Here is a 461,373-nt window from a genome sequence, read left to right as displayed (position 1 = left end):
TCTTCGCGGAGGAGTCGGGCGAAGTACTCGCCTTCGTTCCGGTCGCGCCTGGTGCCCGGTTCGCCACACCGGTAGGCGTCGCGCTGGTGGAAATGCCCGCGCGCCGATTCGCGATCACCGCGCACCGCGGATCGTTCGAGAATTTCGACCGCACCTACGGCGCGCTGGGCAGTCACGTCGCCGAACACGACACCGTGTCGACCGAGCCGGTGCGCGAGATCTATCTGATCTCGCCCGACGAGACCGACGACCCGGCCGAATACCTCACCGAACTGTGCTGGCCCATCGACCACCCCTGAACGACCCGAACAACCCCGATAAGGAGAGGTATGTCCCTGACCCTCGAGAACATCACCTTCGACTGTGCCGACGCCGCGGCGCTGGCGGACTTCTGGGCGCAACTGCTCGAGCGTCCCGTCGACCCGGAGGCGAGTACCGGTTTCGCCACGGTCGGACGCGCGGTGGGCACGTCCCCGATACTCATGTTCATCCAGGTGCCCGACAGGAATCCCGGCAAGAACGTGGTGCATCTCGACCTGCACGCCACCGCGTGGCGCGAGCAGATCGAGCGCGCGGTCACGCTCGGCGCGAAACATGTCGCCGACTTCGAGGAATACGGCGGCCGATGGGCGACCCTGGCCGACCCCGAGGGAAATCTGTTCGATATCGCCGAGGGCTGAGTACACGCGCGGCGGCCCGGCACGATGAGGTGCCGGGCCGCCGCCGTACGTGCGCTCGCTAGCCGAGTTCGTTCTTCAGATTCCCCAGCACCTCGGCCTGGATCTTCTTCAGCCCGAGCGGCGCGAAGATGCCCTCGAAGATGCCGGACACACCGCCCGCGCCCTGCCACGAAGTGCGCAGGGTCACCTGCGAACCCGCACCGTCCGGCGTCACGGTCCAGGTGTTGACCATGGTGGAGTTCGAATCCCGCTCGGTCACCATGGAATCGGACACCGAGACGACCGCGCGCACATTGCGCGAGCGCTTCTCGGTGGCCTGCAACGTCCACTCGGCGACGGTGCCCGCGCCGGTGCCGCCTTCGACGACCTTGTAGTCCCGGTAGTGCGGCGAGAGGATGCGCGGACGCACCGACTGGTAATCCGCGATGGCCTCGAGTGCGCGCTGCGGATCCGCCGCCACGGCGATCGAACTGCTGGCGCTGACCTGTCCCACGATGAACTCCTTGTCCGGGTACGTTGCTCGGCCTTCGGGATTCACCATAGGCGCTGCGCGCCCGGCGAGTGTCGGCGCGCCCCGGTAGGCTCGGACCGCGATACGGCGCTATTCCGATCGAACAAATCCAGTTGCGCTACCGTCATCAGCGATCAATATTCCCGTTGCAACATATGCGTGACATTTCTCCTCCGGTGGTCACCTCGCGGTGGCTGTCGGCCATGGTGCGTACTAGCGTCGAGGGGTGGCAGTGAGTCTGTTGGGTAAAGCCGGTTTCGCGTCGGCCGAACGTGAATCCGGGTTCGCCGCGCACCGGGCGGGCGTGGATCGCCTGTTGGCGAGTTACCGCGCCATTCCCGCCGGTGCGAGCGTGCGGTTGGCGAAGAAGACTTCCAACCTGTTCCGGGCCAGGGCGAAGAACACCGGTCCCGGACTCGATGTGTCCGGATTGACCCGGGTGATATCCGTCGACCCGGTGGCCAAGACCGCCGATGTCGCCGGAATGACGACCTACGAGGACCTGGTCGCCGCGACGCTGCCCTACGGGCTCGCGCCGACGGTGGTCCCGCAGCTCAAGACCATCACCCTGGGTGGCGCGGTCACCGGCCTCGGCATCGAGTCCACCTCGTTCCGTACCGGGCTACCGCACGAGGCGGTACTGGAGATGGACGTGCTGACCGGGGCGGGCGAGATCATCACCGCGACCCCCGACGGCGAATACTCCGACCTGTTCCGCGGCTTCCCGAACTCCTACGGCACGCTCGGCTACACCGTCCGGTTGAAGATCGAGCTCGAGACGGTCCAGCCCTATGTCGCGCTGCGGCACGTGCGCTTCCACGACCTGCGCGAACTCGAGGCGACGCTGGCGAAGATCGTGGACGAGAAGTCCTACGACGGCGAGCAGGTCGACTATCTCGACGGGGTGGTGTTCACCGCCGACGAGAGCTACCTGACCCTCGGCAGGCAGACCGACGAACCGGGCCCGGTCAGCGATTACACCGGGATGGACATCTTCTACCGTTCGATCCAGCACGACAGCCGCATGCCCAAGCGTGACCGGCTGACCATCCACGACTACCTGTGGCGCTGGGACACCGACTGGTTCTGGTGCTCGCGTGCCTTCGGCGCCCAGAACCCCACGGTCCGGCGGTTCTGGCCGAAGCGCTACCGGCGCAGCAGTTTCTACTGGAAGCTGATCGCCCTCGATCACAAGTACCACGTCGGCGACAGGCTGGAGGCCCGCAAGGGCAATCCGCCCAGGGAACGGGTGGTGCAGGACATCGAGGTCCCGGTGGAGCGCACCGCCGACTTCGTGGAATGGTTCCTGCGCGAGATCCCGATCGAGCCGATCTGGTTGTGCCCGTTGCGGTTACGGTACGACGCCGCGACCGCGGGCTCCACCGAGCGCGCCTGGCCGCTCTACCCCCTCGAACCCGATCGAACCTACGTGAACGTGGGTTTCTGGTCGGCGGTGCCGACCACCCCCGGCGCGCAGGAGGGCGCGGCCAATCGAGCGATCGAGAAGACCGTGACCGACTTCGACGGCCATAAGTCCCTGTACTCCGACGCGTATTACGACAAAGATGAATTCGCGGCGCTGTACGGCGGCAGTATCTACACAGAATTGAAGAAACGCTACGACCCGGACCAGCGCTTGCTGGATTTGTATTCGAAGGCGGTGCAACGCAAATGACGACATTCAAGGACCGGTCCGATGTCTTCGCGGATCTCGGAACCAAGCTCAGCATTGCCGAAATCTTCGAGACGCTGTTGGACGGCGACATGCCGATCCGGTTGACCGCCTACGACGGTAGCGCCACCGGTCCCGAGGATTCGGAATTCGTGCTGGATGTGAAGACTCCGCGCGGTATCAACTATCTGGCGACCGCACCCGGCGATCTCGGGATGGCGCGCGCCTACATCGCCGGCGACATGTCGGCCGATGGCGTCCACCCGGGCGATCCGTACGACATCCTGAAAGCGATGGACAGCCTGAAGTTCCGGCGTCCTTCCGCGCTGGCGCTGGTCGCCATCGCCCGCTCGCTGGGCTGGGAACGGCTGCGCCCGATCGCGCCGCCGCCGCAGGAGACCTTGCCGCGCTGGCGGCGCATCGCCTTCGAGGGCCTACGCCACTCCAAGACCCGCGACGCCGAGGCCATCCACCACCACTACGACGTCTCGAACACCTTCTACGAGTACGTCCTCGGGCCGTCGATGACCTACACCTGCGCGGTCTACGAGGACGAGAGCTGGACGCTGGAACAGGCCCAGGAGAACAAGTACCGCCTGGTCTTCGAGAAGCTCCGGTTGAAGAAAGGCGATCGCCTGCTCGATATCGGCTGCGGCTGGGGCGGGATGATCTGCTACGCGGCCAAGCGCGGCGTCAAGGTCATCGGCGCGACGCTGTCGGCCGAACAGGCCGAGTGGGCGCAGCAGCGCATCGCCGAGGAAGGTCTGTCGGATCTGGCCGAGGTCAGACATTCCGATTACCGCGATATCGCCGAGAGCGGTTTCGACGCCGTCTCCTCGATCGGGCTCACCGAACACATCGGCGTGCACAACTACCCGTTCTACTTCGAGTTCATCAAGAGCAAGTTGCGCGACGGTGGCGTGTTCCTGAACCACTGCATCACCCGCCCGGACAACCTACGCACCACCAGGGCCGGTGATTTCATCGATCGGTACGTGTTCCCCGACGGCGAGCTGATCGGGTCGGGTCGCATCATCAGCGAGATCCAGAACATCGGTCTCGAGGTGGTGCACGAGGAGAATCTGCGCGAGCACTACGCGCTCACGCTGCACGAGTGGTGCAAGAACCTGGTCGCCAACTGGGATGCCTGTGTCGCCGACGTCGGCGAGGGCACTGCCAAGGTGTGGGGGCTCTACATGGCGGGCTGTCGGCTCGGATTCCAGCGCAATGTGGTTCAGCTGCACCAGGTGCTCGGCGTCAAACTCGGGCCGGACGGCGCGTCGGGTCTGCCGCTTCGCCCCTGGTGGCAGGCGTAATCGCTATCCCGTGACCCCGTCCGCCCTTCCGGCGGGCGGGGTTTTCTCAATCCAGCAGTTCCGCGAGGAACAGGGCGGGCAGCGTCACTTCCTCGGCTCCCTCGGGCGCGGTGTGCATATCGCTGCGCAGTACCCGCAGGATGGCGAGCACCCCCGGACCCGCGTCCAGTAGCGGCCTGGTCCAGCCGAGTTCGGCACAGGTCGCGGCGGCGGGCAACAGCAGGCCGGTGGCCTCGCCCACCCAGCCCGACGCGGCGAGACATTCCGCCAGGAGTAACGCGGTGTCCAGTTCGGCACGGGGACGGCCCTGCTCGCGGGTCCTGACGTACAGGGCACGGGCGCGGCGGACCGCGCGATCGTCGGAGCCGAGGCGCGCTTCGGCGAGCAGTGCCCTGATATCGGCGATCTCCTGCGCTTCCGAGGCCAGCGCCGCCGCACCGGTCAGCCGGTGGGAGCGATGGACGCCGTCGCTGTCCGTCGCCTGTTCGGCGTCGGCGGCGCTTTCCTGGAGTCCGAGCCGCAGCCGTTCGGCGCGGACGTGGGCGGCCAGGCGCGGCAATTCGTTATCCGCCGCGATCCGCGCGCCTTCATCGAGGCGGGCCGACGCGGTGTACAGATCGCCGAGCACCGCCTTGACCCGCGCGCCGATCACGAAGGTGGCGATCAGGAAATCGACCGGGCCGATCCTGGTCACCAACTGGTGGCTCTCGTCGAACCGTCGATCGGCGGCGTCGAGGTCGCCGCGGCGGTAACTCAATTCGCCCAGCAGCGCCGAGGCCACCCGGACCGCGTGCGAGCGCGGGCCCGATCGGGTGTGCGCGGTGTCCCAGGCCAGGTGGAAACAGCTGTCCGCGGTCTCGATATCGAGTTGTTCGTAGGCCGCGGCGCCCTGCCCGCACAGACCGAAGACCGCGCCGAGTGGATTCTTGGCTCGCGCGTGGTATTCGGCGGCCCAGTCCTGGATCTCGCGGGCGCCGTCGAAATCGAAGGTGCACAGCCGCACGAACGAGATCAGGTTCGCCGCGGTCGAGACCGTCCAGGCGGGTAGTTCGTCGGGCCGTTCCAGACAGTCGGCGACCCGTTCCAGCACACCCTCGGTGTGGTCGCGGGAGATGTCGTCGGAGGCGGCCAGTACCGCCGCCTCGCACCGCTGCTTGATGACATCGGCGTCGGTCGAGGAACTCCGCGCGAGAATATTCGACAGCCGCCCCAGCGCGTTGCGCGCCGCACCGGACTGCTGCAAATTGACATTGGCTCGCGCCACCGCCATCAGTAGTTTGGAGCGCGAGGCCACCTGCTGCATCGGCAGTTTCGACACCGTGCCGAGCAATGTCGCCAGGCGGGAACCGTCGATGAGGTCCATACCGCCGTTCTCGATCAGATCCATCGCGAATTTCAGATCTGTCGCGGCCAGCGCGTGATCGACCGATTTGCGCAGCAGCTGGTGTTCGGCATACCAGCGGGAAGCCTTACGGTGCAAGGATTTCAGCTCGCCCGGCGTGGTGCGCTCCAGCCGGGCCCGCAGATGTTCGGCGAACAGCGGCTGCATCCGGAACCACTCCGGATCGTGTTCGATGCGCTGGAGGAACAGTTCGCGCTGCTCGGCTTGGACGAGGAGCATCTCGGCCTCACTGTCACCCGACAGCGCCGAAGCCAGCGACGCGTTGACCCGCTCGGTCACCGAGATCGCGGTCAGGAAGTCGAGCATGCGGGGTTCGAGGGTGTCGAGCACATTCTCGGCGAGGTATTCGCGAATGCCGTGGCTGCCCTCGGAGAGATTCTCGATCAGCGGGGCCGGATCCGGATTACCGCGCAGCGACAGGCTGACCAGCTGAATCGCGGCGGGCCAGCCGTCGGTGACCTCGTAGATCTGCTGGACCTGCGCGTCGGTGAGATCGAAACCGTTGCGCTCGACGAGGATCCGGGCCGTCTCCTCGACGGTCAGACGCAGGTCCGACGATCCGATCTCCACCAGTTCGTCGTGAACTCGCATCCGGCTGGTCGGCAAACCGGCCTGGTCCCGGCTCGTCACCACGAAACGCAGGTGGTGGCATCCGTTGTCGAGCAGCGCCGCCATCGCCCGGTGCGCACCCCGATCGGCCACCCGATGCCAGTCGTCGACCACGACGACCACGGTTTTCCCGCTGGCGTGGATCTCGTCGATGAGCGTCGAGATGACGTAGGCGGCCGCGTCGGCGGGTCGTTCCTCCAGCACCTGATCCAGACCGGTCCCCAGCTCGGGCCGGACCCTCAAGATCGCCTCGATGAGGTGGGCGAGGAACCAGATCTCGTTGTCGTCGCCGTTGTCGACCCCGATCCAGGCGACCGCGACCCCGCGCTCGGCCAGTTCCGCGCGCCACTGCGCGGCCACCGTGCTCTTGCCGAATCCCGCGGGCGCGTGCACGGCGGCCAGTTTGCGGCGTCCGCCCGCGCGCAGGATCTCGAGCAACCGTGGGCGCGCGACAGGTTCCCTGGCGGGCGTCGGCGGCCGGAATTTCGTCGCCGCGGTGGGCGGCATGGTGGTCGCGTATCCGGAGCCGGTGGGGTGTCGCGATACCGCGGGACGCATCGTCAGCGGCCAGCTGCGGCGGGCGGTCAAGGCGGGCCGCGACGCGGTGGACTCGCCCGCACCGAGCGCGCCGTCCACCTGCCCGGTGAGCGCCGGATCGGGTAGTGCCATCTCGTCGGGCACCTGACCGTGCGCGATCTGGACCGCGCGCAGCAGCTCACCGAATTCGAAGGCCGACCGGGGCCGATCACCCTGCTCGGGTGACATCGCCTTCTCGATCGCGGCGGCGACATCGGGCGGTATGTCCTGATCGCGCAGATTCGGCACGGGTTGGGTGGTGATCCGCAGGAACTGCGCGACCACCTTCTCCCCCGCCTGCCTCTCGAAGGCCGCGTGCCCGGTGAGCAGGGCGAACAGCGTTGCGCCGAGTCCGTAGACATCGGAGCGCACCGTCGGCTCGTCGCCGCGCAGCACCTCGGGCGCGGTGAAGGCGGGCGAACCGGTGATGAGACTGCTCGACGTGCGGAACCCACCGGGAATCCGGGCGATGCCGAAATCGGTGAGTTGCGGTTCGCCGTAGCTGTTGAGCAGGACGTTGGCCGGTTTCACATCCCGATGCAGGATCCCGGCGCGGTGGGCGCTCTCGATCGCACCCGACAGTTTCACCCCGGCGCGCAGGGCATCCTGCCAGGTCAGCGGCCCGTGATCGCGGATCAGCTGTTCCAGCGACCCGCGCGTGCAGTAGGGCATCACGATGAAGGGCAGCCCGGTGGCCGTGACGTCGACCTGGAGGATGTCGACGATATTCGGATGGCCGGAGAGCCTGCCCATGGCCTGTTCCTCGCGCAGGAAGCGCTCACGGCTCTCCCTGTCGATCTCCGAGGACAGCACCTTGACGGCGACCACGCGTTCCAGGGCCGATTGCAGACAGCGGTAGACCACGCCGAAGCCGCCGCGACCGATCTCGACGGCGCCGGACAGACCCATCGCCTCCAGCTCGTCGGCGATCCCTATCGGCTCGTCACGCTCGGTATTCTCCCCCTGCTGCCGAACTTCCCCCCGCGATGACGACGAATCGGCCGACGTTTCCTCGCGACTCCCCCGGCCCGAGCGAATCTGTGGATTCATGTGACCACCTCGAACTCACATCGAATCGACGTCACCGGCGATCCTGCGTGCGCCGACAACAGACAACGCGGAGCGAACCAACGCTGTCCGTTATGCCTACGCATACTCCAACGTAGCGCGCTCCCGGGCCGGGCGGGTGGAGATTCGATTCAGTGGTGTCGCACCGGGGACGGGCGGGTGGTCGACGCCCGCGCTCACCGGATCGCGGCGACGGTCTCACACCTCGGCGGGCACCGGTTCACGGGCGGGTTCGGGGGTCGCCTCGTGGGCGTCTTCCTGGACGTCCTTGTCCTTGAGCACCTCGATGCCGAGTTCGGCGCGGGTCGCGTAGATGACCGAGGTCTCCTGCTCCACGGTCTTGGCCATCGCCTTGTGCCACAGCGTCAGGACGTCGAGCACTTCCTTGCTGCTCGGATCGTCGTCGAGTTCGGTCTTGAGCCGTTGCAGGGTGATGGCCTGCGCCGCGGTCAGCGTGCGCAGCAGATCCTCGCAGCGATTGGGGATCTTGCGATTCGACAGCACACGCAACCGGCTCACGGTCCCGTGGCAGCCCTCGATGATCCGGGCGACCTCGTCACCGACGACGTCGATCTCGTCGGCGTCCTGGGCATTCCAGTGGGCGCAACCCTCGAGCTGATCGCGCACCTCCTCCGACACGGCGAGCACGGTGGAGACCGCGGCCAGAATCGAATCGCGACGCCACTTGTCGCGTTCGCGACGCTCGGCCGCGGAATTGGTGAGTTCGGTACTGCGCTGGGCGGTTTCGATGGTGACTCTGTTGCGTTCGTCGGCCGCCGTTATCGCGTCGCGGTTGGTGCGATTGTTGACGAGGACGCCCACGAGCGCCACGCCGGCAATGATGAGCGAGCTGAGAAGCGGAAACCACTGGGTCACCACGGAATCATCGCATCGTGGCCGGGCCCCGCGCCCCGCAACCGTCGCCGGACCGGGGGAAATCCGGCGACGAAGGCGTTCGTCGCTGGTCAGCGAACCGCGAGTGCGCCGGACGACGAAAGCCCGCCACCGCGAAAGGCGGTGGCGGGCTTCGGCGTAACTACCGGATTACTTGCGCAGCGAGGCCGGAACCTCGAAACGCTCGCCGTAGTTCTTGGCGAGTTCGTCCGCGCGGGTCACGAAGGCTTCCTGTCCACCCGGGTAACCGACGATGAACTGGTGCACGCCACCGGTCCAGGCCGGGTAGCCGATGCCGAGGATCGAGCCGATGTTGGCGTCGGCCGCCGTCTCGAGCACGCCCTCGTCGAAGCACTTCTGGGTCTCGATCGCCTCGATGAAGAGCATGCGGTCGATCAGATCCTGCAACGGCACGGTGAAATCGGCCGTGGTCTTGAAGTGATCGCGCAGGCCCTGCCACAGGCCCAGACGCTTGCCGTTCTCGTCGTACTCGTAGAAACCGGCCTTGCCCAGGCGACCCGGACGACCCTCGGAGACCAGGTAGTCGATGACGTCCTGGGCCGGGTGCCGCTTGTTGCCCATGGTGGTGTCGCCCTGCTTGAAGGCCTCTTCGGTCTCCTTGGCGATCTTCTGCATGAGCGTCAGGTTCAGCTCGTCCGACAACTGCAACGGCGCGGCCGGGTAGCCCGCCTGCATACCGGCCTGCTCGATGGTGGCGGGCTCGATGCCCTCACCCAGCATGGCGATCGCCTCGTTGACGAAGGTGCCGATGACCCGCGAGGTGAAGAAGCCGCGGCTGTCGTTGACGACGATCGGGGTCTTCTTGATCGCGAGGGTGTAGTCGAACACCCGAGCCAGCGCCTCGGGAGAGGTCTTCTCGCCCTTGATGATCTCGACCAGCGGCATCTTGTCGACCGGGGAGAAGAAGTGGATGCCGATGAAATCGCTCTCGCGCTTCACGCCGGTCGCCAGACCGGTGATCGGCAGGGTCGAGGTGTTCGAGCCCAGCAGCGCGTCGGGATCGACGATGTCCTCGATCTCCTGGAACACCTTGTGCTTGAGCTCGGTGTTCTCGAAGACGGCCTCGATGACGAAGTCGACGCCCGCGAAATCGGCGGGGTCGGCGGACGGGGTGATCCGGTCCAGCAGCGCCTTGGACTTCTCCTCGGTGGTCTTGCCACGCGAGAGGGCCTTGGCCTCGATCTTCTCGGAGTAGTTCTTGCCGCGCTCGGCCGCCTCGATGGTGACGTCCTTGAGCACGACCTCGAAGCCCGCCCTGGCGGAGACGTAGGCGATACCGGCGCCCATCATGCCCGCGCCGAGCACGCCGACCTTCTTGATCTCACGCTTGGGCACGTCCTTGGGACGCGAACCACCGTTGTTGATCGACTGCAGGTCGAAGAAGAACGCCTGGATCATGTTCTTCGCGACCGAGCCGGTCAGCAGGTGCACGAAGTAGCGCGACTCGATCAGCGACGCGTTGTCGATATCGACCTGCGAGCCCTCGACCGCGGCCGAGAGGATCGCGCGCGGCGCGGGCATGTTGGCGCCCTTGAGCTGCTTGCGCAGGTTGGCCGGGAACGCGGGCAGGTTCGCCGCGAGACCGGGGGAAGCGGGGGTGCCGCCCGGGATCTTGTAGCCCTTCTTGTCCCAGGGCTGCACGAAGGCTTCGGGATTGGCCTTGATCCACGCCTTGGCGGCGGGCACCAGTTCCTCGATCGAACCGACGACCTCGTTGATCAGGCCGATCTCCTTGGCCTGAGCCGGACGGAACTTGTTGCCCTGCAACAGCACCGACAGCAGTGCGGTTTGCAGACCCAGCATGCGCACGGTGCGGATGATGCCGCCGCCAGCGGGCAGCAGGCCCAGGCTCACCTCGGGCAGGCCCAGCTGCACACCCGGCACGTCGGCCGCGATGCGGTAGTGGGTGGCCAGGGTGATCTCCAGGCCGCCGCCGAGCGCGGCGCCGTTGATCGCGGAGACGACCGGCTTGCCGAGGGTCTCGAGACGACGCAGCGCACCCTTGATGGTGGCCAGCTCGTCCATGAGGGCCTGGCCGTCGCCGGGGCCGACGTTCATCATGTTCTTCAGGTCGCCGCCCGCGAAGAAGGTCTTCTTCGACGAGGTCAGCACCACACCGGTGATGCTGTCCTTCTCGGCCTCGAGCCGGTCGACGGTCGCCGTCATCGACGCCTTGTACAGCTCGTTCATCGTGTTGGCGCCCTGGTTCGGGTCGTTCATCGTCAATACGACGATGCCGTCCGAATCCTGTTCCCAACCGATCATGTTGGATTCGCTCACAGCTCTGTGTCTCCTTGTGAAGAAAAGTCGGTGGGATCAGACGCGTTCGATGATGGTCGCGACGCCCATGCCGCCGCCGATGCACAGCGTGATGAGCGCGTAGCGGCCGTTGCGGCGCTCGAGCTCGTCGATCATGGTGCCGGTGATCATCGCGCCGGTGGCGCCCAGCGGGTGGCCCATCGCGATGGCGCCGCCGTTGACGTTCAGCTTCTCGTCCGGGATGTTCAGATCCTTCTGGAACTTCAGCACCACGGAGGCGAACGCCTCGTTGATCTCGACCAGGTCGATGTCGTCGAGGGTCAGACCCGCCTTGGCCAGTGCCTTCTTGGCGGCCGGGGTGGGGCCGGTCAGCATGATGGTGGAGTCGGCGCCACTGGTGGCGGTCGCGACGACGCGGGCGCGCGCGGTCAGGCCCGAGGCTTTGCCCGCCTCTTCGGTGCCGACGAGCACCAGCGCGGCGCCGTCGACGATGCCCGAGCTGTTGCCGCCGTGGTGGACGTGGTCGATCTTCTCCACGAAATGGAACTTCTGCAACGCGACGGCGTCGAAACCGCCGACTTCACCGACACCGGCGAAGGACGGGGTCAGCTTGCCCAGATCCGCGGCGGTGGTGCCGGGACGCATGTGCTCGTCGTTGTCGAGAACGATCAGACCGTTCTGGTCCTTGACCGGAACGATCGACTTGGCGAAGTAGCCGCCGGTGGTGGCCGCGGCCGCCAGTTCCTGCGAGCGCACCGCGTAGGCGTCGACGTCATCGCGGGTGAAACCCTCGATGGTGGCGATCAGGTCGGCGGAAACACCCTGCGGCACGAAGTAGGTGTCGTAGTTGGTGGCCGGGTCGAGCAGCCACGCGCCGCCGTCGGAGCCCATCGGCACGCGCGACATGGATTCGACCCCACCGGCAAGCACCAGGTCGTCGAAGCCCGAGCGCACCTTCTGGGCGGCCAGGTTGACGGCCTCCAGGCCGGAAGCACAGAAGCGGTTCAGCTGGAAGCCGCCGACGGTGTCGGGCAGGCCGGCCGCGGTCACCGCGGTACGGGCGATATCGGCGCCCTGGTCACCCACCGGCATCACGACGCCGAGGATGAGATCGGAGATCCGGTCCTCGTCGAGGTTCGGGAAACGACCGCGCAGCTCCTGGATCAGACCAACGGTCAGGTCGATCGGCTTGACCGAGTGCAGCGAACCGTTCTTCTTGCCGCGTCCGCGCGGGGTGCGGATGGCCTCGTAAATGTAGGCCTCTGTGGTCATGTGGAGTGTTTCCTTCCTTAGGGTGCGGCGGCCGGGCTCTCGCCCGCCCGAGCGCTCTTTGCACCGCGCGCCGCGCATGGCACGCGGACACGGCTGACCTCGCCGACCGGCCCCGGGACCGACCGTTCTAACGCTGTACAAAACACGGCACGCAACGACCGGCGCACGTTCCAGGTGCCCGCGCACACGGGCATCACATCGAACCTCGCCGGACCGGAGCTCGCGCCCACACGCCCCATACTACCGTGGTGTGCGAACTCCGGTTAACTTAACGTCCTCGAGGCGGTGGTTGTCAACCATCCAGGCGTGTGGCACCGAGTTCACTGCGGAGCAACTCCAGAGCGACCTCGTCCGGGTCACGCCGGTCTTCCGGCGCGACGGGTACCGCGGCGGCGTCGAGCATCTCCTGCTCCTCCTCCGGCGTCGGCGGACGCGACACGGCCGAGCCCGCTCCACCGGAGGTTTCGTAGGCCGCCCCCGGATCCGGGGGCGGGTAATCACCCGGTCCGGGATCGTCGGGCAGATCGGGGAAGTCCGGCGGCGGGATATCGTCCTCGCCCACGAACGAGCGCGACTCCGACCCGGTCCGGGGCCCACCACCGGACGGATCGGGCGCCTTGTTGGCCTGACTCGGCCGCGAGAAGCGCGGCGCGGCGGGCGCGGCGGCCTTCCTGCCGTTCGGGTCCGCACCGCCTCCGTTCGGCGGGTCGACACCGCGACCGTTCGGTTGCGCTTGGCCCCGGCTCGCCGGAACCCGCTGCTGCTGCGCCGCGGCGCCGCGCCCCCTGCCACCGGCCTGCCCCGCCGCCGGACGCGCCGACGCACTCCCCACTTCCCATCGCACCGCGTGATCGCGACCGAGCACCGCGCGCACCGCGGACTGCACCGCCGCTAGATTCTGCGGGCCGGAAAGCCGCTCGGCCAGCGGCGCGTGCTGATGCGCGAAGACGATGACATCGCCCTCGATCCGCGACACCGACGCACCCGACAGCAGCGCGTGCACCGCCGCCCCGAACTCGCGCACCTTCGCGCGGATATCGCCCCACGCCTCCTCGACCGCCCGCAGCAGCTCCGCTTCGGACCCGGCCCCCGCCGCCGGCGACGGAGCGGCAACCGATGCCGCGTCCGGCGCGGAGGCCACGCCGGTGGCTACCTCGCGCCGCTCGGGCTCCCCCGGCTGCCCGCTCACTTGCGGCCGCGTCTGCCGCGCCTCGGAAACAGCTGCCGCCCCGTGGACTCCGGACGAGTCGGCGGTAGCGCCTTCCTGCCCGCTGAGATCGGAACCATCCTGACCACCACGTCGATCGACAGCCGGTTCGTTCGCACCGCGTCGCTCGTCGCCCTCGCCGTCCGCCGCTCCTGCGACCCGCTCGTCGGCCGGGCGGGAATTCGGCGCGCCGCCGCTCACACCTTCGCCCGCTCGGGCCGAACGCTCCTCGGCGGCACTATCGGGACCACCCCGCGCGTCCCCCACCACGCGACCATCGGTCCCAGCGTCCACAAGATCGGGGTCCGCCCCGTCGTCGGATCGCCGCCCCCGCGAATCCTCCGCACCCGGCGACATTTCCACCCCGGCACGCCCGGGAGAATCGTCGACGGTCCGCCGCGCCACCCCTACCGACCCCCGACCCGCTACCTCGTCGCCCTCGACGGCGACGGGAACATCGGAACCACTCCCGCTCGGCGACCCGCTCGGCGACCCGCTCGGCGCGATCACGCCGTCGCTCGGCTCGCGACTCGAAGTATCGGCGGTTGCAGTACCCGCGTCCCGCGACGGCACCTCGTCGCGATTCCGGCCCTCTTCCCCGGCGGCCGTGGTGCTCGCCCCACCCCGGGTCTTGCCTTCCCGCACAGCCGCAAGGACTTCCGCCCCACGGCGACGGCCAGGCTCGGCGGGTGCCGGGCGCGCGGCGGGCGCGGCCGGCGCGGCCGGGGAATCCGCGGCGGGGGCAGAGGCGGCGGCGGGGGCGATCGCACTTGTCGCGACACCACGCTCGAGGCGCTCCAGGCGTTGGAGGGTGGCGGATTCGGTGTCGGCGACCGAGGGCAGCAGCATGCGTGCGCACACGATCTCGAGGAGCAGGCGCGGGGCGGTGGCGCCGCGCATCTCGCCGAGACCCTCGTGCAGCAGTTCGGCGTAGCGGGTCAGGGTGGCGGGGCCGATGCGTTCGGCCTGTTCGTTCATCCGCGCGAGTACGTCGCCGGGGCCGGAGACCAGACCGCGGTCGGTGGCGTCGGGGACCGCGCGCATCAGGATCAGATCCCGGAAGCGTTCCAGCAGATCGACCGCGAATCGACGCGGATCGTGCCCGGCCTCCATCACCCGGTCCACGGTGCCGAACAGGGCGGCGCCGTCCTCCGAGGCCAGCGCGCGCACCGCGTCGTCGATCAGCGCGACATCGGTGACGCCGAGCAGCGATACCGCGCGCGTATAGGTGACGCCCTCCGGACCCGCGCCCGCCAACAGTTGGTCGAGCACGCTGAGACTGTCACGCGGCGATCCGCCGCCCGCGCGAATCACCAACGGGTACACCGCGTCTTCGACCGGTACGTTCTCCTGTTCGCAGATGCGCGCGAGCAGTCCGTGCATCGTCGTCGGCGGCAGCAGCCGGAACGGATAGTGGTGGGTGCGCGAACGAATCGTCGGCAGCACCTTGTCCGGTTCGGTGGTGGCGAAGATGAAGATCAGATGCGCGGGCGGCTCCTCGACGATCTTGAGCAGCGCGTTGAACCCCGCGGTGCTGACCATGTGCGCCTCGTCGACGATGAATACCCGGTACCGGGATTCCGCCGGCGCGTAGAACGCGCGATCACGCAGTTCGCGGGTGTCGTCGACACCGCCGTGGCTGGCGGCGTCGAGTTCGATCACATCGAGATTGCCCGGACCGCCGGGACCAAGCGCGACGCAGGACGAGCAGAAGCCGCACGGTGTCGACGTCGGGCCCTCCACGCAGTTGAGGGAACGCGCGAGGATGCGCGCGGAGGAGGTCTTACCGCAGCCGCGCGGTCCGGAGAAGAGGTAGGCATGACTGATCCGCCCGGTGTCGAGCGCGGTACTCAAAGGGTCGGTGACGTGCTCCTGACCCACTACCTCAGCGAACGTTGCCGGTCGGTACTTCCGGTACAGAGCCACGGCCAGAGGTTACCGGCGTGGGCCGACAAAGAACATTCCGCCGACGGCCACGGTGCGACACGGCCGAAACAGGACTGTTGAGTGATATAGATCACACAATTCACGCCACCTTCTTCGCCCCACTCGAACCGCATTCGCGATGGCTACCCGAGGGCAATCCCAAAATGAGAGGCGACCAGATTCCCGCACAAGCACTCTCATCGGCGGATAAACAGAGCTAGACATACTTATGCCCTGTTTTCGAGCGTCGAAATGGATGTAACGAATCCATCACCATCAGTGACATCCATGCAAGCTGCTGGCTACCGTGGTTATCGGCAACTTCGGTAGCCAAACCTTCATCAGGTTGGTGGCCCCGGTCGGTCCCTCATCCCGACCGGGGCACAACCTGGAATCCCATGATCCTCGGGCGTCATCGCCGAACTCCCACCGACTTCCCCGGAGGAATGTTCCACGTGCCGTCTTGTGACGACATCGCCACCGCACTGCTCTCCAGCACCGACTTCGCGGGCGACCCGATCGCGGTCGACCTGCTGAGCCGGGCCATCAGTCCGCGGGATTTCGCGCTGAAACGCGATTCACTGCCGGTGGCCGCGACCGCAGACCCGGCCACCGCCTCGGCGATTCTGGAACTACTCGAACGCGGCCAGGTACCGACGATGGCCGCCATCCGCACCCTGACCGCGCAGAACGAGATGCGCCACGAGGCCGAGCGGATCGAACGCCTCGGCCGCCGCGCCCAGCGCAGCATCGACGAATTCGGTCGCACCCTCGCCCGCCTGGCGCACGAGCACTGGACCGAACACGGCACCGGCCCGATCCGGCGCGACATCCTCAATTCCGAACCGGTCATGGCACTGATCCAGGAGCGCATCGGCGAAGTTCCGCCGAGCGCGGTCAAACACCTGTGGTTGATCGAACGCGCCCAGCGCGCGGGATGGATCGCCTCCAACGCCAATCCGCAGTCGCTGTGCGCGGGGCGGCGATTCCATGCCGCGAAGTACGGCAATCGGGTCTCACTGCGACCGGTGAACTCCATCGGCACGCTGGTCGCGGGTTTCCTCGCCGAATACCGCGAGGGCCACGGACGTTCGCCGCGCTGGTCGGCGGTCGCCCACGAACTGCGCGACGACCGGGCCCGCCGCGTGTTCTTCGATACCGCCGACGCGACGACCCAGCAGTTGTGGCTCTGTACAGCCGAATGGGTCGACATCGTCGACGGAATGCCCGTTCCGGGCCGACGCGGTCAGCGCGCACTGGCCAAACAGGCGCGCCGCTGACCCGATCGAGCTCTCGACTTTCGTAGGTTAACAGCGTTACTCTAACGTCGTTAACCTACGGAGGGGATCTCGGATGCTGACCAGAATCGCCCATCTCGCCACCGGAAGACCGCGCACCGTGCTCGCCGCGGCCTTGGCCTTCGCGCTGTTCTGCGGCATCTTCGGCGCCACCGCGGCCGGTCATCTCAAATCCGGAGGATTCACCTCCGACGACGCCGAATCCTCCCGGGTCACCCGGTTGCTCGCCGACGATTTCGACGGCGCCGCCCCCAATTTCGTCCTGCTGGTCGAATCCGACGCGGGCGCCGACGACCCCGTCACCCGCGCGGCGGGGCTGTCCCTGGTCGACACCTTGCAGTCGCGATCGGACGTGCGTGGCACCCGGTCCTACTGGACCGCACCGCCGACGCTGGCCTCGGCGCTGCGCGGCACCGACGGCAAGAGCGCGCTGATCGTGGCCTATCTGGTCGGCGACGAAACCGAAATCCAGCGGGTCGCGGGTGATCTCGCCGACGAGCTCACCGGAACCACCGACGGCGTCACGGTCAGGCAGGGCGGAATCGCCGCGATCTACCACGACGTCAACACCCAGACCACGCGCGATCTCGCGGTGGCCGAATCCGTGGCGATACCGCTGTCGATGATCGTGCTCGTCCTGGTCTTCGGCAGTCTCGTCGCGGCCTCCCTGCCGCTGATCATCGGCCTGTTCGCCATCGCGGTCACGCTGGCGATCCTGCGCCTGTTCACCGTCTTCACCGACGTCTCGATCTACGCGCTGAACCTGACTACCGCGATGGGCCTGGCATTGGCCATCGACTACGCCCTGTTCATCGTCAGCAGATATCGCGAGGAACTCGGCAACGGCCTCGAACCCGTCGCCGCCACCATCCGGGCCGTGCAGACCGCCGGACGCACGGTGCTGTTCTCAGCGCTGACCGTCGCGCTGTCGATGGCGGTGCTGAGCGTGTTCAACCTCTACTTCCTCAAATCCTTCGCCTATACCGGCGTCGCGGTCGTCGCCGCTGCCGCCGCCGCGTCGATCCTGGTGCTGCCCGCCGCGCTCGTGCTGCTCGGACACCGGGTCAACGCCGTCGATCTGCGCGTTCCGCTGCGGCGCTTGTTCGGCCGCGATCCGCACCCCGGCCCGATCACCCCCGAGCAGAGCGGCTGGTACCGCCTGGTCCATTGGGTCATGCGCCACGCGGTGCCGGTGTCGGTCGTCATCATCGCGATCCTGCTCGCCCTCGGATCACCGTTCCTCTCGGTGAAATTCGGCTACCCCGACGACCGGGTGCTGCCGACCAGCGCGCCCGCCCACCAGGTCGGTGACACCCTGCGCGAGGAATTCCCGCAGGCCGATCCGGGAGCCGTCACCACCGTCGTACTCGACGACTACCGGGGTGACACCGCCGCGATCGGCGCCTACGCCGCCCGGCTGTCCGCCATCGATGACGTGCCCGCGGTGCTCTCCGCGGCCGGTGTGTACGTCAACGGTCAGCGCGTCGCCCCGGCCCCGCCGGGCATGTCCAACGACACCGGCACCTACCTCAGCGTCTCCACCCGCCTCGATCCCTACTCCCCAGGCGGACAGGACCAACTGAACGAGATCCGCGCCGTCGACGCGCCCGCGCCCGCGCTCTACGGCGGCGCGGCCGCGGTCAACGCCGACTCGCTCGCCGCGCTCGGCGCGCGAATGCCGTTGGCGCTGGCGCTGATCGCGTTGACGACATTCGTGGTGCTGTTCCTGTTCACCGGCAGCGTGGTGCTGCCGATCAAGGCGCTGCTGCTCAACACCCTGTCGCTGGCCGCGGCCTTCGGCGCGATGGTGTGGATCTTCCAGGACGGGCATCTGTCGGGTCTGCTCGGCTTCACACCGGTCGGGCACATGGTGCCGACCATGCCGATCCTGATGTTCTGTCTCGCGTTCGGCCTGTCGATGGACTACGAGGTCTTCCTGTTGTCGCGCATCCGCGAGGAATGGCTGCTCACCCGCGACAACACCCGCGCGGTCGCCATCGGCGTCGCCAGGACCGGACGCATTTTCACCGCCGCCGCCGTGCTGATGGCTATCGTCATGGGCGCGATGATTACTTCCAAAGTGGCGTTCATGCAGCTGATGGGGCTGGGTCTGACCCTGACCATCCTGGCCGACGCGACCATCATCCGAGGCCTGCTCGCCCCCGCCCTGATGCGACTGCTCGGCCCGCTCAACTGGTGGGCCCCGAAACCGCTGGTGCGTCTGCACACTCGCATCGGCCTGTCGGAGGAGGTAGAGCCCGACCGTGAACCGGTCGCCGCCGCACGCCTATGACAGCATCACCTCGTCCACGTTCACCGCGCGGTTCCGGAGCTCGACTCCGTGCCGAAATCCTCGACGCCACCGCCGAATTGCTCGCCAACGCCGGGCATTCCGAGGCGGTGTCGATCCGGGATGTCAGCAGGATGGTCGGCATCAGCGCGCCGTCGATCTACCGGCATTTCGCCGACAAGGACGAATTGATCGAGGCGGTGGTCGCCCGCGCCTTCGAAGATCTGTCCGGCGCGATGCACGCGGCGAGCGATCCCTCGCTGTCCGCGATGAGCAGGTTACGAGCCCAGGGCATGGCCTATGTCCGCTACGCGCTGGAACATCCGGCGCAGTACCGGGTCGCCACCGCGCCCACGGCCGAGAGCGGCGCGGTGGACCGGGTACTGAGCAGCGGCGCGTTCCGGCTGTTCGCGACGACGGTGCGCGAATGCATGGACGAAGGCGTCATGACCCCGGGCGACCCGACCCCCATCGTCCTCGAACTCTGGGCCGCCGCGCACGGTATCGCCTCCCTGTTGATCGCCAAACCGTTCCTGCCGTGGGGCGAGGCGGAGGCGAGCGCGGACCGCGTGCTGTCGGCGGCCTGTGTCGGACACGCGGTACTCGACATGATCGGCGACGCACCGGGCCCGGACGAGATCACCGACTGGCTGGACCGGCTCAGGCGCGATCCGCCCTGAGTTCCGTCCGCGACGGACCTGTCCGGCTCGGCGGCCGTGCGGATTCGGTAACTTCCTTGCAACGCCCCGAGGTGTCAGAAGGAGTCTCCATGCCACCGACCATCGATCCCGCGGCCACCGCCTGGTTGCTCGTAAGCACGGCGCTGGTGCTGCTGATGACTCCCGCGCTGGCCATCTTCTACGGCGGCATGGTGCGCTCCACCGGTGTGCTGAACATGCTGATGATGAGTTTCATCTCGATACCGCTGGTCACCGTGGTCTGGCTGCTGCTCGGTTACAGCCTCGCCTTCGGCGACGACGCGGGCGGCGGCCTGATCGGCGATCTCTCGCACGCGGGCATGACGGGCATCGACCCGAACACCGTGCACGAGACCGCGCACGGCGGGGTGCCTGAACTGCTGTTCGCGACCTTCCAGCTGACCTTCGCCGTGCTGACGGTCGCGCTGGTCAGCGGCGCCATCGCGGACCGGGCGAAATTCGCCGGGTGGATGGTGTTCGTCCCGCTCTGGACGCTGGTGGTCTACGTGCCGATCGCGCACTGGGTGTGGGGTCCCGACGGCTGGCTGATGTCGTTCGGCGCACTCGATTACGCGGGCGGTCTGGTCGTCGAGGTCGCCTCGGGCTCCTCCGCGCTCGCGCTGGCCCTGGTGCTCGGCCCGCGCGTCGGCTTCAAGATCGACGCGATGCGTCCGCACAATCTGCCCTTCGTCCTGCTCGGCGCGGGCCTGCTGTGGTTCGGCTGGTTCGGATTCAACGCCGGATCGGCACTGGCCGCCGACGGCATCGCCGCGGCCGTCTTCCTGAACACCCTGGTCGCGGGCTGTCTCGGCATGCTCGGCTGGCTCGCGGTGGAACAGGTCCGCGACGGACGTCCGACCACCTTCGGCGCGGCCTCGGGCGTGGTGGCGGGTCTGGTCGCGATCACGCCGTCCTGCGGTTCGGTCAACACCCTCGGCGCGGTCGTCGTCGGCACCGCGGCGGGTGTGGTGTGCTCGTTCGCGGTCGGCTGGAAACACAAGGCGGGCTACGACGATTCGCTCGACGTGGTCGGCGTGCACTTCATGGGCGGCGTGGTCGGCACCGTGCTGATCGGATTGTTGGCCGCCGAGGTGATGACCGGCGGCATCGAAGGACTCTTCTTCGGCGGCGGCCCCGCTCAGCTGGGCAAACAGGTTGTCGCCGTACTCGCGGTCGCGGCCTACGCCTTCGGGGTCACCTACGCGCTCGGCTCCGGCGTCGCCAAGGTCGTCGGCTTCCGCGTCAGCAGGGAGGACGAGACCTCCGGCATCGATTTCGCGCTGCACGCCGAAACCGCGTACGCCGAAGGCGTGCACGGACACTCGCCCCGGCGCTTGGACGAGAGCTAGCCCGTCGCCCGCGCCTCGACGCAGGCGACGGCGGAGTCGAGCGCCGCTTCCAGGGGCTCGGGTGCGCGCTGCGCCCTGGAGACGAGCATGCCGCCCTCGTACCCGGTGACCACGACCAGGGCCAAGCGGTACTCGCCTGGATGACGGCCGCCAGCAGATCCCGTTTGTTGTCGAAGTAGTGGTAGAGCTGCGAGGCACCGACTTCGGACTCGTGCTGGATCGCCTCCATCGTCGTGCCGTGCGCACCGTTCGCGAGGATCAGGCGGGTGGCGGTATCGGATTCTCGGTCGCCCATTCCCTGGCGGGCCTCGGCTGAACCGTCCTGGTGCACGGGCGCAGCGCGGAGCGTGCGCGGGAGGCCACCACGCGGATGGGCGACGTGCCGGGTCGTCTCGTTCCGGTCGACGCCGACCTCGAAACACGGGCGGGGGTCGCTCGCCTGGTCGAACAGGTGCGCGGTGCCGCCCCGGACGGTCTCGACGTCCTGGTGAACAACGCCGGCGCCGCCTTCGACCGGCACCGGCTCACCCCGGACGGTGTCGAACGGACGGTAGCGGTCAACCATCTGGCGGTCGCCGAACTCACCCGGGATCTCGGTTGGCCCGCGCGATCGTAGAGGGTCGCGGTGTCGATCGAGATCCCGTCGGCGGCACTGGTGTTGTCGGCGCGCAGCCCGAGTTCGAAGCCGGTGGGCAGCCGCGAGAGGGTCGGGGTCATATCACAGATCTTGCGGTCGGCGTTCTGGTTCACGGTGAAATCGCCGCTCCTGTCCCGATCGCCGCTCTTGAACAGCGGCGGCGCCCCGTTCGGGGATGCACATCCGGGCGGTGGCATGGGCAGATCCGGCGCCGGACTCCACACCCGGCCCGGCGGCTCGGTCCCGGTGGCGAGGAATACCGCCGTCGCGCGGACCCACGTCGTGCCGTCCTGGGCGATGGACGCGTCCGCGACGGCGATCCTGGTGCCCCTGCGCACGATGCCGCTGCCGACCTCGAGCGGCACATTGCTCACCGGACTGAACAGGTCGACGGTCAACCGGGCCGGAACGAATCCGGCCGGACAGTGCGTCTCCAGTCGCCGTGCCAGCACACCGCACACGCCGGGACCGCTCAGCTGATCGACGGACCAATGGCTGATCGCGAACTCCCGCGCGAAGAAACAGACCATCGCCAACGCCTCACACTCGAATCGACCGAAGTGCAACACGTTGCAGGTCAGTGGCGGGCCGGGCTCATTCGACCGAATCCGCAGACGCGGTGAACGTATTGCACCGCGAGGTCAGATTCTGTTCCAATCCGAGTTCGAACCAGTCGCCGCTGTTCTCGGGGGTGCCGTGATCGCGGGAGTCGGAGGGCGCGTCACCACGGCCGTTGGCATCGCGTTTGGCGATGGTGATCTGCGAGTTGGTCAGCGAGCCCGCATCGGCCGATGAGCCGACGTACATGCCGTTGAAGCACTGGGCCTGCAATTCGACGCGGCGCGAGAGTTCGAGACCACGGTCGCTGCGGGTACCGGCGTCGACCCGTTCGGCATTGGCCTTGCGCAGGATTCCCGACATGGCCTGCACGTGATGTCCGTACTCGTGCGCGAACACCGACAGATAGACGACCCAGTTGTCCTTGAACAGATCCGTCTGCAACTGACTGATCGGCATGTAGATGGTCTTGTTCGCCGGGCAGTAGAACGCGGCGAAATTCGTGGTGGAACCGGTGCAGGGGGTGGTGATGCCGGTGGTGTTCGCGCTGACGTTCACCGTCGGCGGCTCGAACGGCAGATCCGCCTCGGCGAGCACCGGTTTCCACGCGGACTCCAGGCAGTCGGCGGCGCTGTCGAAGAATTTGCGTGCCGTCTCGACCTGGGTGCCCCACGGCGAATAGCTGCAACGGGCCGGAACCAGGGTCGCGTCGGTATCGGTGAGCAGCGGATTGTTCGCGGTCTCCGCCGATGCCGAGGTGTCGTCGGACGGGAAGGTCAGACTCGGGTCGGGACCGGCGGACGGATCGTCGACGACGCTGCGCGCGGCGTTGAGCACCAAACCGCCTGCCACCAGCACGATCACCACGACCAGCAGTGCCAACAGGCCGCCGCCACCACGTTTACGCGGACGCTGCGGTGCACGGCCCGGCGGTCCGTAGGGCATGGGCGCAGGCATTCCCTGGCGATATCCGGACGGCGGATACCCCTGCGGCGAACCGTAACCCGGCTGCGGACCGTATCCGGGCCGGTTGGCGGGCTGCCCGTATCCGGGCTGCTGGCCGTATCCCGGCTGCGGTCGGTACCCGGGCTGCTGACCGTATCCGGGCGGTGTGCCGTATCCCGGTGGCGGCCCCGGCCGCCCGCCGGGTGGAACCGGTCCGGATCCGTACGGTGGTTGCGTCACTCCCCCGTACCCCCTCGTCTCGATTGGTCACCGACAGTGTTGGTATCAGCAGCGCGCGTCAGGCCCCCGTGTGGTGACGCTGCGCTGCTGCCGCCGGGCCCGTCGCTCGCGCCGTGCCGCTGACGAAGGATAGCAACTTGTCTAGAGTAGGCAGCCATGCTGACATTTCGGGGGGCCGCCGCGAGCGCGCTTGTTCTCGCAGGCCTTGGAATGGCGGCGGCCGTGCCCGCATACGCCCAGCCCGCCGCTTCGGGCGTCACGATCACCGCGGATCTGACCCTGAACCGCGAGGGTGTCCTCGATGTGGTGGAGACCGTGAATGTGCCCGAGGGCGGCCACTTCACGATGGCGCTGCCGTTGCGCCTCCAGGTGAGCGACGATGTCGAGCGGGTCTTCCAGGTCACCGATGTCGATACCACCGGCGCGGGCACCGCGACCGTCGCAGGCGACCGGTTCACCATCGACGCCGACCCCGGCGAATCGACCTTCACCTACTCCCTGCACAACACTGTCAGGGACGCGCCCGGCACCCAGGTCTTCCACTGGATCGGGGTGATGAGCACCGATATCGCCTCGATCAGCGCCTCGGTGATCGCCCCGAGTTTCGAGATGGGCATCGTCGACTGCAAACTCGGCCCGCCTGGCAATATCCGGCCGTGCGCCGACGTCCGCGTCGAGGCGACCGGCGCGCTGTATCTCGAACAGACGGACCTGCGCAAGGGCGACACCATCGACCTCACGCTGCAACTGCCGCCGGGGACCGTGCCTGCCAACGCCGATATCCGCGTGGACGAACCGGGGCCCTTCACCCTGACCGGTCCGGTGTGGCTCGCGTTCGGCGTCCTGCTTGCCGTCCTCGCCGGACTGGCCGCGGTGGTGCTGCGCGCCCGGCGCGAGAACGCCTCGGCCGGAGCCGGATCCGATGTCGCCGACCCGCTGGAACGCGACAGCGACCAGGTGCGATTCATCTCGCCCGACGCCATCCTGCCCGGCGAGGCCGGTCTACTGCTCGACGAGCACGCCGATCCGATCGATATCGCCGCCACCGTGGTGGATCTCGCGGTACGCCGCTATATCTGGGTCACCCCGATCAGCGCGGCCACCGGCACCCCGGGTGGTAACGACTGGCGGATCACCAGGGTCAACGCCGCCGACGACCAACTGCGCGACTACGAGAAGGCCGTCTACGGCGCGCTGCTGCCCGACGGCGTCGACGCGGTCACCGTCAGTGAACTGCGTGCGCCGGACCGGGTTTCGGTGGACGCCATCCGCGCGGCGATGATCGCCGACGCCGTCGAGCGCGGGGCCTTCGCCGATCGCTCCGGCCCCGGCCTGGCGCGCCTGATCGGCGGCGGGCTGATCGTGGCCGGTATCGCCGCGACGCTCGGCCTCGCCTTCTCCGCCGGGCACGCCCTGGTCGGCGTCGCCATCGCCATCGGCGGTGTCGCGGTCCTCCTGCTGCCCGCCTATCTGCCCGTGCGCACCGGCTACGGTCGCGAACTCACCGGCCGGGTGCGGGCCTTGCAGCGCGGACTCGAGGCGACTCGGCGCGAACAGATTCCGGACAGCGATCAGGAGACCGTGTTCTCCCGCGCGCTGCCGTTCACGGTCGTCAACGGGCGTGCCGACAATTGGATCCGCGTCTTCCGCGACCTCAATCCGGCGGCCGACTCCCAACCCGGCCTGTACTGGTTCGGCGGTTTCGAGCGCGACGCGAATCTGCAACGCTTCGCCGGACATTTCCCGTACTTCATCACCGCGATGGAAGGTCTCTTCGGCCGCGGCTGACACGAAACGACAACGGGCCGGGTCCGATCGGACCCGGCCCGTTGTCGTAGGCGGTGTCAGTCGTTGAGCGACAGTCGGCGCATCGCGGCCAGCGGATCGGCGTAGATGGCGCTCACCGAGGTGACGACCGCGGCGAATTCCTGCACCTTGCCGCCGAATCCGCTGATCCGGATATCGGTCGGCGGCAGGGTCGAACCCTGCCGGAACGCACTCGCGACGTGGGCGACCGCGGGCCGGTAGCCGGTGAACGCCTGCCCACCCAGGATGACCCGATCCGGATTGAGCATGTCCCTGACCATCGCGACCGTGTGCCCGAGCATCGTCGCCCGCTCGGCGAGCAACTCACGCGCGGATTCCGAACCGGCCTCGGCCGCCCGGTACAGATCGGAGATGGTCGATCCGGCGGTTCCGTTGTACGCGGGGATGATTCCGCGGCCGACGGCCCGTGCGTGCAGCGCCCGGTCACCGACGGTGACCTCCAAGCAGCCGCGACGGCCGCAGGTGCAATCGACATTCGAGCCGGTCGGCAGGTGCGCGATGGAACCGGGGCCGTTACTCGGCGTATGCACCCGGCCGTCCAGAGTCACCGCGATTCCGGCGGTTTCACGCACGTAGAAATACAGGCTGCTACCGCGTTCCTGACCTTCGCGCGGTTCCGGCGTCGGCAGCAGCAGTTCGGACGCGGCCATCGCCTCGACGTGCGGGGCCACCGAAACCGGCAGTTCCAGCACCTCGCCGAGGACGGCGCCGACGGGCGCGCCGTGCCATTCCAGTTTGGGGTGATCGACCACACCGGTCAGCGGATCGACCCGGCCGCCGATGGCGACACCGGCCCACAGTGGTTTACGCCGGTGCCAGCGTTGCAGGAAGGCCTTGGCGCTGCGGGCGACGGTGGTGGTCGCGAACTCTTGGCCGGTCTGCGGGGTGGCGATGGCGAGGCCGCCGAGGATCCGGCCGCGCAGATCGGCCGCGACGATCTTGGTGACGGCGGCGCCGATGTGGATTCCGAGGGTCAGGTACGCCTCGTGATCGATCTCGAAGGGCACCCGGGGACGCCCCACCGCTCCGGAAGCGGTCAGGTCAGGTCGCTCGCGCAGCAGTCCGGCGGCCAGCAGCGCGGAAACTTGACGATTGACGGTGGCGATACTCAGACCCGTTGTGCGCGCGGCATTGTCGCGGGAGACTGGGCCACCGGTCGCGGCCCGCAGCACGGCGGCGGCGGGGTTGTCGGCGATACGGAGTTCGGGGGCGATGACTGGACGCTGGACACGGACACGACCGGTGGCGGCCCGCGAGGCGGGACGCTCCAGGATGGGGAGGGCCATATGAAGATTCCTTGCTGAAGTCCCGAAATCGAAACGGGACGTGCCTACACCTACGGCGACGAGGCAGCCGGGAGCTGAAAGAGGGTGCTCAGCTCAGCTGCAGCGGAAGGAACAACACAGTTCGCGAGTCAACGGCAACCGCAGGCCCAGCGCGGCGGTCACGTAGGTGACCCGCGAGGCGGTAGGGCGGTTGCTGGACATAAAAAAACGGTAACACCCGGTTGGTCGGTATACCAACACAATGGCAGATTTCGGTGTGGAAGCCCACATGATCTCCGCAGGTCACGGCGATATCCCACGGCGTGTCACGGAAGCGACACGGCGGGCGTCCACCGGTTAGCGACCGGGTAGGCCGGTACGGAGCACAAACGAAACGGACGTCACCCGCCGCCTTTCGACAGCGGGTGACGTCCGCGTGTTCCGAACCGGGAAGAGTCTCCCCGGTCAGATCACTTCGCCGGCGCCGGAGCCGGAGCGTTGATCGTGGTGAAGTACTGGACCGCCGCGGCGATCGCGACCGGCGCGGTGATGAAGATCTGGCCGATCAGGGTGCCGAGGAAGCCGACCGTGCTGGCGCCGACGAGGCAGCCGACGGCGGCGGCCGGGATGAACGGACCGAACAGCCCGACGATGGTGGCCGCGGCGAAGGTCCCCGCCGTGAGTGCGCCGACCACGCAGCCGATGCCGCCGCCCGCGATGCCGCCGACAAGGGTGCCGATGGTCGCGCCCGCCGCGATGCTGCTGGTCAGACGGGTCCAGGCCGCGACCTCACGGTCGTACTCGTTCTTCCAGGGCGCCTTGTCCTCGTAGGGCAGCGCGACCGGCTTGTACACGGCCTGGGCCGCGTCGAGCTGTGGGGTGAGAGTCGCGGTATTTCCCGCGATCTGGGCGGCGATCGGGAATTCGAACTCGTCGACCCGGAACTTCAGTTCGGTGCCCGCGACGACGGTGCCGTCGGCGGCCTTGATCTTCAGGGTGTCGTTTTCCACGACGATGGAGCCCGCGTCGGTGGTGACGATCGACTGGGTGTCGGTGGCTCGCGCCGTGAAATTGATGGAGGCGGGTTCGGCCGCCTCGGGTGCCGCGCCCGCGGTCCCCGCGGCGACACCGGTCGCCACCGTAAGCAATGCGGCCACAACGGCCAGTTTCCTCATCCGCATGATCGTGCAATCCCTCATCTCGGTCCAGCTTTCGAGGGAAAGCATCACCGAGAATTCCCGAGCAGACGAGGAAAAAACGCAGCGCGATTCGAACCCGCAAACGTGCGGGAAACCCTATTTTCCTGCCGTTTCCTTCGCGGCCGCCTTCATCTGCTTTTTGAAAGCGCGAACCTGGAGCAACGACTCACCGTCGACGATGTCGGCCGCCGAACGACGTGATCCCTTCTCCGAATACGCGCCCGCGGCCTTCTCCCACCCGGCGGGCCACACCCCGAGCTGTTTACCCAACAGGGCCAAGAAGATTCGTGCCTTCTGATCGCCGTAGCCCGGCAGCGCCTTGAGTCTGCGCAGCACCTCTTTGCCGTCCGGATCGCCCTCGGTCCAGATCGCCTCGGTCCTGCCGCCGTAATTCTCGACTACATACCGGGCAAGTTCCTGAGTCCGGCGCGCCATGGAACGACCGTAACGATGGATGGCAGGCGGTGTCGCACACAACTCTTCGAAAACCTCGGGGTCGGCCTCGGCGATCTTATCGATCGCGAAACCGTCCATCCGGTCGGCGATTTTCTTGGGGCCGCGGAATGCGTGTTCGAGCGGGAATTGCTGATCCAGCAGCATTCCGGTCAGCAGCGCGAAAGGATCCGTGGAGAGCAGTTCGTCCGCTTCCGGTTCCTGCGCGAGACACAGTTCGACGGTCACCGTGGATCCTTTCGCCGTTTGCCACTCGGACTACATCCGATCATCGCACCGCGGCCGCGCGAGCGGATCACCCACCTCGCTCCGCCCACTTCCGGAACGTGACACAGCTCACACCCCTGCCGTGCGGGGCGATGTTCCCCCCGGTAGGCTACCGGCCATGCCCCAGACGACGGCGATAACCAGGGACGGACGCGGGCCCATGGATACTTACTCCCCCCGACCGGATCGCTTCGACAGCGCGGGCCAGGACCAATTGGTCGACGTCCGCGACCTACAGGCCGCCCTGCCCGCCATCCGGCGCTTGCGCACCTGGGCCCACGAGTCGCTCGCCCTGCGACTCGGTGAATCCGCCGTCGACATCGGCTCCGGCACCGGCTCCGAAGTTCTCGCATTCGCCGAAGCCGTCGGACCGAGCGGCACCGCCATCGGCGTCGAACCCGATCCCAATCTGCTCGCCTCCGCCGAGCGGCGGGCCGAACAGGCGGGCTCGTCGGCGAAATTCCATTCCGGCGACGCCTACGGCATACCGTTCGGCGCCGAGACATTCGACGCCGCGCTCTGCGAGCGGGTGTTCCAGCATCTGACCGCGCCGGGGCGCGCGGCGAACGAGATCGCCCGCGTGCTGCGGCCGGGCGGCCGTACCGTCGTGGTCGATGTCGACTGGGGCACCGCGATCGTGCACCCGGGTGAACTGTCCGTAGTACGCCAGGTCGTCGATACCCTGGCCGCCGCGACCACCAATCCGCGCTCGGGCCGCAGGCTGCCGGGACTGCTCACCAGGGCTGGCCTTGTCATCGACGACATCGGCTCACACGCACTGGTCCAGGAGCGCACCGTCGGCGCGGGCTCGCTGGTCACCAGGATTTCCGCCATGGCGGTGGCGCGCGGTGCGCTCACCGAGGCCCAGCGCGATCAATTGCTCGCCGACCTGCGCCGCGGCGCCGAGAACGGCGATATCCACCTCTCGGTCACCATGTTCGCGGTACTGGCCCACAAACCGCGCTGATCCCGTTCGAAAACGGCGGGCCCCACCGAATTCCGGTGGAGCCCGCCGTTTCTTCCGTTATTCCGCCAGCGCTTTCTCGGTCGCGGCGAGCAGCACGCAGGTCGCGAGGCCGTCCATGGCCTTCTCCAGTTCGGGCAGCTTCGGGAAGCTCGGCGCGATCCGGATATTCTTGTCTTCGGTGTCGTTCCGATACGGGAAGGCCGAACCGGCTGCGGTGAGCGCGATTCCGGCGTCCTTGGCCAGCGCGATCACGCGGGCGGCGGTGCCCTCCAGCACGTCGAGGCTGATGAAATAGCCGCCCTTCGGCTCGGTCCAGGACGCCACCTTCGACGCGCCGAGCCGGTCCTCCAGGATCTTGCGCACCAGCGCGAATTTGGGTTCGAGGATCTCGCGATGCTTCTGCATATGCGCCCGCACCCCCTCGGCGTCGCCGAAGAAGCGCAGGTGCCGCAGCTGATTGATCTTGTCGGGACCGATACTGCTCTTGGCCGCGTGCCCCAGGTACCAGTCCAGATTCGCGGTCGACGCACCGAGGAAGCTGACGCCCGATCCGGCGAAGGTGATCTTCGAGGTGGAGGCGAAGACGATGGGGCGGTTCGGGTTTCCGGCCGCCGCCGCGAGTCCGAGAACGTCGATGACGGGCTCGGCGGTATCGGTCAGCGGGTGCACCGCGTAGGCGTTGTCCCAGAACAACCGGAAGTCCGGCGCCGCGGCGCGCATCGAAACCAGTTCACGGACAACGGCTTCGGAGTAGACCGTGCCGGTCGGATTGGCGTAGTTCGGCACCGCCCACAGGCCTTTGATCTGCGGGTCGGCGGCGACCAGCTCGGCGATGGCGTGGGTGTCGGGCCCGTCGTTGCGCATCGGGATCGGGATCATCTCGAAACCGAGCGCCTCGGTGATGGCGAAATGCCGGTCGTATCCGGGGCTCGGGCACAACCATTTGATCGTCGATTCCTCGACCCAGCGCCGCTCGGAATCATTGGTGCCGTACAGCATCGCGTAGGTGATGACGTCGTGCATCAGTTGCAGGCTCGCGTTGTTGCCCGCGATCAGGTTCTCCACCGGAATGTTCAGCAGTTCGCCGAAGATCGCGCGCAACTCCGGGAGACCGTGTTGCCCACCGTAATTACGGCAGTCGACCCCGCTGCCGTCGCGGTAGTCGCCAGGACCCGGTAGCGATAACAGCCCCGCCGAAAGATCCAGTTGTTCGGGCGAGGGTTTACCCCTCGTCAGGTCCAGCGTGAGCTTTTCGGCCTGGAGCGTCACGTAATTCGCGGTCTGGGTCTCGTGTTCGGACACGAGCTCCTCGTGGCTCATCACACCGATTTGCGTTTGCCGGGGCATCCTGAAAGGCCTTTCGAAGCAGCGTAAGGGGGTGTTTCGACGTCCTGGCCGAAGCCTGTGGCGACCGTCGGCGGACCGCTGTTCACGTTACCCGGCCGTCGCTCCGAAGTGGGGGGCATATACGGGCCGAATCCGATCCACCCCGGCCCGAACTTCACGGGAGGGAATCGGCCGAGTGGCCGGAAATTAAGGGGACCCCGCGCACCCGGCAGAGCCCGTTGACCCTTGCTGCCTTCCGGCCCTGGGGGAGTTCACAGGATGCGCGCCGCGCGGGATCCGTCGGCAAGTGTAGCCGGTTGTCGATCGCCCGTACGAATCCGGGGCACACCGAATGTGTCCGCACTGGTCAGAGCGACGCGGTTCCGAAACCTCGGCGAACCGACAGGCTCCGAACCGTCGGTTCCCGGACGAACCGACGACGGCGGGCCCACCGATCCCACCACCGACGATCATGCGCCCGACCCCCGGTTTGGCATGTCGAGGGGTGGAGCCGCTATGCTGCTCCACGGAGGATTCGCCTAGTGGCCTATGGCGCTCGCCTGGAACGCGGGTTGGGTTAACGCCCTCAGGGGTTCAAATCCCCTATCCTCCGCCACGAGAACGGCCGGGGTGGATACGTACACACGTATCCACCCCGGCCGTTCCGCTTCGATAGAGCCGCTCACCGGAGGGAAACTCGGTCGCCCTCGACTCCCGCGCCGAACGTCAGGCCGAGACCACCGCCGGTTCCGGGAGCAATGCCATGAGCTGTTTCGTATGACCGGGTAGTTCCACTTCCGTCAGACCGGTGATGATGTCGCGCAGCGGAACGGGACGGTCGAGCAGCAGCGTGGTGCCCGACAGCAGTCGGGTCGATACGGGGATATCGAGTTCGGTCTCGCTCAGCGACGAGCCGACCAGTGCGCACATGGCGTCCGCTTGGCCGCTGATCCGGGCGCGGAGCCCGGCGGAGCCACCGGCGAGGGTGATGGCGCGGTCGATGGTCCAGGGGTCGAGCGTGAGGCGGGTGTCGTAGACGGTGTGGGATCCGGCGGTGACCGCGGCGACCACGCCGATGGTCGTGGCGTCCACGAGGGTGACGTGGGCCAGGATCTGGTCGGCGTTCCATTCGCCGGGCGGCGAGGTGGCGGTGTCCGCGACGGTGACGGCGGCGTCGAGCAGCGCGTCGTAGGCCGCGCGCAGTGCGGTGGTGTCGAACATGTCGGCCTTCTTCCGTGATCGTCAGGCGTGCGAGTCGGTCATCTCCCACGGCGCCTGCGGGAGGACGTGCCCGGTCTCCAGCAGCGATTTGAGGTTGGCGAGCACGGCGGGCCAGCCCTGCGAGATACCGTCGCGCATATCGGCGTTCGGGAACTTCTCGTGGGTCACGGTGAGCCGGACGATGTCGCGGTGCGGTTCGACCAGGAAGGTGACCACCGACGGTTCCCTCGCCTTCTCCGCGTCCGGGACATCGTCGAAGGTGACGACGAGATGGGTGGGCGGTTCGGCTTCGAGCACCGTGCCGAAGACGTCGACCTTGTCCGATCCGTCGACGCGGCGGTGCTCCCACTCCGAGCCCGGCTGCCAGTCCGACACGTTCGCGTGCCCCCAGTACCGCGCCGTCAGATCAGCATCGGTCAGGGCCTTCCACACCTGTTCCGCACTGGCCTTTATATATGTGACGTAGACATAGCTCGGTATGGATGTACTGGTCATGGCGTACTCCTCTGCCTGATTCTTGATGGCGTTGATCATCTGTAAGCGGGGACGGTCGAATATCGCGATCCAGCGCTGTTCGATGTCGTGGATCGGCACCGGATTGAGGTAGTGCAGCCGTTCGCGCCCACGCCGCACGACAGTGACGAGACCGGCTCGCACGAGGATGTCGAGATGCTGCGTCACCGACTGCCGCGCCATATCCACGCTCTCGCACAATTCGCGCAGGGTCTGCCCGTTGTGTTCGCGCAGCCGATCGAGCAGTCGCCGCCGTGTCGAATCGGCCAGCGCCTTGAAAACCGAGTCCATCTCTGTCGCCTCGCCACTCACCTCACAATTATGCAGTTATTTACCTGCCTATTGCAACAGCGGCGTTCCACCGGATCGGACGGTTCGAGGAACCGGGCACGAAAAAGGGCTCCGATCGGATGTACCGATCGGAGCCCTCTGTCAGGCGAAATCAGGCCGGGTCAGAGGCACTCACCGTTGGCGACGCTGCCGCGGACCCACACGCCGAAGCCCGCGTCCCTGGTGCACTCGGTGCCGTCGGGGAGGTTGACCTGGACGTAGCGGCCGTCGGGCATCAGGCACCCCGCCTTACCCGCGAACTGGCCGGGAACATTGAAGTAGTTCTGCGGGTAAGTACCGCCGATGGCCGCGCAGGCTGCTTCCACCTGTGCGCGCAACTGCGCCTCGTTCTGCTCGGCCGCGGCTACACCTCCCGCGAAGACCGTCATCGCAGTAGCCGCCAACGCCGCGAAACCAGCGGCCAGAACTCGAACACCCATACCGGAAACTCCTTGTTGTCCAACGCCGTTGTGATCGAAATTCACAGTAGATGGCTCGGTTGTGATTAGCCAAGTACGCGATCTTGTCGTTGATCGGACAAAGGCGGGACACAATGTCCTCTCGCAGGTCACGGCGGAGAAAACGGTACGCGATATCAATTCGCGAAGCGCCCCGAAGAAATCCCTTCGCGCGAATGGTCGCGCGATGGCATGCTGACAGGGTTCGGGGTGGTGAGGTGCGATGAGGTGGGGGAAACATGCTGGTCGAGTTGGCCGTCGGTGACGCGTACGGTGCCGGTTTCGAGTACGCGGAACCCGCTTTCGTCGCCGAGCACAACACCCTCTCCGGATATGTACAGCATCCGACCCACCTCGGCATCCGACCCGGCGCCTACACCGACGACACCCAGATGACGTTGGCCGTCGCGGAGTTGCTCGTGTCGGGGAAGCCCTGGGACCGTGCGCATCTGGCCGAATATTTCGTGCGCGCCTACCGCAGGGACCCGCGCGACGGCTACCCCGGACGGTTCCAGCAATTCCTCGACACCGTCGGCACCGGGGCCGATTTCCTCGCCCGCATCGAACCGGCCAGCGACAAGAGCGGCGCGGCGATGCGCGCGGGCCCGATCGGTCTGCTGCCGACCGTCGAGGACGTCCTGCACTACGCACGGGAACAGGCGCGCGTCACCCACGACACCCCGGACGGGATCGCCGCCGCCCAGGCCGCGGCCCTCGCGGTGCACTACTGCCACCACGGGATCGGCCCGGTCTCGGAATTGCCCGGCTGGATCGGGTCGCGACTCGGCGCTTCGTGGGCGCGACCGTGGCGGGGGAAGGTCGGCTCGAAAGGCTGGATGAGCGTGCGCGCGGCGCTCACCACACTCTCGACCAGCACGAGTCTGCGTGAGGCGTTACGCGGCGCGGTGGCCTGGACCGGCGACGTCGACACGGTCGCGACGATCGCGCTGGCCGCCGGATCTCGCACTCCCGAAATCACCAACGACCTGCCTGAGATCCTCACCGACGACCTGGAGAACGGCGCGTTCGGACGAGACTATCTGCGCGACTTGGACTCTCTCCTGCTCGTGGCGTACTCCTGAGGGCAGGGACGCATCCGAGCGGGTTGTGCGGGCGCGCGGGAAGCCGGCGCCGTCGGAGACCGCGCCGCGCACGAGCGTGATCCCCGGGGTGCTCGTCAACGCGGTTCGATGGCCGAAACCCGGTTCAGCGCGACGCGCAGGAGTTCGGTGTAGACGTCGATATCGGGGAGTACCGCCGGGTCGGCGTGCACCGAGATCGTCACCGTATCGCCGAGGCCGTGAATCCCGTGGGTCAGGTGCATCACCGAACCGATCGCGGGAAATCCGCCGGTGAACCGCACGGGACCGCCGAAGTGGAGATCGGCGGCGCCCCGGTGCACGCTGGAGACGACGGTATGGCCCGCGATGGAGTCGGGAGTGTCGAGCGGATAACTCTCGGTGTCGCGCCGCAGAACCCGCGCCGGCGTCACCGCCGTCACTCGCTCCTGCGCTCCCAACAGCGGATGACCCGCGCGGATCCGGCGTTCGGCCAACTCGTCGGCGATACGGTCGGCACGGCGGGACAGATCCGGTTCGTCCACGTGGAGATCGACGCCGAGGCCGCGATAGTTGTTGCGCACGTCTGCGCCCGCGGGCACCGCCATGGGCACCTGTGCGCCGAGCCGATCCACCGATTCGCCTCGGAGGGCGAGGTATTCGGCGAGTGCGACCGATACCGCGGTCAAGGCCAGTACCGTCACGGTACGTCCCGCGCGCCGCATGTCCGCACCGTCGGACACGATCACGCGCACCGCGTGCCGCGAAATACCCTCGGCGGCGGATCGGTTCAGCGGGGTGGGCGTGAACCCCGACGGGGGCGCGGGTACCGCACCGGCGGCGGTCAATCGTGCCAGTTCCCGCTGGGCCCGGTAGGCGCGCACGCCGCGCGTCACGGTTTGCGCCACCTGTACGGGCGTAGCCATCAATCCGACCACGGCGTCGACGGGTTCGCTGCTCCCGACTCCGCGGAGAAAGCCCACCGCACGGTTGCCGAGGGCGCGAGCCTGCCCGAATACCGAATCCCGGGATGAATCGGCATCCGAGTCCGATTCCGCCATGACCGCTTCCGCGCCGACCCCGGGCAACGCGAACAGCGCACGCGCCACCGCGGAGGCACGGCGTCCGTCCACCAGCGCGTGCGACATCTGCAACAGCACGACCGTCGCCGGTTCGGATTCGACTCCCGGCGCGGGTGCGCCTTCCACCGCGCGAAATACGTGAACGCGCCACGGCCGGACCTCGGCATCCACCGAGGTGTCGAGTAGTTCCCCGACCGCGTCCAGCAGATGCGGCCAGTCCGGGCGGGGCAGATGGTGTTCGACGAATTGGTCGTCGCGGAAATCGCACGGCGCCCAGGCCGGGTAGTCGAGATCGCCGCGAACCGCGCGCAGCCGCACGCGCAGGTCGGCGATCTCGGCGCTGCGTGTTTCGATGAGAGCGCGCAGCACCGCGGTCGGTACGCCCTCGTCGGCGAAACTGTAGAGCAGGAACAGATCGTTGCGGGTACGCGCGGACAGCCAGAACATCGTCGCGTCCTGCGCGGCGACCCTATTCACCCGCATATCGCGCCGCCCGCGGCCGACGGGGTGCCGCGCTCCGCGAATCCGAAGCCCCCGGCGCGTTTTCTCACCGCTCCGATACCACCGCTGTCCGACCGCTCACTCACGGATCCGACCATATCGACCGAATGCCGCCACGGTGCGTAGGTGATGGCCTTCGAGGCCGAGACCCGGGGGGGGGACGGGGTCCCGAGAAGAGGGAAAGTCCGCGCGTCGATGCGCGGACGTCACGAGCGAGGGCGGCAGGTGCCACGCGATTTCGCCGCAGTCGATGAAAAGTGTTGCGGAACAGTAGGTTTCGCAGACGCGACGACCCCGAGTTTGTGCCTACCCGGGGCCATGCTTACCGTTCCGGCGCCCGAGGACTCAGGAACGCCCGAACGCCCCGACCGAAACCTCTGTTAGGAATGCGTCCCATTCACCCGGAGCGAATGCCAGCACCGGGCCGTTGCCATTATCTTTGGTGTCACGAACTGCTACTTTGCCGTTGCCGAGAACCGCGACTTCCACGCAGTTCCCATCGGGGCCGCTGTATGTGCTCTTGTGCCACACAGCACCCGTCAAATCAACCTCCACGGCACTAGCTCCTTTGCTGCGTCGAGAACGAGAACTCATTGGACATCGTTCTAACTAGCACCGGAATCCAGCGAGGAAGCGCCGAATCCCCGTGGTGCGCCTAGCGTTAGCGCGCTACTTTCACGGTGCGTCGTATCGCACTGTCGTTCGAGGTGGAATACACCCCCGGGGTCGTCCCCGCGCGGTAAACACTAGCAGCTCCGCTCATAGTTTGCCGACCTCCGGATTATTCGATCACCATTTTTGCCAATCTTGCGAAGATATGATGTTGCGGGAACATTGCCAGCACCGAACCGGGTAACAAGTGGACCTCGGATGACCAACTTCCGAACGGGCGTGATTGGTCCGTGATGCGCCAATTGGTCCACCGCCGATCCACATCCGCGACACGGCCGACACGAAGCGTGGATCATGGAGACATGCTGGAACGCCCCCGCGACGAGGCAGGTCGCGCCCGTAACCCCCGTCCTCGTGATCGATTCGGACGTCCACTACCGCACGGTAGTGTCGGAATTCCCCGAATTCCGGACGACCTGAATCTGCCACCCCAGCAAACTCTTACCTTCGCCCAGCAACTGCTGGACGACGGTTTGGCATTCAACGCACACGAGGTATTAGAGGCCGCATGGAAGCACCAACCGTTCGCCGAAAGGATGCTGTGGCAAGGGTTGGCCCAATACGCGGTCGCTCTGACACACATCCAACGGGGCAATCCGAAGGGTGCGCGTACCCTGCTCGGCCGTGCGGTGACCCGTCTGGAGAGCTACGAGCCAGGTGATAGCCCGGAACCCACCGACGCCGCGGGCTCCTACGGGGTGGATCGGCGAGGGCTGATAGCGCACGCGAACGCACTGTTGCGAGCACTCGAGGCGGGAACCCCGATCACGCCGGACGAGTTGAAGCCTCGACTGTGCGGCCGATGACCCGCACTACCATGGCGATCGTGTCCGCCCGCTCCGAAACAGATCCGACCCGTGGCTGAGCGGGCCGCGGGTAGATACGCCCCGAGCCCCTCCGGTGACCTACACCTGGGCAATCTCCGCACCGCCCTGCTGGCCTGGCTGTTCGCGCGATCGACCGGAAGACGTTTCCTGATGCGGGTCGAGGATCTCGATCGCGTGCGCCCCGGCGCCGAACAGCGCCAGCTCGCCGATCTCGCCGCGCTCGGCGTGGACTGGGACGGACCGGTGGTGCGACAGAGCGAACGTCTCGACCTGTACGACCACGCCATCGACCGACTCCGCGCCCAGGGCCGCACCTACGAATGTTTCTGTACCCGCAAGGAAATACAGCAGGCCGCGACCGCCCCGCACGGGCCGATGGGCTCCTACCCCGGCACCTGCCGCACCCTGACGACCACCGACCGCGCCCGGCTGCGCGCCGAAGGCAGGCCCGCCGCGCTCCGATTGCGCGCCGATATCACCGAATACGAGATCGTCGACGAATTACACGGCGTCTATCGCGGCCCGGTCGACGATGTGGTGCTCCGTCGCGGTGACGGCCTGCCCGCCTACAACCTGGCGGTCGTCGTCGACGACGCCGACCAGCACATCGACCAGGTGGTGCGCGGTGACGACCTGCTGCCGTCGACCCCGCGGCAGGCGTATCTGGCCGCGCTGCTCGGCCTGCCCGTACCGCGCTACGCGCACGTCCCGCTCGTACTCAACACGGCCGGGCAGAGATTGGCCAAAAGGGACGGTTCGGTCACGCTCGCGGACCGAACGGCCCTCGGCGACACCGTCGAAGACGTGGTCAGCGCGTTATCATGCTCGCTGGGCTATAGCGCTCGTACACCGGCGCACCTGCTCCGACAATTCGATCCCGCCGTGCTGCCACGTCGGCCGTCGACCTTCGATGAGAATGGGTTGTTGCAACCCGACGGATGTCCGTAACGTACCCAGTCGACCGATCTATTGATCTACTGATCACAACGAGGACTAAACACTATGACAAGCGGTGGCTACGACCCCAACCAGAATCCGCAGGGCGGCCAGCCGTACGGCGAACCGTATCCGCAAGGTGGACAGCAGTACCCGCAACAGGGCTACGGCCAGCAGCCCCCGCAGTACGGGCAACAGCCGCCGCAGTACGGGCAACAGCCGCCGCAGTACGGGCAACAGCCGCCGCAGTACGGGCAGCAGCCTTACGGTCAGCAGCAGCCGCAGTACGGGCAGGACCCGTACGGTCAGCCGCAGCAGCAGTACGGGCAGGACCCCTACCAGCAGCAGGGCTACGGCCCGCAGGGCGGAGGATCCGGTGTCGGGGCCGATATCGGCGTCCGCATCGGCGCGCGCGTCATCGATCATCTGATCGTGGCCATCCCCGTCGTGATCATCGTCTCCGTCCTCTTCGGTCTCGACACCGGAGGACAGATCATCAACGGCGTGCTGTCGACCGTCGCGCTGCTCGGCTACTTCGTCGGCATGGAGACCAGCCAGGGCACCACCCTCGGCAAGAAGCTGCTCGGCCTGAAGGTCGTCGCCCCCGGCGGCGCGCCCAAGCTCACCCCCGAGGTCTCGCTCAAGCGCAACCTCTACGTCGCCGCGCAGATCATTCCGTGCGTCGGCAGCTTGATCTCGCTCGGCCTGGCGATCTACATCATCATCACCACCTCGCAGGATCCGAACAAGCAGGGCTGGCACGACAAGTTCGCCGGCGGCACCCAGGTCGTCAAGGCCTGATATCGCGCACCGAACCGAACAGGGGCGCCCCACGACGGGAGCGCCCCTGTTTCATGTCCGGCGACCGGCTAGGTCGAATTGTTGGCCAGCAGAATGACGAAGTAGATCGCCACCGAGACGATGCCGCCGACACCGACCCAGATACCGGCCAGCGCCATACCGCGCCCTTCCTGCGGACGCTCCTTCAGCTGATTCAGCGCGAGCACGCCGAGAATGATGCCGACTATCGACCCGACGGCGCAGGTGCAGAACCCGAGCAGCGACGCGACGAGCGCACCGATCGCCAAACCGTTGGTGCCCTGCGCGACCGGCCCGCCATAGGGCTGATACCCGGACGGATAGCCGTAATTCGGCTGCTGCGGATACGGTTGCGCGGGCGACTGCTGATAGGGCTGCTGCTGGTACTGCGGCTGCGACGGCTGCTGATACGGCGGCGGTTGCTGCTGTGGTTGCTGCGGGTATTGCGGAGCCGAGGGATACCCGGACGGTTCGGAGGTCGGGTACTGCGGGACCGAACTCTGCGCGCCGGACTCCGGCGACACACCTTCGCCGCCGTACTGTTTCCACCACTCGTCGGAATCGCCGGGATTCGTCATGGCTACAGACTAATGGGCGAGGACAACCCGTAGCACAGCCGAAGCCGACGTTCGACCTGACACGGCGGGCCGAGAACCTGGTTTGATGAGACCCGTGAGTGACTCGATCAAGACCGAAGAACACGAGGGGTCTGGACACCCCGCCGACCATGCGGCATTCGCCCAGGTCGCGCGGGGGTACTACACACCCATCGTCGTACTGTTCACCGCTACCCTCATCATCTCCAATATCTGCGCCACCAAAGGCGTGGAGTTCCTGGGCGACAAATCGGTGTCGCTCGGTCCGCTCCAGATCCTGCCGATCGCGACCGACGGCGCGTTCTTCCTCTTCCCCCTCGCCTACATCCTCGGCGACGTCCTCAGCGAGGTCTACGGCTTCCGCGCCACCCGCCGCGCCGTCTACTACGGCTTCGCCGCCCTGCTGCTGACCGTCGCCTGTTTCGCCATCGCCATCCGCCTGCCCGCCGCCGGTTTCTACGAGAACCAGGAAGCGTTCCGCACCGTCATCGGCACCACGCCGCGACTCGTCGTCGCTGGCCTCGCCGGATATTTCGTCGGCCAACTCCTGAATTCCGCCACCCTGGTACTGATCAAGGAACGGACGAAGGAAAAATACCTGTGGGCCAGGCTGATCGGCTCCACCGTCATCGGCGAATTCGCCGACACCCTCATCTTCTGCTCCATCGCCGCCGCCGCCATCGGCATCGACACCTGGGAACAGTTCGTCAACTACGTGATCATCGGGTTCCTGTGGAAGACGCTCTGCGAGATCGTCGTCATGCCGATCACGTACCGGGTCATCGCCTTCTTGAAGAAGCACGAACCCAGCTACAGCTGAAATTTTGGCGGCCCGGGGGCCGCGGGTTCGCGGCCCTTCTTGTCTCGCGTCCGAGCGGTCGAGACTCGCGACTGCGTCGCATTGTCTCGACCGCTCGGACGCGAGACGGCCGCGAACGGGCGCTCGTAAGGCTCGCGCCGTGGGGGTGGGGTGGGTGTGAGTGGTTGCTTATGGGCTCGCCCGGGGCTGAGTCAGGACGGCTCGAGGTCGGCGGGCACCAGTACTGACGACGTCCATCGAAATCCTGCGAGGACTCCGGCACCGTGCGGGTTCAACATGCATGGGTCGCTACTTCTTGGCGCTGTTCCAGAGGCCGAGGGTCTCCGTCTTGAAAGCGTCGAAGTAACCGCCGTCGATGCTGGCGCGGATCTGGTCGACCATGCGAATCGTGAAGCGCTCGTTGTGGATCGTGCACAGGGTCGCGGCCAGGATCTCCTTGGCTTTGAACAGGTGGTGCAGGTAGGCGCGGGTGTAGTTGGCGCAGGTGTAGCAGTCGCAGGTGTCATCGATGGGGGTGAAATCGCGGCGGAAGCGGGCGGTGTTGATGTTGAACCGGCCGCGTGCCACGTAGATGGCGGCGTTGCGCGCGACGCGGGACGGGTTGACGCAGTCGAAGGTGTCGGCGCCGTTCTCCACGGCGACGAAGATGTCCTCGGGCTCGCTGATGCCGAGCATATGCCTCGGCTTCTCCTCGGGCAGTTCGTCGCAGCACCAGCCGACGATGGTGCCGAGGTTGTGTTTCTCGAGTGCGCCGCCGATGCCGAAACCGTCGAAGGATGTGCCCGCTTCGCCGCGGATCGCGTCCAACTCCCGGCAGGCCTTGCGGCGCAGATCCTCGTACTGCGCGCCCTGGATCACGGCGAACAGCGCCTGGTACGGATGCTGGGCGCGCGCGGTGGTCAGCCGTTCGTGCTCATCGATGCACCGCTGCGCCCACTCGTGCGTGCGTTGCAGTGATTTCTCCTGGTAGCCACGGGTATTGAGCAGCGTGGTCAGTTCGTCGAAGGCGAACATGATGTCGGCGCCGAGCTGATGCTGGATCCCCATCGAGACCTCGGGGGTGAAGCGGTGTTTCGACCCGTCCAGATGGGAGCGGAAGGTGACGCCGTCGTCGTCGACGGTCGCGAGCCGTTCCTTGCCCTTGGCGATCACGTCATCACTGCGGACGTCGACGGCCTCCATGGCGAGCACCTTCTTGAATCCGACCCCGAGCGACATCACCTGGAATCCGCCGCTGTCGGTGAAGGTCGGCCCCGGCCAGTTCATGAATTTCCCGAGCCCGCCCGCGTCGTCCACGATGTCGGAACCCGGTTGCAGGTAGAGGTGGTAGGCGTTCGCGAGCAGGGCCTGCGCGCCGATTTCCTTCATGGTCTCCGGCAGCACCGACTTGACCGTCGCCTTGGTGCCGACGGGGATGAACGCGGGCGTCGCGATGGCGCCGTGCGGCGTTTCGATCACGCCGGTTCGCCCGTGCCGCCCGTCGAGCCGGGTACCGACGGTGAAGGAGAACGATTCGGGTGCAGACACGACGACCATCCTCCCAGCGCACTCCCGCACACCGCGCCGCAGGGCCGGTGGCACCTGCGGCGATCGGTGTGTTCGGCGGATCGGGCGGCTCTAGGCCTCCGAGGCCGCGGCCGCGAACTGGGAGTTGTACAGGCGGTAGTACGCGCCGCGTTCGGCGAGCAGACGCTCGTGGTTGCCGTGTTCGACGATGCGCCCGGATTCCATGACGACGATCAGATCGGCGTCGCGGATGGTCGAGAGCCGGTGCGCGATGACGAAACTGGTGCGGTCGCGGCGCAGCGCCGCGGTCGCGTGCTGTACCAGCAGTTCGGTGCGGGTGTCGACCGAACTCGTCGCCTCGTCCAGGATCAGGATGGACGGTTTGGCGAGGAACGCGCGGGCGATCGTGATCAGCTGCTTCTCACCGGCGCTGACCCCGGAACCCTCCTCATCGATGACGGTGTCGTAACCGTCGGGCAGCGCGTGCACGAACCGGTCGACGTAGGCGGCGCGGGCGGCGGCGAGGATGTCCTCGTCGCTCGCGTCCGGATCGCCGTAGGCGATGTTCTCCCGGATGGTGCCCTTGAACAGCCAGGTGTCCTGCAACACCATGCCGATCCTGGAACGCAGGTGGTCGCGGGTCATCTCGGTGATATCGACATCGTCGATGGTGATAGTGCCCGCGTCGAGTTCGTAGAACCGCATCAGCAGGTTGACCAGCGTGGTCTTACCCGCGCCGGTCGGTCCGACGATGGCGACGACGTGACCGGGTTCGGCCACCAGCGACAGCCGCTCGATCACCGGCTTCTCCGGTTCGTAGCGGAACGACACCGCCTCGAATTCGACCCGGCCCCGATCGACCGGGCGCGCGTTCTCCACCGCCGGATCGGGTGACTGCTCTTCCGCGTCGAGGATTTCGAAGATCCGCTCGGCCGAGGCGACGCCGGATTGCAGCAGGTTGGCCATCGCGCCGATCTGGGTCAACGGCTGACTGAACTGCCTGGAGTACTGGATGAAGGCCTGCACCTCGCCGAGCGAGATATGCCCCGTCGCCACCCGCAGTCCGCCGACCAGCGCGACCAGCACGAAATTGATATTCCCCAGGAACATGATCGCGGGCATGATCAGGCCGGAGATGAACTGCGCCTTGAAACTCGCGTCGTAGAGCTCCCGGTTCCGCTTGTCGAATTCCTCGCCGACCTCGCGGTTGCGGCCGAACGCGGTGACCACCTCGTGCCCGGTGTAGGCCTCCTCGACCTGGGCGTTCACCATGCCGGTGTATTTCCACTGGTTCACGAAATGCGGTTTGGAGCGTTTGGCGATCTGCGCGGTGACCACCACCGCCGCGGGCACCGTAAGCAGGGCGATCACGGCGAGCAGCGGCGAGATCCAGAACATCATGATCAGGATGCCGATCACCGAGAACAGCGACGTCAGCAACTGACTCATGGTCTGCTGCAAGGTCTGCGAGACATTGTCGACGTCGTTGGTGACCCGGCTCAGCACGTCACCGCGCGGCGAGGAATCGAAGTAGCGCAACGGAAGCCGGTGGATCTTGTCCTCGACCTCGCCGCGCAGCCGCTTGACGGTGGTGTTGATGACGATATTGAGCAGATATCCCTGCAACCAGCTGAAGACGGCCGCGCCGATGTAGAGCGCGAGCACCAGCATCAGCACCCGTCCGACGGCGGAGAAGTCCACTCCGACACCGGGAACGACATCCATGGCGCCGAGCATGTCGGCCAGGGTGCCCTCGCCGCGCGCACGCAGCGTTTCGACCACCTCATCCTTGCTCATCCCGGTATACGGGGTGAGTTGTTTGCCGACCAGGCCGTCGAAGACGATATTGGTCGCCTTGCCGAGGATGTAGGGGCCGAGGGTATTGAGCACCACCGAGGCGATCACCAGCGTGACGATCAGTCCGACGTAGAGCTTCTCGGGCGCGAGTCTGCGCAGTAGTCGTTTCAGCGAGGGGCCGAAGGATTTCGGCTTGGCCTCGGGCGCACCGGGCCCGGCACCGGGCCTCATCGAACCTCCTCCGCGCTCAGCTGGGATTCGACGATCTCCCGGTATTCGGGACAGTCACGGAGCAATTGATCGTGCGTGCCGATGCCCGCCATCTCACCGTCCTCGAGAACCACGATCCGGTCGGCATCGCGGATGGTCGAAATTCGTTGCGCCACGATGATCACCGAGGCGTCTTCGGTTTCCGGCCGCAACGCCTCGCGCAGCCTGGCATCGGTCGCCACGTCGAGCGCGGAGAACGAGTCGTCGAACAGGTAGATCCGCGGCCTGCGCACCAGCGCCCGCGCGATGGCCAGACGCTGACGCTGTCCACCCGAGACGGTGGTGCCGCCCTGGGCGACCGGGGTGTCGAGGCCCTGCGGCATCTCGCGGACGAAATCGGCGGCCTGCGCGATCTCGAGCGCGCGCCACAGTTCGTCGTCGGTGGCATCGGGTTTGCCGTAACGCAGATTGGTCGCCACCGTGCCGGAGAACAGGTAGGCCTTCTGCGGAACGAGGCCGATCTGGTTGCGCAGCAGTTCGAGATCCGCCTGCCGCACGTCGGTGCCGCCGATGATCACCGAGCCGTCGGTGACGTCGACGAGTCGCGGAATCAGATTGAGCAGCGTGGTCTTGCCCGCACCCGTCGATCCGACGATCGCGGTGGTCCTACCCGGCTCCACCCGGAACGAGATGCCCGTCAGCACCGGTTTCTCCGCGCCGGGGAAACTGAATTCGGCGGCGGCGAATTCGATCGAGCCGGGATCGGCCGCGAACGGTTGCGGCTTCGACGGCGGCACCACCGAGGTCTCCGTCTCCAGCACCTCGCCGAGCCGGTCGGCCGAAACCGCCGCGCGCGGGGCCATCATGGCCAGGAACGAGGCCATCATGACGGCCATCAGGATCTGCATGATGTAGGACAGCATCGCGGTGAGCGAACCGATCTGCATGGTGCCGTCATCGATCAGGTGACCGCCGAACCAGATCACCCCGACCGCCGTCACATTGCTGATCAGCATGACCGTGGGGAACATCAGCGCCATCAACCGGCCCACCCGCAGCGATGTCTCGGTGAGATCGCTGTTGGCCACCCCGAAGCGCCAGGTCTCCTGCCGTTCCCTGACGAAGGCGCGAACCACCCTGATACCGGTGATCTGCTCGCGCAGCACCCGGTTCACCTCGTCGATGCGGAACTGCATCTCGCGGAAGCCCGGCACCATCCTGGCGACGATGAAACCCATCGAGAGTCCGAGCGCGGGAACGGCTATCAGCAGCAGCCACGACAGATCGAAATCCTCGCGAAGCGCCATGAAGATACCGCCGACGCACATGATCGGCGCCATCACCAGAATCGTGGCCGACATGACGATCAGCAGCTGAACCTGCTGAATATCGTTGGTATTGCGGGTGATCAGCGACGGTGCGCCGAACATTCCGACCTCGCGGGCGGAGAAGGTGCCGACTCGGTGCAGCAGGGCGCCGCGCAGGTCGCGGCCCGCGCCCATCGCGGCCTGCGCACCCAGGTACACCGAGAACGCCGACGCCACGATCTGCACCGCGCTGACCGCGAGCATCCAGAGGCCGGTCGTCCAGATGTAGCCGATATCACCTTTGGTGACGCCGCCGTCGATGAGATCGGCGTTGAGGCTCGGCAGGAAAAGCATCGCGATCACCGAGACCAGTTGCAGGACCACGACCCCGGCCAGCTGAGCGCGATAGGGATTCAGATATGTACGAAGCACGCTGATCAACATGATGAAGGCAGGCTACCGGGTGTGGGTGAAATACGTCTCGAACTTTCCTGACCAGCGTCGATGTCCGATTTCGGAGGATTCACCACCGCTCACCGTCGCGCCCAGGCACCCGAGTCCTCGGTGAGCGCGTCGACGAACGCGGGCAGTTCGTCGAGGGCGATCTCCGCGATCGAGACGTTCTCAAGCACCGAGCGGATATTGACGCGCAGCGCGATCCACACCCGCTGCAACGGCCGCGCCGCTCCCCCGTATTCGACATCCTCGGGCCGCTGTCCGCGCACCGAGGCCAGCGGACCTTCGATCGCCCGGATGACATCGGCGATCGAGATCTGCGCGGCGGGCCTGGCCAGCCAGTAGCCGCCGTCCGGACCGCGCCTGCTGATCACCAGTTCGGCCCTGCGCAGTTCACCGAGAATCGTTTCGAGCACCTTGGGCGGGATCCGCTGCGCGGACGCGATGGCGTCGGCCTTGAGCGCCACATTGCCGCTGCGCTGTGCCGCACGGGCGATTTCGAGCAGGGTTCGCACCGCGTAGTCGATCTTCGCGGTGATGTGCACGGGATTACTCCTGGACGCTGAGCGGTCGTCGAAAACGGTCCGGCCGGACGATCCGCTCGAATCTACGCCGAACCGTCCCAGCTGCGGGCATGCGGACGCTACCCAGATCCGACGCCGGTCAACACCGAGGTCGCCGCGTCGAGCAGGGTGGCGCCGACGGTGGCGTCGTCCGCGGCGGGTACGAATTCCTTCGACGTCAGCGCCACCCCGAGTACCTCGAGCGCGGCACAGGCCCGCAATTGCATCTCGGGAGTCGCGGCCGGTCCGGCCAGCCAGGTGCGCAGTATCCGGTTGGCGTTCATCAGATCCGGATACCGGTCGGCCATCGCGTTGAAGATCGCCACGGTGTCGCGAATACACAGCGCCCCGGCGTCGCGATTGCGGATCATCCCGCGCAGGTAGGTGCGAAGGACCGCGCGAATCCCCTCGGCATCGTGCGGTACCGCGTCTATGTCCTCCACCACATCCCGCATGTGGTCGATGATCGGATCGATGATCGAGAGGAGTAGGTCAAGTTTCGACGGGTAGTGGTAATAGAGCGAAGCCTTTGTGATTCCTACCGCATCTGCGACCTCGCGAAGGCTGGTCTGCTCGAAACCTTTACTGCCGAAAAGCTTCACCGCGGCATCGCGAATCGCCACTTTGGTACTTCTACCAGCGACGATGCTTTCCGATACTGCACGGACGACCATCCGATGATCCTCTCACCACTACTGCGGGCAGCCAACGGCCCCACTGAAATCGAGGTTGTATCTCCGCTTAGCCGATGGGTAGTCTACCTACCGCACGGTAGGCAGGAAGCGTCACATTGGAAGCGGGGACGACCAAGGCCCCGCGAGTGCTGTCTACGCGCCACGATCCAGCACGTCCCAGTCACCGCTAGGAGTTCACTCGTGTCCGTATACCTCTATAGATGGGGAAAGCTCGCTTTCCGCCGGAAATGGATAGTGCTACCGGTCTGGCTTGTGCTGTTCGTTCTGATCGGTGGCCTGGGCTCGCAGCTCAGCAAGCCGATGACGAACGACTTCAGTATGCCCGCCCTTCCGTCGGAGCGCGCCAACGAGATTCTCGACAAACACTTCCCCGGCGCCTCGGAAGCGTTCAAGTTCGATGCCGTCACCGGCACGTATGTGATCGCCGCGCCCGAGGGCCAGAAACTGACCGACCCGGCGAACCGTGCGGCGCTCGATGCGTTCATCGCCAAACTCGGTCAGCTCGATATCGTGGATCACGCGAAACCGCTGACCAACCCGGTCGAGACCGCCGACAAGATGGGCTGTCTGACCAATCCGGATCCGTCGCAGTGCAGTGGCGCACCGCTCAACGTGCTCAACAAGACCGAACCGGCGTCCGTGGCCTTCATGAGCGTGCCGTTCACCATCCCCACCTTCACCGATATCACCGACGAGCAGCGTGAGGCCGCCTACGACGTCGCCGCCGACGCGCGCAACGCCGGACTCACCGTCGAGATGAGCGGCTCGATCGCCCAGACCAACGAGGGTCCGACCGGCAAGGCCGAGATGATCGGCATGGGCGTCGCGCTGATCGTCATGATCATCGCCTTCGGCGCGATCGTGGCCGCGTTCATCCCGATCGTCACCGCGATCGTCGGTCTCGGCGCCGCCATGTCGCTGATCATGCTCGGTACCTCGATCACCGATGTGCCCAGTTTCACGACGTTCCTGGCCTCGATGATCGGTATCGCGCTCTCGATCGACTACGCGCTGTTCATCGTCTCGCGCTACAAACACGAACTCGCCGTGCAGGATTCACCGGAGGAAGCGGCGGGTATCGCGCTCGGCACCGCCGGTTCCGCGGTGGTGTTCGCCGGTCTGACCGTCATCATCGCGCTCGCCGGACTCGGCATCATCGGCGTGCGGTTCATGACGTTCATGGGGCTCGGTGGCGCCCTCGCCGCCGCGCTCGCGGTGCTCGCGGCCATCACCCTGATGCCCGCGCTGCTCGGCGCGTTCGGCCGGTTCCTGTTCACGCCGAAGTTGCCGCTGGTCGCCCAGCACGATCCCGAGGACGACACGCAGGTCACCAACGGCATGCGCCTGGGTCGCCTGATCGGCAAGGCCCCGTGGGCCGCGCTGATCCTGAGCGTCGCGGTACTCGGCGCGCTCGCCGCGCCCGCCGCGGGTCTGAACCTGGGTCTGCCCGGTGAGGACAGCCAGCCGAAGACGACCACCATCCGCAAGGCCTACGAACTTCGCACCGAGGGGTTCGGCGAAGGCAGCAACGGTGTGCTCAATATCGCCGCCGACCTCAGCGGTGTCCCCGCGGACAAGCGCGAAGAGGCAGTCGAGGCGCTGCGGAGCAAACTGGCCTCGTATCCGAATATGGATTACGTGACCGCGCCGCAGTGGAGCGAGGACAAGCAGGGCGCACTGCTCGACGGCGTGCCCAAATTCGGTCCGAACAACCAGGACACCAAGGATCTGGTGTCCGACGCCAGGGACGCGGAGGCCGAATTCGAGGCCACCTACGGCATGGCGTACGGCGTCACCGGCAGCACCGCCATCGCGGCAGATATCGACCACGTGCTGCTCAGCAAGATAGCGCCCTACCTCGCGATCGTCGCGGGCGCGGCGTTCGTCCTGCTGATCCTGGTGTTCCGCTCGATTCTGGTACCGCTGACCGCGGCGCTGGGCTTCCTGCTGTCCATGGCCGCCACCTTCGGAGCGACCGTGCTCATCTTCCAGGAGGGCGCGCTCGGACTCATCGATGATCCACGTCCGCTGATCAGCTTCCTCCCGATCATGTTGATCGGTCTGGTCTTCGGCCTCGCGATGGACTACCAGGTCTTCCTGGTCACCCGCATGCGCGAGGAATACGTGCACGGCAAGTCCGCGAAGGACGCGATGGTCTCCGGCTACCACCACGGCGCCAGGGTCGTCACGTCGGCCGCGATCATCATGATCTCCGTCTTCGCGTCCTTCCTGCTGGAATCGGACGCGATCGCCAAGCAGATGGGTTTCGCGCTCGCTGTCGGCGTGCTGCTCGACGCCTTCCTCGTCCGCATGGTGCTGATCCCCGCGCTCTTGACCATCATGGGCAAGTGGTCGTGGTGGATGCCGAAGTGGCTGGATCGGATCGTGCCCGAGATCGACGTCGAGGGCTCGAAACTGATCGAACTCCAGAAGAAGACGGTGGACATCACCAAGGAACCCGTCCGTGTGAGCTGATCACGCGCTCGGTCGACGACCCTTCGGCCCCGTACCCCTTCCCGGGGTACGGGGCCGAAGTCGTATCGGCATGTGATCTTGAACTCGAGCCCGGCGCGCAGCAGACTCGGGAGTAGTTCGACTCTTCAGCTCGGTGCTTCGCCGATGCACGGCGGTCGGCGGAGAAATTCGTGATCCGGATCGACCCCCGACCATCGCGAGGAGAACGCTGTGTCCGTCTATCTGTATTGGTGGGGAAGGTTCGCCTTCCGGCACAAGTGGATCGTGCTGCCGATCTGGGCGGTGCTCTTCGTCGTCCTCGGCGTGCTCGGCACCCAGCTGAAACAACCGATGACCGATGACTTCAGCCTGCCGAACCTGCCCTCCGAACGGGCGACCGAAATCCTCGACGAACATTTCCCCGGCATGTCCGAGGCATTCGAATTCGACGCGGTCACCGGCACTTACGTCGTCGGCGCACCCGAGGGCGAGCAACTCACCGACCCGGCCAACCGGGCCGCGGTGGCCGCGCTGATCGGGCAGATCGATCAACTCGGCATCGTCGATCACAGCACGCCGATCATCGACCCGATCACCGCGACCGAGGAGATGGGCTGCCTGGTCCCGAATCCCGATCCGAGCACGTGCGGCGGCGCACCGCTGAACGTGCTCAACAAGACCGAACCGCAGACCGTCGCCTATTTCAGCGTGCCGTTCACCATCGCGAACTTCAGCGATATCACCGCCGAGGATCGTCACGCCGCCTACGACGTCGCCACGCCCACCCGCGACGCCGGGCTCACCGTGGAGATGAGCGGCACCATCGCGATGGCTCAGGAGGGGCCGAGCGGACAGTCGGAGATGATCGGCATGGCGGTCGCGCTGGTCGTGATGATCGTGGCGTTCGGCGCGATCGTCGCCGCGTTCGTCCCGATCGTCACCGCGCTCGTCGGCCTCAGCGCGGCGACCTCGCTGATCTTCCTCGGCACCTCGTTCCTCTCGATCCCGAGTTTCACCACCTTCCTCGCCACCATGATCGGCATCGCGCTCTCGATCGACTACGCGCTGTTCATCGTCTCGCGCTACAAACACGAACTCGCGGTGCGGGAACTACCGGAAGAGGCGGCGGGCACCGCGCTCGGCACCGCCGGTTCCGCGGTGGTGTTCGCCGGTCTGACCGTCATCATCGCGCTGGTCGGTCTGGCCGTGGTCGGCGTGCGGTTCCTGACGTTCATGGGTTTGGGCGGCGCGGTCGCCGCCGCGTTCGCCGTCCTCACCGCGATCACCCTGATGCCCGCGCTGCTCGGCGCGTTCGGCCGGTTCCTGTTCACACCGAAACTGCCGATCGTCGCCAAGCACGATCCCGAGGACGACGACCAGGTCACCAACGGTATGCGGGTCGCGCGGTTCATCGGCCGGTTCCCGGTGCTGACGCTGGTGCTGAGCATCGTGGTACTCGGCCTGCTCGCCGCGCCCGCGGTGAATCTCAACCTCGGTCTGCCGGGCGAGGACAGCATGCCCAAGACCTCCACGGTGCGTAAGGCCTACGAATTACGCACCGAGGGTTTCGGCGAGGGCAGCAACGGCGTCCTCCAGATCGCGGTGGATCTGAGCGATGTCGCGCCGGAAGCCAGACCGGAAGCGCTTGCGGCACTGCGCGATACCCTCGCGTCCTATTCGGGCATGGAATACGTGACGCAACCGACGACGAGTCAGAACGGGCAGGGCGCGCTACTCGACGGAGTGCCGATGGCCGGGCCCAACAACCAGGAGACCAAGGATCTGGTGCGCGACGCCCGCGACGCCGAGAATCGACTGCGTGACCGGTACGGCATGACCTACGGCATCACCGGCACCACCGCCATCTACGCCGACATCGACCACGTGCTGCTCAGCAAGATCGTCCCCTACCTGGCGATCGTCGCGGGCGCGGCGTTCGTCCTGCTGATCCTCGTATTCCGGTCCATCCTGGTGCCACTGACGGCGGCGCTGGGCTTCCTGCTGTCCATGGCGGCCACCTTCGGCGCGACCGTGCTCATCTTCCAGGACGGCGCGCTCGGGCTGATCGAGGACGAACACGCGATCGTCAGCTTCCTGCCGATCATGTTGATCGGCTTGGTGTTCGGACTCGCCATGGACTACCAGGTATTCCTGGTGACCCGCATGCGCGAGGAATACGTGCACGGCAAACCGCCGAGGCAGGCCATGATCTCCGGCTACCACCACGGGGCGAGGGTCGTCACCTCGGCCGCGATCATCATGATCTCGGTCTTCGGTTCCTTCATCCTCGAAACCGACGCCACCGCCAAGCAGATGGGTTTCGCCCTGGCGGCCGGCGTGCTGCTGGACGCCTTCCTCGTCCGGATGGTGCTGATCCCCTCGCTGCTCGCGCTGATGGGCACGTGGTCGTGGTGGATGCCGCGATGGCTGGACCGGATCGTTCCCGACATCGACGTGGAGGGCGCGAAACTGCACGCCCTGCGGACCGATTCGACGGTCACCGAATCCACGTCGGCCTGATCGCGGCCGGACGACGGACGCAAAGTTCTAGTCGCTGGGTTGCGGCAGATCGCCGCATTCGGAGAGTTTCGGATTCAGGCCCACGTAGTTGAGTGGACCCGCGGCGGCCGTGAGCGCGATGGTGCCGAAACCCGCGCAGTTGATCGGGCCGATGACGAAGTAGTTCCGCTGGCCGGCGGCGATCATGCCGATGGCCAACCAGATCAGGACCAGGAGGCTCCCGACTCGCATGCCGAACTCGTGGGACGGTCGGCCGTAGGTCGCACGCTCGCGCATAGTCATCGCATCCTTCCGCACTCGCGTAAGGGCCGGAAACTCGTACAACCCTCCGCTATCTGCTTTCATGCCCCACGAAGCACCCCTTCACCGCTACAGCAATATTTTCGGTGGGTTCTGGTAATTTCGTGGCATCTTTTTCATGCTCGGGGGCATATGCAATGTTTCTTGTGAAACATCGCTCTACGCTGCGCGGTAACTCAAATTGTCCGGCCCGAATCGGCTCCCGGCACTTTTCGGAGCGCGATCGGTATATAAGATCATCCGGTTCGCAAACACATCGCGATCTCACCGCAACCTATCGACCGACGGAATGTGCATCCGTCCAGCAAATCCAGTTCGCTTCCGCGGCAACGACACCCGCGCCGTCCCAGCCTGCACGTTTCCCCGGACACGAGAACGGGCCGGATGCTCGCGCACCCGGCCCGTTCTCCGATCCACTACGGACTCGGCTGCGGCACGTTACAGTCATCGACCTTCGGATTCACCCCCATGTAGTTCAGGGGCCCGGCGATGGTGGTCACCACGATGGTGCCGAAACCTGCGCAGTTCACCGGCCCACTGTCGAAGTAATCGCGCTGCGCCGCGGCGATGACGCCGATGAGCAACCAGACAAGGACAATCAGTCCACCGATTCTCGAATAACTGTCACGCATTGTTCCAACGCGGCTCCGTCGGTGACGCCTCGAACGTCACACCTGTCCGCGCTCCTTACTCCCGCGCATACCCCGTTCCGGACAAAACATCCGCGGGAACATCGCATTCGTTTCGTTCGTTCAGCGGGGGTGACAGGACTGCTGGCGTGGATGATCCCCGGCTGGGTGCTGCTGCTGGTAGCGGTGGCCGTCTTCGAGACCCTCACGCGCAAGCGACGCCGACGCCACACCCCCATCGCCGCCACCTTCACCGACGAATTCACCGCGCTGTTCTACCCGACCAAACGCATGGAACTCGACCACCGCGAATCCATTTCGATGCTCCGCGACGATCACACCCGGGCGGCCCCACCTCCGGTCACGGTGGATCTCACCCGCAGCATCGTCACCCTGGAGCCGACCTCTGCCGACGCCTCGCACATGATGCGGCAGAGCCGAGTCGATCCGGCCGCACCACCCATGTAGCCCGAGCGAGCAGCGGGTTACGCGGCACCTGCGGTGTCGTCCGGAACGGCAGCATCGGTGACGCCGGGCGGCAACCACGGCCGTCGCGGGATAGCCACGGGCCGCCGCCAGCCGATACGACAGCTGCACGTACTGCTTCAAGGCATTCGCGAACTCGCTGTAGGCGGCCAGCCGTCTGTCGTCCCACCGCGTGCCTTGACTACGTCGCCACTTCGCCCGTTCGGTGAACGTCGTCGCGGCGAAGGTCGAACCCGCGCCGAGGACCACCGCTGCGAGCGTAAGCAACTGCTGTACAACCGGATTCACCATTCGATTCCGCGGCAACGAGAGCCTGCCCACCGCATGATCGCAATAAATAAAAAAGCCCCCCACCTGCCGAAACAGGTGTGGGGCTCTGGCGGTGGCGGAGGGATTTGAACCCTCGGAGGGGGGTTACCCCTCACACGCTTTCGAGGCGTGCTCCTTAGGCCGCTCGGACACGCCACCGCCGAGAACAATACCGGAAGGGGGCTGGATCGCTAAATCGCCTGGAACGGGGTGGTCAGCGGCGCTGCTGGAAGAAGGTGTCGAGGAGGGCGGCGCATTCGGGTTCGAGGATTCCGCCCCTGACGTCGGGGCGGTGATTGAGGCGACGGTCACGCACGACGTCCCACAGCGAGCCGACCGCGCCGGTCTTGGGCTCCCAGGCGCCGAAGACGACCCGGCCGACGCGGGCGAGGACCAGGGCGCCCGCGCACATCGTGCATGGTTCGAGGGTGACGGCCAGGGTCGCGCCCTCCAGCCGCCAACTGTCGCCGAAGACGGCGGCCGCGCGGCGCAGCGCCAGTACCTCGGCGTGGGCGGTGGGGTCGCCGAGCGCTTCGCGCGCGTTCGCGGCGCGCGCGAGTTCGCGGCCTTCCGCGTCGAAGACGACCGCGCCCACCGGGACATCGCGAGGGTCGGCCGCCGCCGCGGCCGCGATGGCGGCACGGACCATCGCGGTATCCGAAATGATCGGGTTCTGCGGCAGATTCACGTCACCGAGGCAGTTTGTCCAGCACCGCGGATAGTTCGTTGGCGAAACCGAGTCGCTGGGCGATCATGCCGAGCTGTTCGTCCGGGTACAGGTCGGTCTCGGCGAGGATGACGCTCAGCACCGGCTCGGGCAGGCCGAGATCGGCGAGCACACCGAGGTCGCCTTCTTCCCAGGGTTCGATATCGTCGAGTTCATCCGGTTCGATATCGGGAATCTCGACATTGAGCGCTTCGAGGATGTCGGCGGCGATGTCGTATTCGATCGCCGCGGTGGCATCCGATACCAGCAGCCTGGTTCCGCTCGGCGCCGGACGCAGGACGACGAAGAATTCGTCGTCGATGTCCAGCAAGCCGAACACCGCGCCCGAGCTGCGCAATGCTTTGAGTTCGTCCTCCGCCACGGACAAATTGGTGAGCGCTTCCGAGCTCAGCGGACTACACCGCCATTTGCCGTCTTCGCGGACCACCGCCACTGCGAACCCTTCCACGTCGTCGTAATCTTCCGACGTCGCCCTGTTAGTGCCCGAGCGCTGTGCTGCCATGGCCGCAACGGTAGTCTGCCTGACCCGAAATGTTGAAGTCGTATGCCAATCTGTTCCGGTGACTTCCGACCAGAAAGCGCCGGTTTGCGTCCTCGGAGCAGGTTTGATCGGCGGTTCGCTGTTGCGGGCCGCCGCCGACGCCGGATATCGAGCCTGGGGATACAACCGATCCGAGGCCGGAGTCACGGCCGCGGTCGCCGACGGTTTCGACGTCTCCGGTGATCTGCCCGCCACCTTGACCCGTGCCGCCGAGGCGGACGCGCTGATCGTCATCGCGGTCCCGATGCCCGCGGTGGACCACCTGCTCGGGGCGATCACCACTTTCGCGCCGGACTGCGCGCTCACCGATGTCGTCAGCGTGAAGGGGCCGGTGGCCGACGCGGTGCGCGCGCACGGTCTCTCCCGCCGCTACGTCGGCGGGCACCCCATGGCAGGCACTTCCGAATCCGGCTGGGCCGCGACGGATTCCGACCTGTTCGAGGCCGCCGTGTGGGCGGTCGGGGTCGATCCGGGCACGCACGCGCTGACGTGGACGCGGGTGACCCGACTGGCGCTGGACTGCGGCGCGGTGGTGGTGCCGGTGACATCCGAGGACCACGACCGCGCGGTCGCCAGGATCTCGCACCTGCCGCACGTCCTGGCCGAGGCGCTCGCGGTCGCGGGCGCGAGCGGCGGATCGCTCGCGCTCGGCTTGGCCGCCGGATCCTTCCGCGACGGCACGCGGGTCGCGGCCACCGCGCCCGACCTGGTCCGGGCGATCTGCGAGCCGAATCGCGACGCCCTGTTGAGCGTGCTCGACGACACGCTCACGGTGCTCGGCGCGGCCCGCGACAGTCTGCGCGCCGACGGCTCGCTGGCCGATCTGATCGCGGCCGGACACGACGGCCGCACGGCCTACGAGGACAACCAACGCTGGGAGATCACCGATATCCGCCCCGGCGACCACGACTGGCTGGAACGGATGCGCGAGGCGGGCAGGCGCGGCGGGGTGTACACCGCGCGGGCGTGAACCCGGCTCAGATGCGTTCGGCGAGGCCGGGATAGTCGAGCAGGAACCCTTCCGCGTCCACGGTGACGGTCGCGCTCGATACCGGCGACAGCACGCTGATGCCGTCGACTCCACTGCTGTAGGTGAGACTCGCCTCCTGCACGAGCAGGTCGGGCAGCCGCACATAGACGACGGGAACCTGCACGTCGTCGGCCCGGTGTTGCAGGCCGAACCGACGAATCGGGAGGGTGTTGAAGAACGGGCTGAGCACGACGTCGACGTCGAGCGCACCGGCGAAGGTCGAGCGCACATGGCTGCCGCCCGCGTCGACGAGCCAGTAGCTCTCCTCGTCCCGGGCGATCGACGCGTGCCGTTCCCCGGCCGCGGTGGTGGTGCGGAGGGATAGTCGCTTGGTGGCGCCGTTCTCGTCGGTGACCAGGTCGTAGGACGCACTGAACGCGGGATGATCCGCGCAATCGCCGCCTATCATTCGGCCGGCGGCGCGGATGCGATTGCCGTTCATGGTCACGCGCACCGACTCCATCCGCGTGGCATTGTGGGACCGCCACGTGAGAATCGCCGGCCACCGGGATGCGCTCTCGGAGCCAGGGGCTGGATTGGTCACCTATCTACCGTAAGCGACAAACCCCCGGCAACCGCATCACACCGGCGTCTGCCCTCGTCACACCGCGAATCTCGGCCGCCTTTCTGCCGCGTGGATCACAGCTCGACACGTCACACCAGCGACTCCCGCCACGCCGCGTGCAGCCCGGCGAACCGGCCGTCGCCCGCGATGAGCTGCGCCGGTGCGCCGTCCTCGACGATCCTGCCCTGTTCGAGAACGAGCACCCGGTCGGCGATGGCGACGGTCGAGAGCCGGTGGGCGATGATGACGGCGGTGCGTTCGCGCAGCACCGTCTCCAACGCCTGCTGCACCTGACGCTCACCCGGGATATCCAGGCTGGAGGTGGCCTCGTCGAGCACGATCACGGCGGGGTCGGCCAGGAAGACCCTGGCGAAGGCGACGAGCTGGCGCTGCCCCGCGGAGAGCCTGCCGCCGCGTTTGCGCACATCGGTGTCGAAACCGTCGGGCAGGGCCGCGACGAAATCGTGCAGCCCGACCGCGCGGGCCGCCGCGTACACCTGCTCGTCGGTGGCGTCCGGCCTGCCGAGCCGAATGTTGTCGGCCACCGATCCGGAGAACAGATAGGCCTCCTGCGTCACCATGACCACGTGCCGTCGCAGATCCGCGTCGGAGAGCGCGCGCAGGTCGACACCGTCGAGGGTGACCGTGCCGCCGGACGGATCGTAGAACCGCGTCAGCAGTTTCGCGAGCGTCGATTTCCCCGCGCCGGTCGCGCCGACCAGGGCGATCACCTGGCCCGCCGGAATATCGAGTGAGAATTCCGGGAGCACCGCGCGCACCCGCCCGCCGCGGTCGCGGTCCGGTTCCGCGCCGGGCAGCGTCCCGTAGCCGAACCAGACGTGATCCATCCGCACCGCGCCCGCCGCCTGCGCCAGCGGTGTCGGATCGGCGGGTTCTGGCACCGAAGGACGTTCCTCCAGCACCCCGGAGATCTTCTCCAGCGCGGCGGCGGCGGACTGGTAGGAGTTGAAGACCTGCGCGAGTTCGTCCAGCGGACCGTAGAACTCGTTGAGGTAGAGCAGGTAGGCCGCGAGCACACCGACCGCGAGATTGCCCTCGATCACCTGCCAGGCGCCGACCACGATGACGATCACCGTCGTCAGATTGCCGAGCAGCCTGGTGAGTCCGGCGTAATCGCCCATGCCGCGCATGGCGACGATGGTCGACGACGCGAATTCCCCGTCCTCGACGGCGAGAACCGATTCGTTGCGCTGTTCGCGCCGGAACGTCTGCACCGCGCGCATACCGCCCATCGATTCGACGAACTGCACGACGACCCTGGCGATGGCGACACGCGTGCGCCGGTATCCGGCCCGCTGCCTGCGCTGCGCCCAGCGGGTGACCAGCGCGAGCGGTACGAAGCCGACGAGCACGATCGCGGCGAGCAACTGGTCCAGGTAGATCAGGATGGCGGCGATCGTGATCACCGAGAGGATCGCGCTCAACGCCTGGTCGAGCGCGCCTTTCAACAATTCCTGGAGGGTTTCGATATCGCCGGTCAGGCGGGTGACCACCTTGCCCGAGGTGTACTTCTCGTGGAAGGACACGCTCAACCGCTGGGTGTGCGCGAACAGCCGCACCCGCAGATCGAAAAGCACGCTCTGGCTCAGCCGCCCCGAGACGCGGAGGAAGAAATACGTGGTGAGCACGCCGACGCCGACCGTGGACAGATAGCCGGTCACCGTCCACGCCAGCGGCGCCCAGTCACCTTCGGCTCCCCGGGCGATTCCGGTGTCCAGACCGTGCGCGATGAACAGCGGCGCCGAGACCATGGCCGCGTTGTCGACGACGATGAGCGCCAGGGCAAGCACCGCGAGGGAACGGTAGGGGCGCGCCAGACTCATCAGCAGTCGCCGGGATCGTCCGGCCAGCACCAGGTTTCCGGCCTCGGTCATCTCGCGGTCCTCGCCCGCGATCCCCCGCCAGTCGGCGGCGTCGTCCTCGGCCGGATCGCGAGGGGCTTTCCCGTCCTGTCGCGCGGTCTCGCTCGTGCTCACGCGTCCGCCTCCGATCGAGTACTCGACTGCGCGCGGACCGCCGCGTCCACGGGATCGGATGTGCCGCCCATCAATTCCCGGTAGTGGGCGCTGGTGCGCAACAACTGTTCGTGGGTGCCCTCGGCGGTGATGCGACCGGCGGCCAGCACCGCCACCCGATCGGCGAGCGACGCGGTCGACGGACGGTGCGCGACCAGCAGGGTCGTCGCCCCGGCGAGCACGGTGCGCAGCCGTTCCTGCACCCGCTCCTCGGTTTCCACGTCCAATGCCGACAGCGGGTCGTCGAGCACCATGATTCTCGTTCGCTGACTCGCGCTCTCGCTGGTCAGGACCGCGCGGGCCAGGGCGAGGCGCTGACGTTGTCCGCCGGAAAGGCTCAGGCCCTGCTCGCCGATCCTGGTGTCGAGCCCCCACGGCAGGTCGTTCACGAAGTCGGTGGCCTGCGCGACGTCGAGCGCGCGAAGCACATCGGCGTCGGTGGCCTCGGGATCGCCGAGCGCGATATTCTCGCGCACGCTCGCCGAGAACAGCACCGGATCCTCGAACGCGACCGTCACCAGCGAACGCAGATCCGCCAACCGCATCGACGCGACATCGATACCGTCGATGGTGACGGCACCGCTCGACACGTCGTATAAACGCGGAATCAGGTTGAGCAGCGCCGTCTTCCCGCTGCCCGTCGCCCCGACCAGCGCTACCGTCTCACCGGGGCGCACCCGGAGCGTGACATCGCGCAGCACCCGGTCCTCCGGCTCGCGAGCGCCGTCACCGCTGCGCGGAAAGGCGAAACCCACCTTGTCCAGCCGCAATTCACCGGCGACCCGTTCGGGCAGCCGGACCGGATCGACCGGATCGGCGATATCCACCGGCGTATCGATGATCTCCCAGTAGCGATCGGCCGCGGTGCGCGCGTCGTTCAGTTCGGCGAGCAGGAACCCCGTCCAGACGAAGGGCCACTGGAGGAAGGTCGCGAGGGTGATGCCCGCGACCAGGGTGCCCAGAGTCATGGTGCCGTGCGCCACCGCGTACCCGCCGTATCCGAGCGCGAACGCGATGGCCAGCTGCGGCAGGCCGCGCATCGCCGACCACAGCACCGAGTCGAGCCGGACCTTGAGCAGTTCGGTCTGTCGCAGCTTCCGCGACTGAGCGGTGAACCGGGTGCCGAAGTACGCGCCGCGCCCGAACGCCTTGAGCACCCGCACGCCCTGCGCGGATTCCTGCGCCGTCGTCGCCAGGTCACCCGATTGGTCCTGCGAGCGACGCGAAGCCACCTCGTAGCGACGGACGAACCGAAAACAGATGGCGGACACCGGGATCGAGATCAGGGTGAAAATCAGGCCGACCTGCCAGCTCAGCGCGATCAGCGTCAGCAGACCCACCGGGATGACGACGATGTGGATACACATGAACGGCCCGGCGAACGCGACGAAGCGGCGCATCGTGGCCAGATCGTCCACGGCGCGCGAGAGCAATTGCCCGGATTCCCAGGCGTCGTGCCTGCCGATCGCCAAGGACTGCAACTTGCGATAGATCTTGGCGCGCATGGTGATCTCGAATTCGGTGGCGGGCACGGCGATCAGCCATCGCCTGCCCCAGATCCCCACGGCTTCCAGCACACCGAGCACGCCGACCAGCGCGACCGGACCCGCGATGGCGGGGAAATCTCGATGCGCGATCGGCCCGTCGATGATCCGGGCGATCATCAGGGGTATCACGATGGCCGTCAGCGTCGACAGCACCGCGAGCACGGTCGCCCACACCAGAACCGTGCGATGCGGACGCAGATACGGCCAGAAACGCCGCAGTGAGTGCAGGCGGCCCGACGCTGGGACGGCGGGCCGCTCGGGTAAATCGGTGTCCGGTTCAGTGGACTGCAACCGCGTTGCGACAGACAATGGTCCCCCTGCTGATTCCTGGTTCGTCACATGGAAGAACGAGGCGCCCGGCGAAACTCGCACAGGAGCCCGACTTTCCAGGATGGCATCAGCGGCCACACCGACCAAGCGGTTTTGGGTGCATCGGTAACCCGGCGAACAGGCAATACACTGCGAAGGTGCTCATCGTCGCCGGACATCTGAAGGTCATCGACCGTGATCGATATCTCGAGCAATGCCGCGAGGTGGTCGAGCTGGCCCGCACGGCGCCCGGCTGTCTCGACTTCGGCATCGGCCCCGATCTGGTCGACCCGGACCGCGTGAACGTCTTCGAACGTTGGGTCGGCCGGGCCGAGGTCGACGCGTTTCGTGGTGCGGGCACGTCGGGTGATCTGGACGGGCAGATCATCGGCGCGGATGTCAGGGAGTTCACTGCCGACGGAGAGACCCGGCTGTAGATGGCGGTTGCGGAATGGTTGGCACCGGCCGCAGCGGACAGAGTCGACGCGCACCGACAGGATTGCGCATTCTGGCTGAGCGATTGTCCGCCGAGGCCGGTATCGGCGTGACACGAACTCTCGGAGACACAACAGCCCGGTGGGCGGAAGACCCGCTCACCGGGCCGCATGCGAACCCGCTCCCGTGAAATCCCGCGTCGCACAACCGATGCGACGCCGGGAACTACCGCACCCCGGCGCGCTCCACCTCCACCGTGTCGGGAAACGCCTGCTGCTGGTACCCGCCGCGCAGGGTGCCTTCGAGATAGGCGGCCCGGCAGGCGCGTCGCGCTATCTTTCCGCTCGATGTCCGCGGAATCGACCCGGCGGGGACGAGAAGCAGATCGCGCACCGTGACACCGTGACGCTGGGCGATGGCGGCGCGCACGATATCGGCGACCGGCTCGGGATCGATCTTGCCCGCGCCGGTGCCACGTTCGGCGACCACCACCAGTTGTTCGGAGGTGTCCTCGGCGTCGAAGCGCAGGCCCGAATGCGAGCCCTGGGCGAAGACTTCGGCGGGCAGCTGGTTGGCGGGCACCGAGAAGGCGGCGACGAACCCCGGCCGCAGTGCCGAATTCGCCTCCTGCGCCGAGAATTCCAGATCCTGCGGGTAGTGGTTGCGCCCGTCGACGATCACCAGATCCTTCACCCGGCCGGTGATGTAGAGCTCGCCGTCGAGGTAGGCGCCGTAATCGCCGGTGCGCATCCATTTGGCGCCGGGGTCGGTGCCCTCGGCGTGACTGTTCTCGGGCAGCCGGCAGATCAGCGTGTTGTGGAAGGTTTCCGCGCTCTCCTCGGCGCGCCCCCAGTACCCGATGCCCATATTGTCGCCGTGCAGCCAGATCTCCCCGACCGCGCCGTCGGGTTGTTCGGCGCCGTGCTCGGTATCGACGATGACCGCCCACTGCGAGTGCGCCACATATCCGCAGGACACCTGGGCGATGGCGTTCTCGACGCCCTGGTCGACCTCGACCATGCGGCCCGCGTTCAATTCCGCGCGGTCCACGTGGACGACTCGCGCCTCGTCGGAACTCTTCGTGGCGGAGACGAACAGCGTCGCCTCGGCCATGCCGTAGCAGGGTTTGATCGCGCTCCTCGGCAGCCCGTAGGGGGCGAAGGCGTCGTTGAATTTGTTGATCGACGACATCGACACCGGCTCGCTGCCGTTGATCAACCCGATCACATTCGACAGATCGAGTTCGTCGCCGTTCTTCGGGAGCCCACGCGCCGCGGCGTGTTCGAACGCGAAATTGGGTGCGGCGGCGAATGTTCCGGCTCCGTCGGATACCGCGGCCAGTTCCTTGATCCACCGGTAAGGACGCCGGACGAAGGCGCTCGGCGACATGATGGTGATGTAGCCGCCGCCGATGGTCGGCAGGATCACGCACAGCAGTCCCATGTCGTGGAACAGCGGCAACCAGGTGACCCCGCGCGAATTCTCGGTGACACCGATGGCATCGATCATCTGGAGCAGATTGGTGCCGACCGCGCGGTGGGTGATCTCGACACCGGCCGGTGACCGGGTCGATCCCGACGTGTATTGCAGGTAGGCCACGTCATCGATCTTGATATCCGGACGGAACCACTGCGCGCCGACGCTGTCGGGAATCGCGTCGACGGCGATGATGCGCGGACGCTGCGACGCGGGCAGATGCCGGAAGAACTCGCGAACTCCCGCCGCCGCCGTGGAAACGGTCAGGATCGCCGCCGGGGAGCAATCGTCGAGAACGGTGCGCAGCCGATCGGTATGTCCCTGCTCGTCCGGGTCGAACAGCGGGACCGCGATATTGCCCGCGTAGACCGCTGCGAAGATCGAGATGACGTAATCCAGGCCCTGCGGGGCCAGGATCGCCACCCGGTCCCCCGGACTCGTCACCTGTTGCAGCCGAGCCGCCACCGCGCGCAGCCGGATTCCGAACTCTCGCCAGGTCAGATCCTGGTATTCACCGTCGACTTCCCGGGAGTAGTCGATGTAGCGGTACGCGAGACCCTCCCCGTTCTGCGTACTGTGCTTGTCCACGAAATCGATGAGGGTCTGGTCACCCGGAATCTTGATCTTGCCCTTTTGGTCCACGTAATCGTCAAAGGTCTCGCCGATCATTCGCCATATCCTTTATCCAACGCACGCGCGAGGCGTGCAGTGACACCGAACACAGAACGACACTGGAGCGCCGGGAAGATTAGCAGGTCCGAGACCGGCCTTCATACCCTCCCGGCATCACTCAGTACCTGCCGAAGGCCAACGCGACGTTGTGACCGCCGAAGCCGAAGGAGTTGTTCACCGCGTAATCGATCTGCCCCGGCCGCGCCTGACCTCGCACGATATCGAGATCGATCTCGGGATCCTGGTTGTCGAGATTCAAGGTGGGCGGGACCACGCCGTCGCGGATGCTCAGCACGGTGAGCACCGATTCCAGCGCGCCGACCGCGCCGATCGAATGGCCGAGCGCCGACTTGGGCGCGTAGACCGACGCGTGATTGCCGATGGCCTTGGCGATCGCCCTGGCCTCGGCGGTGTCGCCGATCGGGGTGGCGGTCGCGTGTGCGTTGATATGACCGATATCGTGCCTGGTCAGCCCGGCGGTCTCGATGGCCCTCGTCATGGCGCGCGCGGCCCCCGTCCCTTCCGGATCGGGGGCGACCAGGTGGAAGCCGTCCGAGGTGACGCCCGCGCCCATCAGCCTGGCGTGGATGGTCGCGCCGCGCGCCTTGGCGTGTTCCTCGGTCTCGATCACCATCATCGCGCCCGCCTCGCCGAAGACGAAGCCGTCGCGATCGACGTCGAACGGGCGTGACGCGGATTTCGGGTCGTCGTTGCGCATGCTCATCGCGCGCATCATGGTGAACGCCGCGATGGCGATCGCCTGGATCGACCCCTCGACGCCGCCGGTGACGACCATGTCGGCATCACCCATCACGATCATCTTCCACGCGTTGGCGATTGCCTCAGAACCCGACGAACAGGCCGAAACCGGTGTCGCCACGCCACCTTTCGCGCCGAGGTCGACCGAAACGCACGCGGCGGCGCCATTGGGCATGATCGCCTGCACGGTCAGCGGCGACACCTTGCGGTATCCGCCGTTGGCCAGTTTGTCCCGCGCGTCGATGATGGCCTCGGCGCCGCCGAGTCCGGTGCCGATCGAGACGCCGAGCCGTTCGGTGTCCACATCGGGACTGCCCGCGTTGCGCCACACCTCACGGCCGAGCACCGTCGCCATCTGCTCCACGTAGGCCAGCCTGCGGGTCTCCGCTGGAGTCAGGCTCGCGCCGGGCGGCACCTTCAGATGTCCGCCGATGCGCACCGGCAGCTCGAACTGGTCGATGAAGGAGTCCTCCAGGATGTCGATGCCGCTTTCGCCGTTGAGCAGTCCCTTCCAGGTCGAGTCGACATCGCCCGCGATGGACGTCGTCGCCGCAAGGCTCGTGACGACCACGCTGGGGAAATCCCCGCGGGTGGTGGACGGAATCTGCATTCGATGGCTCGCTTTCCTGGCTTCGCTTGGATGGATCCGGGAACTGCGCGTCGACGCGAGGAGCGCGTCGGGAGTCAAACCGTCGGGAGACAAACCGTCGGAGGCAACCACAGAGCAAGGCGAGAGAAACCGCCCCTACCGTCGAGAAGCCGCATTCGAAATACGGCCGATTGGCATTATCGGGGAGGCAGAGCTGATCCGCAGCATGACACGCGAACTCGGTTCGCGCCACCCCAGGGCGGTATTCACGACCGCCGTGACTCGAGTAGTCTCGGCTCCCATCGTGGGTTCGCGAGACGCAGAAGGGGTTGACGGTGACGGGGCGGATGGTCGGGTTGTTCGCCGGGATCGGCGGACTCGAACTCGGCCTGGCACATCACGGCTGGCACACCGAACTGCTCTGCGAGATCGATCCGGGCGCCCGCGCGGTGCTCACCCACCACTTTTCCGACGTCGAACTGCATACCGATGTCACCAGGCTGCGCGCGATCCCGGCCCGCACCGAGCTGGTCGCGGCCGGTTTCCCGTGCCAGGACCTGTCGCAGGCCGGACGCACCGCCGGCATCACCGGGCCGCGGTCCGGACTGGTCGACGAGGTGTTCCGCCTGGTGCGCCGCAAACGCGGACCACGCTGGCTGCTGATCGAGAACGTCCCCTTCATGCTGCAACTGGGCCGGGGCGCGGCGATGCGGCACATCACGATCGCGCTGGAGGAGCTCGGCTACACCTGGGCCTACCGGGTGGTCGACGCGAGGGCGTTCGGGCTGCCACAGCGCAGGCAGCGGGTCCTGATGCTGGCCTCACGCACCGAGGACCCACGGCCGGTGCTGTTCGGCGCGGACGCCGGGGCGCTGGAAATCGGTGACCAGGAACAGGATCCGTGCGGCTTCTACTGGACCGAGGGTGTCCGCGGGCTCGGCTGGGCGGTCAACGCGGTGCCGACGCTCAAAGGCGGTTCCGCGCTCGGCATCGCGAGCCCGCCCGCGGTGCGGCTGCCGTCGGGCGAACTGGTCACCCCCGGCATCGCCGACGCCGAACGACTCCAGGGTTTCGCCCCCGGCTGGACCGCGCCCGCGGTCACCGCGCCCGGTGTGCGCCAGGGCCACCGCTGGAAGCTGGTCGGTAACGCGGTGAGTGTCAGGATGGCCGACTGGGTCGGCTCACGCCTGGCCGCGCCGGACGGACCGACGCCGGAATATCTGCCGCTCGCCCCGGGAGCGCCGTGGCCGGTGGCGGCATGGGGGCACAACGGGGTCACCCAGCGGGCCGTGGTCTCGACCTGGCCGGTGCACGAACCGTACGAGGACCTGAAGAATTTCCTGACCGATTCCCGGCTGCTCTCGGCACGGGCGACGGCGGGATTCCTGCGTCGCACCGGAATGGGGAGGCTGCGGTTCCCGCCGGGATTCCTCGACGACGTGGAAAGCCATCTCGACCGGATGGGCGGCTGGGCGGCATGACCGAACGTCCGCCCACCGATGCCGCCACCAGCGCGCGGATGTCGCGGCAACGACGGACCGGAACCAAGCCCGAACTGGCATTACGTCGCGAACTGCACCGGCGCGGCCTGCGCTATTTCGTGGACCGCGCGCCGCTGACCGGTCAACGCCGCCGGGCCGATGTGGTCTTCCCGAGGCTGCGGGTCGCGGTCTACGTCGACGGTTGTTTCTGGCACCGCTGCCCCGAGCACGCCACCGATCCGAAGAACAACGCGCAGTGGTGGGCGGCGAAATTGGCCGGAAACGTCACCCGAGATCGAGCGACCGACGCGGAATTGACGGCGGCGGGCTGGCATGTCGTGCGTATCTGGGAACACGAGGACGCCGCGGCGGCCGCGGACCGGGTACAGTCCGCGCTGGAGAATTGAACGTCACCGGTGGCGTACTCGAACAAGATGACGTGGCGCGTGTGCCGCCAGATAGCCGGACGCCGCTATCGCCGCCATCATGGCGAAGCCGGTGACGGCTGTCGCGAATCCGATCATGAGACCTCCTCGGTTGCGTACTCTCCACCCTCGGTGGCCAACCTGATAGGACGCTGTGTTTCCGATGGTAATGCCGTACGAACCGATAACTCGGCAAGGAATCGCGGTCGGGTGGTCGGCCGTCGCGAACGTGCCGCGGCGGACAATGTACGAGTGACCGACAACCCGGGGATCGCGGAACGACGAGCACGTGCGGGCTCGTGGTTCATCGCGGCGGCGATCGCTGTCGCCGGACTTTGTTATTCCTCGTGGGTGCTCGAATTCGCGTTACCCATCGATGTGGATTCGGTGAATACCTTCCTCAGTGAACTCGACGCCGAAGGCAAGCCGTATCGAGAAATATTCTCGACCGCCGATAAAATAGTCGGAGCGCTGCTCGTTCCCGCCGCGATCGGCGGACTGCTGCTCTTTCCCCGGCGCGCGCTGACCACCGTCGGCTGGATCGCGCTGCTGTGCTTCGGCGCGTCGACCATCGCCGACGTGCTGATGCCGCTGCACGACTGCGCCCCGGGCGAGGACTGCGGCGGCGGCCTGTTCCCCCAACTGCATCAGCCCCACGCGCTGACGAGCACGCTCGCCGTCACCTCGATCGCGGTCGCGGTCTTCGCGTTCACCCTGGCCGCCTACCGCTACCACCGCTGGCGGATCCTGAGGGAGGCGGGCGTGGCGATCCTGGTGGTCGGTGCGTCGGCGACCGTGTGGATGCTGGTCGCCGACAACCTGACCGGCGATTACGCCCTCGGTATCGCCCAGCGCATCCAGGTCGGATGCATGTCGCTGTGGCTGATCACGCTGGCGGCAGCGGTCGTACTGGAGGCGCGGGAGTGGACCGAACCGATCAGCCGACGCTGATCCGGACCGTGTGCCCGCCGACCGCCGCGGGCAGTTTCGTGGTGTCGACGACGAGGATCTCCCCGGTGTCCTGCCTGCCGTTCGGCAGCGTCTTGGGCTTCAGCCCGAACGGCGGCTGCGCTCCCGAACTACCGGCGAGCCCGAAATCGCTGTCGTTGGCGATGTAGAGGGTCTTATTAATACCACCGTCCAGCGTCGCGACGCCCTCGATCTTGTCGTGACCGAAGAACCTGCCTTGCGCGTCCAACGCGGAGACCAGAGCACTCAGATCGAGTGCGGCGGATTTCGCGACGGGCGTGATACCCGCGCCGCGCAGCGCGGCCACCCCGTCGCTCGTCGACTGTCCACTGCTCGTCGACACTCCACCGACCAGCGTCTCCAACGGTTTGTCCGCCACGAGCAGGCCGCCGCGGGCCGAATCGTATCGAGCGCCGGGCACCGAGGAGCGCGGGCCGATATCGGTGGCGCCGGAGATATCCACGGTCCAGATCTTCTTGTTCGAATTCGGGGCGATATTGCCGTCGCGTTCGTCGACCAGGAATGTGGTCGCGTTCAGCGCGGTGATCTCCGATACCGCGACCTTGGTCTGGGCAGGATTCTCCAGGGGGTAGACGAATTCGGAGAGCGCCTTGGTTTTCAGGTCGACGGTGACGATGCGCGTCATCGGGACGTCCTTCGCCGAGCCCGCAAGCCCCGGGGTATTCAGACCGCTCTGCACGATACCGACCAACGTGCCGCCGTCAGGGGTGACCGTCAGTCCTTCCATTCCCTGATTCGGGGTGCGCAGCGCGATCTCGGCGGGTAACCCTTTCCCCGGAGACAGCCGCTCGATCTCGGTGCCCTTCGCGTCGAAATGCACCAGAAAAGGCCCGTATTCGTCAGACACCCAGAAAGTGCCGTCGGCAAGGGCGACCAACCCTTCGGGATCGATACCGTGATCGGTGGCGGGAAGAATTCGCCCGTCGAGATCACGAATGGTTTCCCCGGTACTCGCGGAGGTATCGACCTGTCCGTTGAACGGAATACCGCTCGGCGTGCGTAGGTCGATGGTCGACACCAGCACCGCACGGGTGCCCTCCAGCCGGAACCGGCCGATCTTGGGCACGAAATCCGCCACCGGCGCGAGCTTTTCGTTCTTGCCGGGACCGTCGACGTTCGGGCCGCGATCGGTGAGGCCGTAGAACTCGTTCGCGCTGCCGGGCACCGGCGTCCACGCCGAACCGAAACCGCTGCCCTGCACCTGGGTGCCGCCGTATTCGCCGAGCACCGGAATATCGGTGGTGTACAGGCGGACAGCGTCGGACGTCGTCACCCGGAATTGATCGGTGCCCTCGAAACCCTCGACGGGCGTATACCGGAAATCGCCATCGGGCTGTCGGGTCAGGCTGCCGTGCTCGGGTTCGAGTTCGACACCGAGAACCGCGCCCGCGCCGGTCGCCGTCGTCAGCTCGTCCAGCGTGAACACCAGCGCTGATCCCGTGCCGTCCGGAAATCGGGGTCCGCGCCGCCGCCGCAGCCGGTGGCGAGCAGACCCGCGCACAGCAGCGCGGCGGTGAGGACGGTGCGGGGACCGGAGAGAGCTATCACCAGCAATGCCTACCGCGCACATTCGACGCCGAGTCGAAAAACAGTTGAACGATCGGCAACCGGTCGTGCCATGCTCGGATCATGGTTGAACGCCTGAGGATCTCGTCCGAATCCGAGTTCGAGGACGTCGTCGGCTATTCGCGAGCAGTACGCGTCGGCGGTTTCGTCGCGGTCAGCGGAACCACCGCCGCCGCGCCCGGCGGCACCGCCGTCGGCGGGGACGATATCGCCGAACAGACCCGTGAAGCGCTGCGCCGCATCGCCGGTGCGCTCGCCGAAGCCGGGGCGAATCTCGACGACGTGGTCCGTACCCGCATCTTCGTCACCGATATCGCCCGCTGGCCGGAGGTCGCGCGAGCGCATCGCGAGATCTTCGGCACGATCCGGCCCGCGGCGTCGATGTATCAGGTCAGCGCGTTCATCACACCGGCCCTGCTGGTCGAGATCGAAGCGGACGCGATCGTCGGCGAATAGTCGCCGAACGGTTCGCGCACGCCGACTAAGGTCGCAGGGGTGACCACGCCCGAACCCGCCGCTCCACTCGCGCTGATCGATCAGGTCGCCGCGGCCACCGCTCGTCTGGTCGACAGCGTGAAGGCCATGGGCGGCGACGCGGTCGGCGAACCGTCGCTGCTGCCCGGATGGACCAGGGGCCACGTGCTGGCCCATTTCGCCCGTAATGCCGACAGCCTCGTCAACCTGCTGCTGTGGGCGCAGACCGGCGTCGAGATTCCCCAGTACGCCAGCCAGTTCATCCGCGATTTCGATATCGAGGCCGGTGCGCCACGCCCGCTCACCGAACAGCTCATCGATATCGAAGCCTCCGCGACCCGCTTGGCGGCGCTGGCGCGAACCCTGCCCGACACCGCGTGGGCCGCCACCGTGCGTATTCGCGGCGGCCGCGAGATCCGTGCCACCGACATCCCGTGGATGCGGCTCCAGGAGGTGGAGATCCACCACGTCGACCTCGGCGTCGCCTACCGCCCCGCCGATTGGCCCGAGGAATTCCTCACCCGCCTGCTGCCCTCGATCACCGCCGACCTGTCCGCCGCCGCCGGCAGCGCTGCCTTCGCGGTCGAGGCCACCGACATCGCTTTCGAAGCAACCATCGGCGCGGACGTCCCTGCCCACACCGTCATCGGTCCGGCCCACGCCTTGGCCACCTGGATCATCGGCCGCTACCCCGGCGATTCCCTACGCGGCCCCCTCCCTGAACTCCCCGCCTGGCGCTGATCCCCGGCTCACTTCCGGGATCAGCGCGGACAGTTCACCGAGTAGTCCCAGTCGGTGTTGTTCGGCCCGGTCACCCGAACCACCACCGACGTCGCCGACCCCGGCGGGACGTTGACCAGCGCCGACCCGGTTCCCTGGTTCAGGTTGTCGCCGACGTACCCCGTGTTGTGGATGAGCGCGCCCTGGTAGAACACCTCGATCTTGTCCGGGATCGCGTAGGTCTCATAGCTCAGCACGAACGACGTGGGCCCGGTCCGACCGATCTGGTGATTGGTGGACGTGACCCCCGCACCGCCGGATTTCGTCGATTGATTGCACTGCTGCGTCTGCGGCGCCGACGACCCCGTTCCGTCACCGAAGCTGCCACCGCCACTACTGCCGGTGCCGCTCCCACCATCACTACCTCCCGCACTCCCCGTCCCCGGAGCCGCCGCCGCACCGGCGCACGCCGCGAGCGTCACCGCCGCCGCCATCGCCGCGACAGCTGCCGTATCGCGAATACCGGGAACCCGAATCCTTGACTTACCCAACGCATTTCCTCACGGCTAGTGGGTGGAACATCCGTCGACACGATGGTTCCAGCGCAAGCCGCCGCCGAATATCCTGTGATCGGACGACAGTCGCGACCACCCCACCGCACCACGCTTGCATGACACATCATCAACACTCATAATCGAATACATGTTCGATAACCGACACCGGGACGTCTGGCGGCCCTACTCCCCGCTCATACCGATCTACGTCGACATCGACATCGTCCTGCCCACCGACTCACCCCGCCGCGATGTCTCGCCACGTATCGCGAAATACGGCCTCGACCTGTCCGGCCGAATGCCCGCCCGACAACGCGCCTGGCACCGACTGGCCGACGGACGCTGGATCGCCAGCATCGAAGTCCCCGTCGAAACCGGCGGGCAGTGGATCTTCCTGGACTTCATCGCGTCATCCGAAGCCGTCGCACCCCGCGAAGACGGCGAAGCCTTGCCGGACCGGCCGAGTAATCGCTGGGGGCAACCGAAGCGCTTCTGAAGCCCCGCCCGACTCCTGCGACGCGTGATCATCGGTCGAGCCCGCGACGAACTCTCGCGCTACGACCCACCGTGGAAAAGTAGGGCCATGAGAGCAGATGTCGACGGCGCGGCCCGAATCGCCCGCATCGCAGCAGAATTCACGTGGACCTGGACCAAGGCCGATGTACCGCGCTTCGCCATGCTCGCCGACATGGGATTCATCCACGACGACGCGATCGGCGGTGTCCTGCTGCGCCCCGACCTCGCCTTCGACTCCCTGTGTTTCGTCTCCGACGATGCGCGACTTCTCGACCGATGTGGCGGCGCTGGTGAGTCGATCGTCGATTTCGAAGTCGTGGTCGCCTCTTCCGCAAGTGGCGAGGACAATTCCCCTCCACTCCCGGCCACCCTGCACCGCGAATTCTCCACCCGATTGACCACCGAACTCGGAGCGAGGTCCACACCCGTACCCGGTGAGCGCGCCGAGGCCGACTACTGGCGGCGGGAAAAGGTCGTCATCTCGCTGCTGTATCGCGAAACCGCCGTCTACCTGGAGATCACCAATCCCCGGTACCAGCGGTTCAACGAGGAGACCGCCAGGGCAGGAGGCGGCGCTCCGATTCCTCCCACCTGAGTGGACGGCGTAACGACTGTCGTCAGAAGTGTCGTCGAACCGGCACCGCGGAGAGGCCATGGAGGCCGGAATCGAACCGGCGACCTCCGACTTGCAGGGGCGGCGCTCTACCAACTGAGCTACACCATGGCCACGTCGGACCGTATCAACCGAACCGGACTCCAGGACAATCATTTTCGAGCGTGACGGCCAACTCCCCGAGACCTTGTGGCTGGCGTTCACCCTCGATCAGCAGCGTTCTCGGCAATCTCGTGAGCCTTCGAGTCGGACCACCACCGCGCGTAGCGCGGCGTGCGCGAGGGGAAAGTACCGACTCGGCCCCAGTGGTCGCGAACGTGAATCCGCCCTCGACCAGTTCGCACTGTTCGAGGGCGGATCGTTGTGCGCCCGAAGGGATTCGAACCCCTAACCTCTTGATCCGTAGTCAAGTGCTCTATCCGTTGAGCTACGGGCGCATGTGTTATTCAGTTATTACCCGGCGAACCGGGGTGTGGCGGAGGCGAGAGGATTTGAACCTCCGGTCCCCGTGAAGGGACAACTCATTAGCAGTGAGTCCCATTCGGCCGCTCTGGCACGCCTCCTGGAGCCTTCTCTTCGAGGGCACCGGTCCTTTCGAACCGCCGAGCATGAAGATTACAGGAGCTGGACTGGAAGTAACAAAACGCCTGGTCAATCAGCGTAAATTGCTGTCGAACCAGTCGAAGATCCTGGTTTGTGAATCGAGGGTGACGTGGTCGTCGGGGTCGCGGCCGGGGGTGTCGGCGCGGTGGCGCAGACCCGGGTAACCGATGACGAGACTGGCGACCGAGGCGCGCGCTGTGGCGTCGCGGAGTTGGTCGATGTGCGCGGGCGGGGTGGCGGGGTCGTCGGTGCCGTAGAGACCGAGCCAGGGCGCTTTCAGTTCGGGTGCGACGCGGATGAGGGCGTCGGCTTCGGAGGTCAGTGGTTCGACGATGCCGGGGGCGGCGACGCTGACCGCGGCGCCGACGGGGCGGTTGGTGGCGACCAGGAAGGCGGCGGTGCCCGCGTGGTCGAATCCGAGGACGCCGATGCAGTCGGGGAAAACCCCGTGCTGGGTCAGCCAGTCGAAGCAGGCGTCGAAATCGGCGAACAGTTCGTCGCCGAACACCTCGTGGGCGGGGTCGCCGTTGCCCCGATGGAAAAGGTCGGGCGCGAGGACGGTCCAACCCTCGCCCGCCAATGCCTTCATGAGTTCGAGCAGTGATCCCGTGAACTCCCGGGATTCGTGGAGTACCACGATCCCGCCGCGCGCGTTTCCCTCCGGTTCGACCACGGTGATGGGCACCTTGGCGTCGGCGGCAGAGCGCTCTGTCATGTCGTCGCCACCACGAAGCGCGGCGGTATCGTCATAAATGCCCGACATGAAACCAGAGTAGGGCGCTGGCCCGATCTTCGCGAGAAATTGCACATCGACGGTCGTTATTCAGGGGTTTTTCCGGCCGGAACCCGCTTACATCCCCAATCCGCCGGTCCACGGGTAGGCAGCCGACGGGTGCGCGGCCGGGCGACGGGAGGCGGAGAAGGGTCGCCTACTGTGGAGGGGTGACACCGCATATCCGGCCGGATCTCGCCTCCATTCCGGCGTACACACCGGGCCGCAGCAACCCCGGCGCGGTCAAGCTCGCCAGCAACGAGACGACGCTGCCACCATTGCCCGCCGCCGCGAAGGCGATCGGTGAGGCTGCCGAACTCGCGCACCGGTACCCGGACAACCAGTCCGGCGAGCTGCGGGCCGCACTGGCCGAATTTCTCGGCGTCACGACGGCCAATGTGGCGGTCGGTTGCGGCAGCGTGGCGATTTTGCAGGAACTGGTGCAGATCACCTGCGACTCCCCCACCGACGAGGTGGTGTTCGCCTGGCGCTCGTTCGAGGCGTATCCGATCGTCACCCGGGTCGGCAATGCGAAGGCCGTGCAGATTCCGCTCGACGGCGACGCGGTTCACGATCTGGACGCCCTCGCCGCGGCGGTCACCGACGACACCAGGATGATCTTCGTCTGCAATCCGAACAACCCGACGGGCACGGCGGTCGGCAAGGCGGCGCTGGAGCGTTTCCTGGGCGCGGTGCCGTCGCGTGTGCTGATCGTGCTGGATGAGGCCTACCACGAATATCTGCGGTTGACCCCGCAGGATCGGCCCGACGGCGTCGAGCTGGGCCGAGACAGGCCGAATGTCGTTGTGCTGCGCACCTTCTCGAAGGCGTATGGGCTCGCGGGGTTGCGTGTGGGTTACGCGGTGGGTGACCCGGAGGTGATCACCGCGCTGCTGAAGGTGCATATCCCGTTCAGCGTCAACCGGGTCGCGCAGGCCGCGGCCATCGCGTCGCTGGAAGCGCGGCACGAATTGCTCGACCGCACCCACGCCCTGGTCCTCGAGCGCGAGCGGGTGCGGTCGGCACTGCTGGCCGCCGGGTATCGCATCCCGCCCAGCGAGACGAATTTCTTCTGGTTGCCGCTCGGTGAACGCAGCGTCGAATTCGGTGAGGCGAGCGCGGCGGCCGGTGTGCTCGTGCGTCCGTACGGCGTCGACGGCGTCCGGGTGACGATCGGCGATCCGCACGAGAACGACCTGTTCATCGCGTTCGCGACCGAGGCGCAGGTCGCGGCCCGGTTCGCCTAGGAGGCGCCGATCGCGTCGGCGATCGTCGGCCAGGACAGGGCGAGTTCATCGGTCCAGTAGGGCCACGAATGCGTGCCGGTGGCGCGGAAATTCACGGTGGCGGGTATGCCGAGTTCGGTGAGTCGGTCGGCGAGTCGGTGCGTGCAGATATTGGCGCCCGCCTCCAGCGGAGCGCCGAAGGTGAGGGCGCCGACGATATCCGGATTGCCCGGTACGTCGTACGCGCCGGGCACGCCGTTGCCGACCGATACGTAGATGGCCTTGCCGCGCAGTGCCTCCGCGTGTGCGGTGACGTCGTGGGCGAGCCAGTCCGGATCGTCGTACCGGCCGAACAAATTGTCGGGCTGGCCGAGGTAGGTGGCGACGATCGCCCTCGCCTGCGCCTGTCCCAATTCCGAACCGATCGAGTAGCAGCCGCTGTGCGCCGCGACCGCCGAATAGAGCCCGGGCAGCCGCACCATCAGCATCAACGCGGCCTCGGCGCCCATCGAAACACCCATCACGGCGTTGCGGCCGTTGCCGAGGAATTCGGCGTCGATCAGCGGTGGGAGTTCCGCCCCGAGGAAGGTTTCCCATCGGTTGGTGCCGAGTACCGGATCCGGGCGCTGCCAGTCGGTGTAATAGCTGGCCGGTCCACCGATCGTCAGCACGACGTTGACGTCCTTGTCCGCGTAGAAGCGGTCGACGTGGGCCTCTTCGAGCCAGTTGTTGCTGTTCGAACTCGCGCTGCGCCCGTCGAGCATGTACACGGTGGGTCGAGGGCGGGACCGGTCCTCGGGAAGGAGGACCTGCACTTGGACGGTGCGGCCCATGGCGGGCGACTGCACGAACACGCGCAGCCTGCGGTCGTTGATCGGCTCGATCCGCTCGATCGCGGGCCGGGTCGGCGGTACGGCGATCGGATCGGCGCCCTGCGATCCGGTGCCGGGCCGGTCCGGCTCGGCGACGACGTGCGGAGCGCTGACGCCCGCCGCACCGGCGAGCAGTGCGGCGGTCAGGATGACGCTGGATATCCAATGCCGTGCTTCTCGCCGAGACAGCATCTTCGCGATCCTGCCAGAGCACGCACGGCATTCAGGTCCGCCATACCGAGGTGACAAACTTGTGACTTGCACCACTTTTCTCGCATTCGATACGCGGGCCCGCGACCCGCATCGCGGGTGCGCGACACGCCACGCCACACCGTGTCGATAGCCGAGCGAACTGGGATTACCTCGAAACCGGGCACACGACCAGCACGCCCCGCCTAATCTCCGTTTCGGACCTCTCGGGGGTCGATAGGGAAAACGCATACCGCACGCAGCGCCGCCACGCATCGAGGTCACGGTGTCGCGCGATGCCGTTCGCGTGTGCCGTGATCCCGTCGTTCGTCCAGGGGGTTGCTGTGACCGTCGCGCGCGGGCTATTCGACCGCATCGCGCGCGACATCGTGCTCGTGGATGTCCCGGCATGACAGGGGGTGCACCACGCGCGAGTTCTCTGCTCGAAAGATGTTCTGTCTGTTAGGCCCGATGCCCGACCGGAGAAAATCGTGAACAATGTGTCGCCAGTTCGATCAGTCGAGACCACCGCCACCCCGATACCCGACCGCACGGATCTACACCGCCGTCTGCGCGAATGCGACGAATTCTTCCGCCGACCCGAACTAGCGCATCTGTCCTCCCACCGCCGCCGCACCGCCTCGGAACAACTCGAGCAGAACGGGTGCTATGTCCAGACGGCCGAGGAGATCCTGATCGGCGCCAAACTCGCATGGCGCAATCACTCGCGATGCGTCGGCCGAAAGCATTGGCGCTCTTTGAAATTGCTCGACGCGAGGCAGGTGCGGACGGCTCGCGAACTGGCCGAGGTCTGCTGGCAGCACCTGCACATGGCGACCAACGGCGGCGCGGTCCAGTCGATGATCACGGTCGGACCGCCGCGCCAGGCCGACGGACGCGAATTCCGAATCGTCAGCCCACAACTGATCCGCTATGCCGGGTATCGCAATGGCGACGGCACCGTCACCGGCGACGCCGCCCACGTCGGAATCACCGAATTCGCAAGGAAATTGGGCTGGCGCGGCGCGGGCACGCCCTTCGACGTCCTGCCGCTGCTGATCAGCACGCCGGACGAGCCGATCCGCTGGTTCGATGTGCCGCCGGAGCTGGTCCGCGAGGTCGAACTCGAACACCCCGATTTCGACTGGTTCGCCGGACTCGGGCTGAAATGGCATGCGGTACCGGCGGTTTCCAATATGAATCTGGAAATCGGCGGCGTCACCTATCCGTTCGCGCCGTTCAACGGCTGGTACGTGGGCACCGAGATCGGGGCGCGCAATCTCAGCGACACCAACCGCTACAACATGCTGCCATTGATCGCGGACATGATGGAACTCGACACCTCACACGCGCGCACCCTCTGGCGCGATCAGGCGCTGATCGAGGTGAATCGCGCGGTGCTGCACAGTTATCGCAAGGCGGGTGTCCATATCGTCGACCATCACACCGTGGCCAAACAGTTCTGCGACCACGTCGACAAGGAGGCGTCGGCGGGCCGCACCTGCCCCACCGATTGGTCCTGGATCAACCCGCCGATCTCCTCCGGCCTGACACCGACCTTCCACCGCTACTTCGACGCCGCCGACGACGACATACGCCCCAATTTCGTACATCGCACACAGGACAACTGACCGACCGCTACACCGATGCCGCCCCGACACCGACCTCGAGGACCCGCTCGAGGTCGAGTTCGCCGTCGCGCGTCTGAGCGCCCGCGGCGAGGGCCGCCGCGGTGCGTTCGATCGCGGTGGCACCGGTGAAGACGGGCCACAACAGCTCGGCCTCCACCTTCAGCCCCTCCTCGATCGGCAGGTTCGCGGCGTCGACCGCCCGGCGCGCCGCAGCCACGGCCTCCGGTGGGTAGGAGGCGATGCGGGTGGCCAGCCGATCGACGTAGTTGTCGAGTTCGGCGGCGGGCAGCGCGCGGTTGATCCAGCCGTAGCGCTCGGCGGTGTCGGCGTCGAAGAGGTCCGCGCCGAGAACGGCCTCCAGCGCACGGGCGCGACCGCCCAGCCGGGGCAGGTACTGGGTGCCGCCGCCACCGGGAAAGATGCCGAGACTCACCTCGGGATATCCGAACCAGGCGGCGCCGCGCGCGGCGAAACGCATATCCAGGGCGAACAGGAATTCGTTCCCGCCGCCGCGCACCCGGCCGGTGATCTTGGCGACGGTCACCTGCGGAAGGGCGCGGAAGCGGCCGTGCAGACCGGCGCCCGGCCCCTCGACGAATCGCGCGAGGGCATCCGGATCGATGATCAGGCGCATATCGCCGTGGGCGATGAAGAATTCCGAATCCGCGCTGTCGAGCACGATCACCCGGATCGCGTCGTCGTCGGCGACCGCGGTGGCGAATCGATCGAGATCGGCGACCAACGCGGTGTCCAAGAGGTTGATCGGCGGGTTGTCGATGGATACGGAGGCGACACCGTGCGCTACCCGAACGCGCAGTGTGTCGTAGGTGTGGTCCACAATCTCTCCTAACTACTGAATTAGAAGTCAGACTAGCTGAATACTATTTCAGAATCCACACTCGGTATCCTGGACACGTGGAGTGGACATCGGTCGATCTGGACAACTGCCCGATCGTGCGGGCACTCGACGTCCTCGGCAATCGATGGACCCTGATCGTGCTGCGCGAATCGCTCAACGGCGTGCATCGCTTCGAGGATTTCCTGCACCACCTCGGCGTCTCCCCCTCGGTGCTCAGCAAGCGCCTCAGGGAAATGGTCGATCAGGGACTGCTCGTCCGCGAGCCCTACCGCGAGCCGGGCGGGCGCGAACGGCACGAGTACCACCCGACACAGAAGGCGTGGGAGCTGTACCCGGTGCTGGTCGGACTCATGCAATGGGGCGATCGATACCTGGGCGACCCCACCGGACCGCCGGTGCGGCTCATCGACAGCGTCAGCGGGCAGCCGGTGATGGCGGCCGTCGTCCCGAGCGATGCCGCCGTATGTTCACCCGCCGACATTCGCGTCGAGCCGGGGGAATCCCTCAAGCTCCGCGAGGCGGATCGACCCGACTGAGAGGCCATCACGTCGGTGACGCCGGTGCGTTCGCACGGGTCACGATGTGCGTTCTACCGCACCGTCGTTCGTGTGCTCGGCTACCGCGTCATGCGTGGGCCGTCCGGCGCGGGAGGGGTTCGCGAGGATAGCGCTGCCGAGGCCGATTACGCAGAGAACCGTGGCGATGGCGAAGGGGGCGGCTACCCACCCGCCGCTGGAATGCCCGGTGAGCGTGGCGCTTGCGACCGCTGCCGCGATAGTGGCGCCGACCTGACGGGTGGTGTTGAGGATGCCCCCGACGGCACCTGTCGCGTCTTGCGGTGCGTGGTCGACGGCGAAACCGACCAGCGCGGGCAAGGTCCAGGAGATCCCGAGGCCACAGAGTAGGAGGCCGATAGCGAGCACGATCGGCTGTTGGTCATCCGCGACCGCGAAGGCCGTGACGGCCAGGCCGACCGGGAAGGCCGTGAAGCCCATCCGGATCGGACGCGATGGGCCGTGCTCGGCTACGAGGCGGCCGGTGAGCAATGGGTTGAGCGCGACGAGAAGGGTCATCGGCAGCAGTGTCACTCCCGCTTCTATCGCGGTCACGTGGAGCAGGAGCGGGATGGCGAAGATGACGGTGGTGAGTGCGTAGTTGATGGCCGCACCCCATCCGAAGGCGGTCCAGACAGACGCGTTATGGCGTAGCGCGGGTGGGACCAACGGCGCGGCGGACCGCCGGTCGATCGCCGCTGTGCCGACGCCCAGGATCAGCGTGATGAGGCCGAAGGCGCACACGAGTGCCCAGTTTCGTTGCCCGGCTTCGGTGATGGTGAGAGTCAGCGTCGCCAGCCCGGTCGCCAGGCCGAGGTGCGGGAGCCAGGAGATCGCGCGAGCGCGCCGCGTGTCCGGGATCCGGGTTCCGCACAGCAGGACAACGACCGCTGTCACCGGTGCGTTGATCACGAATACCACTCGCCAACCGTCCAACCCGATGAGCCACCCGCCCAGGACCGGTCCGGCCGCCATGGCGGCTCCGCTGATGGCTGCCCACGCGCTGATCGCGCGTCCGCGGGAACCGGGCTCGGGGTACAGGCCCGCGATCAGTCCCAGCGAGGCGGGGATGATCGCGGCGGCGAACAGACCGAGCAATCCCCGGCACGCCAGCAGAACGCCGAGGTCGGGTGAGAGGGCGCAGGCCAGGGAGGTGGCGCCGAATCCGACCACCCCGACCATGAAGACCCGGTACGCCCCGAGGCGATCGGCGAGGTTGCCGCCGAGGACGAGCGCCGCGGCGAGGGTCATCGTGTAGATGGTTGTCGCCCATCCCACACCGATGACATCGGTGTGCAGCGAGGCGATGAGGTCGGGTTCGGCCACCGCCAGCACGGTGGTGTCGAGAAGCACCATGAAGTAGGCCAGCGCGATGCCGACGAGTCGGGTCGTGGTGCGGCGTCGAGCAGACACAGACGAGTTCGCGGACACGGTTCTCCTTGATCCGTTGACGGGACGACCCACCACGATCGGCCGTCGTGCCCTTCGGCTCGACCGTCACAGCCGAAGCCCTGTTCGGCATCTCCGAATGCCGCCCTATCGTGGGTAGGTGGATCTCGATCAACTCCGCACCGCACTCGCGCTGCTGCGCCACGGGACCGTCAACCGGACCGCGGCCGCCGTCGGTCTGGCCCCCTCCTCGGTGTCCGATCGGGTACGGCGACTCGAAGGCGAACTGGGTGCACCCCTGTTCGTTCGCGACCGCGCTGGAATGCACCCGACCGTCGCCGGTCTGGCCTACCTCACCGCCGCGGCCTCGGCCCTGGACGCACTCGAGGAAGCCGCCGAGCGATTGCACGACTCGTCCGTTCTCATCGTCGGAGCGCAAGCCGCTATCGCGGATGAACTGCTTCCCGCGGTCCTCGACGATCTGCACGCCCGACATTCGAATATCGATGTCCGATTGCGCCCTGAGCCCGACCGCACCCGACTCCTCGCGGCGCTCGACCGCACCGAACTCGACGCGGTCGTGCTCCTCGATACCGGCGACCACGTGGGAGACCTCGGTTTCGCCGGACCCACGTCCGCGATGAGCCACCTCGATATCCGCGAGGTGGCCATGACAACCGTGGCCGCACCCGGCAGTCCGCTCCTCGGGCACCCAGTGACCATCGACGAGATCCGGCGAACCGGCGGCCTGATCGGGCGAGAATCGCGTTGCGCCTTCTGGATGGCCACCCAGCGCTGGCTCGGACCCGACAGCGATCTGAGGGCCGTCGGCGGACTCGCACAGGTACGTGAATGGGTCGCGATCGGTCGAGGCATCGCCGTCCTGCCCGAATTCGCGGTCCGGACCGACCTCGAAACGGGCCGCCTGGTGGCGATCGACGTGCAGACGCCGCCCCTGCACCTCCGCCTCATCTGGCTCCGGAACCGTGAAGCGACAGACTCGCTTCAGCAGCTGCTCTACGCGCTGTCGCAAGCCTGACGGCTCGAAGCCCACCGCGACCCTTGACAGTTAGCGACCAAACGGTTTCTATGTATGAGTGAGCTACGACACAATCATCAAGAACGGGCGGTGGTTCGACGGGACCGGCGGGGCGTCGGCGATTCGGAACCTCGGGGTTCGGGGTGGGCGGGTCGTGGCGGTCACGTCGGAGGCGTTGGACGAGGACGGGTGCGGGGAGGTGGTCGACGCGAGCGGTAAGTGGGTGCTGCCGGGGATGGTCGATATCCATACGCATTACGACATCGAGGTGCTGCGGGGCCCCGCGCTGGCGGAATCGGTGCGCCACGGGGTGACCACGGTGCTGCTCGGGTCGTGTTCGCTGTCGACCGTGCACGTCGACGCGACGACGGCGGGCGATATCTTCGGACGGGTCGAGGCGATTCCGCGTCGGCACGTGATCGAGGCGATCAGCGAGAAGAAGACGTGGAATTCGGCGCGCGAGTATGTCGCGGCGCTGGAGGCGCTTCCGCTTGGGCCCAATGTCGCGGCGTTCATCGGCCACTCCGATATCCGGGGCGCGGAAATGGGACTCGACCGGGCCACCCGAGGCGATATTCGCCCGACCGCCGCCGAAATGGCTTCGATGGAGGCCGCGCTCACCGAGGCGCTCGACGCGGGATTCGTCGGAATGTCGGCTCAACAATTGCGATTCGACAAACTCGACGGTGATCTCTGCCGGTCGCGCACCCTGCCGTCCACCTATGCCAAGGCGCGGGAACGGCGGCGACTCAACGCGATTCTGCGGCGGCGGCGGCGTGTGTTGCAGGCCGGTCCGGATATCACCTCGCCGCGCAGCATCATCGCGATGACCTCGAGCACGCTCGGGATCGGACGGCGGCGACTCAAGACGAGCCTGCTCTCGGCCGCCGACCTCAAGGCCAATCCGTTCCTGGTCTATCTCATGGGTGCGATATCGCGGGTCCTCAACGGGCTCGGCGGAGATTTTCGCTGGCAGCATCTGCCGGTGCCGTTCGAGGTGTATGCCGACGGTATCGACCTGGTGATCTTCGAGGAGTTCGGTTCCGGCGCGGCGGCACTGCATCTGTCGGATCAGGTCGAGCGCAACGCCCTGATGCGGAACGAGAAGTACCGGCGGGAATTCAGGAAGCAGTACGACTCGAAATTCGGTATGCGGGTGTGGCATCGCGATTTCTTCGATGCCGAGATCGTGGACTGCCCGGACGACACCGTCGTCGGCAAGACCTTCGGCCAGGTCGGGCAGGATCGCGGCGGCTTGCATCCGGTCGACGCTTTCCTCGACCTCGTCGTCGAATACGGGACGAAACTGCGCTGGCGGACAACGATTTCCAATCATCGCCCGGAATTCCTGGCCAAACTCGGCGCCGATCCCGGTGTGCAACTCGGATTCTCCGACGCGGGCGCGCACCTGCGCAATATGGCGTTCTACAACTTCGGGTTGCGTTTCCTGCGCCGCGTGCACGACGCGGAGCGGGCCGGATGTCCGTTCATGACCATCGAACAGGCCGTGCACCGTCTCACGGGCGAACTCGGCGACTGGTACGACATCGACGCGGGCCGCCTGCGCGAAGGCGATCGGGCCGATATCGTCATCATCGATCCGACCCACCTGGACGAATCACTGGACTCCTACGCGGAGTGCCCGGTCCCCCAGTTCGATAATCTGCCCCGCATGGTCAATCGCAACGACGACACCGTGACCGCCGTATTCATCGGCGGCCAAAGGGTATTCGGCGACGGAGAACCGACGGCGGCCCTCGGCGACACGAAGACCGGGCGGTTCCTGCGGGCCGGCGCGAAGTGACGGCGCCGCCGCGCCGGACACAAGCCGAACGCAAAGGCGCGACCATCGCGAAACTGGTCGACGCGACCATCGAGGCGATCGAAGAGGTCGGCTATCACCGGGCCTCGATCGGCGAGATCTGCACGCGAGCGGGCGTGTCCAAGGGCGGGCTGTTCCGGCATTTCGATTCCCGGCTCGATGTGGTCGTCGCCGCGGCGCAAGAGGTCGGGCGACGGCATATGGCCAACTTTCGTGACCTGACCACCACCGAGGACCGGCTACCGCCGATCGACCTCGTCCGCTACGCGCGCGCGGCGATCCGGCACGAGACGAATGTCGTCTGGTTCGAATTGCTCGTCGCGGCACGGACCGAACCCGAACTCCGCGAGCGGCTGCATCCGGTGGCGCGGGCACTGATCGACGATGTCGAACAGGCCGCGATCGACGCGCTCGACCCGGAGGTGCCCCCGGATCTCACCCGCCTGGTCGCGACCTCGCTGATCCACATGTTCGACGGCGAGTCGATCTTCCGGCACACCTATCCGCGTCCGGATCTCGAGGAGGAGAGGCTGGAGAACACGGCGCGGCTGGTCGAAGTGCTCAGCCAGCAGGCGGTGACCTGAGAAGACCGACGAATGTGCGGAGACGGAGGGATTTGAACCCCCGGTCGCTCTCGCGACGCTCGCTTTCAAGGCGAGTGCATTCGGCCGCTCTGCCACGTCTCCCTGCGGGTCGACGCGTGGACGACCCGTGCGGCGACTCTACCTTGCGGGGTGGGGGCACGCCCAATGAGATATGGGCGGTGTTGTCAGTCGCCGCGGCGGGCGATGGCGGCGTCGATGCGGGCGAAGACGTCGGCGATGACCTCGAGTTGATCGGGGGTGAGCAGGTCGATGAAATCGCGGCGGACGGCTTCGACGTGGCGGGGGGCGGCGGCCTCGAGGCAGCGCATGCCCTCTTCGGTGAGTTCGGCGATGACGCCGCGGCCGTCGTCCTCGCAGGTGTTGCGGCGGACCAGGTGCTGGTCCTCCATTCTGCGGATCTGGTGGGTCAGCCTGCTGCGGGAGGACAGCACGCCGTCGGCGAGTTCGCTCATCCGGAGGCGGTTGTCGGGGGCCTCCGACAGCAGCACCAGGATGCGGTATTCGGGGAGACTGAGGTCGCTATCGGTCTGCAACTGCCGGTTCAACGCCGCGTTCATTCGCTGATTACCGTCGATGTAGGCCCGCCATGCCCGTTGCTGCGCCGGGTCGAGCCACCGGGGCTCGGCAGGTGCGCGACGGTTCGGTTCGAGATCCACACATCCATTCTAATGCCGTTGAACAGCACAAACACTTTTCGATTCAGCGGGAGGTGACGATCAGGGAGCGGCTCAGTTCGGCGGGGGTCGCGCAGCCGGACAGCCCGAGCGCGGAATCGAAATCGGCGAGCAGCATCCGGAGCGCGTGCCGCACGCCATCGCGGCCAGCCAGGCCGAGACCGTACACCCACGGGCGGCCGTACAGCACCGCTTTGGCACCCAGTGCCAGGGCGATCAACATCTCCGAGCCGGTGCGGACGCCCGAGTCGAACAGGACGTCCGCGCGATCGCCGATGGTGGCGATCACGGCGGGCAGGGCATCCAGTGCCGCGACCGAACCGTCAACCTGACGGCCGCCGTGATTGCTGACGACGATCGCGTCTGCGCCCGCGTCGACCAGTTGCCTGGCGTCGTCGGGGTGCATGACACCTTTCACCGCGATCGGCAGATCGGTCCACTCCCGCAGGTGAGCGAGGTCGGACGGGCGCAGATCGTGATTGCCGAACAGACCGCGCCAGGCGAGGACGGCGGCCCGCATCGCCTCGGGGCTCTCGTGTGGGGGCGCGGCGAGGCGGTCGAGGAATACCGGGTCGGTCAGGTAGTTGGCGATCCCCTTACCGTGCAGGAAGGGCAGGTGCGCGACCTCGAGATCGCGGGGCCGCCAGCCGAGGGTCGGGGTGTCGACGGTCACCACGATCGCGGAGGCCCCGGCACGCTCGGCGCGCTCGACGAAGGATCGCGCCAACTCGTCGTCGGAGGGCCAGTAGAGCTGATACCACCAGGCGCCCGCGGCCGCGCCGACCTCCTCGATCGGCGTGGACGCCGCGGTGGAGAGGACGGTGCCGATGCCGAGTTCTCGCGTCACGTCCGCCACGATCACCTCGCCGCCCTCGTGCATCAATTCGAGCACCCCGATCGGAGCGGTGAGCACCGGTGCGGCCAGTCGCGTGCCGAGTACTTCCACCGACAGATCACGCGCATCGGGTCCGGTCGTGCCGCGCAACATTCGCGGCAGGATGCGATGGCGGTCGAATGCCGCGCGATTGGCCGCGGCGGTCCGCTCGGACGACGCGCCGCCCGCGACGTAGGCAAAGGCGGACCGCTCCAGTTCACGCTCCGCGCGTTCCTCCAAACCCGCTGCCGTCATCGGCAATTCGGGCACGCCACCTACCGATCCGCCCTGGTAGATCTCGTTTTGGAAGTCGACGAAATTACTCACGCCGGGAACGGTAGCGCCTCCGGCTCATCCGCGCGGCCCGGCGGGCGAATCGAAATCCAGGGATTACATACCGGGCTCGGGTCTGTGCGAATTCGGCAATATTCGCACCGGCAATGCGGACGGGTTCGCGTGCGGCGGACGGGTACCCTTTTGCACGCAAGAATCGATGTCGCCGGTGACCGGGTGACTCGCCCCGGAATCGACCGGTGGCGGCCCCGGCGGGACACGGCCGAGACACTCACGTGCGACACGAGTCGCGGAGAGGCGGAGCAGTGCGCGCTATCAAGCTGAACGGTTTCGGCGGCCCCGAGGTCATGACATGGGGCGAGGCGCCGGATCCTCGGCCGGGGCACGCGGAGGTGCTCATCGATGTCGTGGCGGCGGGCGTCAACCGGGCCGACCTCCTGCAACGGCAGGGCTACTACTCGCCGCCGCCGGGATCCAGCGAGATCATGGGCCTGGAATGTTCGGGCGTCATCGCGGAAGTCGGCGAGGGCGTGCGGGATTGGCAGGTCGGTGACCGGGTCTGCGCGCTGATGTCCGGTGGCGGCTACGCCGAACGCGTCGTGGTGCCCGCCGCCCAGTTGCTGCCGGTGCCGCAGGATTTCGATCTGGGCGCGGCGGCCGGACTACCCGAGGTGGCCGCGACGGTCTGGTCGAATCTGGTGATGACGGCGGGTCTGCGAGCCGGGCAGCTGGTGCTGATCCACGGCGGCGGCAGCGGCATCGGCACCCACGCGATCCAGGTGGCTGTCCAGCGGGGCGCGCGGGTGGCGGTCACGGCCGGTTCGCCCGAGAAATTGCAGCGCTGCAAGGAACTCGGCGCGACGGTGCTGATCAACTATCGCGACGACGATTTCGTCGCCGTGGTACGCCGCGAGACCTCGGGCGCCGGCGGCCCCGGCGCGGACATCATCCTCGACAATATGGGCGCGGCCTATCTCGCGCGCAATGTCGAGGCGCTGGCCGCGCACGGGCATCTGGTGATCATCGGTATGCAGGGCGGTGTCACCGCGGAACTCAATCTCGGTGCGTTGCTGGCGAAATGGGGGACGGTGCACGCGACGAACGTGCGCGGCAGGCCCGCGTCGGGTCCGCACAGCAAGGCCGAGATCATCGCCGAGGTGCGCGCGCAGCTGTGGCCGCTGGTCACCGACGGCGCCATCGTGCCGGTCATCCACGCGGAACTGCCGATCGCCGAGGCCGCGGACGCGCACCGGTTGCTCGAATCGTCGGAGGCGTTCGGCAAGGTCACGCTGCGCGTGCGGGACTGAGGCCCGCCGCGGGCGGGTCCTCGAGGCAGTGTCTGTTCGAGGACGGCGCCCTCACGAGCGCTTCTACTCGAGGGCGGTTCTGCCCCGATAGCGGTGCCTACTCGAGCTCAGTGCCTACTCGAGGGCGGCGAGCGCCCGGCCGAGCTGGTCGATCTCGAATTTGGTCGTGTACGGGGCCAGGCCGACGGTCACCGCGCCGCCCTCGTCGTTGACGCCGAGCGCGTCGAGCAGGCGGCTGCCGCCGTGCACGCCGCTGAGCGTGCCGATACGGGCGTCGGCGAGTTTGGCCGCGACCTTCTCGGCCTGCATGCCCGACAGCGTGAAACTGACCGTCGGGATGCGGGTAGAGGCGCGGCCGATCACCGTCAGATTCGGGATCTTGTCCAGGGTGTCCATCAGATGCTCGAACAACTGATCGTGATAGTCCTGTAGCGAGGTGATGGAGATCTCGAGTCGCTCGCGGCGGGTACCCGAGGCACGCTCGTCCAGGCCCGCCAGGAATTCGATGGACGTCGTCAGCCCGGCGAGCAGGGCGTACTGGTGCCCGCCGACCTCGAGCCGTTCGGCGCCTTTCGCGTAGGGGTTCAACGACATCGACGGGATGCGGTCGAGGAAGGCCGGATCGCGGAAGACCAGCGCACCGATCTGCGGGCCGCCCCAGGCCGGTGCGCTCAGCGCGACGACGTCGGCGTTGAGTTCATCGATATCGATCAGCGCGTACGGCGCGGCGCCGAACGCGTCGGCGACCAGCAGGCCGCCCACCTCGTGCACGCGGTCCGCCGCCACCCGCACGGCGGGGGCCGATCCGACGATCGGGGACGCGGCGGTGAGGGCGACCAGCCGCGCCGTCGGCCCGATCAGCTCCTCGAACTGCCACGACGGCATCTCGCAGGTCTCGATCTCGACCTCGGCCCAGCGCACGTGGGCGCCGTAGCGGTTGGCTATCCGCAACCACGGCGCGACATTCGCCTCGTCGTCCAAACGGGACAGCACGATGCCCGTGCCGAGCCCGAGCCGGGAGCTCAGCGACTCCGCGAGCCAGGCCAGCAACACCGCCCGATCGGGACCGAGGACAACGCCCGCGGGATCACCGCCGACCAGATCGGCGACGGCCTCGCGGGCCGCGTCCAGGATCGCGGCACTGCGCACGGCGGCGCCGTTACGCCCGATATGAGAGAACGACGACGTACGGAAACCCGTTGACACGGCACGGGATACCGAATCCGGAACCAGCATGCCTGCCTGCGGATCCAGATGGATCCAGCCGTCGCCCAGGGACGGTATCAGGCCCCGAACCCTCGCGACGTCGTAAGTCATGCTGGCCACTCTAAGGGCAGCGGGCAAGCCCATGTAACAGTGTTCCCCCCGAGGTTCCCCCCGACCGGCGCGGACGAGCGCGATCGCCCCCGGTTACGCGGCGGCGTGACAGGGCGCGGCGAACTGGGACTCAGCATGGCAACCGACTTTCGACAAATCCGAACCACACGACGACCCGAACAGTTTAGGACGCTACCGGCCCGCGCAGACGCCGACCGGCGAACAGCTCGGTCGGCTCGGTGTGCCCGACTCCCGCCTTAGCGCGATCGACCCGGATTCGACATGATGGAGATCATGACGCACTCGGATGACTCACCCGATTCCATCGTTGTGGTCGGTCCCGACGGACAGCACCTCGTCATACCGGCCGACGCGGGCACACCGCTGACCGGTCAGGTGGTGTCCGGAACCGGGAAGAAATCCGACGACCAGGACGATCGCGACGACGCGGGCGAATCGCTGGCCGACATGGTGGAGCAGCCCGCGAAGGTGATGCGCATCGGCACCATGATCAAGCAACTGCTGGAGGAGGTGCGCGCGGCTCCGCTCGACGATGCCAGCCGCACCCGCCTGCGCGAGATCCACCGATCGTCGGTCCGCGAGCTGGAACAGGGCCTCGCCCCCGAACTCCGTGACGAACTCGAGCGGCTGACCCTGCCGTTCACCGACGAGGCGATTCCCTCCGACGCCGAACTGCGGATCGCCCAGGCCCAGCTGGTCGGCTGGCTGGAGGGCCTGTTCCACGGCATCCAGACGGCGCTGTTCGCCCAGCAGATGGCGGCGCGGGCGCAGCTGGAGCAGATGCGCCAGGGCGCGCTGCCGCCGGGGTTGCAGTTGGCGGATCCGCACGGCGGGCGACCGGACCATGTCACCGGCGGCTCCGGTCAGTACTTGTAGTGCTCGGACGGCCCTGCGGGTCGCGAAATCCGGCGCGATCGTATACGCACCAGCGGGTCCGCACGGGATTCGGGACAGGTAGTGTCGTGCACCGTGCCCGCCGCTGCCGCTCGACCCGACTCCGATGTGAGTACGGTGCGTCCTGAAGAGAGCCAAGTGCGTTCAGATGACAGCTCGGTGGAATCTGCTGGAGCAGAGGACACCCGTGGATCGGAAGAAGAGAATTCGGTGATCACCGAGGACTCGACTACCGCCGACGATGCCGGCGCTCCGGTGATCGGCGTCCCGACCGAGCCGCTGGTGTCGGACTCGCAGACCTTCCGGCGCGCCTTCAAGGATTTCCGCGACGGCCTCACCCAGCGCGAGCTATGGCTGTCGCTGGGCTGGCAGGACATCAAACAGCGCTACCGCCGCTCGGTGCTCGGCCCGTTCTGGATCACCATCGCGACGGGCCTGCAGGCGGCGGCCATGGGTGTGCTGTACGCGACACTGCTCGACCAGCCGCTGCGCGAATACCTGCCCTACGTGACCGTCGGTCTCATCGTCTGGAACGTGATCTCGGCCAGCATCCTCGAGGGTTCGGAAGTCTTCATCGCCAACGAGGGCCTGATCAAACAGCTTCCGTCGGCGCTGAGCGTGCACGTCTACCGACTGGTGTGGCGGCAGGTCCTGTTCTTCGCCCACAATATGGTCATCTACCTGGTGCTTCTCGTCGCGTTCAGCGTGTGGAAGAACCTGGGCTGGTCGAGCCTGCTCGCGGTGCCCGCGATGGTGCTGCTGTTCCTGAACGCGATGTGGGTGTCGATCGTCTTCGGCATCTTCAGCACCAGGTACCGCGATATCGCGCCCATCCTCAGCAGCACCACGCTGATGCTGTTCGTGCTGACACCGGTGATGTGGACGACCAAATCGCTGCAATCGCAGATGGGCGCGGGTGAGCGGGCCCGGCTGGTCGAGATCATCCCGACCTTCCACTATCTCGAGATCGTCCGGGCGCCCCTGCTCGGCGAGCCGCAGGCGCTGCGGCACTGGGTGATCGTCGGCACGATCACCGTGGTCGGCTGGATCATCGCGGTACTGGCGATGAAACAGTTCCGTTCGCGCGTTCCTTACTGGGTATAAGGAGGCTCCCCGGTGACCTCTCAGGTGAGTATCGAAACCCATCAGGCATGGGTCGAATTCCCGATCTTCGACGCGAAATCGCGGTCGTTGAAGAAGGCCTTCCTCGGCAAGGCAGGCGGGGCGATCGGACGCAACCAGTCCGATGTGGTCGTCGTCGAGGCGCTGCGCGATATCAATCTCGCGCTGAAGGAAGGCGACCGGGTCGGGCTGGTCGGCCACAACGGCGCGGGTAAATCGACGCTGCTGCGGCTGCTCTCGGGGATCTACGAACCCTCGCGCGGCAGTGCCCGCATACGAGGACGGGTCGCGCCGGTCTTCGACCTCGGCGTCGGTATGGACCCGGAGATCTCCGGGTACGAGAACATCATCATCCGCGGCCTCTTCCTCGGTCAGACCCGCAAGCAGATGCTGTCCAAGATCGAGGAGATCGCCGACTTCACCGAACTCGGCGAATACCTGTCGATGCCGCTGCGGACCTATTCCACCGGTATGCGGGTGCGGCTGGCGATGGGTGTGGTCACCTCGATCGATCCGGAGATCCTGCTGCTGGACGAGGGCATCGGCGCGGTCGACGCGGAATTCATGAAGAAGGCGCGGCTGCGGTTGCAGGAACTGGTCGCGCGTTCCGGCATTCTGGTGTTCGCCAGCCATTCCAATGAATTCCTCGCGCAACTCTGCGATTCCGCGCTGTGGATCGACCACGGACAGATCCGGCTGCGCGGCGGTATCGAAGAGGTGGTGCGCGCCTACGAAGGACCGGAAGCGGGCAATCACGTCGCGACGGTGCTGCGCGAGCTGGGTGCTGAACGCACGCGGGAGCTGGGAGCCGAACGCCCGGCGCACGGCGAGAAATCCGACGATCGAGAACTGGAGCGCAATCCGACATGAACGAGCCGACCGGGAGCGATGTCCCGATCGATGCAGGGGTGTCGCACCCGGTCGACTCCGACGACTATCCACCGCTGTTGGACGTCTCGCTGGTGCAGCCCGAGGCGGGAACCGGCCCCGACGCGCGGATCATCGCCGTCGTCGTCACGCACAAGCGGCGCGAACTGCTCGCCGAATCGCTGAAAGTACTTGCCGCGCAGTCCCGGCCGGTGAATCACCTGATCGTGATCGACAACGGTAACGAGCCCGAGGTCGCGGAGTTGGTGCGCGACCAGCCCATCGAATCCACCTATCTCGGTTCGGCCCACAATCTCGGCGGCGCGGGCGGTTTCGCGCTCGGCATCCTGCACGCGCTCACCCAGGGCGCGGATTGGGTGTGGCTGGCCGACGACGACGGCAGGCCCGAGGGGGCCGAGGTGCTGTCGATCCTGCTGGATTGCGCGGCGAAATACGGCCTGGCCGAGGTCTCGCCGGTCGTCTGCGATATCGACGAGCCGGATCGGCTGGCCTTCCCGCTGCGCCGCGGCGTGGTGTGGCGGCGGCTGCGCTCGGAACTGGGCGAGGAGGATTTCCTACCCGGTATCGCCTCGTTGTTCAACGGCGCGCTGATCTCCGCGAAGGCGGTCGATCTGATCGGCGTTCCCGATCTGCGGCTGTTCGTGCGCGGCGACGAGGTGGAAGTGCACCGCAGGCTGGTCCGGTCCGGTCTGCCGTTCGGCACCTGCCTACAGACCGCCTACCTGCACCCCAACGGCGCGGAGGAATTCAAGCCGATCCTCGGCGGCCGGATGCACACGCAATACCCGGACGACCCGGTGAAGCGCTATTTCACCTACCGCAATCGCGGTTACCTGATGGCGCAGCCCGGCATGCGGAAGCTGTTGCCGCAGGAATGGATTCGCTTCTCCTGGTTCTTCCTGGTGACCCGGCGCGATCCGGCGGGATTGCGCGAATGGTTCCATCTGCGCTCGCTCGGACGGCACGAGCAGTTCGGCAAACCCGACAAACAGCCGCCCGATACGCAGGCGCCGGAGAAGTAGGTCGAGCCGACGCGCACGGCACGGAATCGTCGCAGGTAGAAAATGCGTTGCGTGGGTTTCGGGGTCGTGCGAGAGTGTGTGCACCAGCGAGAGAGACGAGGAGGTGGAGTCATGAAGGTCAATGCTCGGATTGTCGTGTCCGGTCGAGCCGCGCATACGCGCGCCGCCACATGGAATTCCACCTCGAAACTTTCTCGCTGAGTCCTGCCGGGCTCGGCGCCCGCAGAAGGACTACACCTACCCATGGTCGAGAACGACCTCATTCCTTACGGCTTGAACGAAGCCATCTCCGACGAATACGAACGAATCCTCGCCGACGGGTGCGTGCCCGCGCGCGTGATCCGCATGGACCGCGGCGAATGCGATGTCGCGACCTTCACCGGAATCGCCAGGGCGCGGTGTCCGCGTTCGGATTCCGAGCTCAGCGGACTGTGCACCGGTGACTGGGTCGGCATCGACCAACAGTTGAATGTGCGCCAGTTGCTGCCGCGGCGTTCGGCCATCGTCCGCTCCTCGGTATCCGGGAGATCCGAAGGGCATGTGCTCGCCGCCAATGTCGATACGGTGCTGATCTGCACCGCGACGGACGGCGATGTGGATCTCAACAGGATCGAGCGGATGCTCGCCCTGGCCTGGGAGAGCAACGCGCAGCCCGTCGTGGTGCTCACCAAAGCCGATGCGGCGGAATATGTTCCGCTCGACGAGGTACGGGCGGTCGCGCCGGGAGCCGTCACGCTGGCGGTGAGCGCGACGACCGGGGTCGGCCTCGACGTGCTCACCGCGACGCTGGAGGGCACCGTCGCGTTGATCGGACCGTCGGGCGCCGGTAAATCCACGCTCGCGAACGCGCTGCTCGGCGCGGAGGTGTTCGCCACCAACACGGTGCGCGCGAGCGACAGGAAGGGCAGGCACACCACGGTGCATCGCGAACTGCGCCCGCTGCCCGGTGGCGGCACGCTCATCGACACCCCCGGACTGCGCGGCATCGGACTCTGGGATGCCTCCGATGGCATCGAACGAACCTTCAGCGATATCGAATCCTTCGCGGGCCGATGCCGATTCGGCGACTGCGCGCACCGGAGCGAACCGGGATGCGCTGTTCGCGCGGCCATCGACAGCGGGGAACTGACCGAGCGGCGGCTGGAGAGTTACCGCAAGCTCGCCAAGGAGAACGAGTGGATGCGCGCGCGCACCGACAAGCGTTTGCAGGCCGAGCGGGAACAGGTGTGGAAGGACATCACCAAACAGCAGCGCCGGAACTACCGGGACCGGAGCTCGCGCCGCTGATCGTGGGGAACCACGGTAGATTCGGCACGCACACACGCGATCCTGGGAGAGATGGATGAGTTACCCCGGCGGAAATTCGCCTCAGGGCCAGCCGCAGCCCGGACAGTGGCCGGGCGCACCCGGCCAGCAGGCGGGTCAGCCGTACGACGCACCGCAGCCGTACGGACAGTCGTCGCCGCAGCACCAGCAGGCACCGCAGCAGCCCTACGGGCAGCCGCAGCAGTTCGGGCAGCAGCCCGCGCCGCAGTTCGGCGGTCCGCCGGGGCAATTCGGGCAACAGCAGTGGCAGCGGCAAGGTCCGCCCGCGCCGCCCGGCATCACCGTCAACACGTCCTACCTGTGGACGGCGTTCCTGCTCGGGCTGCTGGTCAAGCCGAAGATCAAGATCAACGGTCAGCAGGTGCCGAACACCCGGTGGGGCGACAACCATATTCCGGTCGGGCCCGGCACCTACCACGTCTGGATCGCCACGCCGTGGCTGTTCGATATGGGCCCGGGTGAGATGCCGGTTCAGGTCGGCCCCGGACCGGGCGCACGTGTCTACTACAAACCCCCGGCCGTGTTCTTCCTCAAGGGCGCGATCGGGTTCGGGCCGCAGAAGACACCGGGCATTCTGCTGGTCTGGCTTCCGCTCGCGATCGTCGCGGTGCTCACAGTGTTGCTGTTCGTGCTCGCGCTGGCGGCCTCGGTCTGATTCCGACGGGCGTCGGACCTCGCAGGTCCGACGCCCGTTTTCCGGTCGTCGCGCCGTGTGGCGGGCCGCCCGCAAACCCTATGCAACCAGTTGCATAGGGTAGTGGTCTACGCTTAGTGTGCAAAGCGCGGACGGCCGCGGGCGTCTGTCGACCTGCGGCACATACGACAGGAGCAGGTAATGACGGAACCGGCATCGAAGCCGCTCGCGGGCAAGACGTTGATCATGTCGGGCGGTAGCCGCGGCATCGGTCTCGAGATCGCCAAGCGCGCGGCGGCGGACGGCGCGAACATCACCCTGATCGCCAAGACCGATCAGCCGCATCCCAAGCTCCCCGGCACCATCCACACCGCGGCGGCGGAAGTGGAAGCGGCAGGCGGCCAGGTGCTGGCGTTCGTCGGCGATGTCCGTATCGATGAGTCCGTGGCCGAGGCCGTGCGTCAGACGGTCGAGCGCTTCGGCGGGATCGACCTCGTGGTCAACAATGCCTCCGCCATCGATCTGTCGCCCACCGACGCGATCTCGATGAAGAAGTACGACCTGATGCAGGACATCAACTGCCGGGGCAGCTTCCTACTCTCGAAACTCAGCATCCCGCATCTGCGGGCCTCGGCGAAGGCGGGGAACAATCCCCATATCCTCACCCTCTCGCCGCCGCTGAACCTGGACCCGAAATGGGCGGGTTCCTCGCTGGGCTACACCATCGCCAAATACGGCATGTCGCTCACCACGCTCGGCCTGGCCGAAGAACTCAAGAACGACGGCATCGGCGTGAACTCGCTGTGGCCGCGCACCACCATCGCCACCGCGGCGGTCAAATTCCTGCTCGGCGGCGACGAGATGATCGCGACGTCGCGCACCCCCGATATCTACGCCGACGCGGCCTACCTGGTGCTGACCTCGCCCGCGGAGAAGACGACGGGCAATTTCTTCATCGACGACGATGTACTCGCCGCCCACGGCATCACCGACCTGGACAAGTACCGCGTCACCCCCGGCGACGGGCCGCTGACCACCGACCTGTTCCTCTGAGAGCCCGGTGGCCGCGCCCCTGGACACGGCCACCGGTTCCCGCTCGGTCAGTCCGCCTTTATCCCGCACAGCCGTTCCCAGTTCGAACGGCTGGTGAGTTCGGGCATGGCGGTGCGGTACTGCTTCTGGAGTGTGGGCAGTTCGTCGCGCAGGCGACGCAGCACGCGGATGGTGCGCAGCAGCAGGGCACGGGCACGCGCCTTGTCGCGGCGGCGGATCCGGACGCCCGATTGCGAGGCGTCGGTGACGACGACATGGTCGAACAGCGAGACATGCCACCAGTAGGCGTCCTCGCGGGTGACCCCGATCAGACCGTGCTGGGTGCGACCGAACCACTGGTTGATGGCCCGCTTGACGAGCACGAGCATGGTCCGGCTCGGTTCACCGCCCGCGCGACGGATCTGGATGTCCGCGGAGGGCACCGGCGGCGTCGCGGCCGGATACTTGATCGTCTCGGCGTAGTCGGCACGACTGGTGCGCGCCTCGGCCAGCGCGGCGATACCGCCGTCGCGCAGGATCTTCGGTCCCTCGAGGAAATCCTCGATGCCCTGAAGGGTGGTGTGCACGAGGCCGTACTGCATGGCGACCAACTGTTCGGCCAGATCGCGGAACAGTTTGCGGGTGATCGCCTTGCCGTCCAGATCCGTGTGCAGTGACCCGACGATGAGCGAGTTGCGGGTGCTGAAGTAGCGCGCCCAGTCGTCATAGTCCTTCCAGTAGAAGTCGGCGTGCCAGACTGCCGCGTTCGGCAGGGTGACGGTCGGGAAACCGTGCTTCCTGGCACGGACACCGTATTCGACGTCGTCCCACTGGAAGAAGATCGGGACGGGCAGGCCGATCTCGGCGACGACTTCGGCCGGGATCAGGCAGGTCCACCAGGCGTTGTAACCCGCGTCGACGCGCCGCTCCTGATTCTTCTTGAGCATGCTGGTGTTACGCAGCGCCTTGGATACCTTCTGCCCGTGCTTGAGCTCGTGCAGGTGCACCTCTTCGGCGCCGACGTTCAGGTAGTCCGGGTTGAGCAGGAACAGCATCTGCGCGCCGACCAGCATCGGTTCCACCGTGGAGTTGGCGAAGGCGTTGAGCCGCAGCACCGTCTCCGGTTCGCACAGGATGTCGTCGTCCATCAGGATGACGTCGGCGTGCTCGTTGGCCGAGGACACCTCGTAGAGCCCGCGGGTGAATCCGCCCGCGCCGCCGAGGTTCGGCTGACGGATGTAGCGGAGTTTGTCGCCGAAGACCGGGCGGGTCTCCTGGAAACGCGGCCGGTCCTGCACCAGATCGGTGCCCTGGTCGACCACGTAGACCGCGTCGATGGCGGCGAGCACGGTCGCGTCGGAGGCCAGCGCGGCCACCGTCTCGGCGCAGTCGGCGGCCCGGTTGAAGGTGCAGATCGCGATGGCGACCGGGCGGACCCGCTCGGGCGCGACCGAGGTCCAGGTCAGCTCGGTGATGCCGAGGTCGCCGCCGAGCGCGTCGAATTCGAGCCACAGCGCGCCGCCGTCGACGTACTGGTCCAGCGGCGCGCTCAGCGTCACCGGACCGCTCGCGGTGACCTTGGTGGTCTGGATGATCCGGCGGTGCCCGGCGATATCGGAGGCGACCAGCCGGACGTTCGCCTTGCCGACCACATCGAGCACCATGGTGGTGCGCACTTCGGTGACGGTGGTCCAGCGTTGCCAGTAGGCCGCGGCGAAGCGGCCGAAGTAGGTGTTGGTGTGCGCCGTCGCGCCCTTCTCCAGGCGCAGGGCCAAACGTTCGCGGTGTCCGCGACCTTTGACCACGGCGTACAGCTCGTCGCTGACCTTGGCCGAAGGTCCGGTGAAGATTCCACGCTGCAAGACCAGCCGATCGGGCGCGCGGTGGTCGCCGCGCAGCGAGGCCGGCGCTGATTCGGCGCGGTCGTTCGTTTCGGTAACGGCCTGGGTAGCCGACTGCTCCATGAAGTTCCTCGAAATCCTTACTGTGCCGACGGGGCAGACACGCCCCTTGACGCCGATCGCGGCGGGGCCGAGGATATCAATCCGCGCCTTGGCCTGCCCGCCCAGCGACCGGATGATCCGGTCGGTTCGGTCATGCGACGACCAACTCCGTACCCGTACACCGCGTTCACCCTATGCCTGATTCCGACCATCCGCGGCGCGCAATGCCTCGGCCTCGTCCGATTTCTCGGATTTTCCGGTGAACACGAATTTGTCATAGGCCCAATACCGGAAGACGACGGCGACGATCTGGCCGATCAGAGTTCCGGAGATGTTGTCCGACAGCGGTGAAGAAAGATCGAGAACATAGCGGGAGAAACCCAGGCAACCCAGCTGGAGTCCGATCGCGGCCACGTTGAATACCGCGTAGAGCAGGTATTCCCGGCCCGGATTCTCGGTCTGCTTGTGAGAGAAGGTCCACCACTTGTTGCCGAAATAGGTGACGACGGTCGCGACCGCGATCGCGATGATCTTGGCCTGTAGCGGAGCGTGATGCAGAACACCCTCGCCGCCCCAGAAGACCAGCAGATTGTAGGTGCCCGCGTCGACCAGGAAACCGATCGCTCCGACGACGAGGAACGCCGCGCCCTGGCGTAGACCCGCGATCAACCGCGACAACAGCGACGCGGGGGCTCCCGCCTCCTGCGTCGGCGGCGGTTCCGACGCGGACCCCGACCGGCGCGGAACCGACACGGGCTGTTCGGGGTAGGACACCGGGCGACGGTACCCCATCGGGCTCGACGCACGCGGCCCGTGGCCGGAGCCGACCGGATGCGCGCCGTACCCTGTTGCCCTGTACCCTCCCGGTGTTCCCATTCACCGCCGACATCGAGGATTGACCCGGGTGGATTCCACCGAGCTTCGCATTGCCGCCGTGGTCCCGTGCCACAACGAAGAGGCTTCGGTCGCCAAGGTCGTCGCCGACCTGCAGGCCGCCGTGCCGGGAATCGTCGTTTACGTCTACGACAATCTCAGCACCGATAAAACCGCCGAGCGGGCCCGGGAAGCCGGTGCGATCGTGCGACACGAGCACACCAAGGGCAAGGGCAATGTGGTCCGCCGCGCCTTCGCCGATATCGAGGCCGATATCTATTTGATGATCGACGGCGACGACACCTACGAGGCGTCGGCCGCACCGCTGATGATCAAGACCCTGCTCGACGGTCCCTACGATCACGTGCTCGGCGTGCGCAAACAGGACGAGACCGGAACCGCGTATCGCACCGGCCACGAAACCGGTAACCGGGTGCTCAACGGAGTGGTCGGCAAGGTATTCGGCGAGAATGTCGAAGATATGCTCAGCGGTTTCCGGGTATTCTCCCGTCGATTCGTGAAGAGCTTTCCGGCGGTATCGCGTGAATTCGAGATCGAAACAGAACTCACGGTGCATTCACTACACCTGCGGGTGCCGCACGCCGCGGTACCCGTCGGCTTCCGCGATCGTCCCGCGGGCAGTGAGTCGAAACTGCGCACCTACCACGACGGTTTCAAGATTCTGGCGCTGATCATCGGATTGGCCAGGCACGAGCGGCCGGTCGCGTTCTACGGCCTCGCCGGAACGCTGAGCTGGCTCATCTCGATCGTGCTGACCATTCCGATCGTGATCGAGTTCTACAACACCCACGAAGTGCCTCGATTCCCCACACTCTTCCTCGGTTTCACCCTGTTGCTGCTCGGCAGCCTGGCCTGGACGGCGGGCCTGATCCTCGACGGCATCCGCCGCTCGCGGCACGAGGCCGCCCGATTGGTCTACCTGCGCTATTCCGCGGTCGGCTCGGACGACGTGCGGGCGATCCGGCCTGGTGGTGACAAACCCACCGGCGGAGTCACGCGGTGACCACCTCCGCCGATCCCGCGCCCAACACCGAATCGGGCGACTCCGCGTCGGAAGCGCACGTGGACTCGAACGGCAACGGCGCTGAGAGATCCGACGCCGAGAGATCCGACGCGAAGGCAACGGACACGACGAAGGCCGACCCGGTGGCAGCCGACACCGCGAAATCCGAGGCCGTGATGGCCCCGCCGACATCGCGGATCGGTTCCGGTATCCGCCGATCCGCGCAACGCTACGGCGCACCGCTCGTCGCCCGCTGGGGCGCGGCGACCCTGGCGTTCACCCTGATCGCCGGGATCTTCGGCGCGCTGTTCGCCGTGGTGACCCCGCCCTTCTGGGGACACGACGAGATCACCCAGTTCGGCCGCGCCTACCAGGTCGCGCACGGCGGCGTACTCCCCCAGCGCATCGACGACACCCGCGGTGTCGCCTACGGCGGCGACGTTCCCGTCAGCGTGACGGAACTGATGGGTTACGCGCTGCGTGACTACACCAGCAACCCCCAAGAGCCCGATCCGATGATCGAGGATCCGGCCGTCTACGACCGGTTGAAGGACGCCGCGGTCGGCGACACGGTCGAACCCGTCTGGTTCACCAATACCGCTGCCTACTCGCCGGTGCCGTATCTGCCCGCGGCCCTCGGTATCCGGATCGCGGAGGTGACCGGTCTCGATGTCGGCGGCCTGGTGTTGCTGACCAGGCTGGCGGGGCTGCTCGCCTATCTCGCGGTAGTCGGATTCGCGCTGTGGACCCTTCGGGCGCATCGGGTGCAGTGGCTGGCGTTCGCCGTCGCGGTGCTGCCCATCGCGGTGTTCCAGGCGGGCACCGTCACCGCTGACACGCTGACCAACGCGCTCGCCATCCTGGCTTCGGTGCTGCTGGTGAAGGGCCTGTTCCTCGGCGAGCGGCTGCGCGGCGTCGAAACCGCCGCGCTGCTGGCCGCGACGGTGCTGCTTCCGGTCAGCAAGCCGACCTACGTGCTGTTGGCGATGCTGATCGTCGTCGTGCCCGCCGACCGGTTCGGTTTCACCGGTCCGCGGCGCTGGATTCCGTGGGGTTTCGCGGCGGCGGGCGCGCTGTCGTTCGCGGTCTGGATGAAGATCGCGGCGCCGACCGGCGACGGTATGGGCCTGATGCGTCCGGAGCACCAGTGGAAATCGGTTCGCCCGGGTGATCAGTTGAGCGACATCCTCGGTGATCTCCCGAAATTCGTCTCGACTTTCGGCGACAGCGTCGTCTACCGCGATCAGCGCTGGTTCACGCAGTTCTTCGGCGAACTCGGTTTCGCCTATATCGACGTGCCCGCCATCTCGGTGCTGGCCTGCCTGCTCGCCTTCGCGGTGAGCGTCGGCATCGCCGAGCGCATGAATACCGCGACGGCGACCACGCGCCGCACGGTCATCGTCGCGCTGACGGTGGCCGCCAGCGTCGCGATGATCTACGTGACGCTGTACATGTCGTTCACGCCGGTCGGGTACTACATCATCGACGGTGTGCAGGGGCGCTATTTCGTACCGCTGGCCATCCTGGGCGTCGCCGTGCTGCTGCGGTGGATATCGTTGCGGCTCACCGATTCCGAGGGCAGGACGCCCACCTGGGGACCCGCCGTCACGGTGATCGCGGCGTCGACGGTCGCGCTGATCGCCGCGCTGGCGAAGTATCACGCCATCGTCTGGGGCTGAGCCGACGGCCAGCCCCGGCCCCGTGCTCGGGCCGGGCGGACTACTCGGTTCCGAGGGTCTGCTCGCCCGCCTGGGCGTAAGCGCGTTCGGTGCCCGCCTTGTCGGGGCGCCACCATGATTCGTTGTCGCGGTACCAGTCGATGGTCGCGTCGAGTCCCGCGCGGAAATCGCCGTATCGCGGTGTCCAGCCGAGTTCGGTGCGCAGCAGACTCGCGTCGATCGCGTAGCGCTGATCGTGGCCGGGACGATCGGTGACATGGTCGAAATCGTCGGGATCGCGACCGAAAGCCTCGAGCAGCATGCGCACGACGGATTTGTTGTCGAGTTCGCCGTCGGCGCCGATCAGATATGTCCGACCGATTTGTCCCTTTTCCAGAATGTCCCATACCGCGCGATTGTGATCGTCGACGTGAATCCAGTCGCGTATTTGATGGCCCGCGCCGTAGAGCCGGGGACGAACGCCGTCGATCAGATTGGTGATCTGGCGTGGAATGAACTTCTCCACGTGCTGGTACGGACCGTAGTTGTTACTGCAGTTGGACAATGTGGCACGCACCCCGAAGGAGCGCGTCCAGGCACGAACCAGCAGGTCACTGGATGCTTTGGTGGCCGAATACGGACTCGACGGATTGTAGGGGGTCGCTTCGGTGAAGGCCGGATCGTCCGCGTCGAGATCGCCGTAGACCTCGTCGGTGGAGATGTGGTGATATCGGACGTCGTGTCTGCGCACGGCCTGTAGCAGCGAATACGTTCCGATGATATTGGTCTGGACGAAGGGCCACGGTTCCGACAGCGAATTGTCGTTGTGCGATTCGGCGGCGAAGTGCACCACCGCGTCCACACCGCTGACGAGTTCGTCGACCAGATCCAGATCGGCGATGTCGCCGTGCACGAAATCGATCCGATCCGCCACCGAATCCAGCGACGCCTTGTTTCCCGCATAGGTCAACGCGTCGAGGACGGTCACCGTCACATCGGACCGTTCGAGGGCTGTCTGCTGGACGAAATTCGCGCCGATGAACCCGGCACCGCCTGTTACGAGCAATCGCACACCCATGACCTTACGTGGGCCACATCGGGTTACGTCGCCGGATCGTCGCGACCTGGATCGAAGAAATCAATCATTCCAGAGGTGTGATCTTCATCACACTACCTGAAAGTAGGGAAACGAGCACGAGCCTTCTTCGGCCGGGAAAACCCTGTTCACAGTGCATATTTCAACAAACCCACCAAACCGCAAGTCTTTACGGTGAACAAGATTTGAATTGTCGGTCACGGTCGGTTCACCACGCGTTAGCTGGTCTCGATTTCTATCACCAGGTCCCCTCCGAACGCTTTACATCGAGGTTGAGAACCACATGCTGATGAGGAAATTCGCCGTCACCTCGGCGCTGCTGATCGCCGCTATCGGCGTCACCGCCGGTGCTGTCAACGCGGCCCCGGCTGCGCCGTCCACCGACGGTTCCGTCAATTTCACCGCGCACGCCACCGACACCCAGTCGATCATCACCACCGACTCCGGTTCCATCGTCGTGGAAAATGACACCCTGAAGGTCAAGGCCGCCGACGGCACCGTCGTCGCCGGCACCGAGCTGAAGTTCCGGGTCGACGAGTTCGAATTCCCGATCGCCGCGGAGATCGCCGGTAACACCGCGACCCTGACCCCGCAGGTCGACCTGGACAAGGCCGTCTACAAGCCGGTCGCCCTTCCCTACGAGGAGAAGGCGCCCTGGAAGAACGAGTACGACCGTGAGCTCGCGGCGTTCAACCGTCTGAAGGACACCATCAGCGTCGGCGCCACCATCGGCACCCTCGTCGGCGGCCTCAGCGGCGGCGCGATCGGCTGCGTCGTCGGCGCGGTCACCGCGGGCACCGTGGCCTCGGCCACCATCGTCGGCCTGTTCGGCCCGTTCATCCCGGCCGCCGCTGTCGGCTGCCTCATCGGCGCCAGCGCCGTCGGCTTCCTCGGCACCATCGTCGGCCAGATCTTCGTGACCGCTCCGGTCGCGATCGCCGCCGCGCTCCAGTACTTCGCCACCACCACCGCGCCGTTCGTCGCGCCGCCGGCGGCCAAGTAAGCGCTGGGCTCTTGCCTGACGCGCCGTAGAGATCGCTCGCGGCACAACTGAATTCGCTCGACCACGTCGAGCCGGAAACCCACCCCGCCGAATACGGCAGGGTGGGTTTCTTTCTGTCCGAGCTGGTCGCGCCGAGACGACGGGACCGTTCAGACGGAGAACCCCGCCCCGAATCATCGGGGCGGGGTTCGACTCGTCCGGCCGACCGTGGTCAGGCCGTCCGAGCTCGGTGCGAGGTCTCGATGACGGTGCGGACGAATCGCGCCGCCCGCCTCAGCGCCGCCCTGCCCTCGGGCAGATTCGGCGCGATACTCGTGAAGGCGTGGACCTGACCGCGCCACAGTTCGAGGGTGTTCGAGACACCCGCCGCGGTGAGCCTGCGTGCCATCAGTTCGCAGTCGTAGCGCAGCATTTCGTCCTCGGCGGCGATCAGCAGCACCGGCGGCAGATCCGCGAGCGCGCCGTTCACCGGCGACAGCATCGGATCGAGCGCCCCGTCCACCTCGGCGCCGAGCATGGCCACCGTGCGCAACGCCGCCAGCGGCAGATAAGGATCGCGGACGACGTTCATGTAGTCGCGCTTGGCGATGTAGTCCAGGTCGAGCAGCGGACTGAAGCCGATCAGCCCGGCCGGACCGGGCAGACCCGATTCGACCGCGGCGAGCGCGCAGGCGAAGGCGAGATATCCGCCCGCCGAATCACCCGCGAAGACGACGCGCGCCGGATCGGCGCCGTGCCGCAGCAGCCAGCGGTAGGCGGTCATGCAGTCCTGGACCGACTGGGTGATGCTTCGACCGGGCAGCTGACGGTAGGCGACATTGACCACGGGCAGTCCGGTGCGCCTGGCCAGGCTGGCGGCGACCGGGCGATGGGTCTCCAAGCCGCAGATCGCGAATCCGCCGCCGTGCATGTAGAGCACCGCGCCGTGCCGCAGCGCGCGAGCCGCGCCGGACGGGCGGATGATTTCCATGCGGAAACCGGCGAAACTCACCTGTTCGCGATCGATACCGCGCGGTCGCGGCCGCAGTCTAGCGAGATGGTCGATGGCGAACGCGCCGATCGGGATGGTCGTGCGGGTGATCGGGGCGACCCGCAGGATCGGCCGCACCACACCGCGACAAGCGGCGAGCAGCACCCGCGCCGACGCACTGGGACCAGCCGGATTGATGACGACACCGGTTTCGCCTGCCATCGGACACCTACTTCGACTCGGCGCGCCGATGCGGCCCGGCCGGTTGCTCCGGGACGATGTCGACGCTGACATCAAACACGGTGTTCATTCGAATGAGGTGTTCATTCAGAACACGGCCATTACAGAACACCATGTCATCGTGACCTATGCAACAGAATCGCCCCGACACACCTCGTAGCGAAACCTTCGTGATGAATTCGTAGGCCAGTCGGAACCTCCCCGACTCCGAAACAGGCACGGCTGGCAGACTCCTGGGCATGCGCGGAATCATCTTGGCGGGCGGCACCGGATCGCGGTTGCACCCGATCACGCGCGGGGTCAGCAAACAACTGGTCCCGGTATACGACAAACCCATGGTCTACTACCCGCTGTCCACCCTGATGCTCGCCGGTATCAGGGATATTCTCGTCATCACCACACCCGAGGACGCCGACGCCTTCGGCCGCCTGCTCGGCGACGGGAGTCGGTACGGCATCTCGATCAGCTACGTCGTGCAGCCCGAACCGGACGGCCTGGCCCGCGCGTTCGTTCTCGGCGCCGATCACATCGGCACCGAATGCGCGGCACTGGTACTCGGCGACAATATCTTCCACGGTCCCGGCCTCGGCACCAGCCTGAACAGGTTCGCCGGACTGAGCGGCGGCGCGGTATTCGCCTACTGGGTCTCGGATCCGACCGCCTACGGCGTGGTCGAATTCGCCGACGGGCGTGCGGTATCGATCGAGGAGAAACCCAAGACGCCGCGTTCCAACTACGCCATCCCCGGGCTGTACTTCTACGACAACGACGTGGTGGAGATCGCGCGCGGGCTGCGGCCTTCGGCCCGCGGGGAATACGAGATCACCGATATCAACCGCGCCTACCTCGAACAGGACCGGCTACGCGTCGACGTCCTCGCCCGCGGTACCGCCTGGCTCGACACCGGCACCTTCGACTCGCTGCTCGACGCCGCCAACTACGTGCGCACCATCGAAGAGCGCCAGGGCCTCAAGATCGGCGTTCCCGAGGAGGTCGCCTGGCGAATGGGGTATATCGACGACGACGAGTTGCGCGCCCGCGCCGAGCCGTTGGTCCGGTCCGGTTACGGCGCGTATCTGCTCGATCTGCTCGAACGCGGACGGGATTGGTGAGCATGGATATCCGGGAACTCGCGGTGCCCGGCGCGTGGGTGGTCACCCCGCGCCAGTTCCGTGACGAGCGCGGCGCTTTCGTCGAATCGTTCAAGGCGTCGGAGTTCGAGAAGGCCACCGGACGTCCGTTCGAACTGTGCCAGGTGAACTGCTCGGTCTCCGCCGCGGGCGTGCTGCGCGGCATCCACTACACCGAGGATCCGCCGGGCCAGGCCAAATACGTCACCTGCGTACGCGGGGCGTTCCTCGACGTGGTGGTCGACCTGCGGCCCGGCTCGCCCACCTACGGGCGCTGGGACAGCGTGCTGCTCGATGACGTCGACCGCCGTTCGGTCTTCCTCTCCGAGGGCCTCGGGCACGCCATCCTGTCGCTGGAGGACCAGTCGACGGTCACCTATCTGTGTTCGCTCGAGTACACCCCCGAATTCGACAGGGACGTCGACGCTTTCGACGCGACGCTGGCCATCGCCTGGCCGACCGTCGGCCGCGACGGCGCGCCACTCACCTACGTCCGCTCCCCCAAGGACACCGTCGCACCGCCGTTCGCCGCCGTGACATGACCGAACGCCGTACCCGTATGACGGGGTACGGCGTTCGGTTCCACAGCGGCCGAGGGATCAGCCCGCGAGCGCGATCTCCGGTTCGCGTGCTTCGGTAGCACGCCCGCGGAATTTCGGCACGAAGGCCAGCAGCGCGACCAGCGCGCCGACCGCCGCCACCGCACCGGCGAAGACCAGGCCGGGACGGTAGGCGTCGAGCATGCCCGCGGGCGAGGTGTCGGTACGGGCGCCCGAGGTGACGATCGCCGTGGTCACCGCGAGCACGATGGCCGCGCCGACCTGCATCGACGTCTGGAGAACACCGGCCGCGAGGCCCTGTTCCTCGTCCTCGATGCCGTTGGTGGCCTGGATGTTGATGGCGGGGAAGCCGACCCATCCGATGCCGATCAGCAGTACCGCGGGCAGCAGCATCGTCAGGTAGGACGGATGGTCGTCGAGCCGCAGGAACAGCACGTAACCGACGGCCATCACGACCAGGGTGACCGCGATGATGGGGCCGGTGCCGAAGCGGTCGACCAGTTTGTCGGAGAAGAACGCCGAACCGACCACCATCAGACCGACCGGCAGCAACGCCATAGCGAGTTTCAGCGGCGACCAACCGAGTGATTCCTGCATGTACAACGTCACGATGAACTGCCAGCTGAAGTAGGAACCCGCCACGGCCACGATCGCGATACTCGCCCGCACCAGTGACGCCTTGCGCAGGATGCCCAAGCGGATCAACGGATACCTGACCCGCTTCTCCACCGCGACGAAGGCGACGAACAGCGCGACGGCCACCACGAACGAACCGATGCTGCGCGCCGAGAGCCAGCCGACCTCGGGCGCGGTGACCACCGTGTACACCAGCAGCAGCATGGCCCCGGTCGACAGCAGCGCACCGAGGATGTCGTGGCCGCCTTCTTCGGCTGCCCCGTCCTTGGGCACCAGGAAGTAGCCCGCGACCAGCGCCGCGACGGCGATCGGCACCGGGAGCAGGAAGGTCCAGCGCCAGCCGACGCCGGTCATCAGCCCACCGAACAGCAGGCCCATGGAGTATCCGCCCGCGCCGAACACGGTGTAGATGGACAGCGCCTTGTTGCGTGCCGGTCCCTCGGCGAAATTCGTCGTGATGATCGACAGACCGGTCGGCGCGGTGAACGCGGCGGCCAGGCCCTTGACGAATCGGGTGAGGATCAGCAGCGGACCGGAACTGACCAGTCCGCCGAGTAGGGAGGCGACCGCGAAGACGGCCAGGGCGATCAGGAAGACCTTGCGGCGGCCGAGCAGGTCGGCGGTGCGTCCGCCGAGCAGCAGCAGGCCGCCGTATCCCAGGATGTAGCCGCTCACCAGCCACTGCAAGGTCGAGGTCGACAGGTCGAGTTCGGAACCGATGGAGGGGAGGGCGACTCCGATCATGGAGACATCGAGTCCGTCGAGGAAGAGCACGATGCACAGGGTGATCAGCATGCCCCAGAGCCGGGCGGACCAAGCGGTCGGATCGGTCGCCGTTCGGGCGGCCGAGAGCGTTGCTGGTGAAGTCATGCGGTGGACATTACATGCGCACGCATTAGATGCCAACACATCTAATGCGGTTGCATACGTTGCCGCCGGGGCCTAGAATGAGGCCATGTCGAACCCGTCGACGTCAGAGACAGCCCGGCGCGGCGAAGCGCCGACCGGGCTGGTCGACGAGTGGCGTCGACTGCTCGATCGGCACGCGGCCGTGAGCTGCGCCTTGGAGAAGGCGTTGCAGGGGCAGCACAACATCGGCCTCAGCGAATTCGAGACGCTGGACCGTCTGATCGACGCGAATTGCGGCGACTACCGGATGGCCGACCTCGCGGGTGACATCTACCTGAGCCAGAGCGCGCTCTCCCGGACAGTGGCCCGGCTCGAACGCGACGGCCTGGTACGGCGCAGCATGTGCGCCGAGGACCGCCGCGCGATCTTCGTCTGCCTCACCGAACGCGGCCGCGAGGTCTACGAGCAGGCCGCGCCGACGCACCGCGAGGTGCTCGCCCGCAACTGGGAATAGAACCCCCGGCCGGGGGAATAGAACCGGTCAGCGCAGGTCGTCGATCACCGTGCGCACATCGACCGCGGCCGCCTCGATACCGGCGAAGGCCTTGCGGTACCGCTCGATCTCGGGTTCCTTGTCCATATACACCGGACCGGTGAACGCCTCGATGTAGACGACCGGCGGCTCCGGCGGTTCGCCCATCCGGCCGTCGGGGAATTCGAGCATGACGAAACGCCCGGTCTCCATGCCGTCGTGATAGCCGGACTCGGTCGGCACCACCCTGACCCGCACGGTCGGCAGCTCGCACAGGCGAAGCAGGTGCTCCAGCTGTTCGGCGTGTACGCCCGCGTCACCGATCCGGTGCGTGAGAGCGGCCTCGGTGATCACCGCGTCCAGCCGCACCGGCGCCTCGGCGCGGACGACGAGCTGCTGACGGGCCGCGCGCAACTGCACGCGCCGGTCGATCTCGGTGGCCGGTGCGGACGGCCGCGCCGCGGCCAGCATCGCCCTCGTATAGCCCTCGGTCTGCAACAGGCCGGGAATCAGGGCGTGCTCGTAGGAGCGCAGCGCCCATGCCGCCTCCTCCAGCCCGATGTAGACGTCGTATCCCTCGGCGATCACATCGCCGTATCCGGTCCACCAACCCCTGGCCTTGGTCTCGCGGGCCAGCGCGGTCAGCGGGGCGACGATATCGCCCGGCGCGCCGTAGACCTTGCACATCGCCTCGACGTCGAGACTGCGCAGCGACGTCTGCCCGGTCTCGATCCGCCAGATCTTGGCCTCGGACCATTCCAGCTGCTGCGCGGCGGTGCGCGTGGTCATCCTGGCGCGATTGCGCAATTCCCTGAGATGTCGGCCGAGCTGCCGTCGCGGCATGGTCGACCCGGTCGTACCGTGCGGTAAAGCCATTACTTCCCCCTCGCGCCCATGCGCCGCATCGACCCTGCGTGATCCCCAGAGCCCCCGATACGACGCTTGCCAGCGGACGCCTTCACTCCTCAGTCGGTCATCCGGTCAGCATTGTTTCACAGCGAATCTGACATAGGGCACACTTCGGTGCATAGGCAGGCCACTGTCACAACAGAGCCAAAGAGGTTAGTGGGCAACCGGATCCGGCAATTTCGATCAGTTGCCCCTACTTCCGAGGGCTCCGACCGCGGGACCGCCAGAACTGCACCGCCAGAACATCCTCGGACAGTTGGTTGACCGGTTCGGCCACATCGGACAGCGCCCGGAAGAGATCGTCGGCCAACTCGCTGATGTGCTCGACCCGCGTCGCCAGCCGCGAGGCGTTGACCAGGAATTCCAGCAGCAGACGCACCACGGCGGCGATGGTCAGGCCGAGCGGAACGGCGATCAGCGCGGCCAGCACCCCGAGCACCGCCGAAAGCTGCCACATCAGGACGGTCACCGCGATCGGTATTCCGAGAGCGAATGCGAGTCCGAGAATGTAGGCGAGCGGCAGCAGAGTCGTGGTCGCGGGCGTGCGGAATTGCACGTCGAGAAGTCCGCGCGCGGCCCGCGCGCTCCACTCACCGAATGCGCGCGGACTCTCGAAGGGTTCGGCGCGCGGCTCCTCCTCATCGGACGCCCGCGCAAAACGCCTGGTAGTGGAGGTTTTCCAGGCGATCCACCTGGACTCGGTCGCGCGCTCGGCCGAATCCGCTGCCGGAATTCCGTCGCTCTCATCGGTCATCACGCGATACTCCCCCGTCCGCGCGCGAAGGGCCAAGAGGAACCCTTCGGATTCATAGCGAAAAGACACTGAATGAGATGAAGGCGACAGTCCGGAAAAATATTTCGAAAGAGCCGTAACGCCGGGGCTACTGGTTGTCGATACGCCCCATGAACGCAGACCCAGATCTATCGGGGAATGGAGAAAACAGTGCGCACCACGTTTCCGACTTCCGTCTCGGCGGCCGAGATGACCGCTGCAGCGCAGGACTACACCCAGCGCGGATGGACGGTCGCCGAAACGGCCAACGGGATCTGCCTGATCACCGATGAGGACGTGTCCGGCATCGAGGTCAGCGGCGAACTCGCCGGCGACGTGCGTCGCTACCTGCGCGCCAACAACCTCTCCGGCCCGGTGATCGAGATCCCCGGCACGGAGCGTCGCGAGATCCACCTGGTCACCGGCCTGCGTAAGGCCGCGATGGCCCTCGAGGGGCTGCGCGAGGCGGGCGCCACCGTCTACACCGACGGCGCGGGCATCGCCCTACCGCCGACCCAGATCTCCGCCGCGGGCGCCGCCCAGTGGCGGGTCGCCCCGCACGAGGCCCGCTGGCTGCCGCCGGTCGTCGCCATCGCCGCGGCCGTCCGTTCCTCGATCGCGCGTCGCCGCGCGGGCGAGACCGTCACCCGGACCGGCGAAAGCCTCACCAGCGTCGCCTGCTGACCTTCCGGATTCGTGTGAACGGGTCCGCGTTCAGTACCCGCGACGAATTCCCGATCCGCCCAGCGGATGACTCCCCCTGCAGGGGTCGGCCGGAATTCCACCGGCTCACGCGACCGGTATCCGTCACGCGGATACCGGTCGTTTCCGTCAGCACCCTGTCGCGAGAAGTACCTCGCGCGCGATGATGGGGTATGGCCCAGCTCACCGACGCCCGGAATCTCCTACGCACCTGCCCGCTCTGCGAGGCCGTTTGCGGACTCGAGATCACCCTCGATCCGGACGACCACGTCTCCGCCGTGCGCGGTGACAAGGAAGATCCGTTCAGCCGCGGATTCATCTGTCCCAAAGGCGCGAGCCTCGGACATCTCGACGAGGATCCCGACCGGGTCACCGAACCACTGATCCGGGACAGGGCCACCGACACCTGGCGCACCGCGTCCTGGGACGAGGCCTTCGATTACATCGCCCGGCGGTTCCCCGCCGTCGTCGCCGAGCACGGCGACCGGTCCGCGGCGCTCTACCTCGGAAACCCCAACGCGCACACCATCGCCGGGGCGCTGTACGTGCCCGTGCTGATCCGCGCGCTGGGCACCAAGAACCTCTATTCGGCCAGCACCGTCGACCAGATGCCGAAACAGATCGCCAGCGGACTGATGTTCGGCGACCCACTGACGGTTCCCGTCCCCGATCTCGATCGCACCGATTACCTGCTGATGCTCGGCGCGAACCCGCTGGAATCCAACGGGTCGCTGTGCACGGCCCCCGATTTCCCCGGCAGACTCGAGGCGTTGCAGCAGCGCGGCGGACGATTCGTCGTCGTCGACCCCAGGGTGACCCGCACCGCGAAACTCGCCGACGAACACCTGTTCATCCGGCCGGGCAGTGACGCCTACCTGCTCTTCGGCATCGTGCACACGCTGTTCGCCGAAGAGTTGACCGATATCGGGATCGAGGTCGCCGGACTGGACGAGGTGCGGGCCGCCGCGGCCGATTTCACCCCCGAGGTGGTCGCCGCGCGCACCGGAGTACCCGCCGACACCGTCGTCAGGATCGCCCGCGAACTCGCCGCGGCGCCGACCGCCGCCGTCTACGCCCGCATCGGCACCTGCACGGCCGAATTCGGCACCGTGACCCAGTGGCTGGTCGACGTCGTCAATGTCCTCACCGGCAATCTGGACTCACCCGGCGGTGCGATGTTCGCCGATGCCGCGGGCGGCGGGATCAACCGCACCAAACCGTTCCGCACCGGGCGGTGGGCCAGCCGGGTACGCCAACTGCCCGAATCGATGGGCGAACTGCCGGTGGCGACGCTGGCCGACGAAATCCTCACCCCGGGAGACGGGCAGATCAGGGCCATGATCACCGTCGCGGGTAATCCGGTGCTGTCCGCGCCCGGCGGCACCAGGATGGCCGAGGCGTTCGCCGATCTGGAATTCATGGTCAGCGTCGACAGATATGTCAACGAGACGACCCGCAATGCCGATGTGATCCTGCCGCCGCCCCGTCCGCTGCAATCCCCGCATTTCGATTTCGCGCTGCTCAAATTCGCGGTGCGCAACTACGTCAGGTATTCGCGGCCGCTGGTGCCGCTGGGTGATCGACCGTCCGAGGCGGGGGTACTGGCCAGGCTCGGCGCCGCGGTGAGCGGACAGCCGCATACCGGCGACGTACTTGGCGCGGTGGACGAGATGCTCATCGCGGGCACCCTGGAGAAGGCGGGCCTGGCCGATCGCCGCCACGAGTTGTACGGCGAGACCACCACCGAACAGCGCATCGACATGATGGTGCGGCTCGGTCCCTACGGCGAATGGAACGAGCCGAGCGCCGATTCCGACGGGCCCCGGCACGCGCTGAATCTGCGGAAACTGCTGGACAATCCGCACGGCATCGACCTCGGCGCGTTGCGCCCGCGGCTGCCGGGCGCACTGCGCACCGCGTCGCGACGGGTGGAACTCGCGCCCGCGCAACTACTGGCCGACGTGGACCGGATGCGGGCCGGACTCGCCGCCGTCGCACCGGAGTTCGTCCTCATCGGACGCCGCCAGCTGCGCTCCAACAACAGCTGGATGCACAATGTCGTGCGACTGGTCAACGGATCGAATCGCTGTACGTTGCAGGTCAATCCGGCCGACGTGGAGCGGCTCGGGCTCGGGCAGCAGGCCGTGGTGAAATCGGCGGCGGGGACGCTCACGGTGCCCGTCGAGCCGACCGAGACGATCATGCCGGGCGTGGTCAGCCTGCCGCACGGCTGGGGTCACGCCGACAGTCCGCAGTCGGTCGCCAGCGCCAACGCGGGCGTCAACGCCAATGTGCTGACCGATGATTCGGTGATCGATGTGCCGTCGGGCAACGCCGTTTTCAACGGCGTTCCGGTAACGCTGATCCCGGCCTGAGTTTTCTCGCGCCGAGGCGTAGTCATTCCGACCGGCCGAAATATTCCGGCCGGTCGGAATGGGCAAATCCCCGGAAAACCCTGTAGCAAACCAGCATTCGTGCCATCCTCGGCGCTGATTCCACCCATGCCGCCCCCCGTATTCCCCTAAAATGGACGAGATTTCGGCCTTATTCCGGGTTCAGCGCAGAACCCCGATCATCCGGATTCCGGCTACCAAAGGGGGCGCACATGCCCGATTCACGTTGGGGCAGCGACGGCGAGCACGAACTACAGGACAGGTACGGTACGCAGGCACGAGCCGAACGTTTCTACACCGATCAGGTGCTCGACCGACTCAATCCGACGATGGTCGAATTCATCGCCAGGATGGACATGGCGTTCATCGCCACCAGCGATAAACACGGCGAATGCGATACCAGCTTCCGCGCCGGTTCCCCCGGATTTCTGCACGTCATCGATGAACACACGGTCGCCTACCCCGAGTACCGCGGCAACGGCGTGATGGCCAGTATGGGCAATATTCTGGAGAATCCCCACGTCGGCATACTTCTCATCGATTTCGTCCGTGACCTCATCGGACTCCACGTAAACGGATCGGCCCGCATCGTCGAGGACGTCACGCTGCGGCGAAGTACCGAGTTGCCGCCGCAGACGAAAGGCCGCGCCGCCGAACTGTGGGTGGTCGTCGGCGTCGAAGAGGCCTACATCCACTGCCGCAAACACATTCCACACCTGATCCCCGCGCAGCGCGAACAGCGCGCCTGGGGTACCGACAACGTCCGGGCCAAGGGCGGGGACTACTTCGGGGCCAAGGCGCGCCAGCCTTCCGAACCCGAAGAACTTGTGGTGGGCTGACCGACCGGGCGATCAGCGCAGTTTGAAGATCACCAGCCGCTGCACGACGAAGTTGATGACGGTAGCGGTGCCCTGGGCGACGACGAACGCCACCGTCAGCGGCACCCCGTCGTCACCGAGCGCGTTCACCAGCACCTGATTGATACCGACCTGGACCGCGAAGGTGGTCGCGTAGAGCGCGACCACCGCGAGGAAACGGGCCCGGCTCGGCGGCGCCTGGAAAGTCCAGCGCCGGTTGAGCAGATAGGCCGTCGTGGTGCCCGCGACGAAGCTGATCGACTTGGCGGCGCTCGTCGGCAGTCCGACCACCTTCAACAGGAACAGATACAGCCCGAAGTCGACGATCGCGGACAGCCCGCCGGTCACAGCGAACCGGAAGACCTGCGTCACGAGACCGCCACCGGGTGCGGCGCCACTGTCCGGAGCATCCTCGGCATACTGTCCATCTTCGCCGCCACCTTCACTCGACGCGTCGACGACGCCCGCGGGCTCGTCGACCAGCGGTGGTTCGGTCATGAGCGGACGATGGGGTTCGGCGTGCACGGCGGTCAGCTTAATGCGCGCGGGCCCCGGCCGTACCCCGCCATACCCCGGTGTACGGCGACCCGGGCGCGACCTGCGCCCATACCTGTAGCCTCTATGCCGATGTCCACGAAAGCTTCGACCCCCACCATGACAACCGGTGACGCCGAGCCCGCGTACGACCTACCTACGCGGACCAGATCGTTGACCGGGTGGGGTCGCACCGCAGCAACCTCCGCCGAAGTTCTCGCGACCGGTGATCCGGAAGTGATCGCCAAGGCCGTGGCCCTGGTCGCCGAGGACAACGACGGCAAGCCCGCCCACCTGCGCCGCGGCGTGATCGCGCGCGGGCTCGGCCGCTCCTACGGCGACAACGCCCAGAACGCGGGCGGGCTCGTCATCGACATGACGGCGCTGAACAAGATCCACCGGATCGACCGCGACACCAGGATCGTCGACGTCGACGCCGGCGTGAACCTGGATCAGCTCATGAAGGCCGCGCTGCCGTTCGGCCTCTGGGTTCCCGTACTGCCCGGCACCCGCCAGGTCACCGTCGGCGGCGCCATCGGCTCCGATATCCACGGTAAGAACCATCACAGCGCGGGCAGTTTCGGCAACCACGTGCGCTCGATCGATCTGCTCACCGCCGACGGCACGGTCCAGCACATCACGCCGCGCAAGAACGCCAAACTCTTCTGGGCCACCATCGGCGGCTGCGGTCTCACCGGCATCGTGCTGCGCGCGACCATCGAGATGACGCCGACCGAGACCGCGTACTTCATCGCCGACGGCGACGTCACCGCGACGCTGGACGAGACCATCGCCTTCCACAGCGACGGCTCCGAGGACCGCTACGAGTACAGCTCGGCCTGGTTCGACGCGATCAGCCCCGAACCGAAACTCGGTCGGGCCGCCATCTCGCGCGGCAACCTCGCCAAGCTGGATCAGCTGCCCAAGAAATTGCAGAAGGATCCGCTGCGATTCAACGGCAAGACCTTCCTGTCGCTGCCCGACGTCTTCCCGAACGGGCTGGCGAACAAATACACCTTCACCCCCATCGGTGAACTCTGGTACCGCAAGTCGGGCACCTACCGCGACAAACCGCAGAGCCTCACGGCCTTCTACCACCCGCTCGACATGATCGGCGAATGGAACAGGGGCTACGGATCCAACGGATTCCTCCAGTACCAGTTCGTGGTGCCGCCGGAGTCGGTGGACGAGTTCAAGCGGATCATCGTCGACATCCAGCGGTCCGGGTTCTACTCGTTCCTCAACGTGTTCAAACTCTTCGGGCCCGGCAACCAGGCACCGTTGAGTTTCCCGATGCCGGGCTGGAACATCTGCGTCGACTTCCCGATCTCGGCCGGACTCAACGAGTTCGTCTCCGAACTCGACCGTCGGGTACTCGAATTCGGCGGACGGCTCTACACCGGCAAGGATTCGCGCACCGACGCGGAGACCTTCCACAAGATGTATCCCCGAATCGACGAGTGGATCAAGATCCGCAGGACCGTCGATCCCACAGGCGTTTTCATGTCCGACATGGCGAGAAGGCTGGAGCTTCAGTGATCAATGCCGTAGGTAACCCGCAGACCATCCTGCTGCTGGGCGGAACCTCGGAGATCGGTCTTGCGATATGCGCGGAGTACCTGAAGAAGGGCCCGATCCGCATCATCCTCGCGGCACTGCCCAACGATCCGCTGCGTGACGACGCCGTCGCGCAGTTGCAGGCCGCGGGCGCGAGCACGGTCGATCTCATCGATTTCGACGCGCTCGACAACGGCAGCCACCCCAAGGTGATCGACGCGGCGTGGGCCGCCGGTGACGTCGACGTCGCCATCGTCGCCTTCGGACTGCTCGGCGACGCCGAGGAACTGTGGCAGGACCAGCGCAAGGCGGTGCAGATCGCCGAGATCAACTACACGGCCGCGGTATCGGTCGGCGTGCTGGTCGGCGAGAAGATGAAGGCGCAGGGCTTCGGGCGGATCATCGCCATGTCCTCGGCGGCGGGCGAACGGGTCAGGCGCTCCAACTTCGTCTACGGCTCGACCAAGGCCGGGCTCGACGGGTTCTACCTCGGTCTGGGTGAGGCGCTGCGTCCGTTCGGGCCGCGCGTGCTCGTCATCCGACCGGGCCAGGTCCGCACCAGGATGTCGGCGGGTGTGAAGGAAGCGCCGCTGACCGTGAACAAGGAAGACGTCGCGGCCCTCGCGGTGTCGGCCTCCCAGAAGGGTAAGGAACTGGTCTGGGCGCCCGGCGCGTTCCGGTACGTGATGATGATCCTGCGTCACATCCCGCGCCCGATCTTCCGCAGACTCCCCATCTGAGCCGTTTCCCCGAGCCGCACCACGATCCGCCGCGTCACGCCGCCGGAACCGGGTGCGGCTCGGTCGTATCCGGGCTCGCCGCACGGGTGGCTACCATCGTTGCGGCTGCGCTCACGCGGTCACGTCCGGCACCGCCGGGCGGGATCGCCGAGCACCATGTCACGGAGCCGATCAGTGAACCGGAGGCGCAATGCGAGAAGTCCGACGAATCCTCACCGGTCACCCGCCGTACCGGGTTCCCGCCGAGAGGGATTTCGCGCGCCGGTCCGGAGCGGTGGGTCGATGAGCGCCACCGTGACTTCCCCCGGTGCCACCGGCCCGGCGACCGGACCGGGCCGGGCCTCGGTACTGCTGCGGCGTCTCGGCGCGGGACTGGGCGAGGCGCTGCTCGCGACGGTGGTCGCGGTCGTGGTCGCCGGTGTCGGACTCGTCGCCTTCTCGCTGGTGGACTGGCCCGCGTTCAACTCCTCACACGTGACAAGGGCGCTCACCACCGTGGGCCAGGTGGTCTCGGTGGCCGTGCTGATCGCGGCGATGGTGCTGTTGCGCCTGCACAAGTGGCCGTGGCTGGCGAAAGTGCTGTCCTGGGCCGGTATCTCGGCGTTCGTTACGGTGACGCTCGGAATGCCGCTCGCCGCGACCAAGCTGTACCTGTTCGGCGTCTCGGTCGATCAGGAATTCCGCACCGAATACCTCACGCGGCTCACCGACAGCGCGGCACTGCGGGATATGACCTACGCGGATGTGCCGCCGTTCTATCCGGCCGGATGGTTCTGGATGGGTGGACGCGTCGCGAACGTCCTCGGCATGGACGGCTGGGAAGCGTTCAAGCCGTACGCGATCGGGTCGCTCGCGGTGGCGGCCGTGCTCGCGCTGGTGCTGTGGTCGGAACTGATCCGAGCGGATTGGGCCGTCGCTGTCACCGCCGCGACCACCGCGGCGGCGATCACCTTCGCCGCGCCCGAGGCGTACAGCGCGGTGATCGTCCTGCTGCTCGCGCCGTCGCTGGTGCTCGCGTGGGGTGCTGTTCACCGGCCCGCCGAGGCGGGATTCGCGGCGGCGCGAGCAGCCGGAACGGGCACCGCGGGCGGGTGGGGGGCGGTGATCGGCGCCGGGCTTTTCCTCGGGCTCGCCGCGACCTTCTACACCCTCTACTTCCTCGTCGCCGCCTTCGCGGTGGGGCTGATGGGGCTGATCTCCGCCGGACTGGCCGTGCGGGCGCGACGGGTCGAGGCGCGGGCGCGGCGCGTGCGGCCGGAGGATCTGGGTCCGGCGTGGCGGGTGGCGGCGCCGCCCCTGCTGCGCCTGGTGGTGATCGCGGTGATCGCCGGGGTGATCGCGGCGCTCGTGTGGCTGCCCTACCTGCTGAAACACCTCACGTCGACAACACCGAGTTCCGGGACCGCGCTGCACTATCTGCCGGAGTCCGGCGCCGAGCTGCCGTTGCCGATGGCGGATTTCACGCTGTTCGGCGGGCTGTGCCTGATCGGCACCGTCTGGCTGATCGTGCGCGCCGGTTCGTCGCGACGCGCGCAGGCGCTCGGCATCGGCGTGGTGGCGATCTATCTGTGGACGCTGCTGTCGATGCTGGCGACGGCCGCGGGCACCACCCTGCTCTCGTTCCGCCTGGAAGCCCCGCTGCGGGTGCTGCTCGCCGCGGCGGGCGCGTTCGGCTTCGTCGAGGGCGCACGCGCGCTCTATCGGGCCTTCGATGAACCCGCCCGGTTCCGGCCCGCCGTCGCCGTGCTCGCGACGCTCGGCGCGCTCGCGTTCGTCCAGGACATCCCGCATGTGCTGACCCCCGAGATCACCACCGCCTACACCGATACGGACGGCAACGGTGAACGCGCAGATAAAGGCAAGGAATCGGCGGTTTGGTACTACCGAGAAATAGATAGCACCATCCGCGATCTCATCCATAAACCACGAGATGAGATCGTCGTCCTGACCGGCGACACATCATTTCTCGCCTTCTATCCATACTTTGGATTCCTGGGACGTACATCTCATTACGCTAATTCGCTGGCCGATTACCGAGGCCGCGAAGCAGCGATTGCGGCATGGAGCAGGGCAGAAAACTCCGACGACCTCCTCAGAGCGCTTGACGATAGCTCATGGCGCGCGCCCGACGCTTTTATATTCAGAAGAGATGACAGCGGTTACACACTACGGCTAGCGGAGGATGTCTACCCCAACGATCCGAATGTCCGCCGGTATACAATTACCTTTCCTGAGGAACTGTTCAACGATCCCCAGTTCTCGATCAAAGATATAGGGCCATTTACCCTGATAACACGGTCCGAAACCTAGACGCCCGATCACGGACGTCGATGACCGCGCTACCTGCTCACCCGACTGCCGCTACGGGCGTTCTGCACCCGACGACTTCCCGGGGCGTCACATCCAGCACACGGGACAGGAAGGCGCGTCACCGACATGGGAGAGGTGACAATCGACTCAGCGAGCAATGTCAATATCACCGGATTCGTAGCGACGCAACTGTTTATTGTTACCTCATGGAATGCCACGCTTGTGGCGAGGATGTTCATCGAGGAGAACTCTCAACATTGGGGGATTAAATGCGAAAAGGGTTGAACTTCGCTGTCATTTCCGTCGCCATCTTGTCTGGTGGAATTACCGGGCACGCATCGGCAACAAACGACGGATTCACAGCTGCCAAAGAGGACGATTCTGCGCAGCTTTCCGGATAGAAATTCTTGCGAGAATTCACGCAAGCAAAATCCGAGAGCCACCTCGCCGTCCTGCATGTATGTACCACAGGATAATGGCGATGATTGGCACTACGAGGCGTACGCCTTGCCGTAAGAGCACCTGAGGAAGCGATTCACATCGACCCGGCTATAACGCCTGACCTGACCAATCAACCACAGCATTCGACCGTCTCCTTCAGTTCGCCACGACACATCGGGCGTGCCTAGGGTGAGGGTGGTTCGAATGTCGAGTTTGTGGGGATTGCCGGTGACAGCAGAGAACATCGAACGAATCGCACGGCGGAGGTCCACGGGGGTGGCCGTACTGGAAAGTACGGCCACCAGCTTCATGTCGTTGCTCGACCGCCCCGAACCCGCTCGGCGAAGTGCGCGCCAGCGGGTCACGCGGGCGGATCTCTTCGCCGGGACGGCCTACCTCGGGCTCGCGGTGCTGGTGCTGTCGGGACTGTGGCGTGACACCGGCGGGGCCTATCTGATCAAGAGCGGTCAGGATCAGACCATGTGGGAATGGTTCTTCGCGGTGGCCGCGCATTCGGTGGCGCATCTGGAGAATCCGCTCGGCACCACGTTGCAGAACTTCCCGGCCGGTGTGAATCTGATGGCGAACACGGCGATGTTCGGGGTCGGTGTTCCGCTCACCCCCGTCACGCTGCTGTTCGGACCCACCGTCACCTTCGTCCTCGTCCTCACCCTGGGCCTGGCCCTCACCGCGTTCGCCTGGTACCGGCTCTTCTCCCGTGAACTGGTCGAATCCCGGTTCGCGGCGGCGCTCGGCGGCCTGTTCTGCGGTTTCGCGCCCGCGATGATCTCGCACGCCAACGCCCACCCGAATTTCGTCGCCCTCGGCCTGCTTCCCGTGATCGCGGGTCTGCTGATCCGGATGAGCAGTCGTCGTGCGGACGGGCCGTGGTCGGGTGAGTCGGGAGGCACGGTGGGACCGGGCAGCCTCGGCCCGGAATCCCGCGCCGTTCGCGGCCGCGACGCCGGTGCCGTCACCGCCGGATCCCACCCGGCCGGATTCGACCACGCCGGAACACCCGGCGGCGCGGCGCGAGTCGGCACGCGCGCCCGGGGTGTACGCCCGCGGGACACGCTGCTGCTCGCTCTCCTGGTCACGGCACAGATCGCGCTCGGTGAGGAACCGCTGCTGATCTTCGCCATGTCGTTCGCGCTGTTCGCGGTGGTCTACTACCTGCACGCGCCGCGCGCGGGTCTGCGAGCCCTGCGCGCGATCGTCCCGACCGTGGCGGTCGCGGGGCTGATCACGCTCGCGCTGACCGCGATACCGCTGTGGTGGCAGTTCTTCGGTTCGCAGAGTTACCGGTCCATCGACCACGGGCCGATGGGCAACGATCTGAAGGCGATCACGCAGTTCCCATCGGAATCGCTGGGCGGACTGTTCGCGCCCGGACAGCCCGTCGCGATCAACGAGACCGAGCAGAACGCCTATTTCGGCTGGCCGCTGCTGATGTTGCTCGCGGTGGCGATCTTGTGGCTGTGGCGCGATCGGGTGGTGCGGGCCGCGACGGCGGTGATCCTCGTCTTCGGCGTGCTCTCCCTGGGTGCGACGGCGATGATCGGCAAACGGTCCACCGGCGTCGCCCTGCCGTGGCGGTGGGCCGAACAGGTCCCGCTGGTGAATTCGGTGCTGGAGACGCGACTGACGATGGCGGCGATTCCCGCCATCGCCGCGATTCTCGCCCTGGCCGCACAGCGCGCGGTGTCGATGTGGCGCGAGTCGGCGGTGGACTGGAGGCCGCTCGCCTGGTTCACCGCGACGGCGCTGGCACTGTTCCCGCTGACGCCGACCCCGCTTCCGGTCGTCGACCGCGCGGGCACGCCCGAATTCTTCGCGCACGGGACGGTACGCGACTACGTCGGCGACGGTTCGGTGGTCCTCGTCCCCACCCCACGCCCGGACGATGCCGCGCCGCTGCGGTGGCAGACCGAGGACGATTTCTCGTTCCCGCTCGCGGGCGGCTACTTCGTCGGCCCGACCAGCGGCGACAAGAAGGGGATCTACGGACCCGAATTCCGGCCGACCACCGCCCTGCTCGTCGGAACGCGCGCTACCGGGGTGGTGCCCGAGATCGGGCCGGACGAACGCGCGAACGCCATCGCCGACCTGAACTTCTGGCGCGCCGACGTCATGGTGCTGCCTCCCACGCGCAATGCCGACGCGCTGCGCTCGGCCGTCACCGAACTGCTCGGCTTCGCGCCCACCCGGATCGAGGATGTCTGGCTGTGGGATGTGCGCGGGCTGCGCTGAATTCGACCCGCTGACCCTCTCCCGGCCCGGACGGCGGGCGACGGTGGCTAGCATGAACCCCCGTGCGACCGGACCGATCGACTTCAGCGTTTGACCGCTACCGCCTGATAGCCCTGGTTTCCGGGCTTCTCGGATTCATCCTGGCGTTGCTGACCCCGCTGCTGCCGGTCGAACAGGATCGGGCGACGCTGGACTGGCCCCAGGCGGGCAACAGCACCGACGTCGAAGCGCCGCTGGTGTCCTACGAGCCGCAGCGGCTCACGGCCGCACTGCCGTGTTCGATCCTGCCGAGCGCGACCGACACTTCCGAATCCGGCGCGACGGGCCGACAGGGTGAGCCGACCCCGTCCGGCACCCAGGGGCAGGCCGACGACGCGGCGCGACCCGGCGCCTCGCAGTCGGGCCCCTCGCAATCGGGCACGGCCGCGCGATCGGATACGGCCGCCACGCAGGCGAAGCCGTCGCGCACCATCCTGTCGACCATCCCGGTCGCCTCGGGCCAGGCCGCGACCAAGGGGCTCGTCGTCGCGGTGTCCGACGGCACGCTGACCGTCGTGCAACGCGATATCCCGCTGCTCTCGGCTCCGGTCGCCGAAATCGGCGGATGCACCGCGATCACCATCGATTCCACCGCCGCCACCACCACCGTCGAATTCACCGGTGTGCGGCGCGAAGACGGAAATCCCTTCGTGAACACACTGCCGCGCGATATCCGTCCCCAGGTCGTCGGCATCTTCACCGATCTCGACGCCGCGCAGGTCGCCGACGCCCGCGTGCATCTCGATATCGATTCGCGCTTCTCCTCGACACCGACACTGCTCAAACTGCTCGCCCAGATCGCGGCGGTGATCTGCACCGTGATCGCGCTGATCGCGCTGCATCTGCTCGATACTTCCGACGGGCGTAGGGCCCGGCGTTTCCTGCCCGCGCACTGGTGGCGTTTCTCCATCGTCGACGGCGCGATACTCGGCGTGCTCGCGCTGTGGCACATCATCGGCGCGAACACCTCCGACGACGGCTACATCCTGAATATGGCCAGGGCGTCGGAACATTCGGGCTATATGGCCAACTACTACCGTTGGTTCGCGGTGCCGGAGGCCCCGTTCGGCTGGTCCTACGAGGTGCTGGCCTGGATGACCAAGATCTCCGATGCCAGCCCGTGGATGCGGCTGCCGACGTTGCTCGCGGGCGTGGTGTGCTGGCTGGTCATCAGCCGCGAGGTGCTGCCGCGCCTCGGTGCGCGGGTCCGACGCGACAGGGTCGCGCTGTGGACGGCGGGCCTGGTGTTCCTCGCGTTCTGGCTGCCCTACGACAACGGCCTGCGCCCCGAACCGCTGATCGCGGCGGGCGCCCTGCTGACCTGGTGCTCGATCGAACGCGCCATCGCCACCGGACGTCTGCTGCCCGCCGCGATCGGCGTGCTCATCGCGGCGTTCTCGCTCGCCGCGGGCCCCACCGGGCTGATCTGCATCGCGGCGTTGATCGCGGGATCGCGGCCGGTGCTCCAGATCATCGTCAAGCGCGCGCAGGGGGCGTTGCCGCGCCGGATCGAGGCCGACGCGTACGCGCCGGGCGCCATCGATGACGACGGGCGACGCACACCGACGCCGACACTGTCGCGCGCCTCGCTCTTCTTCCGGTACGCGGCGCTGATCGCGCCGGGACTCGCGGCGGGCACCCTGGTGCTGATCGTCGTATTCGCGGATCAGACGTTGGCCACCGTGATGGAGGCCACCCGGGCGCGCACCGTCGTCGGCCCCAATGTGGCATGGTTCGACGAGCGCACCCGCTGGGATTCGCTGCTGATGCTCTCGCCCGACGGTTCGCTCGCGCGGCGGTTCGGCGTCCTGGTCATGCTGCTGTGTCTGCTCGTCTGTGTCCTTCAGGTCCTGCGCAAGGGCCGCATTCCCGGCACCTCGCGCGGCCCTTCGGTGCGGATTCTGGGCATTGTGTTCGCCTCGCTGCTGCTCATGATGTTCACGCCGACCAAGTGGACACACCATTTCGGCGTGTACGCGGGACTCGCGGGTTCGCTCGCGGCGCTGGCCGCGGTCGCGGTCGGCACCAGCGGTATTCGGGTGCCGCGCAATCGGGCGCTGTTCGCCGCGGCGGTGCTCTTCCTGCTGGCGATCACCTTCACCGGTTCCAACGGCTGGTGGTACGTCTCCAGCTACGGGGTGCCGTGGTGGGACAAGGCGCCGCTGATCGCGGGTAAGGGGCTATCGACGCTGTTCCTCGGCCTGAGCGGACTCGCGCTCGTATGGGCGGTGTGGACGCATTACCGCGAACCGTACCGCGAACCGGCGGCTCCCCGCCGTTTCGGGCGTTTCGCCTCGGCGCCGCTGACCATCGCGGCGGCGCTGCTCGTCGTCTTCGAACTGGCCTCGCTGACCAAGGCGGCGCTCACCCAGTACCCGGCGTATTCGATCGCGAAATCGAACGTGGAAGCCCTCGGCGGCGATTCGTGCGGTCTCGCCGACGGGGTGCTGGTCGAGACCGATACCGCGGATTCACTGCTGCAACCCTTCGACGGTTCCCCCGCCGACGGCCTGTCCGCGAAGTCGAAGGGTTTCACCCCCAACGGCGTCGCGAGCGATCTCACCGCCGACGCGGAGGAAACCGTCTCCGGCGGAGCGAATTCCATCGACAAGGATTCGGCCAACAAGACGACCAACACCACCGGCGCGGGAACCGGCGGCGGCACCAGCGAGCGCACGGGGATCAACGGCAGCACCGTGGCGCTGCCCTTCGGGCTCGATCCGGCCCGCACCCCGGTCATGGGCAGCTACCAGGACGGCGAGCAGCAGCAGGCCGCGCTCGAATCGCAGTGGTACCACCTGAATCTGGTCGACAGCATGCGCCACGATCCCGCCTACCGGGTGCTGGTCGTCACGGCGGCGGGCCGTATCCGCTCCGTCGACGCCGACGGTGTGCTCACCTACGGCCAGGAACTGCACATGGAGTACGGCGTGCGGGGCGCCGACGGTCAGGTGCGCGTGCTCGGCTCGGTCGATCCGCTCGATATCGGACCCGCGCCGTCCTGGCGCAATCTGCGGGTGCCGCTGGACGGCCTGCCCAGCGAGGTGAACGCCGTGCGCCTCGTCGCGGTCGACAACGACATCACGCCGAAGCAGTGGCTCGCCGTCACCCCGCCCAGGCTGCCGAGCCTGAAAACCCTGAATTCGGTGGTGGGGTCGCGGGATCCGGTCCTGCTCGACTGGCATGTCGGACTCGCGTTCCCCTGCCAGCGACCGTTCGACCACCACGACGGCGTCGCGGAAGTGCCGCAATGGCGCATTCTGCCGGACCGGGTCGGCTCCGACGCCTCCAATGCGTGGCAGGACGATATCGGCGGCGGTCCGCTCGGCTGGACCGGTCTGCTGCTGTCCTCCGAATCGGTGCCGACCTATCTCGAGGACGACTGGGGTCGGGACTGGGGTTCGCTCGAACGGTTCACCCCCTACGATCCGGATGCGGACAACGCTGTGATCGATGTCACCACCGTGAATCAGGGCGGGATGTCCCGCCAGGATCCGATTCGGATCCGATAGTCGAACCGAGGGCGTCCGATCCGGGTGCGGCACAGACCGATCGGTCTGTGCCGCACCCGTCCACGTTACGTGGGCATTTCGCCAAAACTCCTGATAGGGCATCGGTTTCATCCGGGTGACGCCTCAGTAACCGATGAGCGGATTGCCAGGCATAGCACAGTTTGAGAACGTACTGTTGTGGGTATGACAGGAGCCTTCGATGACATGGATCTGCGCGATCTCGTCGATCTGCTCACAGATGACGAAAAGCGCGAATTACGGCCGGCGGTCTTACGAGTACTCGAAAGACTGCCTTCCCAGGAGGTGTTGCGCCGCGAACTCGGCAGGCGCATGAAGGTCTGAGCGCTCACGTCACGGCACCGTGACGCAGGGCACTCGCGTCCCTACGATTCCCCCCGCCACGCCATCGATCCCGGGCAACTCCCGGAAAAAAAATTGGGCCGTAGCGTCATAGACGCTACGGCCCTTCGACTTTCGGCCTCCTAGAACACCCGCAACTGTCCCGGGGACCACAGTCCCCAGCGATTCGCGGTGCCGGTCTCCAGTTTCGCCGGTTTCGCGTCGCGGTCGTACTGCTCGTAGCGCTCGAGCGAGCCCCAGTCGCGGGCCCAGTCGTCACGCATGTAGGTCGGCACCGTGACCGAACGCGCCAGCATCTGGGTGAAGCCGAGCGGTCCGCCGAATTCCTCGGCCTGCCAGGTGTTCGTCGAACTGATCGCCAGCGGACGGTCAGGCAGGATGCGGTACCCCGGCACCTCGGCGACGCCGTTGCGGTGATCGAACGGTCGCTGGCACGGGAACTGGAGTCCGACAGCCCAGTCCAGCAGCACGGGCTGATCACCGCCGATGAAATCGTTCAGCGGTGTCAGTTTCGGCATGCGCGGCGGGGTGAACGCCAGCCACTGATCGCCGATGAGGATCGGGTCGTTGGCGACGATGCGCACCGCGTCGGCCTCCGGCGCGATCTCGTCCAGCGGAATCCGGAGATTGCGCCAGGACGGGAACGGGCCGATATCGCGCGGCAGGTAGTTGCCGAGCGGTTCGACGGTGCCGTCGGGCAGCCGCTTGCCGTAGTCGACGGTCAGCGACTGGCCGTATTTCAACGCTCCCGCGTTGTCGAAGGACAGGATGCGCCCGGCCGCCGAGATGACGACGAGGGGCTTGTCCTCCGAACGCGGCGCCAGCTGGTACCAGCTCGAGGTCAGCAGCGCGGGCTGCTGCACGCCTTCCTGGTAGCTGCCCATCACCGGCGTGCTCGCCGGATCGAGTCCGAAGGGCAGGGCAGCGGTGCTTCCGTTGACGCCCTGCGCGCCCTGACCGCCGCCGGTGCCCGCGCTCTCGCCCTCGGCGAAGGCCGCGCCGACCGACTGGGTGGAGGTGTTGCCGGTGCCCGGTTTCACCTCGACGGTGTCGGCGGACAGATCGTCCGGCACGCCGTTGGCGTCGAAACCGACCGGATCCACCCCGCCGAGCGGGTCGCCGTTGGTCGGCGGCTCGGCCGGATCGATGATCGGCTGCAACCGGCCGCCGTTCGGATCCGGTTCGACCAGGATGTCGTTGGCCAAGCCGCAGCTGTCACCGGTGAGCGCGTCGATATTGGATCGGGCCAGCGAATACGCCGGGTACTGCTCGGCGGCGCCCTTCACCAGCGACATCACCTCGATCACCACCATCAGGGCGGCGACGACGGTCAGCGGTATCGCGGCGAATTTGCGAATCCGTTTGCCGCGCGCCGATTTCGGTGACGCCGCGGGCGGAATGTACTGCTCGCGCAGGGTGAGCCAGGCGACGAGGGCGAGCGCGGCCGCGAACAGCAGGAGCATGATCGTGTTGGACTGGAAACCACCGAGCGAGATGCGCCTGTCGAACCACGGCACCCCGAAGCTGGACACGTACCAGTACCCGTTGATGCCCGAGAACGAGATCGCCAGCACGAACAACAGCCCGGCCAGGAATATGGCCCTGTTCTTCCGTGCCCGCAGCGCCGAGGCCGACACCGCGACCGCCGTGACCGCGGCCAGCGAACCCGCGATCCCCGCGTACGCGCCGAAATGGTGGGTCCACTTGGTCGGGTTGAACATCATGAAGAAGACGGTGCCGAGCACGACGCCCATGAGGCGCCAGGTGGGGCCGCTCGCGATACCCGGCACCTGCCTGCGCCGCAGCAGCACCAGCATCGTGGTGAACAGGCACAGCAGCATGGTCAGGAAGGCGAAACGGCGCGAGAGCGAACCGTCGACCGTCTCCACGAACAGGTAGTAGTAGCGCAGGTAGTCCTCGTACCAGGCCAGATTCGGCCCGGTGACCTGGCGGACCCGGTTGGCCTCCTGGATACCCGCGAAGGTCTGATCGCTGTAGACCACCGTCAACACCAACAGACCCGCCGCCGCGATCGGCGCGAGCAGCGGCAGCGTGCCGTGCACGCGATGGCGGCGGACGACGATCTTGACCAGCGGTCTGATACCCGCGAGCAGCGCCGCCACACACATCAGGCCGGTCGGTGCCGCTGCCAGCGTGAACGCGGCGATCAGCACGGCGGCGGCGGCGGGCAGCAGGCGGCCGGTGGCGATGGCTCGCTCGATCGAGACCCAGGTCAGCAGCGCGCCGAGCGCGACGACGGGTTCGGAGCGCAGGCCGTTGTCGAAGGGCAGCCAGAACGCGAGGAACACCAGTCCACCGGTCCACAGCGCCACCCGACTGTTGCGCACACCGCGCCCCAGGCGCGGCACCACCTCGCGGCTGATGACCATCCAGCACAGGATGGCGCAGGCCAGCGCGGGCAATCGCACCCATGGACTCGCGGTGGAGATCTCCGAGAAGACCTGGATCACGTAGTAGTACCAGCCGAACGGCGCCTCGGGGACGCCGTACCAGCGGAAGTAGTTGGCCATGTAACCCGCGTGCGGCGCGACCCTGACCATGCTCAGGATGTAACCGTCGTCGGAGGTGTTGGCGCCGACGAAATGCCAGACCAGCAGGGTGCCGATCACCGCGCCGTCGGCCCAGGTCGGCTTCAGCCAGTTGGCGGGCAGGAAACGGCGGTGGCCGCGGCCGTCGCTGCCGTCCAGACGGGCCAGCGCGCCCAGCGCGATCAGCGTGCACAGCACCGCGACGATCATCGCGATCAACTTGATCAGGGTCGGGGTGGAGCTGAACCGCGTATCGACATTCATCGTGAAGGACAGCCCCGACGGCACAGCCCCCTCCAGATCGGAGAACACGCCGACGACCTGAGGCCGCAGATCACCGATCAGCTGCCCCTCGACCGGAACCTGCACCGTCTCCTTCACGCCGGGCGCCCCGCCCTGGACCGGCCGTTCGACGGTTTTGGTCAACCCGGTGAACGCGGCCGTCGTGCGCTCGTTGTCCGAGGTGATGACGATGCTCGAACACTGCCCCATCGCGGCCCGATCGGCCGTGGTGACCACGGCGTTTCGATCGACGACGTCCACCGAGGTCTCCGACACGCGCACGAACAGCGCCTCCAGCGCCGCCCCGTCGCCCTGCGGCGGCGCGGTGGCCAGCAACATGCCGCCCTGCGGCGGCAACGCCTCGACCGCGCTACACGGGATGGTCGCCTGCAATTCGATCGGCACCTGCGACATCAGCGGCGCCTGCACGTTGCCGAGCGTGCCGCCCTGCGGCCAGTTCAGTACCGCCGTGGTCTGGGTGACCGGAAGAAACGGTGTCGCCAGCGCCAGCAACGCGCCTATCAGGCCTGCGACGAGCGCGATGATGCGCGCGGTCCGGAAATCGCGTGATCCGACCGCCGGGGCGGGGGTCGGTTTCGTGAGAACAGCAGTTGCGGCGTCGGGCACGGTTGGCAATGCTAGCGGCAGCCGTAGTCCGCGTCGTGGTCTGTAGGCACGAACCGCGAAGCCCGCGCGCCGACATCGGCCGTAGCGCCCACGCCGGGCCCCGGCTCCGACACGCCGGTGTCACCGCGCCGTGCGCGAGACGCCGTCGAATCGATCACCACCGGCGAAAAGTCGCGTGGAGGCGGGGAGATTGCTGACCCGTATCCGATGCCATGGAAAGGTAGAGATATGACCAAGGTGAATCTCGTAACGAATTACGGTCCGATCGTCCTGGAGCTGGACGACGACAAAGCGCCGAACTCGGTGCAGAACTTCGTGAACTACGTGAAAGCCGGCCACTACAGCGGAACCATCTTCCACCGTGTGATCCCGGGCTTCATGGTCCAGGGCGGCGGTTTCGAGCCCGGCATGAAGCAGAAGGGCACCGAGGCCCCGATCCAGAACGAAGCCAACAACGGCCTGAAGAACACCAAGTACACCGTCGCCATGGCGCGGACCAACGATCCGCACTCGGCGACCGCGCAGTTCTTCATCAACGTCTCCGACAACGATTTCCTGAACCACTCCGCGCCGACACCGTCCGGCTGGGGCTACGCCGTCTTCGGCAAGGTCACCGACGGCACCGACGTGGTCGACAAGATCACCGCGGTGAGCACCGGATCGGCGGGTATGCACCAGGATGTCCCGCGCGACGACGTCATCATCGAATCGGCCGCCATCGTCTGACACCGGTCATCGGACGCGAATCGGGCCGTCACCACCTGGTCACGGCCCGATTCCCGGACTGCGGCCGGCTACAGCGGCAGCAGGTGATGTTTACGCGGATTGCGGGTCAACTTCTTGTCCCGCAACAGATGCAGCGCCTTGCGTAGCTCCAGGCGGGTCGTCGACGGCTCGATGACGGCGTCGATATATCCGCGCTCGGCCGCCACCCACGGTGTCGCCATGGTGGCGTTGTAGAAGTCGACCATCTGCTGACGGACCGCGGCGCGCTCTTCCTCCGGCGCGGCGGCGATCTGCCTGCCGCCGATCAGGCTGACGGCGCTCTCGGCCCCCATCACCGCGATACGGGCGGTCGGCCAGGCCAGATTCACGTCCGCGCCCAGCTGTTTGGACCCCATGACCGCGTATCCGCCGCCGTACGACTTGCGGATCACCACGGTCACTTTCGGTACCGAGGCCTCCACGAAGGAGAACAGGAACCGGCCGCCGCGTTTGATGACGCCGATCTTCTCCTGCTCCACTCCGGGCAGGAAGCCAGGCGTGTCGACCACGAAGACCAGCGGCACCTCGAAGGCGTCGCACAGCCGGACGAAATGCGCGGCCTTGTCCGAGGCGCGCGCGTCCAGCGCGCCCGCGTAGACCATCGGCTGATTCGCCACCACGCCGACACTGCACCCGTCGACCCTGGCGAATCCGGTGAGGATATTGCGTCCCGCGGTCGCGCCGATCTCGTGGAAGTCGCCGTCGTCGAAGATCCGCAGCAGGATGTCGTGCATGTCGTAGCCCGAGTTATCCGAATCGGGGACAATCGAATTCAGCTCGAGATCGGATTCGGTCAGCTCCGGTTCCAGCCCCGGATTCACGATCGGCGGCAGTTCCTGGCAGCTCGTCGGCAGGAAGCCGAGGTAGTCGCGCACCCATTCGAAGGCCGCCACCTCGTCCTTGGCCACGTGGTGGATATTGCCGTATTCCGCCTGGCTCTGCGCGCCGCCCAGTTCCTCCAGGCTGACGTCCTCGCCGGTGACCTCGCGGATCACCTTGGGACCGGTGACGAACATGTACGCCTCTTCGGTCGCCACCACCACATCGGTATTGATCGGCGCGTACACCGCGCCGCCCGCGCATTTGCCGAGAATCATCGAGATCTGCGGCACCAGACCGGACAGCGGTTCCTGCCGCCTGCCGAGTTCGGCGTACCAGGCCAGGGAGGTCACCGCCTCCTGCACCCGCGCGCCGCCGGAATCGTTGATGCCGACGACCGGGCAGCCGACCTTGGCCGCGTACTCCATGATGTAGGCGACCTTGCGGCCGAACATCTCGCCGACCGTCCCGCCGTAGACGGTCTGGTCGTGGGAGAAGACCGCCACCGGGCGGCCTTCCACCAATCCGTGCCCGGTGACAACACCGTCGCCGTAGAGCGCGGCCGGATCTCCCGGCTTGCGCACCAGCGCACCGAGTTCCACGAAGGTGCCGGGATCGAGCAGCATTGTGATCCGGTCGCGGGCGCTGGGAATTCCCTTCCTCGCCCGCTTCGACACCCCCGCTTCGCCCGCCGGTTCCTGCGCCAGCTCGAGGCGTTTACGCAGATCGGCGAGTTTCTCGGCAGTAGTTGTCACTTGGCCCCTTTCGCCTCGATCGCCACGAGCTTCGCGGTCAGGTCGGCGCCGATCTTTCCGATGCGCGGCTCATCGACGATCTGTAGGTGGTCGCCCGCGATGCGAACGACCTCGAGATTCGGCAGGTACTCGTCCCAGCCGCCGTTCTCCTTGCGTTCGGCGAAGCGGGGTTCGAGTTCGATCATGCCGTCGTGATAGCGATCCGCGAGGTAGAGCACCACTGCGCCGTCGTAGCGCGAAGGCGTGGTCCGGGCGAGATGCCTGCTCTCGATCCACGAGGTGCGCTGGTGTTCGAGCACGCCGCCGGGGATCTTGGTACCGCTCATCTTGACCAGATCACTGATCATCTTGAACTGGTTCTCGTCCGAAGCCGCGGCCAACTCCTCCAGCTGTTCGCGATCGAGTTCGCCCTCGACGCCGTAGGTCTTCTTCGCGAAGCCCTGGTAGCGCTCGATCCGACGCACCCGCTCCTCGGGGCTGTTGTCCTCGCCCTCGGTGGGGATCGCGAGGTCGATGAGCCCGACCACGCTCACCTCGGCGCCCTCGGCGCGCAGCAACTGCGCGACCTGCAAGGCGAAGACCGCACCGAGCGACCAGCCGTACAGCACGTACGGACCGTTGCCCTGGATCTTGCGCAACTCGGGCAGGTACTGCCGCGCCCGCTCCTCGATATCGCCCTCGACGCGTTCGAAGCCGTACATCGGGGTGTCGTTCGGCAACCTGCGCAGCAGCGGCTCGTAGACCAGCGTGTTACCGCCGGACGGATGGAACACGAAGACCGGCACCGCGTTCGACCCGTCGACGCGCGCCCGCAGCGGGCGCACGAAACCGTCGATCTCGGCGGCGCTGTCCTGGAGATCGCGCACGATATCGGCCAGCTGCTCGATGGTCTCGCAATCGAGCACATCGTCGACGGTAACCTCGGCCTTGACCCGCTCGGACAACCGCTGCGCGAGTTTCTCCGCGAGCTCCTCCTCCAGGATCGGGAGGGTGTTGAAGATGCCGCCCGCCGACTTGCCGGTGATGTTGGCCCAGGTGCCGAACGTCAACCGCTCGGCGGCGTCACGTGGCGGCACGTCGTCTTCCTCGTCCGCGCCCGCGCCGCCGAACAACGTCGACGGCGTCGAATCGGCCTCGGCGACAATCGCTTCGGCGGCGCCGACGGCGGTCGTGTCCTGGACCTCTAGTGCCCGTTCCACCGCCGCGTCCTTCGAAGCGGCCGCGGCGATCTGCTCGTCCGACGCGCGAGCCGGTGCGGCCGTTCCCGCGTCGGCGGGACGACCCGCCTCGGCCTCGGCCACGATCGCCTCGGCTTCGGCCTGCACCGAGGTGTCGACGATCTCCGCGGAGCCCCCGACCGCCGGCGGCGAACCCGATTCGGCGGCAACGGATTTCGCGGCGGCGGCCGGATCCTCACCGGCCGCGAGCGCGGCGCGGGCAGCGGCGACGAAACCGCCGTCGACGTCGATATCCTCGCCCGCCGCCTGCTTCTCGGCGATCTCGGCCACTTCGTCGCGGTGCTCGATGGCGTAGCGCAGCACCTTGCCGACCTCGCTGAGGTTGGCGTCGCGCACGGCCTGCATCTGCAACTGCGGGATGTCGAATTCGTATTCGACGCGGTTCTTGATACGCATCGCCATCAGCGAATCGAGTCCGAGTTCCATCAGCGGGATCTCCATCGGGAGATCCTCGACCGCGTAACCCATCGATTCGGCGACGATCAGCGCCAATCGTTCCTCGATCGTCTGGGAACCCTGGGGATCCCAGCGGTCGCCGTGACTCTCGACCGCGCCGACAACCTCGGCGACCTGTACCTCGACGCTTTCGGTGACCACCGGCTGCGCCACCGCGATCTGCGGCAGCGGCGCACCGGAGACGACGGTGCCGTCGAACAACAGCCGGAAGGTCGCACCGTCCTTGGCGTGCACCTGCACCGCGCCGCCGCCCGGATACGGGGTCAGCGTGACGGTCAGGGTTCCGGTCGCGGGAACGGCGGCGTGCGGCACCGAGATACCGAGCGACACCTCGCTGAGCACCTGTGCCGCAGCGGCTTTGGTCAGTTCCGACAGGTCGGTGACCGATCCCGCCTGAACCTCCCACACGTGGCGGCCGTCGGGCAGCGACACGTGCGCGCCGGGAATCCTGGCACTGCCGCCGCCGGAGTTCAGCCTGACCTTGGGCCAGTACTGCTTGCGCAGGAACACCGTGCGCGGCACATCCGCGTAATCACCGTCGGGCAGCAGCGAGACCAGGTCGACCTTGTGGCCGTGCACGTACAGCTGGCCCAGCGCGCCGATCACACCGGCCGACTCGTCTTCCTTGCGCTTGAGCGTCGGAATGAGCTGGGCGTCGTGCACGCCCGCGGCGAAGGTGGTGCCGAGCACCTGCATGAGCGCGACGGAATTCGGCGCGAGTTCCAGGAACGTGGTGTGACCCGCGTCCACGGCCAGTTTCACCGCGTTGGTGAAGTACACCGCGTGGCGCATGTTCTTGACCCAGTAGTCCTCGTCGTGGATCGGGTCGTTGCCGGGCCGGTAGAACTCGTCCTTGTGCACCGTCGAGTACAGACCGGCCGTGAGTTTCGTCGGCTCGATTCCGGCCAGTTCGGCCGCCAATTCACCGAGCAGCGGGTCCATCTGGGAGGTATGGCCCGCGCCGCGGGTCTGTAGCACCCTGGCGAATTTGCCCGCCGCCTCGACCTGCGCGACGATCGCCGCGACCTGATCCTGCGGGCCGCCGATCACCGTGTTGGTCGGCGCCGCGAACACGGCCATCTCGACATCCGGGTAGTCGCCGAGCAGTTTCTCGACATCGGCGACGCCGAGTTCGACCAGCGCCATATTGCGCACATCGGCGTCGGAGATCATCGCCTCGCCCTCGCCCATCAGGCGCGAACGCGCGCAGATCACGCGCACCGCGTCATCGAGCGTCAGACCACCGGCGATATACGCACCGGCCACCTCACCCATCGAATGGCCCACCACCGCGTCGGGTTGCGCGCCGTGCGCGCGCAGCACCGCGGCCAGGCCGACCTGGATGGTGAAGATGCCGACCTGCGAGGTGCCGACGTTGTAATCCTGCTCGTCGTCCAGGATCATCTCGCGGATCGAATAACCCGCCTCGTCCTGCACCAGTTCGTCGACCTGGTCGACGGCGGTGCGGAAGATCGAATTCTCCCGGTAGAGCTGTTTGCCCATCTTGCGATGCTGCGCGCCGAAGCCCGCGAGCACCCAGATCGGAGCCTTCACCGCAGGGGCGTCGGCGGTGAACACGCCCGTGCCGGGTTTACCCGCCGCGATGGCGCGCAGACCGGCGACGGCATCCTCGTGCGTCTGCGCGAGAACCACACCGCGCGAACGCCAATGGCTGCGCTTGGCCAGCGACCGGGCGACGTCGGCCAACGGTACGTCGCGACCGGCGTCGGACTCCAACCAATCGGCGAGTTCGGCGGCGGCACGGCGGCGACGGGAGGGGAGGTATCCGGATACCGCGAGGATCACCGGCAGAGGCTCTGCCCGGTCGGCACTCCACTCGGGTTCGGGAGTGGTGGTCGCGGTGCCCGCCGCAACCGCTGCACCGACCAGAACCTCAGCATCCGCTGGGATTCCAGCGTCCGCCGCGACCCCGGCGCCCGCGGAATTCTCGGCGTCCTCGGCGCTCTCGGCCGCCTCGGCGATGACATCGGTGCTCTCGTCGGGGAGTTCGTCCGTGCTCGGCGCGGCGGGTTCGGCGGACGAGGGCACGTACTCCTGGAGCACGAGGTGCGCGTTTGTGCCGCCGAAGCCGAAGCCGGAGATACCGACGGTCGCCGTGCCGCTGTAGCGCGGGAATTCGGTCGGCGCCTCAACGACCTTCAGATGCGCCTGCTCGAACGGGATGTACGGGTTGGGACCGGCGAAGTTGATATTCGGCGGCAGCACATTGTGCTGGAACGACATGACGACCTTGGCCAGGCCCGCCGCGCCCGCACCGGATTCCAGGTGTCCGAAATTGGTTTTCGCCGAACCGAGCAGCGCGGGCTTGTCGTCGTCGCGACCGCGACCGACCACGCGGCCGAGCGCGTCCGCCTCGATCGGATCGCCGATCAGGGTTCCGGTGCCGTGCGCCTCGATGTAATCGACCGAGGACGGCGCGATACCGGCGTCGCGGTAGGCGCGGCGCAGGACGTCGGCCTGGGCGTCGGGGTTCGGGGCGAGCAGACCGTTGGAACGGCCGTCGTTGTTGACCGCCGAACCCTTGATGACCGCGAGGATCCGGTCGCCGTCGCGTTCGGCGTCGGTCAGGCGCTTGAGTACGACGAGACCGCCGCCCTCGGAACGCACGAACCCATCCGCATCCGAGGAGAACGCCTTGACGCGTCCGTCCTTCGCGATACCACCGTTCTTGTCGAAACCCAGTGTCGCCAGCGGTGCGAGGAGCATATTCACGCCACCTGCGAGCGCCACATCCGCGTCACCGTCACGCAATGCGCGCACCGCTTGGTGCACCGCGACCAGGGTCGACGAGCAGGCTGTGTCGACCGACACCGAAGGACCGCGGAAATCGTAGAAGTACGAAACACGGTTCGGGATGATGCTGGAGACACTGCCCATGATCGCGTACGCCTCGGCCGATGCCGGAATATTCGGATCGGTTTCACCGAGCCCGAGGGCTGCGAGCAGTTGGAAGTCGTTACTGGTGGAGCCGATGAATATGCCGACCGGTTCCCCGCGCAATTCGCTCGCGGGAATCCTGGCGTGCTCCAACGCTTCCCAGGTCAGTTCCATCATGAGCCGCTGCTGCGGATCGACTCGCTCGACCTCGATCGGCGACATGGCGAAGAATTCCGCGTCGAAACCCTTGACCACTTCCTGGTCCAGGTAACCGCCGACGGTATTGCCCTCGTCCACCGCCTTGGCGACCTCGGGATCGCTGGTGAACTCCTCCCAGCGCCCTTCCGGCCGCTCGCGGATAGCGTCGCCGCCGCCGATCAGAAATTCCCAGGTGGACTCGGGGGTGTCACCCGCGCCCGGTAGCCGGGTCGCTAGGCCGACGATCGCGATATCGTGCGCCTCACCCGGGGTATAGGACGCGTAGAAGGCGTCGTCTCCGGATTCCTCTGGCGCTTCCGGCTCACCGTTGATGATCCGCTCGGCCAGCGAGGCGATGGTCGGATGCTGGAAGACCACTGTCGCGTTGAGGACGACACCGGTCAGTTCCTCGATATCGCCGCCGAGAGCGAGGCCATCGCGCGAAGCGAGCCCGAATTCCTCCATCGGCCGGTCGACGGTGATCTTGTCGATCTCCTGACCGGTCGCGTCGGCGACCCAGCGCCGCAACCACTCTCGCAGTTCGGCCACCGACATCTCGATGGCCGCCGCGGGTTCGGACACCGCGCCTCTCGACGAGGTGTCGGGCGCCGCGACCTCGGAAGACACGGCAGCGTCTTCCGGATCCCTGCTGGCGCTCTCGGTCGTCGGTTCGGGCTTACCCTCGTTGTCAGCCATCAATTCCTCAAGCTACCTGTCTGCGTACCGGCGCGCCGCCAAATGACGCTCGGGTGTGTGGTCGAGCGATATGGAGCAATCGCGAGTTGGCTACTCTTCCGGTGCATCGGGGAAAGCCTGCTGGGTGTAACCACCCCGCAGCGTTCCCTCCAGATACGCGGTCTTGCACGCACGCCGCGCGATCTTGCCGCTGGAGGTACGCGGGATCGAACCCGCGGGCACCAGCAGCACATCGCGCACCGTCACACCGTGCCGCAGCGATACCGCCGCGCGGACCGCGTCGGCGATCGGAAGCGGATCGGCCTTACCCGCGCCCGGTCCGCGCTCACCCACGATGACCAACTGCTCGGAGGCGTCGTCGGCGTCGAATTTCAGGCCCGAATGGCTGCCCTGTTCGAAAACCTCGACCGGCAGCTGATTCGCGGGCACCGAGAACGCCGCGACGAAACCGGGGCGAAGCGCGCTGTTGGCCTCCTGCGCGGAGAATTCCAGATCCTGCGGATAGTGGTTGCGGCCGTCGACGATCACCAGATCCTTCACCCGGCCGGTGATGTAGAGCTCGCCTTCGAAATACACGCCGTAGTCGCCGGTGCGCATCCAGTTGGCGTCGGATTCGGTGCCCTCGGCGTGGCTGCCCTCGGCGACCCGCTGGCTGACCTTGTTACGGAAGGTCTTGGTGGTCTCTTCCTCACGACCCCAGTACCCGATGCCCATGTTGTTGCCGTGCAGCCAGATCTCACCGACCCGGCCGTCGGGCAGTTCGTGGCCGCCGTCGGCTTCCACCGTCTCCGGATCCACGATCACGGCCCACTGCGACAGCGCGACGTAACCGCAGGACACCTGCGCGATCGAATTCTCGGCTGCCTGGTCGACCTTCACCATCCGACCGGCGTTGAGTTCCTTGCGATCGACGTAGACGACCTTGGCCTCGTCCTCGGACTTGGTCGCGGAGACGAACAGCGTCGCCTCGGCCATGCCGTAGCAGGGTTTGATCGCGGTCTTGGGCAGACCGAAGGGCGCGAACGCCTCGTTGAACTTCTTCATCGAGGAGGTGGTGACCGGTTCGCTGCCGTTGATCAAGCCGATGACGTTCGACAGATCCAGCGTCTCGCCGTTCTTGGGCAGACCGCGTGCGGCGGCATGCTCGAAGGCGAAGTTCGGCGCCGCGGCGAAGGTGCCCGCGCCGTCGGAGACCGCGGCGAGTTCCTTGATCCAGCGGTAGGGCCGCCGGACGAAGGCGCTCGGCGACATGATGGTGATGTACTTGCCGCCGACCGCGGGCAGGATCACCGTGAGCAGACCCATGTCGTGGAACAGGGGCAGCCAGGTCACACCGCGCGAACTCCAGTCGAGGTTGAGCGCCTCGACCATCTGCAGCAGGTTGGTGCCGACCGCGCGATGGGTGATCTCCACGCCTGCGGGCACCCGGGTCGAACCCGAGGTGTACTGCAGGTAGGCGATGTCGTCCATCTTGATGGCCGGGCGGGCCCAGGTCTCGGCGACACTGTCCGGGATGGCGTCCACGGCGATGATGCGTGGACGCTGCGCGGCGGGCAGGGCACGGAAGAACTGGCGAACACCGGCCGCCGACGTGCTCGCGGTGAGGATCGCGGACGGCGTGCAGTCACCGAGGACGGCGTGGAGCCGATCGGTGTGCCCCGGCTCGTCCGGATCGAAGAGCGGCACCGAGATGCAGCCCGCGTAGATCGCGGCGAAGAAGGAGATCACGTAGTCCAAGCCCTGCGGGGCCAGGATCGCGACCCGGTCGCCCCGCTTGGTCACCTGCTGGAGACGACCGGCCACCGCGCGCAACCGAACACCGAACTCCTGCCACGTCAGTTCCAGTACCTCACCGTCGCGTTCCCGCGAATAGTCGATGTAGCGATACGCCAGCGTGTTCGCGTCGTTCCTGGTGTGCTTCTCGACGTGATCAACCAGGGTGTGATCCTCGGGAATAACGATGTTCCCGGTTTCGTCCAGGTAGTCGTCGAAAGTCTCGTCCATTCCTTCTTCTCCTCCGAGGCACACGCAGCAATACGGCGTGATCGCCGCTGTCACCTGTGAGGCCCCGACTCGCTTTCGCCCGCGGGTGCTCTAAATGTAGGGAGAGCCAACCTGCAGATTTTCGTGCGGTCTGCGCGGTGACCGCTATCGGCTAGATGTACTCAAACCAGAGTTATGTTACAGAGAACAGCGGCTCACTCATCTCGCAGCATGGGGATAACCGGCGCGAACGCGTCCATCTGGGTGGGGAACACCCCGACATACGACATCGAGGTGAGTTGGCGCACACGTCGGAGCTGCTCGGCGATCTCCTCGAACGACCCGATCGCCACATACGGCGACGACAGGATCTCCTCGACGGAGAGTTTCACGTCGACCTCGAGATCGGGGTGCAGACCGCGTTCGAGCGCCGACAACGCCATCTCGGCGGTCTTCTCCCGATCGTCGGTGATGACGATGGCGGTGATCGCCCAGTTGAGTTCGATATCGGCGAAACGATCCCCCGCCGCTTCCTTGATCAGCTCGATCTTCTCGATCGTCTTCTCGAGGGTGATGCCGGAGAGCAGGCCTTTGCCGTTCTTGGTGGTGACGGGAACGACCGAGATGATGTCGGCGTGCTTGGCCGCGAGCCGCAGCATCTTCGGACCACCGCCGCCGGTGCAGATCGGCGGGCGCGGACCCTGACGCGGTCGCGGCGTGCCCTTGATCCCTTGCACCTGGTAGTACTTGCCGTCGAAATTGCATTCCTGGCCGCGCAGCAGCACATCGAGGATGGTCAGCGCCTCGTCCAGTTTCGCCAGCCGGATGCCCGGCGAATCGTAGGTCAGCCCGGCGGCCTGGTACTCGTCCTGCTTCCAGCCCGCGCCGAGACCCACCTCGAGGCGTCCCTTGGACAGCACGTCGATGGTGGCCAGATCCTTCGCGAGCACCACCGGATGGCGGAAGCCGTTGGCGAGCACCGACGTGCCGAGGCGAATGCGCTCGGTGGCCTGGGTCAGCGCGCCGAGCGCGGCGATCGGGCCGATCTGGTCACCGAGGTGATCGGGGACGACGAAGGTGTCGAACCCGTACTCCTCGGCCTGCTGCGCGGTCTGGATGAACTTGCGGGCCCCACCCTCCTGCTTATTCCCCTCGCCCGCGGCCGCGAAGCGGAAAGGACGCAGCGGAACCCCCTGCGCGGTCGACCCGGCGACGGCCGAGTCGACCGGTGCGGCGGCTTGTGTCATGAACTCGTGCTCCTGGCTGTCGGTGTGCGTTCCTCGATCACCGAGAGGGTGATCGCCGCTGAACCACCACGACGCCCGGTGCGCCGCGGGTGAAAACGGCTACCTGCATCGCGATCATCAGCGCACTTTACAACGTGCAGACGAACCACAGTGCGGTTGTCGAGGCAGCCGATGGGTTCCCACCGACGGCCGGTGTCGGGCTTGTGCAACGTCACGAATGCGCCGGATGCGGCGCCTTCTCGATCAGGTCGGCGGCCCAGACAGTCGTCCACTCGGTGGCGGTCGTGCCCTTCTCGTCGATGACGAAACCCTTGTAGAGCGCGTGCACCGGATTACCCGCGGCACGCACCAACGTGAGCACACTGCTGACGAAATTGATCGGATTCAACGCTTGTCGTGGCGAGTCACAGATCAGGTCGGTCGGCGCGCAGATGGTGTAGGTGCGATCGGCGACCTTCCCGAAACCACCCTCGCGCGGGCCGGTCATGGTGATGCCGGGCACCCGGACGCCGGTCAGGGCGATCTCCGCGCCAACACCCGGCGGCGGGGTGCCGATCTGGGTGGCCTCGCCGGATCCGGTGTCACCGGTGCGCCTGCCGTCGGCGATCAGCGTGACGCCGAGGACCAGATCGGCCGAAACCGGACCCTTGCCCGCGCCGATCAGGTTGGCGATATCGCCCGCGATGACCGCGCCCTGGGAGAACCCGGCGATCACGTAGGTGGTCAGCGGGCACTGCTCGGTGCGCTGGGCCATGAAATCGACCATCCGCTGCGCGCCCTCGGCCCTGCTGTTGTTGTAGGACTGCTGCCCGTCCGGCGGGATGGCGACCGGATTCGAGAACTGCGCGACATACGGCACGGTGTAGACGTCGACGCGTTCGGACGGGAACTGCTGCCGGATCGGGTTGGAGACGTTGAGCATCAGCGACGCCGGATTGGCCGTCGGATTGTAGGGATCATCGCCGCTTCCGGACTCCCAGGTGCCCGGCACCGAGATCATCTGCACATCCGGACACCACGCGGGCTGCGAGGTCGGCGGCTCCGGCGGTTTCGGCGGTTTCGGCGCGCGACCGCAGCCTGCCAGCATGTACCAGGCAAGCACCGCGATCGCGATGATCAGCGCGACGCCGCCGAGGAACGTCAGGCAACCCGCAGGCCGGAACCTGCGGGTGGCGGGGCCGCGACGCGCGTTCACTGGCAGTACGTCTGCTCAGCGGTGTCGATGTAGATCTTGCCCGCTGTCTCGACCGGCATCTTCGAAGGATCGAACGACGGATCGGATCCGGCCATCGCCGTGACGAAGGTCGACAGATCGGCTTCGGAGGCGCCGGCGGCGACGCCCTGGCAGACATAGGTGGCGATGCTCAGCGCGATATCGGGGCTGGCCGGGGCGATGCCCTGGGCCTTCAGGGAGTCGAGGAATTTGCGATCCTTGTCGCTGAGCCCCGACGTGTCCTGCGGCACCTCGTTGGTCGGCACCGGCTGCGGACGCTCGGGCGCCACCGTCGCGGTCTCGGGCGCGGGCGCCGGTGCCGCGGTTTCGGGCGCGGGCGCTGGGGTCTGCGGCTGGGCGCTCTCCCCCGGAGCCGAGGATGTCGCGGCGCTCGCCGCGGCGGCCGAGGTGCTCGACGTCGTCAGCGTCGGCGTGCTGGACGCGGTCGAGTCGCTATCGCCACACGCGGCGAGCAGGCCGGTGGCGGCGATCACGAGGGCGACGCCGACTACCTTTCCACGGGTCCGATGCATGAATTCGTATCCTCGATCTGTTCACAGGGGACGCGGTCGCCCCCAGGGTAGCGGTGTCCGATTCGCGGCGCCCTCGGCGCTACGTCTGCGATGTGAACAGAGCGGTGCGAACTACAGGCCGTTGACTTCCGGCCTGCCGTCACGAACGGTGACGAATCCGGCCTGGAAGTTCTGCTGGATGCCACCGGGGATCTGGAACTCATCACTGATGGGATAACCCAATTTCCCGTTCTCGTAACCGGCGGCTTTCCACGCCTCCATCACCGGCCCCGATCGCACCGGCCAGGCGCCCGACAGCGGGCTCCAGTAGATATTGCCGCCCTCGAATCGGGCGTGGACACCGAAATCCTTCAGCGGTGCTTCCTCGGCCACCGGAAAACCGAGCGCGCCGTTCTCGTAGCCGAGTTCGGCGTACTTGCCGAGGACCAGGCCCTGAACGCGATGCACTCCGGTGCGGGGGCTGTAGTAGTAGGGCCCGCCCTCGAAAGCCTGGACGACACCGTCCTTGCGCGGCGTCGGCGCCTCCGGGGCGGAGGGATAGCCCGCGGGGCCGCGTTCGAACCCCTGCCTGCCCCACTCCGACAGGATCGCGCCGCGCACCACCTGGGCCCCGGTCTGCGGTGTCCAGTACAGCGAGCCGTGCTGGAACGGCTGGAATCGACCGCGGCCGTCGGGGAGTCCGGATTCGACGCCGGTCGGCAGGCCGAGCGCGCCGTCGGGGCCCTGTGCCGCCTGATAACCGCCGCCGATCAGGCCACCCACCGGATACGCGCCGGTCGCCGGGGCGTAGAAGACGCGACCGTGCAGGAAATCCTGCGCCAGACCGCCTTCGACCGGGTACTCGCCGGTGAGACATTCACCGAGCCACCCGTTGTCCACCAGCGTCACGGCGATCGCGCCGCCCGCGGCGCAGGTCGGTTTACCCGGCTCGACGCCCAATGCCGCCGCGGCCGTCGGCCAGGACTGACGCATCTCGAAATCCCAGTACGGCCACGTGTGAGTGCCGGACTGCCGGTAGTTGATCTGGGCCGGTATGGACAGTTTCGCCAGTTTCGTGACGAAGTTCTGCGAAGTCAGTCTGGACAGGATCTCCAGCCCCATCCCGGCGTAGTTCGTACTGACACCGGGGATATCCGCCCCTTGATCGTAGGCGCCGACCGTGCCGCTGCCGCTGGAGATGTAGAGGCTGACGCCCTTCAGTTTGTCGGCCAGCGCGTACGGATCGTGGCCTTCCCATTCCGGGCTGGTCGGCGGACCCCACATGGACGCCGAATCGAATCCGCCCGCGTCGCGCATGGCGAACTGGATGGCCTGCGGCATGCCGAGGGTGGTCGTGGTGAGGAAACCGGAGTAGGAGGCGGCGTAGCGGACGAATTCGGGGTTGCGGCCCGCGAGGAACATCGCGGCGGTGCCGCCCATCGACAGACCTTCCATACCCCGCGCCTCGGTGGCCCGCCATTGACTCTCGAGCAGCGGCGGGAGTTCCTTGGTCAGAAAGGTTTCCCACATGTAGTTCTTGCCGTTGTTCGGCTGCAACCAGTCGGAATAGAAACTGGACTGGCCGCCGACCGGCAACACGACGGTGACGTTCTTGTCGGCGTAGAAATCCTGCGCGCCCGCCTCTTTGGTCCAACCGCTCTCGTCGTCGGTGGCGCGCAGACCGTCGAGCATGAACAGGACCGGGAACCTGGCATCGGGGCGGCTGTTCCAATCCCTGGCGAGGAGCAACTGCACCTGGACCGGGGTCGCCATCGACGGCGAGTACACCCACAGCGCCACCCGGCGGTCACCCAGCCACACCACCTTCTGCACCGACGCCTCGGCCGGCGCGGTCGCCGGTTGCGCGACGGCGGGCGCGGGGTGGGTGACCGACACCGCGAACGGGAGGACCAGCGCGGCGGCGAACAGCGCCAGCCCACGACGGGCGGCGCGTCCGCCGCGTCGACGCCCTGTCCCTGCGCTGCCACACCTCTTCCCGGCCACCAGTGCTTTGTACCCCGGTGGGCGACGGGTTCCGGTGACGACGCGCGGATGTCGAGCTAATCCTGTTCCAGCCGTTATGTGGCGTCTTCACGTGCTGTAATACCCGATTTGCCGGATAGGAGCGATTCGATTTCCGACATACAGCATCTATCCCGCTATCCGGGTGGTCACGACGACGATCGTCGTCGTGACATCTCGCCTCGGACCTCGAACACGAAACGGCGCCACCATCCTCGCGAACGAGGAGGTGACGCCGTTTCGGTGTCGCGTGTGTTCACCAGCCGCCGGTGGCGTCCAGGATTCCCTTGCGAGCGTTGAAGAGCTGGCCTTCCCAGTACTTCCACGAGTGCGTACCCGAGGCCGGGAAGTCGAAGAACGCCGGGATACCGAGCGAGCTCAGGCGAACCTGGAACGCGCGGGTATTGACCAGCGAGAGGGCTTCCAGCGCCATCGCGTTGCCGGTGTTGAACACGCCGACCGCCGAGGCCGGACGATCGAACTGCCCCGGCAGACCGCTGGCCGCCGAGATGTACATCGGCAGACCCTTCAGCTGCGGCGCGAAGACGAACGGATCCATGCGCAGCCACGCGGGGCTCCACGGCGCCGCCATCGAGTCGACGTTGAAGCGACCCGCGTCGAGCATCGCGATACGGATGGCCTCGCGCATACCCGGCGCGGAGATGTTCAGGTAGCCCGAGAACGAGGAGGCGTGCTTGAACTGATCGCGGTGGTACGCGGCCAGCGCCAGCGCGGCACTGCCGCCCATGGACAGACCGGCGACGGCGTTGTTGGTCTTCGAGACGCCGTAGTTCGCCAGGAAATTGGGGAGTTCCCTGGTGAGGAAGGTCTCCCACTTGTAGGTGGTCTTCTGACCGTTGGTATTGCTCGGGGAGACCCAGTCGGTGTAGAAGCTCGACTGGCCACCGACCGGCATCACCAGGGTGATGTTGTCGTTGCCGAACTGCTGCTGCGCGTTCGTCTCGAACGACCAGGCGTTCTTGTCGTCGCGAGCGCGCAGGCCGTCGAGCAGGTACAGCGCGGCGCTACCGCCGCGGGCTGCCCACTGGACCTGGACCTTGACCGGTCCCATGGCCGAGGGGACCATGAGCTCTTCTTGGCCACCCGCAGGCGCGCGCAGCACCGGTGCGGCGATGGGAGCGGCATTCGCGGCGGTCGGGGCCGCCACTCCCGCGGCGATCGGTAGCGCCAACGCAGCGGCACCGACAGCCAGAATTCGATTACGCCAACCGCGAGGTTCGCCTCGCCTGCCCGGCTTGACTATCTTCGGCGCGGCGGCCCTGCCGAAACGCATGAATGCTGCTCTCTTTCTGCTGTTGTGGCGTCGCCCAGCACCCGCGAGGGAGCGGGCAACACCTCGTGCTGCCAACGGACACACGCCATATCGGAGCCGGACCCCGACAGCCGGCACCTATGACAGCGCTACAACGATCTGGTCACACTTGCGCTCGCAGGAGGATATTCGACGCCGGACACCCTAGGCAAGGCCGAGGCCTGCCGAGAAGTCTGGATTGGCCGAAATCCGCCCGAACACAATCTGTGATGGTCCGGTGACACTACCGCGTTCATCCAGTGATGTCGTCCCGGATGACGTGATTCGTTACTCGGCCCAGGTGGGCAGTCGAAAACAGCGGCCGAGCGGACGGAAAACATCAACCCAGGTGCGCGCTCAAATCGGGAAGCATCTTGTAAACCTGGTCTTCCCAGTAGCGCCAACCGTGTACGCCGACGGGCGTGTAGTCGAATACCGCATTCAGGCCGCCGATACTGTCGACCCTGGCCTGGAAGGCGCGCGTGTTGGCCAGCGCGATCGTCTCCAGCGCCATCGAATTACCGAGATGAAAGACGTCCATCGGGGCCCTGATCACATCGCGCGGGCCGTTGACGCCGTTGCCGGTCGCGATCCACAGACGGGTTCCGTTCTGCCGCAACAGTGGCGCGAACATGAACGGATCGTTGCGCAGCCAGCGCGGATCCCAGGGCGGCCCCCACATCGCGTCGATATTGAACCCGCCCGCGTCGAGCAGCGCCAGCCGCAGTCCCTCACGCATACCGGGGGCGGAGATATTCAGATATCCCGAATACGAACCCGCGTACCGGAATTGCTCCGGGTGATAGGCGGCCAGCGCGAGTGCGGCACTGCCGCCCATCGACAGCCCGAATACGCCGTTGCCATTGGGGTTGAGTCCGAGCCGGTCGCGCAGCGCCCAGCGCAAGTCCTGCGTCAGGAACGTTTCCCAGGCATATGTGGTCCGTTGACCATTGGTATTACTCGGCGCAACCCAGTCGGAATAGAAGCTGGATTGCCCGCCGACCGGCATGACGACATTGATGTTCCAATCGGTCAGCACCCGCGAAACCTCGGTGTCGACCTCCCAGCCGCTGAGATCGTTTCGGGCACGCAGGCCGTCGAGCGCGTAGACCACGCGCCTGGTGTTGCCGTCGGCGGCCCGGAAGATGCGCGACTTGATAGGTCCCATACTCGAATCGACCCAGAAATCCATTCCGGCGGGATTCATCCGCGCTCCCGCGGTCGCTTCGAGACCGACCGCGGCGACGCCGAACGGTAGCGCGAGAGCGAGGACGAGCCCCGCGGCAGCACGTCTGAGGGCAACTCTTCCGCACATCATGCGAGAACGCATCGATTCGGACCTTTCGCCGCGCGGTCACCGTTGACCGCAACCATCCTGCACAAGCAATGCCGACAGCGGCGCCGGTCATCGCGATCGGCGTCACTGCACTTCTATAGGCAGATATTCGGAGCAGAGCCGGAAAAACGCCCCGCGATGCGGGATCGTGATCGAAACCAGGAGTTCGCCGTGTCTACACCCAACGGCCGCGGCGGAATACCGGCCGCACGGGGATGGAGCCGCCCGGCGACTTCTCGGACAACCACCCGATGGCGGGCACTATCCGATATTGGCTGACAGGTCCGGGATCATCCGATAGGCCTCGGCCTGCCAATTGGTCCAGTTGTGGATACCGAACGCCGGATAGTCGTACACGGCGTTACCGCCACCCAATGTCGCCATCCTGAGCTCGAACGAGCGGGTGTTCGCGAGGGCGAGAGCCTCCAGCCCCATACCGTTGAGCGTGTCGAAACTCGGCCCGTCCGTCGCGCTGGGCAGTCCGCTCGCCGCGGCCACCCACAACCGGGTGCCGTTGCGCACCAGATTGGGCGCGAACACGAACGGATCCATCCGCAGCCACTGCGGACCCCACGGCGGCGCCATCGAATCCACGTTGTACCCGCCCGCGTCGAGCATCGCGATGCGGATGGCCTCGCGCATGCCGGGGGCCGAGATGTTCAGATAGCCGGAGTACGACCCGGCGAAACTGAACTGCTGGGGGTAGTAGGCCGCCAATGTCAGCGCGGCGCTTCCGCCCATCGACAGGCCGAATACCCCGTTGCGAGTCGAGCTGAAGCCGAGCCGGTCGCGCAGCGCCTCGCGCAGGTTGCCGGTCAGGAAGGATTCCCACTGGTACCGGTAGCTCTTTCCCGGCCCCGCCGCGAACGCGTTGAGCGCGCCGGAACCCGAGAAGGAGGACCCCGATCCGGGCGGGACGCCGAAGAAGGAACTCGGCGCGTTCCAGTCGGCGTAGAAACTGGACATCCCGCCGACAGGCATGACGACATTGATATTCCAGCTCGCCAGGACCGCGGGGACGTTGGTCTCGATCTCCCACCCGTTGAGGGTTTCCGGGGCGCGCTGGCCGTCGAGTACGTAGACCACCCGGTTGGTGTTGCCGTCCGCGGCGCGCAGGATCCTGGATTTGATCGGCCCCATCCCGGAATCGACCCAGAAGTCGAAAGCCGCGGGATCGAAGGCCCCGGATGCCGTCGCGCCGTCGCCGACCACGGTGACGCCGAGCGGAATCAGCGCGGCCAGCGCCACTCCCGACGCCATGCGCCCGAACCATGCCCTCGAGATTCCCGGCCTACGTTTCCAGCGGACATTTCGCATCGACTCGACCTTTCATCCGGACGGCCGACGGCGAACGGAAAGCTATTCCGCCGGCCCCTCATCGGGCACCGAATCCGGCCATCCGCAGCGAAACGGACGAATCCGACCTCGGTGCATCACTGTCCCTGTCTCGATCAGCGAACGAACGCCTTCATGTTGCTGGAAAGTAATTCAAGTCACAAGTAGCGGAGCCTCGCCGCAGCGCATTCGTTGTCGATCGATGTCGCGGAAGGGCCACCGACGCGAAGAGGCCGCCCGACGCGGATGCGCCGGGCGGCCTCTGTCGATCGGATCGGATCAGCCGATATGAGCGGACAGGTCCGGAATCATCCGGTAGACCTCGGACGCCCAGTTGTTCCAGTTGTGGATACCGACCGGCGGGAAGCTGTAGGTCACGTTGTTCGCGCCGAGGCTCGCCATCCGGATCTGGAACGCACGGGTATTGGCCATGGCGAGCACCTCGAGCGGGGTGCCCTGCACGATGCCGAGCGGATCGGTCGCGTCACCACCGGCCGGAATACCGCTGCCCGCGGCGACCCACAGACGGGTGTTGTTGGCCTTGAGCTGCGGGGCGAAGACGAACGGATCCATCCGCAGCCACTGCGGACCCCACGGCGGCGCCATCGCGTCGATGTTGTAACCGCCCGCGCTGATCATCGCGACGCGCAGCGCCTCGCGCATGCCGGGCGCGGAGATGTTCAGGTAGCCGGAGTACGAACCGGCGAAGGTGAACTGGTCCGGGTGGTAGGCCGCCAGTGTCAGCGCCGCGCTGCCGCCCATCGACAGTCCGAACACGCCGTTGCGCACCGAACTGAAGCCCAGTCGATCACGCAGCGCGCTGCGCAGATTCTGGGTGAGGAAGGTCTCCCACTTGTAGGTGTTCGTCTTGCCGAGGGTTTCCTGCCAGCCCGACGATCCGGTCAGCGCGGAACCCGACGACGACCCCGACGGGCCCGAACCGGTCGGGATGCCGAAGAAATTACTCGGCGCGTTCCAGTCCGCGTAGAAGCTGGACGGTCCGCCGACCGGCATGACGACGTTGATATTCCATTTGGTCAGTTCACGGGCGACCTCGGTGTCGTTCTCCCACCCGTTCAGATCGCCGCGGGCACGCATACCGTCCAGCGCGTACACCACGCGTCCGGTATTGCCGTCGGCCGCGCGGAAGATCCGCGACTTGATCGGCCCCATGCTCGAATCCACCCAGAAGTCGAAGGCATCGGGGTTGAACGCCGCCGAAGCGGTCCCCACCCCACCTGCCATCGACGCCCCGAGCGGCAGCACGATCGCCATCGACAACAGCATCGTCCGCTTGAGCCAGCCCGCACTTCGAGCTTTCAGACGACCATCCTGCGCCCTACGCCCGATAACGCCTCGCATCTAGTTCGCTCCTTCATTCGGCCGGATTTCGGCCGCGTTCGACGGTGACTCCGCCGGATGTTTGCCCAGAAATTACCGACGCCCCGGCGGGCGTACCCCGACCGAGACTAACCTGCCATCGATGCAGGCGCGTTATCAAACCGAGATGAAGCGGCGTACGCCACTTTTGTGGAGCATAGCCAACGAGGCCACTGGGCTCATAGTGCTCGCAGAGCATTTGTGATGCCTGTGTGAATCGTCGGCCCGACACTGGGATCAGCGCGGCGGGTCGGGAACGGGGTCCACGAGATTACAGCGCTGGATCTCGTACTTCGGCACCCGATCGATCCGGTACTGCGCGAAATGCAGCGCGTTCTTGAGGTTGTGGCGGAACCGCTCGAAGGTCAGCGGATCCTGGTAGGAGATCATCAGCGCCTGGGTGTCCGGGCAGGTGAGCGCGGTCCTGGCCTGGATGACCCAGTCCTCGTCGAGATACCAGGGCATCCACGGCTTCCTGTCGACCATGCCCGCCTCGACGACGACCCAGTCCGGGTACAGGTTCTTGTCGTGCCCGATCCGGCCGTCCTCCAGCCGCTCGGTATGCGCGGCGAGCGGATAGGCCAGGCCCATCTGATCGATGACCCGCACGTCCAGCGGGACGTTCATGCTGGTCATGCCCAGATTCAGGAAGTAGACGGTATGTCCGGCGCCGCCCTCGGGGATCGGCTGCGGCGGCGGCGCGATGTACCAGAAGGTGAAGGCGGGCGAATTCAGCAGCAGACCGCCGTCGGGGGTGGCGGCGATATTGTCGACCATCGCGCGGATACGCGGGTAGTCGAGGTAGTCCTCGGCCCGGATCGGATGGTCGTGCCCGGTGTTGAGCACGTAGTAGACGCGCTCGTCGACGATGCCGGAGGCGCTGATCTTGGTGCCGGTCTTGATCGCGGTGGTGTTCGCCGCGAAAAGCGCCCAGCCGACGGTCGCCAGCCAGCCGATCGCGAGCACGGCGAAGGTCACATCGACACGGCGCGGACCACGTTCGGGCATCCGCAGCGGCAGGACGGCGACCGGGAGCAGGAAGAGGAACAGCTGCGGCAGCAGCATGCGGCCGTGCATGAAATCGCCGCCGACGCGCAGCGCGTACACGGTCAGGATGACGGCACTCGCCAGCACCAGCGTGACGACGGCGCCCGGCGAGCGCAGCCACCGGCGCGCCCGCTGGATCGAACGGCGCGGCGCGGTGTCGGCGGTGTTCTCGGACGCCGCGCGCGAGCGACCGGCGGCGATACCGGCCACCAGCAGCACGAGCAGCGGCACGAGCAGGTAGTAGGGGCCGACCATATCCCACAGGTAGGTCAGACCCTGACCCCATTTGGCCCCGCCCGCGTCCTTGGCTACCGCGGTGTTCGGATAGGGCAGGCCGTAGTAGCCCATCCGCCAGATCTGGTATCCCAGCGGCACCAGACCGGCGGCAGCGACGATGAGCGCGCGCAACACGATCGGGCCGTACCGGAATTCCGGCATCGGGGCGAGGAAGATCATCAGCAGGGCGAACGCGCCGACCAGGGTCATCTCGGGCCGGATCAGCGGTGCCAGACCGGCGAGGAAGACCAGGCCGAACATGCCGCCGACACGGATCTTGTCGGCCTGTGCCCAGCGCATCAGCTGCCACCACAGCAGGCCGAGCCAGCAGATGACGAGGCCGCTCTCCAGCCCCGAGGTGACGTAATCCCGCGCGGGCGGCACGGCGATGTAGGCGAACGCGCCCGCGGGCAGCAGCAGCGCCGACCCGGTGCCGCCCCACAGGCGCGCCGAGCCGAGCATGGCGAAGACGACGGCGGCCAGCGACAACGTCAACGCGATGGCGAGCACCACGTATTCGAGCCTGAGCTCGGTCAGCCAGCTGAAGAACCAGACGATGTAGGTCCACGCCGTGCTGGTGTTGGTCTCGACCCGCTCGCCCTCGTTGAAGACCGGGCCGTTGCCCGCCATCAGATTGCGGACGGTGCGCAGCACGATCAGGCCGTCGTCGGCGATCCAGCGCCGCTGCCAGCCGCCGATCGCGAAGAGCGCGACGGTGAGCACGATCCCACCGACGAAGGTGGCACGGGATAGCAGGGCGAAACGCGACGCCGAGTCCACCTGCTCCATGGCAGGCGGCTGCTCCGCGTCGCCGTCCGTTCGCTCCACTCCCTCTACCAGCTTTTCGTCAGGTGAGATAGACAGCGACACCTACCGCTCCGATCCAGGCGATTGCGAGGAACTGGAGGACGCGATCCCCCAGCGCGATCTCTTCGGGTTCACCGGCCTCGCCGCCATCGACGTCGACCGCGTAACGCAGGATTGCGATGGTAAACGGAATCATCGAGATTGCGTACCAGTTCGTGTCGTTCGCCTCGCCCTGTTCGAACGCCCACAGACCGTAGAACACCACGACGGCCGTGGCCGCGAGGATCCAGACGAAACGCAGGTAACTGGGTGTGTAGTACTCGAGCGACTTGCGGATCTTGGCGCCGGTGCCGATGGCGATCTGGAGTTCGGCGAAGCGTTTGCCCGCCGCCATGAACAGCGAGCCGAACGCCATGATGAGCAGGAACCACTGCGACAGGTCGATACCCGCCGCCGCGCCGCCCGCCACCGCGCGCAACAGGAAGCCCGACGACACGATGCAGATGTCGAGGACCGGCTGATGCTTGAGTCCGAAGCAGTACGCCAGCTGGATTCCGATGTAGACCGCCATCACCACGGCCAGCTGCCACGACGCGACGAACGACAGCGCGAGCGCGGCGACGAGCACCGCGACCGAGAGCGCGTACGCCAGGTTGATCGGCACCACGCCCGCGGCGATGGGACGGAAACGCTTGGTCGGGTGGGCCCGGTCGGCCTCCACGTCCAGCGCGTCGTTGACCAGGTAGATGCCCGAAGCCGCCATGCAGAACACCACGAACGCGATCGCGACGTTCCACAGCACCGACGCGTCGCTGAGCACATCGGGACCGGCCGCGAGGGGTGCGGCCAGTACCAGGACGTTCTTGACCCACTGACGGGGCCGAACGGCCTTGATCAGCCCGCCCGCCAGTGTCTTGGGCGGGCCCTTCACCACGGACTCGGCCAGGTCGGCGCCGGTCGGCTCTTCACTCATGTCAACCAAGGCCTTATCTTGTGCGGTCACTATCTAGTCTTCTTTCGGCGGCTAGCACGACAGCGGCGGACGCGGCACCCAACGCGGATCCGGCGAGCACGTCGGAGGGATAGTGCACGCCGAGCACGACCCGCGAAAGCAACATCGGTGGTACGAGCACCGCAGGCAAGGGTAGCCCGGTCAGCTTTCCGAGCAACACCGCCGCTGCCGTGGTGGAGGTGGCATGGGAGGACGGAAAGCTCAGTTTGCTCGGTGTCGAGACGTTGACCTGCACCGACGGATCGTTGGGGCGGGGACGACGGACGACTCGTTTGATCACGATCGATGCGGCGTGCGCGCCGACGGCGCCCACGGCGACCCCGGCCCACTGTCTGCGCCGCGGCTTGTCGACGAGCCAGCCCACCGCGGCGATGCCGATCCAGCCGAGCGCGTGCTCGCCGAAATGCGACATACCGCGCGCTGCGCGCACCACCTCCGGCTTGGCACCGAGCCTGGCCTGCACCGCGTTGATGATCTTCACCTCGGGAGGTTGTTTCACCGCGTTCGCCGACTCGGCGACGTGCGGTCCGCGCCCGTTGGTGCTGTACCGCGGCTGATCCACCGCCGCGGCGTCGTCCGCGGAGGTATTCGGTCCGAGACTCACCGCTGCTCGCTCCCCGTGCCGTCGATGCCGAACGCCCGCTCCCAGGCCGCCGTGCTGGTCAGCTCGGGATGGGCCGCGCGGTAGCGCTGCTGCATCTCGGGGAACCGCGCGGCGAGTTCCTTGCGCAACCGCATGGCGTCCTTGAACAGGCCGACGGCCTGGCGCGGGTCACGCTTGCGGTAGACGACACCGCGGCCGTCCGCGGTGGTGACGGTCACGCCGTCGACCTGCGAGAGCAGGTACCAGCGCGCGTCGAGCGTGGGCACGTTCAGCTGCGGCGTCTCGTGGTGACGTTCGTTCGCGGGTTTCGCGTTGTGCAGCACGCCCTTGAGCAGTCGCACCACCTTGGCGACCGGATTCACCGGTTCGCCGACGGCGCCGACCTCGAGGTGGCTGGCCAACGGCAGTTCGGTCGACGACGGCAGCACCACCGCGTCCGGGAACTGCTTGCGCATCTCGTGCACGGCGCCGAGGGCGCTCGGCAGCAGCTGGAACAGGCGTTCGGGTCCGGCGAGGAAATCCTTGATCGCCAGGTTCTGGATGGCGACCGTCGAATACTCGAGGCAGAGCAGATGTTTGAGCGTCGCCTTGATGGTGTTCACCACCAGGCCGCGGCCGTTGCCCGGCATGTGCAGCGACCCGACGACGAGGCGGTTGCGCAGGTGGAAGTACGCCTGCCAGTCGATGGCGTCGTCCTTGTCGCTCCACGCCATGTGCCAGACCGCGGCACCGGGCAGGGTGACCGTCGAATATCCGTGGTCGCGGGCGCGCAGACCGTATTCGACGTCGTCCCATTTGAGGAACAGCGGCAGCGGCTGACCGATCTCCTCGGCCACCTGACGCGGGATCACACAGGTCCACCAGCCGTTGAAATCGACGTCGATGCGCCGGTGCAGCAGTTTGGAGTTGTCGCGATCCTTGAGCGGGTACTTCGAGAAATCGTGGTCGTACTCGACGTTCGGCGCCGAGGTCCACATGAAGATGCCGCGGTCGACGACCTCGCCCATGGAATGCAGATGCGAACGTTCCTGGAGGTTGAGCATCTGCCCGCCGACCAGCATCGGCGATTTCGCGAACCGGGCGAAGGCGAGAGCGCGCAGGATCGAATCGGGTTCGATCTCGATATCGTCGTCCATGTAGACGATGTACTGGGCGTCGGTGGTTTTCAGCGCCTCGTACATGACCCGGCTGTAGCCGCCCGATCCGCCGAGGTTGGGCTGATTCCTGATCGCGAGGCGGTCGCCGAGCACCGCGGCGGCCTCGGTGAAGCCGGGCTCGTCGACGACCTTGCGATTGCCCTGGTCGGCGACGATGACGGCGGCGATCTTCTCCAGCACCAGCGGATCGGAACCGAGTGCCGCGAGGGTTTTCACCAGGTCGGTCGGTCGGTTGAACGTCGGCATGCCGACCGCGATGCTGCCCTCGCCTGGCGCCTCGACCGGGGAGTACCAGCCGCCGTGCAGCAGTGTGACCGCAGTGTCGGTGGTGATGTCGAACCAGATCCAGCCGCCGTCCTCGAACGGGCCGAGATCGGTCTCGAATTCGACGGTCACCGAATCCGAACCCGAGCCGACCGCGAATTCCCGGCCCTGCACGTGGATTCGCGAACCGTCGGTCTTGGAGCGGTACACGTCGACCCGACCGTGTCCGGCCAGTTCCAGCCGCAGCACCACCGAATTCAGGATGCTCCAGCGCCGCCAGTAGCTGGCGGGCAACGCGTTGAAATAGGTGCTGAACGAGACTTCGGATTCCGCGCCGATGGACAACTCGGTCCTGGTGCCCGCGTGCGCGCGCCTGGCGTTGGTCGGCGACTCCTCCAGGTAGAGGGTCCGCACGTCGAGCGGTTCACCCGGCCGAGGCAGGATGATCCGCTGGAGCAGCGACGTGGCACGGGTCTCGATGGTCGTCTCTTCCACTATGGATGGGGAGGTCATTCGTTGCTTTCGTCATCTGTGCGGGTGACCCGCACTCGGTCGGCTGCGAGGAGCCGGGCTGTGTCTAGGTTTCCTGGTCGACCAGGGGCGCGTCGGATTCCAGATGCGGTCGCAGCACATTGTCGAACATGCTCAACGCGGAACCGATGGCCATATGCATATCGAGATACTGGTAGGTGCCGAGTCTGCCGCCGAAAAGCACCTTGGCCGAAGCGGTTTCCTTCTTCGCGCGCTCCCGGTAGGCGAGCAGTTTGGCGCGGTCCTCCGGCGTGTTGATCGGATAGTACGGTTCGTCCCCGGTCTGCGCGAAACGGGAGAATTCGCGCATGATCACCGTTTTGTCCTGCGGGTAGTCCCGCTCGGGATGAAAATGGCGCGGTTCGATGATGCGGGTGTAGGGCACGTCGGCGTCGTTGTAATTCATCACCGAAGTGCCCTGGAAATCACCGGTTTCGAGTACCTCGGTCTCGAAATCGATGGTGCGCCAGCCCAGCTCGCCCTCGGCGTAGTCGAAATAGCGATCCAGCGGACCGGTGTAGACGACGGGGGCGTCCGGGCTCTCGGCGCGCACCTGTTCGCGCACGTCGAACCAGTCGACATTCAGCCTGACCTCGATGAGTTCGGAGGCCGCCATGTTCTCCAGCCACTTCGTGTACCCCTGCGCGGGCAGACCCTCGTAGGTGTCGTTGAAGTAGCGGTTGTCGAAGGTGTACCGGACCGGAAGCCGGGTGATATTGCCCGCGGGCAGTTCCTTGGGATCGGTCTGCCACTGCTTGGCGGTGTAATCGCGGACGAAGGCCTCGTAGAGGGGGCGTCCGATCAGCGAGACCGCCTTCTCCTCGAGATTCTGCGCGTCCTTGGTGTCGATTTCGGCGGATTGTTCGGCGATCAGCGCGCGCGCCTCGTCCGGGGTGAAATAGCGGCCGAAGAACTGCGAGACCAGACCGAGGCCCATCGGGAACTGATACGACTGGCCCTTGTGCATGGCGAAAACGCGATGCTGGTAGCCGGTGAACTCGGTGAACTGCGTGACGTAGTCCCAGACCCGCTTGTTCGAGGTGTGGAACAGATGCGCACCGTATTTGTGCACTTCGATTCCGGTCCGAGGTTCCGGCTCCGAATAGGCGTTGCCGCCGAGGTGGTAGCGGCGGTCCAGCACGAGCACACGTTTGCCGAGTAGGTTGGCGGCGCGTTCGGCGATGGTGAGCCCGAAGAAGCCCGAGCCGACGATGATCAGATCGAACGGTGCGGTGGAGTCGAGGGAGGTACCCGGAGACGATGCGGCGGTCACGGTGGCCCAGCGTATCGGAAGACCGCGCCGCACCCGGGGGGAGTTCCGTACCAGGCGACGCGGTAGCTCCCTTATCCGAAACCGCCCGGCCGGGAGCGGGCCCGCCGACCGGGCGCGGAAGCGGGCGCGGCCACCGGCCGATATCCACGGTCCACCTCGATTTCGCCGAGAATTCGCGCGAGGTGGGATGGATCAGTTCGTGAAGCCGACGTCGAGTTCCACATTGTCGCGTTCGGTATACAGCCGCCAGTAGTGATCACCCAATTCGTCGTTGCCGATGCGGGTGATCTCGAGACCGGGCGGGATGAGTTCCGGATGCTCGTCGACGGCGACCTGGGCCAGGCTGCCCTGGATCAGCGCGCCGATATTGAGCAGCCCCGCGTAGACGCCGGTGCCGCGCAGTTCGGCGTCGAGTTGGCGGACATGTTGGCGCTGCGCGCCCAGGATCACGCCGACATTCGCGAGATAGGGCTGAAGATGACTTTCCGAGAGCCCGGAGGAGAACAGCAGCGTGCCCTCCCCGCGTTCGATCATGGCGGGCGCGAGTGCCCTCGTCATCCAGATCGGCGAGTAGAGCTTGAGTTCGAGCGGCGCTCGCAGCGCCTCGGCGTCGACGCTCAGGGTCGAGGCCGACCGGATCGACATATCCGCCGCCGCACCGTGCAGGGCGACGTCGATCCGCCCGAATCGGGCGGTGATCTCCTCGACCGCCCGGCCGAGTTCGGTCTCCACGCTCAGATCCGCGGTGAAGGCGTCGGCGCCGATCCCTTCCCGCTCCAGGGTGGCCACGTGGGCTCGCGCCCGGTCCGCGTCCCGCCCGATCACCGCGACGCGGAAACCCTCGCGGCCGAATCTGCGTGCGGTGCCGAGTCCCAGTCCCGGGCCGAAACCGAAGATCGCGATCGTCTTCGACATTCCACTACCTCACTAAGTTGAGTCATAGTTCAAGTTAGCTCCGACGGTAGCCTGACTTGAACCTATGCTCAAGTTATTTCGGCGTTTGTAGGATCGGTGGATGTCCGAGGAGAAACCGCTGCGCGTCGACGCCCGCCGCAATCGCGACGCGCTGGTGGCGGCGGCGCGCGAGGTCTTCCTCGAACGCGGTCTCGACGCACCGCTCAAGGAGATCGCGGCGCGGGCGGGCGTCGCCATCGGCACGCTGTACAACCGCTTCCCCACCCGCGACGAACTCATCGCCGCCGCCGTCGAGGACCGCATCGAAGCGGGCGGGCGCGTCGCCGAAGCGGCGCTCGCGATCACCGACCCCTGGGAATCGTTCGTCTACCTCGTCGAGAACGTCTGCGAACTCCAGGCGCGCGACCGGCTCATCGGCGACCTCGCCCTGCGCGCGGCCCCCAGCCAGGCCATCGCCCGCGCCCGGGAATACGGGCACGGCCTGATGCGCGAGATCGTCGACCGCGCGCAACGGACGGGCGTACTGCGCCCCGACTGGGCGCTCGAGGACATCGCCCTCGTCTCCTGGGCGCATATCCGCATCGTGGAGGCCACCGCCGATATCGCACCCGAGGTCTGGCGGCGCCACCTCGCCATGGTCCTCGACGGCCTGCGCGCACCCGCCGCGCACCCACTGCCTGTCGCCCCGCTCACCGAGGAAGAACTGATGCGAGCCCTACGCGGCTGAACTCCGGGCCTGTTTCGCCGCCTCCAGCCAGCGCGTAGTCGGACCGCAGACCGCGAATCCGAACGTCGTCGCGACGACGCCGATCGGCAGAATCGGCAGGTAGCTTCCCGCCGCGGCCCACAGGCCGAAGAAGGCGAGCTCCACCACCGACGCCGCGACCACGAGCCAACGCCCCGCCGCCCGGCCCAGCAACAGCAGCACCGCCCCGGCGAGGCCGACCGTTCCGGCGATCACTCCCACCGAGGGGATGATCGAGGACAACCCCGAGATCGTGTACTCGCGGGGTGCTGGTGCCGGCGGAGGCGGTCTTCCTGTTCGGTCGGGCGCTGTGGCATTCAGCACCGCGCCGAGCAGCGCGAACGACCCCGCCAGGGTCGCGACCGCACCGATGGACCGGCCCGCGTGCGCCGCCCCCGGATTCTCGTACAACATCACGAAACCTCCACCTACGCAGGCACACCCGCACCCGCCCCCCTGTGAAAGTATGCGCAATCGCCCGCGCTGTCGCGGGGTAAGCGCGTTCGGCCGCGGCTGTCCGCACGGCGCGCGACGGGTGCGGGACCGACATCTCGATGCTCTGTCCCTCGCCGAAGTCCACGCCGGTCACGCGAAAACCCGCATGTCGGAGGACATGCGGGTTTTCGATGATCGGTACTACAGGTTGGCCTCGGCGTAGATCGTCATCGCGTCGCGGACGAATTCGACGGTGCCCGTGCCGTGCACGTCGTAGTTCCGGCCGAAACGCGGATCCGCGACATACATCTCACCGAGTCCGATGAACGCCTGCTTCTCCACCGCTCGGCCCTGCCAGCCGACCCAGATCCATTCCCGATGGCGGGCGACGATGGCCTGGACCTCGGCGCTGTCGGGGCCGAGACCGGCCGCGTGGGCCCGGCCGTAGTCGGCGGCGATATCCAGGTGGGTCTGCTGGAACCGCTGTTTGTCAGCATCGGTCATCGAACGCCACCAGCGGTCACCGCTGTCGTAGGCGTCCTCGCCCCACCGCTCGATCACCTCGTCCTTGTACCGCGTGTGGTCGAAACCGTCGAAAACTTCGGCAGCCACGAGTCGTTCACCTCTTTCCGTCTTGTGCAACGTGGTTCGCACCGACTCGATCCGCCGCCGGATCCGCTCCTGTTCCTGCTCGAGCAGTCCCAGGTGCGCGCGCAACGCGGTCGCCGTATCCCGTTGTCCCGCGAGAACTTCGGCGATGGCCGGGAGGCCGAGGCCGAGTTCGCGCAACAGCAGGATGCGTTGCAACCGCACGAGGCAGTCCTGGTCGTAGTAGCGATATCCGTTGACGCCGATCCGGCTCGGCGTCAACAATTCGAGCTGCCCGTAGTGGCGTAGCGCGCGGCTGGTGGTGCCTGCCGCCTTCGCCAGATCCTGAATGGACCATTCGCCGGGGCGGGTGCCCGCTGCCATGACCTGCTCCTCGTTGTCTCGTCGGTACGACCAGTCTGCGAGTTGACGCTACGTCAAGGTCAACACCGACGAGCGGGGGGTTTTCGCCGCGCCGACCGGACGGACCGACGACCGGCTGGCCGGGCAGGCAGGCAGACGACCGGGCAGACGAGCGGACGGGCAGGCAGACGGGCGGCAACGGCAGTAACGGCAACGGCGGCAGCGGCAACGGCGGCAGCAGCGGCAGCAGCGGCAACGGCGGCGGCAGCAGCGGCAACGGCGGCGGCGGCGGCAGCAGCGGCAACGGCGGCGGCGGCGGCAGCAGCGGCAACGGCGGCGGCAGCGGCAGCGGCAGCGGCAGCGGCAGCGGCAGCGGCAGCGGCAGCGGCAGCGGCAGCGGCACAGTCGTGGAACGAACGCCGGTACGCCACAGCGGTTCCGATGACGCCGAGGCTTCCCTTCCGATCCGGACTACTCGCCCGGCACCGAATCATCCTGCGGTAGGAAATCTCCCGCTGGATCCTCCGCGACCACCGGGTCCTCCGCGACGGCCGGGTCCTCCGCGACGGCCGGGTCCTCCGCGACGGCCGGATCCGGCACCTGCTCCGACTGCGCGACCGGCTCGTCGGACATCGGCGCCTCGGCGTCCACCTGCGGCGGCGTGTCCTGCGTCGACTCCGACGGCGGCACGGCCGGGTCCGGTACCAGGCGCATCAGCGTCGTGAAGTCGACGATCTGCGCGCCGAGTGTCGGCGTCGCGATGATGACGCCGTTGGTGAACAGGCGATAGGTGCCGCCGTTCTGTGGCAGGCGCATCTCCGGTCCGAGGGGAGCGCCGATCGCGCTGGATTCGCCACCGATGCGGGCATATTCGTGCTCGATGGCCGACGCGGGAACGGTGGCGTCGACCCGCGGATCGGTGGGCGGTTTGCCGACGGCGAGTTCGGCGGGTTCCGGGCCGACCTCGAAGGTGGTGATATCGGCGGGCGCGCCGGCGTCTGGAGCGGCGGAGTATTCCGCGCGCAGGATCCGCCCGTCGCGCAGCAGGACGGTGCCCGCCGTGGTGGCGATCGCCGTACTCGCGCGCTGATCCTCCTTCGCGGTGCCCGGATAGACCTGGCAGTCGGCGGTGTCGCAGGTCTGGGCGTACGGGTAACGCTGTTCGGCCAGCGCGTAGGACCGGGCCGCGATGGCCTGGGCTCGTAGGGCCTCGTTGGCGCCCTTGTCCGCCCAGTTGGCCTGCACCTCGGCGGGTACGACGCCGAGCAGGTAGTCCTCGATGTCGACCCGGTTGACGGTGCGGGCCGCGCCGTCCTCGCCCGCGACTCCGAGCGCGCCGCGATAGGTAGGTCCGCCGCACAGCGTGAGGTGTTCGGCGGCGGGGCGGCCCGGCCTGGGATCCATCGGGTAGATCCACGGGTCCCTGGTCGCCGTCTGCCAGAGCACCTCGCCGTCGCAGCCGACGGTCACCGCGACATTCGCGCCGCCGTCGGGCAGTGCGGTCATATGCGCGACCTGGCCCGATTCCAGTTCCCGGCCCGCGACCCTGAGCCCGGCGGCGGCGTACACGTCGAGTCCGGTGTCGTCTCGTTCCATCAGCCGCACGGCCACCGTGGTCGTCGGAACCGTGCCGAGGGTGGCGCCCGGGTAGTAGTGCGCGAGTATGCGTTCGGCCATCGAGCCCTGCCGCGCGCTGTCGAAGGCGCCGAGTTGGCTCATGCCCCGCCCGTGACCCGACTCGACGAGTGCGATTTTCGGCGTGTCGCCGGGCGTGTCCCAACCCGCCAGCGCCGTTCCCGCGAGGAGGGCGGCACCGCCCGCGACGACTATCCGCCGGAGTGTAAATACCGTTCGCCGACCGTTGATCCGGTTCCCGAAATGTATTCTGCGCTGCACTTTCGGCTCCCTCTCGCTCCTCGATACCGGGGCGGGACGACTAATCCACGCACCGCCCGCACGGGCTTCCGTATTCGGATCGACCCGACGCCTTTTCGGCATGTCGCGCCGTCCATCCACATCCCGAGAGCTACATTCGAGCTATTCGCAAAATCCTAAACAAGAGGTTTAGACATGTGAGATTTGTGAACCAGTGTGGTCGTTGATACATCAAGAATCAAGTAGGAAATTGTGCGCATGTTCACTGGTCGATCCGATTGGAGACGCTCGTGCCGAACCGCAAACCGAAACGTTCCTACGTGCTCCCGGTTCTCACCACCCTTGCGGTCACGGCTCCGCTGGCGGCACTGACGCTCAGCGATTCGGTTGGTTACCGGCCGGCGAACAACAGCGATCTGGCGGCGGTACCGGCCCGGATGGCCGAAGTGGTGATGAACTCCGCACCCGACATCACGCTTCCGGTGCGCGAACTCACCGGACTCGACCTACCCGACCTGCACCTGTCCGATCTGCGGATGCTGCCGTTACCGCCGTCGGTCACCGTCCCCGACGGGCTGACGCTGCCGCCCGGCGTGGAATTGCCGGACGAGATCCCGCTGCCGCAGCTGAACAACAGCGGCCCTTCGGTTCCCGCCCGGGCCCCGGGGCAGACGGGCGGGAGTATCCGATTCGCCGCCGATCCCACCCAGCTCGAACCCGGAACCACCCCCGACACACCGGCATTGGCACCGGGCGCGATCCCCGCCGACCTGGTCGACCAGGTCGGGGCGCAGGTCAAGGAGCTCTCGCGCGACACCCCGTTCAGCGTCGTCGCGCTCACCGCGCAGGACCTGGTGAACACCAAGGCCATGGTGCGGGCGCGACAGCCGAACGGCACCTGGGGACCGTGGTACGAGACCGAACCCGTCGACACCAGGCGCACCGATCGCAGCACCGCCGACCGGACCGCGGGCACCGAACCGATCTATGTCGGCAGCACCACCGCCGTGCAGATCCTGGTGACCCGCAAGGACGCCGCCGCCGCGCCGAAGGCCCCGCCGCCGCCTTCGCTGCCGCTGGCCGATCCGGTCCAGCCGGTGCCCGCCGCCGCGCCGCGGTCCGACATCTCGGCGCTGGCCCCCGGATTGACGGCGGTGCTGATCGATCCGGGCCGCGGCGCGATCGACGGCGCACTGCACGACATCGCCTCGGCGTTGCCGGGCGGCGGGCCGAACGTCATCAGCCGTGCGCAATGGGGCGCGGACGAATCCATCCGGTGCGACGAACCCACCTACGACGACCAACTCGGCGGCGTCACCGTGCATCACACCGCGGGCCGCAACGACTACGGCAAATCCGAATCGGCGGGCATCGTCCGGGCGATCTACACCTATCACGCGCGCACGCTTGGCTGGTGCGACATCGGGTACAACGCCATGGTCGACAAGTACGGTCAGATCTTCGAGGGCCGCGCGGGCGGATTGGACCGGCCGGTGCAGGGCGCGCACGCGGGCGGGTTCAACGAGAACACCGCGGGTATCGCGCTGATGGGCAACCACGAATCCGAGACACCGTCGAATATCGCTCTGGAGGCGGTGGGGAACTTCATCGGTTGGCGGACCAGGGTGGCGGGCCTCGACCCGAAGGGTTCCACCACCATGTGGTCGGAGGGCACCGAGTTCACCCCGTACGCGCAGGGCGAATCCGTGCGACTGCCCGTGGTTTTCGCGCACCGCGATGTCGGGAACACCAGCTGCCCGGGCGACGCCGCCTACGACATGATGGATCGCATCCGCGATATCGCCGCGGGCGGCGGCGACACCCGTCAGCAAGACAGTGCGACTCCCCGGCGCAGCGCCGCCGAACTCGCCGAACTCGCCGCGCTGACCGCCCGGCTGCTCACCATGGTCGATGACAATGTCATCGCCAGGCACTGGTCCGAGCGGGGCGGTCCGGACGGTCCCCTCGGTGACGCCGAGTCCGAGCCGATGCCCGCCGCCAACGGCGGCCAGTACGCCCGATTCACCAACGGCTACGTCTACACGACCGCCGACGGCGGGGTATTCGAGGTGCTCGGCGCCATCCTCGACCGCTTCCTGCAACTCGGCGGGGACGGGGGCGCACTCGGACTCCCCCTGACCAACAGCTATCCGGTGCCCGACGGGTTGCGCTCGGACTTCCAGAACGGATCGCTGATCCTCAACGAACTCACCGGGATCGTCACCACGGTGCTGAAGACCTACAACGACACCTACGAGCAGGAGATGCGACGGGATCCGGCCGAGGCGTCCGCGCCGGGCCCGTAGCGCCGAACCGGAATCGAACGGCAGCGGCGGGTGTGCCCTCGGAGGGGCGCACCCGCCGCTTCGTGCACCGGGTTCAGACCCACCAGCGTTCGAGAACCTGGGCGACCCCGTCCTCGGAATTCGCCGCGGCGACCTCGTCGGCCGCGGCGATCGCCTCCTCGTGCGCGTTCGCCATGGCGACACCGTGCCCCGCCATACGCAACATCGGCACGTCGTTGGGCATATCGCCGAAGGCGATGATCGCGGAAGGTTCGACGCCGAGGCGCTGGGCGACCGAGGACAGTCCCGACGCCTTGGTGACGCCGGGCGCGGACAGTTCGATCAATCCGTGGTCGGTGGAATAGGTGATGTCGGCGCGTTCGCCGACCAGCGGTTCCAGGGTCGCGAGCATGGTCCCGCTGCGGGCCCCCGGCAACCGGATGAGCATCTTGATCGCGGGCGCGTCGATGACCTCGTGCCGCGCGACCGCCGTGTCGTCCGGGTTCAGCCAGGCGTGTTCGTATTCCGGGGAGCTGACGAACTGGGGCGTCACCGCGTCGTGCGCGGTGGCGCCGACCCGTTCGGCGGCGAGCCCGCAGCCGGGGAGCGCCCGCTCGGCGAGATCGGCGATCCACGACAGTGTCGGCACGTCGAGGGTGCGGCTCGCCAGCACTTTGTCGGTGGCGCTGTCGTAGATCACCGCGCCGTTGCCGCAGACGCACAGCGGCGCGTAGCCGAGGCCGTCCACCACCGGATCGATCCAGCGCGGCGGCCTGCCGGTGGCGAGAACGAACGGCACGCCGTCGGCGATCAGGGCCGCCACCGCGCCTTTCGTGCGCGCGGTGACCCGCTCGTCGTGGTCGATGAGGGTGCCGTCCACATCGGTGGCCACCATCTTGGGCTTGGGCAGGTGCAGACGGGTCACCTATTCCATCCTGCCGGAAATTCGTCGAAGCGCGATCGCAACGCTCACCATCCGCCCTGTGGTTTCCACGTTTCGTCCTGGGATTTGGTCAGCGGGACGGGCGGCGGCGGGTAGGCGGGGTCGGGTTGCTGCACCGGAGGCGTTGCGGAATAGGCCGGGTCGCCGAGCGGCACGCCCGGTGCGGGAATGCCGTAGTCCTGCTGGGGGTAACCGGTCTGCGGCACCGAGGGCGGCGCTGGGTAGGCGGGATCACCCAGCGGCATGCCCGTACCGGGAATGCCAGGAGCCTGCTGCGGATAACCGGGCTGCTGGTATCCCGGCTGCGGGCCGCCGAACTGCTGGTTGCCGGATTGCGGATATCCGGGCTGGGGGTAACCATGCTGCGGATAGCCGTACCCCGGCTGGACCTCCGACGGCCGGTAGGCCAGCCACCGCGATGTCGCGGGCACCAGGACCAGGACGAGGGTCGCGACCGGGAAGACGATGCTGAAGATTCCGCTCAGACCGCCGCTGACCGGTGAGACGTCGGTCGAGGACACCAGGCTGAGCACGACGACCACCCCGACGAGCTGCGACAGGATGAAGACCGCGCACGCCGTCGCCACGAGCGTCCGCCCGAGCGCCTTGCGGTTGAACAGCATGATCGCACCGGCGCCGAGCACCACCGCCGTGACGATCGAGACGATCCCGGTCACCAGGGCGAATGTGCTGTAGCTGTCGTTGCCGAGTAGCCCGGTCGAATCGAATTCCGACAGTTCCGAGCCGAAGCCCGCGGCGCTGAACGCGACGTTGAATCCCCCGCCCACCAGATTCGAGAGCGCGCCGAGACACGCCAGCACACCGGCGATGATCGCGGTCGCGCCGTTCGGTGCCGCGGCGGGCATCGAATTACCGCCGGGATACGGGTTGTAACCCCCCGGATATTGCGGATACGCCACTGGTGTTCCCCCTCCCACGCCGGATAACTCGGCGTCATGGTCCGCTCAGGATAAAGCAGTTCACCGACACCCGGCGGACCTGCTGTTGCGCGCGCGGCATGCGAGACCGGTGTGCGCGTCCCTATGATCGGGGCCTAATACTCGGACGCTGGCCCGACCAGCCGTAGGACCAGAGGACTGATGACCGGCTTCCTGCTACGACGCGCGCTGAACTATGTCGTGCTGTTGCTGCTGGCCTCCTTCCTGACGTTCAGCCTGGCGTCGCTGACGTTCCGGCCGCTGGACAGTCTCGAACAGCGCAACCCACGCCCCCCGCAGTCGGTGATCGACGCCAAGGCCCAGGAGTTGCATCTCGACGACCCGATCCCGCAGCGGTACGTCACCTGGCTCAAGGGCATTCCGCACGGCGATTTCGGCACCACGCTGGCCGGGCAGCCGGTGAGCGAGGAGTTGCCCAGGCGGGTGGCCGTGAGCCTGCGTCTGCTGATCGTCGGCTCGCTGATCGGCACGGCGCTCGGTGTGCTGATCGGCGCGGCGGGGGCGATACGGCAGTACAAGTTCAGCGACTATTTCACGACGATCGTGTCGTTGCTGATCTTGAGCACGCCCATCTTCCTTCTCGCGACGCTGCTGAAATACGGTGCGCTCGAGGTCAATTCGCTGACCGGGTCGCAGATATTCCTCTATACCGGCGAGACGTCGGCGAACAAGATCGAGGGTTTCGGGCCGCAACTGCTCGACCGGATACAGCATCTGGTGCTGCCGACCGCGGCGCTGGCCCTGGGCGGTATGGCCGGATACAGCCGGTACCAGCGCAACGCGATGCTCGACGTGCTCCAGAGCGATTTCATCCGCACCGCGCGCGCCAAGGGCCTGACCCGCAACAAGGCGTTGTACAAACACGGTCTGCGCACCGCGTTGATCCCGATGGCGACGCTGTTCGCCTACAGCCTCGGCGCCCTGATCACCGGCGCGACCTTCACCGAGAAGATCTTCGGCTGGCACGGGGTCGGCGAGTGGCTCGTCGATTCGATCAACGCCCAGGACCTGTACGTCGTGGTGACGGTGACGGCCTTCGCGGGCCTGGTCGTGCTGGTCTCCGGCCTGCTCTCCGATATCGTCTACGCGCTGCTCGATCCACGGGTGCGTGTGGGATGAGCGTCGGACAGAGGCAGACCGGCGCGCACGCGCGGTCGGATCGCACAGGGGAGGCGCGGGTATGACCGAAGCCGAGATCATCGTCCAGGGCGCGCCGGAGATCGCGGCGGCGGGCCGCCGCAAACTGGTGATGCGGCGCTTCCTGCGCAACAAACCGGCCGTCGCCGGCGCGGTGGTGCTGATCCTGATGTTCATCCTCAGTTTCGCGCTGCCGCCGCTACTGCCCTACGACTACCAGCAGATGGACTACACGGCGCTGCTGAAACCGCCCAGCGCCGACCATCCGTTCGGCACCACCCAGATCGGTCAGGACGTGCTGGCGCAGACCCTGCGCGGTCTACAGAAGTCGCTGGTCATCGGCCTGCTGGTAGCGCTCATCTCGACGACCATCGCGGCCACGGCGGGCGCGCTGGCCGGATTGCTCGGCGGCTGGACCGACCGGGCCATCATGTGGTTGGTCGACCTGCTGCTCGTCGTCCCGAGTTTCATCATCATCGCGATCTTCGCGCCGCGCACCAAGGGCAGCGGATCCTTCTGGCTGCTGATCGTGCTGTTGGCGGTCTTCGGCTGGATGATCAGCGCCCGCATCGTGCGCGGACTGACGCTGAGCCTGCGTGATCGCGAATTCGTCAAGGCCGCGCGGTACATGGGCGCGCCGACCCGCACCGTGATCGTCAGCCATATCGTGCCGAATATCGCGTCCATCCTGATCATCGACACCACACTCACCGTGGGTGCGGCGATCATGGCCGAAACCGGTTTGAGCTTCCTCGGATTCGGTGTGCAGCCGCCGGATGTGTCACTCGGTTCGCTGATCGCGTCGGGCACCCGATCGGCGCTGACCTACCCGTGGCTGTTCATGTTCGCGGGCGGCCTGCTGATCCTGACGGTGCTGTGCGCGAATCTGGTCGGCGACGGCCTGCGCGACGCGTTCGATCCGAGCGCCGCGCGCGCCAGGTCCAAGAAGTCGGAAGAGAAGGCCAAGCCATGACAGGCGCACATTCGACAGCGCCCCTGCTGGAGGTTTCCGATCTGCGGGTCTCCTTCCCCAGTGAAGAGGGCCGCATCGACGCCGTGCGCGGGGTGAACTACACCGTGGCCGACGGTGAAGTGCTCGCGATCGTCGGCGAATCCGGTTCGGGCAAATCGGTGTCGTCGCTGGCGATCATCGGTCTGCTGCCCGAGCAGGCGCGTATCAACGGGTCGATCCGGTTGCGCGGGCGCGAACTGCTCGGGCTGGGCGACCGTCAGATGTCCGCGCTGCGCGGCAGTTCGATCAGCATGGTCTTCCAGGACCCGCTCTCCGCGCTCACGCCGGTGTACCGGGTGGGCGAGCAGATCGCGGAGGCGCTGCTTGCGCACGGCTCGATGGGCCGCAAGGAGGCCGCGACGAAGGCGGTCGACCTGCTGAAACTCGTCGGCATCGAGGACGCCGAGGTACGTGCCAAAGCCTTCCCGCACGAATTCTCCGGCGGTATGCGCCAGCGCGTGGTGATCGCGATGGCGATCGCCAACGATCCAGCGCTGATCATCTGCGACGAGCCGACCACGGCACTCGACGTCACGGTGCAGAAGCAGATCCTGAATCTGCTGCGCAAGGCGCGCGACATCACCGGCGCGGGCGTCATCATGATCACCCACGACATGGGCATCGCCGCGACCCTGGCCGACCGGATCGCGGTGATGTACGCGGGCAAGGTCGTCGAAACGGCCACCGCGGCCGAACTGTTCAACGAGCCGAGGATGCCGTACACGGTGGGTCTGCTCGGCTCGATCCCGAGGATGGACGGTCCGGCCCGCTCGCCGCTGATCCCGATCGTCGGCGCGCCGCCCGCCATGCACGCCCTGCCGCCCGGCTGCTCGTTCGCGCCGCGCTGCCCGATCTCGATCGACGAATGCCTGGTCGCGGAACCGCCGTTGGAGAACACCGCGCCCGGGCACGCCGTGGCGTGTATCCGCGCCGAAGAGGTCGGCACGGCCGAACTGTTCACCGCCTACCGCACCGAGATCACCGAGCCCGCGACCCGCGACGACGCCGATACCGGTGTGGTGCTGCGAGTCTCGGAATTGCGGAAAACCTTCCCGATCACCTCGGGGGTGATCTTCCAGCGCCGCAAGGGCGAGGTCCGCGCGGTCGACGGTATCAGTTTCGAGGTGCGCAAGGGCCGGACGCTGGCCCTGGTCGGCGAATCCGGTTCCGGCAAATCGACGACGCTCACCCAGATCCTCGACCTGGCGAAACCGGAATCGGGCACCATCGAGATCATGGGCCGCGATGTCTCGACGCTGACCAGGGCCCAGAAACGCGAGATCCGTCGCACGATGCAGATCGTGTTCCAGGACCCGACGGCCTCGCTCGATCCGCGACTGCCGATCTTCGACGCGCTGGCCGAACCGCTGCGCATCGACGGCAGGCGCAGGGCCGAGATCGCCGAGCGGGTACCGCAACTGCTCAGGCAGGTCGGCCTGCGTCCCGAACACGCCGACCGCTATCCGGCGGATTTCTCCGGCGGCCAGAAGCAGCGCATCAGTATCGCGCGCGCCCTCGCCCTGGATCCGGAACTGCTCGTGCTGGACGAACCGGTGTCGTCGCTGGACGTGTCCATTCAGGCCGGTGTGCTGAATCTGCTGCGCAACCTACAGACCGAGCGGGGACTGTCGTATCTGTTCGTCTCCCACGACCTGTCGGTGGTGCGCAATCTCGCGCACGATATCGCGGTGATGTATCGCGGCAAGATCGTCGAAGCCGGTCCGGCCGAGCAGATCTTCGACGATCCTCGACACGAGTACACCCGGGCGTTGATCGAGGCGGTGCCGGTTCCAGTCGTCAGCGGGTAGGCAGGAGAGCGCTGTGGAAGTTCGTTCGAGGCGGAGCCGGTCGGTGCGCACGCGGTCCGGGCGGTTTCGCTGTGCCACGGCGATGATCGTGGTCGGACTCGTCGCGGCGGGCTGCGGCTCGAGCGACGATCATTCCGCCCACGGGCTGTCCGACGCGATCGGCACGACCAGCGATATCAATCCGAGAAGCCGCGACGAGATCTACGACGGCGGCAACCTGAGGTTGGCGGTGACCTCGTTCCCCGCGAACTGGAACACGCTGTCCAACGACGGCAACGAGGGCGAGATCGCCGATATCGAGAAGCCCATGATGCCGCGCGCCTTCCAGGTGAACGCCGCGGGCGAACTCGCCGTCGATACGAACTACTTCACCGATATCGCGCTGACGGGGACGAATCCGCAGCAGATCACCTACACGATCAATCCGAAAGCCACGTGGTCCGACGGGAATCCGATCACCTGGGAGGATCTCGCGTCCCAGGCGAACGCCCTCAGCGGACGGGACAAGGCGTTCCTGATCGCGATAACCAACGGTTTCGAATTCGTGGAGAAGGTGGAGCGCGGCGTCGACGACCGGCAGGCGGTGCTCACCTTCAGGCAGCCCTATGCCGAATGGCGCGGGCAGTTCGCGGGCAATGCGTCGCTGTTCCCGAAATCGGTGACGGCGACGCCGGATTCGTTCAACAAGAGTCTGACCGACGCGATGGGGCCGACCGCGGGCCCGTTCCGGATTCGGTCGACCGACCGCGGCCAGGGCCGGATCGTGCTCGAACGCGATCCCGGGTGGTGGGGCGATCAACCGAAACTCGACACCATCACCTTCAGCGTGCTCGACCACGCCGCCTGGATCGGCGCGCTACAGAACGACGAACTCGACCTGGCGCTGCTCAGTTCGGTCGACGAGGTGAAGACCGCGCGCAATACTTCCGGCCTCGAGGTGCGCCGCGCCCCCGGCAATCGCTGGCGTCACATCACCTTCAACGGCGCTCCGGGTTCGATCCTGGCCGATCAGGGTGTGCGCGTGGCGATCTCGAAGGCCATCGACCGACAGGGCATCGCGACCGCCATTCAGAACGGACTGGTCGAGAATCCGAAACCGCTGAACAATCACGTCTACCTCCAGGGGCAGGACGGTTACCGGGACAACAGTCTCGGCTACGACCCGGCCGCCGCGGCGCGCGAACTCGACGCGCTCGGCTGGAAACTCGACGGTGACGTCCGCGCGAAGGACGGGCGCAAGCTGGTCATCCGCGATGTCATGTACAACGACCCGGTCTGGGTGCAGGTCGCGCAGATCATCCAGCAGAATCTGGCGGGCATCGGCGTCGGGCTCACCATCGACACCAAACCGGGCGCGGGATTCTTCACCGACGTCATCCAGCCGGGCGATTTCGACGCCGCGCAGTTCAGCTTCCAGGGTGACGCCTTCCCGCTCGGGAGCATCCGGCAGATCTACTACTACGACCCCACCGACCTCCAGGGCAACTACGGCCGGATCGGCTCACCGGAACTCAACGCCCTCATCGAGCGCACCCTCGCCGAACTCGATCCGGACAAGGCCGTCGAACTGGCGAACGAGGTCGATCGAAAGGTTTTCGAAGAGGGGCACTCGCTGCCCTTGACCCAGTCCGACGGTAGTTACGGCGTCCGGGCGAATCTGGCCAATATCGGATCTCCCGGTCTGGCGACCTACGACTACACCAAGATCGGATTCCTGCGATGAGAACCCCGCGGATCACCGCGCGCGGTCGCGGACTCGCCGTGCCGTTCGTCGCCCTCACCCTGGTGCTCGCGGGCTGCGGCGGCGCCGACGAGAGCGCGCTGGCCGGTGCGACCGCCCAGCTCGGCACCACCAGCGATATCAATCCGCGCGATGTCTCCGAACTGCGCGACGGCGGCAACCTGCGGCTGGCCCTCACGTCGCTGCCGGAGACCTGGAACGTGCTGCACACCGACGCCAGCGGTGAGGTCGGCGCACTGGCGAGGCCGATGATGCCGCGTGCCTTCCGCACCAGCGCCAGCGGTGAACTGTCCGTCGACACCAATTTCTTCACCGATGTCCGACTGACGAGCACCGAACCGCAGCAGGTCACCTACACGATCAACCCGAAAGCCGTCTGGTCCGACGGCAGCCCGATCACCTGGGAGGACATCGCCTCCCAGGCCAACGCCCTGAGCGGGCGGGACACCTCGTACCTGATCAAACTGACCACCGGTTTCGACCGGGTGGCCAAGGTCGAACGCGGAGCCGACGACCGCGAGGCGGTTCTCACCTTCGCCCAGCCCTACTCCGAATGGCGCGGCCAGTTCGCGGGCAACTCGTTCCTCTACCCGAAATCGGTCACCGCGTCGGCCGAGGCGTTCAACAACAGTCTGCGCGACGGCATCACCCTGACCGCGGGGCCCTTCCTGGTCCGGTCGGTGGATCGCGCGCAGGGGCGCGTGGTGCTCGCCCACAATCCCCGATGGTGGGGCGCCACACCGAAACTCGACACCATCACCTTCTCGGTGCTCTCCAGCGAGGCGCTGATCCCGGCGTTGCAGAACAACGAGATCGACGCGGTGGGAATCTCCTCGATCGACGAGATGAAGACCGCGCGCAACACCCCGGGCGTCGCCATCCGTCGCGCGCCGGGCAACAGCTGGTCGCATCTGACCTTCAACGGCTCCCCCGGCTCGATTCTGGCCGATCCGGCCCTGCGCGTCGCGGTGTCGAAGGCCATCGATCGCCAGGGCATCGCGACGGCGGTGCAGAACGGCCTGGTGGAGAATCCGAAACCGCTGGGCAACCATGTCTTCGTCGAGGGACAGATCGGCTACCGCGACAACAGCCTGCCCTACGATCCGGCGGCCGCCGCGGCCGAACTCGACGCGCTCGGCTGGAAACTCAACGGCGAATTCCGCGAGAAGGACGGCCGCAGGCTGAAATTCCGCGATGTCATGTACAACGCGCAGTCGTGGGTGCAGATCGCGCAGGTCATCCAGCAGAATCTCGCGCGGGTCGGCATCGAGATGGAGATCGTGACCAAACCCGGCGCGGGTTACTTCACCGACGTGATCAAACCGGGTGATTTCGATGTGGCGCACTGGGTCTGGTCCGGCGACGCCTTCCCGTTGAGCAGCCTGCCGCAGGTCTACGCCTACAACCCCGGCGGAGAACTCCAGGGCAATTACGGTCGCATCGGCTCGCCGGAGATCAACGCGCTGATCGAGCGGTCGCTGATCGAGCTCGACCCGCAGAAGGCCAACGACCTGGCCGACGAGGTCGACCGCGAACTGTTCGAGATCGGCTTCTCGCTGCCGCTGGTGCAGTCGACCGGCAATGTCGCGGTGCGGGCCGACCTCGCCAATTACGGCGCGCCGGGTCTGGCATCCTACGACTACACCACGATCGGATTCGTGCGGTGAACATTCGCGCGGTGAGGATTCGAGTACGACAGCCGGGTCACGCACTTCGTCGTCAGGAAGGTAATTCCATGAGATATCGGTCTCTCGGGTCACGCTCGGCCGTCACGGTCCTCGCGTGCGCGCTGGTGCTGACGGGGTGTGGTTCCGGCGACGACGCCGCCCCGGAAGGGGCCGTCGCCGAACTCGGGACGACCAGCGATATCAATCCCAAGGATGTCTCCGAACTGCGTGACGGCGGCAATCTGCGGCTGTCGGTCTCCGCCTACCCGGCCAACTGGAACACGTTGTCCAACGACGGCAACGACGCGACGATCACCTCGATCGAGCGCCCGATGATGCCGCGATCGTTCCGCACCGACGCCGCGGGCCGACTGTCGATCGACACCGACTACTTCACCGACATCCAGCTGACGAATACCGAACCGCAGCAGGTCACCTACACGATCAACCCGAAGGCCGTCTGGTCCGACGGCAGCCCGATCACCTGGGAGGACATCGCCTCCCAGGCCAACGCCCTCAGCGGACGGGACAAGGCGTTCCTGATCGGCAACAACAACGGTTTCGACCGGGTCGCGAAGGTCGAACGCGGCGCCGACGACCGGCAGGCCGTTGTCACGTTCACCCAGCACTACGCCGAATGGCGCGGCCAGTTCGCGGGCAATTCCTTCCTGTACCCGAAATCGGTGACGGCGACGCCGGAAAGTTTCAACAAGAGCCTCGTCGACGCGATCCAGCTGACGGCGGGCCCGTTCACGGTGCAGTCGACCGACCGGGCCCAGGGCCGGATCGTGCTCGGCCACAGTCCGACCTGGTGGGGTGACAAGCCCAAACTCGACACCATCACCTACTCCGTGCTCTCCAGCGAGGCCACGCTGCCCGCCCTGCAGAACAACGAGATCGACGCCACCGGCCTCGGTTCCAGGGACGACCTGAAGACCGCGCAGAACACGCCCGGCGTCGTAGTCAGGCGCGCGCCCGGCAACGGCTGGAGCCACCTGACCTTCAACGGCGCGCCCGGTTCGATCCTCGCCGATCCGGCGGTGCGCGTGGCGATCTCGAAGGCCATCGACCGACAGGGCATCGCGACCGCCATTCAGACCGGACTGGTCCAGGATCCGAAACCGCTGAACAACCACATCTACCTGCGGGGCCAGGAGGGGTATCGGGACAACAGCCTCGGCTTCGATCCGGCGGCGGCCGCCGCCGAACTCGACGCCGCGGGCTGGAAACTCAACGGGGAGTTCCGCGAGAAGGACGGGCGCAGGCTGGAGATCCGCGACGTCATGTACAACGACGTCACCTGGGTGCAGATGGCGCAGATCATCCAGCAGAATCTGGCCGCGATCGGGGTGAAGGTCAATATCGAGACCAAACCCGGCAAGGGCTACTTCACCGACGTGATCCAGCCGGGCAATTTCGATGTGGGGCAGTGGAGTTGGGTGGGCGACCCGTTCCCGCTGAGCAGCCTCAACCAGATCTACGGCTACAACCCGGACGATCTTCAGGGCAATTACGGCCGCATCGGCTCCCCCGAACTCAACGCGCTGATCGACGAGACGATGTCCGAACTCGATCCGCAGAAGGCGATCGAACTGGCGAATCAGGTCGACCGCAAGGTTTTCGAGGAGGGCCATTCGGTGCCGCTGCTCCAATCCCCCGGCAACGTGGCGGTACGCGCCGAACTCGCCAATTTCGGCGCGGCGGGCCTGGCCTCGCTCGACTACACGAAAATCGGTTTCGTGAAATGACTTTCGCCCTAGGTGGCGGACGGTTCGGTCATCTGGAAGGAACACCGTGAGGATTCGGTCGCTCGGGCTACGCCTGATCATCCCCGCCACCGCTGTCGGACTCGTCGTCGCCGGATGTTCGGCTGACAGCAGCGTGACGGCGGGCAGCGGCGCCATCGGCACCACCGTCGACATCAATCCGCACGACGTGAGCGAATTGCGCCAGGGCGGCAATCTGCGGCTCCAGATCACCGGTTTCCCGGAGACGTTCAACAGCCTGCACGTCGACACCGACGGCGATGCCTCCGAGGTGGTCGGGTGGACACTGCCCGGCACGATCAACTCGACCGCGTCGGGTGAGCTGCCGATCGACCGCAACTACTACACCGACATACAGCTCACCGGTACCGAACCGCAGCAGATCACCTACACGATCAACCCGAAAGCGGTGTGGACGGACGGCACCCCCATCACGTGGGAGGACCTCGCGAGCCAGGCCAACGCGCTCAGCGGTCGCGACAACGCCTTCCGGGCGACCACCGCGACGCCGCAGGCTTTCAACGATCTCGATCGCAACGGATTACACGCCTCGGCGGGACCGTTCGTGATCACCTCGATCGACCGGGCGCAGCAGCGCATCGTGCTCGGCCGCAATCCCGAATGGTGGGGTGATACGCCGGTACTCGACACCGTCACCTACAGCGTGCTCGACAGTTCGGCGCGTCTGAGCGCTCTACAGAACAACGAACTCGATTCTGCGTCCATCAGCGGTATCGACGAGGTGACGACGGCGTCGGGTTCACCCGGACTGGTGGTGCGGCGCGCACCGTCGCTGAATTTCACGCATATGACCTTCAACGGCGCTCCCGGCTCGATTCTCGAGGATCCGCGATTGCGCGTCGCCGTCTCCAAGGGCATCGACCGGCAGGGTATCGCGACGGCGCTCCTGAACGGGGTGGTGCAGGATCCGAAGCCGCTCGACAACCATCTCTACCTCAACGGCCAGAAGGGGTATCGGAACAACGCCCAGTCGGTTGCCTACGACCCGGATCAGGCGGCGAAGGAACTGGACGAGCTCGGCTGGAAACTCAACGGCGACGTCCGCGAGAAGGACGGACGCAAACTCGTCATCCGCAATGTCATGTTCCAGGCCGAAACCTGGAATCAGGTCGCGCAGATCGCCCAGCAGAACCTCGCCGCGATCGGCGTGAAACTCGATATCCAGACCTATCCGGGCAACGGCCTCTTCACCCAGATCATCGATCCCGGCAATTTCGATATCGCCAATTTCGTCTGGAGCAAGAGCATCTTCCCGCTCGGCGCGCTGCCGCAGATCTACGCCTACGACCCGAACAACCTCCAGGGCAACAAGGGACGTATCGGGTCACCGGAGTTGAACGCGTTGATCGAGGAGATCATCTCCGAACTCGACCCGGACAAGGCGATCGAGATGGCCAACGAGGCCGACAAGATGATCTTCGCCGAGGGTTTCTCGCTGCCGCTCTACCAGTCGGCGGGGACCATCGCCCAGCGTGCCGATCTCGCGAACTGGGGCGCGTTCGGTCTGCAATCGGCCGATTTCACGAAAGTCGGCTTCCTGAAGTGAGATCCGGACCGGGTCATCCGCTCGGCTACCCGGTCGGAACGACCATCGGCGTCGTCGCGGTATGTGCCGCGATGACGCCGTTCGCCGATGTGGACCAGCTCGCCGGCCTTGCCGTGGTGGTCGTCGTCGTCCTCGGCTACACCGCGTTCCGGCTCGCCACCGCGTTCGGCCGCCTGCCCAACGGGCTGGAGACGCCGGGAGCGGTCACGATCAGGCGGGTCAGGAATCAGCACCGGCTGGTCAGCCGATCGTGGCTGGAGATCACCGGGAATGCCGCGTCGGGTTCGCGCGAGAGCACCGAGTCCCGCTGGCTACCGGTCTATTTCGACCCCGCTCTGCTCGCACTCACCGAGACCACCGCCGAGGTCACCGCGCGAACGCTGCGCGCGGACGCCGTACGCCTGTATCCGTCCGGCCGTATCCGCACCGGCGAACCCCCCGGCCGCCTCATCGACAACGCGTCCCTGCCCGACCCGGAGGCCGCCGAGAAAGGCGCGAAGGTCACCACGCCGACCCGCCGCCTGCTCCTCGACGCCCAATCCGCGGTCGCCGCCCCGTTCGCGGCCCTGCTCTGGGTCTACGTCATGGGCGGCGGTCTGCCCGCCTTCGTCGGGGCCACGCTGGTCGGCGCGGCCGTCACCGTCTGGCTCGCCGCCGTGCGCGGCTCCGATCCCAGCTAGGTCAGCAGGCCGAGCGCCTCCGCGTGATCCAGGGTGCGCCGCACATGCCAGACCAGCGGCACATGGGTGGCCTCGGCGTAGGACATCCACTCGAATTCGCAGTGTTCGGGCGTGAGGCTGACGTCGCGGTCGAGCCTGTTCTCGAAACAGCCGAAGGTGACGGTGTGGATGCCGACGGTCGTGACCTCGTTGATCTGGAGCGGGTTGGTCTGGGTGTTGATCGTCTCGGTATCCGCGGTCTGTAGGTCGACCTCGTCGTCTCCGGTGTCGGGATTGACGAAATGGGTCAGTTCGTCGGCGATCAGAACGTCCAGGCCGGTTTCCGCGCTGACCTCGCGTCGTGCGGCCTGTGCCGGAGTCTCGCCGGGGCCGACCGAGCCACCCGGAATATCCCACAGATCGCCGTGCCTACCCCCCGGATTGCGATGCAGGAGCAGCACTCTCCCGGTCCGGATCGGCAGCGCGTGCGCTATCCACCGTTGCCCGCCGTGATGTTGCGTCATGACCTCTCCCTCCTCCCATCTTCGAGTCTGCCACGACCGGCCGGGCTACGGCGGGCCGAGAAATTGGTATGACCACTTGACCAGCTGACCACTGCGGGGCAAGGTGGGGGAATGGCATTACAACCGGTGGTCAAGCGTTCGGTGTCGGCTGACGTCTTCGAACAGATAGCCGCGGATGTGCTCAGCGGCGAACTCGCACCGGGTTCGACGCTGCCCAGTGAGCGACAGCTCGCCGAGGCGCTCGGCGTATCGCGCCCCGCGGTCCGCGAGGCGCTGCAACGACTCGGCGCGGCCGGGCTCGTCGCGGTACGCCAGGGCGACGCGACGACGGTGCTCGACTATCGGCGGGGCGCCGGACTGGAGGTGCTGCCGCGGCTGCTCGTCCGATCGGGCGTGCTGGAACCCGCTGTCGCGCGCAGCATCCTGGAGGCGCGGCTGCACAACGGCCCCAAGGTCGCCGAACTGGCCGCGGCGCGAATCGCCGGTGCCGACGCCGAGGCCTTGCGCGCCGAACTCGCGCGACTCCTCGAAGCGCTCGGCGCCGAATCCGACCCGATCGCCCTGCAACGGCTCGCGCTGGAATTCTGGGATCACATCATCGACGCGGCGGACTCGATCGTCTTCAGGTTGATGTTCAACATGCTCGGCGCCGCGTACGAACCCGCGCTCGTCGCGCTCGCCCCCCTCATGTCCGCCGAGGTCGGCAATACCGACGGCTACCGCCGACTCGCCGATGCCGTGCTCGCGGGCGAGCCCGAACAGGCCGCGGACGCGGCAACGGCACTTCTGGAACCGGCGACCACAGCCCTGATCGCCGCTCTCGGCCGGCAGTGACCGCCTCGGGACCGTCTCAGCACAAGGAAAACCGTCATGACACGTACCGATAGACCCACCGCCACACCCGGCCGCGCGCTGCGGCGCGGACTCGACCTCCCCGACGCCTTCCGGGAATTCCTGCGACATCCGTCGCCGTGGATGATCGCCACGGTGCTCGCCGGGGCCCTGATCGCCCGCATCGTCGTCGGCGACTGGCGGTGGAGTGACGCCGCGCTACCCGCCGTGATGCTCGCCGTCTTCCCCGCCTTCGAATGGGTGGTGCACGTGCTTGTCCTGCACTGGCGACCGAAACGGCTCGGACCCCTCTCCATCGACAGCGAACTGGCGCGCAAACACCGCGAACACCACGTGAATCCGCGCGACATCCCGCTGATCTTCATCCCCACCCGGTCACTCGCGGTGGTCGTCGCGGCACTGCTCGCGATCGCCGTATTCGCCTTCCCCCGAACGGGTCTCGGCCTGACATTCCTGCTCACGGTCACGGTGTTCGGCCTCTGCTACGAATGGACCCACTACCTCATCCACACCGACTACAAACCGAGACACGGCCTCTACCGGGCGGTATGGAAGAACCACAGGCACCACCACTACAAGAACGAGCATTTCTGGTTCACCGTGACCACCTCCGGCACCGCCGACCGCCTCTTCGGAACCCACCCCGATCCGGCCACCACCGCCACCTCACCGACCGCGCGGAATCTGCACGCGGACTCCTAGCGACTCGGCCGCGCGACGATGGCCCGCGCGGTGGGCTCGACTCATTCACCGACGTCACGATCGCTTTTCGGGGGCGCCGTGGCCGGGTAGGGCGAAGTCAGCCCCGTCGACACCGGTGCCACTACCGCACGTGGGCGACCGCAGCCGGTTGACAAGTTACCCTAGGGGGGTATGGTAGCCATCAGGACGACGGTGATTCGCGCGAGTACATACCGCGCGGACCAGCCCGAATCCGTGACGAGACCATCCGGAACGGAGCCCCCGATGAACACACCAGCGAAGTTCGCAGGCTTCGCCGTCGGCCTCGCGGCGATCTTCGGGATCGCCGTCGCGGCAGGCGCGACGATCGGCCCGGAACCCAGCGGGCCCGCCGCACACGATCCGAATTCGCACACCGACGAGCAGGCGGCTCCGGTCGACGAGATGCCAGGGGGGCTCATGTCCACCGAGAACGGATACACCCTTCGCCTGGAGAATCCGGTCGCCACGGCGGGGCCGAACGTCGCGGTGCGGTTCCGCGTCCTCGATGCCGATGGCAGTGCCGTCACCCGCTACACGCGCAGTCACGACAAGGATCTGCACCTGATCGTGGTTCGGCGCGATATGGCCGGATACCAGCACGTGCACCCCGTCCTCGACGGCGACGGCGACTGGAACGCCACGCTGGACCTGCGCCGCGCGGGCGACTACCGGGTCTTCGCCGACTTCACCCCCGACGGCGGCGTGAACACCACCCTCGGCGCCGACCTGCGAGTTCCCGGACAGTACGACGTGCAACCGCTGCCCGCCCCCGCCACGACCGCGACGGTCGGCGAGTACACCGTCACCCTCGACGGCACGGTCGCACCGGGTCGGGCGTCGCAGGTGACCCTGTCGGTGGCCCGCGACGGTCGTGCGGTGACCGACCTCCAGCCCTACCTGGGCGCCTACGGCCACCTGGTCGCGCTGCGCACCGCCGACCTGGCCTACCTGCACGTCCATCCGGAAGGCCATCCCGGCGACGGCGTCACCCCCGCCGGACCCGGCATCACCTTCTCGATGACCGCGCCGAGCGCGGGCGACTACCGCCTCTTCCTCGATTTCCAGCACGACGGCGTGGTCCGCACCGCCGAATTCACCGTGCGAGTCGCCCCGCCGTCCTCGGCGCCGACCGCCGAACCGCACGGCGGCCACGGGGCCACTCCCGCCCCCTCCCACGGGGCCACTCCCGCCCCCTCCCACCCGCACTGATGCCGCTACCAGCGACAATGCACCCATTGACCCTCAGAACGGAGCCCACGATGATCGCCCCGACACAACCGACCGCCCCCGAACGGGTCGAATTGGTGATCGGCGGTATGACCTGCGCGTCGTGCGCTGCCCGCATCGAGAAGAAGCTGAACCGGCTCGACGGCGTGACCGCGAGCGTGAACTACGCGACCGAGAAGGCCCGCGTCGACGTCACCGGTGACATCTCCCCGGAACAGCTGATCGCGACCGTCGAGCAGGCCGGTTACACCGCCGCGCTGCCCGCGCCGAAGGTCGACGCCCCGACCGAGGACACCGACGCGGACGACCCGAGCGCGGCACTGCGCACCAGGCTGCTGATCTCGATCGTGCTGACCGTCCCCGTCATCGCCATGGCGATGATCCCGGCACTGCAATTCGACAACTGGCAGTGGCTGTCGCTGACGCTGGCCGCGCCGGTCGTGGTCTGGGGCGCGCTGCCGTTCCACCGGGCCGCCTGGACCAATCTGCGCCACGGCGCGGCCACCATGGACACCCTGGTGTCGATGGGAACGCTCGCCGCGTTCGGCTGGTCGCTCTACGCGCTGTTCTTCGGCACCGCGGGAACACCCGGTATGAAGCACCCGTTCGAATTCACCATCGCGCGGATGGACGGTACCGGCAGCATCTATCTGGAAGCCGCCGCGGGCGTCACCACGTTCATCCTGGCCGGGCGGTATTTCGAGGCGAGGTCCAAGCGCAGGGCGGGCGCGGCGCTTCGGGCGCTGCTCGAACTCGGGGCCAAGGAGGTCTCGGTCCTCCGTCGCGCAGGTGTTTCTCAGAGCACGGGCGACTCTCACAGCGCAGGCGTTTCTCACAGCGCAGGCGTTTCTCACAGCGCAGGCGTTTCTCACAGCGCAGGCGACTCTCACAACGCGAGCGGCACCCACGACGCAGGCGGCCCTCACAAGGCTGGCGGCACCAACAGCGCAGGCGGCCCTCACAACGCGAGCAGCGCGGCGGACACTCCGACCAGTACCGACAGGCGGCCGAACGGCGCTGTCGAACAGCGTATTCCGATCGAACAACTGGCCGTCGGCGACGAATTCGTCGTCCGTCCCGGCGAGAAGATCGCGGCCGACGGCACCGTCGTCGAGGGTTCGTCCGCGATCGACGCGTCCATGCTGACCGGCGAGTCGGTGCCCGTCGAGGTCGGTCCCGACGACGCCGTGGTCGGCGCGACCGTCAATGTCGGCGGCCGGATCGTGGTGCGCGCCACCCGCATCGGCTCCGACACCCAACTCGCCCAGATGGCCCGCCTGGTCGAGGAAGCACAGACCGGCAAGGCCCAGGCCCAGCGGCTGGCCGACCGGATCTCCGGGATCTTCGTCCCCGTGGTGATCGCGCTCGCGGTCGCGACACTCGGATTCTGGCTCGGTACCGGCGGTTCGGTGGCGGCGGCGTTCACCGCGGCGGTGGCCGTGCTGATCATCGCCTGCCCGTGCGCCCTCGGGCTGGCCACGCCGACCGCGCTTATGGTCGGCACCGGGCGCGGCGCGCAACTCGGCATCCTGATCAAGGGGCCCGAAGTGCTCGAGTCGACGCGGCGCGTCGATACCGTCGTCCTCGACAAGACCGGCACCGTCACCACAGGCCGGATGACCCTGCTCGACGTGGTCGCCGCCGAAGGCGAGGACGTCACCGAGGTACTCGCCCTCGCGGGCGCGCTGGAGGATTCCTCCGAACATCCGATCGCGCGCGCGATCGCCGCGGGCGCGCGGGAGAAGACGGGCACGCTGCGCGCGGTCGAGGATTTCTCGAATATCGAGGGACTCGGGGTGCAGGGCGTCGTCGACGGGCACGCGGTGCTCGTCGGCAGGCCGCGGCTGCTCGCCGACTGGTCGCTGGAACTCGGGCCCGCACTGGAACACGCGCTGAACACGGCGCAATCCGAGGGGAAGACCGCGGTCGCGGTCGGCTGGGACGGTCGCGCGCGCGGCGTGCTGGTCGTCGCGGACGCGGTGAAACCGACCTCGGCCGAAGCCGTCGCGCAGTTGAAGGCGCTCGGTCTCACCCCGATCATGCTCACCGGCGACAACGCCGCGGCGGCCCGCGCCATCGCGGATCAGGTCGGTATCGACGAGGTGATCGCTGAGGTGCTGCCCGAGGACAAACTGGCGGTGATCACCCGGCTGAAGAGCGAAGGCAAGGTCGTCGCCATGGTCGGTGACGGCGTCAACGACGCGGCGGCGCTGGCGGGCGCGGATCTGGGTCTGGCGATGGGCACCGGCACCGATGTCGCCATCGAAGCCGGTGATCTCACCCTGGTGCGCGGCGATCTGCGGTCGGCCGCGGACGCGATCCGACTGTCGCGCCGCACGTTGGCCACCATCAAGGGGAACCTGTTCTGGGCCTTCGCCTACAACGTGGCCGCCATCCCGCTCGCGATGGCGGGCCTACTGAACCCCATGCTCGCCGGTGCGGCGATGGCGTTCTCCTCGGTGTTCGTGGTCAGCAACAGCCTGCGACTGCGCGGTTTCCGCTCCACCGCGAGCTGAGGAACCGGACAGGTGCGAGGGCCCGAGGAAGCCCTCGCACCTGTCGTCCGGCGCGTGCCCGTTCGCCGACGAGCGCGTGCCGGTGACGCGGGCGGGTTCGGACCCGCCGATACCCGACGGTCAACCCCTACCGCGGGTCGGCGGGTTCTTCCGAATCAGGGCTGGAAGACGACGCGGCCCACCGTGCGACCCTCGGCAAGCCTGGTCAGACCGTCGGGGACGTCGGCCAGGGCGAGTTTCGCCCCGATCAACGGCGCGAGCGCACCCGATTCCGCCAGCGCGGTCAGCTCGAGATGGCAGTCCCAGACCGACGCCGGATCCTTCTGCTTGTACAGACCCCAGTGCAGGCCGACGATCGAATAGTTCTTCACCAGCGCGTGATTCAGCGCGGGCGCCGGAATCCGGCCCGCGGCGAATCCGACCACGAGAATCCTGCCCTCGAAGGCGACGCATTTGGTGGACCGGTCGTAGCTGTCCCCGCCGACCGGGTCGTAGATGACATCCGCGCCGCGACCGCCGGTGGCCTCGCGCACCACGTCGACGAAATCCTCCTGGCTGCGGTCGACCACGATATCCGCGCCGAGTCCGCGCGCGACCTCGACCTTGTCCGGTCCGCCGACGACCGCGATCACCCGCGCGCCGACCGCCTTGCCGAGCTGGACCGCCGCGCTGCCGACCCCGCCCGCCGCGGCGTGCACCAGCAGCGTTTCGTCACGGCGCAGCGCCGCCCGGCGATGCAGTCCGAACCAGCCCGTCTGGTAGGCGATATGGAATGCGGCGGCCGCGGCGTCGTCGAGGGTCGGCGGGGCGGGCTGGGCGTCGGCGGCGTCCATCACGGCCATCTCGGCGAAACCGCCGTGCGGCAGGGACGCGGTGCCGATGACGCGATCGCCGACCGCGAATCCGGTGACACCGGAGCCGACGGCGACGATCTCACCGCATAGTTCGACACCGGGCGTGAAGGGCAGCTCCGGCCGGATCTGATAGTGGCCCCGGCACATCAGCACATCGGGGAAATTCGCGGCCGCGGCGAGTACCCGGACGACGAGCCGACCCGGTTCCGGCTGCGGATCCGGCAGATCGGCGAGTTCGAGCACGTCACCGGGTTCCCCCAGGCGCGTAATCTGCCAGGCTTTCACATCAATCTCCGTTCGATGGGGTTCAGGGCAGTCGATCCGGCGGCGACTGACTAAGCGCTTGCTTAGACCACTAGAGGGTGGCTCAAACCCGATCGGGCGTCAAGGGGGCGGCGGTCGCGACGGCCATACCGGCACCGATACGGCCCGCCGGATTCAGGAGGCCCGCGAACCGACGATCCGCAATGCCAGCGAGCGGTAGTAGGTCCCGATCCGTTCCGGGGTCCAGGTGCCGTCGTCGCGATACCACCGCGAGACGTCGACCCCGAGGGAAAGCAATGCCATGGTGGTCATCGCGATATCGGGAGTATCGAAGATCCCGGCGGCGACGCCGCGTTCGACGACAGCCCTGACCTCGGCCTCGATCGCACGACGGACCGCGGTGATCTCTTCGAGGTGATCCGGGGACAACGCCGTCAGCTCGTAATTGACGATGCGCGCCGTCTCGTGATGGGTGGCGTGGTGCTCGGCGAAACGATCGGCGATCGTCGCCAACTGCACGGCCGGGTCCGGCGACACCGCGACGGCGCCGCGCACCAGCCGCAACGTCTGCTGGTGACCGTCACGGGAGATGATGTAGAGCAGATCCTCTTTCGAGGGGTGGTGCACGTACAGCGCGGCCGGGCTCATATGCGCGGCGGTCGCGATATCGCGGGTGGTGGTGGCGTGAAACCCCTTACGCGCGAAGAACTCGACGGCCGCCGCGACCAACCTGGCACGCGCGTCGCCGGAATCCGCGTCGGTATTCGCGCGGCCCCTGGTCGCTCCGGGCATGACCGTCCTCCTTCCACGCACCGCGAGTCGCCGACGGAATCCGCGAGGCGGACCTGACCGATCACTCTAACGAGACGCGAACCCCCACCGCTGATCGCCGAGTCGTGGGCCGGGCGGACCTCGACGCGCCGATTCGCGAACCGGCCCCTCGACGGCAGCCGACCGAGCGCGACGCATCCGGACACGAAGACCCGCGAAATCGGCGGATCGAACCGTGCGTCGAGCCCGTCTAACGGGCGACGCGGCGGAATTCGGTGGTAGCCGCCCCCGGCCCCTCGCTGGCGATGATGCGCAGGCAGGCGTCGTGTTCGGACTCACCGGGGCGGCATTCGTTTCGTAGGCGCAGGACGGCTTTGGGCAGATCGATGCCCAGCACGTTCGACAGCCGCATCGCGTCGACCTTGGCCACGGAAACCCTCCTACGTCTCGAGAGAACGATGAATTCGAGACCGATTCGCTGACGAGGTACCCGGCCGACCGGTTGCTGAACCCTCGAATTCGGTCCGGTCCCGCACAGTAGTCGGGTTGCCGGAAGTTTCGCGGCTTCTCCAGCGAACAAGCCGGAATCCACGCTGATGAGCGATGGCATCGGCGCGCCGTCGTGCCGGGTTGTGGAGAAAGAGAGCGGATGACGAGATTCGAACTCGCGACCCTCACCTTGGCAAGGTGATGCGCTACCAGCTGCGCTACATCCGCACGCACTCGACGGGCATCCGATTACCGGAACCGCGTCATCGTGCGAACGTGAACTTTAGTCGACCACCGACGCAAACCGGAAATCCGCAGGTGAGAGCTCTCCTGCCGGGACGTGACCACCGGCTGCGTCGAAGGCGGGCGGCATGGGCGACATTCGTTCGGACCGATCGGCCAGGAGTTTGCCCGACGCGAATATCGGGCATAACCGACCGCGCCGACGCGACCGGGACGGGCGCGCGGCGGCACGGCGGGCGGCCCCGCGCACACCCGCCGCGCCCTCGAACGGTCATGCGGAACGACGGTCCCTGTGACAGAACTCTCCGGTCAAGGCATCTTTCGTATGACGACCCCGGTTATCGGGGCACGGGCTGCGCCGCACCGGAGAAAGCGTGCGCGTGATCGGTCGCCCACTCCGCGTATCGCCGCGGCGGCCGACCGAGCACCTGCCGCACATCCTCGGTGAGTACCGCGTTACCCCCGGCGCGGACATAGGCCTGTCCCGCCAGCGCCCCCTCCACGTATTCCGGCGTCATCCCCGCCGCGACCATATGCGCGCGTGCGTCCGACTCCTCGATATCGACGACCTCGATCCGGCGACCGAGAACCTCGGCCAGCGCGGCCGCCTGATCGGCGGCACCGAGCAGTTCGGGCCCGGTCAACGTGTAGATCCGCCCGGTGTGGGCCGGGGAGCGCAGCGCCTCGATGGCGACGGCCGCGATATCGCGCGGGTCGATGACGCCCTGGGTGCCCACACCCGTCAGGTTGGGAACCGACTGACCGGCGCGGATGGGGTCGGCCCAGCTCAGGGTGTTGGAGGCGAACGACGAGGGGCGCAGCACGGTCCATTCGAGCCCGCTCTCGCGCGCCGCGTTCTCACCGGGCAGGTGCCAGGTGCTGAAATCGCCGAGGCCGGGTTGGCCGGTGCCGATGGCCGACAGTTTGACCACGCGGCCGACTCCCGCCTCGCGGGCGGCGTGAACGAGGTCCCTGTCCACCTGCGCGTCGTCCGGGCCGAGTACCCCGACCAGGAACACCGCGTCCGCGCCTGCCATGGCCGCCGCTATGGAGGCCCGATCGTGGTAGTCACCCCGGACGACCTCCACCCCGGCCGGGACGTTCGCGCGCACGGGGTCGCGTGTCACCGCACGCACCCGAATATCCCGGGCCGAGGCCTGCCGAACGATCTCACTGCCGATGGTGCCCGTGGCACCGGTAACCAGAATCATGGTGACGAGCCTGGCCCCGGATTCCGGCGTTCTCTAGGAAATTTCGGCACGGACACCGAGGTCACCGCATGCCTACAGTGGTCGGGTGACCACCTTCGCGCCGCCGACCCCGGTACTCGCCGACGACCTCGTCGAACAGGCGATCTCCGCGCCGGAATCGCTGCGACCGTGGTTCACCGAACTGGCCCGCATCCCCGCAGGCACCGATCTCTCCGGCTCGTTCACCCACATTCCGCAGGCGGCGACCACGATCGTGCTGCGCTCGGAGACCGGCGGTCGTCGCGAGGCGCTGGTCATCGGTCCGCGGACCCGTGCGAGCTATTCGGTCACCGACCGGCCCGCGAGTTGCACGCGGGTGCGAATCGCGCCGGGCGCGGTCGGACAGTTGCTCGGGGTGCCCGCGGTCGAGTTGGCCGACCGGATCTTCCGCCTCGGCGAACTGCCGGGGGTCGCGACCGAACTCGCCGACGACCTCGCCGGGCTGGACGCAGACGAGATCTTCGCCTTCCTCGCGGCCGAACTGCCGAAACGGATCTCCGAGAACCGTGCCGTCGACGCCAAACGCGGTCTGCTGCGCGCGGCGACCGCGGCGCTGTCCGGTTCGACACCTGTCCACGCGTCGGCCGCCGAGTTGTCGGTCAGCGAACGTCAACTACGGAATCTGTTCACCGCCGAGATCGGGGTCTCCCCCAAACTCTTCGCCCGCATCGGACGCGTCCGCCATGTCATCACGCGGGTCGCGGGCACACCGCTGGCGCAGATCGCCGCCGACAGCGGTTACTACGACCAATCCCATATGGCGGCGGATTTCAAGGCGCTGATGGGGGTGGCGCCGACCGGATTCTTCCGTGGCGATCTGCCCACACCGACAATGTGTGCGAACACCCCGCGACCGGGCGGCGCCTACTCCCGTTCCTCGCGGGCGGCCTTCGCCGCTGCCCGTTCCGCGGCCTCGGCGGCGTCCATGGCGTCGGCCTCCTCCAGGGTCGGCGCGCTACCACCGAGGCGGGCGGGCACCCAGTAGGCGCCCGGCTCGTGTGCGTAGTCCTTCTGGAGATCGGCGAGCAGCCCCTGCATGGTGACGCGCAATTGCGCGGTGAGTTCGGCGGCGGGTTCGTAGGGCGGGATCGGCGCGCCCACCGCGATGGAGATCGGAGTATTGGTGCGGCCCAGTCGCTTCGGGAACCCCTTGGTCCACACCCGCTGCGCGCCCCAGATCACGATCGGGATGATCGGCACGTCGGCCTCGATCGCCATGCGGGCCGCACCCGACTTGAATTCCTTGATCTCGAAACTGCGGCTGATCGTCGCCTCCGGATACACCCCGACCAACTCGCCGCGACGCAGGTAATCCACCGCGGCCTTGTAGGAATCGGCGCCCGCGCCACGGTCGACCGGAATATGCTTGAGCGCCCGCATGATCGGGCCGGAGACGGAGTTGTCGAACACCTCCTTCTTGGCCATGAAACGGATATAGCGCTTGGGGGTGCGGACCGGCAGACCGGCGTAGGTGAAGTCCATGTACCCGGTGTGGTTGACCGCGAGCACGGCACCACCCGAGGCGGGGATATGTTCATCACCCACAACGGTGAACTTCAGGCCTTCGGCGAAGAAGACGGTCCGGGCCAGCCCGATGATCGTGCGGTATACGGGTTCCACAATTCCGCTAGCGTAGTCGCAGACCGTCCCCCTCCGGCAGAGGCGTCGCCACGGACCGGAAACGGGAATGTCTTCGACCCCGGTATTCAACGAAAGAGGATCGTCGAAGTGGAACGCGCCCGACCGCTATCGCGTGAGCACGACCGAACCGCGCGATGTGGCCCCGGCGGATTATCCGTCCTCGCGCGGATGACGGTGATCGGCGGCGTCGCGGTGACCGCGCTCGTGCTGACCGCCTGTGATTCGGTCTCCGGTATCCCCGTCGATGATCCGGCCCCGGTGCGCACCGAAGCGATCAGCACCCCGTCGGCCGCGGTCCCGACGACGCAGGCCCCGACCACCGTCGCGCTGCCGCCGCCGCCCGAGGACGCCCCGCCGGTCGGCGAGGTGCCCGGACTGCCCGACGCCGCGGTCGCCGTGCGCCGCTGGGCCGCCGACCTCGAGACCGCCACGAGCACCGAACTCCAGGCCAAATGCTGGAATATGGCTCCGGCCAACGTCGCCGGGATGTACCAGAGCAAACAGACGATCTTGAGCGCGCTCGCCCTGCCGGGGACCGTCAGCGCGGACACCGTCACCTGGAAGAGCCGCGCCACCACCGTCACCGTCGAACGCGATCTCCTCCACACCGGATACGCCTGTCCCCGGGTGTTTCCCGCGGGCACCGAAATCCGCTACAACGACGCCGATGCCAGGCATACGGTGCGCCGTTACCTCGCTCGATTCGTGGGCGAACCGCTCGACGCGGCCGACAAAGAGGGTGACTACCCGCTGGTCTGCAAGGCCGCCGCGGCGACATGGGATCCGCAGGACACCGGGTCGCCGACCCGCGCGCCACTGGCGAACAACCCGGGTAGGCTCACCGGTGTCACCGAATTCGACGGTCAGGAAATCAGCTCCGACCAACTCGGTGCCGAATACATCACCGTCGACGTGCCGGTCACCGATTCGACCGGAACAACCAAGACCCGAACGTTCACCTTGGCCCAGGGTCCGGACGGCTACTGCATCGGAGATATCTCGCCGTAGCCCGCCCGGAGGCGGCGACCTGCGTTTCCACGCGGGGAACTACCCTTGATGGCTGGTTAACGGTCAGGAGGAAAACAGCTCGTGCAGATCACCAGCGTCGGACACGCAGGCTTCCACATCCGCACCGCGGCCGGGTCGATCCTCTGCGATCCCTGGGTCAATCCCGCGTACTTCGGGTCGTGGTTTCCCTTCCCCGACAACACCCAGCTCGACTGGGACGAGCTGGGCGATTGCGATTTCCTCTATGTCTCCCACCTACATCGCGATCATTTCGACGCGAAACATCTCGTCGATCACGTCAACAAGGACGCGACGGTCCTGCTGCCGGACTATCCCGTGCCGGACCTGCGGCGAGAATTGGAGAAGCTCGGCTTCCACCGGTTCTTCGAGACCGATAATTCGGTCAAACACACCGTCACCGGACCGGGCGGCGATATCGACATCATGATCATCGCGCTGCGCGCGCCCGCCGACGGACCGATCGGTGACTCCGGAATCGTCGTGTCCGACGGCGAGACCACCTGTTTCAACATGAACGACGCGCGCCCGGTGGATATGGACGGCCTGCACGACGCGTTCGGCCATATCGACATCCACCTGCTGCAGTACTCCGGCGCCATCTGGTATCCGATGGTCTACGACATCCCGGCCAGGACGAAATCCAATTTCGGCAAGCAGAAGCGTCAGCGCGGAATGGATCGGTCGCGCAGTTATATCGAGCAGGTCGGGGCGACCTGGGTGGTGCCGTCGGCCGGTCCCCCGGTTTTCCTCGACGACGAATTGCGCTACCTCAACGACGATCGCGGCGACGAGGGCAACATCTTCCCCGACCAGGCGGTATTCCTGGAGCAGATGCGCATTCACGGCAACGAGGGCGGAATCATGATGATTCCGGGTTCGGTCGCCGACGTCCGTGGCGCCGAACTCGAACTCACCCACCCGTTCGACCCCGGCCTGATCTACGACAACAAGGCCGAGTACATCGAGAAGATGGCGCACCGTCTGGCTCCGGTCCTCGAGGCGGAGAAGGCGGCGTGGATCACCGGCGACGGCTCGCTGCTGGAACCGCTGCGCGAACTGTTCGAGCCGATCATGGCGCAGTCGGATCTCATCTGCGACGGCATCGGCTACCCGGTCGGCCTGGTCATCGGAGCGGAGACCGTCGTCCTCGACTTCCCCGCGCGGGTGGTGCGCGCGCCGATCGAGGGTGAGGGCAAGTACCGCTACGGTTTCCGGATCGCGCCCGAACTGGTGCGCACCGTCCTGCACAACAACGAACCCGACTGGGTGAATACCGTATTCCTGTCGACCCGCTTCCAGGCGTGGCGTGTCGGCGGCTACAACGAATTCCTCTACACCTTCTTCAAATGCCTCACCGACGAGCGGATCGCCTACGCCGACGGCTGGTTCTCCGAGGCACACGACGATTCCGCGTCGACCGAATTGGCGGGCTGGGAGATCCAGCGCCGGTGCCCGCATCTGAAGGCGGACCTGTCCAAATTCGGTGTGATCGAGGGAAATACCCTCACCTGTAATCTGCACGGCTGGCAGTGGGATCTGGAATCGGGTCGCTGCAAATCCTCCAAGGGCAACGAACTCCGCTCGCGCAAACTCGTACCGTAGATCCGCCCTCCTTCGGCCGGGCCCTGGCCGAAGGAGTTCTCCACATGCGAATCAGGCGGTGATCTCGCGAATCATGCGGCGATCTCCCTGGTCAGGCGCGACGACCACGGACACCAGAAGCATCCGGGCAGGAACGGGCCGCAAGCCTCATCGAGGTGGTCTTCGACGTAGGTGATGCTCGAGTCGCAGACTTCGATCGCCATGGTGAAGAAGGTGATCGTGTCCGGGTCGAGGTGGAAGTTCCAGCCCGGGTTGTAGTCCACCATCTGCTTGCGCAGACGGCCCATGACGTGGATCGACATGGTTTCCTCGCCGGACAGGATGCGGCGCGCTTCGGAGATACGTTGCTCGTTGTTGAGCCGGATGATGAATTCTTTGCCCGAGTAGTCGGTGAATGCGAAGTCCGCCATGAATTCCCCTGTTCGAAGATTCGGTGGGTAGATCATTCGGTGTCGATCATTCGGTGGTCATGGAACGAGCATCGATGCCAGACGAGCATAAGGGCAGCCGGGGCATCCGGCGATGATTTCCGCATGGAAATTGCTGCCCTACAACATAATTGGAAAAATGGTTGGTTTCGACCGAGACAACCGGCGATGCGAATGCCGATCAGCCGAGAGTGCGCGCGTGACTTCCGTTGCGCTCGACAATTCGCGACCGCCGCGACGGTTTGACCGACGAGATCAATTCACGTACCGCGATAGCACCACGCGCAACGGGCGCGGCGACCCTTCCCTCGACGTCGATCAGGACGCCCGACGGTGTACCGCGGACCCGGTACCGGAGCGCGACCTCGTTTCCCTGCTGAACCAGCGCCGGTATCTCACCGAGCCCCTGCTCCACACCCCAGGCCGCCTGCTCGGCGGCATCGCCGTTGCCGAGCACCACGATCGACAGCGCGTCACGTGCGCGCGCCTGCCAGCGCGGCAGCTCCCGCGCCAGGGCCGCGCACATCTCGCAGCCCGGATGCACGAAGACGAGCAGGATATGCGCGCGCCGCGCCAGCAGCGATTCCAGGCTCGTCCGCTCGCCCGCCGGATCGAGCAGTTCGAATTCCGGGGCGACGGCGCCGACGGGAAGACCTTCCGCCCCGAGCGTCGACAGCGCCTGCTGATCCAGACGCCTGCGCAGGCCCGCGACCGCGCCGACCAACCACGTCAGCACCGCGGCGAGCACCGCGAGAATCGCGAGTCCGACCACGTCCTGCGCGGGCAGTCCGGCGGGCACCCAGGGCCGCGCGATGGAACCGACCACGACCAACAGCACCAGCGCGGTCAGAACCCCGTTGCGCACGAGCGTCATCCGGCCGATCGGCGTCGGACTCAACGCCCCGAAACACGAACAGGACGGATGCTCACCGGCGCGCAGCAGACGTGCCACCGCGCCCGTGAACACCACGAGCAGCAGTAGCGCCGCCACCGACGCGGCGACCGCCGTCCACGGCGGCAGCACCGCGACCGCCACCGACGCTTCCACGATGGGCAGCGCCACCGCCACCGCGGGCGCCCACCGTATCGGCACGCCGAAATCGGTAACCGCCGTGCGTGTTCCGACCCGATCCACCGCCTTTCCCCATGCCGAGAGTCCGAAGACCACACCGACCAACAGCCGCGAAGCCCACACCCCGTATTCGATCAGCATGAGCCGCACCCTTACATACCGCAGGCCGCGTGAACCGCTATTCCGGGAGAACGGGAGTCCCCGGCGCGCGTCGCTCAGGCAGCGGCGGGCGCACGGCGGCCGCCCGCGATCACGACCGCGACGAGGGTCAGGGCGCAGCCGAGCGCCGTCGGCACCGAGATGCCCGCCGAGGTCGGGGTGAGCAGGTCGAGCACGAGCGCGGCGGCGAGTTGTCCGGCGACGGAGGTGAGGCCGAGCAGCAGCACCCCGACCCAGCGCACGACCAACGCCGCGAGGGCGATGAAGGCGACGCCGATCAGCCCGCCCAGATAGAGCCACGGTTCGGTCGGCGGATCGACACCGCGACCCGAGGTCGTCAGCAGTACGGACTCCAGTGCGAGGAGAGCCACTATCCCGACGGCGAAATTGGTGAGTGTCGCGGCGAACGGACCGCCGACCGCGCCGACACGGCCGTTGACCGCCTGCTGCCAGGCCAAGCCGACACCCGCGAGCGCGGGCAGCGCGATCAGCAGGCCGACGGGCAGTCCGCGCAGGGAGTCCGGCAGGGCGAGTGCCCCCGAGGTCCCGTGCGAACGTCCCGCGCCCGCGATCAGCACCGCACCGATCGCGACGGCCGCGCCGACCAGGCGGAGCGCGGTGACGGGCGTTCGTCCACTCGGACCGATTCCGAGGCGATCCACCACCAGACTGCTCAGCAACTGTCCCGCGACAGCGGCGACGGTGAACGCGGTGACGCCGATCGCGGCCACCGTCAGTCCCTGACAGGCGACGAACAGCGCGCCGCACAGCCCGCCGAGCAACTGCCACGGGCGCAGCGTCCCCGCGGCGAGCGCGCCGCGCACCCGGCCCATCGCCGCGCGCAACCGTCCACTCAGCGCGAAGGCGACGAGCAGAACCAGCAGTCCCGACCCGAAACTGATGGTGGCGGCGGCGATTCCATCGTGCAGGCGGGCCCCGAGCGCCCCGTTGATCCGCCCCTGCACCGCGACTCCGGCGCCGATGCAGAAACCGCAGACCAAACCCGATGTGCGCCGCGCATCCACCAACGCACGGTACCGGGTCACCGGGCCGGGGCTTTCGCCCCGGCTATCGGCGCCCGCCGCGACGCGGGAGCCAGGCGGGGGTGACCAGTGCGATGACCAGCATGACGACGCCGAGCAGGGCGACCGTCGTCGACAGGGACAGCCACAGGGTGGCCAGCGCGACGAAACCGAAGACGGCCAGGGCCACCACCTCCGAGAGCAAGCCGGATACGGAGGTGACGGTGGCTCGGGCCGGACCTTCGATGGCATCCTGCAATCGGGCCTCGGCGACCACTTCGGCGTTGAAGACGATTCCGTAGGCGATGCCGATGGCGACGAAACCCGCGCCCGCCAGCGGATAGACCACAGCGGGATGCCGCGCCGCGAGTCCGGCGGCCAGCGCGCCGCCGATGAACAAGACACCGCCGATCACCAGCGCGATCGCCATGGTCCGGCCCGACATCGCCTCGGTCCGTCCGGCCAGCAGTGAACCGGTGAGCGAACCCGCCACCGTGACGCCCACGAACAGCGGCACGATCGCCGTCGACACACCCGCCGTCTGCGCGAGCAGGGCGAAATACTCGTCGTAGGCGGTCACACCGTAGATCAGCGCGCCGAGCAGGACGCCGTTGCGGACGTGGCGTACCCGCATCGATTCGCCGATTCCGGCGCTCAGCATCGACCGATACCGCGTGAAGACCCGGGGCTCGCGACCACCGATGCCGGGAGCACCCGCCGCCACGACCCCGCCGGGCAGCGAAGGGACGGGTGGCGCGTCGTCGTCGAATGCTTCGACATCGGCCGCCGACACCGCCTTGGGCGCGCTCGGCAGGGTCAGGGCGGTCAGGCAGTGCAGCCCGGCCACCGCGACGCTCGCCCAGCCGACCAGCGGATAACCACCCCAGGCGTACAGCGGGGCCGCGGCGAGGATGGCGAGCACCACGGCCGATTCCTGAGCGGCCCTGGCGTATCCCATGATTCGGGGATAAGCCGACGACGCGCCCGCGGCGGTCAACTCGTCGTAGACAAGCGCCTCGAAAGTGCCGGACTCCAGCGCGCCCGCGATACCCCAGACCACGAAACCCACCGCGAACCCGAGGAAACCCGGTGCGACGGTCCACACCGTGAATCCGGTGCACATCAACAGCGCGGCGAGTATCAGCATGGCGCGGCGCGACACCGTGTCGGCCCACGCGCCCGACGGCACCTCGAGGACGAAGGCCGTCAGCGACCACATCGCCAGCAGCAGCGAGATCTGCGCCGTGCTCAGCCCGTGGTCGGCGAACAGCAGCGCGTAGAGCGCGTAGAGCGGTATGAGGTCACGCGAACCCCGGAAGAGGATCGCGCGCACGGCGAGGCCACGTACGCCGTGGCTTCGACCCTTCAGCAGGGCCGTCAAGGCATCGGCGGATCAACAGCCGTAGAAGAGCAGACGCATGTACCGAGCTTGGGCTGCCGCGCGGACGACGTCAAGCGATTATCCGAGCGGAAGCCAGCCGTTGGCGGCGTGGCGCGAATCGTCGTCGAGTTCTCGGTCCGAGGCGCCGGGACCGACCCGGCCCTGACCTTCGTTCAGGTCGCTGATCAGCGCCGACACCGGATGGGAATCGCTGTAGTGGTATCCCTGCGCGAGTGCGAAACCGAGTTCGGTCAGCACTGCCGCCTGGTATTCGGTCTCGACGCCCTCCGCGATCACCTGGAGATCCAGCGACTTGCTCAACGCGGCGATGACACCGAGCAGTGGCGGCGCGGGCGAATCGGAGCGGATCGCGGCGACGAAGGACTGATCGACCTTGAGAATGTCACTCGGCAACGTGGCCAGCCTGCTGAGCGAGGAATATCCGGTGCCGAAATCGTCGATCGCGATCCGCACCCCACGGTCGCGCAGGGTGTGCAGATTCGCGATGGCCGTCTGGGATTCGGCGGCAAGCTCGCTTTCGGTGACCTCGAGGACGAGTTGATCGGCGGGCCAGCCGGTACTGGCGAGAATGCCCGCGACGCGGTCCGCGTACCCGGATTCGGCCAGTTCCAGCCCGCTGACGTTCACGTTGAGGGTCAGATCGAGCTGGGCGAACGTGTCCTGTAGTCGCGCGGCGTCGGCGCAGGCGCGGCGCAGCACGAGTTCGTCCAGATCCGAGATCAGGTCGTATTCCTCGGCGACGCGGATGAGCCCCTCGGTGGTGACGTCCGGCTGCGCGCTCGACGACCAGCGCAGCAACGCCTCCACGCCGACCGCCTTGCCGCCGCCTTCGGTCAGGCTGACAATCGGCTGGTAGTGCACGTCGAGCGCGCCGGTGTCGATGGCCTCGCGCAGTTCCACCGCGAGCGGCAGCTGCCGGGAGGATTCGAGCACGGTGCGGTTGCGTCCGGCCTGCTTGGCCCGGTAGAGCCCGACATCGGCACGGCTCACCAGCAGCGACCCGGACTCACCCGGCTGCCAGGAGGTGACACCGGCCGAACAACCGGTGGTGACCGCGGCGCGCAACTGCTCGGTGAGCAGGATCGCGGCCTGTTCGGTGGTGTTGGGCAACAGCAGCGCGAACGCGTCACCGCCGTAGCGGGCAAGTCGCTGATCGGGGGTGAGCAGTTTGGCCCAGGTGTCGGCGACCCGTTGCAGGACCGCGTCACCCGCGCGATGTCCGAGGTGATCGTTGATCTTCTGGAAGCGATCGAGGTCGACCAGGACCAGCGCGAGGCCCTGCCCGGAACGGGTGGCGAGTTCGATCGCGGAATTCAACGCCCGGTCGAATCCGCGCCGGTTCAGCAGGCCGGTGAGCACGTCGATATCGGCTTCCGACGCCATCCTGGTCAGGATGCCGACCACGACGCCGACGCCGAAGGTGACACCGGCCGGAATCAGCCCCGACCACCACGGCAGATCGCGGGTCGGCAGGACGAGCAGGCAGAGCAGCATCGCGAACGCCAGATGCGCGGCCGCCTGCGACCAGCGGAAGAACAGCGCGGCGTCACAGGCCACGAAGACGTAGAAGGCGGCGAGACTGATCGCCCCGGTGGTATTCGGGAACGAATGGATCGCCACGGTGATGAGCACCGTGGCGATGGCGACGTAGGCGTGATGGATACCGTGCGGCATCCGCGGACCCCATACGAGCAGCGTCGATCCCAGCACCAGCGCTACCGCTGCCGCTATCGCCACCAGCGGTCGATTACCCTCGTCTCCCGGGGCTACGGCCGTGATGAGCAGGCCGAGCACACCACCCATGACGTAGAACGCCCCGGTGGTCCGAGCCATGACCATTGCCGTCGCCAACGCCGATGCCGCCCGCACCCGGGTTCGGGTATCGCCGCGCGCCCCGATTCCTCGCACGGGGAACAGCCTAAACACAACGCATCTCGTCGGTTGCCACATCCCCGTAATCCGACACGGCGAACAGACAGCTATTTACCTCCCGGTCACCTGGGAGGCGTCAGCACCTCGGTGCCGACGAACGGCACCAGCGCCGCGGGCACCCGCACCGAACCGTCGGCCTGCTGGTGGTTCTCCAGGATCGCGACGATCCAGCGCGTGGTCGCCAACGTACCGTTCAAAGTGGCTGCGATCTGCGGTTTTCCGTTCTCGTCCCGGTATCGGACGGCCAGGCGGCGGGCCTGGAAGGTCGTGCAGTTCGAGGTGGAGGTGAGCTCGCGGTAGGTCCGCTGGGTGGGAACCCAACCCTCGCAGTCGAACTTGCGGGCCGCCGAACTGCCGAGATCGCCCGCCGCGACGTCGATGATGCGATAAGGCACCTCGACGGCCGCGAGCATCTCACGCTCCCAGCCGAGCAGTCGCTGATGTTCGGCGTCGGCCTGGTCGGGTGTGGTGTAGACGAACATCTCGACCTTGTCGAACTGGTGCACCCGGATGATGCCCCTGGTGTCCTTGCCGTAGCTGCCCGCCTCGCGCCGGAAACACGACGACCAGCCCGCGTACCGCTCGGGGCCGCCGCTCAGATCGAGGATCTCGCCCGAGTGGTAGCCCGCCAACGGCACCTCCGAGGTGCCGACGAGGTAGAGATCGTCGTCGGCGAGGTGGTAGACCTCGGCCGAATGCTGTCCGAGGAATCCGGTGCCCGCCATGATCTCGGGCCGCACGAGAACCGGCGGGATCATCATCGTGAAACCGTTGGCGACCGCGCGCTGCGCGGCCAGTTGCAGCAGGCCGAGCTGGAGCAGGGCACCGTATCCGGTGAGGAAGTAGAACCGCGAGCCCGACACCTTCGCGCCGCGTTCCATATCGATGACACCCAGCGACTCGCCCAGTTCCAGGTGGTCCTTGGGTTCGAAATCGAAATCCCTTGGCGTACCGACGGTTTCCAGGACGATGTAATCGTCCTCGCCGCCGGCGGGCGCGCCGTCCTGCACCACGTTGGAGATGGCGCGGTGCGCGGCGTCCAGGTCGGCGTCCGCCGCGCTCTGGGCGACTTCGGCCTCCTTGACCTTGACCGACATCTCCTGCGCCCGTGTGAGCAGGGCCGGACGTTCCTCCTTGGACGCCTTGCCGACCAGCTTGCCCATGGACTTGTGCTCGGCACGCAGATTGTCCGCCGCGGCCACGGCCGCACGGCGCGACGCGTCGGCCTCGAGCAGGGCGTCGACGAGGGCCGGGTCTTCACCGCGGGCGCGCTGCGAGGCGCGGACCGCTTCGGGGTCTTCCCGCAGGAGTCGGAGGTCGATCATGGGTGATCAGCCTAGTGGGCGCGGTATCGCGGTTTCACGCCGATATCGGTGGTACCGGGGCGCCGACCGCGCGGAGCGCGCATAGTGGGCCTGTGGGCACGACTTTCGACGAAACCACCATCGACGACGCCGTGGCGGATCTCGCGGCGGGCGAGAAAGCGTGGGCGCAGACCTCGCTCGGCAAGCGCGGTGAACTGCTCGACCTGATCCATCGGCGGACGGCCCGTTTCGCCGAGGACTGGGTGCGCGCGGCCAGGACCATCAAAGGCCTTGACGCGGGATCGCCCCTGGTCGGCGAGGAGTGGATGTCGGGTCCGCTCGCGATGTTGCAGGCCACCGCCGCCCTCTCCGCGACCGTGTCCGCGCTCGACAAGGGCCGCAGTCCGATCGACGGCATATCCCTCGGCAGCGCGCCGGGCGATCGGGTCGCCGTGCCGATCCTGCCGCTCGACTTCTACGACCGGTTACTACTCAGCGGCTTCCGCGGCGAGGTCTGGCTGCGACCGGGGGTCGACGCCGACACCGCTCGCCGCAAAGCCGGACTCGCCCAGCTCGATCCCACAGCGACCGGCGGGATCGGTGCGGTGCTCGGCGCGGGCAACATCACCTCGATTCCGCCGCTGGACGCGCTGTACGAACTGTTCGCGCGCAACCGGGTGGTCGCGCTCAAACTGAATCCGGTCACCGACCCGCTGTTCACGGTGTTCGAGATGATCTTCGCGCCGCTGCTCGAACTCGGCGTGCTGCGCATCCTGCTCGGCGGCGCGGAAGCGGGCGGCTACCTGGTCGGTCACCCCGCTATCGCGCACGTCCACATGACCGGCAGCGCGCAGACCCACGACGCGATCGTGTGGGGTCGCGGCGCCGACGGCGAGAAGCGCAGGAAGAGCGGTGAGCCGCTGCTGCGCACGCCCATCACGAGCGAACTCGGCGGCGTCTCCCCGACCATCGTGCTACCCGGGGACTGGTCCGAGGCCGATCTGCGCTTCCAGGCCGAACACGTCGCCACCCAACGCCTGCACAACAACGGCTACAACTGCGTCGCGACACAGACCGTCGTGATCGCGCGGGACTGGCCGCAGAAGCGCAGGTTCCTCGACGAACTGCGTACCGCGCTCGAACTGGCGCCCCAGCGCGCCGCGTACTATCCGGGCAGCGACGGCCGGGTCGCCGACGCGCTCGCCGCGTATCCGGGAGCCGAACGGCTCGGGCAGGGTCGGGTGCTCGTCTCGGATCTGCCGCGCACCGGAACCCCGCTGCTGCGCACCGAATACTTCGCCCCCGTGCTCGGTGTCGTCGAACTGCCGTATTCGGGCGGCGATTTCCTCGCCCGCGCGGTCGATTTCGCGAATACCGAGCTGACCGGCACGCTCGGGGCGAACATCATCGCCGAACCCACCACGATCGCCAGACTCGGCATCGCCTTCGACCGAGCGCTCGAGCGGCTGCGCTACGGCACCATCGCGGTGAACGCGTGGACCGGACTCGCCTTCCTGACCCCGCGCGCGGCGTGGGGCGCCTTCCCCGGCCACACCATCGATGACGTGCAGAGCGGAATCGGTGTCGTACACAACGCCTTCCTGCTCGATGACGTGGAACGTACCGTCGTGCGCGGCCCCTTCCGGCCCGCTCCGCGCTCACTGTTCTCGGGCGAGCTCGCGCTCTCGCCCAAACCGCCGTGGTTCGTCACCAACACCACCGCCGCGCAGACCGGGCGCAAACTGACCGAGTTCTACGCGGGATCCGAACCCGTCCGACTGCCCGGCCTGTTCCTGTCCGCGTTCCGTGGGTGACGGGGCATACCGGGCGACGGGCCGGATCACACCAGGTCGTGGCACCGGGGCACAGACACTGCCATGATGGACCGCGATGTCCTCCGACGATGAGCCCCAGGATCCGCAGATGCCCGTGCCGTCTTCGGGCGACTCGCCGCGTGGCGAGTCGTTCCCGCAGTCACTGATCATCGACCGCCAGTCGGTCAGACACCTGTCGGCGTCGAAGCTGCGCTGGGTGCTGCTCGCCGTCGCCGTGGGCGCGGTGCTCGCGTCCCTGGTCGGGCTCTTCGTCACCGGATTCGACAACGAGAAGGGGCTGGAGGCGCACAATCCTGGCGCGCCCGTCCAATCGGTGCTCGACAAGGAATTCGGCACGGCGGCACGGGGCGACTGCCTGAGCTGGTCCAAGCCGGATCGTTCCGATCTGGTCAAGGTCGCCTGCTCGAACAAGCACCTGTTCGAGGTGGCCGCCGATATCGATATGAGCAAGTACCCGGGTGTGGAATTCGGCCCCGGCTCCCGGTTCCCGGATTCGCTGCGGCTGACCGAGCTGAAAGAGGAGCACTGCGTCCCCTCGGTCCAGCAGTACATGGGCGGTCGTTTCGACCCGCGCGGGAAGTACGTCGTCGGCCTGATGTACCCGAGCCCGGACGGCTGGAAGCACGGGGACCGCACGCTGCGCTGCGGTGTGCAGTACTCGGGCAGCTCCGGCACCCCGCTCGCCGCGTCGGGCAGCGCGGCCGACCACGATCAGTCCAAGGTGTTCGAGCCGGGCACCTGCCTGGGCATCAACCAGAATCTGCCGACCGATCCGGTCGACTGCGCCCAGGCGCACGCGGTCGAGATCATCTCCACCGTCGACCTGGCGGCCCGCTTCCCCGGCGGCCCGCCCGTCAAGGAAGAGCAGGATCGTTTCGTCGAAGAGGAGTGCACGAGGGCGGTGACCGACTATCTCGGTTCGCCGGACGCGGTCCGCAACAAGACGTTGACGCTGTTCTTCGATTATCTGGACGCGCGCAGCTGGCTGGCGGGCAGCCGCAAACTGGACTGCATGATCGGTAAGGGCACCGACCGTGAGGGTTTCGCGCCGATCATCGGTTCGGCCAGGGGCGAGATCCTGATCAACGGTCAGGCGCCGGTGCCGCCGCCGAATTCCGGACGCTCCACACCCACGCCGCTGCCGGGGGCCGCGCCGTTGCCGCCACAACCGCAACCCAGGTAGACATGCCGGTTTCCATGTCCGAGAACCGGTTCGAGGAACTGGTCGGCGACGCGCTCGATCTGATCCCGCCGGAGTTGACCAGGGCCATCGACAACGTGGTCGTTCTTGTGGAACCGCGCGATCCGGACGACCCGCATCTGCTCGGGCTGTACCACGGGATCGCGCTGACCGAACGCGACAGTCATTACGGCGGAGCGCTTCCCGACACGGTGACCATCTACCGCGACGCGATCCTGGAGATCTGCGACGACGAGAATCAGGTGGTCGAAGAGGTCGCGATCACCGTGATCCACGAGATCGCACACTATTTCGGCATTCCCGAGGAGCGCCTGCACCAGCTGGGTTGGGGCTGATCCGCGACCGTCGTGAGCGGATTTCCTGAGCCTTGCCCGGCGCGGCGGTACCCGCCGACCGCACTCGACGCGCGGCCGGTCTTGCGAGTTCGCCCGCGGCTGGGCAAGATCGCAAGGAAATAAGGGGATTCGATGGAACCGATCGCGTAGCTGTCGCGTCCTATCACTCGAAGGGGGAATTCTCGTGGTTCCGCCCCATCGCCGCCACTAGAAGGAGTCGAGTCATGGTTGGCCTGGTAAACATCTCACCCGAAGTCGTTCTCGCCGCCGCCGCCGAGCTCGATCTGCTGGCCGAGCGGCTGGGGGTCGCCGCCGCGCTCACCGCACCGGCGACACATGTCATCCCTTCCGGTGCCGAGGAGGTGTCGTGGCTCGCCGCGAACCACCTCAACAGGGCCGCGGGCACCCATGACACGGCCATCGCGGCCGCCCAGCTGGAACTGCACCACGCGGCCGCGACCCTGCGGATGCAGTTGGCCACGCACGTCGCCGACGACACCCTCAAGTCGGGTGTCATGAACGGGATCGCCGGAACGATCGGCGCGTAGGTCCGTGGGTCACCGTCCACGCGGTGACCACGACGACCACAACCGCCGAGCACAAACACAAGGGGAGACAAGTACATGACCGCAGGAATGACCGGGGTTTTCTGGCTGCCCCGCATGGCCGAATGGAATTCCACGGCCCTGAACACGGGCGCGCACGCGATCCCGATCTCGGCCGCCGCCACCGCGTGGGGCGGGCTCACCGCGGCATGGGTCGACGCGACCGCGACGACGACCCGCGTCATGGCCGAACTCGGCATCGGCATGCAGGGCGTCAACGGTATCGCCGCGCTGTCGCGGCTCGTCGGCTTCACCGGGTGGTCCGAGCAGCAGGGCATGATGGCCGCGGCCATGGGGGCGAAGGCGGCGGCCAACGCCACCGCGTACACCGTCGCCTCGATCGCCATGCCGAGCCTTCCGGAGATCGTCGCGACCAACGGCGCCGTCGTCGCGTCCGCGAATCCGGCGGGCGCGGTGTCGGGCACGTTCGAAGCGGCCGAAATAGCCAAGAACGCGATGGATTTCCGCGCCGCGATGGTGATGGAGGTCTACGAGGCCCAGACCAGCGCGATGGTCGCGACGCCCGGCGAATTCTCCACGCCGCCGCCGATCGCCAACGGCGCGGGCACCGCCGACGCGGCGCAATCGCCCGACTCCGCCTTCGGCAGTGATCCGGTGCAGGCCGCGGTCGGCGCGGCCCTGTCCGCCGTCAACAACCCCGCTCTCGCCAACGCGGCCACCCAGGTCGCCAATGTCGCGGGCTCGGTCGCCAGCGGCGGCGTCGGCACCGTGGGAAATCTCGGCGCGCACGCGATCTCCGCGGTCGGCAACGCCGTGTCCACCGGCGGCCCGGCCCCTTCGGCGCCCTTGGTCGGCGGACTCGGTTCCTTCGGCTCGCCGTCCGGCGAGGCGTCGACCAGGTCCGCGGGATCCGGGGTGTCGGTCAACCTGCACAACGGTTCGCTCAAACTGCCCGAGGGCTGGGGTTCGGGTGGCTCGATCGGCTCGACGCCCGCGGCGGCCCCGATCGGCGAGACGACCGTCACCCGCGGCGACGCGACACCGGTGCGTTCGGCCACCTCGTCGGGTAGCCCGCTGCTCGGCAACGCCAGGAGCGAGCGCGACGAGGAGAACGAACACAAGTCCGCCGATTACCTCGACGACGACCTGTTCAACGACGGCCGCTCCGTGGCGGACGGCGTGATCGGCGCCTCCGGGACGGCTCAGTGACGATTCTGGGTGAGGGCCGCGGCCCATCGATGCTCGGTGGCGTCCTGTTGTCACTCGACGAGATGCAGTTCCTCATGGAGGAATTGCAGACCGACGAGATGCCCGTCGTGCTCCAGGCGGTGGGTCGATACGACAACCAGAACGACCACGACGTGGCGATGAAAGCGGCCGCCCAGTCGCTCGTCGATCGGGAATTACTGATCGACGGTGCGGTACATCAGGAACTCGAAGACCGCCTACGGACGCTCAACCGCCCCCACTGGGTGCTGGCGCTGCGGCTCGTCGTCGAGGGACAGGTGAGTCGGATGTGTCTCGCGAAGGGCGACGACCTGGTTGTCGTCGCCCTTCGCGGGCCCGATTCGTATGCCATCGACGAGGTCCAGGAAGATCTGCCCGGCCCGATGATCGCGGCCCTCGGTGCCGCCGAACCACTCGAACTGACCGGGATGAACGCTCGAACCGATCTGCTCGCACCGATTTTCGAGGACACCGGGGACAGCGCGGCCACCGCGAACCGGCTCGCGAAGGTCGGCAACCCCGCGCGTGACGCACAGGTTCTCGCCTCGGCACTGGTCGAGATCCGTTCGCACGTGCAGATCTCCGGCGTGGTGTACGGCGACGGCACCCGCGATATCGCAGACAATCACATCGCCGTCTTCAACACCAGGGGCGGACGGTTCATCATCACCGCCAGCGTCGCCGACGACGGCACGAAATGGTCGTCGATCAGCAGCGGCACGAACGCCCGTCTGCGCCAAGCCCTGCTCGATCTGATCGACTCCCTGCCCGAGCGGGCGGATTTCCCGACCGACAAGGCCAAATCCGTCTGAACGTCAGCCCATCGGGTCGTCGGGGGCCGGTGCCACTTCGAAGGTGAACGGTGGGACGAATCGGCCCCACCGCAGGCATTCCCAGCCACCGTCGACCCGGGGGGACAGTTCGATGGTCTCGGTGTTGTCCAGATGGTTGTTCGTGGTGAACGGGGGGGTGACACCCGCGATACTGCGGGCAACCAATCGCATTGCCGCGCCGTGGGTGACGAGCACGACGTCACCCACGTCCGCACCCGCGAGGTACTCCGCGCGCACGTTCTCGATCACGGGCAGGAACCGCGCGAGCACCTCGTGACCGGACTCGCCGCCGGGAGCGCGCTGCGCCAGATCACCGTCGTGCCAGGACCGGTAGATCCGCTGGAAGATCTCGTGCGCCTCCACGTCACCGCTGCCCTCCATATCGCCGACCTGCACTTCGTACACCCCGTCGAGGACCGAGGCCGCCACGCCGGTGGTGGCTTCGATATAGCCCGCGGTTTGTCTGGCGCGCAGCGCCGCCGAGGAGAACAGGGCAACCGGCGGCGCGAGCAGCGACGAACCGAAGGTCTTCGCCTGTGCCGCACCACGTTCGGTCAACGGGAGCCCGGGCACCCTGGTGTCGAGAATCTTGGCGACATTTCCCTCGGTTTCGCCGTGCCGGACCAGAATCAACTTGCCGTTCACAGATCCGCCACCCCCTTTCGCAATTGGATCAGCCATTCCGCGCCGGCTTCGTCCGACGGCGGCGGTGTACCGGTGGCCGAGGTCGCCGGCCAGGAACCGAGGTATCGGATCCTGCCCGCTGTTCGGTGCAGCGCCTTGAGCGCCTCGGCCACCGCGGTGTCATCGATATGTCCCACACAGTCCAGGTAGAAGCGATAGGTTCCCATCCCCGTGCGGGTCGGACGGGATTCGATTCTGGTCAGGTCGATCCCCCTGGTGGCGAATTCGGCGAACGCGCGCATGAGCGAACCCGGCTCGTTGGTGAGTTCGAGCACGATCGAGGTCCGGTCGGCGCCGGTCGCTGCGGGCGCCACCCTCGGGCGGGTGACCAGGACGAAACGCGTGATCGCCTGCTCGTGATCGGCGACACCGGAGGCCAGGGCCGTGAGACCGAGCCGTTCACCCGCCAGGGCGGTAGACACGGCCGCGTCGGCGCGTCCGGCGACCACATCCTCGGCAGCGGCCGCGTTGGACGCCGCGGTGAAGATCTGCGTGTCCGGCAGGTGCAGGGAAACCCAGTCGCGAACCTGCGCGCCCGCGACCGGATACGCGGCCAGCAGCCGCACATCGGCGAGCGTGGTGCCGGTCCCGGCCAGGATGGTGAAACTGACCTCGAGTTCTGTCTCGGCGACGATCTGCAATCGCGGCCCGATCGCCAGCGAATCCAGCGTCGCCGAGATGGAACCTTCCACCGAACTCTCGATCGGGACCACCGCACCCTCGACGCTTCCGGATCGGATCAGGTCGAGCGCACCGCCCTGACTCGGCGCGGTCACCCGTTCCACGGGCGCGTCGAAGACACCCGCCGATTCGAACTGGGCGAGCGCCATCTCGGTGAACGTTCCTGACGGTCCGAAGTACGCGATTCGGGGCACAACTACGAGATTACTGGCGCGACGGGTGGGCGCGTGGCGAGTGGATGCCAGGAAATCCCGATCAGCCGATCTCCAGCACGGTCAGGGCCGCGATCACCGCCTCGGCGGCCTCGGTCTTCTCGGTCTCGATAGCGAGCAGAACCCCGCGCAGCGCCTCGACGGCGGGTGGTTTCAACGCGGTCAGGAACGCGATGTCGGGACGGGCCATGGCGAGGCGGATGTCCTCGCCGCACAGCGCGGCCACGGTCGCCGCGACGATGGCCAAGGCGCGTTCGCCGGAATTCGTGTGTGCCACGAACCCGGTGTCGGTATGGACGATGCCCGCGAGGAAATCCGCGATCTCGGTGTCGGGACGATCCGCCGACAGACGCGGAACTCCGGGCAGCGCACCGGAACCGGTGTCGCACACCAGACCCCGCACCAGACTGCGCCGCGCGGGCGCGGTCAGCGAGATCAGCACGGGTTCACCCTCGGGACCGTGACCCGTTTGCGCGCCGTTCACCACGGGGTCAACGGTAGCTTGCCGCGCACGGCGCGACGGCACCTCCATCGCCCGTCCGTGACCCACACCGGGGGAACTTCCGAAATCCGTTCGGCGCGAGCGCTTGCGGAACCCCACCCGGTGACTTAGCTTAGGTTTACCTAATTTTTCTTCGCCGTTCTCGAACGTCCATCATTCGGAGGTCCGCATGCCGAACCAGACCGTCACACCGACCACTGCCGAGCGAGTGCGCAACGCGTGCGCCCACGCCGAGCAGGCGGTGCTGGCACTACCCGGCATCGACCCCACACCGACCTCCGTGCACTACCTGCGCCAGTGCGGCGACGTCGTGATCGCCGTCCCATCCGGATCCACCGCGGCCGTACTGATCGGCAACTCCAGCCCCGGCGGCGCGGCCGCCGTCCTCGAACTCACCGACCACGCCCCACTGCCACTGCGCGAACCCGTCCGCGCGCTGGTCTGGCTACGCGGCGTGGTCCGCGCCGTACCGGTCCCCGCGCAACGGGCACTGGCCTCAGAAGTCGCCAAGGACCACCCCGACCCGGCGCTACTCGACGTCGGACACACCGCGACACTGCTACGGCTGGTGATCGGCTCCGCCGTCATGGCCGACGCCACCGGCGCCGAATCGGTCTGCGTCGACCAACTGCGACTGGCCCAACCCGACCCGTTCTGCACGGTCGAATCGGCATGGCTGCAACACATGGAATCCGACCACGGCGACCTCGTCACCCAACTCGCCCGCCACCTGCCGCCGAAACTACAGACCGGAGCCGTCTACCCGCTCGCCATCGACCGCTACGGCATCACACTCCGCGTCGAAGGCCACGACGGCGACCACGATTTCCGCCTCCCGTTCAGCGCCCCCGCCGACGATATCGAGGCACTGAGCCGCGCCGTCCGCACACTGGCGGGCTGCCCCTTCCTCAACGGACTGCGGAGATTTTAGCGGCCGGGGCCGCGGGGTTCGCGGCCCTTTTCGTCTCGCGTCCGAGCGGTCGAGACTCGCGACTGCGTCGCATGCGCTTCGACCGCTCGGACGCGAGACGGCCGCGAACCGGGGCGCTCGTAAGGCTCGCGCCGGGTGGGGTGAGGTGGGTGGGTGGGGAACGGTTCGACGGAGCAAGAACCGGGGGTGTGCGGGAAGTCGTCCGTGTGAGGTCATACGGGGCTGTGGGCAGTTCGAACAGGAAATAGGGTCGAGAACCGCTGCCAGAGGCCCGCTACGGGCAGGGTGAACAGAAGAGCCTGCACCCTTTGTCGGTGAGGCAGTCGCCGGGGATGTGGGCCAGGGCGCCGAGTCCGACGGCGAAGGGAAGCCACGGCGGTTTGTCGGCCAGCCAGTGATCCATCCGAAATCGCTCGAGCGAGTATCTGCTCTGACTCGGCGGGGTGGGGCTCGACTGGAGGAGGTCGCCACTACGTGGGGGACTTCGAACAGTTCGACGTGACACGGTCGTGGAAGCCTTTGGTGAGTGCGGCCGAACGGGGCTGAAGTGCGCGCGGAACAGTCGCTGGAGTCGGCGGGGGGCGAGGCGGCGGCACGGTACGGGGGGCGGCGCGCGCCCGGGGTGACGCCCGATGGGTGGTGGGGGCAATAGATTCGGTCGGGTGAGCGCTGAGTCGAAGGGCGAATGGGCCGAATCCGTGTCGACGGATCGGGAACGGTTCGCGATCAAGGTCGAGATCGCGATTGTGTTGTCCATCACCTTCGGGCTGAGTGGGCTGAACGCGGCGCTGTCGTTGATCGACAGTGCGCTCTCGCCGGAAGGGGTCGGGGGGCGGACTGTCGCGCTCAACGCCTCGCGGTCCACGGCGTCGTTGATCGATCTACTGTTCCAACTGCTCGGGGTGTTGCGGCTGACCGGCTGGGCGGCCCTCGGGCTGTATCTGCTGTGGCGCAGTGGGATCGGGCCGCGCCTGATCGGGCTGGCCAGGATCGGGGTGCGGCGGGATGTGCTGCCGGGGCTGGCGCTCGCGGCGGTGATCGGGGTGCCGGGGCTCGCGCTGTATCTGATAGCGCACAGCATGGGGGTGAGTGTGACGATCGTCCCCAGTTCGCTCGGCGACCACTGGTGGCGACTACCGGCGCTGATCCTTTCCGCCTGCGCGAATTCGGTGGCCGAGGAAGTTCTCGTGGTGGCGTATCTGATCACGCGACTACGAAGGCTCGGCTGGTCGGAGAATTCCTCGCTGTTCGCCTCGGCGGTGCTACGTGGCAGCTACCACCTATACCAGGGCGTCGGCGGCGGGCTCGGAAATCTGGTGATGGGCTTGATCTTCGGGAGATTCTGGCAGCGCACCAACCGACTGTGGCCGCTGGTGCTCGCGCATGCGACCATCGATGCGGTGGCCTATATCGGCTATACGTTGCTACGAGGTCACGTTTCCTGGTTGCCGTAACGGCAGCGGTCGAATCCGGGATTATCGAGAGAACGTGTGTACCGAATCCGGCCGCCGACGAGTGCTCGGAGGCGGATGAAGCGCCGCTCACGACACCACCACCCAGCGATCCACGATCAGTAGAGTCGGAACGATGAACGGCGACGACCCCCAGTTCAAGGACCGCAGACGCGGGGTTCCGCCGCCACCACCGGCACGCGGCGGCGACCCGGCGCAGCGCCCACAGCCCCCGCGACAGCGTCCCCCGCAGCAGCCGCACCGGCCACCGCCCCCGCAGCAGGGCCGCGGACCGGCGCCGCATATCGAGCCGACCAAACGGCTGCACCGCGACGCCGTGGAACAGCCGCTTGCGTACTCCCAGCCGCCCGCCGAACCGATCATCCGGCGCACCGCGCCTCCCCCGCGCCCGAACCGGCAGACCCACGCGCCGACCCAGCGGCCCGAGCCGTTCAACGAACCAGCGCCGCGCGGCCGGAACGCGCCGCCACCCCAGCGACCGCAGTCCCGTCGCAACGACCAACCGCCACCGTCGGGACCACCACCGAGCGCACACGGCCGGGCGCCCCAGCCGCCGCGCCGACGCCGCAAACGTCATCCGTTCCGGTGGTTCCTGGTATTCCTGCTGGTGCTGGTGCTCGCCGCAATCGGCGGGATCTTCCATCTCGACGGCAAACTCGTCCGCATCGACGCGCTCGCGGGCTACGCGGACCGGGTCGGCGACACGCCCGGAACCAACTGGCTGCTCGTCGGTTCGGACGGACGCGGCGGGCTCTCCTCGGAACAGGAGCAGGAACTCGCCACCGGCGGCGAGGTCGGGCCCGAGCGCACCGACACGATCATGCTGGTGCACATCCCGAAATCCGGTGACACCACGCTCATCAGCCTGCCGCGTGACTCCTACGTCTCCATTCCGGGCCACGGCAAGGACAAACTGAACGCCGCCTTCGCATTCGGCGGTCCGCAACTGCTCGTGCAGACCGTCGAGATCGCGACCGGCCTGCGGGTCGATCACTACGCGCAGATCGGATTCGCCGGATTCGCCGGGATCGTCGACTCGCTCGGCGGAATCGACGTCTGCGTGCCGATGGCGATCGATGATCCGCTCGCGGGTATCGACCTGCAACCCGGATGCCAGAAACTCGACGGCCCGACCGCTCTCGGATTCGTGCGCAGCCGCGCGACCGCGCTCGCCGATATCGACCGCATGAACAATCAACGGTTGTTCATGGCGGCCCTGCTGAAGAAGGCGACTTCGGGTGCCACCCTGGCGAATCCGTTCAAACTGTGGCCGCTGGCGACCGATACGGTCGGTTCACTGAAGGTGGACGAGGGCGATCACCTGTGGAATCTCGGGAAGCTCGGCTGGTCGCTGCGCGGTAACACCGTGGCGACCACGGTGCCGATCGGCGGGTTCGAGGACACCGACAGCGGCAATGTCGTGGTGTGGGACAAGTCGAAGGCGAGTCAGTTCTTCGACGCGCTCGCCACGGACCAACCCGTCCCGGAGGCGCTGCTGACGCGGTAGCGTCGAGGTATGGCCGACACCGATGTGTCCTTCGACGTCCTGTTGCGCGACCGGATACGGCAGAGTCTCACCGTGGCCCAGCAGTATCTGGCCGTCGCGGTCTACTTCGATTCCCGACGGCTGCCCCGGTTGGGCGCGCAATGCTATGACCTGTCCCACGAACATCGCGGACACGCGCTGCGCATGATCCAGTACCTGCTCGACCGCGATGTGACCGTCCGGGTCGGCAGCATCGGCGCGGTGCGGGAGGATTTCGACTCGCCGCGCGCCGCGGTCGCGTTCCTGCTCGAGGTGGAGCGAACGTCGACGGCCGATATCACCGACCTCACCCGCGCGGCCCGCGAAACCGGCGACTACCTGGGCGAAGGGTTCACCCAATGGTTCCTGAAGGAGCAATTGGAGAATGTCGCCGGTATGACCCGACTGCTGGCCGTGATCGACCGCGCCGACGGCGATCTGTTCGATGTGGAGGACTTCCTCCGTCGTGAGCCATTCCGCAACCGGAACGACCGAACGGCTCCGAAAATGGCGGGAGCGGCCGAAAAATAATTAGGCAACACTAGCCTCAATAAGGGTGTACTTGGATGACACGCGCGCTGACCAGCGATAATCTCTGTGTCATGTCCAGCCATCCGGAATCACCACAGAGCAAATTCCATGGTCTGCTGCACGACCAGATACGGCACGAATTCAATGCCGAACATCAATACATCGCCATGGCGGTGTGGTTCGACAATGTGGATCTGCCGGTGCTGGCCAAGCGCTTCTACAAACAGGCCGTGGAAGAACGCAATCACGCCCTGATGATCGTGCAGTACTTCCTCGACCGGGATATCAGCGTCGAGCTGTCCGGTGTCGACTCCGCGAAGTCGCAGTTCGAGAATGTCCGCGAAGCGATCGCTTTGGCGCTGGCCCAGGAGAAGAACGTCACCGATCAGATCGTCCGGCTCGCGAGCACGGCCCGCGAAGAGGGCGACTACCTCGGCGAACAGTTCATGCAATGGTTCTTGAAGGAGCAGGTCGAGGAGGTCGCGAATATGACCACTCTGCTCAACATCACCGAACGTGCCGGGTCGAACCTGTTCGATCTCGAGGACTTCATCCGCCGCGAAATGAGTGGACCAGCCGATGCGTCAGGTGCCCCGTCTACTGCCGGCGGCAGTATCTGATCTCCTTTTCCTCGAAACAAGGTAGCCGCGGCTCGCGCCACGGCTACCTTTTGTTTCGCCTACGTCGGATTACAAGCTGCGCAGGGTGTCGATCAGACCGGTGAGCAGCACGACGATCGCTTCCATGATTTCCCTACTTCCTCATGTTTTCGCTATTAACCGGTGGACATCGGAAATAACTTTCTTCAGAAAATCGCACGAGCGAGTGGCGTCGAATCAGCGCAAAGTGACCTGACGTGACCGCAACCCATCGCGCGACCTGCGCTCTTCAGCCGAGAGCGGAGCGTCGACAGCCACCGCGGCTGCCAGTCGGGCGCCGAATTCCTTTGCCGCGCCGATCCATTCGTTCGCGTGCCGCTCCGGATCCAGATCGAATACCGGTACGAGCAGACCGTGCGTGCGGAACGAACCCGCGAACCGGGAACCCTCGCCCAGGTGCAGCCCGCCCGAGGCGTGCAGTCGGGCCAGCGCCAGCATCAGATCGTCCTCGTCCTCGGGCCGCACCCAGCGCACATGCGCCTTCTCGCCCGCGTCGACCCACCACGGCGCTCCGATCGCGTCCGCGCCGAGATCCAGACGCGCGGACGGCATGATCGCCTGCTTCGCCTGTTCGATGGTCGCGGCGACCTGCGGATCGGGTTGCACACCTTCGGGCACCCACCAGTCGAAGTCCTGGTGGACGGTCAATTCGAGGTCGGCGCCGGGATCGATGACGTCGGCCAGTCGCGGCCCACCGGCCACGCTCTGCGCCGCCTGCAACGAGTCACCGGCTTCGGCCGACTGGGTCCACAGGATCGCGGCGGCGATATCGGCCGCCGGGTCGTCGCCCTGGTGCTGGACCTGGGCGCCCACATAGCCGCTCGGCTCGTCACCGGCGCGGACCAGCGCGGCCACCGCGCCGGGCAGCACCGTCGCCAGCACCACGGGACGCTCGGCGGCCACCTCGGGTGCCAACTTCAGCGTCGCGGTCGCCGACGGCACGAACTCGCGGAGCGCGACCAGATCGCATTCCGCGGCCAGACCCTCGAACGGACGTGTGACCAACTGCGTCGCCTGCTCCAGCGCGGCCTTGCGCTCGGCGAGACGCTGGGCCCGGTTCCCTCCGGGCTTAGGACTGTTGCGCTTGCTCTTTCCCACGGATGGTCAAACTACTCCCCTCACACCCGTGTACCCCCATATGCCACGTCTCAGCTCGACAGCAGAGCTTTCGTGCGGCCCGGATGGTTGGTGGCGATCCAGTTGACGCCGAGGTCGGAGCACAGGGCGACGTCGGCGGGATCGTCGACGGTCCAGCAGTAGGTGGCGCGTCCGGCCGCGGCGGCCTTGTCGACGAGGTCCGGGTGGTCGCGCAACGTCTTCACCGAGGGACCGACGGCCGTCGCGCCGACCGTGGTCGCGGCGCCACCGCCCAGATAGCGCGAGGATTCGCCCAGCAGCACGGTGGGCAGCAGCGGCGCGGCCCTGCGGATGCGCCACACCGCCAGCGCGGCGAACGACATCACCACGGCACGCGAATGGTCGGCCGACGCCGGGGTCGCGATGCCGAAACGCTGGAGTTCGGCCAGCAGTTTGTTCTCGACCAGTCCGCCGTAGCGCACCGGATGTTTGGTCTCGATGAACAGTTTGGTCGGCCTGCTGCGCCAGTCCAGCACCAGTTCGATCAGCTCGCTCAGCGTCAGCACCGGCACCGGTTCGCCGTCGCCGCCGAAATCGAGCGCGCGCAATTCCTCCAGCGTCATCTCGCTGACCAACCCGGTGCCCGAGGACGTCCGGTCGACGGTGCGGTCGTGCACGCACACCAGATGCCCGTCCCTGGTCAGCCGGACATCGCATTCCACGCCGTCCGCGCCCTCTTCGAGCGCGAGCGCGTACGCGGCGAGTGTGTGCTCGGGGAGCGCCGCCGAAGCTCCACGGTGCGCGACGACGAATGGCGCGCGATTGCCCTGGCTCACTTGGCCGAAACCTCCTGCCGTTCACGCTCAACAGCGTTGTCGGTATCCCGATCTTCGGGTATGTCGTCCCTGGCCGCATCCCGGACGGGCCCGGCTTCGGCGTCCGCGACGACACCCGCGCCGGGGTGCACGGGTTCGATGACCTGGACGACCGGATCGGCGCCGACCACCCAGCGGCGGGCGGCCCGCGCCCGGCCGAGCAGATCCCGGCCGTCGAGCGAGCGCACGACCCACAACGTCAGCAGGGCGATTCCGGCGGCGAAGGCGTCGGTGAACGCGGTGAACACGACACCGTCCGCCTTGACCTGCAACGAATCCGCGGTCCGCCAGATCAGCGCGGCGACGGTGAGTGCACCGCCGAGCAACCAGGCCGACCACCAGATCCTGATCGCGCGCAGCGCGCGTGGATCGTCGCGGCGTTGCGCGAGTTCGGTGAGGAACACCCCGGGCCAGAGCAGATTGACCACCGGGACCAGGCAGCCGAGAGCCAGCGCGCGCGGACGGCGCGGATCACGGAGTCCGGCCTTCGCGAACGCGGCGGCGCGCGCGTCGACCAGCCACATCACCAGCCCGATCGCCGAGGCGAGTCCGAAGACCAGTGCCAGCGCGGCGGAACCTTTGACCAGCGAGTCCGAGATCCACAGGACGGTGGGATCGATCAGCCGGGTGCGATTGCGCAGCAGGATCGCGTAGCGACCCGCCTCGGCGAACGCCGACACCGCGAACAGGAGGGCGGTGACCAGCAACAACGAGCTCACCCTCGCGCCGAACCAGGCGAAGCGGCGGCGCGGAACGGTGACCGACTTCGGCGGCGGATCGATCAACCCCCAGCGCGGTACCTCGGTGTATCTCGGTGTCGGCGTCGGGGCGGCGGTGTTCGCGGCGGTGTCGGCGCGACCGTTGCGGTGTTCGGGGCGCCTGGCGACCCAGCGGTAGTTACGGCGTGCCGCGGGAGCGTCGATCGGCGCGGGCGAGAGCAGTACGCCGCGGCAGCGCGGGCACCAGTGCATCGGCGCGCCGCGCACCGCCCAGCGCGCGCCGCACCGGGCACACGGCTGAACCACCGTACTCATGGCTGCCTCCGTCGGTAGAACCTCGTCAGTAGATCTTCGCCTGCCGGTCGCCATCGGCGACCAGCGGGCGTCCGGCCTGCTGCCAGGCCACCATGCCACCGCTGACGTTGACCGCCTCCACACCGATATGCGCCAGATATCTGGCGACCTCGAGCGAACGGCCGCCCTGCCTACAGATGACGTACAGATCGCTGTCGAAGTCCAGCTCGTCCACTCGCGACGGCACATCCGACATCGGGATGTGTATCGCTCCCGGCGCGCGGCCGAGTTCCCATTCGTCGTCCTCGCGGACGTCGAGCAGGGTCGCCCGCACCCCTTCGGGACGGTCGGTCTGGTCGAATTCACCGGGCAGGGACTGCACCGGCACCGACGGAATCTCGGGGCTTGTCACGCCTCGATCCTGCCACGGCCGCGACCGTGCGGGGGAGTAGGTGCTCGGACCGAGACACTGATCGGGCAAGCCGGAGAAGCCCGTAGATCCAATCCTTGAGTTTGTTTTCGACCGGAACTCCGGCCGAGCACCCCGATTCGGCCGCAACTGCCCCTATCAGCCGCGAAGTTATCCACATAATCCACAACCTGATCCACAGGTCATGGTTGCGAACGACCGTTCCGGAACTCCCCTCCTGACATCCCGGAGCGGTCATTCGCCGCCTCTCGAGATCATGGCCCGAGCATGATGGCCGTGTTGATCCCGACAACTACTTGGACGGCGCGCGCGGCGATTCGGTTCCACAAAAGAACGAGAACACTAGCGAAAATCTGAAATACACAGTGGACACGGACATGCTCGGTAACCTGGGCGTATGAACGTGAGCAGGGGGCTACTCGACGGATTGGATACGACCGGACTCAACGCGGCACTGTCCGAGGCGACCTGCCTCGGGTTGCAGGTCGACTCGACGGCGCGGACGCTGCGACTCGATCTCGAGGTGCTGACACTGCCGGTCGACGCGTCGGCGATCCATGACTACAAGGTTTCGTTGACTTTTCTCGGTGTCGGCCGCGTGGCCGCGTCGCTACGCGAACAACGCTGGGACGATCTGGAGCCGCGGGTGCTTCCGCTCCAACTCGACGGCCTGAGCGAGGCCATTCGCAGTTTCGGGGGCGGCAGGCTGCACGGCTGGGAATTCATCGATCTGGACGACAGCGGGTGGACGCTGTGGAGTGAGCTCCTGAGCTTCGACACCAGGATCGACAACCACGTCTGCGCGCACGTCCTGGAATTCTCCCAGGAAGAAGGTATCGATCCGCGCGAACTCGATGTGCGAGTGTGGTTCGACAACATGGCCATTCACGATGCCGACGGCCGTGAGATCCCGCTGACCGATTTCATCGCGGGCGGCGTGCGCTGGTGGGAAGCCCACGACGCGGGCGACCCGCAGACCATCCGTCCCGGGATCGCGCCGCCGCTCTGAACACGGACGGCACCGCTCGTCGATGTCGCGCTACCGCATCCGGCCATCGGGTGCGGTAGTCCCGTATTTCCGATTTCGCTCCACCGTCGTCCGCCTCGCGCAGCGCCGTCAGGGCAAGCGGCACAACCGGAATGCCCCGGTGGCTCGCCACACCCCGACATGGTTCGATCGTAGGCGCGGGGGTCCGACGGACACCGATTTTCTCCGCGCGACGGCACCGAGCCCGCCACCGAATCCGTGGCTGCCGGAATAGCGGGGGGTTCGGACCGGGTTGGACCCACCGGGTGTACGAATGATGGTTGGGTGTGCTCGAGAATCCGGGTGCACGCAGCCCGACATTAGGAAGGGACATCGTGGCTGAGTACACGCTGCCAGATCTGGACTACGACTACAGCGCCCTGGAGCCCCACATCTCCGGGCAGATCAACGAGATTCATCATTCCAAGCACCACGCCGCTTACGTCGCGGGCGTGAACACCGCCCTCGAGAAGCTGGAAGCGGCGCGCGAGGCCGGCGATCACGGCGCCATCTTCCTCAACGAGAAGAACCTCGCCTTCCACCTGGGTGGCCACGTCAACCACTCGATCTGGTGGAAGAACCTCTCCCCCAACGGTGGTGACAAGCCGGTCGGCGAACTGGCCGCCGCCATCGACGATCAGTTCGGTTCGTTCGACAAGTTCCGCGCACAGTTCGCCGCGGCCGCCAACGGCCTGCAGGGCTCCGGCTGGGCCGTGCTCGGCTACGACTCGCTGGCCCAGAAGCTGCTGACCTTCCAGCTCTACGATCAGCAGGCCAACGTGCCGCTCGGCATCATCCCGCTGCTGCAGGTCGACATGTGGGAGCACGCCTTCTACCTGCAGTACAAGAACGTCAAGGCCGACTACGTGACCGCGTTCTGGAACGTCGTCAACTGGGAGGACGTCCAGGAGCGTTTCGCTCGCGCCGTCAGCCAGGGCAAGGGCCTCATCTTCGGGTAAGAGACCCCGCGAACAGCCCCGGGCTCCTGCCGTCGCACCAGCGCGACGGCAGGAGCCCGTTGTCGTGTACGCCGCCGCCCGGCCCTACCTCGGGTGTGTCGTGCACCACGCGAGGACCTTCGCGGGGCGGGTCGGCGTCCGATTGGCACTCTTTGGTACTTGTGTGCCAGGTGATAGGTGCCTCATTGTCAGGTTCCATAGTTACGAGGACGGGCAAAGCCGCCCCCGGTTCCACGACGGGAGGCACCATGCGTATCAACGAACCGATCGGCATCACACCGTTCCAATCGCGCGGGTCGTTGCGAGGTTTCGTCATCTCCGGCCGGTGGCCGGACACCACCAAGGAATGGGCCCAGGTGCTCGTGCTCGCGGTGCGTGTCGCCACCATGCCCGGCCTGCTCACCACGACCACGGTATTCGGCGTCCGCGAGGAACTGCCCGACGAGCCGATGCCGGGCACGGTCGGGATGGTGCTGGCGGAGGGCACCGTCCTCGGCGAGGAGGCGCTCGCGCCCGGCCGCTTCGCCGACCACGTGCCCGCCGCGCTGCTGATGCTGCATCCACCCTCGGAAACCCGGCCTTCGCTGCCCGAATGCGCGGGCGCCGCGTCGGGCTGCGTCCTGCTGCCCGGTGTGCCCCACCTCGGGCTCGAACACCGCGCCGCCTGGGTGGAGGCCGAATCGGACGGAACCATAACGTCGCTGGTCAGCCGGGTCGGCCTCGATCCGATCAGTGATCCCGACACTGCGGTTCTGGCTATGCTGCTCGCCGCGTAAGGGTACCCGAAGTTCTGTACGTGGATCTCCAAACTTATTGTGCCAGCGATGATTTGGAGAACACGGGCTTGGCAGATGGCGACCGCCCGGGTAGAGTCGTGCACAGCGAAGGGGAGTAGCCCCCAATCACGCAGTCGACATACTGACTCGCGAGCCCGTGCGGGATCGCGGTCCGGTTGCGTGAACCGGTGAATTCCGGTGGGCGAGACCTTCGGCCTGACAAACCACAGTTTCGTTTGTCGGCCGGAGGCGTACCCCGATCTCCGGCGGACAGGCCGAAGATTCGGGAGCTACACATGACCGCCACGATTCTGCTCAGCATCGGAATCGTCTTCCTGGCCGAACTAGGCGACAAATCCCAGCTTATGGCGTTGACGTTCGCGTTGCGCTACCGCTGGTGGGTCGTGCTCGGCGGAATCGCGACGGCCACCGCCTCGGTGCACATCATCTCGGTCGGCGTCGGCTACTTCCTCGGTGTCGCGCTGCCGACCAGGGCCATCGCCTTCGCGGCCGCGCTGACCTTCCTCGCCGTCGGCATCTGGACACTGCGCGAACATTTCGCCCCGGAGGATCCCGACGACGAACCGAAGCCGCCGCGTTCCACCAGAGCGCCGTTCTTCATCGTCGTCTCCGCCGTACTACTGGCCGAACTCGGCGACCGGACCATGTTCGCGACCGCGGCGCTGGCCACCGACAACAACTGGTTCGGTGTGTGGATCGGGTCGACCATCGGCATGGTCGCCGCCGACGCGCTCGCCATCGGTGTCGGCATCCTGGTCGGCAAACATCTGCCGGAACGCCTGATCGGCATCGGCGCAGGGCTGCTCTTCCTCTACTTCGGCGCGGCCACCCTGCTGTCGGCGGCACTGCCCGATCTCGCTTTCGCGGTGAGTGCGGCGATCGCGGTCGCGGCTCCCGCCCTCGCGGGCGCGCTGCTGCTCGCTCGCGGACGCGGCGGCGTACAGCCCGCCGAGAGCGTCACGGAATCCACCGACGCCCGTCACCGGTGAGCGACGGTCGGTCGGTGGAGTCTCCGGCCATAGCCTCGCCGTAGAGATCGCCGCTGCGGGCGATCAACTCGAGCAGCGGCTCCTTCAACGCGGGCAGACCCTCCACGTCACCGACCGCGATCCGGCCGGTGACCATCGCGCCGACCGCCGCGGCGAACGTCTGGCAGGCGAAGCGCTGTGCGGGGGTACGGGCATCGAGGGCATCGGCGATCAGACCGACGAACAGTTCCAGCAGGCGCGCGCGACCTGCGATGGCCTTGGAACCGACGGCGTAGACCTCGACGAGGAAGAGTCTGGCGTGCGCGGGTTCGACCACGAGGCCCTCGAAGTAGGCGTCGAGAATGCGCCGCATCCGGTCGGTCTTCTTCGCCCCCGGCTCCGGCAGGGCCTCCGCTTCTGCGCCGACCGCGGCGTCGATGCGCGCGAGCATGCCGGCGACGGCGTGCTCGTAGGCGGCCTCGAAACAGTCCTCCTTCGACCGGAACTGCTCGTAGAAGGTTTCCCGCGACACTCCGGCCCGTTTGAGGATCACCGCGACCGAGGTGTTCACGTACCCGTTCTCGGCCATCGCCTCGGCCAGCGCCTCCAGGATCCGTTCTCGCTGCGACGCGACGACCTGTTCCCGCGGCAGGCCGTGACGGCCTCGCGGTAGTTGTCTGGCGTTGCCTGCGACTTCGGTCATGCGATGACTCCGGGTTCGGATCGGGCTAAGCGGGCCGCTCCATTCTGCGTGGTCGTGCGGGTTGGTCGGTGGTGAAGGGTGCGTCCTCGGTGCGCGCGATCTCCAAGGCCACCGCGACTCCCCTGCGTAACGCGATATCGATGACGTACTGCGCGATGGGCCGGAACGGCAGCACGATCGACACCCACCAGGGTGAGACGGTCTGGCGTTTACGGCGCGCGATCGCGCGTTCGATGCCGTCGATCGCCGGACCGAGCGGGGCGACCCCGGACACGGTCGAGCGGCCGAGGATCTCGCGCGCCGCGGCGGTGCCGAAACCGCGGGTGGTCATATCGGTGTCGAGTTCGGCGAAGTAGGCGATGCCGACCTTGGCGCCGGTATGCCTGATCTCGTTGCGCAGCGTGTGGCCCAGCGCCTCCGCGGCGGCCTTGGACGCGCTGTAGGCCCCCGCCAGCGGCAGGTTGACCGCGGCGGCCAGCGAGGACACGATCAGCACGTAGCCGCCGGGATGGCAGATATACGGGCCGGCCGCGCGCAGGGTGTAGTAGACGCCGAGCACATTGACCGTGAGCGTTTCCTCGAGGATCGAGGGGTCACCGCCGATGAGTGCCAACTGCTTGGCGATCCCCGCGTTGGCGACCACCACGTCGAGTCCGCCGAGTTCGGCGACGAGCGTGGCGACAACCCGCTCCACCTGTGCGAAATCCCCCACATCGCAGTAGCGCCACGGGGCGTCACCGCATTCGGCGGCCACCTCGGCGAGCTGTTCCGGTTCGACCCCGAGCAGTGCGACCGAGGCGCCCTTCGCGTGCAATTGCCGGGCGAGTACCGCGCCGATACCGCGCGCGGCCCCGGTGATCAATACCTTCCGACCGGCGACCCCGCCGTCGGCGAACAGCTTCATAGCTCGACGATACCACCGATGAACAGGTATGTTCGTGAATAATCAACGGTACCCGGCCGATTGGCGGGGAGCCGTGATCCGGTTCGCGACGCCCACCCGTTAGGGTGCAATTGACGAAAGGCCAACTGGCTGTCACGAACGAGAGGACCATCGTGGAGATTTCGGGTACCGCCGCCATTGTCACCGGAGGCGCGTCCGGCCTCGGAGCCGCGACCGCCAAGCGCTTCGCCGATCTCGGCGCCACCGTTTTCGGACTCGACGTGCCCCAATCCATCGAGCGCGCAGGCGATAACGTGCCCGCGGGCGTCACCCTGATCCCCGCCGACGTCACCAGCCACGAAGAGGTCGCGGCCGCGGTCGCCAAGGTCGTCGAATCCGGCTCACCGCTGCGCATCGTCGTCAACTGCGCCGGTGTCGGCTGGGCCGGGCGCATCCTGTCCAAGAACGGCCCGCACGACCTGGAGCTGTTCCGCACCGTCGTCACAGTGAACCTACTCGGCACCTTCAACGTCATGCGCCTGGCCGCGGACGCGATCGCCAAGACCGAGGCCGTCGACCAGTACGGCCAGCGCGGCGTCGTGATCAACACCGCGTCCGTCGCCGCGTTCGAGGGCCAGATCGGCCAGATCGCGTACTCCGCCTCCAAGGGCGGCGTGCACGGCATGACCGTCCCGGCCGCGCGTGACCTCGCGCAGTTCGGCATTCGCGTCAACACCATCGCCCCCGGCATCATCGACACCCCGATGCTCGCAGGCGTGACCGAGGAGTACCGCCAGGGCCTCGAGGCAGGCGTGCCGTTCCCGTCGCGCCTGGGCCGTCCCGACGAGTACGCGCAACTGTCGCAGTACATCGTCGAGCACGACTACCTCAACGGCGAGACCATCCGCATGGACGGCGCGCTGCGCATGACCCCGAGGTAGGTCGTCCCCGACGACACCCGCCGCGCCCCTGTCATCCGGTTCCCGCCGGAACGACAGGGGCGCGGCGCGTTATCCGGGGTACGCCCGCGGCTTGTGCGCGATCCCGAGGAAGGCCGTCGTCGACAGCGCGGTATCGGGGCGATAGTTCGCCGCGAGATACTCGAGCATCGATTCCGAGCGCTCGAGCCACACCCGCTCGCCGTCGGCCCGCCGGATCAGCTGCATCGCGGCGCTGCTGCGGATCATGGTGTCCCACAGGTGCTCCGCGCTCTCGAATATCGCGGAACTGGTGTGGCGCTGGATCGTCACACCGCTGAAACCGCTCGCCGCCATCTCCGAGGCGAACACCTCGGGATTCTCCAGCCCGAGGAAATCCGGCTGTGGTTCCTGGAGTTCCGGATCGGCGGCGGCACAGGCCGCGAAGATCTTCATCATGAGCGGGGAATCGATGATCGGAGCCCAACTGGAGACCACCGTGACGCCGCCTGGACGCAGCACCCGGTACAACTCCGCGAAACCCTTGGCCCGGTCCTGGAAGAACATCAACCCGAACATGGAGAAGGCCGCGTCGAAACTCTCGTCGTCGAAGGGCAGCGCCTGGCCGTCGGCCACGGTGGTCGCGATATTGGCGAATCCGGCGGCGGCCGCCGCCTCGCGCAGCCGGGTGAGCATCTCCTCGGAGAAGTCGACGGCGTGCACCGAGGCCACCTGCGGCGCGGCGGACAGACTCAGCGCCCCCGGACCCGCCGCGACGTCGACGATCCGCGAATCCGGTGCCAGTCCCGCCAATTCGAGTGCGCGGGCGGCGAAGGGTCGCACGATCATCGGCGCGAATTCGGCATAGTCACCCGCGACCAGGTCCCAGGACTCGGCCGTGGCGAGCAGATTTGCTGACATGTTCGTGCACGATCCTCTCGACCGTCCCAGGCTACGCGCGAGTACGTTCCGCGAACCAGAGACCGAGGCGAATATCGCTGTGCCCGAATATCTTCGATGACCGAAATCGACCGGCCGGTCTTTTTGGCTACGCCGTACCCGAGACCGTCGCACGCACCAGACCGATACCGCGCCGACCGCTCGCGACCGCCGCCTCGACGACGGCGCCGGTGACGAAATGCCCGACGGCGGTGGCGACGAAGACGGCGGCGATGAGCACCGGAGCCCACGACCACGTCAACGCGAGCAGGGTCCGTTCGAAGGTGTCGACCGGCTCGACCACCGGTTCCCAGCTGTTGAGACGTACCCACCGGCCGAGGAAGACGCCCACCGCGCACAGCAGATGCAGGCCGAGCGTGACCGGCACGCACCACCGGCCGAGGCCCCTGTCCTCCAGGTACCGCCGCATCGCGGCGAGCGCCAGGTAGTAGGCCAGGAATCCGGAACCGAGGAAAACCGCGTACACCACCGGCACCCAGGCGAGAACGGTGTTCCACGCCATCCAGAAGAAGTCCCGCCGAACCACATCGATCATGTTCGGCCCCACCCGTTCGAGCACATCCATACCCGCCATGATGCCGACGATCGACGGCACGGGCGACGAGCGCGGACCGGCGGCCACCACGAGCGGGAGGCCACCGGTCCCGATCGGGCTACAGCGTGCGGGTCAGCCGGTCGGTGAGGATCTGGGCGAAGCGCGCCGGATCCTTCAACTCCCCGCCCTCGGCCAGCACCGCCGTGCCGTAGAGCAGTTCCGCGGTCTCCGACAGCTCGGGCACCTTGTCGGCGTCGGCGTCGTCCTTGCGGGTGAAGTAGGCGTCGCGCAGACCGGTGACCAGCGGGTGAGCCGGATTGAGCTCGAGAATCCGCTTGCTCTCCGGAACCGCCTGACCCGAGGCCCGGTACATCCGCTCCAGCATGGGGGTGAAGTCGTAGACATCACCGACCAGGCAGGCCGGGGAGGTGGTGAGCCGGTTGGTGAGGCGCACCTCCTTGACGCTCTCGTCCAGGGTTTTGCCGAGCCAGGTCAGCACATCGGCGAAATCCTTGTCCTGCTGTTCGCGCAGCGCCTCGGAGGCCTTCTTCTCCTCCTCGGTCTCCAGGTCGATCTCGCCCTTGGCGATGGACTGGAACGGTTTGCCGTCGAATTCGGTGACCGAACCGACCCACATCTCGTCCACCGGATCGGTCAGGATCAGCACCTCGCGGCCCTTGGCCTTGAATGCCTCGATATGCGGCGAGGATTCGATCTGCTGACGACTCTCGCCGGTCATGAAGTAGATCGAGTCCTGACCTTCGGCCATCCGCTCGACGTACTGCGCGAGGGTGGTCACCTCGGAATCCGAATGCGTCGACGCGAACGAGGAGACCTGCAACAGCGTCTCGCGATTGTCGAAATCCGAGAGCAGCCCCTCCTTGAGGACGCGGCCGAACTCCTTCCAGAAGGTCTGGTAGTTCGTCTGGTCCTCGGCGCCCTGGATGTCCTTGACCGTCGAGAGCACCTTCCGCACCAGGCGCTTGCGGATCATCTGGATCTGACGGTCCTGTTGCAGGATCTCGCGCGAGACGTTGAGCGAGAGGTCCTGCGCGTCCACCACGCCCTTGACGAAGCGCAGGTACTCCGGCATCAGCTCTTCGCAGTTGTCCATGATGAACACCCGCTTGACGTAGAGCTGCACGCCGCGCTTGTGATCGCGGGTGAACAGGTCGAACGGCGCGTGCGACGGGATGAACAGCAGCGCCTGGTATTCGAAGGTACCCTCGGCCTTCATCGGGATGATCTCGAGCGGATCGTCCCAGCCGTGGCTGACGTGCTTGTAGAACTCCTTGTACTCCTCGTCGCCGACCTCGCTCCTGGGGCGGGTCCACAGCGCCTTCATCGAGTTGAGGGTCTGATCCTCGACGATCACACGCTCGGTCTTCTCCTCGCCCTCTTCCCCGGAGTCCTCGGTGACGGTGCGCTCCACCTTCATGCGCACCGGCCAGGCGATGAAATCGGAGTACTTCTTCACGATTTCGCGGAGCTTCCACTCCTGCGTGTAATCGAAGAGGTGGTCGTCCTCGTCGGCGGGCTTGAGGTGCAGCGTGACCGTCGTGCCCTGGGGAGCCTCGTCCAGCGTCTCGATGGTGTAGGTCGACTGCCCCTCCGACTCCCAGCGGGTGCCTTCGGTCTCGCCCGCCTTGCGGGTGGTCAGGGCGACCTTGTCCGCGACCATGAACGTCGAGTAGAAGCCGATGCCGAACTGGCCGATGAGCTCCTCGGCCGCGGCGTCGGATTTGGCGTCGTTGAGTTTCTTGCGCAGTTCCGCGGTGCCGGACTTGGCGAGTGTGCCGATCAGGTCGACCACCTCGGCGCGGGACATGCCGATGCCGTTGTCCCGGACGGTGAGGATCCGCGTGTCCTTGTCGACCTCCAGTTCGACGTGTAGGTCGGAGGTGTCGACGTGCAGGTCCTTGTCCTTGTAGGACTCCAGCCGCAGCTTGTCCAAGGCGTCGGAAGCGTTCGAGATCAGCTCCCGCAGGAACGTGTCTTTGTTGGAGTAGACCGAGTGGATCATCAGCTCGAGAAGCTGATGGGTTTCGGCCTGGAACTCGAGTTGTTCGACATGCTCTGTCACAGTCGCGATGTTACCGCCGCCGCTCGGGCGACCTGATCGCGACCGCTGGTCAGACGCCTGCGCGGAAGTCAGCGAGCCCGGGCACCTCGAGATCGGCGCAGTGCGCGACCCGCTCGCGCGGATTCATCCACTCGCGCAGCACCATGGTCGCGCGCACGTCGTCCTCGTTGTATTCGAGCAGGCGGGTGCGCTGGGACAGGTCGGGTTCGGCGTCGTAGCCGACCGCGCGACGGTACCAGCCCATCGATGCCTCGCCGCCCGCCTCCGGATCACGCCAGGAGAAACCGGCCACCGGCGCGATCTTCTTCAGGCCCTTGCCGTTCGGGCAGATGAACTGCTCAGAGACGGCCTGGAACATGTCGACCCATTCGGGGCCGTCGACGAACGCGCGCACCTGTTCGACCGTCGGCACGCCCGGCATGCCCGCGAACCTGCGCGCGGACTCGTAGAGCCACTTGTCCTCGGCGGTACGCGAATAGCAGTAGGCGGCAAAGGTTTTCCCGCTGGTGGCGGCCTCGGCGCGCACCGTCATCAGCCAGGTCCAGAATTCGCCGAAGGAACGGCCCTCATCCTCGGTCGGCAGCGGGTCCCAGCTCAGGAACGGCCGGTAGACCCCGTCGAGCAGCGTGCCCCACAGGTAGGCGCCGTATTCCTGGTAGCTCTCCAGATCGACGTCGACCTCGACGTCGGCGCGGCGGACGTAGACCCGGTCCATCCTGCGCACCAGCGGCGCGCCCGCGAGCCAGGCCCGCGCGGTGACGACGGCCTCGTCGAACGGGCCGTGCTGCCAGTCCTCGGGGTCGGGGCCGACCCAGGCGGCGAGATCGTCGATGGTCCGCACCCCGTGCCCGCGCAGGACCTCGGCGCGCGAGCCGGGCGCGACCAGGCTGACGTCGTGGTGTTCGGCCAGCCAGCCCTCGCAGCCGCGCCCGCCGTCGACGCCGCGGTTCCACCACGGGCACTGACGGCATTCGGGCACCTTCGACGGCACGGTCGGCAGTTCGTTGCGCACCACGGCGATGCGGTCGGCGTAGCGGTGGTCGTAGTCGGCGAGGACGGGGCCCAGATCGTGGACGAGGATCCGGTCCGGATCGTAGCGGCGGGCGCCTTCGGGCCCGCGCCCGGAATTCTCACCGCCGACCTGTCCCTCGTTGCGACCGAATTGGTAGCCGATCACCCCGCCGACCAGCGCCGGACTGGCGAGCCCGTGGCGTTGCAGCATCCGGTACAGGTGCGCGAGACGTTGCTGATCGCGGGGCTGCTGACGCAGTTTCCGGTGCGGATCGGGCCGGGGATCCCAGCGATAGGGGTCCGAGGTGGTCGGATGGAAATCGGCCGGTTCGGGTCTGCGCGGATCGGTCACCTTGTGATTGACGACGATCACCGGGATGTAGCCGCCCCGATCGTGGTCGCGCAGCAGGATTTCCGCGCCGCCGCGCCTTCCGGTATCGGGTTCCTGTGGCAGCAGCCCGCCCCAGATGTGTTTGCCGCCCGCCGCGCACGCCCGAATGGTCGCCTCGGCGCGCTCGGTGGCGCGCAGACTCGGATCGATCACGACCCAGCCGTCCGGATCGGCGCCGATCAGCGCCTCGCGCACCCGATTGCGGTGTTCGGCCGCGGCTTCGCGCCGCTGGCGCACACCGGGATCCTCCACCACACCGGTCAGCAGATGGGGGTGGGCGGAGTTCAGATGCAGCCGATGTCGGCACCCGATCAGTGCCCGCGCGTCGATGAAAGCCACCGGGCCGCCGACCGCCTGCCGATTGCCGGCCATGCCGTCGTCTACGCGACCCTCGCGGTCACCGATGCCCGAATTCACGTATGCAGTATGGTCCCTGCCTCCGACAACTCCGCGCACCGCATGACCGGCCCACCCCGGCGCTGACATGCACCGCTCACCCCCTCGCGACGGGGGACGACAACCCGATAGGGTTACGACAAACCGTGTGACATGGGCGGAAGGGCGTTCCCCGACGTCCTACTGCCATGGCAAACCAGCATGACGGAGGGCCTTCGATGGGGTTGTTCACGAAGCGCAAGCGGCGTCCGAGCCGGCGGGCCGAGGCGAAAGCTCTCAAGCACAAGGCCGCGATGGAGGCCAAGCTCGGCGCGAGGAACGACCGCAAGGCCCAGCGCGCGCAGGCGCGTATCGAGCGCAAGGTCGCCAAGGCGCAGATCTCCACGTTGCAGGCCGAGGAGAAGGCCGCGCAGAAACTGGCGGCCAAGGCCGAGCGCGATCCGTTCAGCGCGAGCCAGGTTCGCAAATACCTCGGGGTGGCCCGGGTTCTCGTGCCGGTACTGGCTCCGCTCGCCTACCGGGGCGCGACCTTCGTGCGGGGACAGATCGATACCCGTCGCGCCCAGCAGCTCGGGATCGGCATCGACCAGCTCGGGGATTTCGCGGGTCACGGCGGCAAGCTCCAGGCGCGGATCGCCAATGTGGAATCGGCGCTGGGCAAGATCGAGGGTGAGGCCGACAACAAGAAGTTCGTCACCACCACCGCGGATCGCCTGGCCAGCCTGTCCGCGGCGGTGCGCACCGCCGAACAGATGCCCGCGCCGCGACGCAGGGCGGTGCACCAGTCGATATCCGACGAACTCTCCGGTGTCGAGGCGGACGTGCTCGCCCGCCTCGGCGTGAACTGACCACTGCCGAGATGCGGGACCCGGCACGACCTCACCGAGCGCGGCTCTCGCCGTGCCCGGTGACCGTCGTCCGGCCCCCCGGTGCTCCGAAGTGATGATGCGGCACGGGGATTCGGCCCGTGGCGGCACTGTCGGCGCGATGGTCGCGGCCCTCGCCGTCGCCGCGCACGGATGCGCGGGCGGCGGTTTCCCCGACTCCGCCGACGGCGCCGCGCTGATCCTGCTCTCGGTCGTCGCCGGAACCGTCGCCGCGCGCCTGCCGCTCGGCGGAGTCGGGGTGCTCGGCGCACTCGCGGCAGGTCAGTTCGCCGGTCACGTCGTACTGAGCGGGATGATCGGTCACGGTCATGCCGCGATCGCGCCGCCTCCGGTCCCGCTGCACGGCGGATGGATGCTGTTCGCGCACGGCCTGGCCACGGCCGTCGGCGGCGCGCTGATCCTGCTCGCACAGCGCCTCTACGATTTCGCCTGCGCCACCGTGCTCGCGGCGATCACCCGGCCCGTCGCCCCACCCCTCCCCCGTCTTCTCGGACCGGCGGCCACCGGCCCCGGACCGTCCCATGCTTCTCCGAACGGCGCGATCGGACCTCGCGCGCCGCCGGTGCCCGCTCGCTAGCTCGCACCATCTTCCCCTCGGAGAGAAAGCATTTCACCATGCGTAGTTCAGTTCTGCGTGCCTGCGGTGGCTCGGTGGCCGTCGTCGGACTCGTCCTGCTCGGCGGCGGCACCGCCGCCGCCCACGTGACCGCCGACGCCCCCGGCGCGGCACAGGGCGGGTATTCGGTCGTCACCTTCCGCGTCCCCACCGAATCGGAGACCGCGGCGACGACCGCGCTCACCGTCACCCTGCCCAATGTGAAAAGCGCACGTACCGAAGCCCTTCCCGGCTGGAGCGCCAAGGTCGACCGCAACGACAAATCCGAGGCGGTCGCCGTGACGTGGACCGCCGATCCCGGTGCGCCCGGCGTCGCGCCGGGCCAGTTCCAGCGCTTCGTCGTCTCGCTGGGCCCGCTGCCGAAGCAGGACACCATCAGCTTCCCCGCGAAGCAGACCTACAGCGACGGCAAGGTCGTCAGCTGGGATCAACCCGCCGGACCCGACGGCGCCGAACCCGAACATCCGGCACCGGCTCTCACCCTGACCGCGAGCGCGGGCGACGATCACCATGCCGCGGGCGCCGAACCGACGACCGAGGACACCGACGACACCGCGCGGTGGATCGGCGGCATCGGACTGGCCCTCGGATTGCTCGGCGTGGCGCTCGGCCTCGGCAACGTCCTGCGCGGACGTCGGTCGTGAAGCGCGGCACGAGGTTCCGGGCCGGTCGGGTGATGGCCGCGATGGTCGTCACCGGACTCGCGTTGCTCGGCAGCGGACTGGCGGCCGGACCAGCGGCGGCGCATTCGGCCCCGGTCTCCAGCGTGCCCGATGACGGTGCGACGGTCGACACCGCGCCCGCGCGCGCAAGTGTCACGTTCAACGAGGCCCTGCAATCGAATTTCCCGACGATGACGGTGGTCGGCCCCGACGGCAACCTGTGGTCCAAGGGTGAGCCCGTGGTCGACGGGAAAACCATCTCGGTCGAGGTCGGCGAACTCGGCCCCGCGGGCAAATACACCGTCGCGTTCCGGGTGACCTCCGCCGACGGCCATCCGGTGAGTGGTTTCAGGACGTTCACGCTGAGCACCGCCGGTCACGGCACGCCCGGCGCCGCGGCCGACGCCGCGGGCACATCCGACAGCGACGACGGCGGCGTCCCGCTGTGGGTCTTCATCGTCGGCGCCGTCGTGCTGTTCGGCGGCGGTCTGGCCTTCGCGCTGTTCGGCGGACGCGGACGCGAGAAGCGATAGGAACGCGACAGCGGTGAAGAGTGGGACGACCGGCGGCAGGGACGCGGTATCACTGCTGCTGATCGTCCCCGCCGGACTGCTCGGCGTCGGCCTGGCGTGGGTCCTCACCGCAGGTGACCTGCCCGCCCAGGCCGTGATCCGGGTGATCGCGGACTGCGTCGGCGCCACGGTGCTCGGGCTGGCGGCGCTGCCCCGGCTGCACCCACGACTCCAGCCACCGTGGCGGCTGCTGGCCGTCCTGGCCGGAATCTGGTGCGGTACCGAATTCGCGATCCTGCTGTTCGAGGCGGCCGACGTCGTCGGCGTGCCGCTGCGACGACTCGGCGCGGAGCAGTTCGGCACCTTCCTGACCGAGGTCAGCGCCGGGCAGGTCGGTATCGCGATCCTGCTCGGCACCGGCGCGACCGCGGGGTATTCGGCGCTGATCTACCGGCGCAGCGAGGCCGCGTCGACCGATCTCGTGCTGGTGTTCGCCGCCGTCGCGCTGATATTGCGTCCGATCACCGGGCATATGTCGCAGCAGTCCTTCGGTTCGGTGCTCGCGGCCGTGCACGCCCTCGCCGCGGCGGCCTGGTTCGGCCTGCTCGTTGCCTTGGCCTCGGTGGTGCGCTCGCGCGGTCAGTGGGCGACGGTGCTGCCCCGCTACTCGGCCGTCGCGCTGCCGTTGATCGCCGCGGTGGCGCTGACCGGAATCGTGAACGGACTCGTGCGCCTGGACGGACTCGGCCCGCTGCTGTCGACCGGTTACGGCCGGATCCTGCTCGCCAAGACGGTCGTACTCCTCGCACTGCTGGCGCTGGGCTGGTGGTGGCGACGCTCCTGGGTCGGGCGCGCCGCGGACCATCGCATGACCGCCGACGCGTCGTTGCGGCGAGCCGTGATGGAGGTGGCGGTGATGGCGGTCGCATTCGGTCTCGCGTCCGCGCTCGCCGTGACCGCCTGAAGGGCCGGACGGCGTCATCGGACCATGTGGCGACCTGTGGTAACCCGTTACAGTGGCCGATATGACCGAAGTGAAAATCGTCGCGGACTGCGCGGCGTCGGCCGAATCCGCGTTCCAGTACGTCAACGACTACCGGAATCTGCCGCACTTCCTGCACGGGATCGAATCGTTCACCCCGGTCGGCGATCGGATCGAAGGGCTCGGCGCGAGTTTCGACGGGCGCATCAAACTGGGCCCGGCCTCGCTGCGTTCGCACGTCGAAGTGAATCGGTGGGAGAAGGATTTCGCCATCGGCATCCGGTCGATCAAGGGGTTCGAGATCGATTCGACCTTCCTGTTCCACCCGAAAGGCGACGATCTGTGCACGATCGACGCCATCGTCGACTACCGGGTGCCCGGCGGTCTTGCCGGACGCGCGCTCGGCAAGACCATCGAACCGTTCGTGAAGATCACCGTGAAACACACGACGGATAATCTGATCCGGCAGATCGCCGAATTCCATCGCGGTCGCGACCGGAATCCGCGCTGACGATGACCGAGTCGCCCACCCCCACATTCGCGCAGCGGGTCGGATACATCTGCGGGAAAACCCTTCCCGCGTCGAAGTCGGGGTGGGTGCTGGCCGACCTGACCGGCCCAGGCGCCACCCGCCGCTATCTGACCCGCATTCTCCTCCCGATCATCCCGGTCCTGTGCCTGTTCCTGCTGCTGCCCGGACCGCTGTGGATGGGGCTGGCGATGATGGCGCTGCTCTACATCCCGCTGATCTATTTCACGGTGGCGCTGATGTACGTGTACCGGCGACACCGGCTGATCGGCCACGGACTCGATCCCGCCCTCGCCGATATCGACGCGCGCCGTCGCAGCGAGGCCGATCGGCTCGATTACGAACGCCGTCACGGCCGCGCCTGACCCGCGCGCACGGACCGCCCGCGCGTTTGCGGACACCCGGCGCGAATGGCACGTCGACACTGGCGGTGACCTGCACCACAGGCATAGCCTGAAGATATGAGAACTCCCACGATAGGGCAGCGGATCGCCTACGATCTGGGCCGCGAGCTTCCCCGGGAGCTGCACGAGTGGGTAGTCCACGACCTCGTCGGCCACGGGGCCATGGAACGCTACCTCGTTCGGTTCCTGGTTCCGATCATCCCGTTCTTCGCGCTGGTGCTGCTGTTTCCGGGCCCCATGCCACTCAAGATCGGCATGATCGTGATGATGATCATCCCGCTGGTCGTGTTCACGGTGTCGCTCAGTTACGTGTGGCGCCGCTTCCGACTCGCACAGCACGGTCTCGATCCGAATCTGCTCGACCACAACAAGATCTCCGAACATGACCGTGACATGTACGAACTGCGTTACGGGCACCGATAGCGACCGAACTCACTTCGGCGGCCCGCTGCCGGAACCGCGATTCGCGCCCCCTTAAGCTGGCAGCCGTGAGTGAATCCAACGCCGGCGAATCGACCGTGAGCGCCATCGGCACCGCCACCGCGGATCTCGCCGACGAGATCGGCCCGGACATCCGCAGCTGCGATACCCAGTTCATCCAGTTCGGAGGCCGGGCGGTGTTCTCCGGCCGGATCACCACCATCCGCTGCTTCCAGGACAATCTGCTGGTGAAGCAGACGTTGAGCGAACCCGGCAGCGGCGCGGTACTGGTCGTCGACGGTGGTGCGAGCGTGCACACCGCGCTGGTCGGCGACATCATCGCCGGACGCGGCGTCGACAACGGCTGGGCAGGGGTCATCGTCAACGGCGCGGTGCGCGATTCGGCCATCCTGCGGACCCTCGACATCGGTATCAAGGCCCTCGGCACCAACCCGCGCAAGAGCACGCAGACCGGAAGCGGCGAACGTGACGTCACCGTCGAATTCGGCGGTATCACCTTCGTTCCGGGTGAAATCCTCTACAGCGACCACGACGGCGTCGTGGTGCGCGCCGAGGACTGAACCTCACCGACTCGGCGCCACCCGGACCCGGTGCCCGGCCAGGACGACGATATCGCCCGCCTGTAGCTGCCGACCGCGGCGCAGTTCCACCTCGTCGTTGACTCGCACGAGGCCCGAGGCGATCACGGTCTTGGCTTCGGCGCCGGAGTCGATCAAGTTGGCCAGTTTCAGGAACTGCCCGAGCCGAATAACGTCGTCATCGATCGGCACATCGACTGCATCTGACATGGATATATCCTTACCCGCCCGGTATTCACGGGGTGAGCCAACCCCCGTGGACGGTGCGACGGACTCGGATAATCCGACATAGCGGACACCGCCTCGGCACGCCGATCCGGCACGCGACGCGACATCACGGGTGCCTTGAAGCACTGAGGGCACGGCACCGTACACACTGGTTATGTGACTACCACGCAAGCCGGTCATCGTGCGGACACCGAACCCGAGCGAGCCAGACCGACGCCGCCGGTCCCGCACCGGGGCCACGGCAGGCTTTCCGAGGTCCCGCACATCGCGGGACTGGTGCTCGGAATGTTCGCGACCATCTGCCTGCTGTGGAGCCTGTCGCCCGGATTGCGGTACCTGACCCAGGTACCGCGGCGCTACATCGACGACTACTACTTCGACGCGCCCGACACGAACCTGATGTGGGCCTTGCTCGTCGGCCTGCTCGCAGGCGCGCTGGCCAGCCGCAAGCGGATCGCCTGGTGGTTGCTCGTCGGCTACCTCGCCGTGTACGTGCTGTCCAACGCGCTGCTGTTCGCGGGCGAGGGCAATATCGACGCGCTGATCGCGATGCTGGTGCAACTCGCGGTGATCGGGGTGCTGATCGCGGCGTGGCCCGAGTTCTACACCAAGGTCAGACGCGGGGCGGGCTGGAAAGCGCTCGGCGTCCTGATCGGCGGACTCGCCATCGGCTGCCTGCTCGGCTGGGGCCTCGTCGAACTGTTCCCCGGAACGCTACCCAGCGGGTGGCAGCGGCCGGGGTGGGCGGTCTACCGGGTGACCGCAGCGATCCTGGTCGAGAACGAGCATTTCGACGGCCATCCCCGGCCCTTCGTCAACTTCCTGCTCGGCCTGCTCGGCGCGATCGCCCTGATCGCCGCGGTCGTGGTGCTGCTGCGCTCCCAGCGCGCCGAGAACGCGATGACGGGTATCGACGAATCCGCCATTCGCGGGCTGCTCGAACGTTCCGATGTCGAGGATTCCCTCGGCTACTTCGCGACCCGCCGCGACAAGGCGGTGGTCTTCGCACCCAACGGCAAGGCTGCCATCACCTACCGCGTCGAATTGGGCGTCTGTCTCGCCAGCGGCGACCCCATCGGCCTGCGCGAGGTGTGGCCGCAGGCGATCGACGCCTGGCTGCGGCTGGCCGACCAATTCGGGTGGGCGCCCGCGGTGATGGGCGCGAGCGAATTCGGCGCGCAGGCCTACCGCAGGGCCGGACTGTCCGCGCTGCGCCTCGGCGACGAGGCCATCCTCGACACCAGGCATTTCTCGCTGGCCGGGCCGGAGATGAAACAGGTGCGCCAGGCGGCCAACCGACTACGCAAACACGGCATCACCGTGCGGATCAGACGGCATCGCGATATCACCGCCGAACAGTTCACCCACATCATGGCCAGGGCGGACGCGTGGCGTGACACCGAGACCGAACGTGGTTTCTCGATGGCCCTCGGCAGGCTCGGTGACCCGCTCGACGGCGACTGTCTGCTGGTGGAGGCGGTGAACGGTCAGGACCGGCCGTTGGCCGTGTTGTCGCTGGTGCCGTGGGGCCGGACCGGCGCGTCGCTGGAGTTGATGCGGCGCGATCCGCAGAGTCCGAACGGCGTGATGGAGCTGATGATCTCCCAGCTCGCGCTGAACTCCGAACAGTTCGGCATCACCAGGGTCTCGCTGAATTTCGCTGTGTTCCGCTCGGTCTTCGAAGAAGGCGGGCGTATCGGCGCCGGGCCGGTCCTGCGGATGTGGCGCGGTGTGCTGCTGTTCTTCTCGCGCTGGTGGCAGCTGGAAGCGCTGTACCGATCCAATGTGAAATACCAGCCGAACTGGGTGCCGCGTTTCTTCCTTTTCGAAGAACGCAGGCAGTTGCCGCGCGTCGCGACGGCCTGTGGGCTCGCCGAGGGGTTCCTGCCGCGTCTCGGCAAGGATCCCGAGACGACGGTGCACACCGGAGTGCGTCGCGCGGTACCGGATACCGTCACCGGGCTGCACGCCGACGGCACCCCACCGGACCTACCGGAAACCGAACTGGCCGAACAGCTCCCGCGCCGCCCCGAACAGGTGCGGGTGCGCATGGACAAACTCGACAGGATGACCGAGGCGGGCGTCGATCCCTACCCGGTCGCCTATCCCCCGACCCATACCGTCGCGGCGGCGCGGCAGTCACCGCGCGGCACCACCGTCCGCGTATGCGGCAGGCTGCTCCGCATCCGCGACTACGGCGGCGTCATCTTCGCGGTGGTGCGCGACTGGACCGACGATATCCAGCTGGTCATCGACCGGGACCGGGTCGGCGCCGAACGCAGCGCGGAATTCGGCGAGTATTTCGACCTCGGCGACCTCATCGAGGTCAGCGGTCAGATCGGGCTCAGCCGCAACGGCGAGCTTTCGCTGCTCGCGGCGGACTGGCGGATGAACGGCAAATGCCTGCACCCGCTGCCCGACAAGTGGAAGGGCCTGGCCGACCCCGAGGCCAAGGTCCGCCAGCGCTATGTCGACATGGCGATCAACCCGGAGGCACGGGTGGTGCTGGCCAAACGCAGCTCGGTGGTCCGCTCACTGCGGGATTCGCTCAACACCTGGGGTTATCTGGAGGTCGAGACGCCGATCCTGCAACAGGTGCACGGCGGCGCCAACGCGACTCCCTTCATCACCCACATCAACGCCTACGATCTCGACCTGTATCTGCGTATCGCCCCCGAGCTGTATCTCAAACGGCTCTGCGTCGGCGGGATGGAGAAGGTGTTCGAACTCGGCCGGACCTTCCGCAACGAGGGCGTCGACTTCAGCCACAACCCCGAGTTCACCATCCTCGAGGCCTACGAGGCGCACAGCGACTACGAGCGGATGATGCACACCTGCCGCACGCTCATCCAGAACGCGGCGCTGGCCGCCAACGGCGCCGTGGTGGCCCTGCGCCCCAACGACGACGGCGACTTCGACGAGGTCGACATCTCCGGCGAGTGGGCGGTGAAGACGGTGCACGGCGCGGTCTCCGAAGCCATCGGCACCGAGATCACCCCGCGGACCGAACTTCCCGAACTGCGCGCACTGTGCGACCAGGCCGAGGTCACCTACCAGCACGGGTGGGACGCCGGGCAGGTGGTGCTGGAGATGTACGAGCACCTGGTCGAATCGCGCACCGAGGCGCCGACCTTCTACATCGACTTCCCCACCTCGGTCTCCCCGCTCACCCGCGCGCATCGCAGCATCCCCGGTGTCGCCGAACGCTGGGATCTGGTCGCGTGGGGCGTCGAGTTGGGCACCGCCTACAGCGAACTCACCGATCCGGTCGAACAGCGGCGCAGGCTCACCGAACAGTCGACGCTCGCCGCCAATGGCGACCCGGAGGCCATGGAACTCGATGAGGATTTCCTCCAGGCGCTCGAACACGCGATGCCGCCCACCGGCGGACTCGGCATGGGCGTCGACCGGATCGTCATGCTGATCACCGGCCGCAGCATCCGCGAGACCCTGCCGTTCCCACTCGTGAAACCGCGCTGAACAAGGTTCTCGAGATGAGGGATTCATGGCCGATCGGTTAACGCGGAACGTCACAGCCCGATAACCTTGGTGATTCGGTACCGGGAGGAAGCCGACACTTCGGAATGGGGAATACATGTATCTCGATCTGCTGACCAACGCGAGCCTGCTGGATCACTCGGTATGGGCGAGCCCGGACATCTGGGCGTCCGACACTTTCAACACCGCGCTCGACCTCGCCGCCAAGAAGAAGAAAAAGAGCAGCAAGGGCGGACTGATCGGCGTCATCTGCTGCGTGCTCGTCGTCGTCGCGATCATCGTCGGCATCGTCTACTTCACCAAGCGCAAGAAGAACTGACCGACGCACGCCCGATTCGACGGTCCCGACGCCTCCGCGATCCCGGCCGTCGATTCGCCCACCCGCCGCAGATCGGAGATGGTGTGCGCATCGGGCAGGCTGTTCGGCCTGGGACCTAGAGTCGATCGATACCGGTCAGATCGATTTCCATGGCGAAGGGCACACTCGATTCGAGCCGATCGTGGTGAATTCCGGTGAGCGCGTACACACTCGTGGCCGGGTCGCGCTCGTAGACATAGACCACCGGACGGCCGTCGGCATTTTCGACGCGCCAGAAATGAGCGATCCCGGCACGTGCGTACAACTGCGGTTTGCGCTCGCGATCTCTGGTTCGCGATTCGGGGGAGACCACCTCGACCACCAGCAACACGTCTTCGGCGGTGAAAAATGTTCGCTGCGGATCGCCGACAGCGCCGGCGCGAAGAACCAGAACATCCGGCTCGGGTCGTTGATCGCGCCCGAGGGTCACCGTCATCTCCCGCCGCACCCGCATCGCCTCCGGTGCCCAACGGCGCAGCGCGTTCTCCAACAGGGAGATGGCGAGCATGCGGAACTCCGCCTGCGGACTCACGAAGACGAGGCTCCCGTCGATCAATTCGGTGTGCGGCGGCAGGTCGGGCAGGCGATCTAGATCCTCGGCGACGAACCCGCCGGGTGGCGGTCGAAGCCACTGCGGAAACGGCTCGACGGTCATAGCGTCGAGTATGTCAACAGCACAGATCCCATCGGAAGTGTTCGACCGGTCTCGTTCTCTGCCGAGCGTCGGGACCGATCCGGGTAGCCGATGCCTGCTGTGGCGGTCGCTCGGGGATGCGGCAGAGTGTCGGGGGTGCAGTTGATTCTCGTTCGCCATGCCCAGCCGCGTCGGACCACGAGCGCCGACGGCCCCGCCGATCCCGAATTGTCGGAGATCGGGTGGGAGCAGGCGCGGCGGGTACCCGCCGCGTTGAGCAGGCATCGGGTCGCGCGGGTGCTGAGCAGTCCGCAGCGGCGGGCGCGCGAGACCGCCGAACCGACGGCGGCGAAACTGGGGCTGGACGTCGGAATCGTCCATGATCTGGCCGAATACGATCGGGATCTGCCCTCGTACGTCCCGATCGAGGACGCCAAACTGGAATTCCAGGCGGTATACGAGCGGATCAAGGCCGGATTCCTGCCCGAACAGATCGACGGGCCCGCTTTCATCTCGCGGGTTCGCGACGCGGTCACCGAGATCGCCGCGGCCACCGATCCCGCCGATACCGTGGTGGCCTTCGCGCACGGGGGTGTGATCAATGTCCTGCTCCAGGACGTTCTCGGGCTCGCGCGCCCGCTGACCTTCCCGATCGACTACGGGTCGATCACCCGGATCCTGTTCTCGCGCACCGGTCGACGCACGGCCGCGACCGTCAACGAGAACGGGCACGTCTGGGATCTGCTGCCCCGCAACATCGACGCCCGACAGCGCGGGTGAGCCGGGGAGCATTCGCCGATACACAGGTGATTGCCAGGTGGATCGCACCGCGATCCCAGCGACGGAATCTTCGATGGAATCCGTGAGCCGCCGCACCGCGACTCACGTTCCGTAGGAAAGGAATTTCGTTGCTCTCCACGACATCGTCAACATTCCGGCGCCGCTTCGCCCAGGTCGCCGTGGCAGGCGCACTGGCCGCCGTACCGATCGGAGCTCTCGCCGCCACCGCCTCCGCCGAGGCTCTAGAGTCCACCGCCTCCGCCGAGGCTCCGGAACCCACCGCCGACGTCACGGTCGGGCCCGCCGACGCGGTAGGTGGCGAGATCGCCGACCGCCCGCATCGCGGCGACCACGACGGCCCGCGGGTGCGGTTCCACCATCCCGGTGATCACCCCGGCGACCACCGCGGTCCGGACGGCCCGCCCAACTTCTTCCTGCCGCCGAGCCTGCCGACGGGTTCGGCCGGCTGACAACGAGTTCCCGGACGACAGAAGGGCCCACCTCCGACATGGAGGTGGGCCCTTCCGCTGGGTGCGGGGAGTGGCGGTGATCAGGCCATTCCGGCGATCCAGTTGCGCATCCAACTGGTGGCGGTCTGGCCGCCGCCGACGTTGTAGCTGCCGTAGACCGTGTGGGCCTGCGACCGGTAGAAACGCTCGAGATCCTTGGCCCGCTGCTCGTTCGCGGCGTCGGTGAGCTGCGAACCGAGGGCGGGCATCCCGCCGTGCGACATCAGATCGTTGATGATGGCCCCGGCCTCGAGCTGGTAGCGCCAGATGTTGGCGGGGTTGGCATCCGAACTCTGGGCGAGGAATCCGGCAAACCTGGTGACGAAATCCTCGGTGGCGGTGGCGCAGTAGAGGTCTTCGGCCGCGCAGATGGTCCGGGTGCGGTCGCTGACGAAGCCGAATCCGCCGACCCGCGCACCGCCCGCGCCCGCACCGGGTGCGGGCGGGCCGATCTGGATGTCGGTGGGCGAACGGCGCGGATCGGAGATCAGGCCCACGCCGGAGATGCGTTCCGGGCGAACGGTGCCGACGCCGGTGCCGATCTCGGCGGCGAGATCACCGGCGGCATCGGCGCCCTGGCTGTATCCGACCAGGGCGATCTGGGTGGCGCCGCAGCGCTGTGCCATAGCCGTGACCAGCCCGCGCGCGCCGTCGGTCGCTTCCTTCTTGGAAGCGCCGTAGACATCGCCCTCCCACGGGAAGGCGGTGGCCGCGTAGGTGACGTAGTCGACGTCGACCGAGGACGGCAGCCCCCTGGTGACACCGGCCAGCATGCCCGGCTGCGGCGTCTTGTCGTGGCCGGTCTCCCAGGTACCGGGAATGGCGACCACATAGAGACTGGGGCAACTGTCCGCGACGGCGGAACCACTGCCGATTACCAGGCCGGACGCAATCGATACCGACGCACCGACGGCCGCGACAACCCTCTTCAAGCGCATTCTGCTCCAGTTCGAACTTCGCCCCTACGGGCAACCCCGACAAGTGTGTTTGCGCTAACCATGCTGATCTCGACGAATGTCATTTCAGTGCACAACGGGTTAACTGAAGTGGTCCGCCGATATGAGATGCACGCCCGAACTACATCCCACCAGCCACGTAGCGCATCGCTGATAACAATAGAGGCACGGCGGCGGCGACGCCATTCGAACTCGCCGACGTGTCCGATTCCCGTCGGAAACCGTCCGACCGGTCCCATCGGTGACGAGCGATGCTGTGCGAGATCGACTTCCACACCGGCGACGCACGACGGAACACCGACGGCCGACGGAATCGAGGGGCTCGTGAAATGTCCGTTATAGCGAGCGATTCCGATCACATTCGGGTATCCGTGACGCGAAGTCACGATCTTGATCTGCTATTTCGATAAATCGACAGCTATCGATTTCCACGATGGAATGGGCACCCCTCGGACGCGAACGGCGCCCGCGGACCGGGTCCACGGGCGCCGTCGAGTGGCGAGGGTCAGCGCTGGGCGACCATCGTCGGGGTGATCGGCGAGGGCAGCGCGGTCTCACCCTCCAGGTAGTTGTCCACCGCGGCCGCGGCGGCGCGACCTTCGGCGATGGCCCACACGATCAGCGACTGGCCGCGACCCATGTCACCGGCGACGAAGACGCCGGGCACATTGGTCGACCAGCTCTTGTCGCGCTGGACATTGCCACGCTGGTCGTAGCCGACGCCGAGATCCTCGAGCAGACCCCGCTTCTCGGGTCCGACGAAGCCCATGGCCAGCAGCACCAGATCCGCCTCCAGGGTGAATTCGGTGCCGTCGACCTTCTCGAAACGGCCGTTGACCATCTTGACCTCGTGCGCTTCCAGGCCGGTGACCTTGCCGTCCGCTCCGACGAAACGTTCGGTGTTCACCGAGAACAGCCGTTCGCCGCCCTCCTCGTGCGCCGAGGCGACCCGGTACATGAGCGGGTAGGTCGGCCACGGGGTCGAGGAGGCACGCTCCTCCGGCGGACGCGGCATGATCTCGAACTGGTGGATCGACGCCGCGCCCTGGCGGTGCGAGGTGCCGAGGCAGTCCGCTCCGGTGTCGCCGCCACCGATGATGATGACCTTCTTGCCGTTGGCATGTACCGGCGGCAGGCCGTCGGCATCGGCCACATCGTCACCGAGCTGCACCCGGTTGGCCCACGGCAGGAATTCCATCGCCTGGTGGATGCCGTCGAGTTCACGGCCCGGGATCGGCAGATCACGGGCCAGGGTGGCGCCGCCGGAGAGCACGACCGCGTCGAACCGCTCACGCAGTTGTTCGGCGGTGATATCGACACCGACGTTCACGCCGGTCTTGAAGATGGTGCCCTCGGCCTCCATCTGCGCCATCCGGCGGTCGATGAAACGCTTCTCCATCTTGAATTCCGGAATGCCGTAGCGCAGCAGACCGCCGATGCGATCGGCACGCTCGAAAACCGTCACGGTATGACCCGCACGGGTGAGCTGCTGCGCGGCGGCCATACCCGCCGGACCGGAACCGACGACGGCCACCTTCTTGCCGGTGATCCGGGTCGGGTACACCGGGGAGACCCAGCCCTCGTCGAAGGCGTTCTCGATGAGTTCGACCTCGACCTGCTTGATGGTCACCGGATCCTGGTTGATCCCGAGCACGCAGGACGCCTCGCACGGCGCGGGGCACAGCCTGCCGGTGAATTCCGGGAAGTTGTTCGTCGCGTGCAGACGGTCGATGCCGTCGCGCCACTGTCCCCGGTAGACCAGGTCGTTCCACTCCGGGATGAGGTTGCCCAGCGGACAACCGTTGTGACAGAACGGGATACCGCAATCCATGCAGCGGCTGGCCTGACGCTGGAGGGTCTTGTGTTCGAAACCCTCCTCGTAGACCTCTTTCCAGTCCATCAGACGCAGCGGAACCGGACGGCGTGTCGGCAGTTCCCGCGATGTGTGCTTCAGAAATCCCTGCGGGTCAGCCACGAGCGGCCTCCGTCTTCTCGCCTCTCGACATCGAACAAATCTCTCGGACGCGCCTCACGTCAGCCACGAGCGGCCTCCATGATCGCCTCGTCCACGTCTTTCCCCGCCTTCTCCGCTTCGGAGATGGCGAGCAGAACCTTCTTGTATTCGCGCGGCATGACCTTCACGAAGTGATTGACCTGCTGCGACCAGTCGCTCAGGATGCGTTCGGCCACGGCCGAACCCGTCTCGTCGCGATGCTGGGTGATGATGTCGCGCAACCAGGTGAAATCGTCACCGGAGAGCTGTTCGACCGCGTCGCTCTGCTCCGGATTGACCCGGTCGACGAAGGTGCCGTTCGGGTCGTAGACGAAGGCCAGACCGCCGGACATGCCCGCGCCGAAGTTGCGCCCGGTCTCACCGAGGATGACGACGCGGCCACCGGTCATGTACTCGCAGCCGTGATCGCCTACGCCCTCGACCACCGCGACGGCGCCCGAGTTGCGTACCGCGAAACGCTCGCCGACGATGCCGCTGATGAACGCGCGGCCGTTGGTCGCGCCGAACAGGATCACGTTGCCCGCGATGATGTTCTCGTCGGCCGCGAACTCCGCCGGTGCGTTCAGCGACGGCCGGACCACCAGGTGGCCGCCCGAAAGACCCTTGCCGACATAGTCGTTCGCGTCACCGTTGACCCGCAGCGTGATGCCCGCGGGCACGAAGGCGCCGAAGCTGTTACCCGCCGAACCGGTGAAGGTGATGTCGATGGTGTCGTCGGGCAGGCCCGCGCCACCGTAGAGCTTGGTCACCTCGTGGCCGAGCATGGTGCCGACCGTGCGGTTCACGTTCGTGATCTTGGTCTCGAACTTGACGGCCGCGCCACGCTCCAGAGCGTCGCGGCTCTGTGCGATCAGCTGCTGATCCAGCGCCTTGTCCAGACCGTGGTCCTGGGTCTTGGTGCAGCGACGGTCCTGGTACATGAACGCCGTCTCGACGTTGTCCAGGATCGGCGACAGGTTCAGCTTGCTGGCCTTCCAATGCTCCTTGGCCTTGGCGGTGTCGAGCAGGTCGACCCGGCCGATGGCCTCGTCCAGCGTGCGGAAGCCCAGCTGCGCCAGCAGTTCCCTGACCTCTTCGGCGATGAACATCATGAAGTTCTCGACGAATTCCGGCTTGCCGGTGAAACGTTCGCGCAGCACCGGATTCTGCGTCGCGACACCGACGGGGCAGGTGTCGAGGTGGCAGACCCGCATCATGATGCAGCCCGAGACCACCAGCGGCGCGGTGGCGAAACCGTATTCCTCGGCACCGAGCAGCGCGGCGATCATCACGTCGCGACCGGTCTTCATCTGACCGTCCACCTGGACGACGATGCGGTCGCGAAGTCCGTTGAGCAGCAACGTCTGCTGGGTCTCGGCGAGGCCGAGTTCCCAAGGACCGCCCGCGTGCTTGAGGGAGGTCAGCGGCGAGGCGCCGGTGCCGCCGTCGTGACCCGAGATCAGCACCACGTCGGCGTGCGCCTTGGAGACGCCGGCCGCGACGGTGCCGACACCGGGCTCGGCGACGAGTTTCACGTGAATCCGCGCCTGCGGGTTCGCGTTCTTCAGATCGTGGATCAGCTGCGCCAGATCCTCGATCGAGTAGATGTCGTGGTGCGGCGGCGGCGAGATCAGGCCGACGCCCGGCGTCGAATGCCGTACCTCGGCCACCCACGGGTACACCTTGTGCGCGGGCAGCTGACCGCCCTCGCCCGGCTTGGCGCCCTGGGCCATCTTGATCTGGATATCGGTGCAGTTGGTCAGGTAGTGCGCGGTCACGCCGAAGCGGCCCGAGGCCACCTGCTTGATCGCCGAACGACGCCAGTCGCCGTTCTCCTCGACCTCGAAGCGGGCCGGATGTTCGCCACCCTCACCGGAGTTCGAGCGTCCGCCGAGGCGGTTCATCGCGATGGCCAGGGTCTCGTGCGCTTCCGCCGAGATGGAGCCGTAGCTCATCGCACCGGTGGAGAAACGTTTCACGATGGCCTCGGCGGACTCGACCTCGTCGATCGAGATCGACGCGCGCTCACCGGATTTGAACTTGAACAGACCGCGCAACGAGGCCAGCCGCTCGGACTGGTCGTCGACCATCTTGGTGTACTCCTTGAAGATCGAGTACTGGCCGGTGCGGGTCGCGTGCTGCAACTTGAAGACGGTGTCGGGGTTGAACAGGTGGTACTCGCCCTCGCGACGCCACTGGTATTCGCCACCGACCTCGAGTTCGCGGTGCGCGCGCTCGTTGCGGTTCTCCAGGAAGGCGATCCGGTGCCGCGCGGCGACATCGGCGGCGATCTCGTCGAGACCGATGCCGTCCAGATGCGAGCGCAGGCCGGTGAAGTACTCGTCCACCAGGTTCTGCGACAAGCCGATCACCTGGTAGAGCTGCGCGCCGGTGTAGGAGGCGATAGTGGAGATGCCCATCTTGGACATCACCTTCAGCACGCCCTTGCTCGCGGCCTTGTTGTAGTTGTAGACCGCGGTGCGGAAGTCGGCGGCCTGATCGCCGGTGCTGCCCGGCATATCGAGTGCGCCGCGCTCGATCATGTCCTCGATGGTCTCGAAGGCCATGTACGGGTTGATCGCGGCCGCGCCGAAGCCGACAAGCATGGCCATGTGGTGCACCTCGCGGGCGTCACCGGCCTCCACGACCAGGCCGACCATGGTGCGGGTCCGCTCGCGCACCAGGTGGTGGTGCACCGACGAGGTCAGCAGCAGCGACGGGATCGGCGCCAGCTTCTCGTTGGACTCGCGGTCGGACAGCACGATGATCCGCGCGCCGCCGTCGATGGCGGCCGAGATCTGGATGTTGATGGCCTCCAATGCCCTGCGTAAGCCCTTGCCGCCCTCCTTCACCGGGTACAGGCCGCGCACGACCACCGAGCGCAGGCCCGGATGCGAGCCGTCGTCGTTGATGTGGACGAGTTTGGCCAGTTCGTCGTTGTCCAGGATCGGCTGCGGGATGGTGATCTGCTTGCAGGAATCCGCGCTCGGATGCAACAGGTCCGATTCCGGCCCGAGCGCGCGACGCAGGCTGGTGACCACTTCCTCGCGGATCGCGTCCAACGGCGGATTGGTGACCTGTGCGAAGAGCTGGGAGAAGTAGTCGAACAGCAGACGCGGCCGCGACGAGAGCACGGCGATCGGGGTGTCGGTGCCCATCGAGCCGAGCGCCTCGCCGCCGGTCTTGGCCATCGGCGAGATCAGCAGGCCGAGTTCCTCGTTGGTGTACCCGAAGATCTGCTGGCGGATCAGCACCCGGTCGTGCGACATGTGCTCGTGCGGGCGATCGGGCAGATCGGCCAGTTTGGTGACACCGGCGTCGAGCCACTCCTGGTAGGGGTGCTCGGCTGCCAGCTGCGACTTGAGTTCCTCGTCGCCGACGATGCGGCCCTGCGAGGTGTCGACAAGGAACATGCGGCCCGGCTGCAACCGGACCTTCTTGACCACCTTGGCCGGGTCGATGTCGAGGACGCCGACCTCGGAGGCCATGACGACGAGACCGTCGTCGGTGACCCAGATGCGGCTCGGGCGCAGACCGTTGCGGTCGAGCACCGCGCCGACGACATTGCCGTCGGAGAAGCACACCGACGCCGGGCCGTCCCACGGCTCCATCACCATCGAGTGGTAGCGGTAGAACGCACGGCGCTGCGCGTCCATGGTCTCGTTGCGTTCCCATGCCTCGGGAATCATCATCAGGACCGAGTGGGGCAAGCTGCGGCCGCCGAGGTGCAGCAGTTCGAGCACCTCGTCGAAGCGCGCGGTATCGCTCGCCCCGGGCGTACAGACGGGAAAGATCTTCTGGAGGCGGTTGTTACCCGCCTCGTCGATGCCGAAGACATCCGAGCGCAGCAGCGCCTCGCGGGCCCGCATCCAGTTCTCGTTACCGGTGACGGTGTTGATCTCACCGTTGTGCGCCACCCGGCGGAACGGGTGCGCCAGCGGCCAGGACGGGAAGGTGTTGGTGGAGAAGCGCGAGTGCACGATGCCGAGGGCGGATTCGATCCGGCCGTCCTGCAGGTCGAGGTAGAACGCGCGCAGCTGGGGCGTGGTGAACATGCCCTTGTAGACGAAGGTCTGGCCGGACAGGCTGGGGAAGTACACCGACTCCTTGCCGACCGTGCCCTCGCCGGGGCCCGCCTTGCCGAGTTCGTGCTCGACGCGCTTGCGCACGACGTAGGCGCGACGCTCCAGGTCCATGCCGGAGAGTTGCTCGGAACCGCCGCGGGGCGAGGCGACGAAGATCTGCCGGAAGGTCGGCATGGCGTCACGGGCGAGCGCGCCCAGCGACGATTCGTCGATCGGCACCTCGCGCCAACCGAGAACTTCGAGGCCCTCTTCTTTGACGATCTTCTCGACGCCGTACGCGGCACGGGCGGCCTCGCGGCGGGCCTGCGGCAGGAATGCGATACCCGACGCGTAGGACCCCTCGGGGGGCAACTCGAAATCCACGATCGCGCGGAAGAAGCGGTCGGGAATCTGGAGCAGGATGCCAGCGCCGTCACCGGAATTCGGTTCGGCGCCCGCGGCACCGCGGTGCTCCAGGTTCAACAGAGCCGTAATAGCCTTGTCGACGATGTCACGGCTGCGGCGACCGTGCATGTCGACGACGAAAGCGACGCCGCAGGCGTCGTGTTCGTTCGCCGGGTCGTAGAGCCCGATGGGTCCAGGTGACCTGTGGCCAGGAAGTTGCGTCATGCCTCTGCCTTCAAGAAAGTCGGCCTTCGAAGAAAAAACGGCCTTTCGTTCGAACGCCTACGTAAAGACTGCGCCCGTACGTCCCGGAAACCAGCCGCGCTGATGGTCTCGTGTCGGATCTGCGGTGCTCCCAGGCTCTGCGTGGTTGCGCAAGCTCCCCTTTCGAGCCTGAGTGTTCGCACCGCCGGGTGCAGTCACGTCTCCAGTTGTTCACCCGCTGGGTGTTACATGGTGGGTGCTCGGAGGTAACGGAACCCTTACGTGTTCCTTACTTCCGCGCGGGTGTTCGCCCGCTACTCTGGGCACCTGCTTGGTGAGCCCTGAGCGGGCGATGGTGCCGACCATTTTTGTGTTCGGCGTAAGAGCAAACGATAAGTCAGGTCCGGGGCCCAACCAACTTAGGTCGTACTAATAACCCGGTCTATCAGGGCCAATTCTTTCCGTCCTCCACTTGTGCGCGTTGTCCAGTGTAAAGCAGTGAATGCACTGGGATCGATCCCCTGACACCGAGTGCCAGGCGATCAGTATCCTCGCGGAGATCGTCTTCGACCGGCGCGCAGTAGCCGGCGAGAACTGCTCCTCACCTGCGTCGAACTGGATTTCCCCCGGCCGCGGGAAGGCAAACCCCCCGGTCGCGGCTAACTCACCGGTAGGTAGGTGAGATATCGCCGACAGCGGGCATGACAAGCACACGACTTGATCCGACCGTCCGGGTTCTTTCGTCGTTTGTGGTTTTTAGCACACTTTCAGCTAACAAATTTGGTGTCATTCGACACACGATCCGCACCACCGCGCGCCGTGCCACGGGCGAGGGCTCCGCCGAGCGCGCGCGGGCCATCGACGCCCCCCTCGGTGGAGGCCCCGGACCCCTCCGGACCAGGCACGCGGGGCCCGGGCACGATGACGATCCGCCCGCCGAAGTGCGGGTTCGCGCGATGATCTGTGAACCTGGCCACATCCGGCGGCGCCTGCTCGGTGTGTCGGGCCGACGCCTGTCACGCTGTGACAACGAATCCGTGACAGTTTCGCCAAGCACACCGCCCTGCCTGGACATAGAGGATGTGAGATCCCCATGACCGTCACCGGTATCTTCACCCGGCTCGGCGGGGGTCGGCCCGAGGACATCACCGAAGGCCACGAGCGGGCGAGTTATGCCGTCACCGGTACCGCCGTCATCCTGTTCGCCACCGTCACCGGGCTGGTCACCGCGCTCGCGCTGACCGAGGCGAGCGATCGGCCCGCCTTCGGGACCGTCACGCTCGCCGTGATCGCCGCGCTGCTCGCAGGCACCGTGGGACGCGCACTGGCCACCCGTCGACCCGCGAGCGCCGCCGACCGGCCCGGCCTCCTCGCCCGCATCGCCGTCGCCGCCGTATCCGGCGCGCTGATCGCCGAACTCGCCTGCACCGTGCTGTTCGGCGGCACGATCGACCGCCTGCTCGACGAACGCGCGCAACGCGGGGTCGACGCGGCTCCCGCCGTGGTCGCCGCCCGCGCCGAATCCGAATCCGAGCGCGCCGAGCGCGCCGCACTCGGCCGGGCGGTCATCACCGCGCAGGCCGATATCGACCAGGCGCTCGTCATCGCGCGGTGCGAATTCAATCCGAGCGCGCAATGCCCGCAGACCCGCATCACCGGCGTCCCCGGCCTCGGCCCCGAGGCGGCGACCGCCAACGCCATGCTGGAGGACGCGCGAACCCGGCTCACCGCGGCACAGGGCCGGGTCGACGCGGCCGACGTGCGCGTCACCGAGGCGGACAGGGCCGTCACCGCGGCCGATTCCGCCGCCTTCGCCGACGCCGATCGCGGCCTCGGCGCGCGCTGGCAGGCCATGAACGACCACACCTCATCCGCGGCGGGCGCGCTCGCGCTGCGGATACTCACCCTCGCGGCCTTCGTCCTGCTCGCCCTGCTGCCGCTGATCCTGCGGTGGTGGCGTGGTCAGACCTCGCTCGATCGGCGTGCCGCCTACCGCACGGTCAAGGAACAGGCAGAATTCGACGCCGACGCCGCCATCGCGCTGGAACGGGCGCGGGTGCGCGCCGAGGCCGAAACGCTGCGGGCCGAGCAGGAACTCACCGCGACACGGCTGGCCGTCGAGGCCGACACCGCCATCGACCGCGAACGCCAGCGCACCAGGATCATCGCCGCCTTCGGCGGTCTGGAACTCGGTATCTCCGAACCCGGACGCCTCGGTGACAGAGCACGCAGGACCGAACTTCCCGCAGGCCACGACAGCACCGCGACCGAGGAGGACATCGTGACACCGAATCCGCCCACCCCCGTGACCGCGAGCACGCTCGCGCGGGCGACCGCGCCCGTCCCCGAGGTCAGGGCGCCCAAGGGCGGTCTCGAACTCCCGATCATCGGTCAGGTGCCGTTCACCGATACCGCCGCGCGCTGGATCCGCCCGCTGGTGCCCGCGTTCGTCGCCGACGCGATCGACACCGCGACCCATCCGCTGCGCACGGTGCGGCAGGTGTTCGAGGAAGCCGAGGAGATCACCTTCACGCTGCGTCGCACCCGAAAGGTCACCGTCGACACCCAGGAGTACGCGCCGGACGGCTACGCACTCGGCTCGTCGGGCGCCGGGCACGCGGGACAGGTCGCCGCGACGGTGGTCGACGCGGACTACTCGACGCCGCGCGATCCGCGCTACTCCGCACTGTCCTCGGCGTCGGCCGGGGGATACGACCTGTCATCGGGCGGCCGCGACCACGAACTCGCCGCCGGTCGCCGATCCGAACTCACCGGCGGGCGCGGCCCGCGAGAGCTCCCGCCGGGGCGCTGAACCGGCGCGCTTGCGTGATACGTGCGACAGCGCGGGCCGGGAGCCCTGGTGGTCGCGCCGAAAATGCGCGGACCGTCGCACGGTGTACGGCCTCGCCGATCCCAAACTCATCCCCAAGATCGCCTTCGGCATCAGTTTCAGCGCGATCGTGGTGTGCGCCAGCAGCTACCTGGTCATCGAATTCGCGTTGCGACCGGTGACCGCCCGGGTGCTGGAGGCCGAACAATCGCGGCGACGACGTGGCATCGGCGTGTTCGCGCGCTTGCTGCTGGTGTGGTTCGTCGGTTCCGCCGTTCCGGTCGCGGGCACAATGGTGCTCGCGATCCTGGCGTTGACCACCGACGAGGTGTCCACCGCCCGACTGGCGATCTGCGTACTCGCGCTCGGCGGGGCCACCCTGGTATTCGGACTGCTGTTGATGACCCAGACCCTGTCGGCGACGATCGCGCCGATCCGCGGGGTGCGCACCGCGCTGCGACGGGTGGAGAACGGCGATCTCGACAGCGAGGTCACCGTCTTCGACGGCACCGAACTCGGCGAGCTCCAGAGCGGTTTCAACCGGATGGTGACCGGTCTGCGCGAACGCGAGCAGATCAGGGATCTGTTCGGCAAACACGTCGGACAGGACGTCGCCGACGCCGCGCTCGCCGCCGAACCGGTGCTCGGCGGCGTGGAGACCGAGGCCGCCGCGCTGTTCATCGACATCATCGGTTCGACCCGGATGGCCGCCACCCGCCCGGCCACCGAGATCGTCGAGATGCTGAATCACTTCTTCGGCATCGTGGTCGAGGAGGTGGAACGGCACGGCGGGCTGGTCAACAAATTCGAGGGCGACGCCGCGCTGTGCCTGTTCGGAACGCCCGCGCCGCTGCCGGACGGGCCCGGATCGGCCCTCGCCTGCGCGCGCGCCATCGCGGCCAGACTCGCCGAGACCTCCGATTTCACCGCGGCCATCGGCACCAGTTCCGGGCGGGTGGTCGCGGGCAATGTCGGGGCGCACCAGCGCTACGAGTTCACCGTCATCGGCGATCCGGTCAACGAGGCCGCGCGCCTGGTGCGAACTCGCCAAACAGGAGGACGGCCTGGTCCTGGCCGCCGCGGACTCCGTCGCCGCCGCAGACCCCGTCGAATCGCGGAAGTGGCAACTCGGCGAATTCGTCACCCTGCGCGGATGCGTCACCGCGACCCGACTGGCCCGCCCCCGCTGACACCGGCGCCCTGGACCGGCGCAGGTAGTGCGGCCGGTGCGCCGGATCGCGCCGCGCTCGCGGGACCGGGCCGCGCGAATGGGATAGTCCACCAATCGGCCGGACACGCTCTAGACTCGGCCGCGTGTCACCTGCCACCGAGGCGGGTGCCGTCGGGGCGGGAACAGATCCGGTACCAGGGTCGCCTGGAACGACGGTGCCCATACGCCCTTTCCTCTTCCGCGAACTGCTGGATATGCCGTTCGCGCTCATCCAGGCGAATATCACGACGCTGGGTGGACTCGGCCTGGCCGGATTGCTCGTGGCCGAAATCGTCGTCGTCACGCTGACCGCGAGTTTCTCCGACCTCACCGACGGCTCCGATGCCGCCACCTGGTGGTCGGCGGTACTGTCCACCGCGGTCTGCGCGTGGCTGCTGCGCTATTTCCTGCGCGGGGTCACCACCGCGATCGGATGGTCGGCCCTGTCCGGGGTGCGCGTCGGAGCGCGCGAGGCGGTGCGACAGTTCCGGATCCGGGCGCTGCCGCTGCTGGTGTTCCAACTGCTGTTCACCCTGGTCGGGGTTTCGGTGATCGTGGTCTGCTCGCTGCTGATCGTCACCGCGCCGATCGCGCTGCCGTGGCTGGGCAGACTGCGTGGCAAACGTTTCGTCGCGGTGCCGGAGATACTGGCCGGGGCCGGTCACGCGGACGCCGTGCGGCACGCGAAAGTGCTGGCCGCGGGATCGGAATGGTCGCTGGCGGGTCTGTGGATGACGCAGCGGGCGCTGTTCGCCCTCGTCGCCGTTCCACTGCTCGGAATCCCGTTGTTCCTCACCGAGTTCACCGGAACCCATCGCTGGCCGGTCATCGTCCTGCTCACCTCGGCGGTGCTACTGCTGGTCGCCTTCGGCGAGATCGTCGAGGCGAGTTCGCGCGTGCTCTGCTACATCGATCTGCGCTGCCGCAGGGAGGGTCTCGACATCCGGATACCGAGGCGGCGATGAACGACCGGCCCGATCTGCTGCGCAAGGAACAGGGTCCGGCGGACGACCCGACGGGGCAGGCGCCGCGGACACCGCGACTCGGCGCGGCGGCCGAGCACCGGGCCGCCGCCGACCATGCCGCCGCGCACCGGGACTACGACCGCGCGCTGCGCGAGCGTTTCCGTGCCATGCTGCGCGGCCTGGAACAGGGCGGCGTACTCGAGGTCCGGCGTTCACGGACCGCCGACGAAACGGTGGACGACGTCTCCACCGCCCTGCCGCAGGATCTGACCGCCGAACTCCAGCCGACCGCGCGCAGTTTCGACGAGGTCGTCTACGGAGGTCGGCGCGCGACCGAGGACGAGTACCGCAGGCTCGAATACGCCGACAGGTTCTCCGAATCCGCGCCGCCTCCCGTCGCCGAACCGGTCGACAAGGTCGTCACCGACACCGTCGAACGCACCAAACGGTCGCTGCCGCCGCTGCCCGCGCTGCTGCGCAACCCCAAGTTCTGGGCCGCAGTAATCGGTGCGATCGCGCTGATACTGCTGGGGTGGGCGCTGATCCAGGCGTTGAGCGCGCCGGTCGCGCCGAAACCGCCGCAGGCACCGGATTTCCCGCCGCCCCCACCGCCCGACACCGATTACGACCGGCCGGATTTCGGGTCGGGACGCGACTCGATCTTCGATCGTTTGCCCGCGCCGATCGCCTTCGGCGGACTGCAATTGCTGATCGCGGCGGCCGTCCTGGTGGCGTGGCGCGCACGCAGGCGCGGCGCGCTGGTCGGTGAACCGCGCCCGGTCGAGGTCGCGGCCAACGAACTGCTGGCGGGCCAGGCCGCGCTGTACCGGAAATCGAAGGATGTCGAATTCGTCGCGGCGAAACTGCGCGCGGCCACGCTGCGGCGGATCCGACCTTCCCTCGGTATCGGCACCGACGCCGTGCCCGACGAGGTGATCGCCGCCATCGCCGCTCGCACCGGCGTCGACCCGACCCTGATCGGCACCGCGCTCTACGGCCCGGTGGCCGACGCGAGCGCCATGCGACTGGTTGCCGCACAACTGGAATGGATCGAGGCCCAGGGATGACACCGAGGAATACGCACGCACCGTACGGGACATACAGGAGGGCCGAATGACCCAGACCGACATCACCCGCACCCCGACCGCGGAAGAGGCGGGCGCGGCCTTCGGCGCGTTACGCGTCGAGATCGGCAAAGCGGTGGTCGGCAACGACAGCGCGGTCATGTACCTGGTGCTGGCGCTGCTGTGCCGTGGCCACGTACTGCTCGAAGGTGTGCCCGGCGTCGCGAAGACGCTGTTGGTGCGCGCGTTGGCGGCGGCACTGGATCTGGAACACGCGCGCGTGCAGTTCACCCCCGACCTGATGCCGGGCGACGTGACGGGTTCGCAGATCTACGACCCGCATTCGGCCGAATTCACCTTCAGGAAGGGCCCGGTCTTCACCAATCTGCTGCTGGCCGACGAAATCAACCGCACCCCACCGAAGACCCAGTCCGCGCTGCTGGAATCGATGGAGGAGCGCCAGGTCTCGGTCGACGGACAGCCGCGCGCGCTGCCTGATCCGTTCGTGGTGATCGCCACGCAGAACCCGATCGAACAGGAAGGCACCTATCCGCTTCCGGAAGCCCAGCTCGACCGCTTCCTGTTCAAGGTCGACATCCAATTGCCCGACCGCGACGACGAATTCCGCATCCTGCAACGCCATGCCGCCGGATTCGATCCGCGCGATCTCGCGGCGGCGGGTCTGCGCCCGGTCGCCACGCCCGCTCACATCACCGCGGGCAGGGCCGCGGTCGCCCAAGTGGCGATCAGCCCGGAAGTTCTCGCGTACACGGTCGACATCTGCCGGGCCACCCGCAGCTCCCCCGCCGTCCAGCACGGCGCTTCGACCCGAGGCGCGACCGCCCTGATGGCCGCCTCGCGTGCCCTGGCCTGGTTGAACGGGCGTGGATTCGTCACCCCCGACGACGTGAAATTCGTGGCGACGACGGTGCTGCGGCACCGGCTGCACCTGAAGCCGGAGGCCGAACTGGACGGGGTGACCACCGAAGGTGTCATGTCGTCGCTGCTGCTCGCGGTCCCGGTTCCGGTGTAGCCGTGGTTGTGACGGGGCGGCTGGCCGCCACAGCGGCGGTCGGTGTGGTCGTGGTCGCTGCCGCGTGGCACAGCTGGGCCGGGGTCGTCATCGTGACCGGTCTGCTCGCCGCGGCGGTGCTCTTCGATATGGGCTCGGTCGCGCGGGCGAGCGATCTCACGGTGTCGAGGGATCCGCTCACGGTGGTCAGGCTCGGTCGGACCGCCGAGGTCGAGTTGACGGTGGTGAACACCGGTCGCAGGACCGCGCGCGGCTACCTGTGGGACGACTGGCCCGACAGCGCCCGCGCCGGACATCGCGAGCACCGGCTGGATTCGGGCCCCGACACCAGGGTCCGGCTACACACCACGGTGACGCCGACCTATCGCGGTGACCGCGTCGCGGGCCCGGTCACGCTGCGACTTCTCGGTCCGCTCGGGCTCGCGGGCAGGCAGTCCCGTCGCACGGTGCCCGCGAGGGTGCGCGCGCTGCCGCCGTTCCGCAGCGAAAGACTGATGCGGTCGAAGGTGAAACGCCTGCAACATCTGGAAGGCCGCAATATCGCGACCATGCGCGGCCAGGGCAGCGAGTTCGACTCGTTCCGCGAATACGTCGCGGGCGACGATGTGCGCGCGATCGATTGGCGCGCGACCGCCCGCGCGACCGATGTGCTCGTGCGCACCTGGCGTCCCGAGCGCAATCGGAACATGCTCATGCTGCTCGACACCGGCCGTATCAGCGCGGGCCGGGTCGGCGACGGTACCCGGCTCGACGCCGGTATCGAGGCCGCGTTGCTGCTCGGCGGACTCGCCGCGGCCGGGGGCGATTCGGTGGATCTGCTGGCCTACGACCGCGAGGTCCGCGCCGAAGTCCGCGGCGGCGGCGGAAACCGGTTGCAGCTCAAGTTGATGCACGCGTTGGCGTCGGTGACGCCCGCGCTCGTCGACACCGATAGCGCGGGACTGGTGCGTGCCGCACTGCAACGCGCGCGCAGGCGCAGCCTTGTGGTCTGGTTCACCACATTGGACGGCGCCGCGGTCGAGGAGAATCTGCTCCCGGTACTTCCCGTGCTCGCCCAGCGCCACCGCGTGCTGATCGTCTCGGTCACCGATCCCGAGATCGCCGACGCGGCCTCGCGTCGCGACACCCTCGACGACCTCTACAGCGCGGCCGCCGCCGAATCGGTGCTGGCCGAACGCGCGCTCGTGCAGGAATCGTTGCGGCGCAGGGGTATCGCGGTGGTCGCCGCTTCCCCCGAACGTCTGCCCGAGGCGCTGGCCGACGAATATCTGGAATTGAAGCAGTCCGGCACGATGTGAATATCCGTATCGCCGCCGCGCCGACCTCAGCCCGTGCGGACCAGCCCGTACGAGGGCGGTGTGAGTGCCCGTCGCTGCCGTTCGGCCACGATCGCGCCAAGGATCTGCACCGGCGGATATCCCGCGGGCGCGGCCACCTGCAACCGCGCGAAGACCGCCGCGACCAGTGCGCCGCCGAGCGCGGCCTCGGCTTCCGGGGTGAGGGTGCGGACCCGAGTCAGGTACTGCCGCACGGCCAGCGCCAGATCCTCGGGGATCCCGGACAGGTCCAGCCTCGTCACCCAGCCCGCGAGCCAGGGCGGCGGTGTCACCAACGCGGGGAACGGCAGCGTCGCCTGGGAGTGCACGACCACCGTGCCCGCGAGCACATCGCCGACGCGGCGGGCGTCGCGCGAGCAGATCGACGTGACGACCGCGACCGCGCCGAAAAGGCCGAGCAGCCAGAAATCGACGATCACCCCGGCCAGTCCCCTGGTGAGCGCGTGCCGGAAATCGGTGGGCCCGCCGTCGGCGCGCACCACGCGCAGCCCGAGTACGAGTTTGCCGAGACTGCGGCCTCTGCTCAGGGTCTCGCAGGCCACCGGATAGCCGACGAGCACGCCGACCACGATCAGCAGCGTGATCGCGTCGACCCACGCCTCGTCGGGATCGAGCGGAAGCAGAACCAGTGCCATCAGTGTGAACAGCAGCAGGTACAGCGCCAGTTGTATCAACACGTCGATGATGAACGCGGTGGCACGCGTCGGAATCCGGGCGATCGGCAGTTCGAGAGCGACCGCTTCGCCGGTAGTGAATTCAGCCATGTCGATAACATTCTTTCGACCGGCGGTCAGGGAGGCAACCGAATGGACGTGGACGCGTACAGCTTGGCACACCGGCGGTCCTGGGAGCGGCTGGATCATCTGGCCAAACAGCGCAAGCTGAGCGGCCCCGAAGCCGACGAATTGATCGTGCTCTACCGGCGCACCTCCCAGCAGTTGGCGCGGTTGCAGTCGCACAGCCCCGATCCACAACTCATCGCCGGGCTCAGTGCCGTACTCACCCGCGCGCGCGGCCGGGTTCTCGGCACCGGAACCGGGGTGTGGGCGGAGATCGGGCATTTCCTCACCCACAGCTTCCCGGTCGCCCTGTACCGGTCCTGGCGCTGGTGGGCCGCGACGGCGGCGTTGTTCGTCGCGGTGTCGACCTGGCTCGCGATCTGGATCCAGGGTTCGGGCAACGCGCGCGAGCTTTTCGGCATCCCGACCGACAACGACGATCTCACCGCCCCCGGCGGCCAATTCGAGACCTATTACACCGAACATCCGAACGACGCCTTCGCCGCGCAGGTGTGGACGAACAACGCGTGGGTCGCCGCGATCGCCCTCTTCACGGGCGTACTGATCCTGCCCGTGCTGTACCTGCTGTTCATGAACGCGCTCAATGTCGGGATCACGGCCGCGCTGATGGCCGAGGCGGGTCGGCTCGATGCGTTCTTCGGGTTCATCCTGCCGCACGGAACCCTGGAGCTGACCGCGGTTTTCGTCGCGGGCGGCGCGGGCATCAAACTCGGCTGGACACTCATCGATCCGGGCCGCCTGAGCAGGTTGGAGGCCGTGGCCAGGCAGGGCAGGGCCACGGCCACGATCGCGCTCGGCCTGGTCGGGGTGCTGTTCGTCTCCGGCCTGCTGGAGGGTTTCGTGACGCCGAGCGGTCTGCCGGTCGCGGTGCGCATCGCGATCGGTTTCACGGCCGAGGCGCTGTTCCTGTACTACGTGTTCGGGGTCGGCGGGGCCGCCGCGCGCGAGGAGGACGGCGAGCACGCCGACCTGGCGAGTTTCGACAGCGGGGCCCTCTACGTCAACGCGATCGACAGCGGTGCATCCCGTGTCACGCACGTGAAGAGCGGGGAAACAGCGGCGGTCGTATCGCAGACAACACCGAGCACACGTTAGGCTGAGTGGGTTCGGGTAATCGACAGCAACGCTGGGTTACAAAGCGGTGTCGAGATCCCCCATTTGAGTTCCGCTGACCGCAGCGAGTCGAGCTCAGCTGCGGTCAGCGTTACCGTCAACTCTACACAATCGTTATGGCGGCGCAACCCTGTTCACGGGGGTTCGGCGTATAAAGCAGCACGCCAGCAACCCTGTTCGAACACGAGATATTTCATCTATCCAGCTACCTCGCAGCTGATATTTCCGTGCCATTTCGGGACCATTTCCGCGCCGAGGCGTGACCTTTTCCGACCGCGGCGCCGAAGGCGTTTTCGGGAGTCGCGAGCGCATCCGAGGCGATTTGCGGAGGTTCCCGGAGATACTCGGTATGCAATCCTCGAAGTGCGTCTACCAGGTAGTTTGCTGATATTAGACCGGATAGCTGGACGTTGAGTGAACGGAAAGCGACTTCAGGTTTGTTTACTGGGTAATTAACCAGGCAGACGCCCCGTCACCCTGGCAATCAACGAACCCCTATGGGGTCAAGATCGGAAATAACCAGAGCCGGAAGTGTCACCTCGCGCGCGCCCCGAGCGAGCCCGATCAGCACCGTAATGGCAACTACGGCAGGCCGTGTGATCTTCGCCTCACCGGCGCATACATCACGGCCGACGGGACATATTCGGCGGCCGAAACGCCTGTTCGCGACCGCAAAGAGGCGCTCGCCGGCGGGTTCGGAAAACCACACCGGGGCGAGCGCCCCTCACGTATCGGATCAGGCTTCGGCGAGGCCGAGACGCGAGTGCACAGCACGCAACGGCTGCGGCGCGAACCACGCCGCCCGGCCGAGGAGCCGCATCGTCACCGGGACCAGCACGCCGCGCACCAGCGTCGCGTCGATCAGGATGGCCAGCCCGGCGCCGAGCCCGAAGAACTGGATGAACCGAACATCACTGATGACGAAGGCGAGGAAGCTGATCGAGATCAGCGCGGCGGCCGTGGTGACGAGCCGGCCGGTGCGGGCCAACCCCTCGGTCACCGCTTCCACCGTCGAGGCGCCGCGATCGTGCATTTCCTTGATCCGGCTGATCACGAACACCTCGTAATCCATGGAGAGCCCGAAGGTGATGCAGAACAACAGCAGCAGCATCGACACATCCAGCGGAGCCGGGGTGAATCCCAGCAGTCCGGACAGATGCCCATCCTGGAAGACGAAAACCATCAGCCCCAGGGTGGCGGCCAGGCTCAGCGCGTTCGACAGCAGCGCGCGCAGCGGTTGCACGATGCTGCCGGTGAACAGGAACAGCAGGACGAAGGTCGTCAACAGGATCCAGCCGAGCACGATCGGCAGCCGGTCACCGATCGAGGACAGGCTGTCGCGCAATCCCGCGACCTCGCCGCCGACCAGCGTGCGCGTCCCATCGGGCGCGGGCACCGCCCGAACCCGGTCGACCAGATCCCTCGCTTCGGTGGAATTGCGATCCAGATCCGTCAGCACCGTCAGCCGCTGGGCATCGGGCCGGGCGAACCTGGCGTCGGCGGGCGAGGTGCCGCGCTGTTCCCCCGCGACGAAAGTGCCCGCGCTGGAATCGACCTGGGTGACATGGTCGACTCGCGACAGCGCGCGGGCGTATTCGGACACCGGTCCCGCCGCGATGCCGGAGGTGGTCACCACCGACAGCGCGTTCGCGTCGCCGCCGCCGAATTCCGTGCGCATCGCGTCGCCGACCTGCCGGACCTCGAGGCTGGTCGGCAGCACCCGATCGTCGGGGGTGCCGAACTGGACCCCCAGCAGCGGGGCTGCGGCCAGCAGCAGAACCGCGACCACGGGAATCCCGGCCAGCGCGGGCCTGCGCATCGCGAAACCGGCCACATTCGCCCAGAACGGCGTCGCCTCACCGCGGATGCCCCGGACGCCGGGCACCTTCCACGCCTCGGCGCGCACGCCGAGTACCGAGATCAACGCGGGCAGGGTGATCACCGCGGCCGTCGCGGCGATGGCGACGACCCCGATACCCGCGTAGGCGAACGAGCGCAGGAAATACTGCGGGAAGATCACCAGCGACGACAGTGCCGCCATGACCGTCGCCGCGCTGAACGCGATGGTCCGGCCCGCGGTGGCGACCGCACCGGCGATCGAATCCTGCGGTGTCTCCCCCGCCGCGCGCCGTTCCCTGAACCGGCTGACCATGAGCAGGCCGTAGTCGACCGCGAGGCCGAGCCCGAGCGCGGTCGTCAGGTTGACCGCGTAGATCGACACGTCGGTGACGGATCCGAGAATCGCCAGTTCGGTGAATGTCCCCAGAATCGCGATACCGCCGACGACCAGGGTGAGCAGGGCGGCGACCGCATTGCCGAAGGCCAGCACCAGCAGCACCATGATCAACGGCACCGCGATGCCCTCGGCCAGGCCGAGATCCTTGCCGATCTGCGCGCCGACCGCGCTGAACGTCGCGGAGAGGCCGCCGATCCGCACCGTGGCGGCGGGCCCATCGGCGCCGTACTCGTCGATGATCGCCTCGGCGATCTTGTCCTGCTTGCCCGGATCGGTCTCGACATTGCCCGCGAGCACCACCGCGGCGGTGCCGTCGGTGGAACGCATGGCGGGCGATCCGGTGTCCCAGTACGAGACGACGTTGGTGAGCCGGTCGTCACCCGCCAGCCTCCGTGCCAGATCCCGGCCGAAATCGCCGGCCGCGCCGGAATCGACCGACCCCTGCTCGGCGCGGATCAGGAAGACGTAGTCGGTGTCGGCGCCGAACTCGTCGGTCAGCCGGTCGGCGGCGAGGCTGGATTCGGCATTGGGGTCGTCCTGCCCCGCCGACTGCATCTTGCCGAACGCGGTGGCACCGACCACGCCGCCCGCGATGAGCGCTAGCACGCTGACGATCAGTATCAAGCGTGCTCGGCGGACTACGAATCTGCCGAGTTGTTCGAACATGTCTGGCCTCCCCGATCGGGATGTGATCGCCTGTAAACTTTGTGGGTGTTAACTTGCCACCTGATGTGCATGGGTGTCAACATCGAAGTGATGACACCTACCGGAGCCGCCCCGAGGAAAGACACGCAGACCAGCGCGAAGCCTGCCCGCGACGGTCGCTATCACCACGGCGACCTCCGCAACGCGCTGGTGCTTGCCGCCGCCGAACTCGCCGAGAACGGTGGACCGGAAGCCGTGACCGTGCGGGCGGCGGCACGGCGGGTCGGCGTGACTCCGACCGCCGCCTACCGGCATTTCACCAATCACGATCAGCTGCTGCACGCGGCACACGAACAGGCCCAGCAGAGCCTGTTCACGGCGATGACCGAAACCGTGGCCGCGATCGACCCCGAATCGGACGCGGTCGGCAGGCTCATCGCGATCGGCCGCGGCTACATCACCTTCGCGTTGCGCGAACCGGGTCTGTTCCGAACGGCCTTCTGCGGCAGCGATACCGCCGATCCCGGCGAGTGGAATTCACCCGCCTTCGACCTGCTCTCCGCCCTACTCGACGAGCTGGTCGCCATCGGCTACACCGATCCGGCGCATCGCCCCGACGCCGAGGTCGCCGCGTGGGCCGCCGTACACGGACTGGCGTCGCTGATCATCGAAGGCGCGATGGGAGATCTGGATGCCGGGGCTCGCGAAGCCGTGATCGCTCGGACCCTCTCGATGGTGCGTATCGGACTGGCGACCGGGCCCCGAGCGGGCGAGTACTGAGATTTTGCCGCGCGGGCGCGGGGGGTTCGCGGCCCCTTTTGTCTCGCGTGCGAGCGGTCGAGACTCGCGCCTTCGGCGCATGCGCTTCGACCGCTCGCACGCGAGACGGCCGCGAACCGGAGGGGGCTGGTCAGGGGCGTTCAGGGGCTATGCATAGGCCCCTGTGCATAACCCTATAGGCGAGGATGAGGGTCACGGAAAGGTCACTCGTGGCTCACGATCCGAATTTTCGCGGTGCGGGCCGGGCCGATGTCCAAGACTCGTCACGGGTTCGAGAAACCACCTCTAGCTGGCGATTTGTTCAACTTCACATATTTCGATGCTCTGAATTGTGCACTGCACCTCGGCCGCAGCGACTTTCGTCGGGGGGTGCCGAGTTGTCCACAGCTGACCACAGGCTCGCCCGGGCGTTCAGAGTTATCCACAGAAATACCCCGGATATCCACAGGGGTGCGGGGGGTTCAGGCGATGCGCAGGATTCCGGTGATCGTGCCCTGGAAAACCCGGCCGCCGGTCGCGATCAGCGCCGATGTCTGTAGCGGATCGTCGACGATCGTGCCCGGCAGCGGACTCTCCGAACGCACCGCGCCGGTCGCGGGATCGATGACGGTGAAGGTGTATCCGTCGAGCGGGGTCGTCACTTGCGGTCCGACCCGCGTCACCGTGTAGAGCCGACCGTCCGTGATCGACAGGTGCGGTACGGCGGCGCTGCGCACCGAGTTCTCCCAGACCGTGTGGCAGCCGCGCTCGTCCACGTCGACCCGTGTCATGCCACCGGCGAACGGCGCGACAGCGGGTACCGCGGGCCCGGCGCCCTCCGGCACCGCCGGATAGGGGTAACCGTATGTGCTCGCGACGAATACCGAACGTCCGATGCCGATCGGCGAATTCTCGCTGCCCGCGCCGCCTTCGGTGAGCACCGGCCGCGAACATACCGATTCCCCTGTTCCCGAACGGAATATCAGTACCTTCACCGGGCCGTCGGCATTGTCGACGATGGTCAGGTACTCCGCGCCGGTCTCCGGTCCGAAGTAGGTCGGCGTCGATCCGGTCCCCCAACTCAACTGGCCCGGTTTACGCGCTGTGCCACGATCGTAGGCGGCGCGCCACAGCTGTTCGGGTCGTCCGGCGGCATCGGCGCGAAACTCGTAGAGGGCGTGGGTGGTCGCCACCGCGACGCGCCCGCTCGGCGCCGAGGAAATGCTGTTCGCGACCTCCTCCCCGGCGGGCAGGGTGAGCGTCGCGGTCGCGCCCGCGGGCGTCACCAGGCCGACCACGCCCTTGCCGGTGGCGAACCACACATTGCCCGACCGATCGGGAACCAGCCCGGTCACGTTGTCGCCCACGGGAATCGCCGCGCTCAGATCGACGGTGTCGTCGATGGTCAGCGTCCACCGGCCATCGGCGTCCCCGGTATGCGCCACACGCACGAGGGCGCGGTTGCCGTCCACCGCCACCAATCGGTCGGCGTCGTCGAGATAGGCGTAGACGCCGCCGAGCAGACTGCCCTTGGCCAATTCCAGTGCGGCGAGCGAATATCCGATCGGCCCTCGCACCTCCGGATCGAGCAGGTGCACCGTCGGGCGCTGCCCGGCGATCGAGGTGCACAGCGCCACCACCAGACCGTCGGCCCCCTGCAACAGCGTGGGACAGGCCGAGGCCAGCGGATAGGCCGATACCGCGAGTGGCCCGGGACCGGGACCGGCCAGCGGCGTCGCGTCCGAGGAACCAGCGTCACCGTGCATGGTCGACGTGCCGACCGGACCCAGATGGGGGTTCGGCGGCGCGAGCGGTCCCCACGGTGTCGCCTGCGCCGAACCAGCGGCCGACAACGCCAGGACACCCGCGGCGAGCAGTATCAATGGTGATCGCATTGCACTCCGCTTTCGTCGGTGACACCCGCGCTTCGAGGTGCGCGGCAACAATATTCGAGACGTGATACCGCACGAGGGGACCGCGTCGAACCGGCCGAGCTCGGCCCCGGACCGCGCGTGCCGCTGTCTAGGCTGGCATTCATGAGCGGATTCCGTGATCGCATCCTGTCCACCGTGGCGGGCCAATTGGGCAAACCGCACGGCGTCCTCGGCAAGGGCGTCGCCGGATTCCTCAACCGGGGTAATCGAAAGGCCATCGAAGGCGCGGTCGAGGCCACCGCCGTGACGCCGGGCGCGACCGTCGCCGATATCGGCTTCGGCGGTGGTATCGGACTCGAACTGCTGCTGGCCCGGCTCGGCGGCGTCGGAACCGTGCACGGCCTGGAGATCTCCGCCGATATGCTCGCCAGGGCCCGATCCGGTTTCGCTCGCGAGATCGCCGCCGGACACCTGCTGCTCGACAACGGCTCGCTCACCGCACTGCCTCTCGCCGACGACAGCCTGGACGCGGCCATCACCGTCAACACCGTCTACTTCGTCGCCGACCTGACCGCGGCCTGTGCCGAACTCGTCCGCGTCGTACGTCCCGGCGGGCGCGTCGTGGTCGGCATCGGCGATCCGGACGCGATGGCGAAGATGCCGTTCACCGCGTACGGATTCACGCTGCGGCCGGTGTCCGAGGTGATCGCGACACTCGAGCAGGCGGGTTGTTCGGTCGAGCACCGGCCGCTGGAGAACCGGCCGATCCCGCACCACCTGCTCGTCGCACGACCGCGCTGATCACATCAGCGCGCCGCCGTCGACTCGGATCTCGGTGCCGGTGATATAGCGACCGTCCTCCGAGGCGACCATCGCCACGACACCGGCGATATCCTCCGGACTGCCGAGCGCGCCGCCGTTGAGCCAACCGGTCAGCCGGGCGAACAGGCTGTAGTCGACACCCTCGGGCTGATCGAGGATCGACGTGGTGGTGATCCCGCTCGTGATTCCCGCCGGCACGATATTCACCGCGCGCAGCCCCTGCTTGGCGTACTCGAGGGCGATCGCGTGCGTGAACGAGTTCACCCCGCCCTTGGACGCCGCGTACGCCGCGAGGTACGGCGCGGCCTGGAACGCCGCCGTCGACGACAGATTCACCACGACGCCGTGCCCCGAGTCGACCAGTGCGGGCAACGCGCTCTGGGTGACGAGGAAGGTACCGGTCAGATTGACCGTGATGACCTGGTTCCACACCTCGAGCGGCATCTCGTGGGTCCGCGCGGGCCGCAGGATGCCCGCCGCGTTCACGAGCACATCGAGCCCACCGAGGAATTCCAGCGCGTCCCCCGTCGCCGCCGCCACCGATACCGGATCGGCGATATTCACCTCCACCGTCCGCAACCGGTCACCGACATCACCGGCCTTGTCCGCCGTCACCGCCAGCCCGGCCGCATCGATGTCGGCGGCGACCAGTTGTGCCCCCTCGTCGAGCAGCCGCAGGGCGATCCCCTGCCCGATACCCGACCCGGCTCCAGTGACGAGAACTCGGCGACCCTCATATCTGCGCATGCCCAAAATTAGAACAGGTTCTCATCCCGAAGCAACGATTTTCGCATCCACATCGATGACGAAACGAGAAAAGGCCCATGCTCCGTGAGCATGGGCCTTCTATCGAGTGGAGTGGGCGAAGGGGGACTTGAACCCCCACGTCCCGAAGGACACTGGCACCTGAAGCCAGCGCGTCTGCCATTCCGCCACTCGCCCGAGCGACTGGAAGAACTTATCACGGGGCGATACGGTTTACGAAATCGCCCCCTGACCAGCGGTGCGGCGGGGCTTGTGACGTCCACCGACGACACGGGGAACCTACTGGGGTTTCCGGGAGTTACAGGTGTGGACGATCGTGGATATCATGCAATGAACGTGGTCGACACACGACACGCCATACGCGCGTGTCGTTGTTATGAATTGAGTAGAGACTCGGGTAGACGGACAGCGAAGGGAGGCCGGGATGGGCATCGTTTCACGGTTCGAGCGTCGCCTGAGGGGTACCGTCGACGACGTATTCGCCCGCGCCTTCGGCGGCAGCGTGGTTCCCCGGGAAGTCGAGGCAGCGCTGCAGCGTGAGGCCACCGATCACATCCAGGACGTGGGCGGCGGGCATCTGCTCGCGCCCAACAGTTATGTGATCACGATCAACTCTTCCGATCATGCGCAACTCGATGCCGATCACGACCTCACGACCCGCGCGTTCGCCAAACATCTCCAGGACTACATCCGCGATCAAGGGTGGCAGACCTATGGCGAAGTACACGTAGCGTTCGAGGCATCACCTACGCTGCACACCGGACAGTTCAGGGCCAGCGGCCGCGTCGATCCCGACGCCGGTCGCGGAGCCGGCAAGGCCGACAGCCCCGAACCCCCGCCACAACGACCTGCACACCCGCAACCAGGAGCTGGCCCCATGACGCAGAACTCTGGCTACGACCCGAGTCGTGAGCCCGCGGAGTCCGATCCACGCAGCCGCGGGTACGCGCCGCCGCCGGCGGGGCGGCCCGGTCCGCAGAACGGTGCGTATCACGAGGACTACGGCCGAGGCGCCGCACCGTACAGCGGCGCGGACTACCAGGCTCCGGAGTCGCAGCAGGGATACGGCGATTACCAGAACGGCTACGACTACCAGCAGGGTGGCCAGGCCGGTCAGGCGGGCTACGGCCAGCAGGCGTACCAGGAACCCGGTTACGGCCAGCAGCCCGGCTACGGGGATCGGGCCGCCGAGCGCGGCGGCCAGCAGCCCGGCTACGGCCAGCAAGGGTACGGCGAACCGGGTTACGGTCAGCAGCCCGGCTACCAGGATCCCGGTTACGGTCAGCAGCCCGGCTACGGCGAACCGGGTTACGGCCAGAGCGGCTACGGCCAGCAGCAGGGCTACGCCGACCAGGGGTACGGCGATCCCGGCTACGGTCAGCCCGGCTACGCGCAGCAGAGCTACGGCCAGCAGGGCTACGCCGAACCCGCCTACGGTGACCAGACCTATTCCGAGCAGGCGGGCTACGGCCAGGAGGAGCAGGCGGGCTACGGCCAGGCCTACTCGCAACAGCCCGGCTACGGCGCGCAGCCCGGTTATGCCGCGCCCGCTGCCACGCCCCCCGCGTACGGCGGTGGCGCACAGGCCGGTTCGGGCTATTCGGCGACCCTGCAACTGGACGACGGCTCCGGCCGCACCTACCAGTTGCGCGAGGGCAGCAACATCATCGGCCGCGGTCAGGACGCGCATTTCCGCCTGCCCGACACCGGCGTCTCGCGTCGCCACATCGAGGTCAGGTGGGACGGCCAGACGGCCATGCTGTCGGATCTCGGCTCGACCAACGGCACCCTCGTGAACGGTTCCCCGGTCCAGGATTGGCAACTAGCCGACGGCGATGTGATCCGCGCCGGGCATTCCGAGATCCTGATCCGTATCGTGTGATCCCGTAAGCTCGCCGGTGCAGTCACGCTATGCCGCGCTTCTGAATGGTAATCAGGGGTTCTGCGGTCGTATCGTGATCGGAATCGACTGACGGCCCTATGATGCTGCCAACACGCACGGCGCCACTTCGGGGCCGGGCAAGACCAGCAGGCTTGTGGGGGTGGGTCGAACCGCACCTACGGCACCGACGTACACACGGTCGAACAGGAGGTGGAACGCCGTGCAGGGATTGATCCTGCAATTGACCCGTGCGGGGTTCCTGCTGTTGTTGTGGCTGTTCGTATGGGCGGTCATGCGAACTTTGCGCAGCGACATCTACGCGGCATCCGGTGTTCGGATACAGCCAAGGGCCGCACGCGGTTCCGCAGTGCTGCCTTCCTTCAGCCGAGGCCAGAAGGGCGCCAAATATCTTGTGGTGACTCAAGGTTCACTCGCCGGCACCCGCATCACCCTCGGCACCCAACCGGTGCTGATCGGTCGTGCGGACGATTCAACGCTGGTGCTCACCGATGATTACGCCTCCACCAGGCATGCGCGACTCTCCCCGCGTGGTGACGATTGGTACGTCGAAGATCTCGGCTCGACGAACGGCACGTACCTCGACCGCGCGAAGGTGACCACCGCAGTCCGTGTTCCCCTCGGCACACCAGTTCGTGTCGGCAAAACAGTGATCGAGCTGCGACCGTGACACTTGTTCTCCGCTACGCAGCGCGTAGCGACCGCGGTCTCGTCCGAGGTAACAACGAGGATTCCGTCTACGCGGGCGCACGGCTGCTCGCACTCGCCGACGGTATGGGCGGCCACGCCGCGGGCGAGGTGGCATCCCAGCTGATGATCGCCGCGCTCGCCCATCTCGACGACGACGAACCCGGCGACGATCTGCTCGGCAAACTCGACGCGGCCACCCACGAGGGCAATGCCGCGATCGCCGACCAGGTCGAGGAAGAACCCGAACTCGACGGCATGGGCACCACGCTCACGGCCATCCTGTTCGCGGGTCGCAAACTCGGCCTCGTGCATATCGGCGACTCACGCGCGTATCTGCTACGCGGCGGTGAACTCACCCAGATCACCCGGGACGACACGTTCGTGCAGTCCCTGGTCGATGAGGGAAGGATCACACCCGAGCAGGCGCACACCCATCCGCAGCGTTCGCTGATCATGCGGGCGCTGACCGGCAACGAGATCGAGCCTACGCTCATCATGCGCGAGGCGTGGCCGGGCGACCGCTATCTGCTGTGCTCCGACGGCCTTTCCGACGTGGTCAGCGACGAGACGATCGCCAACACCATGCGCGAGGGCAGCACCGACGAATGCGCGGACCGGCTCATCGAGCTGGCACTGCGCAGCGGTGGCCCGGACAACGTCACCGTGGTCGTGGCCGACGTCATCGATCTGGACTACGGCCAGAGCCATCCCATCGTGGCGGGCGCCGCCTCCGGCCAGGACGACGACTCACCGCCGCCGAACACCTCGGCGGGCCGTGCCGCGGCGATGCGCCCGCCGAGGGCGACGCCGCCGCGCCGCGCCGCCGCGACACCGGAACCACCCGCGCCGGGTAAATCCCACCGGCTGCGCTGGATCATGCTCGCGGTGGCGCTGGTACTCGCGGTCGGCATCGGACTCGTCGTCGGCTACAAGATGATTCGCGGCAACTATTACGTCGGCGCGGACAACGGCCAGGTCGTGATCATGCGCGGGCTACCCGGTTCGATTCTCGGGTACTCGATCCACGAGGTCGACACCGTCGGCTGCGTCAACAAATCCGGTGACCTCACCATGCTCCAGGCCGGAACCGACCTGCCCGCGTCGTGTAAGACGTTGCGGGTCAACGACCTCAAGCAGACCGGGCGCGATCAGGTCGTGAAGGGTCTGCCGCCGGGTTCGCTCGGCAAGGCCGAGGATCAGATGCGACTGCTCGCCCAGCAGGAACTGCTGCCGCCGTGCCCGCCGAAGGAACAGCCCAAGCCCGCCCAGCCGACCACCCCGCCCGCCCAGCCCGCCCAGCCCGGTGTGGTGCCCAACGATCCGGCCCAGCCGCCCGCGCCCGAAGCGCCGCCCGCGCCGACCGACACACCGCCCGCGGCCAACCCGGCGGATACGCCGACCGCGCCCGACGCCGGTGACAACCGGGGAACCGACGTCAAGACACCGACGAAGGTGGAAACCACCGCGCCGACGTCGACCGCGTCGCCGAACCCCCAGATCGCGGGGGAGAACTGCCGGGTGACGGACTGATGTCCGCACCCGCACCGCCGTCCGCTGGGGCCTTTCCCAGTCCGCCCGGCGGATTCGCTCCCGCGCCACCACCGTCGACGCGACGCAACGCCGAACTGCTGCTGCTGGCCTTCGCCGCGTTGCTGACCACGGTCTCCCTGTTCCTGGTCGAAGCGAGTCAGGAACAATCGGTCACGTGGGATATCGCCAAATACGGACTGGCATTCCTCGGCCTGTTCGCGGTGGCGCATCTCGCGGTCCGGCGTTTCGCGCCGTTCGCCGATCCGCTGCTGCTCCCGGTTGTCGCCGTTCTCAACGGACTCGGCCTCGTGCTGATCCACCGGCTCGATCTCGGAGCGGCGCAGAACGCCGAATACAACTCGGTGCCGGTCCCCTCCCCCGACGCCAATCAGCAGATCATGTGGACCGGGCTCGGCATGGTGGTCTTCGTCGTGGTGCTCATCGTGCTGCGCGATTACCGGACCCTCGCCCGCTACAGCTACACCCTCGGGCTGATCGGCCTTGTCGCCCTGATGATTCCGGCTCTGCTGCCCGACCGCTTCTCCCAGACCAACGGCTCCAAGATCTGGATCAGGCTGCCCGGTTTCAGCGTGCAGCCGGGTGAGTTCGCGAAGATCCTGCTCATCATCTTCTTCGCCTCGGTGCTCGTGGCCAAGCGTGATCTGTTCACCACCGCGGGCAGACATATGCTCGGCATGGATTTCCCGCGCGGCCGTGATCTGGGCCCGATCCTCGCGGTGTGGCTCGTGTGCATCGCCGTGCTGGTCTTCGAGAAGGATCTCGGCACCTCGCTGCTGATCTTCAGCACCGTGCTCGTGATGCTCTACATCGCGACCGAGCGGGTGGGCTGGCTGATCATCGGCGGCGGACTACTCGCCATCGGATTCGTCTTCGCCTACAAATCCTTCTCCCACGTCAGGGTGCGCACCGATACCTGGCTCGATCCGTTCGCCGACTACCACAACACCGGTTATCAGCTCTCCCAGTCGCTGTTCGGGCTCGCGACCGGCGGTCTCGCAGGCACCGGCCTCGGCAGCGGGCGACCGAATCAGGTCCCCTTCGCCAACACCGACTTCATCATCACCACCATCGGCGAGGAACTCGGCCTGATCGGGCTGACCGCCGTGCTGATCCTGTTCCTTGTTCTCATCCTGCGTGGCCTGCGCACCGCCATCGCGGTACGCGACAGCTTCGGCAAACTGCTCGCCGCCGGGCTCTCGTTCACCATCGCGATCCAGCTGTTCGTGGTCGTCGGCGGTGTGACCAAACTGATTCCGCTGACCGGCCTGACCACGCCCTTCATGTCCTACGGTGGGTCGTCGCTGCTGGCCAACTACGCACTGCTCGCCTTGCTGATCAAGGTGTCCGACGCCGCCCGCGCGCCCGCACCCGCCCGAAAGAAGGACCCGGTCGCCCCCATCGCCGAAGCCACGACAGAGCTCTTGCGTCGCTCGGAGACGAGGCCACAGGAATGAACACTCCGCTACGACGAGTCGCGGTCGCGGTGATGGTGATGATCGTCGCGCTGCTGGTCAACGCCACGATCATCCAGGTCGTCCAGGCCGACCACTACCGCAACGACCCACGCAATTCGCGCATCCTGCTCGATGAGTACGCCCGCCAGCGCGGACAGATATCGGCGCGCGGCACCGTGCTCGCCAGTTCGGTCGCCACCGACGACCGCTACAAGTACCTGCGCACGTACCCGACCGATCCCTCCGCCTACGCCCCCGCCACCGGCTTCTACTCGATCCAGAACGGCAGCACCGGCTTGGAGAAAGCCGAGGATTCGGTGCTCAACGGGTCGGACAGTCAACTGTTCGGCCAGCGTCTGATCGATATGGTCTCCGGCCGCGATCCGCGCGGCGGCAATGTGCTGACCACGCTCGACCCGGTCATGCAGAAAGTGGCCTACGACCAGCTGACCGCGAAGGGTTTCACCGGCTCGGTCGTGGCGATCGAGCCGAGTACCGGCAAGATCCTCACCATGGTCTCCACGCCGAGCTACGACCCCAACGAGCTGGCCGGCCACGACGGCGCGGCGACGACGGAAGCCTGGGACCGCCTCTCCAGCGATCCGGACCAGCCGATGCTCAACCGCGCCATCTCACGCACCTACCCACCCGGCTCCACGTTCAAGGTGGTGGTCACGGCCGCCGCGCTCGCCAACCGCGTCGCCACCCCGGACGACCAGTTCACCGCCGCGCCGACGATCACCCTGCCCGACACCACGACCACGCTGGAGAACTACAACGGTTCCAGCTGCGGCAGCGGTCCCACCGCGTCGCTCACCGAGGCGTTCCGGCTGTCCTGCAACACCGCCTTCGTCGAACTCGGATTGCGCGTCGGCGCCGCCAACCTCGAGGACGAGGCCGCGGCCTTCGGCATCGGACCCCACGGGGGTATTCCCATCCCCGTAGCCGAGAGTACGGTCGGCAGCATCTCCGACAACGCCGCGCTCGGGCAGAGCAGCATCGGCCAGCGCGATGTGGCACTCACCCCGCTGGACAACGCGGTCATCGCGGCGACGGTCGCCAACGGTGGCGTGCGGATGCAGCCCTATCTCGTCGACCAGTTGCAGGGACCCGATCTGAGCGAGTTGTCCAAGACCAAACCCGTCTCGGTGGGTCAGGCGGTCAGCGCCCAGGTCGCCTCTCAGCTGACCACCATGATGGTGGCGTCGGAGAAGAACACCGTGGGCGGCGGGCGCTCCGGCTACACGATCGCATCCAAGACGGGTACCGCCGAACACGGCGAGAACCCGCGCTCCACCCCGCCGCACGCCTGGTACATCGCGTTCGCTCCCGCCCAGAACCCGAAGATCGCCATCGCGGTCATCGTGGAGGACGGTGGCGACCGGGCTCTGGCCGCCACCGGTGGGTCGGTGGCGGCGCCGATCGCCCGTGCCGTGCTCGACGCCGGTCTCCAGGGGGGCTGAACGATATGAACGTACGAGAGGTACGGGGGCCCCGATGCTGAACAACGGTGCGATGGTCGCGGACCGCTACCGCCTGCAACGGCTCATCGCCACGGGCGGTATGGGCCAGGTGTGGGAGGCACTCGACACCCGGCTCGACCGCAGGGTGGCGGTCAAGGTGCTCAAGGCCGAGTTCTCCGCCGACCCGACCTTCCGGCAACGATTCCGCACCGAGGCCAAGACCACGGCCCAGCTGAATCATCCCGGTATCGCCGGGATCTACGACTACGGCGAGACCTACGATCCGTCGGCGGGCGAAACCGCCTATCTGGTCATGGAATTGGTCCAGGGTGAACCGCTGAACACGGTGCTCAACCGGCTCGGCAGGCTCTCCGTGGTCCAGGGACTCGATCTGCTCGAACAGACCGGACGCGCACTCGAGGTGGCCCACGCCGCGGGCGTGGTGCATCGCGACGTGAAACCGGGCAACATCCTGGTGACGCCGACCGGTCAGGTGAAGATCACCGATTTCGGTATCGCCAAGGCGGTGGACGCCTCCCCCGTCACCAAGACCGGCATGGTCATGGGCACCGCGCAGTACATCGCCCCGGAGCAGGCGGTCGGCGAGGACGCCACCTCGGCCAGCGACGTCTACTCCCTCGGCGTCGTCGGTTACGAGGTGCTGGCGGGTATGCGTCCGTTCAGCGGCGACGGCGCGATCACCGTCGCGATGAAACACGTTCGCGACGCACCGCCGCCCATGCCGGAAGATCTCCCCCCCAACGTGCGTGAACTCATCGAGATCACCATGGGCAAGGATCCCGACCGGCGCTACGCCAGCGGCGGCGAATTCGCCGATGCCGTCGCGGCGGTGCGAGCGGGTCACCGTCCGCCGACACCGCACGGCGCGGCCGGTGGGCCCGTGACCGAGGGTGCGACCCGGGTGCTGCCGCCGGGGCCGACCGTGGTCATGTCCGCGGGACAGCACGACGGTTCGAACCGTTACGGCCCGCAGACCGGCGCGGTCGGCGCCGCGGGTGTCGCGCCGACGGCGATGAATCCGGGCGCACCCGGCGGTCGGCCGCCCGTGCGCGACCAGGGGTGGACCGGAACGCAGAAATGGCTGGCCGTGCTCGGCGCGGCGGCGGTGGTGCTCTGCGGCGCCGCGCTCTGGATGCTGTTCGGTGGTGACACCAACCCGAATCCGACACGAACGCCGGTCACGACGAGTGTCGCCCCGCCGACCAAACCGCCGACCACCACGGCGCCCGAACCGACGACGACCAGGGCGCAGCCGCCCGTGCCGCCGCCGACCACGGAAACGCCGGAGCCGACCACCACCGAACCTCCGACGACAACGCCGGAACCGACGACGGCGCCGCCGACCAGTACGGCGCCGAGTACGACCAAGACGAGCAAGACGGCCAGCCCGACGACGACGCGGACCTGGTTCCCGACGCTCCCCTTACCATTCTCCGAAGCCCCCAGTGGTGCCCGAGGCCCCTCCGGTACCCGCAGTGCGCCGCCCACTTCCTCGCAAGGACAACCATGACGACCCCGAAGAATCTCGGTTCCCGCTATGAGCTGGGCGAGATCATCGGCTTCGGTGGCATGTCGGAGGTGCACAAGGCGCGAGATCTGCGGCTGAGCCGCGATGTCGCCATCAAGGTGCTGCGCGCCGACCTCGCTCGCGATCCCACCTTCTACCTGCGCTTCAAACGCGAGGCGCAGAACGCGGCCGCGCTCAACCATCCGGCCATCGTCGCGGTCTACGACACCGGCGAAGCCGAGATCGACGGCGGTCCGCTCCCCTATATCGTCATGGAGTACGTGGACGGCGACACCCTGCGCGATATCGTGCGCGGTAAGGGTCCGCTGCCGCCGCGCCGCGCCATGGAGGTCGTCGCCGACGTCTGCGCCGCACTCGATTTCAGCCACAAGGCCGGAATCGTGCATCGCGATATGAAACCGGCCAACATCATGATCAACCGCGCCGGTGCGGTGAAGGTGATGGATTTCGGTATCGCGAGAGCGCTTGCCGACACCTCCAATCCGATGACCCAGACCGCCGCCGTGATCGGCACCGCGCAATACCTTTCGCCGGAACAGGCCCGCGGCGAGACGGTCGACGCCCGTTCCGACGTGTACTCGGTCGGCTGCGTGCTGTTCGAAATTCTCACCGGCGAACCGCCTTTCACCGGTGACTCACCGGTCGCCGTGGCTTACCAGCACGTGCGCGAGGACCCCCGCCTGCCCTCGCACGTCTACAACGGCGTGCCGCGCGAGCTCGATTCCGTCGTGCTCAAGGCGATGAGCAAGAATCCGGCCAACAGATACCAGACCGCCGCCGAGATGCGCGCGGATCTGATCCGGGTGCTCGGCGGACAGCGGCCGAGCGCGCCGATGGTGATGACCGACGAGGACCGCACCACCGTCTTCGGCTCCAACGAGCCCCCGCCGCGGAGCTTCCGCACCGTCGAGCGCAGGGACGACACCGCCGAACAGGAACCCGCCGAACAGAACGCGCCGCGGCGCACCGCCTACCTTGGCCTCGGCGCCGCCGCCGGACTCGCGGTCATCTTCGGCCTCTTCTGGGTGCTGATCGGGCCGGGAAGTAAGCCGGATCAGGTCGCCGTGCCCGATCTGTCCAACAGATCGCAGCAGCAGGCGCAGGACTCCCTGTCGCGGCTCGGCTTCACGGTGGCTATCCAGCAGAAACCGGACGGCAAAGTCGCGACCGGCAATGTCATCTCGACCCAGCCGCTGGGCGGATCGCGGATCGACGAGGGCAGCACGGTCACCGTTCAGGTGTCGTCGGGCCCGGCGCAGGTGCCGGTCCCACGGCTGGACGGGCTGACCCAGCAGCAGGCCGAACAGGAATTGAATTCCAAGGGCCTGCGGATGGATCCGACCGTGCAACGTCGCGAATCCAGCGAGCAGGACACCGACAAGGTGGTCGGCACCGACCCGTCCCCGGGTACCAGGGTGGATGTGGACCAGGCGGTCATCGTCTACATCGGCAAGGGGCCCGAGCAGGTCAAGGTGCCCAGTGTCGTCGGCCAGGACATCAGCATCGCCCAGCCGAATCTGGTCGAGAGCGCGGGCTTCGCCGTCACCATCCAGGAGGTGGCGTCCTCCAAGCCCAAGGGCGAGGTGATCTCGACGAATCCGGCGGGCGGAACCATGGCCGACAAGGGTTCCCCGGTGATCGTCCAGGTCTCGAGCGGTGACCAGATCACCATGCCGACCCTCGTCGGACTGACCCCGACCCAGGCGCTGGATCGCCTGCGCCAGGCGGGTTGGACCGGCAGCGTGAGCCAGATCAACCAGAACACCCAGGGCACCTTCGACACGGGCAGTATCGGCCGCATCCTCAGTCAGCAGCCGACGACGGGCTCCTCGGTGTCGAAGACCGGCACCATCACCATCACGACCGGTGTGCTCGGTCCGCCGTAGGCACCGCGATTGTTCGAAAGGCCCGGTCGCGCAGGATTGCGTCACCGGGCCTTGTTCGTTCACGGAGGTGCACGTGAAGTCCTCGCGCCGAGGCCACCACGACCCGCGCCGCCATCCGACTACAACTCGAGGTGCCGATTCATCGACATCGCGGCCTCGGCCAGGTCGGGCAACTCGACCACGGTCACACCGTGTTCGCGCAACTTCTCCACCCCGACGCAATTCGTGACGAAGGTCGACGGTTCACGCCAGGCGATGACGACCCGCCGAATCCCGGCCGCGAGAATCCGGTCGGTGCAGGGTGACCTGGTGACCGTGCCACGCTGCGAACAGGGTTCGAGCGTGCTGTAGATCGTCGCGGCGGCCAGACGTGGATCGTCGGCATCGAGTTTGTTCAGCGCGGCTTCCTCCGCGTGCACTTTCGGGTCGGTCTCGCGCGAGTACCCGGTGGACAGCACCGCGCCGTCGGCGACGATCACCGCGCCCACCGAGAACGCCGTCTCGCTCGGCGGACACCGGCGCGCCCATTCGATCGCCTCGAGCATGTGACGACGGTCGGCCGCGGATCGGTCCGCGCTGTCTACGCTCGCCGAATCCGCGGGCCGATGATTCGACCGCTCGGCCGACGGGCCGACCGAACCGCGGGCAAGGCGTGCCGGATCGTAGAAGGTCATCCGGTCACCGAGGCTCGCGGCGCGTAACGCAGCAGCGCGATATCGCCGACCCGGGCGACGTCGACCAGATCCAGCCTGCGTCCGGCTCCGCCGGGAAATTCGGCGGGGTGGAGGAATCGCGGCGCCTCCGCGTCCCCGACCAGGATCGGCGCGACGGCGACGTGCAGTTCGTCGGCGAGATCCGCGGCGAGGAAAGCCGTGTGGATACCCGTGCCGCCCTCGACCATCAACCGCTCGATGCCGCGCCCGCCCAGGTCGTCGAGCAGCGCACCGAGATCGATATCCGGACCGAGCGGCACCACCTCGGCGAGTCCGGCCAGACGATCACCGAGTGTCGCCGCACCGGCATCGGTGGTGTAGACGAGTTTCGCGCCGCCGTCGTGCCAGAACCTCAACTCGGCGTCCAGATCGCCGGTCGCCGTGACCGTCACCTTCAGCGGATATTCCGGTTTTCCCGCGGTCCGGCGGACCGCCCTGCGCTCGACACTTTTCACCAGCAGTCGCGGGTTGTCGCGACGCAAGGTCTGCGCGCCAACGAGGATCGCGTCCGATTCGGCCCTGACCTCGTCGACTCGATCGAAATCCGCGTCGCCGGACAGTCGCAGCCGTTCGTCGCTCGCGTCATCGATATAGCCGTCCAGGCTGACGGCCACCGACAGGAGCACGTGGGGACGTGTCGCCGCGCTCATTGCAACACCAACGCCGCGACTTCCGCCTCGAGCGTTTCGACCAGTTTCTCGGCCGGACGCGCGCCGCAGACCTCCAGCCAGTTCGCCAGCATGCGATGCCCCCCCTGGGTGAGGACCGATTCGGGATGGAATTGCACACCGTGGATCGGCAACGTGCGATGTCGCACGGCCATCACGATGCCGGATTCGGTATGTCCGATGACCTCGATCTCCTCGGGCAGCGTGTCCTCGAGCACGGTGAGCGAGTGATACCTGGTCGCGGTGAACGGATCGGGCAGCCCGGCCAACACGCCCGAGCCGACATGGAACACCGAGCTGGTCTTGCCGTGCAGCAGTTCCGGCGCCCTGGTGACGGTCGCGCCGAAGGCCTCGCCGATCGCCTGATGCCCCAGACAGACGCCCAGCAGCGGTGTCGCCAGGCGGGCGCAGGCGTGTACCAGCGCGATACTGGCGCCCGCCCGGTCCGGCGAACCCGGCCCCGGACTGATCAGGATGCCGTCGAATTCGGCCGCGACCGCGTCGGGATCGTCCAATTCCGGGTCGTCGTTGCGCCGGACCACGGCGTCGACTCCCAGCTGGCCGAGGTACTGGACCAGGTTGAATACGAAGCTGTCGTAATTGTCGACGACCAGTACACGCATGGTACGAGGTTACGTGGCCACCCCTCGGGGCGTCGCACGCATTACCACTCGAGATAGCCTGGAACCACACCGGTGGGCACCCGAGCCCCGTCCCGGGCCGCATCCGGCTGCCACCGGATCGGTCACCGCGGCGAGCGCGTTCGATGCATAATTCGATCCGAATCCGCCCCGCCGGTACCGACCCGCACGCCGATAACGAGGACGTCATGCCTAAGTCGAAGGTCCGCAAGAAGGCCGACTATACGATCAACCCCGCGAGCCGGATTCCGGTGAAGGTCAAGGCCGGGCCGTCTCCGGTCTGGTACGTCGCGGTCATGCTCGGTTTCATGGTGGCCGGACTGGTCTGGCTGCTGGTGTACTACCTGGCGGGCGACCAGATCAGCTGGATGAGCGATCTGGAAGCCTGGAACTTCCTCATCGGCTTCGGTCTGATGGTGATCGGCCTGATCATGACCATGCGATGGCGCTGATCCGACCCTGATTCGACCACCTGATTACAGACGTGTTATTCATGCACACCTGTGGATGACCCTGTGGACAACTCGAGGAACGATTGGGGAAATCGCCGCGTGACTCCTGAATACCCGCAGCAGCGCCTCGCGTGGGCGACGCCCACCTCCGCGCTGTACGCGGTGTCGGTCGGCGCGGTGATACTCGCGGGCGCGGCTGTCCTCAGCAACGACAACGCCGGTCGTTTTCTCATCGCGTTGGCCGCGCTCGGCCTTGCCGGACTCGCGACCCTCGGCTTCCGGCAGCGTCCTCGGCTGGCCATCGTGCCGGGACCGAGCCCTCGGCTCGTGATCAGGAATCTGGCAGGCCCCACCGAGTACACGCCGAACCAGCTGGTGCGCGTGCGTATGGTCGGCTACCGGCGCCTCGGGCGCAAGATGCCGATGCTCGAGATCGACGTCCGCGATCAGAACGGCGCCGAACGCCTGTTGATATTCGGCCGCTGGGACCTGGGCACTCATCCCGAGGATGTCTTCGACGCCCTGCTCGCCCACGGATTGGCCACCCTGCCCTCCTCGTAGTCACGGTGACCGACCCGCCCGGCATGCGATTGCTTCACGTGAAACGTCGACTTCGGTCAGGCGAGCGCCGCGGCGGCTAGCCCGATCGCGATCAGGTCGACCAGGCCGACCACCGCGATCGAGGCCCATCCGATACTGCGCACGGCCTCCTGGGAAGTCGCGCGCAACCACTCCGGGACGAAGAGCACACCGAGTGCGGCGAGGGTGCCTGCCAGCAGGCCGCCGAGATGTCCCGACAGCGAGATTCCCGGGACCGAGAAGCTGATGAAGACGTTGATACCGATGAGAATCAACATCTGATTCGGATTCTGTCGCACCCGGATCAGAAATACGGTGATCGCTCCGAACAGACCGAAGACCGCACCCGACGCTCCCGCCGCGGCGGCGTTGGAGTCCTGGAAGATCATGCTCGCCGCCGAACCGCCGAGCAGACCCACGAGGTAGACCGCGAGATAGCGCGTCCGCCCCAGCGCCGGTTCGAGAATTCGGCCGACCACCCACAGCGCGAACATGTTCATCGCCAGGTGCAGCGGCCCCCAGTGCAGGAAGCCCGCCCCGAGGACGCGAATCCATTGGCCGTGGGCCACCAGATCGGGCACCAGCATCCAGTGCGCGAACAGCGGTGACCCGTAGTAGTTGTCGACCAGACTCCTCGACTGCACCACGGTGATCGCGAAAATCACGATATTGGCCGCGACGAGCGCATAGGTCACGTACGGAATCGCCGAACGGGCCACCGCCGCGCCAGCGACGGTGCGCATCCGTGGCGCGGCGCGCTGATCCTGACCGAGGCAGTCGACGCAGTGCTGACCGACGGCGGCCGGGCGCAGACATTCCGGGCAGGAGGGGCGCCCGCATCGGGTACACGCCAACCCGGTGGCGCGATCGGGGTGGCGGATGCATGTCGGTGCGGGCGGCTGAGGATTCATCGGACCATCTATTCGATCGTGACCTGGGAAATTATCACCGGCTCCTTGGGCCGGTCGTTGCGATCCGTCGGCACGGCCGCGATGGCGTCGACGACCTTGCGTGAGCCGGGGTCGACGACCTCGCCGAAAATGGAATGCTTGCGGTTCAGATGCGGCTGCGGGCCGAGCGTGATGAAGAACTGCGAACCGTTGGTCTTGGGTCGCGAGGAATTGGCCATGGCGAGCAGGTAGGCGCGGTCGAAACGGAGTTCCGGATGGAATTCGTCGGCGAACTCGTAGCCGGGTCCGCCGCGCCCGGTTCCGGTCGGATCGCCGCCCTGGATCATGAAACCCGCCATCACCCGATGAAAGGTGGTGCCGTCGTAGAACGGTCCGGTGCTGCCCCCGCTCGCGTTCTCGGTGGTGTAGGCAGCCGAGCCGTCGGCGAGGCCGAGGAAGTTCCGCACCGTCTTCGGGGCATGGTTGCCGAAGAGCGCGAGTTCGATGTCGCCGTAGTTGGTGTGCAGCGTCGCACCGGCGGTAGGAATCGGTGAGGTCACCCCGCCAATGCTAATCACGAACCGGTGGCGGACCCGCGCACCGGGCAGTGGTGACGCCACGCGTGGAGTTCACGGGCAGTCGTGCGGCGCTGTCGCCCCGGGTACCTGCGGCTGAAGCGCGGTTCACCCGGTTGTGCCAAAGTGGTCGAATGACCTCGAGGCGTTTGCAGGTACCCACACGTTCTCTGATTGCCGCGGTCGTCGTCGCGTTGGCCGGTGGCGTGGCCTGGCTGGTTCGCAGCAAGCGGCCGCAGACCCCCGAGCCCGCCGCGGCACCGCCCCGGATCGGCTACTCCCGCAACGGGTCGACGCCGACCCCCGTGGCGGGAGCCGGCGCCGACAGCGGTCGCTGACCGATCAGCGACTGACGGTCCGCTTGTACTGACGCAGCGACAGCGGCACGAACACCACCAGGATGATCGCCACCCACGCCAGGGTGGCGATCTCCGGATGCTGCATGGGCCACGCGTCGGAGACCGGCACGGCCGAACTGGTGTTGCCGAACAGCTCACGGGTCGCCTGCGTGACCGCGGAGACCGGATTCCATTCGGCGAAAACCTTCAGGACGGTCGGCAGATTCTCCAGCGGCACGAAGGTGTTGGCCAGGAAGGTGAGCGGGAAGATCACCATGAAGCTGGCGTTGTTGAAAACCTCCGGCGCACGAACCAGCAGGCCGACGACGGCCATGATCCAGGACACCGCGTAGGCGAACAGCAGCAGCAATACGTAGGCGAACACCGCGTCCAGGAACGAACCCCTGATACGCCATCCCACCAGCAGACCCGTCAGCGACATGACGACCAGACTGACCACATTGATGACGACGTCACTGACCGTGCGGCCGACCAGTACCGCCGAGGGAGCCATCGGCAGCGATCGGAATCGGTCGATGATGCCCTTCTGCATATCCTCGGCCAGTCCGGCTCCGGTGAAGGTGGCGCCGAACACCACGGTCTGGGCGAAGATGCCCGCGATCAGGAATTCCCGATAGCCGCCTTCCATACCCGGCACCTGGATGGCGGTGCCGAAGACGTAGGCGAACAGCAGCACGAACATGATCGGCGACATCGTCGAGAAGATCAGTACGTCGGGAACGCGTTTGATCTTGATGACATTGCGTTTGGCGATCGTCACGCTGTCGCTGACGACGATCGCGAGCCGTTCCCCCAAGCCTGCCCGTGCAAGCTCCTCGGTCGCGGTGGCCGTGGTCATCTGACCTTTCCTTCCGTCTTGTCGAGCAGTTCTTCGGTGTCGGCGCGACCGGAACGATCGTCGGCGGCGCCGCTCAGGCTCTCCTCGGCTTCGTGTCCGGTGAGAGTGAGGAAGACATCATCGAGCGACGGACGGCGCAGCCCGACATCGTGAAGTTTGATGTTGTCCTTGGCCAGCAGACCGATCGCGTCCACCAGCGCCTGCGAGCCGTTGCTCACGGGCACCGTGATCCGGCGCAGACCCGGTTCGACCTGGATCTCGCCGTCCGCCAGACCGCTCAGCGCCTGCTGGGCGATGCCGAGCTTGTCGGCGTGGTCGACCGTGAGTTCGATGCGGTCGCCACCGACGAGGGTTTTCAGTTCGTCCGCGGTGCCGCGGGCGATCACCTTGCCGTGGTCGATGACGGCGATGGCGTCGGCCAGGCGATCGGCCTCGTCCATGTACTGCGTGGTGAGCAACAGTGTCGTTCCGCCCGCGACCAGTTCCTCGATGACATCCCAGAGATCGAGCCTGGCCCGCGGGTCGAGTCCGGTCGTCGGCTCGTCGAGGAAAAGGACCGGCGGATTGGCCACGAGCGCACCGGCGAGGTCGAGCCTGCGGCGCATACCGCCGGAGTAGCCCTTCACCGGCCGATCCGCGGCATCGCTGAGCCGGAATCGTTCGAGCAGTTCGCGCGCGCGTTCCTTACTGCGCTGCACCCCCATGTGATACAGCCGCCCCACCATTTCGAGGTTCTCGAATCCGGTGAGGTATTCGTCGACGGCGGCGTACTGACCCGAGGCGCCGATCCGGGAACGCAGGGCCTGTGGATTGCCGAGCACGTCGATTCCCGCGACGGTCGCGCGGCCCTCGTCCGGAACGAGCAGGGTGGTGAACACCCGGACGGTCGTGGTCTTGCCCGCGCCGTTGGGGCCGAGAAGTGCGGTGACGGTGCCTTCCGGCACCGCGAGGTCGAGTCCGTCGAGGGCGACGAGTCGACCGTAGCGTTTGACGAGACCCTCGGCGACTATTGCGTCGGGCATGATTCTCCTGACGTTCGGGTGTTCTCGATGACGATGGTCGGACAGCGTCCGACACAGAAGCGTCGAAGCGGTGGCACAGGATCGGACATCCGACCGATACCGGAGTCAGTATTGTCCGAGAATCGGACAATTTCATCCGATTTGTTCGTGCCGGAAGCCATCCTTGTGAGCACGCGCACATGATGGCACCGGGGTACGACAGGTTCGCCGGATCGCGGCCGGGCACGGCATGCCCGGCCCTCCCGCGACACGCAGAAGGCTCCCGAAATTCTGTCGGATCTCGAGCCGGATCCGGTCCGACGACAGGCATCCAGCGACTGGTCGGCACGCATCGAATGTTTGGGACATCGCCCGGTCGAAGGCACATTTCCCAACGTAAATCGGTGCAACACAACGTCTTTGGCAAACGTATAGCCGCTTCCGAATGGAGGCTTCGGACCGGGGGCCGAACCTATGGCGATACCCGCCGGAAAGACCGGAACAACAGCACCCGAAAAACTTCCGGAGTGGTCATCGCCACGCACACACAAACGTGGATCATCGCGTAGGATCGTTCACGTCGGCCCCTCCCCCCCGGGCCGACCTTACGCGGGCCTCGGCTAACTCCCCCCCTTCGCCGAGGCCCGCTCCCCATTTCCGGGGCAGGTCACTCCTCCGAATATTCGGCCCGATCGCGCACCGAGCGCCACGCCGTCTCCAACCGCTGCGCCCTGACCCGCCCCGCCGTCGTCAGCAACGGACGGTCCCGCTCCCACCGCTCCCGGACCACCGGATCGACCAGGGCCCACTGCTCTTCCAGTTCGACCGACAGCCGATCGACCTCCTCGAACAGACCACCCAGCGCGATATGCAGACCGGGTGCGGTCGGGTCGGACAGTTCGAGTCCACGTAACCCGGCCAGCGAAGCCAGTAGCCGCTGCTGGGTCGAATGCGCCCATCCCGCCCGCCGTCCGACCCGCACAAACCAGCCCAGCGCCGCGGCCAGCACGTGCGCGTCCTCGATCGTGCGGAAGGGTTTCAGGAAATCCGCGTACCCGTCCCCCGGCAGCGGTTCGGCCGCGGCGTCATCGAATGTCACAGTGGCATGGCCGATCTCGGGTGCGAACGAGAGCGGCGGCCGATCGGTGACCGTGACGCCCGCCTGGTCGACGGTCACCAACGCCGCGCGCAGGCTCCGGCGCCCACTCGCGTCCACGCCGGTCCGCGCGATCACCACCAGTCGTCGCGCCAGTGCGGCGAGAGTCGTGAAGGTCTTGATGCCACGCACCTTCCACCCGTCAGCGGTTTCGACCAGGACCGTTTCGATCGCGGACGGATGCGCGCCGCCCGCCTCGGTCGCGGAGACCGCGACCATCTCCGCGGCCGCGAGCCCGGGGACCAGCGCCCGGATCGCCTCCTGGTATCCCGAGAGAAAGGCGTAATCGAGCCGGTCCGCGCCGAATCCGCCGACGATCGCCGCGTCCAGCGGACTGTCGAATTCCCGCGTTCCGATCTGATGTCTCGACCATGCCTGCGCCGCGCCCCCCAGCGGTGCCTCATCGATGGGCGCTGTCAGTACGTGATCGAAAACAGATCTCACAGTTCACGGTAACCCGTGCGCGCGGACGCGAGAGCTGCTGTGCGTGATCTTCCCGTCCACGTTCCGACCCGTGGCAAATACCGAGACATCCCCCGGCGTTCCCTCGGCGAATATTCGAGCCGAGACGGTTCACTGGATACGTCAACCGTCCAGGAAGGAGTCCGCACTGTGAAGCAGCCGGACGAGGTCCGCAGAAAAGCGCTCTACGACAGTGACGCTCGACTGTCGTGGGTCCTCGCCGCACTCGCCGGACTCATCGGCGCGGCCGCGTTCATGCACACCGCCGGATATTTCGTCACGTTCATGACGGGCAACACCGAGCGGGCCGTCCTCGGCCACTTCCACGACGAGACCGACGTCGCGGTCGCCGCCGCCCTGCTACTCGGCTCATTCCTGTCCGGCGTCGTTGTCTCCTCGCTGTGCCGTAGACACTTCTGGTCGGGACATCCGCACGGCCCCACCCTGCTCACCACCGCCTGCCTGGCCGCGGCCTCGATCATCGACATCGTGATGTACGAAATCACCTCGTCGCCCCGGATCGAATTCGTCCCGATCCTGTTCGTGGCCTTCGGCGTCGGCGCGCTCAACACCTCGTTCGTCAAGAACGGCGAAGTCTCCATCCCCCTGAGCTACGTCACCGGCACCCTGGTCAAAATGGGTCAGGGCATCGAACGCCACATCAGCGGCGGCACCTACGCCGACTGGCTCGACTACTTCCTGCTGTACGCCGCGTTCGCCCTCGGCGCCTTCGCCGGCGGTCTCCTCAGCCTCATGGTCGCGGGCTGGGCAATGCTCATCACCGCCACCGTCGTCGGCATCATCGTGACCGGGTACACCTATCTGCACCTGGACATCCACGGACCGCTGACCAACGAATAACCCATCCGGAATGCCGCACACCCACAAGGTGCGGCGTCACATCCAGTGATCGCAGACCAGCGTCGCGCTGGTCGAAAGTGGGGCCAATGCTCCACAACCCGAACACTTCGACCCTAGAAGGGCCAGCGGTCCGGATCGAGCCGGTCGGCCGACGAACGACCGTTGAGAGGCAGTGCGGAGCCATGAGCTGGATCGTCGCGAAACAGCCCAACCGCTCGATGACTTCGCCGCCGCAAGCGACCGAGGCACCCGGACAGTGGTGGGCGGGCCAAGGCTCGACCGACCGGTGAAGTCTGCTTCAGGTCTGTCCTACGGACCGCAGGAAGAAGATAATCGTCGACATTGTCCGGTCCGGGTAGGTCGGAGAGAGCGACAAGCGCGATGGGAGCCGCTACCAGCAGATACAGGTCGACCAGCCACACAACCAGCAACCTCGCCGATGATGGGTGAGTACCGTCGTCAGGGCGAATGACACGCAACCCGAAGAGGGCCTTGCCCACCGTCGTACGGAACACAGCCTGTGCCCCGATGCGGTCCAACGCCGACGCCGACATCCAGCACCCGAGAACGAGGGCCGGATGCACACCGAGATGCCGCCAATCGAACCGCGTCACGGCCTCGACCGAGAACGCGGGGCTGAGGGCGATCGCCGTGCCGAGTCCCAGACCTACATGGACAACCCAGTCCACAGCGAAGGCGAGAAACCTCCGGAACATGCGTGGCGACGGGTACCTGACGTCCCCCCTCGCACCGTGCGGCACCAGCGCATCCGCCTGTCCACCAACGGGCTTCATGAAAATATGACCGCGTTCCCGGGTCAGCGTATGGGACACTTCCACCGAGGCCCCCTCATCCTTCCGACCGTCGGAATCGCGCCCCACGATCACAAACCTCGGAGGCTGCCGGTTCTTCGAGAAGTACGCATAGCGCAGATCAGCACCTCCGGGCCGGGACACAACACCGTACTTTTTCGGATCACCGGCGAACCAGACCTCCGAGGTCGTGTGGTTCACGAGTTTCCCTATGTCTTTCGGCCATGTGCTCAGAAGGAGGGCGGACACCGGCTGCCTATCCGCGTCGAGTAGCTCGACCCACTCGTATCTGCCGGTGGATATGTAGTTGATCGGCCACGCAACCCATGGATGACGTTCGAGTGCGCGACGCCTTCTGCGACTCACCCACACCAGGCCGCCACCGAGAACGAGACCTACCGTGGCACCTGTCGCAGCGCCACTCATTCCGATCCCGACAAGGGCCGAGAGCCGCTGGGAATCCAGCCGAGGGCCGACGTCGATCAGTACCACCGTCAGCAGTGAGCACACCGAACCGAAGAACAGCAGTGACCAGCGAACGACTCTCCCTTTCCGCGTCACTACCGCCGTCTCCGGCCAAGAGATCGCAGGGGCCACCGCGGCCGATCCACCGTCAGGCATGACTTGACCTCATAAATCCAGCGAGAACGCGGCCGTGGGCGGATTCGGACCCAGCACGAATTCCATCGACGCGGCAATCATCAGCATGGACGACAGAAACTCCTCGCCGTGACCCACGAACGGCGAGGAATAGTCGATCACCGCTATCGCGGAACCATCCGGCGCGGATACCACTGCCTCGAGTTGATAGACCGCCTGCTCTGGATCGGAGAGGTCGTACCCGGGTAGCTCGGGCGTCGGAGCAGATCGCACGCGGTCGAGCAGCAGCACCGCGCGCCCCGCCACCTCGACGAACTCGGCATTCTCGAACTTTTCCCCAGCGACACATCTGCCCTTCAGTACGTCCCCGAGTGTCAGCCGCGGATTCCTACGCTCGCCGTAGTCGTGCAGCGAAACGGTCAAGGTCGATGTGATCGGATCGCCGGAGGACATATCAGTCACCTCCGATCAACGATCCGACCGGACCCGCGAATGAACCCAGATATTTTCCGGTGCGAGCGAACAAGTCGACGGCCTCGAGGGATGTGACGGACGCCGTGTGCGAACCGGCATAGCCAGTCGCCTGATAGATGTCACGCGCCCAGGTCGTGAAACCCGCGCCTTCGACAAGGCTCGACACCCCCGGGGATCTTGTCGATGACTTTCGAACTCAGCAGGGGCTCGTGCGTCACAGCGTTGTACAGGGCTTTCCCGAGTCCAGCTCCCTCGGCGACCTGTGCGGCATGACTCCCCAGTTGCACCGCTTCCTCACCACCCCGCAGAGCGGCCCAGCCGATCTTTCCTGCCGCGATTCCAGCGCCACCGACGGGGGCGATCCCCAGGGAGTCGAGACCGACCTTCTTCCACGCGTCGAGTTCGCCGTTGGCCAAACCTTGCCGTATCTCCGGATCGGACAGGCCGAGTCCCAGCAGACCGACGGTGGCGGTTGCCGCTACGGCGAAACCGATGATGTCGATTGGTGGAGGTGTGCAGACAGCGATGACGCTGCCGACCGCCGCAATGATCGAGAGTGCCTGATGTATTCCCTCTCGATGCTCATCGATCCACTCGCCCAGCGATTCGACAGCATCGGTGATCCGATCCCAAATGCTCTTGTCCGGTGGGCCCGGAGCGAAATCCTTCGCAGCTGCATCCAACTCACCAGCGATCCGACGAGCGAGCGAATCGTGGACCGTCTCGAGATCGCGTGCGCGCTTGACGATCGCATCGATCTTGCCTTGCCACTCCTCGACCGACGCGTTTGCCGATCGGACCTGGGCAACCGCGACGTCGAGACGGGATTGCGCGGCTCGTAGACTCTCCGAATCCTAGAAACTCATACTCGCCAGCGACAGATCCGGATTCGACTGAGCCCTCTGCAACGCGGTGACAGCCTGGGTGTGCTGGCTCCTGGCTTCAGTTGCCTCGATTTCCAGCCCCTTGGCGGTTTCCTGGAAAGCGACCAGACCGGTGTGCCACTCCTGGATCAGCGCGACCGCCCTTTCGAGTGAGCTCTGCGCGTACCCTAGATCCTGGGCCAGAGTGGCGTCGAAGTCAGCGCGGAACGCATCGCCTGCTTGCCCCTTCCACACATCATCATTGCTATCACGCAACCGCGTCAACAAGCTGTTGGTCTCTTCGACCGCACCGTATGCCTTGCTGATCTGCCCCTGTAGAGCCGCCACCTCGGTCACCGAGCCGGGAACCGGGTTGAATCCCAAGTTGGGATACGGGTTCTCGCTCACGCCCGCTCCTCGGCACCCTGCTGCGTACCTGCTCCACCGATACCGGCGGTGGCCTGTTCGAGTGCCTGCGCGAAAGCATTGTCCGTCGCCAGGTATGCCTCGAGACACTTCGAAACACCCTCTGCCGTCACCTCAGCGGATTGGCCGATCCGCTCGATACCGTACTTCCATCGGGTCTGGAAGCTGTCGGCGGCGGCATTCAACTCCTTGGTACCGATATCAGCGTGCCGGTTCGCCGACATCGCTGTCATCGCTTCGGACAGCACCTGTTCGGCACTCTTCAACGACTGGACAGTCCTACCCAAAACCTCGATGTCCACAGCGAGCACACCGGCCATACCCACACTCCTCCGAATCGCGTTGGCTCGCGCCGACCCTGGGCAGGTTCCGACGGAAGCTCATGCACCTCAACGTATTGGACGCGGCCGCACACAGAACGGTTCCATCGACAACGGTTCCGACGTTCGCTCCACTGGCTCGATTCGACCTCACCGCCACCGACCGAGCAGCCCGGTTCGACGAAGGTTCGCCGAGGCTGTGGATGCGATCCGACAGCATGCATCCGCGACGCTGGCCTATTCGACGAACGCGATCGAGTGCGACCCACCGGGGAAGGTTGTTCCACAAGTTCGACCGTGACTACACGGCTACGACGAACACGGCAGCAGCCGCACACCGTGCGGCTGGGCGAGGGCTGGGTCATCGTGATCGACCGGGCCGGATTCCGGACCGAAACGGGGGTAGCGGCAATTGACCGCGAACCCGCGCGCGACAACTGTACCTACCCAAGGTTCGCGCAATGCCACACAGCAACGAAGCCGCGGATCTATGACCTGCGGCTTCGCTGTGAAGTGGAGCCTAGGGGAATCGAACCCCTAACCCCTGCCTTGCAAAGGCAGTGCTCTGCCAATTGAGCTAAGGCCCCGAGTAACCCTGAAGGATTGTTCAGCGGGTAGTGACCTCATGCCACAGATCCGCGTCTTCACGCTTGCGAAGCTTGGTGATTCCCACGAGAAGCAGGACCACGACACCGATCGTGAGAAGAATCTTCATAATCCCACCCTACTGTGATGATCGGTTGACAGCCCGCGAGTATTCGGGATTCACGTCATTTCACGACACAAACTAACGCTTTGCTGCTATAGCCGTCAACACAGCAGGTCAGCGGCCCTCTCCCGACTCGTCATACCTTGCCACATGCTCGTTCCGGTCCGGAATCGTGCGGCGGACAGCGATTCGATCACAGTCGAGCTGTCGACGTGGATGTCGCGGCACCCACGTCGACAGCGGACGGTTCGCGATGGTCACCCGGAGTTGCCGCCGATCGCGACCTCCTCGTTCTCCAGTCGCAGCGCGAGCATATCGATCTCCGCGGCGATCTCGGCCTCTCGTCGCACGTTCGCCGCACGATCAGCTTCATCGATAGCCCGTCTCTCCACGCGCACTCCCTGGTCTATTCGCCATCCCATGACGTCGGCCTCCGCCGACTCCTCGGACTCGCGCAGGTTCAGCCTGCGGGAAAAGGAGCGTTTCGCGGCCTCCAACTGCTGCGCCACCAGAGCGTCGTAGGCTGAGCTGCCGCCGAGTACTTTGACCAGCACCGGCAGACAATCGACGGCGACAAGCAATGCCCGCAGCAACCAGCTGGCGATATTGATCTCCAGGTTTTCCTCGGCCAACTGCCCGAGCGCGTCCAGGTCGTCCAAGATGCCTCGGTTTCGCAGGTTCTCCGTCTTCTCCGCCACATTCGACTCGATTGCCGAGGTCAGCGCCGCCGCGTAGTGACGCTGGGCGTCGGACAGCGCCGTGGCCAACGCAGTGACCTTGTCCTGCTGCGTCCGCAGGTCGGCTTGCCGCCGCCCCAACTCGTTGTCACTGTAGAAGCGATCGGCGATCTCCCGGTTGCGGTCACATTCGGGCCCCTCCCCCGCCCTGCCGGTCAATCCGGTTCCCGCGGTGCCCGCACATTCGCCCCTGGCAAGCGCTTCCAGCTCACCGTATTTCGTGTTCAGCGTTTCGAACGCGGCGCTCAACTGCGTCAGCCTCGAGGTGGCTGACGCGTGTTCGACTGCGATCGGCTGTGGATTGCCTTCGACGTTCAGGGTGAAGGCTCCGCAGTCGGCGGCCACGGTCGAGCCGTCGGTCGGATTGCACTGCTTCAGCCGTCCCTCGTAGTCATCCACCTGCGTCTTGTGCTGCTCACCGATCTGTGCGTCGATCGAAGGCTTGAAAATCCACAGTACGAGCGGTTCCGCGATGATCACACCCAGCAACAGCGAGATGACGAGTCGCGGTGCCAGCAATTTCAGTTTCGCGGCATTGACCGCTCCATGGGTACTCGAGATCAGCCAGCTGTCGATCGTGAGAATCAGGTAGCCCCAGAAGAAGCCGATGGGGAGCAGCACCCAGAACCACCATGCGCCGACCAATCCGGACAGTCCGATCGTCAGCGAGAAGCCCGCCATGACTGCCGTGTTGAGAACGATCGCGCCCAATCTGGTGTAGCGCATCCGCTCTTCCGGAACCCAGTTCAGCAGTGATTCACGGACACCGATGATGGAACGCAGTCTCCTGCTGAAGTTGCTTCGATCGAGGCCGACCGGCCGTACGAGGTCCAGTGCCAGATCGGAGTCGAATGCGCTTGCCTCAGTGGTCATCCTCTTCCCTCACCGCCGCGTCCTCGATGTCATCGACCTTGCCCGCGTCGATGCTTTCCATCACCTCGGCTTCCTGTAGCTCGCCTGTTTTCGTCCGATCGGAGTCGCTCGAGAACATGACGTGCATGATCTGTTCGAGATTCAGCGGGTCGATGATGTTGGCGTCGAGCGCCTTGCGCAGGAGTTCCCTCTGCATGTCGTGCTTCTGTCTGGCATCCTCGGCGGCCAGCTCGAGGCGTTTGTGCTCGACTCGCCACTCCTCCATCAGGTCGAGGCGTTCGGTTTCACGTTTGTGCCGGGAGATGAGACTTTCCTGCTCGTCCCTTCGATCGATCGACGCGCGTTCCCACTCCCGTGCTCGGACCGACTCCTCACGCATGAATTCACGGTCGGCGTCCTCTCGCTTCAGCCGTTCCTCGGCGAGTTGCCTGGCCGTTATGTCACCCACCGAGTAGGCGTATTCGAGCGCGGCCATCGGATCGTCCGCGATTCCACTGTGCTGCCGGAACTGGTGTCGCTGATAATCGCGCCTATTGGCATCGAGTTCTAATTCGTGCTGCTGCGCTCTGAGCTCCATAGTGTGGTCATAAGACCTTGCAGCGCTGCGCTTGACCTGCTCATTGGTTTGATATTCGAACTCGATCTCGTGCTTGTCCCGACTATCCCTGCGTTGTTCGTGGTAGTTTTCGACCGGCGGGGGCGTCAAGATCTCGACGCTGGCCAACTCGGTCCTGATACCCCGATATACCGGCGGTACCGCCATTACATACGCCCGAATCTGAGGTGTGATCTTCCGACGTGCCGGATTGATCTCCCGAAGATCGAAGTCCAGGCCGAGTTCGGCGAATCGCGGATGCTTGCGGACGTAGGCCCGCAAGACACTGCCGAGGTCCTCGGTTCCGCCTCGGAGCGCCTCGACGGGATCGGTGACAGTGCAGGTGAAAACCACTCGCAACTGGAAACTGCCTGCGTCCTGGGACGAGATACCGACGATGACCGGCACTTCCGCATCACGGGACATGTCGATGAGACTGACGTGCGTCGCTTCGAGGACCGTATCCGAATCCATCGAGAGCGCGCCGTTGTCCAGTACGTAGTCGTTTCCGACACGATAGATCAATCGTTGGTGAGAACCACATCGCGGAATCTGCTCTATATCCCGTATCCTCTTCGGGCCCAGAAATTTCTTAGCGGGCACCGGTTCGAGTACATTACCCGTGACAACGGGGTACTTGTCACTCATCTCTATTTCCTCGCAAATTTGCTGAATTCGGCTACAAATATTCTCATCAGAGCCGCGACCTTCGTACTGCTCTTATTTCTCGAGCCGAGATTGACGCGGTGGAAGTCCGTCACGAAATGGTCGGCACGGACACCCGTGTACAGAGCACCGATCTGTTGAGCCAGTTCCCGCAGCAGCCCTTCCGCATTCTCTTCGTTGTTCACGAGATCCTCGACCACCATCGGGAACAGCGCCAACGAATCACGGCGGGTCGGACGATTCTCGAGGATTCGTGTCCATACCTCCGCGACCGTGTCCGCGCGTGCGCCGTCCAATGCCAGATACCTACCGAGCGACCTGCGTCCGGCGAACCGGTCGCGCACCGACATGACCCGCAGCGCGAGAGCGTTCACCCGCGCGCGCGATTCGATATCCGCGCCGGGCCGATGCAGCTTGCGCATCTTCGTCGCGAGCATCGACAAAACAACCGACGGATTCGAATCGACCGTGACCAGACTGACGAAAAGCGTGGGCAACGCGTGGTCGACATCCCCGGCGGAGGTATGTGGCTGCACGCTCAGTTGCCACAACCTGGTCGCCGCGTCATGTGGATATCGGATACCGAGTTCGACGCTGAACGCGGCGGCAGCGGTATGCCGTTGCGCCGGATCGCCTCGGCAGATCCACACCGTGGCGATCCGCAACGCGGTCGGCGCGAGTTCGTCCTGGTATGCCATCGCGCCGAGCACCGACATAGCGGCGAACTGCCCGACGAGCCCACGCTCGCGACGTGACCACGGGTCGATGATCTCCAGCACCTCGTTGATATCGACCTCGCTCAACGCCGCAAGACCGGTCACTATCGACAGATCACCGGCATCGACTGCGTCGTCGAGCCATAGTCGGACCGGATTCCACAGACCTTCGCTGTCGTAGCGTTCCCACAGTGCTCGCACCACATGGTGGTGGTAGGCCGGCTTCTCGAATTCGAAATCGGTCCTGGCGCCGATCTCGGTCGTGGTGGTGTGCTTGACGATCAAACCGCCGGGTTCGATGATGCCCGACCGCAGGGGTCGCATGGCCGCTTCGGGCTCGGTGGCCGATTCCTCGGGATCGGCCTCGTGCAGCCTGCGCAGCAAACCGCCAAGCATCCTGTCGTAGGTCCGTACCGGCGCGTCTACCGCGAAAGCCATGGTCGTCACCTCAGCGATGCGGCGACGACTGGGCGACCTGTCGAACCATTCCCGTACTGCCTCCGCGGCAGAGGCGTCCAGATTCCGAACCGCGTCCTCGATGGCCTCGCCGTCGGTGAGTCGCCTTGCCAGTTCGGCGGTGTCGCCGACGCGCACCACATCGCAGAGAACACTGTCGAGGAGTTCGATATCCGTGTCCGGCAGTTCGACAGCCATCCGCTCGCGCAGCACACTCGCCATATCGGGTGTTCGCCATTCGCTCACTCGGAACTCGCCCGGAACCTCCGGGAGCAGTACCGAGGTGGTGATGACCAGACGGGCATCGGCCTCGGTGAGCCGATCGCGCAGCAGCCGCCAACTGAACGCGCCCTCCTTGCCGCTGTCTCCGGCGTGGTCGATCAACGCGTAGCCGCAGCCCGCCTTGTAGGCGCGCTCCGCCAGTTCGGTCCCGCTCATACGCGGCGACAGCAGAAAGATGTCTTTGTCGACCGACTTGCGCAGCAGTTGGAGAGCCGAGGTTCGTTTGCCCCGCCCGCGCGGCCCGAACAAGAACGTCAGATGTTCCGAGGCGATGGTTTTCGCGGCGTCGACGAATCCCGGTGGCTCGACGAAGCCCTTGCGCAGATCGGCCAGGTCGGATTCCGTGATCCGTCCGGTCGCGCGTGCCGCCGGGCTGCGTACCTGCCTCGCGTCGGCCCCGAAGTTGGCGGACCCGATATTCGCCGACGCGATCGAGGTGTACACCGCGTAGGTAGGCGAAGACCGCGGAACGTCCCAGAGTTGACCGTCGTCGACGCCTTCTGCGGGCTCCCCGACGTCGGACTCGGTACCCGGTTTCCCGTTGCCCACATCGGACTGCTGCCCCGCGGCGCGGTTCCGATCCCTGTCGACGGATCCATCATCGACGGGTGGCTCACCGGGTTCCGCGGTGCGATCGGCCGAGGGTTCGGAGCCTTCGGCGGCAACACCGGCGTCGGTGTACATCTCGCCCGGCGCGTCTTCATTGGCCCCGGGGTCGCCGTCGGGTTCGGCTGTCTGCTCGGCCACTACCCGGACCGCCGCTTGTCGATACCCAGGTTCAGATAATCGGTGGTGATCGAACCGATGGCGTTGACCACGCCGTTGTTGGTGGTCACGGTGCTGTGGATGGCTGCTACTCGGTCCTGAGCGGTTGTCGGGAGCTCTTCGGACTCCGGCGGAACCTCGGCATCGGGGTCGGCGTCATTGATCGGCCGGAACGGACCACCGAGAAAATACGCGCCCGCGACACCGAGATCGCTCGCGCCCGACAACATCGCCTGCTGCAGGTCAGCCAACTGGCGTGGCACTTCGAGCCCGTACTCGAACAGTTGTTCCACATGTGCGCCGCGAACAGCATCAGCGCGGGTCGGGTTACCCGCGAGATAGAGAGCGCACATGTACAGACCGGCCGTGAGCACGTCCACCGGATCCTGTTCGTGGAGCCGCTCCAGATCCTGTAATCGGGTCGCCCCACGACCCGTCCTGACCTCCAACTGGTTGTACAGGATCTCGACTCGGCGATAGCGCGCGGTCAACTCGCCTCGGTAGGCATCGATCCGCTGACCGCCGATATCCTCCAGCGGCTCCCCGTGTCGCAAGCCGAGCGCGGCGCGCAGCAGATCCCGGTGCGCGACGCCGCGAACCTCGTCGGCACGCGCGGCAAGGCGCTTCAGTCGATGTGCGTCGACACAGTCGGAGTCCACATCGAGCCGGCATCTGCCGTCCCTGCTCGTGAACTGATCCGAGAGTCCCAACTCGGCCAGACTGCCGTTCCGTAGGAAGCCCGCGACCTCGTCCAGCGCCCGCGGATGGGTGGGCGGTACATCCCACACCCAGGTAACGAGTTCGTCCCTGCTGATCCAATGTCCAGCGGAACGTAGGAGGGCAATCAGCAACCGCCGCTCACGGGGGGCGCCGAGTTCGATTTCGACTGTTCCACGCATCGCTCGGAACGGGCCGAGAAATTGGAAACTCACGGGTGTCCGGTGCTCACCGATCAGTTCATCGTTCTCCACGACGACGACCGGCTCGATACTTCCTGTCAATTCGAGTACCTCATTCGAAGATTTGCGCGATATCGCGCCCTGTGACGCACCCGGTGCAATACCCGGTGCGCCACCCAGCTCTTACACGGCTGAAGACCGACCTCACAGATGTCTCCTTCTCGTATCGGCAAGAACCACTGCCGAAACGAAGGGAGACAACAATGTCGGTTTTCGAAGAATGGTCCGCCACAGCGGTTTTCCACAAAAGCAGCTTCAGCGGCCTCGGGGATTGCGTGGAAATCACCCATATCGATGGCTGGACCGGAGTACGCGACTCCAAGGACCCGAGTGGTCCGGTCCTCTGGTTCACGAAGAGGGAATGGGATGCGTTCGTCCACGGTGTGGTGACCGGTGAATTCGGCGCGGAAACCCGTGCGATCCGCTGGATCAGCGCGGTGGCCCGGATCATCCTGGGCATCGCGATCTGATCTATAGCTCGGCCGTGGTGCTCACCTCCCCTCTTGGTGAGCACCACGCCCCCGCCGAGGCAGGGCCTTCAATTCATTTCGTCCGTACTCCTTTTCGCATCATTCGTCCGAGTTCGCTCGGAATTGGGCCGCGAGTTCGGTCATGAAATTCAGCACCGCCGCACCGGATATCGACATGCGTGTCAGCAGCGACCACTGGTTCTCGTAGGTATCGACGTCATCGGGGTCGATGATCTTCATTTCGGCGTGAACCGTCTCGACTGTCGCATCGCTCGATCGTTCTCTGTCATACAGTACGAATCCGTGTCCGGTCATCGTCAACGCTCGAACACCGAAGGGAATCAATCCGATCGAAACATTGTCCAAAGTCGCGAGGTGAGCGATCCGATCGATTTGCACCGCCAGGCTGTTCCATTCACATGGTCGCCACCGCAGCGCGGCCTCGGTGATCAGGAACTGGTAATTCCTTCGGCCTTCGTACATCTCGAGTTGACGGTCCATCCGCGCGGCGACCGCAGCGGCGCGCCCCGCCGTGTCCCCCGGCGGCAGCAGCATCGAGAACACGGCGCGGGCATAGTCGGGTGTTTGCAGCAACCCTGGCACGATCGAAGACTGGAATATTCGCACATTGGTTGCCGCACACTCGTTTTCGAGCACCTCGTTCTGCAGGTGCTCCTTCCCCGCGAGCCGGGTACGCCACGACTGAGCCTCGTTGTGCGCCTCCTTCGTCATAGCGGACAGTCGCCGCCAGGTGTCCTCCGACAGTCCGAGCTCGCGACTCCACGCCTCCACTTCCGGCAGCGTCGGCACGGTACCCCCGTTCTCGATTCGCGATACCTTTGCCTGACTCACTCCGATCCGATGCGCGAGAACGCGACCCGAGATGCCGGTGAGATCCCGGAGTCCACGCAACTCCTCCGCTAGTCGGGCGCGCCGTGGAAACTTGACCGTCAGATCGTCCGGGCTCATCGCGAGTCTCCTTCGTGCAGGTGATTCGAGAATATACCTCCTGATTCATTTTGATTCAGCATACCGCGACCAACACGCTCCGGCATAGTCGATCGAACAGACGACAGGCACGCGTATGAGACCGATCGGCACGGAAAAGCCTTATCGTCGGGCATGTTCCGCACCGTCTCCGAGGCACCGGCAGTAGTCGACCGTCCGCTGGTGGCAAGGGCAGGACGGTCGGACAGTCGACGATGACCGACATCGCCGGTCGCGATATGCCGATACCGGTTCGACGGGCCGCGAAAGGTCACCGGCCGTACGCGACCTGCTCTACGAGGTTCCGCACCACCTGATTCGAGCACCGATTTCGACGCATCGGACCGTGGCGCGGGAAGGCCGCGCGCCTCTGAAATACGGAACTTCCGACGACGTCGTCAGCACTCGGCCCGGTGGAGTGTTTCGCGGCGATAGCCGAACTGTTCGAATAATCCCGCGACGCAACCGATCACCTCGTCGTTGAACCCGACTCCGTGTGTGCGCATTTCGACGCCAGGAGTTGATTCGCCGACCAAGATCGGATAGAACTTGATCGTTGCAATTCGCAACACAGATACATTGCGCACGCTTGAAGAGTCAGCGTGTCGCGGGGGTCGGGAGGCTAGGAAAATCATGCGTAGAACTATCGGAAAAATCGGTCGTAAGGCACTCGTCGCCGCTTTGCCGCTGGCGGTCGCGGTAACTTTCGCGGGCGCGGGAGCGGCTTCTGCCGAAGCCCCTGCCCTCGCACCGCTGGCAGCGGCAACCGTGCAGGTTGAAGCGGTTCCGAACACGGCTCCCGCATTCGTGCCGGCCGCCGCTTCGGATATCGACCAGCCGATCGCGGCTTCGGACCTGCAGGATATCGCCACGGATCCGAATGCGGCCAACCATGATCCGCTGGCCAACGGCGCCGCGGCGGGTGCGGTCGTCGGGGGCGCGTTGGGCGCTGTCGTCTGTGCCGTCTCCCTCGTGGGCATTCTGCTCATTCCGCTCTGCGCCCTCGGCCCTGCCATCCAGGGTGCCGTGGTGGGCTTGATCGTCGGCGCGATCGCCCCGAATATCATTCCGCAGGTCCTGCCCTGATCCCTTCGGGATCGATGACCCTCGTTTTCCGGTAATCCAATCGCGTTCGGTTACCGGAAAGCTGAATATCGATGTACGGGGGCCGACTGTGACGGGGTTGATCGCCCGTCGCGTATCCGCTCTTTCGTACTGGTCTCGGTTCGTCTGGCCGAGGTCGACGTGGTTCACCGAACACTCGGTTGACACATCGACTCGGCCGACAAGCGAACACGAATCCCACGCTCCATCTGTCCGTGGCAGACCGTCACGGACAGGTGGAGCGTTCCGGTTTCCGCTTTCTGTTCAGCAAGGTCGGTCGACCCGCCGAGAAAGCGAGTACCAGTCCGGAGCGTCTGCGGCGAAATGCTACTCATCGGTAGATCAATTCAGCGTCGAGTCCGCCGGAAAAATATCTGCGAGTCGGGGTCAGGACTCGCGACCCCGCAGTCCATTCGGAATGGAATTCCCGCACGCCTCGGATCGCTCACCGCGCCGAATCAAGAGTTCCTGGTCTACTCGGATTCGCCTACCAGCATGGAGAACCGCCCGGATTTCAGGAGACCGGCGACGGCTTTCATCTTCGCGCTGGGGGAAGCGTAGTCCGGGCGGACGCTGATCACTGCCGCGGCGTCGTGCAACGCGATCATCTGCGACTCGGCCGCCTCGGCGTTACGGCCTCCGCTGCTGACGGGATGGGAAGCCACCTCCCGCCGCCGCGGATCTGCCCGTCCGGTCGACACCGCGTACTCGACTCGTCTCGAACACCGGCACCGCGCCTGTTCGGCCGCATGACCGCAATTAGAGGTCAAGTCTGCGCGCAGACGGCCCTATGGCCGTCAGCTGGCCGGAAGGGACCGCGATACAGCTGGCACCTCGACCTCGCGCGTCCCCATGCAGGGTCTGCCCGCTTATGCACAGGAACTCACCGGCTGAATTTCCACAGTATCCACAGCCGCGTTCATGCACAGGCGCTGACCGGGGGATCTACGAAGTTGTCCTTGTGGATTCCTCGAGGAATCCTCGAGGAATCCCTGGGGAGTCTTGATGGTCCTGAGCTTTCGGAGGTCTTTCATGCAGACGATCGACGGGTAGCCACTCATCGCGCGGCACCGACGCGTTGGATCTCGGGGACTTGTGCGCGTTGTGAAAGTTCCGCACTGTCGAGCGTTGTGGCATCCGCTCGGGTGTCGAGGTGGCGTCGAAGGTTCCACATACTCGACGGATGTTCTCGACGTCGCGTCACCAGATCTGGATCTGCCCACCCCGATGTGCTGTGACGCCTCGAGGCAGCAGATGTGGCGGTGAGCATTCCGGGGGATGAAAGACCAATCCTGCCATCGGCGTTGACGTACGCACTGATTGGAAGGAGTAGGTCTCCATCGGCACGATAGCCGAGAGCCTGGCAAAAAGGTGTGGGCCTAGGAGGACTTGAACGTCAATCCACTCCACTGTTTTGCCTGGTCAGCGAGCCGACCTTGCATTTTCACTGCCGCTCAACTGCCGGTTCGCGACACGGCACTACATTTCGCTACACAAGATAGCACCCTTCTGATGTCACGGACATCAGGGGGTTTCGGCGGGGTCGGGCCCGCTCTGATGACCGCGCCATCAGCAGGTTAGGGCCCATCGATCCATCAGTCCCGAGCGACTGATGGATCGGGCCTGCGACGCCCGGAATCACCGCAGCGGTCCAGGGCAGTGCACGAATCCACTCGCGCGACTCACCGGCGCGGCGGTCGAATCAGACGCAGTGCTTCACATGGCCGTGCCGGACGGTGGGCAGGCGCGCGAGACCGATCGTTTCGATGCGTTCGTGGACTTTAGGACGGGCAGTTGGGATGGCTGTGCCGATGACCGGGTTGGGATTCTCGCCGCCCGCAGCCGTTCGGCGCTGGTGCAGAACCGGCGAAGGCCGTCACCCCGGGCGTCGTAGTCGAATGGGTCTCGCGCAGGTTGCGGGGAGTAGCGATGCTCATGGCAAGCCTCCGCGTCATCTTCCACAGATGCGAGGCCCATCATCTGCAGTAGATACGCGCGCAGGGACACCCGAAGTGCCTCCCCACCCTACTACGTAATTCGGTCCCACCGACTCCGACGCTCTCCCCACGCGCAATGCCAGGTCGCCGGTCTCGAACCATTTGCGCGACAGACGGCGCCATCAGCTGCGAGTTCGACGGTCGGGCAGCACCTCCCGCGCGATGCGTTCGAACTCGTCGAGTTGTGAACGGACCGGCCAGTCCAGGACGAAGTCCGTCATCCCTACCGCACCGAAACGGTCGAAGATCTCCTCGTAGCTGTGTCGTCCCCCGCGCGGATCCCATGGCCCGAAAATCGTGTACGACCGGCGGATCGCGGCCGGATTCCGGCCGGCAGCTTCGGCTAGGTGGTCGATTCTGTGTGTCTGCTCCGCCGTAGCCTGCAGGACCTGGATATCGGAGGCACCGGGCGGACCATGGGTATTCCATACGTCCGCGGTCGCCGCTGCCACCCGGAGCATCGTGGGTGACTGACCTCCCACAATGAGTGGCAACCTGGGTGACTGCCACGAACCAGGAGCTGTGGGAACTTCCCTCACCCAGAGCTCGTCTCCGGTGTAGCTGAACATCTCCTCGCGGGCGTGCAGCAGACCATCGACAATCGCGACATAGTCGGTGAACCGCCGCATCCGCTCCTTGGGCGGCCAAGGATGCTGGCCCACGCTGTGGTGATCCCACGCGAACAGTCCAGCGCCGACTCCTAGCTCGAAGCGGCCGTGGGAGGCGTGGTCGATCGTGATGGCTTGTCGGGCCAGCTGCGACGGTGGACGCAGGATCTGGTTCGCGACAAGCATGCCGAGGCGGATTCGCCGGGTGCTCACCGCCGCGGCCGCCAGCACCGCCCAACTGTCATACCACTGTCGGCGTCGATCCCGTAGATCGCCGCTGTGGTCCGGCAGGAAGACTTGATCGAATCCCAACTCCTCGAGCCATCGGATCCGGTCGAGCAGAACGGGAAGGTTCTCGTCCGGATAAAGCATCACTCCGAACCGGGACTTGGGCTGGGACGGGCCGACTGTCACTGGGCGGTCCAGCCGCCATCCATCACCAGCACCGAGCCGGTGAAGAATCCCGCTTCCTCCGTCGCGAGATAGGCGACCGAGGAAGCCGCTTCCTCGGCAGTGGCGATGCGGCCCAGGGGGTGAAGCGATCGGAACAGCGCCGCAGCGTCCTCGTCCGCTCCGACCGACGACCGGTACATCGGCGTATCCACAGACGCGAACGCCACGGCGTTGATCCGGATATTCTGCGTGGCATATTCGAGGGCCGCGGCTTTCGTCAGCCCGATCACGCCGTGCTTGCCCGCTACGTACGCGCTGATACCCGCGCCGAAGCCCACGACGCCCAGCTGTGAGGCGTTGTTGATGATGACGCCGCCACCCCGCCGCTGCATGGCGATGATCTCGTGGCGCATCGACAGAAAGGTGCTGGTCAGCACCGTGTTGACGTCTGCGGTCCACGTGCTGGGGTTCTGTTCGGCAACGAGTCCCATCGAGCTGAGTGACCCCGCGTTGTTGAACGCGATGTCCAGGCCGCCGAACTGGTCTACCGCAGTGGCGACGGCTTTTTCGAGATCGCTGTCCACCGTGACATCGGTAGCGACACCGACGGCCTTTCCGCCGAGTTCGGCGATCTCGGTGGAAACTCGGTCCAGCTGGTCGATTCGCCGGGCGGCCAGCACCACAGCGGCTCCGCGCGCCGCCAGTGTCTTCGCTGCGGCCTCACCGATACCTGAACTGGCTCCGGTCACCAGAGCGACCTTGCCGTGAAGATTGCCTGTGGTCACCGGCTTCCTTTCTGCATCGGGCGTTCGACCGGAACGCCGAGCAACGATCCGTACTCGGCCCATGAACCGTCGTAGTTCTTGACGTCGTCGTGGCCGAGTAATTCCCGGAGTACGAACCAGGTGTGGGCTGATCGAGCACCGACCCAGCAGTAGGTGATCACGCCGGCCTCCACGTCGAGGCCGCCGAACCGTGTGGCCAGTTCGTCGTCGGATTTGAAAGTGTCGTCGGGATTGACAACTTCGTCCCAGGGCAGGTTGACCGCTCCCGGAATATGCCCCGATCGCTGGGCGACCTCGTACGGACTATTGCCCGGTGCGAAGGCGGGTCCGGCGAAAGCGGGCGCGAACAGTAGGCCGCTGTACTCGTCCGGGGTTCGGACGTCGACGATGCTCGCCGCACCGATCGCGGCGATGACGTCATTGCGTCCGGCACGCACAGAAGGGTCCGGCGTGGGCATGTGATAGACCGCTGGGCGAGGCGCAGGTAGGTCCGTAGCCAGCGGACGCTTGTCCAATTCCCACTTCCGGCGGCCACCGTCGAGCAGTTTCACATGCCGGTGGCCGTAGTGCGTGAAGTACCAATAGGCCAGTGCCGCGAGCAAATTGGAGGCCACGGAATAGATGACAACGGTGTCGTCGTTGCTGATCCCCTTCGCGGACAGCAAATCAGCGAATTGGTGCGGTCCGATGAGGCCCAACGTCAGTTCATCCTGGAACTCCGACCAACCGATCCATATCGCGCCCGGCACGTGCCCGCGCAGATAGTCCGCCTGCTCGTTGCCGGTTTCGATGAACACCAGACCAGGTGTACCGAGATTCTCCTCGGCCCAGGTTCCGCTCACCAGCGCGGTTCCGCGTCCTCTGGAATTATTTGATTCGCTCACGCCACAGCCACTTTCGGGTCGTCGAGGTCGGTATCCACGCGGTCGCGGTACCACGCCACGCCACTCAAGGCGATTCCGGCGACGGTGACGGCGGCCGCGACCAGATACACCGATCGCAGGCCGCTGCTGTCGATGACTCGCCCACCCAGCCAGCCCGCGAAGGCGGCGGCGAGCTGGTAGGCCGACGCGTTCACCGCCATGGCCAGTGTCGGCGCTGCCGCCGCAGTGCTCAGCACTCGTGCCTGCATCCCGGGGATCACCGAGAAGCCCAGTGCGCCGAGGACGAACACCATCACCGCGATGAGCACGGCGTTGGCGCTGACCAGCCACATGACAGCGAGCGCTCCGGTCAACAGGGTCAGCAACCCGATCTGCGAAGGCATCAGGGCCCGGTCCGACAGGCGACCGCCGATGAGGTTGCCCACGGTCGCGCCGACACCGTAGACCAGCAGCCAGCCGGCGACCGAGCCACTGGTGAAGTTGCTGACATCGGTCAGCAGCGGCGAGAAATAGGTGAACACCATCAGCACTCCGGCATTGGCGATCGCGGTGATCGCGATCGCCAATTGCACATCACGACTGCGGAATACCCGCATCTCGGCCAGCGCGGACCCGCCTGCGTTCGCCACCGCCGGGACCAGCCGGGTCACCAGCAGTAACCCGAGTGCGCAGACCGCGGCGACCGCCGCGAAGGTGGCACGCCATCCGTACTGGGAACCGATGAAGGTGCCCAGTGGCGCGCCCAGGATCATCGCCAGGTTCATCCCGAAGACCAGTTTCGACACCGTCGAAGCCTGCTTGCCTTCCGGTGCTGTCGACACTGCGGTGACGATCGCGTTGGCGAAGAAGGTCGACGTCACCAGCGCGGTGATGATCCGGGCTGCGAACAGGGCCTCGTAGGCGGGCGCGAGCGCGGATGCGATATTGCCCAAGACGGCGATCACCAGCAGCGTCACCATCAGGGGTTTGCGGGGAAATCGAGTGGTGAGAGCGGTCAGCGTAGGACCACCGATGATCATTCCGATCGCGTATGCCGTGACGAGGAGCCCAGCGGCTGGGATGGAGACATCCAGGTCGGCGGCGACGTCGGGCAGGATCCCCGCGATGACGAACTCGCCGGTGGTGATGCCGAAGACGCACAACACAAGTGATGCGAGACTCAACCGCATGGTTCTCTTCTCTCTCCGTTCGGGAATTGGTCGATGTGTGAGGAGCCGTCGCTAGGGCATCGGCGCGGGGCCCGCATAGCTGTACCCGTAGGTGGTACCGAGCGAAATGATGTGGTCGAGATCGGGACCGACGTCCTCGGTCGGCATCCGGGTCGCCTGCGCGGGTGGCATCTCGTTGGCGAGGAACAGATCGAACTGGGGCTTGTTGCCCAGGTCCGGAGTCGAGTGAATGGTGAGAAACCTGACCTCGTCCGAGATGGCGACGAATCCGTGCGGGACCATCCGCGGGATGACCATCGTCGTCCCGGCCTCGGCGAGCTGCTCCTGTCCGTCACAGACCATGCGGAGCGCACCGTCGAGCACCAGGAACACCTCGTCCTCGATGTGGTGATAGTGCAACGGGGTGTTGTATCCGCGCTTACCGGTGTGCTGCACCACCGTGAAGGAGTCCCGCGTGGTCTCACCCGGGACCCGGATGTGCGCGACCCCATCGAGCAGGGAAACCGCAGTCTGTTCGGCCTCCGGGATCAGGATCCCTTTGTCGTCGATCCCGATGTCCAAATTGGTCATGTCACTCCTCTATGAATTCGCCGAGGAACGACTCGGTTCCCCGGGGGCTGGACAGGGTCTGCCACATCGCGATCGGGTCGTTGAAGTTGTTGATGAACGCTTCGGCGATCCGTTTGTCCTCGGCGGCCTTCGCGAACAGCGTGGTGGTGTGTGCCGGCGGGGGCCCGAGAAACGCGGCACTCCAGTCCACAACGTTGCGGGCATGTGCCCACAGCTGCTCCGAGGCGCCCCGGCAGAACGCCTCGTCGTAGGGGCCCGTCTCCGCCACGAGCAGATCGGCGAGCGCGAACGCTGTGTGCGAACCGAGATTCGCGCCCTGCGCGGTCAGCGGGTCGTTGGTGATCCACGCGTCGCCGATCGCGATGGCGCACTTGCCGTTCGGCAGCAACGCCCAGCCGTGGCGGACCGTCGGGGTCACGCTGCCCCGCGCCAGCTCGCCGGGTCCTATGAGCGCGAAATCCCCGGAATCGACACGTTCTCGGAGTCCGGGCGCGAATTCGCCGAGCAGAGCGAGGACCCCACGGTAGAACGTCGCGGGTTCGACAGCGGGATCGACCTTGGAGATCGGCTCGAGCGGTCCGCCGGGAACAGCTTCGAACGCCAACACATCGGCCCTGCCTTGTGGTGTCAAAAACGGGATCCGGAAGATTTCCCCAACGCCGGGGAGCAGGCACAGGTCCAGCGATTGTGGTGTGTCCTCGCCGATTCCGCGGTACAAGCCGCTGCAAAGGGTTCGCTGGGGAGCGTCGAACACCGAGCGCGAAGCGTCACGTGGGAACAACTCCCGCATCGAGCGATCGCCGTTGGCGACCACCACCAGGTCGTGCTGCTCGGCCACGTCGGTGATCGGTCGCGTTCCGACGACGACCTTTCCGCCACGCTCGGTGAACCTGGCGCACAGGTGCGGTAGGTAGAGCCGGAAGTCCACGACGCTCGACGGCGGACGCAGCTCTCCGTGAAATGCCAGGGTGCGATCGCCCGTGCCGACAGTGACATCCCAGCGCCGCACCTGGGCGTCGGGAGTGTCCCAGTCGAAAACTCCGAGTTGCCGTTCTCTTTGCTGGGTGGGGCCGAATCGAGCCGGGAAGTTGCGGGGTCGCCCGGTCGCAAGCTGGTCGAGTTCCTGTGCGGAGTAGACCATGACCTCGATCCCGAGTTGCTGGAGCCGCAGGGCGAGTTGCAGACCGGAAATCCCGGTTCCCACAATGCCGATGGTGGTCATACGGTGATTTCTCCGATCTGTGCGGGAGCACGGAGTTCGCGAGTCAGCCAGGCCACCGACTCGAGGGTGAACGCCGCTGCCTCGGGCGAAGCCATGGCCGACGCCGGTATCAACATCGGGTGTTCGAGACCCGCGTCGACCAGCTCGCCTATCCGGTCGAGCACGGTCTGCCTGCTCCCGACGAGCACCTGATCCGCTACGACCCGGTCCGGGATCACTGCCATTGCATGCTGTACGTCTTCGCGTGTCAGGACATGCGGCAACAGATCCTTCAGCCCCTGGTACTCGGCACCGAAGGGGTGCTCGACACCGTGCGCACCCCACGCTTCGGCTCCGGCGTGCAGAGCGAGAAACCGGATGGGGGTGGAGTTCAGCAGCGCACGGGCCTGCCCATCGGTTTCGGCGACCACTATGGGCACCCCACCGGCGGCGACGATTGCCGCCGGATCCCGGCCCGCGGTCTCTGCCGCTTGCCGGACGACCCGCAATCGACGCGTGTACTCCTGCGGCACAACGAGTTCCGCTGGCAGCCATCCATCCGCGTATCTACCGGTCAAGGCGAGCATCCGGTCACGACTGCCACCGACCCATAACCGTGGCTCCAGACCTTCCGGAGCCCGCAGACCCATCAAGGCCTGATCCAGGGTGAAGTGCTTGCCTCGGAAATCGTGCGGCCCGACCCCGCCCAGCAGCATGCGCAGGATCTGCAGTGCCTCCTCCACCCGGTCAACTCGGCGATCGTGCGGCAGACCGTAGGGTTGCAGGTTCTCCAACGCGCCCGCTCCGATACCGAGCACCGGCGGCCGTTCGGTGAACTGTGCCAGCGTCAATGCCGTCTGCGCCAGAATCGCCGGGTGCCGTCGAATCGGGTCGGTGACCCCGACAATCAACTGGACCGGACCGGCGGACGACGCGAAGTTGCCCAACACCGTCGCGAAGTCGAGACATCGGTCCGGTGTCGGCGACTCCGACGCCAGGTAGGTGAAGTTCGTATCCCATGCCTGGCTCGGGAAGGCGTTGATCAGATGGTCGAATACCAGGAAGGCATCCAGGCCATGCGTTCGAGCCAGGTCGAGCAGGCCACGCCCGCTGTCGACGGAACCGACAGCATCCCAGACCAATCCGACGTTCACCGTCACTGCTCGCTCCTCGTCGACTGCGCCGCTTCGATGAACGCCGCGGTGTGCTCGGGCCTGCTGATGCTGTGCCACATCGCCGGTGGATCATCCAGATTCGCAATGAATGCGTCAGCGACCCGCTGGTCACCGGCCGCGACGGTGAGAAGTGACTGGACCTGAGGTGCGGGAGCACCGAGGAACATATTCGTCCAGTCGACGACCGGTTGCGCCGTTGCCCACAACTGTTCGGAGAGCGTCTTACAGAAGTCGGCGTTGTAGGCACCCTGGTGCGATGCCAGTGCTTGCGCGACCTGAAAAGCCTGCGCCGAACCGAGATTGGCCCCCTGCGCGGTGAGCGGGTCGTTCACGATCCAGGCGTCGCCGATCGCCAGAGCGTGCCCTTCGCCCATCTCGGCCCACCCCCGGCGGACCGTGGGCACCAACGCGCCATGCATGACATCGATAGGCCTGGTCAGGCCGAACTCCTTGTCGTCTATGCGCTCACGCAGGGATGGCGCATGGGTGGTGACGAGGTCGAGCACCCGCTTTGCGAACAGTTCGGGATCGACGCGATGCTCGGGCTGGGTGACGGTCTGGAACGCCATGCCGGGCACCGCCTCGATCAGCACAGCTGTTACACGGCCGCCGAACGAATGAAAGGTCGGCGCGTGGATCTCACCGACCCCCGGGATCATGTTCATGGTCATGCCCGGCGGATCCGGCGGCGCGATGCCCTGGAAGAGTCCGCCCGCAAGGATTCTCGGCGCCGTCCGAAAGGGGGATCGCGCCGGATCCCGGGGAAACACATCCTGCAACTCGGCACGCCCCGCCGCGACGACCAGCAGATCGTGGCGCGCGGCGAGGTCGGCGAGATCCCGGCTGTCCTCCGGTCGAAACCGCACAACCGTCCCACCGCGCCCGGTCACCGACTCGAGCAGTCCTGCCAGATACATCCGGAAGTCGACCGAGCTGGCCGGCCGCGGCAACGCGCCCCGAAGGACGAGGGATTCCTCACCCTCGATTCGCATGTGCATCCATGGGTTGTCGAATTCGCTCGACAACCATTCGGTGATTCCGAGCGAATTCTCACGCTCCCTAGTGGATGCGAAACGGGTGACAAAATTCAGCGGCGGCCCGCTTCGGATCTCGTCCGGATACTGGCGCGAATACAGGGTCGATTCGATTCCGAGTTGTTGCAGCCTCAGCGTGAGATGCAGACCTGATATGCCTGCCCCGACAATTCCGATAGATGTACCCATATCAAATCACTTCGACACGTTGCAGGTGCCGCCTCGTCGGCCCGCTGAACGCGTTTCTTCCGTGCACCAGCGAGAAGTTGTCGGCGATGAGGATGTCACCTTTGCGCCAAGTGTGGTAATAGCAGTACTCCCGGCGGTGCAGACGCTCGGAAAGTTCCTTCAGGAACAGCTCATCCGCGTCCTTCTCGATACCGTCCACCGTGACGGAGACCGGGTTTCGGTAGACATTCGGATCCAGTGGTTCCGCGAAACGAAGAACCGGAAGCCCGGTTGCCGGATGCTGCGAGACAAGCTTCTCGGTGACCTTGCCCCCATAATGTGCGAGCTTTTCTGTCGAGTACGTGAGACTGATCTTCGACCACAATTTCCGAGAGGTGTCGTCGGCATCTCGATACACGGCCGTAGTGTCGCAGAAAACGGTCTCACCACCGGCATCCGGAGTCGCGTCGAGACACTGGAAGAAGAACCATCGTGGGTCGGATTCCACGAAGGCGCCGTCCCAATGGAAGGGCACATCACCGCTGGCGAAGAGATAGTTCTTCGGGTCGTCCTGAACGACCAGGTCAACGACTTCGCCGACCTCCCATTCGAGTACTTCGCCCCAGCGCCGACAGTAGTCGGCGAATTCCTGCGTTTCCAGCAGCGAGAAGCCGCGCAACACCAGCACGCGGGACTCCACCGCCCATCGACCCAAGGTCTCGACCGGAATATCGGAGATCTGTGCATCACCGGATGCCTCGACCACGCGACCGAATGGTTGCAGAGGATTGTGTGAGACAGTCACGCAGAAAGCTCCTTCTCGGAATCCGCAGCGATATGCGGAGCGACGAAATGACTCGGGCGGTTGTGCCGCGAGACCATGGTTGCCCCGAGTTCCTCTGCTCTCCAACGCTTTACAAGCCTGCGATGGACTCCATCGTCGAGAACGACACCATGCCACGGAGTGAGCCAGCTGTCGCTTGTTCCCACCAGATGCAGCCCGAACTTCTCCGAATCCGGCGGCTGCGGGTGAATCGACAACCGGATCGCATCTGGGAAGTGCTCCGACACCACGCGGCTCCAAGCATTGCTGCGCCGAATGGTCTGATAAGCACTTTCCTTCGATCGATTACGAATCTTCGTTTTCGAGACCTCCCCGTCGTACGCGCTCATGGCATCCTCGAACATGAATCGATGAATACCATCGAAGAGTGCACGTGTAGCGGCGTCGGTTCGGATGTTCTCCTTTAATTCTTCGAGTGAGTCGGAGTAGTCGGACTCGAGCACACCGCGCAAGTGCGGGTAGTCCCGACTGTCGAAAGCATCGTCCAATCCGAACATGTCCAGGGACATCCATCCTGCGGTGGCGACGACCTTCTCTATATCGTCGCGGTATTCGCTCACAAGAATGTCGGACACGCCGACCACGTCGCCGAAGACATGACCGTCCGAACAGATAGTGATGCGAGCGCCCGGCGAATAGAAATGGCCGACGTAGTCACACAGCGACTGTAAGAATCCGAGTGCGATATTCTCGCCGAGATCTGGGGATGAACCCAGCACCTTGCTCCGATTCGGTGACTTCGCCGGAAAAGCCGGTATCACGAAATGGATAGCCTCGTTGCGACGGACGAAGTAATCGATCTTCGACTTACGTTTCTCGTAGGCTTCGCCGATGCGATCCGACGTTGTGGGAACCTCCTCGCCCGACTGATGGACGCGCTGATATCGGTGTAAGAATTCCAGAACTTTGCGGGAAATTTCATTCTCCACAGACATGGCGACAGCCACTCTCCAAACTCAAAATCCACCCCCGAGTGCGCCGGGAGATACCACTGATTCTCGGTCCCCGTTGACCCGATTCGAACCGCCTACGGCCCAGCCTGCGATCGATCCGGCGGTCGGTCGGCATCTCATGATGTCCGACCTTCCGTATCAACAGCCTGCCAGCAGAGCACACCGACCAGCAATGGCGCAACGATTAGAATCGGTGTAATTTGATAATGTGTCGATTATTGATCAATCCGAGCTCCGTCTGGCCGGCATCGACGATCCGACCACTCATCAGCTGCGACTACTTCTGACCCTCGCCGAGGAACTTCACTTCGGTCGCGCCGCACGTCGGCTGTACCTGACCCAACCCGCCCTGAGCCAGCAGATCCGCTCTCTCGAGGAACGCCTCGGCGTCGCACTGTTCCACCGTTCCAGTCGCCGGGTCGACCTGACCGCCGCCGGGCACGCGGTGCTGCCCGCAGCCCGCAGCGTGGTGGATGCGGCCGATGAGTTGCGCAATATCGCACGTCGCATGACGTCTGGATCCGAACGTCTTCGGCTCGGGGTGTGTGAGAGTTTCACCGCGTTGGCGTCCACCCGCAGCATCATCGCGGCGCTGAGCGAGCTCCACCCCGATCTCGGTCCGGACATTCGAGTGCTGGATCGATTCAGCGATCAACTCCTGGCCTTGCAATCGGGAGAGATCGACGCGGCCTTCGCCCATTTTCCGGTACCGAACGACCTGCACTGCGAACCACTCGCTGTCGAACCACGTCTGGCGTGCGTCGCGAGCTCCGATCCACTGACAGAGCGCTCGTCACTGGGCCTGACAGATTTTGCCGACCATCGGGTTACGAGCCTGGTATCACCGACATTCCGCGCAGGTCACGACTTCTGGTCGGTCAATCCGCGGCCGGACGGCTCCCAGGTCCGCTATGCCGCGCACCCCGGTTCGAGTTTCGAGTCGCTGCTGTCCACCGTCTCGCTCGGCGGCACGGTCGCCTTCGTGCCAGCAGTCGCCGCCGATCTTTATCCCCGACCCGACCTGCGCTACCTCGACGTCGAAGACCTCACCGAATGCATATTCGGCATCGCTTGGCACCCGGGTAACCCGGTTGCGGCGAAGGTGGCGATCTTGCAAGAAGTCGTCAACGACTACCAGCAGGGTGGCTCCGCTCGAGCGGATGCACTCGAGCGGGCGAAGGTAGCCGCAGAATCCACATAAACTATTGTGGTACAAGATATTTCGAATTTGGGGGGGGTTGCATGCCACAGGAGCAGCGACCGGCCGGGACGCAGTTGCCGTTGGCGCAGCGCTTTGCGAGCGCGTTGATCGATCTCGACGGAGTCGTCTATCACGGCACAGCGCCCGTGGATGGTGCCGTGGATGCCTTGGCCGCGGCGCGCTCGGCCGGGCTCCGAACGTTGTTCCTGACCAACAACGCCTCCCGCACTCCGCACGAGGTCGCCGCACTGGTCACCGAGATCGGCCTGCCCACGACCGCGCGAGACGTCGTGACCTCCGCCCACGCCGCGGCGGCATTGGCAGCTCGGCGGATTCCCGGAGCACGAGCACTTATGGTGGGCGGCCTTGCCATGAAGACGGCGCTGTCCGCACACGGCCTGACACCCGTTCACAAGGCAGACGACGACCCCGACCTCGTCGTCCAGGGCTTCGCACCCGATGTCGATTGGCGCCAACTGGCCGAGGTGGCGTACGCGGTTGGCCGCGGCGTTCCGTGGATCGTCACCAACAGCGATATCGCCGTACCCCGTGAAGGCGGAATCGCGCCCGGCAACGGCGCATTGGCCGAAGCGGTCCGGCTGGCCACCGGGGCAACTCCCGATTTCGCGGGTAAGCCGTACGAGCCGATTTACCGAGAAGCCCTGTCGCGCACCAGCGGCCCGCACCTGGTAATCGGTGACTCACTGGACACCGACATCGCCGGTGGCAATCGGATGGGGCTGCCCAGCCTGCTCGTCCTCACAGGAATCACCTCATTACGTGATCTGGTTGCCGCTCCGCCCTCCCACCGCCCCACCTACGTCGGCCTCGACCTGCAGGAGCTATTCCACACGAGAGAATCTGTCACCTACGACGGGTCCCGTTGGATCTGCGCCGGATGGGTGGTGTCGGCATCGGGTCACGACCTGACTCTGCAACCGCCGAACGGCGACATTGCGACCCGAAGGCAACTCCTGGACGCCGCACGGGCTCTCTGCCAAGCCGCGTGGGCCCGACCGGACATGGGCACGAGTCAGGCCCTGGCCACATGGCAGAACTGGACCCACCTTCGCTGACCAATCGGGCGCGCTGTCCGCCACGGTAAGGTCCCTCCGCCGAGCCGCAGAGCGAACTATCTTGTTCCGGCGGGAACCGGTCGATGCTAGCGGGCATCGAACCCACCCGGACCAGCCCCGCGAGTTCGTTCTGGATGCGTTGGGTGTTGTACCGCCCCCGATGGGAAACATTGCGCATTTTCGGCCCTCTTCTTCGGTCTGCGCGGTCCGCTGAACGGACCCGCGCCTTGACGGGCTGACCGGGTACCTCCAATGCCTCAGACCGCCGTCACGCGGCCGCTACGTTCGAAATCGCATCGAGGAAAATGAGGCTCCGGAATGGACGGATTCGAGCGTGGTGTGATCAGACGGATATCGGTCGAGATCGAGTACCCCGACGGCAGCATCACGGCAACCGAGATCCCTTTTCCCGCAGAGGTTTCGGAGATCGCATTCGATGAATCAGCAGTGATCGCGACCGACCTGTGTGCCTTCAACGTGTCCGAGTCGGACTGGCGAGCCAAATCCCGCGTTGATGGTCCACACCGATTCCGGCGCCGCCGGGATCCCGCTCGGCGCACACAACGACAGCCAGAACTGATCTCGAACCACCTCTCCAACCGATAGGCACTGCCTCACGCAGAGTTGGGAGGCTCAACGAGGAGCAACGATCCCTCGGCCCGGGTCGTCGCCCGTGGCGCCACGCCCGGGCGAGAACCTTCCTTGCGCTGGTCTGCGCGGCCTCCATGCACGCCCGCCGACGTCTGGGACCGGCGCGCTCCCCTTAACCTGCTGATCATCAACCGATTTCACAGTCCCCCGAATAGCCGACAGCATCAAACGAATCAGGCGCTGCGACTCGAACACAGCCCGAAACAGACCGACCCAGGTGCAGACGCGCGTCAACCGCGCCCGGCTCGAATCTCATTGACAGGCAACGAAGTCGAGCAGCCCGGTCCGAGTAGTCCGCCGGATCCGACTATCGACGAGTTGTGCACAGCCGACGTCGAGCAATCCTGTAGCCGGGTTTGCTAACAGCCGGGACAGCTCTGAACAGCAGTTCTGTCGTTGCCCAATGATGTTGTCCTCGAGGAATCCACTGGTTGTACACCGATTCCTCCCCAGGCCGTGTCGCTGGTTATGCACAGGTGATCACAGGCCCGATTGCACAGTATCCACAGCTGTTTTCGCACACAGGCTCTGACCTGGCGATCTCGGAAGTTGTGCTTGTGGATTCCTCGAGGAGTCCCTGGGGATTCCTCGAGGAATCCTCGAGTTGGTGCACAGTGTGCACAACCAGGGCGATCCGGTGGAACAACTCGAGGAGCACTCGAGGATGAGCGAGGGACAACTTCGGACCTTCCACAGACACCCCCGATTCATCCTCGAGTAACCCCACGGCCATCCCCACCCCGCCACACCACCGGACCTGCGCAGACGCGCCGAGTCCACAGATTCCACAGGGCCTATTACTACTATTTTTTCTCTCATGAGAGATCTCTCTTGAAAACAGGTGTGTGGAAACTCGGTCCGAGCGCATCCGCTCCGCAACCACACCAGTCACATGCAAGACCCACCGACCACCGAACTCGATTCGGCGCAACGGGACTTCGTGTCGGACGGCGACAGACCTGCCTGGAGAGGAGACCGGATTTCCTCACCACCTTGGGCGCTCCCACCGCTGCACCCGCAAGGTCGTCACTCGAACTCTCTGCGCCCGCCGTGGCTGCGGATGCTTCGTAACCACAACCAGCACAACGATATTCGTGAGGAGCTCTGTCGAAGCGCGGCTATGACGGGTATGGCAGCGACCCGGGTCTTCCGGACGCGGATATTCTGGGTAGGATGTGATTTCGCGGCGGTGGCCGACCCGGTACACCGGCCGGAACCCAGCTGGTGCGACCACTGATCTCATGCACATGAATGGTCCATGCCGGATCTTGGTGAGGAGCCAACAGGCACGAAGATGAGCATCGTCTCAGCTACGAGACCAGAGCGATCGGTTTGCACGAATCCGGCTCATCGACAGGAAAGTATGAAATGGCTCAAGGCATCGTGAAATGGTTCAACAGCGAGAAGGGCTTCGGCTTCATCGCTCAAGACGGCGGAGGCCCCGACGTCTTCGTGCACTACTCGTCGGTCAGCGGCTCGGGCTTCAAGAACCTCGAAGAGGGTCAACGGGTAGAGTTCGAGGTCGGCCAAGGCCAGAAAGGCCCGCAGGCTCAAGACGTCCGCGTCCTCTGACCGTCCGGCCACGAATCATCGGCGACGCGCAGCGTCGGCGTTCACGGGACTGCCGGTCGTTCTGATCGGAGACTTCCAGTAGAGGGATACCCAACCTCAGCTCAGTGAGTGAGGACCCACCCGACACGCCTGGTCGACGCCACGGTGCCGAGTTTCGGTCGCGGTAGGCAGTAGTGTCGCCGCTCGTCACGGCTGGTGTTCGGGCAATGAGGCCGGTCGTGACATCCGCGTTCGCGGTAGCCGTGTGCCTGTCCGGGATGTCGGTCCCCTCCTGCCCCTGGGCAGGCACACGGCCCGGGGTTGGCAGCAAGACCTGAGGAACACATCCAGGCCACACCGAGCTGGCGAGGGCTCTGGGCGGCCAGCTCGGTAGGACCGAGACCGAAGTCGTGAGCGCGAGCCTACGGCAGTGCTGCCACGGCAGGTTCGTCGAGACTGTAGAGCAGGGAGACCGGGTCTTGCGCCTGTTCGATCACCGAGGGTAGAGGCGCGGTGGAATCCTCGGCTGGCCGCAGTCGGGTCGTCGGTGTCGTTTCATCTCAGCGCGCAGGCGAGGCTGAGTAGGGCTTGGTGGATGTCGGCGCGGCGTTCGTAGCGGATGCGCAGACGCTTGAACGCGTGGAGCAAGCGCGAAGCTGCGTTCGATCGGCCAGCGTACGACGCCGAGGCCGGTGCCGCGGCGGGCGATGACCGGGACGATTCCGCGATCACGCAGTTGTCGGCGGTATTTGTCGTGGTCGTAGCCGCGGTCGGCGTAGAGGTAGCGGGGTCGCCGCCAAGGCCGTCCGCGACGTCCGCGCAGGACCGGTAGCGCGTCCAGTAGCGGGATCAGTTGTGTGACGTCGTGACGGTTTCCGCCGGTCAGGGTGACCGTGAGGGGTGTTCCGGTGGCGTCGGTGATCAGGTGGTGCTTGGAGCCGGGTTTCGCGCGGTCGACCGGGCTGGGACCGACATGGTCCCCCCTTTCAGAGCCCGTAGATGCGAGGCATCGACCAATGCGATGGACAGGTCCAGCTTCCCCGCCGAGCGCAGTTCGACCAGTACCTGTTCGTGTAGCTGCTGCCACACCCCGGCTTCCTGCCATTCGGCCAATCGCCGCCAGCACGTCGCACCCGAGGCTCCGAACAACGCGGTCGGCAACTGGTTCCAACCGATACCGGTTCGGGCCACGAACAAGATCCCCTCCAACGCCGCACGGTCACTACTCCGACGCCGACCCGGATGACGGAAACGCCGCTGCGGCACCGGAATCAACGGCTCCAACCGCGCCCACAACGCATCGGTCACCACCTCGTCTGCCGCCCCAGAAGTGTCGAATACGTTGCACCACAGATCAAACCGACACACCGACTCATTCTGAACTGATCTGTAAACAGCAGAGCCACGCTGTCGATGCCCGCCCCGCGCTGCCGCAGCGCGCTGATGGCCAACTCCACATGCGCAGAGCGCACCAGCGCGGCGCGAACCTCAGCCTCCCAGCTGGCCGGCGGTTCGATGCTTGCCCTCATGTCTACCATCGCATCACACGAGGATCCGCCACCCGGCCGAGCACGTCGGAGCTGCTCGGCAGCGGCCGGGCACGATCTGCGGCGGGACGGTCAGCTCTCGACCGGCAGCCCGGCGTCGGTCCAGTCCTGGATGCCGTCGCGGTACGTGCGCACATTGGTGTAGCCGAGGACCTCCAGCTTGGTGGCCACCTGCTGACTGTTGGGGCAAGATGCGTTTGAGCAGTAGGTCACTACCGCGGCGGACTTGTCCGGAAGAAGCTGCGGTGCTGCGGTTTCCACGTCGGCTTCGACCAGGTTCAACGCGCCGGGCAGGTGTGCCTTGGCGTAATACTCGGCGCCGAGCGCGTCGATCACGGTCACCGATCCGGCTTCGATCTCCTTGGCGAGCTCGCCGCGGGTGATCAGTGTGGTCATGACGTAATGCCTTTCTCGAACACGAAGTTATGTGCGTGTGCACGCTACTATATATGTGCGCGTGCACGCAACCGGTTATGATCGTGTTGTGCCGACGTCCGTGAACCGAACTCGCCCAGCGGTCGCCGCCTGGGCGGCGCTGCTGCAGGTACACGCCACGCTGGTGCCCGAACTCGACGCCGCCCTTCGCCGCGCCACCGGGCTGCCGCTGAGCTGGTACGACGTACTGCTGGAACTGGATGCACCCCAACGCCTTCGGATGAGCGACCTGGGCGAGCGGGTGGTGCTGAGCCGCACCCGGGTGAGCCGGCTGGTCACCGAATTGGAGGCCCAGGGCCTGGTGCGCCGGGAATCCAACCCGGACGACGGACGCTCGGCCTTCGTGAGCATCACCGTTACCGGCAGGCAGCGGCTGCGCGAAGCCGCTCCGCACTACCTGGCCGGTATCGAAGAACGCTTCGCCGCGGTGTGCACCGACGACCTGAACGCGCTGGCTGCGACACTGCACAAGGTGCTGGGCCTGGCCGACCTGCCCGATCCGGCCGCGCGCGGCTGAGCTGCCGCGCCCTCAACCGGTCGCAGATTGCCACATACCAGACCTCGCTTTCGGAGTCGCGGCCCACAATGCGACGCGGCGCTGTGGCACGCCGCCGCCCACGGAGCCGATACCCGAAGTGGCGCGCACACCGTCCCGGATCTCCGTGCTGGCCTGCGAATACACCGGCCGATATTCGCGGAGTTCGGCGTGCACGGTTCACCGTTCCCGCACGATGAGAGGGTGACCGAGAACCAGAGGCCGTTGGCCTGCCTTGCCGAGACCTCGCGGACCGGCTGGGTGTGGGATCGAGTCGTCCCGACCCGTCGCCGCGAATCAGCAGGCCGAAACCGGACAAACCGCATGCAAACAGACTGCGGATTCTTGACGAAACATCGTGACCGGAGGCTTACTTAATATGTGATGCCAGTCACAGCAAGATCTATATCTGTTGTAAGGCAACCCTTTTCATTCTATCGACTTGGAGTCGAACCATGGCAGCCGTTCTCACCACCCTCACCCCCTCTTCCGGCCCTGCGACGACTTTCACCTCTGTGGTGATCACCGGCTCCGGGTTCGACAATGTCGGTCCTTTGACCGTGCGGTTCGGCACTGCGGCGACTACCTTCACCATCGACTCCGACACCCAGATCACGGCCATCTCCCCGACGGGGACAGGCACGGTGGACGTCACCGTCACCGTGGAGTTGGACGGCACCAGCAACGCGCTGCCCTTCACCTACGTCTGACCGCGCGGGTGTGGCTCGGGCCGTCGATGGGCATTTGCCTGCCGACGGCTCCACCGGCCGGTACTCACCGCCAACCAGGTACTGATCTGGAACGTGCTGCGGCTCGCCGGGGTAGCGCATTCGGTGGGCTCCTACGGGAGGTTGTTCGGCTCATCGATGGTGAAGACAACGGCGTAGCGAACCGCAGGCTCGGCCTTACTCGGTCGGGCCTGCGGTGCAGCGCCACCTACCGGGTAGTTCGAGTGTGGTCTCGGCGGGCAGGGTGGCGTGTTCGCGCGCCAGGGTTGAAGTTGCGTCTGCCCGGCACATAGGCGCGAGAGCCGAATTCGAGGCCGAAGAACCGCCCGAACTCGACCGCCAGCATCCGCGCCGTCTGACCGGCGACGGCTACGTCCTGTCCTGGCGGGGGGTCACACCGACAGAGGGCGAGGTCGCCGAATACCTGATCAGTGCTGCTGCCGACGGTGAATGGACTCAAACCTTGAACCCCGGTGACGTGCGAGTCGAGAAAGCCTGCCACTGCACCCTCGTCGACGTTCGGGGTGTCGCGTTCCAACTACGCCCCGAACCCATGCTGCAACCCGACGTCCTCACAGCCATGAGCCACTACTAGCGCACCGGCGAACTGGCCAGCCGACGCTGAAAGTCGCGGTCGACGAGAAGTATTGCCCCGACGCCACTCGGTGAGGCGAGATCGCCGCCACTTACCGCTGTGAGTGACCAGCTGCGGGCGTCCTGCTCATTTCGCGTTCGAGTTCGGCGCGGATCTCGGCGATGTAGTCCTCGGGATCGGAACGGATACGAGTGATCACCCGCTCCAGCGGTCGAGCCTCCGGTTCGTGTTCCATGCTCCACAGAGCCATCTCGAACAGCACCGGCAGCGCGTCCACGGCTCGACTGGTCGGGACGTAGTGGACCTGGTTGCGTTCCCCGCGGCTCACCCGCGCTACGAGGTTCGCGGCTTCGAGGCGCTTGAGCCGGTCCAGGAGCACGCTGGTCGAGATCTGTTCGGCCGAATCGAGGAATTCCACCGGGCGCCGTTTGCCGACCAGCAGCATGTCGCGCAGCACCAGCAAGGTCCACGGATCCCCGAACACCTCGAGGAACATGTTCATCGGGCACGTCGACTTTCCCACCGCGCGTTTCATGCCCCCAGGATACCTTATACATTTGTATTATCGAAATGTTGATGTATGGTCGGTCGGCCACTGTTCGAACGCACTGTTCGAACACGCGAAGCGGCGTCTCCTCAGCACTCGAACCCCAGGGATCCTCATGCAGCAGAACGTGATCGACACCGTCTCGGCGATGACCGCCGCGCTCGAACGTGGTGACATCGATACCGTCATGTCCTTCTACGTCGACGACGCGGTCGTCGCCTTCCAACCCGGTGCGCCGGTACGCGGCCAAGAGCAACTGCGGGCCGGGTTCGCGGCCTTCGCCGCGGTGCAACCCGATTTCCGTTACGACCACGGACACGAGGTCATGATCACCGGCGAGACCGCCGTGCACATCGCTCCGTGGACGATGAGCGGCACCGCCCCCGACGGCACCCCGATCACCCAGAGCGGACTGTCAGTGGCAACCCTGCGCCACCAGATCGACGACAGCTGGAAGATCGTGCTCGACAACCCCTTCGGGGCTCGGCTCATCCCTGACCAGGACCAGGCCTGATCGGATTTCGGCATCCCGCCCACTCCCGGCCTGAACCCGCTGGAAACCATTGCGTTCGAGGGATTCCATCCATCAGCAACGCGAGTCCGAATCACCTGAGGGCACAGCCCTCACAAGGAGAGATGTAGGGCTGCGCCTCGTCAGGGTGGTGAAACGGCGGCCGTCGAGAACGTCAGGTCCCGGCGGCCCCGCTTCGAGCCAGGGACCGGTGTGTATGGGATCTCCGCGGTTCGCCCTCACTACCGAACGCATCCTGCCCACCACCCACCCGATCGCGAACACGCATGCTGCCAACGGATCTGCCCCCACTACAGTGAAACCACCGCGAACGCCCGTCCAACGGCCGAGCTCACGCTGAGGAGGACGACTCGCCCGCAGGCCACACCGCCGATCGACCGCGCGTGCGCAGAAATCCTGTCAGGATGTTCCGGCCACGATCGGCCTCCGGCGACGACCGACCTGCACGCAAGCGAATCCTATCGAGCAGGTGAGCAACCGGTGATTCGCAGTCACGAATTTATGCCAGGTCCGATATCGAACCGTATCGACAACCTCGCGCACTCGGCATGCTGCGAGACAAACCTGTGCCGCGCAACCCTCGAAAGCGTCCATCTCCCCCGGGTCACCGCCTGCCGTTTCGGAACCTACGCAAGGCCTAAGCTTGAGATTTAAGGTTGTGGCCCCGGCGTAGCCGGGGCCACACGGGTTTTGCCGACCTCTGGATGTGGCGCGATGTGCCGGTTCTTGCTGCCTTTCGGGCGGCCGGGGCCGGGGCGTGAGGGTTTCGGCGCGCTGGCCGGATTGGGGGTTTTCCGGCGGAGGTGGCGAAACCCGCGACGGACGCGGGCGGGGGTGAGCCGGTGCGGGTCGGTGACGGGTTTCTCCCAGGGGCGGCGCAGGTCGGTGGTGAGGCCGCGTGCGAGCCGCAGCTGGGTGTGGGCGGTGAGGATCAGCCAGGTCCAGCGGTCGCCCTGGGCGGCGGTACGGACCCGGGGCCGGGTCCAGCCGAGGGTTTGTTTCAGGAACCGGAAGGTGTGCTCGATGTCGAAGCGGCGCAGGAACGCCTGCCAGTAGCGGTCCACGTCCGCTGCGGCGCTTTCGGCACGGGATGTCCACAGCCACACCGGTTTCGGGTTTCGGTCGCCGGGTAGCCGATCCACGGTCAACCGGATCAGGGCGCCCTCGATGATCGGTGGCGGACCGTCGAGGTCGGCCCAGGGGCCGCGGTGGGTGAGCCGGGGATGCAACCGGTGCCAGGCAGTGGTGCGGGCGGTGCCGTAGCGAAGGGTGTCGGTGCTGGTCGTGACCGCGGGCTCGGGATGGGTCGCCGGGTCGGCGAGGGTGAACACCGGGCCGTGGCGCGGCGGGCGGCCCGTGCGGGCCCGCGCGGCGGCGGGGAAGCAGAACACCCGATCCGACCGCACCCTACCTACCAGCTCAACCGGCAGATCCGCCAACAGCCACGCCAAGCGGCAGATATCGTAGCCGGCGTCGAACACGATCACGATGTCGCGATCCCCGGGCCGATGATGCCCGGCCGCGCGCAGCCGGGCAACCACGTCGCGGACCTGGGCGGCGGTCACCGCGGTGAGGTCCTCGTCACGGCCGATACGCTGCGCGTCCAGCAGCGCGCACCAACTCGACGCCCCGGACTCGAGCGCGGCGACGAACGAGTACGGCCAGCCCGGGATCAGCTGCGCGTTGCCCTTGCCGCGCCCATAGGTATGACAGAAACAACGGTCGGCACTGGTCATAGCGTCGGGCCGCAGCCACGGTGACACATCCACCGCCAGCCTGATCCGGCCGCCGCGCTCACACGGGACCGGCAATCCGGTCACCGCCCGCCGCAGCCTGGTGACATCGAGCCGGCCCGCCGCCAGCGCGTCGTACATACCGCCATGACCACGGCGATGCTCGGCCACCAGAGACAACCCGACCAGCGTGGTCACCGGCCCGTCCGCGCACAACACCGCCTCACACAGCTCGAACAACGCATCCGCTCGCGCGCTCGCACACCGGTACAACTCCTGCCGAAACGCCGACAACTCCCCGGCCGCACCCTCGCGACCAGGATCGTGCACACTGTTCATCGAAGCCCTTGGTTCATGAGATTCGTTCTGTAGCAAGATGAATCATCAACCAAGGGCTTCACCCATGATCAACCGGGGCGACCTACCCCAGCTCAGAGGTTAAATCTCAAGCTAAGACGCCACCGCATAGCTTGCTCCGATGTGCTACAGCTCCATCAGCACAATAAGTTGGGAAAACCTATCAGGCGACTGAGCGGGGATGCTCGGATGATTCTCGGCTGCCCGCCAAAATGCCATATGCCCAGGTCACGGCATGTTCGCTGCCGACCGGGGGTCGGAGGACCGACTCCTCGGCTGACGTGCGAAACACGCGACCGAAAATACCTGGTCAGACGAAGAATTTCAGAGAACTCCGCATCCTCGTGACTTGGTGTGGCCATCACATCGGGCGCGCGACATCAGTCATGTCATCAAAATCGGACAGAATTTCGCCTGAATACGGGCCTGAAATGTGCTCTGATCAGCATTTATAAGAAAAAACTATTGTGGGCCTAGGAGGACTTGAACCTCCGACCTCTTCGTTATCAGCGAAGCGCTCTAACCGCCTGAGCTATAGGCCCGTATCTCATCGCCGGTTCACACAACAGACTCTCGCGGACCGACCGGACATACAATACCCAACCCTCCTCTACTAACCAAAACGGCAGGTAGAGACGTTGCCCCGGCTGCGTCGCGATGGAGAAACGCCGCACCGAGCGGGCGGAGCGTCACCATTGAATGCCGCGCGTCCGGCAAACAATGCGTGGAGGAGGTGGCCGAAACTGCTCGGAAACCGCCGTCTCGCCGACTATTTCGAGGTCGCGCTCGTCACCGTTCAGAAGGCCGTTCATCTGCTTCAGGATCAGGGGTGGGTGGTGGCGACTCCGGCGGTGGGCGTATTCGTCGCCGACAGACAGCCGGAGAAGGTCGCTGGGACGACGATCGAGGGAATCCGCGAGGAACTCCGACTGCTCCAGGCCAGAACGGCTGATCTGTCGGCACGGCTGGAACGGCTCGAAGCCGATCGGTCCCATTGACGGCCGACAACGACGAAGGCCGGCACCCGCCTCGTGGGCGAGTACCGGCCGTGCGTTCGCTTCCGGACTAGTCCGGATCGGCGAGGGTCACCTGGATGCCCCCGACGAGGTCACAGCACTGGTTGTAGATGAAGGTGCCGACGGTGCCGAGCGCGGTGAACAGCACCACGTTGATCAGGCCGACGACGCCCGCGTAACCGAAGACGGTGCCCGCGTCGATCAGGCCCGCCGAACCGCTGTCCTGCGACACCATGTCGGTGAAGGTGTTGTTCAGCCGCTCCCACACGCCCATACCCTCGAGCACGATGTAGAGCAGGCCGACCGCGAGCATCCACACGAAGAACAGCGCGACGCTGATCACCAGGGAGATCTTCAGTGTCGACCAGGGGTCGATACGCCGGATCTGCACGGTGGCCCGCAGCGGTTCGCCCGCAGCGGCCGCGGCGACCGCGACCGGAGCCGCGGGCGAGTACATCGGCGGCTGGTACATCGGCGGCTGTCCGCCGCTCTCACCGGGCGGCAGTGGATGCCGGATCTCGGACAGATCCGGCATGTCCTTGATGAGTTCCGGCCGCGCGATACTGCGGGTCGGGCCATCGATGCCGACGGATTTCACCATCGCGGCCTCTTTGCGAGCCGCCTTGGCAGCGAGGTCCGCGGTGGTGCGGGCGTTGGTGGCGCCGCCGTTGAGACCACCACCGTTGAGGCCACCGCCCCCGCCCGCGCCGCTCGGCCGACCGGTGACCGGCGCCTGACCGGGCCTGTACAGGTTGGACTGCGGCTCCCGCTGCGGCAGCTGCGACCAGCCGTCCTGGAACGGTGACTGACCGCCCTGCTGCGGAGGCTCCCCACCGCCGTCCGACGGTTTCGGAGGCTGCCCGCCGCCCTGATTGTTCATCCGGACCGTGGCCTGGTCGAACCCGTCCTTGCCGGACTGGTTCGACGGCGGCTCCTGGTTTTCGTGCGGCTGGCCACCTTGGGGTGCGGCGTTGTTCGGCGCCTGTCCGGGTTGCCCCGCACCCTGCTGCCCGTTCTCGGCCGAGGAGACCGGCCGAGTGTTCGGCCGCGGCGGAATCGGGGACGGTGTGATCCGTTCGGTCACACCGTTCGTGTGCTGCCGCTCGTCATTCGGCTGATTCGGAGTGGTCAATGGGAATCCTTAGATCCGTTCTTTGCCGCCGCTGTGGATTTACTGGTCTGGAGATCCGGTGCTGTCGTCACCGGCGAGGTCGGGTTCATCGGCGTTGCGCGCGATTGCAAGCAAGGTATCGCCATCTGCGAGGTTCATCAATCGCACGCCCTTGGTTTGGCGTCCAGCTTTACGAACCTGCCTTGCCGCTGTACGGATGACGCCACCGACCGAAGTGATCGCGTAGAGCTCATCGTCATCGTCGACGATGAGCGCACCGACCAGGGTGCCACGCTTGGCGTCGAACTGGATAGTCAGCACGCCTTTACCGCCGCGTCCCTGTGCGGTGTACTCCTCGATCGCTGTCCGCTTGGAGTAACCACCCGAGGTGGCGACCAGCAGATACGTATCGGGGCGAACAACATTGAGCGACAACAGTTCGTCGTCGGCGTTGAACCGCATACCCTGCACACCCGAGGTGGCGCGTCCCATGGGACGCAACGCCTCGTCGGTGGCCGAGAAACGGATCGACTGCCCCTGCGCGGAGACCAGGAGCAGGTCGTCCTCGGCCGAACAGAGCACGGCTCCGACCAGTTCGTCCTCGTCGCGCAGGTTGACCGCCACGATGCCGCCGCTGCGATTGGAGTCGAAATCCGACAGTTTGGATTTCTTCACGAGGCCATTCTTGGTGGCGAGCACGAGATACGGGGCATCTTCGTAAGACTTGATGCGAATGATCTGCGCGATCCGCTCGTCGGGCTGGAAAGCGAGCAGATTCGCCACGTGCTGACCGCGCGCCGTGCGGTTGGCTTCGGGCAGCTCGTAGGCCTTGGCGCGGTAGACGCGGCCCTTGTTGGTGAAGAAGAGCAGCCAGTCGTGTGTCGAGCTGATGAAGAAGTGCTTGACGATGTCGTCCTGCTTGAGACCAGCGCCCTGCACGCCCTTGCCGCCGCGTTTCTGCGAACGGTAGAGGTCGGTCTTGGTGCGTTTGGCGTAACCGGTCTCGGTGATCGTGACGACCACGTCCTCGCGGGCGATCAGATCCTCGTCGGCGACGTCACCGTCGGCGGCGATGATGCGAGTACGTCGTTCGTCGCCGTACTTCTCCACGATTTCGGCGAGTTCGTCGCGGACGATGGCGCGCTGACGCTCCGGCTTCTCGAGAATGTCCTTCAGATCGGCGATCTCGGCTTCGATCCTGGACAGTTCCTCGGTGATCTTCTGCCGCTCCAACGCCGAGAGGCGCCGCAGCTGCATATCGAGGATGGCCGTGGCCTGGATCTCGTCGATCTCGAGCATCTGCATCAGGCCGGTGCGCGCGGTGTCGGTGTTGGCCGAACGCCGGATGAGCGCGATGACCTCGTCGAGCGCGTCGAGCGCCTTGACCAGGCCGCGCAGGATGTGGGCCCGTTCCTCGGCCTTGCGCAGCAGGTAGCGGGTACGCCGGATGATGACGTCCAACTGGTGGTCGACGTAGTACCGGATCATCTGGTCCAGGCGCAGTGTGCGCGGCACCCCGTCGACGATCGAGAGCATGTTCGCGCCGAAGCTGGTCTGCAACTGGGTGTGCTTGTAGAGGTTGTTCAGCACCACCTTGGCCACGGCGTCACGTTTGACGGTGACCACGATCCGCATCCCGGCGCGATCGGAGGACTCGTCGTGGATATCGGAGATACCCGCGATCTTGCCGTCCTTGACCTGCTCGGCGATCGAGTTGATGAAATTGTCGGTGTTGACCTGGTAGGGCAGTTCGGTGATGACGATGGTGGTGCGGTTGCGGGCGTCCTCTTCGATCTCGACGACACCGCGCATACGGATCGACCCGCGACCGGTGGCGTAGGCGTCGTGGATGCCCTGACCGCCGACGATCAGACCGTAGGTCGGGAAGTCCGGACCCTTGACCCGTTCCATGCACGCCGCGAGGGTGGCTTCCTCGTCGGCGTCGTGATTCTCCAGCGCCCAGTAGATCGCCTCGGCGAGTTCGTTCAGGTTGTGCGGCGGGATATTGGTCGCCATACCGACCGCGATGCCGTTGGAACCGTTCATCAACAGGTTCGGCACCCGGCTGGGGAGAACCGTCGGTTCCTGGGAGCGACCGTCGTAGTTGGGGATGAAATCGACCGTCTCGTGGTCGATCTCGCGCAGCAGCTCCATCGCGAGCGGGGTCAGCCTGCACTCGGTGTAGCGCATGGCGGCGGCGCCGTCGTTACCGCGCGAACCGAAGTTGCCCTGACCGTCGACCAGCGGGTAGCGCAGCGACCACGGCTGGGCCATGCGGACCAGGGTGTCGTAGATCGATGCGTCGCCGTGCGGGTGGTAGTTACCCATGGTCTCGGCGACCGGGCGGGCGGATTTCACGTAGCCGCGGTCGGGCCGGTAGCCGTTGTCGTACATCGCGTAGAGCACGCGGCGATGCACCGGCTTGAGTCCGTCGCGGACATTGGGCAGCGCACGCCCGACGATCACGCTCATCGCGTAATCGATGTAGCTGTTCTGCATTTCGTTCTGGATGTCGACCGGCTCGATCCGGTCGCCTGCACCGCCGCTCGGGGGCAGCGTGGTCTCAGTCATGCGGACTCCTTAGATGGCCTGGCGTGAAAGGTTGATCGCAGCGGAATTCACACCGGCTATACGTCGAGGAAGCGAACATCCTTGGCATTGCGGGTGATGAAGCTGCGACGTGCCTCCACGTCCTCGCCCATCAGAATGGAGAACAGCTCGTCGGCCGCGGCCGCGTCGTCCAACGTCACCTGACGAAGTACCCGCACCGCCGGATCCATGGTGGTCTCCCACAGCTCCTTGGCGTTCATCTCACCGAGACCTTTGTAGCGCTGGACGCCGTCGTCCTTGTTGATCCGCTTGCCCGCGGCCTGGCCCGCTTCGAGCAGACCGTCGCGCTCACGGTCGGAGTAGGCGAACTCCGGCTCGGAACGCTGCCACTTGAGCTTGTACAGCGGCGGTTGCGCCAGGTAGACGTGCCCGTGCTCGACCAGCGGCCGCATGAAACGGAACAGCAGCGTCAGCAGCAAGGTCGAGATGTGCTGGCCGTCCACGTCGGCGTCGGCCATCAGCACGATCTTGTGATAGCGCAGTTTGGCGATATCGAACTCGTCGTGGATACCGGTGCCGAACGCGGTGATGATCGACTGGACTTCGTTGTTCTTGAGGACCCGGTCGATACGCGCCTTCTCGACATTGATGATCTTGCCGCGCAGCGGGAGGATCGCCTGGTACATCGAATCGCGCCCGGATTTGGCCGAGCCGCCTGCGGAGTCGCCCTCGACGATGTAGATCTCGGATTTGCTCGGATCCTTGGAGCGGCAGTCTGCGAGCTTGCCCGGCAGACCACCGAGATCGGTGGCGGATTTGCGGCGCACCAGCTCGCGAGCCTTACGGGCCGCCATCCGCGCCTGCGCCGAGGACACCGCCTTGTTCACGATGGTCTTCGCGTCGGCCGGATTGGCCTCGAACCAGTGGGTGAGGTGTTCGTTGCAGGTCTTCTGCACGAACGACTTCACCTCCGTGTTGCCCAGTTTGGTCTTGGTCTGGCCCTCGAACTGCGGCTCGCCGACCTTGACGCTCACGATGGCGGCCAGACCCTCGCGGATATCGTCGCCGGTGAGGTTGCCATCCTTGTCCTTGAGCAGCTTCTTGTCCTTGGCGTACTTGTTGACCACCGTGGTGAGCGCCGCGCGGAACCCCTCTTCGTGGGTACCGCCCTCGTGGGTGTTGATGGTGTTGGCGAAGGTGTGCACCGACTCCGAGTAGCCGGAGTTCCACTGCATCGCGACCTCGAGCTCGTGCCCGGTGCCCTTACCGGTGAAACCGACGACCGAGTTGTGGATCGCCTGCTTGGTCCGGTTGATGTGGCGCACGAAATCCTCGAGCCCACCCGGGTAGTGGTAGGTGCGGGTCTTCACCTTGTGCACGACGACGTCCGCGGCCGCGACTTCCTCGGCATGCGATTTGGGCGCGTCCGCGGTCTCGCTGACGACCTCTTCGGTGATGTCGGTGTCGGTGACCCGCTCGTCGGTAAAGGTGATGGTGAGGCCCTTGTTCAGGAACGCCATCTCCTGCAAACGCCGAGACACGGTTTCGAAGTTGTAGGTCGTGGTCTCGAAGATGTCCGGATCCGCCCAGAACCTGGTGGTGTTACCGGTTCTCGTGGTCGGCTCACCCCTGACCAGTTTTCCGGGTTTGGCGCCCTTGTAGGTCTGACTCCAGTGAAACCCGTCGCGGTCGATCTCGAGTTCGACTTGGCTGGACAACGCGTTGACGACCGAGATACCCACACCGTGCAGACCGCCCGACACCGCGTACGAGTCGGAGTCGAATTTGCCGCCCGCGTGGAGTTGGGTCATGACGACTTCGACGGTCGGGATACCCGACGCGTGCATCTCCACCGGGATCCCGCGACCGTCGTCACGCACTTCGACTCCGCCGTCGGCGAGCAGGGTGACATTCACCTGACTCGCGTATCCGGCCATCGCCTCATCGACCGAGTTGTCGACGACTTCCCAGATCAGATGGTGCAGGCCTCGCTCGCCGGTGGAGCCGATGTACATACCGGGGCGCTTACGAACCGCCTCGAGCCCTTCCAGGACCGTGATCGAGGAGGCGCCGTAATCCTGCTTAGCCGATGTCGCTTTGGTCGAGCCCGATTCGTTGGAGTCCATGGCAGCCACTGGTCGGTAGCTCTCCTTACTTGCTGATCCCCGGCGCGGCGATCGTCACAGCACAGGTATGGCCAGGAAGTACGGGTGCCACACGTGCGCTGAGCGGAACGCGCCGAAATTCGCCGCTAGTTACTCCACCATCCTACTGGTAAGCCCGCGCCACAACGCACCTACGACACCCCTGACGGCTCCGTGGCTGCGAGAAAACGACCGGCGACGAGTCCGGTCAGCCGAATCGCGGTTTGATCAACGTCTCCGACCGTTCAGGCCGCACTAGTCCGAGCCGCGGATGATCCCGCGCTATCGTGCCTCGCGCGCGACGTCGCGACCGGCCCCGCGCCGGGCGATCTCGGCGATGAAATCGGCGGTGAGCTGTGCTAACTCGGCCGAATGCGAGATCGGCGACCAATGGCCCGCCGAGATTTCGGTGCGGGTGAGGTCGGGGACCCAGCGCGGCGCCTCGTCGTTGACCACCGGACGTACGGCCCGATCACCGGTGGAGACGATCAGTCGCACCGGCAGTTCGACACGTCGCGGCCGCGGACGGCGCAGGCGCACGCCGATATTCGCGCGATACAACGCCAAACCGTTGAGCATGTCCTCGCGCAACGTCGGCGCGGTGTGCACCAGCGCCGGGTCGAGTCCGTCGAAGAGGGAGAGGAAGCGCGGCCACCGGGTCGACAGCGCACGCAGCACCGGATCGGCGAGACCGGGAACGCGGAAGGCCGCGGTGTAGGACGATGCGACGCCCTGGGTCACCGCGCCGCGCAGACGCGAGAAGGAGAACGGACCGCGCAGGTAAGCGCCGAGGAAATCCAGATTGGGTCCGGAAACCGAGGTGAAGGATGCGATCCTGTCGGCGGCGCCGGGGGTGGCGACGAGTTCCCAGCCGACGACCGAACCCCAATCGTGGCCGAGGACGTGCACCGGCCTGTCCGGCGACAATGCCTCGACCACGGCGAGAATGTCGGCCGCGAGTTCCTCGACGCGATAGGAATCGACCGCGGCGGGCACCGTACTCGCACCCGCGCCGCGATTGTCGAGGGCGATGACGCGATGCCGCGCGCCGAGATGTTCGGCGACGCGGTTCCAGAGCAGATGGGTGTCGGGCCAGCCGTGCACCAGCAGGACCGGGGTACCCGTCGGATCTCCCGTCTCGAAGACGGCGAGGTCGATATGGCCGCGGCGGACGATCGTCGTAGGCGCCGCCGGGAACGGGCCGGTATGCGTGGTGGTCACGGTTCACCTTCCGGGTACTCGCTCGACGCCGGGCGCGATGTCGAGAACGAGAAGCCGGGACCGCGACGTCGGAATCGGAGCGTTCCACGTGAAACCCGCGCGAGGTCACGCCGAGCCTGTGGATATCCGAGTAAACGTAACATCAAGTATCAGATAGATGCCATAGCCCGAAGGCCTATCCGTAGGTGTCGCGCGGACCGCGTCCCCTGACGTGCCGCTCCCCTTTGCGCCAACTCGGCGCGACGGGTCCGAAAATCTTGACCGAGGTCACCACGCCGTGCCCGACGGCGGCACTGATCTTCGCCAGGATCTGGGACTGCAACATCCGCAGCTGCGTGGCCCACGCGGTGGATTCCGCCGCGATGCTCAGCACGCCGTCCTTGAGCGTGACCGGGGTGGCGTGCGAGGCGATGTCCTCCCCGACCACAGCGGACCAACGCCCGAAAACCATTCCCTCGGCGACCTTCGCCGACCATCCACGGTTCTTCGCTATCGACCCGGCCAGTTTGAACAGGGGCTGAGGATCACGCTCGTCCGGACGCGCGCCCGACCATCCGGTACGCCGCCGCGCCCCGGTCCGCAGCCGTTTGGGCGAAGCCCGACCCTGTCCGACGGATTTACCGCTGGCGCGTGCGGCGGCTCGGGCCTCTTCCAACGCGCGACGAGCCAGATCGATCCCACGCAATTCGGGCTCTCCCCCGGGCTGCTCAGCCCCCGAGTTCGGCTCCGACTGGTCGGTCATCGGTACGCTCCGTCCGCCCTCGCACCGGGTTTGTCCCCAGTTCCGCCTACTTTGTCCCCAGCTTCCGCACGGCCCGCATCGACCGGAAGCAGGTGGTCGAAGCATCGCCGAACAGCCGTGTCGAACATACGTTCGCCCCCGTCACCACGTATTTCCATCTGATTGCGGTCCTAACGGGGGCACATTCCGCAGGTGCGGAGGATCCACAGTCATCCCCAGTTATCCACAGACCCTGGGGATAACTGGGGATGACTGAGCAGGACCGAATCTCGGGGCAACTCTACGGGAGCTCACGCCGTGACCGACAGCGCGCGGCACGCCACTATCGAACGATCGATGTTCGATAGTGGCGGGGTGATCCTCGGACCACCAGATGATGGGTTCGCCGCCGATTTCATCCCCAGATGTGGATAAACAACGGCATTTCTGTGTATAGATTCGACGTAGATCACATTTGTCCGCGGTCCGAACAACGCCTTCGCTCGAACCGGCACCCACCCTCCGAGACTGGCCGAGTGCTCGCGGGACTACTCAGCGCGGGCTTCCGTTGTCGGCGACTTCGAAGGAATCGGCGGCGGAAAGATCGTCCTCACCGCGGACAAACCGAGAATCGCCGGGTTCGGCCGTGTCGGCGGGTTCGACCGTGCCAACGGGCTCGGCCGCGCTAACGGTGTCCGCCGCGTCATTGAGTTCGGCCGTGCCTGCGGGTTCAGCCTCGCCAACGGTGGTGGCCTCGTCAGCGGTGACGTCGGTTGTGGTGGTGGCGACTGCTCCAGGCTCGGCCGTGCCTGCGGCGTCAGTGGTCGCAGCCGTGGTGGTGGCGACCTCCCCACGCGGCCCCTCCGCGATCCGCGATATCCGCCGCGCGGCGTCCCCGCTCGTCTCGACCCACAGCGGCATCGCGGCCAACTCCCCCGGCACGTCCTCGGCGACGGCGGCGGTGATCAACACCTGTTCTGCGCCCGCCGCGACCTGAGCCAGCGCGGTACGCCTACGTCGATCCAGTTCGGCGAACACGTCGTCGAGCAGCAGCACCGGTTCCGCGCCGGTGCTGCGCAGCAGTTCGAACGCGCCCAGGCGCAGAGCGAGGGCGAAGGACCACGACTCGCCGTGACTGGCGAACCCCTTCGCCGGTGCCTCCCCGAGCATCAGGTCGAGATCGTCGCGATGCGGCCCGACCAGGCATACCCCTCGGTCGAGTTCCTTGGTCCGGGCGACGCCGAGTTCGCGCAGCACGATGGCTTCCAGGGCCACAGCGTCGTCCTGCTGCGGTTCGCGCGCGGGATCGAGCCATTCGGGCGGCAGATACGAGCTGCGATAACCGATTGCGGCCGAACGGGATTCGGGCGCGATGGACCGATATGACTGTGTCAGATGGGGATACAGCTCGTGCACGAGACGCAGTCGCTGCGCGAGCAGCACCGCGGCGTGTTCGGCCAGGTGCCCGTCCCACACATCGAGGGTGCTCAGGTCCGATTTCGACCGTGCCTGTCGCCCAGCGGTTTTCAACAGGGCGGAGCGCTGCCGGAGTACCCGGTCGTAATCGGCGCGGACACCGGCGAGTCTGGGCAGCCGGGTTGTGCACAACTCATCGAGGAACCGGCGGCGCTCCCCCGGATCGCCGCGCACCAGCGCCAGATCCTCCGGCGCGAACAGCACCGTGTGCAGGATCCCCAAGATTTCCCTCGGCCTGCGGACCGGTGACCGGTTGATCTGGCCGCGATTGGCCGCGCCCTGGTTCAGGTCCAGGTCGATGCGCAGTTCCCGACCGCTGTTGACCACCGTCGCGCCGATCCGAGCGCGATCGACGCCCATTCGGATGAGGGGTGCGTCGGCCGCGACTCGATGCGAGCCCAAGGTCGCCAGGTAACCGATCGCCTCGAGCAGGTTGGTCTTGCCGTTACCGTTCGATCCCAAGAAAACTGTTCGGCCTGGGGATAACTCGATTTCGGCATGTTCCCAGGAACGAAAATCACGCAGCGACAGCGCTCGGATGAACATGCGCTACACCGTCGCGACCGAAACCCGGCCCGGCCCCGATGGAACCCGTTTGTGCACAGGTGCTCAGCCCGGAAGCCGAACCGGCATCAACAGGTAGATGTACGGGCTGGCGAGCGCCGCGAAGGCACCGGAATCGAGCACTTCGGGTTCTTCCTCCCCTGCGGGCAGCAGCACCGCGGGACGACTGGGAGTGGTGAAACCGAACGTGACGCGATCGGCGTGCAGCGCGGACAGTCCGTCGACCAGATAGCCGGGATTGAAAGCGATGGTGAGGGATTCGCCGCGGAAGTCCGCCTCGATCCACTCCTCGGCGCGCCCCGCGTCGTCCCCGCCCGCCGACAGCAGCAGTCCCTCTGTGGAGAACTCCAGACGCACTTGGGCGCCGCGCTCGGCGACGAGTGCGACGCGTTTGATGGCCTCGGTCAGCGCGGACACGGCGAGCGTGGCGATGGAGGTGTGCTCCTTGGGGAGCAATTGGCGGAACTTGGGGAATTCTGCGTCGAGCAGCCGCGTGGTGGTGCGGCGACCGCCGTTCACGATGCCGAGCAGTCCTTCGGAGCCGGAACCGGTGCCCAGTGACAACTGCACGGGCGCATCGGAAGGACCGAGCGTCTTGGCAGCCTCGGACAGCGTGCGCGCCGGAATCAGCACCGACGTCTCGATATCGCTGTTGTTCGGCTTCCATTCGATGTGGCGCACCGCGAGCCGGAACCGATCGGTGGCCGCGAGGACGACACGTGAGCCTTCGATCTCGACCCGGATGCCGGTGAGCATCGGCAACGTGTCGTCGCGCCCCGCGGCGACGGCGACCTGGGATACCGCCCCGGAGAACACATCCACAGCCAGTTCGCCGGTCTGCTGCGGCACCTCGGGCAGTTGGGGATAGTCCTCGACGGGCATGGTTGGCAGTGAGAATTTCGCACTGCCACAGGAGATCAACACCCGCGTCCCGTCCAACGAGACGTCGACGGGTTTGTTGGACAGCGCCTTGGTGATGTCGGCGAGCAGACGACCGGAGACCAGAACCTCGCCGGGGCCGGCGACCTCGGCCGCCACCCGCATCTGGGCGGAAACCTCGTAGTCGAAACCGGAGACGGTCAGCCCGTCCTCGTCGGCGACCAGCAGCACACCGCCGAGTACGGGAACGGGAGGCCGAGACGGCAGGCTGCGCGCCACCCAGGCGACGGATTCGGCGAAATCCTCTCGGGCGACCCGAAACTTCATGCTTGCAAGCTCCATCGCCCGAATTTCCTCTCCCAGTTCCGTGATCCGTGTCGGCTCGTCAGCTGTGGTTCTCATGAGGGGTGCTGGATCGTCCGCCCCCCGCAGTGTGGCACAGGCGACCGACACCAAACCGTACCCGCGTCCGTCGCGAGTACATAGTCCGACCCGCTGTCGACGCTTCGTGGGCGTTTCGCCGCCGGGGCGAAGGCGAGACGAAGGGTCCACCGGATCCGCGATCGAGCATCGCCTCGGTTCCCGTCCTCCTTGCTTCTCGAATCGGAGTGGCTCACGAGCCGATGCGTTCCGACCGAGTTTCCACACAGCCTGTTTTCAAGAGTGATTCTTAATGAGAAGAAATGAAGTAGTAGTAGGCGCTGTGGAATCTGTGGAGTGAGGACGTTTCCGCAGGTCACACGGTGTGGTGCCGTGGGGATGGCCGTGGGGTGACTCGAGGATGAACACGAGGCGTCTGTGGAGACCCGGAACTTGTCCCATGCTCATCCTCGAGTGCTCCTCGAGTTGTTCCACCATATTCACCCGGTTGTGCACACATGTGCACCGAACCGTGGACAACTCGAGGATTCCTCGAGGAGTCCACAGGGACTCCTCGAGGAATCCACAAGCACAACTTCCCAGATCGCCTGGTCAGTGCCTGTGTGTGGATTCGGCTGTGGAAGTTGGGGACTACTGCCTGTGAGTCCTGTGTACGCCGCCGACGCCCGCGCCTGTGGACGAATCGGTGCACAACCGGTGGATTCCTCGAGGAATCCACAGGAATTCCTCGAGGAATCCACAACCCATAAAAAAGCACCGCCCCTGGTCAGGGGCGGTGCAGGGGGTGTTAGTGGAAATCAGCGCGAGCGTTGCTTGATTCGGGCTGTGAGTTCTTGAACCTGGTCGTAGACCCGGCGCCGTTCGGTCATCTCCTTGCGGACCTTCTTCTCCGCGTACATCACCGTGGTGTGGTCGCGGCCGAATGCCTGGCCGATCTTCGGCAGCGACAGGTCGGTGAGCTCGCGGCACAGGTACATCGCGATCTGACGCGCCTGGGCCAGCGGACGGGCCTTACCCGGGCCGGTGAGTTCCTCGAGCGTGGTGTTGAAGTACTCCGCGGTCACGGCCATGATCGTGGCCGCGTTGATCTCGAGCGCCGCCGTCTCCGGCATCAGATCGCGTAACACCACCTCGGCCAGCGGCAGGTCCAGCGGTTGGCCGTTGAGCGAGGCGAACGCGGTCACCCGGATGAGCGCGCCCTCGAGTTCGCGGATATTGCGTTCGACCCGGCTCGCGATCAGCTCCATGACGTCGTGCGGCACATCGAGCCGGTCCATCCGCGCCTTCTTGCGCAGAATCGCGATGCGGGTCTCCAACTCCGGCGGCTGCACATCGGTGATCAGGCCCCATTCGAACCTGGTCCGCAGTCGTTCCTCCAGCGTCGCCAGTTGTTTCGGCGGACGATCCGAGGAGACGACGATCTGTTTGTTGGCGTTGTGCAGGGTGTTGAAGGTGTGGAAGAACTCCTCCTGGATACCTTCCTTGCCCTCGATGAACTGGATGTCGTCGACCAGCAGGATGTCGGTTTCGCGGTACCTGCGCTTGAACGCGACCTTGCGGTCGTCACGCAGGCTGTTGATGAAGTCGTTGGTGAATTCCTCGGTGGAGACGTATTTCACCCGCATACCGGGGAAAAGCCGCTGCGCGTAGTGGCCCGCCGCGTGCAGCAGATGGGTTTTGCCGAGGCCGGAAGCGCCCCAGACGAACAGCGGGTTGTACGCGCGCGCCGGTGCTTCGGCGATGGCGACCGCCGCCGCGTGCGCGAACCGGTTGGACGCGCCGATGACGAAGGTCTCGAACGTGTACTTGGCGTTCAGGCTGGCCGAGGATGACGGCTGCGGGGACTCCTGGCTCTTGTTGAAATAGGTCGGCCAGGAATTGCGGACGCTGACCACGGGCTCTTCGTCGCCGCGCGGAGACGGTTCCGGTTCGCGGACCGAGTCGTGTGCGGCCGTGACGGCCTGGTCGTCGTCGTGTTCGCGCACAGGCGAGCGCCCGGCCATCCGCATCGGTCCGGTTTCGGGCGAGAACAGCGATTCCTGTCCGGCCGGGCCGGGGCGGGATGGCTGTCCGCCGTCGCGACGCTGCTGCGGATGCCCCTCCGAGCCGCCCGCTCCCGGGTAGTCGAGCTGGGGCGGAACCTGGTAGGTGTTCGTCGGGTAGTCGTCCACCGGGTATTCCGGCGCGGGCGCGTATTCCTGGGCGGGCGAGTACTCGGGCGCCTGGGCGTATTCGCGGGTGCCCGGATACTCCGGCGTTGGGACGTAATCCGCGGGAGCGGCGTAGCGCGGTGTTCCATAATCGCCGCGACCAGGGAATTCACCGCCCTGAGCGCGGGGTGTCTCGCGTGCTCGCTCGGGCCTGCTCGTCATCCTCGCGTGCCGGGGGTTGGCGCCGGGCCGGTCGGGCGTCGGTGTCGCCGGTGCGGCGATACGCACCCCGAGACCTTCGACCTGGGGGCCGAGCCGCCTGCCCAGCGAGCGCAGGATCGGTTCGCGCAGATCGCGTTCGATGGCCTCCTGGGCCAGCGACGAGGGGACCGAAAGCAGTGCGAAGCCCTGGGCGACAGTGATCGGCTTGACCAGTTTCAGCCAGGCCTGCTGCGCGCGTGTCACCGCGGGGATTGCCCCGTCGGCAGAACCGGTGGTGAGTTCGGCGATCACCTCGGGCCACACCGTGGCCAACACGTTCTGCTCGTCGTCCATGCAGTTTCCTCCCCGGAAGTAGGTCGATAGGAGCAGACGGCCGGGGTGCGCGGACATCTACCGTCGATGGTCGATAAGGTGATCCCGCGTACAACCGAAACCGGGTCGGTCTCTGCTCGGTTCCCCCGGTTACGGGCGGCGGCGTGGGCGCCGTCGGCCCTACGAATATGCCACTCCAGGGGTCTTTCCACACAATTATCCACAGATGTGGACAACCCTGGGGAAATCCGGATCTGTCGTGGATTCGGCCTGTGAAAGGCCTGTACCAGGGGTTCTTTGGCAAACATTCGGCAACGCCGAGTGGTGCTTCCGGTAGCGTACGCACAGGGGTGTGGACGAACTCACCATCGCGGGGCGAGTGTCCGCCCCTCCTCGATGGGAACCGCGCAGGTCGGGCCGCGAACCCGACAGGTGGGCCGAGTTTGACCCTCCGAGGGACGGTCAGTACCCTCGTACAGTCACCCCTTGGTGCGGTGGCGGTTCTGTGCTGGCCCTGTCCTAGCGACGGATCGCCGGTGTGGTTCGAGAACTGTTGGTTCGACGACCGACTGTGCGCCAGGACCGACGCGCGCCGAGGATGACCTACCAAGCGATTCGTCGCGCATATCAATGACAAAGCTTCGGGCACCGTAGGGTGCCCAACAACTCGAGGAGTGTTGACCGTGGCCAAGGGCAAGCGGACGTTCCAGCCGAACAACCGTCGTCGGGCGCGGGTTCACGGCTTCCGCCTCAGGATGCGGACCCGTGCGGGCCGCGCCATCGTTTCGGCGCGTCGCCGTAAGGGCCGCTCCGAACTCACTGCCTGATCCTCGCTTTCGGACGCTCGGGTGTTGCCTGAGCCGTATCGGTTGCATCATCGTGCCGACTTCTCCCGGACGGTGCGCCGCGGCCAGCGAGTCGGGAGACGAGATCTGGTCGTACACGCGCTTGTGCACGGGTACGACGGATTCGTCGGCGCGAGTGGACGAATCAGCGATCCGGTAGTCGCCGGGTCGATGGTGCGCATCGGCGGACCGAGGTTCGGACTGATTGTCAGCAAGGCGGTGGGCCCCGCGGTGATACGACACCGGGTGGCCCGCCGCCTGCGTCATATGTGCGCCCAGGTGATTCCGGAACTCACCGCTGAGGCCGACGTCGTCATCAGGGCACTGCCCGGTGCGGCCGACGCCGATTCGGCCGAACTGCTCCGCCAGATCCGGGGCGCGCTGCGCAAGCTCGACGTGTCGCCGCTCCCCTCGGAGTACCCCGGGGGCACACTCGATACGACCCGCGGGTCGGGTGATCGGTCGTGAGTGCTCTCGCGACCCTCGGTCGGCTACCAGCGCGGGCGCTGATCTTCCTCATCGAGCTGTACCGGACCTATGTCTCCCCCACGCGGATGCCGGTCTGTCGCTTCACCCCGAGTTGTAGTGAATACGCGGTTACCGCGCTACGCACCCGTGGGCTGGTCGTCGGCCTCGGATTGACGGTCGTGCGACTGGCCAAATGTGCGCCCTGGCACCCTGGTGGGTGGGACCCCGTCCCGGAGCGTCGCGGACGCGACCGGAACGAGGCGGTCGCCGACCCTGTGGGCTCGGGACCACACGCTTGTAAAGGATCACCGCGCGCGGTGGTCGGCGACACGAACGACGGGAGTGCATAGAGCCGTGCTCGACTTCATTTATTACCCGGTGTCCTGGATCTTGTGGTTCTGGCACCGAGTCTTCGCGGCCATCCCCGGCCTCGGTCCGGATAACGGACTCACCTGGTCACTCGCCGTGGTGTTCCTGGTATTCACGCTGCGCGTGCTGCTGTACAAGCCGTTCGTGAAGCAGGTCCGCACCACCAAACAGATGCAGGAATTGCAGCCCCAGATCAAGGAGTTGCAGAAGAAATACAAGAACGACCGCCAGAAGATGGCGCTGGAGATGCAGAAGCTCCAGAAGGACAACGGCTTCAACCCACTGATGGGCTGCCTGCCGGTCCTGGCCCAGGTGCCGGTCTTCATCGGTCTGTTCCACGTCCTGCGCTCGTTCAACCGGACCGGCCATGGATTCGGTCAGCTCGGAATGTCGCCCGAGCAGAACGCCAATACCGCGAACTATGTCTTCAGCGCGGCCGATGTCCAGTCCTTCCTCGGTGCCCGCATCTTCGGCGCACCGATCTCGGCCTTCATCACCACCCCCACCGCGGAACTCCAGGCCTTCGCCGACTACGGCGGTATCCCGTCCAAGCTGAGCATCGCCCTGGTCGCGATTCCGCTGATGGTGATCGCCGGTCTGGCGACCCACTTCAACGCCCGCGCTTCCGTCGCCCGTCAGACTCCCGAGGCCGCCGCGAACCCGCAGGCCGCGATGATGAACAAGCTCGCGCTGTGGGTCTTCCCGCTCGGTGTTCTCGTCGGTGGTCCGTTCCTGCCCATCGCGATCCTGCTCTACTGGGTGTCGAACAATATTTGGACTTACGGGCAGCAGCATCTCGTCTTCGGTCGGATGGCCAAGGAAGAAGAAGAGAAGAAGCAGGCCAAGCTCGAATTGCGAGCGCAGAACGCACCGAAACCGGGTGCGAAACCGGTCAGCACCAAGAAGAAATCCGACACGGCGGTCACCGATGACGCCCCCGTCGACGATGTACCCGAGCAGGCGGAGCCCTCGACGAACGGCACCGCGAAGAACGTCAGCCGCGGGTCCGGACAGCGCAGGCCCGGTGGCCAGAAGCGTCCGGGCAACCGGGGCCGTGCCAACCAGAAGCGGCGGCGCTGAACGTTGATCGGCCCGGCCCGCGAGGCCCGCTGATTCCCTGAGCAACCCCTTGATCGCGTACCACCGGGCGGCGGTCGCCAGGCGTGCGTGACGAGCAGATGAAGGAAATCAAATGACTGTTGAGACCGACGGAGGGGACGCCACAGTGGCGACGACGATGGTGAACGCCGGGACGGAGCCCGACGACATCGCGAACGACGCCGAGGAAGCCCTGATCGAAGAGGGCGAGATCGCCGGCGATTACCTCGAGCAGTTACTCGACGTTTTGGATTTCGATGGTGATATCGATCTCGACGTCGAGGGTGATCGTGCCATCGTGAGCATCGACGGCGGCCGCGATCTGTCGAAGCTGGTCGGCCACAACGGCGAGGTGCTGGATGCGCTGCAGGAACTCACCCGCCTCGCTGTTCAGCAGACGACCGGTGTCCGCAGTCGGCTGATGTTGGATGTGGCGGGGTGGCGGGCCAAGCGTCGCGAGGAACTGAGCGCCCTCGGTACCGCCGCTGCCCAGCGGGTGCTGGAATCCGGCGCGGCGGAACCGCTCGCCGCGATGACCCCCTTCGAACGCAAGATCGTGCACGACGCGGTCGCGGCCGTCGAGGGTGTCAGCAGCGAGAGCGAAGGCGTGGAGCCGAACCGTCACGTGGTCGTTGTTCCGGCCTGATTTCGTATGACTCTCAGTGTGGACGAATTTCGTCACCCTGACGAAATTGAGTGGAGGGGCCTCCGATCTTTGGATCGGAGGCCCTCTCCATATCTGATATCGGCCCGCTCCCCCGGCTGCGGAATTCCGTCATCGGAGGTATGCCTGTGATCGACTCGAGCTGGGAAGGGATGTTTCACGTGGAACGAGATCTCGATGGAAGCGCCGCATTGTCTGCCGAGTCGGAACCGCCCGCCGAGGCCGCCGTCATCTTCGGCGACCGATTGGAGATCGCCCGCCGGTACTACCTGGCGTTGGCCAGTGCCGGGGTGGAGCGCGGACTGATCGGCCCCCGGGAGGTTCCGCGACTCTGGGATCGCCATATCCTCAACTGCGCTGTCATCGGCGAATTGATTCCCGAAGGCGCGATCGTCGTCGATATCGGCAGCGGCGCCGGACTGCCCGGCATCCCGCTCGCCATCACCCGACCGGATCTTCGGATCACCCTGGTCGAGCCACTCCTCCGTCGGACCATCTTCCTCAGCGAATTCATCGAGTCGGCCGGGCTGGACGTGACCGTCGTCCGCGGCCGCGCCGAACAATCCGGGGTGATGAAAGAGGCGGGAGGCGCGGATGTCGTCACCTCCCGCGCCGTGGCCCCCCTCGCCAAACTCGCCCAGTGGTCCCTGCCCCTCCTGCGGGACCACGGACGCATGCTTGCCCTGAAAGGTGCCAGTGCCGCAGAGGAATTGGAGCGTGACGGCGAGGCATTGGCTCGTGCTGGCGCTGGCAATGCGGAAGTCCTCCAATGTGGCGCCGGTATCGCGTCGACGCCGACGGTCGTGATCAGTGCGATCCGGCTCCCTCGCTCGGAGCGGGGGGCGCACCGTCGTGGGGAGGGTGGGTCGGGTCGTCGAGGGAAGGTCGCCAAGGGGCGTCGCGAGGGGTCGAGTTGATGGGTCGAGTTCGAGGGACCGCGTAGACGATCTGATGGGGTGGACGTGCGGTTGTCTTCGCGTTCATCTCGGGCGCTGTCTCCCGTGGTGTCCTGTGTTTCCCGTGAAACAACGGTCAATGGGTGCGCGTGATACGTAGGTCGGTTGTGGTGGTCCGAGGGCGGCTCGGTGCTCGCGGTTCATGCGCTTCGTGTGCGGAGTGAGATCGTTGGACGGGCGAGTTCGATCGCCGCGCAGTTATGAGGGTGATGACTCGCCATCCAGTACACGTTGTCGGGCGTCGCGCAGCTGACCACCTACGGTCCGGCGGTGAGTACATGCGCGGTATGTTGGTGCGTGAATGGGATGAGCGGCCGTGGCGGTCATCGGAACCACGACTGCTGTTCCTCTCGGGGCTTCTGACGCGTCTTCCGGAGTATTCAGCTGACGTCGAACGAATTCGTGTCCAGGCTTTTCGATGCGAGGATTTCGACCGTCATAGCACTTGCCTCGATCTGTTGCCCTGATCTCCGTCGCCGATCGAGGACGGGTAGGTGTCTGGAGTGCGGGATCAGATGTGTGGCGAACGGGGGGCATAGAGATGTGCGGTGCTACCGAAAGATCCGTATGACGACCGCGATCAGGGTGGCATCCCGGACGGAGGGATGCTGTCACTCTCCCCCGCGCGACCTGACGCGAACGCCTGGTTCCCCGAGCGCCGAATGTCGCGAGATCCAGCGGCTGCCTGCTGAGCCGAAACCGTGGGCCGTGCGTGCCATCGATGGCGATCAGCAGCCCACCCGCAAGTGAATCGATGACGGCGATGGTCTGATTGGTGCTGTCACAGCTTGGGGAATCTCGAAGTCTCTGATCGACTTCGGTTCTTGCGCTGAGCTCCGTTGTGGCGCGATCGCCGTTGTGGCGGGCGGCCGCGCACCTGCGCGCCGGTGCCCTCCCGTAGCGCGGTCGCGTCCGGTGGGTAGGTCGCAGTAACTGAGATCGTTCGGTGCGTAGGCAAATCGGGCGAACACGCCCGCGCCGCGGCCTGCCGCGACCTTCGCCATCCGCCGGTCCGTCATCCGCCGGTCCGCCGGACTGGCATTGCTCCAAGCCCGCGCAGTCGGCGAACGGGGATGGCAGACGTAGTCGGCTGGTGCACCTTGGCGGACGTTGGTCGGTGGCGTACGGTTCGGCACCGTGCCGCAGTGGTCGATTCCCCCGTTGCGGTGGTTCTCGGATTTCGGGCGGCCGCGCCCCCGGTTGGGCTGGCATGGCTGGGTCGACGTTGGCAATGTGAAGGTGGTCGGCCTGATGGGCATCGGCTGACGGGGTACGCCGGTCTAGTTGGGTGCGCCAGGCGATGATGTGACTAACCGAGCAGGGCAGGCGGTGGTGGTACTGGAGAACCCGGGCTGGGGTGGTGACGCTGAGTCGTTCGGTGCCAGGGCGCGCTTGGCGCTTGCCATTGCTGGGTCAGGTTTGAGTTCACCGGGGAGCGTGACGGCCGAGGTGTCGGACGTCAGAGTGTGGGCGAGTGATCGTGCTCGGGTAGTCACGACCGTGAGGATGCTGCCCAGCCACACGCTGGATTGGGCCATTGGTTCGATGGCAGGGTGCGATTCCCGGTTCTGGGTCGAAGGTACGACGGATACCAATACCGTCGGTGGACGCTGAATGATCGACGGTTCGCGGCGTGGCCACTCCCCGGATTCCGTCGCCGCGCTTCAATCGGTCGTGGTTTCCCGTGAAACATGCGTCCGTGGGTCGTCATGGAACGCGGTCATCCAGAGAGGGGTTGCCGAGGTGCCGTCGCCGAACGCGGCTTCGAGATGCAGCTACCGAGGGTGGTGACGGAGACCGTTACTGGCGATGATGCGGTTACGCGACGTGGTGACGGAGACGCGGTGAAGGCCGTATCTATTCGAGGGTGGGGCGTGCCGTCGTTGAATCCAACGCGTTGGTGTCATCTCCGAAAGCGACCGGCACGGACGCAGCACCGCCACGGCGGGTGGCATGTCTTGCGGGCGGGTCATCACGATCATCGACAACCGGTAGTGGTCACACATCACGGTCAGGTGGCGTGCCGACGATTTACATCTGGGCGGCACGCAACGTCCGGGTCGGGTCGGGTCGCGGAGGAGTCATTGCGGAGGTGTGGTCACGAGAATTCTTGGTACCGGAACCGCTGTGGTTCGAGCGCCGGAGTCGGCAGTCTGGTGGCCGGTCCGCCGCCGTGGAAGCGCGATGATCCGACCGTTCGGCGATGGGATATCCGACCGCGCTTAATCATGCGGATGCGACTCCCGTTGTGCACCGGTCCCCCACGTTCGGCTTCCGAACGACTCCGGACATCTGATCGGTGGATGATCCACGTGAAACCGAGTACCTGTCGAGTGCTGGGAGATGCGCTGGGCGCTGTACCCGCGAGCCGGTCGCGGTACTCGGGGTCTACAAGTGAACGGGTAGGAGCCGACCGTCTGCGTGGCACGTCGACATGTCTCGCCGCGTCGTCGACAGAATCCACTCGGACCTCGTTGGCGGTCCTGTCGATCGGATGGAGGTCGATGGGGTCGTCGGAACGGATGACAGAGGTTCCGATTTCATTGGTGCACAGAATCGTCGCCGCGCATGTCGACGAGGACTGATCGGACCGGAGTAGTTCGGGGTGGTGCGCCGGTCAGCCGTCTTCGGAGCGACGATCTGTCGTATTGAAGGTGACTCCACGCCCGACGTGTCTGTTGGGTGGCTCCTGCTGGCTTCTCTGTTCGGTTCGAGGCGATCGTCCGGCGGAGGGTGCGCAGTACTGACAGCCGAGCGCACTGGCAACCGTTGGATGTATTCGCGGGCGAGAGCCGGTGATGCGAAAAGCGTGGCAGGGCCTCGAATGGTTGATCAGCGATCTGTGCGAACAGGAGACGGCTGCGTTGTAGTGGCCCGCTTCCGACGCACCGCTCGAGGAGACTCCCACCGCGTCGATCTCGTTGTTCTACACGCCGGGATCAGCGCCTCGCTGGAGAGCACCGAGACGGTGATTCGTTCCTTAGTTCGACCACCTGCCCGCAGGATGGCGACGGCCAAACTGCCCGCCTTTGGAGAGAAGAGCAGCGGGTGTTCGTCGGCGAAGTCTGGACCACGCTCGGGAATCGCGTATGGGACACCGGATCATCTTCTTCACCCGACACGGGACCGTCTATCACCCGACTTCGGCTTCCGCCGGAGCTCTGCCGACTCGGAGGAAATTCTCTTGATGGGGCTGTATCCGAGGTCGAGATCGTCACGGGATCCACCTGCGATAGCGGCACGCCTGGAGGGTGACCGTACCCGTTCGGTAGACGCCCGCCTGGTAGCGCGTCGACGCCGATCACCAATAGCGCTCGGCGATCGTGCGGATCTCGCACAGAATCCGACGAACCTGCGTCCCTTGTCCTCCGCCCACGTTCCGGTCATCGACTTCCAGGGTGGCAAGGCACAGGACTTTCAGGACGGTCGCATCACCTGGATGCACCTTGGCTCTCCCCGCGCAGCGTCAGGTCGCGCGCACCGCCTTGCTGGCTGCCGCAGATCCGACTCGAACTGATCCTGTAGCAGCGCAACGGCGAACAACTCGGCGGTGCGCGAAGAGGACTCGCGAACCAGCCACCGCCCTGAATATCCGAATGGCACGAGGCCATTTCCAAAACGCGGCGGTGACGAACTCGACTCCGGCCGACACCCGGTTCGATCCGAGCGCTGATCATCGATAGGACGCCGAGCCTTAGCGTCCTTCTCGAGATCGGGTTGTACAGCTTGATCGCCATGCTGGCTCCCGCCAGAAGCCGCGCGGCTCCCGGAGAAGACGGACGCTCGGTGGGTCTAGCCGAGAACACGCGACATCGAGCAGAACTGGGCGAAATGTTTCACGTGGGTGGGAGTTCGGGAACGACAGCGGCATTGCGATGCAGACAGAAATTCCAGTCCGACACCGACCGAACAGCGGAGGCCGATCGTGTCCAGCACGCATACGAAGGTCGAGTCGGTTTGGCCCAGGCGTGGTCGTCTCCTTTGACGCGCATGGCAATCCGCTGCGCTCGATAACCAGCTGCGCGGGAGACCCGGGCCGCCGCGATTCACGTGAAACTCGATGCCGTGCCACGCACGGCTTTCCACGAAGCGATGCAGGGAGTCTCGGTACGGTACACGGACGATATTCGCGAGCCCACGCTGCGGCTGCGGAAAGTAGACAGCCGTGCAGGAGACAGGCGTGCAGACAGGCAAGATGCATAGAACTCCCCCGGTGACTGTCATCACCTCTGCCGTGCAAGCGAGTTCAACCGGGAGCGCACCACCCTGTACCTCCTACCGCTGAAACATTGCGTCACAGTGATGAAAGACCGGAAGGACCAGGTACCAACCTGACTATTGCACCTCAACACCCATCCCCCACCTGTCAGCCGGACACCCTCCACGCCCACGCCGAAACCGAGCCCTGCGATCGATGTTTCATGTGAAACATGGCGAACTCGCACGAATTTCGGCGCGAGTTTCGCGTGTCGTCTGTGTCGCACCGCGATTCAGCTTTCCTATCGCGCTGAGTGCTGGCAAGCTAGTGAGCGTCGGGCGTCAGCGTAGGTGCCACGGAGGATGTGGGTGTCACAGCGGCGCGGGCTCCGTCCGCTCGGTCGGACTCCTCGGTCCCAGGTCGAGCATCGTGTTTGGATCCGGCGCAGCTGTTGAAGACACAGCGACGGCCTCTGTCGGTCGCACGTGGTCTGAGTTCTCGGGTTAGGAGCTGTCTATGTCGAGCGGTCCGGCGAATGTTTCACGGGAAACGACGTCGCGCGTGCCGGGGATGCTGGACTCCAGCAATCTCGACGCGGAAGCATTCGGAAGCACACCGTTCGGGCACATCTCCCCCAGTGAGACCCCGATCGCGGCCGAAGCTCAGCGCGCCAGTCAGATATTGCATCCAGGAAAGGTGACTGTGCCGAAACCGCACGAGCAACGGATCATCACCATTGCCAATCAAAAAGGTGGGGTCGGAAAGACGACAACGGCCGTCAATCTAGCTGCCGCCCTGGCATACCAGGGGATGACGGTTCTCGTGATCGACCTCGATCCGCAGGGCAATGCGAGCACGGCGCTCGGAATCGAGCACCACTCGGGTGTTCCCTCAAGCTATGAACTGCTCATCGGCGAGGTATCGGTCAAGGAGGCTATTCAGACCAGCCCGCACAGTGAACGCCTGCTGTGCATTCCGGCGACGATCGATCTGGCCGGCGCCGAGATCGAACTGGTGTCGATGGTGGCCAGGGAGGGGCGGCTCAAGGCCGCTATCCAGGAGGCGAATATCGCCGGCTTCGACATCGACTACGTCATGATCGACTGCCCGCCTTCGCTCGGCCTGCTGACCGTCAACGCGATGGTGGCGGCGAAGGAGGTGTTGATCCCCATCCAGTGCGAGTACTACGCCCTGGAGGGTGTCGGCCAGTTGCTCCGCAATATCGGGCTGGTGCAGGCGCACCTCAACCCTGATCTCCACGTCTCGACCGTGATCCTCACGATGTACGACGGCCGCACCAAATTGGCGGACCAGGTCGCGGAGGAGGTTCGCGGGCACTTCGGCGATATCGTGCTGCGGTCGGTGATCCCCCGCAGTGTGAAGGTCAGCGAGGCACCGGGCTACGGGATGACGGTCCTCGATTATGATCCAGGCTCCCGGGGTGCGATGAGCTACCTGGATGCCGGTCGGGAAATGACTCAGCGGGCCACCCTGGCCGCGCAGGTCGCGGATGGCGCGTAATCCCCACGGGGTGGCGGTTTTCTGGTGGCGAAAAGAGAAGGGATCGGAAAGCCGATGACTCAGGCGAAAAAAGGCGGGCTGGGCCGCGGTCTGGCGGCGTTGATCCCGACGGGGCCGACGACCACGCAGGGCCTCGGCAGTGCGCCCGGGCTCGGCAGTGCGGCGGCGAACGTCGTGATCGGACTCGACCCCATCGGCCCGCAGCCTGCGTCGGCGTATCTGCATCGCGTCCCTGATCCCTCGGAGGTTACCGAGGACGAGGGCGAGCTTTCGACGAGCGGCGCCATCTACCGCGAGATCGCCCCCGACCAGATCGAACCCAATCCCAAGCAGCCCCGCCAGGTCTTCGAGGAAGAGGCGCTGGCGGAGCTGGTGCACTCGATCCGTGAATTCGGCCTGATGCAGCCGATCGTGGTTCGTCGGGTCGAGCCGGGTGTCGATCGCTACCAGCTCGTCATGGGTGAGCGGCGGTGGCGCGCCTGCCAGGAAGCCGGGTTGGAAGCCATCCCGGCGATCGTCCGGGAAACCGCCGACGGGTCGATGCTGCGTGACGCGCTGCTGGAGAACATCCACCGGGTTCAGCTGAATCCGTTGGAAGAGGCGGCGGCGTATCAGCAACTGCTGGAAGAGTTCGACGTCACGCACGAGGAACTGGCGACCAGGATCGGACGGTCGCGTCCGGTCGTGACCAATATGATCCGGCTGTTGAAACTACCCATCCCGGTGCAGCGACGAGTGGCGGCCGGTGTGCTATCCGCCGGACATGCCCGGGCGCTGCTCGGTTTGGAGGCGGGCGCCGACGCGCAGGAAGTGCTCGCCGCGCGGATCGTCGCCGAGGGACTGTCGGTGCGGGCGACCGAGGAAGCCGTCACCCTGGCCAATCGGGATCCGGATGCGGCCGCTCCCCCGGCGCCGCGTCGCAAGCCGATTCATATGCCCGGCCTCCAGGATGTGGCCGAGCGGCTGTCGGAATCCTTCGATACCCGGGTCACCGTGAGTCTGGGTAAGCGGAAGGGAAAGATCGTCGTCGAGTTCGGTTCGGTGGAAGATCTCGAGCGGATTGTCTCCCTGATGGAGCAGCAGCAGCTCGGTATGTGAAGTAGATGAAAATCGCCCGTGTGGGCCCGGTAAAAGGGAGCAGGGTGTTAAAACGTCACTGTGACAGCGCCTTGGAAACGCGCTCCGGTGGCGCGGGCGAGGGTTCCTGACCAACAGCACAGCGGCATGGGAGTGAGGCAGGTTTCTGTTGATCGCTTATTCTTGCTGGCGAGAAAATAGTGATGCGGCGTGATCGAAGAATCGGATAGCTGGAGGCTGAGCAGAGCGGTGTCGACCAGCGTCACAGCACTTACCCTCGGCGGAGTGGATCAGCTCCCGGCACATGCCAGGCGCTGTGTCTTCTGGGAGATGGACCCGGCCGTCGCCGAGGACTCCCGCGAATTCAGTGATCCTGTCTTCGAGAAAGAGGCATGGCTGTCGACGGTCATGCTCGAATGGGGTTCGTGCGGTCAGCTGGCCAATATCGACGGCAATGTCGCGGGATGCGCGTTGTACTCGCCCCCGAGCGTGGTGCCGCGCGCCGCGCTGTTCCCCACCTCCCCCGTGAGCCCGGACGCGGTCCTGCTGACCACGCTCCGCTCCGAACATCCCTATCGCGATGGCGATGTCGCCCAGCGACTCATCCAGGCCGTGGTGGCCGATCTGGTGCGTCGCGGTGTGCGTGCGCTGGAGGCCTTCGGGATCCGCGGTGAGCCGCCCGCCAAGGCGATGTCGGATCGCACCGTCGGCTCGATGCGGTTGATGGAGCGTATCGGTGCACCGGCCCGGGAATCACGGTCCGCCGGATGTTCGCCGGAGACGTGCATGATCGAGGCCGATTTCCTCGAGGATGTCGGTTTCGAGGTGGTCGCCGCCCACCATCGGTTCCCGCGGTTGCGTCTGGAGCTGAATTCCGACCACGGCTGGAAGGAAGACGTCGAGCGTGCTCTCGACCAGCTGCTGGCCGCCGCTTCGTTGAACGAGGCGACCCGCGTCGGGGCGCACTGACCCCGGATAGACCAATGCGCCCCTGTCGATACGTGATCGGCAGGGGCGCACTGTATTCGGGAAGTCTTGTCCGACCCTAGACCCGGTCGGCCGCGGCGAGTTCTTCGGCCAGTAGTTCCGCGAAGGTGTAGGTGCCGGTCGGCTGATCGTCCTGACCGAGCAGATACAGCCGCTTGACCGAGATCAGGATCGCCTCGGCGATGACATCGCGCATCCTCGGATTGGTGAGGACCGAGGAGTCATAGCTGTTGGTGAGGTAGCCGATGTCGACCTGGACGGTGGGCATCTTGGTGAGACGCAGCAGATCCCAGGTCCGCGAATGGGTCCGGCAATCCTGCAACGAGGTCCGTGCGACCACCTCGCGCTGGATGAATCCGGCCAGCACCTGACCGATCATCGACACCGAACCGTGCGAATTGCCGAAATGGAATCCAGCGACGCCGTTGGCCATCGGACTCGGATTGTTCGCGCACCGCAGCGAGATCATCAGGTCGGCGTCGAAGGCGTTGGAGGTCTCGGCCCGTTCGGCATCGGTGGGATTGGCTCCCCACGGCCGCGAGAGGAAAGTCTCCATACCGGTGGCCGCCATGCGACCCTCCAGCCTGCTCGCCAGATCCCACAGGATCTCCGACTCGTAGACGTCACCGAATTCGCTCGGCACGGCGTAACCCTTGTCGGGGCCGCCGAGGCCGGGATCGATGACGATCCGTTTGCCCGTCAGCTGCGGGCCCGCGCGATGGACGACCTCTTCCTCGGCGATCCGATGCGGATTGCCGCCGGTGACCCTGGCGCCGAGCAGTTCCAGCGACCGCAACGTATCCGGTCCGCAGATGCCGTCCGCGGAGAGCCCGATCTCGCGTTGGAACGCGGTGAGCCCTTCGTGGGTGTGCGGGCCGAAATAGCCGTCGACGCGGTGCACGTAGAAACCGAGGTCCTGCAACCTGCGCTGCAGGGTGGCGACATCGTCGCCGTACAGCGGCGCGGACAGCTGGTAGATCAGCGTGCGCGCGCCGAGCCGGTAGGACGCTTCCTTGAGGGACCGATAGGTCGCGGGCCCGACGACACCGTCGACGAGAAGACCGCGATGCTGTTGGAACGCGCGCACCGCGGAATCGAGATGGTGGTCGAAGGAGGCGTCGGTATCTTTCCAATACTCGCGCGCACCTGACCGATCATCGCCGACCGCGTGCGCGTGGAGGAACCCGAGACTTGCCAGGGTGCTCCGAACCTCTGCAACGGCTGGACCGGAATCGCCGTGACGAAGTCGGTGCATGCGTGAGAGCCCTTCCCTTCCGTCGAACTCGGGTACCCACTCATGCGTTGGGATACACCTTCACACGACCACCGCCATGTCGATCGGCGCCTTTTCGCGGCCGTGCGCGCGTTATGCACGCTACCGCGTCCGGGCATGTCGTCCACGGCGTGTGGTCGATTGTCTCAGACCTGACCCGGAAGCAGACAATCAACCGGGGTCCAGGCATCCTACGGCGCGTCGTCGCACGGCGGTGTTCTTTGGAGAATCGATATCGCAGCGGGACAGGCGCCGCTGTGTCAGAGGATGTCCTCGAGTTCACGTAAGAGGGCGGCTTTGCCCTTCGCGCCGACGATCTGCTTCACCGGTTTTCCACCGGAGAACAGCATCATAGTGGGCAGCGACAGGATCTGATAGTCACGTGCGGTACCGGGATTGGCGTCCACGTCGAGCTTGGCCACGGTGAGTTTGTCTGCGTGGGTTCCCGCGATCTCCTCCAGGACGGGGGCGACCATCTTGCACGGCCCGCACCAGTCGGCCCAGAAGTCGACGAGTACCGGCTTCTCGCTGAGCAGGACGTCGTCGGCGAAGGACGCGTCGGTCACGGTGACCGTCTTGGCGCTGTCGGCCATGGGATATCTCCTTGCGGTGGTAGAGCGATGTGACGAGAACGAGCGGCGGCCGGTCGCACCGGCCGTGGCGGATCAGACGCCGGCGACGGGCCGTCCGGCGTGGTCGAGGGTGTTGGAGGTGATGTCACCCTGATCGGCCAGCCAGCGTTCCGCGTCGATGGCGGCGCGGCAGCCGGTGCCCGCGGCGGTGATCGCCTGCCGGTAGGTGTGATCGACCAGGTCGCCCGCGGCGAAGACACCGGGGACCTTGGTCGCGGTCGACGGGTGCTCGACCTGTACGTAGCCCTCGTCGTCCAATTCGATCTGATCGCGGACCAATTCGCTGCGCGGATCGTGCCCGATCGCGACGAACAGGCCGGTCGCGGCGAGCTCGGACTCCTCGCCGGTGCGGGTGTCGCGCAGGGTCAGGCTGGTCACGGCCGAATCGCCGTTGACCTTCGCGATTTCCGAGTTCAGCACGAACCGGATCTTCTCGTTGGCCTTCGCGCGTTCCAGCATGATGCGCGAGGCACGGAACTCCTCGCGACGGTGCACGATGGTGACGCTCGACGCGAATTTGGTGAGGAAGGTCGCTTCCTCCATCGCCGAATCGCCGCCGCCGACCACGACGATGTCCTGGCCCTTGAAGAAGAAGCCGTCACAGGTGGCGCAGGCGCTGACGCCGCGGCCGAGCAGTTCCTGCTCCCCCGGTACGCCGAGATAGCGGGCGGCCGAACCCATGGCGAGCACGATCGCGTACGCACGGTGGGTCTCGCTGCCGACCGTGACGGTCTTGATCGGACCGCTCAGATCGATCGCGTCCACGTCCTCGGTGCGGATCTCGGCGCCGAATCGCTTGGCCTGTTCGCGCATCTCGTCCATCAGGTCCGGGCCCATGATGCCTTCACGGAAGCCGGGGAAGTTCTCCACCTCGGTGGTCGTCATCAGCGCGCCGCCGAACTGGGTGCCCTCGAACAGCAAGGGCTGGAGTTCGGCGCGTGCGGCGTAGACCGCGGCCGTATAGCCTGCGGGTCCGGAGCCGACGATGATGAGGTCGCGAACTGGCGTGCTCATGGGGCCCTTCCGAAAGAAAGCTAGGGAACGTGGAATTCAACAACAGCCTAAACGGCCTTGTTCCCGCGGCGTCAGCACTGTGGCCCGACCCATTATGCCGACAGACCAGGGCGGCGAGCTGATCGCGGCCCGCGGGCTCAGCCGATATCGGTGATGTTCCTCACTTGGGGATCGCCGACGCCGCAGCCTGGGCCGACGACGAGCGCGGTGATCTTCGGCGGATACGGGCCGCTGAGCAGGATCAGCACCGCCGCACCGCCGCGATAGTTCATATCGGTCGAGCCGAGGATCGCGCGGTCGAGTCCGGCCGCGCGCACACAGTCCGCCAGGGCGCTGCGGCTGCCGAGCTGTCCGCTGACGTCGTTGCGGCCGAGGGCGGCGAGCGCGAGCGTGGACGTCAGCTCGCCGCCGGTATCGGTGGTTGCAGGCCCCGCCGTGGGAGGGGAATCGTCGCCGCGCAGGAACTGGGTCGCCACGCCCGCACCCGCGATCACGGCGACGACGGCCGCGGCGGCGGCGAGCCAGCGCAGCACGACGACGTGGCGGCGGCGCGGGGATAGTGGTGTCGCGAAATGCGGCGGCGCATCCTCGACGCCGGTCGGCACCACGGTGGTTCGGGGTCCGTTCGGCAGCGGGCGCAGGGTCGCGACCCGCTCGGTGGGCTCCTCGATCGAATCGAGTTCCTCGAGGAACCGCTCCATCCGCGCCGCCACGTCGGGGGGCATGGGGTGCAGTATTCGGTCGTCGACGGCCAGGGCGCGGAGCCGGTCGTCGACGTCGTCGAGCGCCTTCAGATACGCGGCCGCATCCGAATCGTCGCGGGCGGCCACCCATAGCTGTGCGCCGAGTTCGGGGTCGACATTCCCTGCGTGCAGATCTGCCAGCAACTCCGCGGAGAACGGAGGCTGCGGTACGGACCGGATCGCCATCGCACCTCCATCGCTCTGATCCGACATCGTTCTCTTCCGACATCACAACTGTTCGGGGCTGTCATCGATTCGCCCTCGAGGGCGATACCGCGCAGGCGCCGCGTCACTACGGGCACAGCATTGATATCGCTTCGTGGTTCGTCACTATTAATGACGCAGCGGGTCTACTTCCGGTTCCCCGGATCGCGCAGAAATTCCAAACGTTCTTTCAACCGTTGTCTGGCACGCGCACACCGACTCTTGATCGTTCCCTCGGGTACCCCGAGCTTCGCGGCCGCATCGGCCACGCTATACCCCGCCATTTCGATCGCGACAAGCGCGGTGCGCTGTTCCGGTGGGAGCGTGAACAGCGCGTGGTCGACGACGAGCGACATTTCCAACTCGGCGAATTCATCCCGCTCCTCGGCGGGTTCGGGCATGTTCTCCGGTGACAGCGATACCGCGCGCCTGGTCTTGTTGCGACGAATCCGATCCAGGCAGGCGTTGACGACGATCGCGTGCAGCCAACTTCGCACTTCCGCCTCCCCCCGGAAGGACCCGGCGGTGCGGTGGGCCGAGAGCAGGGCGTCCTGTAGCGAATCGGCGGCATCCTCGCGGTTGTAAGAGGTGCGCAGTGCCGTCTGCCAGAGGTGATCGTTGTGTCTGCGCAGGATTTCGGCGAAGGCGTGACGTTGTCCGGCGACGTGGGCGCGCAGCAACTCGACATCGCTCATGTCGTCGGGCACGAACGAGCGTGCACGGTACGTGACCGGCCGCGATTTCCCCCCACGGGAATCCTCGTTCAATTCGGACGACAAACCCATACCCCTCGGACAGCGCTCACGTGGGTGACAGATCTGCCGATCGCCACCTATAAATTTCGCAGCATCCAGGATCGAGGCACCAGATCCCGGGAAGCTCCCCCTGCTGTGAGAGCGCGAAGGCATCATACCGGGCGGCATGAATCCGCAGCAACCGTGCGGAGGGCCACGGCACGGGAAACGACACGTGCGGGCGGAAGAGAGAGGAGGGGTGCGCTGCGCTCGTCTTACGGCGCGGCGTCGAAACGCAGATCCGAGATGGCCGACTGGAACTGGTTGCCGGAGTTACCGAGTCCGGTGATCCACACCAGGACGTAGCGCGCGGAGGCGTCGGCGCGGACCGGGATCTCGGTCGCGCCGTCGGAGAGTTTGGCCGTGCCGATCAGTTGGGTCTGGTCGAGCGTCGGAGTATCCGTCGGGGAGGTGCGGATCTCCACGGTGGTGCCCGCGCTCGGCGAGTTGATCGAGACATTCGTCAACTTCGCCGGGCTCGGCAGCGTGGCCAGCAGCCCGACCCCCTTCTTGAGGGCCGGGAACTGCTGGAAGTACTGATCGGTGCGCCACATGGTGCCCGGGTCCTGATCGATCACCGCCCTGGCGTTGGACCCGTTGTCGGGAGTGCCCTCCGGGGAGAACACCGACACTGCGGTCACCGGGACCGGGACGCCTCCCGGGGTCCCGTCGTTCGGTATCGCGCCGGGAGCGGGCGCGGCGGTGCTGTTGGTGGTGAGGCCGATATTGCGCTGTTCGTTGAGCGGGGCGTCCGACGCGCCCGGCGCGAACATGCTGACCATCCACCAGATGACGATGCCGACCACGAGCGCGGCCAGGATGCCGAGCCCGACCATGATCCACATCATCCGCTGGGAGCGTTCCCGTTCGGCGGCAAGAAGCTCGGGATCGGCCAGCGAGTCGTCGACTGCGGCGGCCTGCGCGGCCTGCCGCTGCCCCAGACGCAGCACCGGGATGAAATCGGTCTTCTGATCGACGACCGACGCCTGCTCGAGCACATGCTGCACGGTGGCGGCGGTCCGTACGCCCTTGTTCGACTCCAACGAACGCACGGCCACGGCGGAGATCTCGAACGGGACCTCCGGGCGGATCTGGCGTGGCTCGATGGGGGTTCCGTCGGTGCCGAAATCGGCCAGTCGCAGCCCGCCGACCGTGGCCGCGGTTCCGGTGACCCCGCCCGATCGGATCGGCCAACGTGCCGTGACCAGCGCGTAGAGCATGGCGCCGAGTCCACGGACATCGGATTGGGCATCCGAATCCGACAGCGTGCCGGGGAAGGCGAGAACAGCGTCGCCGGAGGCGCTGATCCTGATCCGGTCCGGATGGTCGATGGACAGCGAACCGCCACCGCGGTGGGCCAATTCGGCCGCGGACGCGAGCGCGCGGATGGCCCGAGCCGCGCCGATCGGCGACGGCACGGTGTCGGCCATCTCGCGCAAGGATCTACCCGGTGTCCACTCCGCGACGACGATGCCGCCCGAACTGCCTCGGACCACGTCGAGGACGCGCGCCAAGCCCGGTGAGTTGATCCGGCCGAGCCGCAGTGTGCGCGACAGGATCGCCTGCGGTCCATCGTGACCGGAGTTCTCCGCGGACTTCTGGTCGGCGTCGACGAAGGTCAGCGCGACCTCGCGATCGAGTTTGATATCGAGCGCCTGCCAGAATTTGAGTCCGCGCGCGCCGCCGTGACCGGCCAGCAGGCGGTAACGCCCGCCGGCCACCGACGCGCCAGGCATGAGTTTGGGACCGCGCGGCACGGCCCGGCGCGCCGCCGGATCCGCGGGGGGCGGAGCCAGTTGCGGAATCGGGATCATGCCGGTGTCGTACATCGGATCTCGTGGTGCGGGGCCCTGATTGTCCCGCGCGTTCCGATCCGATCCCGTAGGTCCGGAGTTGCCCGCAGCACCTACGCCGTCCGGGTATCCCGGATTCGACGGGTGTCCTGCGGATAGCGGAACATCGGTCGAAAGGCCGCCTACCGCGGCCGCAGAAGAATCGGCGGCTGGGACGCCGCCCACCGCCGCGTCGTCGCTCACCCTGGGTCCTCCTTCGCCCTGATATGTCGAGGTTCCGGCGAATTCGCCACTTGTGCTTCTATGCCGAACAGGGTACGGGAACTCGCCCTTGCCGGTGCTGTCAACGGCGTCGGGTCTGATTACGGGCAACACCATGGTCTGCGTGTCCATATACGGGTCGAATGACGGATACCCATACAGGTCCGGCCTACGCAGCACCTGCGTGGCGTACACATCCTCGACCGGGCTGTCCAGATCGAGATCCGGTGCGGGCGGGGTGAACCCGAGACGGCGCGACACGGCCACCGTGATCGCGACGATTTCCGGGATCCCCGCCAAGCGCATCAGGCCGAACGCGACCGAGAACATGACGATCGCCGAGATCACCACCCGGATCAGCGAGCCGAAGCCACCCGAGACCCGGTCGAGGCCGACGATCGCGTTCAGGATCAGCATGACGGCACCGCCCGCGGCCGAGGCGAGCACGACGCGGGTCACGGTACGTCCGACGTTGACCATGCGCAGATCGCCGAGACTGCGGTGCAGCAGGTAACCGCCGATGATGGCGCCCGCGGTGAAACCGAGTCCCGTCGCGACACCGAGGATGATGACGACTTGGTCGCTGTTGTTCGCCAGCGCGGGGGCGAGCGCCGAGAGCAGCACCTTGATGGTGGTGATGCCGAGGATGATCCAGGTCGGGGTCCACGCCTGCTCCCTGGCGTAGAAGACGCGCAGATGGATGAGGACGAGGGAATAGGGAATCAACGCGAAGGCCGACCAGCCGACCGCGGTGCCGAGCCGTTCGGCGTCGCCAGCGAACCGCGCGTAACCGAACAGCGCCTGGCCGACCTGCGGACCGGCCAGGGTCAGGAAGGTGACGACGGGGACGAGCGCGATCATCGTCAATCGGGTGGCGACGGACAGATCGTCGACCACGGCGGGCGTGTCGTCGGCGGCGGCGTTGCGGCTGAGCCTGGGCATGATCGCCGTGAGCAGGGTGACCCCGAGAACGCCGTACGGCAATTGCAGCAGCAGCCAGGCGTTCTGATAGATCGCCGGACCGGCCTCGTCGGCGGTGGAGGAGATGTGGTTGGCGAAGATCGCGCCCATCTGGCTGATGAGCACGTACAGCATGATGGCCGCGGCCATCCTGCCGAACTGCCTGAGCCTGGCGTCGATTCCCCACAGCGGTCGCAGATCGATGCCGTAGCGGCGGATCGCGGGCAACAGACTAAGCGCTTGGGTGACGACACCCGCGGTGATGCCGCCGCCGAGTAGCAGCAGTTTCGAATCGGTCATCTTCACCGGATCGAGGGTGATCTCACCGGGGGTGAACGCGTAGAGCGCCAGCACGACCAAGACGACGACATTGTTCAGCACCGGAGCCCACGCACCGGGTTTGAACGCCTGTCTGGTGTTCAGGATCGCCGTGAGCATCGCGGACATGCCGTAGAAGATGATCGCGGGCAGCAGTAGATATGTCAGCGCAGTGGTCAGCGAGGTGTCGACCTTGCCATCGGAGGACACGAAGACGTGGGTCGCGAGAACAGGCGCGGACACCATGGCCAGCAGTGTCGACACGGCCAGGACGACGAATGCAGCCGTCACGAGTCTTCGGACGAAGGCCGCGCCGCCGTCGTCGTCCTCCTGTTCGGCGCGGACCAAGGTCGGCACCACGATCGCCGTCAACACCGCGCCGAGCACGAGTTCGGCGATCATGTTCGGGATCAGGCTGGCCGAGGTGTAGGCACTGGCGATGGCTGGGCCGAGCGCGGTCAGCAACAGCAGCTGCTTACCGAATCCGGTGATGCGGCTGATCAGCGTCGCGAACGCGATCGACCCCGAATCCCGTAGCAGTCGCGCGTTGGAACTCTCGGTGGACTCGCGTTCCTTCGGCTCCGGCTCGGCTTTGGTGGCGACCGGCCAGTCGTGGGTACGCGGACGATTCGACGCCGACGCTTCGATCCGTTCAGCGGGCGCGGGCCGCCTGCGCTGCGGTGTGGCCGTCGGCTGCGGCTGCGGGTAGTTCGGCGGCGGCGCGAAACGCTGCGCCGGATTCTGGTGCGCCGGATTCGGCGGCGCGGGACCGCGTCGCACGGGTTGTCCGCGATCGGGGTCGGCGGCCTGGCCGGGTGGCGCCTGCTGCGGTCGGCCCTGTCCCGACGACGGAACGGCCGGATACTGCCGCTGCCCGGGATGTCCAGGCTGTGGCGGTGCGGGTCTGCGCGGCGCGGCGCCCGGTTGCGCGGGCATGGGGCCCGACGGCGGTGCGGGCTGACGCGGCATCGCACCCGATTGGCCCGGCATCGGTCCCTGCGGTGCGGGTCTGCGCGGCGCACCCGGCGGTGCGGGTGGCCTCGGCGCCGCTCCCGGCTGCCCGGGCTGATGGGGTGCCTGGCCCGGTTGCGCGGGCTGACGCGGCGCCTGGCCCGGCTGCGCGGGCATAGGGCCGGACGGTGGCGGTGGTGGCACCCGACGTCCGGGTGGCGGCATCTGACGTCCGGGTGGCGGCGGAGGTACCGGCCTGCTGACCTGGGGGACGCGCGGCGGTTGACCGCCGCGCGGATCGCGGTGCGTCACGCCGGGATCCTCCCCGGCTTCGGCAGCGGGGGACGGTCGTTCCCACGGCGCGGCGGGTGCCCGGCGGGGCGGTGGCCCGTCGGGGCGTTCCTCGGGTCGGGACCGATGAGCGGACAAGTCATCGTCGCTCATCATGCCTCCTGTACCGCGCGGGACCTCTGCATCGGACTCGCTCGAGGTCCGGCGTTTCGCCTAGTTCCCACCCGTCGAGCTCCCCCCATTGTGATGCCATCGGGCCTGTGTGACACAAACACTGTTTCCGTACAGCTGTCCCGAATCGTACCGATGTGCGGTTAGGGGGTCGAGTTCACTCATCGTCACGCTCCCGCATGACCTTCTTACGTGCCCGCCGGTACCTACTGACCCGCCGTACCGTACCGGGATCGAAGCCTTCGTCGGCCGGGTCGGGCCTGCCGCGGAACCTGCGCCACAGCCTGCGTCCGGCGAGGAGGAACAGCAGGAGACCGGCACACGCGGTGATGATCGCGAGTGCCTGACCGTAGGCGTTGGAACGCACCGAGACCGAGGTGGCGTTGCCGAGGGGTATGCCTTCCGGGGTTGTCAGCGAGATCGGGATCACCAGATTGCGGCTGTCGCTGACCTCGCTGGGGATCTGGAAGGACCGGGTGCCTTTCGGCGGCAGTTGCTGCTCGCCGATATCGGTGATGCGGGTCTGGGCGGGCGCCTCGATCCGGAAACGGACTCGGATGGCGACCGGCAGATCGTTGCGCGCGACGAGCAGCAGCGGGCTCTGCTCGGAGGCGAGGGTGTACACGCCGCCGGGGGGAAGGACCGTCACCGCGCGATAGGACTCGTCGAGTGCCTTGGTGGTCTGATCGAGTCTGCGCTGGGCGAAGGTGTCGGGCGCGGCGCTGTTACCGGTACGGCGATCCGAGAGCGAGAGCACCCGGATCAGATCGTCGCCGAGTGGCGCGAGATAGCCGCGCGGCGTCGGCTCCGATTCGGGGATCTCGACCAGCGCGTGCATCAATTCGGTGATCCTGGTCGCCTGTTCGCGGACCGGGAGCACGAAACGGCCGGGCACCGCGTCCTCGGCGGCCTGGGGCAGGTAGTCCAGCTGGTACGGCTGCGCGTCGGGCGCTTCGGCGAGCAACTCGGTGAATGGACGCGCGGTGGCGAGGTTGGATTTCAACAGGAGTTCGACCTGCCGCAGCAATGCCGCGGCCTCGTCTCGGTTAGCGCCCCACTGCTGCGGCGGCATCAGCAGTTGTGATCTCGGCCCGCCGGGCTGCGGATTGAGCGCCGACCACGAGATCGCGCCGAGCGCGTCCTGCATACGCGCCGTGCGGGAATCGTTGGTGACGTCGTAGCGCACCCGTTTCGGCGTGAACGACGGCGTCGGCGGATTCGAGCCGACCGCGGCGAGCGCGGTGGCCGACCAGATGTCGAAGGTGGCCGCCCGCAACGCGGGATCGGGCGCGGCGGGTGACGCGGGCGCCGGTGGGGCCGCGCCGGATTCGGGCGACGCCGACGCGCCCGCCTGCGGCACCGTGATTTCGGGAACGCGGACGACGGCCGGGGTCGCGGGTTTCGAGTCCGTGCGAGCGCCGGTTGTCGGCATCCCGAGACTGCCCGACGTGGCCTCGGCCGGATCGTCGACACGAGGTTCGCCGACCGGGTAGACGGCGGTGTCGGCCAGTACCGCCGTGGTGAATCCGTGGGTCCGCAGGAGCGTTCCGGCTCCGGCGTCGATACTGCCGGAATCGGGAAGGGCGACACCGCGCACCGAACGTGTCGCCAGGATCGCGTCGACGATATCGGCGGGGGCGTTCACGGCACGCGCCGACAGCGCCGGATCGTTCACCGCCGCCAGCGCCGTGACGTCGACCTGCGCGAAGGGAAGCGCCACCGTGCACACCGACCTCGCCGCGGCACGCAAGTGGTCCAGCCACGCCTGCGCCGCCTCCGCGCCCGATCCCTGCCTGGTGGCGCCGTCCGGGTCGGACGGACTGGCGAGCACGCGGTAGCCGTTGGTCATCGCGTCGACGGTGAGCAGCAGATCCGGGTCGACCGCGACGCAGACCGCCGAGTCGAGATCGCGTTCCTTCGCCCCGCCGGTGCCGAGTACGGCCTCCAGCGCGCCGAGCAACTGCTCTAGCCTGCCGCCCTTGCCGAGCGAGGCCGCGAGATCGTCGTCGGTGAGTTCGACCTTCCCGTTGACCGATCCCGGCACACCCGCCACCAGGCGGGGGCGATCGGCCAGCGGCCAGATGAGCGTCGTCGCCACGGGCGCGTCACTCGGCGCGGGCGCGGGCGGTCCGCCTTCGGTTCCCGCGGGCAGACCCAGAACGGGCAGCAGGAATCGCGCGTCATCGAGTCTGGCCTGATTACCGTAGGCGGGTTCGCCGTTCACATTGAGCAGCAGCGGATACACCCCGGGCGCGGAGAGATCGAGCGAGGGCCCGTCCCCGATCGGGCGAAGCGGGATGCTCAGCGTGAACTGTTTGCGCTGGCCGGGGGTGAGCCGTTCGGCGATGTCCTCGAACGACCCGGCGACGTCGTAGTTGACCTGATCGAGGCGCAGCGCCGAGCGCAGATCGCTCGGCGTGGTGACCGCGGCGGCGCGCTGCACGCGCACGCTCACGTCGTCGACGACCCGATCGCCGATATTGGTGACCGTCCCCGCGACGGTCAGCAGCGGGTCGCTGGTGGTGGTGACCGCCGACGGCGACACCGAATCCAGCGACAACTTGAGGAATTTCGGCGTCGCCGGGCTGCTCGATCCGTTCGGCTGCGCCCCGGCTGTGCCACCGGAAAAGAAGCCACCGGAGAAGACGCCATCGGACAACATGGGCACAGACGTCACCGAACCGAGCAGGATCAGGACCGCCACGATGATCCGGACCAGTCCACGCGTCATCGCTTGCCGGTCTCCATCCGGTCGATCAACCGATTCGCGACTTCGGCCAGGCGCCGTTCGTCGGCGTAGGCCAGCCGGGAATCGAGTTCGCTCAACGGAACCCAGGCGACCTGGGTGACCTCGACATCGGCGTCGGACAACTCACCACCGACCGAACGCATGAGGTAATGATGCACGGTCTTGTGTACCCGACGCCCCTCGGTCACGAACCAGTAATCGATACTTCCCAATTCGGCGACGACGATCCCGTTGATACCCGTCTCTTCGGAGACTTCGCGAATCGCGGTCTGCTCGGGGGTCTCGCCCTCTTCGATATGCCCTTTGGGCAACGACCACAGCAGCCTGCCGCGCCGATCGGTCCTGCCTATCAGGGCCGCGCTGCGCTGTTCACCCGGACCGTCGAGGCCGTCGACGACCAGACCGCCCGCCGAGGTTTCCCGGACCGTACGCATGCGAGGTTTCGCCGCGTTGGCCGCCGAACCGCGGCGCCGGGGCTGGCGGCGTCGATTGTTCGCTCGATCGGCCGGGGACACCTGGCAATCCTACTGTGCGTGATCGGCGCGCCAACGGCGCGGCGTGCTCGCGGGGCCCTCATGTCGCGGCGACGGCCCGGCGCGTCCGTTCTCACCCGGGACCGGCCCCGGGAGGTCGCGGCGGCGGACCGGCCGAAGGCGCTGGGTAAGCTGCCTGTTCGTGGTTTCGCCCAAGTCCCTCGATGACTCCCCCGACGACGCAGCGCTGGACAGACGTACCCGATTGCTGGCCGCCGCCGCGGTCACATTGGGAGGGTTGTCCGATGTGCTGACGCCGCTGGGCGCGCTGTTCGCGGCACGCGGTCATCAGTTGTATCTCGTCGGCGGCAGCGTGCGGGACGCGGTGCTCGGGCGGTTGGGCACCGATCTGGATTTCACCACCGACGCCAGGCCCGACGTGGTGCAGGAGATGATGCGCGGCTGGGCCGATCACCTCTGGGACACCGGCGGACTGGCCTTCGGGACGGTGAGCGCGGCCAGGGACGATCAGCAGCTCGAGATCACCACATTCCGCAGCGACGACTACGACCGGGTGTCACGCAATCCCGAGGTGACCTTCGGTGACACGCTCGAGGGTGATCTGGTGCGCCGGGATTTCACCGTCAACGCGATGGCGGTGCGGATCGGCGCGACGGGCGAACTGGAGTTCGTCGACCCGCTCGACGGTATCGCCGCGCTGCTCGCGGGCGTCCTCGATACGCCCGCGGCGCCACAGGACTCGTTCCACGATGATCCGCTCCGGATGTTGCGCGCGGCGAGGTTCGTCTCCCAGCTGGGTTTCGAACTCGCGCCGCGGGTGAAGACCGCGATGACGGAGATGGCCGAGCAGATCGATCGGATCACCGCCGAGCGGGTGCGCACCGAACTCGACAAACTCATCGGCGGCGAGAATCCGATCGACGGCATCAACGTGATGTGCGAGACCGGTCTTGCCGAGCGGGTGCTGCCCGAGGTGCCCGCCATGAAACTCGAGATCGACGAGCACCACCAGCACAAGGATGTCTACTGGCATTCGCTGACGGTGCTGAAACAGGCCATCGATCTGGAGGACGGCGATCCGGACCTGGTGCTGCGTTGGGCGGCGCTGCTGCACGACATCGGCAAACCCGACACCAAGCGCAACGAGCCCGCGGGCGGGGTCAGCTTCCATCACCACGAGGTGGTCGGCGCGAAGATGGTGCGCAAACGGATGCGCGCGCTGAAATATCCTAAGCAGTTCACCGAGGAGGTAGCGCGGCTGGTCTTCCTGCACCTGCGTTTCCACGGGTACGGCAAGGGACAGTGGACCGATTCCGCGGTACGTCGCTATGTCACCGACGCCGACGAACTGCTGCCACGGTTGCACAAACTGGTCAGGGCCGATTGCACCACCCGTAACAAGCGCAGGGCCGCGGCGCTGCGAGCCACCTACGACGAACTCGAGGAGCGCATCGCGCGCCTGCGCGAGCAGGAGAATCTGGCGAAGGTGCGCCCCGATCTGGACGGCAACGCGATCATGGAATTGCTCGGTCTCCCGCCCGGCCCCGAGGTCGGGAAGGCGTGGAGCTTCCTCAAGGAGTTGCGCCTGGACCGCGGACCGCTGAGCCGGGAAGAGGCCGAAGCCGCCCTGCTGGAGTGGTGGAAGTCGAAGTCCTGATCAGAAGATGATCAGCGTGGTTCCGGCCACGATCGCCGACCGCATCTGCGTCAGATCGAAGGATCCGGTCATCTCGGGTAATTCGACGCGGAACCGGATCAGGTCGTCGTCGCGGGCGGCGAACGCGACGCGCGCGCGGTGCGGCAGTTCCGTCAGTCGCACGCCCGGCGCGCGGACGAGGGTGCGCGGCACCCGGAAACCGAGCCAGTTCGCCCGGTGGACCTCGATCGTCAGCAGATCGTCGGTGATGGCGGCGTCGATGAGCGCCGTCAGCCTGCGGGTCCGGTGTGAAGCCCTGATCAGGCCGTTCTGCTCGACACGTAACGACCAGTCGAGCGGCTGTTCGTTGAGCCAGCCGACCAGCGCCTCGACGGTGAGCGTGCCCTCGACGTCGATGTGGGAGGCGCGGACCTTGGTCGGGACGCCGGGGATCATCCTGACCCCGTGCGCGATCACGGTGACCGCTTCGACCGGGTGGGCGTCCCAGTGCACCCGGGACAGCACGGTCTTGGTCTGGAAATGCGCGCCGCGGCGTCGCACCTTGAGTACCTGGAGGGTGGCGTGCACGTCGTGGCCGAGCAGCGTCGCGGTGAGTTCCTGGCCACCGAAACGGCTCAGGATGCCTTCGCTGAGCACGGTCATCAACACGTCGGGCATCAGCGCGGTGACGGTGCCCATGCCGAGGTCGGCTACCGGATCCACCCAGGAGGTGGTGACGGTGACCCACTGCTCCAGCCAGGACTGGTCGAACAGGCGTTTACCGAGATCCACAGCCCGGGACGGCGACCATGACTTCGGATCGAAATACGTGGCCATGACCGGTCCGAGAGTACTCGGCGGCCGATGGTGGCACAGTGGGTATGTGGTCCGAGTCACCTGGGACCCAGGTGTCCCGGTGTCCGGTAGATCGACATTCGGAGGACGGGTATGCCGCTGGATCTGAACAGTGATCTCGGCGAAGGCTTCGGCGCGTGGACGATGGGCGACGACGCGGCCATGCTCGACATCGTCACCAGCGCGAATATCGCGTGCGGGTTCCACGCGGGCGATCCGGTGATCATGCGCCGGACCTGCGCGCTCGCCGTCGAGAAGGGTGTGCGGATCGGCGCGCATGTCGGCTATCGCGATCCGGCGGGGTTCGGGCGACGGGCGATCGTGATGGATCCGTCCGAACTGCGCGACGAGACCCTCTATCAGATCGGCGCTCTCGACGCTTTCGCGCGCGCCGCGGGCGATCGGGTGCGCTACGTCAAACCGCATGGCGCGCTCTATCATTCGGCGGGCCGGGATCGCCGGTACGCCGACGCCGTGATCGCGGCGCTGGCCGAATACGATCCGCGCCTGGCGCTGCTCGGTCCGGCGGGCAGTCGGTTGGAGGACGCCGCGGTGGCGCGCGGTGTGCGTTTCGTCGGCGAGGGATTCGCCGATCGCGGGTACAGCCCGGCGGGCGCGCTCGCCCCACGCGGGACCCCCGGCGCGGTTCTGCACGCGAACGAGGCCGTGGCGCAGGCGGTATCGATCGCGCTGACCGGCGGCGTGCGCGCCGTCGAGGGCGGCGAGGTGAAGGTGGTGGCGCAGAGTATCTGTGTGCACGGCGACACCCCGTCCGCGGTGGAGATGGCACGGCGTATCCGCGTCTCGCTGGTCGACGCCGGAGTTCCCGTCGAGTCGTTCGCGTGACCGGCCGCCACGGCGGATCGCGTCGAACCGACAGCGCTGATTCCCGGTCGATCCTCGGCGAACGTTCCGACGGGGACGGGGACGGGGACCGGGACGGCGGCGGCAGCGAGTACGGCGGGGACGGCGGTGGGTACGGGGATGGTGGCAGCGCCGGGGACGGGAACGGTGGCGGGTACGGCGACGGTGTCCCGGGTTCTCACGTGCCGGGCCGTCGTGTGCGAGGCCGAACGACAACAAGGGGGTAGCGCGATGGCGGGTGAGAACACGTCGACCGAGCCGGGACGGCTGATCAGGGCGGCGGGCGATCGGGCATTCCTGGTGACCGCGTCGCTCCCCGCTGTCGCCGCCGAACTGCGCGCTGTCGAGGGGGTGCGGGATGTGCTGCCCGCGGCGGAAACCGTGCTGGTGACCCTCGAATCGGTCGGTGACGCGCACCGGGTCCGTGCCCGACTCGAGCAGATCCTGCGGGAGCGATCCCCTGAAAACTCACGGTCCGCAGCGTCTTTCGAATCCGACGCCGAACCCGTGCGCATCGAGGTCGAATACGACGGCGCGGACCTGACGGAGGTGGCCCGCCTGCTGGGCATGAGCGTGTCCGAGGTGATCGCCGCGCATACCGGGACGGTGTGGTACTGCGGATTCATCGGTTTCGCACCGGGTTTCGGCTATCTGCGCGCGCCGGACGGACGTCTGGACGTTCCGCGCCTGGCACAGGCCCGCACCGCGATTCCGGCGGGCGCGGTGGCCCTGGCGGGCGGGTATTCGGCCGTGTATCCGCGTGCGACACCGGGAGGTTGGCGACTCATCGGTCGCACCGCGACGCCGATGTGGGATATCGACCGCGATCCGCCCGCTCTGATCCGCGCGGGTACCTCGGTGCGTTTCGTGCAGGCGGGGCGATGATCGTCATCGAACAGGTCGGACCGCTGGCCACCATCCAGGATCTGGGCAGGCCCGGCTGGTTCGGTTCCGGTGTCGGGCCGTCGGGCGCGGCCGATCGGGCCTCGTCCGCCCTCGCCAACCGGCTGGTCGGCAATCCCGAATCCGCCGCGCTACTCGAGGTTCTGGTCGGCGGCGTGGTGCTGCGCGCCGATCGCCACCATACCCTCGCGGTGACCGGCGCGCCCGCGCCCGCCACGGTCGACAGCACCCCGGTCGGACCCGCCAGCGTGCTCGAACTCGAAGCGGGACAGACCCTTCGGCTCGGCATGGCGCAGCGGGGACTGCGCAGCTACATCGCCGTGCGCGGCGGTATCGATATCGCGCCGGTGCTCGGCTCGCGCAGTCTCGACACCATGTCGGGTATCGGCCCGCCGCCGGTGCAGGCCGGTGACCTGCTGCCCGTCGGCCCTGCGCCACGCACCTATCCGATCGTCGACCTCGCCCCGGTGGCGCAACCGGAAGCGGGCACCCTCACCGTGCACGCCATGCTCGGTCCCCGCGACGATTGGTTCATCGAACCGAACGCGCTGTTCGAGGGCGAATGGTCGGTCTCCCCCGACGCCGACCGCGTCGGCGTCCGGCTCGAACGCCGTACCGGACCGCCGCTGCGTCGCCGGAGCGACGACGAATTGCGCACGGAGGGTGTGGCACTGGGCTCGATCCAGGTGCCGCCGAGCGGGAATCCGGTGATCTTCCTCGCCGATCATCCGATCACCGGCGGCTACCCGGTGATCGCGGTGGTGCTCGACGCCGAGGTCGATCTGGTGGCGCAGGCCCGTCCCGGGCAGGCGCTGCGCTTGCGCCCGCCTCCTCGCTAGGGCCCGATCGCTACTCCGTCATCGAGGTGAATCCAGTTTCGCCCGCATGAGATACACGTTGTAGCTGTCCCACGCCGACACCGTGAAATACAGATCGGTATCGGTCGACCACGGATGGATGAAGCCGCCGTAGGCCTTCGGGTAGTCCAGGGTGGAGGCCACCGGGACGGAATCGCTCCACACGCCCTGCGGTGTCGCGGCCTGCCGCAGCACGATCGAGGCCTTCAACGGATCGAGATACATCATCTGCCAGCGGTCGGCCGTCGCGTCGTACCGCACGGACAGTTCGCTGGCGATGCCTCGGAACAGTGGCGTCGCCTGGTTCTCGGCCGCGGGCGCCCAGCTGCCGTCCACCCAGTACTGGTAGGCGAATTTGTTGAGCACTTCGTCCTTGTCCACCCTGGCCAGCCCGGTGACGCCGAGCCTGCCGTTGGGGGTGCCGAACATGTACACATACTCCCCGTGCGGGACCATCGCGGCCACCTGGAAACGGCCGAATCCGAAGATGTTGTCCCACCTGGCGTGCTGATCCTTGGTCCAGGTGCTGCCGCCGTCGTCGGAGTAGGCGATGCCGCCGAAGTTGGTCGACCACATGCCGGGGGTACGGCTCCAGTGGTTGATCGACATATAACTCAGGTATTGCCGTTTCCCGATGGCGAATCCCGAGGTCGGGATGACGGTGGTCTCCCAGTTCTTGATCTTGCGGCTGGACAGGAATTCCGCGGCGTGACAACGGCTGTCCTGGACCATGGTGTCGATGACGAGGCCGTCGGACAGATCGCGGTCGGTGCTGAAACCGAGCACATTGCTGCGCCAGTCGGGTCCGCCGAAGCGGCCGTACTGCCAGCCGTCGCCGAAGGTGTCACCGAAGGCCATCGCGATCTTGCCCGGTTCGGTCTCCCACATCAGCCCGAGATCGGTGCCGTCGACCTGCCAGCGCATATCGGTGCGGTTGATCGATCCGTGCCCGGTCACCTGGCCGATCATGTCGACCGCGCCGAGCCGGGGTGTGCCGAGGGGCTGGGAGACCGGACCCGGTTCCACCGGATGCACGACGTGCGGCGGCGCGGGTTGCGGTGTGTCGCCCTCGCCGCCCGGCACCGGAATCGGAATGGGTTCGATCTCGGGCCGCAGCTCGATCCTCGGCAGCTCGAGTACGGCCGACCCGGATCCGGATCCCGACGCGGAACCGGAATTCGAGCCCGACCCCGAGCCGGTATCGGGCGCGGTGGACTCCGAGTCCGGCGACTCCTCGACCGGTTTCGGCGTGTCCCGCACATCCGGGCACGGGTTGCGGCAGGGATCGGCGGGCAGCGGTTCGGCGACGATACGGGTGTTGTCCTGGGGTGGATCGGGCACCGTGACCGGGGTGATCTCGGGCACGGGAATCCAGATGTCGATCACCGGCGGGATATCGATCACCGGCGGAGGCGGCAGACTCGGATCCGGTTGGCGCGCCAGCGGATCGAAGCCGACCTCGCCGCAGACATTCGTCGGCGGCGGCAGCCACGGCGCAGGCGCGGCGGACGCGGAGGGCACGAAGGGGGCGGGTAGCGAGAGTGCCCCGAGTAGCGCGACACCGAACAGTGCGGGTGCCTCCAGCTTCCCCGGCAGCACGCCCATATGTATCGACTCCCCGTTGGTTCGGATCGAAGCAAGATCAACCTACCGGATCGGACCTCGTCGGGCGGGGCGCCGGACCCATGTGCCGATCGTCGATCGCACGGAACCGGATGCGGCCCACTCGCGTCCAATCAGATATGAACGAGATCGAGTACGTGTTCGGCACGGGCGACGGCACGGTCCACGTCTGGGCTTCCCAGGCCGACCTGGATCTGGCGCGGACCGGCACCACCGACGCGGTCCAACTGGATTTCGACGGTGACGGTCTCGCCGACGACGCCCTCTGGGATTCCGCGGGTACCGGGTCAGCCGATATCGCGGCCCTGGACCTGGACGACGACGGCGTGCTCGACCACTTCTATACCGACCCGACCGAACTGGGCATCTGGGATCACCGGATCACCGGTTCCGCCGAGGACGCCGAGCAGGAGCCATTGGACTGGATGCTGCGCACAGGTCCGTTTCCGGACATGAGTCCCGAATCGAACAATGTGTTCGCCGAGGGCCTTTCCGTGGCACTCGCGGAATACCCCGTCGCACCGTTCGAAACCACAGTGCGGGATATCGATGTAGTCCCCGAAGATGTTCCCGAACTGCTCGAACACACCGTGAAAGTGTGCTCGGATCGGCGGGGCCGAATAGTCGAGGGGCCTACCCAACCCGGGGTCGGCACCACCGACGGCGCCGATCCGTACCCGTCCGACTCCCCCTAGCCGACCGCCGCGGGCGGTCGCCGATCCGCGGCACGGCCTCGCCGCAGCACGAGCAGGACTGCCACGATCCCGCAGCAGTAGATGACCGCGCCCGCGATGACGAGGGGCAGCGAACGCCCGTCGGGCGGGATGACAAGCGCGGCCGTCGCGAGGGCGAGCACGAAGGCGATATTGAAAACCGTGTCCTGGAGTGCGAATACCTGGCCGCGTCGGGCGTCATCGATATCGATCTGCATGGTGGCGTCTCCGGTCAGCTTGATCGTCTGCCCGGCTAAGCCGAACAGGAACGCGCCGAGCAGGAGCATCTGGTGGGCCCGATCGGCCGCCGTGCCGGTCTCGGCCACCGCGATCGGGGTCACCAGCGTCACCTGAACGACCGCCGCGGTGCACAAACCGATGATCACCTTGCGTGGGCGTCCCCAGCGCGGGATCAGCAGCGGCGCGATTCCGGCCGCGACCAGCATGCCCGCGGCGGTCGCGGCGATGGCGACGCCGAATCCGATCAGGCCGGAACCGATTTCCGAGCCCTGGTCGGCGGGCTGGCGCAGCACGAGCACCATGAGCAGGGTGTTGACACCGAACACGATCCGATGGGTGCCGATGCCGAGCATCGCGGTGTTCACCTGCGCGGATTGCCACACGGCTCGCGCGCCGGTGCGGAGTCCGGTGGCGATCGCGTGGATCGCGCTCGCCGCCCCCGCCGCGCCCGGTTCCGGCCCGAGCCTGTGCGGCCGGAACCGGGCCGCGATCACGGCGCTGACGATCGATCCGGTGCCGCTGGCCGCCACCGCGACCGCGGCGCCGGTGTCGCCGGGCCCGATCAGCCCGATGATCGCCACCGCCGCCGCGGCGCCGATCCCGGCGCACGCGGAAGCCGCCGTCGCGAGTACCGAATTCATCGGGACCAGCCATTCCCGCGCGAGCACCCTCGGCAGCGCCGCGGAGACCCCCGCCATCACGAACCGGCTCACTCCGACCACCGCGAGCGCCAGCAGGAGTAGCGGCGTCTCCCCGGCTCCGGCGAGCAGCGCACCTGCGGCGACAGCGATGAGCACTGCGCGCAACACCGCGGCCACGAGTAGGACGGCACGCCGGTCCCAGCGGTCGAGCAGGGCGCCCGCGTACGGTCCGATCAGGGAGTACGGCAGCAGCAGGACGGCGAAACCCGCCGCGATGGCGAGCGGGTCGGTTTGGCGTTCCGGGTTGAACAGGATCGCGCCCGACAGCGCGGCCTGGAACATTCCGTCGCCGAACTGTCCGGAGAAACGGATGATCGCCAGTCGCGCGACGGCCGGATTGTTCCGCACTGCCGTGCGCCAAGCCGTCCAGCGCGGTGGCGGCGGCTCGCCGGCCGGTAGCGGGCTTTCGGGGCGAGCGGTTGGCACCCTGCCGATTGTGCCCTCCCGCTCACCCCGCTCGGTCACGCGGGATGTGAGGAATCGAGTGTCTGCACCAGGGCGCTGATGGTTTGCCGCATATCGGGCGCCATCGGCAGCCTGTCCAGCGCGGACGCGTCGATCCACGCGTAGGCGTCGTGTTCGCCGGGCGCCACCGAGACCTTCCCCGGGTAGGCCTCGACGACGAAGTTGAACTTGCGCACCCTGGCCTTGGTGCGGGTGGCGTAGTCGATGGCGCCGAGGAATTCGGTGATGTCGCGCACGCGCAGCCCGGTCTCCTCGAACAGCTCGCGTGCGACGCATTCGGCGAAGGTCTCCCCCGATTCGACGCCGCCGCCGGGCAGTTCGTACATCCCGCCGTGGTAGTCGTTGGGCACCCGGCGGACTACCAGGAGTTTGCCGTCACGGAAGACCGCCACACCGACGACGAAATCGCCGATGTCGTCAGCGCGCGCGGCCGCGCGGAGTTCGTGCTCGATGCCGTTGAGTTGCTCAAATCGCATCTGCCTGTCACCTCCGGTTTGCGTTGTGCCGCATCACCTTACGTATCCGGCCTCGTCCTGTTCGCCAGTCTTGTTCGCGGTACCCTACTCGGCCGCGCCGCGGGTCCGCCTACCGGCGGTTGGTGCTCGCCATCCGTTCACCCGCTGGTCGCTCGCGTAAAATGCCGAGTGCACGACAATTTACTAGGAATTCGGAGTACCGCGTCGGATGTACTCCTACCCTGAAAGGCGATCGGTGCACGGTCCCGAGAGGAGGGCCTCGATGTCCACACTCACGACACCACACATCGATGTCCATCGCGGCGGAGACCGCATGAAGACACGAGTTTCCTGGCTGGATTCGAAGCATTCGTTCTCCTTCGGAGAACACTACGACCCGGACAACACCCACCACGGCCTGCTGCTGGTGAACAACGAGGACGTCGTGCTGCCCGGTCAGGGCTTCGACACCCACCCGCACCGGGATATGGAGATCGTGACCTGGGTGCTCGGCGGCAGCCTCGTGCACCAGGATTCGCTCGGCCACAACGGTGTCATCTATCCCGGCCTCGCCCAGCGGATGAGCGCGGGCACCGGGATTCTGCATTCGGAGAAGAACGACTCGTGGCGCCTCGACGGCACGGCCGAACACGACGAGCCGGTGCATTTCGTCCAGATGTGGGTGGTTCCGGACGAACCCGGCATCGAACCCGGATATCAGCAGCTGGAGATCGACGGCGAGTTGTCCTCCGGCGCGTTGGTGACGGTCGCCTCCGGTCTGCCGCGGTATCGCGATCGCACCGCCATCGCCATCGGGAGCAGCCACTCGGCGTTGCATGTGGCGCGGATGTCCGGTGATCAGGAGCGGGCCGTCGACCTGCCGGACGCGCCGTACGCGCACGTCTACGTCGCCCGCGGCGAGGTGGAGATGGAAGGCGTGGGAACCCTCTACGAGGGTGACGCGGTCCGTCTGACCAGGACCGGCGGACAGCGGGTGACGGCGAACGGACCGGCCGAGATCCTGGTGTGGGAGATGCACGCGCGGCTCGGTGGCGCCTGATCGGCGGGGCCCGCCACGCCGACGGTGTCGCGCGGCACGGCGCGGTGCACTGTTCGTCCCATTAACATCCTGACCCAGGGGGCACGATCAGTAGGCAGTGAGCCGCGTGAGCGCGCCCGACCGGACCGTGCCTCCGCCGAGGTGGGGCCGAGCAACCGCTGACAGCCGCCGCGCCGACGGAGAGGAAGTCCATGTCGCAATACCCGCCCCCGGGTCAGTACCCACCCGGTCAATATCCCCCGCCCCCGCCCGGCCAGTATCCGCCGCCGGGCGGTCAGTACTGGCAGGAATCCCCGAAGGGCAAGGGGATGGCGGTGACCGCCCTCGTCCTTGGCATTCTCGCGATCATCGGTCTACTCGTCGTGGTCGGCGGATTCCTTTTCGGAGTCTTCGCGGTGATCTTCGGCATCATCGCCCTGGTCAAGGTGCGCCGAGGCACCGGTGGCGGCACCGGTTTCGCGGTGGCGGGCGTGGTACTCGGCATTCTCGCGCTCATCGCGTCGACGGTCATCACGATCGTCGGCTGGAGTCTGTTCGTCGATTCCGGCGGCAAGGACTTCCTCGACTGCGTCAACAACGCGGGCAACGATCAGTCCAAGATCGACGACTGCGAGCGCGAGTGGCAGCAGAACGTCGAGGACAGGTTCAGCATCACGCTCACTCCGCAGCCGACACCCTAGAGGCGCGAGCCCCGCAGGCCCGGGTCGCGGAAACCACATCGGCGAGCCCGGGCCGATAGTCGTACTGCGGCGCGGAGATCCAGCACCGATATCCCCCGCGTTCGTCGGCCGGTGAGGGCAGCACGATCGTGCTGCCCGGGTGCGCGACCGAGGCGCAGACCCGGAACAGGTCCGAGAACAGGGCCATGTCCAGGTAGGAATTGTCGGTCGGGCCGGTGAGGAAGGTCCACCGGTCCGAACGCGGGTGCGAGATGATCGGGCCGACCGGATCGCCGCCGGAGGCCATCGAGTCGCGGACGTGCGCGCCTAGCGAGGCGGGCATGACGACCGCGCCGACCGCGCCCACCTCCAGCATGATGCGACCGAGCGACGCGTCGACCACGCCGTAGAGCCGATGTTCCTTGCGATATAGGCGACAGCGCGCGAACGCGTCCTGGATCGTGGTGTATTCCTCGACCGCCGCACGCGACGGTCGGACAGGCGTGACCGTGCGGGAAAGACGATCACTGCTCTCGATCATTGGCAAACCTCGTCTCGAATCGAACGTGACGGGTGAATCGGCCGCTAACTCCAGACAGTAGCTGTGTGCAACTGGATTGACAATAGTCACACGCGGGCGAATCGACAGCGCGTAGCATCACTGGTCATGGCACCCGTCTCGCCTACCGTCGCGCGCTGGGAGTTGGTACTGCGGCTACGTGAGCTGCGAGAACAGCGCGGATTCGACTCGGCGACCTTCGCGAAGCAGATCGGATTCACCGCGGCCAACTGGTCCCACGTGGAGAAGGGCCGTCGCGTCCTCACCACCAACACGATCGGTCCGGTGCTCGAAATACTCGAAGTCGACGCCGAGGAACGCGAGGAGTTGCTGGCTTTACTGGCCTCCAGCAAACAGCGCGGGTGGTGGGCGAAGTCGTCGGCGCTGATCGGTCCCGAACTCCAGCGGCTCTACGGCATGGAGTACGGGGCGCAGAGCATCCGCAGCTACGACAGTCTCATCGTGCCGGGTCTGCTACAGACCGAGGATTACGCGCGCGCGCTCATCAGCGCCGACGTCATGATCCGGCCGGTGCAGGTGGAACAGCTGGTGACGATCAGAATGCGCAGGCAGGCGCGACTACGCGGTCCGGGGCGGGTCGAGCTGACGGCGGTCGTCGGCGAGGGCACCCTTCTTCAGCAGACCGGCGGTCCCAAGGTGTTGCGGGCCCAGCTCGAACACCTGGTCGCGCTCAGCGAGGACTCCGACAGTATCGAGATCAGGGTCATTCCCTTCGCCGCCACCGCGGGCGCGATTCTCGGCGGTTCGAGTTTTCATTTGCTCGACTTTGCCGGAGAACAGCTGCCCACCTTCGGATGGGCGGAGAGCGCGGTGTTCGGCGGCGCGGTCGATGATCCGGATCTGGTGCGTGACCTGGCATTCGCCTATGTTCGCGCACGTGAACAGTCGTTGAGTCGTGAGGATTCACTGGCGGTCATCAGGTCGTACTCTCGAGTGTAAAATCTGCCGCATGGCAACCACCGCTACGTTCCGGTCGGTTTGTATTTCCGACTGGTTCACGTCGAGCAGGTCTAACAACGGCAACCAATGTGTCGAGGTTCGATTCGTCGGTGACGTGGTGTCGGTCCGTGACAGTAAGTACCGCCGAGACCCGGCCGCACTCCTATGCGACGAGCCGATCATCACCGTGACCGCGACCGAATGGACCTCGTTCCTCACCGTGCTCGCGAGCGGTGGCTCGGCCTATGGGCCGACCGCGCTGACCGCCCTGACCACGTCGGACGGCGCCACGTCGTTGCGTCACGGAGAAATCACCCTCACCTACACACCCGAGGAATGGGACGCCTTCATCGCGGGCGTCCGTGACGGGGAATTCGACCGCGTCGTTCTCCCCGCCTGACCTGTCCGTCTCCCCCGGCCGCGACCGCGGCCGGGGCACACCACCGAACTCGGCACCGCCGCGCGAAGCCGCGTTCTGGGCATACTGGTTGACGTGACTTCCGAGCTGAGCAGTCCCTCCGGTATCGATCTGTCCTACCTCGACGACGCAGTCCGGGTGCAGGACGATCTGTTCGCGCATGTCAACGGCAAATGGCTGGACGACTACACGATCCCCGCCGACCGCGCCGTGGACGGAGCCTTCCGCACGCTCTACGACCAGGCGGAACTGGACGTGCAGCGAATCATCCAGAACGCCGCCGCCGAGCAGGCCGCCCCCGGCACCGACGCGCGCAAGATCGGCGACCTGTATTCCAGCTTCATGGATACCGAGGCCGTCGCGGCGGCGGGCTTCGGGCCGATCTCGTCCGAACTCGCCGCGGTGCGTGAGGTCGTCGATCGCGGTGGTTTCGCGGCGCTGCTCGGCCGTTTGCAACGGACCGGGATCGGCGGCGCGCTCGGCTTCTATGTCGACACCGACGACAAGAACTCCAACCGCTACCTGCTGCACGCCACCCAATCCGGCATCGGCCTGCCCGACGAGTCCTACTACCGTCAGGACGAGTTCGCCGAGATCCGGGACAAGTACATCGCGCATATCGGGCGCGTGTTCGCCCTGGCCGCGGCCGATCCGAGGATCGCGGCCCTGTTGCCCGCCGATCTGGATACCGTGGGGCAGCGGATCTTCGAACTCGAGAAGAAGTTGGCCGCCGGTCACTGGGATGTCGTGCGCCGCCGCGATGCCGAACGCAGTTACAACCTGATGACTTTCGCCGCGCTGACCGCCGAACATCCCGAATTCGACTGGACCGCCTGGACCGAGGCGCTGGCCGAGAGCGTCGACCACTCGGGCCCCGATCTCTTCGCCGAACTGGTTGTGCGTCAGCCCGATTACGTGAGCGCCTTCGTACGGGCGTGGTCGTCGGAATCGCTGGCGGATTGGCAGGCCTGGGCCGCGTGGCGCGTACTGCGTTCGCGCGCACCGTATCTCACCGACGCGGTGGTCGAGGAGAATTTCGACTTCTACGGTCGCACCCTGACCGGCGCGCAGGAGAATCGCGAGCGGTGGAAGCGCGGCGTGTCGCTGGTGCAGGATCTGCTCGGCGAATCTGTCGGCAAACTGTATGTGGCGCAGCATTTCCCGCCCGAGGCGAAGGCCCGGATGGTCGACTTGGTCGCCAATCTCCAGCAGGCGTACCGGCGCAATATCGCCGATCTGGAGTGGATGGGCCCCGACACCCGCAAGGCCGCGCTGGCCAAACTCGAGAAGTTCACCCCCAAGATCGGCTACCCCGATCGCTGGCGCGACTACTCGGCCGTCACCGTCGACCCGGCCGATCTCGTCGGCAACTACCGCAGCGGATATATCGCCGAACACGACCGTGACCTGAACAAACTGGGCGGGCCGGTCGACCGTGACGAGTGGTTCATGACCCCGCAGACGGTCAACGCCTACTACAACCCCGGCATGAACGAGATCGTCTTCCCTGCCGCGATCCTGCAACCGCCGTTCTTCGACATGAACGCCGACGACGCGGCCAACTACGGCGGTATCGGCGCTGTCATCGGCCACGAGATCGGTCACGGATTCGATGACCAGGGCGCGAAATACGACGGCGACGGCAACATGGTCGACTGGTGGACCGATGACGATCGCGCCGAATTCGGCAAGCGCACCAAGGCTTTGATCGAACAGTACGACGTGCTCTCCCCCAAGGAACTGCCCGACGAGCACACCGTCAACGGCGAATTCACCATCGGCGAGAACATCGGCGATCTCGGTGGACTCTCCATCGCGCTGGAGGCGTACCGGATCTCGCTGAACGGAACCGAAGCACCCACGATCGACGGACTCACCGGATTGCAGCGGGTGTTCTACGGCTGGGCTCAGGTCTGGCGCACCAAGGCGCGCAGCGAGGAGGCCATCCGGCGGCTCGCCGTCGATCCGCATTCGCCGCCGGAATTCCGGTGCAACGCCGTGGTCCGCAATATCGACAGCTTCCACGAGGCCTTCGAGGTGCGCCCGGGTGACACGCTGTACCTGGAACCGGAGCAGCGCGTGAAGATCTGGTAGTTCCGGCGGGAACCCGAACCGCGAGCACCTACCATCGGCACGTGCGTGTGCTGGTGACGGGCGGAACGGGTTTCCTCGGCGCGTGGACGGCGAAGGCCGTCGCCGACGCCGGACATCGGGTGCGGTTCCTGGTCAGGGATCCGTCGCGGCTCACCGCACCCGCCGCGCTCGGCGTCGATATCACCGACCGCGTGGTCGGCGATATCACCGACGCCGATTCGGTGCGCCGGGCCCTGCTCGGATGCGACGCGGTCGTGCACTGCGCGGCCGTCGTGGCGACCGACCGTAGACGCGCGCGCGAGATGCTCACCACGAACACGGTCGGCGCGACACATGTGCTCGGGATCGCGGCCGAACTCGGTCTCGACCCGATCGTGCACGTCTCGAGTTTCACCGTCCTGTTCCAGCCGGGTGTCACGACGGTGTCGGCCGAGCTGCCGGTCGTCGGCGGTTCCGATGCCTACGGGCGTTCGAAGGCCCAAGTGGAGCTGTACGCGCGGGGATTGCAGGACGCGGGCGCGCCGGTGGTCGTCAGCTATCCCGGCATGGTGCTCGGCCCACCCGCCGGTCCTCGGTTCGGCGAGGGCGCCGAAGGTGTCGAGGTCGCCGTCCGGCTGCGGCTGCTCCCGGGCAGGCACGCGGGATGGACCATCGTCGACGTCCGTGACGTCGCGGCGCTGCACGCGGCGGCCCTGGTGCCGGGTCTGGGTCCGCGCCGCTACCTGTGCGGTGGTCATCGCGTCGGTGTGACCGAACTCGCCGCGCTCTTCTCCGAGGTCACCGGCCGGACCACGCGCGTCGTCCCGGTGCCGGATGCCGCCCTTCGGCTGCTCGGCCGCACCTCCGACGCGCTCGCTCGCCTGATCCCCTTCTCCAGCCCGCTCACCGAAGCCGCGATGCAGTACTACACCCGGATGCCGGAATCCGACGACAGCGCGAGCGAACGCGACCTGGGCCTGCGCTATCGCGGTCCGGGAGAGGTCATCGCCGACACCATCTCGGGTCTGCGCGCCGCGGGCCGGCTACCGCGATCGCCCGGCCCGGACGCGTCGTAGGTCCGGAAAACGTGAAACCCGCGGCCGATCACGGCGGCCGCGGGTTTCGGTGGAACGGGTGGGGACCGTCAGTTCCAGTCGCCCATATTGTCCGCGGCGCTGAGGGTGCCGCCGGAGGTGTTGACGACGATCACCGGATCGCCCTTGTGCGTGTTCTCCATGAACCAGCGCGCGTTCTCGGTGCTGACGTTCAGGCAGCCGTGGCTGGCGTTCGACACACCCTGCTGCGCGACCGACCACGGGGCAGCGTGCACGAAGATGCCGCTGCTCGAGATCCTGGTGGCGTACTCGACATCGAGTTTGTAGCCCTCGGGATCGGTGACCGGGACGCCGTAGGTGGACGAATCCATCACCATCTTCGGCAGCTGTTCGCCGACGTAGTAGGTGCCGTTCGGGGTCTCGTGCTTGGGCTTGCCCATCGAGGTCGGCATTTCCATCACCACCTCGCCGTTACGCGTGACGGTGATGGTGTGGGTGCTGTCGTCGGCGGTGCTGACCAGCGCGTCGCCGATACGGAAGGAGCTGGCCGTGCCGCCCGCCTCCACCCGCGCATCGGTGTTGTCCGGCCAGAACCCGAGGGGCTTCCAGCGCACCTGCTTATCGCTGCGCCAGTAGAACTCGCCCGGCGCGGGCTTGGAGGAGGTGATCCTGATGGCCTTCTCGGCCGCGGCCCGGTCGGCGATCGGGTCCTTGAAGTTGATGACGATCGGCTGCGCGACACCGACGGTCTCGCCATCGGCGATATTGATCGACGGCGGCGCGAAATCGGCCTGCGGCGGCACCGGATCGGTGATACCGAACGATCCGACACCGGGCAGCGTCGGCTGGGCTTGAGCGGGAACGACGATCAAGGCACCGGCCGCCGCGATCGCCGCCGACAATAGGATTCCCCGACCGATCCGGCGTGGACGCCGGCCTTTCCGTGCGGAAGACGGCAGGATCCTGTTGTAGAAAGCGGCTTGCATACGTTACTCGTCCATTTCCTGCTCCCGAGCATGTCGAAACGCACTGGGGATACTCATCGGCGTGGAGCCTGGGATAGCGACCACTGTTTTTGACGTGCGGTGCCCCTGCGCTCACGCGCCGACACCGCGGGGATGACGAACCCGACCCACGTCCTTCATACCGTCCCCACATGACATGCATCCATCGCGGGAACGGACTGATTCGGTATGGCTATCGTCTGTGTCATCGGACACACCGGTCTCCCATGGCCGGTGTACCCGGGAAATATCCCGCTAGCTGTGTGAAGCGCGTGGCCGCTGTGAAACCTGCGGTCGGTCCGTTTTTCGCGGATCTCAAACACTTCGTGACGTAAATCATGGCAAGACGACGAACCGGATGGCGCGCCGCGGGCCCGTCGCGATGTTGTGCGGGACCGACAGCGGGGTCCGTCCGGTGCGATGTCGGGGTGTGAGCGCGAGCCGGACGCGGGACAGAATCGTCGCGAGCACGATCCGCATCTCGTACTCGGCGAGCGCCGCGCCGACGCAGCGTCGATGGCCGCCGCCGAACGGCGCGTATTCGAACGGACCGAACCCGCGTTCGAGGAAGCGTTCGGGATGGAAACGCTCCGAATCAGGCCATACCGTGGGTTCGGAGTGCAGCAGCGGTAGCGCCACGCCCATCACCCCGCCCGCCGCGAGGGTGACTCCGCGCAGGGTGAAGGGGGCGCTGACCCGGCGCAGCACGATCGGCACCGGCGGATGCAGTCGCAGTGTCTCCTGGCATATCGCGTCCAGGTAGGGCAGCGTCGCCAGTGTCGTCGGATCGGCGTCGGTCCCGGCTTCGAGCACCTCGGCGCGCAGCCGGGCGAGCACTCGCGGTGCGCGGTGCAGGTGATAGAGAGCCCACACCACACTGGTCGCCGTGGTCTCGTGGCCCGCCACCACCAGGGTGCGCAACTGGTCGCAGAGATCGTCGTCGGTGAGTGCTCCGCCGTCCTCGTCGCGGACATTCAGCAAACCGGCGAGGATATCGGTGCCAGCGGGCCGTCCCGCCGCGCGCCGTCGCGCGATATCCGCCCGGATGAGCCGGTCGACCCGCTCGCGCGCCGCACGGAACCGGTCCCACGGTGTCGCGCCGAAGGCTCCGTGCCGCAGCGCGGGGATCAGCAGCAGCGGGCCGGAGTACGCGTCGAGGAATTCCGAGACCGCGGCGGTGTAGTGCGCGTGCCGCTCGGCGTCGTCGGTGCCGAAGACCACCCCGAGTATCACCCGCAGAGTGACGGCGCGGGCCGCCGCGCGCGCGTCGACGGTCGCGCCGGGCCGCCACGCCGCCGAACCCGCTGCGTCGCCGGATATCTCGTCGACCACGGCATCCCGGACCAGTTCCCCGTACGCGCGGATCCGCCCCCGGTGGAACGCGGGCGCGAGCAGCGTCCGGTCGCGGCGGTGTCGCTCCCCCGCCGTCAGGATCAGCGACGCGGCGCCGACGAGTGGTTCGATCGGATTGGGTCGGGGTGGTTCGAGCAGGTCGACGGGCGCGCGGAACACCTCGCGCGCGCCGTCGGGCGTCCCGGTGAACAACGCCGCGCCCACACCGGGGAACACCACGTAGAACGGATCGCCTTCCCTGGACCGCCGCCAGCGGAAGTACCTGTCGAAATCGATACCCGCCGCCAGCGCGTGCACGGCGGTCAACCGGGGTGTTCTCGGCGCGGAGGATAGGGCCACTTCCATACCTGTACCTACGTTCGGGCGCGGCCATCGGTTCGATCGCCGCCTGCCCGCGCGGACTACTCCGGCGGAAGCTGTTGTTCTGGTACCGTTTTCGGGTCGGCGCGGTCCGGCGGGGTCGACCGGACGACCCCCAGCGGGGTGGCCAGACAGCCCGCGCCGGTGGTGCCGTTCCACGCGAGCGCCGACGATCCGAGGCACACCACCGTGTCCTCCGTCGAGCTGACCTGCGCGCGCGAACCGTCCATGGCGATCGACAGCCCCACGCCCGCGGGCGGGCGGCCTTCGACGTCGGCCAGCGAGGTCAGTGCGATCGCGTCGGGTCCTAGCCCGATCGCGATGGGGATGCCGCCGACCCCTTCGCTCGCCCCGACCCCGCCCGCAGCGCCCAGTCCGACGGCGACGGCGCCGGACGTGGCGTTGGCGTAGCCGACTCCGTCGAACCCGGCCGAATGGGACCGGCCTTCGGTGCCGCTGGCGGCGCGGCAGGCCGTGCGGCCGTCCACCCGGGTGATGTCGGTATCGCTGTCGGCGGTGCAGTGCACATCGGTTGCGGAGGCGACGGACGGCAGCCAGAAGGAGGTGCCGACCGCCGCGGTAGCGCAGAAGATCGCGCAGATCAGCCTCATGGCAACCCCTTTCTCGACAGGTCTCCCCACCCTAATCGGACAGGTAGCTGGATAGGCGATCACGCAGGTAGAACGGCCAGCCGTCCGCGTCGACTCGACGCCCGTGTTAACGATGGTGTATGCATGGCGTGATATTTCAAGCAAGGTAGTCGAACTTCGGATTCTGACGGGGGCGTTGAGTTCGGAGCGTTGCAGCTCGGGAGGACTGTTTCGTGTCTCGTCATATGCTCATAGGTCGTGTCGTCGTCGGGGTGTGCACCGCGGTGGCCGCGCTGGCCCTCGTCGTCGGCTGTAGTTCCACCATCGATGGAACCGCGCAACCCGCGATCGATGGCGGCACCGTCGACGCGGTGACGACCAGCACCCCGAAGACCTCGTCTCCCCGCTCATCGAGCAGGCCCACCTCGGGACGTCCGACGACGACCACCCGCGGCGGCAATACCGATTTCGAAGCCAGTGTCGGCGACTGTGTCACCCTCGGCGGCACCCAGAGCCACGCCACCATCTCCAAGGCGTCCTGCGGAAGCCGGTCGGCGAACTACAAGGTCATCGGCAAGGCCCCGACCAGTACGGCCTGTGTGGGCGACCGCGACAACTACTACGCCGAAACGCTCAACGGCGTGCAGCAGGGCGCGTTGTGCCTGGATATCGACTGGGTCGTCGGTGGCTGCATGGATGTCGGCGGCGACGATCCCAAGCGCATCGATTGCAGTGAACGCGCGACGCAGGCCGTTCGGGTAGTGAACATCCAGCAGGGCGCGTCCGACGCGGGCGCGTGCAGCACCGGCACGGGTTTCACCTACGAGGAACGGCAGTTCGTGGTCTGCGTCGAGGAACTCTAGGTCCTCGATCGACTCGGTCGGTCCCCCGCTCGGCTGGACACTGCGCCGGGCGGGGCTAGTTTGGAGCGGTGAGCACCGCCACGGAGTTACCGAGGCTCGGCTCGGCGAAGGGCCGCTGGATACTGCTGGCCACGATCCTCGGATCGTCGGTGGCCTCGCTCGACGCGACCGTCGTCAATATCGCGCTGCCCCGGATCGGTGAATCCCTCGATACCGACGTCGCGGGACTGCAATGGACGCTCAACGGTTACACCCTGACGCTGGCCTCCTTCATCCTGCTCGGGGGCTCGCTCGGTGACCGGCTCGGCAGGCGCAGGGTATTCGTCTGGGGCGCCGTCGGTTTCGCGCTCGCCTCGGTGCTGTGCGGGATCGCCTCGAGCATCGAGATGCTGGTGGCGGCCCGGGTCCTGCAAGGTGTCGCGGGCGCCATGCTGACCCCGGGCAGCCTGGCGCTGATCTCCTCGTCGATAGACGACAGGGATCAGGGCGCCGCGATCGGGCTCTGGTCCGGATTCGGCGGTGTCGCGGGGGCGTTCGGCCCCTTCCTCGGTGGCTGGCTCATCGATGTGGCCGGCTGGCAGTCCATCTTCTTCATCAACGTCCCGCTGGTCGCGGTCGTCGTGCTCGTCGCGTTACGTCACGTGCCGGAAAGTCGCGATCCGGCGGCGCCCACCCGTTTGGACCTGCCCGGCGCGCTGGTGGTCGCGCTGGCACTCGGCACACTGACCTTCGGCCTCATCGACGTGACGCCGCTGCTGATCCTCGCGGGCGCGGTGTTGCTCGCCGTATTCGTGACCATCGAGATCCGCAGCGACCACCCCCTGGTGCCGCCGAGGCTGTTCTCCTCGCGTGTGTTCACCGTGGCGAATCTGGTCACCTTCGCCGTCTACGCCGCGCTCGGCGGCGTGTTCTTCCTGCTGGTACTGGAATTGCAGTTGGTGGCGGGTTTCTCACCGCTGATGTCGGGGGTGTCGACCGTCCCGATGACGATCATCATGCTGGTGCTCTCCGCGCCCGCCGGACGTTGGGCGCAGGTGCACGGTCCCCGGCTGCCGATGACGGCGGGTCCGATACTCGCGGCCGCCGGTCTGGTGCTGCTGATGCGGATCGGGTCCGACACCGTCTACGTCCGTGATGTGCTGCCCGGTGTCGTGGTCTTCGGGCTCGGTCTGTCGGTTCTGGTCGCACCGCTGACCGGCGCGGTGCTCGGCGCGGTCCCCTCGGGTGAGGCGGGTATCGCCTCCGGGGTGAACAACGCCGTGGCCAGGACCGCACAGTTGCTCGCGGTGGCCGCCTTGCCCGGGCTCGCGGGTATCTCCGGATCGCTGTCGGATCCGGGCGCGTTCGACCGGGGATTCGAGGTCGCGATGTGGATCTGCGCCGGGCTGCTGCTCGCGGGCGCGCTACTGGCCGGGCTGCTGTTGCGGCCCGCTCGCGGTGCTCCCACACTCGACCGTGTCGATTGTCTGCCGCAGTGCGCGGTGGCCGGGCCCGCGGTGGCCCCGGCCGGGCGGACGTGAACGAGCGGGCGCGCCCGCGCCCGCTCGTCGAAGTCCTGCCGCGTCGTGACTAGATGGGGCGGAAACCCGCTCCGACACCGCCTCGGGCGTTGATATCGCCGACGATCGTGCTCATGTTGGTGCCGACCTCGGGACCGAAGCAGGCGATGGCCAGGTAGGCGTTCACCATTCCGACCAGGGTGGTGCCCACGACGACCGGGGCGCCGGAATCACCTTCGACCACGCACATCTGGCTCCACGTCTCGATATTCGTACCGAAGATGTCGCCCCAGGCGATGCCGCAGGTGTTGCCGGTGGTCCGGCCTTCCTTGCAGACGATGTTCGGGAACTGGGCGGGTCCGCCGATCCCGGTGATGCTGACGTTGCCGATCCGGTTCACCGGCGTGATGGCGCCGGGCGTGAACTGGATGACGGCGTAGTCGAGTTCGTGGTTGGAGTAGACGAAACGTCCGATCTGACCCGCGCCGGGATCGGCCTCGGCGTAGACCTGGGCTCCCTCGTCACCGCAATGTCCCGCCGTGAGACCGACCAGCCTGCCCGCGCCGTCGTAGCCCACGGTGGTGACCGTGCATTCGTACTGGTTGTCGATGATGATGCCGGATCCACCGCCGATCACCGGCGGCCCCGCGGCGTCCGCTGTGCCAGCACCCAGCAGTGCCGCACCAAGGGCTACGGCGAAGACGGCGTTGGCCGCCTTGGCGAGTTTCCTGAACATGTCCCTCCAGATGTCGGAAGTCCGCACGATATCAATCTGTCGCACCCATCGTGTCAGTATTCGGTCTCGGGCGCGTCTCATAGTCCGGCAGCGCACGGCGTGGGAACCGGAACGGCGTTCTCGACAGCCCGGCGGGAACGTCTCAAATTTTGGCGATAGCGAACTTCTATCGAAGTCACATGGACACGGTTATGTTTTGTGTGTCGGACACAATTTTGTACCGATTCATTGTGGTAGGAAAACAGTCGATTTTTAGATGAATGTATTCCGAGTTATTTGCCTCGTAAAGTGTCGCCGGACCTGTGATCGGCCGTGCTGAACTGTCACTTGTGCCAGAGTCCGACCATCGAAATTTGGGCGCTGACCCAGTCCTCGTGGCGTATGTCATAGACATAACGGCAATGTGACAACTATCTATGACTCCAATCACAGAGGGGTGCTGTGCTCCGGCTTACTACGTAGTAAGGTGCGTCAAGCAAACAAGTCGTCGGGGCATCCAACCGGCGTCGAGAGGGGTTAGCCAGTGCAGTCGACCAAGAGTCCACCAACAGGGTCACGGATCGGTGACGCGGTCGATTGGACGAGGGCGTACTGGCAGGACCATCCGAAGCGTTCATTGGAGACCTTCGGCAGACAGATCACCATGGGATTCGCCGCAGTGATCGAACTGTTCGTCGCGATCTTCCGTGGACGCTTCCCATTCAAAGAATTCATCCGTCAGTGCGCGTTCATGTCCAACGTGGCAGCCGCTCCGACACTGCTCGTCGCGATTCCGATCGGTGTGATCGTCTCGATCCAGGTCGGCGCCGTCGCCGGTCAGGTCGGCGCGACCTCGTTCATCGGCGCGGCCAACGGACTCGGCATCATCCAGCAGGGCGCACCGCTGGTCACCTCCCTGATGATCGCGGGCGCGGTCGGCTCGGCCATCTGCGCCGACCTCGGCTCCCGCACCATCCGCGAGGAGATCGACGCCATGAAGGTGATGGGCGTCGATCCGATGCGCAGGCTGGTCGCCCCCCGGCTCGGCGCCGCGATGCTCGTCAGTGTCCTGCTCTGCGGATTCGTCGTATTCGTCGGCTTCCTCACCGGCTACATCTTCAATATCTTCGCCCAGGGCGGTACCCCCGGCTCCTACGTCGGAACCTTCTCGTCCTTCGCGGTCACCCGTGACCTGGCCGTCGCGCTGGTGAAGTCGCTGATCTTCGGCCTGCTGGCCGCCATCATCGCCTGCGATACCGGGCTCAACACCCGAGGCGGTCCCGGCGGTGTCGCCAACTCGGTGAACTCCGCGGTGGTCAGTTCCGCGATCATGCTGTTCGGTGTGAACCTGATCATCACTCAGGTCTACAACGCACTCTTCCCCCCACAGGTGGTCTGAGCCGGTGTCATCAACCTATGTTCCGCCGCTGCTGCGGCCCCTGAACGCGCTCAAGCGCACCGCCAACGCCCCGGTGGACATGCTGGCCCGCCTCGGCCACCAGGTCTTCTTCTTCCTGCGTTCGCTCGGTTCGATCCCACTGGCACTGCGGCAGTACCCCAAGGAAGTGTGGCGGCTGCTCTCCGACGTCACCTGGGGCAACGGCAATCTCGTCGTCGGCGGCGGCACGATCGGCGTCGTCGTGATCCTGAGCGCGTTCGGCGGTATGACCGTCGGCATCCAGGGCCACACCTCGTTGAACCTGCTCGGCCTGAGTCCGATCACCGGCGCCATCTCCGCCTTCGCGACGACCCGTGAACTCGGCCCACTGCTCGCGGCACTGGCCTTCGCCGTGCAGGCGGGCTGCCGGTTCACCGCGCAACTCGGCGCCATGCGCATCTCCGAGGAGATCGACGCGCTGGAATCGATCGCCATCCGGCCGCTGCCCTATCTGGTCAGCACCAGGATGTTCGCGGCGATCGTCGCCATCATCCCGCTGTACTGCCTCGGCCTGGCCGTCGCCTACATCTCCTGCTCGGTCACCGTGCAGGCGATCGGCGGCACCGCCAGCGGCACCTACATGCACTACTTCTACCAATTCCTCGTACCTACCGACGTGCTGTATTCGCTGCTCAAGGCGATCCTGTTCGTCGCGATCACCACCTTCATCCAGTGCTACTACGGGTTCTTCGCCTCGGGCGGCCCGGAAGGTGTCGGTGTCGCGGCGGGCCGGGCGATCAAGATGTGCATCATCCTGGTCGTCTTCGCGGACCTGTTCATGACGTTGGCGATCTGGGGAGTCAACCCCGGCATCCGGATCTCGGGATAAGGCGAGATGATTCTTGATCCAAGTGGGCGTGGGCCCACCATGCGTCAGTTGCTGATCGCCGGAGCGGCGGGACTCGTCGTCCTCACCCTGGTCTTCGGCTTCCTCTACGCCCGCTACCAGGGCTATTTCGTGCCGAAGGTCAATGTCGTCGCCAACCTCACCACCACCGGTGACGGACTGCCCTCCCAGGCCGACGTCAAATTCCGCGGTGTGCTGGTCGGCGCGGTCGACGAGGTGGAGATCGCCGACAAGGGCGAGATGCAGAAGGTCCAGATCGAGCTGAAGCCCGAATTCGCCGAAGGCATCCCTGCCAATGTCACCGCGCGGGTGGTGCCGAGCAACCTGTTCGCCGTCACCTCGGTGGAACTGGTCTTCAACGGACCGGCCGATCAGTACCTGCACGAGGGCGCGGTGATCGAGGAGGACCGCAGCCAGGGCACCATCGCGCTGCAGGACACCCTGACCGCCGTGCGCAATGTGCTCGACAAGATCGACCCGGTCCAGTTCGGCCGAGTCCTGGGCACCCTGTCGCAGGCGCTGGACGGCAGCGGCCGGATGCCCGGTTCGACCATCGAGCGGTTCGACCGGTGGCTGCTGGCCGTCGACGAATCCATCCCGGATCTCGGCGTCATGCTCGGCGATTTCTCCTCGTCGTTCCGGGCGTTGAACCAGTCCGCGCCGGAACTGGTCGACGTGCTCGGCAGTTCGGTGCAGACCGCGCGCACTATCGCCGATCGCCGGGCCGAACTGGTCTCGCTGATCACCGGCGCGAGCAGCACCGTCGACACCGTCAACGCCCTGTTCGCCCGTAACCCCGATGTGGGCAAGCAGGTCACCGCGGGAACCAGCGACACCTTCGGCGCGCTGGCCGCCGATCCGGCGGCGATCACCGCGGCGATCGTCAACCTCGGTGATTCGGCGGCGAAGCTGAACACGGTCTTCCACTGGGGACCGCAGAAGCAGATGGTGTGGAACCTCGGTATCTCGTTCACGCCGTACCAGCCCAACACCGTCGAGAATTGCCCACGCTACGGCGAACTGGCCGGACCGAGTTGCTTCAACGCGCCCGCCGCCGTCGAGATCCCGCCGATGCCGCAATCGCTGCAACCGCGCGCGCTCGACTCGGCGGCAGGCCTGCCGCCGCTGGTTCCGATGCCCGGCCTGCCGGTACTGCCCGGCCTGACCACGTCCGCGGTGCCGTTGCCGACCGGGACCGAGGGCGGCACACCGAAACCGTTCGCGGGAACGCCGCTGGAAGGTCTGGTTCCGGAACTGCCGCCGATCTTCGGTGGACCCCAACCGGCCGCGCGGCAACCCGCGCCGCAGCAGCCCGCGGCGGCGAGCGATCCGGCTCGGGCGCAGACCAAGCCCGCTGCCGCTCCGATCTCCTACCGTGGTGACGCCGCGATCACGCAGTTGCTCGGCCGGAAGCCGACGACCACCGAATACCTGCTGCTGAGCCCGATCATGAAGAACGGAATCCTGCAAGTGACCGAAAGTGGAGGCGGCCGATGAGCATTCGCAAACCGCTGATCGGCTTCAGTATCTTCGCGCTGGTCTCGATCCTGGTGACCGTTGTCGTCTGGAACACCCTGGCGCGGGTCGTGTCGGGGGATACCAAGACCTACTCGGCGACCTTCACCGATGTACTCGGGCTGCGCCAGGGCGACGACGTCAGGATGGCGGGCGTCCGCGTCGGCAAGATCGAGAAGATCGAGCTCGACGGCGGTAACGACGCCAAGGTGACCTTCATCGTCCAGAGCGATCAGACCCTCTACGACGACACCAAGGCGCTGGTCCGCTACCAGAACCTGATCGGCCAGCGCTACGTCGCGCTGGCTCCCGGCAAGGCCGCGAATCCGGCGCCGCTGAAGAACAACGCCGCGATTCCGCTGGAGCGCACCGAACCGTCGTTCGACGTGTCGGCCCTGCTCAACGGTTTCCAGCCGCTGTTCCAGGTACTGCAACCCGAGCAGGTGAACCGCCTGTCGGAGACATTCATCCAGGCATTGCAGGGTGACGGGGTCTCGCTGAGCGCCTTCATCACCCAGGCCGCGACGCTGGCGACGGATTTCCAGCGCCGCGACACCATCCTGACCGATGTGATCACCAACCTCTCCGGAGTCATGGCGGGGTTGGCCAAACGAGGTGACGAGTTGGAGACCCTGGTGACCCAAACCCGGTCGCTGATCGGCGGACTGTACGAGCAGGGCCAGACCCTGCAGCAGTCGACGGTGCAGATCGCGGACGCGACGGATTCGCTGGTCGACATGGTCGGCAAGATCCAGCCCAAACTCCGGACGGCGCAGGATTCGACGACGGCGGCGCTCACGCTGCTGATCGCCACCGGCCCGCAGCTCGATCAGGCGGCGATCGACCTGCCCGCCATCCTCGGTAACGCAGGCAGCTTCACCTCGGAGGGCACGTACGCCAACGCCTACATCTGTAGCCTCGATGTCTCGTTGTACGGAGTGTTGTTCCCGCGCGGCCTGTTCAACCAGATCGGTGGCACCACCCACTCGGCGGTGTGCCGCCCATGATGACGAAACTCAAGGCGCGGTTCGAATCCGCCCGCTACTTCTGGCTCGGCGTGATCGGCACCGTTCTGGTCGTCGTCATGCTGCTGATATCCAGCGTGTTCAAGATGCTCGGCGTCGGCGACCAGTCGGTGAAGGTCGAATTCGTGCAGGCGGCGGGTATCAAGGTCGGTGACAAGGTCGATGTCTCCGGTGTTCCGGTGGGCACGGTGGTCGGCGCCGAACTGGAGGGCAGCCACGTCCTGTTGACGTTGAACGTCGACAAGAGCCTGAAATTCGGTCCGGACGCCACGGCCTCGATCAAGATGGCGACGCTGCTCGGCGCGCGCTACGTCGACCTGGAGCCCGGTGATGGTTCCGGGCTGCGCGACAAGCGGATTCCGGTGTCCAACACCACCGTTCCGTATAACCTCGCCGACGTGGTGCAGATCGGCACCCCGAAATTCGAGGAACTCGACACCCGGAAGCTGGCCGAATCGCTCAACCTGGTCAACCAGCAGTTCGGTGATTCCCCGCAGTTGGTCGCGCAGGCGCTCGACAGCGTCGGCGCGCTGGCCAAGGTGATGGATGCGCGCAAGACCGAGGTCGACAGCCTGCTCAAGGATCTGGACAAGGTCACCCAGCTGCTGGCCGACAACCGCAACAGCGTGCTGTTGATCATCACCCAGGGCGAGGCCATCGCGAGCCGGGTGATGGAACGCCAGGATCTGCTGCGTCGCCTGCTCGACAACATCGCGACGCTGACCAAGCAGTTGCAGGAGATCGGCGCCCAGAACGACGCCCAACTGGGCCCGACCATCGATCAGCTCAACGTCATGGCCGAGGGCCTGCAGAAGAACAAAGAGAATCTGGACCGGTTGTTGTCGATCGTTCCGCCGTCGGTGCGCTACCTGTCCAATGCCTTCGGCAACGGCAATTACGGCGAGGTCGCGCTGCCGTGGCTGTTCCCGGACAACTGGTTGTGCTTCGTCCAGGTGATCGAGGGGTGCCAAGGATGACAATGCGCAAGCGATTCGACACCAAAGCCATACGCCGGTCGGTGGTCGTCGGCGCGACCGCGCTCGCCATCGGCAGCTGCTCGATCCTGCCCGGATCGGTGAACGACGCGCTCGGTAACTCGATGCGCATCACCGCGGATTTCGAGAACATCGCGGGCATGTACGAGGGCAATCCGATCACGGTGCTCGGACTCGACGTGGGCAAGGTCGACAAGATCGTGCCCAAGGGCACTTTCATCGAGGTGCACATGTCGATCGACGGCGACGTGAAGATCCCCAAGGACGCGATCGCCGCGATCGTGTCGCCGTCGATCGTCACCGACCGCCACATCGAGCTGACCCCGGTGTACACCGAGGGCGAGAGGCTGTCCGACGGTGAACATCTGCCCTTGAAGCGCACCAGGACGCCGGTCGAACTGGACACGATGATCAAGACCATCGACCAGTTCGCCGCCGCGCTCAAACCGCAGCCGGGCCAGGAAGGTATCGGCCCGCTCTCGGGCCGGGTGCTGTACCCGATGCTCGACGGCCAGGGCGAGAAGATGCGCGACACCCTCAACGCGCTCTCGGGTGCGTTGAAGATCGGCGTCGACAACAAGGACGCGATCTCCAACATCATCGTGAAGTTGAACGAACTCACCACGATGCTCGCCGAGAACGACGAGTCGGTGCGCGGTTTCAGCAATCAGGTCACCCAGATGACCGGCCTGCTCGCCGAACAGGCGCCGGGTCTACAGGCCACGTTGCAGCAGATGAACGACTTCCTGGCCAATACCAGTTCGGTATTCGACCAGTATCAGGATCAACTATCGGGCACGCTCACCGGTTTGACGAATGTGACAAATCAATTGCGTGACAACGCGTACGGTCTGACCGAAATCGTCGATGTGACGCCGATGTTGTTGCAGAGCATCGACCGTTCGATGAACAGGGAAGCCGGATTCATCCGGCTGCACGGTCTCATCGGTACCGCACTCAGTGGTGAGATCGTCAGCGTTTTCTGTCAGCGGATCCAAATGCGATCCGACGGCTGCCGAACCGGCAATATGCAGGATTTCGGACCGGACTACGGGCTCACCGCCGCATTGCTTGGACTGACGAAATGACCGATCGAATGATGAAGGCGCGCAGGGCCGTGGTCGCCGTCGCCGCCGTGGTGGGAGTCGGTGTCACCACGGGGTGCGGATTGACCGTCGAGGATTTGCCGCTGCCCAAGCCGGGCCAGTCCGGCGACACCTACACGCTGCACGCGGTTTTCGAGAACGCGCTGAATCTGCCCGATCAGGCCAAGGTCAAGATCGGCGGTTCCGATGTCGGCGTCGTGACGAATATCGCGACCAAGAATTTCCAGGCGGTCGTGGATATGGATATCCGGACCGATATCGAGCTGCCGGAGGGCACCACCGCCGAACTGCGCCAGGCGACTCCGCTCGGCGATGTCTTCGTCGCCATCGACAAGCCGAAGACCGGATCCGGTGCCGCACTGCTGAAGAACGGCGACACCCTCACGCTGGACCAGACCTCGGCGGGCGCCACGGTCGAGGAACTGCTGATCTCGGTGTCCATGCTGTTCAACGGCGGCGGTATAGCCAGCCTCAGCAGGCTCGGCTCCGAACTGGATTCCATCGTCGGCGGTCGCGGTCCGCAACTGGCTCACCTGATCACCGAGATGACCGGCGTCGTCGGCAGTCTGAACGAGAACAGCGCGAAGATCGACGCCGTGCTCGGCGGTTTCAGCGCGCTGGCGACGACCATCGAGTCCAGGCGCGACGAACTGGGCCAGGTCGCCGACACACTGCCGCAGATGATCGGCGCGGTGGCCGAGAACAATCAGGCCCTCGCCCAGTTGCTCGCCAAGATCGCCACGACCAGTGCGGCGCTCGGTGACTACGCCAACACCTCGTCGGATCAGCTGGCCGGCCTGCTCGACAACCTGGGCAGCCTGATGCAGGCACTGGCCGACACCGGCGACCGCTTCGGCTTCGCGCTCGACCAGCTGCACGAGATCAGGCCGAAGGTCGATGCGAGCTTCAGGGGTAAGAGCCTGGCCGTCTACGCGACGCTGACCAATCTCGATGTCGGTCTGCTGACCGATCCCGCGAACAGCAAATTCCCGGATCTGAAGGATCTCGACGATTTCGTCGGCAGCTTCATCCAGGTCCTGCAGATCGTGCAGGGCCGGGTGCAGGGAGGACACCGATGAGCCGAGCGGGAAAAATACTGCGCAGCAAGATCTTCCTGTCCAACGCGGGGTTGGTGCTGGTGCTGTTGCTCGGCGCCTCGTACCTGGTCGTCAACATCATGCGGGTGAATCCGCTGCAGGGGCACTACACCGTGACGGTGAGCCTGGATCGTTCGGGCGGTCTGCAACCGGGTAACGACGTGACCCTGCGCGGCTACCGCGTCGGCAAGGTGAACTCGATCAAGCTGACCGATCGCGGCCAGGCCATCGCGGCGGAGGCCGAGATCGAATCCGATTACCGGATTCCGGTCGACTCGGTGATCTCGGTGCAGGCGCTGTCCGGCGCGGGCGAGCAGTACATCGATTTCCGGCCCGCCAGTGATGGTGCTCCGTACCTGAACGACGGAGCGGTGATCGCCTTCGATCCGGAGAAGATCAAGACCCCGACCCCGATCTGGTCGGTGCTCGACAACACCAGCGCCCTGATCGCCCAGGTCGACCCGGACAAATTCAGCACCATCCTGTCCGAACTCGATATCGCGCTCAGCGGCGGTCCGGATCAGTTGCGCGGCATGATCAACGGCATCAGCCTGGCCGCGGCCGGTCTGGACGCGCTGCTGCCGCAGACCACCAACCTGATCACCAACCTGCGCGTCATCGCGAACACCACCTCCTATGCGCAGCCCGATCTCGCGATCCTGACCAGGAATTCGGGCGTGCTGTTCGAGCAGTTCAACAACGCCGACGCCGAATTGCGGGCGGTTCTGGAACAGGCGCCGGGGCAACTGGCGAGTCTCGGTGCGGTGCTGGACAAGACGAGCGATCCGATGACGAGTCTGCTCACCAACTTCGCCGCCATCACCAAGGCCGCGCAGTTGCGGACCCCGGCGCTGCGCGCGCTGTTTCCCTCGCTCGCGGCGGGACTCGGTGCGCTCGGTGTGCCCGCGCACGACAACGAATTCCACACCATCCTCGATATCTGGCCGCGTCCGACCTGCAACTACGCCACCCAGCAGATGCCGAACGAGATCGTGCAGGACGACACGATTCCCAAGTGGAACTACTGTGTGAACCCGCCGCCCGGCCAGCAGATCCGCGGCGCGGCCAACGCGCCGCGACCGAATGTGCCCAACAACGGCGCGCAGATGCCGCCCGGTGTGGATCCGAACGAGCGGACCATTCCGCCGGCGCGGTGAGCATCACCCCCGTCCGGTGGTCTCCCCGCCGGCCGGGGCATACTCGCCGGTAGACCGCCCACGATCGGCCCGTTCGGGCCGATCGGCCGAATCGGCGCGTGCGCGCGCCGGGAAAGTGCAGGATTTATCGATGTCCACCGACGACGCCGACACCGCCGACAACAACACCGACAAGGCGGACAAGGCCGCAGATGCTTCGAGCGCCGAGAATCCGGTGACCGAGGGCAAGGCCGAGACCGCAGCGACGACGGCGAAGCCGGATCTGGCGAAGGCGACGACGGAGACACCGGCGGAGACCACCGCGGCGGCTCCCGCTCCCGCACCGGCCGCCGAATCCGCACCGAAATCGGGCTCGGGCCTCGCGCCGATCATCACCGCGTTCGTCGCGGGCATCCTGCTGGTCGCGGCGATCACCGCGGTTGTGGTGTTCTTCCTTCAGGCCCAGAAGCGCGGGGACGAACTCGCCGCCGTGGACGAGGCCACCCACGCCGCGTGCGCGTTCGGCAACAGTGTCTCGACCTACGACTATTCCAAGGATCTCGACCGCTACTTCACCAACGTCAAGGCGAACGCGACTGGCGACTTCCTGAAGGAATTCGACGACGCGAGCAAGGCGCTCAACGACGCGATGGTGCAGGCGCAGGTGAAGTCCTGGACCGACGACGTGCAGTGCGGCTACCAGTCGGGCGATACCGACTCGGCCAAGGTGCTCGTGACGCTGACCCAGTTCCGCGTCAACTTCAGCCAGACGACGCCGGACCGGCAGTACGTCGTGGTGATCGCGGATCTGCGCAACGAGAACGGTGACTGGAAGGTCAGCAAACTCGATTCGCCGATGCTGCGGGACACCGGTACCGGACTGCCGGGCGGAAGCGCCGCGCCGGGAGCAACCCCGGCTCCGGCACCCGCACCGGGTAACTGACCTGCCGAAAAGCCTCCGGCGGTGGGGTCGAAACCCACCGCCGGAGGACTTCGGGCGGTCTTACCTCGCGGACGCGCCGCCTCCTCAGAACAGCGTCAGACTTTGAGGAGCCGAAGGCGCGACCGCCTTCCCCGAGGCCCGCGGCCCGGTGGTCTTTTCCAGTGGTGCGACGGTTTCCGGCAGGGTGACGGCGGGCATCTCGACGGTGCTCGCCTCACCCACCGCGGCCGACGCCGCCGCCTCACGCGCGGCCTCGCCCGCGAGCGCGTCGGCTTTCTCGTTGAAGTAGTTGCCGACGTGACCGCGCACCCAACGGAAGCGGACCGGACCGGGGCGGCCCGCGATGGCCCGATCGATATCCTTGATGATCTCGACATTCTTGACCGGCGCCCCCGTCGAGGTGCGCCAGCCGTTCATCCGCCAGCCCGAGATCCACTCCGACGCGCATTTGATCGCGTAGAGCGAATCGCTCTCGATGAAGAGCGGTTCCGGGCCGGGGTGGGCGATGATCGCCTCGTGGACCGCGCGTAGTTCCGCGATCTGGTTGGTTCCGGTGGGGGCCCCGCCGCTGCGCGAGGACCCCTGATGATTGACCCAAGCCCAGCCGATGGCGCCGCCCGGGTTTCGGAGGCAGGATCCGTCGGTGCTCACGATGATCATGGATGGCACCTTACGCAATCCGACCGACAAGATCGGTACCGTGGAATTCCTCGATTTCCCTACGCAATTGCGACTCCGTGCGTCGTAGCGCCTTCCTGACGGCGGAGTCGACCAGCCCTGAGCACAGGCGGCCGAGGACTCCACGCGGTGGAGCGTACTCCGCTTCGGAGGTGAGCACCGACCGTCCGTAGCCGAGCGGATCGAAGCGCAGCGTCAGGGTGCCCGACAGGCGCCCGCGCAGCGTGTAGCCGATCACGACATTGCGGCGGTACTCGGTGATCTCGCACGCCGTCCTGGGATGCCAGAGCGCGACCTTGGCCGCGGTGTCGTAGACCGCGCCGAGGCCCTGGTCGACATCGCCGGCCGGTTCGAATTCGGCGACGCCGAACATCCAGTCCGGGACGAACAGGTGGTTGTCGGTGTAGCTGAACGCCACTTCGACGGGTGCGCCGACGTCACTCGCGTACTTGATGTGGCCCATCGGCCCTCCCTGCCTGACTAGCGACGTTCGTCCCTGGTGGCCGCGCGAACGCTCTGCTGACAGCGCGCCGCCGGGATTCACGGCTGTCGACAAAAGTACTACAGCTCTCCTCTTTATTGCAGGGGTCGGGCACGATTCGGTGCGATGGATTTCCAGATTGCGACCGGACGGTTGCTTGGTCGACGGCCTCGCCGAGTACACGCCCGTACCGCGTGTCGACGGGCGTCGCCCGCTATTCGGCCGCTCCCGTGATCCGGTCGACGACGTACTCCGCGATCGGCATCGCCGATGTCGCCGCCGGTGACGGCGCGTTGAGCACGTGCACCGACCGCGGGGTGCGTTCGATCAGGAAATCGTGCACCAGGGTGCCGTCGGGCAGCACCGCCTGCGCGCGGATGCCCGCCTCGCGCGGCAGCAGGTCGGCCATCGTCAATTCCGGGCAGTATTTGCGGCATTCGGCGAGATATCCACGCTTGAACAGGGAGTTGCGCAATTCACGTGCCCCCGTGCGGAAATGGGCGCGGGCCAGTTTCCGCAGTCCGGGAAAACCGAGGGCTTCGCGCGCGTCGCGCAGATCGACACTGCCCTTGCGGTATCCCTCCCGCGACAGTCCGAGCACGGCATTCGGTCCCACCGTCAGCTCGCCGTCGATCGTCGGACTCAAATGCACACCGAGGAACGGCAGATTCGGATCTGGCACCGGATAGATCAGCGTGCGCACCAGGTCGGCCCGTCGCGCTGGCAGGCGGTAGTACTCGCCGCGGAACGGCACGATCCGGAAATCCGTGCGCAGCCCGGCCAGCGCGGCCATCCGGTCGGCCTGTAAACCCGCGCAGACGACCAGCGTTCGCGCCCGCCAGCTCCCGCCGGGGCCGGAGGCGGTCACCGAATCGTCCGATTCGCTCAACGCGGTGATCTGCGCGCCGAGGACGATCTCGCCGCCGTCGGCCGTCACCTCCGCGGCGAGCGCGGTGGTCACCCGGGTGTAATCGATGATGCCGGTACCCGGCACGAACAGCGCGCCGACACCGGATACCCGCGGTTCTCGGCGCGTCAATTCCGCGGTGTCGAGCAATTCCACCTCGACCCCGTTGGTGACCGAGCGTTCGTACAGGGCGAGCATTCCGCGGTGCTCGTCCGCGTCGGTGGCGACGAGCAGTTTCCCGCACACGTCGAAGGGAATTCCCCGCGCGACGGCGTAATCCTTGGTCCACTGCGCGCCGCGCACACACAGGCGCGCTTTCAGACTGCCGGGCTCGTAGTAGATCCCGGAATGGATCACCCCGCTGTTGTGCCCGGTCTGGTGCGCGGCGAGCGAGGTTGCCTTCTCCATCAGCACCAGTGACGCGCCGGGATGGCGTCGCAGCAGCGTCCGTGCCGTCGCCACACCGATGATTCCGCCGCCGATCACGCAGTAGTCGTACACGCGCTCACACTAGTGCGCGGGCCGAATACCGGAGTTCGCCACGGGGGAGGACACGGCCGGGGCTCCGGGAGGTCGGTCCGAGCCGATCGCGCGCGATCAGGTGGTGACAGCCTCCGACGAGCGCGAATCGCCCTGTACCGCCACGGTTCCGGGGGAGTCCTGCCGCACCGCCGCCGGTGCGGGATTGCGGTCGAGCCGAAGATCGTGTTCGCCGAGCGACGGATCGGAGAGTACGAATGTCACTTCGCCACGGCGGGTGTCGATTTCGGTGCGCACCGCTGTGATGCCGGATGGGTCGGCCTCGGTGCCGAAATCGTCGCGAAACTGTTCGGAGCCCAGAAATTCCGACAGCGTCGAGAACAGATTCGTGTCGACGGTGAACGCGACGGAGTTCCGTGTCGGCGCGAAATGCGCCCCGACGTAGGCGCTTCCGACGTCCACACGTCCACTTACGCCCGCCGGGCGCTCGGGTGCGACTGCCATCCGGTCGGTGTTCGGTGGTGTCGACGGAGCCCGCGGCGCGAGCGGTGACGCGACCGGCTCGTCGGCGCGGGACCCGAACAGGAAAACGGGCCGGTCGCGGAGATCGCCGATGCGTGGCGCCTCGGCGGCGGACGGGCTGGGCCTCGTCGCATCCCGCAGTCCTATGGGCGATGCGGCTCGGTCGCTGGTTATCTCGGAGGGCTGTCGGGTATCCGGAATCTGACGAACCACGTACGCGCCCGCGGCGAAGGTGAGAGTGAGGCTGGCCGTGCCCGCCAGCACGACGGCGGTATAGCGGGCGATCTGGCCGGAACGGTGTTCGGTCACGATGCTGTCCTTCCCCGGGCCCCGGGTTGCCTTGCATATGGCGGCCCGCATCGTCGGAAGCCGTACACATGTCCAGGCTACGGGTCGCCGCGACCCGCCGCAGGTGTGCGATCGGGATCACACACCGCACGACCGCCGATGTTTCCGCGTTCGGGCGCCGGGGTAACACTGGGGGTAGCTGGCGGGCGTCACGCTCGACTGCCATGACATACCCGGCCAACGGCGTCCGGCCGTCGACATATACGGCGCACCCAAGTGTGGCGCTCGCCCGCTCCCGTCTCTCGGCCCGTGTCCTTCCGGGCCCTCGCCGTCCTCGGCCGGGGTTGCCCGGGGTGCTACGCGAACTGGCCCGCAGCTCGTCCCGCGCCGGTCGGCCCGGCGAAAGCCTGGGCGATATTCAGCCACTCCGAGGCATCCGGCCCGTCCGCCTCCAGCGCGAGATCGTCACGGTGACGTCGTTGCGTCACCAGCAGACAGAAATCAATGGCAGGTCCGGTGACCCGCTGTCCCGCGTCCGCCGGCCCCCAGGTCCACCCCGTGCCATCCGGCGCGGTCAGCTCCACCCGGAACTCTTCGGCGGGCGGCGTCGCACCGCGCACGGCATAGGCGAAATTCCTGGTACGAACGCCGATATGGGCGATATTGCGCAGTCGCGCGGTGGGCTCGCGCCGAGCGCCGAGCGCGTCGGTCACATCCTGGCCGTGCGCCCAGGTCTCCATGATGCGCGCGGTGATCATCGACGCCGGGCTCATCGGCGGTCCGAACCAGGGCAGTTTGACGCCCGCGGGAACGGCCCGCAGCGCCCCCGCGAGCGTGGCGCGGCCCCGCTGCCAACGGCGCAGCAGTTCGGGGGCGGGCGTGCGCGCGGCTTCGTCGGCGGCTTCGTCGACGAGGGTCAACGCCTTCGGGCCCGCTTCGGCGAGCGTGCGCGTGAAGGTATCCGCGTCGGTCGCGGCGATCGTCGCGATATCGTCGGTCCAGGCCAGATGGCCGATCTGATGGGCGATGGTCCAGCCGTCTGCGGGCGTCGGACGTGCCCATTCCCGCGGGGGGAGCGGGGCGACGAGTCGTTCCAGGTCCGCGCATTCACCGGCGAAATCGTCCAGCAGCGCCTCGAGATCAGCCATGTGGTCTTCCCCCTACCCGATAGTGTGCGCGTCGTTGCCGACCCAGCATCGCACCCCGGCCGGAAAAAATGCAAGCACGCCCGCTTGTTTTCGTGCGCGTCGCGGAAGCCGCCTCGGATCGGCGCTCTACCAGCCGAAGATCACCAGATGGGACGCGCCGACCACCAGGCCGAGTACCGCACCGTGCAGGTAGAGCAGCCAGGCGTCCTGTTCGACCGAGGCATAGAACATCTCCATGAACTCCCCGGGGCTGAGCAGCTGCAATTTGCGTGCGGCGAATTCATCGATCGTCTTGGCCTGCTCCAGCGCGAACTCCTCGTCCTGCACCATGCTCGGGGCCAGACCCACCGCCGCGCCCGCCGCGCCCACCTTCAGATTGTCGAACTGCCGCTTTCCGAACGCGGCGCGCACCATCGAGGTCGTCGGGCCCAGTTGCCGGTGGATCTCGTCGGAGACGAGGCGCTCGATCAGCTGGCGGGTCTTGTCGCCATTGGGGCCGTTCAGCAATTCGTGCGACAGATTGGGCAGCGTGAGCACCTGATAGGCCAGGATATGCGCCAGATCGACCGCCGCCTGCGACTGGCGTTTGGCCAGCAGCGCCTGCTTCCACAGATATTTGTAGCGCGGCTGCGGATCGCCCGGCTCGAAGACCATCTTGACCGCGATCACATTGACCGCGACGCCGATCGCCGCCGCGCTCGCGAGCACGATCACCCAGGCGGGCAGCCAGCCGATGACGGGAATGCTGTGGTGCACATGCAGATACAGCGCCATGATCAGGCCGAACGGCCCGCCCAGCAGGCCGATCCGCACCATGAATTTCAACTCCGGCGCGGCGATCGTGGTGGTGAGATCCTTCAGGATGTTCGGATTCTCGTGCAGATACCTGATGACGAAACTCTTGATATCGACCAACTGATCGATATTGTCGCCGAGGCTGTCGAACGCGCGCCGGGTCAGCTGCGGCAACTGCCGGTTCACCCGCTGATAGATGACCTGCTTGACCTGTTTTGGCACCGAACGCCACAGATCGGGATTCTCCCGGTACATGATCTCGTCGACGATCGAGGTCACCTGTCCGCGAGCCAGTGTCGCGAGGTAGTCGGAGATTCCGTCCAGATCGAGTTCGTGGATGAAATCCTTGGGACTTCCGATGCGCATGAGCGCCTTGTCGACGCAGATGCTCGCCATCTTCTCCGCGCGCGCCGGGATGAAACCTTGGAAACCCAGTCGCCGCCCGTCACCGGAGAACGTCGGCAGCACCTGCACCCGCCGCGGAAAGTACGGGTAGAGCACCGCCAGTCCCGGGATCCGCACCCCGCGGAACCGCACCGGCCAGAACAGCATCAGCACGCCGGTCCAGTTGGTCAGCCAGCCCGCCAGCGCGCTGAAGATCGGGAACGTGATCAGATCCACCACGAATTTGCTCTGCCTGGTCAGGCCCTCCCAATCGATGAACACGCCCGAGGCGAGTGTGGTCATCCTGGAATCCCCCTAGTGCGGCCGACCCGAGTTGCGAGGTCCTCACAGTCTCATTGGCCTGATGGGAGTGTCAACGCGGGTATCCACAGGTCGTCCGGTCCGGTCTCCCAGTGCCTGCGCGCTCATCGAACGCCCCGCCCGCTTCGGTGATAGCCAATCTGAACAAAAGAGACTTATCGCATAAAGAGGATTCGATTCGGTGGTCCGCACGTCCAATCAACTCGATGGCGGATCGTGCGAGGGGACCGGTGATGGTCGAGGAACATCCGGAGATCACGCGGGCCGGGAATGCCGCGCTGCGCAACCAGATCGAGCAGATGCTGAATTCCTACGAACGCGATATCTCCGCGTTGGAAACGGCGCAGGCGAGGGCGACCGAACCGGTGACGGTGTGGTCCGCCGACAATCTGGTGCGGGTGACCGCGAATATCGCGGGCGTCATCGAAGTGCACCTCGAGCCGGACGCTTTCAAACGGTCCAGCCCCGAGAAGCTCGGGGTGGTGATCACCGAAACGGTGCGGGACGCTGGGCGAGCGGCCGCGCGCATACAGGAGGAGGCGCTCGCGCCGTTGACCGACGCGGCGGCCGCCATGCCGGACCTGCCCGATCTGATCCCCGGCGCACCCGCCACGAAAGATCTACTGGCGCGGTTCGTTCCGCCGCCCGTCGACCGGACACCGCCGCCCCCACCGGCACCGGCGGCCGAGGACGACGACGATGACTATTACCGGAATCAGGGGTATCTGCGGTGAGTTCGATCCAAGCCGACCCGGACGCGTTGCGCTCAACCAGGACGTCGTTCGATTCGGTCGCCTCCGCGATCACCGGCGCCGCCGAGAAATTGGCCGCCGTACTCGCCGCCGAAGGCGAATGCTGGGGCGGTGACGAGATCGGCCAGAAATTCGCCGAGAACTACACCCCCGGTGTGGAACCCGGCAAGAAGGCGGTCGGGAATCTCGCCACGTCGATGACGCAGGTCGGCACGAATATGGTGACGATCGCCGACAAATTGACAGAACAGGACACGGCGCGGGCCGCGCAGTTGAAGCAGTCGACCGAAACCTAGATCTGTCATGGGTATCGAGATCCCGGACTCGTTGCAGTGGGTAGCGAAATACATTCTGGGCACGGGTGATTGGCCCGAAGGTGACGAGACCGCCATGCGGCGAGCGGCGGACGCGTGGTCGGCGATGGGGTCGACGCTGGACACCGTCGACGAGGACGCGGGCCGGGCCTTGACCGCGGCACTGTCGGCGCTGTCCGCCGGCGAGACCCACGACGCGATCGCGACCTATAGGGATCTGCTGCTGTCGGGCGACCAGGCGGCGTTCACCTCGATCGCCAAGTGGTGCAACGTACAGGCGGAACTGCTCGACGACGGCGCCAACGACATCGAGCACACGAAACTGGTGATCATCGGCACGATGGTCGTCGCGGCGGTGGAGATCGGCGCCGCCATCGCGACATCGTGGACGGGGGTGGGCGCGGCCGCGGGGGTCGCGGCCCGGGTCGCGGCGCAAGTCGGCGTGCGGATGGCGATCAGGCAGTTGATCTCACGCATGGTCACGCGCGGCTTGATGAAGGCGGCGGCGCGGGCGGCGTTGCGGGGCGCGGCCTTCGAGGCGCTGGAAGAGGGCGGTATCGATCTGGCCGCCCGCCTGATCCAGGTGGGCCAGGGGAATCGGTCCGGCGACAAATTCGGGTGGGCGGATCTGGGGTTGGCGACATTCGGCGGCGCGGTGGGTGGCGCTGTCGGCGGTGGTCTCGGCTCGACGCTTGGCGGTGTGGGGGACGCGGTCACCAACCCGGTGAGCAAGTTCGTGACCAAGTCGGTGTCGGGGGCGGCCACGGAGTTGGGTGCCGATCTGTCCGCGCAGGTGGCTTCCGCCGGGGCGGCGTCGGCGCTGATGGGGAGGACTTCAATCTCGACATCGGGGTGGATACCTTCACCAGCGCCGGTGCGGGTGGCGTGCAGAGTGCGATGGAATCGGGGAGCCACGGGAACAGTGGGTCGCCCGCGCCGACGGTTCCGGATCTGGGTGGGGCGGGGTCGCCGACCGCTCCGGCGTCGGCTGGGGGAGACCCGGCGTCGAGTGACGGTAGTGGTTCGCCGAGTGGGAGTGGTTCGCCGAGTGGGACGGGTTCGCCGAGTGGGACGGGTTCGCCGACCGCGCCTGCGTCTACCGGGGATTCCGCGACGGGTTCACTGACTTCTCCTGCGGCTGCGGGTGATTCCGCGTCCGGCGCGGGGAATGGGACGCCGTCCGGTAGTGAGTCCCGGGTGGGAACGGGACGCCGTCCGGCAATGACACCCCGAGCGAGGCTGGGAACCCGAGTGGGTCCGGGTCTCCTGGCGGTTCGGATTCGCCGAGTGGGTCTGGGAGTCCTGGTGCTTCTGATTCATCGAGTGGGTCCGGGTCTCCTGGTGGTACGGGGTCGCCGAATGAGTCCGGGACTCCCAATGGTTCTGATTCATCGAGTGGGTCCGGGACTCCGGGCAGTTCGGGTTCGCCGAGCGGTTCCGGAACGCCGGGGGAACCGGCGTCACCGACCGCTCCCGCCACGTCGGGCGACGCCCCGTCCTCGGGCAGCACGAGCTCCGGACACCCCGACGGTGGTAGTCCATCGACGGGCGCGACGCCCAGTGCAGGCGACAGCAGTCCCGCTCCGACCGGTCCTTCCGGCGGCGAAAACCCCTCCACGGGCGGTCCCGCGAACGCCGGAACACCGAACACGCCCGGTGACGCGAATTCCAGCGGCAGCCCCGCCACCGGTGCGCCGACAACCGAAACGCCCGCCGCTCCGGTCCCATCGGCCCCTCCCACGGATACCGGTTCACCCAGCACACCCGGCGATTCCAGCCCATCGAACGCACCAACCACCGCTCCCAGCCAGCCCACGACCCAGCCGCTGGAAGCTCCAGCAACGCTTCTCCCAGCGATTCCAGTCCATCGGGATCCGTCCCGACCGCGCCGGGCGGCCCCGGCCCGACGACCAGTCAGCCCGACACCGGCACGCCGAACACAGGCCAACCGGCCACACCGACCGACCCCGCCACCCCGTCCGGCAGCCCCGCGCAACCCGGAACGTCGCCGACTCCGTCGTCCCTGGATCTGCCTTCCACCGAATCCCCGTCCACGAACCAGCCCGCCTCGACAGACCGGTCCGATTCGACCCCCGCCCAACAGAACCCGTCACAGACGTCGACCGGAACACCGACGTCGACCCCGGCTGCCCCGAGCAGCAACCCGACGACCGGCCCCGCCACTCCCGGCATATCGAATGCGGGCACCTCGACGAATGTAGCCACCCCCGGCACGACATCGCCCTCGGTCTCCCCGAACGTTGCCACCGACACCGAGCAACAACCCGCGTCGACCGCCACCACCACCGCGAACGCGGCCACCGCGAACGCGGCCACCGCGACACCGACGGCCACCTCACCGACCCCGGCACCCACCAACGCGGCCCCGGCGACACCGAACACGCCGAACAGTCCGACCACGGGTGTCCCGCCGGTCGGCACTCCCGCCAGCCCAGCGACCTCGCGTTCTCCACAACCATCCACAGCGCAGATGACAAACGCGCCCCACCGACCGCCGCCCGCCCCCTCCTACGTCACACCGGCAACTCGAGCCACCCAGAGTCCACAAGCAGGCAACGCCGGATCGCAATCTCCGACATCGCCCACACGAAGCGACGTCACACCGCTGCGGTCCACACCCACCGCTAACTCACCTACCGACATGGGTCGTCCGAGAACCGCCGCCGATACCGAGTCGCCCCCGAGAAACGGCACTCCAACCAGTAGTGGCACGCCTACCAGCCCTGGCACTTCAACCAGCGCTGGTACACCGGACGCCACGGGTACGCCGACCCGCTTCGACACCCCGCACGGCACTGGCACTCCGACCAGCGCCGGTACGCCGAACAGCACTAGCACCCCAACCGGTACCGGCACGCCGACCGTCACTGGCACGCCGAACCGCGCCGAGTCCGTGCCAGCCACCACGACGAACCCTCCCGGCTCGTCCGCACATCCGACGCAACCGTCCCGGCATTCACCTACCGCCGATCACGCACATCCATCCACAGGCCACCCGCTCACTCCGCAGGATGTGGACAACGCCACCCGCGCTCGCCAGGCCCGCGAATCGCTGCGCCCACTGACCCCCGACGGCAACCACGCCCTCCGAGTGACTCCCCCGCAGGGCGGCTCGTTCCGCAACGCGAACTACCCGAACGCCCTCGGCCAACCCGTCCAGGTCGTACGCATCGACGCCGCCGTCACCGCGTCACCGACAACCCCGCCCGCGGCCGTCACCACCGTCACCGACAACACCCAGCTGGCCACCGACGTCACCTTCAACCAGGGCAATCAATTCCCGCTCGGTGACTGGCTCATGGTCGACGTCGTCCCCACCGCCGACCCGACCACCGCCGACCTCACCATCGACGCCGACACCCGACCGACCCTCAAAGACCTCGGCAATCTGATCCGCAGAGCCCTCGGCCTCTCCCCGGAATCCGACCCCGCCCTCACCCCCGCCGACATCCACCACATCGGCAGCGCCATCGACAACGCCCGATTCACCGGTGCGATCGAACCATCCTGGGCCGAGCAACACACACCGCCCACCACCCTCGACACCGAAATCGACATCCCACCCGCCGATTCCGATATCGATACCAACCGCGTCACCGACACCAACACCGATGCTGACGTCGACGTTGACACCAATCCCGACGTCGATACCGACCTCGACCTCGACCTCGACACCGATCCAGACCTCGACACCGACGTCGATCTCGACGCCATCCACAACCAGCACGCCGAACAAACCCCCGCAGGCGTCTCCCACCACCGCGGCGACCCCACCATGGGCGACCTCCCACACCGAGTCCCCGCCGACCCCACCCGCTTCACCGCCGACACCCACATCACCCCCGACGGCTACGCCCGCATCGGCGACCACACCCTCACTCCCGAGCAATACGGCGACCTACTACGCCGCTCCGGCTGGGACGGCGTCACCCCCGTCCGCCTCATCGGCTGCGACGCAGCCACCAACGGCTTCGCCCAACGCCTCGCCCAAAACCTCGGCGTCGACGTCCTGGCCCCCACCCGAGCCGCCTGGACCGACAGCAACGGCAACATCTTCAGCGCCGCCGCCGTCACCAACCCCGACGGCACCCGCACCCCCCGCGTCCCACCCGACGGCCAATGGCAAACCCACCACCCCAACGGCACAAGTACGTCCGCCGGACCCGGCTACCAGCCGTCCGGCACCACCACGCCTAAATCCATCGACTCCGCCAGTGCTGTCGACCGCGCACGGATTGTCCCTCCGCGCAGGGATTCTGCGGGCCGGGATCTATTTCCCCAGCAGGGCGCAGAGTGGAATCCGCCAAGCAATGAGGACGGCAGCCCACTCCCCGCTGTCCCGATGGCGGTACCGCCGGGCACGAGGGTGGCGGATCTGAATGGAACGCCGCAGATGCAGCCGAACTCCCGCATGGTCGTCGCGGATACGAACAGCACGCCGATCGGCACCTTCTACACAGATGCGAACGGCAACATCACACATGCGGATCTGGTCTCTCAGAACACCGGACACACTCGGCAAATCGGTTCTGTCGGCTCGAATCCCAATATCAGTCGGCCGGAGCCCGGGGTGACCTATCGGGTCACCGATCCGGTGGGTGGGGGCGTGCAAACCTACCGAGCAGCGGGCGTACCGGAGTCGGAAACTCCACGAACTGAGCCGGATTCGAGCCCGGATCGAGAAGATGCCCCTGACAACGCGCCGTGGACAGAGTCTGCACCTGCTGACCGTTTCGACGCATTCCGTGCTGGGCCGATTCCGCCTGCTGTGGACTGGGACCCGCCCGGGAATGAAGATGGTCAGTATCGAAACGCGGAACCAATCACCGAGTATGACACAGATGCTCAGGGACCGTTCTCGCTCACTCAGCCCCGCGAGCCCTGCACTCGATACGACGTCTACGACACCGACGGAAACTGGCATGGCACCTTCTACACCGATGCGAACGGCCGCTTCAGCCATATTCACACCTGGTCGGGGAATCAGGAGCACGGTTTCAACCCGGAACTAGGGACTGGTGCCACATGGGACGCGACTATGGAGGTTCCGAGCCCGGACACTACGTTTGCGGTAGGTCCGCGACATCTCGAGCACCACGGGTTCGATCCACGACAACCACGTCAACTCTTCCGTACCGACGAACACGGTGACACCGTCGCTGCGACGGGAATTCCCACATATGCACCATCAGGGACTCGCGCGGAGGACTACTTCGGTCCACGCAGAGGCCTGGGTGGACCGACAGATCTGCAAACCGATGTCGGCAATATCGCCGGAGGAGGAAGAGACAGGCACGGAACGTACCTTCCTGGCGAGTATGACGCGAGTCTCCATCCGGGCCAGCCGCCGGAACTGTATCGCTTTGCCGGCGGACATTTGATTCCATACGAAGCTGGCGGACCTGGGGAGAGGATCAACCATGTACCCCAGTGGGCGTATGAGAACAGTGGATGGAAACGTGACGGACGTCCGACCGTGAACTCCTGGCGACGAATGGAAAGCAACCAGGCGGCACTCGGAAGATCGCCGGACGCCGATGTGGTCAGGGTTGATGTGTTCGCTGAGCGAGTCACAGCGGACGTGGTAACCCCCGACAGGCTGCACGCTCGATACCTGGTCCGACCGACGGGTAATACTGACGGAGAACTTGAAGTGAGGAGTTTCGATAATGTCCCGTGAGTCGGCGGACGCCCGCCAAGATGAACTCTTTCGGCTCATCTGGGACGCCATGGTGGAGGCGGCACCACCGGACTGGCTCAGGCTCGACCTGATGTACATGTCGGTCGGCGATGCAACGGAGTTGACGCTCTGGGGTGCCTGGCACGAACCTGAACTCAGATCGCTCGATGTTCCCGAGCCAGTGGAGCTGGCGTTGCAAGAATTGCGTAGCACTATGTATAAGCCTGGTGAGGGTACTTGGTTCGCTGCTCGCTTCTATCTCACTGCGCCCAGACAAGAGTTCGTGATCTTCGATTTCGATAATGACCCGGCCTTTGAAAATCCGATCGATCCCTCTGAATGGCGGCGCGATATAGCTCTATACCCTCGCGATCCGCAGTTCGTACAAAAATGGCTACGGGAGTTGCTGACATGACCGGCCCCGATAAGGCGATCGATCGAATTATCACTCCTGTCTCCGGATTCGTTTCGGAATCCGATGTCCTCGATCGGATAGTGGCACGTCTGCTGGTCGTCGGACCATTCTGCTGGGAGCATCTGATACTCCACTATCAGCGAGTCGGTGAGAATGATTTCGGAGGCTGCTCCGGCTTTGCCTACCTCGTCAATGCCGACGTTCCATACCCTTGGGTACCGAGCACTGATGTCTCGGAACTTTTCGAATATCTCAGACAGATGATGGCCCGTCCCGAACGAGGCACCTGGCTCGAAGTCAAGTTCACGATGTCTTTTGCAGACGAATACTCGATCGAATACAACCGTGGCGCACAAGAATTACAGCTGGCTCCCGACGCGAATGATATTCGCAGGGAACTCGAACTATTTCCTAGAACGCAGAAGCACATACCCGGATGGATGCAGGCGATCCTCGAAGGTGGCGATCCCGGACCCGGTAAATGATGGACGGCGACCTGCTGACAATCGGTGGCGTGCGCGATACTGCTGGCCGTCGGGAGACGCTCGGGTGGGAATCGCGCAGACCGCTGGAAGTACGCTTATCGAGGCTAGGAGGCCGCCGTTGGGGTGCGGCCGGGGAGGGAAATGAAATGTCCGATGTGACGTTGGCGAACCTGTTGGACGATGCGGCGTTTCTGTCGTTGGAGCATCAGTTGCATCTGGTGGATGTGACGGGGGATCGGGGCTGGCATGTCGATCTGAAAGGGCAGGGGCGGTTCACGTTCACCGGGGATGAGCCGATTGTGGCTGATCGGGTGCATCTGCTGGGGTCGGCGGCGCCGGGGCCTCGGTCGTGGTTGTGGGCGTGGGCGAATCCGGCCGGGTATCCGGAGGCGGTGACGGGGTTGGCGGCGTCGCTGCGGGATTTCGGGGCGCAGCACGGGATTCCGGAGTTGACGGAGCCGGAGGTGCCGTTCGCCGCGCTACCGGGTGGGGTGGATGATCCGGCGTCGGTGGTGGCCATTTTCATGGACGTGGCGAAGGCGGTGTCGGGGTTGTGGACCTCGTACAACGGGCCGGTCGGCGGGGGGACGCGCGCGGCGTTCGTCATCGAGCATCCGTCGTTCCAGTTGCCGGCGCCGGTGGGGCCGCGGATCGCGACTGTCCTGCAACAGGGGGCGATGATGCCGACCCTGTCCGATCATCGTCGGGCGATCCACAGTTACGCGTCCAAGCGCGGGCTCGGGCTGCAATGGAATACGGAGTGGTCGCAGGTTGTGATCACCGCACCGGGAATCAGGGCTACGGTCGACTTCGACGGTTATGCGCGGATCGAGAAGATCGATATCGAGATGTGACGGCTCAGATTCCGCGGGTTCCTGGCAGTCGTGCTCGGAACCCGTTGATCCACATGACGATTCCCGGCGATACCGGTGGGTGCCGGATATTTCGTACCGTGACGGCCGAAGTGGTGCGGCTCGTCTACCCGACCATCCGCAATATGTGCTTCACGTCGCTGACCGTGCAGAGCAGGCATCGTGAAGTGGCCGTGAAGACACCCAACTCTTTGGTGAGGCTGCTGGACAACCGAACTCAGGACCGAAGCGACTGCCGCACCCGGGCGGCCTCGCGGGTGAGATGGTCACGCTCGGGCACCGTGGTCGCAGCCCGCGACGCTTCGGCGTACAGGTCGGCGGCCTGCTCGAGATCGCCCGCGCGTTCGAGGAGGTAGGCGCGGGCGGCGGTGTGGCGGGGCAGGTCCGGGTCTAGTTCGGACAGTGCGGCGATTCCGGCCAGGGGTCCGTCGGCCTCGCCGACCGCCACCGCGCGGTTCAGTCGGACGACCGGGCCGTCGGTGAAGACCAGCAGTTCGTCGTACCACTCCACGATCTGTACCCAGTCGGTTTCGGCGGTGCTCGGGGCATCGGCGTGCAGGGCGGCTATCGCGGCCTGGGTCTGGTATTCGCCCAGCCGGTCGCGGGCCAACGCGGTTTGCAGAATCATCACACCTTCGGCGATGAGGGCGGTGTCCCAACGGGATCGGTCCTGTTTAGCGAGCGGCACCAGACGACCGCCGGGGCCGGTGCGTGACGCGCGGCGGGCATGATGCAGCAGCATCAACGCGAGCAGGCCGGAGACCTCGGGGTCGTCGGTGGTGGCGGCGAGTTGGCGGGTGAGGCGGATGGCCTCGGCCGCGAGGTCGATATCCCCGCCGTAGCCCTCGTTGAAGACGAGGTAGAGCACGCGCAGCACCGTCGCGAGGTCGCCGGGCCGGTCGAGCGGCAGGCCCGTGATCCGTCGCTTGGCCCGGCTGATCCGTTGCGCCATGGTCGCTTCCGGAACGAGATAGGCCGTGGCTATCTGCCGGGTCGTCAGGCCGCCGACGGCGCGCAAGGTCAACGCGACGGCCGACCCGGGGGACAGCGAGGGATGCGCGCACAGGAAGTACAGCCACAGCGTGTCGTCGCCGGCGGGCACCGGACCGGCGGGCGGCTCGACCTCGATGGCGAGTTCCCTTCCGCGCCGCGATGTCTCGGCGCGGACGGAATCGACGAATTTGTGCCACGCGGCGGCGACGAGCCATCCCTTGGCGTCGCGCGGTGGATCGTCCGGCCACGTTTCCAGCGCCCGGATCAGCGCTTCCTGCACCGCGTCCTCGGCCGCGGCGAAATCGGCTCCGCGACGGACGAGGATGCCGATCACCGCGGGCACGAGTTCGCGCAGCAGCGATTCGTTCACTCGGTGACCGTGGGCAATTCGGTGTAGAACGGTCGCAACTCCAGCCATTCCTGGACCGGTTTCCCGCCCGCGCCGGGAGCCGCGGACAGGTCACCCGCCAGTTCGAGCGCCCGTTCGTAGGTCTCGACGTCGATGACCATCCAACCCGCGATCAGGTCCTTGGTCTCCGCGAACGGGCCGTCGGTGACCGGAGGACGTCCTTCGCCATCGGAACGGACGAACGTGCCCTGCGTGGACAGCGCCTGACTGTCGACGTACTCACCGGTCGCTTGCAGACGCGCGACGAAATCCTCCATGTATTGCACGTGGGTCGTCACCTCCTCCGGCGTCCAGCGATCCATCGGCACGTCGTTGACCGAAGGCGGCGCGCCCCGGTAGTGCTTGAGCAGCAGGTATTTGGCCATGGTGTACTCCTCGGTTCGTTGTGGCCGATTCCGGCCGGATTCGGTTCAGGCGTGCTGACGTTCGGCCCGCTGCCGGATCAGTTCCTCGACCGGGCTGGGCAGGGTGGTGTCGAAGTCGATGAGTTTGGCCCAGGTCGGGGTGATGACGATCCGGACCATGCCGTCGTAGAGCGAGTGGACCTCGGCCTCCCATTCGACGCGCTGCTCGGGGGTCATGACGTAGCTGCCGTTCATCTGGAGATATTCGGCCGGGATGCCGTCGACCACGTCCAGTTCGGCGCGGCCGCGGATGAGCAGCATCTGGGGTGGGTGTACCTCGGTATCGATCGTCAACGCGACCTGGGGATTGTGGCGCAGGGCGTGCAGCTTCGGGGCGTTCTTCGAGGTGCAGACCACGATGTGCGAGCCGTTCCAGGTGAAGCCGATCGGGATAGTGCGGGGAGTGCCGTCCTTGGCGACGTAGGCCATGCGCAGCAGGTCGCGGGCCAGGAGTTCCCGGCTGATCGGGAGGTTCAGGACGGTGGTGATCTCGTTCGGTTGCATGGTCGCTCCTTGATTCGGTGTCGTCGAGCCCGTTCGTACCCCTGGGACGGAGCCGGTCGAGCGTTCTCGACATCCCCGGCGCACGAATTCCCGAATATTTTTTCGGGATCGATCAACGTGCCTGTCCGAGGGTCTCCCGTGCCCGGTCGGACCCGCCGCACCGCACCGTCGCCGCAAGACCGGTCACCACCTGACGCGAGACCTCCCGCTGGAATCACTTCGACCACGCCGGGCGCGCCGACTACTGAATGTGCGCGTACTGGCATCTAATCAGTGGCACCGATTCCCGTCTGCCGCGCAGTACGGCCCAGGTATGCGTGCGTACCCGGTCACTCCGACCGCGTCGTCGACCCATGGCAGACACCTACGACAGTGTGCCTCGACAAGTCAAGCAGTCGCCGATCGCCGTTGAAAGGAATACGACCCATGAGCCTGTACGCGGTTACCGATCCATCGACCGGTGAAGTGGTCGAGGAATATCCGACGGCGACGGCCGCGCAGATCGAGGACGCCATCACCGCCGCCGCGGCGGCTCACCGTGAATGGGGCCGTGCCACGACGGTTGCCGAGCGGGCGGCATCGATCCGTCGCGTCGCCCGGCTGCACACCGAGCGCAAGGACGAACTGGCACGCATCATCAATCGGGAGATGGGCAAACGGCTCGACCGTTCCGCCGCCGAAGTCGAGTTCAGCGCGGCGATCTACAACTACTACGCCGACAATGCCGAGAAGTTCCTCGCCGACGAGCCGATCACCCTGCTCGACGGCGACGGATCGGCGCTGATCCGGCGTTCCCCGGTCGGTGTCCTGCTCGGGATCATGCCCTGGAACTACCCGTACTACCAGGTCGCTCGCTTCGCCGGGCCGAACCTGACCCTCGGCAACACCATCCTGCTCAAACACGCGCCGCAGTGCCCCGAGTCGGCCGCCGCGTTGCAACAGATCTTTCTCGACGCGGGCTTCCCGCACGGCGCCTACGTCAATATCTACGCCACCAACGAACAGGTCGCCGAGATCATCGCCGACCCGCGCGTGCAGGGAGTTTCGCTCACCGGTTCCGAGCGGGCGGGCGCGGCCGTCGCCGAGATCGCGGGCCGAAACCTCAAGAAGGTCGTCCTCGAACTCGGTGGCTCCGACCCGTTCATCGTCCTGAGTTCCGACAACCTCGAAGCGACCGTCGACGCGGCGGTCGGCGGCCGGTTCGAGAACACCGGCCAAGCCTGCAACGCCGCCAAACGTTTCATCGTCGCCGACGACATCTACGACGAGTTCCTGGACAAATTCACCACGCGGGTGCTGCGCAAGTCGGCCGATCTGGGACCGTTGTCGTCCACCGCGGCCGCCGAGCGTCTGGAGAACCAGATCGGGCGAGCCGTGGCCGCGGGCGCCGATCTCGTCACCGAGGGCCGCCGCGACGGCGCCTACTACCCGCCGGGGGTGCTCACCAACCTGCCCGCCGACTACCGCGAGGAATTGTTCGGCCCGGTCGCCGCGGTCTACCGGGTGGCGGGGGAGGACGAGGCCGTCGAGCTGGCCAACGACACGCCGTTCGGCCTCGGCTCCTACGTGTACACCACCGACGAGGACCAGGCCCGCCGCGTCGCGGACAGGATCGAGGCGGGAATGGTGTTCGTCAACGCGGTCGGCGCCGAGGGGGTCGAATTGCCGTTCGGCGGCGTCAAGCGATCCGGCTTCGGCCGTGAACTCGGCCGCTACGGCATCGATGAGTTCGTCAACAAGAAACTGATCCGCATCGGCTGAGCGCCGGGATCCCTTCGCTGTGAGCGAACCCCCGGCAGGTGGAACAAACCGGCCGGAGGTGGGGTTGAGTAGGCGTCGCTCAACTTTCAGAAGGGCCGAACACGTGACTACACCTCAGAATTTGCCGGTGCTGTTCCTGACCGATCCGATCGTGCTGCCGGGCATGGTCGTGCCCATCGAACTGGACGAATCCGCGCAGGCCGCCATCGACGCCGCGCAGGCCGCCAAGACCTCGGCGGTCTTGCTCGCGCCCCGGCTGACGGAGGGCTACGCCACCTACGGCGTCGTCGCCACCATCGAACAGGTCGGACGGATGCGCGGCGGCGCGCCCGCGGCCGTATTGAAGGCCGAACGGCGCGCGAAGATCGGACACGGGGTCACCGGACCGGGTGCGGCGCTGTGGGTCGAGGCCGAGCCGGTCGAGATTCCGCCCGCCGACGGGCGCACCACCGAACTCGCCGTCGAATACAAGAAACTCGTCGTCTCGGTCCTTCAGCGGCGCGAGGCCTGGCAGATCATCGACGCGGTCAATCAGCTGACCGATCCGTCGGCCGTCGCCGACACCGCGGGCTACGCGCCGTACCTGACCGCTGATCAGAAGCGTGAACTGCTGGAAACCCCCGATGTGATCCAGCGTCTGACCACCTTGATCGAGTGGACGAAGGCCCATATCGCCGAGGCCGAGGTCACCGAGAAGATCAGCGACGACGTGCGCGAGGGGCTGGAGAAAAGCCAGCGTGAATTCCTGCTGCGCCAGCAACTCAACGCCATCCGCAAGGAACTCGGTGAGGACGAGCCGGACGGCGCCGACGACTACCGCACCCGCGTCGAACAGGCCGATCTGCCCGGTGAGATCCGGGAGGCGGCGCTGCGCGAGGTCGGCAGGCTGGAACGCGCCAGCGATCAGAGCCCGGAATCGGGCTGGATCCGCACCTGGCTGGACACCGTCCTGGAATTGCCTTGGGCGGTGAAGACCACAGACAACACCGATGTCGCGGCCGCGCGCGCGGTACTCGACGCCGATCACCACGGCCTGGAAGAGGTCAAGGACCGCATGGTCGAGTACCTGGCGGTGCGTGCGCGGCGTGCCCAGCGAGGGCTGGAGGTCGTCGGCGGACGCGGTTCCGGCGCGGTGCTCGTCCTCGTCGGCCCGCCCGGCGTCGGTAAGACCTCGCTCGGTGAATCCGTGGCGCGGTCGCTCGGCCGCGAGTTCGTGCGTGTCGCTCTCGGCGGTGTGCGCGACGAGGCGGAGATCCGCGGACACCGGCGCACCTACGTCGGCGCGCTGCCGGGCCGGATCGTGCGCGCCATCAAGGAGGCGGGTTCGATGAATCCCGTCGTCCTGCTGGACGAGATCGACAAGGTCGGCTCCGATTTCCGCGGCGATCCCGCGGCGGCGCTGCTCGAGGTGCTCGACCCGGCGCAGAACCACACGTTCCGCGACCACTACCTCGACCTGGATCTCGACCTGTCCGATGTGCTGTTCATCGCGACCGCCAATGTCATGGACACCATTCCCGGCCCGCTGCTGGACCGGATGGAATTGATCACCGTCGACGGCTACACCGAGGATGACAAGGTGGCCATCGCCCGTGACTTCCTGGTGCCACGGCAGTTGGAACGCAACGCGCTGACCGTCGACGAGGTGTCGATCACCGAGGAGGCGCTGCGCGAGATCGCCGCGAACTACACCAGGGAAGCCGGTGTGCGGCAGATGGAACGGCTGATCGCGAAGGCATTGCGCAAGGCGGCGACACGGCTGTCCGGAGTCGAGGACACGGTGGCCGCAGGAACCGGCGACGGAGACGAACTCGGCTACGATTCCGGACTCGGGTACGAAACCGAACAAATGTCCGGAAATGAACCCGGCACCGGTACGGTGGTATCCGCGGCGATCGCAGACACCCTGACGATCGGCCTCGGAGATCTGAAGGAGTACCTGGGACGGCCGCGCTTCACCCCGGATTCGGCGGAACGCACGGCGGTGCCCGGTGTGGCGACCGGCCTCGCCGTCACCGGCGCGGGTGGCGATGTCCTCTACATCGAGGCCAATGCCACCGAGGGTGAGCGCGCGCTGACCCTCACCGGTCAACTGGGTGACGTCATGAAGGAATCCGCGCAGATCGCGCTGACCTACGTGCGCTCGCACCTGGAGGAGATCGGCATCGAACCGTCGATGCTCGACCGCAACATCCACATCCACTTCCCTGCGGGCGCGGTGCCCAAGGATGGACCGTCCGCCGGTGTCACCATGGTGACCGCCCTGGTGTCGCTGGCATTGGGCAGGCAGGTGCGCGGTGATGTCGGTATGACCGGTGAGGTCACACTCAACGGTCGGGTGCTGCCCATCGGCGGGGTCAAACAGAAACTGCTCGCCGCCCAGCGAGCGGGACTGAAGACCGTCTTCATCCCGGCCCGCAACGAACCGGATCTGGACGAGGTCCCGGCCGAAGTCCTTGCCGCCCTGGATGTTCGCCCCGTCGCCGACGTGGCCGACATCCTGGCCTACGCGATCGAACCGGTGGTCGAAGCGACCATCGGTCGTCCGGCGTACGCGGCTTCCGCGTAATCCATCGAAAAGTGCCGGTGATGAGAGTCCTCGTCACCCGGCACTTTTCGGTGTGGGAGCCCGGGTTGTGACACATGAGCGCGAGTTCGTGAGTATCGCAAACCTGTCTCGTCGAGCGCGACCGGCCAAGCCCGTGGTGTCACATCGCATCAGGTCAGCACGGTCACGGCGCGACCAGATCGGCCCGGCGCGTGGTACGAAATCTATCCCGCGAGGCCGGCATCGGTGTGATGTATCAATCCGTCTTCGATGGCGTGGTCTGCGTGATCGCGCCGCCACCTACACAAACCCGACCAGGTCGGCACATAAATGAAGTCGGTGGCTCACTACCGACTGCAACGAATTTCGACGAATGGGCGAAGTCGGGCAGGCGATTACGAGAATCCTTCGATCGTTAGATACCAGACTGTCCGTTCGCCCCCCCCGACCTCTTTGACTGCGTGCGACTGAGGGCTTACAAGTGAGCCCGGCTCGGCATGACCCCTTGCTACGCTGTAGCGCGGCATTTTGTCCTCGTATGCGTATATCACCTTTCCTCTACTGAGGAAGACCTGCGTCATGGAATCGGAGTCTGTATTCAGCCCGGACAATTGGACTCCCCGCGTCCCAAGTTTCCTGTTGAGGCTGTCACTGGAGATGGGCGACTCGACACTGAACATCCGATCCCATTCACCAATGGGGACATCAGAAGATGCGATAATGTCGCTTAGCTTAGCAGTTCCCCGTTCTTCCAAGAGGCGCGCAAAAGCCGCCGCCAAGGCGGGATTCTCATCCTGAACCGCAATCTGTTCACCGGCAGCCCAACCACCACACCCCGATACTGAGCCGAATACCGCCGCTAGTGCTGCAGCTAACAACAGACGAGTTCCCGTCCGTCGTTTCTGATTGCGCATCATCATTCCTCAGAATTCGAAACACAATTAATCGGCTTACGGCTTGTTGTTCGGAATCAGCGATCCGGGAAATACTGGCGCGTCGTTGACCATCTTCGAGTCTGCTGCTTCACTGAAACGGACATCTTTGGGCCGAGCAAGGTTCCCATCCTTGTCTATCAGTACACCGTCGCCATTATTGAATGCATCGATGATTTTCTGGGTCATGCTGCCGCCTGGATTCTCGGTTGCAATCCTCCGGCCGAGTTCATTGTTGTACAGGTCCATAGCTTCGCGCGTACTCCGGTTGTCTTCTCTACCTTCATGCTTCGTGGTATATTCCTTCGTCCAATCCTCACCGAACTCCTCGGTCAACATGGCGTTCCAGTAGGCGTGGCGGAAGGCATCTGCATGGTTATCCTGATACTTGTCATCCGCACTGGGGAATAGTTGTTCGGCTCTGGAACTGGCTTCCTCGGATATCTGGTAGACCCGGTACTGTTCCCATGCGCTCAGCTTGTTCAGCATCGCAGCCTCGCTGACAGTGACCTCCTTGACCTCGATGTCCTCACCAGGTTTCACTCTGTTGATCCACTTCATAAAATCGTCACTGGGCCAGGTCGTCATCCCCTGTTGGTCCTTGTTGACCTGGTAAGAATTGAGGATATTCTCAAGCTCAGCGTTCGGAGGAATGGGAACGTCGGCGAACACCTTTATGATCGCCTCACCCGCCGAAGCGGCAGCATCGCCCGCTGCCTGCAACGCCGACTTTATCGCAGCCTCGTGCTGGCGTTGGCCCTGGTCGAGCGCGGCTTTCGCTACCTCGAGCGACTTACCTTCTCCGCCTGCAAGCCAGGCTATAACCTCGGTGGCGTAGCTGACGGTTCCATCCTCGGCGACTGTGTACCTCTCATCCTCGGCGGCCTGAATCGCGTTGACCGCAGCCGATTTGGCAAATCCCAGGAGATGGACAATCGAGGATGTCGAGGTTGCGGCATGACCGAATGCTTCCACTACTTTCGAAAGCGAAGTCTTGGCTTCCTCGCTTTTGACGCGCATTGCGTCGCCAGCGGCACCACGCCAAAGCCCGGAGAGTCGGCGAGTTGCAGATTGATGGTGCCGTACTCGGTGGTGACCGTTTCCTCGGCGCGAGTCCACTCGGCGGCTTGGTCGGTCAAAGCGCCGAAGGCCCATGTACGGACTTCAGTTTTCGTTGGTGGTAGTGCACTCATTAGAGCGGACCTGCTTCTGCCAGCAATGCACCCGTCCCATTCGCCTGCCCTGCTTGCTGGAGGTTGTACTCAATGATGCTTGCCGATGCGGCGTCATTGATCTCCTTGAGTTGCACGGCTACCCCTCGCACACTCAGTCTGGCGCGCACACCGGCCCTCATATAAGCTGCACCCAAGCCTGACCCGGGAAGCGCGGTCTCGATCGCGGCGATGAAGCTCTCTGTAGGCAGAGAATGAAGTGCGTTCTGCGACCCATTCAGGGCGGCAATCATACCTTCGAGCCCAGGCTGATCGACGTACAGCTCGGCCATCAAAATCCTCTCCCCTTAGAATCCCCGATACGTTATTGACATGAAACGGATTGGTTGCGGTTCTTGATGTTTCGGGGGTGGGCGATGATCTCAGGATGGATATGCGCAGGCTTTCCCCGGGGCAGCAGGAGGCGTTGCGGATGCGGGTGATGGGTGCGATGCGCGATGGTATGACCGCTTCGGAGGCGGAGCGGGTGTTCGGGGTGTCGGAAGGGTCGATTCGTAACTGGCGCAATAGGTTGGCCGCTGGTGGTGTGGAGGGTTTGGAGTCGGGGCGGCCGGGCCGGCGTGCGGGTGACGGGGCGAAGCTGACGCCGTCGCAGGCCGAGGCGCTGGTGGAGGCGTTGATCGTGTTCGTTCCGGAGCAGTTGGAACTGGGTGGGTTGTTGTGGACGTTGCGGAAGGTCGCCGAGCTGGCGCGTCGGTTGTTCGGGGTGTCGTTCACCGAGCAGGGGATGGGGAAAGTACTGCGCCGCATGGGTTTCACCTTTCAGCGGCCGGACCGGCGGGCGATCGAGGCGAACCGGGAGGCGATGGCCGAGTGGGTGCGGCGCACGTATCCGGCGCTGGCGGCGCGGGCGAAAGCCGAGGATGCGGTGATCCTGTTCGGTGACCAGGTCGGCGTCCGCTCCGACCAACTGTCGGGGCGCACATGGGGCCGCCGCGGACAGACACCGACCCTCGCGCGGACGGGGAAACGGTTCTGTCTCAACGCGATGTCGACGATCTCCCCGCGCGGTGACCTGCACTTCACCGTCTTCCGGGGCCGGTTCAACGCGAAAGCGTTCCTCGAGTTCCTGACCCGGCTGCTGGGCCAGCACGAGAAGAAGATCCACCTGGTCGTCGACGGCCACCCCGTGCACCGGTCGAAAGCCGTCACCGCCTGGGTCGCCGACCGCGCCGACCGGATCGAACTGCACTTCCTGCCCGCCTACGCCCCGCACCTCAACCCCGACGAACTGGTCAACGCTGACCTCAAACGCACCCTCGCCGACCAGATCATCACCACACCGACCCAGATGGAGACCTCCGTACGCTCGTTCTTCCACCGCGTCCAGAAACTGCCCGGCCGGGTCCGCGGCTACTTCCAGGCCCCACACACCATTTACGCTTCAACCATTTAGTTTCTGGTCAATAACATCGAGCCAGATGCATGCCGTTCGCCAGGCCTTGATGGTCGACCAGGCGACTGTTGGTCGATATGGCGTCGCGGTTGACGTATCCGCCGACGGAACTTTGCAAGCGGTTCGGATCGATGAGAGCGTCACCCCCCACGGCGTCGCACTCGGTAGTCTCATAACGAAACTCGCGCAGGAGGCGCTCGAGCAAGCGCGCGTCATCGTACGTGAGCGTATCGACAACCTCTGCGCCGACCCGCGGATCGCTGCAGCGGTGGAGTCAATCGAAATCGCTTCTGAGCGGCCATATCTCGTGCCGTCCGCCAAGCAGTCAGCTCCTATCCCGGACGATGATCCAATACTGCAACTGCACTCGGGTGGTTCGTGCTGGTAGACCTGTCGAGTGGTGTTGGATCGTGCTGTGGTGGAGTTGGAATCGTTGTTGGCGAGGATCGGGGGCCGGTTCACTCGTGCTGAGCCGCGGGGGCGGGCGGGTGAGTATGTGGCGGGGTTGGTCGCGGGTTTGGAGCGCAAGAACGGGTGGACCCTGGCCGAGCGTGGTGGTGAGCGTGTTCCGGATGGGATGCAGCGGTTGTTGCGTGCCGCGGACTGGGACGTCGACGGGGTTCGTGATGATGTGCGTGATTTCGTCGTGGAGCATCTCGGGGATCCTGAGGCGGTGTTGGCCGGTGACGAGACAGGCTTCTTGAAGAAGGGCGTCAAATCCGCTGGTGTGCAACGGCAGTACTCCGGCACTGCGGGTCGGACGGAGATTGTCAGATCGGTGTGTTCTTGGCGTACGCGTCCCGACACGGGCATGCCCTGATCGACCGTGAGCTCTATATTCCCGAATCGTGGACCGAGGATCGGGCGCGTTGTCGGGAGGGCGGGATTCCTGATGAGGTCGAGTTCGCGACCAAGCCCCGGCAGATGATCGCCATGCTCGAACGCGCGTTGGCCGCGGGAGTGCCGTTTCGGTGGTTCACCGCCGATGAGGCCTACGGTCAGGCCGGTTACCTGCGGGTCTGGTGCGAAGACCGCGATGTTTTCTATGTAATGGCCACCCGTTGCGATCAGCGGTTGAGTACTCGTGCCGATCGTGTCGCGCGTGCCGATGATCTGGTCGGCGAGTTCGGCGACCGTGCCTGGCAGCGACTCTCGGTCGGTGCCGGTGCACACGGCCCCCGTGAATACGACTGGGCGCGCCGCCAGATCGACGGCGTCTGGAAGGCTGGGCGCGGGCACTGGTTACTGGCACGGCGCTCGATCAGCGACCCGACCGAGATCGCCTACTACATCTGCTACGGACCCGCCGGCGCCCGACTGGTCGATCTGGCATGGACCGCCGGGTCGCGCTGGCATGTCGAGGAGGCATTCCAGCAGGCCAAGGGCGAGGCTGGCCTCGATCACTACCAGGTCCGTAAATGGCGTGCCTGGTACGCCCACATCACCTTGTCCATGCTCGCACTGGCCTGGCTCGCTGCTATGAAAACCCTTGCCGCAAAAGGGGAAACAGTGACCTCGACGAGGGCATGATCGCACTCACACTACCCGAGATCCGACGCCTGCTCATCGCGTTCGTCCTCACCCCGCTACACGCCGCCGACCACATCTGGGCCTGGTCACGCTGGCGACGACGCCGACAACACCAAGCCCGTCTATCGCACTACCGCCGACGCGGACACCCACTCACCTGACTCCCGAGTGCAGTTGCAGTACTAACCGCAAGGCCGCGCAGTTTAGGTTCCTGTCCGGTTGTCAACCGGGCAGGATATGGACGCTGATCTGGGTTTTATAGATGTTGCGGTCGATGTCGCCTTTGGCGCGGTGTTTGGAGATGGCGCGTTTGACGACTCGGGGGCTGGAGCGTTGGCGTCGTGGTGGCAGCGGGCTGGACAGGACCGCGCGGCCGATGGCGCCGATCAGGTCGATCGTGGTGGTGGCGAGGACTCCGGCGGCCAGGATGAGCTGATCACGGGCGGTGTGTACGGCGATGGTGAAACTGCCGCGGTCGGGGCGCAAGCCCGGGGCGGCCAGCGCGGTGTCGGCGATGGCGGTGCGCAGTGCTTGGTAGGTGATCAGCAGGGCGTAGACCTCTTGCGTGACCCCGGCCGGGGTGCGGGCGCGCAGCACCCGCCCACCGAGAATGGTCGATTTCAGTTCGAAATAACTGGTTTCGATCTCCCAACGCTGATGATAGAGATCCACCAATTCTCGTGCGGGATAACGCTTGTCGTCGGTCAGAGTAGTGATCAACCGGTACCGCTCGACCCGGCGTGGCCCGCCGGCGCAGCTGACGGCGATCTCGGCGTCGATCACCCGCACCGTCACCGCGCCGGCGCGGGTCAGCCACGACCCGTCACCCAACCGCGCGATCGCGGGGACACACCGGTTGAGTTTCGCGCGGATCAGCAGCTCCGCTCCGGTGTCGGAGATCCGCTCGATCAACGCCGTGACCGCGAAGTTCCTGTCGGCCAATAACAGCATGCCGGGGCGCAGGCATCCCAGAAACCGCGGCGCGTACGCCGTTTCCGCGATCCGCAACGGCCCGAACACGACATCCACGACGGTGCGGGAGCCACACGCCACCACCGCCAACATCCGCAACATCGGGTATCCGGCTCGGGCGTGACCACCGCCGTGGCGACCGTAGGCGGCCACATTGGCAGGACTGTCGGGCACGAACACGCTGGTGCCGTCGATCGCGCACACCAGCAGCCCCCGCCACCGCACCGCCCCGGCGTCAGGACCGGCGACCAGGTCGAACAACGCGGCCAATGGTTTGACCCCGACTCGGCGCAACGCTTGGGACAACGCCGAGGAACCCGGGCACGCGAGCGATCCACTGGGCAGTCCCGCGCACAACCGCGCCCACACCTGCCGATACCCGATACCGGAGAACAACGCCCCGGCCAGCAACAGATACACCACCACCCGCGACGGCAACAACCGCACGCGCGACCCCACCGCACCGGAGGTCTCCAGCGCCGCGTCGACAAGGTCGAACGACACGATCCGGGTCAGTTCCCCCAGATGCCCCGGCGCGAACACCCCCTCCGCTACCAGCGAACAACGATCAATGACACACTGAACCGACAGCGGGACTCCTCGGACGAGCGGATTGTCTTGGCGGACAACACCTCTCTACCAGCAGTTCCGCTGTCCTCGTTCACCACCCCACCCCGCTTGACACACCGAGCCCAACCCTTAATACTGCAACGGCACTCGGCGCTCAGGTAAGTGGATGTCCGCGTCGCCGGTAGTGGCTGAGGCGGGCTTGGTGCTGGCGTCGTCGTCGCCAGGTCGACCATGACCAGATGTGATCGGCGGCATGGCGTGGGGTGAGGACGAACGCGATGAGCAGGCGGCGGATCTCCGGTAGCGTGAGAGCGATCATGCCCTCGTCGAGGTCACTGGTTCCCCTTTTGCAGCAAGGGTTTTCGACGCGGCGAGCCATGCCAGGGCGAGCATCGACAGGGTGATGTGGGCGTGCCAGGCCCGCCAGCTGCGGACTTGGTAGTGATCGAGTCCGGCTTCCCCTTTGGCCTGCTGGAACGCCTCTTCCACATGCCAGCGTGACCCGGCCGTCCAGGCCAGATCGACCAGCCGGGCGGTGGCGGGGCCGTAACAGATGTAGTAGGCGATCTCGAGTTCGCCTCTGCTGTTGGGTGTGAGCGAACGTCGCGCCAGCAGCCAGTGTCCTCGCCCGGCGGCCCAGGTGCCCTCGATTTGGCGGCGCGCCCAGTCGTATTCGCGCGGTCCGTGCGCGCCGGCGCCGACCGAGAGCCGCTGCCAGGTGCGGCCGCCGAACTCGGCGACCAGATCATCGGCGCGCGCGACACGGTCGGCGCGGGTGGCCATCTGGTGGTCGCAGCGGGTGGCCATCACGTAGAACACGTCGTGGTCTTCGCACCAGTCCTTCTCCCGCCGGTGCTGCTTTGTTGCAATTGACGGCAATTCTGTGGTGTGCATGGGGTATTGCTGGTAAGTGACCAAGTGTCGAGCACGTGCACCGTTCTTCGCCGCCCCCGGGTCGCCGCATCAGGGCCGGGAACGTTATCGCCGGATTTCTCAGATCTGTCCCGACACCCGGATCGATCAAGGCAAGGACTTCCTCTCGCACACGGTCAGCGAAGCGATGGGCGCGTTCGCCGTGCGGGTGATGCATCTAACCGGGCGACACCCCGCATCGCCTCGGTAAAAACCTGCTGGCCCCGGAAAAAGGCACCCCATCAGAAATGTCCGCATCACCGGCCGCCTTAGATACGTGCTCAGGCCAAGACCATCGGCTCCCGTAAGTCGGTGCTCCTCCTCCGACGACCATATAAAGGTGGTACTACCACATAAGCGGCCAGCGTAGCTGAGACCGGGGGCCCTGTGCATGTTTTCGCGCTTTTTCTACCGGGACCCAATTACTGCGCTGGAATCGAAACGATCCGTCGATCCTGCCCATGGATCCTGAGTAAGCTGACTTCCCCAACCAAACCTCGACTGACCCAAAGCACCTCAGTTACTTGAGCTTTGAGCCGCCGAGCTGTCTCCTGCGCTGCTATATCCGGGCGTCCCTCACCGCAAGTGAAAAAGTCGAAGGAGGCGTATCCGTGCTCGGGCCAGGTATGTACAGCGATGTGTGATTCCTCTATGACCACCACGCCTGTGACTCCCTGAGGCTCGAATCGGCGGATCATCTCCGCGACAATCGTGGTTCCCGCCGCGGCCGCCGCAGCCCGCAGAATCTCAAGGATGGCTGCTGGGTCGTTAAGAAGCCCCGGATCGCAGCCTGCCAATTCAGCTATCAAGTGATTGCCATATGGTGTCGTCGTCACGGCTGGCTCGCCATCAGCGTTCTCCTCCACTCTGGTACGGGGAAGGGGTCTGGCCAGAATTCTCGCAGATTGAGAATCTTTCCACTGCGCACGACGAAGAAGCTCACCGCCCGGTCAGTTCTGTTGCCAATATCGACGTCCACCTCTGTCACGACATTTTCCACACTAAGGACGAAACTGACGATCCGCACGTGCCAATCACCAGGATATGCGCGATTCACCCTGATGAAGCCGTCGACGTCGAACTTCTCGCCACTTTGAGGCCAGAACGCGCGAAACTCACCATCAAGGCAACTTCGCAGTCTTTCCCAATCCCGAGCCTCCATCGCTGCCCAAAACTGTGTGACTACTTGCTTTTCATTCATTCCGCAGTCCCATGTGTTCAACTGTTATGGGCCAACGACGGAGCGTTGCTGGCATACACTTAAGGCCGCGGCCAGCAACTCCGTGATCGGGCTCCAAAGTCTCTGATATAGGCTGGATCCAGCTACCTGCTGCGGCGGCGATCTGGAGGAAATCTGCTATAGTGCGCACCGCGAAGCTCCGCCCCGGGCAGGAGGATTCGCCGAGACCGAATGTGATGACAGGACTAGTCGAGCGGTCAATCAGGAATTCATCCGGGCGGTCGAATATGTCTGGATCACGGTTCGCTGCGCCCAAATGGATGAACACTCGATCACCTGGCCGGATCGTGGCATCACGGACCTTCAGGCGGTCGATTGCTACGCGACCAACCATCTGGACTGGGGCATCAAATCTCATGCTCTCCAAAGCCATTTTCATCGCCCACCCCCGGCTCGCGGTCAGTCGACCGTTTGACTGTTCATTAATCGGCCAATGGAGGAAAATGGTTGCAAGAGCGAAGGCGGGACTCTCATGACCAGCGACGAGCCACTGTAGAAAATTGGAGATCAATCTGTGACGCTGATCTTCCATGACATGACTAGTTTCGATGCGTGACGCCGCAATGGTGTACAGGACCGTCAAAGCGTGGACAGATTCGAGCATTCCCATCATATCGGCAAGCTTTCCGTCCAAAAAGCGGACGCATCGCATGATCAGCGGATATATACTCAAGCGGTCGGTTTCACTGATCCCCAACCGTTCACATATCATTCGTGATACGAATGGCTGAAGCATCTCGCTGTACGCATCGAAGACATGGTCTCCGCGTGGAGCTGCTGCGAGTGTGTCAGTCAGCTGAGAGACATGGCAAGGAGAGCCGTGGACATCCATGTCCGTGAGGGGTTGCGGCATTTCCCGCCGCAGCTCGGCCGCATCCGGTGAATCGTCGAACATTGTTTGAGCTAACAAGATTGAATCTGCGAAGTCGATTAGCCCTTCCGCTCCAGATATTCGCGGCAAACGAAGCCGCTGGCGCCCGAGTGCGGGACTCCGAAGGAAGCTAGAACATTCCGGGTGGCCAGTGACAATCCAGCCCTCGAGTTGCTCATCCCAGAAGACATGACTGTCGCCGCCAAGTTCGATCAGCGCAGCATAGAAGCCTTTTGGGTTGCGGGGATAGGCTGCTAGGCATGATTTGATAGTGCCGCTCATGGCACCGTGAGGACGGGGTCGATAATAAGGGGTTCAATATCCCGTCGCGAATCTCTTAGCCCAGTCCTCACTATCTCGCGAATGGCCCGTTGCTCCTCGATCGGCTGCAGGTAGTACATGACCGATGTGTACCACTCCCAACCCAGTCTGGTAAGTGAAATCGTGTTCTTGCCGCTTTCGACTAGCCCGTGCCTTTCAAGCTCGGCAAGACGAAGCTGAATCAACTCCGGCACGCGGCGCCAGTCGATATCTTCGCGGTCGGCACTTCCGTGATAGGGCAACGCAAGCGCGAGTGGTCGACATGCGTCGATCTCGCTGCCGTGCTCGTTGACGCGGACGCTCAGCTGCCCGTCCATCATCTGTCGAACATACTGCTCTCGCCCACTGGGATTGAAGACCACAAACTTGTCAAACGATGACACTGCGTTCGTGCCGAATCCCAAGAGGTCGAAACCGGGATAGCCAAGAACGTGCTCGTGATACACGAAAGAATATGTGTCGGTCACCACTGGATCTCGCGCAACTTCGCCGGCATCGCACCGGACGTATCCGTGACCATTATGAGGAAGGTAGCCGCCTTCTCGCATAACCTCACGAACAAGTAAGTTCATATAGAACTTCGTCAGCCCCGATGTAGGCGCAGCACCGATTTCACGGAAGGCTCGATGGAGTCTCGGCTGCGTCATAAGGTTGTTGATTGGGTAACAGTCGATGTTTGGGACCCCGAGCTCCAGTACACCCTGCAGGTCGTCGAAAAGTTCCTCTTCGCTTTGTCCGTTCATGCCGTAGAGTAAGTCGCACGACACATGAGGAAATGCGGATCCCAGAAGATGCGCAGCGCTTCGGACTTGATTCTCAGTAGCGGTCAAGGAGAAAAGCTCCCTGTACTTCGGCGATAACGTCTGAAGGCCAAAACGTGCGTGAGTCACTCCAATATCTAGCAGTGATTCGATAAGATCGGCATTCACGCTCTTGACCTCGAACTCGAATGAGAACTCTCGCAGCATCGAGAGGTCGAAGCAGGAAGAGAGCGCCTCGCCGATGCGCTGCACGTGTCGAGGGCTGAGAAGTGAAGGTGTTCCACCTCCAAAGAAGATCGCCCCGACGGGACTATCAGTCAGGCCCCTATATTTGCTCTTTAACTCTATCTCCCGCAGCAGGGCATCAACATAGACATCTATTAGCGAACTGTCGCGGAACTTCCCACGCACGAAGGGGCAGAAACTGCATATTGTCTCACAGAAGGGCACATGGAAATAGAGGGCACGGCTGCGGGACTTCGCTATCTCGTCGAAAACGCCGACAGCGTTGCTGCCGGCGTATCGTCCACTCGGCTTTCCCGCGAGGGGGTAGATCCAATTGTAGATCGGAAGGAATGAATCGAACTTCAGGACCTCGTGCCCAGTAAGTTGCATCAAAACTCCTACCAGATGATCCATGGGGATGCCAATGCGGCGCCGCAATTATCCGGCGATATCTTCATGCAATTACCAGGAGACCGGCGCCGTAGCTATCCGGCTACATCTGGGGAATTACCAGGCGACGAATGTTGCGCTCAAATTCCCTGACTTCTCGAATCCTTCGATGCCCTTCGCGAGCCCCTGTAAACCCTTCGTCCATTCCCTCGGATTGTCGGCTTCGCCAACAAGATTGGCGCCCAACGCGGAATACACGGATGCGATTCGGCTAGATGCGGCCTCGTCGTTGCGGCCGAGCCGCTCAAGAGCGAAGGAGCGTGACGCATGGAGATGTGGATCTGTTGGATTGGACCGCAGGAGCTTGTCGAAAGTCTTCAATGCGTCCTCATCCTCGCCCTGCTCTTGGGCGATGCGCGCTTTCAGAAAAGACTTCCATTCACTCACAGAAAGATTGCTCATCCGAATTCACCCCGATCTGAGTCTTCGGTTGGAAACCGCTATCTCGGCTGGGATGCCGCTCATCGAGCGTATCAGCGGGTAGGCAAAGTGGCAAGGACACCGACTGACACGCTTCGATTTATTGTCCAAGGCTAACCAATACCCGAAGCGCATTAGCTCTGTCCGTGTAAGAAGGGTCTCGCCATATCCATCGCAATCGAGCCAAGGTGAATTGCCCTGGGTTTGGTGCGGATTGGTGCAAATTCCGTTAGTAGCGCATTATTTGGAGGTAATTGGCTGAACTGCGTTGGTCAACCTGTTGTGGTGGACAAGCTTTCGCGGCGGTTGGTGCCGGATGAGTTGGGGGAGTTTGCCGAACCGCTGATCCCGAAGTTCGGCGCGCGTCCTCATGCTCTCGGATACCACCCACAAGACAACCACCCGGGCTGCTGCCCAGGTCACCGCCACCTGGGCTCGCTACGCCGTAGGCCCCTGCTGCGGTCACCATCAGGCTGGACTGCACCAACTGACGACAATCGATGGTCCAGTGTCATTTCTCGCCGGTCCCGGAGGCGGTCCGACGACCGCTGACCGAATGGTGTTCGCGCTGGTGTCGGTTGAGGACGGCCACGTTCGCAGGCGCTGTGGTGTGCAGGTGCGCGTTCTCGGTGGCGAGTTCGTGGATCAGCTGGGCGTAGACGGCGATCTGCCGTTCCAGGTCGGCTTTCTCGGCGCGCAGTTGTTCGTTGCGGGTGGTGAGGTCGATGACGCGGGCTTGCAGATGCTGGTAGGCGGCGGGCACGCCGTTGGCCTGGGTTCGTCGTGCGTGGAACTCCTCGCGCAGGTCGGTGTGCTTGTGGGTCAGAACCCAGCGTTTGACGCCAGCTTCTGCGGCTAGTTGCAGCACGGTCAAGGCGCCGGTGGAGTTCGTCGGCGTGCCTGCGAGAAGGCGGTTCATGGCAGCCCGGATTGCCTCGCGCTCGTCGCCCTCGGCCGCATTCACCTGCTGCTCCTATGGTCGGCGATGATTTTCTCGATGCGGTCTAGCTCGTGACGTTCTCGTAGGGCGCGGATCGGTGGTGCGAGCGTGTCGGCGACGACGAGACGCAGCTGGTTGGCTTGATCGTCTAGTCCGGCGATGTCGCGGTCGGTTCGGGCGATGTTGGCGCACGTGGGTCGGCAGTCGTTGACGTCGGGAGTTCGACGGGTGCCCTGGTCGTCACCCGCAAGCCGACAGGCAGCTTTCGCGGGATCAAGGACACAGGTCATCGCATAGCCTTGGTAAATCTGAAGATCGGGGTTCGCCAGCAGCGTCGCCGCGTCACGGGAGTTGTGTAGCACCCTGCCCGCGAAGCGGGTGGCGGACTCCACTCGCTGGTGGTAGAGATCGGCGGCCGGCCCAGATACGTGCTCGCCCTCGATCAGTCGTTGATGGGCATCGGCGAGGATATCCAGCCGTGTGAGCCATTCCTCGAACACGAGGTCGTCGGGGAATCCGGAGTCGTAGCTGCCAGCGTATCCGAGAGTCATTCCGGTGCGGACATGTCCATACTGGATCGCAGCCGCAACCAGGCCTCGGGGGCGCCTGACGATGAACCAGGCCAACGTGCGGCGCAGTCTGCTGGTGCTGATGTTGGCCTTGACCGTGTCCGGCGGGATCGGGTCGGGTCGGCCGTGCTCTGCGCAGTAGCGATTGACCCAGTCGATGAATTGGGCGATGTCCTGGGTGAGCAGCGAGTCGCCGCGGGCGGCGTCGGCTGTCCTGGCTCTGAGCCTGCCTGGTGAGGCGTGGCCGTTGACCGCCATCGTGTTGGGGAACAGCAGTGGTGAGGCGTGCAGCCTGCCCACGACCTCGACAGCGGTGGCGACCGGTTCCGCTACCACCCACGGGTCCACGCGATGTTCGCCGTCGGGCGCGGGGACGCCTTTGAAATGCTTGCCGCGCAGCAGGATCAGGCCGGTGGCCGGGTCGCGGTCGATGCAGCCGCGTTCCAGGTTCAACGTCTCGCCGGGTCTTTGCCCGGACAGGTAGGCGATGACGATGAAGCAGGCAGTCGCCAGGTGACGGGCCAGCACGGGAGCATCGGTGTAGCGGATCGAGCGCGCCTGCCATGGCCGACCGTCGAGGGTGGCGGTCGTGGCCGCGAACAGATATGTGTCGTCTTCGACCGGGATCTGGCCGTGTTCGGCGAAGATGGCGGCGATGGCCTTGGTCGAGAATTGGACTCCGGTCCGCGCGCTGAGGATGTAGGTGTTCGCGATCAGCCGACCGTCGGGTGCACGATTTCCTGGCAGGGCGAGCCCACGCCTGCGGTACTCGTCCAGATGCGCCACCATCACTTGTCTCGCCTCGCCGGGGCGGCGCCGCTGACGGAGTTGATCTTTCGGCAGTCGATTCCGCTGAGTGTGGTGTGCGGCCCTCGACAGCTCCAGGTATTCTGTGAACGCCGCTGTGATGTCGTCGGCGAGGTCCTCGATGAATCTCAGGGACCATGCCAGCAGCGCGGTCATAGTGTCGGGATGCACACGCGGCGTGCGGTTTTCCCCATCCTCGCGCGACTGGCCGAGAACGTCGCGGAGGCGGTCGCCGTTCCACGGTGGAGGCTGTGGCAATCGGTCGGCCGAGCCGAGCCGCTCGCGCACCGACCAGGCCCGCACGACGGCCGCCAGCAGGTCTTCACGTTGGCCATGGGATATTTCCGCCGCGCGAACGTCGACGGCATAGGCGTCCAGGTGAGCGGCGGTGACTTCCGCGAAGCGGGTGATCTCGCGGGAATTGAGCCACTGAGTGAAACTTCGCAGAAATCGTGTGATGGCTTGGACGCTGGACACCGACAGCGGCCCAGCTCGGAACCGGTGGTCTGCGGCTTGGCCAGGCTCGGCGTTGAGCAGCAACCACGCGATCTGCTTGACTGGCAGCCTGAAGTCGTGCGGCACCTCGGCGAAATCGACGGCCAGGGCTGAACTGTGGCGTTGCAGCAACGCCGGGCTCAGATCCCATCGGTCCTGACCGAACCGTGACAGGACTTCGCGGTCGGCTCCGGGACGTAGCGACCGGTTGAAAAGCACCAACGTGTCAGGTCCGGGTAGGTCATCGCTGGCGGAAGTCAGCGCAAGGGTCACGTCAGATCCATTCCACGGGTGAGAAATCGGTCGACGAGAAGCTGGTCGAAGCGCGAAGCATTCGTGCGGGCATCGGCGACGGCCACACCGGAGTGCTGGTCCAGCAGGTCCGCGAGCCGAGCCACCGGTTCAGCGAAACGTTGTGCCCACTTCAGCGGCGTCATCTCGGCCTTGCGCGTGATCAAGGCGTCGTGAACGAGGACCTGCGCGGGCAGGTGCGTCGGCGTCGCCCGCGCGCACGGACACCCCAGGCACATGAGAAATGAAGCCTGACAGGGTTTTCCGGCTGCCGAGTGCGGACTGTTGAGGTTGTCGGTGCACGCGGCTAGCACCGTGTCCAGTCTGCCGTCGACCAGCTCGGTCAATGTTTGCGTGGAGACGCCGAACTGCGCGGCCACGGCTGCTGGCTCGGTGCTGGCCCGCGCGATGTCGTCGTCGGAGAGGACGGGAATTACGGTTGTTACCCGAGCTTTCGCGACCTGTTCGTCGAGTACGTCGGCGACAACGCGTTGGTATTCGGTGAGATTGCCGCGGTTGCGCGCCAAGTACTCGTTGACCAGCGTGGTCGCAGTGTGGGCGACCGGCCGCTGATACCGCTCCAGGAACGTCAGGCGCAGTCGCCGAGACCGCACCCGAATCTTCCCCGGCGCACCCGTTTCAGGATCGACCTCGTCGGCGGGCAACTGCGCCTGGCCGCCCCAGAACAGCAGGATCGACTTGGGGACTTGTACGCGGAACCCGGCCATGTCCGCGCCCCTGCCGTTGCCTCGGTGGGTAAAGGCCACGTAGAGGCTGTCGCTGCCAGTTCTGAGTCTGGCGCGATGCCCCAACTCGAGCAGCAACGTGTAGAGCCCGAAGGGCGTGGTGAGGTCGTCGCGACCAGACGGGCGTTCACCGTCGGGGGTGAGATCTTGCAACGGCACGGTCATCGCTGCCCGGTGCGGTCCTCGGCGGGGTTTGAGCCAGTCGACGAGGACCGTTGCTGGACCGCCGGCCTCGGCGTCGGGGCGGTGGTGCTGAACGGTCGCCGCGCGGACGGTGCCGAGGTTGTGTCCGGTCAAACCGATCATCAACGCCACAGCAGCGCCGATCTCCATGTAGGTCGGATACAGATGGGCCATGATGGTCGGGCTGCCGCCGTGACGACCCACGACGATCGCGGCCGACCGCTTCTTCCCGTTCGGCCGCACCGCACTGACGCGGGGAACATCGCCCTCGCGGTCAACATGATCCAACAGCCACCCCAACTCCCATTCGATGGGATCGGTCGACTGATCAACCCCACCGTCACGCCACTGCTCCAGCAAGCGATTCGCCGACCGTATTCGGGTCGCTGCGGCCCGCAGTTCGGTGCGAGCGCGACCAAGGATGCGGTTGAACTCCGCTTCGCTGTAGCTGGTTTCGGATGCATCATTCTTTGCGACCCTCGCCGCGGACAGTCGGGCGGCGAACTCGGCGGGAACATCGGTGGCGTAGCGCAGAACCGAACGCATCGTTGCCAGATCTCGATGCAACGTTGTGCCGACGCCGCCAGACAGGATGTAGCCGTCCAGGTGGACAGCCCGCAGAGCGCTCGGCGACGTCGGCGGATTGTCGAGATCTGCGAGGTAGCGGGTGAACCGCAAGAACATCGACACGATGTCCCACGCGGACGCGGCCGTTCGGCGCGGACCGGACGGCCCGGTAGCGCCCTGAGCGGCTGCGGCAATCCACTCGCGCAGTTCTGCCGAGACCGGCAACGGCATGAAGTCCAGGTCCAACTGGTTGCCGCCGCTCTCCGGGAAGACGCGGACTCTGCATTCGTCCTCGCCGACAAAGAGCCGTTGCGGCGGCCTGTATCCGCCGGCAGGGTGCGCTGCGGCCCTGCCGCGGCTCACGCGCCGACCTCCATGGGGCGGGAAATGACCTGCGGGTGGCGGGCGAACATCTCGACCATCAACGCCGACATCGCCGCCCCCTGAGCGTGTCCGATCAGAACCGACACATCCAAGTCGCGGAACGGCTCTAGATACACAGTCATCGTCACCGCAACGTCCGCGTGGCCTAGCAACGTCTTCACCAAATACCAGGTGTCGCCGAACTGTGCCCGAAAGTCCCGCAGCTCCTCCTCGCCCAGGTGAGCGAAACGCTGTTCGTAGATAAGCCTGCCCACCGAGAACCAGCGCAGCGCGAACGAATGCCGCAGCATATGCGGTGTCGCCGACACCGACCTCAACCCGATGCGGGCGAGCCGCTGGTTGGCCTCGGTGAACGTGTGCTCCCACCCGGTTGTTCGGCGCGGCAGCCCATCTTCGTTGAGCCACAAGGAGACAGGCTCCAAGCCCGCCGGGGTCTGCCGGAAGATACGCGCCCGAGTGACGTCGTCGAGCGCATCCAACGACGCCTCAGCCACGGACCCATCGTCTGCTCGGAGCCGGACACGGCGATTGCGATCCTGACCCACCATCAGCAGGCGGCCAGAGACCCGGTCGTAGAGACCCTTCGCCCGAGCGTTGCGAACTGCGGCGGCACGGCCGGACTCGACGTAGGACAGCACGTCGGCCAAGACCGAGCGAGGCATCCAGTATCGGCGCCCTCGACCTCCCTTGCCGCACGCCGACGCCAGGCGGCAGGTGTAGTAACCGCGAGAGCTGTCTTCGATCGGAAGCTCGACCGTCAGAACGGTTGCCCATTCCGACACCCGCAACCCGGTGCCGTACAAGCCATCGGCAAACGCGCAGTCGCGCTGTGTGTTTCGGCCGCGCCAGCCGCGCATTGCACGTCCGTCGCGGTCCAATCCGCGCAGGCCGACATCGCGCCAGCATTCGTAGCCGCCGGGATCGAGCCACTTCACGTCGTGATCGCGGACCACGTGGGGCATCGCCGCGAACGGCTCGCCCCGAACTGGCCCGCGCCGACTCGTGGCAACCTCGCGTCGATCGACAGGATTGGGCACGTTAAACCGCGGCTGCGCCCACTCGTAGAAGGCGTTGATCGCCTGGATGTTGTCGCCCACCGACGAACCGGCGACCCGCATTGGGTTGGCCTCATCGGTCATGCGCCAGAACTTGAACGCATCCACATCCTCGGGCGCCACGTCACGCCAGGCTCGACCGACGGCATCGAGATATCCGAGCCATACGCACAGTCCTCGCGCATATTTCTCTCGCGTGCTGGGCTGGCGATTGCGCATACGGCGCGACGCGAAGAAAGCATTGACCTCGACAAAGACTCGACCGTCGGTGTTGATCAGGAACTCTTGACCGTCGACGGTGCCGTTCCTGGCAAGTAGCGCAGCTACGTTCAGGCCGCCGGGTAGGTCGAGCCGGGCCGCGGCACCAGGCAAGTCGACACAGCACCTTTGCAGCCGCCACACACCAGGCAACGTCGCGGGATAGTCGTCAGATCGCACGAGAGGCAATGCTCGCAGGGCAACCCCCACCGAGATGTGCACTCGCCGATCATCGGCCCAGCAACAACTGGAAACCGGCTAAAGACCGGCGCCGTAGGTAACCGGCCTGCCCGTAGGCCTCATCGGCGGTGAACCACCCGAACGGCACCTTCGCGGCCAACGCGCGTTCGAGCATGGCGATCATCAGCCGGGGTTTGGTGGCGAACTCGACCTCGTCGGGAATCCCAGCGTCGCGGCAACGCTCGCGATCGCTGGTCCACGACTCGGGAATATAGAGTTCCCGATCGATCAGCGCGTGCCCCTGCTTCGACGCGTACGCCAGGAACACCCCGATCTGACAGTTCTCCGTACGCCCGGCTGTGCCCGAGTATTGGCGTTGCACCCCAGCAGATTTGGTGCCCTTCTTCAAGAACCCGGTCTCGTCACCGGCCAGCACAGCGTCAGGGTCGCCGAGGTGTTCGACCACGTAGTCCCGCACATCGTCACGCACCCCCTCGACATCCCAATCGGCTTTGCGCAGCAGCCGCTGCATCCCGTCCGGGCACCCCTCACCAGCGCGTTCGGCCAGAGTCCACCCGTTCTTGCGTTCCAAACCGGCCAGCAGGCCCGACACGTACTCCCGCGCCCGCTGCCGCGGCTCGGACCGCGCGAACCGGGAACCTATCCGAGACATCAACGAATCCAACTCGGCCACAACACGATCCAACACCACATGCCAGATCTACCAGCACACACTCAACCGAGTGCCGTTGCAGTATTAACTGCGCGGCCTTGGTACTAACCGAGGAAGAGCTTATCGAGCTGAACCAGCGTCGAAACGCATCGTTCTTCCGCAACGCATAGGGAACTTCCTCCATTCTGTTTCATTCGGTCGCTGATTGTTCTCCTGTGAAGCCGTCGGCTGTTGTACCAGTCGGTCCATTCCATCGTGGTGAATTCGACGTCGGCCAGCGACTTCAGCGGCCCGGTCAGAGACGGGCTGTCACGGGCCATCCTTCGGTTTCGAACAGCACGATCGTGGACTCGGCCAGGGCGTTGCCACAGGCATCGCCGACACGGCCTATCGACGCTGCGATTCCCTCCAGGACAAGGGTTGCCGAGAACTTTATGGGCGCAGATCCCGTTCCACGGTGCGAGTGGTGCCCTGGGCGAGGGCGCACAGGACCGGTTCGGCGTCGTCGCTCTCGGCGTAGATCTCGCAGTTGACCACCGCCTGCCGACGGGTCGAACCGGTGACGACCGCCTCGGCCCGTAGGCGCGCGCCACGGGCCGGGCGCAGGTAGGTGATGGTGAAACCTACGGTCAGTACGTTCGGCCCGAGTACCGTGCCCGCCGCGAAGGTGAGCGTGTTGTCGGCCAGGTAGGACAGTGCGCCGCCGTGTACATAGCCGAACTGCTGGCCGATCTCGGCGCGGATCGGGACGATCAGAGTCGCGCGGCCATCGCCGAATCCGGTGATCTCGGTGCCGACCAGGTTGGCGAAAGGTTGCGCGGCCAGCACCAGGCGCGCCGATTCGAGGTCGAGTGTCGCGGACGGGATGGTCATGGGAATGCCTCTCCGGGTGGGGCTTTCATGTCATACGGGCTTTCGGTGGCCGTGGGCCGCGAGGGTGCGCCACGCGGACTCGGCCAGTTCGTCGGCCACCGAGGTCGGTGCGGTGCGCATGTCACCGGCAAGCCACTGCCGCGAGTACTCCTGCGCCGCGCCGAGCCACAGGGCGTACACCAGGTCGAACGGCAGATCGCGCACGACGCCGTACCCGGCGTGGGTGCGCCACCAGCGCCAGACGTCGGTCATGAACTGCCGGTTGTTGTCGCTCTCGCGGACGCCGGGCGGCCTGGCCGACAGCAGCACCGTGGCGCGGTACTGGTTCTCGCTGACCCACCGCAGGTGTTCGACGACACCCGCGATGACGCCGGCGTGGGCGTCGGCGCTGTCGCCGACCGCCGCCCAGAAATGCTGTTGGTAGTCGGTGAGCGCGTGCGCCCACACCTGACGGTAGAGATCGGCTTTGTCGGGGAAGTGGTGGTAGAGCGCGCCCACGCTGGCGCCCGCCGCATCCCGGATCTGGGTCAGCGTCGCGTCGAGCGCGCCCTGTTCCGCGAATTGACGCTCGGCCGCGAGCAGCAACCGATCTCGAATCTTCATATACCGAATTTAGTTCTGTTAATCGGGGAGTGCAACGCCGCGAGCGGTTGTTCGACTCGCGACCGGTCGTCGGCCCGCTCGGTCCCTACGATGGTGGTGACGGTTTGCGCAGCACAGTTCGTGCTCACGGAGGTGCCACCGATGTCGCACGCAGATGGTTGATCGCCCGGATGTTCCCGGACCGGAGGCGGCCCGGCCGCACGCGCGGGAGGTGCGCCGGTGGCTGCTGCACGTCGATCTCGATCAGTTCCAGGCGGCCGTGGAGTTCCGCCGTCATCCGGAGTTGCGCGGGCTGCCAGTGATCGTCGGCGGCAACGGCGACCCGTCCGAGCCGCGCAAAGTCGTCACCTGCGCGTCCTATCCGGCGCGGGCCTTCGGGGTGCGCGCGGGCATGGCCTTGCGCTCGGCGCAGCGCAAATGCCCGGAAGGGGTCTTCCTACCGCTGGACATGCCCACTTACGAAGAAGCCTCCGACGAGGTCATGGCGGTGCTACGCACTTTTCCCGGCCGGGTCGAGGTGTGGGGCTGGGACGAGGCGTTCCTGGCGGCGGACACCGACGATCCCGAACATCTCGCGACCGAGATCCGCACCGCGATAGCGCGATTGGATCTGACCTGTGCGATCGGGATCGGCGACAACAAACTGACCGCGAAACTCGCCACGGGTTTCGCCAAATCCTCGGGGAAGTCGTCGGCCGAACCCGCCGACGCGGCGGCCGCGACGGCCGGAATGTTCCGGCTGACGGCGGCGAATTGGATCGAGGTGATGGCACACCGGCCGACCGACGCGCTGTGGGGCGTCGGCGGGCGCATCGCCGCGAGGCTGGCCGGGCTCGGTATCGAGACGGTCGGCGATCTGATGGCCGCCGACCGGCATCGGCTGGCCGCGGAATTCGGTCCGAATACCGGCCCCTACCTGGGGGTTCTCGGCCACGGCAGAGGCGATACCGAGGTGACGACCGAGCCGAGGGTTCCGGTGGGCCGCAGCAAGTCCGAGACCTTCGCGCACGATCTCACCGAACGCGCCGATATCGACGCGCAGGTGGCGCGGCTGGCGCGCGAGGTCGCCGAGGAGATGGCCGAGGCGGGCCGGGTCAGCACCCGGGTTTCGGTCACCGTCCGCAGCAATACCTTCTTCACCCGCAGCAAACAGCGGAAACTGCCCGAGCCGACCACCGATGTCGCGGTGATCGTCGAGACGGCCCTGCGCGTCGTCGACCGCTTCGAACTGGATCGTCCGGTGCGCCTGCTCGGCGTCCGGTTGGAACTGCTCCCAGAACAATCCAGGTCGCGGCACGGATTTCCCACCGCCGACGGCGGCGCTCGTATGCTCGACCGCATGGAGTTCTGGGCGATGGTTGCGAACGAATCGGACAGCGGGATCGTCTTGACCAAGCAGCGGGTTTCCGAGGATTTCCTCGGCCCCGGCGATGTGACGATCAAGGTGCACTACTCGAGCGCCAACTACAAGGACGCACTGGCCATCACCGCGGGTGGTGGCGTGGTGCGCAATTACCCGATCGTGCCGGGTATCGATATCACCGGTGAGGTCGTGAGTTCCGACGTCGACGATTTCGTCCAGGGCGATCTCGTCGTCGCGCACGGCTACGACATCGGCGTCGCGCGCAACGGCGGTTTCGCCGAATACGCGCGGGTGCCCGCCGACTGGGTGGTGAAACTCGACGGCGTGAGCACCAAGGACGCGGCGGCGATCGGTACCGCGGGTTTCACGGCCGCCCTCAGCGTGCAAGCCCTGCTCGATCGGCGGCTGACCCCCGAGACCGGGGCGATCCTGGTCACGGGCGCGACCGGCGGCGTCGGCAGTGTCGCCATCGACATCCTGTCCGGTCTCGGCTTCGAGGTGATCGCCTCGACCGGTAAAACCGACGCGGCCGACAAACTGGCCGATATCGGCGCCAACGAGGTCATCGGTCGGTTGCCGGAGGATCCCGACGCGAAACCGCGCCCGCTGTCCAAGACGCGATGGGCCGGTGCGGTGGACAGTGTCGGTGGCGCGTCGCTGGCCTACATCCTCAGTTCCATCGGCTACGGCGGCACCGTCGCGGCGAGCGGCCTGACCGGCGGCCACGTACTGCCGACCACCGTGATGCCGTTCATCCTGCGCGGTGTCGCCCTCATCGGCATCGATTCCGTCGCGCTGCCGATCGAGCCCCGCCGTGAACTGTGGACACGTCTCGGCCAGGATATGCGGCCGCGCCACCTCTCGGATATCGAGAATGTCGCACCGATCACCGAGGCGGAGAAAGTGCTGCATTCCATCAAGAACGGGACGCATTCCGGTCGAACGATCTTCGGCGTCGCGGGTGAATTCTGATCGCAGGGAAGCGATGGTCGTGCTGATCGTGATCGGGGTGGTTCTCGGCCCGATCGTGGTCGGCTTCGCCATGATCGCCCTGATCGGCGCGACCCTGGGGCGCAGGGCCAGCGCCGGACGCAAGGCGGGGCGCTACACCTCGCGACCGGGAGACTCCGGCGACGCGAGTTCGTCGTCGGCGTTTCCCGGCTAGTTCCGGCTCGAACGCGCTCAGGCCGCGGTCGGCACCGGGTCGTCCGCGAACTGGGTGCGGTACAACTCGGCGTAGCGGCCGTCGGCGGCGAGCAGTTGGGTGTGGGTACCGCGTTCCACCACGCGGCCCTCCTCCAGCACGAGGATCTGGTCGGCGGCGCGGATGGTGGACAGCCGGTGCGCGATCACCAGCGCGGTGCGACCGACCAGCGCTTCCGAAAGGGCCTCTTGCACTGCGGCTTCCGACGTCGAATCCAATGACGCGGTCGCCTCGTCCAGGATGACGACTCTCGGCTGTTTGAGCAGCAATCGGGCGATGGTCAGCCGTTGCCGCTCGCCGCCCGACAGCCGGTAGCCGCGTTCGCCGACGACGGTGTCCAATCCGTCCTGCAACGAATCGACCAGCTCACGCAGCCGCGCCCGTTCCAGCGCGTCCCACAATTCGGTCTCGCTCGCCTCGGGCCGCGCCAGCAGCAGATTGGCCCGGATGGTGTCGTGGAACAGATGACCGTCCTGGGTCACCAGGCCGACGGTGGCGCGCAACGAGGCGGTGTCGAGTTGACGCACGTCGGCGCCGTTGAGTCGGACCGCCCCGGAATCGACGTCGTAGAGTCGGGAAACCAATTGCGCCACCGTCGATTTGCCCGCCCCGGATGAACCGACCAGCGCGATCAGCTGACCCGGCTCGGCCCGCAGTGAGACCCGGTGCAGTACTTCCACCCCGCCGCGCGTGTCCAGGGTCGAGACATCCTCGAGCGAGGCCAGCGACACCTTGTCGGCGGACGGGTAGCCGAAACTCACCTCGTCGAGTTCGACCGTCACCGGGCCTTCCGGCACGGCGACCGCGTCGGGGGCGTCCTCGATCAGCGGTTTCAGGTCGAGCACCTCGAAGACGCGCTCGAAACTCACCAGCGCGGACATGATCTCCATCCGGGCGCTGGCCAGTGCGGTCAGCGGGGCATACAGCCTGGTCAGCAGCAGCGACAGCGCGACAACCGCACCCGCGTCCAACTGTCCGCGCAGCGCGTACCAGCCGCCGAGGCCGTACACCAATGCCACGGCCAGCGCCGAGACCAGGGTCAGCGAGGTGACGAAAACCGTCTGCAACATCGCGGTGCGCACCCCGATATCGCGCACCCGACGCGCCCGCACCGCGAATTCGTCCGATTCCTGCGCGGGCCTGCCGAACAGTTTGACCAGCGTCGCGCCGGGCGCGGAGAATCGTTCGGTCATCTGGGTGCTCATCGACGCGTTCAATCCGGCGGCTTCGCGCTGGATCGAGGCGAGCCGATGCCCCATCCGCCGTGCGGGGAGGACGAACACCGGAAGCAGCAGCAGCGCCAGCAGGGTTATCTGCCAGGAGATGCCGATCATCACCGCGAGCGTGAGCACCAGCGTGACCAGGTTCGCGACCACTCCCGACAGGGTGTCGCTGAAGGCTCGCTGCGCCCCGATCACGTCGTTGTTCAACCTGCTCACCAGCGCGCCGGTGCGGGTCCTGGTGAAGAAGGCGACCGGCATCTTCTGCACGTGATCGAAGACCGCGGTCCGCAGATCGAGGATGAGTCCCTCGCCGATCCGTGAGGACAGCCACCGGATGACCAGCCCGAACCCCGCGTCGACCACGGCCAGCGCACCGATGAGGGCGGCGAGCAGCACGACAACGCGTGGTGCGGCGCCGCCGACGATATTGTTCACGATCCGGCCCGCCAGCAGGGGAGTCGCGACGGCCAGCAGTGCCGAGAGCACGCTGAACAGCAGGAACACCCCGATCCTGCGCCGGTGCGGCCGGGCGAATCGCAGGATGCGCTCGGCGGTGACCCGACGGAAGGGCCGCTCGTCCTGCGGTGCGTTCGCCTGCCTGTACATCTGGCTCCACGCCACTGACTCGATACTCACGTCCCGGTCCTCTCGCTTCCCGCCCATTCAACGCTCGGCCTCCGACATTAAGACCTCAACATAGGTTCAGAGCAAGCTGATTTCCCCGGTCGGAGCGGATTTCCGCCGACGGCGAAATCCACGCGGGCTGAACAGCGCGTTTAGGCTGGCAGGGTGATCGACGACGGGATGGTGCTGGCATTGCGCGGTCGTGTCGACGGCGAGGTGGATCTGTCCGCGCGCCGTCGCGCCGAATACTCGACCGACGCGTCGAACTATCGCGTGCTGCCCACGGCCGTCGTCTTCCCGCACGCCGACGGCGATGTCGCGGCCACCCTCGAATTCGCTCGCGAGAACGGGCTCACCGTCACCGCGCGTGGCGGCGGAACCTCGGTGGCGGGCAATGCGATCGGCCCCGGCCTCGTCCTGGATTTCAGCAGATATATGCGCCGCATCCTCGAGGTCGATCCGCAACGGCGGCTGGCGCGGGTCCAGCCGGGGGTGGTGCTGTCGGATCTGCAACGGCTGGCCCGCCCGCACGGTCTGCGATTCGGTCCCGATCCCTCCACCCAGAACCGCTGCACACTCGGCGGCATGATCGGTAACAACGCCTGCGGGCCGCACGCCGTCGCCTGGGGACGCACCTCCGACAATGTCGCCGAACTGCGGATACTCGACGGCACCGGCGCGGCGCGAACCCTCGGGTGCGATCCGTCGGCGGTTCCCGGTCTCCCGGAATTCACCCGTGCCAACCTGGCGGTCCTCCGCACCGACCTCGGTCGTTTCGACCGGCAGGCATCGGGCTACGGACTGGAACATCTACTGCCCGAACGTGGTTCGGCGGTCGCGAGATCCTTCGTCGGTACCGAGGGCACCTGCGGACTGCTGCTGGAGGCGACCGTCGAACTGGCGCCGGTACCCGCGGCCACGGTGCTGACGGTGCTCGGCTATCCCGGAATCGCCGCTGCCGCCGACGATGTCGCGGCGGTGATGGCCTGCGCCCCGATCGCGGTCGAAGGGATCGACGCGCGACTCGTCGATGTGGTGCGCGCTCGCCAAGGCAGCGTGCCCGAACTCCCGCGCGGCGGCGGTTGGCTTTTCGTCGAGACGGCGGGTGATTCCGAAGCGCGGGCATTGGCGGCGGCACGCGCGCTGGTCCGCGCGGTCGACGCGCTGGACTCGCGCGTCGTCACCGATCCCGCGGAGGCGGTGGCACTCTGGCGGATCCGGGCCGACGGCGCCGGGCTGGCCGGGCGCACACCCGACGGGAGTCCGGCCTGGCCGGGGTGGGAGGACGCGGCGGTGCCCCCCGAACGGCTCGGTGACTACCTGCGGGATTTCGCCGACCTCACCGCGGCGCACGACGTCGACGGGTTGCTGTACGGCCATATCGGCGACGGCTGCATCCACGTCCGTCTCGACCTGCCGATCGTCGGCGCGCCGCAACGGTTCCGCGCCTTCCTCTTCGACGCGGCCGAACTGGTTGTACGCTACGGCGGCTCGCTGTCGGGTGAACACGGTGACGGGCGGGCGCGTTCGGAACTGCTCGAGGTCATGTACTCCCGCGAGGTGCTCGACGTATTCGCCGTTTACAAGGCACTTTTCGATCCGGAGAATCTGTTGAATCCGGGTGTCCTCGTCGATCCGCGCCCGGTCGACGCCGACCTGCGTGCGGCGGGACTCCCGCGAATTCCGCTCGCGGGCTTCGCCTTCCCCGAGGACGACGGCGATTTCGGCACGGCTGTGCACCGCTGCGTCGGCGTCGGGAAATGCCGGGCCGAGGGCGGATTCATGTGCCCGTCGTATCAGGCCACCGCCGACGAGAAGGACAGCACCAGGGGCCGGGCGCGGGTGCTCCAGGAGGTGGCGCGCGGCGCGCTCGACTGGACGTCGGAGGCGGTCGCCGAATCGCTGGATCTGTGCCTGTCCTGCAAGGCGTGCGGGACCGACTGTCCGGCGGGCGTCGATGTCGCGACCTATAAATCGGAAGCGCTGTACCGCCGCTACCGGCGACGTCCTCGACCCGTCGACCACTACACGCTGGGGTGGCTGCCCCGGTGGTTGCGAGTCGCGACCCGGGTACCCCGCCTGGCGAACGCGCTCGCGCGATCCGACCGCCTGCGTCGCACCGGTTTGCGGGCGGCGGGGATGGACCCGCGACGGGCGGTCCCGGTTCTCGCCGAACGCAGCTTCCGCCGGATATGGCGGGCGCGGCGACCGGCCGAGCGCGCGGACGGCCCCGAGGTCATGCTCTGGATCGATACCTTCACCGATGCCTTCGATCCACAGATCGCGGTGGCCGCCGTGCGGCTGGTGGAATCGCTCGGCTACCGGGTCGTGGTGCCGCGCGCGAGGGTGTGCTGCGGACTGACCTGGATCAGCACCGGGCAGTTGGACGGTGCGCGCGCTCGGCTGCGCGCGACCCTCGACGCCGTCGACGAGCATGTCCGCGCGGGAGGGCTCGTGGTCGGGCTGGAACCCTCGTGCACGGCGGTACTGCGTGCGGATCTGCCGCAACTGTTGCCCGAGGATCCGCGCGCGCAGGCGACGGCGGCCGCCGTGCGCACCATGGCCGAATTCCTCGGTGACCATTCCGACTGGCGACCGCCGGTGCGTTCGGACCTGTCGGTCGTGGTGCAACCGCATTGCCATCAACATGCCGTGTTGGGCTTCGAAGCCGATCGCCGAATATTAGCCGCAATGCAGGTAAAGGTGCTCGAGATCACCGGATGCTGTGGTCTTGCCGGAAATTTCGGTATGCAGTCCGGCCATTACGACATCTCTGTCGCGGTGGCCGAGAATGGTCTGCTGCCCGCCGTGCGAAGTGCGGGATCGGAATCGCTACTCCTCGCGGACGGATTCTCCTGCCGCACCCAGGCGTCGCAACTCGCCGCCCGCGAAAGCCATCACATGGTCGAGTTCCTCACGAAAGAAGCATGATTCGAGCTCGGGTGGCAGATTCCAGTACTGCCGCGCTGAAATGCGAGCGCGTGCGAGTATCGCCTCAGCTGCCGGATGGGAACATGCCGGGCGGAATCTGGTAACCCGAGCTACCGGCGAATACGCCACCCCAGGCGTTGAGAAGCGCATTGAGAAGATTCGTGATCATGTCGCCCTTCCATCACGGCTATTGCTGTATGTTCGCTGATTCTAAGGAATCGTCGAAAGAATTATCGCCTGATGAAATTGGCGTGTTACAGGCGGCGTAGATCGGCGATTATGTCGAATACCTATCGCGACATATCCGGTCAATCCGGCGGGAACGACGCCGATGTCCGCGACGCCCCGGCGCGGTGGGCGATCCGGTGACCCGATGTCCTCGGGAGAACGCCGGGTCGACGCCGATCGCGGTGACGGGGCGAGCACAATGGTGCGGTGCGCGAATCGACGGCAATCCCGGACACGAGCCACCCCGGCTCGTCCCGGACGGTGATTGCGGACCGGCCGATCGATCTCGATCCGACGCTCGCCCCGCTGCGTCGCGGCACCGGCGACCCTTGCCACCGCGTGACCGCCGACGGCGCGCACTGGCACGCGTCGCGCATGCCGTCCGGCCCCGTGACCTACCGATTGGCCCAAGCCGGTCCGTGCGGGGTGGACGCCCGGGCCTGGGGTCCGGGCGCCGTCGAATTTCTCGACGGGCTGGAGCACATGCTCTGTCTGGACGAGGATGTCTCCGGATTCGCCCCCGAACACCCGAAACTCGCCGACGCGCACCGCCGCTTCCCCGGTCTGCGCATGCTGCGGACGGGCCTGGTCTTCGAAGCCCTGGTACCCGCGGTGCTCGAACAGAAGGTGCACACGATCTCGGCGCGCGCCTCGTGGCGGACCCTCGTGCGGAAATTCGGCACCCCCGCGCCCGGTCCCGCCCCGGCCGGACTACTGCTTCCGCCCGACGGGCAGACCTGGCGTCGGATCCCGTCGTGGACATTCCACAAGGCCAATGTCGGCCCGGAACGGGCCAGGACCATCGTCGCCGCCGCCCGCGTCGCGGATTCGCTCGAACGCACCGCCGTCCGGAGTCCGGCCGAGGCCGCGCGCATGCTGCGGACCCTCCCCGGTATCGGGGTCTGGACGGCGGCCGAGACGGCCCAGCGCGCCTACGGTGACGCGGACGCTCTCTCGGTCGGTGACTACCACCTGGCCGCCATCGTCGGATGGACGTTGATCGGGCGTCCGATCGACAACGCCGCGATGATCGAATACCTCGAACCCCTTCGCCCCCACCGCTACCGCGCCATTCGGCTGCTGGAGATCAGCGGCTACGCGCACAAACCCAAATTCGCCCCCCGCACCCCACTGACCGATCACACCTGGCATTGACCTGCGCCGACTCGATCCGTCCTGCGCGTAGGGGCCGCGGTGGTGCGGCCCCGCGCAGCCTGTTCAGAGCGGAAGCGCCCTTTCGTCGAGGACGCATTTGCCGGATTCGACGAGAGTGGTGCGGGCGCGACGTCGGACCATGCAGCGGTCGACCGTGCAATCCAGGTGCAATTGCATTGCCGCGTGGGCCTGTTCGTCGGTCATCACGCCGGGATCGCGTCCGCAGGTGAGGAACGAGGTGACGGGCATATTGAAGTTCGGCAGTTGCATCACGCCACCTCCGCCGGGATGTAGGTCGAATGCGATGTCGGGTAGGTACCGCGCGGGTGCGGGAGTTCGTCCCACGGCGCCTGGTGAATGGCCATGCCCACGGCTTCCAACGCGGTGAGGCCGACCTGATCGGCCAGCTCGCCGACCGAGTCGAGTAGGTCCGGCACAACCTCGGCAACCTTCAGGGCGGACACGGCCTGCGCGCACGTCAGTGTGCGCCCGGGTAGGTAGGAGACCACCCAGCGCTCGTGCCCGACGCTGCGAGCGCGGTGCGGGGTCGAATCGCTGGTCATCAACGACGACGCAATGACATGTACAGCCATGACTCCTCGTTCCTGCGTGTGAGTCCCGCGGCGCTCGTGACGCGCCCGGAGACGTCGACCTCGCGTGATCGAGCGGATCGCGCGGGGCCTCCGTCATCGAATTCGGTGCGTGCCCGGAGGTTTCACAGGGGGGAGGGGACCGTCTGATCGGCTCCGGGCACACATTCAGCACACCACCGTGAGCCCCCTCGGATCGGGTGTCTGCCGATATCCGAAAATTTTCGAGCGAAACCCCAGCACGAAAACCGGTGGGGAGGGCAGGATTCTCCACGGTGGATGAAGTTGCTCCCGGCCGAAGTTGCTGACGCGGATATCGCCGAAGCGGAGGCAGCCGACCAGCCGGGCCGTGACTTTCGAGAGCCCGATCATCCTCGAGAATGCTGTAACTCTCGAGAGCCCGATCATCCTCGAGAATTTATTGCCCAAGCGAAGTGACGACGAAACCGAGCTCGTGGGACCGTGGTGCCGTCGTTTCGCGCGAGTCCGAGCACAGAACGGAGCGTGCTGTGTCAGCGAGTTCGGCAGAAACCTCGGCACATTCGGAACGAGTCACCGGAGGCGGGCATCGCTCGCATACCGGCGCCGACAACGCCGCCTCCACCCTACCGCGCCGCCAGCTGGGCAGATACCTACGCGATTGGCGCACCCAGGCCGGACTGACCATCGCCGAGGCGTCGCGCCTGATGGAATGGGGCGCGAGCACGTTGCAGCGGCTGGAAAAAGGCCAGGCCGACCGTATTCGGACCATCGACATCCAGGAGCTGTGCCGGATCTACGGGATGCCCGACGAACTCGTCGACGGTCTCAAGGGTCTGGCCCAGCAAGCGGCGGTGAAGAGCTGGTGGCACGCGTACGGCGACCTGATCCCCGAAAACTTCGATGTATACGTAGGTCTGGAAGCTTCCGCGCAGAAATTGACCTCCTACCAGTCCGAATTGGTGCTCGGTTTACTACAGACCGCTGAGTATGCTCGAGCCCTGAATCATCTTGGCTACCCGGACGATACGGAAGACGAGATCGAACGCAGGGTCGCGCTGCGCATGCAGCGCCAAGCGCTCATCACCCGCAGGGTCGCGCCGGCCACGGTCGAGGTGGTCCTGCACGAGTCGGTGCTGCACCGGGTGGTCGGTGGCGCGAAAGTGATGGCGGCGCAGCTACGACACCTTGCCGATTTCGGCACACGGGACAATGTCGGCCTGCGTATCCTGCCGTTCGCGGCCGGTGTCCCGCTCGGAGTCTCCACCGGACCGTTCACGGTTCTGGAATTCGGAACCGATGGCAAGGGACACCCGGTGGAGCCGCCTGTGGTGTACGCGGAGGGTTTCACCGGGGATCTCTATCTCGAAAGACACGCCGATGTGCGGCGGTACGACCGGGCACACGAGTGTCTTCAGCGTCATGCGCTCGATATTCAACCCAGTAGACACCTGCTACGGCAGGTCGCGAAGGAGTATGTGGCATGAGTTTCGATCTGGTCGGCGCGCGGTGGTTCAAGAGCACCCGCAGCGGTGCGGGCAAGGATTGCGTCGAGGTGGCCTTCCTCGACGCGGACCACGTCGGTGTGCGCGACAGCAAGAATCCGGGCGGCGGGGTCCTGGTCTTCCCCCCGCGCGAATGGGACGCGTTCACCGCCCGGGTGACCGGTGGCGTCTTCGATCGTTCGTGAATCCGGCACCGGTGCGGAAGGAATTGGGCAGATGAGCGTCAACGGCCGCACGAACGTCGATCTCGACGGCGCCACCTGGCTGAAAGCGGGTGACAGCCCCGGCCGCGACAGCGTGGAGGTGGCGTTGCTAGCCGACGGACACGTGGGGCTGCGCAACGGCAAGGACCCCGACGGTCACGTGCTGGTGTTCACCCCCGGTGAGTGGGCCGCCTTCACGGCCGGAGTGCAGGACGGCGAGTTCGACCGCCCCTGATTCGACGGCCCCCGGGCGGCGTAGGGAGTCGCCGTCCGGGGGCCGAAAGATCACGAAACAGCGCAGATTCGACAACGAACGGGCGTTTATCGCGCCCGTGGTCGGGTAGCCCACTCATGTGGACCGAGGGTTAAAGAATGCCCCGCCCCGGTACAAGAAACTTCGGCCTGGCGATTGGGTGGAATGGCTGATCGTCGCGCTGCTGTTCGCGGTGTCATCGATCGGCGTCTACGTGCTCACCAGCTCGTTGTTGCCGGCGTTGTTCGTCGGGGTGCTGGTGTGGGTGGTCGCCATCGGTGTAGTGGCGATGTTGTGAATGGGTGCGCCGACCGGCCGGGCTGTGAAACCCGGCCGGTTGTCGTACATCTCAGCGGCGGAAGAGTTTGTTGCCGAGCCAGACCAGGGGGTCGTACTTCCGGTCGGCGACGCGCTCCTTGAGTGGGATCAACGCGTTATCGGTGATCGCGATATGTTCCGGGCATACCTCGGTGCAGCATTTGGTGATATTGCAGAAACCGAGCCCCTGCTCGTCTTGGGCCAGATCGCGACGGTCGGCGACATCGAGGGGATGCATTTCCAGTTCCGCGATGCGCATGAGGAAACGCGGCCCGGCGAAGGCTTCCTTGTTCTCGTCGTGATCGCGAACCACGTGACAGGTGTTCTGGCACAGGAAGCATTCGATGCATTTGCGGAATTCCTGCGAGCGCTCCACATCGACCTGTTTCATCCGGTAGTCGCCCGGTTTCAGATCGTCGGGGGGTGTGAAAGACGGTATCTCCCTGGCCTTCTGGTAGTTGAAGGAGACATCGGTCACGAGATCCCTGATCACCGGGAAGGTGCGCATCGGCGTCACGGTGACCAGTTCGTCCGGCTGGAAGGTCGACATCCGCGTCATGCACAGCAGCCGCGGTCGCCCGTTCACCTCCGCCGAACAGGAACCGCATTTGCCCGCCTTACAGTTCCATCGCACGGCGAGATCCGGTGTCTGGGTGGCCTGTAGCCGGTGGATGATGTCGAGGACCACTTCGCCCTCGTTCACCTCGACGGTGAAATCCTGTAGTTCGCCACCATCTTCGTCACCGCGCCACACGCGGAATTTGGCGTCGTAACCCATCGTTACGCCTCACCTTCCGTGGCAGAGACCGAACCGGACGGGTGTGTCGCGAGTTCGGCGGGGTTGTAGTACTTCTCCAGTTCGGACAGATCGAACAGCGCGAGCAGATCCTCGCGCATCGGAGTCTGATCCTCCGGGGTGACCCGCACCGACGGCACCGTTTCGGCGGCTTCGGCCGGGTCGATGGAACAGACGAGCAACTTGTTGCGCCAGACCGGATCCATCCCGGGGAAATCGTCGCGGGTGTGTCCGCCCCGGCTCTCGGTGCGCAGCAGCGCGGCCTGGGCGACGCAATCGCTGACGAGCAGCATGTTCCGCAGATCCAGGGCGAGGTGCCAGCCTGGATTGAACTGCCGGTGTCCCTCGACCTGCACGCCCGCGAAACGTTGCCGCAGTTCGGCGAGCCGCTCGATGGCCCGGTGCAGTTCGTGGTCCTTGCGGATGATGCCGACCAGGTCGTTCATCGCCTGTTGCAGATCGGTGTGCAGGGTGTACGGATTCTCGCCCGCGCCGCCCGGGGGCGGATCGAACGGTGCGACCGCGTCGCGCGCGGCCCGGTCGACATCGGCGTCGGCGACCGCGGGCCGTGCGGGCAGTCCCTCGATGTAGGTGGCGGCGCCGAGTCCGGCCCGCCTGCCGAAGACCAGCAGGTCCGACAGCGAATTGCCGCCGAGACGATTGGAACCGTGCATACCGCCGGAACATTCGCCCGCCGCGAAGAGGCCGGGCACGGTGGCCGCCCCGGTATCCGGCGCGACCTCGATACCGCCCATCACGTAGTGACAGGTCGGACCGACTTCCATCGGCTCCTTCGTGATGTCGACATCGGCCAGTTCCTTGAACTGGTGGTACATCGACGGCAGCCGCCTGCGGATCTCCTCGGCGGGCAACCGCGAGGCGATATCGAGGTAGACACCGCCGTGTTCGGTGCCGCGCCCCTCCTTCACCTCGGAGTTGATGGCGCGGGCCACTTCGTCACGTGGCAGTAGATCGGGGGTGCGCCGGGCCGAGTCGTTATCCTTCAGCCACTGGTCGGCCTCGGTCTCGGTCTCCGCGTACTGCCCCTTGAACACCGTGGGGATGTACTCGAACATGAACCGCTTGCCCTCGGTGTTCTTGAGCACCCCACCGTCACCGCGTACGCCCTCGGTGACCAGGATCCCCTTCACGCTGGGCGGCCAGACCATGCCGGTCGGATGGAATTGCAGGAATTCCATATTGATCAACGTGGCGCCCGCTCGCAGCGCGAGGGCGTGACCGTCGCCGGTGTACTCCCAGGAATTGGAGGTCACCTTGTAGGACTTGCCGATACCGCCGGTCGCCAGCACCACCGCGGGGGTTTCGAACAGGATGAATTTGCCCGATTCCCGCCAGTAGCCGAACGCGCCGGAGATCCGGTCGCCGTCCTTGAGCAGTTCGGTGATGGTGCATTCGGCGAAAACCTTGATACGCGACTCGTAATCACCGGATTCGGCGAAATCCTCCTGTTGCAGCGAGACGATCTTCTGCTGCATGGTGCGGATGATCTCGAGTCCGGTCCGGTCGCCGACGTGCGCGAGGCGAGGGTAGGTGTGGCCGCCGAAATTGCGCTGGCTGATGCGGCCGTCGGCGGTCCGGTCGAAGAGCGCGCCGTAGGTCTCCAGTTCCCAGACCCGGTCCGGCGCCTCCTGCGCGTGCAGTTCGGCCATGCGCCAGTTGTTGAGGAATTTGCCACCGCGCATGGTGTCCTTGAAATGGGTTTGCCAACTGTCCTTCTCGTTGGCGTTTCCCATCGACGCGGCGCAGCCGCCCTCGGCCATCACGGTATGCGCCTTGCCGAACAGGGATTTGCACACCACCGCGACCGAAAGGCCGTGTTCTCTCGCTTCGATCACCGCGCGCAGTCCGGCGCCTCCGGCACCGATGACGACGACGTCGTATTTGTGCCGTTCCACTTCTGGCATTGCCGCGAACTCTCCTCTGACTTCTTGGTTACTGGCGGGCGCGGGTCAGTTGATGAACCGCAGGTCCGAAATCGTGTCGCTGGCAACCAACATCACGTAGAAGTCGGTGAGCACGAGCGTGCCGAGCGTGGTCCACGCCAGCGCCATATGGCGGGTGTTGAGTTTGGAGACCTGGGTCCAGAACCAGTACCGCACCGGATGCGCGGAGAAATTCTTGAGTTTGCCGCCCATGATGTGCCTGCACGAATGGCAGGACACGGTGTAGGCCCAGAGCAGGATGACGTTGACGAGCAGGACGATATTGCCGAGGCCGAATCCGAATCCGCCGGTCTTGCCGTGGAACGCGGAGATGGCGTCGTAGGTGTTGATCAGCGAGACCACGACCGCGACGTAGAAGAAGTAGCGATGCGCGTTCTGGATGATCAGCGGCAGTTTGGTCTCGCCGGTGTAGCGCGCGTGCGGTTCGGCGACTGCGCACGCGGGCGGGGAGAACCAGACCGCGCGGTAGTAGGCCTTGCGGTAGTAGTAGCAGGTGAGCCGGAATCCGAGCAGGAACGGCAGCACCACGAAGCCGAGCGGCAGGATGACGGGGAGGTCGCCGAACGGGGTGCCGAAATGCGATGACCCCGGTTCGCACGAGGTGCTCAGGCACGGTGAGTAGAACGGCGTCAGGTAGTGGTACTCGGCCACCCAATACGCCGTCCGCACATACGATCTGATCGTCGCGTAGATGACGAAGGCGCCGAGGCCGACGGCGGTGACCAGGGGTGGGATCCACCATCGGTCGGTGCGCAGGGTGCGCTCGGAGATGCGGGCGCGGGTCTTTCCGAAGACGCCGGTTCCCGGCCGTGGGGCTTCGGGAGTGGCGGGGGTGGCTGTCGGTGCGGCACTCACAGGTGGATGCCTCGCTGATCTGCTGTGCGGGTGGTCATCATTCCCTCCGCGATCGAATGTGATGCTGAGCACCATACGACACGTGCGCTATCGATTGAGCGGGGTCTTGCGAATCCTGGCGGGCCGTGCCACCTATGATTTACGCCACATGGACCGATCCGCGAATACCCGCCCGCGACGTGGTGGACGAACGCGACATTTCGAACTCGACTAAAACAGAACATGTTTCGAGCGACCCTGGTGAAAACGGAACCGGGAGTCCGATTTTCCGGTTGCGGAGCGTCACACGACCGCAACAATTTCGTGGTCCCATTTCCTTGAGTTTCACCTTTGACGTGCACCGATGCCCGTCACGCCGCGGCGTGGACGAGGGTGGGCACGCCCGATGCCCGCGTTTGCCGGGAGCCGCGGAAGCGCCGCATTTCGGACCCTGCCTTCGGCCGGGGAAGGAGTCACCAAGATGAGAAGAGCCGCGATCGTGGCACCGGTTCGGACACCGAGTGGCGTCGAAGGTGGAGCGCTGACCGGGATGCCGCCCGATTGGCTGGCCACGACAGTGCTTTCCGCGGTGATCGAACGTTCGGGAATCGATCCGTGGCGTATCGAAGATGTGGCGATGGCCTGTGTCGACGGCGGCGTTGTCGGTGCGCCCGAGCTGAGCAGGCTCGCCGCGCGCGGCGCGGGACTGCCCTTCGCGGTGCCGGGATTTCTCACCGATCGGCGCAGCGGCAGCGGACTCCAGGCGGTGATCACCGCGGCCATGATGGTGCAGACCGGGGCCGCCGACGTCGTGGTCGCGGGTGGCGTGGAATGCGCCGCCGACCCGTTCGCCGTCGATTCGGTGCGCACGGTGGAATTGGCCAACGCCGAGGAGATCGCGCGACACTACGGCATCCGGCGCTCCGAGGCCGACGAATTCGCCGTCGCGAGCCACCGCAAGGCCGCCCGCGCGTGGCGGCAGGGCGTGTTCGCGGCGGAGGTGATCCCGGTCGGCGTGACCGCCCAGCCCCCCGGCTGGAGCGAACCGGGATTCGACACCGCGGGCCATCGGATCCTGCGTGACGAGGGCGTGCGCGACGATGTGTCGACCCATACCCTCGGGGCACTGCGCCCGCTGCTGTCCGACGGTGTCGTCACCGTGGGGAATATGAGTTCGCATCGGCACGGCGCGTCCGGCTGCCTGGTGGTCGCGGAGGATCGGCTCGAAGAACTCGGCCTGACGCCGATGGCGTTCCTCGTCGGCTGGGCCGCGGCCGGATGCGACGCGGACTCCGCGACCCTGGGCGCCGCGCCCGCGGTCGCGAAACTGCTCGGCCACACCGGATTCACCCTCGACGAGATAGACCTGATCGAGGTCAACGAGGGTTTCGCGGTGGAAGTACTCGCCTTGGCGATGGAATGGGATCTCGATCCGCGTGATCGCCTGAACGTGAACGGCTCGTCCATCGCGCTCGGGCACCCCGTCGGGGCGACCGGCCTGCGGATCATGACGACGATGCTGCACGAATTGTCCCGCATCGAGGGACGTTACGGTCTGGAGGCCATCGCGCTCGGCCGCGACCACGGCATCGCCGCGCTGTTCGAATCGGCGGAGGTGAGCCCGGTCGTCGAGACGCCGCGCGGCGCGCGGTTCCATGGCATCCGGCCGTCGCGCAGGCCCGGTAGGCACCGGGCCTGAGTCCGTGACGACGTGCGCCGGGACGACGGGCGCTGCGCGTCGCCCGTCACGGCGCTACTTGGTGCGGGGTCTGGAGTGGAATCCCAGACCTTCGTCCTGGGCGCCCATCCAGGCGGCTTCGTCGGATTTGCTGTCGGGCACGTAAATCGTGTCCTGGGGCCTATGCGAAACCTCCGGCGGCGGGGACTGCTCGAACTCGTCGGCATCGATGGCGAGGCGCTCGAGGTCGTTCTCCAGCCTGCGCACGGTCTTCGCGTCTCCGTAGTGGGAGCGCAGTGCGCCGATCGATTGCCGGAGCTGGCCGACCGCGTAGCGTAGCTCAGCGATATCGCTGCGTGTCATCGTTACCTCCTGTGTTCCTTGGCGGATATGCGATCCCGGCCATATCCGCCCGGATCAGGGATCTGCCCTGGGGCGCACTACACCGAGTCGTGTGACCCACCACACAACGTGATCTACAACACAGTACAGAAAGAATCGGGTTCGGGCTCGTGTCCGGCACAACCCGATATTTGCTCGAATGTTGCCTCCTTCGTCGGGGGCCTTGTCGACCAGCCTGCGCCCACCCTCCGCGTCTCGCAACCGGGCGACCCGCCGGGGCGGGTCGCGCCGGGGCCGGACCGGCCGGAAACGCTCAGCCCGCCGCAGCGTATTCGGGTCCGGGATCGGTCATCGCGGTGGACACCCGCGCGACCAGCGCGACGATCGAGAGCGCGACCTCCTCCGCCCTTTCCAGGATGACGCTGTGGCCCGCGCCGTCGAGCCGGACCAGTTCGGACCTGGCCAATTGCGAAGCGAGGACCACCGAGTGGGCGTAGGGCACGACGATATCGGCCGAGCCCGCGAGCACCAGCGCGGGAATCTCGCCGAGACGATTCAGCGTCGCGGTCTCGTCGAAGGTCATCAGCGAGGTCAGGAAAGTCGCCATCGTGAGCAAGGGCGTGTCGTTCAGCATGGCCGTTGCGACCGCGGCCATGCGGGGATTCACCTTCCTGGTGCCGAACTGGGCCTCGCGGACGATCGGTTCGAAGAGTCGGCGAGTCATCCGCTTGGACACCTGCATCACCCGCGGCGCGCGGACCACCGCGATCTGGAGTGTGCTCACCGCGTAGCGGTGCAGGAAACGTCCGAGCCCCACCTCGGTGACGCCGTTGGCCGCGCCCGCGATCAACGCGATCCCGACGACCCTGGCGCCGATCGCCTCGGGGAACAGGCGCGCGTAGGCGAGTGTCACCATTGCGCCCATCGAATGTCCGACCAGGATCACCGGTCCGGCCGGTGCGATCGCGCGCAGTACGGCGTCCAGATCGTGGCCGAGCTGGTCGATGGTGTAGGTCGACGGGTCCGCCAGGCCGGAGTCGCCGTGACCGCGGTGGTCGTAGAACACCATCCTGGTGTCTCGGCCCCACTGCTTCAGCAGGTGATCACGCAGGTAGGACCAGGATTCGGCGCGCAGGCAATGTCCGTGCACGAAGACGACGGTGGCTGCCGCGTCGTCGTCGCCGAAGAGGCGAACCGAGATCGGGACGCCGTCGTCGGCGGTAACGGTCACGCGATGGCCATCGGGATCGGCGGCCCGGCGGGCGATAGTCGTGGACATGATGCCTCCTGTCGCGATGAACCCTTGGACGGAGCGTTCTTGCCCGGTTGTCGGTGTGGATTTCCGTTGCGTTAGCTGCCTATACCAGGCGTTATGTACACGTTGCGCAACCGACGCGCGCGGTCGACCCCGGCGTGGCGGGACCCCGCCTCTCGGGCTGTCTACGAATCGGTAGGCAGGACACTAGATTCCTCTAGATTCTCCGATAGTGGAACGGGCAGGCGGTCGGAACGACGCCGGAGCTGTTCCGTTGCCGTCTATCGGAGAATCGAGCGGATCCCCTAGAAATAGCTAGATTGTGGAATCGGCTTCCGGTGAGCCGGTATTCGCCAGGAAGGGGCGCAGCAGATTCGGTTCCGTCGACGGTCCGGCCTGCCATTCCGCGATCCACGGGCCCGTCCCCTCGCTCGGATCGAAGATGCCGTCCTCCAGCCAGGTGTATCGACCGTCGAGGACGCCGTGCGCGACGGTGCGGTCATCGTCGTCGGTGTTGTCCCACAGCGCGTCGAACAGGGCGCGAACCCGAAGGCGCGATTGGCGGCAGAACGCGTCGGCGAGTTCGGCGGCGGCGGTCGCGTCGGGAGAGCCCGCCGAGCGCTGGGATTCGGCGCGCACGCATACCGCCGACATCGCGAACAGTTCGGCGGCGATATCGACGATGCGGCCGAGGAAATTCTGTCGATATTCCAAACCGGCCTGCCAGCGCGCCATGGCGTACATCAGGGCGCGCGCCTGTTTGCGGGAACTGCGTTCGACGAACCGCAGATGCCGTGCGAGCGGCCCGAATTCACCGTATCCGGCTGGTACGGTACCCGCGCCCACCGCCAGCTGCGGGAACCATTTGGCGTAGAAACCGCCCGCGCCGACCGCGGCTTTGGCCTTGTCCTTGAACTGGGCGTCGCGCTCGACGAGCGCGCCGGCCGCCGCCATGTGCGCGTCTGCCATCTCCCGGGCGACGAGCAGTCGCATGATCTCGCTCGACCCCTCGAATATGCGATTGATGCGCAGATCGCGCACCATCTGCTCGGCGGCGACGGCGCGTTCGCCACGCGCCGCCAGCGAGGCCGCGGTCTCGTAGCCGCGTCCGCCGCGGATCTGGACGAGTTCGTCGGCGATACGACAGCTCATCTCGCTCGCCCACAGTTTGGCCAGCGCCGCTTCGATGCGAATGTCGTTGCGTCCTTCGTCGCACATGGTCGCGGACAGATCGAGCACCGCTTCCAGGGCGTAGGTGGTCGCGGCGATATAGGAGATCTTCTCGGCGACCGCGGCGTGCTCGCCGACCGGCCTGCCCCATTGCACCCGCGCCGCGCTCCACTGCCTGGAGATCGTGAGCGACCATTTCGCCGCCGCGGTGCACATCGCGGGTATGGCGAGTCGGCCCGCGTTCAACGTGGTGAGCGCGATCTTGAGACCGTCGCCCTCGCGTCCGATCAGATTGGCCTTGGGCACCCGGACCCGGTGCATCCGCGTGACGCCGTTCTCGATGCCGCGCAGACCCATGAACGCGTTGCGCCGTTCGACCGTGATGCCCGGGCTACTCGCCTCGACCACGAAGGCGGAGATGCCGCCGCGATGCCCTTCGCTCTTGGGTACGCGGGCCATCACCACGAGCAGTTCCGCGACGACGCCGTTGGTGGTCCACAGCTTCACGCCGTCGAGTTCGTAGGCTTCGCCGTCCTCGGTCGGTGTCGCGGTACTGGCCATCCTGGCCGGGTCGGAGCCGACGTCGGGTTCGGTGAGCAGGAACGCGCTCACCGCGCCCGCCGCGCAGCGGGGCAGGAATTCGGCCTTCTGTTCGTCGGTGCCCGCCAGTTTCAGCGGTTCGGGCACGCCGATGGACTGGTGGGCGGACAGCAGCACGCCGAGGCTGGGGTGAGCGCAGCCGACCAGCATCAGCGCGCGGTTGTAGCCGACCTGGGAGAGTCCCTGTCCGCCATACGATTCGGGGATCTTCAACCCGAAGCAGCCGAGTTCGGCCAGACCTTTCACGTATTCGTCCGGGATGCGTCCCTGTTCCTCGATCACCGCGCCGTCGATGGATTCGCAGAACGGGCGCAGCCGCGCCAGGTAGGCGGCGGTTTTCGCGGCATCCGCCGCGTCGGGGTGCGGGTACGGGTGGATCAGGTCGAGTCGGAACCGTCCGAGGAACATCTCCTTGGCGAAGGAGGGTTTGGCCCAGCTCGTTTCGCGAGACTCCTCGACAAGTGCGCGTGCCTGTTCTTCGGTGGCGTTGACCTTCGCCGCTGTCGTCATGATCTCCTCCTCGAACGTGACGGGAATCACATTCGAGTGTAGGGAGAAAAGTTACCGGCCGGTAGGTGTTCGAGCGAATGAATCTCTACAGAAATCTATTGATCTTGGTAGATCGGAGAATATTCGGCGATCCTCCGCCGGATCTCACACGCTGCGCAGGTAGCGACCGAAATGCGGCACGGTGAAACCGATGGTTCCCCGCTCGGCCGAATAGATGAGCCCCTTCTTGATCAGGCCGTCGCGCGCGGGCGACAGCGACGCCGGTTTGCGGCCGAGTTCGGTCGCCACGGCGGCGGTCGCCACCGGTCCCTCGTCGCCGGACAGATCGGCCATCGCGCGCATGTACTCCCGTTCCGCCGGAGTCGCCCGTTCGTAGCGGGATCCGAAGAAGCCGACCGCCAATTCCTCTTCCGCGGAGGGCGAGGCCAATTCGACATCCTCGGCGGTGATGGGACTCTCCGGTGCCTGATCCCAGGCCGCTTTTCCGTACGCCTGTACGAAATATGGGTATCCGTCGGCCTTTTCGTAGAGCACATCGAGTGCGCCCTCGGTGAATTTCACCTCTTCGCGCTGGGCGGGGGCGATGAGCGCCTGATTCGCCGATTGCCTGTCGAGTCGATCGATACGGTGGTAGCTGAAGAGGCGCTCGGAATAACTCTTCGACGCGGACAGTACGGCGGGCAGATGCGGCAGACCCGCGCCGACGACGATCAGCGGCGCGGCGTCCTGGCTCAGTTCGTGGCACGCGCCGCAGATCGCGGAGATGTCGGCGGGGCCGAGATCCTGCATCTCGTCGATGAATATCGCGATGCCGACCCCGACGTCGCCCGCGAGCCCGGCGGCCTCCTTGAGCAGTTCGACCAGGTCGATCTCGATATCGCCGGAATCGGCGCGACCGGAGACGGCGGGTACGTCGATACCGGGCTGCCAGCGTTCCCGCATGCCCTTGTCTGCGGTGGCACGTAGCGCGAATGCCTTGAGGATGCCGAGGAAATCGTCGACGCGTTCGGGGTTGCGGTGCGTCATCGCGATCGCGCGCGCGGCCATGTGCAGCGCGGAGGACAGCGGCCTGCGCAATTCCTGATCCGGACGGGCTTCGATCTTTCCCGTGCCCCAGTTGCGTGAGACGGCGGCCGAACGAAGTTGGTTGAGCAGCACCGTCTTTCCGACGCCGCGCAATCCGGTGAGCATGACGCTGCGTTCGGGCCTGCCTCGGGCGACGCGTTCGAGCACGATGTCGAAGGCGGTGAGCTGTTTGTCGCGCCCGGCGAGTTCGGGCGGGCGCTGTCCGGCTCCGGGAGCATACGGATTCCGCACGGGGTCCATACCCCGACACCGTAGCGTTTCGGGTCGCCGAAATCTCGATGAATCTGGGGCAGTCTAGGGCGTTCCATAGAAAGCGGTATTTCGCGCTTTGTCATTGCGGGGGAACTCTCTACGCTTATCGCGTTCGGAGGCAGGGTCGGCGGCTGGGACGAAAGGGGCGTCATGTCCGAGGATGGTCACGTGCTCGCCGAGGTCGTCGCCTCGTGGCCGGTGCCGCCGGACGCGGAGGAGGCGGGCCGGATCCGGTCGAATATTCTCGTCGCGATCGAGCAGGGGTTCGACGATCCACAGTTGGTCGCCGATCTCGCGGTCGGACCGCTGGTGGTAGCGCTCGGCGAACTGGAGGTCGGCCTCGCCGACGCGCGCCGCAGAATCGCCGAACTCGAGCGTGCGCTGGCCGAACGGGACCGTTGATCTCACATCCCGATAGCCCTGGCTCGCAGTCGATATCGAATCGTGACCTGGCCTGAGCTGCACGGGAGTCGCAGCGTGTCCGGTGATTTCTCGCCAACCCCCGAAAACCCTGGTCTGTGCGCTGGACAACATCGCGTCCGCGTCGTAATCTTCTCGTGACTTAGTGGAGTCTGTCGCTTCGCAAGAGAAACGGCGCCACTGGGTTACCGCCTAATCGGCTGTCGGGGCCTCGCAACTCCGGTTGCCGTGCCGGGAACCACAGGTTAGTCACTGGGGTGAATCCGCAACGGTCCTCGGACCAGCGCGGTAGGGCCGATCCGCTCGGCACGAACCCGCAGTCGACCCGGTCGGCGGGAAAGTAGGAAAGATCGGAGACTCAGGTCGGTGGGTAAACACAGTTTGCAGCGGGAATCTCGGATGCCGAATTCCGTCAAGGGTGCGCTCGTGCTAGGCGCAGTGGCCGCGACAGGTGCGATGCCCGCTATTCCCGCGATGGCAGCCACCATCAACGTCCCCGGCCTGGGAGATTTCGACGTTCCCGTCCCGCAGGAGTTCGAGAGCTCGGTCCAGCAGCTCAACCAGCAGCTGTCGCAGGCTCTCTCCCAGCAGCCCGCGATCCCGCAGGGCGCCTTCGGCACACTGCCCGCGGTTCCGCAGGGCGGACTCCAGTTCCCGAACCTCATGGAAGATCACTCCCCGGCCGCGAAGGCGCTCGACGCCGCTCGGTCGAAGGTGGGCGCCCAGTACTCCTGGGGCGCCGCGGGCCCGGTCAGCTTCGACTGCTCCGGTCTCGTGCAGTGGGCGTTCCGTCAGGCCGGTGTCGAACTGCCGCGCACCAGCTTCGAGCAGTCGCATGTCGGCGCTCCCGTCGCTTTCCAGAACTTGCGGCCCGGTGACATCGTGATCACCAACGGCGGCGGCCACGTCGGCATCTACGCGGGCGACGGCAAGCTGCTCAATGCCGTCCAGTCGGGTACCCCGGTGTCCTACACCCACCTCGACGCCGACGATGTAGTTACCGCCCGCCGCGTCGTATAAGGGGTTGCCCCCCGCCGAGCAGGCTGCCCCGTCCCAGGCCCGCGTCGATTCGTGGACCTGGTCGGTGCGCCTGTTCAAGACGAGATCCGCTGCGGCCGAGGCATGTCGGGGTGGTCACGTTCGCGTCAACGGTGCCACGGCGAAACCCGCCCAGCCGGTACGCCTCGGTGACGAGGTCCGGATCCGCGCGGGTGGTGTCGAGCGCATCGTGATCGTGGAGCGAGTCGTCACCAAACGCGTCAGCGCGCCGATCGCCGCGCAATGCCTGATCGACCGCAGTCCGCCACCACCTCCGCGAGAGGTTCTCGCGACCATGCCGCGTCGTGATCGCGGCAGCGGCAGACCTACGAAGCGCGAACGTCGCGAAACCGACCGTCTCCTCGGCCGCGACGATCCTCCGCAGGACTAGGTTTCGGCTGTATCGCCCGTGCGAGAGGCGATACGGCTCGCCGCGATCGCCGCGACTCCCACGGTCACCAGCGCACCGAGCATGATGGCCGAGGATTCCCCCGGCACCAACACGTGCAACTGTCCGCCGACGGTCACCGCCGCGACCGGCACCCCGATCTGTGCCGCCGACAAGGCCGCGAACCGGGCCGGTTGTCCGGTGAATCGATTCACCAGGTGTACCGCGACAGCTCCCGCGCCCAAGACGATCCCGAGCCCGATGAGCGACGGCCGTTCCGCGAATTCGCGCAGATTCAGCCGCGCGCCGAGCCAGACGAAGAACATGGGCGCGAGGAAACCGTCGTTGATCGCGAAGAGTTGCCGTGCGACCCGGCGGGGCTCGCCGACGCCCGCCACCGCGAGTCCGACCGCGAAACCGGCCAGCATGATCGAGACGTGCGTCTGCGTCGCCACCGCGCACAGCGCGAACAGCAGCACCAGGCTGACCCGCAGCTCGATCGCGAACCCCCTGTCCTCCGACAGGCGGTGCACCCGCCGCCGCGTACCCGCCGCCTCCAGTCGGCGCAGGACCAGGAACATCACGAACGCGCAGGCCGCCACCGCGACAGCCCCGACGGCGGCCCGCCCCGCGTTACCGGGGTCGATCACCAGCGGCAGCGCGACGACGCACGCGGTATCGGCGATCGCCACCTGCGCGGTCAGTGCCAGGACCGCCGATCCCGTCGCGCGCGCGGCGTCGATGATCGGCAGGACCAGCGCTGCCGAGGACGAGGCGAGCAGTACCGCGTAGATCGCCCCGTTTCCGGTGTCGGAGAGTTCGGCGATCCCGAAACCCGCGGCGGCGGAGAGCAATCCGACGATCGCGGCCCGCACCGCGCCGATGCCGATGGCCGATCGGACCCGTGGATCACGTACCGGCACGTGGGTGCCCGCCACGAACATCACGACCGCGAAACCCATGTCGGCCAGAAACGAGAAGATCGGATCCGAACTGTCGAGAACGCCGAATCCGGTTGCGCCGAAGGTGATTCCGGCAGCCAACTCGCCCAGGATCACCGGTACGTGCCACGCGGTGCGCACCGCGAACAGCGGGCCGATCAGCCCGAGTGCGATGACGAGGGCGAGGGTGGAGAAGGTCACGGCATCGAGGCGATCTTGAGCGGAATGGCGATGTTCTCGTCGGCCCAGTGGATCGCGCACACGCGGTGGTAGCCGTCGGCGATCACCATCGCGACACCGCGTCGGAAATCACCGCGCACGACCAGGATCGGGGACAGCGCGGTGCCATTGTTGATCTTGATGAGATCGCGTCGGACATGGGGGTTGTCCGCCGAGAGCAGTTCGAGTCCGGCGGCCCGCAGAATGTCCTTGGCCTTCTTGCGAATGACGGGTGCCTCGCGCAGTCGGTCGACGACGGTCCGCACCACATCCGGTTCGCCGAGCAGTTCGAGATAGTCGGCCGCGGCGGGATAGTCGTGTTCCTCGGGCTTGCTCTTCCACTTCACGTCGATGATTTCGGTGGTCATATCTCATCATCGCCCCCGTGCCGACCCATCCCGGGGAAATCCGGCGGCGGCGCGTCAGCGCGGCGGCTGCCTGCCGACGACGGCCAGACTCGGCAGCCGCCCGGCACCGAACAGCGCGCGACAGTCACCGCGACGGATCTTGCCGCTGGAGGTCTTCGGTATCCGGCCCGGCTCGACGAGCAGCACCGTGCCCGCCATCACCTCGTGCACGGCGGCGACCGTGGTACGGATGCGGCGCGCGACGGCCACGGGATCCGTCGACGGCGGCAGCTCGGCGGTGTTCAATTCGGCGACGATCACGAGGTCCTCCCGGTCGCCGTCATCGTGGCCGAAGGCGGTGATATGACCGGTACGCACCTCCGGGGCGGCGGCACCGGCCGTCGCCTCGATATCGGACGGGTAGTGGTTGCGCCCGTCGACGACGATCAGATCCTTGAGCCTGCCCACGATATAGAGCTGGCCGTCGTGGCGGAATCCGAGATCGCCGGTACGCAACGAGCGCTCGGTACCGCCGACGAGCGTGGCCCCGAAAACGTCGGCGGTCGCCTCGGGTTTCCCGTGGTAGCCCGCGCCGACGTTCGCCCCCGACACCCAGATCTCGCCGATCTCGCCGTCGTCCCGCTCGACCCGCGACAGCGGCTCGACGATCGCCACCCGCTGTCCCACGGGAGCGCCGCAGCCGACCAATGTGAGTCCCGATTCCGGCGGCGCGTCCCCCGCCTGCGGTTCGGCTCGGCCCTCGGCCAGCGCGGCCCGGTCGAAACGCGGTGCCACGGGTTCGCGGTTCTGGTCGACGATGGACACCGACAGGGTGGCCTCGGCCAACCCGTAGCCGGGGGCGTGGGCGCGGTGCCGGAATCCGTACTCGGCGAAGGTCCGGGTGAACTCCGAAAGTACTTCGGCACGTACCGGTTCGGCCCCGTTGACGAGAACATCCAGCTCGGACAGATCGAGTCCGGCGCGTTCGCGCTCGGAGGTGCCCGATATCGCCAGGGACAGGCCGAAATTGGGGCTGCCCGTGGTACCCGCGCGGTACTCGTGGCAGGCGCGCAGCCAGCGGATCGGCCGTTTGACGAAATCGAGCGGGGCCAGCGTGACACCGTGCACCCCCGAATACAGCGGCAGCGCCAGTGCCAGCACCAGACCCATATCGTGGAAGAAGGGCAGCCAGGAGACGATCGGTTTGTGGCGGGTGGCGGGCACGGCGTCGCGCAACTGGTCCATGGCGGCGGACAGATTGGCGTGCGTGATCCGAACGCCCGCAGGAGTTTTCGTCGAACCGGAGGTGTATTGCAGGTAGGCGATGTCGGCGGGCGGGTCGATCGTCGGGTCGGACAGTTCGGTGGATGTCGCGATAGCGGACGGTACGCGCACCAGCCGTCCGGCGGCCGCACCGAGGGCGGGGCAGGTCACGGTGTCGGTCGCGGAGACCAGGCCGACGGTGGGTTTCGCATCGGCGAGTACGTCGTCCAGGCGGGCGGTATTGCGACTGCCCGTCACCGGGAACAGCGGAACCGCGATCCGTCCGCTGTAGAGGCAGGCCAGGAAGGCCACTACGTAGTCGAGCCCGTGACCGCACAGGATCGCCACCCGATCGCCGGGCGCGCTCTCGCGGCGCAGCAGCTGTGCCGAGAGGGCTGCCGCGCCGTGTAACCGGGCGTACGACACGGTGACCGGCGCGCACTCGGTTCCGCGATAGCGCAATTCGGTGAACGCGGGGTCGTCCGGCCGGGTTCGCGCCCATCGCGCGACGCGGGTGGCGAGAGTGTCGGCCGTCGTCATGACGCCTCGTCGGAATCGGCTGCGGCGACCCGGTCGGACAGGGCCGCGCCGAGTGCGGCGACGGTCGGGTGCCGGAACAGTTCCGCGGTCGAGATGGCGATGCTCAGCCGGGTCTCCAGGGCCCTGCGTAATTCGATCGCGAGCAGCGAACTGAGGCCGAGATCGTTGAAATCGGCTGTCGGCGGGATTGATTCGGCCGGAATGCCGACGGTGGCGGCCACGATCCGGCGGATGGTCGCGATCAGCGGTTCCGGTGTGGCGGCGCCGGGCGGGGTCGGCGCCGGGTCGACGGTGTGGGTGCGCGCCGGGGAATTCCGCAGGTCACGTCCCGGCGCCAGCAGTGTGCGCAGCCGGTTCGCCACCGGAGCCCGGTCGGAGGTCGGCGCGTAGTCGACGGCGAGCAGATAGGGCCCGGTGTGCCGCAGCGCGCGACCGAGCATTTCCGCGCCGCGCGCCGGATCGAGTGCCGCGATCCCGGCGCGACGCAGATGGATCGCGCCGCCGGCCGCCTCGGCCAGCCCCGATGCCCACGTACCCCAGCCGATGCTGATGACCCGACGCTGCGGCACCGACGCGGCCAGCGCGTCCATACCCGCGTTGGCCGCCGCGTAGGCGGCCTGACCCGGCGCGCCGAGCGCACCGGTCGCCGAGGAGAACAGCAGGACGAAATCGATCGGATCACCCGCGGTCAGCTCGAGGAGATCGGCGGCGGCGCCGATTTTCGGCGCTGCCATCCGTGCCAGCTGGTCCGCGCCGATATGGTCGAAAACCGCGTCTTCGAGGGCGCCCGCGGCGTGCACGACACCGCGGATGGTCGAACCGCATTCCCGGATATCGCTCAGGGCGTTGGACAGATCGCTGCGGTCGGTCGCGTCGCAGCGGACCACGACGATCCGCTCCTCGAAACCGTCCAGCACCGTGGGCACCGGCCGGGGTGATCTGGTCAACACCACCACGTCGTGCGCGCCCGCGTCGAGCAGCCAGCGCACCGCCATCGCACCGAGCGCGCCGAGACCGCCGGTCACCACGTAGGTCCCGTGCGGGTCGATCGTGGGCGGCGCGGTGTCTGCGGTCGCGACGGTGAAGCGCCGGATGGCGGCGTCACCACCGGTCAGCCGGATCTCCTCGGGCAGTCCGGCTTCCGGTTCGGCGGTGACGAGTCCGGCCAGCACCGCCGTGTTCTCGGGATCGTGGTCGGTCCACACCAGCCGGATCGTGCGCCCGGATTCGAGTTGCAGCGATCGGATCAGCCCGGCCGTCGCGTGCGCGGACGGGGAGCAGCCGAGCGGAAGTATCACCGTCAGTGACGCGGTGGCGTCGTGGGATTGCAGGTGCTGGAGCAGACCAAGTACCCGTCCGACGGCGGCGATCGAATCCCGCTGTGTTCCGGGCTCGTCCGGCCATACGAGCACCACCGCCGTGCGTTCGGCGCTCGCGCGACGCAGCAGCGCCGAGGCGACCACCGCCGCGGCGGCGTCGGGTTCGCGGGCCGCGCGTTCGGTCGGCACGATCGTCTCCAGCGTGCGTGCCAGCCGGGTCGCGAGCGCGGATTCGCCCACGACCAGGGCGCGCCGCGCGTGACGTGGTCGCGCGTCGGCGTCCGGGCGTCCGATCGCCTCGGGATGCAGCGGATGCCAGGTCTCCTGGCGGAAGGCGACAGCGGGACCGTGTGCGGACTGTTCGGCGGCGGGCACGCGGGACAGGTGATCGGCGAACCGGATACGCACCCCGCACAGCGCCAGTACCGGTGCTCCGTGCTGATCGGTGGCGACGATATCGCCGACCAGACCGCTCTCGGAAAACTCCCTGATCAGCGCGTGTCCCTCGACCACAACCCGATCGGATTCGGCGGAGACCCAGGCCGATTCGATGCCGATCGGCAGGGGGACCGCCTCGTCGGGCAGGTCGTCGTAGCAGGCGGCGGCCAACAGGTGCAGGCAACCGTCCAGGGTGGCGGTGCTGTGCGGTTCGGCGTCCTCGAAGGTGCCGAGGGCCCGGCCGCTACCGGTCGCGATGCGGCGCAACGGGCGGAATCTCGGACCGTATTCCAGTGCTCTGCCGCGCAATTGGGCATAGAAGTAGCCCGCTTCCAGGCCGTGCATCTGGTGACGCACCGCGCGATTGGCGTCGGCCAGACGCATCCACGCGACGATATCCGCGGGCGAGGGATGCCCATCCGGCCGTGCGGACGCCACCGGGACCGCGCCGTCGGCCGAGACGCGCAGTGTGTCCGTCGAATCGTCCGCGTGGTAGGCGATCCGGGGTAGCGCGCTCAGCTCGGTCAACTCGTCGACGACGAAATCCGCCAACATGGTGGCGGATTCGGGTCCGGCCAGGTGCGACAGCCTGCGCAGCCAGTACACCGCGGGGACCGTCGCGACACCGAGCACCACGTGATCGTCCAGCGCGTCCGGGACGAATTCGGGTATCGCCGCGGGCCGATCGATCCGAGCTATCGGTGCGAATCGCCTTCGCTGCCAACGACGTCGATACTCCGGGCCGGTGAAGGGACCGAGTGCCGACCAGTTCACCGCGCGTCCCTCGGTATGCAGCCGGGCGATGGTCTCGAGGAAGGCCTCGGCCTCGTCCTCGCGCGTAGCTCCCGGATAGGCCGAATCGCGGAACGCCCGGTATTCGCGCACCGATGAGACC

The 461,373-nt window shown here is 66.4% G+C and carries 393 protein-coding genes, 10 tRNA genes, 1 other RNA gene, 8 pseudogenes and 1 riboswitch (2 of these 413 only partly in view); of the genes and pseudogenes, 195 read left to right on the top strand and 217 right to left on the bottom strand.

Features of this window, described 5'->3' with window-relative positions:
* Positions 1-299, top strand: partial view of a MerR family transcriptional regulator gene (locus tag OG225_RS35740; RefSeq protein WP_405179150.1) — the final stretch only. 517 nt of this gene lie to the left of the window's left edge; the window shows 299 of its 816 coding nt (coding positions 518-816); its start codon lies off the left edge, out of view; the stop codon is at positions 297-299.
* A gap of 30 nt (positions 300-329) precedes the next feature.
* Entirely contained in the window at positions 330-680 is a 351-nt protein-coding gene (locus OG225_RS35735) for a VOC family protein (RefSeq protein ID WP_405179149.1), read from the top strand.
* Positions 681-738: 58 nt separating this feature from the next.
* Here OG225_RS35735 and OG225_RS35730 read toward each other — a convergent pair whose 3' ends face one another.
* The gene (locus OG225_RS35730) at positions 739-1,173 is read right to left on the bottom strand and encodes an SRPBCC family protein (protein WP_216916101.1); all 435 of its coding nucleotides are present in this window, start codon (positions 1,171-1,173) and stop codon (positions 739-741) included.
* Positions 1,174-1,423: 250 nt separating this feature from the next.
* Here OG225_RS35730 and OG225_RS35725 point away from each other — a divergent pair, with 250 nt between their 5' ends.
* Both OG225_RS35725 and OG225_RS35720 read left to right on the top strand, forming a co-directional pair.
* The gene (locus OG225_RS35725; protein WP_405183480.1) at positions 1,424-2,866 is read left to right on the top strand and encodes an FAD-dependent oxidoreductase; all 1,443 of its coding nucleotides are present in this window, start codon (positions 1,424-1,426) and stop codon (positions 2,864-2,866) included.
* Positions 2,863-4,179 carry a class I SAM-dependent methyltransferase gene (locus OG225_RS35720; protein WP_405179148.1) on the top strand — a complete coding sequence of 439 codons (1,317 nt, stop codon included), beginning with the start codon at positions 2,863-2,865 and terminating at the stop codon, positions 4,177-4,179. The genes OG225_RS35725 and OG225_RS35720 overlap by 4 nt, the downstream gene beginning before the upstream one ends.
* A gap of 46 nt (positions 4,180-4,225) precedes the next feature.
* Here the strand turns inward: OG225_RS35720 and OG225_RS35715 are convergent, their stop codons facing one another.
* The 5 genes from OG225_RS35715 to OG225_RS35695 form a co-directional block, all read right to left on the bottom strand.
* Positions 4,226-7,816, bottom strand: coding sequence for a protein kinase domain-containing protein (locus OG225_RS35715; RefSeq protein WP_405179147.1), 3,591 nt, complete (start codon positions 7,814-7,816; stop codon positions 4,226-4,228).
* 216 nt (positions 7,817-8,032) lie between these two features.
* Complete coding sequence (locus OG225_RS35710) at positions 8,033-8,665, bottom strand: hypothetical protein (RefSeq protein WP_405179146.1); 633 nt, start codon at positions 8,663-8,665, stop codon at positions 8,033-8,035.
* 213 nt (positions 8,666-8,878) lie between these two features.
* Positions 8,879-11,029 carry a 3-hydroxyacyl-CoA dehydrogenase NAD-binding domain-containing protein gene (locus OG225_RS35705; protein WP_405179145.1) on the bottom strand — a complete coding sequence of 717 codons (2,151 nt, stop codon included), beginning with the start codon at positions 11,027-11,029 and terminating at the stop codon, positions 8,879-8,881.
* A gap of 36 nt (positions 11,030-11,065) precedes the next feature.
* Positions 11,066-12,280: an acetyl-CoA C-acetyltransferase gene (locus OG225_RS35700; protein WP_109522772.1), complete on the bottom strand. Its 1,215-nt coding sequence runs from the start codon at positions 12,278-12,280 to the stop codon at positions 11,066-11,068.
* A gap of 292 nt (positions 12,281-12,572) precedes the next feature.
* Complete coding sequence (locus tag OG225_RS35695) at positions 12,573-15,413, bottom strand: DNA polymerase III subunit gamma and tau (protein ID WP_405179144.1); 2,841 nt, start codon at positions 15,411-15,413, stop codon at positions 12,573-12,575.
* A 455-nt stretch (positions 15,414-15,868) separates the two neighbouring features.
* On the opposite strand from OG225_RS35695, the gene OG225_RS35690 reads away from it, so the two are divergent.
* The 4 genes from OG225_RS35690 (at position 15,869) to OG225_RS35675 (ending at position 21,048) form a co-directional block, all read left to right on the top strand.
* On the top strand, positions 15,869-16,693 hold the full coding sequence (locus OG225_RS35690; RefSeq protein ID WP_216911248.1) for a hypothetical protein: 825 nt from the start codon (positions 15,869-15,871) through the stop codon (positions 16,691-16,693).
* Between the two features lie 73 nt (positions 16,694-16,766).
* Positions 16,767-19,004 carry an MMPL family transporter gene (locus OG225_RS35685; RefSeq protein WP_405179143.1) on the top strand — a complete coding sequence of 746 codons (2,238 nt, stop codon included), beginning with the start codon at positions 16,767-16,769 and terminating at the stop codon, positions 19,002-19,004.
* On the top strand, positions 19,001-19,681 hold the full coding sequence (locus tag OG225_RS35680) for a TetR/AcrR family transcriptional regulator (protein WP_405179142.1): 681 nt from the start codon (positions 19,001-19,003) through the stop codon (positions 19,679-19,681). The genes OG225_RS35685 and OG225_RS35680 overlap by 4 nt, the downstream gene beginning before the upstream one ends.
* Positions 19,682-19,770: 89 nt before the next feature.
* Entirely contained in the window at positions 19,771-21,048 is a 1,278-nt protein-coding gene (locus tag OG225_RS35675) for an ammonium transporter (protein WP_405179141.1), read from the top strand.
* On the opposite strand, the gene OG225_RS35670 is transcribed toward OG225_RS35675, so the two are convergent.
* Positions 21,045-21,173 carry a hypothetical protein gene (locus tag OG225_RS35670; protein ID WP_405183524.1) on the bottom strand — a complete coding sequence of 43 codons (129 nt, stop codon included), beginning with the start codon at positions 21,171-21,173 and terminating at the stop codon, positions 21,045-21,047. The genes OG225_RS35675 and OG225_RS35670 overlap by 4 nt on opposite strands.
* Positions 21,174-21,418: 245 nt before the next feature.
* On the opposite strand from OG225_RS35670, the gene OG225_RS35665 reads away from it, so the two are divergent.
* A complete protein-coding gene (locus OG225_RS35665; RefSeq protein WP_405183479.1) occupies positions 21,419-21,664 on the top strand; it encodes an SDR family NAD(P)-dependent oxidoreductase in 246 nt (81 codons plus the stop codon).
* A 287-nt stretch (positions 21,665-21,951) separates the two neighbouring features.
* Here OG225_RS35665 and OG225_RS35660 read toward each other — a convergent pair.
* Together OG225_RS35660 and OG225_RS35655 are read right to left on the bottom strand one after the other, a co-directional pair.
* A pseudogene (locus tag OG225_RS35660) lies at positions 21,952-22,215 on the bottom strand (acyl-CoA thioesterase domain-containing protein); the annotation flags it as partial.
* Between the two features lie 64 nt (positions 22,216-22,279).
* The gene (locus OG225_RS35655) at positions 22,280-23,428 is read right to left on the bottom strand and encodes a neutral zinc metallopeptidase (protein ID WP_405179140.1); all 1,149 of its coding nucleotides are present in this window, start codon (positions 23,426-23,428) and stop codon (positions 22,280-22,282) included.
* 156 nt (positions 23,429-23,584) lie between these two features.
* On the opposite strand from OG225_RS35655, the gene OG225_RS35650 reads away from it, so the two are divergent.
* Positions 23,585-25,216, top strand: a complete 1,632-nt coding sequence (locus tag OG225_RS35650) for a DUF2207 family protein (protein WP_405179138.1) — start codon at positions 23,585-23,587, stop codon at positions 25,214-25,216.
* Positions 25,217-25,272: 56 nt separating this feature from the next.
* On the opposite strand, the gene OG225_RS35645 is transcribed toward OG225_RS35650, so the two are convergent.
* The 3 genes from OG225_RS35645 to OG225_RS35635 form a co-directional block, all read right to left on the bottom strand.
* Entirely contained in the window at positions 25,273-26,541 is a 1,269-nt protein-coding gene (locus OG225_RS35645) for an ROK family transcriptional regulator (RefSeq protein ID WP_216911256.1), read from the bottom strand.
* A gap of 449 nt (positions 26,542-26,990) precedes the next feature.
* Positions 26,991-27,701 carry a hypothetical protein gene (locus OG225_RS35640; RefSeq protein WP_405179137.1) on the bottom strand — a complete coding sequence of 237 codons (711 nt, stop codon included), beginning with the start codon at positions 27,699-27,701 and terminating at the stop codon, positions 26,991-26,993.
* Positions 27,702-27,815: 114 nt separating this feature from the next.
* Entirely contained in the window at positions 27,816-28,400 is a 585-nt protein-coding gene (locus OG225_RS35635) for an HhH-GPD-type base excision DNA repair protein (RefSeq protein WP_405179136.1), read from the bottom strand.
* 157 nt (positions 28,401-28,557) lie between these two features.
* Here OG225_RS35635 and OG225_RS35630 point away from each other — a divergent pair, with 157 nt between their 5' ends.
* Positions 28,558-29,406 carry a methyltransferase domain-containing protein gene (locus tag OG225_RS35630; protein ID WP_405179135.1) on the top strand — a complete coding sequence of 283 codons (849 nt, stop codon included), beginning with the start codon at positions 28,558-28,560 and terminating at the stop codon, positions 29,404-29,406.
* Between the two features lie 57 nt (positions 29,407-29,463).
* On the opposite strand, the gene OG225_RS35625 is transcribed toward OG225_RS35630, so the two are convergent.
* Positions 29,464-30,753, bottom strand: a complete 1,290-nt coding sequence (locus OG225_RS35625; RefSeq protein ID WP_405179134.1) for an aminotransferase class I/II-fold pyridoxal phosphate-dependent enzyme — start codon at positions 30,751-30,753, stop codon at positions 29,464-29,466.
* Between the two features lie 186 nt (positions 30,754-30,939).
* Positions 30,940-31,034: signal recognition particle sRNA small type (gene ffs, locus OG225_RS35620), an RNA gene on the bottom strand.
* Between the two features lie 226 nt (positions 31,035-31,260).
* Here ffs and OG225_RS35615 point away from each other — a divergent pair.
* A tRNA-Ser gene (locus OG225_RS35615) sits at positions 31,261-31,348 on the top strand.
* A 110-nt stretch (positions 31,349-31,458) separates the two neighbouring features.
* Here OG225_RS35615 and OG225_RS35610 read toward each other — a convergent pair.
* From OG225_RS35610 to OG225_RS35600, 3 genes are all read right to left on the bottom strand, one after another.
* Positions 31,459-31,953 carry a hypothetical protein gene (locus OG225_RS35610; RefSeq protein ID WP_405179133.1) on the bottom strand — a complete coding sequence of 165 codons (495 nt, stop codon included), beginning with the start codon at positions 31,951-31,953 and terminating at the stop codon, positions 31,459-31,461.
* A gap of 21 nt (positions 31,954-31,974) precedes the next feature.
* Complete coding sequence (locus tag OG225_RS35605) at positions 31,975-32,757, bottom strand: ArsR/SmtB family transcription factor (RefSeq protein WP_405179132.1); 783 nt, start codon at positions 32,755-32,757, stop codon at positions 31,975-31,977.
* 161 nt (positions 32,758-32,918) lie between these two features.
* Positions 32,919-33,236, bottom strand: coding sequence for a hypothetical protein (locus tag OG225_RS35600; protein WP_405179131.1), 318 nt, complete (start codon positions 33,234-33,236; stop codon positions 32,919-32,921).
* Between the two features lie 257 nt (positions 33,237-33,493).
* On the opposite strand from OG225_RS35600, the gene OG225_RS35595 reads away from it, so the two are divergent.
* Entirely contained in the window at positions 33,494-34,336 is an 843-nt protein-coding gene (locus OG225_RS35595) for an ADP-ribosylglycohydrolase family protein (protein WP_405179130.1), read from the top strand.
* A gap of 95 nt (positions 34,337-34,431) precedes the next feature.
* Here the strand turns inward: OG225_RS35595 and OG225_RS35590 are convergent, their stop codons facing one another.
* Positions 34,432-35,877 (bottom strand): hypothetical protein, encoded by a 1,446-nt coding sequence (locus OG225_RS35590; protein ID WP_405179129.1) that lies wholly within the window; start codon positions 35,875-35,877, stop codon positions 34,432-34,434.
* Positions 35,878-36,240: 363 nt separating this feature from the next.
* Positions 36,241-36,450, bottom strand: coding sequence for a DUF397 domain-containing protein (locus OG225_RS35585; protein WP_216911265.1), 210 nt, complete (start codon positions 36,448-36,450; stop codon positions 36,241-36,243).
* 419 nt (positions 36,451-36,869) lie between these two features.
* Here OG225_RS35585 and OG225_RS35580 point away from each other — a divergent pair, with 419 nt between their 5' ends.
* The 3 genes from OG225_RS35580 to OG225_RS35570 are packed head-to-tail and all read left to right on the top strand — an operon-like array spanning position 36,870 to position 39,131.
* Positions 36,870-37,373 carry a DUF309 domain-containing protein gene (locus OG225_RS35580; protein ID WP_405179128.1) on the top strand — a complete coding sequence of 168 codons (504 nt, stop codon included), beginning with the start codon at positions 36,870-36,872 and terminating at the stop codon, positions 37,371-37,373.
* A gap of 51 nt (positions 37,374-37,424) precedes the next feature.
* Positions 37,425-38,342 (top strand): tRNA glutamyl-Q(34) synthetase GluQRS, encoded by a 918-nt coding sequence (gene gluQRS / locus OG225_RS35575; protein WP_405179127.1) that lies wholly within the window; start codon positions 37,425-37,427, stop codon positions 38,340-38,342.
* 54 nt (positions 38,343-38,396) lie between these two features.
* Positions 38,397-39,131 (top strand): RDD family protein, encoded by a 735-nt coding sequence (locus OG225_RS35570; RefSeq protein WP_405179126.1) that lies wholly within the window; start codon positions 38,397-38,399, stop codon positions 39,129-39,131.
* A 68-nt stretch (positions 39,132-39,199) separates the two neighbouring features.
* Here the strand turns inward: OG225_RS35570 and OG225_RS35565 are convergent, their stop codons facing one another.
* Positions 39,200-39,727 (bottom strand): DUF4190 domain-containing protein, encoded by a 528-nt coding sequence (locus OG225_RS35565; protein WP_216911269.1) that lies wholly within the window; start codon positions 39,725-39,727, stop codon positions 39,200-39,202.
* Positions 39,728-39,812: 85 nt separating this feature from the next.
* Between OG225_RS35565 and OG225_RS35560 the strand changes: the two genes are divergently transcribed.
* Positions 39,813-40,565 (top strand): queuosine precursor transporter, encoded by a 753-nt coding sequence (locus OG225_RS35560; protein WP_405179125.1) that lies wholly within the window; start codon positions 39,813-39,815, stop codon positions 40,563-40,565.
* A 288-nt stretch (positions 40,566-40,853) separates the two neighbouring features.
* Here OG225_RS35560 and tgt read toward each other — a convergent pair whose 3' ends face one another.
* The 5 genes from tgt to OG225_RS35535 all read right to left on the bottom strand — a co-directional run bounded on the left by tgt (position 40,854) and on the right by OG225_RS35535 (position 47,027).
* Positions 40,854-42,101, bottom strand: a complete 1,248-nt coding sequence (gene tgt, locus OG225_RS35555) for a tRNA guanosine(34) transglycosylase Tgt (RefSeq protein ID WP_405179124.1) — start codon at positions 42,099-42,101, stop codon at positions 40,854-40,856.
* Between the two features lie 81 nt (positions 42,102-42,182).
* Positions 42,183-44,099 carry an ABC transporter ATP-binding protein gene (locus tag OG225_RS35550; RefSeq protein ID WP_405179123.1) on the bottom strand — a complete coding sequence of 639 codons (1,917 nt, stop codon included), beginning with the start codon at positions 44,097-44,099 and terminating at the stop codon, positions 42,183-42,185.
* Positions 44,096-45,829 carry an ABC transporter ATP-binding protein gene (locus tag OG225_RS35545; protein ID WP_405179122.1) on the bottom strand — a complete coding sequence of 578 codons (1,734 nt, stop codon included), beginning with the start codon at positions 45,827-45,829 and terminating at the stop codon, positions 44,096-44,098. Before OG225_RS35545 ends, OG225_RS35550 begins: the two co-directional genes overlap by 4 nt.
* A gap of 89 nt (positions 45,830-45,918) precedes the next feature.
* On the bottom strand, positions 45,919-46,386 hold the full coding sequence (locus tag OG225_RS35540) for an RrF2 family transcriptional regulator (protein ID WP_405179121.1): 468 nt from the start codon (positions 46,384-46,386) through the stop codon (positions 45,919-45,921).
* 98 nt (positions 46,387-46,484) lie between these two features.
* Positions 46,485-47,027, bottom strand: coding sequence for a TetR/AcrR family transcriptional regulator (locus OG225_RS35535; protein WP_405179120.1), 543 nt, complete (start codon positions 47,025-47,027; stop codon positions 46,485-46,487).
* Positions 47,028-47,279: 252 nt separating this feature from the next.
* On the opposite strand from OG225_RS35535, the gene OG225_RS35530 reads away from it, so the two are divergent.
* Positions 47,280-49,574: an MMPL family transporter gene (locus OG225_RS35530; protein ID WP_405179119.1), complete on the top strand. Its 2,295-nt coding sequence runs from the start codon at positions 47,280-47,282 to the stop codon at positions 49,572-49,574.
* Positions 49,575-49,784: 210 nt separating this feature from the next.
* Positions 49,785-52,073 (top strand): MMPL family transporter, encoded by a 2,289-nt coding sequence (locus OG225_RS35525; protein WP_405179118.1) that lies wholly within the window; start codon positions 49,785-49,787, stop codon positions 52,071-52,073.
* 27 nt (positions 52,074-52,100) lie between these two features.
* On the opposite strand, the gene OG225_RS35520 is transcribed toward OG225_RS35525, so the two are convergent.
* Together OG225_RS35520 and OG225_RS35515 are read right to left on the bottom strand one after the other, a co-directional pair.
* The gene (locus tag OG225_RS35520; protein ID WP_405179117.1) at positions 52,101-52,349 is read right to left on the bottom strand and encodes a hypothetical protein; all 249 of its coding nucleotides are present in this window, start codon (positions 52,347-52,349) and stop codon (positions 52,101-52,103) included.
* A gap of 440 nt (positions 52,350-52,789) precedes the next feature.
* Positions 52,790-53,005, bottom strand: coding sequence for a hypothetical protein (locus OG225_RS35515; protein WP_216911278.1), 216 nt, complete (start codon positions 53,003-53,005; stop codon positions 52,790-52,792).
* 129 nt (positions 53,006-53,134) lie between these two features.
* On the opposite strand from OG225_RS35515, the gene OG225_RS35510 reads away from it, so the two are divergent.
* The gene (locus tag OG225_RS35510; RefSeq protein WP_405179116.1) at positions 53,135-53,470 is read left to right on the top strand and encodes a DUF6191 domain-containing protein; all 336 of its coding nucleotides are present in this window, start codon (positions 53,135-53,137) and stop codon (positions 53,468-53,470) included.
* 395 nt (positions 53,471-53,865) lie between these two features.
* Here OG225_RS35510 and OG225_RS35505 read toward each other — a convergent pair.
* The 3 genes from OG225_RS35505 to OG225_RS35495 form a co-directional block, all read right to left on the bottom strand.
* A tRNA-Ser gene (locus OG225_RS35505) sits at positions 53,866-53,956 on the bottom strand.
* Positions 53,957-54,011: 55 nt separating this feature from the next.
* Positions 54,012-54,446 (bottom strand): nucleoside deaminase, encoded by a 435-nt coding sequence (locus tag OG225_RS35500; protein WP_254189912.1) that lies wholly within the window; start codon positions 54,444-54,446, stop codon positions 54,012-54,014.
* A gap of 40 nt (positions 54,447-54,486) precedes the next feature.
* A complete protein-coding gene (locus tag OG225_RS35495; RefSeq protein WP_216911280.1) occupies positions 54,487-55,026 on the bottom strand; it encodes a tRNA adenosine deaminase-associated protein in 540 nt (179 codons plus the stop codon).
* Between the two features lie 58 nt (positions 55,027-55,084).
* Between OG225_RS35495 and OG225_RS35490 the strand changes: the two genes are divergently transcribed.
* Entirely contained in the window at positions 55,085-56,035 is a 951-nt protein-coding gene (locus tag OG225_RS35490; RefSeq protein ID WP_405179115.1) for a prephenate dehydrogenase, read from the top strand.
* A gap of 7 nt (positions 56,036-56,042) precedes the next feature.
* On the opposite strand, the gene OG225_RS35485 is transcribed toward OG225_RS35490, so the two are convergent.
* The 3 genes from OG225_RS35485 to OG225_RS35475 all read right to left on the bottom strand — a co-directional run bounded on the left by OG225_RS35485 (position 56,043) and on the right by OG225_RS35475 (position 60,552).
* A complete protein-coding gene (locus tag OG225_RS35485) occupies positions 56,043-56,639 on the bottom strand; it encodes a putative glycolipid-binding domain-containing protein (RefSeq protein ID WP_109522806.1) in 597 nt (198 codons plus the stop codon).
* 110 nt (positions 56,640-56,749) lie between these two features.
* Positions 56,750-58,555, bottom strand: a complete 1,806-nt coding sequence (locus tag OG225_RS35480; RefSeq protein WP_405183478.1) for an ABC transporter ATP-binding protein — start codon at positions 58,553-58,555, stop codon at positions 56,750-56,752.
* 98 nt (positions 58,556-58,653) lie between these two features.
* Positions 58,654-60,552: an ABC transporter ATP-binding protein gene (locus tag OG225_RS35475; RefSeq protein WP_405179114.1), complete on the bottom strand. Its 1,899-nt coding sequence runs from the start codon at positions 60,550-60,552 to the stop codon at positions 58,654-58,656.
* Between the two features lie 158 nt (positions 60,553-60,710).
* On the opposite strand from OG225_RS35475, the gene OG225_RS35470 reads away from it, so the two are divergent.
* Positions 60,711-60,989: a putative quinol monooxygenase gene (locus OG225_RS35470; RefSeq protein WP_405179113.1), complete on the top strand. Its 279-nt coding sequence runs from the start codon at positions 60,711-60,713 to the stop codon at positions 60,987-60,989.
* Positions 60,990-61,212: 223 nt separating this feature from the next.
* On the opposite strand, the gene fadD32 (OG225_RS35465) is transcribed toward OG225_RS35470, so the two are convergent.
* Positions 61,213-63,132, bottom strand: coding sequence for a long-chain-fatty-acid--AMP ligase FadD32 (gene fadD32, locus OG225_RS35465; protein ID WP_216911285.1), 1,920 nt, complete (start codon positions 63,130-63,132; stop codon positions 61,213-61,215).
* Positions 63,133-63,253: 121 nt separating this feature from the next.
* On the bottom strand, positions 63,254-64,504 hold the full coding sequence (locus OG225_RS35460; protein ID WP_405179112.1) for a KasA/KasB family beta-ketoacyl-ACP synthase: 1,251 nt from the start codon (positions 64,502-64,504) through the stop codon (positions 63,254-63,256).
* A 326-nt stretch (positions 64,505-64,830) separates the two neighbouring features.
* On the opposite strand from OG225_RS35460, the gene OG225_RS35455 reads away from it, so the two are divergent.
* The 3 genes from OG225_RS35455 to OG225_RS35445 all read left to right on the top strand — a co-directional run bounded on the left by OG225_RS35455 (position 64,831) and on the right by OG225_RS35445 (position 67,340).
* A complete protein-coding gene (locus OG225_RS35455) occupies positions 64,831-65,964 on the top strand; it encodes a DNA cytosine methyltransferase (protein WP_405183477.1) in 1,134 nt (377 codons plus the stop codon).
* Complete coding sequence (locus tag OG225_RS35450; protein ID WP_405179111.1) at positions 65,961-66,371, top strand: very short patch repair endonuclease; 411 nt, start codon at positions 65,961-65,963, stop codon at positions 66,369-66,371. The genes OG225_RS35455 and OG225_RS35450 overlap by 4 nt, the downstream gene beginning before the upstream one ends.
* Positions 66,372-66,641: 270 nt before the next feature.
* On the top strand, positions 66,642-67,340 hold the full coding sequence (locus tag OG225_RS35445) for a DUF998 domain-containing protein (RefSeq protein WP_405179110.1): 699 nt from the start codon (positions 66,642-66,644) through the stop codon (positions 67,338-67,340).
* On the opposite strand, the gene OG225_RS35440 is transcribed toward OG225_RS35445, so the two are convergent.
* Both OG225_RS35440 and OG225_RS35435 read right to left on the bottom strand, forming a co-directional pair.
* Complete coding sequence (locus OG225_RS35440) at positions 67,327-68,805, bottom strand: esterase-like activity of phytase family protein (RefSeq protein WP_405179109.1); 1,479 nt, start codon at positions 68,803-68,805, stop codon at positions 67,327-67,329. The genes OG225_RS35445 and OG225_RS35440 overlap by 14 nt on opposite strands.
* Positions 68,784-68,927 carry a hypothetical protein gene (locus OG225_RS35435; RefSeq protein ID WP_405179108.1) on the bottom strand — a complete coding sequence of 48 codons (144 nt, stop codon included), beginning with the start codon at positions 68,925-68,927 and terminating at the stop codon, positions 68,784-68,786. The genes OG225_RS35440 and OG225_RS35435 overlap by 22 nt, the downstream gene beginning before the upstream one ends.
* 81 nt (positions 68,928-69,008) lie before the next feature.
* Between OG225_RS35435 and OG225_RS35430 the strand changes: the two genes are divergently transcribed.
* Both OG225_RS35430 and OG225_RS35425 read left to right on the top strand, forming a co-directional pair.
* On the top strand, positions 69,009-69,401 hold the full coding sequence (locus OG225_RS35430) for a RidA family protein (protein WP_405179107.1): 393 nt from the start codon (positions 69,009-69,011) through the stop codon (positions 69,399-69,401).
* Positions 69,402-69,440: 39 nt separating this feature from the next.
* Positions 69,441-70,160, top strand: coding sequence for a maleylpyruvate isomerase family mycothiol-dependent enzyme (locus OG225_RS35425; protein ID WP_405179106.1), 720 nt, complete (start codon positions 69,441-69,443; stop codon positions 70,158-70,160).
* Between the two features lie 20 nt (positions 70,161-70,180).
* On the opposite strand, the gene OG225_RS35420 is transcribed toward OG225_RS35425, so the two are convergent.
* Positions 70,181-70,633: a hypothetical protein gene (locus OG225_RS35420; RefSeq protein WP_405183476.1), complete on the bottom strand. Its 453-nt coding sequence runs from the start codon at positions 70,631-70,633 to the stop codon at positions 70,181-70,183.
* 208 nt (positions 70,634-70,841) lie between these two features.
* On the opposite strand from OG225_RS35420, the gene OG225_RS35415 reads away from it, so the two are divergent.
* On the top strand, positions 70,842-71,189 hold the full coding sequence (locus OG225_RS35415) for a hypothetical protein (protein WP_405179105.1): 348 nt from the start codon (positions 70,842-70,844) through the stop codon (positions 71,187-71,189).
* An 87-nt stretch (positions 71,190-71,276) separates the two neighbouring features.
* Positions 71,277-71,804 carry a DUF6301 family protein gene (locus tag OG225_RS35410; protein WP_405179104.1) on the top strand — a complete coding sequence of 176 codons (528 nt, stop codon included), beginning with the start codon at positions 71,277-71,279 and terminating at the stop codon, positions 71,802-71,804.
* A 56-nt stretch (positions 71,805-71,860) separates the two neighbouring features.
* On the opposite strand, the gene OG225_RS35405 is transcribed toward OG225_RS35410, so the two are convergent.
* From OG225_RS35405 to OG225_RS35390, 4 genes are all read right to left on the bottom strand, one after another.
* Positions 71,861-71,933, bottom strand: a tRNA-Ala gene (locus tag OG225_RS35405).
* Between the two features lie 253 nt (positions 71,934-72,186).
* A tRNA-Arg gene (locus OG225_RS35400) sits at positions 72,187-72,259 on the bottom strand.
* A 36-nt stretch (positions 72,260-72,295) separates the two neighbouring features.
* Positions 72,296-72,385, bottom strand: a tRNA-Ser gene (locus OG225_RS35395).
* Positions 72,386-72,477: 92 nt separating this feature from the next.
* The gene (locus tag OG225_RS35390; protein ID WP_405179103.1) at positions 72,478-73,188 is read right to left on the bottom strand and encodes a dienelactone hydrolase family protein; all 711 of its coding nucleotides are present in this window, start codon (positions 73,186-73,188) and stop codon (positions 72,478-72,480) included.
* A gap of 179 nt (positions 73,189-73,367) precedes the next feature.
* Between OG225_RS35390 and hisC the strand changes: the two genes are divergently transcribed.
* Positions 73,368-74,444 carry a histidinol-phosphate transaminase gene (gene hisC / locus OG225_RS35385; protein WP_405179102.1) on the top strand — a complete coding sequence of 359 codons (1,077 nt, stop codon included), beginning with the start codon at positions 73,368-73,370 and terminating at the stop codon, positions 74,442-74,444.
* Here the strand turns inward: hisC and OG225_RS35380 are convergent.
* The gene (locus tag OG225_RS35380) at positions 74,441-75,487 is read right to left on the bottom strand and encodes an alpha/beta hydrolase (RefSeq protein WP_405179101.1); all 1,047 of its coding nucleotides are present in this window, start codon (positions 75,485-75,487) and stop codon (positions 74,441-74,443) included. The genes hisC and OG225_RS35380 overlap by 4 nt on opposite strands.
* Positions 75,488-76,023: 536 nt before the next feature.
* Here OG225_RS35380 and OG225_RS35375 point away from each other — a divergent pair.
* On the top strand, positions 76,024-77,115 hold the full coding sequence (locus tag OG225_RS35375) for a nitric oxide synthase oxygenase (RefSeq protein ID WP_405183475.1): 1,092 nt from the start codon (positions 76,024-76,026) through the stop codon (positions 77,113-77,115).
* Positions 77,116-77,122: 7 nt separating this feature from the next.
* Here the strand turns inward: OG225_RS35375 and OG225_RS35370 are convergent, their stop codons facing one another.
* Positions 77,123-77,953, bottom strand: a complete 831-nt coding sequence (locus OG225_RS35370; RefSeq protein ID WP_405179100.1) for an enoyl-CoA hydratase/isomerase family protein — start codon at positions 77,951-77,953, stop codon at positions 77,123-77,125.
* A gap of 77 nt (positions 77,954-78,030) precedes the next feature.
* On the opposite strand from OG225_RS35370, the gene OG225_RS35365 reads away from it, so the two are divergent.
* Entirely contained in the window at positions 78,031-78,510 is a 480-nt protein-coding gene (locus OG225_RS35365; protein ID WP_405179099.1) for a winged helix-turn-helix transcriptional regulator, read from the top strand.
* 39 nt (positions 78,511-78,549) lie between these two features.
* Here OG225_RS35365 and OG225_RS35360 read toward each other — a convergent pair whose 3' ends face one another.
* On the bottom strand, positions 78,550-79,959 hold the full coding sequence (locus OG225_RS35360) for an MFS transporter (RefSeq protein WP_405179098.1): 1,410 nt from the start codon (positions 79,957-79,959) through the stop codon (positions 78,550-78,552).
* Positions 79,960-80,077: 118 nt separating this feature from the next.
* Here OG225_RS35360 and OG225_RS35355 point away from each other — a divergent pair, with 118 nt between their 5' ends.
* From OG225_RS35355 to OG225_RS35345, 3 genes are read left to right on the top strand one after another with little or no spacing between them, the layout of a single operon-like run.
* The gene (locus OG225_RS35355; RefSeq protein WP_405179097.1) at positions 80,078-80,956 is read left to right on the top strand and encodes a LysR family transcriptional regulator; all 879 of its coding nucleotides are present in this window, start codon (positions 80,078-80,080) and stop codon (positions 80,954-80,956) included.
* Between the two features lie 58 nt (positions 80,957-81,014).
* Positions 81,015-82,760, top strand: coding sequence for an amidohydrolase family protein (locus tag OG225_RS35350; RefSeq protein WP_405179096.1), 1,746 nt, complete (start codon positions 81,015-81,017; stop codon positions 82,758-82,760).
* A complete protein-coding gene (locus OG225_RS35345; protein ID WP_405179095.1) occupies positions 82,757-83,362 on the top strand; it encodes a TetR/AcrR family transcriptional regulator in 606 nt (201 codons plus the stop codon). Before OG225_RS35350 ends, OG225_RS35345 begins: the two co-directional genes overlap by 4 nt.
* 17 nt (positions 83,363-83,379) lie before the next feature.
* Here the strand turns inward: OG225_RS35345 and OG225_RS35340 are convergent.
* From OG225_RS35340 to OG225_RS35330, 3 genes are all read right to left on the bottom strand, one after another.
* A tRNA-Ser gene (locus tag OG225_RS35340) sits at positions 83,380-83,464 on the bottom strand.
* Positions 83,465-83,547: 83 nt separating this feature from the next.
* Complete coding sequence (locus OG225_RS35335) at positions 83,548-84,039, bottom strand: MarR family transcriptional regulator (protein WP_308165300.1); 492 nt, start codon at positions 84,037-84,039, stop codon at positions 83,548-83,550.
* 43 nt (positions 84,040-84,082) lie between these two features.
* A complete protein-coding gene (locus OG225_RS35330; protein WP_405179094.1) occupies positions 84,083-85,258 on the bottom strand; it encodes an alpha-hydroxy-acid oxidizing protein in 1,176 nt (391 codons plus the stop codon).
* A 272-nt stretch (positions 85,259-85,530) separates the two neighbouring features.
* On the opposite strand from OG225_RS35330, the gene OG225_RS35325 reads away from it, so the two are divergent.
* Entirely contained in the window at positions 85,531-86,532 is a 1,002-nt protein-coding gene (locus OG225_RS35325) for an NAD(P)H-quinone oxidoreductase (protein WP_405179093.1), read from the top strand.
* A gap of 114 nt (positions 86,533-86,646) precedes the next feature.
* On the opposite strand, the gene OG225_RS35320 is transcribed toward OG225_RS35325, so the two are convergent.
* Entirely contained in the window at positions 86,647-87,849 is a 1,203-nt protein-coding gene (locus OG225_RS35320) for a cysteine desulfurase-like protein (RefSeq protein WP_109522824.1), read from the bottom strand.
* Between the two features lie 294 nt (positions 87,850-88,143).
* Between OG225_RS35320 and OG225_RS35315 the strand changes: the two genes are divergently transcribed.
* From OG225_RS35315 to OG225_RS35285, 7 genes are all read left to right on the top strand, one after another.
* Positions 88,144-88,746: a bacterial proteasome activator family protein gene (locus OG225_RS35315; RefSeq protein ID WP_405179092.1), complete on the top strand. Its 603-nt coding sequence runs from the start codon at positions 88,144-88,146 to the stop codon at positions 88,744-88,746.
* 273 nt (positions 88,747-89,019) lie between these two features.
* Positions 89,020-89,868, top strand: coding sequence for an ABC transporter permease (locus OG225_RS35310; protein ID WP_405183474.1), 849 nt, complete (start codon positions 89,020-89,022; stop codon positions 89,866-89,868).
* Positions 89,869-89,880: 12 nt separating this feature from the next.
* Entirely contained in the window at positions 89,881-90,756 is an 876-nt protein-coding gene (locus tag OG225_RS35305) for an ABC transporter ATP-binding protein (protein WP_405179091.1), read from the top strand.
* Positions 90,753-91,796, top strand: a complete 1,044-nt coding sequence (locus tag OG225_RS35300; protein ID WP_405179090.1) for a glycosyltransferase — start codon at positions 90,753-90,755, stop codon at positions 91,794-91,796. Before OG225_RS35305 ends, OG225_RS35300 begins: the two co-directional genes overlap by 4 nt.
* A gap of 243 nt (positions 91,797-92,039) precedes the next feature.
* Complete coding sequence (gene rsgA / locus OG225_RS35295; RefSeq protein WP_405179089.1) at positions 92,040-93,083, top strand: ribosome small subunit-dependent GTPase A; 1,044 nt, start codon at positions 92,040-92,042, stop codon at positions 93,081-93,083.
* 55 nt (positions 93,084-93,138) lie between these two features.
* Entirely contained in the window at positions 93,139-93,777 is a 639-nt protein-coding gene (locus tag OG225_RS35290) for a hypothetical protein (RefSeq protein WP_405179088.1), read from the top strand.
* A gap of 180 nt (positions 93,778-93,957) precedes the next feature.
* Entirely contained in the window at positions 93,958-94,809 is an 852-nt protein-coding gene (locus tag OG225_RS35285) for an NAD(P)-dependent oxidoreductase (protein ID WP_216911004.1), read from the top strand.
* Between the two features lie 47 nt (positions 94,810-94,856).
* Here the strand turns inward: OG225_RS35285 and OG225_RS35280 are convergent, their stop codons facing one another.
* Complete coding sequence (locus OG225_RS35280) at positions 94,857-96,752, bottom strand: glycosyltransferase (protein ID WP_405179087.1); 1,896 nt, start codon at positions 96,750-96,752, stop codon at positions 94,857-94,859.
* A 171-nt stretch (positions 96,753-96,923) separates the two neighbouring features.
* On the bottom strand, positions 96,924-97,505 hold the full coding sequence (locus tag OG225_RS35275) for a GtrA family protein (RefSeq protein WP_405179086.1): 582 nt from the start codon (positions 97,503-97,505) through the stop codon (positions 96,924-96,926).
* A 130-nt stretch (positions 97,506-97,635) separates the two neighbouring features.
* Here OG225_RS35275 and OG225_RS35270 point away from each other — a divergent pair, with 130 nt between their 5' ends.
* Together OG225_RS35270 and OG225_RS35265 are read left to right on the top strand one after the other, a co-directional pair.
* Positions 97,636-98,628 carry a glycosyltransferase gene (locus tag OG225_RS35270; protein WP_405179085.1) on the top strand — a complete coding sequence of 331 codons (993 nt, stop codon included), beginning with the start codon at positions 97,636-97,638 and terminating at the stop codon, positions 98,626-98,628.
* Positions 98,625-100,307: a DUF2142 domain-containing protein gene (locus tag OG225_RS35265; protein ID WP_405179084.1), complete on the top strand. Its 1,683-nt coding sequence runs from the start codon at positions 98,625-98,627 to the stop codon at positions 100,305-100,307. Before OG225_RS35270 ends, OG225_RS35265 begins: the two co-directional genes overlap by 4 nt.
* A 40-nt stretch (positions 100,308-100,347) precedes the next feature.
* On the opposite strand, the gene rfbB is transcribed toward OG225_RS35265, so the two are convergent.
* On the bottom strand, positions 100,348-101,358 hold the full coding sequence (rfbB, locus tag OG225_RS35260) for a dTDP-glucose 4,6-dehydratase (RefSeq protein ID WP_405179083.1): 1,011 nt from the start codon (positions 101,356-101,358) through the stop codon (positions 100,348-100,350).
* A 307-nt stretch (positions 101,359-101,665) separates the two neighbouring features.
* Between rfbB and OG225_RS35255 the strand changes: the two genes are divergently transcribed.
* Positions 101,666-102,385 carry a hypothetical protein gene (locus OG225_RS35255; RefSeq protein ID WP_109522831.1) on the top strand — a complete coding sequence of 240 codons (720 nt, stop codon included), beginning with the start codon at positions 101,666-101,668 and terminating at the stop codon, positions 102,383-102,385.
* A gap of 211 nt (positions 102,386-102,596) precedes the next feature.
* Here the strand turns inward: OG225_RS35255 and OG225_RS35250 are convergent, their stop codons facing one another.
* A complete protein-coding gene (locus OG225_RS35250; RefSeq protein WP_405179082.1) occupies positions 102,597-103,577 on the bottom strand; it encodes an alpha/beta hydrolase in 981 nt (326 codons plus the stop codon).
* A gap of 257 nt (positions 103,578-103,834) precedes the next feature.
* On the opposite strand from OG225_RS35250, the gene rfbA reads away from it, so the two are divergent.
* Both rfbA and OG225_RS35240 read left to right on the top strand, forming a co-directional pair.
* A complete protein-coding gene (gene rfbA, locus OG225_RS35245; protein WP_405179081.1) occupies positions 103,835-104,707 on the top strand; it encodes a glucose-1-phosphate thymidylyltransferase RfbA in 873 nt (290 codons plus the stop codon).
* 2 nt (positions 104,708-104,709) lie between these two features.
* The gene (locus OG225_RS35240) at positions 104,710-105,267 is read left to right on the top strand and encodes a dTDP-4-dehydrorhamnose 3,5-epimerase family protein (RefSeq protein WP_405183473.1); all 558 of its coding nucleotides are present in this window, start codon (positions 104,710-104,712) and stop codon (positions 105,265-105,267) included.
* Between the two features lie 57 nt (positions 105,268-105,324).
* On the opposite strand, the gene OG225_RS35235 is transcribed toward OG225_RS35240, so the two are convergent.
* Positions 105,325-106,791 carry an MFS transporter gene (locus OG225_RS35235; protein WP_405179080.1) on the bottom strand — a complete coding sequence of 489 codons (1,467 nt, stop codon included), beginning with the start codon at positions 106,789-106,791 and terminating at the stop codon, positions 105,325-105,327.
* A gap of 85 nt (positions 106,792-106,876) precedes the next feature.
* Here OG225_RS35235 and OG225_RS35230 point away from each other — a divergent pair, with 85 nt between their 5' ends.
* Complete coding sequence (locus tag OG225_RS35230; protein WP_405179079.1) at positions 106,877-107,284, top strand: MarR family winged helix-turn-helix transcriptional regulator; 408 nt, start codon at positions 106,877-106,879, stop codon at positions 107,282-107,284.
* A gap of 27 nt (positions 107,285-107,311) precedes the next feature.
* Here the strand turns inward: OG225_RS35230 and OG225_RS35225 are convergent, their stop codons facing one another.
* Together OG225_RS35225 and OG225_RS35220 are read right to left on the bottom strand one after the other, a co-directional pair.
* The gene (locus tag OG225_RS35225; protein ID WP_405179078.1) at positions 107,312-108,178 is read right to left on the bottom strand and encodes a helix-turn-helix domain-containing protein; all 867 of its coding nucleotides are present in this window, start codon (positions 108,176-108,178) and stop codon (positions 107,312-107,314) included.
* Positions 108,179-108,404: 226 nt separating this feature from the next.
* The gene (locus OG225_RS35220) at positions 108,405-108,965 is read right to left on the bottom strand and encodes a DUF4282 domain-containing protein (protein WP_405179077.1); all 561 of its coding nucleotides are present in this window, start codon (positions 108,963-108,965) and stop codon (positions 108,405-108,407) included.
* Between the two features lie 228 nt (positions 108,966-109,193).
* On the opposite strand from OG225_RS35220, the gene OG225_RS35215 reads away from it, so the two are divergent.
* From OG225_RS35215 to OG225_RS35205, 3 genes are all read left to right on the top strand, one after another.
* Entirely contained in the window at positions 109,194-109,667 is a 474-nt protein-coding gene (locus tag OG225_RS35215; protein ID WP_405179076.1) for a hypothetical protein, read from the top strand.
* Positions 109,668-109,858: 191 nt separating this feature from the next.
* Positions 109,859-112,060 carry a molybdopterin-dependent oxidoreductase gene (locus tag OG225_RS35210; protein ID WP_405179075.1) on the top strand — a complete coding sequence of 734 codons (2,202 nt, stop codon included), beginning with the start codon at positions 109,859-109,861 and terminating at the stop codon, positions 112,058-112,060.
* 230 nt (positions 112,061-112,290) lie between these two features.
* Positions 112,291-112,917, top strand: coding sequence for a pyridoxamine 5'-phosphate oxidase family protein (locus tag OG225_RS35205; RefSeq protein WP_405179074.1), 627 nt, complete (start codon positions 112,291-112,293; stop codon positions 112,915-112,917).
* 12 nt (positions 112,918-112,929) lie between these two features.
* Here OG225_RS35205 and OG225_RS35200 read toward each other — a convergent pair whose 3' ends face one another.
* Entirely contained in the window at positions 112,930-113,433 is a 504-nt protein-coding gene (locus tag OG225_RS35200; protein WP_405179073.1) for a GtrA family protein, read from the bottom strand.
* Between the two features lie 156 nt (positions 113,434-113,589).
* Here OG225_RS35200 and OG225_RS35195 point away from each other — a divergent pair, with 156 nt between their 5' ends.
* The 6 genes from OG225_RS35195 (at position 113,590) to OG225_RS35170 (ending at position 124,660) form a co-directional block, all read left to right on the top strand.
* Positions 113,590-115,008: an FAD-binding oxidoreductase gene (locus OG225_RS35195; protein WP_216911022.1), complete on the top strand. Its 1,419-nt coding sequence runs from the start codon at positions 113,590-113,592 to the stop codon at positions 115,006-115,008.
* On the top strand, positions 115,005-115,766 hold the full coding sequence (locus tag OG225_RS35190; protein WP_405179072.1) for a decaprenylphospho-beta-D-erythro-pentofuranosid-2-ulose 2-reductase: 762 nt from the start codon (positions 115,005-115,007) through the stop codon (positions 115,764-115,766). The genes OG225_RS35195 and OG225_RS35190 overlap by 4 nt, the downstream gene beginning before the upstream one ends.
* Positions 115,767-116,048: 282 nt before the next feature.
* Positions 116,049-118,076 (top strand): galactan 5-O-arabinofuranosyltransferase, encoded by a 2,028-nt coding sequence (locus OG225_RS35185; protein ID WP_405179071.1) that lies wholly within the window; start codon positions 116,049-116,051, stop codon positions 118,074-118,076.
* Positions 118,077-118,826: 750 nt separating this feature from the next.
* Positions 118,827-120,767 (top strand): glycosyl transferase, encoded by a 1,941-nt coding sequence (locus tag OG225_RS35180; RefSeq protein WP_405183472.1) that lies wholly within the window; start codon positions 118,827-118,829, stop codon positions 120,765-120,767.
* A 62-nt stretch (positions 120,768-120,829) separates the two neighbouring features.
* On the top strand, positions 120,830-124,318 hold the full coding sequence (locus OG225_RS35175; RefSeq protein ID WP_405179070.1) for an arabinosyltransferase domain-containing protein: 3,489 nt from the start codon (positions 120,830-120,832) through the stop codon (positions 124,316-124,318).
* Positions 124,319-124,501: 183 nt separating this feature from the next.
* Positions 124,502-124,660, top strand: coding sequence for a hypothetical protein (locus OG225_RS35170; RefSeq protein ID WP_198654040.1), 159 nt, complete (start codon positions 124,502-124,504; stop codon positions 124,658-124,660).
* Positions 124,661-124,800: 140 nt separating this feature from the next.
* Here the strand turns inward: OG225_RS35170 and OG225_RS35165 are convergent, their stop codons facing one another.
* On the bottom strand, positions 124,801-128,136 hold the full coding sequence (locus tag OG225_RS35165; protein WP_405179069.1) for an arabinosyltransferase domain-containing protein: 3,336 nt from the start codon (positions 128,134-128,136) through the stop codon (positions 124,801-124,803).
* Between the two features lie 228 nt (positions 128,137-128,364).
* On the opposite strand from OG225_RS35165, the gene OG225_RS35160 reads away from it, so the two are divergent.
* On the top strand, positions 128,365-128,862 hold the full coding sequence (locus OG225_RS35160; RefSeq protein WP_405179068.1) for a peptidylprolyl isomerase: 498 nt from the start codon (positions 128,365-128,367) through the stop codon (positions 128,860-128,862).
* A gap of 68 nt (positions 128,863-128,930) precedes the next feature.
* Here the strand turns inward: OG225_RS35160 and OG225_RS35155 are convergent, their stop codons facing one another.
* From OG225_RS35155 to OG225_RS35075, 17 genes are all read right to left on the bottom strand, one after another.
* A complete protein-coding gene (locus OG225_RS35155; RefSeq protein WP_405179067.1) occupies positions 128,931-130,475 on the bottom strand; it encodes an acyl-CoA carboxylase subunit beta in 1,545 nt (514 codons plus the stop codon).
* On the bottom strand, positions 130,472-135,961 hold the full coding sequence (gene pks13 / locus OG225_RS35150; RefSeq protein ID WP_405179066.1) for a polyketide synthase Pks13: 5,490 nt from the start codon (positions 135,959-135,961) through the stop codon (positions 130,472-130,474). The genes OG225_RS35155 and pks13 overlap by 4 nt, the downstream gene beginning before the upstream one ends.
* Before the next feature lie 90 nt (positions 135,962-136,051).
* A complete protein-coding gene (fadD32, locus tag OG225_RS35145; protein ID WP_216910982.1) occupies positions 136,052-137,965 on the bottom strand; it encodes a long-chain-fatty-acid--AMP ligase FadD32 in 1,914 nt (637 codons plus the stop codon).
* A 194-nt stretch (positions 137,966-138,159) separates the two neighbouring features.
* A complete protein-coding gene (locus tag OG225_RS35140; RefSeq protein ID WP_254189824.1) occupies positions 138,160-139,191 on the bottom strand; it encodes an LLM class F420-dependent oxidoreductase in 1,032 nt (343 codons plus the stop codon).
* Between the two features lie 211 nt (positions 139,192-139,402).
* Complete coding sequence (locus tag OG225_RS35135; RefSeq protein ID WP_405183471.1) at positions 139,403-140,335, bottom strand: cutinase family protein; 933 nt, start codon at positions 140,333-140,335, stop codon at positions 139,403-139,405.
* A gap of 47 nt (positions 140,336-140,382) precedes the next feature.
* On the bottom strand, positions 140,383-140,937 hold the full coding sequence (locus OG225_RS35130) for a DUF732 domain-containing protein (protein ID WP_405179065.1): 555 nt from the start codon (positions 140,935-140,937) through the stop codon (positions 140,383-140,385).
* Positions 140,938-141,048: 111 nt separating this feature from the next.
* Positions 141,049-142,920: an alpha/beta hydrolase-fold protein gene (locus OG225_RS35125; RefSeq protein ID WP_405179064.1), complete on the bottom strand. Its 1,872-nt coding sequence runs from the start codon at positions 142,918-142,920 to the stop codon at positions 141,049-141,051.
* A gap of 274 nt (positions 142,921-143,194) precedes the next feature.
* The gene (locus OG225_RS35120; protein WP_405179063.1) at positions 143,195-144,232 is read right to left on the bottom strand and encodes an alpha/beta hydrolase; all 1,038 of its coding nucleotides are present in this window, start codon (positions 144,230-144,232) and stop codon (positions 143,195-143,197) included.
* Positions 144,233-144,590: 358 nt separating this feature from the next.
* Positions 144,591-145,580 carry an alpha/beta hydrolase family protein gene (locus OG225_RS35115; RefSeq protein ID WP_254189823.1) on the bottom strand — a complete coding sequence of 330 codons (990 nt, stop codon included), beginning with the start codon at positions 145,578-145,580 and terminating at the stop codon, positions 144,591-144,593.
* 267 nt (positions 145,581-145,847) lie between these two features.
* On the bottom strand, positions 145,848-146,903 hold the full coding sequence (locus OG225_RS35110) for an alpha/beta hydrolase (RefSeq protein WP_405179062.1): 1,056 nt from the start codon (positions 146,901-146,903) through the stop codon (positions 145,848-145,850).
* 297 nt (positions 146,904-147,200) lie between these two features.
* Positions 147,201-148,283, bottom strand: a complete 1,083-nt coding sequence (locus OG225_RS35105; RefSeq protein ID WP_405179061.1) for an alpha/beta hydrolase — start codon at positions 148,281-148,283, stop codon at positions 147,201-147,203.
* A 255-nt stretch (positions 148,284-148,538) separates the two neighbouring features.
* A complete protein-coding gene (zomB, locus tag OG225_RS35100; RefSeq protein WP_405183470.1) occupies positions 148,539-150,413 on the bottom strand; it encodes a flagellar motor control protein ZomB in 1,875 nt (624 codons plus the stop codon).
* Positions 150,414-150,471: 58 nt separating this feature from the next.
* Positions 150,472-151,404: a decaprenyl-phosphate phosphoribosyltransferase gene (locus tag OG225_RS35095; protein ID WP_216910977.1), complete on the bottom strand. Its 933-nt coding sequence runs from the start codon at positions 151,402-151,404 to the stop codon at positions 150,472-150,474.
* Positions 151,405-151,417: 13 nt separating this feature from the next.
* Positions 151,418-151,924 carry a phosphatase PAP2 family protein gene (locus OG225_RS35090; RefSeq protein WP_405183469.1) on the bottom strand — a complete coding sequence of 169 codons (507 nt, stop codon included), beginning with the start codon at positions 151,922-151,924 and terminating at the stop codon, positions 151,418-151,420.
* A gap of 119 nt (positions 151,925-152,043) precedes the next feature.
* Positions 152,044-153,981 carry a glycosyltransferase gene (locus tag OG225_RS35085; protein ID WP_405179060.1) on the bottom strand — a complete coding sequence of 646 codons (1,938 nt, stop codon included), beginning with the start codon at positions 153,979-153,981 and terminating at the stop codon, positions 152,044-152,046.
* A 64-nt stretch (positions 153,982-154,045) separates the two neighbouring features.
* On the bottom strand, positions 154,046-155,272 hold the full coding sequence (glf, locus tag OG225_RS35080; RefSeq protein WP_405179059.1) for a UDP-galactopyranose mutase: 1,227 nt from the start codon (positions 155,270-155,272) through the stop codon (positions 154,046-154,048).
* A 192-nt stretch (positions 155,273-155,464) separates the two neighbouring features.
* On the bottom strand, positions 155,465-156,187 hold the full coding sequence (locus OG225_RS35075) for an SDR family NAD(P)-dependent oxidoreductase (RefSeq protein WP_405179058.1): 723 nt from the start codon (positions 156,185-156,187) through the stop codon (positions 155,465-155,467).
* A gap of 100 nt (positions 156,188-156,287) precedes the next feature.
* Between OG225_RS35075 and OG225_RS35070 the strand changes: the two genes are divergently transcribed.
* Positions 156,288-156,914, top strand: a complete 627-nt coding sequence (locus tag OG225_RS35070; RefSeq protein WP_405179057.1) for a TetR/AcrR family transcriptional regulator — start codon at positions 156,288-156,290, stop codon at positions 156,912-156,914.
* Here OG225_RS35070 and OG225_RS35065 read toward each other — a convergent pair.
* The 3 genes from OG225_RS35065 to OG225_RS35055 form a co-directional block, all read right to left on the bottom strand.
* The gene (locus OG225_RS35065) at positions 156,903-157,346 is read right to left on the bottom strand and encodes a hypothetical protein (RefSeq protein ID WP_405179056.1); all 444 of its coding nucleotides are present in this window, start codon (positions 157,344-157,346) and stop codon (positions 156,903-156,905) included. The genes OG225_RS35070 and OG225_RS35065 overlap by 12 nt on opposite strands.
* 222 nt (positions 157,347-157,568) lie before the next feature.
* On the bottom strand, positions 157,569-158,339 hold the full coding sequence (locus OG225_RS35060; protein WP_405179055.1) for a MerR family transcriptional regulator: 771 nt from the start codon (positions 158,337-158,339) through the stop codon (positions 157,569-157,571).
* Between the two features lie 450 nt (positions 158,340-158,789).
* On the bottom strand, positions 158,790-160,037 hold the full coding sequence (locus OG225_RS35055; protein ID WP_405179054.1) for a SpoIID/LytB domain-containing protein: 1,248 nt from the start codon (positions 160,035-160,037) through the stop codon (positions 158,790-158,792).
* A 446-nt stretch (positions 160,038-160,483) separates the two neighbouring features.
* Between OG225_RS35055 and OG225_RS35050 the strand changes: the two genes are divergently transcribed.
* Positions 160,484-162,499: an N-acetylmuramoyl-L-alanine amidase gene (locus OG225_RS35050; protein ID WP_405179053.1), complete on the top strand. Its 2,016-nt coding sequence runs from the start codon at positions 160,484-160,486 to the stop codon at positions 162,497-162,499.
* Between the two features lie 73 nt (positions 162,500-162,572).
* Here OG225_RS35050 and OG225_RS35045 read toward each other — a convergent pair whose 3' ends face one another.
* Positions 162,573-163,373 carry an HAD family hydrolase gene (locus OG225_RS35045; protein ID WP_405183468.1) on the bottom strand — a complete coding sequence of 267 codons (801 nt, stop codon included), beginning with the start codon at positions 163,371-163,373 and terminating at the stop codon, positions 162,573-162,575.
* 74 nt (positions 163,374-163,447) lie between these two features.
* On the bottom strand, positions 163,448-164,341 hold the full coding sequence (locus OG225_RS35040) for a hypothetical protein (protein ID WP_405179052.1): 894 nt from the start codon (positions 164,339-164,341) through the stop codon (positions 163,448-163,450).
* A gap of 180 nt (positions 164,342-164,521) precedes the next feature.
* Between OG225_RS35040 and OG225_RS35035 the strand changes: the two genes are divergently transcribed.
* The 8 genes from OG225_RS35035 (at position 164,522) to OG225_RS35000 (ending at position 175,758) form a co-directional block, all read left to right on the top strand.
* Positions 164,522-165,499 (top strand): ABC transporter permease, encoded by a 978-nt coding sequence (locus tag OG225_RS35035; RefSeq protein ID WP_405179051.1) that lies wholly within the window; start codon positions 164,522-164,524, stop codon positions 165,497-165,499.
* 61 nt (positions 165,500-165,560) lie between these two features.
* Positions 165,561-166,490, top strand: coding sequence for an ABC transporter permease (locus tag OG225_RS35030; RefSeq protein WP_405179050.1), 930 nt, complete (start codon positions 165,561-165,563; stop codon positions 166,488-166,490).
* The gene (locus OG225_RS35025; protein ID WP_405179049.1) at positions 166,487-168,337 is read left to right on the top strand and encodes a dipeptide ABC transporter ATP-binding protein; all 1,851 of its coding nucleotides are present in this window, start codon (positions 166,487-166,489) and stop codon (positions 168,335-168,337) included. Before OG225_RS35030 ends, OG225_RS35025 begins: the two co-directional genes overlap by 4 nt.
* 43 nt (positions 168,338-168,380) lie before the next feature.
* Entirely contained in the window at positions 168,381-170,060 is a 1,680-nt protein-coding gene (locus OG225_RS35020) for an ABC transporter family substrate-binding protein (protein WP_405179048.1), read from the top strand.
* Positions 170,057-171,745 carry an ABC transporter family substrate-binding protein gene (locus OG225_RS35015; protein WP_405179047.1) on the top strand — a complete coding sequence of 563 codons (1,689 nt, stop codon included), beginning with the start codon at positions 170,057-170,059 and terminating at the stop codon, positions 171,743-171,745. The genes OG225_RS35020 and OG225_RS35015 overlap by 4 nt, the downstream gene beginning before the upstream one ends.
* 68 nt (positions 171,746-171,813) lie before the next feature.
* Positions 171,814-173,493, top strand: coding sequence for an ABC transporter family substrate-binding protein (locus tag OG225_RS35010; RefSeq protein WP_405179046.1), 1,680 nt, complete (start codon positions 171,814-171,816; stop codon positions 173,491-173,493).
* Positions 173,494-173,539: 46 nt separating this feature from the next.
* Complete coding sequence (locus tag OG225_RS35005) at positions 173,540-175,078, top strand: ABC transporter family substrate-binding protein (protein WP_405179045.1); 1,539 nt, start codon at positions 173,540-173,542, stop codon at positions 175,076-175,078.
* Entirely contained in the window at positions 175,075-175,758 is a 684-nt protein-coding gene (locus OG225_RS35000; RefSeq protein ID WP_405179044.1) for a hypothetical protein, read from the top strand. Before OG225_RS35005 ends, OG225_RS35000 begins: the two co-directional genes overlap by 4 nt.
* On the opposite strand, the gene OG225_RS34995 is transcribed toward OG225_RS35000, so the two are convergent.
* Complete coding sequence (locus tag OG225_RS34995) at positions 175,755-176,261, bottom strand: NUDIX domain-containing protein (protein ID WP_405179043.1); 507 nt, start codon at positions 176,259-176,261, stop codon at positions 175,755-175,757. The two genes, OG225_RS35000 and OG225_RS34995, sit on opposite strands and share 4 nt — an antisense overlap.
* Positions 176,262-176,372: 111 nt before the next feature.
* Here OG225_RS34995 and OG225_RS34990 point away from each other — a divergent pair, with 111 nt between their 5' ends.
* The 4 genes from OG225_RS34990 to OG225_RS34975 all read left to right on the top strand — a co-directional run bounded on the left by OG225_RS34990 (position 176,373) and on the right by OG225_RS34975 (position 181,579).
* Positions 176,373-177,095 (top strand): FadR/GntR family transcriptional regulator, encoded by a 723-nt coding sequence (locus tag OG225_RS34990; protein ID WP_405179042.1) that lies wholly within the window; start codon positions 176,373-176,375, stop codon positions 177,093-177,095.
* A 36-nt stretch (positions 177,096-177,131) separates the two neighbouring features.
* Positions 177,132-177,815: a sterol desaturase family protein gene (locus OG225_RS34985; protein ID WP_405179041.1), complete on the top strand. Its 684-nt coding sequence runs from the start codon at positions 177,132-177,134 to the stop codon at positions 177,813-177,815.
* A 264-nt stretch (positions 177,816-178,079) separates the two neighbouring features.
* Complete coding sequence (locus OG225_RS34980; RefSeq protein WP_405179040.1) at positions 178,080-179,045, top strand: hypothetical protein; 966 nt, start codon at positions 178,080-178,082, stop codon at positions 179,043-179,045.
* Positions 179,046-179,095: 50 nt separating this feature from the next.
* On the top strand, positions 179,096-181,579 hold the full coding sequence (locus OG225_RS34975) for a heavy metal translocating P-type ATPase (RefSeq protein WP_405179039.1): 2,484 nt from the start codon (positions 179,096-179,098) through the stop codon (positions 181,577-181,579).
* 155 nt (positions 181,580-181,734) lie between these two features.
* Here the strand turns inward: OG225_RS34975 and OG225_RS34970 are convergent, their stop codons facing one another.
* The 5 genes from OG225_RS34970 to OG225_RS34950 all read right to left on the bottom strand — a co-directional run bounded on the left by OG225_RS34970 (position 181,735) and on the right by OG225_RS34950 (position 185,411).
* Positions 181,735-182,718 carry an NADPH:quinone oxidoreductase family protein gene (locus OG225_RS34970; protein ID WP_405179038.1) on the bottom strand — a complete coding sequence of 328 codons (984 nt, stop codon included), beginning with the start codon at positions 182,716-182,718 and terminating at the stop codon, positions 181,735-181,737.
* A 153-nt stretch (positions 182,719-182,871) separates the two neighbouring features.
* Positions 182,872-183,489 carry a TetR/AcrR family transcriptional regulator gene (locus OG225_RS34965; protein ID WP_405179037.1) on the bottom strand — a complete coding sequence of 206 codons (618 nt, stop codon included), beginning with the start codon at positions 183,487-183,489 and terminating at the stop codon, positions 182,872-182,874.
* A 229-nt stretch (positions 183,490-183,718) separates the two neighbouring features.
* Positions 183,719-183,898: a hypothetical protein gene (locus OG225_RS34960; protein ID WP_109522876.1), complete on the bottom strand. Its 180-nt coding sequence runs from the start codon at positions 183,896-183,898 to the stop codon at positions 183,719-183,721.
* A gap of 214 nt (positions 183,899-184,112) precedes the next feature.
* Positions 184,113-184,185 (bottom strand) — tRNA-Gly (locus tag OG225_RS34955).
* 353 nt (positions 184,186-184,538) lie between these two features.
* On the bottom strand, positions 184,539-185,411 hold the full coding sequence (locus tag OG225_RS34950; RefSeq protein WP_405179036.1) for an NAD(P)H-binding protein: 873 nt from the start codon (positions 185,409-185,411) through the stop codon (positions 184,539-184,541).
* A gap of 85 nt (positions 185,412-185,496) precedes the next feature.
* Here OG225_RS34950 and OG225_RS34945 point away from each other — a divergent pair.
* Positions 185,497-186,249: pseudogene (locus OG225_RS34945) on the top strand (helix-turn-helix domain-containing protein); the annotation flags it as partial.
* Between the two features lie 65 nt (positions 186,250-186,314).
* Here the strand turns inward: OG225_RS34945 and OG225_RS34940 are convergent.
* Positions 186,315-187,070, bottom strand: a complete 756-nt coding sequence (locus tag OG225_RS34940; protein WP_405179035.1) for a lysophospholipid acyltransferase family protein — start codon at positions 187,068-187,070, stop codon at positions 186,315-186,317.
* 189 nt (positions 187,071-187,259) lie between these two features.
* Between OG225_RS34940 and OG225_RS34935 the strand changes: the two genes are divergently transcribed.
* Both OG225_RS34935 and OG225_RS34930 read left to right on the top strand, forming a co-directional pair.
* Positions 187,260-188,099 carry a hypothetical protein gene (locus OG225_RS34935; protein WP_405179034.1) on the top strand — a complete coding sequence of 280 codons (840 nt, stop codon included), beginning with the start codon at positions 187,260-187,262 and terminating at the stop codon, positions 188,097-188,099.
* 81 nt (positions 188,100-188,180) lie between these two features.
* The gene (locus tag OG225_RS34930; RefSeq protein ID WP_405179033.1) at positions 188,181-189,722 is read left to right on the top strand and encodes a Rieske 2Fe-2S domain-containing protein; all 1,542 of its coding nucleotides are present in this window, start codon (positions 188,181-188,183) and stop codon (positions 189,720-189,722) included.
* 71 nt (positions 189,723-189,793) lie between these two features.
* On the opposite strand, the gene OG225_RS34925 is transcribed toward OG225_RS34930, so the two are convergent.
* From OG225_RS34925 to serS, 6 genes are all read right to left on the bottom strand, one after another.
* On the bottom strand, positions 189,794-190,132 hold the full coding sequence (locus OG225_RS34925; protein ID WP_405179032.1) for a calmodulin: 339 nt from the start codon (positions 190,130-190,132) through the stop codon (positions 189,794-189,796).
* 199 nt (positions 190,133-190,331) lie between these two features.
* Entirely contained in the window at positions 190,332-191,363 is a 1,032-nt protein-coding gene (locus OG225_RS34920) for a TlpA family protein disulfide reductase (protein ID WP_405179031.1), read from the bottom strand.
* Between the two features lie 74 nt (positions 191,364-191,437).
* A complete protein-coding gene (locus OG225_RS34915; protein ID WP_405179030.1) occupies positions 191,438-192,406 on the bottom strand; it encodes a DMT family transporter in 969 nt (322 codons plus the stop codon).
* A 43-nt stretch (positions 192,407-192,449) separates the two neighbouring features.
* Positions 192,450-193,784, bottom strand: a complete 1,335-nt coding sequence (locus OG225_RS34910; protein ID WP_405179029.1) for an MFS transporter — start codon at positions 193,782-193,784, stop codon at positions 192,450-192,452.
* Between the two features lie 78 nt (positions 193,785-193,862).
* The gene (locus OG225_RS34905) at positions 193,863-195,713 is read right to left on the bottom strand and encodes a bifunctional diguanylate cyclase/phosphodiesterase (RefSeq protein ID WP_355089247.1); all 1,851 of its coding nucleotides are present in this window, start codon (positions 195,711-195,713) and stop codon (positions 193,863-193,865) included.
* Positions 195,714-195,799: 86 nt separating this feature from the next.
* Positions 195,800-197,062, bottom strand: a complete 1,263-nt coding sequence (gene serS, locus OG225_RS34900; protein WP_216917230.1) for a serine--tRNA ligase — start codon at positions 197,060-197,062, stop codon at positions 195,800-195,802.
* Positions 197,063-197,154: 92 nt separating this feature from the next.
* Here serS and OG225_RS34895 point away from each other — a divergent pair, with 92 nt between their 5' ends.
* The 6 genes from OG225_RS34895 (at position 197,155) to OG225_RS34870 (ending at position 203,017) form a co-directional block, all read left to right on the top strand.
* The gene (locus OG225_RS34895; RefSeq protein ID WP_405179028.1) at positions 197,155-198,855 is read left to right on the top strand and encodes an aldehyde dehydrogenase family protein; all 1,701 of its coding nucleotides are present in this window, start codon (positions 197,155-197,157) and stop codon (positions 198,853-198,855) included.
* A 76-nt stretch (positions 198,856-198,931) separates the two neighbouring features.
* The gene (locus OG225_RS34890) at positions 198,932-200,059 is read left to right on the top strand and encodes a septum formation family protein (RefSeq protein ID WP_254190778.1); all 1,128 of its coding nucleotides are present in this window, start codon (positions 198,932-198,934) and stop codon (positions 200,057-200,059) included.
* A 2-nt stretch (positions 200,060-200,061) separates the two neighbouring features.
* Positions 200,062-200,412 carry a metallopeptidase family protein gene (locus tag OG225_RS34885; RefSeq protein ID WP_216917232.1) on the top strand — a complete coding sequence of 117 codons (351 nt, stop codon included), beginning with the start codon at positions 200,062-200,064 and terminating at the stop codon, positions 200,410-200,412.
* A gap of 224 nt (positions 200,413-200,636) precedes the next feature.
* Positions 200,637-200,960: a PE domain-containing protein gene (locus OG225_RS34880; RefSeq protein ID WP_405179027.1), complete on the top strand. Its 324-nt coding sequence runs from the start codon at positions 200,637-200,639 to the stop codon at positions 200,958-200,960.
* 75 nt (positions 200,961-201,035) lie between these two features.
* Positions 201,036-202,187, top strand: coding sequence for a PPE domain-containing protein (locus tag OG225_RS34875; RefSeq protein ID WP_405179026.1), 1,152 nt, complete (start codon positions 201,036-201,038; stop codon positions 202,185-202,187).
* Complete coding sequence (locus OG225_RS34870) at positions 202,184-203,017, top strand: ESX secretion-associated protein EspG (protein ID WP_405179025.1); 834 nt, start codon at positions 202,184-202,186, stop codon at positions 203,015-203,017. Before OG225_RS34875 ends, OG225_RS34870 begins: the two co-directional genes overlap by 4 nt.
* Before the next feature lie 3 nt (positions 203,018-203,020).
* Here OG225_RS34870 and OG225_RS34865 read toward each other — a convergent pair whose 3' ends face one another.
* From OG225_RS34865 to OG225_RS34855, 3 genes are all read right to left on the bottom strand, one after another.
* The gene (locus OG225_RS34865; RefSeq protein WP_405179024.1) at positions 203,021-203,683 is read right to left on the bottom strand and encodes a histidine phosphatase family protein; all 663 of its coding nucleotides are present in this window, start codon (positions 203,681-203,683) and stop codon (positions 203,021-203,023) included.
* Positions 203,680-204,597, bottom strand: coding sequence for a prephenate dehydratase (pheA, locus tag OG225_RS34860; RefSeq protein WP_405179023.1), 918 nt, complete (start codon positions 204,595-204,597; stop codon positions 203,680-203,682). Before pheA ends, OG225_RS34865 begins: the two co-directional genes overlap by 4 nt.
* Positions 204,598-204,658: 61 nt before the next feature.
* Complete coding sequence (locus OG225_RS34855) at positions 204,659-205,102, bottom strand: hypothetical protein (RefSeq protein ID WP_405179022.1); 444 nt, start codon at positions 205,100-205,102, stop codon at positions 204,659-204,661.
* Positions 205,103-205,286: 184 nt separating this feature from the next.
* On the opposite strand from OG225_RS34855, the gene OG225_RS34850 reads away from it, so the two are divergent.
* Entirely contained in the window at positions 205,287-206,048 is a 762-nt protein-coding gene (locus OG225_RS34850) for a DUF2470 domain-containing protein (RefSeq protein WP_216917237.1), read from the top strand.
* A gap of 274 nt (positions 206,049-206,322) precedes the next feature.
* Here OG225_RS34850 and OG225_RS34845 read toward each other — a convergent pair whose 3' ends face one another.
* Positions 206,323-206,451, bottom strand: coding sequence for a hypothetical protein (locus OG225_RS34845; RefSeq protein WP_405179021.1), 129 nt, complete (start codon positions 206,449-206,451; stop codon positions 206,323-206,325).
* Positions 206,452-206,710: 259 nt separating this feature from the next.
* Here OG225_RS34845 and OG225_RS34840 point away from each other — a divergent pair, with 259 nt between their 5' ends.
* The 4 genes from OG225_RS34840 to OG225_RS34825 all read left to right on the top strand — a co-directional run bounded on the left by OG225_RS34840 (position 206,711) and on the right by OG225_RS34825 (position 210,196).
* Positions 206,711-207,502, top strand: coding sequence for a CPBP family intramembrane glutamic endopeptidase (locus OG225_RS34840; RefSeq protein WP_405179020.1), 792 nt, complete (start codon positions 206,711-206,713; stop codon positions 207,500-207,502).
* A 133-nt stretch (positions 207,503-207,635) separates the two neighbouring features.
* Positions 207,636-209,027, top strand: coding sequence for an LCP family protein (locus tag OG225_RS34835; RefSeq protein WP_405179019.1), 1,392 nt, complete (start codon positions 207,636-207,638; stop codon positions 209,025-209,027).
* Positions 209,028-209,036: 9 nt separating this feature from the next.
* Positions 209,037-209,576, top strand: coding sequence for a ferritin (locus OG225_RS34830; RefSeq protein WP_405179018.1), 540 nt, complete (start codon positions 209,037-209,039; stop codon positions 209,574-209,576).
* A gap of 71 nt (positions 209,577-209,647) precedes the next feature.
* Positions 209,648-210,196 carry a ferritin gene (locus tag OG225_RS34825; protein WP_405179017.1) on the top strand — a complete coding sequence of 183 codons (549 nt, stop codon included), beginning with the start codon at positions 209,648-209,650 and terminating at the stop codon, positions 210,194-210,196.
* Positions 210,197-210,412: 216 nt separating this feature from the next.
* On the opposite strand, the gene OG225_RS34820 is transcribed toward OG225_RS34825, so the two are convergent.
* From OG225_RS34820 to OG225_RS34805, 4 genes are read right to left on the bottom strand one after another with little or no spacing between them, the layout of a single operon-like run.
* A complete protein-coding gene (locus OG225_RS34820; protein ID WP_405179016.1) occupies positions 210,413-211,333 on the bottom strand; it encodes a DUF5926 family protein in 921 nt (306 codons plus the stop codon).
* Positions 211,334-211,383: 50 nt separating this feature from the next.
* Positions 211,384-212,148 (bottom strand): glycerophosphodiester phosphodiesterase, encoded by a 765-nt coding sequence (locus tag OG225_RS34815; RefSeq protein ID WP_405179015.1) that lies wholly within the window; start codon positions 212,146-212,148, stop codon positions 211,384-211,386.
* Complete coding sequence (locus OG225_RS34810) at positions 212,145-213,221, bottom strand: DUF4328 domain-containing protein (protein ID WP_405179014.1); 1,077 nt, start codon at positions 213,219-213,221, stop codon at positions 212,145-212,147. Before OG225_RS34810 ends, OG225_RS34815 begins: the two co-directional genes overlap by 4 nt.
* A gap of 25 nt (positions 213,222-213,246) precedes the next feature.
* Positions 213,247-213,612 (bottom strand): rhodanese-like domain-containing protein, encoded by a 366-nt coding sequence (locus tag OG225_RS34805; protein ID WP_405179013.1) that lies wholly within the window; start codon positions 213,610-213,612, stop codon positions 213,247-213,249.
* 415 nt (positions 213,613-214,027) lie between these two features.
* Between OG225_RS34805 and OG225_RS34800 the strand changes: the two genes are divergently transcribed.
* From OG225_RS34800 to OG225_RS34785, 4 genes are all read left to right on the top strand, one after another.
* Positions 214,028-214,639: a hypothetical protein gene (locus tag OG225_RS34800; RefSeq protein ID WP_109522899.1), complete on the top strand. Its 612-nt coding sequence runs from the start codon at positions 214,028-214,030 to the stop codon at positions 214,637-214,639.
* 353 nt (positions 214,640-214,992) lie between these two features.
* Positions 214,993-215,616: a superoxide dismutase gene (locus OG225_RS34795; protein WP_109522900.1), complete on the top strand. Its 624-nt coding sequence runs from the start codon at positions 214,993-214,995 to the stop codon at positions 215,614-215,616.
* Positions 215,617-215,864: 248 nt separating this feature from the next.
* Positions 215,865-216,392, top strand: a complete 528-nt coding sequence (locus OG225_RS34790) for a peptidase (protein ID WP_216917441.1) — start codon at positions 215,865-215,867, stop codon at positions 216,390-216,392.
* Between the two features lie 296 nt (positions 216,393-216,688).
* Complete coding sequence (locus tag OG225_RS34785; protein ID WP_405179012.1) at positions 216,689-217,402, top strand: TMEM165/GDT1 family protein; 714 nt, start codon at positions 216,689-216,691, stop codon at positions 217,400-217,402.
* Here OG225_RS34785 and OG225_RS34780 read toward each other — a convergent pair.
* Both OG225_RS34780 and OG225_RS34775 read right to left on the bottom strand, forming a co-directional pair.
* A complete protein-coding gene (locus OG225_RS34780; protein ID WP_405179011.1) occupies positions 217,371-218,084 on the bottom strand; it encodes a TetR/AcrR family transcriptional regulator in 714 nt (237 codons plus the stop codon). The genes OG225_RS34785 and OG225_RS34780 overlap by 32 nt on opposite strands.
* Positions 218,085-218,109: 25 nt before the next feature.
* Positions 218,110-218,988: an SDR family NAD(P)-dependent oxidoreductase gene (locus OG225_RS34775; protein ID WP_216917438.1), complete on the bottom strand. Its 879-nt coding sequence runs from the start codon at positions 218,986-218,988 to the stop codon at positions 218,110-218,112.
* Positions 218,989-219,140: 152 nt separating this feature from the next.
* Between OG225_RS34775 and OG225_RS34770 the strand changes: the two genes are divergently transcribed.
* Positions 219,141-219,908: an SDR family NAD(P)-dependent oxidoreductase gene (locus OG225_RS34770; RefSeq protein WP_405179010.1), complete on the top strand. Its 768-nt coding sequence runs from the start codon at positions 219,141-219,143 to the stop codon at positions 219,906-219,908.
* Between the two features lie 69 nt (positions 219,909-219,977).
* Here OG225_RS34770 and OG225_RS34765 read toward each other — a convergent pair whose 3' ends face one another.
* The 4 genes from OG225_RS34765 to OG225_RS34750 form a co-directional block, all read right to left on the bottom strand.
* Positions 219,978-220,805: a methyltransferase domain-containing protein gene (locus OG225_RS34765; protein ID WP_405179009.1), complete on the bottom strand. Its 828-nt coding sequence runs from the start codon at positions 220,803-220,805 to the stop codon at positions 219,978-219,980.
* Between the two features lie 127 nt (positions 220,806-220,932).
* On the bottom strand, positions 220,933-221,418 hold the full coding sequence (locus OG225_RS34760) for a DUF1361 domain-containing protein (RefSeq protein ID WP_405179008.1): 486 nt from the start codon (positions 221,416-221,418) through the stop codon (positions 220,933-220,935).
* 79 nt (positions 221,419-221,497) lie between these two features.
* Entirely contained in the window at positions 221,498-223,462 is a 1,965-nt protein-coding gene (gene htpG, locus OG225_RS34755) for a molecular chaperone HtpG (RefSeq protein WP_405179007.1), read from the bottom strand.
* 49 nt (positions 223,463-223,511) lie between these two features.
* A complete protein-coding gene (locus tag OG225_RS34750; protein WP_405183467.1) occupies positions 223,512-225,236 on the bottom strand; it encodes a TM0106 family RecB-like putative nuclease in 1,725 nt (574 codons plus the stop codon).
* Between the two features lie 242 nt (positions 225,237-225,478).
* Between OG225_RS34750 and OG225_RS34745 the strand changes: the two genes are divergently transcribed.
* The 9 genes from OG225_RS34745 (at position 225,479) to rraA (ending at position 230,853) form a co-directional block, all read left to right on the top strand.
* Positions 225,479-226,108 (top strand): DUF6474 family protein, encoded by a 630-nt coding sequence (locus OG225_RS34745; RefSeq protein WP_216917433.1) that lies wholly within the window; start codon positions 225,479-225,481, stop codon positions 226,106-226,108.
* 139 nt (positions 226,109-226,247) lie between these two features.
* A complete protein-coding gene (locus OG225_RS34740) occupies positions 226,248-226,724 on the top strand; it encodes a hypothetical protein (RefSeq protein ID WP_405179006.1) in 477 nt (158 codons plus the stop codon).
* A 38-nt stretch (positions 226,725-226,762) separates the two neighbouring features.
* Positions 226,763-227,407 carry a YcnI family protein gene (locus OG225_RS34735; protein WP_216915269.1) on the top strand — a complete coding sequence of 215 codons (645 nt, stop codon included), beginning with the start codon at positions 226,763-226,765 and terminating at the stop codon, positions 227,405-227,407.
* Between the two features lie 32 nt (positions 227,408-227,439).
* Positions 227,440-227,958, top strand: a complete 519-nt coding sequence (locus OG225_RS34730) for a copper resistance protein CopC (protein WP_405183466.1) — start codon at positions 227,440-227,442, stop codon at positions 227,956-227,958.
* Positions 227,959-227,971: 13 nt separating this feature from the next.
* On the top strand, positions 227,972-228,901 hold the full coding sequence (locus tag OG225_RS34725) for a copper resistance D family protein (RefSeq protein ID WP_405179005.1): 930 nt from the start codon (positions 227,972-227,974) through the stop codon (positions 228,899-228,901).
* A 61-nt stretch (positions 228,902-228,962) separates the two neighbouring features.
* Positions 228,963-229,430: an SRPBCC family protein gene (locus OG225_RS34720; RefSeq protein ID WP_405179004.1), complete on the top strand. Its 468-nt coding sequence runs from the start codon at positions 228,963-228,965 to the stop codon at positions 229,428-229,430.
* A 2-nt stretch (positions 229,431-229,432) separates the two neighbouring features.
* Entirely contained in the window at positions 229,433-229,813 is a 381-nt protein-coding gene (locus OG225_RS34715; RefSeq protein ID WP_405179003.1) for a DUF5313 family protein, read from the top strand.
* Between the two features lie 96 nt (positions 229,814-229,909).
* Positions 229,910-230,275, top strand: a complete 366-nt coding sequence (locus tag OG225_RS34710) for a DUF5313 family protein (RefSeq protein ID WP_405179002.1) — start codon at positions 229,910-229,912, stop codon at positions 230,273-230,275.
* 65 nt (positions 230,276-230,340) lie between these two features.
* Complete coding sequence (gene rraA, locus OG225_RS34705; RefSeq protein ID WP_405179001.1) at positions 230,341-230,853, top strand: ribonuclease E activity regulator RraA; 513 nt, start codon at positions 230,341-230,343, stop codon at positions 230,851-230,853.
* Positions 230,854-230,856: 3 nt separating this feature from the next.
* Here rraA and OG225_RS34700 read toward each other — a convergent pair whose 3' ends face one another.
* Positions 230,857-231,081, bottom strand: coding sequence for an RNA-binding S4 domain-containing protein (locus tag OG225_RS34700; protein ID WP_216915281.1), 225 nt, complete (start codon positions 231,079-231,081; stop codon positions 230,857-230,859).
* A gap of 174 nt (positions 231,082-231,255) precedes the next feature.
* Here OG225_RS34700 and lysX point away from each other — a divergent pair, with 174 nt between their 5' ends.
* The gene (lysX, locus tag OG225_RS34695; RefSeq protein WP_405179000.1) at positions 231,256-234,579 is read left to right on the top strand and encodes a bifunctional lysylphosphatidylglycerol synthetase/lysine--tRNA ligase LysX; all 3,324 of its coding nucleotides are present in this window, start codon (positions 231,256-231,258) and stop codon (positions 234,577-234,579) included.
* Between the two features lie 115 nt (positions 234,580-234,694).
* Complete coding sequence (locus OG225_RS34690; protein WP_357780242.1) at positions 234,695-234,916, top strand: hypothetical protein; 222 nt, start codon at positions 234,695-234,697, stop codon at positions 234,914-234,916.
* Between the two features lie 115 nt (positions 234,917-235,031).
* On the opposite strand, the gene OG225_RS34685 is transcribed toward OG225_RS34690, so the two are convergent.
* Positions 235,032-235,610: a Uma2 family endonuclease gene (locus tag OG225_RS34685; protein ID WP_405178999.1), complete on the bottom strand. Its 579-nt coding sequence runs from the start codon at positions 235,608-235,610 to the stop codon at positions 235,032-235,034.
* A 135-nt stretch (positions 235,611-235,745) separates the two neighbouring features.
* On the opposite strand from OG225_RS34685, the gene OG225_RS34680 reads away from it, so the two are divergent.
* Positions 235,746-236,369, top strand: coding sequence for a histidine phosphatase family protein (locus OG225_RS34680; protein ID WP_405178998.1), 624 nt, complete (start codon positions 235,746-235,748; stop codon positions 236,367-236,369).
* 128 nt (positions 236,370-236,497) lie between these two features.
* Positions 236,498-236,839 carry a hypothetical protein gene (locus OG225_RS34675; RefSeq protein WP_405178997.1) on the top strand — a complete coding sequence of 114 codons (342 nt, stop codon included), beginning with the start codon at positions 236,498-236,500 and terminating at the stop codon, positions 236,837-236,839.
* A gap of 80 nt (positions 236,840-236,919) precedes the next feature.
* Here the strand turns inward: OG225_RS34675 and OG225_RS34670 are convergent, their stop codons facing one another.
* From OG225_RS34670 to gltB, 3 genes are all read right to left on the bottom strand, one after another.
* On the bottom strand, positions 236,920-237,816 hold the full coding sequence (locus OG225_RS34670; RefSeq protein ID WP_405178996.1) for a cutinase family protein: 897 nt from the start codon (positions 237,814-237,816) through the stop codon (positions 236,920-236,922).
* 523 nt (positions 237,817-238,339) lie between these two features.
* A complete protein-coding gene (locus OG225_RS34665) occupies positions 238,340-239,809 on the bottom strand; it encodes a glutamate synthase subunit beta (protein ID WP_405178995.1) in 1,470 nt (489 codons plus the stop codon).
* 59 nt (positions 239,810-239,868) lie between these two features.
* Positions 239,869-244,521, bottom strand: a complete 4,653-nt coding sequence (gene gltB / locus OG225_RS34660) for a glutamate synthase large subunit (RefSeq protein ID WP_405178994.1) — start codon at positions 244,519-244,521, stop codon at positions 239,869-239,871.
* A 1,072-nt stretch (positions 244,522-245,593) separates the two neighbouring features.
* Between gltB and OG225_RS34655 the strand changes: the two genes are divergently transcribed.
* From OG225_RS34655 to OG225_RS34630, 6 genes are all read left to right on the top strand, one after another.
* The gene (locus tag OG225_RS34655) at positions 245,594-247,312 is read left to right on the top strand and encodes a DUF4407 domain-containing protein (RefSeq protein WP_405178993.1); all 1,719 of its coding nucleotides are present in this window, start codon (positions 245,594-245,596) and stop codon (positions 247,310-247,312) included.
* Between the two features lie 82 nt (positions 247,313-247,394).
* The gene (locus OG225_RS34650; protein WP_405178992.1) at positions 247,395-248,849 is read left to right on the top strand and encodes an adenylate/guanylate cyclase domain-containing protein; all 1,455 of its coding nucleotides are present in this window, start codon (positions 247,395-247,397) and stop codon (positions 248,847-248,849) included.
* The gene (locus tag OG225_RS34645) at positions 248,822-249,505 is read left to right on the top strand and encodes a hypothetical protein (protein ID WP_405178991.1); all 684 of its coding nucleotides are present in this window, start codon (positions 248,822-248,824) and stop codon (positions 249,503-249,505) included. Before OG225_RS34650 ends, OG225_RS34645 begins: the two co-directional genes overlap by 28 nt.
* On the top strand, positions 249,502-250,572 hold the full coding sequence (locus OG225_RS34640) for a DUF4129 domain-containing protein (RefSeq protein ID WP_405178990.1): 1,071 nt from the start codon (positions 249,502-249,504) through the stop codon (positions 250,570-250,572). Before OG225_RS34645 ends, OG225_RS34640 begins: the two co-directional genes overlap by 4 nt.
* 46 nt (positions 250,573-250,618) lie before the next feature.
* Complete coding sequence (locus OG225_RS34635; RefSeq protein ID WP_216915307.1) at positions 250,619-251,602, top strand: MoxR family ATPase; 984 nt, start codon at positions 250,619-250,621, stop codon at positions 251,600-251,602.
* 2 nt (positions 251,603-251,604) lie between these two features.
* The gene (locus tag OG225_RS34630) at positions 251,605-252,900 is read left to right on the top strand and encodes a DUF58 domain-containing protein (RefSeq protein WP_405178989.1); all 1,296 of its coding nucleotides are present in this window, start codon (positions 251,605-251,607) and stop codon (positions 252,898-252,900) included.
* Positions 252,901-252,926: 26 nt separating this feature from the next.
* Here OG225_RS34630 and OG225_RS34625 read toward each other — a convergent pair whose 3' ends face one another.
* Positions 252,927-253,703, bottom strand: coding sequence for an RDD family protein (locus tag OG225_RS34625; protein ID WP_405178988.1), 777 nt, complete (start codon positions 253,701-253,703; stop codon positions 252,927-252,929).
* Positions 253,704-253,745: 42 nt separating this feature from the next.
* Between OG225_RS34625 and OG225_RS34620 the strand changes: the two genes are divergently transcribed.
* Positions 253,746-254,834 (top strand): stage II sporulation protein M, encoded by a 1,089-nt coding sequence (locus OG225_RS34620; RefSeq protein ID WP_405178987.1) that lies wholly within the window; start codon positions 253,746-253,748, stop codon positions 254,832-254,834.
* Between the two features lie 754 nt (positions 254,835-255,588).
* Here the strand turns inward: OG225_RS34620 and OG225_RS34615 are convergent.
* Positions 255,589-257,754 (bottom strand): MMPL family transporter, encoded by a 2,166-nt coding sequence (locus OG225_RS34615; protein WP_405178986.1) that lies wholly within the window; start codon positions 257,752-257,754, stop codon positions 255,589-255,591.
* Positions 257,755-257,844: 90 nt separating this feature from the next.
* Between OG225_RS34615 and OG225_RS34610 the strand changes: the two genes are divergently transcribed.
* Positions 257,845-258,513, top strand: a complete 669-nt coding sequence (locus OG225_RS34610) for a TetR/AcrR family transcriptional regulator (protein ID WP_405178985.1) — start codon at positions 257,845-257,847, stop codon at positions 258,511-258,513.
* Between the two features lie 461 nt (positions 258,514-258,974).
* Here OG225_RS34610 and OG225_RS34605 read toward each other — a convergent pair whose 3' ends face one another.
* Positions 258,975-260,387 carry a hypothetical protein gene (locus tag OG225_RS34605; RefSeq protein ID WP_405178984.1) on the bottom strand — a complete coding sequence of 471 codons (1,413 nt, stop codon included), beginning with the start codon at positions 260,385-260,387 and terminating at the stop codon, positions 258,975-258,977.
* Between the two features lie 141 nt (positions 260,388-260,528).
* On the opposite strand from OG225_RS34605, the gene OG225_RS34600 reads away from it, so the two are divergent.
* Positions 260,529-261,167 carry a class I SAM-dependent methyltransferase gene (locus OG225_RS34600; RefSeq protein ID WP_405178983.1) on the top strand — a complete coding sequence of 213 codons (639 nt, stop codon included), beginning with the start codon at positions 260,529-260,531 and terminating at the stop codon, positions 261,165-261,167.
* Here the strand turns inward: OG225_RS34600 and OG225_RS34595 are convergent, their stop codons facing one another.
* Together OG225_RS34595 and OG225_RS34590 are read right to left on the bottom strand one after the other, a co-directional pair.
* Positions 261,168-261,935, bottom strand: a complete 768-nt coding sequence (locus OG225_RS34595) for an SDR family NAD(P)-dependent oxidoreductase (RefSeq protein ID WP_216915323.1) — start codon at positions 261,933-261,935, stop codon at positions 261,168-261,170.
* Positions 261,936-262,047: 112 nt separating this feature from the next.
* Positions 262,048-262,130: transfer RNA gene (locus tag OG225_RS34590), tRNA-Leu, on the bottom strand.
* Positions 262,131-262,377: 247 nt separating this feature from the next.
* Here OG225_RS34590 and OG225_RS34585 point away from each other — a divergent pair.
* From OG225_RS34585 to pknB, 7 genes are all read left to right on the top strand, one after another.
* Positions 262,378-263,835 (top strand): FhaA domain-containing protein, encoded by a 1,458-nt coding sequence (locus tag OG225_RS34585; RefSeq protein ID WP_216915325.1) that lies wholly within the window; start codon positions 262,378-262,380, stop codon positions 263,833-263,835.
* Between the two features lie 220 nt (positions 263,836-264,055).
* Complete coding sequence (locus OG225_RS34580; RefSeq protein ID WP_109522935.1) at positions 264,056-264,523, top strand: FHA domain-containing protein; 468 nt, start codon at positions 264,056-264,058, stop codon at positions 264,521-264,523.
* Positions 264,520-266,073, top strand: a complete 1,554-nt coding sequence (locus OG225_RS34575) for a PP2C family protein-serine/threonine phosphatase (RefSeq protein WP_405178982.1) — start codon at positions 264,520-264,522, stop codon at positions 266,071-266,073. Before OG225_RS34580 ends, OG225_RS34575 begins: the two co-directional genes overlap by 4 nt.
* Complete coding sequence (locus OG225_RS34570) at positions 266,073-267,548, top strand: FtsW/RodA/SpoVE family cell cycle protein (protein WP_405178981.1); 1,476 nt, start codon at positions 266,073-266,075, stop codon at positions 267,546-267,548. Before OG225_RS34575 ends, OG225_RS34570 begins: the two co-directional genes overlap by 1 nt.
* Complete coding sequence (locus tag OG225_RS34565) at positions 267,545-269,011, top strand: penicillin-binding protein 2 (protein ID WP_216911478.1); 1,467 nt, start codon at positions 267,545-267,547, stop codon at positions 269,009-269,011. The genes OG225_RS34570 and OG225_RS34565 overlap by 4 nt, the downstream gene beginning before the upstream one ends.
* A 34-nt stretch (positions 269,012-269,045) precedes the next feature.
* Entirely contained in the window at positions 269,046-270,542 is a 1,497-nt protein-coding gene (locus OG225_RS34560; RefSeq protein WP_405178980.1) for a protein kinase domain-containing protein, read from the top strand.
* Positions 270,539-272,446: a Stk1 family PASTA domain-containing Ser/Thr kinase gene (pknB, locus tag OG225_RS34555; protein WP_405178979.1), complete on the top strand. Its 1,908-nt coding sequence runs from the start codon at positions 270,539-270,541 to the stop codon at positions 272,444-272,446. The genes OG225_RS34560 and pknB overlap by 4 nt, the downstream gene beginning before the upstream one ends.
* 119 nt (positions 272,447-272,565) lie before the next feature.
* Here the strand turns inward: pknB and OG225_RS34550 are convergent, their stop codons facing one another.
* From OG225_RS34550 to OG225_RS34540, 3 genes are all read right to left on the bottom strand, one after another.
* On the bottom strand, positions 272,566-272,991 hold the full coding sequence (locus OG225_RS34550; protein ID WP_405178978.1) for a deaminase: 426 nt from the start codon (positions 272,989-272,991) through the stop codon (positions 272,566-272,568).
* A gap of 125 nt (positions 272,992-273,116) precedes the next feature.
* Positions 273,117-273,809, bottom strand: a complete 693-nt coding sequence (locus tag OG225_RS34545) for a RibD family protein (protein ID WP_405178977.1) — start codon at positions 273,807-273,809, stop codon at positions 273,117-273,119.
* Entirely contained in the window at positions 273,806-274,450 is a 645-nt protein-coding gene (locus OG225_RS34540) for an aminodeoxychorismate/anthranilate synthase component II (RefSeq protein ID WP_216911482.1), read from the bottom strand. The genes OG225_RS34545 and OG225_RS34540 overlap by 4 nt, the downstream gene beginning before the upstream one ends.
* 206 nt (positions 274,451-274,656) lie before the next feature.
* On the opposite strand from OG225_RS34540, the gene crgA reads away from it, so the two are divergent.
* Positions 274,657-274,920: a cell division protein CrgA gene (crgA, locus tag OG225_RS34535; protein WP_109523237.1), complete on the top strand. Its 264-nt coding sequence runs from the start codon at positions 274,657-274,659 to the stop codon at positions 274,918-274,920.
* A gap of 99 nt (positions 274,921-275,019) precedes the next feature.
* A complete protein-coding gene (locus OG225_RS34530) occupies positions 275,020-275,481 on the top strand; it encodes a PH domain-containing protein (RefSeq protein ID WP_405178976.1) in 462 nt (153 codons plus the stop codon).
* Between the two features lie 56 nt (positions 275,482-275,537).
* Here the strand turns inward: OG225_RS34530 and OG225_RS34525 are convergent, their stop codons facing one another.
* The gene (locus OG225_RS34525) at positions 275,538-276,410 is read right to left on the bottom strand and encodes a rhomboid family intramembrane serine protease (protein WP_357780196.1); all 873 of its coding nucleotides are present in this window, start codon (positions 276,408-276,410) and stop codon (positions 275,538-275,540) included.
* 8 nt (positions 276,411-276,418) lie between these two features.
* Positions 276,419-276,949, bottom strand: coding sequence for a peptidylprolyl isomerase (locus tag OG225_RS34520; RefSeq protein WP_405178975.1), 531 nt, complete (start codon positions 276,947-276,949; stop codon positions 276,419-276,421).
* Between the two features lie 149 nt (positions 276,950-277,098).
* On the opposite strand from OG225_RS34520, the gene OG225_RS34515 reads away from it, so the two are divergent.
* Positions 277,099-277,302, top strand: a complete 204-nt coding sequence (locus OG225_RS34515) for a hypothetical protein (RefSeq protein ID WP_405178974.1) — start codon at positions 277,099-277,101, stop codon at positions 277,300-277,302.
* Between the two features lie 4 nt (positions 277,303-277,306).
* On the opposite strand, the gene OG225_RS34510 is transcribed toward OG225_RS34515, so the two are convergent.
* From OG225_RS34510 to OG225_RS34500, 3 genes are all read right to left on the bottom strand, one after another.
* Positions 277,307-278,161 carry an ABC transporter permease gene (locus OG225_RS34510; protein WP_405178973.1) on the bottom strand — a complete coding sequence of 285 codons (855 nt, stop codon included), beginning with the start codon at positions 278,159-278,161 and terminating at the stop codon, positions 277,307-277,309.
* Positions 278,158-279,183 (bottom strand): ATP-binding cassette domain-containing protein, encoded by a 1,026-nt coding sequence (locus OG225_RS34505; protein ID WP_405178972.1) that lies wholly within the window; start codon positions 279,181-279,183, stop codon positions 278,158-278,160. Before OG225_RS34505 ends, OG225_RS34510 begins: the two co-directional genes overlap by 4 nt.
* Positions 279,184-279,829: 646 nt before the next feature.
* Positions 279,830-280,762, bottom strand: a complete 933-nt coding sequence (locus tag OG225_RS34500) for an acyl-CoA dehydrogenase family protein (RefSeq protein ID WP_405178971.1) — start codon at positions 280,760-280,762, stop codon at positions 279,830-279,832.
* A 168-nt stretch (positions 280,763-280,930) separates the two neighbouring features.
* Between OG225_RS34500 and OG225_RS34495 the strand changes: the two genes are divergently transcribed.
* A complete protein-coding gene (locus OG225_RS34495; RefSeq protein WP_405178970.1) occupies positions 280,931-281,641 on the top strand; it encodes a YoaK family protein in 711 nt (236 codons plus the stop codon).
* Positions 281,642-281,754: 113 nt separating this feature from the next.
* Here the strand turns inward: OG225_RS34495 and OG225_RS34490 are convergent, their stop codons facing one another.
* Together OG225_RS34490 and OG225_RS34485 are read right to left on the bottom strand one after the other, a co-directional pair.
* A complete protein-coding gene (locus OG225_RS34490) occupies positions 281,755-282,654 on the bottom strand; it encodes an RDD family protein (RefSeq protein ID WP_405178969.1) in 900 nt (299 codons plus the stop codon).
* 429 nt (positions 282,655-283,083) lie between these two features.
* Positions 283,084-283,506, bottom strand: a complete 423-nt coding sequence (locus tag OG225_RS34485) for a hypothetical protein (protein ID WP_405178968.1) — start codon at positions 283,504-283,506, stop codon at positions 283,084-283,086.
* A gap of 137 nt (positions 283,507-283,643) precedes the next feature.
* Here OG225_RS34485 and OG225_RS34480 point away from each other — a divergent pair, with 137 nt between their 5' ends.
* Positions 283,644-284,369 carry a hypothetical protein gene (locus tag OG225_RS34480; protein WP_405178967.1) on the top strand — a complete coding sequence of 242 codons (726 nt, stop codon included), beginning with the start codon at positions 283,644-283,646 and terminating at the stop codon, positions 284,367-284,369.
* Between the two features lie 12 nt (positions 284,370-284,381).
* Here the strand turns inward: OG225_RS34480 and OG225_RS34475 are convergent, their stop codons facing one another.
* The 7 genes from OG225_RS34475 to OG225_RS34445 form a co-directional block, all read right to left on the bottom strand.
* Positions 284,382-284,798, bottom strand: a complete 417-nt coding sequence (locus tag OG225_RS34475) for a hypothetical protein (RefSeq protein WP_405178966.1) — start codon at positions 284,796-284,798, stop codon at positions 284,382-284,384.
* Positions 284,795-285,136 carry a hypothetical protein gene (locus OG225_RS34470; RefSeq protein ID WP_405178965.1) on the bottom strand — a complete coding sequence of 114 codons (342 nt, stop codon included), beginning with the start codon at positions 285,134-285,136 and terminating at the stop codon, positions 284,795-284,797. The genes OG225_RS34475 and OG225_RS34470 overlap by 4 nt, the downstream gene beginning before the upstream one ends.
* 514 nt (positions 285,137-285,650) lie before the next feature.
* Positions 285,651-285,723, bottom strand: a tRNA-Ala gene (locus OG225_RS34465).
* A gap of 379 nt (positions 285,724-286,102) precedes the next feature.
* The gene (locus tag OG225_RS34460; protein ID WP_405178964.1) at positions 286,103-287,455 is read right to left on the bottom strand and encodes a DUF4407 domain-containing protein; all 1,353 of its coding nucleotides are present in this window, start codon (positions 287,453-287,455) and stop codon (positions 286,103-286,105) included.
* Positions 287,445-288,698, bottom strand: a complete 1,254-nt coding sequence (locus OG225_RS34455; protein ID WP_405178963.1) for a hypothetical protein — start codon at positions 288,696-288,698, stop codon at positions 287,445-287,447. The genes OG225_RS34460 and OG225_RS34455 overlap by 11 nt, the downstream gene beginning before the upstream one ends.
* Positions 288,699-288,700: 2 nt before the next feature.
* Positions 288,701-290,917 (bottom strand): hypothetical protein, encoded by a 2,217-nt coding sequence (locus tag OG225_RS34450; protein ID WP_405178962.1) that lies wholly within the window; start codon positions 290,915-290,917, stop codon positions 288,701-288,703.
* Positions 290,917-291,936 carry a BTAD domain-containing putative transcriptional regulator gene (locus OG225_RS34445; RefSeq protein WP_405178961.1) on the bottom strand — a complete coding sequence of 340 codons (1,020 nt, stop codon included), beginning with the start codon at positions 291,934-291,936 and terminating at the stop codon, positions 290,917-290,919. The genes OG225_RS34450 and OG225_RS34445 overlap by 1 nt, the downstream gene beginning before the upstream one ends.
* Before the next feature lie 161 nt (positions 291,937-292,097).
* On the opposite strand from OG225_RS34445, the gene OG225_RS34440 reads away from it, so the two are divergent.
* Positions 292,098-292,364 carry a DUF397 domain-containing protein gene (locus OG225_RS34440; RefSeq protein ID WP_405178960.1) on the top strand — a complete coding sequence of 89 codons (267 nt, stop codon included), beginning with the start codon at positions 292,098-292,100 and terminating at the stop codon, positions 292,362-292,364.
* A 99-nt stretch (positions 292,365-292,463) separates the two neighbouring features.
* Here the strand turns inward: OG225_RS34440 and OG225_RS34435 are convergent, their stop codons facing one another.
* Positions 292,464-293,333, bottom strand: a complete 870-nt coding sequence (locus tag OG225_RS34435; protein ID WP_405178959.1) for a helix-turn-helix domain-containing protein — start codon at positions 293,331-293,333, stop codon at positions 292,464-292,466.
* Between the two features lie 651 nt (positions 293,334-293,984).
* On the opposite strand from OG225_RS34435, the gene OG225_RS34430 reads away from it, so the two are divergent.
* Positions 293,985-294,437: a hypothetical protein gene (locus OG225_RS34430; RefSeq protein WP_405178958.1), complete on the top strand. Its 453-nt coding sequence runs from the start codon at positions 293,985-293,987 to the stop codon at positions 294,435-294,437.
* Between the two features lie 491 nt (positions 294,438-294,928).
* Here the strand turns inward: OG225_RS34430 and OG225_RS34425 are convergent, their stop codons facing one another.
* The 11 genes from OG225_RS34425 to OG225_RS34375 all read right to left on the bottom strand — a co-directional run bounded on the left by OG225_RS34425 (position 294,929) and on the right by OG225_RS34375 (position 306,230).
* Positions 294,929-295,120 (bottom strand): hypothetical protein, encoded by a 192-nt coding sequence (locus tag OG225_RS34425; protein ID WP_405178957.1) that lies wholly within the window; start codon positions 295,118-295,120, stop codon positions 294,929-294,931.
* Positions 295,121-296,574: 1,454 nt separating this feature from the next.
* A complete protein-coding gene (locus OG225_RS34420) occupies positions 296,575-297,432 on the bottom strand; it encodes an LLM class flavin-dependent oxidoreductase (RefSeq protein WP_405178956.1) in 858 nt (285 codons plus the stop codon).
* Between the two features lie 38 nt (positions 297,433-297,470).
* The gene (locus OG225_RS34415) at positions 297,471-298,238 is read right to left on the bottom strand and encodes an SDR family NAD(P)-dependent oxidoreductase (RefSeq protein WP_405178955.1); all 768 of its coding nucleotides are present in this window, start codon (positions 298,236-298,238) and stop codon (positions 297,471-297,473) included.
* A complete protein-coding gene (locus OG225_RS34410; protein WP_405178954.1) occupies positions 298,235-299,122 on the bottom strand; it encodes a sulfurtransferase in 888 nt (295 codons plus the stop codon). The genes OG225_RS34415 and OG225_RS34410 overlap by 4 nt, the downstream gene beginning before the upstream one ends.
* On the bottom strand, positions 299,119-300,291 hold the full coding sequence (locus OG225_RS34405) for an MFS transporter (RefSeq protein ID WP_405178953.1): 1,173 nt from the start codon (positions 300,289-300,291) through the stop codon (positions 299,119-299,121). The genes OG225_RS34410 and OG225_RS34405 overlap by 4 nt, the downstream gene beginning before the upstream one ends.
* Positions 300,292-300,342: 51 nt before the next feature.
* Complete coding sequence (locus OG225_RS34400) at positions 300,343-300,861, bottom strand: cupin domain-containing protein (RefSeq protein WP_405178952.1); 519 nt, start codon at positions 300,859-300,861, stop codon at positions 300,343-300,345.
* 1 nt (position 300,862) lies between these two features.
* Positions 300,863-302,065, bottom strand: coding sequence for a styrene monooxygenase/indole monooxygenase family protein (locus tag OG225_RS34395; protein ID WP_405178951.1), 1,203 nt, complete (start codon positions 302,063-302,065; stop codon positions 300,863-300,865).
* A 14-nt stretch (positions 302,066-302,079) separates the two neighbouring features.
* Positions 302,080-303,222 carry an LLM class flavin-dependent oxidoreductase gene (locus OG225_RS34390; RefSeq protein WP_405178950.1) on the bottom strand — a complete coding sequence of 381 codons (1,143 nt, stop codon included), beginning with the start codon at positions 303,220-303,222 and terminating at the stop codon, positions 302,080-302,082.
* Positions 303,219-304,229 (bottom strand): styrene monooxygenase/indole monooxygenase family protein, encoded by a 1,011-nt coding sequence (locus OG225_RS34385; RefSeq protein ID WP_405178949.1) that lies wholly within the window; start codon positions 304,227-304,229, stop codon positions 303,219-303,221. The genes OG225_RS34390 and OG225_RS34385 overlap by 4 nt, the downstream gene beginning before the upstream one ends.
* Positions 304,230-304,461: 232 nt before the next feature.
* Positions 304,462-305,244, bottom strand: a complete 783-nt coding sequence (locus OG225_RS34380; protein WP_405178948.1) for a TauD/TfdA dioxygenase family protein — start codon at positions 305,242-305,244, stop codon at positions 304,462-304,464.
* Positions 305,241-306,230, bottom strand: coding sequence for an L-tyrosine/L-tryptophan isonitrile synthase family protein (locus OG225_RS34375; RefSeq protein ID WP_405178947.1), 990 nt, complete (start codon positions 306,228-306,230; stop codon positions 305,241-305,243). The genes OG225_RS34380 and OG225_RS34375 overlap by 4 nt, the downstream gene beginning before the upstream one ends.
* Positions 306,231-306,444: 214 nt before the next feature.
* On the opposite strand from OG225_RS34375, the gene OG225_RS34370 reads away from it, so the two are divergent.
* From OG225_RS34370 to OG225_RS34355, 4 genes are all read left to right on the top strand, one after another.
* Positions 306,445-307,437, top strand: a complete 993-nt coding sequence (locus tag OG225_RS34370; protein ID WP_405178946.1) for a LysR family transcriptional regulator — start codon at positions 306,445-306,447, stop codon at positions 307,435-307,437.
* Between the two features lie 41 nt (positions 307,438-307,478).
* Positions 307,479-308,513 (top strand): HAD-IIA family hydrolase, encoded by a 1,035-nt coding sequence (locus OG225_RS34365; protein ID WP_405178945.1) that lies wholly within the window; start codon positions 307,479-307,481, stop codon positions 308,511-308,513.
* Between the two features lie 318 nt (positions 308,514-308,831).
* On the top strand, positions 308,832-309,119 hold the full coding sequence (locus OG225_RS34360) for a hypothetical protein (RefSeq protein ID WP_405178944.1): 288 nt from the start codon (positions 308,832-308,834) through the stop codon (positions 309,117-309,119).
* A 1,413-nt stretch (positions 309,120-310,532) separates the two neighbouring features.
* The gene (locus OG225_RS34355) at positions 310,533-310,736 is read left to right on the top strand and encodes a cold-shock protein (protein WP_216911492.1); all 204 of its coding nucleotides are present in this window, start codon (positions 310,533-310,535) and stop codon (positions 310,734-310,736) included.
* Between the two features lie 534 nt (positions 310,737-311,270).
* On the opposite strand, the pseudogene OG225_RS34350 reads toward OG225_RS34355, so the two are convergent.
* Both OG225_RS34350 and OG225_RS34345 read right to left on the bottom strand, forming a co-directional pair.
* Positions 311,271-312,068 (bottom strand): annotated as a pseudogene (locus OG225_RS34350) (IS5 family transposase).
* A gap of 266 nt (positions 312,069-312,334) precedes the next feature.
* Positions 312,335-312,658 (bottom strand): rhodanese-like domain-containing protein, encoded by a 324-nt coding sequence (locus OG225_RS34345; protein ID WP_405178943.1) that lies wholly within the window; start codon positions 312,656-312,658, stop codon positions 312,335-312,337.
* Positions 312,659-312,746: 88 nt separating this feature from the next.
* Between OG225_RS34345 and OG225_RS34340 the strand changes: the two genes are divergently transcribed.
* The 3 genes from OG225_RS34340 (at position 312,747) to OG225_RS34330 (ending at position 314,555) form a co-directional block, all read left to right on the top strand.
* Entirely contained in the window at positions 312,747-313,214 is a 468-nt protein-coding gene (locus OG225_RS34340) for a MarR family winged helix-turn-helix transcriptional regulator (protein WP_405178942.1), read from the top strand.
* A gap of 473 nt (positions 313,215-313,687) precedes the next feature.
* Positions 313,688-313,942 (top strand): IPT/TIG domain-containing protein, encoded by a 255-nt coding sequence (locus OG225_RS34335; protein ID WP_405178941.1) that lies wholly within the window; start codon positions 313,688-313,690, stop codon positions 313,940-313,942.
* Between the two features lie 244 nt (positions 313,943-314,186).
* Positions 314,187-314,555, top strand: a complete 369-nt coding sequence (locus tag OG225_RS34330) for a hypothetical protein (protein ID WP_405178940.1) — start codon at positions 314,187-314,189, stop codon at positions 314,553-314,555.
* Between the two features lie 91 nt (positions 314,556-314,646).
* Here the strand turns inward: OG225_RS34330 and OG225_RS34325 are convergent, their stop codons facing one another.
* Entirely contained in the window at positions 314,647-315,090 is a 444-nt protein-coding gene (locus OG225_RS34325; protein WP_405178939.1) for a winged helix-turn-helix transcriptional regulator, read from the bottom strand.
* Positions 315,091-315,217: 127 nt separating this feature from the next.
* On the opposite strand from OG225_RS34325, the gene OG225_RS34320 reads away from it, so the two are divergent.
* Positions 315,218-315,616 (top strand): YybH family protein, encoded by a 399-nt coding sequence (locus tag OG225_RS34320; RefSeq protein ID WP_405178938.1) that lies wholly within the window; start codon positions 315,218-315,220, stop codon positions 315,614-315,616.
* A gap of 668 nt (positions 315,617-316,284) precedes the next feature.
* Here the strand turns inward: OG225_RS34320 and OG225_RS34315 are convergent.
* Both OG225_RS34315 and OG225_RS34310 read right to left on the bottom strand, forming a co-directional pair.
* On the bottom strand, positions 316,285-317,706 hold the full coding sequence (locus OG225_RS34315; protein ID WP_331758060.1) for an NF041680 family putative transposase: 1,422 nt from the start codon (positions 317,704-317,706) through the stop codon (positions 316,285-316,287).
* Positions 317,707-318,192: 486 nt separating this feature from the next.
* Positions 318,193-318,266, bottom strand: a tRNA-Ile gene (locus OG225_RS34310).
* A gap of 153 nt (positions 318,267-318,419) precedes the next feature.
* Between OG225_RS34310 and OG225_RS34305 the strand changes: the two genes are divergently transcribed.
* Positions 318,420-318,722 (top strand): hypothetical protein, encoded by a 303-nt coding sequence (locus OG225_RS34305; protein WP_405178937.1) that lies wholly within the window; start codon positions 318,420-318,422, stop codon positions 318,720-318,722.
* A gap of 67 nt (positions 318,723-318,789) precedes the next feature.
* On the opposite strand, the gene OG225_RS34300 is transcribed toward OG225_RS34305, so the two are convergent.
* The 8 genes and pseudogenes from OG225_RS34300 to dnaA all read right to left on the bottom strand — a co-directional run bounded on the left by OG225_RS34300 (position 318,790) and on the right by dnaA (position 332,492).
* Positions 318,790-319,872, bottom strand: coding sequence for a DUF3566 domain-containing protein (locus tag OG225_RS34300; RefSeq protein WP_405178936.1), 1,083 nt, complete (start codon positions 319,870-319,872; stop codon positions 318,790-318,792).
* A 39-nt stretch (positions 319,873-319,911) separates the two neighbouring features.
* Positions 319,912-322,422, bottom strand: coding sequence for a DNA gyrase subunit A (gyrA, locus tag OG225_RS34295; protein ID WP_405178935.1), 2,511 nt, complete (start codon positions 322,420-322,422; stop codon positions 319,912-319,914).
* Positions 322,423-322,478: 56 nt separating this feature from the next.
* A complete protein-coding gene (gene gyrB, locus OG225_RS34290) occupies positions 322,479-324,527 on the bottom strand; it encodes a DNA topoisomerase (ATP-hydrolyzing) subunit B (RefSeq protein ID WP_405183465.1) in 2,049 nt (682 codons plus the stop codon).
* Between the two features lie 300 nt (positions 324,528-324,827).
* A complete protein-coding gene (locus OG225_RS34285) occupies positions 324,828-325,766 on the bottom strand; it encodes an alpha/beta fold hydrolase (protein WP_405178934.1) in 939 nt (312 codons plus the stop codon).
* Positions 325,767-325,941: 175 nt separating this feature from the next.
* Complete coding sequence (locus tag OG225_RS34280; protein ID WP_405178933.1) at positions 325,942-326,508, bottom strand: DUF721 family protein; 567 nt, start codon at positions 326,506-326,508, stop codon at positions 325,942-325,944.
* 834 nt (positions 326,509-327,342) lie between these two features.
* Positions 327,343-328,509, bottom strand: a pseudogene (gene recF, locus OG225_RS34275) (DNA replication/repair protein RecF); the annotation flags it as partial.
* A gap of 63 nt (positions 328,510-328,572) precedes the next feature.
* Complete coding sequence (gene dnaN, locus OG225_RS34270; RefSeq protein WP_216911516.1) at positions 328,573-329,748, bottom strand: DNA polymerase III subunit beta; 1,176 nt, start codon at positions 329,746-329,748, stop codon at positions 328,573-328,575.
* Between the two features lie 836 nt (positions 329,749-330,584).
* Positions 330,585-332,492 carry a chromosomal replication initiator protein DnaA gene (gene dnaA / locus OG225_RS34265; RefSeq protein WP_405178932.1) on the bottom strand — a complete coding sequence of 636 codons (1,908 nt, stop codon included), beginning with the start codon at positions 332,490-332,492 and terminating at the stop codon, positions 330,585-330,587.
* A gap of 662 nt (positions 332,493-333,154) precedes the next feature.
* Between dnaA and rpmH the strand changes: the two genes are divergently transcribed.
* The 10 genes from rpmH (at position 333,155) to OG225_RS34215 (ending at position 344,636) form a co-directional block, all read left to right on the top strand.
* Complete coding sequence (gene rpmH, locus OG225_RS34260) at positions 333,155-333,298, top strand: 50S ribosomal protein L34 (RefSeq protein ID WP_071932098.1); 144 nt, start codon at positions 333,155-333,157, stop codon at positions 333,296-333,298.
* Positions 333,299-333,319: 21 nt separating this feature from the next.
* On the top strand, positions 333,320-333,784 hold the full coding sequence (gene rnpA, locus OG225_RS34255) for a ribonuclease P protein component (RefSeq protein ID WP_405178931.1): 465 nt from the start codon (positions 333,320-333,322) through the stop codon (positions 333,782-333,784).
* Positions 333,781-334,134, top strand: a complete 354-nt coding sequence (gene yidD, locus OG225_RS34250; RefSeq protein WP_405178930.1) for a membrane protein insertion efficiency factor YidD — start codon at positions 333,781-333,783, stop codon at positions 334,132-334,134. Before rnpA ends, yidD begins: the two co-directional genes overlap by 4 nt.
* A 4-nt stretch (positions 334,135-334,138) precedes the next feature.
* Positions 334,139-335,233 carry a membrane protein insertase YidC gene (yidC, locus tag OG225_RS34245; protein WP_405178929.1) on the top strand — a complete coding sequence of 365 codons (1,095 nt, stop codon included), beginning with the start codon at positions 334,139-334,141 and terminating at the stop codon, positions 335,231-335,233.
* Positions 335,234-335,345: 112 nt separating this feature from the next.
* Positions 335,346-335,897, top strand: coding sequence for a protein jag (locus OG225_RS34240; RefSeq protein WP_405178928.1), 552 nt, complete (start codon positions 335,346-335,348; stop codon positions 335,895-335,897).
* 170 nt (positions 335,898-336,067) lie between these two features.
* Positions 336,068-336,832: a 16S rRNA (guanine(527)-N(7))-methyltransferase RsmG gene (rsmG, locus tag OG225_RS34235; protein WP_405183464.1), complete on the top strand. Its 765-nt coding sequence runs from the start codon at positions 336,068-336,070 to the stop codon at positions 336,830-336,832.
* A gap of 1,176 nt (positions 336,833-338,008) precedes the next feature.
* Positions 338,009-338,137 carry a hypothetical protein gene (locus OG225_RS34230; RefSeq protein WP_405178927.1) on the top strand — a complete coding sequence of 43 codons (129 nt, stop codon included), beginning with the start codon at positions 338,009-338,011 and terminating at the stop codon, positions 338,135-338,137.
* A 3,502-nt stretch (positions 338,138-341,639) separates the two neighbouring features.
* Positions 341,640-342,590, top strand: coding sequence for an AAA family ATPase (locus OG225_RS34225; protein ID WP_232839490.1), 951 nt, complete (start codon positions 341,640-341,642; stop codon positions 342,588-342,590).
* Positions 342,591-342,644: 54 nt separating this feature from the next.
* Entirely contained in the window at positions 342,645-343,688 is a 1,044-nt protein-coding gene (locus OG225_RS34220) for a ParB/RepB/Spo0J family partition protein (protein WP_405178926.1), read from the top strand.
* Between the two features lie 228 nt (positions 343,689-343,916).
* Positions 343,917-344,636: a GNAT family N-acetyltransferase gene (locus OG225_RS34215; RefSeq protein ID WP_216911535.1), complete on the top strand. Its 720-nt coding sequence runs from the start codon at positions 343,917-343,919 to the stop codon at positions 344,634-344,636.
* Positions 344,637-344,712: 76 nt separating this feature from the next.
* On the opposite strand, the gene OG225_RS34210 is transcribed toward OG225_RS34215, so the two are convergent.
* From OG225_RS34210 to OG225_RS34175, 8 genes are all read right to left on the bottom strand, one after another.
* Complete coding sequence (locus OG225_RS34210) at positions 344,713-345,909, bottom strand: N-acetylmuramoyl-L-alanine amidase (protein ID WP_405178925.1); 1,197 nt, start codon at positions 345,907-345,909, stop codon at positions 344,713-344,715.
* Between the two features lie 278 nt (positions 345,910-346,187).
* A complete protein-coding gene (gene trxA, locus OG225_RS34205; RefSeq protein WP_405178924.1) occupies positions 346,188-346,520 on the bottom strand; it encodes a thioredoxin in 333 nt (110 codons plus the stop codon).
* Positions 346,521-346,592: 72 nt separating this feature from the next.
* Entirely contained in the window at positions 346,593-347,573 is a 981-nt protein-coding gene (trxB, locus tag OG225_RS34200) for a thioredoxin-disulfide reductase (protein WP_216911524.1), read from the bottom strand.
* Between the two features lie 137 nt (positions 347,574-347,710).
* Positions 347,711-348,502 carry a hypothetical protein gene (locus OG225_RS34195; RefSeq protein ID WP_405178923.1) on the bottom strand — a complete coding sequence of 264 codons (792 nt, stop codon included), beginning with the start codon at positions 348,500-348,502 and terminating at the stop codon, positions 347,711-347,713.
* A gap of 164 nt (positions 348,503-348,666) precedes the next feature.
* A complete protein-coding gene (sigM, locus tag OG225_RS34190; RefSeq protein ID WP_254189963.1) occupies positions 348,667-349,215 on the bottom strand; it encodes an RNA polymerase sigma factor SigM in 549 nt (182 codons plus the stop codon).
* A 314-nt stretch (positions 349,216-349,529) separates the two neighbouring features.
* Positions 349,530-353,774, bottom strand: a complete 4,245-nt coding sequence (locus OG225_RS34185; protein ID WP_405178922.1) for a lipid II flippase MurJ — start codon at positions 353,772-353,774, stop codon at positions 349,530-349,532.
* Positions 353,775-354,216: 442 nt separating this feature from the next.
* Positions 354,217-356,790: a DUF6049 family protein gene (locus OG225_RS34180; protein ID WP_405178921.1), complete on the bottom strand. Its 2,574-nt coding sequence runs from the start codon at positions 356,788-356,790 to the stop codon at positions 354,217-354,219.
* A complete protein-coding gene (locus OG225_RS34175; protein ID WP_109522973.1) occupies positions 356,787-357,323 on the bottom strand; it encodes an NUDIX hydrolase in 537 nt (178 codons plus the stop codon). The genes OG225_RS34180 and OG225_RS34175 overlap by 4 nt, the downstream gene beginning before the upstream one ends.
* A gap of 160 nt (positions 357,324-357,483) precedes the next feature.
* Here OG225_RS34175 and OG225_RS34170 point away from each other — a divergent pair, with 160 nt between their 5' ends.
* Entirely contained in the window at positions 357,484-358,959 is a 1,476-nt protein-coding gene (locus OG225_RS34170; protein WP_405178920.1) for a CCA tRNA nucleotidyltransferase, read from the top strand.
* On the opposite strand, the gene OG225_RS34165 is transcribed toward OG225_RS34170, so the two are convergent.
* Positions 358,960-359,775: a hypothetical protein gene (locus OG225_RS34165; RefSeq protein ID WP_405178919.1), complete on the bottom strand. Its 816-nt coding sequence runs from the start codon at positions 359,773-359,775 to the stop codon at positions 358,960-358,962.
* 111 nt (positions 359,776-359,886) lie between these two features.
* Between OG225_RS34165 and OG225_RS34160 the strand changes: the two genes are divergently transcribed.
* The 3 genes from OG225_RS34160 to OG225_RS34150 all read left to right on the top strand — a co-directional run bounded on the left by OG225_RS34160 (position 359,887) and on the right by OG225_RS34150 (position 362,399).
* On the top strand, positions 359,887-360,639 hold the full coding sequence (locus OG225_RS34160) for a LamB/YcsF family protein (RefSeq protein WP_405178918.1): 753 nt from the start codon (positions 359,887-359,889) through the stop codon (positions 360,637-360,639).
* 249 nt (positions 360,640-360,888) lie between these two features.
* Positions 360,889-361,542 carry an allophanate hydrolase subunit 1 gene (locus tag OG225_RS34155; protein WP_405178917.1) on the top strand — a complete coding sequence of 218 codons (654 nt, stop codon included), beginning with the start codon at positions 360,889-360,891 and terminating at the stop codon, positions 361,540-361,542.
* Positions 361,539-362,399, top strand: coding sequence for a biotin-dependent carboxyltransferase family protein (locus OG225_RS34150; RefSeq protein ID WP_405178916.1), 861 nt, complete (start codon positions 361,539-361,541; stop codon positions 362,397-362,399). The genes OG225_RS34155 and OG225_RS34150 overlap by 4 nt, the downstream gene beginning before the upstream one ends.
* A gap of 18 nt (positions 362,400-362,417) precedes the next feature.
* Here the strand turns inward: OG225_RS34150 and OG225_RS34145 are convergent, their stop codons facing one another.
* Positions 362,418-364,022 (bottom strand): DUF4185 domain-containing protein, encoded by a 1,605-nt coding sequence (locus OG225_RS34145; protein WP_405178915.1) that lies wholly within the window; start codon positions 364,020-364,022, stop codon positions 362,418-362,420.
* 137 nt (positions 364,023-364,159) lie between these two features.
* Between OG225_RS34145 and OG225_RS34140 the strand changes: the two genes are divergently transcribed.
* Positions 364,160-364,735 carry a hypothetical protein gene (locus OG225_RS34140; RefSeq protein WP_405178914.1) on the top strand — a complete coding sequence of 192 codons (576 nt, stop codon included), beginning with the start codon at positions 364,160-364,162 and terminating at the stop codon, positions 364,733-364,735.
* Here OG225_RS34140 and OG225_RS34135 read toward each other — a convergent pair.
* Together OG225_RS34135 and OG225_RS34130 are read right to left on the bottom strand one after the other, a co-directional pair.
* Positions 364,732-366,120 carry an MFS transporter gene (locus OG225_RS34135; protein WP_405178913.1) on the bottom strand — a complete coding sequence of 463 codons (1,389 nt, stop codon included), beginning with the start codon at positions 366,118-366,120 and terminating at the stop codon, positions 364,732-364,734. The genes OG225_RS34140 and OG225_RS34135 overlap by 4 nt on opposite strands.
* 35 nt (positions 366,121-366,155) lie before the next feature.
* Positions 366,156-366,635, bottom strand: coding sequence for an NUDIX hydrolase (locus OG225_RS34130; protein ID WP_216918157.1), 480 nt, complete (start codon positions 366,633-366,635; stop codon positions 366,156-366,158).
* 262 nt (positions 366,636-366,897) lie between these two features.
* On the opposite strand from OG225_RS34130, the gene OG225_RS34125 reads away from it, so the two are divergent.
* Complete coding sequence (locus OG225_RS34125; RefSeq protein ID WP_216918156.1) at positions 366,898-367,674, top strand: pirin-like bicupin family protein; 777 nt, start codon at positions 366,898-366,900, stop codon at positions 367,672-367,674.
* Positions 367,675-367,865: 191 nt separating this feature from the next.
* Entirely contained in the window at positions 367,866-368,354 is a 489-nt protein-coding gene (locus tag OG225_RS34120; RefSeq protein WP_405178912.1) for a DUF4190 domain-containing protein, read from the top strand.
* On the opposite strand, the gene OG225_RS34115 is transcribed toward OG225_RS34120, so the two are convergent.
* Positions 368,332-368,874, bottom strand: a complete 543-nt coding sequence (locus tag OG225_RS34115; RefSeq protein WP_405178911.1) for a hypothetical protein — start codon at positions 368,872-368,874, stop codon at positions 368,332-368,334. The two genes, OG225_RS34120 and OG225_RS34115, sit on opposite strands and share 23 nt — an antisense overlap.
* A gap of 126 nt (positions 368,875-369,000) precedes the next feature.
* Between OG225_RS34115 and OG225_RS34110 the strand changes: the two genes are divergently transcribed.
* From OG225_RS34110 to OG225_RS34095, 4 genes are all read left to right on the top strand, one after another.
* On the top strand, positions 369,001-369,852 hold the full coding sequence (locus OG225_RS34110) for a Scr1 family TA system antitoxin-like transcriptional regulator (protein WP_405178910.1): 852 nt from the start codon (positions 369,001-369,003) through the stop codon (positions 369,850-369,852).
* A gap of 10 nt (positions 369,853-369,862) precedes the next feature.
* Positions 369,863-370,252, top strand: coding sequence for a DUF397 domain-containing protein (locus OG225_RS34105; protein ID WP_405178909.1), 390 nt, complete (start codon positions 369,863-369,865; stop codon positions 370,250-370,252).
* Between the two features lie 93 nt (positions 370,253-370,345).
* Positions 370,346-372,364 carry a M13 family metallopeptidase gene (locus OG225_RS34100; RefSeq protein WP_405178908.1) on the top strand — a complete coding sequence of 673 codons (2,019 nt, stop codon included), beginning with the start codon at positions 370,346-370,348 and terminating at the stop codon, positions 372,362-372,364.
* A 41-nt stretch (positions 372,365-372,405) separates the two neighbouring features.
* On the top strand, positions 372,406-373,419 hold the full coding sequence (locus OG225_RS34095; protein WP_405178907.1) for an NAD-dependent epimerase/dehydratase family protein: 1,014 nt from the start codon (positions 372,406-372,408) through the stop codon (positions 373,417-373,419).
* A gap of 68 nt (positions 373,420-373,487) precedes the next feature.
* Here OG225_RS34095 and OG225_RS34090 read toward each other — a convergent pair whose 3' ends face one another.
* From OG225_RS34090 to OG225_RS34080, 3 genes are all read right to left on the bottom strand, one after another.
* Positions 373,488-374,384, bottom strand: coding sequence for a L,D-transpeptidase family protein (locus OG225_RS34090; RefSeq protein WP_405178906.1), 897 nt, complete (start codon positions 374,382-374,384; stop codon positions 373,488-373,490).
* Between the two features lie 354 nt (positions 374,385-374,738).
* Positions 374,739-376,100, bottom strand: a complete 1,362-nt coding sequence (locus tag OG225_RS34085) for a cytochrome P450 (RefSeq protein ID WP_405178905.1) — start codon at positions 376,098-376,100, stop codon at positions 374,739-374,741.
* Positions 376,101-376,156: 56 nt separating this feature from the next.
* Positions 376,157-376,726, bottom strand: coding sequence for a DUF6764 family protein (locus tag OG225_RS34080; protein WP_405178904.1), 570 nt, complete (start codon positions 376,724-376,726; stop codon positions 376,157-376,159).
* 212 nt (positions 376,727-376,938) lie between these two features.
* On the opposite strand from OG225_RS34080, the gene OG225_RS34075 reads away from it, so the two are divergent.
* Together OG225_RS34075 and OG225_RS34070 are read left to right on the top strand one after the other, a co-directional pair.
* Positions 376,939-377,568, top strand: a complete 630-nt coding sequence (locus OG225_RS34075; protein WP_308165559.1) for a hypothetical protein — start codon at positions 376,939-376,941, stop codon at positions 377,566-377,568.
* Positions 377,569-377,636: 68 nt separating this feature from the next.
* Positions 377,637-379,088 (top strand): MFS transporter, encoded by a 1,452-nt coding sequence (locus OG225_RS34070; protein WP_405178903.1) that lies wholly within the window; start codon positions 377,637-377,639, stop codon positions 379,086-379,088.
* 49 nt (positions 379,089-379,137) lie between these two features.
* Here the strand turns inward: OG225_RS34070 and OG225_RS34065 are convergent, their stop codons facing one another.
* Positions 379,138-379,803: a S1 family peptidase gene (locus OG225_RS34065; protein WP_216916885.1), complete on the bottom strand. Its 666-nt coding sequence runs from the start codon at positions 379,801-379,803 to the stop codon at positions 379,138-379,140.
* 523 nt (positions 379,804-380,326) lie between these two features.
* Here OG225_RS34065 and OG225_RS34060 point away from each other — a divergent pair.
* From OG225_RS34060 to OG225_RS34020, 9 genes are all read left to right on the top strand, one after another.
* Positions 380,327-381,181, top strand: coding sequence for an ABC transporter permease (locus tag OG225_RS34060; protein ID WP_216916886.1), 855 nt, complete (start codon positions 380,327-380,329; stop codon positions 381,179-381,181).
* A 4-nt stretch (positions 381,182-381,185) separates the two neighbouring features.
* Positions 381,186-382,049 (top strand): ABC transporter permease, encoded by an 864-nt coding sequence (locus OG225_RS34055; protein ID WP_216916887.1) that lies wholly within the window; start codon positions 381,186-381,188, stop codon positions 382,047-382,049.
* A 6-nt stretch (positions 382,050-382,055) separates the two neighbouring features.
* Positions 382,056-383,564, top strand: a complete 1,509-nt coding sequence (locus OG225_RS34050) for an MlaD family protein (RefSeq protein ID WP_405178902.1) — start codon at positions 382,056-382,058, stop codon at positions 383,562-383,564.
* Positions 383,561-384,589 carry an MCE family protein gene (locus OG225_RS34045; protein ID WP_405178901.1) on the top strand — a complete coding sequence of 343 codons (1,029 nt, stop codon included), beginning with the start codon at positions 383,561-383,563 and terminating at the stop codon, positions 384,587-384,589. The genes OG225_RS34050 and OG225_RS34045 overlap by 4 nt, the downstream gene beginning before the upstream one ends.
* Entirely contained in the window at positions 384,589-385,584 is a 996-nt protein-coding gene (locus OG225_RS34040) for an MCE family protein (protein WP_405183463.1), read from the top strand. The genes OG225_RS34045 and OG225_RS34040 overlap by 1 nt, the downstream gene beginning before the upstream one ends.
* Positions 385,581-386,690 carry an MCE family protein gene (locus tag OG225_RS34035; protein WP_405178900.1) on the top strand — a complete coding sequence of 370 codons (1,110 nt, stop codon included), beginning with the start codon at positions 385,581-385,583 and terminating at the stop codon, positions 386,688-386,690. The genes OG225_RS34040 and OG225_RS34035 overlap by 4 nt, the downstream gene beginning before the upstream one ends.
* Entirely contained in the window at positions 386,687-387,787 is a 1,101-nt protein-coding gene (locus tag OG225_RS34030) for an MCE family protein (RefSeq protein WP_405178899.1), read from the top strand. The genes OG225_RS34035 and OG225_RS34030 overlap by 4 nt, the downstream gene beginning before the upstream one ends.
* Positions 387,784-388,962 (top strand): MlaD family protein, encoded by a 1,179-nt coding sequence (locus OG225_RS34025; RefSeq protein WP_405178898.1) that lies wholly within the window; start codon positions 387,784-387,786, stop codon positions 388,960-388,962. Before OG225_RS34030 ends, OG225_RS34025 begins: the two co-directional genes overlap by 4 nt.
* A 130-nt stretch (positions 388,963-389,092) precedes the next feature.
* A complete protein-coding gene (locus OG225_RS34020; RefSeq protein WP_405178897.1) occupies positions 389,093-389,884 on the top strand; it encodes a hypothetical protein in 792 nt (263 codons plus the stop codon).
* Positions 389,885-389,968: 84 nt separating this feature from the next.
* Here OG225_RS34020 and OG225_RS34015 read toward each other — a convergent pair whose 3' ends face one another.
* From OG225_RS34015 to OG225_RS33990, 6 genes are all read right to left on the bottom strand, one after another.
* Complete coding sequence (locus OG225_RS34015; protein WP_405178896.1) at positions 389,969-390,544, bottom strand: ribonuclease H; 576 nt, start codon at positions 390,542-390,544, stop codon at positions 389,969-389,971.
* 10 nt (positions 390,545-390,554) lie between these two features.
* The gene (locus OG225_RS34010) at positions 390,555-391,025 is read right to left on the bottom strand and encodes an SRPBCC family protein (protein ID WP_216916895.1); all 471 of its coding nucleotides are present in this window, start codon (positions 391,023-391,025) and stop codon (positions 390,555-390,557) included.
* Positions 391,026-391,257: 232 nt separating this feature from the next.
* Positions 391,258-392,451: an L-2-hydroxyglutarate oxidase gene (lhgO, locus tag OG225_RS34005; protein WP_405178895.1), complete on the bottom strand. Its 1,194-nt coding sequence runs from the start codon at positions 392,449-392,451 to the stop codon at positions 391,258-391,260.
* 96 nt (positions 392,452-392,547) lie between these two features.
* Positions 392,548-393,261 (bottom strand): hypothetical protein, encoded by a 714-nt coding sequence (locus OG225_RS34000; RefSeq protein ID WP_405178894.1) that lies wholly within the window; start codon positions 393,259-393,261, stop codon positions 392,548-392,550.
* Positions 393,262-393,596: 335 nt separating this feature from the next.
* Positions 393,597-394,388: a TIGR03084 family metal-binding protein gene (locus tag OG225_RS33995; protein ID WP_405178893.1), complete on the bottom strand. Its 792-nt coding sequence runs from the start codon at positions 394,386-394,388 to the stop codon at positions 393,597-393,599.
* Positions 394,389-394,514: 126 nt separating this feature from the next.
* On the bottom strand, positions 394,515-395,870 hold the full coding sequence (locus OG225_RS33990; RefSeq protein WP_405178892.1) for a hypothetical protein: 1,356 nt from the start codon (positions 395,868-395,870) through the stop codon (positions 394,515-394,517).
* Between the two features lie 224 nt (positions 395,871-396,094).
* Between OG225_RS33990 and OG225_RS33985 the strand changes: the two genes are divergently transcribed.
* Genes OG225_RS33985 through OG225_RS33975 form a run of 3 tightly spaced genes read left to right on the top strand, consistent with a single transcriptional unit; the run spans position 396,095 to position 398,080 of the window.
* Positions 396,095-396,622, top strand: coding sequence for a YbaB/EbfC family nucleoid-associated protein (locus OG225_RS33985; RefSeq protein WP_405178891.1), 528 nt, complete (start codon positions 396,095-396,097; stop codon positions 396,620-396,622).
* A complete protein-coding gene (locus tag OG225_RS33980) occupies positions 396,619-396,936 on the top strand; it encodes a WXG100 family type VII secretion target (protein WP_405178890.1) in 318 nt (105 codons plus the stop codon). The genes OG225_RS33985 and OG225_RS33980 overlap by 4 nt, the downstream gene beginning before the upstream one ends.
* Positions 396,937-396,943: 7 nt before the next feature.
* Positions 396,944-398,080 carry a hypothetical protein gene (locus OG225_RS33975; protein WP_405178889.1) on the top strand — a complete coding sequence of 379 codons (1,137 nt, stop codon included), beginning with the start codon at positions 396,944-396,946 and terminating at the stop codon, positions 398,078-398,080.
* Positions 398,081-398,868: 788 nt separating this feature from the next.
* Here the strand turns inward: OG225_RS33975 and OG225_RS33970 are convergent.
* Positions 398,869-399,438 carry a hypothetical protein gene (locus OG225_RS33970; protein ID WP_405178888.1) on the bottom strand — a complete coding sequence of 190 codons (570 nt, stop codon included), beginning with the start codon at positions 399,436-399,438 and terminating at the stop codon, positions 398,869-398,871.
* A gap of 835 nt (positions 399,439-400,273) precedes the next feature.
* Between OG225_RS33970 and OG225_RS33965 the strand changes: the two genes are divergently transcribed.
* Genes OG225_RS33965 through OG225_RS33950 form a run of 4 tightly spaced genes read left to right on the top strand, consistent with a single transcriptional unit; the run spans position 400,274 to position 404,409 of the window.
* Positions 400,274-402,655 (top strand): hypothetical protein, encoded by a 2,382-nt coding sequence (locus tag OG225_RS33965; protein ID WP_405178887.1) that lies wholly within the window; start codon positions 400,274-400,276, stop codon positions 402,653-402,655.
* Positions 402,645-403,070 carry a hypothetical protein gene (locus OG225_RS33960; protein ID WP_405178886.1) on the top strand — a complete coding sequence of 142 codons (426 nt, stop codon included), beginning with the start codon at positions 402,645-402,647 and terminating at the stop codon, positions 403,068-403,070. The genes OG225_RS33965 and OG225_RS33960 overlap by 11 nt, the downstream gene beginning before the upstream one ends.
* Positions 403,067-403,555 carry a hypothetical protein gene (locus OG225_RS33955; protein ID WP_405178885.1) on the top strand — a complete coding sequence of 163 codons (489 nt, stop codon included), beginning with the start codon at positions 403,067-403,069 and terminating at the stop codon, positions 403,553-403,555. Before OG225_RS33960 ends, OG225_RS33955 begins: the two co-directional genes overlap by 4 nt.
* On the top strand, positions 403,552-404,409 hold the full coding sequence (locus OG225_RS33950) for a DUF6882 domain-containing protein (protein WP_405178884.1): 858 nt from the start codon (positions 403,552-403,554) through the stop codon (positions 404,407-404,409). The genes OG225_RS33955 and OG225_RS33950 overlap by 4 nt, the downstream gene beginning before the upstream one ends.
* Before the next feature lie 235 nt (positions 404,410-404,644).
* Here the strand turns inward: OG225_RS33950 and OG225_RS33945 are convergent, their stop codons facing one another.
* Genes OG225_RS33945 through OG225_RS33935 form a run of 3 tightly spaced genes read right to left on the bottom strand, consistent with a single transcriptional unit; the run spans position 404,645 to position 406,737 of the window.
* Positions 404,645-405,790 (bottom strand): RNA polymerase sigma factor, encoded by a 1,146-nt coding sequence (locus OG225_RS33945; protein WP_405178883.1) that lies wholly within the window; start codon positions 405,788-405,790, stop codon positions 404,645-404,647.
* Complete coding sequence (locus OG225_RS33940) at positions 405,787-406,194, bottom strand: YciI family protein (protein ID WP_216915015.1); 408 nt, start codon at positions 406,192-406,194, stop codon at positions 405,787-405,789. Before OG225_RS33940 ends, OG225_RS33945 begins: the two co-directional genes overlap by 4 nt.
* Positions 406,195-406,239: 45 nt before the next feature.
* The gene (locus OG225_RS33935; RefSeq protein WP_405178882.1) at positions 406,240-406,737 is read right to left on the bottom strand and encodes a pyridoxamine 5'-phosphate oxidase family protein; all 498 of its coding nucleotides are present in this window, start codon (positions 406,735-406,737) and stop codon (positions 406,240-406,242) included.
* Between the two features lie 426 nt (positions 406,738-407,163).
* Between OG225_RS33935 and OG225_RS33930 the strand changes: the two genes are divergently transcribed.
* Entirely contained in the window at positions 407,164-408,498 is a 1,335-nt protein-coding gene (locus tag OG225_RS33930) for an NAD-dependent succinate-semialdehyde dehydrogenase (RefSeq protein ID WP_405178881.1), read from the top strand.
* 103 nt (positions 408,499-408,601) lie between these two features.
* Positions 408,602-411,067: an endopeptidase La gene (gene lon / locus OG225_RS33925; protein WP_405178880.1), complete on the top strand. Its 2,466-nt coding sequence runs from the start codon at positions 408,602-408,604 to the stop codon at positions 411,065-411,067.
* Between the two features lie 929 nt (positions 411,068-411,996).
* Here lon and OG225_RS33920 read toward each other — a convergent pair.
* Both OG225_RS33920 and OG225_RS33915 read right to left on the bottom strand, forming a co-directional pair.
* Entirely contained in the window at positions 411,997-412,998 is a 1,002-nt protein-coding gene (locus OG225_RS33920) for a DUF6973 domain-containing protein (protein WP_405178879.1), read from the bottom strand.
* A gap of 172 nt (positions 412,999-413,170) precedes the next feature.
* A complete protein-coding gene (locus tag OG225_RS33915) occupies positions 413,171-413,482 on the bottom strand; it encodes a hypothetical protein (protein ID WP_405178878.1) in 312 nt (103 codons plus the stop codon).
* 77 nt (positions 413,483-413,559) lie between these two features.
* Here OG225_RS33915 and OG225_RS33910 point away from each other — a divergent pair, with 77 nt between their 5' ends.
* The 4 genes and pseudogenes from OG225_RS33910 (at position 413,560) to OG225_RS33895 (ending at position 416,297) form a co-directional block, all read left to right on the top strand.
* Positions 413,560-414,606, top strand: coding sequence for an IS630 family transposase (locus OG225_RS33910; RefSeq protein ID WP_405178877.1), 1,047 nt, complete (start codon positions 413,560-413,562; stop codon positions 414,604-414,606).
* 25 nt (positions 414,607-414,631) lie between these two features.
* Positions 414,632-414,994 carry a hypothetical protein gene (locus OG225_RS33905; protein ID WP_405178876.1) on the top strand — a complete coding sequence of 121 codons (363 nt, stop codon included), beginning with the start codon at positions 414,632-414,634 and terminating at the stop codon, positions 414,992-414,994.
* Between the two features lie 9 nt (positions 414,995-415,003).
* A pseudogene (locus OG225_RS33900) lies at positions 415,004-416,136 on the top strand (IS701 family transposase).
* Positions 416,133-416,297, top strand: coding sequence for a hypothetical protein (locus OG225_RS33895; RefSeq protein ID WP_328401500.1), 165 nt, complete (start codon positions 416,133-416,135; stop codon positions 416,295-416,297). Before OG225_RS33900 ends, OG225_RS33895 begins: the two are co-directional and overlap by 4 nt.
* A gap of 61 nt (positions 416,298-416,358) precedes the next feature.
* On the opposite strand, the gene OG225_RS33890 is transcribed toward OG225_RS33895, so the two are convergent.
* The 15 genes and pseudogenes from OG225_RS33890 to OG225_RS33820 form a co-directional block, all read right to left on the bottom strand.
* On the bottom strand, positions 416,359-417,651 hold the full coding sequence (locus tag OG225_RS33890) for an IS4 family transposase (protein ID WP_405178875.1): 1,293 nt from the start codon (positions 417,649-417,651) through the stop codon (positions 416,359-416,361).
* A 181-nt stretch (positions 417,652-417,832) separates the two neighbouring features.
* Positions 417,833-417,997: a hypothetical protein gene (locus OG225_RS33885; RefSeq protein WP_405178874.1), complete on the bottom strand. Its 165-nt coding sequence runs from the start codon at positions 417,995-417,997 to the stop codon at positions 417,833-417,835.
* Positions 417,994-418,515: pseudogene (locus OG225_RS33880) on the bottom strand (IS701 family transposase); the annotation flags it as partial. The gene OG225_RS33885 and the pseudogene OG225_RS33880, both read right to left, overlap by 4 nt.
* Before the next feature lie 497 nt (positions 418,516-419,012).
* A complete protein-coding gene (speD, locus tag OG225_RS33875) occupies positions 419,013-419,426 on the bottom strand; it encodes an adenosylmethionine decarboxylase (RefSeq protein ID WP_405183462.1) in 414 nt (137 codons plus the stop codon).
* Positions 419,423-419,791 (bottom strand): nuclear transport factor 2 family protein, encoded by a 369-nt coding sequence (locus OG225_RS33870; RefSeq protein WP_405178873.1) that lies wholly within the window; start codon positions 419,789-419,791, stop codon positions 419,423-419,425. The genes speD and OG225_RS33870 overlap by 4 nt, the downstream gene beginning before the upstream one ends.
* Complete coding sequence (locus tag OG225_RS33865) at positions 419,784-420,983, bottom strand: cytochrome P450 (RefSeq protein WP_405178872.1); 1,200 nt, start codon at positions 420,981-420,983, stop codon at positions 419,784-419,786. Before OG225_RS33865 ends, OG225_RS33870 begins: the two co-directional genes overlap by 8 nt.
* On the bottom strand, positions 420,980-422,422 hold the full coding sequence (locus tag OG225_RS33860; RefSeq protein WP_405178871.1) for a radical SAM protein: 1,443 nt from the start codon (positions 422,420-422,422) through the stop codon (positions 420,980-420,982). Before OG225_RS33860 ends, OG225_RS33865 begins: the two co-directional genes overlap by 4 nt.
* Before the next feature lie 93 nt (positions 422,423-422,515).
* Positions 422,516-422,860, bottom strand: a complete 345-nt coding sequence (locus OG225_RS33855) for a hypothetical protein (protein ID WP_405178870.1) — start codon at positions 422,858-422,860, stop codon at positions 422,516-422,518.
* 529 nt (positions 422,861-423,389) lie between these two features.
* The gene (locus OG225_RS33850) at positions 423,390-423,842 is read right to left on the bottom strand and encodes a hypothetical protein (RefSeq protein WP_405178869.1); all 453 of its coding nucleotides are present in this window, start codon (positions 423,840-423,842) and stop codon (positions 423,390-423,392) included.
* Complete coding sequence (locus OG225_RS33845) at positions 423,839-425,962, bottom strand: hypothetical protein (RefSeq protein WP_405178868.1); 2,124 nt, start codon at positions 425,960-425,962, stop codon at positions 423,839-423,841. The genes OG225_RS33850 and OG225_RS33845 overlap by 4 nt, the downstream gene beginning before the upstream one ends.
* A complete protein-coding gene (locus OG225_RS33840) occupies positions 425,959-427,839 on the bottom strand; it encodes a hypothetical protein (protein WP_405178867.1) in 1,881 nt (626 codons plus the stop codon). The genes OG225_RS33845 and OG225_RS33840 overlap by 4 nt, the downstream gene beginning before the upstream one ends.
* Positions 427,836-429,353 carry a hypothetical protein gene (locus OG225_RS33835; RefSeq protein ID WP_405178866.1) on the bottom strand — a complete coding sequence of 506 codons (1,518 nt, stop codon included), beginning with the start codon at positions 429,351-429,353 and terminating at the stop codon, positions 427,836-427,838. Before OG225_RS33835 ends, OG225_RS33840 begins: the two co-directional genes overlap by 4 nt.
* 91 nt (positions 429,354-429,444) lie before the next feature.
* A pseudogene (locus OG225_RS33830) lies at positions 429,445-430,065 on the bottom strand (IS701 family transposase); the annotation flags it as partial.
* A 393-nt stretch (positions 430,066-430,458) separates the two neighbouring features.
* Complete coding sequence (locus OG225_RS33825) at positions 430,459-430,899, bottom strand: PaaI family thioesterase (RefSeq protein WP_405178865.1); 441 nt, start codon at positions 430,897-430,899, stop codon at positions 430,459-430,461.
* Between the two features lie 30 nt (positions 430,900-430,929).
* Entirely contained in the window at positions 430,930-431,502 is a 573-nt protein-coding gene (locus tag OG225_RS33820; RefSeq protein ID WP_405178864.1) for a TetR/AcrR family transcriptional regulator, read from the bottom strand.
* A gap of 211 nt (positions 431,503-431,713) precedes the next feature.
* Here OG225_RS33820 and OG225_RS33815 point away from each other — a divergent pair.
* The 3 genes and pseudogenes from OG225_RS33815 to OG225_RS33805 form a co-directional block, all read left to right on the top strand.
* Positions 431,714-432,778, top strand: a pseudogene (locus tag OG225_RS33815) (DNA polymerase IV); the annotation flags it as partial.
* A 63-nt stretch (positions 432,779-432,841) separates the two neighbouring features.
* Positions 432,842-433,837: an acryloyl-CoA reductase gene (locus tag OG225_RS33810; protein ID WP_405183461.1), complete on the top strand. Its 996-nt coding sequence runs from the start codon at positions 432,842-432,844 to the stop codon at positions 433,835-433,837.
* Positions 433,827-434,030, top strand: coding sequence for a hypothetical protein (locus tag OG225_RS33805; protein WP_405178863.1), 204 nt, complete (start codon positions 433,827-433,829; stop codon positions 434,028-434,030). The genes OG225_RS33810 and OG225_RS33805 overlap by 11 nt, the downstream gene beginning before the upstream one ends.
* A 17-nt stretch (positions 434,031-434,047) precedes the next feature.
* Here the strand turns inward: OG225_RS33805 and OG225_RS33800 are convergent, their stop codons facing one another.
* Positions 434,048-435,928, bottom strand: coding sequence for an ABC transporter ATP-binding protein (locus OG225_RS33800; protein ID WP_405178862.1), 1,881 nt, complete (start codon positions 435,926-435,928; stop codon positions 434,048-434,050).
* Positions 435,929-436,096: 168 nt separating this feature from the next.
* Between OG225_RS33800 and OG225_RS33795 the strand changes: the two genes are divergently transcribed.
* Both OG225_RS33795 and OG225_RS33790 read left to right on the top strand, forming a co-directional pair.
* Positions 436,097-438,847, top strand: coding sequence for an FAD-binding and (Fe-S)-binding domain-containing protein (locus OG225_RS33795; protein ID WP_405183460.1), 2,751 nt, complete (start codon positions 436,097-436,099; stop codon positions 438,845-438,847).
* Between the two features lie 435 nt (positions 438,848-439,282).
* Entirely contained in the window at positions 439,283-440,230 is a 948-nt protein-coding gene (locus OG225_RS33790; protein ID WP_405178861.1) for a DNA-3-methyladenine glycosylase family protein, read from the top strand.
* A gap of 63 nt (positions 440,231-440,293) precedes the next feature.
* Here OG225_RS33790 and OG225_RS33785 read toward each other — a convergent pair whose 3' ends face one another.
* Positions 440,294-440,500 (bottom strand): hypothetical protein, encoded by a 207-nt coding sequence (locus OG225_RS33785; RefSeq protein ID WP_109522992.1) that lies wholly within the window; start codon positions 440,498-440,500, stop codon positions 440,294-440,296.
* The gene (locus OG225_RS33780) at positions 440,500-440,823 is read right to left on the bottom strand and encodes a hypothetical protein (protein ID WP_254190459.1); all 324 of its coding nucleotides are present in this window, start codon (positions 440,821-440,823) and stop codon (positions 440,500-440,502) included. The genes OG225_RS33785 and OG225_RS33780 overlap by 1 nt, the downstream gene beginning before the upstream one ends.
* Positions 440,824-441,440: 617 nt before the next feature.
* On the opposite strand from OG225_RS33780, the gene OG225_RS33775 reads away from it, so the two are divergent.
* From OG225_RS33775 to OG225_RS33760, 4 genes are all read left to right on the top strand, one after another.
* The gene (locus tag OG225_RS33775) at positions 441,441-442,286 is read left to right on the top strand and encodes a helix-turn-helix domain-containing protein (protein WP_405183459.1); all 846 of its coding nucleotides are present in this window, start codon (positions 441,441-441,443) and stop codon (positions 442,284-442,286) included.
* Positions 442,283-442,489 carry a DUF397 domain-containing protein gene (locus OG225_RS33770; protein ID WP_405178860.1) on the top strand — a complete coding sequence of 69 codons (207 nt, stop codon included), beginning with the start codon at positions 442,283-442,285 and terminating at the stop codon, positions 442,487-442,489. Before OG225_RS33775 ends, OG225_RS33770 begins: the two co-directional genes overlap by 4 nt.
* Positions 442,490-442,520: 31 nt before the next feature.
* Complete coding sequence (locus OG225_RS33765) at positions 442,521-442,742, top strand: DUF397 domain-containing protein (RefSeq protein WP_405178859.1); 222 nt, start codon at positions 442,521-442,523, stop codon at positions 442,740-442,742.
* A gap of 178 nt (positions 442,743-442,920) precedes the next feature.
* Entirely contained in the window at positions 442,921-443,058 is a 138-nt protein-coding gene (locus tag OG225_RS33760; protein ID WP_232839452.1) for a hypothetical protein, read from the top strand.
* A gap of 51 nt (positions 443,059-443,109) precedes the next feature.
* Here the strand turns inward: OG225_RS33760 and OG225_RS33755 are convergent, their stop codons facing one another.
* Genes OG225_RS33755 through OG225_RS33745 form a run of 3 tightly spaced genes read right to left on the bottom strand, consistent with a single transcriptional unit; the run spans position 443,110 to position 446,693 of the window.
* Positions 443,110-443,856 carry a succinate dehydrogenase/fumarate reductase iron-sulfur subunit gene (locus tag OG225_RS33755; RefSeq protein ID WP_405178858.1) on the bottom strand — a complete coding sequence of 249 codons (747 nt, stop codon included), beginning with the start codon at positions 443,854-443,856 and terminating at the stop codon, positions 443,110-443,112.
* Positions 443,857-443,858: 2 nt separating this feature from the next.
* Positions 443,859-445,799 (bottom strand): fumarate reductase/succinate dehydrogenase flavoprotein subunit, encoded by a 1,941-nt coding sequence (locus OG225_RS33750; RefSeq protein ID WP_405178857.1) that lies wholly within the window; start codon positions 445,797-445,799, stop codon positions 443,859-443,861.
* A gap of 45 nt (positions 445,800-445,844) precedes the next feature.
* Positions 445,845-446,693, bottom strand: a complete 849-nt coding sequence (locus OG225_RS33745; RefSeq protein WP_216914982.1) for a hypothetical protein — start codon at positions 446,691-446,693, stop codon at positions 445,845-445,847.
* Positions 446,694-447,153: 460 nt separating this feature from the next.
* On the opposite strand from OG225_RS33745, the gene OG225_RS33740 reads away from it, so the two are divergent.
* Positions 447,154-448,371, top strand: a complete 1,218-nt coding sequence (locus OG225_RS33740; protein WP_405178856.1) for an acetyl-CoA acetyltransferase — start codon at positions 447,154-447,156, stop codon at positions 448,369-448,371.
* Positions 448,372-448,425: 54 nt separating this feature from the next.
* On the opposite strand, the gene OG225_RS33735 is transcribed toward OG225_RS33740, so the two are convergent.
* From OG225_RS33735 to OG225_RS33720, 4 genes are all read right to left on the bottom strand, one after another.
* On the bottom strand, positions 448,426-448,713 hold the full coding sequence (locus OG225_RS33735; RefSeq protein ID WP_109523247.1) for a hypothetical protein: 288 nt from the start codon (positions 448,711-448,713) through the stop codon (positions 448,426-448,428).
* Positions 448,714-449,005: 292 nt separating this feature from the next.
* Complete coding sequence (locus OG225_RS33730; protein WP_405178855.1) at positions 449,006-449,971, bottom strand: alpha/beta fold hydrolase; 966 nt, start codon at positions 449,969-449,971, stop codon at positions 449,006-449,008.
* Positions 449,972-450,262: 291 nt separating this feature from the next.
* On the bottom strand, positions 450,263-452,227 hold the full coding sequence (locus tag OG225_RS33725) for an acyl-CoA dehydrogenase family protein (protein WP_405178854.1): 1,965 nt from the start codon (positions 452,225-452,227) through the stop codon (positions 450,263-450,265).
* Between the two features lie 144 nt (positions 452,228-452,371).
* Positions 452,372-453,553, bottom strand: coding sequence for an AAA family ATPase (locus tag OG225_RS33720; protein WP_405178853.1), 1,182 nt, complete (start codon positions 453,551-453,553; stop codon positions 452,372-452,374).
* A gap of 162 nt (positions 453,554-453,715) precedes the next feature.
* Between OG225_RS33720 and OG225_RS33715 the strand changes: the two genes are divergently transcribed.
* The 3 genes from OG225_RS33715 (at position 453,716) to OG225_RS33705 (ending at position 455,414) form a co-directional block, all read left to right on the top strand.
* Positions 453,716-453,967 (top strand): hypothetical protein, encoded by a 252-nt coding sequence (locus OG225_RS33715; RefSeq protein WP_109523001.1) that lies wholly within the window; start codon positions 453,716-453,718, stop codon positions 453,965-453,967.
* Positions 453,968-454,164: 197 nt separating this feature from the next.
* A riboswitch (cyclic di-AMP (ydaO/yuaA leader) is annotated at positions 454,165-454,335 on the top strand.
* A gap of 49 nt (positions 454,336-454,384) precedes the next feature.
* A complete protein-coding gene (locus tag OG225_RS33710; RefSeq protein WP_405178852.1) occupies positions 454,385-455,005 on the top strand; it encodes a C40 family peptidase in 621 nt (206 codons plus the stop codon).
* A gap of 4 nt (positions 455,006-455,009) precedes the next feature.
* Complete coding sequence (locus OG225_RS33705) at positions 455,010-455,414, top strand: RNA-binding S4 domain-containing protein (RefSeq protein WP_216914966.1); 405 nt, start codon at positions 455,010-455,012, stop codon at positions 455,412-455,414.
* Here the strand turns inward: OG225_RS33705 and OG225_RS33700 are convergent.
* From OG225_RS33700 to OG225_RS33685, 4 genes are all read right to left on the bottom strand, one after another.
* A complete protein-coding gene (locus OG225_RS33700) occupies positions 455,411-456,553 on the bottom strand; it encodes a cation:proton antiporter (protein WP_405178851.1) in 1,143 nt (380 codons plus the stop codon). The two genes, OG225_RS33705 and OG225_RS33700, sit on opposite strands and share 4 nt — an antisense overlap.
* The gene (locus tag OG225_RS33695; RefSeq protein ID WP_405183458.1) at positions 456,550-456,927 is read right to left on the bottom strand and encodes a hypothetical protein; all 378 of its coding nucleotides are present in this window, start codon (positions 456,925-456,927) and stop codon (positions 456,550-456,552) included. Before OG225_RS33695 ends, OG225_RS33700 begins: the two co-directional genes overlap by 4 nt.
* Positions 456,928-456,993: 66 nt before the next feature.
* Complete coding sequence (locus OG225_RS33690) at positions 456,994-458,721, bottom strand: fatty acyl-AMP ligase (RefSeq protein WP_405178850.1); 1,728 nt, start codon at positions 458,719-458,721, stop codon at positions 456,994-456,996.
* A protein-coding gene (locus OG225_RS33685) for an SDR family NAD(P)-dependent oxidoreductase (protein WP_405178849.1) crosses the window boundary here: on the bottom strand, positions 458,718-461,373 show its final stretch. 2,969 nt of this gene lie beyond the right edge of the window; 2,656 of the gene's 5,625 nt are visible here — the last part of the coding sequence; the start codon falls outside the window, past its right edge; its stop codon occupies positions 458,718-458,720. The genes OG225_RS33690 and OG225_RS33685 overlap by 4 nt, the downstream gene beginning before the upstream one ends.

It is taken from the genome of Nocardia sp. NBC_01377 (assembly GCF_045040005.1).
Lineage (GTDB): Bacteria > Actinomycetota > Actinomycetes > Mycobacteriales > Mycobacteriaceae > Nocardia > Nocardia noduli.
Note: the sequence above shows the minus strand (reverse complement) of the source record. Positions and strands in the feature narration are given on the sequence as shown.

Coding starts and splice junctions, on each gene's coding strand:
- OG225_RS35735 (WP_405179149.1), top strand. CDS start 330: ATGTCCCTGACCCTCGAGAACATCACCTTCGACTGTGCCGACGCCGCG.
- OG225_RS35720 (WP_405179148.1), top strand. CDS start 2,863: ATGACGACATTCAAGGACCGGTCCGATGTCTTCGCGGATCTCGGAACC.
- OG225_RS35715 (WP_405179147.1), bottom strand. CDS start 7,816: ATGAATCCACAGATTCGCTCGGGCCGGGGGAGTCGCGAGGAAACGTCG.
- OG225_RS35700 (WP_109522772.1), bottom strand. CDS start 12,280: ATGACCACAGAGGCCTACATTTACGAGGCCATCCGCACCCCGCGCGGA.
- OG225_RS35685 (WP_405179143.1), top strand. CDS start 16,767: ATGCTGACCAGAATCGCCCATCTCGCCACCGGAAGACCGCGCACCGTG.
- OG225_RS35680 (WP_405179142.1), top strand. CDS start 19,001: ATGACAGCATCACCTCGTCCACGTTCACCGCGCGGTTCCGGAGCTCGA.
- OG225_RS35675 (WP_405179141.1), top strand. CDS start 19,771: ATGCCACCGACCATCGATCCCGCGGCCACCGCCTGGTTGCTCGTAAGC.
- OG225_RS35665 (WP_405183479.1), top strand. CDS start 21,419: ATGGGCGACGTGCCGGGTCGTCTCGTTCCGGTCGACGCCGACCTCGAA.
- OG225_RS35650 (WP_405179138.1), top strand. CDS start 23,585: ATGCTGACATTTCGGGGGGCCGCCGCGAGCGCGCTTGTTCTCGCAGGC.
- OG225_RS35645 (WP_216911256.1), bottom strand. CDS start 26,541: ATGGCCCTCCCCATCCTGGAGCGTCCCGCCTCGCGGGCCGCCACCGGT.
- OG225_RS35640 (WP_405179137.1), bottom strand. CDS start 27,701: ATGCGGATGAGGAAACTGGCCGTTGTGGCCGCATTGCTTACGGTGGCG.
- OG225_RS35630 (WP_405179135.1), top strand. CDS start 28,558: ATGCCCCAGACGACGGCGATAACCAGGGACGGACGCGGGCCCATGGAT.
- OG225_RS35625 (WP_405179134.1), bottom strand. CDS start 30,753: ATGCCCCGGCAAACGCAAATCGGTGTGATGAGCCACGAGGAGCTCGTG.
- OG225_RS35610 (WP_405179133.1), bottom strand. CDS start 31,953: ATGTTCGACACCACCGCACTGCGCGCGGCCTACGACGCGCTGCTCGAC.
- OG225_RS35605 (WP_405179132.1), bottom strand. CDS start 32,757: ATGGACTCGGTTTTCAAGGCGCTGGCCGATTCGACACGGCGGCGACTG.
- OG225_RS35600 (WP_405179131.1), bottom strand. CDS start 33,236: ATGGGTGTTCGAGTTCTGGCCGCTGGTTTCGCGGCGTTGGCGGCTACT.
- OG225_RS35595 (WP_405179130.1), top strand. CDS start 33,494: ATGCTGGTCGAGTTGGCCGTCGGTGACGCGTACGGTGCCGGTTTCGAG.
- OG225_RS35590 (WP_405179129.1), bottom strand. CDS start 35,877: ATGCGGGTGAATAGGGTCGCCGCGCAGGACGCGACGATGTTCTGGCTG.
- OG225_RS35580 (WP_405179128.1), top strand. CDS start 36,870: ATGCTGGAACGCCCCCGCGACGAGGCAGGTCGCGCCCGTAACCCCCGT.
- OG225_RS35570 (WP_405179126.1), top strand. CDS start 38,397: ATGACAAGCGGTGGCTACGACCCCAACCAGAATCCGCAGGGCGGCCAG.
- OG225_RS35565 (WP_216911269.1), bottom strand. CDS start 39,727: ATGACGAATCCCGGCGATTCCGACGAGTGGTGGAAACAGTACGGCGGC.
- OG225_RS35560 (WP_405179125.1), top strand. CDS start 39,813: ATGAGACCCGTGAGTGACTCGATCAAGACCGAAGAACACGAGGGGTCT.
- tgt (WP_405179124.1), bottom strand. CDS start 42,101: ATGGTCGTCGTGTCTGCACCCGAATCGTTCTCCTTCACCGTCGGTACC.
- OG225_RS35550 (WP_405179123.1), bottom strand. CDS start 44,099: ATGAGGCCCGGTGCCGGGCCCGGTGCGCCCGAGGCCAAGCCGAAATCC.
- OG225_RS35545 (WP_405179122.1), bottom strand. CDS start 45,829: ATGTTGATCAGCGTGCTTCGTACATATCTGAATCCCTATCGCGCTCAG.
- OG225_RS35520 (WP_405179117.1), bottom strand. CDS start 52,349: ATGCGCGAGCGTGCGACCTACGGCCGACCGTCCCACGAGTTCGGCATG.
- OG225_RS35515 (WP_216911278.1), bottom strand. CDS start 53,005: ATGCGTGACAGTTATTCGAGAATCGGTGGACTGATTGTCCTTGTCTGG.
- OG225_RS35500 (WP_254189912.1), bottom strand. CDS start 54,446: ATGGTCCGTGCCGCCATCGCGGCCGCGGCGGCGGCCGACCCTCGCGAT.
- OG225_RS35495 (WP_216911280.1), bottom strand. CDS start 55,026: ATGGCAGCACAGCGCTCGGGCACTAACAGGGCGACGTCGGAAGATTAC.
- OG225_RS35480 (WP_405183478.1), bottom strand. CDS start 58,555: ATGACCGAGGCCGGAAACCTGGTGCTGGCCGGACGATCCCGGCGACTG.
- fadD32 (WP_216911285.1), bottom strand. CDS start 63,132: ATGATCGGCGAGACCTTTGACGATTACGTGGACCAAAAGGGCAAGATC.
- OG225_RS35460 (WP_405179112.1), bottom strand. CDS start 64,504: ATGCAGATTCCGTCCACCACCCGCGGGGATTTCCCCAGCGTGGTCGTC.
- OG225_RS35455 (WP_405183477.1), top strand. CDS start 64,831: ATGGTCGGGTTGTTCGCCGGGATCGGCGGACTCGAACTCGGCCTGGCA.
- OG225_RS35450 (WP_405179111.1), top strand. CDS start 65,961: ATGACCGAACGTCCGCCCACCGATGCCGCCACCAGCGCGCGGATGTCG.
- OG225_RS35430 (WP_405179107.1), top strand. CDS start 69,009: ATGGTTGAACGCCTGAGGATCTCGTCCGAATCCGAGTTCGAGGACGTC.
- OG225_RS35420 (WP_405183476.1), bottom strand. CDS start 70,633: ATGGCGGCGGCGGTGACGCTCGCGGCGTGCGCCGGTGCGGCGGCGGCT.
- OG225_RS35415 (WP_405179105.1), top strand. CDS start 70,842: ATGTTCGATAACCGACACCGGGACGTCTGGCGGCCCTACTCCCCGCTC.
- OG225_RS35410 (WP_405179104.1), top strand. CDS start 71,277: ATGAGAGCAGATGTCGACGGCGCGGCCCGAATCGCCCGCATCGCAGCA.
- OG225_RS35390 (WP_405179103.1), bottom strand. CDS start 73,188: ATGTCGGGCATTTATGACGATACCGCCGCGCTTCGTGGTGGCGACGAC.
- OG225_RS35380 (WP_405179101.1), bottom strand. CDS start 75,487: ATGCTGTCTCGGCGAGAAGCACGGCATTGGATATCCAGCGTCATCCTG.
- OG225_RS35320 (WP_109522824.1), bottom strand. CDS start 87,849: ATGACTTACGACGTCGCGAGGGTTCGGGGCCTGATACCGTCCCTGGGC.
- OG225_RS35315 (WP_405179092.1), top strand. CDS start 88,144: ATGACGCACTCGGATGACTCACCCGATTCCATCGTTGTGGTCGGTCCC.
- OG225_RS35300 (WP_405179090.1), top strand. CDS start 90,753: ATGAACGAGCCGACCGGGAGCGATGTCCCGATCGATGCAGGGGTGTCG.
- rsgA (WP_405179089.1), top strand. CDS start 92,040: ATGGTCGAGAACGACCTCATTCCTTACGGCTTGAACGAAGCCATCTCC.
- OG225_RS35290 (WP_405179088.1), top strand. CDS start 93,139: ATGAGTTACCCCGGCGGAAATTCGCCTCAGGGCCAGCCGCAGCCCGGA.
- OG225_RS35285 (WP_216911004.1), top strand. CDS start 93,958: ATGACGGAACCGGCATCGAAGCCGCTCGCGGGCAAGACGTTGATCATG.
- OG225_RS35280 (WP_405179087.1), bottom strand. CDS start 96,752: ATGGAGCAGTCGGCTACCCAGGCCGTTACCGAAACGAACGACCGCGCC.
- OG225_RS35255 (WP_109522831.1), top strand. CDS start 101,666: ATGCTGATGAGGAAATTCGCCGTCACCTCGGCGCTGCTGATCGCCGCT.
- OG225_RS35250 (WP_405179082.1), bottom strand. CDS start 103,577: ATGGCAGGCGAAACCGGTGTCGTCATCAATCCGGCTGGTCCCAGTGCG.
- rfbA (WP_405179081.1), top strand. CDS start 103,835: ATGCGCGGAATCATCTTGGCGGGCGGCACCGGATCGCGGTTGCACCCG.
- OG225_RS35240 (WP_405183473.1), top strand. CDS start 104,710: ATGGATATCCGGGAACTCGCGGTGCCCGGCGCGTGGGTGGTCACCCCG.
- OG225_RS35235 (WP_405179080.1), bottom strand. CDS start 106,791: ATGACTTCACCAGCAACGCTCTCGGCCGCCCGAACGGCGACCGATCCG.
- OG225_RS35230 (WP_405179079.1), top strand. CDS start 106,877: ATGTCGAACCCGTCGACGTCAGAGACAGCCCGGCGCGGCGAAGCGCCG.
- OG225_RS35225 (WP_405179078.1), bottom strand. CDS start 108,178: ATGGCTTTACCGCACGGTACGACCGGGTCGACCATGCCGCGACGGCAG.
- OG225_RS35220 (WP_405179077.1), bottom strand. CDS start 108,965: ATGACCGATGAGAGCGACGGAATTCCGGCAGCGGATTCGGCCGAGCGC.
- OG225_RS35215 (WP_405179076.1), top strand. CDS start 109,194: ATGACCGCTGCAGCGCAGGACTACACCCAGCGCGGATGGACGGTCGCC.
- OG225_RS35210 (WP_405179075.1), top strand. CDS start 109,859: ATGGCCCAGCTCACCGACGCCCGGAATCTCCTACGCACCTGCCCGCTC.
- OG225_RS35205 (WP_405179074.1), top strand. CDS start 112,291: ATGCCCGATTCACGTTGGGGCAGCGACGGCGAGCACGAACTACAGGAC.
- OG225_RS35200 (WP_405179073.1), bottom strand. CDS start 113,433: ATGACCGAACCACCGCTGGTCGACGAGCCCGCGGGCGTCGTCGACGCG.
- OG225_RS35195 (WP_216911022.1), top strand. CDS start 113,590: ATGACAACCGGTGACGCCGAGCCCGCGTACGACCTACCTACGCGGACC.
- OG225_RS35185 (WP_405179071.1), top strand. CDS start 116,049: ATGAGCGCCACCGTGACTTCCCCCGGTGCCACCGGCCCGGCGACCGGA.
- OG225_RS35180 (WP_405183472.1), top strand. CDS start 118,827: ATGTCGTTGCTCGACCGCCCCGAACCCGCTCGGCGAAGTGCGCGCCAG.
- OG225_RS35170 (WP_198654040.1), top strand. CDS start 124,502: ATGACAGGAGCCTTCGATGACATGGATCTGCGCGATCTCGTCGATCTG.
- OG225_RS35160 (WP_405179068.1), top strand. CDS start 128,365: ATGACCAAGGTGAATCTCGTAACGAATTACGGTCCGATCGTCCTGGAG.
- pks13 (WP_405179066.1), bottom strand. CDS start 135,961: ATGGCTGACAACGAGGGTAAGCCCGAACCGACGACCGAGAGCGCCAGC.
- fadD32 (WP_216910982.1), bottom strand. CDS start 137,965: ATGGACGAGACTTTCGACGACTACCTGGACGAAACCGGGAACATCGTT.
- OG225_RS35140 (WP_254189824.1), bottom strand. CDS start 139,191: ATGACACAAGCCGCCGCACCGGTCGACTCGGCCGTCGCCGGGTCGACC.
- OG225_RS35130 (WP_405179065.1), bottom strand. CDS start 140,937: ATGCATCGGACCCGTGGAAAGGTAGTCGGCGTCGCCCTCGTGATCGCC.
- OG225_RS35120 (WP_405179063.1), bottom strand. CDS start 144,232: ATGCGTTTCGGCAGGGCCGCCGCGCCGAAGATAGTCAAGCCGGGCAGG.
- OG225_RS35115 (WP_254189823.1), bottom strand. CDS start 145,580: ATGCGTTCTCGCATGATGTGCGGAAGAGTTGCCCTCAGACGTGCTGCC.
- OG225_RS35110 (WP_405179062.1), bottom strand. CDS start 146,903: ATGCGAAATGTCCGCTGGAAACGTAGGCCGGGAATCTCGAGGGCATGG.
- OG225_RS35105 (WP_405179061.1), bottom strand. CDS start 148,283: ATGCGAGGCGTTATCGGGCGTAGGGCGCAGGATGGTCGTCTGAAAGCT.
- zomB (WP_405183470.1), bottom strand. CDS start 150,413: ATGGAGCAGGTGGACTCGGCGTCGCGTTTCGCCCTGCTATCCCGTGCC.
- OG225_RS35095 (WP_216910977.1), bottom strand. CDS start 151,404: ATGAGTGAAGAGCCGACCGGCGCCGACCTGGCCGAGTCCGTGGTGAAG.
- OG225_RS35085 (WP_405179060.1), bottom strand. CDS start 153,981: ATGACCTCCCCATCCATAGTGGAAGAGACGACCATCGAGACCCGTGCC.
- OG225_RS35075 (WP_405179058.1), bottom strand. CDS start 156,187: ATGTCGAAGACGATCGCGATCTTCGGTTTCGGCCCGGGACTGGGACTC.
- OG225_RS35070 (WP_405179057.1), top strand. CDS start 156,288: ATGTCCGAGGAGAAACCGCTGCGCGTCGACGCCCGCCGCAATCGCGAC.
- OG225_RS35065 (WP_405179056.1), bottom strand. CDS start 157,346: ATGTTGTACGAGAATCCGGGGGCGGCGCACGCGGGCCGGTCCATCGGT.
- OG225_RS35060 (WP_405179055.1), bottom strand. CDS start 158,339: ATGGCAGCGGGCACCCGCCCCGGCGAATGGTCCATTCAGGATCTGGCG.
- OG225_RS35055 (WP_405179054.1), bottom strand. CDS start 160,037: ATGAGCCAACTCGGCGCCTTCGACAGCGCGCGGCAGGGCTCGATGGCC.
- OG225_RS35045 (WP_405183468.1), bottom strand. CDS start 163,373: ATGGTGGCCACCGATGTGGACGGCACCCTCATCGACCACGACGAGCGG.
- OG225_RS35035 (WP_405179051.1), top strand. CDS start 164,522: ATGACCGGCTTCCTGCTACGACGCGCGCTGAACTATGTCGTGCTGTTG.
- OG225_RS35030 (WP_405179050.1), top strand. CDS start 165,561: ATGACCGAAGCCGAGATCATCGTCCAGGGCGCGCCGGAGATCGCGGCG.
- OG225_RS35025 (WP_405179049.1), top strand. CDS start 166,487: ATGACAGGCGCACATTCGACAGCGCCCCTGCTGGAGGTTTCCGATCTG.
- OG225_RS35015 (WP_405179047.1), top strand. CDS start 170,057: ATGAGAACCCCGCGGATCACCGCGCGCGGTCGCGGACTCGCCGTGCCG.
- OG225_RS35010 (WP_405179046.1), top strand. CDS start 171,814: ATGAGATATCGGTCTCTCGGGTCACGCTCGGCCGTCACGGTCCTCGCG.
- OG225_RS34995 (WP_405179043.1), bottom strand. CDS start 176,261: ATGACGCAACATCACGGCGGGCAACGGTGGATAGCGCACGCGCTGCCG.
- OG225_RS34990 (WP_405179042.1), top strand. CDS start 176,373: ATGGCATTACAACCGGTGGTCAAGCGTTCGGTGTCGGCTGACGTCTTC.
- OG225_RS34985 (WP_405179041.1), top strand. CDS start 177,132: ATGACACGTACCGATAGACCCACCGCCACACCCGGCCGCGCGCTGCGG.
- OG225_RS34980 (WP_405179040.1), top strand. CDS start 178,080: ATGAACACACCAGCGAAGTTCGCAGGCTTCGCCGTCGGCCTCGCGGCG.
- OG225_RS34975 (WP_405179039.1), top strand. CDS start 179,096: ATGATCGCCCCGACACAACCGACCGCCCCCGAACGGGTCGAATTGGTG.
- OG225_RS34965 (WP_405179037.1), bottom strand. CDS start 183,489: ATGCCCGGAGCGACCAGGGGCCGCGCGAATACCGACGCGGATTCCGGC.
- OG225_RS34950 (WP_405179036.1), bottom strand. CDS start 185,411: ATGATTCTGGTTACCGGTGCCACGGGCACCATCGGCAGTGAGATCGTT.
- OG225_RS34935 (WP_405179034.1), top strand. CDS start 187,260: ATGACGGTGATCGGCGGCGTCGCGGTGACCGCGCTCGTGCTGACCGCC.
- OG225_RS34925 (WP_405179032.1), bottom strand. CDS start 190,132: ATGGCGGACTTCGCATTCACCGACTACTCGGGCAAAGAATTCATCATC.
- OG225_RS34920 (WP_405179031.1), bottom strand. CDS start 191,363: ATGCTGATCGAATACGGGGTGTGGGCTTCGCGGCTGTTGGTCGGTGTG.
- serS (WP_216917230.1), bottom strand. CDS start 197,062: ATGATCGACCTCCGACTCCTGCGGGAAGACCCCGAAGCGGTCCGCGCC.
- OG225_RS34890 (WP_254190778.1), top strand. CDS start 198,932: ATGTCCTCCGACGATGAGCCCCAGGATCCGCAGATGCCCGTGCCGTCT.
- OG225_RS34885 (WP_216917232.1), top strand. CDS start 200,062: ATGCCGGTTTCCATGTCCGAGAACCGGTTCGAGGAACTGGTCGGCGAC.
- OG225_RS34880 (WP_405179027.1), top strand. CDS start 200,637: ATGGTTGGCCTGGTAAACATCTCACCCGAAGTCGTTCTCGCCGCCGCC.
- OG225_RS34875 (WP_405179026.1), top strand. CDS start 201,036: ATGACCGCAGGAATGACCGGGGTTTTCTGGCTGCCCCGCATGGCCGAA.
- OG225_RS34850 (WP_216917237.1), top strand. CDS start 205,287: ATGCCGAACCAGACCGTCACACCGACCACTGCCGAGCGAGTGCGCAAC.
- OG225_RS34845 (WP_405179021.1), bottom strand. CDS start 206,451: ATGGATCACTGGCTGGCCGACAAACCGCCGTGGCTTCCCTTCGCCGTC.
- OG225_RS34835 (WP_405179019.1), top strand. CDS start 207,636: ATGAACGGCGACGACCCCCAGTTCAAGGACCGCAGACGCGGGGTTCCG.
- OG225_RS34830 (WP_405179018.1), top strand. CDS start 209,037: ATGGCCGACACCGATGTGTCCTTCGACGTCCTGTTGCGCGACCGGATA.
- OG225_RS34825 (WP_405179017.1), top strand. CDS start 209,648: ATGTCCAGCCATCCGGAATCACCACAGAGCAAATTCCATGGTCTGCTG.
- OG225_RS34810 (WP_405179014.1), bottom strand. CDS start 213,221: ATGAGTACGGTGGTTCAGCCGTGTGCCCGGTGCGGCGCGCGCTGGGCG.
- OG225_RS34800 (WP_109522899.1), top strand. CDS start 214,028: ATGAACGTGAGCAGGGGGCTACTCGACGGATTGGATACGACCGGACTC.
- OG225_RS34790 (WP_216917441.1), top strand. CDS start 215,865: ATGCGTATCAACGAACCGATCGGCATCACACCGTTCCAATCGCGCGGG.
- OG225_RS34785 (WP_405179012.1), top strand. CDS start 216,689: ATGACCGCCACGATTCTGCTCAGCATCGGAATCGTCTTCCTGGCCGAA.
- OG225_RS34780 (WP_405179011.1), bottom strand. CDS start 218,084: ATGACCGAAGTCGCAGGCAACGCCAGACAACTACCGCGAGGCCGTCAC.
- OG225_RS34775 (WP_216917438.1), bottom strand. CDS start 218,988: ATGAAGCTGTTCGCCGACGGCGGGGTCGCCGGTCGGAAGGTATTGATC.
- OG225_RS34765 (WP_405179009.1), bottom strand. CDS start 220,805: ATGTCAGCAAATCTGCTCGCCACGGCCGAGTCCTGGGACCTGGTCGCG.
- OG225_RS34760 (WP_405179008.1), bottom strand. CDS start 221,418: ATGGCGGGTATGGATGTGCTCGAACGGGTGGGGCCGAACATGATCGAT.
- OG225_RS34750 (WP_405183467.1), bottom strand. CDS start 225,236: ATGGCCGGCAATCGGCAGGCGGTCGGCGGCCCGGTGGCTTTCATCGAC.
- OG225_RS34745 (WP_216917433.1), top strand. CDS start 225,479: ATGGGGTTGTTCACGAAGCGCAAGCGGCGTCCGAGCCGGCGGGCCGAG.
- OG225_RS34740 (WP_405179006.1), top strand. CDS start 226,248: ATGGTCGCGGCCCTCGCCGTCGCCGCGCACGGATGCGCGGGCGGCGGT.
- OG225_RS34735 (WP_216915269.1), top strand. CDS start 226,763: ATGCGTAGTTCAGTTCTGCGTGCCTGCGGTGGCTCGGTGGCCGTCGTC.
- OG225_RS34730 (WP_405183466.1), top strand. CDS start 227,440: ATGGCCGCGATGGTCGTCACCGGACTCGCGTTGCTCGGCAGCGGACTG.
- OG225_RS34720 (WP_405179004.1), top strand. CDS start 228,963: ATGACCGAAGTGAAAATCGTCGCGGACTGCGCGGCGTCGGCCGAATCC.
- OG225_RS34715 (WP_405179003.1), top strand. CDS start 229,433: ATGACCGAGTCGCCCACCCCCACATTCGCGCAGCGGGTCGGATACATC.
- OG225_RS34710 (WP_405179002.1), top strand. CDS start 229,910: ATGAGAACTCCCACGATAGGGCAGCGGATCGCCTACGATCTGGGCCGC.
- OG225_RS34700 (WP_216915281.1), bottom strand. CDS start 231,081: ATGTCAGATGCAGTCGATGTGCCGATCGATGACGACGTTATTCGGCTC.
- OG225_RS34690 (WP_357780242.1), top strand. CDS start 234,695: ATGTATCTCGATCTGCTGACCAACGCGAGCCTGCTGGATCACTCGGTA.
- OG225_RS34685 (WP_405178999.1), bottom strand. CDS start 235,610: ATGACCGTCGAGCCGTTTCCGCAGTGGCTTCGACCGCCACCCGGCGGG.
- OG225_RS34670 (WP_405178996.1), bottom strand. CDS start 237,816: ATGCGCTTGAAGAGGGTTGTCGCGGCCGTCGGTGCGTCGGTATCGATT.
- gltB (WP_405178994.1), bottom strand. CDS start 244,521: ATGACGCAACTTCCTGGCCACAGGTCACCTGGACCCATCGGGCTCTAC.
- OG225_RS34655 (WP_405178993.1), top strand. CDS start 245,594: ATGACCGTCACCGGTATCTTCACCCGGCTCGGCGGGGGTCGGCCCGAG.
- OG225_RS34640 (WP_405178990.1), top strand. CDS start 249,502: ATGAACGACCGGCCCGATCTGCTGCGCAAGGAACAGGGTCCGGCGGAC.
- OG225_RS34635 (WP_216915307.1), top strand. CDS start 250,619: ATGACCCAGACCGACATCACCCGCACCCCGACCGCGGAAGAGGCGGGC.
- OG225_RS34625 (WP_405178988.1), bottom strand. CDS start 253,703: ATGGCTGAATTCACTACCGGCGAAGCGGTCGCTCTCGAACTGCCGATC.
- OG225_RS34620 (WP_405178987.1), top strand. CDS start 253,746: ATGGACGTGGACGCGTACAGCTTGGCACACCGGCGGTCCTGGGAGCGG.
- OG225_RS34615 (WP_405178986.1), bottom strand. CDS start 257,754: ATGTTCGAACAACTCGGCAGATTCGTAGTCCGCCGAGCACGCTTGATA.
- OG225_RS34610 (WP_405178985.1), top strand. CDS start 257,845: ATGACACCTACCGGAGCCGCCCCGAGGAAAGACACGCAGACCAGCGCG.
- OG225_RS34605 (WP_405178984.1), bottom strand. CDS start 260,387: ATGCGATCACCATTGATACTGCTCGCCGCGGGTGTCCTGGCGTTGTCG.
- OG225_RS34600 (WP_405178983.1), top strand. CDS start 260,529: ATGAGCGGATTCCGTGATCGCATCCTGTCCACCGTGGCGGGCCAATTG.
- OG225_RS34595 (WP_216915323.1), bottom strand. CDS start 261,935: ATGCGCAGATATGAGGGTCGCCGAGTTCTCGTCACTGGAGCCGGGTCG.
- OG225_RS34585 (WP_216915325.1), top strand. CDS start 262,378: ATGGGCATCGTTTCACGGTTCGAGCGTCGCCTGAGGGGTACCGTCGAC.
- OG225_RS34570 (WP_405178981.1), top strand. CDS start 266,073: ATGTCCGCACCCGCACCGCCGTCCGCTGGGGCCTTTCCCAGTCCGCCC.
- OG225_RS34565 (WP_216911478.1), top strand. CDS start 267,545: ATGAACACTCCGCTACGACGAGTCGCGGTCGCGGTGATGGTGATGATC.
- OG225_RS34560 (WP_405178980.1), top strand. CDS start 269,046: ATGCTGAACAACGGTGCGATGGTCGCGGACCGCTACCGCCTGCAACGG.
- pknB (WP_405178979.1), top strand. CDS start 270,539: ATGACGACCCCGAAGAATCTCGGTTCCCGCTATGAGCTGGGCGAGATC.
- OG225_RS34550 (WP_405178978.1), bottom strand. CDS start 272,991: ATGCTCGAGGCGATCGAATGGGCGCGCCGGTGTCCGCCGAGCGAGACG.
- OG225_RS34545 (WP_405178977.1), bottom strand. CDS start 273,809: ATGAGCGCGGCGACACGTCCCCACGTGCTCCTGTCGGTGGCCGTCAGC.
- OG225_RS34540 (WP_216911482.1), bottom strand. CDS start 274,450: ATGCGTGTACTGGTCGTCGACAATTACGACAGCTTCGTATTCAACCTG.
- crgA (WP_109523237.1), top strand. CDS start 274,657: ATGCCTAAGTCGAAGGTCCGCAAGAAGGCCGACTATACGATCAACCCC.
- OG225_RS34525 (WP_357780196.1), bottom strand. CDS start 276,410: ATGAATCCTCAGCCGCCCGCACCGACATGCATCCGCCACCCCGATCGC.
- OG225_RS34515 (WP_405178974.1), top strand. CDS start 277,099: ATGACCTCGAGGCGTTTGCAGGTACCCACACGTTCTCTGATTGCCGCG.
- OG225_RS34510 (WP_405178973.1), bottom strand. CDS start 278,161: ATGACCACGGCCACCGCGACCGAGGAGCTTGCACGGGCAGGCTTGGGG.
- OG225_RS34505 (WP_405178972.1), bottom strand. CDS start 279,183: ATGCCCGACGCAATAGTCGCCGAGGGTCTCGTCAAACGCTACGGTCGA.
- OG225_RS34485 (WP_405178968.1), bottom strand. CDS start 283,506: ATGTCCTCCGGCGATCCGATCACATCGACCTTGACCGTTTCGCTGCAC.
- OG225_RS34480 (WP_405178967.1), top strand. CDS start 283,644: ATGTCACGCGCCCAGGTCGTGAAACCCGCGCCTTCGACAAGGCTCGAC.
- OG225_RS34470 (WP_405178965.1), bottom strand. CDS start 285,136: ATGGCCGGTGTGCTCGCTGTGGACATCGAGGTTTTGGGTAGGACTGTC.
- OG225_RS34460 (WP_405178964.1), bottom strand. CDS start 287,455: ATGACCACTGAGGCAAGCGCATTCGACTCCGATCTGGCACTGGACCTC.
- OG225_RS34455 (WP_405178963.1), bottom strand. CDS start 288,698: ATGAGTGACAAGTACCCCGTTGTCACGGGTAATGTACTCGAACCGGTG.
- OG225_RS34440 (WP_405178960.1), top strand. CDS start 292,098: ATGTCGGTTTTCGAAGAATGGTCCGCCACAGCGGTTTTCCACAAAAGC.
- OG225_RS34435 (WP_405178959.1), bottom strand. CDS start 293,333: ATGAGCCCGGACGATCTGACGGTCAAGTTTCCACGGCGCGCCCGACTA.
- OG225_RS34430 (WP_405178958.1), top strand. CDS start 293,985: ATGCGTAGAACTATCGGAAAAATCGGTCGTAAGGCACTCGTCGCCGCT.
- OG225_RS34420 (WP_405178956.1), bottom strand. CDS start 297,432: ATGCTTTATCCGGACGAGAACCTTCCCGTTCTGCTCGACCGGATCCGA.
- OG225_RS34405 (WP_405178953.1), bottom strand. CDS start 300,291: ATGCGGTTGAGTCTCGCATCACTTGTGTTGTGCGTCTTCGGCATCACC.
- OG225_RS34400 (WP_405178952.1), bottom strand. CDS start 300,861: ATGACCAATTTGGACATCGGGATCGACGACAAAGGGATCCTGATCCCG.
- OG225_RS34385 (WP_405178949.1), bottom strand. CDS start 304,229: ATGCGAATCGAGGGTGAGGAATCCCTCGTCCTTCGGGGCGCGTTGCCG.
- OG225_RS34365 (WP_405178945.1), top strand. CDS start 307,479: ATGCCACAGGAGCAGCGACCGGCCGGGACGCAGTTGCCGTTGGCGCAG.
- OG225_RS34360 (WP_405178944.1), top strand. CDS start 308,832: ATGGACGGATTCGAGCGTGGTGTGATCAGACGGATATCGGTCGAGATC.
- OG225_RS34355 (WP_216911492.1), top strand. CDS start 310,533: ATGGCTCAAGGCATCGTGAAATGGTTCAACAGCGAGAAGGGCTTCGGC.
- OG225_RS34345 (WP_405178943.1), bottom strand. CDS start 312,658: ATGACCACACTGATCACCCGCGGCGAGCTCGCCAAGGAGATCGAAGCC.
- OG225_RS34335 (WP_405178941.1), top strand. CDS start 313,688: ATGGCAGCCGTTCTCACCACCCTCACCCCCTCTTCCGGCCCTGCGACG.
- OG225_RS34325 (WP_405178939.1), bottom strand. CDS start 315,090: ATGAAACGCGCGGTGGGAAAGTCGACGTGCCCGATGAACATGTTCCTC.
- OG225_RS34320 (WP_405178938.1), top strand. CDS start 315,218: ATGCAGCAGAACGTGATCGACACCGTCTCGGCGATGACCGCCGCGCTC.
- OG225_RS34315 (WP_331758060.1), bottom strand. CDS start 317,706: ATGAACAGTGTGCACGATCCTGGTCGCGAGGGTGCGGCCGGGGAGTTG.
- gyrA (WP_405178935.1), bottom strand. CDS start 322,422: ATGACTGAGACCACGCTGCCCCCGAGCGGCGGTGCAGGCGACCGGATC.
- gyrB (WP_405183465.1), bottom strand. CDS start 324,527: ATGGACTCCAACGAATCGGGCTCGACCAAAGCGACATCGGCTAAGCAG.
- OG225_RS34280 (WP_405178933.1), bottom strand. CDS start 326,508: ATGACCGACCAGTCGGAGCCGAACTCGGGGGCTGAGCAGCCCGGGGGA.
- dnaN (WP_216911516.1), bottom strand. CDS start 329,748: ATGGAGCTTGCAAGCATGAAGTTTCGGGTCGCCCGAGAGGATTTCGCC.
- dnaA (WP_405178932.1), bottom strand. CDS start 332,492: ATGGACGACGAGCAGAACGTGTTGGCCACGGTGTGGCCCGAGGTGATC.
- OG225_RS34240 (WP_405178928.1), top strand. CDS start 335,346: ATGACTGTTGAGACCGACGGAGGGGACGCCACAGTGGCGACGACGATG.
- rsmG (WP_405183464.1), top strand. CDS start 336,068: ATGTTTCACGTGGAACGAGATCTCGATGGAAGCGCCGCATTGTCTGCC.
- OG225_RS34225 (WP_232839490.1), top strand. CDS start 341,640: ATGCTGGACTCCAGCAATCTCGACGCGGAAGCATTCGGAAGCACACCG.
- OG225_RS34220 (WP_405178926.1), top strand. CDS start 342,645: ATGACTCAGGCGAAAAAAGGCGGGCTGGGCCGCGGTCTGGCGGCGTTG.
- OG225_RS34210 (WP_405178925.1), bottom strand. CDS start 345,909: ATGCACCGACTTCGTCACGGCGATTCCGGTCCAGCCGTTGCAGAGGTT.
- trxA (WP_405178924.1), bottom strand. CDS start 346,520: ATGGCCGACAGCGCCAAGACGGTCACCGTGACCGACGCGTCCTTCGCC.
- trxB (WP_216911524.1), bottom strand. CDS start 347,573: ATGAGCACGCCAGTTCGCGACCTCATCATCGTCGGCTCCGGACCCGCA.
- OG225_RS34195 (WP_405178923.1), bottom strand. CDS start 348,502: ATGGCGATCCGGTCCGTACCGCAGCCTCCGTTCTCCGCGGAGTTGCTG.
- sigM (WP_254189963.1), bottom strand. CDS start 349,215: ATGAGCGATGTCGAGTTGCTGCGCGCCCACGTCGCCGGACAACGTCAC.
- OG225_RS34185 (WP_405178922.1), bottom strand. CDS start 353,774: ATGCCCGCGCAGCCGGGCCAGGCGCCGCGTCAGCCCGCGCAACCGGGC.
- OG225_RS34180 (WP_405178921.1), bottom strand. CDS start 356,790: ATGACGCGTGGACTGGTCCGGATCATCGTGGCGGTCCTGATCCTGCTC.
- OG225_RS34165 (WP_405178919.1), bottom strand. CDS start 359,775: ATGGCCACGTATTTCGATCCGAAGTCATGGTCGCCGTCCCGGGCTGTG.
- OG225_RS34160 (WP_405178918.1), top strand. CDS start 359,887: ATGCCGCTGGATCTGAACAGTGATCTCGGCGAAGGCTTCGGCGCGTGG.
- OG225_RS34155 (WP_405178917.1), top strand. CDS start 360,889: ATGGCGGGTGAGAACACGTCGACCGAGCCGGGACGGCTGATCAGGGCG.
- OG225_RS34150 (WP_405178916.1), top strand. CDS start 361,539: ATGATCGTCATCGAACAGGTCGGACCGCTGGCCACCATCCAGGATCTG.
- OG225_RS34145 (WP_405178915.1), bottom strand. CDS start 364,022: ATGGGCGTGCTGCCGGGGAAGCTGGAGGCACCCGCACTGTTCGGTGTC.
- OG225_RS34140 (WP_405178914.1), top strand. CDS start 364,160: ATGAACGAGATCGAGTACGTGTTCGGCACGGGCGACGGCACGGTCCAC.
- OG225_RS34130 (WP_216918157.1), bottom strand. CDS start 366,635: ATGCGATTTGAGCAACTCAACGGCATCGAGCACGAACTCCGCGCGGCC.
- OG225_RS34125 (WP_216918156.1), top strand. CDS start 366,898: ATGTCCACACTCACGACACCACACATCGATGTCCATCGCGGCGGAGAC.
- OG225_RS34120 (WP_405178912.1), top strand. CDS start 367,866: ATGTCGCAATACCCGCCCCCGGGTCAGTACCCACCCGGTCAATATCCC.
- OG225_RS34115 (WP_405178911.1), bottom strand. CDS start 368,874: ATGATCGAGAGCAGTGATCGTCTTTCCCGCACGGTCACGCCTGTCCGA.
- OG225_RS34110 (WP_405178910.1), top strand. CDS start 369,001: ATGGCACCCGTCTCGCCTACCGTCGCGCGCTGGGAGTTGGTACTGCGG.
- OG225_RS34105 (WP_405178909.1), top strand. CDS start 369,863: ATGGCAACCACCGCTACGTTCCGGTCGGTTTGTATTTCCGACTGGTTC.
- OG225_RS34090 (WP_405178906.1), bottom strand. CDS start 374,384: ATGCAAGCCGCTTTCTACAACAGGATCCTGCCGTCTTCCGCACGGAAA.
- OG225_RS34085 (WP_405178905.1), bottom strand. CDS start 376,100: ATGGAAGTGGCCCTATCCTCCGCGCCGAGAACACCCCGGTTGACCGCC.
- OG225_RS34080 (WP_405178904.1), bottom strand. CDS start 376,726: ATGAGGCTGATCTGCGCGATCTTCTGCGCTACCGCGGCGGTCGGCACC.
- OG225_RS34065 (WP_216916885.1), bottom strand. CDS start 379,803: ATGTTCAGGAAACTCGCCAAGGCGGCCAACGCCGTCTTCGCCGTAGCC.
- OG225_RS34050 (WP_405178902.1), top strand. CDS start 382,056: ATGATTCTTGATCCAAGTGGGCGTGGGCCCACCATGCGTCAGTTGCTG.
- OG225_RS34045 (WP_405178901.1), top strand. CDS start 383,561: ATGAGCATTCGCAAACCGCTGATCGGCTTCAGTATCTTCGCGCTGGTC.
- OG225_RS34040 (WP_405183463.1), top strand. CDS start 384,589: ATGACGAAACTCAAGGCGCGGTTCGAATCCGCCCGCTACTTCTGGCTC.
- OG225_RS34035 (WP_405178900.1), top strand. CDS start 385,581: ATGACAATGCGCAAGCGATTCGACACCAAAGCCATACGCCGGTCGGTG.
- OG225_RS34030 (WP_405178899.1), top strand. CDS start 386,687: ATGACCGATCGAATGATGAAGGCGCGCAGGGCCGTGGTCGCCGTCGCC.
- OG225_RS34025 (WP_405178898.1), top strand. CDS start 387,784: ATGAGCCGAGCGGGAAAAATACTGCGCAGCAAGATCTTCCTGTCCAAC.
- OG225_RS34020 (WP_405178897.1), top strand. CDS start 389,093: ATGTCCACCGACGACGCCGACACCGCCGACAACAACACCGACAAGGCG.
- OG225_RS34015 (WP_405178896.1), bottom strand. CDS start 390,544: ATGATCATCGTGAGCACCGACGGATCCTGCCTCCGAAACCCGGGCGGC.
- OG225_RS34010 (WP_216916895.1), bottom strand. CDS start 391,025: ATGGGCCACATCAAGTACGCGAGTGACGTCGGCGCACCCGTCGAAGTG.
- OG225_RS33995 (WP_405178893.1), bottom strand. CDS start 394,388: ATGGCTGATCTCGAGGCGCTGCTGGACGATTTCGCCGGTGAATGCGCG.
- OG225_RS33990 (WP_405178892.1), bottom strand. CDS start 395,870: ATGACCACACTCGCCTCGGGCGTGTTCATCGATTGGGAGGGCCTGACC.
- OG225_RS33985 (WP_405178891.1), top strand. CDS start 396,095: ATGGCGGATCGTGCGAGGGGACCGGTGATGGTCGAGGAACATCCGGAG.
- OG225_RS33975 (WP_405178889.1), top strand. CDS start 396,944: ATGGGTATCGAGATCCCGGACTCGTTGCAGTGGGTAGCGAAATACATT.
- OG225_RS33965 (WP_405178887.1), top strand. CDS start 400,274: ATGGTCGACGTCGTCCCCACCGCCGACCCGACCACCGCCGACCTCACC.
- OG225_RS33960 (WP_405178886.1), top strand. CDS start 402,645: ATGTCCCGTGAGTCGGCGGACGCCCGCCAAGATGAACTCTTTCGGCTC.
- OG225_RS33955 (WP_405178885.1), top strand. CDS start 403,067: ATGACCGGCCCCGATAAGGCGATCGATCGAATTATCACTCCTGTCTCC.
- OG225_RS33950 (WP_405178884.1), top strand. CDS start 403,552: ATGATGGACGGCGACCTGCTGACAATCGGTGGCGTGCGCGATACTGCT.
- OG225_RS33940 (WP_216915015.1), bottom strand. CDS start 406,194: ATGGCCAAATACCTGCTGCTCAAGCACTACCGGGGCGCGCCGCCTTCG.
- OG225_RS33935 (WP_405178882.1), bottom strand. CDS start 406,737: ATGCAACCGAACGAGATCACCACCGTCCTGAACCTCCCGATCAGCCGG.
- OG225_RS33930 (WP_405178881.1), top strand. CDS start 407,164: ATGAGCCTGTACGCGGTTACCGATCCATCGACCGGTGAAGTGGTCGAG.
- OG225_RS33920 (WP_405178879.1), bottom strand. CDS start 412,998: ATGCGCGTCAAAAGCGAGGAAGCCAAGACTTCGCTTTCGAAAGTAGTG.
- OG225_RS33915 (WP_405178878.1), bottom strand. CDS start 413,482: ATGGCCGAGCTGTACGTCGATCAGCCTGGGCTCGAAGGTATGATTGCC.
- OG225_RS33905 (WP_405178876.1), top strand. CDS start 414,632: ATGCATGCCGTTCGCCAGGCCTTGATGGTCGACCAGGCGACTGTTGGT.
- OG225_RS33895 (WP_328401500.1), top strand. CDS start 416,133: ATGATCGCACTCACACTACCCGAGATCCGACGCCTGCTCATCGCGTTC.
- OG225_RS33885 (WP_405178874.1), bottom strand. CDS start 417,997: ATGATCGCTCTCACGCTACCGGAGATCCGCCGCCTGCTCATCGCGTTC.
- OG225_RS33870 (WP_405178873.1), bottom strand. CDS start 419,791: ATGAATGAAAAGCAAGTAGTCACACAGTTTTGGGCAGCGATGGAGGCT.
- OG225_RS33865 (WP_405178872.1), bottom strand. CDS start 420,983: ATGAGCGGCACTATCAAATCATGCCTAGCAGCCTATCCCCGCAACCCA.
- OG225_RS33860 (WP_405178871.1), bottom strand. CDS start 422,422: ATGGATCATCTGGTAGGAGTTTTGATGCAACTTACTGGGCACGAGGTC.
- OG225_RS33855 (WP_405178870.1), bottom strand. CDS start 422,860: ATGAGCAATCTTTCTGTGAGTGAATGGAAGTCTTTTCTGAAAGCGCGC.
- OG225_RS33825 (WP_405178865.1), bottom strand. CDS start 430,899: ATGACCATCCCGTCCGCGACACTCGACCTCGAATCGGCGCGCCTGGTG.
- OG225_RS33820 (WP_405178864.1), bottom strand. CDS start 431,502: ATGAAGATTCGAGATCGGTTGCTGCTCGCGGCCGAGCGTCAATTCGCG.
- OG225_RS33810 (WP_405183461.1), top strand. CDS start 432,842: ATGGAGTTCTGGGCGATGGTTGCGAACGAATCGGACAGCGGGATCGTC.
- OG225_RS33795 (WP_405183460.1), top strand. CDS start 436,097: ATGGTGCTGGCATTGCGCGGTCGTGTCGACGGCGAGGTGGATCTGTCC.
- OG225_RS33785 (WP_109522992.1), bottom strand. CDS start 440,500: ATGCAACTGCCGAACTTCAATATGCCCGTCACCTCGTTCCTCACCTGC.
- OG225_RS33780 (WP_254190459.1), bottom strand. CDS start 440,823: ATGGCTGTACATGTCATTGCGTCGTCGTTGATGACCAGCGATTCGACC.
- OG225_RS33770 (WP_405178860.1), top strand. CDS start 442,283: ATGAGTTTCGATCTGGTCGGCGCGCGGTGGTTCAAGAGCACCCGCAGC.
- OG225_RS33765 (WP_405178859.1), top strand. CDS start 442,521: ATGAGCGTCAACGGCCGCACGAACGTCGATCTCGACGGCGCCACCTGG.
- OG225_RS33755 (WP_405178858.1), bottom strand. CDS start 443,856: ATGGGTTACGACGCCAAATTCCGCGTGTGGCGCGGTGACGAAGATGGT.
- OG225_RS33750 (WP_405178857.1), bottom strand. CDS start 445,799: ATGCCAGAAGTGGAACGGCACAAATACGACGTCGTCGTCATCGGTGCC.
- OG225_RS33740 (WP_405178856.1), top strand. CDS start 447,154: ATGAGAAGAGCCGCGATCGTGGCACCGGTTCGGACACCGAGTGGCGTC.
- OG225_RS33735 (WP_109523247.1), bottom strand. CDS start 448,713: ATGACACGCAGCGATATCGCTGAGCTACGCTACGCGGTCGGCCAGCTC.
- OG225_RS33730 (WP_405178855.1), bottom strand. CDS start 449,971: ATGTCCACGACTATCGCCCGCCGGGCCGCCGATCCCGATGGCCATCGC.
- OG225_RS33725 (WP_405178854.1), bottom strand. CDS start 452,227: ATGACGACAGCGGCGAAGGTCAACGCCACCGAAGAACAGGCACGCGCA.
- OG225_RS33720 (WP_405178853.1), bottom strand. CDS start 453,553: ATGGACCCCGTGCGGAATCCGTATGCTCCCGGAGCCGGACAGCGCCCG.
- OG225_RS33715 (WP_109523001.1), top strand. CDS start 453,716: ATGTCCGAGGATGGTCACGTGCTCGCCGAGGTCGTCGCCTCGTGGCCG.
- OG225_RS33710 (WP_405178852.1), top strand. CDS start 454,385: ATGCCGAATTCCGTCAAGGGTGCGCTCGTGCTAGGCGCAGTGGCCGCG.
- OG225_RS33690 (WP_405178850.1), bottom strand. CDS start 458,721: ATGACGACGGCCGACACTCTCGCCACCCGCGTCGCGCGATGGGCGCGA.